We start from the raw sequence: 461,373 nt of genomic DNA, 5'->3' as shown, positions 1-461,373 counted from the left end.
ATAAAAAAGATCTTTACAACTACTGTAGGACGTGCAATTTTATGGATGATCGTTCCACAAGGCTTACCATTCAAACTAGTTAATAAAACTTTAGGAAAAAAAGATATTTCTAACATGCTGAATACCTGCTATCGTATACTTGGTTTAAAACCTACTGTTTGCTTTGCAGATCAAATTATGTATACGGGATTTGCATATGCTGCAAGATCTGGTGCATCCGTAGGAATTGATGATATGGTCATACCGGAAAAAAAAATAAACATTATCAATGATGCAGAAATAGAAGTATCTGAAATACAAGAGCAGTTTCAATCTGGACTAGTTACAGCCGGTGAAAGATGCAACAAAGTAATTGATATTTGGGCTGCAGCTAATGAACGTGTTGCTCAAGCTATGATGAAAAATTTATCTACAGAATCTGTTGTAAATAAACAAGGACAAAAACAAACACAAATGTCCTTTAACAGTATATTTATGATGGCAGATTCAGGCGCTAGAGGGTCTGCTGCACAAATCCGTCAGTTAGCTGGCATGCGCGGTCTGATGGCAAAACCGGATGGTTCAATTATAGAAACACCAATTACAGCCAATTTTAGAGAAGGTTTGAATGTATTACAATATTTTATTTCTACGCACGGTGCTAGAAAAGGATTAGCTGATACAGCATTAAAAACTGCTAATTCTGGATATTTAACACGGCGTTTAGTAGATGTAGCACAAGATCTAGTAGTTACACAAAATGATTGTCAAACGCATGAAGGTATTTTAATGACACCATTGATTGAAGGTGGAGATGTAAAAGAACCATTGCGAGAACGTGTTTTAGGCCGCGTTACTGCTTCAGATGTTATCGTTCCTAATACTAAAGATATATTGGTTCCAAGAAATACATTACTTAACGAAAAATGGTGTGATCTATTAGACAAACATTCTATAGATAATATTAAAGTAAGATCTGTAGTAAATTGTGATACTGATTTTGGTGTTTGTTCATATTGTTATGGTCGAGACTTAGCTAGAGGAAATTTAGTTAAAACGGGTGAAGCAATTGGTGTAATTGCTGCGCAGTCAATCGGTGAACCAGGTACGCAATTAACTATGAGAACTTTTCATATAGGTGGCGCAGCATCAAGAGCAGCAGCAGAATCTAATGTACAAATCAAAAATGGAGGAATCATAAATCTTAATAATGCAAAGTTTGTAACTAATTCACTAGGAAAAATTGTTATTACTTCAAGAAATGTTGAATTAAAAATCGTTGATAATTTTGGCAGAACAAAAGAAAGTTATAAAGTACCTTATGGAGCTATTATGGCAAAAGGAAATAATGAAACTGTTATTTCTGGAGAAACTGTTGCAAAATGGGATCCGCACACTATGCCAGTAATTGCTGAAGTTAATGGATTTGTACGTTTTATTGATATGATAGATGGCCAAAGCATTACTCGGCAAGCAGATGAATTAACCGGACTATCTTCTATAGTTATATTAGATACTGCAGAAAGAATGTCTATTGGAAAAGATCTAAGACCAACTTTAAAAATTATTGATCGTCATGGCAATGATGTTTTAATTCCAGGAACAGAAATGCCTGCTCAATATTTTTTACCAGGACGTGCAATTGTACAATTAGACGACGGTGTTCAAATTAGTTCTGGTGATACCTTAGCAAGAATACCGCAAGAATCCGGTGGAACTAAAGATATCACTGGTGGGTTACCACGCGTTGCAGATCTATTCGAAGCACGTCGCCCTAAAGAGCTAGCAATCCTCTCTGAAGTAAGTGGGATCATTTCTTTCGGAAAAGAAACAAAAGGGAAAAGACGGTTAGTAATTACTCCAATAGATGGAAGTAACGCTTATGAAGAAATGATTCCAAAATGGCGACAATTAAATGTTTTTGAAGGAGAACGAGTTGAACGTGGTGATATTATATCCGATGGACCAGAATCACCACATGATATTCTTAGATTAAGAGGTGTACAAGCTGTTACAAAATATATTGTAAATGAAGTACAAGAAGTCTATCGTTTGCAAGGCGTAAAAATTAATGACAAACATATTGAAGTAATTGTCAAACAAATGCTAAGAAAAGCAACTATTGTCAAATCTGGCGATTCTAACTTTTTAGATGGTGAGCAAGTAGAATTTTCACGTATTAAAATTGCTAATCGTGCATTAAAAAAACAATATAAAGAACCAGCAATATTTAAACGAGACTTATTAGGTATTACTAAAGCATCACTAGCAACTGAATCTTTTATATCTGCTGCGTCTTTTCAAGAAACAACAAGAGTTTTAACAGAATCTGCCGTTGCAGGAAAAAAAGATGAATTACGGGGATTAAAAGAAAACGTTATTGTTGGTCGTTTAATTCCAGCAGGTACTGGATACGCATATCATAAAGAACGTTTTCAACGTCGCCAAAAAATACATAACAAACCATCGACTAATAATTCACAAATCAGCGCTGAAGAAGCATCAGCCAGTCTTGCAGAACTATTAAATTCTACTTTATCAAAAAATGATTAATCAAAAAGATTTTTTAAAATAATTTTTGGATAATGGCTGCTGTTTAGTAGCAGCCAAAACAAAAAATTTATAATAATTGTTATCAAAATACTATAATTTATATAAAAAATACGTCATATATCATTATGAATTTAATTAACTAATATAAATAAAATTATTTCTTTAATAACAACATCATAATATGCAATATTTTCATATTTTTTAATTATATATTTAAATCTGTATACTGAGAAAAAAGTAGAATATTAAAAATATTAATATCGCATTAAAAAATAACATAAATTTTTATAAAATACATGTGATACAACAAAATATATTTTCTTTTTTATTATATCAAAAAATATATAGCAAAATTTATATAAAAATTAATTTTTTAAAAAATTAATTTTTTGTTTAATTCAATTAAAAAAAATAATATATAAACTAATTATCAATTTTAGTATTTTAATAAAAAAGGAAACATAATGAACAAAACTCAATTAATTAATGTAATTTCTAAAAAATCAAATTTTTCTAAAATACAAGTACGTTCAACTTTAGAAGCAATATTATCTGAAATTATAGAATCTTTAAAACAAGGAGAACCTGTACAAATAGTCGGATTTGGTACTTTTAAGGTCAACTTTAGAACATCACGTACGGGAAGAAATCCTCAAACAGGGAAAGAAATTAAAATCCCTGCTACAAAATTTCCAAGTTTTACATCAGGAAAAACATTAAAAAATGCAATTAAACAACTTTAAAACACATTTCAAGTTATTTAAAAAGGGGCATTTATGCCCCGTAAACAAAAATATATATTTTAATAAAAAATTTTTTAAAAATGTAAAATAAAAACAAATATATCTAAAAATATTTTTATATTATTAATTAAAATATTTTACGATACCATATATTGTTACTTAAAAAAAGAAAACGCATCATGTCTTTCATGAAACCAGTAAAACACGCTTTAATTAGCGTATCAGACAAAACACATATCATAAAAATCGCAAAAATTCTAACAGAAAATAAAATTAATTTGCTATCTACTGAAGGCACAGCAAAAATTTTACGTAATTACCATGTACCTGTTACTACAGTTTCAGATTATATTAAATTTCCCGAAATAATGAACGGACGCGTTAAAACTTTACATCCAAAAATTATGGCTGGTATTTTAAGCAGCAGTAAAGATAAAAAAATTATGCAATTCTACAAAATAAACCCGATAGACATAGTTATCGTAAATTTTTATCCATTTCAACACGCTCTGTTTGACGTAAATAATAATATAAGAGACGTGATTAAAAATATTGATATTGGTGGTCCAACATTAGTTCGTGCTGCAGCTAAAAACTATGAAAATGTTATAGTGATAGTTGACATTAACGATATAGAATCAATTATTGATGCAATTAAAACAAATTCCATAGATATAAATACAAGATTACAATTAGCTCGAAAAGCATTTCAATACACATCTTCTTATGAATCAACAATTGCGAAATATTTTTCACAATATCAATCTTATAGCATGCAAAAAAAACATAATTTATTTCCAAATAAAATTAATTTTTCTTTTATAAAAAAGCAAGACTTAGTGTACGGAGAAAATCAGCACCAAAAATCTGCTTTTTATATTAAAAATAATACACTGCATACTGGAACTATTAGTTTTTCAAATCAAGTACATGGAAAAACATTATCATACAACAATATATTGGATGCTAATACTGCATTGGAGTGTGTTAAAGAATTCAAAAAACCTTCATGTGTAATTGTAAAACATGGAAATCCTTGTGGCGCTGCAACACGCACAACACTTGTGGAATCATATTTATATGCATACAACGCAGATCCTGTATCAGCATTTGGTGGTGTACTTGCATTTAATTATGAAATAGATGAGCACACCGCCCAAAAAATTATAACAACACAATTTGTAGAAGTAATCATTGCGCCAAAAATAAATGAATATGCTTTAAAAATATTACAACAAAAAAAAAATACACGCGTATTAGTTACAGGAAAAATTCATAAACACCGTCGGAGATTAGAAATAAAAAGCATTGATGATGGCATGCTAATACAAGAAAATGATATCAATAAATACAATCATAAGAAATGGACCGTTGTAACAAAGCGTACACCAACAAAACAAGAGGTTCAAGATGCTATTTTTTGTTGGAAAATAGCAAAATTTGTAAAATCAAATGCAATAGTATATGGCTATAATGAAACAACTATTGCTATCGGAGCAGGTCAAATGAGTAGAATTGACTCAACTAAATTAGCAAATGTTAAGGTTAAAGAGAGAGGGTATAATATCATGCATGCGACTATGGCATCTGATGCATTTTTACCTTTCAGGGACAATATTGATCAAGCTGCGAAAATTGGGATTACATGCGTTATTCAAACAGGAGGGTCAATACGTGATCATGAAGTGATTCAAGCGGCAAATGAACAAAATATAACTATGATTTTTACTAAAACACGTCATTTTCGACATTAATGTTTGTCAGAATCAAAATCGACGTGTTATATTACCAATGTCTTTACTATAAAATTAAAAAAATTATCAAATCATCCTTTAGAAATTTAACAAATTTTCAAAGAATGATTTAAAATCTATATATTATGATTAATGTCTTTAAATATATGAATAAAGTTAATATCAAATTTTTATATAATTTGTTGTCTCATTTCTTTCGCTGCTTGCACCATATTTTCCAAACTTGACATTACTTCATCCCAACATCGCGTTTTTAAACCACAATCAGGATTAACCCAAATATGCTTTATCGGAATATATTTTAAAGATTTTTTCAATAATTTACATATTCCCTTAACAGTTGGAACATTAGTAGAATGAATATCATATACTCCTGGTCCAACACTATTTGGATAATGAAATTTTTTAAACGATTCTAATAATTCCATATCTGATCGAGCGGTTTCAATAGTAATCACATCTGCATCTAATGAAGCAATCGCATTGATGATATCATCAAATTCGCAATAACACATGTGTGTGTGAATTTGCGTACTATTTTTCACACCTGAAGACGTTAATCGAAATACGTCAACTGACCATGATAAATAACTGTTCCATTCACTTTTACGTAATGGCAACCCTTCTCGCAACGCTGGTTCATCAATTTGAATAATTTGAATTTTCTCTTTTTCTAAATCCATCACTTCATCGTATAATGCTAATGCAATTTGTTTTGCCATAACTTCTAAATTCATATCTTCTCTGGGAAAAGACCATAATAAAATAGTTACTGGACCCGTTAACATACCCTTTACTGGTTTATTTGTTAACGATTGAGCATATTTAGCCCATTTTATTGTAATTGGTCTTGTGCGACTAATATCACCAACAATAATAGGTGGTTTAACACAACGTGAACCATAACTTTGAACCCATCCATGCTCTGTAAAAATAAAACCATCTAGATGTTCACCAAAATATTCAACCATATCATTTCGTTCTGCTTCACCATGTACTAAAACGTCTATATCTAACTCTTCTTGTATTTTTATAACTTTTTTGATATGTTGTTTAATTCCTAATAAATATTCTTGTTTTGTTATAATATTATTTTTAAAGTTATACCTTAATTTTCTAATATTATCAGTTTGAGGAAAAGATCCAATTGTTGTTGTTGGAAAAATAGGTAAATTAAATTTCTTACTTTGTTCTATAAAGCGAACATCATAAGAACTTAATCGTGCATATCTACTATCTGACATATTAGACAAACGATTTTGAACATCGATTTTATGTACTTTTTTTGAAAAATTACGTTTATAAATAGGTTGACTCCATGCGGAAATAGCATCAACACTATGATCGTTTAACGCGCTTGATAATAATGATAATTCTGTACATTTTTGAACGGAAAAAGAAAACCATTCTTTCACTTCTTGATTGAAATTTACTTCTTTTTCTAAATCAATTGGACAATGTAATAAAGAACATGAAGTACCAATTAGTATTTTTTTTCGATAATTTAAAATATCTGAAATTAATCTAAACCATTTAACAAGATCAGCACGCCATACATTGCGACCATTGATTATTCCTAAAGATAAAAACCAATGCTTCGGTATTTTAGAATGAAAATGATGTAAATTATAGTTTCCATAAACTAAATCAATATGGAGACCGTAAATCGGTAAATCAACAATAAAATCAATATTATGTTCAATACTATCAAAATATGTTGTTAATAATAAATTGGTGATGCCATTTAGTTCTTGGTATGCGTCAAGAAATGCTGACTTCCATTTTTTTGACAAATCTAAAGCTAGAATTGGTTCATCAATTTGAATAAAATCGATACCTTTTTTAGACAATTCATATAAAACATATTTATATATTGGCAATATATTTTTTAAAATATTTAAACGATCAAAATATTGACCTTTTACTTTACCAAGCCATAAATATGTTAACGGGCCTAAAATTATAGGTTTAACTTTATATCCCAATGATAAGGCTTCATCAACTTCATCTAAAATTTGTGTCCAAGAGAATTCTAATTTTCTATTTTCGACAAGTTCAGGAACAATATAATGATAATTAGTATTAAACCATTTTGTCATCTCTGAAGCAGAAATATCTGGGGAAGAACCTTTAGCAATGCGAAATAAACAATCTAAATCAATATTGTTAATACTATTATGATGTCTTTCTGGAATGTTACCTAACATCATAGTAGTACTTAAAACATGATCATACCAGGCAAAATCTCCAACAGATATATAATTTAAACCACATTCTTTTTGTTTTTTCCAATTCTTCTGACGCACATGATATCCAATTGATAAAAAATCGTGATAGGACAAGTTACCAGACCAATAATTTTCTTGTGCCTTTTTTAATTCACGATTTAATCCTATTCTTGGAAATCCGAGTATATGATTTAAAACAGTCATTTTTATGCATCCTATTATTCAACATTTAGTATTTATTTTAAAATAATTTAATATTGATATTTTTAAAATATATTCTTTTCAACTCTTATATTTAAAAAATATATACAAATGTAAATAGTTTTTCTTAATATAAAAAAATACACTATTAAAAAATATCTTTAAAAATCATATGTACCAAATCATATAAAAATCCTAATATCATATATCTAACCTAATACAACCAAAATAAACCAAATTCGTTTTTACCCATATATAAAATATATTAAAAAATTGTGATTTAATAATTCTTTAACAAAAATTTTATAATATTTGTCATGAAGAAAATTGTTAACATAATCTACAGAAATACTTAAAACAAAAATAAAAAATATATTATTTTCACTATTATATTATTAAAAATTTAACATGGCATGCTAAAATAGTATTCTACATCTGATATCAATACTAAAAATTAATAAACCAAATACTTCTATTTTAGTAAAAATTTTTTTTACGAACTTTTTCACTTTTAAATATATTTAAAATATGCAAGTATGATACATATACTATTATCATGCTATAGAAAATAATTCATTTTTACATACCACACGAAATTCTTCAGCGCAATTAATTTTATCTCGTAATTTTTCTACACAAAATATTACTAAATAAAAAATAGCAGTTACAAATTCTCTAAACATTGCAACTTAAATAAAAAAACCTAGACATAAATTATGTTTATATACATAAAACTAAAAATATTAATTAAAAACGTGCTCATTTACACTATATAATTAGAAATATATAATAATTTAATAACTAATCCAAAAAACTATTAAATTTAAAATCATTATAAAAAATTTAATTGTGTGTTATGTTTTTATTGTTTTCTATTAATGTTTTATTTAAAAATTTTGCAACACCATCGTCATTACTACCAATAACTTCAAGATTGGGCAACATCATTTTTAATCGTAAATCTGCATTTTGCATAATGCATGCTTTTCCGCAAATTTTTAACATATCTTCATCATTCATACCATCTCCAAAAGATATAAAATCTTTTAGAGAAATATTTAACAATTTAGCTATTAATTGCAGACCATATCCTTTTGAAGATTGTTTAGATACTACTTCTAAACAGCCAGATGAAGAAAAACTAATATTAACTTTTGTATTCCATTTACTCAAAATAATTTTTTCAATTTTATTTAATTTATGCAAATCATGACCAGTAAAAAAAATTTTACTAATGTTTGTATAATCAAAATGATCTACATTGAAATAATTATATTTTAAAGATGAAAGAGATGGACAAAATTTATTATCTGTGTTCGTATTATTTACATACCATTGATCATTTTTGAACAATTGCGTAATTATATTACAATCTAAACATTTTATTTTACAAAGTTTTTTGGCAATATCTGGATATAAATTATTCTTGAAAATTAAAGTACCATCTAAATTATAAACTTCAGAACCATTAGAAGTGATCATAAAAGCATCTATTTCTAAAATATCTCGAATTCGCATAACATCTATGTAATGCCGACCTGATGCTAAAACAAAATAAATACCATGATTAGACAAAAACTTTATAATGTTTTTAGTGTATTCTGTTATTTTATGATCTTTAGAAAGTAAAGTGCCATCTAAATCTGTTGCAATAATACGATACATGAATGTAGCCTTAAAAAATAAAATATATTTTTATATATGAATAATATATACCAATATATTGCACATTAAATCATGTACAATAATTATTTATCATAAATACGACAAAAATTACAATATAAAATTCAAAATATATAAAATCATTATTAAATATCAATTAATACTATTGTATTACAAAAACTGTACTTAATATAAAAACATTAAATGAGAGTTTGTATTTGCAATAATATAAGCGCTTGAATACCCTTTACTAGAACAAATAAAAAAATATATCCTAACTATCTAAAATGATTAAATTTATTAAATCAAAAAAGTTATTTTAAAATATTCAGTAAAAATACAATTGATATATCCAAAAAAAATGTACCATGTTTAAATTATATGTAATAATTTATATAATTATAAATTAACGATATAAAAATTTAAATAATAGTGAAAAATGCAAAAACAAAAAATGATATTACTGTTTTTTAAACATCTCAAAGAACATGAAAATATACTTACTTTTTATAGAAACATTTCACTAATACCAAAAATATCAATAAAAAAAACTACTTATCTTAAAACATATCTAAATTCTGTTTTTTATTTAAAAATTTAACTAATCCTAATAAATATGAAAATGTTTTAAAAAATTTATTCAAATTATAAAAAATAAGATGTAATTTTCACAACAAGAAATAAAATAAGTATATTATAGAATTATTTATTTTAATAGTTGTATTTCAAAACAGTTATGCATTAACCAAAATGCAAAACGCGAAAATTTTTTACACAACTGGTATTATTTTATTTTTTCTTTAACAATAAAACATAAACAACATCAAAATAAATATAAGTGTTACTTTTAAAAAAATCTTTTTTTTAAAAACAAAATTAAAATTGGAAAAGATGTATTATTAACAATGATATCATGGGGTAAACCATGTTAACATTGAAAAATATAATTTTATGAAAAAATGAAAAAATAGACGAACGTTTCGCGATAAGAGAATTGTAACATTTAAAACACAATATTCTTTTAAATCAACATGTATAAATAAGTAATTTTAAAAAAAATTGTACAATGAACATGTTTTCTAAAATGCTATATTGTATTCACTTGAAAACGACTTTTTAATTGATTCTAAAATAAAAAAACTACATTTGATAATCTGAATAATAATAAAATTGAAAAACTGTTATTAATAATAATATACTATAAAATCCAATACATAACTAATTATGCTAATTACTATTATCCAACATGTAATTACGATAATTGAAATAAATAATATTGATATTTTAGATTTAACACCTGGATTTAAAAAAAAATTAACAAACTAAAAAATAAATTATCAAAAATCATATTGTTAATACACTTAACTTTATAATGGTCATAAAATATATTTCAAAAAAAAACTATTATTTGTTAAAATATAAAAAATAAAATTCTTGAAAATTAGTTCATATTAAGTTGTTAAGAGTAAAATTATTAGAATATGTTCATTATAAAAATATCGTAACTAGAAAAAATGAAAATAAAAACGATGTAGAACAGTTAGTGTTTCTTTACACTCATTGCACAACTGATAAAAAATATTAAGAAACACACGTTCATATATGCCTTTCAATATCATTATTTTTATAATCAGAGCATAAAAAATCATTTTTTTAAATAAATTAATCAAAAAATTGATTCATTCAAGTACTAATTTAGAAATAGTTACCAACTTACTATATTAAAGAAATAAAATCGAAATTTCTTGTTAATATTATGTAAACAGTAAAAACCACATAAAAATATAGTATATGTTCAATAAATAAAAAATACATCAAAATTGTTAATATCTCAACCTATAAATCCATTAATTATCAGAATATAATTAATCAGATGTCATATCTTCTAGTCAAATTAATCATAACGTATAGAATAAAAAATTTTTACACTTTTAAAAAAAGAAAATGTTATCACTAATAAAAGAAAAAATTAATCTTCTAAAAAAAATAGATTTACAAAACATATATGAATTAAACAATATCAAATATAAAATACAAATTTATAAAATAAGGAAAACATTATCATTATACGGGAAAACATATGAATGATCCATATCGATCTAAAATATTTTTAATCTCAGATTATAAAAAATACAATAATAGATTTTTTTAAATTACAATCACGTGAAAATAACTTATTTGATCATATAAAAAATATTTAGACAGTTTAAATCATGTAAAATATGATGTCGATCGGATATAATGCTTATTATATTAATTTTCAAATTACTTATTCATCTTTTCATAAAATGAGAAATAATTTTTGAATTTTTGTCGAAAATCTAAAAAATTTTTTATTACTCAATTAAAACATTAAAAAAAGCTAATAATACATTATATATATGGCATAAAACCTCAATATATCGATTATTTAAGAAAGATAAAATATAAGAAACATATATAAACATGATTATTTAGTAAAAGTATTTAGTCTGTTTCTTAATTCAATCAAATCTATAAAAATCAGTATTACTATAATACAATTATTTATTATTTGATTAATAATTTTATTACTATTAATTGAAAAATGTAAAAAATGTTAAAAAATAATAAAATCAAAAAAATATATTGCAAAAAAAATAATATATATCCTGCTCAACAAAATTATAAAAATTTTTTAAAAAATAAATATTTTAAAATTTTTAAATTAACATTTTAAATAAAAATATTATATATTAAACGCAAGAAATCCTGATTTATGCTAGAATTAGCATTATTAAATAAAAAATCTGTTATGTTCATACTAATCTTTATCTTAAATTAAAAAAGTAAAAACTTGTACTATTTTCTTTAATTAATAAAAGCGTCTTTAATTATCATTAAAAACGTTTTTTAAAAAATAAAAAATAGTCCAGAAATGTCTTCTAAAAAATATGATTTATATATCTTGAGATAACCAATTAAAAAAATAAAGAAATATCGATTTATAAAAATTTTATATATAATAGAACTAATTATATCTATTTTTGTATAATCCTGTTAAAATTACTAGAATACTATATTTCTTTAAATCAAAATAATATCAATCTAGAAAAAATCCTTCTATATTAATTATCATGTGAATAACAACATCTTATTTTTTATAAAAATAGATTTTCTGAATTAAGAAAAGAGTATGAGCATCCAACTAAAAAACTAATCTCATACTCTATGTAACACAAAAATCATATTTTTAGACAATTTTACTTAAGACTCTATAGCAATTTTTAATTTTTTCATTGCATTTTTTTCTAATTGTCTAACACGTTCCGCAGAAATACCATAATTGTTTGCGATTTTTTGCAAAGTATATTTTTTTTTTCTATCTAACAACCAGCGTGCACGAATGATATAACGACTACGTTCATCTAATCTTAATAACGCATTACTTAATTTATCAGTGGCATGCTCTTCCCAATTATCTTCTTCTACACCAACGGCAAAATTAGATGTTTTGTCCCTTAAATAAGTTAAATTATTATATGTTTTGCCATCTACACTCGCATCTTCTTCTGAAAATGTATTAAATGCAATATCTTGAGCCGACATACGAGATTCCATTTCTTTAACATCTTTGGTGCTAACTCCTAATTCTCGAGCTACCATTTCAATTTCTTCTGTATTAAACCAACCTAATCTCTTTTTGGTTTTTCTTAAATTAAAAAACAATTTTCTTTGCGATTTCGTTGTTGCTACTTTAACAATACGCCAATTTCGTAAAACGTATTCATGTATTTCGGATTTAATCCAATGAACAGCAAATGAGACGAGACGCACTCCTATTTCAGGATTAAATCTTCTCACAGCTTTCATTAATCCTATATTACCTTCTTGTATGAGATCTGCTTGAAGTAAGCCATATCCTGAATAATTTCTAGAAATATGAATAACAAAACGCAAATGGGATAAAATTAAAGTTTTTGCTGCTTCTAAATCACTATTATAACGTAAACGTTGAATTAATAATTTCTCTTCTTCAAGTGACAACATAGGACATAAATTAGCTATTCTAACATATGTATCTAAATTACCAGGTGGGGTTGCAGATAAAACCTGCATTTTATTAATCATGTCGATTGCCGCACTAATTAATTATATTTTTTAGCATTGTGAATATGTAAGAGATTAATACATTATACTGTAATAAAAAATACAAATCAAAGATTTATATCATAATTTATTATATAAAAATGATATTTTTAATAAAAATATTTATATTTTTAAATTAAATTGTTATAACAATATTACTTTTAAGAAACATAAATTTTATTTTTTAAATATCGATTTGACAAAATCTTGGCTATTAAAGTGATCTAAATCGTTTGTTTTTTCCCCAATTCCTATATAACGAATTGGAATTGCAAATTGATCTGCTATCGAAAATAACACACCTCCTTTAGCTGTTCCATCTAATTTTGTAATTGTAATACCTGTTAAATTTAAAGCCTGATGAAACATTTTTGTTTGTTGTATTGTATTCTGTCCATTACATGCATCCACAATTAACATTGTTTCATGTGGAGCAAATGGATCAAGTTTCTTTATTACTCTAACTATTTTTTTTAACTCTTCCATAAGATGTAACTTATTATGTAAACGTCCTGCAGTATCGATTATTAAAACATCTACTTTTTTTGAAATTGCTGATTTTACTGCATCAAATATCACAGCTGCAGGATCTGCACCAGTATACTGTGATATAACGGGTATTTCATTTAATTGACCTAATATTTTTAATTGTTCTATTCCTGCTGCTCTAAATGTATCTGCAGCTGCTAGCAAAACAGATTTTCCTGCAATTTTATACTTTTTTGCTAATTTTATAACTGTAGTAGTTTTTCCTGATCCATTAACACCGACAACCAAAATAATAAACGGTTTGCAACGAGATATATTTAATGTTAATTCAACTTTTTTTAAAAGAAAATACATATTTTTTTTCAATAAATCATATACTTTTTTAGAATTTTTTAACTCTTTACGATTCATATCGTTGATCAATTTTTGAATAATGTTTTCGGTAGTTTGCACACCTATATCAGCAAGTAACAGTCTTTCTTCTAACTCTTCAAAAAGAGAATCATCTATTTTCTTTGATATAAACAAATTAATAATGCTATCACCAAGCATTGTTCTAGTTTTTTTTAAATTATTTTGTAATTTCAAAAAAAAATTTTTTCTTGCGTTATTAACGGAAACTGAACAACATGCATTTTTTTTAAATACTTCTTCTTGCTGTTTTATCATATGGCTAGATGCATCTGAATTAATGTTAACATTACATATTTTAACTTGAACGTTATTTTGTTTTTCTATTTTATTTGATTTATTATGACATGTAACACTATAATTTTCAGTTTTTGTTTTTTCATCGGTTTTGTGTTCGGTAATTGTTGTTTTTTTTAAAATTTTAGAATTTAACCAAGAAAAAAAACTCTTTTTTTTATTTTCTTTCATTTTTGTTTATCCGACATTTTTTATAATAACTATTTTTATAGTAAATAATTTAAAAATAATATGCAAAAGTAAAATATGTACTTTAATTACATAACATAATAAAATCAATTACACCTCTAACATAAATAATTTTATAAAATGCATTATCACTATAAAAAAAATAGAAAAATTTATATTATTTCTGGAAAATTAAAAAAAAGAAATATACTTTTTACACATACTTCAAATTTACGTCCTACAATGAATCATATACGTGAAACATTATTCAACTGGTTATCGACACATATCAAAAATGCACGCTGTCTTGATTGTTTTGCAGGAAGTGGAATACTAGGAATAGAAGCAATATCACGATATGCTGCGTTTGTTACACTATTAGAAATTAATAAAAAAACTATATTACAATTAAAAAAAAATTCTGTAAAATTAAATATAAAAAATTTAGAAATAATAAAAACCAATACACTATTTTGGCTTAAAAAAATAGGACAACCATATGATATTATATTTATTGACCCACCTTATGATACAGAAATCATCAATAAAACTATTTTCCTATTGGAATATGGAACATGGTTAAAAAATAACTCTTTAATTTACATAGAGAAAAACAAAAAAAAAAATATTACAATACCACAAAACTGGATTTTATATAAAAAAAAAATTTCAGGACAAACTGAATACTGTCTTTATGTTTTTAAAAAATAAAAATTATAATTTTATTTTACTATTTTCACAATTTCTAAAATAAATATAAAATCTATTAATAAATAGGAAAAACACTATGAAAATTGCGCTTTCAAAAAATGTAAAACTTGAATTATTTTGTAAAAAACCCATACAAATTATAGAATCATCTAAAAATGGAATTATATCTATTTCAAAAAATAATGTTCTCGTATTTTACGCAATAACCCCTAATTGTTTTAAAAATTTATTTGACATTGAAGATAATTTTCAGTATCAAAAAATAAAAAAAAATAAAATTGCAAAAAAGTTTTCTATGTATACAGAATGGAAACCTGATACGAACTTTCTTCAACAAGCAGCACTTTGGGGTATTATGTTAACTGAAGAGATATCTAAGTTTGAACTTGCATGTTTTATTTCATATTGGAAAGCTGAAGGTTGTTTTTTTTATCATGTACAATGGCAACAAAAACTTGCGAGAAGTTTAGAAAAAAGTCGATCACTCAGTTTAAAAACAAAAAAAACACGTGATATTACAAAAATTCCTACACCTGATCAAAACATACCAGATGGCTTTAGAGGAAAATAATGACGTTTTATACTGACTTTTTTAAACGACTACAACGGCTAATGCCAAATAATATCAAACCAAAATTTGATAGTGATGCAGCTCTTTTAGCTTGGAATCAAGAACAAGGTCGATTATCTTCTGAATTAATATTGCGCGAAAATAAAGCTATGAAAATGCAACGAATTTTAGGTAGATCTGGAATTCGCGAACTTTATATGAATTGTTCATTTGAAAATTATAAAGTTGAACACGATGGTCAAAAAAAAGTGTTACAAGCTTCCAAACAATATGCAGAAGAATTTCATAAAAACATTGCTAGTTTTATTTTTTCAGGACGACCAGGGACGGGGAAAAATCATTTAGCATCAGCTATAGGAAATTATTTGATTTTACATGGAAAAAATATTTTAATTGTAACTGTTGCTGATTTAATGTCCAATATGAAGGGCACGTTTAACGGTTCTAGCAATATTACTGAAGAAAAACTGTTACATAATCTTAGCAGTGTTGATTTATTAATGATTGATGAAATCGGAATGCAAACTGAATCTCGTTACGAAAAAGTCATTATTAACCAAATCGTTGACCGACGTTCATCGTCGAAAAGATCTACTGGTATGTTATCCAATTTAGATCATGCCGGTATGCAAAATTTACTTGGAGAACGAGTAATTGACAGAATGCGATTAGGAAATAGTTTATGGTTAACTTTTGAATGGGATAGTTATCGAAAATATGTCCGAGGTGATGAATACTAAAATTATTAAATATAAAAATTAGATTATTTTGTTCTGGATACATATTCTCCAGATCGTGTATCTATTTTGATAAATTCTCCAATTTGAATAAAAATAGGCACTTTAACAATAGCACCAGTACTAAGTTCTACTAGTTTAGTACTATTATTAACATTATTATTTTTGTGAAATTTCGTGGTATTAATTACTTCTAATTTTACAAAAGTATTTGGTTCAACCGAAATTACTTGATCATTCCATAAAATAATGGAACATTGATCTTGCTCTAATAACCACTTTTTATTACTACCTATAATTTTTTTTTCTACTAATAGTTCTTCAAAGGTATGATTTTTAATAAAAAACCAAAAATTACCATCATTGTATAAATAAAATGCAGTATGTTCTGTAACATTAGCTTGTTCTAATACATCCGTGGATTTAAAAGTTTTTTCTATTAATTGTTGTGTAGAAAATTTTCGTAATTTTAAACGTACAAAAGCTTGACCTTTTCCAGGTTTAACAAATTCACTTGAATCTATTATATATGGTTCATTGTCAAAAACAATTTTACGACCTATTTTAAAATTATTACTATGATATACTTTCATACAATCCTATTTTATCTATCAACGTATAATTACACAATATAAATTTTCTGAAAAATGCTATTTTTTTAAAAAACAAAATGCTACTTTTTCCGTTTTTAATAAACATCCTATATAAATTATTTAGTTAATAACGTTTTGTTAATAAAAAATATTTTTTATAACATGTCAAAATTTATACTGAAATAGTTTTCTCAATGAAAAAATTTCCTCAGATTAAACAATCTGAGGAAAATATTTTTTTAAAACAAATATGTAGAGAAATATCTAAAAATTTAATTACATCATTCCACCCATACCGCCCATTCCGCCGGCAGGAGAAGGATTTACATCAGACGATTTATCTTCTTTTGGTAAATCAGTGACCATACATTCAGTCGTAATCATTAAACCTGCAACAGAACCAGCATATTGCAAAGCTGAACGCGTTACTTTTGTAGGATCCAAGATACCAAAATCTATCATATTACCATATTCATCAGTGGCAGCATTATAGCCGTAATTTCCCTTTCCGTCTTTAACATTATTAGTTACTACAGATGGTTCTTCACCTGAATTAGACACAATTTGACGTAATGGCGCTTCCATTGCACGTAAAGCTACTCGAATACCTACATTTTGATCTTCATTTTGACCACGTAAATTAGATAATTTTCCAGCTACTCGTACTAATGCAACACCACCTCCAGGTACTACACCTTCTTCAACTGCAGCACGAGTAGCATGCAATGCATCTTCAACACGTGCTTTTTTTTCTTTCATTTCTACTTCTGTTGCAGCGCCAACTTTTAATACTGCAACACCTCCTGATAATTTGGCTAAACGTTCGTTTAATTTTTCCTTATCATAATCAGAAGTTGCTTCTTGAATTTCTTGGCGAATCTGGCTAATTCTAGTTTGAATCGAATGTTTTTCTCCAACACCGCCAATAATCGTGGTTGTATCTTTACTAATAACTACACGTTTTGCTTGACCTAAATCTTCTAAAGTAGATTTTTCTAATTCCATAGCCAATTCTTCAGATATAACAGAACCACCAGTAAGAATAGAAATATCCTGTAACATGGCTTTTCTACGGTCACCAAAACCAGGAGCTTTAACAGCAGCTACTTTTACAATACCGCGCATAGAATTGACAACTAATGTGGCTAAAGCTTCACCTTCTAAATCTTCTGAAATTATTAATAACGGTTTTCCTGCTTTTGCGACTGATTCTAAAATTGGTAACATTTCACGTACATTTGATATTTTTTTATCTGCCATTAAAATATACGGATTTTCAAGTTCAACAATTCCAGTATCTGTTTTATTAATAAAATAAGGAGATAAATAACCGCGATCAAATTGCATACCTTTAACTACTTCTAATTCATCTTGTAAACCAGTTCCTTCTTCTACTGTAATGACTCCATCATTACCAACTTTGTCCATCGCTTCCGCAATTAATGCACCAACTTTTTCATCCGCATTTGCAGAAATTGTACCAACTTGTGTAATAGCTTTAGAATCAGAACATGGAACAGATAAATTTTTTAATTCTTCTACAGCATTAACTACCGCTTTGTCAATCCCTCTTTTTAAATCCATAGGATTCATTCCGGCGGCTACTGCTTTTAATCCTTCATTGACAATAGATTGCGCCAGTAATGTTGCAGTTGTAGTTCCATCACCAGCAGCATCATTCGCCTTTGACGCAACTTCTTTTACCATTTGCGCGCCCATATTTTCAAATTTGTCTTCTAATTCAATTTCACGCGCGACCGATACACCATCTTTAGTAATACTAGGAGCTCCAAAAGATTTATCTAAAACTACATTTCTACCTTTTGGACCTAATGTTACTTTCACTGCATCTGCTAAAACATTTACTCCACGAAGCATTTTAATTCGGGCTTCGTTGCCGAATTTTACATCTTTAGCGGCCATTTGACGTTCCCTCAAATAAATTTTTCAACGGATTGTAGCGTATAGTTTTATTATTCAACAATTGCTAAAATGTCACTTTCAGTTAAAATTAATAGTTCTTCATTATCAATTTTTTCTGTTTTTGCGCCATAACCTTCATTAAAAATAACAATATCACCAACTTTTACGTCCAATGGTTTCACGCTGCCATTATCTAAAACTCGACCTTTGCCAACAGCAGTTACTGTTCCCCGAGTAGATTTTCCAGCAGCAGAACCTGTAAGAACAATACCGCCTGCTGATTTTAATTCAACTTCTTTACGTTTAACAAGTACCCGATCATGCAACGGACGAATTTTCATATAATAATACTCCTATGAATCATCTTACTTAATTATTTAAAAAAATCACTTTTTAAAACGATAATGTATTCTCTTACTTTAAATATAAGGTTCTTTTTCAAAACTTTCAAGGGAAAAATTATTTTTTATTTTTATAAGCAGTAATTTAATATTTTTGAAATTGACGCATAAAGTAATAATATAAAATTCGCGCTATTAAAAAAATGTTGACAATATTACATATTTGGTGATCTAATATTAAAATTGCCCGGATAGCTCAGTCGGTAGAGCAGGGGACTGAAAATCCCCGTGTCGGTGGTTCGATTCCGCCTCCGGGCATAAAAACAATTATTTTCCAATACAAAACTTAGAAAAAATACGATTTAATAATTCTTTAGAAGTAACATGTCCGGTAATTTCTCCTAAAAATTTATTCATTGTATTTAAAGAATTCGCTAACAATTCCACATTTTTATGTAAATTCCATGTTTTCTGCGCATCTTCAAATGCATTTAATGCTAGATCAATTTGGTGTATATGTCGTCGTCTAGCAAAAAAAACTCCTGCGCGCATCTTGTTTTTTTCACTACATGCAATATGTTGACATAACATATCAATTCCTCGGCCAGTTTGAGCCGAAATACGTACAAAATACCAAGATCTAATTTTTCGAATGTCATAATCATCTTTAGTTAAATCATTTTTATTTAATACAAATGTAATTTTTACATTTTTGGGACAATCTTTTAAAAATTGATTATATATTTCTTCTTGTTTTATTTTACTAAGTGTATTGTCAATTAAAAAAAGAATATGATCCGCGCTTTTAACTGCTTGCCAAGCTCGCGTAATTCCTATTTTTTCTATCGAATCAGTTGTATCTCGTAAACCAGCCGTATCAATTAATTTATATATAATACCATTAATATTTATATGTTCACAAATAATATCTCGTGTCGTTCCAGGAATAGAAGTAACTATCGCTCTTTCAGAACATGATAAAATATTCAATAAACTAGACTTACCTGAATTAGGCAAACCAGCAATAACTATTCTTTTTTCTTCACGTAAAACAGTATTTTTTACGACTACATTTTTTATTTCCATAAATTTAATACGTAATGCTTGAAATTTTTTATTTATTATATCTTCAAAATCAGAATAAATATCATCTTCTGAAAAGTCTATGTTAGATTCAATAGTTATACGTATATCAACAAGTATATTCATTAATTCTTTAATATATAAAAAAAAATTTCCTTGTAATGAATTTAAAGATGCACGCACAGATAATTCCGTTTCTGCATGAATCAAATCATCTATCGCTTCAGCTTGTAGTAAATTGATTTTGCCATTTAAAAATGCACGTTCAGAAAATTCGCCTGGATTAGCTAATCGTACATTATCAATAGATAATATACTTTTTACTAATAAATCCATAATTAATGGACTTCCATGTCCTTGTAATTCTAAAACATCTTCACCAGTAAAAGAAAACGGAGCAGGAAACCACAAAGATATACCCCAATCTAAAATTTTATGATTTTTATCAAAAAATTTTGAATAAGTAGCAAATCTCGCTAATGGGATTTTTCCTAAAACTTGTATAGCAACCCTATTCGAATGAGGGCCAGAAATTCTTAATATACCTACCGCACTTTTTCCTGGGCAGGTAACTTGAGAAACAATTGTTTCAGTATAACTCATAAAAATATTCTTCTTTTAAAAAACTATTATCACAAAATCTTATTTACTTATTTTTTAAAATGTAATAAAAACAACTTTTGTTGTAAAATAGTAACTAAATTGCTTACAATATAATATAATACCAGACCTGCAGGAAACCATAAAAAAAATATTGTAAAAATAATAGGAATAAAATTCATAACTTTTTTATGCATAGTATCTGAAATAGTACTAGATGATGTTTTTTGAATTAAAAACATCGTTATACCCATGATAACTGGCAATACATAATATGGATCTTGATTAGATAAATCGTCGATCCATAATAAAAATGGCGCATGTCGTAATTCAACAGAACTAATTAACATGTAATAAAGAGATAAAAAAATTGGCATTTGAATTAAAATGGAAAAAAAACCACTTAACGGATTAATTTTTTTTTGCCTGTATAACTTTATTATTTCTTCACTCATACGTTGTTTATCATGTTTAAAAACTTTTTTTATTTCATCTATTTTAGGTTGTAGTGTGCGCATTTTTGTCATAGAAACATATTGTGCTTTTGTCAAAGGGTATGTAATTAATTTCATAATAAAGGTAATCACAATAATAGAAATACCCCAATTTCCTACAATATCATGCAATATACTTAACAATTTAAACAATGGCTGAGATAAAAACCATAGCCAACCATAATCAACTGTTAAATCCAAATGTGGTGCAACTAATATCATTTCTTTTTGAATCTCAGGACCAACCCATAATTTCGATTTTATACAAGAATATGAATTAGGTAATACATCAATTGGAGAAGATGTATATCCGATCGCTACAATGCCATTATGTAAATTTGAAGTATATATCGTATTTAAACCTGTGTTTTTTGGAATCCAAGCAACGGCAAAATATTGCTGCAGCATTGCAATCCAACCATCTTTTGTCAAGATATTTAAATGTTTATTACGCAAAATATTCTCAAATTTATATTTTTCGTATTTTTCATTCATACTAGAATAAGCTGCACCACGAAAAGTTTGTAAAGCAAAATTTTTACTATAAACATTACGTTTCTCAGGCAAATTCATTGTTTGTTTAATTTGGCCAAAAACATTAAATTGCAACGTTTTTATGCTAGAGTTATAAATGTTATGCTCTATATCAACTGTATATTTTCCTGGTTTTAAAATAAAATTTTTTACATAAGTTACATGATTACGATCAATCCATGAAATTGGAACACGTAACTCTTTCATGTTTTTTTTTAGCTCAAAAATTTTTTCTGTAGACGAATAAACTGGTCGACTCTGATTTATAGCACTATCTGGACCATCTCGCCCAATCAGACCGCTTTGTGCTTGATAAATAAAATCATCCGTTGTTTCAAGTAATTTAAAAAATTTAGAAGAATGTAACTTGTCTTTATATTTCAATAAAACTGCTTCTTCAATATCACCTCCATGCATATTTATCGTTAATGCTATAACATCATTTCTTATAAAAATGTAATTGTTATTTTTTTTAATATTCGTAATGTGAGATACTAAATTATTTTTTTTGTTCATTTGTTTATATAAAAATGATTGACCTTGCCATGTTTGCCAAAGTAAAAAAGAAATAAACAAAAAAGCAAAAATAAAAAAATTACGTTGTACTTCCATAATTAATATTCACTTTTATCTTTGATGCTTCAACGCAAAAAGTTATATACCTATATAATAAAATCAAGGTATCGCATAATCTATTATAAATTTTCTATATTACATATTATGAATATGTACATTAATAAACTTGGATGAAAGCAATAATCTAAATTAAAATATTAATATGATTTCAAAAAAATTTAACGTTCAAAAAATTATCGATAATAATGCAACCATAAATTTTGTAAAATAGTTATTATTTTTTTATTACTTAATCTAAGAGTATGTTTTCTAACTGTGACTATAAAATCCATTGAAATCAATTTATATTGTAACATACGAAAAGTTTCACGAATTAATCGTTTAATTAAATTACGATTATGCGCATATCGTACATTTTTTCGGGGTATAATAAGGCCCAATCTAGGATGTTCTAAAAAATTCATACGTCCGAAAACACTCATTTCTAACGTACTTTGTATATTGGGTTGATTAAAAATATATTGAAAACTTTTAGAATTTAATAATCGCATATTTTTTTTAAAAAAATAGTGCAACACAATGAAATTAACCTAATATTTTCTAGAAATAGTTAAACGTGTTCTAAGTTTAGCACGTCTACGTGACAAAATATAACGACCACTTTTTGTTGCCATACGAGTTCTAAATCCATGCGATCGATTACGTTTTAATATTGATGGCTGAAAAGTTCGTTTCATTTTATTATCTACCTAATTTTATTTTTTAAAAATTAATTGTATTGGATATATTTTCTGAGCGATTACTATTAATCGTAATCCTAATAAAAATCAAGCTATATAACATAATAAAAAAAATAATTATATGTTGATAAAACGTCATTAAACACGTAAAAATATTCATTTATATAAAATTTTAATATGATATTTATCATATCAGATATGTTATTAAAAAAATATAATACATATAACGATTATGTCTTAATGTAAAATGCAGTATCTTAATAGTACTGTTTAAAACATTGTTTTAATATTTATTTGTCTTAGATAATACACTTTTATCGTCAGAATATAACTTTTAAGTTATTTTTTTATAAGATAAAATGTATGTTAATCTCATATAAAAAAAATAACCTATTAAGATTTATTTAACTAATTTTGCTTGCTTTGGAGTTCACCGTGTTACTTTCTCTTTGGCAACAGTGTCTCAACCGATTACAAAACGAACTGCCAATCACTGAATTTAGTATCTGGATACGCTGCTTAAAGACTAAAACAAACAACAATAATTTAGAAATATACGCTCCAAATAAATTTGTTTTAGATTGGATTAAAGATAAATATTTGATTCTTTTTAAAAAAATATTACAAGATATTTGTGGTCATAATTATCCGTTAATAACACTTAAAGTATATCAAAATTTTAAGGAAAAAAATCTAAAAAACAATATTTTAAAATATTCTTTAAACAAGAACAATTTATTAATTCCAAAAAATATACCAATTTTTAAAAAAATATCCTGCAGTTTAAGCATTAATAAAAAACATATTTTTGAAAATTTTATAGAAGGAAAATCAAACCAACTTGCACGATCCGCGGCATCACAAGTAGCTAAAAACCCAGGAAATTCTTATAATCCATTATTTTTATACGGAGGGACAGGATTAGGAAAAACACATTTACTACATGCAATAGGTAATGGAATTTTATCATATAAATATAATACAAAAATTATGTATATGCATTCTGAACGATTTGTACAAGATATGGTAAAAGCATTAAAAAACAACGCTATCGAGCAATTTAAGTTGTATTATCGATCTGTCGACGCATTACTCATTGATGATATTCAATTTTTTGCGCATAAAAAACGATCACAAGAAGAATTGTTGCATACATTTAATGCTCTTTTAGAAGGTAATCAACAAATTATTTTAACTTCGGACCGTTATCCAAAAAAAATAGATGGCGTGGAAGATCGATTAAAATCAAGATTCGGATGGGGATTAACAGTTGCTATAGACCCTCCAGAACTAGAAACGAGAACAGCTATATTAATTAAAAAAGCTAATGAAAACAATATTGTATTATCATATGAAGTGGCAGTTTTTATTGCAAAACACCTAAGAGCTAATGTGCGTGAATTAGAAGGCGCACTCAATAGAATTATTATTAGTGCACATTTTACACATCAAACTATTACAATCGATTTTGTTCGTGAAGTATTACGAGACATGTTAGTTTTAAAGAATAAAATTATCACTATTGATAAAATAAAAAAAACAGTGGCTAAATATTATAAAATAACTATTACAGATTTATTATCTAGACGACGCTCACGATCAATTGTTCAATCAAGACAAATAGCAATGGCAATAGCAAAAAAACTAACTAATCATAGTTTACCTGAAATTGGATATGCTTTTAACAAAAGAGATCATACAACCGTTTTACATGCATGTCGTAAAATTCAGAAACTACGAAAAGAAAATTATAATATTCAAAAAGATTTTTTTAATTTAATTCAGACTTTATCAGTGTAATTATATGAAATTTACGATTAAAAATAAAATTTTAACAACACATTTACAAAAAGTAAATCGATTGTTAAGTAAAAACGCCGCCTTTCCGATTTTAGAAAATATATTAATTCAGGTCAAAAACGAGATATTATCATTAACAACTACTAATTTAGAAGTAGAGTTAATATCTAAAATTAAAATATCAAATAAACATGTTCCAGGTTCAACAACCGTTTCTGGAAAAAAACTTTTAGATATCTGTAAAAATTCATTGCACACTGCAGACATCGAAGTACAATTAGAAAATAATAAAATACATATTACTACAGATAATAGTTTCTATATACTAAACACTTTACCTGTAGATATGTTCCCTGATCATCATATTATCGATCACACGTCAGAATTTTTTATTGCTGCATCAAAATTAAAAAATATGATAGAAAAAACCGAATTTTCTATGGGAAAACAAGATGTAAGATATTATTTTAATGGTATGTTATTAGAGAAAAAAGGAACACTGCTATTCAGTGTTACCACTGATGGATATCGTTTATCAAGGTTACAATTGCAGTTAAAAAACGATATTTCTGACTTTTCAATTATCATACAAAGAACAGGAATCGTCGAATTATATAAATTGCTTCAAGTTCCAGAACAATTAATACACGTCTTAATTGGAAGTAAAAATATTAGAATATATATACAAAAATATGTTTTCACTGCTCAATTAATTGAAGGACAATATCCTGATTACAAACACATTTTTATTAAAAACAAATCAAAACCCATTCTTTGTAACTGTTCTCTTTTAAAAAAATCGTTATTACGCACTTCTATCTTAACCCATGATAAATTCCATGGTGTAGAAATAAAAATTAGCCATGGACAATTTAAAGTTTTATCTAGTAATACAACAGAAGAGGTTGCAGAAGATTCTTTTAGTATAAATTATTCCGGAAACAACATAGAAATATCAGTTAATGTGTACTATATACTGGATGTATTAAATGCTATTTCTAGCGAAAATATTCTTTTATTTATTAATCAATCTCAATCTTTAATACAAATTGAACCAGAAAATAACTCTTTTATAACATATGTTATAATGTTGTTAAAGCGCTAAAAATTAAAAAAAAACCAATTGTACTTTAAAAAACCTTTAACTGCATACTTTTATAAAGTACATATTTTTATTAACACTATTTTTTTATTTTAACAGGAATAAAAAATTTATGATAAATACATACGATTCTTCTAATATTAAAATTTTAAGAGGATTAGATGCAGTTCGAAAACGACCTAGCATGTATATTGGAGATACAGATGATGGAAGCGGATTACATCATATGGTTTTTGAAGTTGTAGATAATTCAATTGATGAAGCATTATCCGGTTACTGTAATGAAATTGTCGTAGAAATTCACGAAGACAACTCCGTTTCAGTAAAAGACAATGGCAGAGGAATCCCAACAGACATCCATCCTGAAGAAAACATATCTGCTGCAGAAGTAATTATGACTGTATTACATGCAGGTGGAAAATTTGATAATACGTCATACAAAATATCAGGAGGATTACACGGCGTAGGAATATCTGTTGTTAATGCTTTATCAGAACAATTAAAACTAGTAATTCATAAAAATAAAAAAAAATACCAACAAACATATAAAAATGGTAAAGCTCAACACCCGCTATCAGTTATAGGAACAACAAACATTACAGGTACATACATACGATTTTGGCCCAGTTACAAAATATTTTCTAATAATACACAATTTCAATACGAAATATTATCTAAACGTTTACGCGAACTATCTTTTCTTAATTCAAATATTTCTATTCATTTACAAGATCATAGAACTAATACTAAAAACCATTATTATTATAATGGGGGTATTAAAGAATTTATTAAATTCTTAAATAAAAATAAAAAACCAATTCATACACATATGTTTTACTTTCATGCTATAAAAGATAAAATAGAATTAGAAGTTGCTATGCAATGGAACCATGCACATAACGAACACATATTATGTTTTACTAACAATATTCCACAAAAAGATGGAGGAACTCATTTAGCTGGATTTCGATCCGGCATGACACGTACATTAAATTTGCACATTGAACGTGAAGGATATAATAAGAAAAATAAAATTACTATTATAGGAGAAGACACGCGAGAAGGATTAACTGCGATTATATCTATTAAAATACCAGATCCAAAATTTTCATCTCAAACTAAAGACAAGTTAGTATCTTCTGAAGCAAAATCAGTTATTGAATCTTTAATTCATGAACATCTAATTGAATATCTTTTAGAACATCCAAATGACGCAAAAATCATTATCCAAAAAATTATTTATACTGCTAAAAATAGAGAAGCAGCAAAATTAGCTAGAGAATTAAACAAACGAAAAAGTATATTAGATTTAGGCGCGCTACCTGGCAAATTGTCTGATTGTCAAGACAATAATCCTAAAACATCAGAAATATATTTAGTAGAAGGTGATTCAGCAGGAGGTTCAGCCAAACAAGGTAGAAACCGAAAACATCAAGCTATTTTACCTTTAAAAGGAAAAATATTAAACGTTCAAAAATCAAAATTTGATAAAATGTTATTATCTCAAGAAGTAGCTTCACTTATAACTGCATTAGGATGCGGAATTGGAAAAAACGAATATAATTTAGATAAATTACGATACAATTTTATTATTATTATGACAGATGCAGATGTAGATGGCGCGCATATTCGCACATTGCTATTAACATTTTTTTATCGACAATTGCCCGAATTAATCGAAAAGGGATATATTTATATTGCGCAACCACCTTTATATAAAATCAAAATCGGAAAAAAAGAAAAATATATCAAGAACGACGATGAAATGAACAAGTTTCACATGCAAAATGCATTAAAAAACTTCACTTTAACAAGTAAAAATTATTCCTACAACAAAATAGATATCGAAAAATTTAAAAAAATAATGTTACAATATAATCAATTTCAAATCAAAATTCAAAAAAATAAACATTATTTCCCAAAAGGAATATTGAACGAATTAATTTATCATCCACGTTTATATGATTTAGAAAATGAACAAACAGTTAAAACATGGATAATAAAATTAACATCAGAACTAAATCGAAAAAATACAAATAATACTTACTATGAATCAATTATAAAAAGAAATACACATCAAAATATATTTGAACCAAGTATCAAAATATCTCAATATGGGAACACTGCAGAGTACGATTTCAAAAAAGATTTTTTATTTAGTAAAGAATATCTATTTATTAGTAATATAGGTAAAAACTTTTACAAATTTGTTGTTAACAATACCATAATCGAAAAAAATGAACATCTTTGTAAAATATGTGACATAAAAAATACCTTAGATTGGCTCATGAAAGAAGCTAAAACAAATCTTTTTGTGCAACGTTATAAAGGATTAGGCGAAATGAACCCAGAACAACTATGGAAAACTACCATGAATCCAGACACGAGAAATATGTTACAAGTAACTATTAAAGATGCAATTTCTGCAAATAATTTATTTAATACGCTTATGGGAGATGCAGTAGAACCAAGACGAAAATTTATACAAGAAAATGCCTTAAAAGTCGAAAACATTGACGTTTGAATACACCAAAATTACATTTTTCTTTTTTGTCTACAGTTGTTTGCGGCAGGACTGACCAGCCGCTAAATATTATCGTTTTATCTTAACTTGTTCATAATTTCTAAAGATCTTAATTTTGCAATTTCTTGTGATATTTTTAATAAAATATCAACTTTGTTCACCTTGGCGTGTTTATTGTTCATCAATTCTTCTGCATTTTTTTTAGTTTTTAAAATACGATCTTTATTTAAATCAGCAGCATAAATAGCTACATCTGCTAAAATTGATACTATATTAGGTTGTACTTCCAAAATACCCCCAGATATGTAAATATATTCTTTTTTTTGATCATTATGAACAATGTATATCGTACCCGGTTTAATTGCGCTTATTAATTGTACATGTCCAGGATAAATTCCCATTTCACCTTCTGATCCAGATACACGTATTTTTTTCACTAATCCAGAAAAGAGTCGTTTCTTAGCGCTGACTATATCTAAATAAAAATTCATAAATATATTCCAACACAATTTTACACAGAAGAAATTATAATGTTTTTGCTTTTTCGATCACGTCATCAATTGATCCTACCATATAAAACGCTTGCTCCGGTATCGTATCAAATTCACCGTCTATAATACCCTTAAAACCTTGAACGTTTTTTTGTAATGATACATATTTTCCTGGAAAACCAGTAAATACCTCTGCTACAAAAAATGGTTGAGATAAAAACTTTTGTATTTTGCGCGCTCTTGAAACTAATAATTTATCTTTTTCAGATAATTCATCCATACCTAAAATAGAAATTATATCTTTTAATTCTTGATATTTTTGCAATATAGATCGAACAGCAATTGCAACGTTGTAATGTTCATCACCTATGATGTTCGGATCTAGTTGACGACTAGTAGAATTTAATGGATCAATCGCGGGATAAATACCTAGGGATGCGATTTGACGACTTAACGTAACAGTAGAATCCAAATGCGCAAAGGTAGTTGCAGGAGCAGGATCTGTTAAATCATCTGCCGGCACATAAACTGCTTGAATAGACGTGATTGAACCATTTTTAGTTGACGTAATTCTTTCTTGCAATAAACCCATTTCTTCAGATAATGTAGGTTGATAACCAACTGCAGATGGCATACGACCAAGCAGTGCAGATACTTCCGTTCCTGCAAGAATGTAACGATATATGTTATCAATAAACAATAAAACATTCTTTCCATCATCACGAAATTTTTCTGCAATAGTTAAACCAGTAAATGCTACGCGTAATCTATTACCAGGCGGTTCATTCATTTGACCATACACAAGAGCAACTTTATCTAAAACCTTTGACTCTCTCATTTCATGATAAAAATCGTTGCCTTCACGAATTCTTTCACCAACACCAGTAAATACTGAATAACCAGAATGCTCAACAGCAATATTGCGAATTAATTCCATCATATTTACAGTTTTTCCTACGCCTGCACCACCAAACAAACCCACTTTCCCACCCTTTGAAAAAGGACAAATTAAATCAATAACTTTTATACCTGTTTCTAATATTTCTTGTGAGCTAGTTTGTTCTGTATAACTTACAGGATTTTGATGGATTTCACGATATTCAGTTTTAACATGATCCATGTGTTGAAATGCGCCTTTTTGATCAATAGTTTCGCCTAACACATTCATTATGCGACCTAATGTTATCTCTCCTACTGGTACTTTTATACAATGCCCAAGATCAGTAACCAACAAACCTCTTTTTAAACCGTTTGAAGAACCCATAGCAATAGTTCGGACAACACCTGAACCTAATTGCTGTTGTACCTCCAAAATTAACTTATTTAGTTTGTTGTTTACTTCCAAAGCATTATATATTTTTGGTACTGAATCATGATGAAATTCCACATCTACTACAGCACCAATAATTTGAATAATTCTGCCAGTAGTCATATCTTTCACTTTTCTCACTAATTTTTAATTTACTGAAACTGCTGCTGCACCTGCTATGATTTCAATTAATTCTTGAGTAATATTTGCTTGACGTACTTTATTGTATATTAATTGTAATTCTTTAATTCTATTACTACTGTTATCTGTCGCAGTTTTCATGGCAACCATACGAGCAGAATGTTCACTTGCTATATTTTCTAAAACACTTTGATATATTTGCGATTCAGCATATCGATTAAATAACATATCTAACATTAATTTAGAATCTGTCTCGTATAAATAATCCCATCGTTGATCGTGGTTAATATTGTTAGTATGCGACTTAACAAAGGGTAATAATTGATAAATTTGTGGATATTGTATCATCTTATTTTGAAATTTGTTAAAAGCAATTAAAATTTGATCAATGCGACAATTTCGATATTCTTTTAATACTATTCTAACAACATTCTTTAACTTTATAAAATCAGGGTTATCACCTAAATGTGTAATTTTAGCAAGAATAGAACTACCATATATTTCAAAAACTGATAAACTTTTTAAACCAAATAATATTAAATCACATGAAATATTATTTTGATAAAAATAATGCATTTTTAATAATACTTGTTTAAAAAGATTAGTATTTAAACTGCCACATAATCCTTTATCAGTCGATACTATAATCATACCAATGCGTTTTATTTTACGTGTATTCAAATAACAATGCTGATATTCTACATGTCCATGCATAACATGATTAATAACATTTTTTATAACATCAGAATATGGACGACTAGCAAACATACGCGCTTCTGCTTTTCTCATTTTCGCGATCGCAATCATTTCCATAGACTTAGTAATTTTTTTAGTATTAATAACACTAATAATTTTACTTTTTATTTCTTTTGCGCTCGTCACTATTTTTCCATTTATGTTTTTAAATTAACAAATAATCATATAAAATTTAATTCTTTAAAATTTTTAACTAATTTTAAAATTCTTTTTTGTATAACATGATCAAAATGACCTGTTTGATTGATTTCTGTCATTAAATCAAAATAATGTGCTTTAGCATAAAGTAGTATTTCCTGTTCAAATCGTGTTACTTGATCAAGCGCAACGTCGTCGAGAAACTTATTTACTATAGCAAATAAAATGAGACTTTGTTCAGATATAGAAAATGGCGAATACTGCTTTTGCTTGAATAATTCAGTAATTTTTTGTCCATGTAATAATTGTCGACGAGTAGTTTCGTCTAAATCAGATGCAAATTGTGCAAATGCTGCCAATTCATGGTACTGCGCTAAATCAGTACGAATACCAGCAGATAACTTTTTAATAATACAACATTGCGCTGAGCTGCCTACACGAGACACGGAAATACCTGGATTAACAGCAGGGCGAACGCCTGAATTAAACAAACTGGACTCCAAAAATATTTGACCATCAGTGATGGAAATAACATTGGTTGGAACAAATGCCGATACATCTCCTGACTGCGTTTCAATAATTGGTAAGGCTGTTAACGATCCAGTTTTTCCAACAACTGTATTATTCGTTTTATTTTGTACATACTGTTCAGAAACGCAAGCTGCCCGCTCTAATAAACGGGAATGTAAATAAAATATATCTCCAGGAAATGCCTCTCGACCAGGAGGTCGACGTAATAACAAAGAAATTTGACGATAAGCTATTGCGTGCTTTGAAAGATCATCATATACAATTAACGCATCTATTCCTTGATCACGAAAAAACTCTCCCATTGCACAACCTGAATATGGAGATAAATATTGCAAAGCAGCTGATTCAGAAGATGAAGCAACAACAATTATAGTATTAAACAACGCATCATGCTCTTCTATTTTTTTTACAACATTAATCACCGTAGACAATTTTTGCCCAATCGCAACATAAATACATTTAAGACCAGTTTCTTTTTGATTAATAATTGTATCTACAGCAAGAGCTGTTTTTCCTGTTTGACGATCACCAATAATTAATTCACGTTGACCTTTTCCAATAGGAATAATTGAATCAATGACTTTATAACCAGTTTGTACTGGTTGATTAATAAATTGACGATCAATGACTCCAGGCGCATCTGTTTCAACTGGAAAATAACTGTCGTTTTTTATATCCTTTTTTCCATCAATAGGTACGCCCAATGCATTTACAACTCGACCTAACAAATTGATGCCAACAGGTACTTCTAATATTTTTCCTGTACACTGCACTTCATCTCCTTCAGAAATATGTGCATAGGGACCAAGTACAATTGCACCAATTATATCTCGTTCTATATTTAAAGCGATAGCGTATTCATTATTTGGCAATAAAATCATTTCACCTAACATGACGTTAGATAGACCATAAATCTTTATAATACCATCACTAACAGATACAATTTTACCTGTATTATATGATTGATGAAATACTTTAAATTGAGAAATTCTTTCTTTAATTAACTCACTAATTTCAGTAGAATTTAATTGCATATATTATTTTTTCTCTTAAGGATTTAAAGTTTTAAACAGTTGATTCAGATGACTTCGAATAGAAAAATCAAAAACTGTATCATACGTTTTTAATATAAAACCACTAATTATGTCACGATTAATTTTACATACAAACTCAATTTTTTTCAGAAAAATATTTTCTAAAATTTTACGAATATCAAAAATTTGTTTTTTAGAAAAAGGGTGTGCTGTGATTAAATGAACAACTAAAATATTTTGATGCGCACAATTTAATTCTAGAAAATGTTTTAATATATCCTTTAATATTCTCAAACGTTGATTTTCAGATAATAATCTGACCAAATTTTTTGCGTACATATTAATATTTTTACCGCTGATTTTAAAAAAGATATATGACAAATATTTCGGTGATAAAGCGCCAGATAAAAAATATTTTATTTGTTTGTGAGATGCAATTGCATTAATTAAAATCAACATATTTTGCCATTTTTGTATCGTGTTATTTTTAACAGCAATTTCAAAAATAGCTTTAGCATAAGGCCTAGCAATTGTATATGATACTGACATATTAACTCTTTATCTTGGAAAAAGAAGAAATTAATTCATTGACAAAAATTTGACTATCGCTATTTTGAATTTGTTTTTTTATGATTTTTTCTGCCATTAAAATCGATAAAACTGTTATTTCTTTATACAATTTTTTCTTTTCATTCATAATCATTACATCAATTTCTGATTGAGTATTGATCAACATCTTACGACAATCTGATAACGCTTTTTTTTGAGCTGTTGCTAAAACAATATCTCCTTGAGACTTTGCCGTATATAAGATTTTTTCTGCATGCTCTTTTGCATTTTGTATTTTTTTTTGTATTTGTATCTTAGTTTGTTCTAATTCTTTTTTAGCTTGTTCAGCAGCAATTAACGATTGTTCAATTTTTTTTTGTCGATTTTGAATAGTCACAATAATTGGAGGCCATACATATCTCATACAAAACCAAGAAAATAAAAAAAATGAAATTATCTGACCAAAAATTGTCGCATTCAGATTCACAGTCTTATACCTTTATAATAAAATAAAAACTAAACTTTATGTGATCTAATTATATATAAAATACCCTTAAATTTTAATTACATATTTTTAAAACGGTTAAAATATCAAGAAATTGCAAATAACATATATAAACCCAAACCTACGGCAATCATCGGAATTGCGTCCACCAAACCCATAACTACAAAAAATTGCGTTCTTAATAATGGAATCAAATCAGGCTGTCTTGCCGCTCCTTCTAAAAACTTGCCGCCTAAAATGCTAATCCCAATTGCAGCACCAACAGCTGCTAAACCAATGATTATTGCAACAGCTATATAAAGTATATTAATATTCAAATGTTCCATTACAAACTCCTTCAATTAATAAGTCTCGTAGCATTAAGTTTTAATTAATGCGACTGTGATGCCATTGACAAATATACAATAGTTAATACCATAAAAATAAATGCCTGTAATGAAACTATCAGAATATGAAAAATAGCCCATGGTACATTTAAAAAAAATTGTAACCACCACGGAAGACAACCAGCAATTAAAATAAAAATCATCTCTCCTGCATACATATTTCCAAAAAGACGCAATCCTAACGAAATTGGTTTGGATAATAACGATACCAATTCTAAAATAAAATTAAAAATAAAAAATACAGGATGACGAAAAGGTTGTAAAATTAAACTTTTGAAAAAACCACAAAGACCTTTTTCCTTAATAGTGTAAAATACAATTAAAAAAAACACTCCGAATGACATCGATAATGTAATATTCACATCAGAAGAAGGTACCGTTCGTATCGCAGGTAACGCAAACCAATGTGACAACATATATGGAATAAAATCAATCGGTATTAAATCCATTAAGTTCATTAAAAAAACCCATATAAAAATTGTTAGCGATAACGGTGCAACAAAAATACTTTTTCCTCGATACATACTTTTGACATTAATATCTACAAATTCAAAAATTAATTCTACACCAGCTTGCAATCTTCCTGGAACTTTTGCAGTAATTTTTTTTGATATTGCATATAATGTACTTAAAAAACATAATCCTAATAAAAGAGAGAAAAATATCGAATCAAAATTTATAACCCAAAAACTAGAGGGAATTACACTAGACTGTACAGTTGAAAAATCTCGTAAATCTATTTGAAAATGATTTAAATGATGATTAATATATTCTTTCGAATTAGATATTTTCTCTAATGTCATATTTTTTTCTCATCGTCATTTAACAATATTCTCGAAAAATCATATCATGTTCTATAAAATAATTTCTAACTAATTATTTCATTTCTTTAAGAAATTTAAAACAATAAATTAGCTATATTATTCTTATTATTATCAAAGAATAATTTATAAACTGAGTAAAAATTCGTTTTCCTGTTGTTTCTTAAAAATCACTCTGTTATTTTCAGAATACAGAAAAAAACAAATAAAATCCACCATAAATTTTATTTTAAAATATTTTCTTGTAAGATTGTTTTTTTAAATAAATCAATAAAATTGATATCGAAGCTGGTGTAATACCAGAAATTCTCGATGCCTGTCCAATCGAAATTGGCTTATGATCATTTAATTTATTTATGGCTTCATGAGACAAACCTTTAATTTTGGTATAATCGCAATCAGGAGATAAAAAAGTGTTTTCATTATTTAATTGTCGTTGAATTTCTTCTTCCTGTAGTTTTATATACCCTGCATATTTAGTTGTATTTTCAATTTCCGTCATTGCATCTAAATCCGTGCATCGTAAATCTATATCATGTAGTTTTTGTAAAACTGAAAATGTAATTCCTGGTCGCTTTAATAATTCTAATAAATTTGTATCTTTTGTTAAATGACAAGAAAATAGTTTCTTTAAAACATTAGCATCATTAGATTTTAGACATATTTTTGTTTTTTTTAATCGAGCAGTTTCGTTTTTTATATTCAACAATTTGTTATTGTAACGAATCCATCTTGCATCATCTACTAAGCCAAATTTACGACCAATTTTAGTCAAACGCAAATCGGCATTATCTTCGCGTAACATTAATCGATACTCAGCTCGCGATGTAAACATTCTATATGGCTCTTTAGTACCTTGTGTTGTAAGATCATCAATAAGAACACCTAAATATCCTTGATCACGCCTTGGAAACCAATTTTTTATATTCAAAACAGTTAATCCAGCATTCAAACCAGCTAACAAACCTTGCGCCGCTGCTTCTTCATAACCAGTCGTACCATTAATCTGACCAGCAAAAAATAAACCTTTAATCAATTTACTCTCTAACGTAGGATATAAATCTTTCGGATCAAAAAAATCATATTCTACAGCGTATCCAGGGGTGATAATTTTAGATTTTTCTAAACCTTTAATAGAAGCGATAAATTTTTTCTGAACTTCGAGAGGAAGACTAGTAGAAATCCCGTTTGGATATATTTTAACACTCGATAATCCTTCCGGTTCTAAAAAAATCTGATGCGACTTTTTATTAGGAAAACGCACAACTTTATCTTCAATAGACGGGCAATATCGAGGACCTAAACCTGTTAAAATTTTTGTATATATGGGACTTTGATGTAAATTATTTCGTATTATATCATGAGTTTTTTCATTAGTATATGTAAGATGACATGATACCTGGTCAGGATGATTTTTGGCATGACCCATAAATGAAAAAACCGGTACAGGAATATCTCCATTTTGAACTGTTAAACTACTAAAATCAATACTGTTCACATCAATACGCGCTGGTGTACCAGTTTTTAATCTATTCACACGCAAAGATAATTCTCTTAAACGATTAGATAAATCTATCGAAGATTTTCCACCAATTCGTCCAGCAGGATAATTAGTTAAACCGATATGAATCTTCCCTCCGAGAAAAGTACCTACCGCTAAAATTACTGTTTGTGATAAAAAGTTAATATCATTTTGTGTCAATACACCTGTTACTCGATAGTGTTTAAAAATTAAATCTTTTACTTCTTCTTCCAAAATTAATAAATTAGGTTGATTATACAATATTTTCTTTGTATTTTCATGATATAAAATTCTATCTATTTGCGCTCTCGTAGATCTCACAGCAGGACCTTTTTTAGAATTTAAAACTCTAAATTGAATACCTGAATAATCAGATATGACTGCCATGATACCTCCTAATGCATCTATTTCTTTCACTAAATGACTTTTTCCTATTCCTCCTATCGCCGGATTACAAGATAATACTCCTAAATCTGAAATATTTTGCGTTAATAATAGAGTTTTGCAACCCATTCTTGCTGCAGCCATAGCAGCTTCAGTTCCAGCATGACCTCCACCAATAACAATAACATCGAAACATTTTGGATGCGACATTTTTCATTCAATTCCTTTCAGGGATTTAAAAAATTATAGTATATAAGATTAATATGTCAACCAGAGATTAAAAAAGAAAAAAACAAAATCTAATTATATTAACATTATTTTTCTTTCTTTAAGAAAAGAGAACAAATATATATTTATTATTATTAGGACAAAGCAAACCTGTGGATAAGTCATCTTTGTCATTGATTCTAAAGACAATTTTGATTTAATTAGCTGTGCATAATCAGTGATTTTAATGTGTATAAATCGTTAAAATTTTATATTTTTTCTAAAAAAGTATAAAATTAAAAATTACAAATAAATTGAAATTGCATATATTGAAAAAAAAAAATATATATAATAATATTTTTGTACAAAAAATCTGTTTCCAAAAATAAAAAAAAAAAATCAAAAAAGGAGGTTAAATGCTTAATATTTCAAGAAAAAAAGTAATAATTAGTATTGTTATTTTTTTAATTTTCAGTATTTTTTTTATTTTTAAACGCATTTTCTATAAAAACACAAATACCGACTTAAATGCATGTAGATATGAAAAAGTAATACAAGAATTAGATATAAAAAAAATTGAAACATTAAACAACGCAAAAAATTTTATCATGCACAACAATAATATTTATGGAATTCTAACTGCTATGTTTTTAGCAAAGATATATATTTCATCCAATGACTTAAATAATGCTTTTCTTCAACTGAATAATGTCTTACACTATTCTGAAAATGAAGAACTAAAAAATATTATAAAATTAAGAATGGTGAAAATAAAATTGCAGAAACATGAAAACCAAGATGCTATAGATATCCTCAATAGCATTAAAGATATTAATTGGAATCATATAATTGAAAATATAAAAGGTGATATTTTTATAGATAATAAAAATAAAAAACAAGCAATAAAATCATGGAAAAAAAGCAGGACATTAGAAACATCACATACATCTAAAGAAATCCTTAACATGAAAATATCTGAATTTCAATAAAAATATATATCTAATAATTGTTCCTAAAGTTACATTTTAAAAAAATATAAGAAGAGATCACATTCATTATGTTACCCATTATTGCATTAATTGGGCGTTCTAATGTAGGAAAATCTACTTTATTTAACGTTTTAACAAAAACGAGAAATGCATTAGTATCTCATCAAACTAAACTAACTCGAGATCGACAATATGGGTTATGGAATATTAGCAGAATACAACAATCTATCCTAATCGATACTGCGGGATTTGATGCACCATTAAACGAAATAGAAAAACAAGCTTACAAACAAACATTAATTGCTATACAAAAAGCAAATTTAATTTTTTTTATAGTAGATGCTCAAAGCGGATTAATAAGCCAAGATTGTATAATTTTAAACAAAGTTAGAAAATACAACAAGAAGATTATTTTAATTATTAATAAAACAGATAATATTGAAATATCTAATCAAAAAAATGAATTTTATTCTTTAGGATTCGCAGAAATCTATCAGATTTCCGCTAGTCATAAAACTGGAATTAATATACTAATATCTCAATTTCTGTTACCTTGGATACATAAAAATTTTAATAATAAACATGAAACAAAAATCATAAAAAATAACAATAAAAAACAAAAAAAAGAAATCAAAATAACTTGTATAGGCCGTCCAAACGTTGGAAAATCCACTTTAATTAATGCTCTTTTAAGACAAGAGAGAATGATTACATGTAACACGCCAGGAACAACATTAAACAGCATTTCTGTACCAATTCAATATAATAATAAAAAATATATTTTCACTGACACTGCTGGGATACCTAAAAACAAAAAAAAACAAAATAGTATCACACAATTTTCAATTATTAAAACTTTACAAACTGTTAAAAAAACAGATGTATCTTTATTAATAATAGATGCAAGCATTGAAATATGTCAGCAAGATTTAAAATTAGCTAATTTCATTCTAAAATCTGGTAAACCAATCATTTTAGTATTTAATAAATCCGATCTAATAAATTCTTCAATTAAAAGACAAATAAAAAATACAATCAAAAAACAATGTTCATTTCTATCTTTATCCAAGATGCATTTTATTTCAGCTTTACATAAAATAAGATTGTCTCAGTTATTTCAATTAATTCATGAAATACATCAATCATATAACATAGAAATAAACACATCAGAACTAACTAAAACACTGCATGAAGCAATAAAAAGACATCAACCACCAATGACAAAAGGTTATAAAATAAAACTAAAATATGCCCATATAGGCAGCTTTAAACCACTAAAAATTATTATACATGGTAATCGAACCAAATATCTATCTACATCATATAAAAGATATTTAGTCAATTTTTTTTGCCGTACTTTTAACGTAAACAGCATTCCAATGCATATAAAATTTAAAGATAGCACTAATCCATACTGCACTAAAAAAAGAAAAATTGATTTTTAACTATTGTTATAGTTACTATTATATAAAGGAATTTCTACTTCAATATCACTATTTCCAATAATCGCTTGACAACTTAGCCGACTTTCAGTCTCTAAACCCCATGCTTTATCTAAAACATCTTCTTCTTTCTCAGAACATCCTGAAAGAGAAAAAAAACCTTTTCTTATAATACAATGACAAGTACTACATGCACATGACTGTTCACAAGCATGTTCAATATTAATGTTATTTCGTAATGCAACAGTTAAAATTGTCTCGCCAGGTTTTGCAAGACATTTACTACCTTTAGGTAATATAATTTTATGAGGTAAAAATAATACTATAGGCATCTATTGTTTTCCAAAATGTTATCTAAAAATTATAAATAACATATATATAAAAATTACGTTCATATTGCAACTGTAAATATTATGATGTTTATGTAAAAATAATTTTATTCTGTAGATAAAAAAACGTTTTCTATGCTTATTGTTTCTTCTCTCTTACTATATTTTTCTGATGCTGTTACATTAATCAAACCATTTGCATCTATTTCAAAAGTAACTAAAATACGTGCTATACCTGCTTTTTGACGGGGAATATTTCTTAAAACGAATCGTGATAAAGATACACAATTCTTGACTAACTTATTTTCACCTTGTACGACATGAATCAATATAACTGTTTGATTGTCTTTAAAAGTAGTAAACTCTTTTGTCTTTGAAATGGGTATCGGAGTATTACAAGGAATAATATTCTCAACAAATCCTCCCATTACCTCTATTCCTAAAGAAAGTGGACAAACATCTAATAAAAGTATTTTTTGATTTTTTTTTAAAACATTATTCATTAACATATTCACCTGAATTGCTGCGCCAATTGCTACAACCTGGTCAGGATCAATAGATTGCAAGGGTGTTTTTTTAAAAAAACGTGCAACCTCTTTATATAAAAACGGTATTCGTGTTGAACCTCCTACTAAAATAATATCTTTAATAACATCTAATGATAACTTTGTTTCTTTAATTAACTGTGCGCAAATAGATAGTGTTTTATTAATAAAAATTTTGATAATTAAATTAAATTCATATCGATGAATTTCACCAACCCAATTGTAAAATTGTATTTTAACCACTTCATTTTTAGTTAATTGAATCTTCACTTTTTTTGATAACGCTAACAGTTCCATATAGAAAATATCATTGCATTTATTGGACAAATTAGATTTTTTATAAATATACTGTGCTAATGCAATATCAAAATCATCACCGCCTAAATTAGTATCTCCGCTGGTTGCTAAAACTTGAAAAACTGTTTTATTTAATTGCAAAATAGAAACATCAAAAGTACCACCTCCTAGATCATAAACAACAATAATTCCCTTTTTATACATTTGTAAACCATATGCAATAGCTGCTGCTGTCGGCTCATTTAACAATCTAACTAAATTAACTTTTGCGGATATAGCAGCTTTTTTTATTTCAGCACGTTGAATATTGCTAAAATAAGCTGGTACAGTAATAATACTTGCACATATTTCTTTATTAAAAAACACTTCAGATTTCTTTTTTAGATCTACCAGTATATTACTAGCAACATCTGTAGGAGTAAAAAAACCTGCACACGTTTCAAATAAAACTTTCCCGTCGTCATCTTTTCTTAAAACGTATGGCAACACCGGATATCTATCTCTAACAAAATGAATAGAATGACCAATAAATCTTTTTACAGAACTAATAGTATTAATAGAATCAACAATTTTGTATTTTTCAGCATCCCAACCTATTAAAATATTATTTTTTTTGTAATGTACGATTGATGGTATCAAAAAACGACGTTTTTCATCTAATAAAAATACAATATCTTTTTTATATACTGTTGTTACTAAAGAATACGTTGTACCAAAATCAATTCCTAAAAATAATTTTTGATCACGTTTTATTTTTAAAAGCGTCATTTATACTTGCCTTTATTAACATTAATTAAATACACATCCTTTTCTGTATTTAAATTATTTTTGATGTTTTCAAAAAATAACAATTTTTTAACTATCTCAACAACTACTTGATAATTATTATTGATAAAATTTAATTCAATTAATTTTTTATACTTTTTAATCTTTTTATTTATTTTATTTTCTAAAATACATAATTTTTTCGCATCAAAATTATTTTTTTTTAGAAAATCTAATTCTTCTTGTAAAAAAAAATACTTTACTAAAAATGATTTATTTTCTGATGCTTGCATGTCTTTTTTAAGATCTATGCCATTTATATAAAGCAGATATATTGCTCTATTTAAAAAATCTTTTAAAATTTTATAACCTTTATTAATTCTAATTGACTTTTTTAAAGCGATTTTTTTTACCTCTTCTGAATGATGTAAAAACACATCAGGATGAAATTTTAACTGTAACTTATAAAAATTTTTCGTTAACAATTCTTGATTAATAAAAAACGTTTTAGGTATTTCAAATAGTGTAAAATAATCCATTTGTACCCTTATAAATTATTTCAGTAACATCAAAAAATTATGTTAAATATATGTTGAAAGAATATCTTCTTTCAACATGACATTTGCAATGATTAAACTATTTTTGACTGAGTTTTTTTTTATAATCTGTAATAGCGGCTTTGATAGCATCTTCTGCTAAAATAGAACAATGAATTTTTACTGGTGGCAATTCTAATTCTTCAACTATAGTTGTGTTTTTAATCGATTCAGCTTCTGTAATTGTTTTACCTTTTACCCATTCAGTTACTAGTGAACTTGATGCGATTGCCGAACCACATCCATAAGTTTTAAAACAAGCATCCTCAATAATACCTTTTTTATTAACTTTAATTTGTAATTTCATCACGTCACCACATGCAGGCGCACCAACTAATCCACTTCCAACATTTTTATCAGAATTAGAAAACGATCCAACATTGCGAGGATTTTCATAGTGGTCCATGACTTTTTTGCTATAAACCATATAAATTACCTTTTTAAATTTTATTAAATCTGTCAATTATAATCCCATGCTATACTATTTAAATCAACTCCTGATTTGAACATTTCCCATAATGGTGATAATTCACGTAATTTTTTAATTGCTTGGTGTACTGATAAAATTGTATGTTCAATTTCATGTTGAGTTGTAAATCGCCCAATTGAAAAGCGAATAGAACTATGAGCTAACTCATCTTTAATTCCTAATGCTTTTAAAACATATGAAGGCTCCAAACTTGCTGAAGTGCATGCAGAACCAGAAGATACTGCTAAATCCTTTAGAGCCATAATTAATGATTCACCTTCAACATAATTAAAACTGACATTTAAAATATGAGGAGAACCTTGTTGCAAATCACTATTTAAATATACTTCTTCAATATTTTTAATACCATTCCATAAATAATTTCGTAACTTTATTAAGTGAATAAAATCATCATTTATTTTTCTTTTTGCTATAGCACAAGATTCGCCCATGCCAACAATTTGATGAACAGGTAAAGTACCTGAACGCATGCCACGTTCATGACCTCCGCCGTGTATTAAAGGTAATAAACGCATGCGGGGTTTTCGACGTACATATAACACCCCAATTCCTTTTGGTCCATAAATCTTGTGCGCAGAAAAAGACATTAAATTTATCGATGAATCTTGTAAATTAATAGGTATTTTTCCAACGCTTTGTGTTGCATCCACATGAAAAAAAACACCATATAATTTACAAATTTTTGCAATGTTTTCAACATTTTGAATAATGCCAGTTTCGTTATTTACATGCATTAAAGAAACCAAAATAGTATTTTTATTGATATTATTTTTTATATCATTTAAATCAATAATACCATTACTTTTTGGTGTCAAATAAGTTACAGAAAAACCATTGTTTTCTAAATATCTACAAGTATCTAAAACGGATTTATGTTCAGTTTTACTAGTAATAATATGATTACCTTTATTTTTATGAAAAAAAGCTATGCCTTTTATAGCTAAATTATTTGCTTCTGTAGCTCCAGATGTAAAAATAATTTCGCGTGCATCTGATCCAATTAAATCAGATATTTGATTTCGTGCAATATCAACTATTTCTTCTGCTTTCCAACCAAATTTATGGGACCGAGATGCTGCATTTCCAAATTCACCATCTATTGTTAAATAATCCATCATCTTTTTTGCTACGTCTGGTTCTACTGGCGTAGTTGCTGCATAATCTAAATAAATTGGAGTTTTCATATATTGAAATACCTTCGTAATTAATAAATATAAAAATATATAGAATACATACTAGACTTTTCTTACTGTTATGAATATAATAATTTTTAATACTTTAAAAATGAATAGGGGTGTAGTTCAATTGGCAGAGCATCGGTCTCCAAAACCGAAAGTTGTAGGTTCAAATCCTTCCACCCCTGAAAAATTACGAAAATAATTTTGTAATTTTTTTATACAAAATGCATACATAAAAATTAAATTTTTATAATATAAATCCTACTATTTGAAGCATTCAGCCGCGTTTTAAAAAAACATTCTTTTCTCCATTCAAAAATTATAAACAAATTTTTTTAAAATAAAAATTTATGACACTTTTAAAATAATTATTTTTTTTAAGGTTTAAATATGCCAGATTATCGTTCTCGTACAACAACATATGGTAGAAATATGTCTGGAGCAAGGTCTTTATGGCGCGCAACAGGGATGACTGACGCAGATTTTCAAAAACCAATCATTGCAATTGTTAATTCATTCTCACAATTTGTACCAGGTCATATACATTTACAAAAAATTGGAAAAATAGTATCTAAAGAAATTCAAAAAATGAATGGAGTTCCAAAAGAATTTAATACTATTGCTATTGATGATGGAATAGCCATGGGTCATTCTGGGATGTTGTACTCATTACCCTCACGTGAATTAATTGCAGATTCTGTAGAATATGTAATTAACGCACATTGCGTAGATGCCATGATCTGTATTTCTAACTGTGATAAAATAACACCAGGCATGTTAATGGCCGCATTACGTTTAAATATACCAGTAGTATTTGTTTCAGGTGGGCCAATGGAAGCAGGAACCATAGAAAAAAAAGGAAAAATTATCAAAATTAATCTAGTAGATGCTATTGAAAACAGTGGAAATCGTAAGCAATCTGAAAAATTTATAAAGAAAATTGAGCAATCCGCCTGTCCTACATGTGGTTCTTGCTCAGGTATGTTTACCGCAAATTCTATGAATTGTTTAATAGAAGCTATGGGTTTAGCTCTACCTGGAAATGGAACATTATTAGCAACACATATAGATCGAAAAAAGCTATTTCTAAAATCAGCTCAAATTATTGTAAAAATAACAGAAGAATATTATAAAAATAATAATGTGAATGTATTGCCAAGATCTATTGCTAATAAAGAATCTTTTGAAAATGCAATGATGTTAGACATCGCAATGGGAGGTTCAACAAATACGATATTACATATATTAGCAGCTGCGCAAGAAGCACAAGTAGATTTTAATTTATCTAATATTAATAATTTATCAAAAATCATACCTCATATTTGTAAAGTTGCCCCAAGCAGTACTACATATCACGTGGAAGATGTGCATCGTGCAGGTGGTGTAATGAGTATTTTAGGAGAGCTAAATCGAGCTAAATTGCTGCACACGAAAACAAAAAATATTTTACAATTAAGTTTAAAAGATACATTAAAAATGTATGACATCTTACAAACAAACGACAAAGATATTATTCGAATGTTTCGAGCTGGACCAGGAAGGAATAAAACTACGCAACCGTATTCTCAAGAATTCAGATGGCGAACATTAGACAAAAATCGTAAAAATGGATGTATTCGATCTTGTGAAAACGCATACAATCAAGATGGAGGATTAGCTATTTTATATGGTAATTTAGCAAAAAACGGATGCATAATAAAAACTGCAGGTATAGATAAAGAAAATTATTTTTTTTCAGGTATTGCCAAAATCTATGAAAGTCAAGAAGATGCAGTCGATGCTATTTTAAATCAAAGAGTATCTGCAGGTGATGCAATTATTATTCGCTATGAAGGTCCTCGGGGCGGACCAGGCATGCAAGAAATGTTATATCCAACCACATATTTAAAATCTATTAATTTAGATAAAAAATGTGCGCTTATTACAGATGGTAGATTTTCAGGTGGAACGTCAGGGTTATCTATAGGACACATTTCTCCTGAAGCAGCGAATCAAGGAATCATTGCACTTGTAAAAAATGGTGATAATATTATTATTGATATCGCTAATAGAAAAATTCATCTTAATATAACAGATCACGAACTATCTATACGATCTAATGCAGAACAATCCAGAGGAATACATGCATATACTCCTCATAATCGTAAAAGATATGTATCTCCTGCATTACAAGCATATGCTTTTTTTTCAACTAGCGCTGATCAAGGAGCTGTCCGTGATAAAAAAAAATTGTTTAATAGATAACAAACGATTATTTTCAACATAAAAATATCACATTTTTAAAAATATCAGGAATATCAATAATGAACTACTTTAATACGTTAAATTTTAGACAAAAATTAAATGAAATAAAAAAATGTCGTTTGATGAATAAAGAAGAATTTAACAAAAAAAATGATATCCTAAGAAACAAAAAAATAGTTATCATTGGATGTGGATCTCAGGGATTAAATCAAGGTTTAAACATGAGAGATTCTGGATTAGACATCAGTTATGCATTACAGAAAAGTAGTATTATCAATAAAAGTCAGTCTTGGTTCAACGCTATTGAAAATGGATTTAAAGTATCTGATTACGAATCACTAATACCTTATGCTGATTTAGTAATAAATTTAACACCTGATAAACAACACAGAAATGTTGTAAAAAAAATACAAAAACTAATGAAACAGGATGCCTGTTTAGGTTATTCACATGGATTTCATATCGTAGAATGTAACGATAATATTCGAAAAGACATTACTGTTATTATGGTAGCTCCAAAATGCCCTGGTACTGAAGTACGACAAGAATACCAAAGAAATTTTGGCATACCTACATTAATTGCAGTACATCATAAGAATGATCCAAAAAAAATAGGATTAAATTTAGCAAAAGCATGGGCGTTTTCTATTGGTGGCCATCGAGCCGGTGTACTTGAATCATCTTTTTCTGCTGAAGTAAAATCAGACTTGATGGGTGAACAAACCATTTTATGTGGTATGTTACAAACTGCTTCATTAGTATGTTATGAAAAGTTACTTTTCGAAGGATATGATCCTTCTTATTCTAGTCATTTAATTCAATATGGGTGGGAAATTATCACACATTCTCTTAAACATGGTGGTATTACATTAATGATGGACAGATTATCAAGTTCATCTAGAATAAGAGCCTTTAAAATTTCAAATATAATTAAAGAAAAATTATTTCCATTATTTCAAAAACACATGGATGATATCATTTCGGGTGAATTTTCTATAGAAATGATGAAAGACTGGAATAACAAAGACCAAAAATTGTTATATTGGCGAAAAAAAACACGAAATTCTAATTTTGAACAATCACCTAAATATCAAGAAAAAATAAGTGAACAAGAATATTATGATCATGGCATATTAATGGTAGCTATAATAAAAGCTGGTATTGAATTATGTTTTGAAACAATGAGAAACAGTGGAATAATGCAAGAATCAGCTTACTATGAATCTTTGCATGAACTACCATTAATTGCTAATACGATTGCCAGAAAAAGATTGCATGAAATGAATTTAGTTATTTCAGATACTGCCGAATATGGTAATTATTTATTTTCTGAATCTGCATATCCCATTTTAAAAAATATTGTCAATCCATTAAAAAAAAGCGATCTTGGCTCTGCACAGTCTAATAATAAAATAAATAATGTAGAACTATACGACATAAATAATGCAATTCGCAATCATCCAATAGAAATAATTGGTCGAAAATTAAGAAAATATATGACAAAGATGAAACAACTGGCCATTGTAGAATAAGTATGATTTACTTAAATAACATATTTCATAAACTTGACATATAATTTTATGATGCTTAATATTTCTCAAAAAAATGCAATTGAATTTATTCATGGTCCCTGCTTAATTTTAGCGGGGGCAGGTTCAGGAAAAACAAAAGTTATTATTAAAAAAATTATTTATTTAATAAAATATGGTCAATATACCCCAAATAATATTTTAGCTGTGACTTTTACTAACAAAGCTGCTCATGAAATGAAAACTCGTTTATTAAAGTATTTGCATACCTTTGAAGCTAAAAAAATCATGGTATTAACATTTCATGCGTTAGGATTAGAAATTATCAAACAAGAAATTCATACATTAAAATTCAGTTCTAAATTTTTACTTTACGATGAAAAAGATAAAATTACTATTTTAAAAAAAATATCTAAAACTATCATTAAAAACAACAACATATATTTAAAAAAAATTATTTTTATGATTTCTTATTGGAAAAATAAACTATTAACTCCAACTCAAGTACAATCATTACAATCTTCAGATATCGATAAAAATATTGCATACATTTATCATTTATATACTCTTTATTTACGTAATTCAAATATATTAGATTTTGATGATTTAATTTATATACCAACATTATTATTAAAAAAACATCCTGAGATAAAACGTCGTTGGCAAAAAAAAATTGCTTATTTATTGGTGGATGAATATCAAGATACAAATCATAGTCAATATGAATTGATAAAAATGATTACTGAAAATCACGGTAATTTTACATTAGTAGGGGATGATAATCAGTGCATTTATTCTTGGAGAGGAGCTAATCCAAAAAATATTTTATTATTAAAACAAGATTTTCCCAATGTAAAAATAATAAAAATGGAACATAATTATCGCTCTTCGGGAAGAATATTAAAAGCTGCTAATAATCTGATTAAAAATAACACGCAATTAATAAAAAAAAAATTATTTTCTCAATTAAAAAATGGTATAAAAATAAAAGTTTTCATGGGTAAAACTGAAGAAAATGAAGTAAAAAAAATTGCAAAATATATTTTTTCAAAATGTACTAAAAATAACAAAAAATACCAAGATTACGCTATTTTATATCGAAGTAATTATCAATCTAAAATTCTTGAAAAAGTTTTAATAGATCAAAATATTCCTTATAAAATTGCTGATAATCTATCATTTTTTTCACGTTCCGAAATTAAAGATATATTAAATTATCTTCGTGTTGTTGTGAATCCACATGACAACCACGCTCTTATGAGAATATTAAATATTCCTGCTCGAAAAATAGGAATAAAAACATTAAATAAATTAGAAGAATGGGCAAATAAACAAAAAATTAGTATTTTTCAATCTATTAATGATATTAATATTGTCAATTGTATCGCAAAAAAAACTATACATAAAATACAAAAATTTATTTCTTGGATGAGAGAAATAACTAATTTTTCTCTTATACAACCATATAATCTTATAAAAAAAATTCTTGATGATATAAAATATGAAACATGGCTGTATAAAACGTTGAACGATTCTGAAAAAATTAGAAATAGTATGCACAATCTCTATATTTTATCTACCTGGTTTCAAAATATGCTAAAAGGCAGTAAAACTGATGAACCAATGACGTTGAAACAAATAATTGAAAAAATGACACTTGGTGATATAACTGAAAAAAACATACAAACATCTAATATAAATAAAGTGCAATTAATGACATTACATGCTTCTAAGGGTTTAGAATTTCAGTCAGTTTTCATAATTGGCATGATTGAAGGTATTTTGCCTAACCACAAAAGTATACATGCAAATCATATTGAAGAAGAAAGACGGTTAGCTTATGTAGGTATAACACGAGCACAAAAAGAACTATGTTTAAGTTATTGTTATAAATATTGCCAATATGGAAGAATTGTACATGCAGAACCAAGTCGTTTTTTGTTTGAGTTACCCCAAGAAGATCTGACATGGCAGCAATGAAGTAAATATAATAGTACATATAAAATATGCGATATATTTTAACAAAATTAAACTTATAATTTTAGTTTAAAAAAAAATTTAAAAATGATATCATAATATTTATTGATCTAAAATAATAATTTAAATTTTATTTTTGCTTAATTTCCCGACTTCCGAGTAAATCGTAAATATGAACAGAATAATTGAATTAACTGATCAAAATTTTAAAACAAAAATTGCGCAGTCAAAAAATCTTACCTTGGTCGATTTTTGGGCAGATTGGTGTAACCCTTGTAAAATTTTATCACCAATTCTAGAAGAAATAGCAGAAGAGTATCTTGATAAGATAACTATTTTTAAACTAAATATTGAAAACTATCCTCATATTGCTCCATTATATTCTGTTAGAAGTATTCCTACATTATTATTATTCCAGAATAGCGAAATACTTGCAACTAAAGTAGGTGCTATATCTAAATTTCAATTACAAGAATTTTTAAATGAATTTATCAAATAAAATCAAAACAGTTAGTTTCTAAAATCTTCTTTAAACATTACATTTACTTTATGAATGTACAAAACTTTCAGAATTATATTTTTATTACATTATTTCAGGAATTACCCCGATTTTACTAAGAACCCACCATTATGAATCTTACCGTACTTAAAAATATGCCAGTTTCTGAATTAATTACTCTTGGTGAAAAAATGGGTTTGGAAAATTTAGCGCGCATGCGTAAACAAGACATTATTTTTGCCATCCTTAAACAACATGCAAAAAGTGGAGAAGATATATTTGGAAATGGTGTTTTAGAAATATTACAAGATGGATTCGGCTTTTTACGATCTGCTGATAGTTCTTATTTAGCTGGTCCTGATGATATTTATGTTTCACCAAGCCAAATCCGTAGATTTAATTTACGTACTGGTGATACTATTTCTGGAAAAATAAGACCACCAAAAGAAGGTGAGAGGTACTTTGCTTTATTAAAAGTGAATAAAGTTAATTACGACAAACCTGAAAATGCGAGAAGTAAGATATTGTTTGAAAATCTAACACCATTACATGCTAATTCTCGATTAAGAATGGAGCGGGGTAATGGTTCTACTGAAGATCTTACTGCAAGAGTATTAGATTTAGCATCACCAGTTGGTCGAGGACAAAGAGGTTTAATTGTCGCCCCGCCTAAAGCAGGAAAAACAATACTTTTACAAAATATTGCACAAAGTATCGCTTATAATCATCCAGATTGCGTTTTAATGGTTTTATTAATTGACGAACGCCCTGAAGAAGTGACTGAAATGCAAAGATTAGTGAATGGTGAAGTTGTAGCTTCAACATTTGATGAACCAGCCTCAAGACACGTACAAGTTGCAGAAATGGTTATTGAAAAAGCTAAACGTTTAGTTGAACATAAAAAAGATGTAATTATTTTATTAGATTCTATTACTCGTTTAGCTCGAGCTTACAATACTGTAGTTCCAGCTTCAGGAAAAGTTTTAACTGGCGGTGTTGATGCTAATGCATTGCATAGACCTAAACGATTTTTTGGTGCTGCACGAAATGTAGAAGAAGGAGGTAGCTTAACAATTATAGCAACGGCATTAATAGACACAGGATCTAAAATGGATGAAGTAATTTATGAAGAATTTAAAGGAACAGGCAATATGGAACTTCTGTTATCTAGAAAAATTGCTGAAAAACGTGTTTTTCCAGCTATCGATTATAACCGATCTGGAACGAGAAAAGAAGAGTTATTAACTTTATCAGATGAGTTGCAAAAAATGTGGATTTTACGAAAAATTATTCATCCTATGAGCGAAATAGACGCAATGGAATTTTTGCTTAATAAATTATCTATGACAAAAACTAACAATGATTTTTTTGATATGATGAAACGTTCATAAAAATTGAAATTCTAAAATGACATAAATCATAAATTTTTAATCATTACATCTTATGTAAAATTAAATTAATTTTCTATATATTTTTAAGATATTAACTGTACAATTAGTCTATAAAAATATTTATTTATTATGAATTTTATATGAAAAAGACTAGACAAAAAAGATCATTAGTCATAAAATATAATCTAGTTTTTGTTTATGCGCTCGTAGCTCATATGGATAGAGCACTACTTTCCGAAGGTAGAGGTATCAGGTTCAAATCCTGTCGAGCGCAGTTTTCAACAACTTAAAAATATTATATAATACCGTTAAAAATATTTTTTCAGTTGTGGTGGTTATAGCTCAGTTGGTAGAGTGCTGGATTGTGATTCCAGTGGTCATGGGTTCGAATCCCATTAACCACCCAAAAAATAATGTATTCGGCGAATAGCGCAGTTTGGTAGCGCAACTGGTTTGGGACCAGTAGGTCAGAGGTTCAAATCCTCTTTCGCCGATAAAAACAAAAATTTTTAAATATATCATTTTCTATTTAAATTAAAATATATACTTTAAAATAAATTAATATTTCATATTGGCAGAATTGATCTATACATACTATTTTTTTTAATTAATCGATATAGTATTTTAAATTATCAAAAGGAAAATATAATATGTAAAAAAAAAGAATTATTATAAAAATTTATAAATATTTAAAGTTGATAAATAAAAACATAGTATAAATACTTTGCATACTATATTTTTAGTAAAAAACAATTTTTTATGTAATAAAATACAATCATTAAATAAATACATAAATTTCTAATAAAAAATTTTTATTGATATATTAATTTTTTTACGATCAATTGTTTAATCTTTATAAATAATGTGAAAAGCACAGTTATTTTATAAAATAAATAAATTTTTTATATTTCAAAAATATTTCTTTAAAATTTTATTTTAAAATTAATTTATGTTAAATCTGTTTCTTAAAAATAAAAATGATCATCAGCCGATATTTGATTTTTAAAATTTTTATTTGATCGAACAAATTTGATATACATTTTATGTTATATTAATTTTTAGAAAAACAGAAAAATTATATTTCACATTTTTAAAAAAGTTTTAAAATTTTAGTTTAAATATTAAAACAGTACATATTTTTCGTATTTTTTATTTTTGTATTTTTTCATAAAAATGGTTATATCAAAATAAATAATGAAATACAATTCGAAAAAAATGTTAAATACATTTCTTAATAAGAACATTACCCTAAAAAAAACAAATTACATGATTAATATATAACTTAATTAAATCATTCATTGAAAAATAATATATGTATTAATTAAACATAATATTTAATTATATTTGACTGAAAATGTTCGATCAAAAATTAATTGTTTATGTTTTTATTAAGTTATATCTGATATTTATATACATGATGTTTCTCATTGATACGAAACATTTTTTTAACATACATTTCCATAAATTATATCAAATAAAACTTGACATTTCATATTTTAATTCAAACGTACATAATACTTTATTTTTAAATACGTTTAATTATTAACGTTGAAAAAGTATTCTATAATAGAACATCAAATAATTTTATTATCTCCATAATTTTGATGTAAAAACTATTTCATAAAAATCCTTTAATTATAAAAATTACGCGTTAATTTTTTATAAAGTAATCATTTTTTATATTCATACAAAATATACCTATTGTTTTAAAAAAAACAATTGTTTTTTTGATTGAATTGAACACGCATGTTGAAATATATCCCAAAAATTTCTTTTACTACGATTACAAATCCACTGATGATCTTTATAATTAAAATGATATCCGTTTTTGGATGTTGCTAACCATACTTGTCGTAATAACTCTTGTTTATTGATAATGATTGAACTTTTATTAATAAAGGTAATAGTCATAACATAGTTTTGTATTTCATAATCAATTTCTGCATCATTACTATATAAATTTAAATTATCTTCTATTTTTTGAAACAAATGATCTAATAATTTATAATATTTACTATATTTCAGCATTGTATCTTTATTGTTGTGCATAAAATTTTCCTTATTTAAATTATTATATCAAATTTGAAAAATAAAAAATGTTGATTTTTTAGATTATTTATAAAATATCTTGACTGTCCTCTAAAAATGACATGTAAAATATTAAAAAAATCAAACAAACATCAGGAAAAAACAATGATTTTTAAATATAACAATAAAAAAAAAATATATTTTTCTAAAATGCATGGTTTAGGTAATGATTTTGCAATTATTAATTGTATTGATCAAAATGTTTGTATAAATTCTTCAATTATAAAAAAATTATCTAATCGACATAGAGGAATTGGTTTTGATCAATTATTACTTGTAAAAAAAGCACATAATTCTACATATGATTTCCATTATGAAATTTTTAATTCTAATGGAAATGAAGTCGAGCAATGCGGAAATGGTGCACGATGTTTTGGTATGTTTTTAAAATTGTATAAATTAACTAATAAAAAACAGGTTTTTATAAAAACAAATAATAGAGATTTAATTATTAAATTTATTAACAATAAAACTATTCAAGTCAATATGAACGAACCCTATTTTAAACTGAATCAAATTTTTCTTTCTCAACAAAATACATATGATTATTTATCAAAAAAAAAATTACTAAAAAATTTGAAATATAATTTAGTTTCTATAGGAAATCCTCATTGCATTATAAAAGTAAAATCTATAAAATATGCTCCAGTTCAAAAAATCAGTAAAATAATCGAAAATAATTGTATTTTTTCAGAAGGAATAAACATAAATTTTATGGAAATTGTAAGAAAAAATTACATTAAGCTGCGAGTGTATGAAAGAGATGTCGGAGAAACATACGCTTGTGGTAGTGGTGCATGTGCAGCAGTTGCAGTTGGTATTTCACAGAACCTTCTGACAAATAAAGTAGAAGTAGAATTACACGGTGGAAATATGATCGTAAAGTGGAATGGAGTAGGACATCCTCTCTATATGCAAGGACCAGCAAAACACGTTTACGACGGTTACATATATATATAAAAGAAGTCATCATTTTTTATAAAAAGGATATCTATTTTGGTGAAAATTAAGTTAGAACGCATATCTTTTATACGAAAAGAATATATTAAAAGACGTACAAAAAAATTTAATCATATGATTTTAGCTTTATTTTCAGGTGGTTTTTCTACTTTTTCCATTTTATATTGTGTTCAATCAATTTTACCTATATTTTCTAAACAGTTTCATTTAACCCCATCAGAAAGCAGTTTATCTCTTTCTGCAGCAACCGGGATGATGGCTATAGGTATGTTATTTACGGGACCCCTTTCGGATATGCTGGGTCGTAAATTAATTATGTCATATTCTTTGTTAATAGCAACAATTCTTACAATTATATGTTCTAAAATGACTAACTGGACTGTCATTGTTGTGTTACGTGCTTTAACAGGATTATCTTTAAGCGGAGTAGTTGCTGTTGCTATGACATATATTAGTGAAGAAATACATCCAAAATCTTTATCTTTTTGTATGGGATTATATATCAGCGGAAATACTATTGGTGGCTGTTCTGGACGACTTTTAAGTAGTGTTTTGTCTGAAAAATTTTCATGGCACACTTCACTTATGATTATTGGTATATTTTCTTTAGTATCGTCTTTTTGTTTTTTTTATTTTTTACCTCCATCAAAAAATTTTTCACGTATTTCAATTGATGTTCATAAGTTTTTAGGTAATTTTTGTATGCATTTAAAAAATCAAGCATTGTTCAGTTTGTTCATGATTGGTTTAATTTTGATGGGTAGTTTTGTGACGATATTTAATTATATTGGTTATCGAGTGATGTTAACACCATTTTTTCTATCACAATCTAATATAGGATTACTGTCAATTATTTATTTAACTGGAGTATATAGTTCGCCAAAAGCAGGTATACTAATTAGTAAATATAATCGTATTAACATATTAATTACATCATTGACATTAATGGTAATTGGTCTTTTAATTACACAGCATGATCAGTTATTTACAATAATTATTGGTTTAATCATTTTTTCTAGTGGTTTTTTTGCATCTCACTCTATTGTAAGTAGTTGGATTAGCTTATGTACAAATACTGCTGTCGTGCAAGCAACATCATTATATTTATTTTTTTATTATTTAGGTTCTAGTTTGTTTGGCACATTTGGTGGTTTTTTTTGGCTTCATTTAAAATGGTTAGGAATTTCTATTTTTATTTTGAGCGCGCTTTCTTTTGGAATCTTTTTGTCTTATAAATTAAAAAAACATATAACGTAATTATGCATTTCTTCAACGTATAATCAATAGTATAAACATTTTGTAAATAAAATTTATATTTTTCTTTCCTCTAACGTAGTTTCTCACAGATAATAAACTTAGTTCAATTATTAAAATGGTTTAAAGATTATGCTAGACTTATTGTCTTATTCTAATTTGAATCATAGTTTATTTATTTTTTTTGCTATAATTATTGTGTTATTTTATGAAACCATTAATGGTTTTCACGACACTGCAAATTCAGTTTCAACCTTAATTTACACACGATCTATATCTGAAAATAGTGCAGTTATTATCTCTGGAATATTTAATTTTTTAGGAGTAATTTTCGGCGGATTAACTGTCGCGTATACAATTGTACACTTATTGCCTAATGATATACTATTAAATATTTATTCTAAAAATGCTCTTGCAATGATTTTCTCTATTTTACTTGCATCTATAATATGGAATTTATTTACTTGGTACTTTTGTTTGCCCGCATCAAGTTCACATACATTGATTGGTGCAATTATTGGAACAAATTTAACGCACTCTATAATTACACATACATCTTTAATACATGTTTTTGATTTATCTAAAATAAAAAACGTATTTTTATCATTAGTATTTTCGCCAATTATAGGATTAATAATAGCTGGTATTTTTATTATTTTATTACATGTGTTTTTTAAAAATAAATTTTATCAAATTTATATGACTCCATTGGAAAACAAAAAAATCAATAAACAAAAGTATCCACCTATTTTAATTAGATTAATATTAATTATATCATCCATTGGTGTGAGTTATGCACACGGTGCTAATGATGGACAAAAAGGCATTGGTTTGATCATGTTAATATTAATTGGTCTAACTCCATCTTTATTTTCAGTAAACATTCATGCTAATAAAAACGACATAATTCACACACGAAATACAATTTATGATCTAAAAAAATTTTATTTAAAAAACAACACAATTTGTGTAAAAAAAAATCATATTCAAAATAAAATTGACACATCAGATGTAAATAATCATATAAATAAAAATTTACAAAATATAAAAAATATTCAAATGTTATTAGATAACATACATGATTATAATTCATTAAATACTATACAGAGATTACAATTAAGACAATTTTTATTATGTGTTTCTAATGAAATAGAATATGTTATAACCATGTTTGAATTAGATTTTAAAGATCGAATGTTTTTAAATACAAGCAAAAAAACAATACTTAGTACGATTGAATATGCGCCAATTTGGATTATATTAATTATTGCTGCTTCATTGTCTATCGGTACAATGCTTGGTTGGAAGCGCATAGTTATTACTATCGGTGAAAAAATTGGGAAAAAAAGTATGACGTACGCACAAGCAATGGCAGCGCAAATTACTGCTTCTATTTCTATTAATATAGCAAGTTATACAGGCATACCTGTATCTACTACACATATTTTGTCTTCTTCGCTAGCAGGATCTATGCTCGTCGATGGTAATGGTATTCAAATAAAAACAATTCAAAATATTTTAATTGCATGGATGTTAACTGTACCAATTTCAATTTTGCTATCTAGTATTTTGTATTGGATATTATTATTATTTATATAAGGTTTTAACTATATAAAATTTTTACAATATTTTTAATAAGAGTGTATCTATTAAAATTATATACACTCTTATTTTTTGTAAGGATAATATATGTCAAAACGATGATTTTTACTTGCAATAATGAAATCTGCTTTTTCATTAGAGATCGATTTTGCATGATATGGTCTCTTTATGACAATTCTTTGTTTTGCTAAATTTTTAGCTATATGTAGTAAATATTGAGCATCATTATTTATTCCTATTAATTTTCGAAGAAATTGTATATTTTTTTTTGGTAAAACTTGTTTTTTACAAACTGGATACATTGGATCTAAGTAAATTACATCTGGTTGTGCAATAGGCATTTCTAACATTTTGTTACTATCTCCAAAAATAAAAGATAATCGTTTTCTTAACCAGTGCCCTATTTTCTTATCTCTATATCCTCTTTGCAATCCATCTTCTAACAGCGCAGCTATTATTGGATGACGTTCTATCATTAAAACTTTGCATCCTAAAAAAGATAATATAAAAGCATCTTTTCCAAATCCAGCCGTGGCATCTAACACAAACGGAAAATATTTTTTTTTAATTCCGACAACTTTCGATAAAATTTCATTTTTTTTAGAAAAATTTAAACAACGATAATTATTTTTTTTAGAAGCAAAATCAATTTTTATTGCATGCATTTCAGGATGCGAACGATCAAAAAATTCTAATGAATCCAAATTAATTATTAAGGCTATTTGAGCATATTCATCATGTTGTAAATCAAATGTATGAATTATGTTATGTATTCTTTTATTATAATATCTACGAATTAAATATACTTTCATTTATTTTATATTTTTTTTAAATTAATAATTGACTTTTTTTAAAATATATCTTATATATATAAGACTTTTCATATATTATTAAAACATAGTTTGTTTTTTTCAAGAACTGTGTCATGAAAAGAAAAGAAATAGAAAATATATTAAATCAATAAGTAGCTTAATTTCCATATATATTTAATCTACATTTCTAATCATGATTCGTATTAATAACATTTTCTTTACGAAATATCGTAAATTAAAAAGGACAAAATATTATGTCATCTAATTTTATAATTAATAAAATTAACAATAATAAAAACGATGTTATAAGAACTTGTACTATTAACAATCCTGCTAAAAAAGCATCTACTGATCATAAAAATATTAACGATAAAATTGAAATAGAAGATATATACTATGATTCTCTTGTTTCTTTAAAAAATGCACAAAAAAAAATGGAGCAAAACATTTTTTTTACGCAAGAATTTTCCGAAAGTATAAGCATCATTGGTAAATTCATTGATAGTCTTTTCATGAAAAAAAAACTTCTCATACCTCTCCAACAGAATTATTAAATGCAGCAGTAGAGTATATAAAAAATACAATTCAAAACCTCAACATCGCAGAAACCATCCAAAATTTCTTTATACAAGCCAAAAATAAAATATTAGGTATGTTTGATACTATTAAACAAGAAACGATTAATCTTTTTAATGGTACTACAATTAAAAAAATGTTCACTTTTTTTCAGGGAAATGTCATCATTTCAGATGACAGTGGTGGACCACTTACTTCTTTGATAGAATATGTAGAACAATTAAAACAAACAATAGCATCATCTAAAATATTTATAGGTTCACTAATTGATAAAATTCGTCATCAGGGGAAAATTCATGTTGTTAATAAACTAAATAATAATCCAAAACATCCTGCATTTGAAAGTTCATTTCCTGATCTTTTGAATCCAACACATCCAAAAAAGAACGAAAATGATTTTTATCCGTTTAAAAGTATAGATGAAGAATTTGATTTTCAAGGTAAGAAAATTACTACATTTCACAAAACTGAAACTATGTTAAAAATGGATCAAAGCAATCAAAAATTACATGATCGTAATTTTTTGATTGATCAACACAGTCCATGGCAAGTTTCAGAACAATCCAATTCTATGCAGAATATTGTAAATACAACTCGCGATTTTCAAAAATCATATCAATTGCTAAAACAAAGTACTGAATTAGATTCACAATTTATGCAAGATGTCTACTCATCTTTAGTAATAGTTAATGATCAACTGATTCCCAATACAAATAGAACTGAAATGATTGCGAAATTTAAAAAATGTTTACCTAATGTCAATGCACAAAAGTTTGTTTCTACATATGCTAACGAAAAATTTTTAAATCGATCTTATTTACAGTTAATATCTGAACATCCAGAAATTCAAAATTATCAATTAAAGAACTCACGAAACATTTATACAGTTCATACATTCAAAGATGGTTCAATAAAATTAGTTGCTACGAATTTATCTGATATGCATGCAAAAAATAGTAATTATGTTCAAAAATATAAATCATTAGGGATCCGAGCAACAGTTATTATGCTTAAAAATGAGTTTCCGATAATAAAATACTCATATTTTATGCAATAAAAAATTACTTATTTTAAAACCAATGTTTTATTTTTGATTACGTAATAGGGTATATAAAATATATACCCTATTTATTTTTTAATTAAATGCAATGAAAATGTTTTTTTTGAGGTCTAACGCTGTTTTATATTAAGTTATTGTATGTTGTTTTAACATATTAAAATTACAAATATTATTCTTACTTCTTACTATCTTTGTTCCATAAAATAACAGAATATAATATTTCTTGATATAAAAAAATATAACTTCTATAATTACACCATATTTGTTTGCAATAAGGAGTTTATTTAAATTAAATTTTTTTATTTTAGTTGAAGATTTTTTCACGTTATTTTATTGTTATTTAATAATATTTTTCTGGTAAAACACTAAAAAAATATTTGTCTAAAAATTATAATTTTTAAAAAAACAATTAAGAAATTTTTATCTTATAATAAATGTTTATTAAAAATAGATGTTTATATAAATAAAATTGGATTTTATTTTATTAGAGAATAGGAGAATTACTGAAAATTTTGACAATATTTTTAAAAAATTGTTTATTTTTTTATGTAAACTATATAATATTTTCTATGACAAATAATAAATATTTTTCATGAGTTACCAATAATTTTCCATTGTAATATTACCTGGTTTGCGTCTTAAGTTTTTTGTCATATTCCTATTTTTATTTAATAATAAATATGTATCTTTTACCATATTAGGATTGCCGCACAGCATAATATGTGAATTTTGAGAATTAATGCTTAAACCTATTTTTTTTTCTAATATTTGACTATCTAACAAAAAAGGAATTCGACCAGTCAAAGAATGCGCATGTTTTTCTCTGCTCACTATTGTTTGAATTTGTAATTTTCCATTATATATTTTATATAAATCTTTTAAAAGCGGTAAGTATGTTAATTCAGATTGATATCGAACTGCATGTATTAAAATAATTTTATTGAATCTACTAATGTTTTGATTTTCTTGTAAAATAGAGCAATAAGGTCCTATAGCAGTTCCAGTTGCAAACATCCATAATATTTCATAATCAGGTATTTCGTCTAACGTAAAAAAACCAAATGATTTTTTTTTAATAAAAATTTGATTACCAACTTGAAGCGAATATAAAAGATTACTTAACTTTCCATGTAAAACGCGAACAATATAAATTTCTAAATTTTTATTAGAAGGTGCGTTAACATACGAATACGCTCGTTGTATTTTTTTGTTTTTACTAGAATTATATACAGCTAATTTTGTAAATTGTCCAGCTTTAAAGGGTTCTATAGATGCATGTAAAATAAGACTAAACAAATTTTCAGTCCATCTTTTAATTTTTACAATATTTGCATTAATCCATGGATTCATGATCTAATCTCAATAATGTTTTTTAAAAAATCACCGCACTTTATTATAATAGTACAATGATTTTTCTAGATTGAAAAAAATCAGCTATGTTGAATATTTTTATTTTTTCTTCTTGTTAATTATGTGAATTTAATGATTAATAATAAGACATTAAATGTATTATTTTTTTTAATAAAAAATGTATTTTGAAATTTTTAAATAGATTGATTGATACATGTTTAATTATTTGAGTTTTTAATTTTTAGATAGAAATTATAAAATATTATATATAGTATATTGATATTATTTTAATTTTTTTATAAATATTGAATATATACGAATGTTATATTTTATTCATGTAAAAATTATTTCTAATGCATAAAATATAAATATTTTAAAAAAAATATTCATCCATTAAGAAACATAAAACAATGGATAAATATTTTAAAAAAATTTATAAAATAAAACGACTGAGATCTTCATTAGATATTAGTTGATTTAAATGTTTTTCAACATAATTTGCATTTATTTCAATAGTATGACCATTATATTTATCAGCATTAAAAGATATTTCCTCCATTAATTTTTCCAATATAGTATGTAAACGTCTAGCACCAATATTTTCCATAGATTCATTTACTTTCCAAGCTGCTTCTGCAATGTTACGTATCCCTTCTTTTGTGAATTTTATATTCACGCCTTCTGTTTGCATTAAAGCAATATATTGCGTGGTGATAGCAGCAGTTGGTTCAGTTAGTATTTTTTCAAAATCATTGATAGTCAATGCTTGTAATTCCACTTTTATTGGAAGACGACCTTGTAATTCTGGAATTAAATTTGATGGTGTAGATGTTTGAAAGGCACCAGAAGCAATAAATAAAATATGATCTGTCTTAACCATACCATATTTTGTTGAAACTGTACAACCTTCAATTAATGGTAAAAGATCTCTTTGCACTCCTTCTCGAGATACGTCGGGACCAGAAGAGTCACTTCTTTTACAAATTTTATCAATTTCATCAATAAAAACTATACCATTTTGCTCTACTGAATCAATAGCTTCTTTTTTAATTTCTTCTTGATTAACTAATTTGGAAGCTTCTTCTTCTGTTAATAATACCATTGCATCTTTTATTTTCAGTCTTCTAGTATTCTTTTTATGGCCACTTAAATTTTGAAATAAAGATTGTAATTGACTAGTTAATTCTTCCATACCAGGTGGAGCCATAATTTCTACACCCATGGTTGTTGAAAGAACATTAATTTCTATTTCTTTTTCGTCTAACAATCCTTCCCTTAATTTTTTTCGAAATATCTGAATTGTATTTAGAAGACTTTTGTTTTTTTGATCTTCTGCCCAATTATTTGGTGGTCGAGGAACTAGTACGTCTAATATTTTTTCTTCAACAATTTCTTCAACTTTGCTTTTATTTTTTTCAATATTTTTTATGCGAATCATTTTTATAGCAGTGTCAGTTAAATCACGAATAATTGAATCAACTTCTTTTCCAACATATCCTACTTCTGTAAATTTTGTTGCTTCAACTTTAATAAAAGGTGAATTAGCTAGCTTTGCTAAACGTCTTGCAATTTCAGTTTTTCCTACTCCAGTAGGACCGATCATTAAAATATTTTTAGGAGTGATTTCATAACGTAACTCATGGTTTAACTTCATGCGACGCCAGCGATTTCTTAATGCGATAGATACTGCTTTTTTGGCATTTTTTTGACCAATAATAAATTTATTTAGCTCAGCGACAATTTGAGGAGGAGTCATATCAGACATAGAGGGTAAATCCTTATTTTTCTGAAATTAATTCTTTAATAGTAAAAACATGATTTGTATAAATACAGATGCTGGCAGCAATATTTAATGATTTCTCTACAATTTGATTTGCGTTAAAATCTGTGTTATCAATTAATGCCCGTGCAGCAGATTGAGCATAAGTTCCTCCGGAACCTATAGCAATTAGATCATCTTCAGGTTGTATAACATCTCCATTTCCTGTGATTATTAATGAAGTATCTTTATCAGCAACAGCTAATAGAGCTTCTAATTTACGTAACATTCTATCAGATCGCCAATCTTTTGCTAATTCAATAGCTGAACGTTGTAATTGACCTTGATAAATTGATAATTTTTTTTCAAACATTTCAAATAAGGTAAATGCGTCTGCTGTTCCTCCTGCAAAACCTGCAATAACTTGTTCATGATAAAGTGATCGAATTTTTTTTACGTTACTTTTCATGATAGTATTACCTAATGTTGCTTGTCCATCACCTCCAATTACCACTTTTTTATTTAATCTTACACTTAATATTGTAGTCACATAAAACCTCTTGAAATGATATTTCAGTTTTTTTAATGTATTTTGAATTTAACGAAAAAATTTTTAAATACATAATGTAAAAAAAATAAATGCTTAACATTAGCATTAAAATAAAATATATTAAATTAATTTAATACTAATTATTATACATATTTTTTATATTTTACATTTTATAATAAAAATTATTGGTTTATTGATAGTAAAGTAATTTTTATTATATAAAATATGTATATTCAAAATTTAAGAATATATTTATGAAAAAAAATACTCATCCTCGTTACATTAAAATAACAGCTACTTGTTCTTGTGGAAATATAATTGAAATTTTTTCTACTATTGATCGTAATATAAATTTAGATATATGTTCAAAATGTCATCCATTCTATACTGGACAACAGAGAATTATTGATACTGGAGGTCGTGTTGAAAGATTTAAAAAACGTTTTAATTTTTCAAAAAAAATAACTTAAACTATCAGTTTAACTGGCTTTTTTATTATAATTTTAAGCATCAAATTGTTGAATTAAAGATGCTTAAAATCTAAATAATTTATATAAATAATTTTATATTATGACATTTTATTTGTCATTTTAATTTAACTGTTTTTTGAAAATAATTATTTAAAGCTAAATAAATACAATTAGCAATTTTATTTCTGTAATTTTTTGTTTGTAATTTTTTTTCATCAACAACATTTGTAATAAAACCGGTTTCAATTAATACAGAAGGTATATTTATATTACTTAATATACCTAAACTAGCATAATTTGGATGTGCTTTATGTAAATTTGTAATTTTTTTAAACTGTTGCAACATTCTTCTTGAAATATCGATTTCCATTTTTCGAAAATTGTTAAATTGCAAATCTAAAATCGTTTTTTTAAGATAAATATCATATTTATTTTTTTGAAATATTTTTTTTATATTTTCCGAAAAACATATAATATCTTTATTTTGATCAAGATAATTTTGAATTTCACGACGCATTCTTTCATCTGAAACCATCCAGATAGATATGCCTGATATACGCTTAATTTGAGAAGAGTCTGCGTGAATAGATATTAAAAAATCTGCATAATTTTTATTAATGATGTTTTTTCTTTTTTTCATCGATAAATAAGAATCGTTATTTCTAATTAAAATTGTGCGAAAAATCTTGTTTTTTTTTAATATTTTATTCAATTGTAATGCGATCTTAATAGTAATTTTTTTTTCTTGTAATCCCTGGTAACCTATAGCGCCAGGATCTTGTCCACCATGACCTGCATCTATTGCAATAATTATTTTTTTTAATCCGTTGACATGATTTTGATTTTTTATATTTTTTTTATTTTTTTGTGGTTGATAATATATTTTTTTTGGAAGGAGTGCTTTTTTGAGACCATTATGTTCATTTTCGTATTGAAATGATAATTTTTTTAAAAAAAAATATTTTTTTCTTGACTATTAGCGTATTTTGAAAAAATTAATAAAAAAATAGTTAATATGATCCATTTTTCATAAGAATGGTAAAACATTATCAATTATTCCTGATTTTTTAAATTATTTCAGACTAATTTCATTTTTATAAAAATTATATAATGTTTTTTGATAATTGTAATTTTCAATTATTTAGTTAATCGTGTTTGATTTTAATAGTTTTGGAGCGGAAAACGAGACTCGAACTCGTGACCCCAACCTTGGCAAGGTTGTGCTCTACCAAACTGAGCTATTTCCGCAAAATATATAATATTTGAATTTAATTAATATAAAATATATAAGTGTATTTTATCTATAAAATATAGATTTTTCAAGCTTTCTTTAAAAAAATATTGATTAATTTTGAAAAAAATATTTTTTATAAAATTGTAATTCCATTACTGAGTCTCTAATGTCATCTAGTGCATTATGAGTGTTTTTTTTTTAATGTTTCTTAATATTTTAGGATGCCAACGAGATACTAATTCTTTAAGTGTACTTACATCTATATATCGATAATGAAAATAATTTTCTAATTTTGGCATGTATTTAAAAAGAAATCTTCGATCTTGAGCAACGCTATTCCCGCAAATTGGTGACGATTGAATAGGAACCCATTTTTTTAAAAAAAATATAGTTTTTATTTCTGCTTGACGTTCATCGTATAAGCTTGCTTTAACACGATTAATTAATCCATTTTTTTTATGGGTTTTTATATTCCATGCATCCATTAAAGAAATATGTTCTTTGTTTTGATGGATAGCTATTACAGGGCCTTCAGAAACAATATTTAAATTAATATCTGTTATTAATGTAGCAATTTCAATGATGCGATGTATTTTTGGATTTAGACCAGTCATTTCTAAATCGATCCAAATTAAATTACTGCGATTAGTTTTCATTGTGTCTTATCCAAAAAATTTGTTTTATTTATATTTTGTGATAAAAATAATGCTGTTATAAATTGTTAATTTAAAATATAAGATGATTTTATTTTAATGTAAATAATATTTTTTAATTGATATATGTAAATGATTTATAAAAAACACTTTTTTATAAAATATATTAATAAATTAAAAAATAAATAAGTACTGTATTTAAAAAAAATAGATTATATTTTATATTCTTAAGGAATAATTTAAAAGCAATTAAAAATAATGTTTTATTATGTGTCAAACAGGATAAATGTTTTTATGAAAAATATTGAATTAATTAATACACAATCTTGGTTAGATCTTAAAAATCATTTTGATGAAATAAGAAATGTTCATTTAAAAGATCTATTCACGTCGGATCCATATCGATTTCAAAAATTTTCAATTGTATTTAAAAATGAAATATTAGTTGATTTTTCTAAAAATCGTATTACTCATAATACTTTAAGCAAACTTTTACTTTTAGCACAGGAGACAAATTTACGATCTGCAATTAACCTGATGTTTTCTGGTGAAAAAATTAATAAAACTGAAAATAGACCGGTATTACATATTGCATTACGAAATAGAACAAATTGTCCTATTATTGTAGATGATTGTAATGTTATGCTTAAAGTTAATACAATGTTAAAAAAAATAAAAAATTTTTCTAATCTTGTTATTCATGGTAAATGGAAAGGATACACTGGGAAAACGATTTCTGATGTTGTCAATATTGGTATCGGTGGTTCTGATTTGGGTCCATATATGGTTACAGAAGCTTTACGTCCATATAAAAATCATTTAAATATCCATTATATTTCAAACATTGATGGCACACATGTTACGGAAGTGTTAAAAAAAATTAATCCTGAAACAACTTTATTTTTAATTGCTTCAAAAACATTTACAACTGATGAAACAATTACAAATGCTAATAGTGTTAAAGAATGGTTTTTAAATAATACAAAAAAAATATGTGCTTTAGATCAACATTTTTTCGCATTGTCAGCTAATATGAATAATGCTTTAAGTTTTGGAATTAATAAAAATAATATTTTCGAATTTTGGGACTGGGTAGGCGGGCGTTTTTCACTGTGGTCTTCTGTTGGTTTGTCTATCGCGTTATCTATTGGATTTAGTTATTTTGAAGAACTTTTAAATGGTGCTCACGCGATGGATAACCATTTTTATGCATCTGATTTTTCATGTAATATTCCTGTCATTTTAGCTTTAATTAGTATTTGGTATTCCAACTTTTTTGGGTCTGAAACAGAAGCTATATTACCATATGATCAATATATGCATCGTTTTTCTGCATATTGTCAGCAAATTAACATGGAATCTAACGGCAAGTCTATCGATAGAAATGGAAAAAAAATATCTTATTCAACTGGCCCTATTATTTGGGGTGAACCTGGCACTAATGGTCAACATGCATTTTATCAATTAATGCATCAGAGCAATAAGTTAATTCCATGTGACTTTATTGCATCTGTTATGTCTCATAATAATTTAGGCGACCATCATCTAAAGTTAGTATCAAATTTTTTAGCGCAAACGCAAGCATTGGCTTTCGGAACATCGAAAAATACTATATTATGCGAAAAGAAAATAACTAGTAAAATAGAGGAAACACAGCATGCAATTTTTCCATTTAAATTTTGTGCAGGTAATCAACCGACTAATTCTATTTTAATTCGCAAGATTACTCCTTATAATTTAGGCGCACTGATTTCAATGTACGAGCATAAAATTTTTACACAAGGTCATATATTAAATATTTTTAGTTTTGATCAATGGGGCGTAGAAATAGGAAAAAAATTATCTCAGAAAATTTATCATTCTTTAAATAAACATAAAAAAAATAAGTTTTTAGATTCTTCAACGCAAGGTTTAATTAATTTTTATCAGTATTTCCAAAAATAAAATATAATTTTTGCAGCAGTTAAATTTATTTTTAAAATATAACGTTTTTAATAAAAAAACATTATTTTGTTAAAAAATTTATTTTTGTAATTGTATTTTTCTAAAAATATAAGTGATTACTATGTCCACGTCAATAAAGTTAATAATACAAAATTTTGGTCGTTTTTTAAGCAATATGATTATGCCTAATATCAGTATTTTTATTACATGGGGAATTATGACAGCATTGTTTAGCTCAACAGGATGGTGTCCAAATAGTTTCCTAGAACAATTAATATCACCGATAATATTTTATCTTTTGCCTTTATCAATAGGATATACAGGTGGTTGTTTAATCTCTGGGACAAGAGGTGGATTAGTAGGAATTATATCTACTATGGGTATAGTAACAAATTCTAATGTTCCTATGTTATTAGGATCAATGATCGTTGGACCAATTAGCGGATGGATTATACAATTTTTTGATAAAAAAATCAACAAAAAAATAAAAAGTGGTTTTGAAATGTTGGTAAATAATTTTTCTATAGCTATCATAGGAAGTATTTTGTCAATTATTTCGTTCAGCATAATTGGTCCATTAATTACGTATTTGTCTTATTTTTTAGGACATATAATAAAATTAATTACAGATTATAATTTATTGCCGTTTGTCTCCATTATCATAGAACCTGCAAAAATATTCTTTTTAAATAATGTTATTAACCATGGTTTTTTTTCCCCTTTAGGTGTACAAGATATATTAAATCAACATAGTTCTATTTTTTTCTTAATAGAATCCAATCCAGGACCAGGATTTGGTATATTAATGGCATGGTTATTTTTTGGTACAGGCGATTTGTCTAAATCATCAGGCAGCGCTGCAATTATTCAGTTATTTGGTGGAATACACGAAATTTATTTTCCTTATGTATTAACTAAACCAAAATTAATTTTTTCACTGATTTTAGGTGGTATGACAGGCATTTTTATGTTGACTTTATTGCATGGAGGTCTGATTTCTGCTGCTTCACCAGGTTCTATTTTATCGATTTTAGCTATGACTCCTAAGGGTTTATATTTTTCTAATATTGGATCTATATTTTGTTCTTTTTTAGTTTCATTTATAAGTAGTGCTGTTTTTTTACAAAATAAAATAAAAATATATGATAATAAATGTCAAGATAGACAAAAAAAATATAAATATTCTTTGAATTTGGAAAAATTAAATAATAGAGAAAAAAATGACAATTTAAAATCTGTAGTTTATCATAATATTAAAACAATTATTTTTGCTTGTGATGCAGGCATGGGATCCAGTGCTATGGGAGCAAGTATCTTAAGAAAAAAAATCAAAGAAGCTAATTTAATGGATATTTCAGTATTAAATCTTGCTATCAACTTATTACCCAAAAATGCAGATTTAATTATTACACATCAAGATTTAACGCATCGTGCTAAAAAATATACTACTAACGCACAACATATTTCTCTAAAAAATTTCCTTAATCATGAATTTTATGATAATTTAGTAAAAAATTTAGTACAAAATAAAATTGTATTAAAAAATAGAAAAATTGAAAAAGTTTGTACTATGAATCGTAATAATGCTGATACAGAGTTTCATACATTTCAATTAAGTGAAAACAACATTCTTTTAAATCAAATTGCGGAAAACAAAGAAGAAGCAATTAAAATTGTTGGAAAACACTTAGTGAAACAAGGTTATGTTACGTATAATTATATTGATTCAATGTTAGAACGTGAAAAAATATCTTCAACCTGGTTAGGAGAATCAATTGCATTACCACATGGTACAATTGAATCAAAAAACTTTATTTTAAAAACCGGAATAATGTTTTGCCAATTTCCAAAAGGCATTCGTTTTGGAGAAAACATAAATGATATTGCTTATTTGATCATTGGTATCGCTGCAAAAAACAATGAACATGTAAAGATAGTAAGTAATCTAACAAACGCATTAGATAATAAAGATATCATCAAAAAATTATCAACAACAAAAAATATACAAGAAGTATTATCGTTGTTAATTAATTAAAAAACATAATTTTTTATTAATATTTTGATATAAAATTTTTTTGGAATCAGTATATGAAAGCACTGCATTTTGGAGCAGGTAATATCGGTCGTGGATTTATAGGAAAAAATTTGTTTTTATCTGGTTTTGATGTAATTTTTTCTGATATAAATAAAAATATAATTAACGCGATTAACTATTATAAAGAATATAATGTTCAATTAGTGAATCATAATCAAGAAAACAACACGCAACATGATATCATAAATGTTAGAAATATACGTGCTATTCATGCTTTTGACTCTAAAATTGATCAAATAATTTCTGTAGTAAATTTGATTACCACTTCAGTTGGGCCGAATGCAATTAATAAGATTGCATCGATTATTATGCGAGGTATTATTTTACGAGCAGAAAAAAAATCTATAATACCGTTAAACGTCATTGCTTGTGAAAATCGAATACAATCTAGTTCTTATTTAAAAGCATGTGTATTAAATCAATTACCAATGAAATATCGTATTTATTGCGACAAATATATTGGATTTATAGATTGTACGGTTGATACAATTATACCTATATCGCAAAAACAAAATGACAGTAATTTATTCTTGTTAGCTGAAAAATTTCAAGAATGGATTGTTGATGCTAATCAATTTAAAGGTAAGATACCAAAAATTGTTAACATGCAGCTCAGCGATAATTTAATTCCATTTGTTATTCGTAAGTTATTTACATTAAATACTGGACATGCTATAGCTGCTTATTTAGGATTAACAAAGAAATATGAAACTATACAAGAATCTATTGAAGATAAAATAATACAAAATATTGTTAAATTAGGAATGCAAGAAAGCGGCTCAGTTTTAGTCAAGCACTATCACTTTAATCAAAATGATCATACAAATTATATTAAAACTATTTTTTATCGTTTTAAAAATCCATTGTTATCAGATAATCTCAATCGCATAGCTCGTAATCCATTACAAAAATTACATCCAAAAGAACGATTAATTAGACCCTTATTAGGAGCAATTAAATATAATTTACCCTATCTTAATTTGATTAAAGGGATTGCTGCTGCTTTTCGTTATCGAAGTAGACATGATGAAGAATCAAAAAAAATAGCATTGTTAATTAAAAAAACAGGTATTAAACAAACTTTATTAAAAATATGTCAATTTAAGCAACGTCATACGCAAGAAATTAATTTAATTATTCAAGAATACAATAATATTTTTTAAATTTTTTTGAAGATGAGCATTTTGAAATTACATAAAAATCAATATAGATGTATTTAATATAAAAATTATATATTTTTCGTAATCAATAAACGAAATGCTCATAATTTAAATATGTCTTAATATGCACTAAGAACGATATTTTTACTGTTTTTTGAAGCGTTATTGTACATATAAAAATATTTTCCAACTATTTTTTGATGAAATTACAAGTGAAATGATTGTTCTAAATTAAGAATAATTTCTTAATTTTAATCAATATTTTTTATGATTTTAAAATATAATGATTATTTGAATAAAATAATAAAAATAATATTCTAAAGTTAAAATTAGATGACAAATGTTAAAATATATTCTGAGCATTATTATGAATCATCTTATATTTTTAAATAATTATATCTAAAAAGTAAAACGTAATTTGAACAATTTTTTAATTTTACATGTAATTTAAAAAAATAATGTTATTGTTTAATATTATTAAATATATTTTTATTGAATTTTTTTTAAATAATAAAACCTTAATAATTTTTAAAATATAATTTATTTTAGTTAAAAAATATATCATTTTGCATATATTAATTGAATCGGAATAAGTTCAGTGTGAATAAACAACATTTTACAAATTTTAAAATTTTGTACAATTTGTACGTATTGTAGATAATATGAAAAAATCGATCTAACGATTATCCCTGAAATTAAGTATAATTCTATTAAAAAAATTATATCTTTAATATAATTAATTAATGTAATATTCATATATTTATTTATAAATTTGATTGTTTAATTTTAGAAATACTTTTTAAATAATATATATTTAATTAAATAAACACATTATTTTCTTTGTAAATAGAACTAATTGAATAATATATATATTCAATGTAAATAAAACATAACATATGTTGAAAATATGAATTTGTATAATAAACTGAAAAAACCAATCGTTATTTTTTTAATGGGTCCAACTGCTTTAGGAAAGACACAACTAGCTATTTCACTGCGTCAATATTTGCCAATAGAATTAATTAGCGTTGATTCTGCATCAATCTATCAGGGCATGGACATTGGTACAGGTAAACCCCATACATCTGATTTATTAAATCATCCGCATCGTTTATTAAATATAAAAGATCCAATTGAGACCTATTCAGCATCAGAATTTCAAAAAGATGTTATATTAGAAATTAATCATATTGTTCGATCAGGGAGAATACCGTGTCTTGTTGGCGGAACAATGTTTTATTATAAAATATTACTGGATGGATTATCTCCTTTACCACCATCTAATACGAAATTACGAGAATATTTGTCACAAAAAAAACATAATCAAGATACATTACATAAAAAATTAAAATTAATAGATCCTGTTTCAGCAAATCGAATTCATAAAAACGATTTTCAACGGTTATTAAGAGCGTTAGAGGTTTTTTACCTTTCTGGAAAAAATTTAACAACTCTAATAAAAGAAAAAAAATACAAATTTCCATATACTGCATTGCAATTTGCTATAATACCTCCTAATAAGGCATGGTTACATCAGAAAATTGAAGCGCGTATAAAAAAAATGTTAATTTTAGGTTTACAAGAAGAAGTCGAATTATTATTTCATAGAGGTGATTTGCATATTGATTTACCGTCTATTCGATGCATAGGATATCGTCAAATGTGGGAATATCTTGAATATAAAATCAGTTATCAAGACATGTTTAATAAAATTGTTTACGCGACTAAAATGCTTGCTAAACATCAATTAACATGGTTAAAAAAATGGAAAAATGTTAATATTTTAACGTATAGTTCAATATATAATGTTTTAATTGAAAAGATTTTAAATGTTTTTTCAAAATATAATAACAAAATACTATAATGAACTATATTAAATTTAATTTTAAAAAAACAGAATTTTTATACTAAATTTTTTAATTGTGATGTCAATATTTTAAAGATGCATTTTTTAACAATTTTATGAAAAATACAATTTTAATTTTTATAAAAAATAAAATGTGTTGCTTTTATTTGTTTTTTCAAAATTTATTATGAACAACTAAAAAAATGATTTAATCAATTTTTTAAAAGTTATATTAGTTGATAGAATTAACAATAGTGAGGCATAATATGGCCTGGAATAAACCAAATCATAATCAACCAAAATTAGATCCCTGGGGAAATAAAAATAGCAACGACCAAAATTCAGAAGAAAATAAAAACAATAAACAAAAAAAAAATAAAAATATTATATTAGACGTAAAAAAATTTTTATATAACATTGGCAATACTGTTCATAAAAAAAATAATTCTCTACATGCATCTAAAAAATCAGTTCATCCTTTTTTAACTATAATATTTATCGGTTTATTAGTTTTATGCCTCAGTGGATTTTATACTATTAAAGAAACTGAACGCGGTGTTATTACGAGTTTTGGAAAGTTTAGTCATGTTGTTAAACCTGGATTAAATTGGAGACCGATTTTTATTAATAAAGTCACTCCAGTAAATATTGAAACAGTTCGAGAATTAGCAACATCCGGTGTTATGTTAACTGCAGATGAAAATGTAGTTCATGTAGAAATGAATGTACAATATAAAATTATTAATCCTGTTGATTATCTTTTTTCTGTTTTTTATCCGGATGATAGTTTACGTCAAGCAACAGATAGTGCATTGCGTGGTGTAATTGGTCGTTCAACTATGGATCGCGTATTAACTGAAGGACGCACTTTAGTGCGAAATGATACACAAAAAGAAATTGAAAATATAATAAAACCATATAAAATGGGAATTGCAATATTAGATGTCAATTTTCAGACAGCAAGGCCTCCCGAGCAAGTTAAATCTGCATTTGATGACGCAATTGCAGCGCGTGAAAATCGTGAACAATATATACATGAAGCTGAGTCTTATTTAAATGAAGTATGTCCCCATGCACATGGACAAGCACAAAGAATTTTAGAAGAGGCTCGAGCGTATTCTTCGCGCATTGTTTTAGAAGCTCAAGGGGAAGTGGTACGGTTTTCAAAAATTTTACCACAATATAAAATAAATAAAAATATTACTCTTCATCGTTTTTACATAGAATCAATGGAAAGATTATTCAAGCATAATAAAAAAATATTTATTGATAAAAAAAGTAATACTATGTTGTTTCTATCTTTAAATGATTTTTTGAAAAAAAATAAACTTATAAATAAAAAAAATAAAAATGACATTCAATTTAAAAAAGATCATATTTTTTCTCCCAAGAACAAAATAAATATTGATTATTCCTCATCATTATTATCCAAGAATAACGTTTTCAAACAACGCCATATTAATTCTATACGCAACGATATTAAAAATATAGAGAGAAAATAAACATGAATAAAGCGTTGATTTTTGTATTAAGTATTATTTTTCTCTTTTTTTCTTCTTCATTTTTTATTGTGCATGAAGGAAAATGCGGTATTGTTTTAAGATTTGGTAAGGTGTTACGTAATCATGAACAACAAACATTGATTTATACACCGGGTTTACATTTTAAATTGCCATTTTTAGAAACAATTAAAATGTTAGATAGTCGTATTTATACTATGAATAATCAAGCTGACCGCTTTGTTACAAAAGAAAAAAAAGATTTAATTGTAGATTCGTATATAAAATGGCGTATTAGTGATTTTGGTCGTTATTATCTTGCGACTGGTGGTGGTGATGTTTTTCAAGCAGAAATTTTGTTAAAAAGAAAATTTAGCGATCGGTTGCGTTCAAAAATAGGACAATTAGATATAAAAGAAATTGTTGCAGATGCGAGGGGTAAATTAACAGTAGATGTTCTTAATTCATTAAATCAAGGCACTATCAATTCAGATAATATGTCTAATATCAATATTAATAGCATGACTGCTTTAGGTATTGAAGTTGTTGATGTTCGAATTAAGCAAATTAATTTACCTAATGAAGTATTTGATGCCATATATAATAGAATGCGTGCTGAAAGAGAAGGGTTTGCACGTATACAACGTTCACAAGGAAAAGAAGAAGCGGAAAAATTACGTGCGTCTGCAGATTATCAGGTTGCTTTAATTTTAGCAGAAGCTCGAAAACAAGCATTAATTATTCAAGGAACAGGAGAGGCGGAAGTTACAAAATTATTTGCACAAAATTTTAATAAAGAACCAGATTTTTATCTTTTTATTCGATGTTTACGTGCGTATGAAAATAGCTTTAAAAATACTGGAGATATAATGTTAATTAGTTCGGACAATGATTTTTTTAAATACATGCGCACTATGATTGATATTAAAAAATAGTTTATTTAAAAGACGTTAATAATACAATTAATGATGTAGGTATTGCAAAACATGAATAAAAATATTGTAATATTAGGTACACAATGGGGCGATGAAGGGAAAGGAAAAATAGTAGATGTATTAGCTTTATCAGGATCATATGTTGTAAGATATCAAGGTGGACATAATGCTGGTCATACCTTAGTTGTTGATGGAAAAAAAATTGTTTTGCATTTAATTCCATCAGGATTAGTACGTCATGATGTTATAGGTATAATTGCTAACGGTGTTGTAGTTTCTCCAATAGCATTATTTAATGAAATAAAAATGTTGCAAAAAAATCATATTTTTGTTCAAAATCGTCTTTTTATTTCTGAACATGCTCCATTAATATTAAAATTTCATATTGCACTAGATATAGCACGCGAGAAGGAATTGAAAAAAAATATGATTGGAACAACAAATAGAGGTATTGGACCAGCATATGAAGATAAAATTGCACGTCGAGCATTGCGAATAGGAGATTTAAAAGACACAGATACCTTATTGATAAAATTAGAAGAAATAACTGATTATTATAATCGTCAATTAGTGCATTTTTATAAGTTATGTGCTATTGATTATAAAAAAATATTTAATAATTTATTACCAATTATAGATTTAATACATAATATGATTCAAGATACATCCGTTATTTTAGATACTGCTATTAACAATCAAAAAAAAATTATTTTTGAAGGCGCTCAAGGCAGTTTTTTAGATGTCGATCACGGTACATATCCATATGTAACTTCGTCAAATTGCACTATAGGAGGTGTAATTACTGGTTCTGGTATTGGTCCTAAAAATTTAGATTATATATTGGGAATATCTAAAGCATATTCTACACGAGTTGGTTGTGGACCATTTCCGACTGAAATATTTGATGACATTGAAAAACATTTTTTAATTCACGGACATGAATTTGGTTCGACAACTGGTAGAAAAAGGCGGATTGGTTGGCTGGATATCGTTCTTTTACGAAAAGCAATACGTATAAACTCCTTATCTGGCTTATGTTTAACAAAATTAGATGTATTAGACGGATTAAAAGAAATAAAAATATGTATAGCCTATAAAAACGTCAAAACATCGCAAATTATAACATCTTTTACAACATATAATTGGGATGATATTGTTCCAATATATAAGATATACTCAGGTTGGACAAAAAAAACCTTAGGTGCAAAAAAATTAGCCGATCTTCCATATGAAGCTCGTTATTACATAAATTCTATAGAAAAAATGATAAATATTCCTATTCATATTATTTCTACAGGACCGGATCGTAGTGATGTTATTTTTATTGATGATATTTATTCAGTGAAAAAATAAATTGTTAATACTTTTTAAAAAATTTATACATTAAATTATATTAAAAACGTAAGTGTTAATAAATTGTTTTTATAAATAATATCATTTCATATAAAAGTATATTGTGCAAAATGTCAATGGAGACATAAATATGGTAGTAAATCCCTACCAAACAAAAGATACATACAAACATAAAGTTTTTATTCCAAGTCGTGAACGTATTATATTATGGTTAAAAAAACGAAAAGGTTTAATTAGTCAAAAAAATCTAGAAAAAAAATTTGATATTGATAATATAGAAAGCAAGCAAGCATTACGTCGAAGATTAAGAGCAATGGAACGAGATGGTCAAATTATATATACTCAGAATCATTGTTATATTTCTTCAGATAATTTACAAATTGTTACAGGTAAAGTTATTGGTCATAAAAATGGGTATGGTTTTCTTCGTACAGAAACACTGAAAGAAGATCTTTGGCTTTCAACAAATCAAATGAAATCATGCATTCACGGTGATATAATTTTAGCACATGTTAAAAATTCTGACAAAAAAAATAGAAATGCAGCTAAGGTATTAAAGATATTAAAACCTAATAATGTTTTGATTATTGGAAGATATTATGTACACAATAAAATTAAATTTGTAATTCCTGATGATACACGTTTTAATTTTAAAATTTTTATTTTATCATCTGTAAAACATGAAATTCCTATAGGTTCTATTGTAGTTGTAAAATTAAAAAAACATTCTATAAATAATACAAAAATGCAGGGATTAATAATAGAAATTCTTGGAAAGAAAATGAATACCAATTTATCTATTAAGATTGCATTACGTACGCATTCTATCCCGCATGTATGGTCACAAGGTGTTAAGGAACAATTACGAACAATTAATAATACACAACGTAATTTGTCTACTTTAAAAAATCGAGTGGATTTAAGACATTTATCTTTTTTTACAATTGATGATGAAGATGCTAAAGATTTTGATGATGCTATATTTTGTAAAAAAAAGATTAATGCAGAAGAAGGTTGGGATTTATGGGTTGCTATTTCCGATGTAAGTTATTATGTTCAGCCAAATACTGAATTGGATAAAGCTGCTGCAGAACGTGGTACATCTATATATTTTCCTTCATTTGTGGTGCCCATGTTGCCAGAAAAAATTTCTATGGATTTATGTTCTTTGAATCCACATCAAGATCGATTATGTTTGATATGTCAAATGAATATATCTAATAAAGGAGAGTTAATTAGTTATAAACATTACGAAGGTATCATATATTCTCATGGACGATTTACGTATGACGAAATATTTAAAATGTGGAATGGTGATTTTTCTCTACGTTATAAGTACAAAAATCGATTAAAAGAAATTGATAATTTATTACACTTGCAAAATATATTTAAAAAATATAATGTTTGCAAAAATGGAATTTATTTTAAAAATGTTGAACCGAAATTTGTGTTAGATTCTGATTTTCGAATTAAAAAAATTTGTCAAAATATACGAAATGATGCACACAAATTTATTGAATCATGTATGATTTTAGCAAATGTTGCTTCTTCTAATTTTATCAATAAATATGATTATCCTATTTTATTTCGTAATCATGATAAACCATCAAAAGATAATATTATTAATTTTCGTTCGTTTTTAAAAAAACTTGGTTTAATATTAACAGGCGGTGAAATTCCAAAATCCGTGCATTATGCAAATTTGTTAAAACATGTTTCTAATCGTCCTGATTATAATATGATTCAAACGATGTTATTACGTTCTATGAAACAAGCTGTTTATTCAGCTGATAATTGTGGTCACTTTGGTTTAGCATTGTCTAGTTATGTACACTTTACTTCACCTATTAGACGTTATCCTGATCTTATATTACATAGAATTATTAAAAACATTTTATTAAAAAATAATAACACGCCTGTGTGTCGCCAAGATAAACATAGAAAACGCTTATATAATAAAAACGAAATAAAAAAAATTGGTGTACATTGTTCTATGACAGAAAGACGTGCAGACGAAGCGACAAGAGATGTTGTGGATTGGTTAAAATGCGATTTTATGAATCAAAAAATTGGTGACGTTTTAACTGGAGTTATTTCTAATGTTACTTCATTCGGTTTTTTTGTTCGATTAAGTCAATTTTTTATTGATGGATTAGTGCATGTTACTTCTTTAAGAAATGATTATTATTATTTTGATGCTGTAGGATTAAAATTAGTTGGAAGATCCGGAAAATATATTTATTGTCTTGGTGATGTTTTAAAGGTTAAAGTTGTTTCTGTAAACGTTGTGACTAGAAAAATAGAATTATCTTTATATACATCTTGTTAATTTTAATCGCGAACATTATTAAATATAATTGATTTTTTCTTTTAAATACAATAGTATTAAAATAAATACGATTTATTTCTAAATTTTTGGATACTTTTTAGGCAATAATTTTTTATTATAAAAATTTAAATATCTAAAGGAAGCATTAAAACGTTATGCGCCATTATGAAATTATCTTTATGATTCATCCTGATTATAGTGAAAGAGTCGCTGAAATAATTGAAAAGTACAAAAAAATGATTCATGAGCATTTAGGTATTATACATCGCTTAGAAGATTGGGGACGACGCCAATTAGCATATTCTGTTAAAAAATTACATAAAGCACATTATATTTTAATGAACGTAGAAATTGCGGCTCAGTCTATTAATATTTTAGAAAAAGATTTTCGTTTAAATCATACTATTATTCGTAATTTAATTGTATCGACGAAAAAGAAAATTACAGAACCATCTTCTATTATGAAATTTAAAGATGATAAAAAAAAAATAAAATATAATAAATGATCTTTTTTAAATTGTAGTAATTGCATATAGCTTTTTCATGAACATTTTGTTTTTTATATCATTTTTTAAAATTTATAAATTAGATCAATATTTTATTTTTTTAAATTACAAGGATAATATATATGTCCGCTCGTTATTTTCGTCGTCGAAAATTTTGTCGTTTTACAGCAGAAGGAATTCAAGAAATAGATTATAAAGATATTTCTATTTTAAAAAATTATATTACTGAAAGTGGTAAAATTGTTCCTAGTCGTATTACTGGAACAAGATCAAAATATCAACGACAATTATCCAGAGCGATTAAAAGAGCAAGGTATCTTGCTTTATTACCATATACAGATCAACATCATTAAAATTAATTTCAATTCATTAGAAAATTATTAAAGGTGTAAAAAAATAATGCAGGTAATTCTTTTATGTAAAATTCATCATTTAGGCGATTCTGGAGTGATTGTCAATGTTAAACCTGGTTATGCAAGAAACTTTTTAATTCCTCAAAATAAAGCAATTTTTGCAAACAAAAAAAATATTGCATCTTTTGAAGCACATCGCACAGCATTAGAAAAAGAGAATATTAGTAAGTTGCTTATTGCAAAAGAACGTGCAAAAAAAATTCAATCAATAAAACAAATAACTATTTTATCTAAATTACAAAAAGAAGATAAAATATTTGGCTCTGTAAGTATTCGAACTATTTTAAAAGAAATGAATTCTTTAGGTTTTAAAGCAAATAAGCAAGAAATTCGTTTACCCCATGGAATTTTAAAAACAATCGGTGAGCATAAAGTTTTGTTTCAGCCACATAGTGAAGTTTGCATAGATTTTATTGTTAAAATTATTGCAAAGCGTTAATTCTTAAAAAACAATTCTTTTTTTAAAGAAATATTATTTTTATCAAATATTTTTTCTTAAAATGTTAAGTTGATGAAAAAAATATTTTATTATTATAAATAATATTCAGTATATTTTGTGATTATTTTAAAATATTAGTATATATTTTTATTTTTATAGAAATATATTATTCATGATAACAAATTTAACAACAAATATTGATGTTACCTAAAAAGAAAGTAATTACATTTAAAATGATACATTGTTTTAAATATCATGTGTTTTTTAATAAAAATACAATTAAAAAAAATAATATCAAATTTTTTATATAAAGTTTATTTTTTTTTAAAAAGAAGCGTTTATTAAACAACAATTTTTTAAAAAAATATAAAATTTTTTGTAAAAAAATATTTAAAATATCATTAAGTTAACATTTTTTTAAATTATTAATTTTTGTTTAAATGTTAAATGTATTACTTTCATATCTTGATAACGCATATTTTTTTAAAAATATTGATAATAGTTTTAAAAAATGAAAAAACGCGAATGATATAATATAATGTATACTTTTAATTCAAATCGTATTTTTTATTTTATTCGTAATTAAAAAATACAATTTATATAAAAATACAAATTTCTTATGAATAAAATTGAAGTAAAAATTACAAATAAAATCATTAACCAAAAATTTTCATTCCCAACATATTCTACTATTGGATCATCTGGTTTAGATTTGCGAGCTTGTTTAGAAAATAAGATTATCCTGAATTCTCAAGAGACAATATTGATTCCGACAGGAATAGAAATATACATTAAAAATCCTCATATTACAGCACTAATTGTACCCCGTTCCGGATTAGGGCATAATAAAGGTATTGTACTCGGAAATTTAATTGGCGTAATTGATTCTGATTATCAAGGTCAGATAATGATATCTCTTTGGAACCGTAGCAAAAAAAAATTTTATATACATCCATACTCTAGAATAGCGCAAATGCTTTTTGTTCCAATTATTAAACCAACTTTTTCTATTGTTAAAAAGTTTAAAAAGACTTTGCGTAATAAGAATGGATTTGGCCATTCTGGTATTCAATAATAAAACAATTTTAATTAATTCCGTATTTTTTTCGATATTTTATAAGCTGGGGTATGTATTTTTTAAGATTATTATGTTCTTCTAAATAAGAAATTAAATCTTCAATCGTAATTATTGAAAATATTTTATATATTTTTCTATTTTTAACATAATCTGTATCATATATATGTCTTTTTCCTTTTTCTTTACGATCTAATAAAACAAATATTGAAGATACTTGAGCTCCATTTTTTTCAATAATGTTAATTGATTGGTGTATTGCCAATCCTGATGTAATGACATCATCTAGAATAACAATTTTTTTTTTATTTATTTTATTTCCAACAAATTGCCCTTTCTCTCCGTATTGTTTTTTTTCTTTTCGATTAAAGGTATATGGAATGTTTAAATTATATTGATTTTTTAATGCTATAGCAGTAGATATAACAATAGGTATACCTTTATATGCAGGACCAAAAAGTATATCAAATTCTATTTTAGATGCAATTATAGAATGCGCATAAAGTAAACCAATTTTAATAATATCTTGCCCTGTAGATAATACGCCTGAATTAAAAAAATAAGGACTAGTGCGTCCGGATTTTAATATAAATGTTCCAAATTGTAACACTTTTTTTTTCAAAGAAAAGTCAATAAATTCTTTTTTCCAATCCATAAAAATTTAATCCTAATTAATACAAATTACTTAGAAAAATATTTCTACTGAGTTTGATAACATTTTTAAAAAATGTTTTTAAAAAGTGATTTAATTAACATTTTGCATTTTTTAATTTTTATGGCCCTTGCTGGACTTGAACCAGCGACCAAGCGATTATGAGTCGCCTGCTCTTACCTCTGAGCTAAAGGGCCGTAATTTTTTGATCTCTTTACTATAAAACAATTTTCTTTAATAATCTAGAAATCTTTTAAAAATTTATATTTTTATAATTTTTTATTTCATATCTGTTTGACAAATATTAAAAAATGTGATATTTTATTATTGATTCCTCTGTAGTTCAGTTGGTAGAACGGCGGACTGTTAATCCGTATGTCACTGGTTCGAATCCAGTCAGAGGAGACAAAAATATAATATTTTTTTATAGATTATCATTTTATAATGTTTTATATTTTTAAACATGGTTTTAATATTTTTTATATTAACATCTTATATTTTAAATTTTTCAGTAAGATTTTGTAGTAAATAGTTTTTATTAAAATAATGACGCAATATAAAACTACAGAGCCAACATTTTTATTTTATGATTATGAAACTTTTGGATTGCATACATCTTTAGATAAACCTGCTCAATTCGCATGTATTAGAACCGATTTTAATTTACATATTATCGATGATCCTAAATGTTTCTATTGTTTTCCATCAGATGATTATTTGCCCGACCCAAGTACTGTTTTAATCACCCGTATAACACCAGAACACACAAAAAAATATGGAACGAATGAGTATTTTTTTTCTAAAAAAATATCTAATATTTTATTGCAACCAAATACCTGTATAGTTGGCTATAATAATATTAAATTTGATGATGAAATTACAAGAAACATATTTTATCGTAATTTTTTTGATCCATATGAATGGAGTTGGAAAAATGGTAACTCTCGCTGGGATTTATTAAACATTGTACGTGCATGTTACGCATTAAGACCTCATGGTATAATATGGCCTAAAAATAAACTTGGTCTACCTAGTTTTAAACTTTCTGATTTAACTGCAGTAAATAATATTAAGCATATTAATGCTCATGATGCTATGTCGGATGTATATGCTACTATTTCAATTGCTAAATTAATTAAAAATAAACAGCCTAAATTATTTAATTTTTTTTTTCAAAATCGAAAAAAATGTGAATTATATAAATTTCTTCGTTTAAGAAAATCAGAACCAATAATTTATGTTTCTAGTATTTTTGGCGCACAGAAAAATAATATTGGTTTCATTTTTCCTATAGCATGGAATCAATATAATCAGAACGTATTAATTGCAATTGATTTAAACAAGGATATAGAAAATTTGATTTTTTTATGTCAAACAGCATCTAATCAGATATTCTTGATGAAAAATTTATTTAATTTTGGTGTAATATTTTTGTATATTAATCGTTGTCCTATACTAGCACCAATTCAAGTTATTCATAAAAAAGATTTTGTTCGATTAAATTGCAATATTTCTGATTATAAAAAAAAAATTAATTTATTAAAAAACAATCAACGTGTTTTTAAAAATATTATAATAATGTTATCTAAAAAAAATACAATTAACAATTCTATAGATGTCGATTTACAACTTTATCATTCTTTTTTTAATATACACGATAAAAAAATGATTAATGATATTCAACAAACTAATCCACATCTTTTAAAAAATACACAATATGAATTTTTTGATACACGACTAAAAAAAATTTTTTTTCGTTATCGTGCTCGTAATTTTTATCATACGTTAAATAATTATGAAAAAAAAATTTGGTTAGAACATTGTTTTGATAAATTCAATGTTGCATATTTAAAATCATATGAAGACAATATTCAATTATTGCTGAAAAAAAATTGCGATAATGAAAAAAATAAGTGTTTACTTTATGATTTATTGGATTATATGTTTAATAAATACAAAAAATTTATTTTTCAATATTCTCATTTAAATTAATATTATTAGTTTTGAAAAATTAATATATTACTTTAAAAGTAAAGTATGCATGTTTTTTATACATGAAAAAATATTTTTTTACTATGACATAATTTTCTTATAAAAGAAACATATCAGTGATTTTTTTCAGAAAGACATATTTATGTTTTTATTTTTATAAAAAATTTTAATATTTTTAGTTTACACATATACAGATATTATTTTTAATAACATTTTTAATATGTTATGAATTTATATATATGAAATATATATCTTATTACAAACATTATTTATTTTTTTTCATGAGTTTTATATTTTTTAGTTATTATAAAAACATAGTGAAATTGTTTTACATACTTTCATATTTGAATTTAATTATGTTTTTAAGAATAGATCATTTTATGGTAATGTATTAATTATTTAATAATTAAATATAATTTATTAAAAAATAATTATTTTATTGTTTGTGCTAATTAAATCATGTATGTTAAAATATAAAAATATAATTAAATTTTTTAATTTATAAAGATAGACAACATTTACTTTCAGAACAATTTATTCTTTAAATAAAAATAATTTCATATGTTTTTCCAAGATCATGCGATCTTGAAGATTAAATGTATTAAGTTTTTTTTCATTTATTAATATAGTTTGTTGTGATAACCATTTTTTCCATGCTTGTTTAGAAATATGATTATAAATTTTTTTACCTAGTTCTCCTGGATAAATTTGAATATCTTGCCCTTCAGTTTTTTTTTTTAAAAATGTACAAAAAATAATACGACGCATATTTTATCCTATTACTTTGCAGATTATATATTTTTTTTAAATCTAGTAAGTATTTTTTTTATTGGTTGGGGTAATCCAATATTTTGTGGTTGTTGCAAGTTATACCATAGTTTTGTTTTACTATCTTTAAAATCATTTGTTTTTGAAGATAATCTTATTAAAATTGGATGAATTTTTAAAGTAAAATGACTAAAATGATGAAAAAACGGTATCATTGTTTCACAATTTTTACTGTATATGTATTTTTTTTTTATCCATGTTAATGCTAATTCTTTAGTTGAAAAATTTGGAAAACAAAATAAATTTTTCCAAATATTATTTGTTGTATTTTTTTTGAGCCAAAAAAAACTTTGATAATTTACTAGTATAAACCAAGATTCTTTTTTTGTTTTTTTAGATTGGTAAGTTTTGATTGAATATTTGTGCCATTCTTGTTTTTTATAGGCTATACAAGCATGATTTAATGGACATATTTTACATTTTGGTTGAATGCGCAAACAAATTATAGCACCAATATCCATCATTGCTTGATTAAACTTACCAGTGTTATGCAATGGTGTAATTAATTCGATAATTTTCCATAATTTATTTTCAGTTTTTTTTGTTCGCGTTAACCCAATTATGCCATAATATCGTATTAATATTCTTTTTACGTTACCATCTAAAATCGAAAAGCAAAAATTTAATGTTAAAGACAGAATAGCTCCAGCAGTAGATTTTCCGATTCCAGGTAACTGAATTAGATCTTTAAATTGATCTGGAAAAATCTTATGATATTTATTGTTTATAATTTGAGCGGTTTTATAAATATTTTCAGCGCGTTTGTAATATCCAAGACCGCTCCATAAATGTAGAATACTATCTAAATTACTATTATTTAAAGACTGGATGTTCGGAAAATATGTAATAAATCTTTTAAAATACGGAATGACATATTTAACAGTCGTTTGTTGTAACATAATTTCAGATATCCAGACTAAATATAATGTTTTATCTTTTTGCCAAGGTAGATTTTTTCTACCATGTTTATGGTACCAGTTTAAAATTAATTGTGAAAATAAATATGTTGTCATATACAATAATAACCATATTGTGTGTTTGTTAAAAAATCAGTACGTTTAATAAAATTTGTTTTTTTATTTTAATATTAATTTTTTGTTAAAACATTTTTTATATACAAAATATTATGCAGAAGTCTTTTACACCACATTGTAACGATCATGGTATTTTTTTACGAAGAGTACGTAGTTTTGTATGTCGTACAGGTCGAATAACTAAATCTCAGTTACAAGGAATTAAAAAACATTGGTTATTTATGGGCATTGATTTTGAACATAAATTGTTAAATTTTTTCTCTGTTTTTAATTCATCTTCCGAAGTTGTTCTAGAAATTGGATTTGGTTCAGGTCATTCTTTAGTACATAATGCAGTGAATCATCCAGATAAAAATTTTTTAGGTATAGAAGTATATAAATCAGGCATAGGTTCTTGTTTAAATTTAGCATATTCTAAACATGTAAAAAATTTGCGAATTATTTATTATGATGCAGTAGAAGTAATTAATAATATGATTTCTGATCGTACTTTATCGATAATTCAAATATTTTTTCCTGATCCCTGGCCAAAAAAACGCCATCATAAAAGACGTCTCATACAAAAAGAATTTCTGTCTATTATAGCAAAACGAATGATTATTGGTGGTATTTTATATATTATTACTGACTCAGAAGAATACTCCTGTCATATAAAGCGTGAAATTAACCAACATAATATGTATACTACCACATCACAAGATAATTATTTTCTCTTATCATCTTCATCGCATATTACTACCAAATTTGAGAAAAAAGCACATGTTCAAGGTAATCAAATTTTTCATTTAATGTTTAAAGTAATATGTTAGGTATTCTAATTTATTTTAAAAAAATTGATAATAGTAAATTAAGAAAAATTTTTCCTTTTTTTGTTGTTTCCCAAAAATGTGTGTCTTCAATAAGAAATCCTGATTTTTTTGCTTTTTCAATATATTTTTTAATATTATTTATATTTATATTAGTTTTTTTTTGAAAATCTCGTTTAGAAATAGGTTTGTATAATCTAAATTTGTTTATAAAATACTCAAATGGTTTATCTTGCTCTAAAACTGTACGTATTGAATGAAGGTATTTTCCGTCTAAAAAATTTTGAATATTCTTATTTTTTACAGTACGTAAAATTTTTCCATTTTTTTGAGTAATTTTTCCATGAGCACCACAACCGATGCCAATATAATCGCCAAAATTCCAATAATTAAGATTATGTTGACATTGATAATTAGATTTTGAATATGAAGATATTTCATATTTTTTATATCCTGCTTGATTCAGTAACTTTTCACCTTGAATCATCATCTCAAAAATAATATCTTGATTTGGTAAAATTAATTTTTTAGCATAGAAAGGGGTATTGGGTTCGATAGATAATTGATACCATGATATATGAGCTGGATTATATTTAATAGCATATTGTAAATCTTGTAGTGCATCTTCTATTGATTGATCAGGTAAACCGTACATTAAATCGAAATTTATGTTATTGCTAACTTTTTTCAATTCAACAATTGCATTTATTGCTTCTCTTGTATCATATGTACGTTCAATTTTTTTTAAATAATCTGTATTGAATGTTTGCACGCCTAAAGAAAAACGATTTATTCCAGAATTTTTATAGTCTGCAAAACGTTGATATTCTAGAATTTTTGGATTGGATTCAATGCTGATTTCAGCAAACTTACATACAATGCTATTTTTCTTAATCTGATCAATTAATTTTTTTATAAATATGTTTTTTAATAAGCTAGGTGTTCCTCCTCCAATAAAAATCGTTTTAATTACACGATTATTTAACAAAGGTAAATCATTTTGAAAGTCTTTTAACAAATGTTGAATATATTTTTTTTCAGGTATTACGTTTTTACTAACATGCGAATTAAAGTCACAATATCCACATTTTTTTAAGCACCAAGGAATGTGAATATATAAACCAATTGAAGAAGAAATAGACATAGCAATATTTTACTTATTTATATTTTGATAGAATAATTATTTATAAAATTTAAACAAAACTATTTAGTTTTTTAAATAAAACATATTTTGTTTAATATATTTATAAATACTCGTATGATACATTAATAAAAATAACGTAACATGAATCTATGTATTCATATACGAATTTTAGAAATTTAGTAATTTTAATAATATTTAAACTGTATTAATTAATTGTATAATTTTTTTTAAAAAATATATTTTAATACATTCGTACTGGATGATTTTTTACAAAATGTTGCATTTTATATATGCGTGTATTTCTTAATAAAAAATTACATTTATTTTAATACGATTTGTTAAATATAACTTATGTATTTTGTTTTTTTAAAGTAATTAAATATGTATTTGATCTTTATTTAACCAACTTTCTAATATAATTACAGCAGATAAAGCATGTATTTTTTTCTCGTTATGTTTTTTAGTGCCGCTGTTATTGAAAATAATTGTTTTAGCTTCTATAGTTGTTAATCGTTCATCATGCATTTCAACTAAAATATTAAACTTATTTTTTAATAAGCGAGCAAATTTTTCCGATTCCTTAGTTATATTTTGTCTTGATCCGTCCATATTTAATGGAAGACCGACAACAGCTACTTTAGGATCCCAATCTTTTAATAAGTTTTTTATAGTATTCCAATTTGGTTTTCCATTTTTTGCGGAGATGACATTTAACGCTGTACCTGTTTTAGTATATTTTTGACCGACAGCTACACCAATATTTTTTACACCAAAGTCAAATGCGATTATTATCATTATGTTTTTTTATAAGATGATTTTCTTCAATATAATCTATTAACATACTTGAAATAGAGATTTTTTTTTCTAATTCGATCTCACATATACATGTTGGACTTGTAACATTTATTTCTGTTAATTTATTACCAATAACATCTATTCCGACAAAAATTAACCCTTTATCTTTCAAAATTGGAGATACATAATTTGCTATTTTCCAATCTGATTGATTCAATTTTTTGACTTGACCTATTCCTCCAGAAGCTAAGTTAGCACGTGTTTCTCCTTTTAATGGTATACGCGCTAAACACCATGGAACGGGTGTTCCATTTATAATTAATATTCTTTTGTCTCCGTCAGTTATTTTTTTTAAATAAGTTTGCACCATGCAATATTTTTTCTCATAGTTTGTCATGCTTTCAACAATAGATAAAAAATTGTTATCTTGACGTTTAATTCGAAAAATACTCTTTCCTCCCATACCATCTAATGGTTTTATTATAATATCTTTATATTTTTTCCAAAATTTTTGTATTTGAACAATATTTCTTGTAACTAAGGTTTTTGGAGTAAGATTTGGAAACCATGATATAAATATTTTTTCATTGCAATCGCGTAAACTTTGTGGTTTATTAATAACTAGTACGCCTGTTTTTTCTGCTAGCTCTAAAATATATGTTGAATAAATGAATTCCATATTAAATGGTGGATCTTTACGCATTAAAATTACATCGAGCGTGTTTAATGAAAGATTTTTTTCATTTTTAAAAATATACCAATTTTTTAGATCATTTTTTAATTCGATTAAACGAGTTCTTGCATATGGACGTCCATTTTTTAAATATAAATCGTTCATTTCCATATAATAAATTATATGTTTTCTTCGTTGAATTTCTAATAAAATTGCAAAACTAGAGTCTTTTTTAATATTTATGTAATGAATTGCATCCATTACAATTCCGATTTTTAAAGTCATTATATATGCTTATTTTAAATAGTAAACGTTGTTGAATGTTTTTTGTGAAGTATTTACGTATGTATATGATTTAAAAAAGTATTGATTTAATGTTATGATATGAAAAATATGATGTATTGATTTAAAATTTTTTCATAAATATCAATTATATAAAATTTTAAAATTTTTACCATTTAAATTATTAAAATTCAACAATTGTGTTGTTTAAAAAAATAATATGTATTTTAATTTTTAATCATATTTAGGGTTGGAATAATTGTCGAATCTTGACCAATGTCCATTAAAGGTTAAGCATACTGTTCCAATTGGTCCATTTCTTTGTTTTCCGATTATAATTTCTGCAATTCCCTTAAAATCGCTATTTTCATGATAAATCTCGTCACGATATATAAACATTATTAAATCAGCATCTTGTTCTAATGATCCTGATTCACGTAAATCTGAATTCACTGGTCTTTTATCGGATCTTTGTTCTAAAGATCGATTAAGTTGTGAAAGTGCTATTACTGGTACTTGTAATTCTTTTGCTAATGCTTTTAAAGTTCTAGAAATTTCTGCAATTTCAAGTGTGCGATTTTCGGAAAGAGATGGAACTCGCATTAATTGTAAATAATCTACCATAATTAAAGTTAAACCATTATTTTCTCGATAAACACGACGTGCACGAGATCGAACTTCGCTTGGAGTTAACGCTGCGGAGTCATCAATATAGATATTTTTTTTCTTTAGTAGTACATTAATCGTACCAGACATACGTGACCAATCTTCATCATTAAGTTGCCCAGTACGAATTCGTGCTTGATTCACTCTTGAAAGAGATGCTAGCATACGCATCATAATTTGTTCACTTGGCATTTCTAAACTAAAAATTAAAACTGGTTTGTCATACAGCATAGCAGCATTTTCACACAAATTCATGGCAAACGTTGTTTTTCCCATTGAAGGTCGTGCTGCAATAATAATTAGCTCTGAACGTTGTAATCCTGATGTTTTTTTATTTAAATCTTGGTATCCTGTATTAATTCCAGTTACTCCGTCATGGGTGGATAAAAACAATTTTTCAATGTTAGTTACTGTATCATCTAATATTTGTTCAATATTTTTTGGACCTGAATCTTTTTTAAATCGTTTTTCTGCGATTTTAAATACACTTGATTCTGCGTAATCTAATAATTCTTCACTTTTTCGACCTTGTGTATCATATCCAGCATTTGCTATTTTATTAGCTACTAATATCATTTCTCTAACAATTGCACGTTCACGAACTATATCGGCATATGCTGTAATATTTGCTATACTAGGTGTGTTTTTTGAGAGTTCTGCCAAATAAGAGAATCGACCTACGCTTTCTAATTTACCTTTTTGCTCTAAAGATTCAGATAATGTAATTAAATCAATAGGATAGCCTAGATCAAGTAGTTTTTGCATTTCTTGAAAAATTACGCGATGTGGTTTGCTAAAAAAATCATCTGCAACTACATGTTCTGAAACTGTATCCCATTGTTCATTATCTAACATTAATCCACCTAATACTGATTGTTCAGCTTCTAAAGAATGCGGTGGTATTTTTAATCTATTGATTTGATGAAAATATAATTTATTTTTAGCCATTTTTGTTGCATGTACCATTATTAAAAGTCAATTACCGCGACATTATATCGTAATGTTACTGTCTCAAGACTATCGATTACTAATTAAGTTATCTACATTAAAATATTGTTAAGTTTTATATTTAATTGTTTTATTTTTTTTATAAATCGGAAATTATGCGTAAGAATCCATATTATTTTAATTTTTATTTTAATTATTTATAAATAAAATATTAATATATTTTTTCTTATAAATAATATGTTTTTAAATTTTAATAGTAATAGATAGTTATGAACTGATTGTTTTAGTAGATGAAACATTTTCATAATATAACATTTTTTATCATATATTTTTATTTTACAAATACCGTTTAATTAAAATTTTTTTCGAAAAATGCACATGTTATTAATACAACTTTTTTAAAATGATTTTAAAAAAATTAAAATAAAACACTTTGAACAATGTTTAAATAGCAGTTTTTATGATTAATCTTTTATATGAATTTTGACATGTTATTTTTTAAAAATATTAAATCCAGTATTTTTAGAATTGTCTTAGAAAGGTTTGGTATAGAAATTGATTTTTTAATTATGCTTAATTATTTTTAGTTTTATAAAAATATATAAATTATTTTTTGGAATATTTAATATAATAGTTTTAATAAACGTATTATACACATTTTTGTATGTTTTGAAGTTAAATTTTTATTGTGAACATAATACAAAATAGATTTTTAACAGTTTATTATAGATCAAAAATAATAAAAATTATGTATTGATTAAAAAGACAAATAAAGTTATTTTTTTAATATATTTATTAATTTTAAATAATAATTATTAATATGAATTCAGTAATATATTTTGTGTTTTTTAAACAATTTTTTTGATAAAAGTGTACTATTATTTAAAATAATTATATTTTTAATTAAAATAGATTATTTAAAATCAGTTATTTTGTGGAAAATGAGAAATTATTTTTATTAAAAATGTAATTTTTTTAAGACATCAAAAATGGAGTTGTCTATGGCAAGTAGAGGTATTAATAAAGTTATTCTTATCGGTCATTTAGGTCAAGATCCTGACGTGCGTTATATGCCTAATGGAAATGCAGTAGTAAATATGACATTGGCGACTTCAGAACATTGGAAAGATAAAAATACTGGAGAAAACAAAGAAAAAACGGAATGGCATCGAGTGGTATTATTTGGAAAATTAGCAGAAATTGCAGGAGAATATCTTAGAAAAGGTTCACAAGTATATATTGAAGGTTCGTTACAAACGCGAAAATGGCAAGATCAAAACGGATTAGAACGATATACGACAGAAATAATTGTAAATATTAGTGGAACTATGCAAATGTTAGGAAGTCGTAATGTTAATTCAAGTACGATGTCTTCATCTCATGAAAATAGCAATGTTAACGCAATTAAAACAAAAATATCAGATCAAGAAACCTCTGCAAAAAGCATAACAGAAAAATATGCAAAAAATAAAGAATCATTGTCTTCTTCAGAAATGGATTTTGACGATGAAATACCCTTTTAATATATTTTGAAATAATTTATATTTTAGCCCCATTTCTCCGGGGCTATGAATTTTTGTTAAGAACATTTTAAAATTGTTTATTTAAAATAAAAAAATTAATTTTCTTGTATTTTTTTTTATTAATGAGTAGTATTTATTAATATTTTTATTTTTTTATTAACGATGATTGCCATGATTCATGTATCTAAAAATGCTCAAAAACACTTTTTATTGCTTTTATCAAAAGAACCAATAGGTACACAAATACGTGCATTTATTTCTAATCCAGGAACTGAATTAGCTGAATGTGGAATAGCATATTGTTTAAAACATGAAGTAGAACCATCAGATATACAGTTGTCATATAATAATTTTTCTATTTACATTAATGAATCTGTTATATCGTTTTTCAAAAATGCTGAAATTGATTTAATTGTTGATAATCTTGGAACACAGCTAACTTTAAAAACGCCCTATGCCAAAGTAAATGTTCAAAAACCAATATCTTTAGAAGATAAAATTAAACATTTTTTTATTACAGAAATTAATCCACAATTATCTATGCATGGTGGAAAAGTTAATTTAGTAAAAATTGAAAATAAGAACATTGTAGTTGTAGAATTTAGTGGCGGTTGTAATGGATGTGCTATGATTGATCAAACCTTAAAAGAAACAATTGAAAAAAAAATAATTTATCTATTTCCTGAAGTTCAACAAGTACGTGATGTTACGCAGCATGCACATGGACAACATTCTTTTTATTAAATTTTAATTGATAGATTGATATATCAATTTTATGTTTATTATTTTTAGGTTGTCTAAATTTTTACAAGAATATTTATTTTTCTTGAAAACTGCAAGAACATTAATAACATTTTAAATATTATATAATTTTTATTGGCATAATTGGATCATATTAAAACATATTATCTTTTTTTTCGTTTTACTTATATTTAATTAATTTGATTATAAATTATATGATGTTCAAAATTATGGCATTTTATAAAGTATTATTATTTTGTAAAACGATATTATTTTTTTTGAATATATTGACGTATTTTATGAAAATAAATAATACTCTTAAGATAACATTAAAATTAGATAAAAATTTTTATAAATTATATTAAAAGTATTTTATAATAATAGTTTTTTGGTAAAAATAAAAAAATATTTAGTATATTTTCATCTGTATGATAAACATTTTTTTAATTTTATAAAAGTACAATATGTTAAAAAACGTAATTATGATTAATATATAATTTTTCATATTTTCTTATTAATAAAATTAATCATTATAAAATATAATGATGATATTAAAAAAATTACCGTTTAAATTTAAATAGTTGAATTAATATATTTAATATCTTGTTTAAAACAGATTATAAAAAACATTTAATAAGATAATAATTCTTTTTTAATAAATTATTAAAAGCAATCTAATTAAGTCTTTTAAGTAATTTTTTATTTTTAATATATAAAAAATATTTTTTAATATTTATTAATAAGTAGTTTTAATGAGTATATATATGTTTAATATTAATCATGAGATAGAACTTAAGAAAAGACGCACTTTTGCTATTATTTCTCATCCTGACGCAGGAAAAACTACAATTACTGAAAAAATGTTATTATTAGGTAATATTGTTCGTGATTCTCGACAAAATACAGGAAAGAAAAATAAAAAATATACTAAGTCAGATTGGATGAGTATTGAAAAAAAACGCGGAATTTCTGTAACTACTTCAGTGATGCAATTTACATATAGAAATATTTTAATGAATTTATTGGATACGCCTGGTCATGAAGATTTTTCGGAAGATACATACCGTATTCTTACTGCTGTTGATTGTTGTTTATTAGTGATTGATGCAGCAAAAGGAATTGAAATAAGAACAAAAAATTTAATAAATGTTGCTCGAACGCATAATATTCCAGTTATCACTTTTATAAATAAATTAGATCGTGATAGTCGCGAACCTATATCGATTTTAGACGAAATTGAAAAAGAACTAAAATTCTTATGTACTCCTATTACCTGGCCGATTAGTTGTGGAAAAAATTTTCAAGGTGTTTACCATATTTATGAAAATGTGATACATAAATATAAAAATATATATCAAAATAACACAGGATCATGTCCGCTAAATAAATATTCTGATTTTTTCGACATGTTGTCGAAGCATTGTATTGATAAAAATTTATCTGATAGCATTGGAAAAGAATTAGAATTAATTGTCAACATATATCCTAAATTTAACAAAAAAGAATTTTTGAAAGGAATAGTAACACCTGTTTTTTTTGGTAGCGCTTTGAGTAATTTTGGAATTGATCATATATTATCAAGTTTAATAGAATGGGCACCATCACCATTACACCGAAAAAGCAATAAACGAATTATTCAACCTGAAGAAAAGCATTTTTCCGGATTTATATTTAAAATACAAGCTAATATGAATTTAAAGCATCGAGATAGAATAGCTTTTATGCGGATTGTATCCGGGCAATATAAACAAGGTATCACGTTACGACATGTGCGTACAAAAAAAAACATTAGCATTTCTAATGCTGTTTCTTTTATAGCAGGTGATCGATTTTTAGTAGAAAAAGCATATCCTGGAGATATTATAGGAATACATAATTACGGCACAATTAATATTGGAGATACTTTTACTCAGGGTGAAGAAATTCAATTTCTTGGTATACCGAGTTTTGCTTCAGAGATATTTCGAAAAATTAATTTAAGATATCCTATTAAACATAAGCAATTTTTAAAAGGTTTGATGCAACTATCAGAAGAAGGTACTGTTCAATTTTTTCGACCATTAGAAAACAATAATATCATTTTAGGTGCCATTGGTTCACTGCAATTTGATGTAGTAACTGAACGTTTGAAAACGGAATATAATATAGATGCAATCTGTACGCAAGTCAGTGTTGTTATAGCACGTTGGATTCGCGCAAAAGATAGTAAGATACTTGCTAAATTTGTTAAATGTTATCGTCCTTATTTAGCATATGACAGCTTTAATAATTTGATATATTTAGCACCTAGTTTTGCAAATTTTAAAATAGTTACTGAAGAAAACATTAATATTTCTTTTGATAATGTAAGAGAGCACTATTCTTTACAAAATATATAATTTATAAATTGTAATTGACTTTAGGTATGCAATAATGAAACGAGTGTTTTTAATTGTTTTAGATTCTTTTGGAATCGGTTCAAGTGATGATGCTTACAAATTTGATGATGTTGGTTCAGATACATTTGGACATATAGTAGAACAATGTTTTTTAGGAAAAGCAAATATAAATCGGCATGGTCCATTACGCATTCCAAATTTAGAAAAGTTAGGTATAGTGCAAGCTGCTAAAGAATCTACAGGAAAAATATATTTAGGATTTAATGACGATGTACAAGTTATTGCTAGTTACGGATTTGCTAGCGAAATTTCTTCTGGAAAAGACACTACTTCAGGGCACTGGGAAATTGCAGGAGTACCATGCTTAGATAATTGGGATTATTTTAAAAATACAAATTTTAGTTTTCCTGATCCCTTATTACAGGAAATCATTACTACAGCTGAACTGAAAGGTATACTCGGCAATTGTCATGCATCTGGAACAGACATTATAAAACATTTTGGTCAAGAGCATATAATTACAAAAAAACCTATTTTTTATACTTCATCAGATTCAGTATTACAAATTGCATGTCATCAAGATCAATTTGGATTATCTAATCTTTATAATCTTTGTAAAATTGTACGTGTTATTTTAGATAATTGTAATTATAAAATTGCAAGAGTTATAGCACGACCATTTGTAGGTGATAATAAATCAAATTTTACAAGAACCGGAAATAGACGTGATTTTTCTATAAAACCTCATTCCGATACTATTATGGAAAAGTTAATCCATGAAAAATGTGGACAAGTAGTTGGTATAGGAAAAATTGCAGATATTTATTCTAATGTAGGTATAACTAAACAGATTAAATCGATTGGATTGGATTCGTTGTGTAACGATACTATTCGAGAAATAAAACATGCAAAAAATAATACTATAATTTTTACTAATTTAGTAGATTTTGATTCTCAATGGGGCCATCGTCGAGATGTTTCTGGTTATGCTAAAGGATTAGAATTTTTTGATGCACGTTTATCGGATATTATAGATTTAATTCAATATCAAGATTTATTAATTTTAACTGCTGATCATGGATGTGATCCAACGTGGGTAGGTACTGAACATACACGTGAGCATATTCCTATATTAATTTATTCTCCAAGTATATTTCCACGTTATTTAGGACATCGAAAAACTTTTTCTGACATCAGTCAAACACTTGCAAAATATTTCTCATTGTCTAAAATGAAATATGGTGAAAACATGTTATAAAGCATATAAAATTGTTTTTAAAAGGAATATTTTGTGCCAACACTTCATATTAACAGTAAAAAAAATGATTTTTCAGAGATTGTTCTTATGCCTGGTGATCCAATACGAGCAAAATATATTGCTGAGAATTATTTAAATGATTATTTTCAAATTAATACAACTCGTCTAATGTTAGCATATACCGGATATTATAAGAAGAAAAAAATTTCAATTATGAGTCATGGTATTGGGATACCATCTGCATCTTTGTATACAAGAGAACTAATTGTTGAATATAATGTTAAAAAAATTGTTCGAATAGGGACTTGTGGCACAGTACTTGATTATATTAAATTACGCGATGTTGTTATCGCTATGGGTGCGTCTACTGATTCTAAAGTTAATCGTGTACGTTTTCAAGATCATGATTTTGCAGCTATTGCAAATTTTAACATGATTTGCAATGCAGTTTCAGTTGCAAAGTCTATGAAAATTTATGCGCATGTTGGTAATTTTTTTACAACAGATTCTTTTTATAATAATGATCAAGAAATGTTAAATATTTTAAAAAAATATAATATTATTGGAATTGATATGGAAACATCAGGTATATACTCGGTAGCATCTGAATTTAACGTAAAAGCATTATCAATATGTACTGTTTCAGATCATATTTTGAAACAAGAACGCGTATCCTCAAAAGATAGAGAATCAAGCTTTGATAATATGATTCAAATTGCTTTAGAATCAGTTATTTTAAATTCGTAAATTTTTGGTGAGAAAGGGATTCGAACCCTTGATACGTTTCCATATACACGCTTTCCAGGCGTGTTCCTTCAGCCTCTCGGACATCTCACCGTTGTTTTACATTTTTTGATTTAGCGAAAACATTTGAAACAATGTTATACGAAAAGTTATTAAATAAAACTCATTATTTATAATTTAAAAAATATTTTAATGGTGTATTAAAATGCTATTAATAACCATGTAAAAAACACAAAGATTAATTTTTTTATTTTAGTTAATAAATATATTATATTTTTAATAAGAAAACAAATTTTTTAACAAAAAACAAGAAGTATAGAAATTATTCCATGTATTCTGATAGAATATATGGTGTTTTTAAAACAATAAACTTACAGAATTTATATTTTGTATCTTTTTAAGTAAAAGATATTAAAAATTATTTGTAAAAACAAAAAACACTTTTAAATATATTTTTATTAAATTTTACAAATAAGGAATTTCTTATGAACACAACGTTATATTATTTTTTATAAACAAGTATGTATTTATGTCCTGCTAGCAAAATTTGCTAAGCATTGGTGTTATTAACATATTATCTAATTAATAAAAAAAATGGCAGAAAAACGAAATATTTTTCTAATTGGGCCAATGGGTGCAGGAAAAAGTACAATTGGCCGTCAGTTATCTCAACAGTTGAATATGGAATTTTTTGATTCTGATCGAGAAATTGAAAAACGTACTGGTGCAGACATAAGTTGGGTTTTTGATATTGAAGGTGAAAGCGGTTTCCGAGAACGAGAAAAAGATATTATTAATGAATTAACTCAAAGGCAAGGTATTGTTCTTTCTACCGGCGGCGGTTCAGTCATGTTTAAAAATACACGTAATTTTTTATCAGCTCGGGGTATTGTAATATATTTAGAAACAACTATTGAACAACAAATTGTACGTACTAAAAGAGATAAAAAAAGACCAATGTTAACATCGGCAAGTGCTTCAAATCGTATAATATTAGAAAAATTAGCTCTAGAACGTGATCCATTATATCAAGAAATTGCAGATATTACTGTTCGCACTGATGAACAAAGCGCTAAATCTGTTACGTGTAATATAATTCGTTTATTAAAAAAAATATGATTGTTTTACGATCATAGGCAATACGAATGCATTTGGAGTATCAAATATTATGGAACAGATAAAAATAGTTTTAAAAAAATGTAGTTATCTTATTAATATAGGATCTGGTATTCTTGAAAAAGAAGATATTTTTTTTCCTTTAAAACCAGGCAATCAAGCTATGTTAGTAACTAATACAACGTTATCTAATATTTTTAAAAATAAAATTTTTTATTTGTTGAAAAAATCTGGTATACAAGTAAATCAAGTAATTCTTGCAGATGGTGAAGAACATAAAACATTAGATGAAATGGAATTAATTATTTCTGCATTGTTAAAAGAATATCATTCTCGTGATACAACATTGATCGCATTAGGCGGTGGTGTAATAGGTGATATTACTGGATTTGCTGCATCTGTATATCAACGAGGTGTGCGTTTTATTCAAATTCCAACAACACTTTTATCTCAAGTAGACGCGTCTATTGGTGGAAAAACAGGTGTTAATCACATTTTTGGGAAAAATATGATTGGTTCATTTTGGCAACCATCATCTGTAATTATTGATCTTGATTTTTTATCTACGTTACCATATTGTGAATTAGTTTCTGGTATGGCTGAAGTTATAAAGTACGCTATTGCATTTGATGCAAACTTTTTTAACTGGTTAGAAGAGAATGTTGAAAAACTATTATCATTAGATTATGAATTAATGTTGTATTGTATAAAAAGATGCTGTGAGATTAAAGCAAAAATTGTTTCTTTAGATGAGAAAGAAAATAATATTAGAATGTTGTTAAATCTCGGTCATACATATGGTCATGCTATTGAAACAAATACTGGATATGGTTCTTGGTTGCATGGTCAAGCAATATCAGTAGGTATAGTAATGGCATCGCGCGTTTCAGAATTGTTAGGATATTTATGTAAAAAAGATCGAATTAGAATATTAAGTTTATTAAAACGCACTGGTTTGCCCATTATAGGCCCAAAAAATAAGTCTGTTTCTTCATATTTTTTACATATGATGAAAGATAAAAAAAATTTTTCTGGGATTATGCGATTAGTTTTACCTGTATGTATCGGACAAGCAGAAATACATAGTAATATAAATAAAGATATTATTGTATCTGCGATTAAATATTCTTTACGAGAAACGGAAGAATGAAAAAATAAGCGTGATATTTAATTACATTTTTTATATCTTAAAAGATCGTTTCAGAATATAAAAGATGTAAAAATTTTATATTTTTTAAATAACTACTTTTAATAATGTTTTTTGATAAAAATTATATGTTAAAGAGACAACCATACTTAATATGCTTATAAAAATAAGCTGTTAGATTTATTCTGTAAAATTGTAACATGATGCTTTTATAATCGATTTTTATAATTTATATATAAATTATATTAAATATTTTATCGTTTTTAAACATGCATGTATATTATTGATAATTATTACATATATATTTTTTGTATTATTATTATAATTTAGTAGATTTTTGAATACAAAAAGTATATTTTTAATGGTATAAAGAATATTTTTAATAAATTTATTGTAATTTTGTTGAATGACTGATTTTAAAAATAAATATTTTTATGAATTTTTATAGTATTAAAAAAAATTTTATTGATGAATACAATATGCAAAATTTTTTTATGTTAAAAAATGTATTCTATATTAGCGGTCTTTTATTTAATATAAATTGTTAAAAATTACTTGTTTTCGTTATTTTAAAATAATAGATAAAGAATATTGTTTTGATAAATCCTACATTAAAATTATTATATTAATATAATTTTTTATTTGATTTACTTGAATTAAAATATCATATTATTTGGATATATCATGATTTTTTATTGGGTAATAAAAATAAATTAATGATTAGTTTTACAACAATGAACATATGAATTTTTTTATAGTAGTTTTTATTTTTATTTAAAATTTTATACTGATATTATTGTATTTTTTAAATATATAATAGTATTTTATGACATGAAAAAATTTTTTTTAGCGCCATCAATTTTATCTGCTAATTTTGCATGTTTAGGAGAAGATGTTAAAAAAGTTATAAATGCAGGTGCAGACTTAATACATTTTGATGTCATGGATAATCATTACGTACCTAATTTAACCATGGGTCCTATGATTTTAGAGTCGCTAAGAAAGTATAATATTACTGCACCGATTGATGTACATTTAATGGTTACACCAGTAGACAATCTGATTCCACAGTTCGCTAAAGCTGGAGCAACTTTTATTACTTTTCATCCTGAAGCTACGTTGCATATAGATCGAACATTAAATTTAATTAAAGAATGTGGATGTAAAGTTGGATTAGCATTGAATCCCGCTACACCTCTTTTTTTTCTTGATCATGTAATAGAAAAATTAGATTTAGTTTTGATAATGTCTGTAAATCCAGGATTTGGTAATCAAATATTTTTATCATCTACATTTGAGAAATTGCGTGAAGTTAAAAAACGAATTGATCTAAACACAAATAAAATATTAATTGAAGTAGATGGTGGAATAAAGTTAGAAAATATTGCTAAAATAGCGTATTTTGGAGCAAATATATTTGTTATTGGTTCAGGTTTTTTTAAATATTCCGATTATAAAATTATAGTAAAGAAATTACGTTATGAAATACAACAGTCTTACATGAAATTTGTTCACTAAGCATGTTATTTTATTTAGGATTTTTATAATGCAATTAAAACCAATATTATTTAGTGCAATTCAACCATCTGGAAATTTAACTCTTGGAAATTATATAGGAACAATGCGGCATTGGTCAAAAATGCAAAATGATTATGATTGTTTGTATTGCATTGCTGATTTGCATGCAATGACTTCTATTTCACAGTACAGTTGCTTAAAAAAATCAACGTTAGATGTTTTATCTTTGTATTTAGCTTGTGGGATAAAGCCGAATAAAAGTATTTTATTTTTACAATCACATGTACATCAGCATAATCAGTTAAATTGGATTTTGAACTGTTTTAGTCGATTCAGTGAATTACTTCGCATGACTCAATTTAAAACAAAAAAAAAATTTCATTATGATTCTATTATGAAGAATAATTTAGGTTTATTTAATTATCCTATACTAATGGCATCAGATATTTTGTTATATCAAACAAATATAGTACCTGTAGGGCAAGATCAAAAGCAACATTTAGAATTAACTCGTAATATAGCACGTCGTTTTAATTTATTGTATGGAAATATTTTCACTGTACCCGTTCCGTTAATTGATAAATATGGTTCTAAAATTATGGCATTATTAGAACCTCATAAAAAAATGTCTAAATCAGATCATAACAAAAATAACGTTATTTTTTTGTTAGAAAATATGTCATCTGTAATATTAAAAATACAACACGCTGTAACTGATTCAGATAAACCACCAAGAATATATTATAATAAAAAAAATAAACCAGGCATCTCTAATTTATTAGAAATTCTCTCTATAATTTCAAAAAAAGATATTTCTCATTTAGAAAAAGAATTAGAAAATGTAACATATTCTGAATTTAAAAACATTGTTTCAGAATATGTATCTAATCTTTTATCCAAATTGCAAGCATCTTATACAAAATATCGTAATAATGAGTTATATTTGAAAAACATACTTTATGACGGTGCTGTGCGTGCTCGAAGCAAATCAGAAATTATTCTAAAAAAAATATATTCCAAGTTAAATTTATTTCTATAATTGTAAATAAACCAGAAATGATATTTTCTAGTTTATTTGATGTTTAATGTTGTTTTAAAATTTTTACTAGAAACATTTTATTATCATGTTTATGCAATTTTTCTGGGAGTATTGTGTTTTTTTTTATTAAAATATATTAATAAAGATAAAATAAATACTATACTATATAGTATATTTGAACTTATTAGTGCTGCATATAATCCGATTTTTTCAACAATGGGACTGGTTACAACAAATGTTAGTAAAGTGCCAATTGTTCCACATAACAAAATTAAATTTATTAATTTAGGTGATGGTGTTTCTGTTTCTAATGATGCAAGTGTTATTATAATAGTATAAATTGCGCTGGAAAAAAATCCTAAGCTAATGATTGTGTATTGCAATATTTCAAAATTTTTTCCATGTATAAAAAAATACATAAATATTGTAGAAATGCCAATAAGTAATATAAATGTACGTTTTAAATTAAAAAACTTAATTATTAAACTAAAAAACCACATTCCAATCATATATGACATCCAAAAACTACTAATTAGTTTTCCGGTATTTTGCATATTAATTTTTATAATTTTAGTGGTGTATTGTGGTACCCACGAAATGAATCCCAATTGTCCTAAAATGTATAATAATGCTGCAATTGACAATAAATATATATTTATATTTTGGTTTTTGTTTATTTTTGTACTTTTAATTTTATTTTTTAACAACGGAAAATTTAAATTCATTGTTAATAAAAAAATAAATAAATAAATGCTTCCAACACATACATATACCCAGTACCATAAGATTTTATTTTCTAAAATATAAGCAGTAATGATTGGAAAAATCATACCCGACATACTGAAAAAAGAATCGGTTAGTAATAATTGAGCACTTCTTTTTTTTTCTGAATACAAATTTGTTATAATAAAAGTTCCAATGGACATCGTAATACCACTGACAATGCCTAGCATAAATATATTTATTGAAAAATAAAATGTATTCTTAGAATAGATTAAACCTATTATGGAAATTATTGTTAAAAAAAATCCAAATATTAGTTGTTTTTTTTGTGATATAATTTCTATTAACCAGGAATTTAAAAAAATTGATATTAGAATACCTGCATTTAAAAATGTAAATGTATTGCTCATTTGAGATATAGATAAATTGAAATAATCAGCGATATTTCCCATGATCATTCCTGTTACAATAATTAATGCACCTGTAAATGCATAAGATAAAAAACTAATCCATGTTAGACCTATTTGATTGATATTTTTCATGATTTTATTACCTGTTTTGTTAGTTTTAAAACTTATAAAAATATCATAAAGATAATTTTATTTATGGCATGCTGATATTATACATATGTGTTATATGATAATTTTTGTATATTTAAGAAATATATTTTTAATTATAATTAAAATTTTTATTGTATTTATTAAAATCAGTTTTATTTATATAAAATATCCTGTATATTTTATGATAAAAATTTATTCTATTTTTAAAATCTTCATTGACAGAATATTGTTGTTATGAGTTTTTATGAAAAAATAGAATTTGTAAAAATAATTTTTTGTTAAAAATATTTTTCTAGAAATTTTTTTATATTAATAAATATATTTTAGGAAGTTGAATGATATTAAAAAAAAAAATAGTTACGCGAAATGATTTTAATGATTTGATTGTACCATTTTATAATCCTGTTTCTTTTATTCCAATTCGCGGAAAAGGTAGTCGTATTTGGGATCAGGAAGGAAAAGAATATATTGATTTTTCAGGTGGAATTGCTGTAACAGCATTAGGTCATTGTCATCCAGTATTAAATAAGATTTTAAAAAAACAAAGCACATTACTTTGGCATGTGAGTAATATTTTTGTTAATGAACCGTCTTTACGATTAGCAGAAAAATTGATTTCTTCAAGTTTTGCTGATCGTGTTTTTTTTGCTAATTCAGGCGCAGAAGCAAACGAAGCAGCATTTAAAATCGCTCGTTATTACGCATATAAAATTCATCAACCTAAAAAAAATAAAATTCTTTCTTTTTACAATTCATTTCATGGACGTACCTTTCTGACTGTTTCTGTAGGTGGTCAATCAAAATATTCCAGTCATTTTGGACCGAAACCGATTGGTATTACACATGCTACGTTTAATAACATTGATTCTGTAGAAAAAATTATTGATAAAAATACTTGCGCAGTTGTTGTTGAATTAATTCAAGGTGAGGGCGGTGTTATGCCAGCATCTTTGTCTTTTATAAAATCTTTAAGAGAATTATGTGATAAATATAATGCACTTTTGATTTTAGATGAAATACAAACTGGAATTGGTCGAACAGGAACGTTATTTGCTTATCAATATTATGGCATTAATCCAGATATCATCACGATTGCTAAATCTTTAGGAAATGGTTTTCCTATAAGTGCAATGTTAACTACAAATGATGTTGCATCTGTTTCAGAGTTTGGTATTCATGGAACTACATATGGTGGAAATCCTCTTGCTTGTACTATAGCAGAATCAGTTATAGATATTGTTAATACTAATAAAGTATTATTAGGTGTTAAAAAACGATTTCAACAAATTATTTCCGAATTGCATACAATAAATAAGCGTTTTAATTGTTTTCAGGACATACGCGGTCGAGGTTTATTAATAGGCATTGTGTTAAAACAAGACATTACTGAAAAAATGTATAAAATTTTACATGAATCTTTTGTAGCAGGTGTGATTATTTTAAATGCTGGCAATAATGTAATTCGTTTAACGCCATCATTAATTATTACTAAAGCGGATATTGTTGAAGGTATGCGGCGATTTTGTCGTGCTTTAGAGAAAAGTTTATTGTAAATTTTTATTAAATTAACATTATTTTTTATTGTATTTTTTAAAAATTTTATGTTATTAAATAATTTAAGAATTTTATATTAATATTCGTTAAATTTAATTAAATTATATTTCCTAGATTAGGAAATTACACATTTGATAGATTGTGATTTTTTAATTATACGAGATATTCCCTATATTTTTGGATTAATATATGTTTTTTTTACTTCTAAAGAAAATAATATTTTTTTACATATTTTTATATACTTCAAAATCTTTTTCAGGAACGCCTATACAATTTTATAATGATACAAAACATTACTTAGAAGTAAAAAATATATTTAAAAATCATCATGAAAAATTATCTTATGCATTAGGTACATCGTTAGGTAATTATATTAATCAATCTTTTGAAAAGCAAAAGAAAATAGGTGTAAGATTAAATAAGTATGATCTTTTAAAAGGAGTTCGAGACGCTATTACTGGACATACAAAAATACCAGAGATAGAGGTGTCTTTATTACTTAAAGAATTGGAAGATAAGTTAAAAAATGCAACAATAATTCAATTAAAAAAAGATGCGAAAGAAAATTTAATACATGGAAAATTATATATGGAAAAACTTTTGGAAATGAAAGGAGTAAAAAAAACCAATAGTGGTCTTTTATATATTATTAAAAGAGAAGGAAAAGAAAAAATATTAAAAAATAATGCGCAAATTACTGTTCATTATAGAGGATCATTTATTAATGGTATAGAATTTGATAACTCATATCAAAGAGGACAACCGATATCATTAATGTTAAAAGATGTTATATTAGGTTGGCAAGAGGGTTTAAGATACATTGGAAAAGGAGGAAAAATAAAATTAGTAATTCCACCAAATTTAGGGTATGGAGAGCGAGAAATTAGTGGTATTCCAGGAAATTCTACTTTAATTTTTGATATAGAATTATTAGACGTTATAAATGTTAAATAATATCTTTATACGTATCTTTAAATAAAATTTTTTTGGTAAATTATGAAATATGAATTTTACTATATTGGTTATGGGTGCTGCTTATGGCACGCAGAATGCTAGCACTGCATTTTTATTTTGTCAGTCTTTAGTTACAACTAAACATAAATTATATAGTGTATTTTTCTATTGTGATGGTGTTTTAAACGCTAATAAAATGAATACACCTGCTTCTGATGAGTTTAATTTAACTAAGGCTTGGCAAGAATTAAGTAAAAAATATTATGTAAATCTATATGTTTGTATTGGATCTGCTTTTAGACGAGGTGTAACGAATAATGTAACTATGAATAATGTAAATGATAAGCAAAATAATTTAGCAATTGGTTTTCAGTTGAGCGGGCTAGTTGAATTAGCTTATTCAATCAAAATTTGTGATCGAATAGTACAATTTTAATATTTTATTTTAATTTTTATGAAAGAAATTGCATTTGTTTTTTCTCATGCACCGCATGGAACCAGTCTTGGAAGAGAAGGATTAGATGCTATCTTTAGCATTTCCTCTATCATTAACAAGATAAGTGTATTTTTTATCAATGATGGTGTTTTTCAAATACAAAAAAATATTGGATCAGAAAATATTTTGTCTCGCGATTATACAGCCGCTTTTCCTATTTTGTCTTTATACGACATTAAAGATTTATATTGTTGTAAATTGTCATTAATACAAAGAGGGTTAAGTTTACAACATAATTTTATATTAAATGTAAACATATTAGACGTAGATTTGTTACGATTGAAATTAGATAGTTATGATGCAATTATAAATTTTTAAGGTAAATTAAGATGCTACATGTTTTAATGAAATCTCCTTTTGAGACTAATTTTTCTCTTATCATGAATATGTTAAAAGAAACAGATGATTTTTTAGCATTGCAAGACGGCGTATTAATTGCGTTAATTGATAATGTTTTTTTAAAAAAATTAATATGTTCTTCAGCAAAATTATACATTATTCGAGAAGATGTTTATGCTCGAGGAATCAACAAAAACATTTCTAAAAAATTTACGTTAATCAGTTATATTCATTTCGTGTCACTAACAATTAAACATAAAACACAAATGACTTGGTAAATTTTTTCTGAGTTATTTAATCTTATCTTCCAATTCTAAAAAAATTACATAATAGCATTTTAATTTTATATTATGTTTATAATTTCAAAACACATGTAAAAATAGGAGTATTATTTATATGGCCACAGTTAATCAATTGGTCCGAAAATCTCGTTCACGAAAAGTAATAAAAAGTAACGTTCCTGCTTTGAATGGTAATCCTCAAAAAAGAGGTGTGTGCACACGCGTTTATACTACTACACCTAAAAAACCTAATTCAGCATTAAGAAAAGTATGTCGCGTTCGATTAACAAATGGTTTTGAAGTGACCGCATATATAGGTGGTGAAGGTCATAATTTACAAGAGCATTCTGTGGTTTTAATGCGAGGTGGACGTGTAAAAGATTTACCTGGCGTACGATATCATATTGTCAGAGGATCATTAGATTGTGCTGGTGTTAAAGATAGAAAAAAAAGTAGATCAAAATATGGAGTCAAGAAAGTAAAAGTTTAAAGTATTGTGCAATGGCAATATTGTCTTATTATATTTTTATGTTTCAATTGGAAAAGGGTTTTATTATGTCACGTCGTCGTATCGTTCATATTCGAAAGATATTACCAGATCCAAAATTTTCTTCAGAACTATTAGCTAAATTTATAAATATTTTAATGATTGATGGAAAAAAATCTATTGCAGAAGCGATTGTATATACTGCATTAAAATTATTATCTCAGCGTACACATAAAACAGAAATAGAAGTATTTGAATTAGCTTTAGAGCATGTACGTCCAATAGTAGAAGTCAAATCTCGTCGTGTTGGTGGATCAACGTATCAAGTTCCTGTAGAAGTACGTCCAGTTAGAAGAAATGCCTTAGCCATGCGTTGGATTGTAGAATCTGCACGAAAGAGACTGGACAAATCAATGGCGTTACGTTTATCTAATGAATTATACGACGCTTTAGAAAATAAAGGAGCATCAGTGAAAAAAAAAGAAGAAGTGCATCGTATGGCAGAAGCGAATAAAGCATTTGCTCATTATCGTTGGTAAATTGTATGAAAATTTAGATTCTTTTAAATTGCTTTTTGAATTATATCAAAGAGATTATCTTAAATAAGCTCATCAAGCTTCATTTTTTAAAATATAAACATGTAAGAGAATGATCATGTCTCGTATTACTCCCATTTCTCAGTATCGCAATATTGGAATTAGTGCTCATATAGATGCAGGAAAAACTACCACGACTGAAAGAATCTTATTTTATACAGGAATTAATCATAAGATTGGTGAGGTGCATGACGGAGCAGCTACCATGGACTGGATGGAACAAGAACAAGAACGAGGCATTACAATTACGTCAGCATCTACTACTGCTTTTTGGAGTGGCATGGCAAAACAATTTAAGTCGCATCGCATTAATATTATTGATACTCCAGGTCATGTTGATTTTACTATTGAAGTCGAACGTTCTATGCGCATTTTAGATGGTGCTGTTATGGTGTATTGTGCAGTCGGTGGAGTTCAACCTCAGTCAGAAACAGTATGGCGTCAAGCAAATAAATATAATATTCCACGAATAGCATTCGTTAATAAAATGGATCGTATAGGTGCAAACTTTTTACACGTAGTAAATCAAATGCGAACACGATTAGGTGCAAATCCTGTACCTTTACAGTTACCTATTGGTGCAGAAGAAAAATTTTCTGGTGTTGTGGATTTAATTAAAATGAAAGCGATTTATTGGCAGGAATCAGATCAAGGTATAACTTTTATCTATAATGATATTCCTGGTGAAATGATTGCATTATCAGAACAGTGGCATCAAAATTTAATTGAATCTGCAGTAGAGTCCAATGAACATCTTATGGAAAAATATTTAAATGGAATTGTGTTATCTGAAAGCGACATCAAATGTGCATTAAGGGAACGATCACTGAGCAACGAGATTGTGCTTATAACTTGTGGCTCTGCTTTTAAAAACAAAGGTGTGCAGACATTATTAGATTCAATTATTGAGTATCTTCCTGCACCTAATGATATTCAAAATATACATGGAGTTGTAAGTAAAAATATTGATGTTCCTGAAATAAGAATATCAGATGATAATGCACCCTTTTCCGCGCTAGCGTTTAAAGTGGCTAATGATCCATTTGTGGGTAATTTAACTTTTTTTCGCGTATATTCAGGTATAGTAAAATCTGGAGATACTGTCTTGAATTCTACAAAATCAAAACGAGAACGATTTGGTAGAATTGTACAAATGCATGCAAATAAGAGAGAAGAAATTAGAGTGGTACATGCAGGAGACATAGCAGCAGCTATTGGATTAAAGGATGTTACTACTGGTGATACTTTATGCGATTTGAACAATCCTATTATTTTAGAACGTATGGAATTTCCTGAACCAGTTATTTCAATTTTTGTAGAACCTAAAACAAAAGTCGATCAAGAGAAAATGGGAATTGCATTAAATCGTTTAGCAAAAGAAGATCCATCCTTTCGAGTACGGACTGACGAAGAATCCAATCAAACAATTATTTCGGGAATGGGTGAATTACATTTAGAAATTATTATTGATCGTATGAAACGTGAATTTAATGTTGATGCAAATGTCGGTCAACCTCAAGTAGCATATCGTGAAACAATTCTAGACAATGTACAAAATGTTGAGGGAAAATATATTAAACAATCTGGTGGTCGGGGTCAATATGGCCATGTTGTTATTGAGTTATTTCCATTAACATCAGGAAATGCAGGATATACTTTTATTAATGATATAAAAGGAGGGGTAATACCAAATGAATTTATTTCTGCAATTGATAAAGGAATTCAAGAGCAATTAAAATCTGGTCCTTTAGCAGGGTATCCTGTTGTCAATATAGGTGTACGTCTTTACTTTGGGTCTTACCATGACGTTGATTCATCAGAGTTAGCTTTTAAGTTAGCTGCTTCGATAGCATTTAAAAATGGTTTTAAAAAAGCACGTCCAATTTTATTAGAGCCAATTATGAAAGTAGAAGTTGAAACACCAGATGATTATATGGGAGATGTTATAGGTGATTTAAATCGACGAAGAGGAGTAATTGAGGGTATGCAAGATTTAATTATTGGAAAAATTATTAAAGCTTGCGTTCCATTATCTGAAATGTTCGGATATGCTACTGATTTACGTTCTCAAACACAAGGACGAGCATCATATTCTATGGAATTTTTAAAGTATACGGAAGCTCCTGCTAATATCGCTAACATGATTATTGAAAAACGGGAAAAATAAAATTTTATTATAGAATATATATAATAATTTTTTTTAAAAAATATCTTGATTAAGGAAGTATATTATGTCTAAAGAAAAATTTAAACGTTTAAAACCTCATATAAATGTAGGAACAATTGGTCACGTAGATCACGGAAAAACGACATTAACTGCGGCTATTACAACTGTTTTATCAAAGAAATATGGTGGTTCTGCACGTGCTTTTGATCAAATTGATAATGCACCAGAAGAAAAAGCGCGGGGTATTACTATCAATACTTCACATGTAGAATATGATACGGAATTTAGACATTATGCTCATGTAGATTGTCCTGGTCATGCAGATTATATCAAAAATATGATTACTGGAGCTGCGCAAATGGATGGTGCAATTTTAGTAGTTGCAGCAACTGATGGACCTATGCCGCAAACACGTGAACATATTTTACTTGGTAGACAAGTGGGTGTGCCGTATATTGTTGTGTTTCTTAATAAATGTGATATGGTTAATGATGAAGAATTATTAGAATTAGTTGAAATGGAAGTTCGTGATTTATTAACACAATATGATTTTCCTGGAGATGATACTCCTATTATTCGCGGATCTGCTTTGAAAGCACTTGAAGGCGCACCGGAATGGGAAGAGCAAATTTTTAATTTATCTAAGTGTTTAGATAATTACATTCCAGAACCTAAAAGAGCAATAGATCAACCTTTTTTATTGCCAATAGAAGACGTGTTTTCTATTTCAGGACGGGGTACAGTAGTAACTGGACGTGTTGAAAGAGGTATTATTAAAATTGGTGAAGAAGTAGAAATTGTAGGTATTAAAAAAACGACTAAAACTATTTGTACTGGCGTTGAAATGTTTAGAAAATTATTGGATGAGGGACGTGCAGGAGAAAATGTAGGTATATTATTACGTGGTACAAAACGTGATGAAATTGAACGTGGTCAAGTATTATCAAAACCAGGTAGTATTCATCCTCATACGACATTTGAATCTGAAGTATATGTGTTATCTAAAGAAGAAGGCGGTCGTCATACACCATTTTTTAAAGGTTATCGTCCTCAATTTTATTTTCGTACAACTGACGTAACAGGTTCAATTGAGTTACCAAAAGATGTTGAAATGGTTATGCCCGGAGATAATGTAAAGATGACTGTAACTTTAATTAATCCGATCGCAATGGCTGATGGATTACGATTTGCAATACGCGAAGGAGGTCGTACAGTTGGCGCAGGAGTAGTTTCAAAAGTATTAACGTAATACTTAAAAAATTGATCAGATTTTTTTATATTGGCACCTTGAGTTGAATTTATTAAGAAAAGAGTATAGAATGCTCTTTTCTTGATTATTTATATGATATATTGATAATATGTTTTTGTACTCATATAACTATAATACAATAAAATCATAAATATATATTATAATATTTTTATTTCTATATATATTAAATTTGTATAACATTCCTGTGATCATCAGGATTACATACTGTATTAGTTACATCTACTCTCCTTGTTTCATATTTATGAGAGAAGGTAAATTTTTCATTTTTATATATAATATTGGAGTTCTGGTCTAATGCAGAACCAAAGAATTCGCATTCGTTTAAAAGCTTTTGATCATAGATTAATTGATCAATCTACTACCGAAATTGTCGAAACAGCTAAAAGAACTGGAGCACAAGTGCGTGGCCCCATTCCTCTTCCTACACGTAAAGAACGTTTTACTATTTTAATATCTCCACATGTAAATAAAGATGCACGAGATCAATATGAAATTCGTACGCATAAGCGCTTAATTGACATAGTTGAACCTACAGAAAAAACTGTTGATGCACTTATGCGATTAGATCTTGCTGCTGGTGTTGATGTACAAATCAGCTTGGGATGACATAGTTATATAGACATATAAAGGTGTTAATATGATTGGTTTAGTTGGAAAGAAATTAGGCATGACGCGTATTTTTACTCAAGAAGGAACAGCAATACCTGTTACAGTAATTGAATTACAAGAAAATAGAATCACACAAGTAAAAAGTATGAATACCGATTTTTATCATGCAATTCAAATTACTACTGGAGTGAAGAAAAAAAATAAGTTAAAAAAACCTCAAGCAGGTCATTTTTTAAAATCAGGTGTTGTTCCTGGACGTGGATTATGGGAATTTCGAATTTCTCAAAATTTAAATTTTAACGTTGGTGAAAATATTCAAATAAATATTTTTAAAAATGTAAAAAAAGTCGATGTTACAGGTATTTCAAAAGGAAAAGGATTTTGTGGTACTGTAAAACGTTGGAATTTTCGCACTCAGGACGCAACACATGGAAATTCGTTGTCTCATAGAGTTCCTGGTTCTATTGGTCAAAATCAAACACCCGGTAGAGTTTTTAAAGGAAAAAAAATGGCAGGTCAATTGGGAAACAATCGAGTTACGATACAAAATTTAAATGTAATTAAAATTGACGAAAATAAAAATCTCATTTTAGTAAAAGGAGCGGTTCCAGGCGCAACTGGGAGCGATATTATTGTTAAACCGGCTGTAAAAATTTGAGGAATAAGGAGTAAAATATGGAATTAGCCGTGAAAGACATTCAAGGTGTTATTAATGTTTCTGCAAATATTTTTGATTGCGACTTTAATCAATCTCTCATTCATCAGGTAGTTGTTGCATATTCTGCATCTAATCGTCAAGGCACAAAAGCGCAAAAAAGTCGAGCGGAGGTATCCGGTTCTGGTAGAAAGCCATGGAAACAAAAAGGAACAGGTCGTGCACGAGCAGGATCTTTTCGAAGCCCAATTTGGCGCTCTGGTGGAGTGACATTTGCGGCTAAATCAAAAGAATATAGTCAAAAAATTAATAAAAAAATGTATCGCGGTGCTTTAAAAAGCATTTTTTCTGAATTAGCGCGTAAAAAACGATTAATAGTTTTTGAAGATTTTTCATTGAAAATGCCTAAAACGAAAATGTTAATTAAAAAATTACAAGATGAAAATTTAAATAAAGTTTTCATTATTACAGAAAAAGATGATAAGAATCTTATTCTTGCTTCAAGAAATTTATATTTTGTAAAAGTAAAAAATGTTTATTCAATTGATCCAATTAGCTTAATTAATTTCGAAAATGTTGTTATAACAATTAAAGCAATTAAAAAAATTGAGGACATTCTTTCATGATATCTGAAGAACGATTGCTTAAGGTATTACTTGCACCGCATATATCTGAAAAAGCATCTATATCAGTCGACAAATTTAATACTGTTGTTTTAAAAGTTGCGAAAAATTCGACTAAACACGAAATTAACAATGCAGTAAAAAAAATATTTAATATAGAAGTGGATAGTGTAACAACCTTAAACATAAAAGGTAAGAGAAAACGTCAATCTAATCGCACTATTAAGCAAAAAAATTGGAAAAAAGCATATATAAAAGTCAAAAAAGGACATAATATAGATTTTATAAAACAATCCGAGTAATTGGAGAATCAAGAATGACAATTGTGAAATGTAAACCAACATCTCCAGGTCGTCGTCATGCGATAAAAGTTGTTAATAAAAAATTGTATACTGGCAGACCATATTCTTTACTTTTGACTAAAAATACTAAAAGCGGTGGTCGTAATAATGTTGGAAGAATTACGACGCGTCATATTGGAGGTAGACATAAAAGAGCATATCGAATAATAGATTTTAAAAGAAATAAAGATAATATAGAAGGCGTGGTAGAGCGATTTGAATATGATCCTAATCGTTCTTCTAATATTGCTTTAATTTTGTATAAAGATGGTTTAAGAAAATATATTTTAGCTCCTAAAAATTTAAAAATAGGTGATGTAATTTCATCTGGATTAAATGTTCCTATAAAAATAGGAAATACGTTACCAATTATAAAAATACCCATTGGTTCTATTGTGCACAATGTAGAGATGAGACCTGGAAAAGGCGGTCAAATAGCTCGTTCGGCAGGTAGTTATGTTCAAGTAGTAGCATGTAATGAACAGTATGCTACTTTACGATTACGATCTGGTGAACTAAGAAAAACTGAATCTAATTGCAGAGCTACTATAGGAGAAGTAGGTAATGCAGAACATATGTTAAAAGTTTTGGGAAAAGCTGGAGCGTCGCGTTGGATAGGAAGACGCCCAACTGTTCGAGGAACAGCTATGAACCCTATTGATCATCCTCATGGGGGTGGTGAAGGGAAAAATTTTGGTAAACACCCGGTAACGCCATGGGGAATACAAACTAAAGGAAAAAAAACTAGACGAAATAAACGTACTGAAAAGTTTATTTTAAATCATTGTCGTAAATAATTATATAGGTTAATTTTATGCCACGTTCTCTTAAAAAAGGTCCTTTTATTGATGTTAGTTTATTTAAAAAAGTAGAAAAAGCAATAGCATGTAATAATAAAAAACCTATAAAAACTTGGTCGCGACGTTCAACAATTTTTCCGAATATGGTAGGTTTGACAATATCTGTGCATAATGGTCGTCAACATATTCCAATTTTTGTGACCGAAGAAATGGTAGGTCATAAATTAGGAGAATTTTCTGTAACACGTACTTATAGAGGACACAGTGCTGACAAAAAAATTAATAAACGTTAACAAAAAAGAGGTAAAAAATGGAAACTTTTGCGCGACACCTGCAAGTTCGTTCTTCAGCTCAAAAAATTCGTTTAATTACAAATTTAATACGTGGAAAAAAGGTTTTGCAAGCATTAAATATTTTAAAATTTTCTAAAAAAAAATCAGCGAATATTGTAAAAAAAGTGCTTTCATCAGCTATAGCGAATGCAGAACATAATAATGGTTCTGATATAAATATCTTAAAAATAAAAAATGTTTTTGTTAATGAAGGTTCAACAATAAAACGTATGATGCCACGTGCGAAAGGTCGTGCGGATCGTATTTTAAAACGCACTAGCCATATTACTGTTATTGTATCTGATTGTTAACATTTCAGGAGAATAAATAATGGGTCAAAAAGTACATCCCCATGGCATGCGACTAGGTATAGTAAAAAAATGGAATTCAGTGTGGTTTGCAAATACTAAAGAGTTTTCTAATTATTTATACAGTGATCATCAAGTCCGTCAATTTTTAACACAAGAATTATCAAAAGCATCTATTTCTCGTATTGTTATCGAAAGACCTGCTAAAAGTATTCGTATTACAATTTATACTGCTAGACCAGGAATTGTTATTGGAAAAAAAGGTGAAGATGTTGAAAAACTCAGGATTGCCATTGCAAAAATCACTTCTGTACCGGTTCAGATTAACATATCTGAGGTGCGCAAACCAGAATTAGATGCTAAACTGGTTTCAGATAATATTACATCTCAATTAGAACGCAGAGTTATGTTTCGAAGAGCTATGAAACGATCGGTACAAAACGCTATACGACAAGGTGCAAAAGGGATAAAAGTTGAAGTTAGTGGTCGTTTAGGAGGAGCAGAAATTGCACGAAGAGAATGGTATCGAGAAGGTAGAGTTCCATTGCATACCATGCGTGCAGATATTGATTATAGTACTTCAGAAGCGTATACCACATATGGAGTTATCGGGGTAAAGGTGTGGATTTTTAAAGGTGAAATATTAGGTGGTATGACAGAAATTGAAAAATTAGAAAAACTACCTATAAAAACAAAAAAGCAACATCGTAAATACCGTAAGTAAAATATAAGGAGATTAGAGAGATGTTGCAACCGAAACGTACTAAATTTAGAAAAATGCATAAAGGTCGTAATCGTGGTTTATCAAATAGTACCGAGATACATTTTGGATCTTTTGGCCTTCAAGCAATTGATCGTGGACGTTTAACTGCTCGTCAAATTGAGTCTGCACGTCGCGCAATCACTCGTTGTATCAAGCGACAAGGCAAAGTTTGGATTCGTGTTTTTCCTGATAAACCTATTACTCAAAAGCCATTAGAAGTAAGAATGGGTAAAGGAAAAGGTAATGTTGAATATTGGGTAGCCTTAGTTCAACCAGGTAAAATTCTTTATGAAATAGATGGAATTACAGAACAAGAATCGAGAGCGGCATTTAAATTAGCTGCAGCAAAATTACCAATTAAAACAACTTTTTTAATTAAGACAATAATGTAATGAAAACAATTATAGAATTTCGTAAAAAAAATATAAATGATCTTAAAGTAGAATTATTACAGTTGTTGCGAGAACAATTTAATTTACGCATGCAGTCAGTGTCTGGCAAGTTAAAACAACCGCATTTATTACGCAACGTGCGAAAAAATATTGCACGAATAAAAACTTTATTGACGGAAAAGGAAAATGTTTTATGATAGATAAGATTCGTACTTTGCAAGGTCGAATTATTAAAAATAAAATGCAAAAATCTGCAATTGTAGCTATTGAGCGTTTTGTAAAACATGCAATTTATAAAAAATTTGTTAAACGCACTACTAAAATTCATATTCATGATGAAAAAAATATATGCAATGTTAATGATATTGTAGAAATTTGTGCATGTCGTCCCATTTCTAAGACAAAATCTTGGAAATTAGTGCGAATTATTGAAAAAGCAATTGTTTAGCAAATATATGTATTGTATAAGAAAATGTAATTTTTTATATGGTGAAAATGATTTATATTTTATTATAATCAATTTTTTAAATAAAATTTTTGGAACACAAAATTTATGATTCAAGTACAAACTATCTTAAAAGTATCTGATAATTCTGGTGCGCGTTCTGCGATGTGCATTAAAGTATTAGGTGGTTCACGTCGTCGATATGCTAATATTGGTGATATAATTAAAATTGCAGTTAAAGAAGCGATTCCAAGAGGAAAAGTAAAAAAAGGAGAAGTGTTAAAAGCAGTAATCGTTAGAACAAAGAAAGGGGTGAGACGTTCTGATGGTTCTATAATTCGTTTTGATAGCAATTCATGTGTAGTTTTAAATAATAATGAACAGCCGATTGGTACTCGTATTTTTGGGCCTGTAACTCGTGAACTTAGAACGGAAAAATTTATGAAAATTATTTCATTAGCTCCAGAAGTATTATAGTGCAATAAATATTAAAGGAACATAAACATGGCATCAAAATTACGTTATAATGATAACATTATCATTTTAACAGGAAAAAATAAAGGTAAAACTGGTTCGATTAAAAGTTTTTTGTCTTTTGATAAAGTAATTATTAATCACGTAAATTTAGTAAAAAAACATCAAAAACCAATTCCATCTCAAAATAAAAGTGGTAGTATCATCGAAAAAGAAGCTCCTATTCATGTGTCAAATATTGCTATCTTTAATTCTGAAACTAAAAAGTCCGATCGTGTTGGATTTAGATACGAAAAAGGAAAAAAAGTTCGTTTTTTTAAATCTAATGGCAAATTGATTTAATACATAGGAATATGGACATGACAACGTTATACAATTATTATAAATTAAAAGTCGTTAACGATCTTATGACTAAATTAAATTTAAGTTCTGTTATGCAAGTTCCTAAAATTGATAAAATCACTTTAAATATGGGTGTAGGTGCAGCCGCAAATGATAAGAAAGTACTTAATTACGCTGTTTTAGATTTAACGGCAATATCTGGTCAAAAACCATTAATTACTAAAGCTCGTAAATCTATTGCTAGCTTTAAGATTAGAAAAGGTTATCCGATTGGTTGTAAAGTAACATTGCGTGGTCAAAGAAAATGGGATTTTTTTGAACGATTAATTACAATTGCTATTCCTCGTATTCGTGATTTTCGAGGTTTATCAAAAAATGCATTTGATGGTCAAGGAAATTATAGTTTAGGAATCAGAGAACAAATTATTTTCCCAGAAATTGATTACGATAAAATCGATCGTGTACGTGGTTTAAATATAACTATTACCACAACTGCTAAGTCTGATAATGAAGGTCATTTATTATTATCATCTTTTAATTTTCCTTTTCGCAAATAAAAAAAGGTTATTTTATGGCTAAACAATCGATGAAAGCACGCGAGTTAAAACGTGTAAAATTAGCTAATAAATTTTATGCACAACGTATTGAGTTAAAAAAAACAATTTCTAATATATTTTTATCAGAATCAGAACGATGGATGGCAGTTTTAAAATTACAAACATTTCCTCGTGACTCTAGTCCTTCCCGTCAAAGAAATAGATGTCGTCAAACTGGTCGACCGCATGCATTTTTACGTAAGTTTGGACTGAGTCGAATGAAAGTAAGAGAAGCTGCTATGAAAGGTGAAATTCCGGGTTTAAAAAAATCTAGTTGGTAAAATTTAATTTTTCGGATATAGGAAGATCAAAAATGAGTATGCAAGATCCGATAGCAGATATGTTAACTCGTATTCGAAATGGTCAATCAGCTAATAAGTGTTCTGTTTTATTACCTTCTTCTAAATTAAAAATATCAATTGCCAAATTACTGAAACAAGAAGGTTATATTAAAGATTTTCAAGTCAAAAAAAACTCTGATTATAAATCAAGATTAGAGATAATTTTAAAATATTTTAAAGGAAAATCTGTTATAGAACTGATTACACGTGTCAGTCGACCTAGTTTACGGATATATGTTAAAAAAAATAAATTACCTAAAGTTATGTCTGGTTTAGGAGTAGCTGTTATTTCTACTTCTAAAGGAATTATAACTGATCGTATAGCACGACAAATGGGTTTAGGCGGTGAAGTTATTTTTTATATAGCATAAAAATGGAGAAAATATGTCTCGTATTGCTAAACGTCCAATTGTTGTTCCTGAAGATGTTGATGTAAAATTGAATTTACAATTAATATTTGTTCAGGGAAAATATGGTCATCTTTCACGCATGATCCATCCTTCAGTTGAAGTTAAATATTCAAAAAATAAAATATTTTTTTTACCGCGTTTAGAATTTTCTGATAGTTGGGCGCAGGCAGGTACATCTAGATCTTTAGTAAATTCTATGGTTTTAGGTGTGTCGAAGCAATTTAATAAAAAATTACAACTTTCTGGAATAGGATATCGTGTTTCGATAAGCGAAGGTAATATTATTAATATGTTTTTAGGTTATTCTCATCCCATTATATATCATCTTCCGAAAGGAATTCATGTAGAAATTACTTCAACAACAGAGATTAATATTACTGGTATAGATAAACAATTAGTAGGTCAAGTTGCAGCTAATTTACGTTTTTATCGTATACCAGAACCATATAAAGGGAAAGGAATTCGTTATTCTAACGAAATAGTTCGCATAAAAGAGGCCAAAAAAAAGTAAAATGATGTTTTTCAGAAATAAAAAAATAATTTCTCGTATACGGCGATCTAATAAAACACGAAAAAAAATTCAAAACTTAGGTGTAGTGCGGTTAACAGTGCACCGTACCTTACGTCATATTTATGCTCAGATTATTTCTTCGGAATTTAAAGTATTAGCTTGTGCATCTACAGTAGAAAAAAAAATACGATGCGGTTTAAAATATACTGGTAATAAAGAAGCTGCTTTTATAATAGGAAAAACAATTGCAGAAAGAGCTTTATTAAAAAAAATACGTCATGTCTCTTTTGATCGATCTGGTTTTAAATATCATGGTCGTGTAAAAGAATTAGCAGAATCTGCGCGAAGTTTTGGACTAAAGTTTTGAGGTGATAAATTATATCATGGCTATGATTGAAAAAAAAAATAATATTGAATTAAAAGAAAAATTAATTACAGTAAATCGCGTTTCTAAAACAGTTAAAGGTGGTCGTATATTTTCATTTACAGCATTAACTGTTGTCGGAAATGGTAAAGGACGTGTTGGTTTCGGTTATGGAAAAGCTCGTGAAGTGCCAGCTGCAATTCAAAAAGCAATGGAGCAAGCAAAACGTAACATGATTACAATACCCTTAGTAAATAAAACTTTACAATATGCTTTAAAGGGTACACATACCGGATCAAACGTATTTATGAAACCTGCTTCAGACGGAACGGGAATTATTGCGGGAGGGGCAATGCGTGCAGTATTAGAAGTAGCAGGAGTGCATAATGTTTTGGCCAAAACGTATGGTTCTACTAATCCAATAAATGTGGTGCGTGCAACTATGGATGGTTTAAGTAATATGAAATCTCCAAATATGATTGCAGCTAAAAGAAATAAACAAATTTATGATATATTAGGATAAATTTTATTAAATGAAAAAAATCAAAATTACTCAGATTAAAAGTGCTATTGGAAGGTTACCTAAACATAAAAAAATTTTAAATGGATTGGGTTTGCGTCATATTGGACATGCTGTCGTACGTCAAGATACACTTTCAATTCGAGGTATGATAAATAAAATTGCGTATATTTTGAATGTTCAAGAGGTATAAATATGTATTTGAATACTTTATCACCGGCTTATCGATCTCGAAAAAGTCGAACACGACTAGGAAGAGGCATTGGTTCAGGTTTTGGTAAAACTGCCGGTCGGGGTCATAAAGGTCAAAAATCCAGATCTGGTAGTAGAATTCGTCGAGGTTTTGAAGGTGGTCAAATGCCTTTGTACAGAAGATTACCTAAATTTGGTTTTAATTCACGAAAAAAAAATTTTGTTGCTGAAGTACGTCTATCAGAAATAGAAAATTTATCGAATTCTATTATTGATCTTGATACTTTAAAAAAAAAGAACATCATCCGTAAAAATATCAAACATGTAAAAATAATTTTCTCAGGAAAGATAAATCGTTCATTAAAGATTCGAGGTTTGCTGGTGACTAAAGGCGCTCGTTCTGAAATTGAAAAATTTGGTGGTATAATTGAAGGATAATCAGTAAATAATGATTAAACAATTCGAATTAGCACTTAAACATACTCAAAAAAATTTTAATGAATTAAAACAAAGAATTATTTTTTTAATAGTAGCATTGATTATTTTTAGATTTGGTTCTTTTATTCCTATTCCTGGAATTGACACTACGATTTTATCGAAAATATTAAACGATCGACAAGGTACTATTATTGATATGTTTAATATCTTTTCTGGCGGCGCGTTAAGTCGTGCGTCTATTTTTGCTTTAGGTATTATGCCTTATATATCTGCCTCTATTATTATTCAATTATTGACATTAGTAATACCGTTTTTGTCTGAAATTAAAAAAGATGGCGAATCGGGTCGGCATAAAATTAATCAATATACTAGATATGCCACATTAATATTATCTGTATTTCAATCTATTGGTATTGTTAGCAGTTTATCTCATATATCAGTAATGAAACAGATTATTGTTCATGTTGATTGGTGTTTTTATTTTGTTGCAATTATCAGTTTAATAACTGGTACGATGTTTTTAATGTGGTTAGGCGAGTTAATTACAGAACGAGGTATCGGAAATGGTATTTCTATTATCATTTTCGTAGGAATAATATCAGGTTTGCCTGCATCTATAGCTCATACTATTGAACAAACTAGACAAGGTGAGTTAGGTATTTTTTTATTTTTTTTTGCTATATTATTAATTTTTTTGGTGGTTTTTTTTGTTGTTTTTATTGAAAAAGGTCAAAGAAAAATAATTGTGCATTATGCTCAACGTTACCACGGTCGACGTACTTATATCGCTCAAACGTCTCATTTGCCTCTAAAAATTAATATGTCAGGAGTTATGCCAGCTATTTTTGCTTCTAGTCTTATTCTCTTTCCTATAACAATTGTATCATGGTTTGGTATTGGTAATAAATGGATTTTTTTAAAGAAAATTATATATTATTTGCAACCTAATCAACCATTGTACATAATATTATATGCGCTTTCCATAATATTTTTTTGCTTTTTTTATACAAGTTTAGTTTTTAATCCGCGAGAAACAGCGGATAATTTAAAGAAGTCAGGTGCATTTATTACAGGTATTCGACCAGGCGAACAAACAGCTAAGTATATTAAAAGAATAATGTTAAAATTAACTGGAATAGGATCATTATATATTGTATTCATTTGTTTGATACCAGAATTTATGCGTAGTATTATGAATGTTCCGTTTTCATTTGGCGGCACTTCTTTATTAATTGTAGTTGTCGTGATTATGGATTTTATTACACAGATTCAAACGTTAGTTATGTCTGGTAAATACGATTCTGTTTTAAAAAAAGCTAATTTTAATTGATAAATTCAAATTATGAAATTATTGGAAAAGATATGAAAGTACAAGCTTCGGTAAAAATTCTTTGTCGACATTGCAGAATTATAAAACGCAATAATGTTGTTCGAGTTATTTGTAAAATTGATCCTAAACATAAACAACGTCAAGGGTAATTTTTTATTAAATAATTGACATAGATAAAATACATAAAATATGGTCTTTTATATTATAATTAATTGTAGGATTTTTATATGGCACGTATTGCAGGTATTAACATTCCTGAAAATCAGCATACTATAATTGCATTAACTGCAATCTATGGTATCGGAAAAAAATTATCTCAAGCAATTTGTTTAGCAGCAAATGTTCCTGTATCGGCGAAAATTATGGATTTAAATATAGAACAAATTGAATTATTACGAGAGCATGTTTCAAAATACGTGATTGAAGGGGATTTAAGAAGAAAAAAAACTTTAAATATAAAACGTTTAATTGATTTGGGTTGTTATCGTGGTCTACGTCATCGACGACATCTTCCAGTGCATGGACAGCGAACTAAAACTAATGCCAGAACTTGCAAAGGACCGCGAAAAGCAATAAAAAAATAATTTAGGTAATTAAATATGGTAAAAAATTTAGCCCGCGCACGAAAACGCGTAAAAAAACAAATTTTAGATGGTATTGCACACATTCATGCGTCTTTCAATAATACTATTGTGACTATTACAGATCGACAAGGAAATGCTTTAGGCTGGGCGACTTCTGGTGGATCTGGTTTTCGAGGATCACGCAAATCAACTCCTTTTGCTGCACAAATTGCAGCAGAACGCTGTGCAGAAATAGTGAAAGATTATGGCATAAAAAATTTAGAAGTCATGGTAAAAGGACCGGGTCCAGGTAGAGAATCTACTATTCGTGCTTTAAATGCCTCTGGATTTCGTATTACAAATATTACTGATGTTACTCCTATTCCACATAATGGTTGCCGTCCACCTAAAAAACGTCGTGTATAAATTTTTAGAATCATTGGAGAAAATAATGGCAAAATATTTAGGCCCAAAGTTAAAATTAAGTCGACGTGAAGGTACTGATCTGTTCTCTAAATCAGGATTACGGTCAATAGATTCTAAATGCAAATTAGAGCAATCACCTGGACAACATGGAAATAGAAAACCAAGATTATCTGATTATGCAATTCAATTGCGCGAAAAACAAAAAGTAAGACGATTGTATGGCGTGTTAGAACGTCAATTTAGAATATATTATAAAATAGCTGCTCGTGTTAAAGGTAATACTGGGGAGAATTTATTACAATTATTGGAAAGTAGATTAGATAACATAGTTTATCGTATGGGATTTGGTTGTACACGTGCTGAATCGCGACAATTGATCAATCATAGATCTATTTGTGTAAACGAAAAAATTGTTGATATTGCTTCGTATCATGTATCACCGTGTGACCGAGTTTCGGTGCGAGAGAAAGCACGAAATCAATCACGTATCAAGGCTTCTCTCGAATTAGTTGATCAGCGAGAAAAACCAATATGGTTAGAAGTCAATGTTTCTAAAATGGAAGGTGTTTTTAAAACATTTCCTGCACGTTCTGATTTATCTTCAGAAATTAATGAACATTTAATTATTGAACTTTATTCTAAGTAAAAATCTGTTATTGAAGAGAGAGTAGCATGCAGAATTCTATCAATGATTTTTTGAAACCCAGATTAGTTGATATTGAACAAATTAGTACTACTCACACTAAAGTAACTTTAGAACCATTAGAAAGAGGGTTTGGTCATACACTTGGAAATGCATTACGCAGAATTCTTCTTTCTTCTATGCCTGGATGTGCAGTAACAGAAGTTGAAATTAATGGCGTACTTCACGAATATAGTACTAAAGAGGGCATACAAGAAGATGTTTTAGAAATATTGTTAAATTTAAAAGGGTTAGCTATAAAACTACATGGAAAAAATGAGGTTTTGATCACTTTAAAAAAATCAGGTATCGGTGTAGTTACTGCGGCAGATATTGTACATAACAGTGATGTTGAAATTATTAGACCAGATCATGTTATTTGTCATGTAACCGATGAACATGCTTCCATTGACATGAGAATAAAAGTAAAACGCGGAAGAGGGTATGTTCCTGCTTCGTCTCGTATGCATGTAGAAGATGATTCAAGACGTATTGGTTGTTTATTAGTAGATGCGTGTTATAGTCCTATAGATCGTATTTCGTACAACGTAGAAGCTGCACGTGTAGAACAAAGAACTGATTTAGATAAATTGGTTATTGAAATGGAAACAAACGGTACTATTGATCCAGAAGAAGCCATTAGACGTGCAGCAACTATTTTAGCGGAACAGTTGGAAGCATTTGTTGATTTAAGAGATGTCTGTGAACCTGAAGTAGAAGAAAAAAAACCAGAATTTGATCCTATTTTATTACGTCCGGTAGACGATTTAGAGCTTACAGTTCGATCTGCAAATTGTCTAAAAGCAGAATCTATACATTACATTGGTGATTTAGTACAAAAAACAGAAGTCGAATTGTTAAAAACACCAAATTTGGGAAAAAAATCTTTAACAGAAATTAAAGATATATTAGCGGCTCGAAATTTATCTCTAGGTATGAAATTAAATAGTTGGCCGCCATCAAATATTGTAGAAGAATAATCTAAATATTGTCTAGTAACATAAAATATATAAAAGGTAAATCTATGCGTCATCGTTGCAGAGGTCGCCAATTAAATCGTAAAAGTGAACATCGTCGTTTAATGTTAAAAAATATGGCATGTTCTTTATTTTTAAATGAGATCATTAAAACAACATTATTTAAAGCAAAAGAGTTGCGTGGTATTGTAGAGCCAATGATTACATTATCTAAAATAGATACCGTTGCACACAGACGATTAGTATTTTCTCGTATTCGGAATAATGAAGTAGTAGTAAAATTATTTAAATGTTTAGGCCCTATGTTTTTTAATCGATTAGGTGGTTATACGCGTATTTTAAAATGTGGTTTTCGGGTTGGAGATAAAGCGCCAATGGCTTATGTTGAATTGGTCAATCGTGTGAAAAAAAAGGATATTAAAAATATTACTAAGTAACAAATTTTTTTAAATAAATCTTAATAAAATATTTTTTTGTTATTTCAGATAGATTGTTTTTATATAAAGCAAACGGAATAAATACCGTTTGCTCATGTTTTTAAATAATTGTACCTAATTTAAACCATGTTTTTTTTGATTTAAGTATTTTTTGAATATCTATAATATTTTTTCCAGGAAATTGTATTTTTTCAATATTTAATATTTTATGCGATGTATTTATTTGAATGCCTTGTTTGTTAAAAGACACAATTTCTCCTATTGAAACATTAGCTAATGTATGTTTTATTACGCTAGCTTTCCAAACTTTTATGATATTTTTTTGAACTATAAAGTAACAAATAGGCCATGGATTAAATGCGCGTATTAATCGTTCTAATTGTTTAGCTTCTAATTTCCAATTTAGTAAAGCGTCTTGCTTAAAAATTTTTTTCGATGTAGTAGCATTTTCTTCATTTTGTTTGCGTTTGATGACATTATTATATTGAATTTTTTTTAAAGCTTCCAATAATGTGCATATGCCAATTTTTTTTAATTTTTCAGATAAGCTAAATGTTGTGTCGGTTGGCGAGATATCACATTTTCTTGAATGTATTATATCACCATGATCAAGTTTTTCATCCATATAAATGATGCTAATACCTGTTTCTTTATCGCCGTTTAAAATAGATGATTGAATTGGTGTCGCCCCTCTCCATCTTGGTAAAAGTGAAGCATGGACATTAATGCATCCTTTTGAGAACATAGTAAGAATGTTTTTAGGTATTATTCTTCCATATGCAACAACAATCATTATGTTTGCATGTAATTGTGATATTTTTTTTTGAAACTGTTCTTCATGCAGATTAGATGGTTGTAATAGTGGGATATTATATTTGATAGACAATAATTTTATAGGTGAAAAAATAATTTTTTGTCCTCGTCCACACGGACGATCTGGTTGAGTAATAATAGACACGACATTATATGATAGATTTAATAACGATAATAAATGTTGTGCAGAAAAATGTGAAGTTCCAGCAAAAATAATTTTTAATATTTCCAAATTTTTTCTCTTTAGTAAAATATTTTTTTGTTACGATTTAATCTATTTTTTATAAATTTTTTGTAAATTTCTTGTTGTTGAGCTGTTGGAAGATAATCAATGAATAATTTTCCATTTAAGTGATCAATTTCATGTTGTATACAAATTGATGTTATTGATTCTGCTTCTATTTTAACATTTTTTCCAGATAAATTAATCGCTTGGACTGTTATGTAATTTGATCGTGGTACGAAAGCACGATATTCAGGGATAGATAAACAACCTTCTTCGACACTAATACATCCGTTTTTTTTTATAATTTGTGGATTGATTAATGTTAAAATGTTTTTTTTTTGTTTTATTGTTGCATAGATAACTATTATTTGTAATTGAACGTTAATTTGGGTTGCTGCTAAACCAATTCCGTTTTCTTGATTCATGATATAAATCATGTTTTTTGTAATGTTTTTTATGTTTTTATTGATATTTTTTACAGGTTTAGCAACGATTCTTAATCGTTGATCAGGATAATGAAGTATTTTAAAATGCGACATATATTTAATTATCAGGTAGTTAAATGTTAGGTAAACATAAGTTATTTTTTTATAATTGATAGTTTATCGTGAAGTGTTGTTTTTGCAAATCAAATTGTATGATAAATCTAATTTTTAAAATAATGATAACAGTTTAAATATCTGAATATTATTGATTTTTTTATTTTTACGAAAAATACAGTAGTTTAAATAAAGTTTTTTAAAAATGTTTAAATTTTTATCGTGTTTTTTAAGGATTTTATATTTAATAGAATAACATGCTTATTTAAGTGACATTTTGATAATTTATTTAACGTAGTTATTAATTATGACTATTGAATGCACGATTTATTAAATTTAGATTGAAAAAAGATATTTATTATTTTTTTGTATTAGACAAAACAATGTTTTTGTATAAAATGTTTTATTTTATGTCAAAAAATATTGATAAATAACATTCTTATTTTTTCTATAGAAATACAGAATGATCTTTTTTAATATTCATTATTATGATTTAATATTATTATTATCATAATTAGATTTTTAACTGTAGAAATATGTGTAAACAATTTTGATTGGACTATAGTATTAAGTATTTATACATGAAATTTTTATCATTGTAAATGAATAATGTTAATTATATTGTTTAATATATCTAGTTACAAAATAATTGATAAAATTTATATGATTAGTGATTATGCGATAAAAAAATTGATGTATTAAGTATTTTCTAAGTTACAACATTACAAAATATTATTTGCATAAGATGAATGTTGATGAATAAAGATTATTTTATGAATTCATTGATTTATTGTGTTAAAATGTTAAATAAAAATCATGTTATTGCATATCCTACAGAGTCAATGTTCGCATTAGGATGTGATCCTTCTAATTTTCAAGCAGTAAAAAAATTATTATTATTAAAAAAAAGATGTGTAAAAAAAGGGTTTATACTAGTAGCAGCACATTATGAACAAATAAAAATGTATATTGATGAACATTGTTTATCATCGGCACAAAAGAAAAAAATGTTTTTTTATTGGCCTGGTCCATTTACCCTTTTAGTACCAGCAAAATCTTCTGTTCCATATTGGTTAAATGGGGGTTTAAATACTGTTGCTGTACGTATTAGTGCACATTGCGGTATAATTAAACTATGTAATTTTTTTGGAAAAGCATTAATATCTACAAGTGCTAATATTTCAAAAATGAAACCATGTATTTCTCGTGAAGAAGTTGTTAAAAATTTTGGAGAAAATTTTCCATTACTAGATGGAGAAATAGGCTATGAAAAACACCCTTCTACAATAATTAATATTATCAATGGAAAATTTATTCGATATGTTCAAATGCAAAAAATTTAATTATGCTGTATTCGGAAACCCAATTAATCATAGTCAATCACCTAAAATTCATAATTTTTTTTCAAAAAACATTGGTATTCCATATGTTTATCATGCTGTAAATGTTGAGTTGAGCGATTTTTTTTCTACAATGATAAAATTTTTTAAAGAATGTGGGGATGGAGCAAATATTACTGCTCCTTTCAAAAAAGAAGCTTATCTTTTTGCGAATAAATTGACGTATAGAGCAAAAATTGCGCGATCTGTTAATACATTAAAAAAAATAGATAATTCACATATTTTAGGTGATAATACTGATGGAATTGGACTGTTGTATGATTTAATAAGATTAAAGTTTATAAAAAAAACATATTCAGTATTAGTATTAGGTGCTGGTGGGGTTGTGAGTGGGATTATATTTCAATTATTATCATTTGGATGTTCAGTTTTTATTTTTAATCGCACTTTTGAAAATGCTGAAAAATTAGTTTTGCAATTTTGCAAATATGGAAAGATAAAAAATTTTACAATAAATTATAAAAAAAAAATACATTTTGATTTAATTATTAACGCAAGGTCAAAATGTGTGCAATTAGAGAATTATTTTATTCCTGCTCATATTTTTTCCCCACGTACTTATTTTTACGATATAAATTACCATGTTAATGGTACTACGTCTTTTATTGATTGGTGTATAAAAAACAAGATACGTTTTTTTTCACATGGAATTGGTATGTTAGTATTTCAAGCTGCTCATTCTTGTTTGCTATGGCATAAAATATTTCCAGAAACAAATTCTATTATTAGTGATTTTAATAAAAATATGTTGATTTATAGAAAAATATGATAAAGTAATTTAAGCAATACAATTTACTTTATTTCGATAAATATCATTTTTAAGTTTAAATAATCGTAAAAAAAACTTGACTCTTTTGCATTGATCTGTATTATTTGTTATGAATATAACGTTGATAAAAATTGATTTTGTTTTAATAAGTCCCCTTCGTCTAGAGGTCCAGGACATCGCCCTTTCACGGCGGCAACAGGGGTTCAAATCCCCTAGGGGACGATAAAAATTCAAATTTTTAATAAAATATTATATACTAATTAAAATTGTTATGTTATTATAAAAGTAGCTTTTAAAAAATATAAATTTAGATTTTAACATCAGCTCTTTAAAAATTCGGAAAACAAGCAAAATATATATTCTCTTTTTATAAAGAGAAAGAAAGACACCTATGGGTTGTAAGATTAAGCGAATAAGCGTACATGGTGGATGCCTTGGCAGTCAGAGACGAAGAAGGACGTACTAATCTGCGAAAAGCGTCGGTAAGCTGATATGAAGCGCTAATAACCGTCGATATCCGAATGGGGAAACCTGACGTATTTAATACGTCATTTTTAACTGAATCAAATAGGTTAAAAAAGTCAACCAAGGGAACTGAAACATCTAAGTACCTTGAGGAAAAGAAATCAATTGAGATTCCCTGAGTAGTGGCGAGCGAAATGGGAAAAGCCTAGAACCATAATCAATTTAAATTTATAGTAGAATAATTTGGAAAAATTAACAATATAAGGTGATAGTCCTGTACATAAAATGATTTATTTTGTGGGTTCGAAAAGTAGAGCGGGACACGAGAAATCTTGTTTGAATATGGGGGGACCATCCTCCAAGGCTAAATACTCCTGACTGACCGATAGTGAACTAGTACCGTAAGGGAAAGGTGAAAAGAACCCCGGCGAGGGGAGTGAAATAGATCCTGAAACCGTGTACGTACAAGCAGTGGAAGCACATTTTAAATGTGTGACTGCGTACCTTTTGTATAATGGGTCAGCGACTTGTATCTTGTAGCAAGGTTAACCGTTATAGGGGAGCCGCAGGGAAACCGAGTCCTAAATAGGCGTTAAGTTGCAAGGTACAGACCCGAAACCCGGTGATCTAGCCACGGACAGGTTGAAGGTTGGGTAAAACCAACTGGAGGACCGAACCGACTAATGTTGAAAAATTAGCGGATGATCTATGGCTAGGGGTGAAAGACCAATCAAACCGGGAGATAGCTGGTTCTCCCCGAAAGCTATTTAGGTAGCGCCTCGTGAATTCGTCTGTGGGGGTAGAGCACTGTTTCGACTAGGGGGCCATACTGGCTTACCAATCCGATGCAAACTCCGAATACCATAGAATGTTATCACGGGAGACACACAGCGGGTGCTAACGTTCGTTGTGGAAAGGGAAACAACCCAGACCGCCAGCTAAGGTCCCAAAGTCATAGTTAAGTGGGAAACGATGTGGGAAGGCATAAACAGCCAGGATGTTGGCTTAGAAGCAGCCATCATTTAAAGAAAGCGTAATAGCTCACTGGTCAAGTCGGCCTGCGCGGAAGATGTAACGGGGCTCAAACTATGCACCGAAGCTGCGGCAGTAAAAAACATTTTTTTATTGGGTAGGGGAGCGTTCTGTAAGCCGGTGAAGATATGTTGAAAAATATGTTGGAGGTATCAGAAGTGCGAATGCTGACATGAGTAACGATAAAACAAGTGAAAAACTTGTTCGCCGAAAAACTAAGGTTTCCTGTCCAACGTTAATCGGGGCAGGGTGAGCCGATCCCTAAGGTGAGGCTGAAAAGCGTAATCGATGGACAACAGGTTAATATTCCTGTGCTTAATATTACTGCGAAGGGGGGACGAAGGAGGTTAGGTTATCCAGGTGACGGTTATCCTGGTTTAAATGTGTAGGTATAATAATTAGGCAAATCCGATTATTATTTGTTCTGAGGCATGATGACGAATCACTAAGGTGATGAAGTAACTGATACCACACTTCCAAGAAAAGCCTCTAAGCATCAGGTAATATTAAATCGTACCATAAACCGACACAGGTGGTTAGGTAGAGAATACTAAGGCGCTTGAGAGAACCCAGATGAAGGAACTAGGCAAAATAGTGCCGTAACTTCGGGAGAAGGCACGCTAGTTTTGGTGAATAAATTTACTTTATGAGCTAAATCTAGTCGAAGATACCAGCTGGCTGCAACTGTTTATTAAAAACACAGCACTGTGCAAACACGAAAGTGGAAGTATACGGTGTGACGCCTGCCCGGTGCCGGAAGGTTAATCGAAAGAGTTAAAAAAACAACTTGAAGCTCTGGACTGAAGCCCCGGTAAACGGCGGCCGTAACTATAACGGTCCTAAGGTAGCGAAATTCCTTGTCGGGTAAGTTCCGACCTGCACGAATGGCGTAATGATGGCCAGACTGTCTCCATCTGGGACTCAGTGAAATTGAAATTGCTGTGAAGATGCAGTATACCCGCGGCAAGACGGAAAGACCCCGTGAACCTTTACTATATCTTGACACTGAATTCTAAATTTTAATGTGTAGAATAGGTGGGAGACTATGAAATTAAAGCGCTAGTTTTAATAGAGTCACACTTGAAATACCACCCTTTAAAATTCGGTATTCTAACCTAGTGCCGTAATCCGGTACAGAGACAGTGTCTGGTGGGTAGTTTGACTGGGGCGGTCTCCTCCCAAAGAGTAACGGAGGAGTACGAAGATTGGCTAATCACGGTTGGACATCGTGAGGTTAGTGCAAAGGCATAAGCCAGTTTGACTGTGAGCGTGATAACGCGAGCAGGTGCGAAAGCAGGTCTTAGTGATCCGGTGGTGCTGTATGGAAAGGCCATCGCTCAACAGATAAAAGGTACTCCGGGGATAACAGGCTGATACCGCCCAAGAGTTCATATCGACGGCGGTGTTTGGCACCTCGATGTCGGCTCATCACATCCTGGGGCTGAAGCAGGTCCCAAGGGTATGGCTGTTCGCCATTTAAAGTGGTACGCGAGCTGGGTTTAGAACGTCGTGAGACAGTTCGGTCCCTATCTGCCGTGGGCGTTGGAAGATTGAGGGGATCTACTTCTAGTACGAGAGGACCGAAGTGGACACATCACTGGTGTTCGGGTTGTCATGCCAATGGCATTGCCCGGTAGCTAAATGTGGAAAAGATAAGCGCTGAAAGCATATAAGCACGAAACTTGCCCCAAGATAAGTCTTCCCTGAAACTATTTATAGTTTACTGAAGGGACGTTGGAGACTACAACGTTGATAGGCTAGGTGTGTAAGCATAGTGATATGTTGAGCTAACTAGTACTAATGACCCAAGAGGCTTAATCTTACAACACCAAAGGTGTTTTTCTTTTAAACGGCTTGTTTTTTCTGAATTTTTACTATAAAAATATATTTTTATAACATAATTTTATAATTATACCTGGAAAAAATAGTATAGTGGTACCACCTGAATCCATTCCGAACTCAGAAGTGAAACGCTATAACGCCAATGGTAGTGCGGGGTTTCCCCGTGTAAGAGTAGGTACAATCCAGGGAAAAAACCCGAAAATTTTTTCGGGTTTTTTTGTATTTAAAATAAATGTTTACTTAAACAACTTAAGTATCAAGATATAGTTTTATTTTAATGATTTTTCTGATAAATTAAATATTATGAAGATTCATATATATTCTTTTTTACTGAAAATACATTGCTATCTAGCTAACAGTAGATTTACATGTTAATCTATTTAAACTATAATTTCTTTGAAATTATAGTGTTTTATTTTTTTTTGAATAACATTGTTAATAATTAATTATTAACCTGTTTTTATTTAGTATATTTTTATGTGAAGGTAATACAGATGTCCAAGATTAAAGGTAATGTAAAATGGTTTAATGAGTCTAAAGGCTTTGGTTTTATTACGCCAGAAGACGGTAGTAAAGATGTGTTTGTGCATTTTTCAGCTATTCAAAGTAATGGATTTAAAACTTTAGCAGAAGGTCAAAGTGTTGAATTTGAAATCACCGAAGGTGCAAAAGGACCATCGGCTGCTAATGTTGTTAGTTTATAATATTGTGTAAGTTTAAATGACGTAAAAAAATAAATATGTTTTTTATAGTACGGCTCTTTTTTTAGGGCTGTACTATATTTTAAGATCCATATTTTATGTTTCATGTATTATAAAACCATTCTAACTATATTAATTTTGCTAATTTCACGATACAAAATTTCAATTTGTTCAAAATTTTTTGCGCATATCGTAATTGATACAGAAAGATAATTTCCTCGATTGCTTGATTTAATTTGTGGTGTATAATCACCAGGAATTTGAATTTGAATAACTTTAATTATTTGATCAATAAGTTCCGGCTGTGCTAAACCAATAATTTTATAAGTAAAAAAACAAGGAAATTTTAACATTTCTCTTAGTTTTGTGTTCATTTTTAATTCCACATTTTTTAATAAAAATATATAATATCTTAAATTTTTTAAAGTATTAGTACAATTTTTATTTATTTTTTAAATAAAATTTTAAAAATACAATTTCAAAACACAAATTTTATACGTTCTCTTTTTTTTTTGAAAAAAATATCGATTTGAATTTTAAAAAAAATATTTTTTTGTGTATTTATTATTTCGTTTTTTATTGAAAAATATTTTATATTATTTTTTTATTATATGACGTTTAACAAAACTTATTTTAATTATATTTTTCAGTTTAACACATTGATAATATAGAAAATAATATATTTTATATTATTTTTGTATAAAGAACGTTGATATAGGGTATAAATCATGTTAAATATCTTTAATACGTCTACTGGAAAAAAAGAAAAATTTAAATCCATTAAAAAAGATAAAATTAATTTGTACGTTTGTGGTGTTACTGTATATGATTTATGTCATATTGGTCATGGTCGTACTTTTGTTTTTTTTGATATGTTAGTTCGTTATTTACGACATGTTGGATTTCAGGTAACGTATATTCGTAATATTACCGATATTGATGATAAAATTATTTTAAAATCAATTGAAAAGCAGGTTGATATTAATGTTTTTACTGATTCTATGATTAGAAATATGAAAGATGATTTTAATGCGCTAGGCATTTTATCACCTAATGAAGAACCCCGCGTTACAGATCATATTAATGATATAATTAATATTATAAAAAAATTAATATTTAAAAAACATGCATATATCAATAAAAATGGTGACGTTGTTTTTTCAGTAAATTGCGATAAAACATACGGTAGTTTGTCGCGTCAATCTTTAAATTCCTTAAATCCTGGATCACGTGTTCCTGTAGATTCTACGAAACGAAATCCGTTAGATTTTTTTCTTTGGAAAAAGTCTAATTGTGAGCAATTTTCTTGGGAATCTCCTTGGGGTCAAGGACGACCTGGTTGGCATATCGAATGTAGTGCCATTAGTAGTGTTTTTTTTAAAGATTGTGTTGATATCCATGGAGGTGGTTCTGATCTTTTATTCCCGCATCATGAAAATGAAAAATCACAATCATTTTGTTTGCATGAAAATATGAAAATAAATTTTTGGATGCATACAGGTATGGTGATTATGAAAAACAAAAAAATGTCTAAATCATTGGGCAATGTATATTTTTTAAGAGATATATTATTGGAATACAATTATGAAGTTGTGCGTTATTTTTTTTTATCAACTCATTATCGCCATCCAATTTATTTTTCTAAAAAAAGTATAAATCAAGCACAATGTTCATTAGAATATTTATATGAATCATTGTATAATACAAATGCTATTTCTAATACAGACGAAGGAATAGAATTTGAAAAAAAATTTTATTATGCTATGAATGATGATTTTAATACTCCTCAAGTATTTTTAATATTTTCAAAATTAGCACGAAAAATTAATTATTTAAAAAAAATAGATATTTTAAAATCAAATAAATTAGCTTTTAGATTACAGTCTCTATTGAATATTTTGGGTTTTTTACTGCAAGATATTGAAGAATTTTTTAAAAATAAAAATAAATTAAATAAAAAAATGATTGAAAAAATTGAAATATTAGTTCAAAAAAGAGATCTAGCTAGAAGATGCAAAATGTGGAAGGAAGCTGATTTATTACGCGAAAAATTAAAATCTTTAAACGTTTTTTTAGAAGACTTGCCAAATAACAAAACGATATGGAAAATAAAATAAAAAATGTAAAAATAGTTTGTAGTCATTTTTTTTAGTTTTTTTTAATATCATTATTTTCACATGATTCTAATGTATTTTGTAGTAATGTTGCTACAGTCATTGGCCCAACTCCGCCTGGAACTGGTGTGATATAGGATGCTTTTAAATATGCACTATGAAAATCTACATCACCTACAATATCACCATTTTCTAATCGATTAATTCCAACATCTATTACTATACAACCATGTTTAATCCATTCTCCTGTTAAAAATCGTGGTTTTCCAACTGCTACTATCAATAAATCAGCATGTTGAACATGATGTTTCAAATTTTTAGTAAATCTATGTGTAACAGTTGTAGTGCACCCTGCTAGTAATAATTCTAAACTCATTGGTCTTCCTACTATATTGGACGCACCAACTACTACAGCATGTAATCCATGTGTTTTTATATGGTTAAAATTTAACATGGTAATAATACCTCTGGATGTACAAGCTCTTAGTTTTGGAATTCTTTGACATAGTGAGCCAGTGTTATATGGATGAAATCCATCAACGTCCTTATTCGGTGAAATACTGCTTAATATTTTCATGTAATTTATATGTTTTGGTAGTGGTAATTGTATTAAGATACCGTCTATTTTCGGACAATTATTTAATTTTTTAATAAGATTTAAAACATCTATCTCTTGAACATTTTCAGGAAACGTCCAACATTCTGAGAAAAAACCAACGTTTTTGCATGCGATTTTTTTTTTCTCCACGTAAATTTTAGAAGATATATTGGTACCGATTAAAATCATGGCTAAACCGGGTATTTTTTTTCCTTCTTTTTTTCTTTGATAAACTTTGTTAAAAATTTCAATTTGCAATATTTTTGCTATGTTATTACCATTTATAATTTTTGCTGGCATATGAATAGATGACTCAATTAATTTTTTTATAGTTTAGATTATATTGAACAATGTTCATAATGAATTTATATTTACGAATATAAATAAAACATTATTAATATTTTGGTTGAATATATGATATATTAATGTTAAATTTTAATTTAATTCCTTATGCGTTCTTAGCTTAGATGGATAGAGCAACGGCCTTCTAAGCCGTAGGTCACAGGTTCAAGTCCTGTAGAACGCATATAAAATTATTGTTGTTCTAATATTAATTTTATAGTATTTCTAATTCTTAGTAGTGGATTCACGCCATCAATTTTAAAATATTTTATATTACCTAATTTTTTTTCTGACAAATAGTGTTCTTCTAATATAGAATCTATTTTTTGGTATTCTTGGATTCTTTTTTTAATGCTAGCTTGCTGATCATCATCTCTAATTGTTAATATTTGACCAGTTATATCATCCTTATTTTTTTGTTTTGGTGGATTAAATTTTATGTGATATGTTCGACCAGATTCAGCGTGTATTCTTCTTCCTGATAGTCTCTCTAATATTAATTTAGATGGTAAAGTTAATTTTAAAACAAAATCTATTTTTATTTTTTGTTGTAATAAATATTTAGCTTGCCCTATAGTTCGTGGAAATCCATCTAACAAAAAACCATTTATACAATCTTTTTGTTGAATTCGTTGTTTCATTACGTTACAAACAATATCGTCAGATACTAAATTACCATTTTTTATGGTATGTTGTATGTTTTTTCCGATGTTATTTTTTAAAGAAATATTTTCTCTTAAAATATCACCTATAGATATTTTTGGTATTTTATACCTTTCTGCAATAAATTTACTTTGTGTTCCTTTTCCAGATCCCGGTGGTCCTAATAAAACAATTCGCATAATAAGGTTCTTATTATATAAATAATGCATTATTTTAGAGATTACTACTATTTTCAGTAGTAATCGTTATTTTTTTATTTTAGTAATAATTTATTCATTCTAGAAATAAATTTATGTGGATTTTCTAAGCTGCCTTTTTCTGATAATAATGCTTGGTCTAATAATAGTTTTATCCATTCATTAAATTGTTTGTCATCATTGATTAGGCATATTTTTTTTATTAATATGTGATTTGGATTGATTTCAAAGATATATTTTAATTCTGGAACAGTTTGCCCTGCTGCAGAAAATAATTTTGCCATTTGAGTAGTCATTTCATTAGAGTCACTTAAAACAATACATGGCGTCTCTGTTAATCTCTGTGTAAATCTAATATCTTTTATTTTATTACCAAGTGTTTTTTTTGCTTTTTTTAAAAAATTCAACATATCTTCTGAAATATCATTATTTTTAACTTTTTTAATATGTGTTAATTGATTTAGTGACATGTCTTCTTTGCTGATAGATTGGAATTTTTTTCCTTCAAATTCTGTAACATAATTCATCATCCATTCATCAATTCTATCTGATAATAGCAAGACATCAATATTATTTTTTTTAAATAGTTCTAAATGTGGGCTGTTTTTTGCTGCTGTGTAACTATCTGCAGTGATGTAATATATTTTATCTTGTTGTGGTTGTAAATCAGATATATATTTTTTTAAAGATAACGTTTGTTCAGGTTGATTATTTTTAATTGACGTAAAACGTAAAAGATTTGTAACTTTGTTTAAATTTTCACTATCTTCTGCAGGGCCTTCTTTTAAAATTAATCCAAATTGATTCCAAAAAATTTGGTATTTTTCATTATCTGACTGTGCAAGTTTTTCCAAAATATTTAGCGTTCTTTTAGTTAATGCTTTTTTTAAATTTTTTGTGATGGAATTATCTTGTAGTATTTCACGTGAAATGTTCAAAGGTAAATCATTAGAATCTATTAATCCTCGTACAAATCGCAAATAATTAGGAAGGAATGCTTGTGAATTGTCCATAATGTATACGCGTTTTACATATAATTTTAATCCATGTTTATTATCTCTATTCCATATATCCCAAGCGGCTTTTTTAGGAATGTATAATAAACTGATATATTCCTGACTTCCTTCTACATGGTTATGACTCCATGTTAATGGATTATTTTGATCGTGTGTTAAATATTTATAAAATTTTTTATATTTATCATCAGTAATTTCTGATTTATTTAATATCCATAATGCTTTAGCTTTATTAATTTGTTCCCAGATATATGTTTTATTTTTTTCGTCATAATTTTGTATTTGTACAGGAACAGTAATATGATCAGAATATTTACTAACGATATTTTTAATACGCCATATTTCTAAAAATTCTTCTTCCTGTTCTTTTAAAAACAAAGTAATTTCAGTACCTTTATTTTTTTTAGTAATTGTTTCAATAGTATACTTTCCTGATCCTGACGACTCCCATAAAATTCCTTTATCAGATTTAGTACCAGCAAATCTAGTTCTTACAGTGACTTTTTTTGATACAATAAAAGAAGAATAAAAACCAACACCAAATTCTCCAATTAATGTATTTTTTTTATTTTCTAGTGATTGCAAAAAAGATTTAGTACCTGATTTAGCAATTGTACCTAAATTTTCTATTGTGTCGTTTCGAGTCATTCCAATACCAGTATCACTAATAATAAGTGTTTTTTGTGCTTTATTAACAGAAATTTGAATTTTCATATCGCTGTTATTTTCATACAGTTCTGGTGACGAAATTGATAAAAATCTTAATTTGTCAATTGCATCTGATGCATTGGAGATTAATTCCCGCAAAAAAATTTCTTTATTTGAATATAAAGAATGAATCATAAGTTGTAGTAACTTTTCTACTTCTGATTGAAAATTGTACACTTCCTTTTTTTGATTTTTCATCAGGATATCTCTTTTTGTAATCATAATTAGAATTTTAAAATTAACATTAATATTTATTTTTTAGGAATTTATTTCATTGTAAAAAAAACGTCTAACGGTGTTTTTAAAGATTATTTTTAATAATATTATTGTATTTTTATACAGGCATATTAAATCCTGATGGTAATTGTATTCCTGAAGATATAGCGGACATTTTCTTTTTTTGTACTTCAGATATTCTTCGAGTAGCATCGTTAAATGCGGCAGCTGCGAGATCTTCTAACATATCTTTATCATCTTGTAATAAACTGGGATCGACTTCTACACGTCTGCAGTTATGTGCGCCATTAATTGTGACTTTAACTAATCCAGCACCAGCTTCGCCAGTAACTTCCATTTTAGATATTTCTTCCTGTATTTTTGCCATTTTTTCTTGCATTTGCTGCGCTTGTTTCATTAAATTCCCTAAACCACCTTTAGTAAACATATATTAGTTCTCTATTTTGAGGGATTTTGTTGTAATATATACATTTTTTAAAAATATGTTTAAATGTAATTGGTTTCATTTAAAATTACACATTTTATATTATTTAATTATTATTATTTATAATACATAAACAATGTTTAACGTTCTTTTTTTGTTAATTGTTTATTGAAGTATGTGTGTTTCATTTTGTTTGTATATAATTAACATTTTTTTTATTATATTAAATTTTAAATATTTGTACATTATGAATGTATTGATATTTTTTTTATTTTATTAATATTATTAACATTTATAGTTTTTAATGTCTTGAAGTTTTAGATAATTATGATAATTTTTTTATTCATTTAGTACAATTTGTATATTTTTAACATATTAATTGCATGATTTTAACAGTTTTTTAAACTATAATTAGATTTTTTTAATAATAAGATAAATTTTTCAAATTTATTTATTAAATGTTTTATTTTTATATGTTTTGATGGTTTGTATCAACGTCATTTCTACACCAATTTGATTATTTGGAGCAAAAATTAGTTCTTTTTTTCCATTTAATAACATTTTATAACACAATTGAATATCTTGATGTGTGATTAATTTTCCTAAATTATTAATTTTATGTTTGTATGTATTTATAAAGCCCTGTTCCCATTTTAGTGGAAACAGTTTTGACATAGAAATGTAATACAAAATACGTAACATTGCTGTTAAAATTTCTTCCCAGTCAACTCCCGTATCTACTATCTCATATAATAGACGCATCATTTGTTTTGTTTCTTTTTTTAATAATGCATCAGTTAATAAAAATGCTTGCTCTTCAGTTGGAATTTGTAACATGTTCACTACGTTTTTTATACAGACACGATTTTTTCCTAAGCTAATTGCACATTCCAGTAAATTTAATGCATCTCTTATACTTCCCTTAGCGTAATGAGAAATCACTTTTAAAGATTGATCATCGTATTTAATAGATTCAATGTTTAATATTTTTTTTAAAAAATTAAAAATTTTTTCTTCAGATAATGTTTGTAAATTAAAACATAAGCAACGAGAAATGATGGTTTTTGGTATTTTTTCTATATCGGTAGTTGCTAAAATAAATTTTACATGTTCAGGTGGTTCTTCTAGTGTTTTAAGAAGCGAATTAAAACTATTACGAGATAACATATGTACTTCATCAATTAAGTATATTTTAAATCTTGTTTTTATAGGTGAATAAAAAATACTATCTAAAATTTCTCGCATGTCTTCTACTTTAGTACGTGACGCTGCATCTATTTCAATAACATCAGGGCAACGGGTTTGTTCTATTTCTTTACAAATTATACATTTTCCGCATGGATATGGTGTAATACCTTTTACACAATTTAAACTTTTAGCAATTAATCTAGCAATAGTGGTTTTACCAATACCCCTTGTACCATAAAATAACCATCCGTGATGAATTTTTCCAAGCAATAATCCATTCAAAATAGCAGTGATAATATATTTTTGACCAATAATATCTTTAAAAGATTGTGGGCGCCATTTTCTAGCTAATATTTGATAGTTCATATAGAGTAATAAAATTTTTTATAAAAATACTATGCTATCAATATTGATGATTTTATGGAAGTCATTGTATTTATTTTAGAAAATATTTTATTGTATAGATTTTAAAATTACTTTTTTAAAAATATCAGTTGTAAATTATATATTTTATGTATAAAATAAATTTTGTAATGTATTAATTATATACGATTTTCTGATTGATTATAAAAATATACAAATTTTACATAATATATATTTTAGAGTATTCTGCTAGTCTCTAACACTGTTTTAAATTGAACATCTAGTCAGGTCTGGAAGGAAGCAGCTAAATCAATATAAAAACAGGTGTTTTAAAGTAGCTAGCAGAATTTCTTAAAATTTAAAATTTAAACGATTGAAATTGATACATTTTCCAATACATTCCTTGTTTTTTTAATAACTGTGCGTGCGTTCCAATCTCAACGGTTTTTCCTTCTTTAAAAACTATAATAAGGTCAGCATTGATTATTGTTGATAATCTATGTGCGATGATTATTAATGTAGAATAGTTTTTAATTGATAGTAGTGTTTTTTGTATTATATTTTCGATTTCAGAATCAATGTTTGCTGTAGCTTCATCTAATATAAGTATCTTAGGATATGATACTAGTACTCTTGCAATAGCTATTAATTGTTTTTGTCCTGCAGATAAATTATTACCTTCTTCACCTAAAATAGAATAAATTCCTTTTGGCATAGATTGAACTAAAGATGCAAGATGAACTGTGTTTAATATTTTCCATATTTTTTTTTCGGATATTTTTTTTCCTAACGCAATATTAGATAGTACACTATCAGAGAAGATTGTTGGATCTTGCTGGACCATTAATAAGTTTTTTCTTAACACACAACGGCTAATAGATTCAATAGGTTTATTGTCTAAATATATTTTTCCATGTGTTATAGGATAATGTCCCATTAATAAATTTACCAAAGTACTTTTTCCACTACCAGTATATCCTACGAGTGCAACAAAGCTATTAGATGGAATATTGATGTTAATATTTTTAAGTGTGTATTTTTCGTTTTTTTTATATTTAAAGCTAAGATTTTTGATATTTATTGTTCCGCTTTGAAATGTATTTTTATCATTTCCATATGTTTGTCTTGGAGAATCAATTAGAGAAAATATTCTTTCTCCTGCAACAATAGCTTGTTGTAATATAGATTGCTGAATTGTAATGGCAATTATAGGCTCATTAAGACGCCCAAGGTAAGTTATAAATGTATATAAAATACCAATTTCAAATGTTTCTGTTGGAAAATAACTAAATAAAAATATAAAATTGCATAGTGTTATAGAAGATAAAAAACTTAGTAACGGTCGTAATAAAAAACCATCTAGTTTCAGTATTTTTATGCGGGCAAGATAATGTAATTCACAACTTTTGATAAGTTTTTTTTTAAATCTCTCTTGTTGTTGAAATTGCTGAATCACGTTCATACCGTTTATATTCTCATTCAGTTTATTGCTAATATCAGAAAAATAAAATTTTACTCTTCTTAAAAGAGGAGTACTATAACGTTGATATATTAACATGACGATAATAATTAAAGGTACAATAGATAAAGCTATCATTGCCATTCGCCATTCAAGTATGAACATAGTAAACAATACTACAAATATTAAAACTGTACTGCGAAAAAAGGTAGGCGCAACAGTATCATATAGTTCTTTTATCACTTCAGTGTCATCAGTGATTTTTGAGATCATTTGACCAAGCGGTTGTGAATCAAATTGATGGATTGGTTGGTTTAATGCGGATTTCATTATTTCTTGACGTAATTTATTAATAATTTTTACAGCTATTTTATTGAATAAAATGTTTTGAAAATAATTAAAAAATACTGACAAAATTTGTAGTATTATAAATACTATAACAATAAAACATGTTAATTTTATTTGTAATTTATGTTGATATAATATATTTTCAATAAAATACCCGATTAAAACTGGACCTATAATTTCTGTAATTGAACTAATAAAAAGAAAAACAAATGCTAACACCAATTGTTTTTTACAGGGTATAACATACGTTAGTAAACGTTTTAAAATTGGGAAAAACTCTATTAAATGATCCATGTTATAAATTTTTACCTATTTTATTTTTCCTCAAATTCAGTTTTTAGTTTTTGATAATGATACATTGATGTGTACCATTTTTTTTGTTTGAGTAGCGTTTTATGATTGCCTCGTTCAATGATTGAACCGTTTTTAAGAACTATAATTTCATCAGATTGTGCAATATTAGACAATCGATGTGCTGCAATAATTAATGTATGTTTTGATTTTTTCCATTTTTTCAGATTTTTTAGAATATTATTTTCAGTGATCCCATCAACTGCAGAAAGTGCGTCATCAAGTATTAATATTTCAGTGTTTAATAACAATGCACGCGCAATGGAAATACGTTGTTTTTGGCCTCCAGACAATGTTACTCCTCTTTCTCCTATTTTAGTATTATATCCCTTAGGAAATCTTATGATATCTTTGTGTATGTCAGCTAATTTTGCTACATGTTTAATTTCTTGTTGGGATGCATGAGGTTTTCCTAAAGCGATGTTATTAGCTATACTATCTGAAAACAAAAATGTTGCTTGATTAACAACGGCAATACGTCTTCGCCAATCATTGATATCTAATGTTGATAAATTTAAATAATTATAAGAAATGTTTCCTTTTGTAATATTAAACTGTTGTTGAATTAATTTCAATATAGTACTTTTTCCTGATCCTGTAGCGCCACAAATACCTAAAGTAGTATTTGGTTTGATGATGATATTTATATTTTTTAAAGATGGTTGAGTGTTATTTGGATAAAAAAATTTTTTAATATTAATATTTAATATTCCAGATAAATCAGACGTTTTTTTTGTTCCATTTTGTATGTAGAGTTCTTGATTAAGAATAGAAGATATTCTGTCCCATGCGGCGCTTCCTCTTTCGACAATATTAAACATCCATGCTAATGCTAGCATAGGCCAGATCATTAATCCAAGATACATGATAAAACTTGTTAATTGTCCTATAGTAATTTGATGATTCCATACTAACCATCCCCCTCCAAGAATAGCTAATAAATTAGAAAATGCTACTGATAAGTAAATTATGGGATCGAATTGAGAATCAATTTTTGCGACTTCCATATTTTTGATACCTGTTTGGTGAATGATATAATCAAATTTTTTTAATTGATATTTCTCCAATCCAAATGCTTTAATCATACGAATATTGGTTAGTATTTCTTGTGTTTTATTGTTTAATTGTGCAAATGTTGTTTGCGCATGAAAAAAAATTTTGTGTAATTTTTTTCCATTTTTCTTAATTAAAATAGCCATAACTGGCATAGGCGCTAAAGAAATTATTGTTAACAAGTAATTTATTTTTGTTATCATGACTATTATGACTGAAATACCCATAACTAAAGAGTCTACGAGTGTTAATACACCTTCTCCAGCTGCAAAGACAATTCGATCAACATCATTAGTTGCTCTGGATATTAGATCTCCTGTTCTATTGCTTAAAAAAAATATTTCGCTTTGTTGGCTAACGTAAGAATAAAATTTTACTCGTAATTCTGTAGCTAATTTATAGGAAGCGCCGAATAACAGTATTCTCCATAAACAACGTAATACATAAACTGTAAAAGCTATTAAAAAAATTATGGTAATCCATGGTAAAATTAATATGCCATGCATGTTTTTTTTTATAATTAAATCTATTAAAATACCGACTATTTTAGGAGGGAATAACTGCAAAATAGCAATAATGATTAATAAAACAATTGCTCCTAAGTATCTTTTCCATTCTTGTATAAAAAACCATTTTAATTGATTGAATAATTTCACAAAAAATCCTAAAAGTTAAATTTTTATAAAGATATGTTAGATTGATTTTATCTAATTTTTGACATGTAACTATTTTTGATCAATAGTTTAATTTTATGTAATAGAGTATGACTTATAAAGTAATTTGTTGATTTTTTTTGATCGTGAAGATAGAAATATAATTCTAACTTATAGAAAATTTAAATATTTTATGTTTTTTAAAATATTTTTAAATATTATAATTGTAAAGATATTTTGAAAAAATACTGTTAACGTTTAGTATTGATTAAGATGCTACAATATGTTTCTTATATTATAAGAATTGATATCAAAATGTTTGTCGCATTACTTTTGATTATGATCAATTACATTAATCTGAAATTAAAATTTTTCGTATTATATCTAAAAATTTAGATATAAAATATCATGTTATTTTATATATTCAACGTTTTAAAAACATGTTTATTAGTAAATTAATAGATTGATCGATTTCTATTGATAATCAACATATTTTGAATGTTTATTACCTAATATATTGTTTTTCTGGTTGTAACATCATATTTTTGATATTAACTGCAATTTTTTTCGTATAATAACGCAACTTATATAGTTTTTTAGATGTAAATGAAATTGATTTTTTCAGTTTACTTGGACTGTAAATATGAATTTATTTAAGTAATAAATCATGCTGTTCAATTAGATTCAAATTATAAAATTGATTTTAAAGTGTTTTTAATCCATCTTAATAAATCGGAAATATGGTCTTTATCAGATTATTAGAATGCAATAGATATTATTTTAAATAGTACAAGTACGTTGTTATATAGGTGTTAAGATTCAAGTTGTTGTCAATATTGAGTATGTATTATCAGAATTAATAGATTCAATTAATGACAATTAAATCTAGATTATACAAAAACAATAAAAGAACATTGCGATTATTTAAAAAAAGATAAAGTCATTTGTATTTATAAATTAATAAACTTATGAAACAAATAACCTATCTAATTATTATATTTTATTCTGTTTTTATTGTTTTATAAATAATATTTGCTGTGTTTTGTAGATTTGTTAAAAAAGCATGCAAAATTATTTCTGTATTATTTCTCTCTAAATACTTTGAAATAATGTGTTTTTCCTGTAAAGAAAATTGATCATGATAAATTTTTTTAAGGTATATAATGTGAAAATTTTTATTTTTGTCTTGATATACAGTATATCTTTTTTTGTGATCTTTAGTTCGAGGTAAAGAAAATACAATATATTTCATTGGATGATTATCATATCGCGATATAACTTCGGAATTTCTAAATTTAAGATGTAATTTTTTAAATCCATTTATATTACCTTTTTTTAATTGATAAAATGCATTTTTTAATTTTTGTTTTGCAATTTTTATAGCTTTTAAGTGTTTTAATATTTTTATAATATTATTTTTCACATTTTTAATTTTTTGTATTTTTTTTCTTTGGAAATCTTTTAAATTGAGTAAAAATGACTGGTGACTATTTAAAATAACAAATTCTGAATATGGTTTTATTTTTTTTTGTTTATTGAGCCATGCTTTGTTAAATATAATTTTTTTTAGAATGAATATGTTTAGTTCTTGAGGAATAGAATATTTATCAAACCAATCTGTTTCTTTGGCAGACATGTGAATATTTTTAAGAATCTTATCAAATTGATTAGGATATTTTTTAATATAATAGGAAATTTTTTTTTGTAATTTGTGATATAAAAATAATGATTTTTTAATTTGTATTTCTTTTTTTATAACGTTGAATACTTGAGATATTTTTTTTTGCGTCTTAGGTTTAATATCATTTAGTTTAATTATTAAAAAGTTATTATGAAATGGAATAATTTGTGAAATTTGACCTTTTTTATTCAAATGTGCTCTTTTTATTTCACTTGGCATTTCATTAATTTTTATCCATCCAATATTCCCGCCATTTTTAGATGATATAGGATCGATTGATTGTTCTTTCGCTATTTTTGAAAAATTTTTATGTTTAGATAATTGGGATATTATTAATAATGCTTCTTTTTTAGTTTTTGTTTGAATAAAACTGTATTTTCGTTCTTCTTGTGTAAAATATTTTATAACATGTTTTTCATACCATTCTTTAATTTCTTTTTTAGTACATTTACTTTTTATATTTTTTAGATTTAATTGTAAAAATTGAACTTTGAATTTTTCTGGAATATAAAATTGATGTTTATGTTGGTTAAAATAATTTATTATTTCTAAATTGTGAACTTTTTGTTGAGCAATTATTGGTTGTATTTTTAGAGTAGCTTGTTTAATTTGTCTTTTTTGAGACAGTAATTTGATAATATTATTTTTTTCAGTTTCTAAAACAAAATCGGTATCGATAATAGCACGTATAAAATTTTTCATACGTATCTTTTTTTTAATTATATTTATATACTGATGATTTGTTAAATTTTTTGATTGAAGATAGTGAAAATATTTTTTTTGATCAAATATGTTTTTGTGTTTAAACATAGTATTATTTAGTAAAATATTTTTTATTTGATTATTACTTACATTAAAATGTATCTTTTTTATATATTGTTCCACGAGAATATTATTTATTAACTGGCGTAAAATGTAATTATATGTAGCTTCTGAAAATTGTTTTGGATCATGAATTTTAAAAAATTGTTGACCTAGAATTTTTTTTTGTTTTTCTTGTTCAAGAAAATACATTTTTTGTAATGTGGTAAGTTTTATTTTTTCTCCGTTAACAATTGCTATGTATTGTTCAGGGTCATGATCAATATAAGCATTCATTGTGCTAAAGATTAACGATAAAATAATAATTAATAAAATTAACTTAATTGCAATATTATTTAATTTTGATTTTAAATATTTTTTCATAATGCGGAAAAATCCCAGATTTTTAAATTTTTAAGACATGCATGAAATATTGTAGATATTTTTAAAACATAAAGGCTGACGATTTTTTGTCAGCCAACTTATAAATTGAATTATTTTTTTTAATTTTTAGATTTTGTATGGTGTATTATCCAGTGCTAATTTTAGTACTTCCTGAATATGTTTTACGGGATATATTAACAATCCTTCGATAATATTTTTTGGTATTTCTTCTAAATATCTTTGATTTTTATATGGTATCAATACTTTTTTTATATTTCCACGATGCGCAGCTAATAATTTCTCCTTGATCCCTCCTACAGGTAACACTGTTCCTCGTAATGTAATTTCTCCCGTCATTGCAATATTTGAATGAATAGGATTCTTGGTTAAAGAAGAAACTATAGCTGTACACATTGCTATTCCAGCGCTTGGTCCATCTTTTGGTGTAGCACCATCAGGAACATGAACATGAATATCATATTTTTCATGAAAATTTTTTTTAATTCCTAATTTTTCGGCATAAGATCGAACGACAGTTAGTGCTGTTTGAATAGATTCTTGCATTGTTTCACCTAAAGAGCCAGTATAAGTTAATTTACCTTTTCCTGTAACACATACTGTTTCAATAGTAAGTAATTCTCCGCCGACCTCAGTCCATGCTAATCCTGTTACTTGGCCAATTTTTTTATCCTTATTGGCAATGTCGTAATCAAAACGCCGAATTCCTAAAAATGTTTTTAAATTTTTTTTATTTACTTCAATTTTTTTTAGATTTTTTTTTAACAGTAGTTTTTTTACTATTTTACGGCATATTTTAGCAATTTCACGATCTAAATTACGTACACCTGCTTCACGAGTATAATAATGAATGATGTCAATTATAGCGCAATCAGTAATATTTAATTCATTTTTCTTCAAGGCGTTTTTTTTAATTTGTTTCGGATATAAATATTTTTTTGCTATATTTAATTTTTCATGTTCAGTATAACCAGACAATTGAATTAATTCCATACGATCTAATAATGCTGATGGTATATTCATAGAATTAGATGTTGCTACAAACATTACATCTGAAAGATCATAATCTACCTCTAAGTAATGATCATTGAAATTGATGTTTTGCTCAGGATCTAAAACCTCTAATAAAGCCGAAGCAGGATCAACTCTTATATCACAAGACATTTTATCAATTTCATCTAATAAAAATAAAGGATTTTTAACTTTTGCTTTGGCGATTTTTTGAATTATTTTTCCTGGCATAGAACCGATATATGTTCGACGGTGACCTCTAATTTCTGCTTCATCTCTTATACCTCCTAAAGCCATTCTTACATATTTTCGACCAGTGGATTTTGCAATAGATTTTCCTAGTGACGTTTTTCCAACTCCTGGTGGTCCAACTAAACATAAAATAGGACCGTTGACTTTTTTTGCGCGACTTTGAACTGCTAAATATTCTAATATTCTATCTTTGACGTTTTCAAGTCCAAAATGATCGATGTCAAGTATTTTCTTAGCTTCTCGAATATCTTTTTTTATTCTTGTTCGCATGTTCCATGGAACTTGTATCATCCAATCAATATAACTTCGCACTACAGTTGCTTCTGCAGACATAGGTGACATCATCTTGAGTTTTTGTAGTTCGGATATGGTTTTTTCTCTTGCTTCTTTAGGCATTTTAATAGATTTTATTTTTTTCTGTAAAATTTTATTTTCATCAGGAATTTCATCCATATCACCTAGTTCTTTTTGTATAGCTTTAATTTGTTCATTTAAATAATATTCTCTTTGACTTTTTTCCATTTGTTGTTTTACGCGATTTCTAATTCTTTTTTCTACTTGTAGTAAATCAATTTCAGTTTCCATAATAGCCATTAAAAATTCCAATCTTTTATTAATATTGTTTAACTCTAAAATTGTTTGTTTATCATGTAATTTTAATGGCATATGAGCAGCAATAGTATCTGCAAGTTTTTCTGAATTTGTAATGTTATTAAGAACATTTAATATTTCTGGTGGAATTTTTTTATTGAGTTTAACATAAGATTCAAATTGATGAACAGTCGTTCGTACTAATACTTTTTGTTCTTTGTTTAAAGTTTTTTCTGGCATAATTAATTCTGCTTCTGCAAGAAAATATTGTCCATCATCAATTAGATTTTTTATGCAAGCACGTTGTAATCCTTCGACAAGTACTTTCATAGTACCATCTGGTAACTTTAACATTTGTAAAATTGAGCTAATAGTTCCTATTTTGAATAGGTCGTTTACTGTAGGTTCATCTTGGGATGCTTCTTTTTGCGCAATTAACATGATTTTTTTATCATTATTCATGGCGGATTCAATACATTTAATTGAGTTTTTACGTCCTATAAATAATGGAATTACCATATGAGGATATATAACTACATCTCGTAATGGTAAAACAGGAATTTTAATGCGTTCAGAACGCTCAGAATTCATAGAGCTCTCTCTTTTAGTTAAATTTCCGCTATGTACTTGAAAATTAAAAGATTTAATAAAGTTGTGCGGTTAAACCTATAATTATTTAATATATCGGGATATTTTGGTCGACATTCAAGGTTAAGTATTTGATAAAATAAAAGAGAAAAAACTTTTATTTTTTTTAGATCATCAGTTGTTATTTTATTTTCCTGATGCTGTTTTTGAGTTGCTTTTTCCGTATATTATTTTTGGTAGTGAATGCGAATTGACAACTAATTCGTTAACAAATACTTTTTCTATGTTAACCATGGATGGCAGATTGTACATTGTATCTAGTAAAATATTTTCAATAATAGATCGTAAGCCTCTAGCTCCGATTTTTCTATCTATCGCTTTTTTTGCAATGGCAATAATAGATTGTGTATTAAATTCTAATTCTACTTTTTCAAGATTAAATAATGTTTGGTATTGTTTGATCAGCGCATTTTTTGGTTGACATAATATTTTTACTAATGCATCTTCAGTAAGTTCGTTTAATGTGGTAATAATTGGCAAACGACTAATGAATTCTGGTATAAGTCCAAATTTGATTAAATCGGTTGGCTGTATTTTTTCTAATAAGGCATTTTTTGACATTTTATTTTTTTTTGTTTTAATTGTTGAGTTAAATCCTATTCCTACATTAGTGTTAATGCGTTTAGAAATAATTTTTGATAATCCTGAAAAAGATCCTGCACAAATAAATAAAATATTCGATGTATCGACTTGAAAACATTCTTGCTGTGGATGTTTACGTCCGCCTTGTGGAGGAACAGATGCTAATGTTCCTTCTATAAGTTTTAATAAAGCTTGTTGTACACCTTCTCCAGAAACATCTCTAGTAATTGACGGATTATCTGCTTTTCTCGCGATTTTATCTATTTCATCTATGTACACTATGCCTAGTTCTGCCTGTTTTACATTATACTTACATTTTTGTAATAATTTTTGTATAATATTCTCAACATCTTCACCTACATATCCTGCTTCAGTAAGTGTTGTTGCATCTGCAATAACAAATGGTACATTTAATAGTTTAGCAAGTGTTTCAGCTAATAATGTTTTTCCGCTACCAGTGGGTCCAATTAATAAAATATTACTTTTTCCTAATTCTACATTATTTACATTTTCGAGAATATTACGAAGACGTTTATAGTGATTATATACTGCTACAGATAAAACTTTTTTTGTTTGTTCGTGTCCGATAACGTAATTATCAAGATGTTGTTTTATTTCGTGTGGTTTTGGCAAATGATTTATGTTGTTTTGTTTTTCTTTAGTTGTATTTTTCTTTGTTTCTTCAACAATAATTTCATTACATAGTCGTATACATTCGTCGCATATATATACTGCTGGACCTGCTATTAATTTTTGTACTTCTTTTTGATCTTTTCCGCAAAAAGAACAATACAGTGATTTTTTAGCATCATTTTTATTTTTATCCGTCATATTGCACTTCTCTTTTATGTTTTAAAACTTAAATATTTTATAAAATATTTATGTGTTTGACTTTTTCTATTAGCGTGTAGTTAAAATGCAATCAATTAATCCGTATTTAATAGATTCTTCTGCTGATAAAAAATAATCACGTTCTGTATCTTTTTGTATTTTTTTTACAGATTGTCCAGTATGAAAAGATAATAATTCATTTAATTTTTTTTTCATTTTCATGATTTCATTTGTATGAATAGCAATGTCTGATGCTTGACCTTGAACTCCGCCTAACGGTTGATGAATCATGATTTTTGCGTTAGGGAGACAATATCTTTTTCCTTTTTTTCCTGATGTTAATAAAAATGATGCCATAGAGCATGCCTGTCCTATGCAAATAGTATTAATATCTGGTTTGATAAATTGCATCGTATCATAAATAGACATTCCAGATGTAATTATTCCTCCAGGTGAATTGATATATAAAAATATATCTTTTTCTGGATTTTCAGATTCTAAAAATAGTAGTTGTGCTACTATACTGTGAGTCATGTTGTCTTCAATTACACCTGTTATAAAAATTATCCGTTCCTTTAGTAATCTTGAATATATGTCATATGCACGTTCTCCTCGTGAATGTTGTTCAATTACCATTGGTATAAATGTTGAGTTTAAAAATGTTTGATTGTTGTTTTTATATAACATGTTTCATTCCCAATCGTTTTAAAATATGTAAATATAAAATATTTTTTTAAATTTATATGATCATTTTAATTATAAATTAAGAACTTGTAGATTAAAACGATTAAAATGCAAAAGATGGTTGTTTTTCATAACATTATATAAATAATCTTTCTTCATTTTTCCAGTTATGATTTATAAATTTATCAAAATTCCAATATTGTTTTTTTATATTGATATTTTTTTTCAAGAAATGCATAACTTGTATTTCTAAGGCCAAATCTTTTATTGTATTTCTTAGAATCTCATTCTTATTATATAAATTAATAATTTTTGATGGTATTTTATAATTTAAAGATATTTTTTTAATTAAAGATTGAATTATATTTTCATCTGGATGGAGATTATTTTTTGTAATAATATTTTCAAGAATAATTTGAATATGTAATCGGTTTTTAGCTTTTAGTAAGATGTTTTCATGATATTTTTTCTCTAGTACATTGTGTTGATTTTTATGATATTGTTCTTTTTTTTTGTTATATAAATCTTGAATCTCTTCTTGAAGTAAAACAGGTGGTATTAATATAGGATTGTTTTGTATTATTTTTTGTATAATTTGGTTTTTTAGATGTTGTGTTGTTATTTTTTTAACATGTTTTTCAAGAATATTTGTTTCGTTTTCATAGCATGATTGAGTAATATTATCTTTTAAAAAGTTTTCTACGTTGTTATCTTGTTCTTTTTCGACTTTTATGATTTTAATTTTAAATGTTATATCTTTATTTTTTAGTGTTGTTTCTGGGTGAAATTGATGAAAGTTAATTTTAAAAAAAACAATATCATTAACAAAACGATTAATAACTATTTGTTCTAATTGGGGTAAAAAAATATTTTTAGATACAATAAATGTAAAGTTTTTCGATTCAAACTGTTCAATTTTTTTATATTTTTCATAGAGATTGTAATTAATTGTCACACGATCATTATTTTTTATTAATCTGTTAACTTGGATCCAATTTTTTGTTTTTTCTTGTTTTTTTGTGATAATGTTTTGAATATCATTATGTGTAATTTTTGTTATAATTTGTACAACGTTTATATCTTTTAAACTTTTCATACTAAAATTAGGGTAAATTTCATAAAAAACAGAATACGTAAAATCAGTATTATCATTTTGTTTTTTATTTATGCGATATTTTGGATTCCCTATAATTTTTATATTTTGTTTTTTAGTAAATTTATAAAAAAATTTTTGCATTAGTTTTTGGAATACATCATAATAAATGGTACTTCCATATTTTTCTTGGATAATATTAATTGGTACTCTGCCTTTTCTAAAACCATTAACATTTATTTTTTTACCAATTTGTACTAATTTTTTAATAATAATGCTATTGATTTTAGTTTTTGGAATGTTAATTGTAACACAGTGATTGGCATCTTGATTTTTTTCCATAAAAAATTTCATCTTATGACCTCAATGATTACTATTATCAGCGTATTTTTAGATGCGATACATGTTGAACGTTATTAGGAATAGAGATGCTGTTTATTAATTTTTATCGAAAAATTTTTTGTATAAATTCGTAAAATTTATTGCGAAAATTATTAAGTGTTTTTTTATATTTTATTTTCTTTAAATCTGATTATTATATATATTCAAATACTTGTATATAAAAAATAATATTAGATGTATTTTTTACATTTTTTTATAAAATATTATTTTTTTTGAAACATAAAGAAATATCTTTTGCATCATTTTTTTTGTTCTGCCATTCAAAACAAGTGTAAGTATACAATGTTATGGAATATATTTTTTTTTCGACATATTGGTCTAATATTTTAAATATCATACGATGTCTATTGATGATACTATGATTTTTAAAATCATCACTTACAATAACGATTTTTAAATGTGTAAGATTGTTTTTCAAACGATTATGAAATATGCTATGATCATAAATTTTTAAAATATCAGTTTTGATGTTCATTCTTAAGCTGTTGTGTATCTTTTTTAAGATCATTAGTTTTATTTAATCTCATTTTATATTTTTTAATTTTCAAAATGTTTTTTAAAAAATAATTATTTTAATACAATATATTTTTAAAATAGTATTTTTATTTTAAATTTTATCAATTTTTTAAAAATAATTCAATTCTTTCACATTTTTATTGTTTTTGATATAAAAATAAAATTTTTTATTTTTTACTGATGTCACGTTGTTGATATAAAATAAATTTTATACATTTTTAATAATATTTAAATAACATTTAAAAAATTTAAGAAAATACAACATATATGTTTAAAAATAAATATTATATTTTTTGAGGTTAGTAATGATATATATTAACTACAAAAATTTGGTAAAAATGTTTTTATTGATGATTATAGTATGTTCTTTACATGGTTGTGACAATTTTTTGTTACATTCTTATGGGAGTATTGCTACTAAAGAACATCGTTTAATTTTAATATCTTTTGTTATGATGCTATTTATTATTGTTCCTGTAATTTTTATGACGATATATTTTGCATATAGATATCATCAATCTAATGTGAATCAAATTTATAGACCAAATTGGTCTCATTCATATAAAATTGAAATAGCAATATGGACAATGCCAATTTTAATAATTTCTTGTTTAGCGTTTTTATCATGGTATTATAGTCATGAATTAGAACCTAAAAAACCTATTTCTTCTTATTACGATCCTGTTAAAATAGATGTTGTTGCGTTAAATTGGAGATGGTTGTTTATTTATCCAGATTACCATATTGCTACAATTAATGAAATTATGTTTCCTGTAAATAGACCTGTTATTTTTCGCATTACTTCAGATACTGTAATGAATTCTTTTTTTATACCCTTTCTTGGAAGTCAAATATATGCTATGCCTGGGATGCAAACAAAATTAAATTTAATCGCTAATTATCCAGGAAAATATACAGGAATGTCGTCGAATTATAGTGGTCCCGGATTTTCTAATATGAAATTTAAAGTTACGTCTGTTTCAAAAAATACAGAATTTGGTCAATGGATAAAAAATATACAAAATTCGTTTAATGAATTGAATACGCGAGATGCATTGAATAAAGTATTAATTAAAAATGAGAATTTTTCTATAGAATATTTTTCTAATGTTAATGTGTGTTTGTTTAATCAAATTATTTATCGTAGTCTTGTAAATAATTATTCTATAAATAAAAATAATTATTTTAAGCAACATTGATTAAAAATAGTGAATGGAGAAAAATGCAATGTTTGGAAAATTAACATTGGATGTTATTCCGTATAATGAGCCAATTATTATGGTTACATGTTGTGCAATTGTTTTTATTTTAATATGCATAATATTAGGTGTTACTTATTATAAAAAATGGCAGTATATCTGGTCAGAATGGTTTACAACCGTGGATCACAAAAAAATATCTATTATGTATATTATTCTTGCATTCATTATGCTATTTCGTGGTTTTTCTGATGCTATTTTAATGCGGATGCAACAAGCCATTTCATCTTCAGGTAGTAGTGGTTTTTTACCATCGCATCATTATGATCAGATATTTACAGCACATGGTGTAATAATGATTTTTTTTGTAGCTATGCCTTTGGTGATTGGTTTAATGAATTTAGTTGTTCCCTTACAAATTGGGTCTCGTGATGTTGCTTTTCCTTTCCTTAACAATTTAAGTTTTTGGTTAAATGCTAGCAGTGCAATTTTACTTACCTTGTCATTAGGTATAGGTGAGTTTGCACAGACAGGTTGGTTGTCTTATCCTCCATTATCAAATATTCAACAGAGCCCAAGTGTAGGAGTAGATTATTGGATATGGAGTTTACAAATTGCTGGCATTGGTACTACATTTACAGGTATTAATTTTTTAGTGACAATTTTAAAAATGCGAGCACCAGGTATGTGTTTATTTAAAATGCCAATTTTTACTTGGACTGCTCTTTGTACTAATATTTTAATTGTTATTTCTTTTCCTGTTTTAACTGTTGTTTTAGCTTTGTTGACGTTAGATCGTTATTGTGATTTTCATTTTTTTACTAACGATTTAGGCGGAAATGCAATGCTATATATTAATTTAATATGGATTTGGGGTCATCCTGAAGTATATATTTTAATTCTTCCGGCATTTGGGATTTTTTCAGAAATAGTTGCTACATTTTCCAAAAAATGCTTATTTGGATATAATTCGCTAGTATGGGCTACGTTATCTATTACAGTTTTATCTTTTATTGTATGGTTGCATCATTTTTTTACTATGGGTGCTGGAGCAAATGTAAATGCAATCTTTGGTATTACAACCATGATTATTGCTATACCAACAGGGGTAAAAATATTTAATTGGTTGTTTACTATGTATCAAGGTCGTGTATATATGCATTCTTCTATGTTGTGGACGTTAGGATTTTTGGTAACATTCTCTATTGGTGGAATGACTGGTGTACTATTATCAGTACCTCCTGTTGATTTTATTTTACATAATAGTTTGTTTTTAGTTGCACATTTTCATAACGTAATTATTGGTGGGGTAATTTTTGGTTGCTTTGCTGGTATTAATTATTGGTTTCCGAAATTATTTGGATTTATTTTAAACGAATTGTGGGGAAAACGCGCTTTTTGGTTTTGGATTGTGGGATTTTTTACTGCGTTTATCCCTTTGTATTTTTTAGGTTTAATGGGAATGACACGTCGTTTAAGTCAAAATATTGATGAAAAGTTTCATTTTTTTCTATGTGTTTCTGGAATAGGTGTAATTTTAATTAGTATTGGAATAATATGTCAAGTAATACAATTACTTATGTCAGTAAAATATCGTCGCGATAATTTAGATTTAACGGGCGATCCATGGAATGGCCGGACTTTAGAATGGTCAGTTTCATCACCAGCTCCATTATATAATTTTGCTGTCATTCCTGTTGTTAATAGTCGAGATGATTTTTGGTATAAAAAACAAAATCAACATCGAGAGAATATTCATCGTAAAATTAACAACGTTAAATATCACGAAATTCATATGCCTAAAAATACTAGTTTAGGAATAATAATTGGTTTTTTTTCATTAATATTTAGTTTTTCAGCAGTATGGCGTATTTATTGGTTATGTTTATTTTCATTATTTTTGATTTTTATTTCTGTTTTTATTAAAAGTACTATTGAAGAAAACGAATATACTATTCCTATTTCAGAAATAAAACGAATAGAAAATAAACATTATAAAAACATGAAAAAAGCAGGTTTGGTATGATCAAGAACAACGTAAAAAACCATATTATTCCTAATAGTATTGATTTTTGTCAAAAGAATATTTTAAAAAACAATCGTCTATTTGGTTTATGGATATTTTTAATGAGCGATTGCATTATGTTTGCAGTGTTGTTTTCTATGTATGCTGTTATTTCTGAAAATGTATATAACGCTTTAGAAAACGAGCATTTTTTAAATTTATTTTCAGTATTTTTAGAGACGTTTGTTTTGTTATTAAGTTCGTTGTCTTGTGGTTTAATTGTAGTTTCAATGCAGAAAGAAAAAATAAAAATGTTGGTTTTTTATTTTTTAATGACCTTTTTTTTAGGTTTAGTTTTTTTATTAGTAGAAATTAACGAATTTTGCGAATTAATTGAAAAAAATTATAGTCCTAGTCAACATGCATTATTTTCTATTTTTTTTGCTCTTGTTGGTATGCATGGTATGCACATTTTTTTTGGTTTAGTTTTAATTTTGTCTATTTTATATCAAATAAAAAAATTAGGTTTAACTGATACAATTCAGATTCGTATTTTATGTTTTAGTTTGTTTTGGCATTTTTTAGATATTATATGGATTTGTATTTTTACTTTTGTTTATTTAAATAGAGCAATTTAGAATAGAATATGATTAATATAAATAAAAATATTGAAAAAAAAATAAAATCTTATTTTTATGGATTTTTTTTATCTACTATTTTAACTGTAATTCCAATGTTATTAGTAACAAGGAACATTTTTTCTGTTAATGTTGTTTTTTTGACTAGTACTATATGTGCAATTGTTCAGATTTTTGTACATTTTATATATTTTTTACATTTAGATTTTTCTAAAAGCAAACGATGGAGTGTAATAACTCTTTTGTTTATAACAGTAATAGTTTTTATTATTATTTTTGGGTCTATATGGATTATGAAAAATTTAAATCATCATATGCATATTGTGTAAAAAAAATGTTTAGATGTTTTTTAGAGCTTTGTAAGCCTGGAATTGTGATTGGTAATATTATTTCGATAATGGGCAGTTTTTTGTTCGCATCGCATTCTAAAATTGATTTCTTATTATTTTTTAATACTATTTTAGGTACATCTTTAGTTATTGCGTCCAGTTGTGTTTTTAATAATTTAATTGATGTCGATATAGATAAAAAAATGAATCGTACGAAAAATCGAGTTTTAGCGAAAAATGTAATCATGCCATTATCAGTTTTATATTTTGGTGTTGTTATAGGTTTATTAGGGGTAATAATTTTAGGTGTGTTTGTTAACTTTACGTCAATGTGTTTATCTATTTTTGGTTTTTTTGTATATGTAGTATTGTATACTTTATATTATAAAAGAAAATCTACTTGTTCAACATTTATTGGTAGTTTTTCTGGTTCTATACCATCGGTTATTGGTTATACTGCAGTTACAAATTCTATTGATTTATTCTCTATTTTTCTATTCTTAATCTTTATATTTTGGCAAATGTCGCATTTTTATTCAATTTCTGTTCTTTGGTTAAATGATTATAAAAAAGCTAACATTCCTGTTTTTTCTGTTATAAATGGTATTTTTTTAACAAAAAAACATATCTTATATTATGTTTTTGGTTTTACAGTATCTAGTGCATTATTAACTATTTTTGGTTATTTAAGTTATAAATTTTTATTTCTATTATTTTCAATTAACGTATATTGGCTGTTTTTATCGTACTATAATTGTAAAGATAAAAAAAATAATATTTATGCACAGAAATTATTTTATTATTCTATTTTTGTTATTGTATGTTTTAATTTTTTCATGTCAATAGATCATATTTTTTAGAGTATTGATATTTTTTTATCAATGATTTTTATAAACATTTTACGGGTTTGGGTATTCCTGCAATTTTACTAGCTTGTTTTGCCGGTCCTTTTGGAAATAAGTTAAATAAATAAACACTATTTCTATTTTTCTTATGAATATTGTTTTTTAAACTGCTAATTAACATTCGCATAGATGGAGTTGTTTTAAATTTTAAATAGAACTGTCTTACAAAAACAATTATTTTCCAATGATCTGTGCTTAATTTGATATTTTCTTTTTTCGCAATTTTTTCTGCTAATGTTATGTTCCAATCTTGATTATTTTTCAAATATCCTTCTTCGTCTGTTTCAATTTTTTTATTAATATATATTTTTTCTAATGATGTTTTTTTTAACATGATGATAAATTTTTTTAATGAATGAGTGTAGTATGAAAAATTATAAAATGAATTTTTTGGAATTACAAGTTACTTTAAGTTTATGTACAGTTTTTTTATTAAGAATGTTTAGTGTGTTTTCAGTTTTTCCTATTTTAAGTAAATATGGTATTTGTTTAAATGGTAGCAATACGTTTTTAATTGGTATAGCAATTGGAATTTATGGTCTTAGCCAAGTTATTTTTCAAATTCCTTTCGGATTATTATCTGATTATTTTGATCGAAAAAAAGTTATTATATTTGGTTTATTTTTAGTTTTTTTAGGCAATATTATGTCTGCTAGTACAAATTCTATTTGGGGATTGATTTGTGGTCGGTTTATACAGGGTTCCGGAGCTATATCTGGTGTTTCTATGGCTTTTTTATCAGATGTAATTCGAGAAGAACATCGTGTAAAATCCATTTCTGCAATTGGAATCAGCTTTTCTGTATCTTTTTTATTGTCTGTGGTCACTTCTCCATTGATTGTGCAATATTCAAATTTTTTTGTATTGTTCTGGTTATGTGCAATTTTATCTTTAATTTGTATAATAGTTGTTTATTATTTTTTTCCTACTGTAAATAATAATCTGAAAAATGACAACATTAATTTTCTTTGTAAGAAAAATATAAAATTATTTATGCAAAAACAGTTTTTTATATATTATTTAAGTATATTTTGTCTACATTTTTTATTAATGATGAATTTTTCTATTGTGCCACATCAACTTGAATTATCTGGTTTATTATTTTTTCAGCATTGGAAGATGTATTTAAACATGATATTAATTTCTTTTTTAGTTTTATTTTGTTTTATTTTTTATTGCAAGAATCAGTCTATCTTGAATAATATTGTTGAAATATGTATTTTTTTTCTATTTGTTTCTAGTTTATTATTTTTTAAATCAAACAGTAATTTGGTCATCTTAATATTATCTTTACAAATATTTTTTATTTTTTTTAACTTGCTTGAAGTATTTTTACCATCTAATTTAAGTAAAAATATATCGAAAAATAGTTATAAGGGTAGCATAATGAGTATTTATTCTACTAGTCAATTTTTAGGTATATTCTTTGGTGGTTTGTGTAGTGGATGGTTATATAGTTTTTTATCAATTTCTAACATGTTTGCATTTGAAGCATTTTTTATTTCTATATGGTTCTTACTGATTATTTATTATAGAAAGTATTATCATAAAAAATAATTTGATGTTTTTATATTAACATGTATGTTTTATATTGTACAAAACATGTTTTTTTATATAAAATATGTATTTTAATTTTCATTAAAAACATATAGATAAAGAAATTATTTTATGTTTCAAAAAATAAATATTTTTAAAATATATTTCATTATTAAAATTTATGAGGCGTTGGTATACCATTATTAAGTAAAAATTTTATGAACTTATTATTGTTTAATTTAAATAAAAAGATGATATGTAATCACATTTTGAATGCATTATTCTATAGTTTTTGTGTGTTAATGTTATAACAATTTAAGAAAATGTATCATTGTTTAAGATTTTTAAACATGTTTTTAGGTGTAATATTTTAATTTTAAGTGAATAATTTAAATATTAAAAATATGTTGAAATATATGATTTTACAACGTAAAAAAGTAAAAATTTATTTTTATGCAATATGTTTTAGAATTATATATGAAAATAGAATTATTAAAAATTTTATAACATTGTAAAACGAATTCACGTCAATTGATTTTTTTCAAACCTTCATTAGTTTTTTTCAAAAGTCTTTTATTTTTTAAAGAGTTATTTATAAATAATAATTTTCAAAATATTCGATTTTTTTATTTCGAAAGATTCATGATTAGATCTATTGATCTATGTTAAATTGTGTATTAATTTTAATTAATCGTTTATTTAGTGTTTTTTCTATTTTATAGAATGATTGATATTATAAATATAATTGTTTTAATATAATATATTTATGATGTTTTATTTAATATTTTTTTTATTTTTAATATAAGTTAAGTAGAATATCATTAGTTTGCAATCTTACACAGTAATAACTAGTAAGAAAAATATATTGTGTTAATCAAAAAATAGGTTTTATTTAATTTTTTATATTGTTTCAAGAGTATATTTTTTATTGAAGTATATTGTGTTTTAATAATATAAATTATCTTCATTTGTATATTTATTGTACAAATAATATAAAAAATTATTTTTTTTAATATAGATACATTATTAAAAGTGTTATAAATAAAAAATTTAACGTATTTAGATTTATGCAGTTAGAAAAATATAGATCTCTTTTATTTAAATGCGATTTTAATAAATAGTGTGTTATTACTTTAAATAAGTATTTATTTTATTTTGTCTATTTTTATAATCGAGTATATGATATTTTTTTTAAAAATTATTTTTATATTAGCATAAAGTTTTCAATTATAATACTTACAATTAAGTAAATAGTTTTTTATCAAAACAATTTTTCGGATGGTGCATTTTGAACATTTTTTATGATGTTTTAAATGTAAAAAATAATTGAATAAAATATCTATTTTAAGTTTAAATATATTACTGTACGACGAATTAGATGTTAATATTATGTGACATAATTGTTAGATTTTTTTTATAAAAATACGTAAGAATATTTGATCTAATTATTATTGATGTTTGTAATAAAAAAATAAATATTTTTGACATTAAAAGAACAGGAAAAAAATTATAAATTTGTATCCTTTATTTTGATTGATCATTGTTGTATCTGATTTTAAATGCAGCTTTATCTAAAACACCGTTAATAAATTTATGACTATCTGCAGCACCAAATAATTTCGCTAGTTCAATGCCTTCGTTAATGGATACTTTATATGGAATGTCATGTCTTCTGTACAGTTCATAAAACGCAATTCTAAGAATAGATTTTTCAACGTGACCTAATTCTTTTAAGGAACGTGATAAATATGGAATCATCAAATTATCTATATTTACGCAATTTTTAGTAACACCGGAAATTAAATCATAAAAGTATACAATATCAATATTATTATTGTTTTTTTCACGTAAAAAATACTTTGCATTGTCCTGAATGTTATTATGAGCAATATCCCAAGAATATAAAATTTGTAAAGCATATGCACGAGCTTTTCTTCGTGAATGTGGTTTCATTGGATTTAACTATCTTTAAAATTATGTTCGTTGTTATTGTTTTTAGGTGATAATATTATTCTTATGTCTGGTCCAATTTGACGAATATTTTTAAAATCAAATTGCAAAGCTTGAAATAAGGAAACTACATTTTGTACAACACACATTGGTTTTGCTTTATGACCCAGTATTTTAGGTGCTATATATACAATTATTTCATCTACTAGTTTCTTATGTAATAGAAATCCAGATAAATGACTTCCAGCTTCTACCCAAATATTATTCATTTTTAGTCGTCCTAAATATTTTAATGCAAAGATAATGTCGATTTTACGATTATTTTCTTTCATTAAAATTTGTTGTACATTACTAGGCCATGATATTTTGTCTAATTTTAATCGCATTAACCAAATTTTTCCTTTAGTATGAATAATCTTATGTTCTGGTGTAATACGATTTTGGCTATCAATAATTACTCTTATTGGTTGTTGAAACTTTTTTTTTGGAAAAATAGACAACGTTTTTTTATCTAATTCGTAATCACGTACATTTAATAAAGAGTTATCTGATAATATAGTTGAACTACTACTGAGTATAATAGAACTTCTTGCTCGAAATTTTTGTACATTTTGACGTGCAAATTCTGAAGTAATCCATTTACTTGATCCGTTTTTCATTGCTATTTTTCCATCTATTGACATAGCTATTTTAAGTTGTATTCATGGTAGACCAGTTGTCATTCTTTTAAAAAAACCTTGATTATTTTTTTTTGATTCTTGTGATAGTAATCCTGTTTCGACAAGAATTCCCTGTTGTTTTAAGAAAAATACTCCTTTTCCTGATACCTTAGGATTAGGATCTATGTTTGATATTATAACACGTTTAATACCAGATGTAACCAGTTCAGAGCAGCAAGGCGGGGTTTTTCCAAAATGATTACAAGGCTCAAGCGTTACATAAGCCGTTCCTCCTTTTGCACGTTGTCCTGCTATTTTTAACGCATTAATTTCAGCGTGATTTCCTCCATATTGTTCATGCCATCCTTCTCCTACAATAGTATTATTTTTTACTATTACACACCCTACATTAGGATTCGGGGCTGTCGTAAACTCACTGAATTGGCTAATTTTTATTGCACGTTTCATAAAAAATTCATCGTTCACATTTTTCTCCGAATATATTTTAAAAGTTATTTTTTGAATGTGCTACGTTAATGTTGTTTTAAATATTTTAATTTTTATAGAAATAATTACACTAAATTTTAAAAAAATATGGGTCATTTTGATTTTCTTAAAATGTAGAATTGATTTTTTAACTAAATTAATGTTAACATGTTTGTTAATTGTTTGACCGTATTAATCATTTCTAATGCTGATAAAGCTGCATCAGATCCTTTATTTCCCATTTTTGTTCCACATCTTTCAATAGCTTGTTCAATTGTTTCTGTAATTAATATTCCTAAAGTAATAGGAATAATGTTTTTTACACTAATATCTGAAAGATGTCTAATAGTATTACTAGAAATGTATTTGAAATGATCTGTGCTACCTTTTATAACAGTACCGATTGCTATAATTGCATCATATTTTTTTGATTTGGCAATGTAATTTGCAACAACGGGAATTTCATATGTTCCTGGAACATATATTTTTAAAATATTATTTTTGTCTAATTTGCCTATTCTAACGAGAGTATCCGTTGCCCCTAATAATAGATTATGATTAATAAACTCATTGAATCGAGCAATGATAATTGCAATAGAAGCATTGTTGGTGATAATACCTGATTGAATTGTATTCATATTTTATCTTTTTAGATGTATGTAATTTTTATTATTTCTTTGAAATGTCAAGATACATGTTTTTTAAATAAATTATATATTTTAAAGTGCAATAAAGTAGTTTATATGTTACTTGTTTTACGTTTTGTATTTTTTTGTATAGTTGATGCAGATATTTAACATTTTTATACATTTAAATTTTTAATAATAACATTATTAAGAATAGTTTATATGTTCATGATGTTTTTATAAATGTACTTTTATAGATTTGCATAAAAAGATTATCAATTAGAATTTTATTATAATATAAAATATATTTTTTGCTTAAAAAATTATTATAAATGTTTTTTTATAGCATGCATATTTTATTTTAAAACACACTTGTTTACATATTTATATATATGAATTTTTTTTAAAATTATATTGAAAATATGACATTTAATTATTTAATTTATTGACGATCATTTTATTAATTGAAAGACATATGTTATATAGATTGAATTATCGATGCGTGTATTATAAAACTAATTGTAAAAAACATTTAAGTATTATGACTCAAATATATGTTATAGGTAACAATATTTTTTATATTATGCACCTGATGTATTTAATTAGAGTATAATTGATATTTTAATTTATTTATCTTAGATTTTTTTAAACATGTATTTTATGATAAAATTTATTTATATGTCTTTTATAGAATGATAAAATTAAATTAATTCTGATAATATTATTTTTAGATTTTTGCGAATTTGCATATATTTATTATAGACGTTGATTTTTATATAATTTTCGGTTTTATTTTTTTTCTGAAAATTGTTTGAAATACAGTTGTGTTTTTTTAAAAAAAGGTATATTATGTCATGTATATCGCGGGATGGAGCAGTCTGGTAGCTCGTCGGGCTCATAACCCGAAGGTCGTTGGTTCAAATCCAACTCCCGCAACCAAAATCGTCAAGTATTAGAATATATAAAAAATTTATATTTCGCCCTATCTTGTAAAATCCTTCCTTAAAATTTTAAAAAATATTGTATTTTAAAATTTATTTTATTATATAAATATTTTATAAATCAAAAATAATATATATAGTTGATAAAAAATGCAAGAGTTTTCATAATGAACGAACATATAACTAAATTTATTTAAGGTTTTTGCTATATTATTCCGTATATTAATGTATATTGTGGGAAATTTTTTGTGATCATTCTGATAAAAAAAGCAATCAGGATATAGAAATTTTTTGGTATTACTAATGATATAGGATTATTACATAGATTAGAAATTAAATTAACGTTTGTTTATAGTTCTTGTTCACAAATTAATTCTAATTTGAACGAAAAATATCAAAATTAAATATTATAAATATATCAAAATTACTGATTCATTTCTTTGAAACAAGTGCAATAATCTGCAGATAGATTGCAATTAGACATTACGACATATTTTATCAATGAGTGTAAAAATATTTCTTACATGAAAAAAATGTTAATATTATTAATAGTAATTTTATTGTCGCTCAACTGTTGGGTATAAAACATGATATAGATTACTTCCGTAGTAGAAAAATTAGAAAATTAATAAAAAGAAATTAATGTTTTATTGAAAAATAGATCAATAGTTTAATTGTTTTAGTAATGGTATTTTTTACTGAGTAACGCTTGAGTTTGATGTTTGAAGAGATTGCAACTCAAGTAAGTATTGCATTGCGAGCAGAAAAAATAATTAGTTTTTTTAGTAATCAAGGTATAATAAATAATGAAAATAAATTTATTTCTAAGTTATTTTCCAATGATGTTAAAAAAAATATTTTTAAATTAGAATAACAAAGCAATTATATTTCTTTTGCAATTTTTTTTGAAGTAGCGTAATACAGTTTTGTAAAAAAGTATTAATTGTAGTAATTTGATTAGTTAAACTAACGATAGTATTTTATTGAAAGAATTACTCTTGTGTGATGACATTAAAACACAAACTTCTAGAAAAGTAGCGGATAAAATTCAACAGGTGAGTATTAATAATATTAGCGGAATTTTAGTTTGAAAATCCAGAGAGCAATTAGAAATGGAAGAAAATAAATTTACTACTGTTAAGATTGATAATTTAATTCTTTCGTTTTTAGCATTGCATTCTTTTTTAATAGAAACATCGGTTAAATGGTATGTCTATCTGTGCATCCTGATTATAGACATTCTGAAATAAGCGATTTTTTGTTCAAAAAAATAAAAATTTGATCTAGAAAATATAAAAATTTTTTCATTAACCGTATATAGTATTAATTGGTTTTAGGAAAGAGAATTTATAGCCATTAATGTGAATATTTTTCTTAAAAGAGAAAAATGTACAATTAAAAAATAAATTCTAAAATTATTATGAGTAATATTTTTTAAATGTATTAAAAATTAATTTATAACGAATTCAATCTATCTAGTAAACTATTTTGTTTTTTTTGATCATTTAAAATTGAAGATAAAAACATTTTTTTAGTGGAAAATATACTTAATATGTTACGTGCTCGCGTAATACCAGTATATATCATATTTTTATTTAATATAGGCAACAAAACATTTGGTAATATTAATGCTACATTAAAAAATTCTGATCCTTGTGCTTTATGTACTGTCATTGCCCAAGCACTTTCATAATGACTTAAAACAGTGATAGGAATATTTTGTATTATGTTATTTTGTTTTAAAAAAGCAACTTGAAAAAATCCATGATTGTTTAAATTGGTAATGCCAATATCTCCATTCGATAGATCTAGATATTTATTATTTTTTGTGATTATAATTGGACGTCCTATATACCATTCAGTATTGTCTTGATTGATATTTTTAATCATTTTATTATATTTCATTTTTTCTTCAATATTTTTGTTGATCATGTTAACACCAAAACAACCATCACGTACTATACACAATACTTGATACATTTGAAAAGTATGAATAATTTCTTGAAAAGTAGATTTTTTATGTATTTTTTTCCAATAATTAGTATTGTTAATAACAATTTTGTCAATCATATTATTATATTCTAAAAAAGAATGAATTTCATAAAAAAATACATTTTTTAAAGTATTATTACACGCACGTTGAAGAATGTTGATATTTTTATCACAAATTGCGTTTGATAAAATATTAATTTCTGAATGTTCACTAAATCGATAATTTTTTTTTAATTCGCATATTTTGTCACTAATAAATCTTGATTTGTATGTATTAATTTTATGTAATAATTTATTATTAGTGATTTTTTGAAGATGATCGATCATTTTTGGGCTATAACCGTGATTCGAGTAATAACAAATGTCTTGTAGAATACAACTTGATTCTATTGGAGGTAATTGATTTTTATCTCCTATAAAAATAATTTTGGTTGTTTTTTCGGTTGCGAGAAATATGTTTTCCATCATAAAAATATTTATCATTGAGGCTTCGTCAATAATTAACACATCTAGATTTAATTTATTTTTTTTATGGAAAAAGCTTTTTTGTGATATTTTTTGAATTCCTAATAATTCATGTATGGTTACAGCGGTAGATGGAAGGTAATTTTGCTCTATTTTATTAAGATTTTTCTTAAAAAAATTATCTCTCAACAATTTATTTAAACGTATAACTGCTTTTCCAGTGAATGCTGATAATTGAATTTTAATAGCAACATGTGTAGTTTTTATGATTGCAAAGATAATTTTTAATATAGTAGTAGTTTTTCCAGTTCCAGGCCCTCCTATAATGAAAGTAATATTATTAATTAAAGCAAGAGCAATTGCTATTGTTTGCATGTTTTGTTTTTTACGGAACAAATAATTTATTATTTGATTACAATTAATATGACTTATTTTTTTATTATTATTTTCGTATAATCGTTTTAAAATATTTTCTTCAGATGTCCATATTTTATAAAGATATATTTTTTCTTTAAATAAAACTAATGGTGTTGGATAAGAACCATTTCCAACAGACTTATGTTGTGATATTTTTAATATCCAGTCATTTTTTTTTGATAAAATTTTTATAATGTTTTTTGTTAATGTTTTATTTACATTAGAAAAAAAGTTATTTTTTTCAAAATATGTGATAGGTAGACAGGTATGACCATTCCTGTGCTCATAGCTTATACAAGCTGATACTAACATCATAGTATCATTTGTTTTTGTAATAAATTGCGAAAAATGAAAATCAAATAAATGTATAATTTTTTCTTTTGCGGATTTTTTTAATAAATGCATCATATTCATTTTTTAATTATTCATCTTATGATATTAAAATAGATAATTTTTTAATGAGTAAATAATTTGGCAGGGTATAAAAAATACCATTGTCTTGATTTTTTTTGTTTATCCCTCGTAAGAAAATATAAAAAATACCGCCAAAATGTGTATTATAATTGTAATTTTTAACTTTGTTTTTTAAGTATTTATGTAATGCAATTGCATATATTTGATATTGCACATCATATCGGTTTTTAATAATTTCTTTAATAATATTATTTTTGCTATAAAATTTGTTATTTTCACCTAACCAGTTAAACTTGTAGTCTAAAATGTAATATTTGTGTTTCCATACGAAAACTAAATCAATAAATCCTTTTAAAATACCAGTAACAGGATCAAATAAAAATTTTGGTGCAACATGAGATATTTTGTCAAATGATTGAATAATATTATTTAATTGTTGACTATGTAAAATATTTTTTATTGGAATAAAAAATTCTAATTCTTTTATATATTCTTGCTGGTTTAATTTTGATAGGATAATGTTATTGTGATTTAATGGAATATTAACGAGATCGTTTATACAAGATATTAATGTTTTAGTCCAGTTTATTGAAAAATTATACATGTTTAAAAAATCAGAATACCAATTAGGTTTTTTTAAATACATAAAATCTATTTTTTTTAGCATATCATGTATTAATATACCTGATTTTTTTCCTTCTGGAAAATTATGTATTGTTAATTTTTTTTTATTTTGTTTAATATTCTCGATAAAAAAATTTTCTTTTCTGTATTGATTATTTTTTTTTGTTAAAAATATATTTTCTTTTTTTAGTTGAGTAAAACTTGTGATAGAATAAGTGTATTTTATATCTTTTTTTAAAACACGTCTTTCAGAAAAAAAACATTTTTTTGTACATTTATAATAATTTTTACAATTAATAGTGTCATGTTTAATATCGATAATAGGATAAATACTTAATGAATTGATTTTTTTTAGTAAAATATCATAATTAACATATTTTTTTCTTTTAATCAGATATTCTAAAGCATTGTGATACATTTTACTATTTTTTTCTTTTATCTTTTTTGTTTTGATTATACATGTTATACCTATACTACAATGTACAATTGATCTCGTTAGTGCAACATATAAAAAACGCATATCTTCTGCTAATCTTTCATTATCAGCTAATTCTAAATTTTTTTTTTTGTGTTCTGGATCATAAAATATTTTAAAGTTTTTTTTATCATGATATATAGGCAATTTTGCTGGATGAAAATTAATCATAAAAGGTATCCAAACAATTGGGTATTCTAATCCTTTTGATTTATGTATAGTTACTATTTTAATTGATGTCAATTTATTGATAAATCGAATTTTTTCGTTACTGGAAGAAATGTTTTTTTGAAGAATTTTTTTTTGTAACCAACGCATTAAAGCAGTTTTTTTTTGAACTAAAATAGATTTTTTTTGTAGAATTTCTGCTATATGTAATAAATTTATATTTTTTTGATGTGTTGTTTCTGATTTATTAATTTGAATATTACTTATAATTATGCTCTCAATCACACGAAAAATGCCTGTTTTGTTCCATATTTTATGATATTTATATAATTTTTCTGCAATTAAATATGGATTTTTGCAATTTAAAATATGATTATTCTCATATAAAATTGATTGAAAAATATCAGTTAAAACAGCTTGTTGTAAGATTTTTTTATTTGTGGGATCTAAAATTGATTGGAGCATACATAATAACTCTTTTGCATCATTTGTTTGAAAAACACCATAAGTATGAGATGAATATATTGTATGAATATTTACACTTTCTAGTGCATTTCGTATGATTTTTTCTTCTATTTTATTTTTCACTAATACTACAATATCACTTTCTGTTAATTTTTTTTTTCCTGATTTAGTAACAATTGTAGCGTTTCCTGTTCGTGCGCAATGTAACCAATAACTAATTTCGTTTGCACATTGTTTTGCAATCCATATTTGATATTCTTCTGCGCACATTTCTTTTTTTTTTGGTATAAAAAATCGTATTGCGGTTTGTAGTACACCATGGAGTTTAAAATTCATATTTGAGTTTTTGTAATTTGGCAATATAGGTATGAATGGTATACGTTTAAATATAAACGGATTTAAATAAGAAGAAAACAATATGTTGATACCCCTACACATATTTTCTGATGAACGCCAATTAGTTTCAAGATAATAGTGATTTTGAATTTTATCTTTTGCATATAAATAAGAAAAAATATCTGCACCTCGAAAACTGTATATTGCTTGCTTTGGGTCTCCAAAGAGAAATAATGCTGTTTTTTTATCATTTTTATATATTAAATTAAATATTTTATACTGATTAATATCTGTATCTTGAAATTCATCGATAAATGCTATAGGGTATTGATTGCTTATTATTTTTTGAATATTTTTATTTTTTATCAGTATTTTTAGTAATTTATTTAGCAAGTCATCAAAACCTAATAGTGATTGTTTTTGTTTTTCTTTAAGTATAATTTTTGGGATTTTCCTTAACGCATTCAAGAGAATAATATTTTTTAAAGACATGTTTTTTTTTAATATTTTTTCAGTTTTTATAAAAACAAGATTTTTCAGAGACAAATTTTGTTTTATATTTTTTTCCATATTACTCTTAGTAAAATATTTTAATACATGTGGAATATGATAATTTTTAGTTATAGTGTTTGCCCATATAGTAATATTATTGATCCATTTAGATACGTTTGATTTACTATATATTTTTTTATTAGTCTGAACGTTATTAACTATTTTAAATATTGATGGATGATTTTTCATCCATAATTTTTTAAAATTGTTGATCATATTTATATTTTTCTTATGATGCGCCATTAAAGTAACATTAGACATACTAGTTTTTGTAAAATTTAATGATTTTATATATAATAATGATTGTATGTTTTGTAATAAATATTCAGGATTTTTACATTCTTGAAAAACAATTTTCGCAATTTCTTCCGGTAATTTATAAAAGCAGGATCTCCAAAAATCCTGTGTTGCTTGTATATATAAATTATCTTCATTTTCAATTATTTTTTCTTCAAAAGCATAATTTATATTTAAACTATACGATTGCAACATGTTTCTGCAAAAGCTATGTATAGTATGAATGGCAGCGTTATGGATATTATGATAAGCTTTAAAAAGAATACCAGCAGCGTCATTTTTATCTGTTATTTCATTTAGTAACATAGTAAAAATGTTCTTTTCGTTATTGTTATTGTTCAGACAGGCTAAATATAAGTTATAAATACTATTTTTTATGCGTATATAAAGTTCTTCTTTTGTTGCATTGGTAAACGTTACTACAAGTATTTCTTGTACTAAAAATTTTTTAGCATGTTTTATTTTTTTGTCTATTCCTAGTAACAAACGTAAATATAACAACACAATTGTTGATGTTTTTCCAGTTCCTGCTGAAGATTCGATTAAGTGGATACCATAAGTCGGTATTTTAAATATGTCTAACTTGTATAATTTTTTAGTTTTAGAATACATTTTTTATTATCACTTGTATTTTCTATATTGTAATATTGGAAGTAGCCATTTTTTTGACGTAGCATAAATTTTTTTTATGTTTTTTTTATTGGTTTTAGAAATAATTTTTTTTATGTAACCTTCTTCTTGTTCGCCAGAATAAAAACTATTGCCTTTCCATTTTTTTAAAAAACTATTATATCCTCTTTTTTTTATATCATATTCATAGTGAATACGGTGATTTTTTTTGTCATAAATTTTATCGATCCAGTGTGCTCCTGATTGTGTTAGAAAAATCGGTGTTTTTAATCCATACATATAGCCTTCAATATATTTCAGAAGATAATTATTTGCAATATTTGATGGTATTGAAACGAACGACCAAATTTGTTTGTCGTATCCGATTATTTTACTTTCTCCGGTGTTTCCTAAAATCGAATAGACCAAGTGTTCTAACCATAAAGAGATGCGGTCACTGTAGTTAATTTTCCTTGCTGTCCAACGCAGTAATCCAGTATTTTGTATTTCGCTCAATGTACCATAAAGTTTAAAATCATTAATTTTCAAGTTATATTTTTCTATTTGGCTTTCTTTTTTATAAAAATTGACTAATTTTGCTATGTCGTACATTTTTTGTATTTGTTGTTCTAAAAAAGTTGTACCAAAATAGCCATAAGGTAGTATTCCTGACAGAGTATAGTATTTAAATAAAGATTGAATATTTTGATTTTTTATAATTTTTTTTAAAAATTCAGAATTGATTTTAAATCGATCGAAACTATTAACTGAAAAAGGTTCAGTTGTAATTATAGGTTTTTTTTGAGGATAAATTTTGATATTATGTGCAATATTGCAAAAATATCGTATTGGATGTTGCCAGAATTTAATTAAATTTTTTAAATCGATTTTTTTTGAAAAAAATATTTTTGATGCGTTTTTTATATATAAATTTTTATTGAAAAATTTTTTATTTTTAATTTTATTGATATGATAGATGTTAGAAAAACTCACATTTTTTATTTTGCTAAATAGAAATAGATTATGCTTTTTTTGAAAATGTTTAAAAATTTTTTTTGTATTGTCTTGTATATTTAAATTTTCATCTCCAATAAAGCAAAAATTATGTGAAATGTAATGTAACAATTGATCAACAAATATTAAAGGATATTGTTTAGTATTTTTTTCGATAGAAAAATTAATGTAACTAATATAGAAATATTGTTTAGCACAAGAAAACATTTGAGAAAATAAATAAGCATGTTGTTCATATAAATTAACATCTCCGATTAATGGTTTTTGTTTTAGTAAATTAATATGATTTAAGATTTCTTTTTTAAAACTAATTTGGTTATTATCTGCACCGATAATACATATTACTTTGAATGGTATGTGACATATCATTGATGGATGGCAAAAGTTAATCCCTCCAGGATGCAACTGTTCATTTTTAAAACGATTAATATTATATATAAAATTTTTTCTTAGGATACTAATGGGGACTTTTTTTGTATAATTAGACAATAAACTGTCATAAATCATGTTATTCCATACTTTTTGAATAATTTCAAAAGATTGTTGTGTTGTTTGATTAGTATAAAAAATATCATGAATTAATAGTTTTGGCATTTTATCCCAATATGATAAATTTTGTGAACGTAACAATTTTTTTCGCCACTTATTCAAGATGTTTATGAACTCTGCAAGTTTTCCTATTAATTTAGATCTGGAATTATCAATAAAAGCACTTGTTGTTATGTTGTTCCAAATGTGTTTTTTATGGTTCATAGAAAAACTTAGCATTAATTTTTCAATGCTATAAAACCAAGTATTTTGATTAATTTTTGGTAATGATAAATTGCGTTGATGTTGTTGGTTTACAGCCCATCTGGTGTTTATTTTTTCAATCCAATAATATAAAATATCTATTTCATCTTCTGAAATATCGAAATTTTTTGCTATTTCTGGAATATCTAACAGATCTAGTATTTCTTGATTACTAAATCGACTGATTGACAAGTTTAACATTTTTTTAAATACAAAGATCATAACTTCAGTTTTTTTTGAATATTTTTTAGAAATAGAGAATGGAATTGTGTTTTTATTTTTTAATTGAAATACTGATTTTATATGTGAAATATAATCATCAATAGAGAAGGAAGTAACTATAATGTCATGTGTTTTGATATTGGAATGTTTATTTAGCAAATTTGATAATGTATTGTGTAAAATTTCAACTTCATGTTGTTGATTGCAACAAATATTAATAGAAAAAGAATTATCGCTCGGATCTAATATTTTTTTTTTAAGTTTTTTTGAATATAACAAGATGATAAAATAGTATTTTTTATTTGATTTAATAAATTGGTTTCTTGATAATTTTTAACATAATGTATAACTTTATTATTTTTGATATTATTAATGTTTAATAAGTATATTTTTTCATATTGTCCCCATAATTTTTCTAATGAGTAATTTAATGGATGTATATTTTTTGTGTATGAATGTATTTTAGTTTTTTTACATTTTATAGTGTTATTCCTGCATTTGTTGTTTTTAAATTGTGTAACATGCAAAAAATAAACATGAATATATTTACTGATGATTTCAAAAATTTTTATATATGATGGGCTTAAAGAGAATGAAGAAATAACGAAAATTCGATCAGGTAATTTAATATTTTTTATGTTTTTCGAATGTAAATCTGATTGAAAATATGAAAAGAAATGTGGAAAATGCCAAATAGATTGATTATGTTCTTTGTTTAATCGTATTATTTCTTGCCACATTTTTATTTGCCATAATTGTTTTTTATCAATATTTTTTATATGTTTATTTTGTTCCCATTGATTAATCCAAGATGGCCGATAAATAAGATATTTTTCAAACATGTTAGCCATAAAAAATGCGAGTTGAAATTTTTTTAAGGTATCCTTTTTAGTATTAGAAAAATGAAAAAATATGTTTTTGTCTAGAATTTTCATAATGTTCCAGGTTAAAATAGATGGAGTAAACATATTTTTTATATTCTTTTTAGGATAAATAATTTTAAATAATTTCCACATAAACACATAAGGGTGATATAATTTAAAATGTGCAGAAATCCCAATTTTTTTTGCTATAAACATATTTAAATATTGAAATAAAATTTTATTGTCGTGTATAATAATTTCTTTTTGAAATATGTTATTTAGTGGTTGTGTTTGGATAATATAATATATTTTTCTTAATAAAAATTGAAAATCATTGGATTTATAAATAATAAGCATGACTGCCTCTTATAAAAAAATAACAATTTTAAAAAAAATGAAAAATTTAAAATGTTGTTTTGTGTAGAATATTATTCTAGTTTTTTTTATATAAATAAACATCAATTTGTGAATTTGGAATATTAATATTATTTTTATCTAATGCTTTTTTAAATTGTGCCATTAGATCCCAATATACTTCATTTAGATCGTTATTATTACTCCAACAACGTACAACAAAATTTAAAGAAGATGGAGCAAATTCACTTAATCCAACGATAATATCTCGATCTTTAATAACTCGGTCTTCATTTTCTATTACTTTCTTTAAAACTTTAATGACTAAATCAATATCTGAATCATAAGATACACTTATAATAAATTCATTGCGTCGTGCTGGTTCTCGTGAATAGTTAATAATGTTGCCAGAAATGATTTTGTTGTTTGGTACAACTACAATCTTTCCATCTAGAGTACGCAACATTGTATAAAAAATATGTATGTTTAAAACTGTTCCTGAAACATTTCCTAAATTAACGTATTCTCCAGATTTTAATGGTCTTAAAGTCACTAATAATACACCAGCGGCAAAGTTAGATAAAGAACCTTGCAGAGCTAAACCAATAGCCATTCCAGCTGCGCCTAATATGGCAATGATGGATGTTGTTTGCACTCCAAGTTTTCCTAAGGCTGCAATTAATGTAAATGTAATGATAACATAACGTATTAATGCAGATAAAAATCCAGAAATAGTAAGATCAATCTTACGGGCAATTAATACTTGATTAACTCCATTGGATATTATTTTAGCTACAAACATTCCAACAATCAAAACAAATATTACTGATGTTAAATTTCGCATATATCCAAATAATGATTCTTGATTGTGTATTAACCAGTTTCCTATGTGATTAATATTGTTAATTAAATTTAAATCATCCATCTTTTTTCTCTATGAATATGCATTTTTATAATACATATTTTGTTTTTTTTTTGAAAAGATTATTTATTAGTTTGAAACAGTCATTTTTTATAATGACTCATATATTAAATTTTTATTTTAGATATAAAATTATTACGGAGAATATTTTTTATTTATTCCCCGAAATTAAATTTTTGTAAACAATTTATAATATATTGTATGCGTTTAATTGCTTAAACGATTGCTCTAATCTTATTGACATAGATTTCTGGGATTGTCGAATCCATGTTCTAGGATCGTAATATTTTTTGTTTGGTTGGTTTTTATTATATTGATTTCCTAATTGATTGTGTAAATATTCTTTGTTTTTTATATAAAATTTTAATATTCCATTCCATGCTGCCCATTGAATATCAGTATCAATATTCATTTTAACCACACCATATTTAATAGATTTTTGTATATCTTTTACATCGGAACCAGATCCACCATGAAATACTAAATTTAATGGGTTATTTTTTAAGTTGTTTTTTCGTTGTACATATTCTTGTGATTTTTTTAAAATTATAGGTTGAAGATCAATATTGCCAGATTGATAGACACCATGTATATTTCCAAAAGCAGCGGCAATACTGAAATTTGGGCTAATTTTATTGAGTTCTTGATATGCGAAATTTACATCTTTAGGTTTTGTATAAAGCAACTTTTTGTTTAAATTGGTATTGTCTACACCATCTTCTTCTCCTCCAGTGCAACCTAGTTCCATTTCTAACAGCATGTTTATTTTATTCATTTTGATAAAATATTTTCTACAAACAGATACGTTTTCTTGCAGATTTTCTTTTGATAAATCAATCATGTGTGATGTAAATAGCGGTCGTTTATAAACTTTATAATAATTTTCGCCTTTTTTCAGTAAACCATCAATCCAAGGTAAATGTTCTTTATCGCAGTGATCTGTGTGTAGTATTACAGGTATTTTGTAATTTTTAGCTATTAAATGTACATGTTGTGCTCCAGATATAGCACCCTGAATAGCTTGTTCTTGACAAGAAGAAAATCGTTGTTTATAACCAGCAATAAAAGACGCACCTCCATTTGAAAATTGTATAATTACTGGTGATTTTACTCGTGCAGCTGTCTCTAGAACGGAATTTATTGAATCGGTTCCTATACAATTCACGGCTGGTATTGCAAATTTCTTTTGTTTAGCTAATTCGAATATTTTTCTAGCTTCATCTCCTGTCACAACTCCAGGTTTAATATTATTTAGCATATTTAATATTTTCCTATTACATAAATTATAAATATTTTTAATTGATGATATTATTGTTTATAACGTTCTTGAAGAAGATGGATTGCAGGTAATATTTTTCCTTCTAAAAACTCTAAAAAAGCACCGCCGCCAGTTGAGATATAAGAAATGTTTTTTTTGATGTTAAACATATCAATTACAGATAATGTATCTCCTCCTCCAGCTACGGAAAAACCTGTATTTTCTGCAATTGTTTTTGCAATTATTTTAGTTCCTACACAAAAATTAGGAAATTCAAACACTCCAACTGGTCCATTCCAAATGATTGTTTGGGATGTTTTAAGAATATTAACAACTTTTTTGATTGTTTGATCGCCAAAGTCCATAATCTCTTCATCTTGTTTAATTTCTTCAGGCAATCGAATAATAGATTTTTCAGTTTTACAGAATTTTTTTCCTACACGAGAGTCGATTGGTATAATGATATTATATTTATTTTTTAATTTTTTGGCTTTAGATATGAAGTTTGGTTCGTATAGTGATTTTCCAATATTATGATCAATAGCTAAAAAAGTGTTCGCAATACCTCCTCCAACTATTACTGTGTCTGCAATTTGTGATAATTTATTTAAAACGTTGAATTTTGTTGAAACTTTTGACCCTCCAATTATTGCAGTTACAGGTCGTTTAGGGTTTTTTAATACTGTTTTTAACGCGTTAATTTCTCGAATCAAGAGAGGTCCAGCACATACAGTTTTTGAAAACATGCCTACACCATATGTTGATGCTTGCATTCTATGAGCGCTGCCGAATGCATCCATAACAAATATATCACAAAGATTAGAATATTTTTGAGATAATAAATTGTCGTTTTTTAACTCACCTAAATTGAAACGAACATTTTCTAATATTAATACTTCGCCATTTTTAACTATACATTTATCGAAATAATTGTTAGAAAAATATATTTTTGTATTTTTCATGTGTTTTTTAAAGTATTCAAAAATAGGAAATAGAGAATATTTTTTTGAAAAATGTCCTTCTTTAGGACGGCCTAAATGTGACATAACGATTACCTTAGCTTGTTTGCTTGCAGCTAATTGAATTGTTGGCATAGCCGCAATTAATCTTGCATCAGATTGAATAATATTGTTTTTCATTGGAACGTTTAAATCACTTCTAATTAAAACTCGTTTGTCAGTTATATTTAATTCAGTCATTTTTTTCATTTATTTATATTATCTCTCTATAGATGTTGATTTTTTAAATAATTATTTACCTGTTATGTTGTTTATTTTTATAACAGGTAAAATTAATATTTTTAATTTTTAAACCATGTTCTAATTCCATCAAGAAACATTTGTGTAGATAGCATAATTAAAATTAAACCCATTAAACGTTCTAAAGCGTTTACTCCTTTTGATCCAAACAATTTTAAAAACATACTAGATAGTAATAATATTAAAATTGTCAAAAACCATGCTATTAATAATGATATAATTAAATTAAACATATTATGTAAACATTGATGTGATAATAACATTAATGTTGCTAATAAAGATGGTCCAGCTACTAATGGTATTGCTAAAGGGACTAGAAAAGGTTCTTCATGGATAGCGATATTTGTTTGTTTTGTAATTTCTTCAGTAGGAAAAATCATTTTAATAGCAATTAAAAACAAAATGATGCCTCCAGAGATTGAAACAGTTTCTGTTTTTAGATTAAGAAAAACAAGTGTTTTTTCTCCAACAAACAAAAATAGTAACATTATAATTAATGCAATAAGCATTTCTCGTACGATTATAATTTTTTGACGTTTTGGTTCTAAATTTTTTAGCACTGTCATAAATATTGGAAGATTGCCTAAAGGATCCATTATCAGAACTAATAACATGGTTGTAGAAAATATTTTAGTCATATGAATTTATAATATCCTTGAAAAATTTTGTATATTTTTCTGAAAAAACAGAAACTTTGAAAAATAATATTGTACATATATTAGTATATTTTTTTTTTAAAAAAATTATCAAAAATATTTGTTTTGTTTCTTAGACACCAAACATTTAATATATTTAAAATGAATGCTTTCAATTTAAAATTAAGATAGAATATTTAATGTATATAAAAATTATATTTTTATATATAAAATTTTCTTGCTTGTTCTATTATTTTTTAGGAGATGGAAAGTTTATTATTAAAAATAATTTTTTTAGAATTATTTTTTTAAAATCCATATATATAACTTATGAAAAAAAATGTTGGATTTGTTGGTTGGCGAGGAATGGTAGGATCAGTTTTAATTAATCGTATGCAAGAAGAAAATGATTTTTGTAATATTAATCCTATTTTTTTTTCAACATCGCAGTTTGGAACATATTGTTCTATAATAAATAATGTTACTAGTCATAATGTACAAAATGCTTATGATATTGAGTCGTTACGAGAAACAGACATTATAATTACGTGTCAAGGTAGTGAATATACTAAAAAAATTTATCCTGAATTAAAAAAAAAGCAATGGCAAGGGTATTGGATTGATGCATCTTCTTTTTTTAGAACAAACGATGATGCTGTAATTATATTAGATCCAATAAACTACAATATGATCATGGAGTCTATCAAAAAAGGAATTAAAATTTTTGTAGGCAGTAATTGTACAGTTAGTCTGATGTTAATGTCATTAGGGGGATTATTTCAAAAAAAGTTAGTTGAATGGGTAGCTGTTTCAACATATCAAGCGGCATCTGGTGCAGGTGCGCGTTATATAATTGAATTATTAGAACAAATGGGAATGATATACAGTACAATTTCTAATGATTTATTTCAGTCTACATCTTCTGTTTTAAATATAGAAAAAAAAGTTACTGAAATATCTCGTAGCATGATTTTTCCAAAGAAATATTTTTCTGTTCCCTTAGCAGGTAGTTTAATTCCTTGGATTGATAAAAAAATGGATCATGGTCAAACTCGAGAAGAATGGAAAGGACAAATCGAAACAAATAAAATATTAGGATTACGTTCGCCAGTAATTATTGATAGTACCTGCGTTCGAATTAGTTCACTTCGCTGTCATAGTCAATCGTTTGTAGTTAAATTAAATAAACAGTTGTCCTTAAATAATATTGAAGAAATTATTTCTGAGCATAACCAGTGGGTCAATATTATACCCAATAATATGCAAAATACATTGCAAAAGTTAAATCCTATTTCTGTTACTGGTACATTAGATATTGCTATTGGTCGATTTAAGATACTAAATATAGGAAAAAAATATTTTTCTGCATTTACTGTAGGAGATCAATTATTATGGGGTGCTGCGGAACCTTTGCGTAGAATGTTAAATTTATTAATTAAGATATAATTTTATTTTTTTAGCAAAGCGTTGTTGATTGGAAATGAAAACAATTTAAAACGTTTAGTAAGTATTATACATTATTTATATTTTATATTGTTTACAAATTAAAATTATAATTTTATAATCCTTTTTTTAATAGGTATTTATATGGTGCATTTTTAACTTCCATTTTTAATAGTTTATGTTCCATAAAATAACAAAAATTTGGTATATCTCTTTTTGTTGAAGGATCGTCTGTTAAAATTAATATTTTTTCATTGTTATGCATGTTACGTAATGTTTTTCTAATCATCATAATCGGTTCTGGACATCGTAGACCAAGTAGATTTAGTATGTTTTTACTTTTCATATATATTTTAAAATATTATAAATTATAAAGTGTACACTGTACGTTTATAATGCTAATTAGAATTATTTTTTTTATGAACATATAGTTTTTAATATAAGATATTTTCTATTTTTCTCTAAGTCCATAAATATGCTTATTAACATGGCAATTTTTCGTACCTTTTTCGAATAAATATTGATTTCTGATATTTTTAAAAATTAAATTTATCCATTTAGCGTTTGATTTAATAAATTCAAATTAACAATTAATTCATTTTTTATAATTTAATGTTATTTTTATACACGTTTTTAGTAAAATCACCAAATAAAACAATTAAAATAGTTTTTTTTATTTTCCTAGAGATAAAAATTTTGTCAATAGTTTTTATAATAAAACATAAAGGTTGAAAATGTCCAATTTTTTATTTTGTTAGATTATTAATAGTGGATTTTTATTTTTTTAAATAACTAATTTTAGATGCTGGACAATTTTAAATAGATGATTTTATCATATTTAGTCGATCTATTTTATAGATTTTTTTGAATTTTTATATTGTAGATTATTATTAGGTAAAACACTATTTTTACAGCTGTTTCTTGTACGTAATTTTCCAATGCATCAAACATGACCATAATAAATATGATTAAAGTTTTCATCAAATATTATATACAATTTTGCATTTTTAAAATTAAAGCGTTTTTTTACATGTACATAGAATTAAAGTTAACTTCTTTAATTGCATCCATATAGAATAACTATATTGTTTTTTTATTTTTATTTCTATTTGAACAAGTATTTTAATTGCATAAAAAAAAATGTTGTGATATTGATTTTGGTCAATTTGTTTAAGATGTTTTCTTGTTTCATTGAAAACATATTTATTTTTTAAAATTTTTTTATTTGTAAAATGTTTTTTTCGTTTTTCTATTATTAAAGTTAATAATTTTTTTTGTAAAGCACGTATTAGAATCAATGCATTATATTTTTTTTTATGGAAAATATTTAGGATATATAGAGCTTGTTTTTTATCACAGTTAAATATAGCGTTTATCCAATGATATGCTGAAAATGAAGAAAAGTTAGAAATAATTTTTTTTATATGACGTCTTGTAATTAAAGAATTAGGCCAAATCATCGGCAGAATTTCTAAAATTTTATATATAAAAAAAATTTCTCCTTCATAGTATTTTTTTAATAATGTAATAGCAGTGTTTTCTATATTTATGTTTTTTTTTTGAATTTCGTATTTTATCCAATTATTAAGGTGTGTACTATGTGGAGTAGAGCAGTGTACTACATCAATATTATTTTGAAATGTTTGTGACAATATATTTATCTTAAACCATTGAGACAATTGATTTAGTTTGACAATAACTATAATGTCCGAATTACACATTAAAAATATTTTTTTAATATTTTTCATAGTTTTAGTATTTGACATACTAATTAGGAAATTAATAATTAATATGCTTTTTTTAAAAAACATTGTTTTTTGAGTATAAAAGTTAAAAATTTTTTCCCAATCTTCATGTTGGGAAACGTTTATTTTAATACGTTCTTGAAAGCCAATTTTTTTTGCAAATTGTACAATTAAATCTTGATTATTATTTAATAAAGTTAAATTTTTTCCTACAAGAACGTAAAAAGAATTTATTTTTTTTGATAATTTTTTTTCAAGATCTTCTGAATATATGTACATCATGTTTAAATAATAATTTTTTTATGGTTTACATTTACGTTACAATGACGAAATTTATTACTTTTTTTGGAATATAAATAATATTTTTAATCAAAGATTTTTTTAATTTTTTTATAATAATTATTTGATTTTTTGCATATTCATAAATTTCTTCTTTATTTAAATTGTTAGATATGTTTATAGTGCACTGCTTTTTTCCGTTTATTTGTACGACAATTACATAAGATTGTTTGAGCAGTATTTTTTTATTAAAGATTGGCCACGTTTCATAATCAATACAACTATTTTTATTGAAATATCCCCAAATTATAAAACAGAAATGCGGTGTAAATGGATATAACATTTTAATTACGCACATTAATGATTCTTGCATAATAGATTTATCTTGATCTGTTTCCATTGGAGCTTTTATTAAACGATTTACTAATTTCATAATTGCAGCAATTGCAGTGTTAAATGTTTTTTGATTATTCATATCGTTGGAAACTTTATGGATTGTTTCATGTAAAAAATAACGTAATTCACACTGTTGATTATTTAAATTATTGAAATTTATATTTTTATGAGTATTTTTTATTTGGAAATAATTAAATATTAATGTCCATAATTTTTTTAAAAATCGATGTATTCCCTTAACACCAGATTCCGTCCATTCTAATGATGATTCTATAGGAGCAGCAAACATCATAAACAAACGTATTGTGTCAGCTCCATAGTTTTTAATAATTAATTCAGGTTCAACGCCGTTATTTTTTGATTTAGACATTTTTGTCATACCGGCATAAATCACTTGTTGTCCGTTATTAATATGTGCGGTGATTATCTTGCCTTTGGCATCTCTTTTTGTCGAAACGAGAGATGAATTGACCCACTTTTTTTGAGAATTCTTATCAATTGTATAAAATGTTTCAGCAAGCACCATACCTTGACACAATAAATTTTTTACAGGTTCATCAAACTCTAAAAATTTAAAATCGCGTAGTAATTTATGGAAAAATCTAAGATAAATAAGATGCATAATTGCATGTTCTATTCCTCCAACGTATTGATCAATTGGTAGCCAATATTTTAATGCAACTGGGTTAAGCATGCCAGTATTAAAATTTGGACATGTGTATCTTGCATAATACCAAGATGATTCTATAAATGTGTCAAAAGTATCTGTTTCGCGCACTGCTTTTTCTTGATTAATATAAACTGTATTTTGTTTAGAATGAAAATGAGTTGAACTTGAATTCAAGAAAGTATTTTTTTTTATTTTTTGTAGTAAAACAGGCAAATCTTTTGATGGTATTGGTACAATTTTTTTGTTTTTTAGTGTTGCCATCGGAATAGGAGTGCCCCAATAACGCTGTCTTGAAATACACCAATCTTGTAATTTATAATGAATTTTTTTTCGTATAATTTTTTTTTGAAACAGTATACTTCTAACTTTTTTTGTACTTTCTTCAAAATTTAAACCATTAAATTCTTGAGAATTGTATAATTTTCCTTTTTTTTCTGTAAATAAAGAAGGTGTACTATGTTTTTTAACATCAGCGTTAATGATAACATATTTTATTTTTAATTTGTTTTTTATTGCGAAATTCCAGTCATCTTTATTATGACCTGGCACAGATAAACTTGAAGTAATTCCATAGTTTTGGATGATAAAATTTGTAATCCATATAGGTATCTTTGTTTTTGTGATAGGATGGAGACTAAATTTATTAGTGTTTATACCGTTATATTTATTTTTCTCTATTGATTGTTGCGAGACATTCATATTTTCTTCAAGAAATGTTTTTATTTTTTTATTTTTCTTAGCCAATTCTATAGATAATTTGTGTGATGGTGATATTAAAACGCATGTTACTCCCATTATTATATCCAGTCGTGTAGTAAATACTTTTATTGTTTTTTCACTATTAAATATGTCTAGAGTAATTTCAAATCCTTTAGATCTTCCAATCCAGTTTTTTTGCATGTTTTTGACTTTTTCAGGCCATTGATTTAATTTTTTTAAATCTTGATATAAAGCTTCAGCATATTTTCTTATTTTCATGAACCATTGTGGAATTTTTCTAGTTTGTACTTGGTTTTGACATCTCCAACAACAATTATTTACAACTTGTTCGTTGGCTAAAACAGTTTTATCATGAGGACACCAATAAACAGATCGGATTTTTTTATAAACTAATTTTTTTTTATATAATTGAGTGAAAAACCATTGTTCCCATTTATAATAATTTGGTTTACATGTAGTTATTTCTCGTGTCCAATCATAACTAAAACCTAATGATTTTAGTTGTTTTTTCATGTATTTTATATTTTCATATGTCCATTTTTCAGGATGAATATTATTTTTTATAGCAGCTTCTTCTGCTGGTAAGCCAAATGCATCCCACCCGATTGGGTGTAAAACGTTTTTTCCTAACATTCTGTGATATCTGGCAATTACATCACTAATAGTATAATTGCGAACATGACCCATATGCAATTTTCCGGATGGGTATGGTAGCATCGGAAGACAATAATATTTTTCTTTTTTTGTATCTTCTTGAACTTGAAAAGTTTTATTACGTTCCCAATATTCTTGAACATAAAATTCTATATTTTTAGGTAAATATTCCTTATTCATTAGTTTTCTCTATAAACTGTATTATAAATATTTAGATAAAGTATTTTTTAAAAACATAAAAACGATTAATTAAAAGTATAGATGTTTTTATAGAATTAAATTTATATTTTTTGTATAAAATTTTTAAATTAGATTAATATTATGTTTAAAATAATTGTTTTCAAAATGTTAAATGCGTCATTATAATAGATTATTGTATACAAATCTGTTTTTAGGAATACATTGATGATGTTATAGCTATTTTAAATACATAATTTGAAAATATTAATATTTTTTATATTAAATTTATTTAAGTATTTCTTAATGGAAATTGATTTTCCTTTTATTTATAATATGTGATATTTATGCATAATTTTAATATTTAACTTAGTATGTTTAGTGTTTTCATATTATGTTAAAAATTATTGTGAAGATATACAAATTGTATTACCTTTATAAGGTATTGAGATTATTTTGTTCTGGTATAGTTACATGTATTTGTATTACTTTTCGATTGTCTGCAATAGCGATTTTAAAAAAATAACCATTAATATTGATAATTTCACCACATTTTGGCAAATGTCCAAATTTTTTCATTACTAACCCTCCGATAGTATCGACTTCTTCATCATTAAAATTTGTATTAAATTTTTCATTGAATTCTCTAATTTCAGTTATAGATTTGATTGAAAATACGCGTTTTTTTAATTGTTTAATATTTAATTGCTCTTTCTCATCATATTCATCTGCGATTTCTCCGACAATTAATTCGAGAATATCTTCAATGGTTACTAATCCTGAAACTGCTCCAAATTCATCTATAGTTATTGCCATGTGATGTCGTTTTGAACGAAATTCCCTTAACATACTATCTACGTATTTACTTTCTGGAACAACTATTGCCGGTCGTAATATATCTTTTATTAAAAATAGATGCTTTTCAATTTTTATAAACCGTAGTAAATCTTTAGCAATTAAAAAACCTTCAACATAATTGTTATCATTACTCATAACTGGAAATCTGGAATGTGCAGATGCAATAATAATATCAAGACATTTTTTTAGGTTATAATGTAATTTTAATGTTATCATTTGTGTTTTTGGGATCATAATTTCTTTAATTCGTTTTCTTGCGATGTACATTACTCTTTCTAACATATCACAGGTATCTTGATCAATTAGTGCATTTTGTTCTGAATCACGGATTAACTCTATCAGTTCTTCTCTGTTTTTAGGTTCATCATGAAAAATATGTTGTAATAAAACAGAAAAAAAACCTTTTCTGTTAATTTTATTTAAATTTTTTGAATGGTTGTCGCTCATAATATTCAATTGTCTATTTTCGAACATACTATTCTATTTCTATAATAAAAATGTGTAATTTAAAATATTTTTGTTGAATTTTGTTGACAATATTTCAAGTATTTGGTTTTGGATAATTTAATAATAACATGATTTCATTTTCTGTTTTTTCCATTTTATATGCTTCTTGATGAGTTTGATGATCGTACCCTAATAAATGTAGCGTTCCATGTATAATCATATGCGCCCAATGCGATTCTAGCGTTTTATTATATTGCTCTGATTCTTTTTCTATAATTTTTTTACATAATACTAGATCGCCTAGTAATATACAGTGGTTTTGAATCATTTTGTTTATTTCAAATGATAAAATATTTGTTGTTAGGTTTTTCCCTCTATACATTAAATTTAATTTTTTTATTTCTAATTCTTCAACTATGCGAATAGTGATAATATTAATGTTTTTTTTTTGTTTAAAATAGTATTGATCCATTTTAAAAAATATGATTTTTTTGGTATGTGTTTTTTATTCTTACAATTAATCTGAAGATGTATAATATTATTTTTCATTTATTGTATATTTTTAAACTAATTCTGCTTGTAATGAATGAGTATGTACGTTTTTAATTTTTACATGAACAAATTTTCCGATCATATCAGGTGATCCAGGAAATGTAACAATTCTATTATTTTCAGTTCGGCCAGATAAATGTGTTAAATTATTATTAGAAATATTCTCAACTAAAACAGATTGTATGCTATTAAACATTTTTCGACTCCATGACATTGTTTGTATATTAATACGTTTTTGTAAAATATATAAACGGTTTTTTTTTTCTTGAATATCAATATTATCTTTGATTCTTGCGGCAGGTGTTCCAGGACGAGGAGAATATATAAAGCTAAAGCTCATATCGAAATTGATATTTTTTATAAATTGCATAGTTTGCTGAAATTCTATTTCAGTTTCTCCAGGAAATCCAACAATGAAATCAGAACTAATTTGAATATTTGGTCGTGCAGTTTTTAATTTATCAATGATAGTTTTATAATCTTCAGTAGTGTATGCACGCTTCATTAATTGTAGTATTTTGTTAGATCCGCTTTGCACTGGTAGATGTAAAAAACTAACTAGTTTAGGAGTATCTTTGTAAACTTCAATTATGTCATCGGTAAATTCACGCGGATGACTTGTTATAAATCGAATTCTATCGATACCGTCTATTTCTGCAACTAATCTTAATAATTCTGCAAAATAACAAATTTTTCCATTAAATTTTAAACCCTTATATGCATTAACATTTTGACCTAATAGGTTTATTTCTCTTACTCCTTTCTTAGATAATGCAGATATTTCAAAAATAATATCATTGCACGGACGACTGATTTCACGCCCTCTTGTATATGGTACAATACAGAATGAACAATATTTATTGCATCCTTCCATAATGGAAATATTTGCACTATATCCTATTTTTTGAGAATTAATAAAATGATTAAATTTTTCTAATTTTGGAAATCTAATGTCTACTAATGTATTTCGTTTTTTTTGAACTTGATCAATCATATTTGGTAGTTTATGGAGTGTTTGCGTGCCAAAAATAATATCTACATAATTGGCTCTTTTAAGGAGATCTTTTCCTTCTTGATTAGCTACACAACCTCCTACAGCAATAATTGTCTTCGGATTTTTAATTTTGAATTTTTTCCATCGTCCTAATTGATGAAAAACTTTTTCTTGAGCTTTTTCTCGTATAGAGCAAGTATTTAATATAAAAATATCAGCTCGTTCTGGAATGGTGGTAATGGAATATTTACGTGTTTTAGTCAGCAACATGTTTATGATCGAAGAATCATATTCATTCATCTGACAGCCCCATGTTTTTATATATATGTATTTCATTATTATATAGTCACTTGTTTTTTTTAGAATGTTGCAGTAAGTTTTTATATGGATATTTTACCCTTAATATTAGGATGTGGATTATATCCGATAATATTAGAATCTTCAAAAGCATACTGAAATCACGATTTTATTTTTTTTTGACAATCATCAATTTTGGTAGTACGCGATGTTTTAAGAATTAACATTTTTTTTAATTCAATATGGTTATTTTATAGATGTACGTCGTCAACCGTCCAGAACAATTCTTTAAATTTTAGATTATATTGTTTATGCTATCATATGTATGAGTGTTCTATAATTTGCAATGTTAAATGGTGATCTAACAAATACATTACAAGAACGTTGATGAATCTGACAAATTAGGTATTTATGAATACATAAAATTGAAAAATACACGACGTAGTGATAATGGCATATTATGTATTTAACCGACATTCCAGCTGGACATTACTGTTTTAGGAGAATTAGAATTGTATTGTATTAATTGTAATGTATTTCTCCTTTGATTAATTTGATTTTTTCTGATACATATCAATTTCGCTATTATTTTCTATAAATTGAATTTACATTTCTAGATGTATCAGTCTAATGATTCCAGATTGATATTTTATTTTCATTAGAATATTTAACGTTTGTGTCTCCTTTGCAGAACCATAGTAATTCATAAATGATAGATGGAATATGATATTTTTGTTTTAATTAATGGAGAATCATGATTTAGATTAAATTTCATATTGTAACCAAAAGTAGATGATATTCTTGTTTTTCTTTAATCTTGTTTTGGATGGCTATTTTTAATGATTTTTTTATTAGTTTAATATATTGTTATATAGATTTTATTTGTATGATGATTTTAAGATAATAAAAACACCAGTAATGATCATGGGTATTGATAGTATTTGACCCATAGTGATTATATTTTTAAACAATCCTATTTGTTGATCTGGTTCTCGGAAAAATTCTATAATAATTCTGAAAATTCCGTAACAAATTAAAAATAATCCAGTTGGATTGCCTAACTTTCTATTTTTTCGAGTAAAAATATGCATTATTAAAAATAAAACAACGCCTTCAAAAAAAAATTCGTATAACTGTGAAGGATGACGAGGTAATACACCATATTTTTTTATCAATGGTGTTAATTGTGGGTGGTTAATAATTGTTTGAAGATCTTGATTTTGTGAATTTGGAAATAACATTGCGTATGGAAAATTTGGTGCAATACGACCCCACAGTTCGCAGTTAATAAAATTTCCTAATCTACCTGCTCCTAATCCGAATGGTATTAACGGTGTAATAAAATCAGATATCTCGAATATGTTTTTTTTATTTTTTAAAGATAGGTAAAAAATTGTAACAGTAGCGCCTATTAATCCTCCATGAAAAGACATACCACCTTTCCATATATAAAAAATTTGTGGTATATTTTGAGAAAAATATGAAAAATTGTAAATAATTATGTACCCTAAACGTCCACCTATGCAACAACCTAAAAAAATTAAATAAAATAGTTGTTCAATTTCGTTTTTATTCCATTTCATTTTTTTTTTATTGCAATTTTTTTTCCGTACCACATAATAAATGTAAAACTTATTAAGTACATTAATCCATACCAATAAATCGATATAAAACCAATGGAAACAAAGATAGGACTGAAATTTGGAAAATGAATATACATATTTTAGTATTCCGTTTTAAATAATTATTTAAGAATATAAAAATTATTTATAAAAAATAGAATTATATTTCTAATTTTAGTATTTCTTCAATTGATTGTTGTCGTCGAATAATGCGATCTGTATTATTATCTAATAATATTTCTGGAATTAGTGGTCTTGTGTTATAGTTTGATGACATTGATGCACCATAAGCGCCAGTATCATGAAAAATTAGATAATCTCCAACTTTTGCGATAGGCAACTGTCTAGTTTTAATAGATCCTTTTTCATTTTGCGTAAAAATATCGCCTGATTCACATAACGGACCGCCAACAATAGTATCTATTGTTTTTTTTTGATCAAGATTTCTATTGTCTCCGGGTATAAGTGATATATGATGATAACTACCGTACATAGTTGGCCGAATTAGGTCATTGAATCCAGCATTGATTAAAATAAAGTTTTTGTTTCCCATTTGTTTTACAGCGCGTATTTGCGAGACTAATAAACCTGACTCTGCAACTAAGAATCTTCCCGGTTCAATTTCTAAAGTAACATGTTTTCCGATAAAATTAGATATTTTTTTTCTCGCTGAATTCCATAGTGTAAAGTATTTTTTTGTATTAATAGGTTTTTCATAAAAATGGTAAGGTATTGGCAGCCCTCCTCCAGCAGAAATAGAGGAGATATCTTGTTTTAATTCTCGAACATGTTTTATCATTGATTCACATACTTTTTTCAAGTGTATATAGTTTACGCCTGATCCAATATGCATATGCAATCCTATTAATTTTAATTTATATTTTTTTATGATAGGTATTGCTAATTTTGGATCCCAAATACCGTGTTTACTATTTTCTCCACCTGTATTAGTTTTTTTGCTATGTCCGTGTCCAAATCCTGGATTAATTCGTAGCCAAATATGATGTCCTGGAGAAATTTTTCCTAATTGTTTTAACATATCCAGTGATCCAGCATTTACTGGTATTTGATAACGAATAATTTTATCTAATACATTTTCTTCCAAAACATCTGCTGTAAAAATTATGTCGTTTGTATTTGGTTTAAAACCAGACCATAGTGCACGTTCAATTTCTCCTAATGAAACAGCGTCTACTTTAACGTTTTTTTTTCTCATTAGCTGTAATATGTTGATATTTGAACAAGATTTTTGAGCAAATCGAATAATGTCAAATTGTTGTAGTAGTTTTATTTTTTGATATATAGTATCAGAATCATATATCCAAAATGGAGATGGGTATTTTTTAATTAAATTTTTAATATTTTTTATATTTAAATTACTATTTTGGTTATTTAAAATTTGTGGCATATTTTTCTCGTGTTATTTAAATATTTTAAGATGTTTATAGTGTTTATTATTTTTTATAATATAATTAAAAAGATGACTAAAAAATATAAAAAATGTTTAATAAATCTATAATGGTCGTAGTGTCGGGAATAAAATTACGTCACGAATACTATTTTGATTTGTTAGTATCATAATTAATCGATCAACTCCAATTCCTAACCCTGATGTAGGAGGTAATCCATATTTTAATGCTTCTATATAATTTTTGTCATAAAATATATTTTTTTGAGATTGCTTTTCATTAATTTCAATTTGTTCTAAAAATCGATTTTTTTGATCTTCTGCATCGTTTAATTCTGAAAAACCATTACCAATTTCATATCCAGCAATAAATAATTCAAATCTTTCAGCAATATGTGGGTTAGTATGATCTCGCTTGGCTAATGGTGAAACTGCAATTGGATATTCTGTAACGAATGTTGGTTGAATTAATTTTTTTTCTACTGTCTTTTCAAAAATTTCAGTTTGTATTTGTCCTATTTTCCAAGTATGCTGTATTTTAATATTCATGGATTGTGCAATTTTTTTGATTTTGTCGATATTTTTTAAATCAGATAATTGAATGTTTTGATTAAATTTTAAAATAGCATTTTGCATAGTTAATTTGTCAAAGGGTTTGTTAAAATCAAAATAATTATTGTTATATTTAATGATAGTATTTTTAAAAATTGATTGTGTTATTTTTTTTAGTAAATTTTCTGTTAGATCCATCATTTCTTTATAACTGGAATATGCAATATATGCTTCCATCATTGTAAATTCTGGATTATGACGAGCAGATACACCTTCATTTCGGAAGTTTTTATTTAATTCAAAAATTCGTTCAAATCCACCAATAATCAATTGTTTTAAATATAATTCTGGTGCAATTCGTAAATACATTTCTTTATTAATTTCATTATGATAAGTGACAAAAGGACGTGCATTTGCTCCACCTGGAATATTATGTAACATAGGTGTTTCTACTTCTAAAAATTGATTTTGTACCATGAAATTTCGAATTTCTGAAATAATAATTGAACGTTGTTTAAAAACTTTATATAATTTATTGTTACTAATTAAATCTAAATATCGTTGTCGATATCTTATTTCTTGATTAGATAGTCCATGAAATTTGTTAGGTAATGGTTTTAATGCTTTGTTTAATATTGTTAATTTTGTGCAAAATACTGATAGTTCTTGTGTTTTAGTTTTAAATAGAATTCCTGTAATTCCTAATATATCTCCAACGTCCCATTGTTTAAAATGTTCGTTGTAAAAACTTGATGTTATTTTTTTTGCTTGTACATATATTTGTATTTGATTTTCCATTTCTTGTATTACAATAAATGATGCTTGCCCCATAACTCGTTTTTGTATCATTCGACCAGCAATACACACGCATACATGTAAAGTTTTTAATTCTGAAAAATTTTTATTTTGAAATTTTTGATAAATTTGTTTTAAAGTGATGTTTTTTTTAAAATTATTTGGAAAAGAAAATCCTGTTTTTTTCATATTACTTAGTTTTTTCTTTCTCATGTTAATTTCATGGTTATCATTTCTAGTCATATTAATATTTTTATCGTTTATCATTATTTTTTCTTATATCCCAATTATTAAACTTTGTTCAATAAATTCATCTAAATTGCCGTTTAAAACAGATTGAATATTATTATTTTCGATTCCTGTTCTGAGATCTTTAATTTTTGAACTATCTAAAATATAAGATCGTATTTGATTGCCCCATGTAATATTTGGTTTGTTTTTTTCAAGTTGTTGTTTTTTCTTTTCTTCGTTTTTCATATGAATTTCATGCAATTTTGATTGCATTTGTTTTATTGCTTGTTCTTTATTTTTATGTTGGGATCGATAATTTTGACATTGAGTAATAATGTTTGTAGGAATATGAGTAATTCGGACAGCAGATTCAGTTCTATTTACGTGTTGTCCTCCTGCACCAGACGCTCTGTATACATCAATTCTGAGATCAGATAAATTAATTTTTATTTCAGTTTTATCATCTAGTTCTGGATATGTAAAAACTGAGCTAAAAGATGTATGGCGTCGTTTTCCAGAATCAAACGGACTTTTTCTAATTAAACGATGTATACCTGCTTCAGTTCGCATCCAGCCAAAGGCGTATGCTCCACATACTTTAATAGTACAAGATTTAATACCAGTAACACCCCCACTGGTCTCACTGATAATACTTGTTACAAATCCTTTTTTATTTAACCATTTTAAATACATTCTAAGTAGCATTTGTGACCAATCTTGCGCTTCTATACCGCCGGAACCAGATTGTATGTCTACATAACAATTGCAATGATCGTGTATTTTTGAAAACATACGATAAAATTCAATTTTTTTAATTTTTTCTTTTATGTGAATTATTTCGGCAATAAGATCTTGAAATATTAAATTATCTTCAGTTTCTATTGCTAGATCTAAAAAAATCATTATTTCATTTATTTCTTTTTCTATATTTTGAATAGTTTTAATTGTTAAATTTAATAATGATTTTTCTTGATTTAGTTTTTTTATAATTTTTGGTATATTCCATATTTTAGGTGATGATAATTCTATATCAATTTCTAAAATACGTGATTTTTTTGCATGATAGTCAAAGACACCTCTTTAAATCTTTGATGCGTTTTTTAAAATTAATAATTTCATTATTGATGATATTGATTTCTAACATAATGTGTACTTTTTGTGTTTGTGGAATACAATTTTGATGTCAAGAATATTTGATAATTTAAAAAAATTACGATTACATGTTTATTATTATATATATTTCATTATACAAATTCATGTATTTTGATTAAATTACGCAATTTATTGGTATTTTATAGGAAAAATTATGTTTGCATACATACCAGATCGTCATTTTGTTTATCCTCAAAAAGAATTGTTGTTGACAATAATCCAACTGACAGAATGGTCCTTAGTTCATATAACAGGAGATGATAGTAAAAAGTATTTACAAAATCAATTAACTATTGATTTAAATTTATTGTCAAATAATAACCATGTTTTATGTGCACATTGTAATTTTAACGGAAAAGTATGGAGTACAATGCATTTATTTCATTATGAAACAGGCTATGCTTATATTCAACGAAAAAGTGTATCTGATATTCAAATAAAAGAGCTAAAGAAATATTCTACCTTTTCTAATGTAGAAATTAATCAATTAAAAAAAATTTTTTTGATCGGTATAGCTGGAAAAAATGCGAGGTTATTTTTATTAGATTTATTTGAAAAAGTTCCGAGTAATAAACAATTTGTCATGCATAACTGTGAACAATCAATATTGCGATTTTTGCAGCCTTCTGAGCGGTTTTTATTAATTTTTTCTTCAGAACGATTTACTTTTTTTAAAAACAGTATAGACAAAAAAATCTTTTTTAGTAACAGTAAGCAATGGACATTGTTGGATATGGAATCAGGATTTCCTATTATTGAGAATCAATCAGCACAAATGTTTTTTCCCCAAGCAATTAATTTAGAAAAGCTTAATGGTATTAGTTTACATAAAGGGTGTTTTTATGGACAAGAAATGATCGCACGAATTTTTTTTAAAAAGCTAAATAAGCGTTTTTTATGTTTATTAGTTGGTATAGGTAATATTTTTCCAAAAATAGGCTCTATTGTTGAAATTTTTATAAAAAATAAATGGTGCAAAATTGGTGTTTTACTATATGCAATCCATGTAAAATTTCAAGAAATTTGGATACAAGTTGTTTTAAACGGAATGATCAACAAAAACAGCATATTTCGTATTCGTGGATTAAATAGTATTTTTTTAATACCTAAAAGTTGATGGTTTTTTTAAATGTTATTTTTCTGAAATTTTTTAATGTCTAAAAAATATAAATATTGATATATCATTTTATATTTTTATAAAAATATACTGGTGATTTTAAATTATTATGTCTAAAGGTATTCTATTTATTATTTCTGCTCCGAGTGGAACAGGAAAGTCAAGTTTAATTAAAGAACTGTTAAAAGAAAAATCTTTGCATAATGTTGTAGTTTCTATTTCATATACTACTCGTTTTATACGACCTGGTGAACTATATGGACAGCATTATTATTTTGTATCTAATCAAGAATTTAAAATAATGATTAAAAAGAATGTTTTTTTAGAATACGCAAAAGTTTTTAATCATTATTATGGTACATCACGTGAATACATTGAAGATATGTTATTTTCTGGAAAAGATGTATTTTTAGATATTGATTGGCAGGGAGCGCAACAAATTCGACATATAATACCGGAATCAAGAAGTATTTTTTTATTGCCTCCGTCTAAAGATGCACTCTATAAAAGATTAATAAAACGAGGACAAGATAGTAATGTAATTATTCAAAATAGAATGAAACAAGCAATAAACGAAATGACTCATTATTCGGAATATGATTATTTAATTATCAACGATGATTTTAATCAAGCGATTAATAATTTATTAACTATTATTTCTGCTGAACATTTATGTTTATTAAAACAACAAGATAAGCATAACATTTTAATTTCTAAATTATTGAAATATTGATGTTGTTAAATGTTTAGAAAATATAAAATATGTTATATTTTTATATAATTCTATTAAAAATAGAATTATATAAATAATTTATTTTTTGTAAAGACAATTGACATTTTTTGCTTATTTGTTTTTTCTATATGCTTTCTTTCTTTCGTTTTCTTTTAATAAACGTTTTCTTAGACGTATTGATTTAGGTGTAATTTCAACTAATTCATCATCGTTGATAAATCCAATTGCTTCTTCTAATGTAAAATGAATAGCAGTAGTTAAAATTATCGCTTCGTCAGTTCCAGACGCTCTCATATTAGTTAGTTTTTTTCCAATTAAGCAATTAACTGTTAAGTCATTAGATCGATTGTGTAATCCTATTATTTGACCTTCGTACACTTGTTCACCATGCTCTAAAAATAGTTTTCCTCGTTCTTGCAAATTAAACAAAGAAAATCCAATTGCTGTACCTGTTTTTTTAGAAATTAAAACACCGTTTTTTCTTTGTCCTACATTATTTTTTTGATATGTATCATAATGACTAAATGACGAATAAAACAGACCTGTTCCAGATGTTAAATTCATAAATTCTGAACGAAAACCAATTAGCGATCGACTTGATAATACATATTCAAGGCGAACTCGATTTGTTTTTTCTATGATGATATTTTTTAAATTACTTTTTTTAGAACCCATAAATTGCATAACATTTCCTTGATGTTTATCTTCAATTTCTAAAATAATGTTTTCAAATGGTTCTTTTCGTATTCCGTTGATTTCTTTAGAAATAATTTTGGGACGTGAAACTTCTAATTCAAATCCTTCACGTCGCATATTTTCAATTAATATAGATAAATGTAATTCACCTCGTCCTGAAACAGAAAAAACATTTGCATTTTCTGTTGTTTGAACTTGTAATGCAACATTATGAACAGTTTCTTTTTTTAATCTTTCAAAAATTTGTCGAGATGTAAGATATTTACCTTCCCTTCCTGAAAAAGGTGAAGTATTAACTGAAAAAAACATTTTTACAGTAGGTTCATCGATACTTAATGCTGGCAAAGGTTTGACATAATCTGGATGACATATTGTATCAGAAATATTTAAATTGCCTAATCCTGTAATTGCGATAATATCTCCAGGTATTCCCTTTTGAGTTTCAATTCTTTTTAATCCAACATGATTCAAAACTTTATTTACTTTTGCAGTTCGTCTATTTTGAAAATTATCAATAACTATTACAGAATCATGAGGCTGTATAAATCCTTGTTTTATACGTCCGATTCCAATTATGCCTAAATAGTTATTGTAATCTAATTGAGAAATTTGCATTTGAAATTTTTTTGTCAGATCTACATCAGGAGCAGGTGTATATTTAATAATTGCTTCATACAATGGAGTCATATCTTCTTTCATATTACGGTAATCTGCTCCTGCAGTTCCAAAGATAGCAGAAGTGTAAATTACAGGAAAATCTAATTGTGCATCATTCGCATTGAGATCAACAAACAGATCAAATACTTGATCTATTACCCAATCTGGACGAGAATGAATTCTATCAATTTTATTGACGACCACAATGGGGTTTAGTTGATATTTAAATGCTTTTTGTGTTACAAAACGTGTTTGTGGCATGGGTCCGTCTAATGCATCTACTACAAGCAGCACTGAATCTACCATAGACATAACACGTTCTACTTCACCACCAAAATCAGCATGACCTGGAGTGTCAATAATATTTATAATATAACTTTTCCATTTTATTGAAGTGTGCTTAGATAGTATTGTGATACCTCTTTCTTTTTCTATTGCATTAGAATCCATTATGCGTTCTGTATGTTCTTCGTGTTCTTTGAAAGCACCAGATTGTTGTAATAGTTTATCAAGTAATGTGGTTTTTCCATGATCAACATGTGCTATAATAGCGATGTTTCTGATGTTTTTATACATTCTTTTTCCTATTAAAGATAAATCTTGCAAAATATAGATATATTTAGATTGGTTTTTTTGAGATTATACAAAAAGAAAATACTGATTTTTTTATAGAGATGATTATGTTTTCAATATTAAAAACACTGTTTATCAAATGTTATAATATGATATAGTTTTTTAAAGTATTTTGAGTAATAATTTTACATGAATAGTATTGTTATGAAAACAGTTTTATTTTTACGCATTTTTTTAAAATAGGATTACATTTTGCGTTCACTAAATTATCAAAAAACGTATTTTTTTAATAGTTATTCTAGAATTTCTGATATGCCTTTGAAAAGTAGTATTGAGATTGCTTTCGCTGGTTATTCTAATTCAGGAAAATCCAGTGCTATTAACGTTTTAACTAATCAAAAGAAATTAGCACGTGCTAGTAAAACTCCTGGAAGAACGCAATTAATTAATTTTTTTGAAGTAGTTTCTGGTTTTAGAATTGTCGATCTTCCTGGTTATGGTTATGCGAAAGCTGCTTTAGAGATGAAAAATAAATGGCAAAAAACAGTATATTTTTATTTATCACAAAGAAAATTTTTAAAAGGTTTAGTTCTTTTAATGGATATTAGATGTCCTATAAAGATTTTAGATGAAAAAATAATTAATATGATGATTAAAAACAACATTCCTATATTAATCCTATTAACTAAATGTGATAAAGTAACATTTACTTATCAACAAATTCAATTAAGAAAGGTATATGAAAAATTAAAGACGTCATTGTATTTTTTTAAAATTGAACTATTTTCTTCTACAAAAAAAATTGGTGTTAAACAGTTAATGTTACAGATTAATAATTGGTATTTTTTTAATTATATTACTGATTTTAAATGATAAAGTTACATGTTTCATGTGTTTTAAATTTTATTTTTTATTTTTGAGAATCATATTCTTTGAATGAATCAAGTAATTTTTTAGAGGAATGCAATTTTAAATTTATTTCTTCTAAGGTAATCTGAATTGGAACGTCCAGTTTAATTTTTGCTAGTTCATATGAAATAAATGCAGTTTTTTTATAATTTTTTAATTGAATTGCAATGTTTTTAGCATTGCGAAAAGATAGATTTGGTATTTTTTTTATGTTGTAATAAATGTTCTTAATATTAGAAAATGTTTGTAGTAAATACAATGCTGTTTTTATTCCAATCTTAGGTATTCCAGGAATATTATCTGATACGTCTCCTGTTAATGCTAATAAATCAATTAGCGATTTAGGTCGAATACCATATTTTTTTTGTATTGTTTGCAATGTGATGATGTTATTACTTTTATTTAATACATAAATGTTTTCTGTAATCAATTGTAACATATCTTTATCATCGCTAACAATGAGTATTTCTTCTCCTTCTTTTTCAAATTTATAAGATAAACTACCAATAATATCGTCAGCTTCTACATTTTTTATGGTTAGTGTTTTAATTCCTGAATTTTTGAGAATTGTTAAGAGTGGTGCAATTTGAACATAGAGAGTGTTAGGCATGGGTTTTCTATGATTTTTATATTCTTTAAATATTTTTTTTCTAAATGTATTCTTAGAAGAATCGAATATAATAATAAACTTTTTAGAATCTTTATATTTATTTAAAAGTGAATATATCATTTTAATCATTCCATATATTGCACCAGATGGTGTTCCAGATGCATTTTTAAAATTTGGAAAAACGTAGTAATAACGATATAAATATAAATTTCCGTCAATTATGATAATTGGATTTTTTTTTATATGAATCATGTTTTTAAAATATCAAATAATTTTTATATAAAATATTGCTGTTTGTGTTTTTGTATTTTTTTAATAAATCATGCAAGCGTAACAAGAAAATAGTATTTGCAGTGTAAATAAATTAATTATGATTTTTATAATTATACTGAATAAGATATCATTTTTTATACATTAAAAAATTGATAAGTTGGATATATTTTTCAGGTAATTGATTTTTAAAAATACTTTCTAATCTATAATAATCAATTATGTATTTTCCATTTATTAATATAGTTGGAACATGATATAAATGACATTTTTTAACAATTTGATTTGTTTTTTTTGTTAAGATTTTTATAGACAAACTATTCCAAAACTTATTATAGTCATTTATATTTACTCCAGCTATTTTAAAAAACAGTTCTCTTATATGACGAACATTTTTAATAGTATGAGTTTTTTGAATTCCTGCAAACATAGGCAGCATAATTTTATCTTCAATTTTCATTTTTTGCGCTATGATCCAAGCTTTTGTTAATACATTACTCAGTTTTCCACCTAAAAAATTAACGTGATATGTTTTAATATGTATATTTTTGTTTAAATTTTTATTGATTAAGTTTGAAAAATGGTATTTTTTTTGAACTTCATAACAATATGGACAAAAAAAAGAAAATAATTCTATTATTTTAGGCACGTGTTTTATTTTTGTATGCTTTGTGGTGTATTCTTGTTTATTAGTGAATTCATGTGCTGAAATGTTAAAAGATAAAATTATACTACATAAGATCATAAAGATTTTTTTTTTTTTTTTTTTTTTTTTTTTTTTGATTCTTAAGTATATATTAGAAATATGTATAAAAATAAATGATTTTTTATGTTACTACTGATATTTTTATGTTTTTTTAAATACATGTTCTTTTAAGAATATGAGACGCCATCAAAAAGTACAGATATAATAAATATATCAATGGCATTCTGATTTAAAACATGTAAAATTTTTTTAAAGAATGAAAATTTTTTTAAAGAATGAAAATTTTTTTAAAGAATGAAAATTTTTTTAAAGAATGAAAATTTTTTTAAAGAATGAAAATTTTTTTAAAGAATGAAAATTTTTTTAAAGAATGAAAATTTTTTTAAAGAATGAAAATTTTTTTAAAGAATATGTATGTTAATGTTTGAAATAATTATATTAATGATGCGATTTTAACATATTTTTGTTTTTGGATATATTTTAATCTTTGATGTGAATGGATTTTTTTTAAATATTCAAATATTAATTTTTCGATGTTTTTAAATTTTTAAAATATGTGAAATTTAATGTAATAGTGTTATATTTAATTTGTGTATAAAACATTGTATTTTCAATTTGTATATATGTTAAAAATTATATTTTTTAATTATATTAACAATCTTTCAGATTATCAATTAAAAGAAGTTATGAATGTTATTTTAAGGTATTAATTTTTATTAATTATATATTTTATTATAATCATTTTTTTAAATAATTTTTCCGTGATATGTAAAATTACCAAAAATTACATGTTTTATTGTTTAAAAGTGATAGATTATGTTGTATTGTTATAATATTTTTAACAGAAATAAAGTACAGTTTTTTATAAAAAATTGAAATTTTTTATAAAAAAAATAAAATATGATGAATATTTATAATTTTTATACAATTTAACATACAGATGATCGATTTTTTTAAAATGTGCAATGTAAAGAATAATTTAAATTTAATTTCATTTTTTTAATATAAATATTGATTACATAATTTAAAATAGAATAATATTTGTTTTTACAATAATAATTTGTTAAAATTTTTGATTTTTTTTACACAATAGACACTTTATTTATACAAATCAATTAAAATATTATTTTTGAAAATTTATTTAAAAATATTTGTTAAATTATAATCATATTAGTTATTTTAATGTTATTTTCTTATTTTAATATATTTTTCTTTTTTTATAATTTTAATGGTATTTTTATTTAATGATCGTTTAATTAATATTTTTCATACAATAAAATTTTAAGATAGTTTTACAATATTACATGAAGCAGGTTAAACATTTTACTTTGTGTTTTTAAATGAAATAAAAGTATATATATACGTGATATATTGAAAAATTTATTTTTGAAAACATAATTTTTATATTTTAAATGTAATAGTTATATTATTAACATATTTTTTTATGTAGTATACAAATACATATTTTTATGGTTTTATAGAAACTAATACACTTATTTTATTGTTTATATACATGTGCATGTAATTTTTTAGATTTGATTAAAAGTAATGCATGTAAAACTATTATACAATAGTCGTTATAAAAACTTTTATGTAAAACTATTGTTTTTATTGTTAGTTATTTTTCTATAATATTAATCTAATAATGTAGTGGACAGTATCGCAAAAAAGATAAATTTATATTTTTAGAAGATAAAAATATGTATTATTTTTTAATTACAATGTATACAAAAAAATGTGAATAAAAATAAGCGGTTTAATCTTTTAAATACTAAATATAATGTATATATCTTCTATGATATGCTTAGAATAAAAAATAATTTTTGTAAAATTATTATAGAGAGTATGTAAAAAATATTGGTATAATTTTTTGGTTTTAAAATTTTATTTGCAATTATTTTTAACGTATATTTATTATTACAGGGATATTTTTTAGTATTTAATTATAATGTTTTTATAGAAATTACGTTATTTTCTATGTGATATTTTTTGCGAAAAAAATAAACTGCCAATAAACTTTACGTTGTCGTTTTTTGATAAATTTTTTATATGTGTAAAAATAGTTTTAATATATTTATAGAAAATAGGTATTATATTGAAATTATATTATGATATTGTTCTTTATTTAAATATTAATAAAATATTGATGTTTTAAAAGGAATGAAAATGATATTAATAACCCAATTAAGTATTTTTAATAACAAATGAAATTGTTTTAATTCATAAATAAATAGAAATATGCGTTATAAATAATTTAAGAGTTCATCTTAAACGCATCATGTTGTTTTTTCATTGGTATTAATTAGTACGTGTTCTATATTGAATTTAGTGTAATTATTTAAAAATTAAAGATTTATTGTTAATATTAAAATACTATATTTTTTTATTGATGAGCATCATATGTTTGTATTTTAAAATACAATTTAAAAAATAATAAAAATTTTATGTAACTGATGTTTCTGTATTATATTAATTTTAATAAACTTATATTAATTTTTTAGAAGCATATTTTTTAAAAATTTTAACACGACTGATGTTTAAGTGTGTATTAAACGTTTAATTATATTTTGATTAATTAAGATTAAGATAGTATTTTTACAAGAATAGTTATTTTTAAATGTAATGTATAGTATATTATGGATTAAATTTTTCTACTTTTTAAGTAATAATGATTTTTTGTAATAAGTTATAATATTAGCATTTTTTAGTATTTGATGAAACATTCTATTTTTTAAATAAATGCGTTTCACTTATAACAACGAAATATTAAAAATATGTTAAATTAAATACAATATGTATTAATTAATACTTGGTCATTTTTTTTAAACTGTATCTTAAAAATATCTTGTTTTTTTTCATATTTTATTGAATTAATAAATATTTTAATTACATAATTGATTTTTTATAACGTAAACAAATAAATATTATTTTGAAAAATTTTTTTTAAAAATGTTTTTAAAACATATGATTTATTTATTAATATATAATAGAATTTTTTGAAAAAGAACATAATTTTATATTTTTTCTTTGAAGTTGAGAAAATATTATTTAAATGTTAATAAGTTTTAATTTTATTTAAGAAGAATACATTTTTAAAGGTATTGTGAATATTTTAAAAATGTGCATACATTTATCTATAATAAAAAAAATAAAAATATACAAAAAATATAAAATATATTTTTTAAATTTATTATTGTGTTGTAATTTTTTATATTTTAAAAAATATGTTTTGTATTTTTATACTAAAAATTCTTTATTTATTAAAAAATATTATAATTATTTCTATAAAACATCAAAAAAAAAAGAAATTAAAACAATTATTTGAGTTGTGATAAGAAAGAATTCTAAAAAACATAAAAATTAGTATTATTCATTTATATATTCAATCGATAAATATAATAAATAATTTACCGATTAAAGTTTTATTTAAATTATATTAATTTAATATAATTATGAATTTTTATTTTTTTATTTCGAATATAATAATAACATCTGAAAAATTAAGTCATTTTTTTTAATTTACATTGTTTTAATGTATTTTTTTATTTTTAATACCATTAATTATACGAAAAAATTTATAATTGATGAACATACTAAATTGACTGTAATGAATTTAATTGCACATATTATATGTAATATTTATATACTGACGAAAAACAACACTGTGAATTATATTAAAATTCTTATTTCATTAATTTTTCAATTATGTGTTTATAGACTGTTTTAATAATTATTTAACAGTTATAAAATTATTTTTCAGTGTATTTATTTAATTTGAAAGTTTATTTTTTGTATAAATGTTATAAGTTATTTATGTATTTGGTATAAATATGTAATTATGTCATATTTTGTTATTGAAAATAAATGTATAAATTTTTTATTTTATCTGCATATATAATGTATTATCTAATATATTTTAGTTTTTTTATTTGTTATATATGTATTTTACCGTAATTCAAATAAATTTATAAATTTTGAAAAATATGTTAAATATTGATACTATAAAATTAGTAGTATATTTTTTTAAAAACATTTAGATTCAGCTAAATTTTTTTCTCAATTTATATATGAAAGAAACATTTGTTTCTTTAGGTAAATATAACTAAATTAAAATTAGTATATTTATATTATAAATGTTATTTTTTTGATATATCCGATTTTTTCTATGAATCAATATTTTTAAAATAATATTTAGATCAAAATATTTTTTCAATTATGTTTGAAAAAATTCAAAAAGTACATATTTAGATTATCGAATTAACAGAATTTACTAAATTGATGGTTAAGAACAGATAGTATATTAAATCTATAAATTTTATATAATTTGAAAATGTTTATTGAGTATCTATATTTTTTATTTTTTTTTAAAAAATATATGCATAGATATTTTAAAATATAGATATATTTTTTATTTTATTTTACATTCAAAAAATATGAAATAGATAGATACGTATGAATATATCGATATCTTTTATAAGATCAATTTTTTTAGTATTTTTTTTGAATTTTTATTGATATTTTTTATATTTATAAGATTAACATTGCATATATTTTTCAAGAAATTTAATATTTATTAAAATAGTTGTTTTTAAATTACATAATATGTAAATATGTATTATACAATATAATTCATATAATTATATAAAATCATAGGTGTACTGTTTTTTATTAAATATGTACTATTTTTGTAGTAAAAATAAATTTACTTTTATAAATGTTTTTAAAATATATTAATTTTATCTATTCACGATATTTATTTTTTGTTTGTTAATGTTTTATTTCTTATAAAAAATATTATTCATGTTACTTTGATATAACTATTTTTACATATAGAAAAGTAGATTATTTATTTTGATTACAATTAATAAATATAGTAAATTTAATTGTTTTAATAATTGATAAAATATCATAAAACGTTCAATAACAAAAATAACAGATACACTAATAAATTTTTATAAATTATATGATATTACAGTGTGACATAAGTTACTTATTATATATAAGTATATATTATTTTTAGATTAAAAATATTTTAAATAAAAAATATTTAATATTATATTAATAATATAGTTTTTAAAAGATAACTTATAGTAAATATTTTTTAATTTTAGTTAAATTAAATGTAATAAAAATGTTTTTAACATTAGTATATTATATATATTTTGAGTATTTTATGAAAATATTAAAAATATTTTTATTTTTTATATTATTTTGGTTGCAGTATTCTTTATGGTTAGGAAAAAATGGTTATTTTAATTATATCAAAATGTATAAAACAGTTTTATTAGAAGAACAGAACAATCTTCGTATGGATAAACGAAATGAAAAAATAATTTTAAGAATTAAACAATTGCAAAACAATATTAAACACATTAAGAAAAAATGCATTCATTAAATATTTTTTGTGAATATATTTCAATAATATATGAAAATTAATAATAATACCTTTGTTGAATATACTTTTAAAATAATTATTTTTTAAATTTTAATATTATATAAATAATTTTAGTGTAGTTTAATATTTAAGTCATCATGTTCTTTTTCTATTTGTTTTATCTCTTATTTATTTATATTATTTTATAATAGATAAAAATATGTTTTAATTTAGTATTTTGTGTCAAGAAATAATATATTTTAGATAAAATATTTAAACAAATATTATGCATTTTATTTTTTACAAGTTAAAGCAATATAAGAATTTTAATTTTTGTTAAATAAGTGTAATAGATACTCACATTAAAGTAAATCTAGATTAGATAATATATATTTCTAAAATATTTAAAAAATTTACATGTACTTAATTACATATTTTTAAAATGGATTTATATAACATTATTACTGCATTAAATTTATTTTTTACATAAATATTTTATATGATAAAATGTCATATAATAAATCACTTATTTAGAAGTCAAATGCTAAAATTAAAATGTGATATTAATCAATAAATAATATTGCACGTTAAATTTGTCGTTTTTTAATAATCATGTGTTTTTAGCATATTTTTTAAAAAAATATTAATTTATATCCGAAATAAGACGTATTTACAAAATATGTAAATTTTCTAATAGTAAATTTTTATATAGTTATTTCATAAAGCATATTTTTAAATTTGATCAAGATGAATAATCTAGTTCACAATGCAATTTTAATTGCATATTAATTTAATTGTATATTTAAATTTTTATATAAAAAATGTTATTTTTCAAGAAATTATTTCAAAAAATTTTTATAGAAATATATACTGGGATAACATATTATTCGGTTATGTTTTTGATCATTGATGAGTTTTGAATAATGTTATTTTAATGGAACTATTTCTAATATATGTTAACAATCTTAACGTTTTAAGAAACTTTTTAATTTAAATAGTAGATGTTAATGCAACGAAAAATTATTTTATTGAAGACATTTTTTTTATTTTGTGTATTTTTTATACATAGTGATTTTGCATTAGGTGGTATAATAAGTAAAAAATGTAAATATGAATTAATAAGTAATAGATATTCTCCTAAATTTAACACAAACAATATATCTAAAAATAATATTACTCCAGATAGACATGAATGTTTTTCAATTTTTAAAATAAGAAATAATTTATTTCCTAAACAAATAAAAGTCATCATTCGTAATGAAAATTTTATTGGTTTGTTAAAAAATAAAATGTTTAAAATATTTTATATTGTTAAAAGAGGAGATACATTATATTCTATTGGAAAGAATTTAGGTTATGATTATCGTGAATTGTCCAAAATCAATTTTATTAAAAAACCTAATCATATTTTTATAGGTCAAAAAATTTGGATAAAAGATATTTTTTTTAACACTGCAGCAAACACTTGTTTTTTTCTAAATAAAAATAAAAATAATAAGAAAAAGTATTATTTTTGTAATTTTTTAAGTACATCTTCAAGTATGTTGAATTTCCTTATACAGCATGCGAATTTATTTGATATTTGTTTTACGTGTAAAAATCAATTAAATAAAAAAAATACTATTTTAAAAAATAATCAATTTTTATCTTTTTTTGGTAATTGGACATGGCCTATCCAAGGAAAAAATATTAAATATTTTTATGACTCTAAATCATATGATCAAAAAATAGAAATATTAGGTTATCGGGGGCAACCTATTTTTTCTGTAGAATCTGGAAAAGTAATGTATATCAGTGATGAACTTAAAAAATATGGAAAATTAATAATTATTAAACATAATAATAATTATTTAAGTGTGTATGGATTCAATGATACAATTTTAGTGCATCAAGAAGATAAAGTATATAAAAAACAACAAATTGCAACTATGGGGTTTTCCGAAGAAAATGTAGCTAGATTATATTTTGAGATACGTTATAAAGGTTGTACTATAAATCCGTTGCACATTTTTCCAAAAAATTAATTTAAAAACATGCATTTTTAATATTGTATTAAGCGTAATTGAATTATTAAAATATGTGAGAAACTACATTTTAAAATTTTTTTGAGGTGCTCATTTATTTATCATCTGTTCTTTGAAATCAAAAATATGGACGATTGCATGGTTATTTTTTTTAGTGCGTGTAATATTAAAAAGTGATATTAATAAAAATACGGGATAGATCACAGGTTATTCAAAAATTAAATCCGTGTTCAACCGATTTTATAATCAGTTACATTATTATTATTTAAATAAAATATCTGATTTAGAAAATCCTATAAACGAAATTTTATCAAGTAGATTTAGACATATTTCAGACCTAATCTATCTTTTTTAAATGTTATTGTGGTGAAAACACTCGTACGTCTGGTTACATCTATATTGGATCGGAATGAATGAAGTTATGTTTATTTTGTATCATTTTATTAAAATATATTTTTGTAATTGTATTAATAAATACTAATTATTTTTATTCAGGTTTTTACGCATATATTTAATGTTTCTTGATTCCTATTAATAAGACGTAAAAATTTTATATTTTTATTATTTATTATTGTTAACACATTTTTTAAATAACATAAATTTTGTTTTTTTTAAAAATGGATATTTTATTAGATCATAACATTAATATATTAGCGCATTTTTGTTTTTTTGGAGATAATATAACCCCGGTTTTTTAAAAGAGCATAAAATTCATTGCGTGCTACTAGTTCAGTTTGACATATATATTTTTTTCTAGCACGTGTGTTAAATTTAATAAATTATACATACATGGTTCACTACCAGTAACAAGAACATGTTCAGTTGTCCATTTTTTTTTGAATAGCAAAAAGTATTGTTTTTTGTAATTTGTATGACTCCGCTTTGTGTTTGTATGTTATTTATTTATTATTTGTTTATAGATAGTTTGGTTTTTTGAGAATAGATCCTAGTATGCCTAGTATCGCATTATGAACAATATACTAAACATTCTTATAAACGCATGAAAATATAAATATAATAAACCTGTATAAAAACTTTCACTTTGCATTATCCTAAATATTTTTTCAAATATTTTATGCTTTTATTTAAATATTTTGAATAAAGAATTTATATATAAGAAACAGGCATATGTTAAGAAAATACCTGATTCTTTTTTTTAAAATTATAATTGTATTAGTCAGGAGATGATAATTTTAATATTCAAAATATAAATTTTAACTTTTTAATTTATAGAAGGGCGCTTTTTTTATTCCTAATTGTTCTTCTATTCTAATAAGTTGATTATATTTTGCAGTGCGATCTGAACGACTTACGGATCCTGTTTTAATTTGACCAGCTGATGTTCCAACAGATAAATCAGCTATAAAAGTATCTTCTGTTTCTCCTGATCGATGTGAGATAATAACATTATAATTTGATTCTTTTGCTATTTTAATGGTTTGGAGTGTTTCTGTTAGTGTTCCGATCTGATTTGGTTTTACAAGTATAGCATTTGCGATACCTTTTTTTATTCCTTTTTTTAAAATATTAGCATTAGTGACAAATAAATCATCTCCAACTAATTGGATTTTATGTCCTAGTTTTTTTGTTTGATATAAAAATCCATCCCAATCAGATTCGTGTTGGCCATCTTCTATAGAAAGTATAGAATATTTTCTAGAAAGATGTTCTAAGTAATCAGTAAACTGTTGTGAAGAAAAATCAATTTTCTCTTGTAAGAATTGGTATTTTTTTAGTTTTTTATTATATAATTCAGATCCGGCACAATCAATTGCTAATGTAATGTCTTGTCCGAATTTGTATGGAGTATTACTTATAGCATCTTGAATAAGGTTTAAAGCGGCTTCATTAGATTTTAAATTTGGTGCATATCCTCCTTCATCGCCTACTGTTGTGTTCATACCATTTTTTTTTAATATCTTTCCTAATGAATAAAATATTTCGCATCCCATTTGTATAGCCTGTTTAATACTATTTGCACCAATTGGTTGGATCATAAATTCTTGGATATCAATATTGTTATTTGCATGTTTTCCACCATTAATAATGTTAATCATAGGTACTGGCATAGAAAAAGCATTTGGTGTTTGATTTATCTCAGAAATATGTTGATATAAAGGTATTTTTTTAGATACAGCTGCTGCTTTTGCGGTAGATAAAGATACAGATAAAATTGCATTAGCACCAAGATTGGATTTGTTATTTGTTCCATCTAAATCAATCATAATTTGATCAATTGTTTTTTGATCATATGCATTTTGATTTTGCAATTTTTTAAATATGATTGTATTAATTATTAAAACAGCTTTTTTTACGCCTCGACCCATAAATCTATTTTTATCTTTATCTCTTAGTTCTATTGCTTCTAAAGAACCGGTAGATGCACCGGACGGAACAGAGGATATTCCAATAGATCCATCTGTGAGTCGTACCTCGGATTCTATAGTAGGATATCCACGTGAATCTATTATTTCTCGAGAAATAATTTGGGCGATTTTAGGCATATTTAACCTCAGTGTGTTTTAAAAAAAAAATGGTGTTTTTTCTTGTTCTTTTCTGCTGATTTTACAAAATCTATAAATAGTGGATGTCCGTCACGCGGTGTAGAAGTAAATTCAGGATGAAATTGACATGCTAAAAACCATGGATGATTAGTAATTTCAACAATTTCTACTGTATTATTATGTTTAGAACGACCGGTGACTTTTAATCCTCTTGTTTCTATTTTTTTTAATAAAATATTATTGACTTCATATCGGTGTCTATGGCGTTCTATAATAATATCTTGATTGTATAATTTCCTAGACAAGCTATCAGCGCTTAATTTGCATGGTTGACTTCCCAACTTCATTGTTCCTTTTAAGATAACATTATTTTTTTTAGTATAATTATATTTATAGTTTTTTTTATTTAATGTAGCAATTAAATCAATAACAGGATATGCGCATTGTGGATCGAATTCCGTTGAGTTAGCTTCTTTAATTCCAATAACATTTTGTGCAAATTCTATAATAGCAATTTGCATGCCTAAACAAATACCAAAATAAGGAATATTATTTTCACGTGCATATTGTGCTGATAATAATTTTCCGGTTACACCTCGATCGCCAAAACCTCCAGGAATTAAAATACCATTAAGATGTTTTAATAATTTGAACTTTTTTCGTTCAATTTCTTGGGAATTAATTAGTTGTATGTTAATTTTAATTTGATTTTTCCATCCTCCATGTTTTAGTGCTTCTATGACTGACTTATATGCATCAGGTAATTTAACATATTTTCCAACAATGCCAATAACAGCAGTTTTGTTCGTAATATTTTCTGCATGAATTACCTTATCCCATTCTTGTAAATTCGCTTCTGGAGCGTTTAATTGAAAATATTGACAAATATAATCATCTAATTTTTGATTGTTTAGTTCTTTTGGAATTTTGTATATTGAGTCAACATCTTTTAATGAAATGACAGCGTTTACTGGTACATTACAAAATAAGGCAATTTTTTTTCTTTTTTCTAGAGGTACTGTTTTTTCAGATCGACATATTAGTATATCTGGTTGTATTCCAATTGACAGTAATTCTTTTACGGAATGTTGAGTAGGTTTAGTTTTTATTTCACCTGCAGTAGCTATATAAGGAACTAATGTTAAATGTATATACATAACATTTTTTCTTCCTATATCCACAGCCATTTGTCGAATTGCTTCTAAAAATGGTAAAGATTCAATATCACCAACAGTCCCTCCAACTTCTACAATAATAATATTACTATTTTGTGCGCATAAAATAATTTTTTCTTTAATAGTATTAGTGATATGCGGTATAACTTGAATTGTAGCACCTAAATAATCACCTCGCCTTTCCTTTTTTAACACTTGAGAATAAATACCCCCTGTAGTAAAATTGTTTGAACGTGTCATTTTTTTTCGAATAAAACGTTCATAATGACCAAGATCTAAATCAGTTTCAGCTCCATCTTCTGTTACAAAAACTTCTCCATGTTGGATTGGGCTCATTGTACCTGGATCAATATTTATATATGGGTCCAATTTAATGATTGTTATATTTAAATTTCTTGCTTCTAAGATTGCGCCAAGTGAGGCAGCTGCAATACCTTTCCCTAAAGATGAAACAACTCCACCAGTAATGAATATGTAATTTTTAGTCATGCTAAATATAAAAAATGTTAGTTAAAATTAATAGGTGTTTAATATAAAATTATTTTTTTAATATTTTAATATTAAGCTAAATAAAAATATTTTTATTTCAAATAAAATAATTTTTATCATATTTTTTGTTTTAGATTATCGCGTAAATTCACTGTACGGTTAAATACTAAATAATTTTTTGTTGTACTCATTGTATCTATGCAAAAATAACCAATTCTTTCAAATTGAAAAAAAGATATATGATTTTGATCATGAATATTTTTTTGTATTTCATTTGCAATATTTTTTTCAATAAAACCATGTTTAATAATTAATGATTTTGGATTGATATAAGATAAAAATTCTTTTTTTTGTTCTGGATTTTTCACTGTGAATAATTGATCATATAAACGAAATTCTGATGGATAAGTATTTTTAATTGCAATCCAGTGTATTACTGAAGGATTTTTTTCGTTGTCAAGTTTTTTACCTAAAGTATTTTTATAACAATAACATATTATATTAATAATATTTCCATAATTATCTTTTTCTATTTTTTCTGCTTTAATTATATATGCATATCTTAATCTTATTTTTTTTCCTAATTTTAATCGTTTATATTTTTTATCATATCTTTCTTGAAAATCAGAACGTTCAATATATATTGTATTTGTGAAAATAATTTCATGTGTACCAAGTTCAGGTCTATGAGGATGATTAGGTATAGTGAATATTTCTTCGTGATGACTATGTAAATTATATAAAGATACCTTTATCGGATCTAAGACTGCCATTATTCGTATTGCAGTTTGATTTAGTTCTTTTCTAATGCAATATTCTAACATAGAAAATTGTATTAAATGATTTTGTTTAGTCACACCAACATTTTTGCAAAATTTTCGGATAGAAGATGCGGTGTATCCCTTTCTACGTAATCCAGAAATTGTGAGTAAACGGGGATCATTCCAATCTTGAACTATTTTTTTGTTTATTAGTATATTTAATTTTCTTTTAGATAATAGTGAGTATTCTAAATTTAATCGAGAAAATTCATACTGTTGAGGACATTTTTTAATATCTAAATTTTTTAAAATCCAATTATATAGATGTTTGTTATCCTGAAATTCTAATGTACATAATGAATGAGTGATATTTTCGATTGAATCAGAAAGACAATGAGCAAAATCGTACATGGGGTATATGCACCATTTATTTTTTTTTTGATGATGTTTATCAAATATAATTCTGTACAAAACTGGATCTCGCATAACAATATTTGCAGAATTCATATCAATTTTTGCGCGCAAACATGCTTTTCCTGCAGGAAAATCCCCATTTTTCATTTTTTTAAATAATTCCATATTTTTTTGGATTGTGCGATTTCGATATGGACTGTTTATACCTGGTTTTGTTAATGTTCCTCTATATTGTCGTATTTGATCTTTTGTTAATTCATCTACATATGCAAGTCCTTTATCAATTAAAACTTTTGCGTATTGATATAAAATAGAAAAATATTCAGAAGTATAGTGAGTTTTTTCATTCCATTGATAACCTAACCATTTAATGTCCCGTTTAATAGAGTTTATGTACTTAATATTTTCTTTTAATGGATTTGTATCATCAAAACGAAGATTGCATGTTCCTTTATATATATTTGCTAATTCAAAGTTTAAACATATCGATTTAGCATGTCCAATATGAAGATATCCGTTCGGTTCCGGTGGAAATCGAGTACGAATAAACAGATTATTATCTTTTTTAATATCTTTTTTAATAATGTTTAAGATAAAATTTTTATTATTTTTGTCATTTATAATATTCATGTATTTTTAATATGTTAATTGTTGTAATTTGTGTTATACAAGTAAAAATATATTTTATCGATAAGAATTTTTGTTGATTATTTGATGTATATATTATAAAATTTAAAGGCTGTTTTTTAAAGCTACGTAGCTCAGTTGGTTAGAGCACAGCACTCATAACGCTGGGGTCATGGGTTCAATTCCCGTCGTAGCTACCATTTTAATGCGTGCGGGAGTGGCGAAAATGGTAGACGCACCAGATTTAGGTTCTGGCGCCGAAAGGTTTGCGAGTTCAAATCTCGCCTCCCGTAGTAACAGTGTATTTTAAAAATTTAATAATGGGGTATAGCCAAGTGGTAAGGCACCGGTTTTTGATACCGGCATCCCTGGTTCGAATCCAGGTACCCCAGCCATTCCTAAAACATTTTTCAAAACTATTTCATATAACCATTTTCTTTATACCTATACATTGCAAATGTTAAATGTTTTCAATAGTTATTGATGTTACATTATATTAAACTTTTTATTTATTCAAATCAAAAAATCTATTTATTTATTTTTTTATAGTATTTTTTAAAATTAAAATGAACGTAAGTAAATTAAAAAAAAAAGTTGCATGGGCTGTATTAGATTATATTCATCCTGGTGATATTGTTGGAATAGGAACTGGGACTACCATTTTTTATTTGATTGAAGCATTAAGTACAATAAAAAATGTTATATGTGGAACGGTGTCTAGCTCAGATTATTCTACTAATTTGCTAAAAAAACAAGGAATACGAGTATTTAATTTACAGAATTTTAATTCAGTAGAAATATATATTGATAGTGCTGATGAAATCAATCGTCATATGCAAATGATTAAAGGAGGAGGTGCAGCTTTAACACGTGAAAAAATTATTGCTGCAATGTCAAAAAAATTTATTTGTATTGTAGATCATACTAAAATCGTAGATGTTCTTGGTAAATTTCCTTTGCCTATAGAAATTATTCCGACATCATTGTCTTATATTTCAAAAGAAATAATTAATATTGGAGGAAATCCTCAACATCGCAAAAATATTATCACGGATAATGGAAACATCATAATAGATGTACATAATTTATGTATTACAGATCCGATCTCAATGGAAAAAACAATTAATTCATTTCCTGGAGTGGTTACAGTGGGTTTATTTGCTGCTAGAGGCGCAGATATTGTATTAGTCAGTACTACAAAAGGTATAAAAGTTATAAAAAATAATTTTTATAAAAAATAATTTTTTAAATAAGATCAATGTTTTATATATTTCTTAAACAATATCATGAAATGTTTGTATACAACTAGTCATTTTTAATTAAAAACATGGTAATATAAAAATATTATGTTACTTTAAAAATATAAATTTAGTTTTTATATGACGGAATTGTTTTTTTATTATGAATTTAAATGTTTCAATGGTAACAAATTTATAATATTTAAATTAATAGTGTTCAATTTTCTATTTAATAAAAATAAGGTATATCATGATAATGATTCGTAATTGAAATATTGCATTTTTTGTAAAAAATTTAATGACATTTTTAAAATACATGCAGTATTATCTTAATTACTATTGATTGTTGTCAAATTTATATTTAATATTTTTTACTCTATTATTTTTTATAATTTTAAATTTATCTAAAAATGCAAAGATAACTTTTTTATAGATCTCCAAATTGTACTTGAAGAGCTGTAATAGCTGCAATAGAAGCTGTTTCTGATCTTAATATCCTTGGTCCAATTTTAATTGAAAGAAATCCATATTGAATAATTTTTTTTATTATTTCATCGGAAAAACCTATTTCAGATCCTACTATTATTTTTACATATTTTATTGTTTTTGGTAAATCTTTTAGCGTTAATTGGGAATTAGGATGAAAAATAATATTTATGTTGTTCTTGTTGTTTTTTTTGCACCATAAAAGAATTTGTTCTGGTGGATAAATTTTTGGAAGAACATTTCTTTTGCATTGTTTGCAGGATGAAATTATGATATTTTGCCAATGTTGTATTTTTTTTAAAAAATGCGTTTTTTTATTTTTTAAACAGGATTCAAAAAATAATGGTGTAATAGTTTTTACCCCCAATTCAGTTGATTTTTGAATAGTTAAATCCATATTTTTTTTATTTGATATAATTTGACCTAGATGAATATGAACAGGTGATTCAAAATTTTTATACGTTTTTTCAGTTATCTCGATTAGTACCCTTTTCTTTTTTATTTCAATTATTTTTGCTAGAAATATATAATTAGTATTATTAAAGATTTCTAATTGATCTTGAGTTTTTGCTCTTAATACGTTTTTTACATGATGTATTTGATCTATTGGTAGACAATATATTTGATGAGCATTTAAATGATTTTTGATATAAATTCTTGGAACGTATTTTTTCATAGATTGTATCTTTTATTATTAAAAGTTTATTTTACTACATTGTTTACGTACATATTCATTATGATTCCCTTGCTTTTGGAATATTATTTTTTCTCTTTTACATTCCCATGGAGTTACGGGAAATTCTTTGTTCCACTTTGTAAACATTATTTTTTGTTGTTTGGATAAATAAATTTTGTATTTTTTGCTCATATAAAAATAGGTTCTGGCTATTGCTCCCCGAGCGCGTGCAGGTGGTTCTGCTATTTTTTTCTTAAAATCGATTTTCATTTGACATCGACCATATTGTTGAATATTTTTATCGATTTTACCATACATAAAATTTGATCGATCACTATTAATTTCACCGATAGATGGTTGTAAATTATGTAGGTCAGACGCAATATTTTCGTATTTTTTATTTTCCATACATTTTTTACGTCCTCCTGTTTTCCAACATTTTTCTTTATTACCAAATTGCCAGGCTGGCATTACATGTTCCCATTCGATTCTTGTTGCTCGATTCTTATTTTTTCGTATTTTATAACCACAAGATGACAGTATAGGAATACCTTTTTTTTCTTTCCAAACAATTTTGCATCCGCAATAGAATGAACCTGGTGCATTTTTATGAATTTTAATTGCTTCAGTTTTTGCATAATAAAAACTCTTTATATTATTTGTTTCGTTTTTATGTTTTTTATTCAGTAAAATACAAATTAGAATACTGGTTAAAAAAATAAGTATTTTTTTTATCATTATGGATTTTTATCTATCTGAAAAAGTTAAATTTTTATATAATATATTTTTATTTTTAATAAAAAGATAGTTTTTTTACCAATTTTAATATATTTTTCTTTTTTTTAAAAATTTAAATGTATAAGAATGATATTCTTAATCTTAGTGATATTAATTTTGATATAAGATACATTTTTTATAATAGGTTGTTCAAAAATTTTAAAATACATATATATAAGGTAAACATAAATATGACTGAATATCTTTTTACATCTGAATCTGTTTCAGAAGGACACCCAGACAAAATTGCTGATCAAATTTCTGATGCCATATTAGATGAAATTCTAAAACAAGATGTAAAAGCACGTGTTGCTTGCGAAACTTATGTTAAAACTGGCATGGTGTTAATTGGCGGTGAAATTACAACGACTGCATGGGTTGATGTTGACGAAATTGCTAGAAAAACTATTAAAGATATTGGATATATTAATTCAGATACTGGATTTAATGCGAATTCTTGCGCGGTTCTTAGTGCTATAGGAAAACAATCAGAAGATATTCATCAAGGAATAGACCGTTTAAATCCATTAGAACAAGGTGCTGGAGATCAAGGTAGTATATTTGGTTATGCTACTAATGAAACAGAAGTGTTTATGCCTGCTCCGATTACTTATGCTCATCTTTTAGTTAAAAAACAGTCTGAGTTAAGAAAAAAAAATATTTTATCTTGGCTTCAACCAGATGCTAAAAGTCAAGTGACATTTCAGTATAAAAATAATAAAGTTATTGGAGTAGATACAATTGTCTTCTCTACTCAACATAGCAAAAATATTTCACAAAATGTCTTGAAAGAAGCTGTTATGGATGAAATTATAAAGCCAGTTTTACCAAGTAAATGGTTAACAAAAAATACAAAATTTTTAATTAATCCTACAGGTAGATTTGTAATTGGCGGTCCTTTGGGAGACTGTGGTTTGACTGGTCGAAAAATTATTGTTGATACTTATGGTGGTATGTCTAGGCATGGAGGTGGTGCGTTTTCTGGAAAAGATCCTTCAAAAGTAGATAGATCTGCAGCATACGCAGCTAGGTATGTTGCGAAAAATATTGTCGCAGCTGGTTTAGCTGATCGATGTGAAATACAATTGTCATACGCTATTGGAGTTTCTGAACCAACTTCTATTATGATAGATACTTTCGGTACTGGAAAAATAAGTAATAAATCTTTAATTGCCGTAGTGCGTAATACGTTTGATTTGCGTCCTTATGGTTTGATAAAAATGCTGAATTTATTGCAACCTATTTATCTTCAAACTGCAACATATGGACATTTTGGAAGAAACGAGTTTCCATGGGAAAAAATTGATAAAGTACATGTTTTATCTGAAAAATAAAATTTTATATGTGTGTTTAGATTATGTTTTTCGGAGAGTTTATTTTAGTGTTTAATAAAGATTTTGTCATATTTGCAGTAAAAATCTTTTTTAAAACTATATTATTTGATGTGTTGATTTCTTTTATATAGATAAATACTGTTCTAAAGATAATTGATCTTTTTTTTCTATCTTTTTCTGTTCTTGATGCGATCGAATTGTTTCATTGTTCAAGATAGTTTGATAAATATTCGATCGATTTTTTTTTAGAAAAATATTATGATATTTTTTCGCTAAATCTAATCCTGCTTGTTTTATTCCTGTATTGAGTAATATTTTTAGTAATTGTGCTGAATAGGTTAGTTCTGGATTATACAAAAATGGTTCGATTGCCTTACATGTATTTTGATATAAAATATTATTAGAATTATGATCGAGAATGAACGCAATTTTTTTTAAATCTTGAAATATTTTACATCCAACTTCTGATATTTTTTTTGTTTTTTTTTGTGAGTTAATAAATATTTTTTGATTTGGTTTTCTACCTTCTAAAATAATTTTCTTCCAATTTTTTATAGTTAATGCAAAGTCATTTTTATTCATTTTTGGAGCATCAACTAATGCGCACCAAATTAAAAATAAATCTAATAATAATATTTGGTGTTTATTTATACCGATAGGAGAAAATGGATTGATATCCAAAGAACGTATTTCTACATATTCAATACCTCTATCATTTAGAGCTTCTAATAATGTTTCACCTTGATGTGTATTTCTTTTAGGTCTAATTTGAGTATATAATTCATTTTCTATTTGTAATATATTGGTGTTTAACTGTTTAAAATTTCCAATTTTATCTTTGATTCCGATATTAAAAAATTTTTTTGATGTTGTTGTAAGCGCCTTTTTAAATGATTTTATATATGTTTCTAAGTCATTAAACATAATATCCAAATCCATTATTGAAGTATTAGTATATCCACAATCACTGAGTCTTAAAGAGGTTGCCCATGGTAAATATAACATATTTTCTTTATTTCTCTTAAATGAATGATATAGTGTTTTTGAATTTTTTAAAAAACATGATGGTATTGCTGGTGATGCACCAAATAAGTAAGGAATAATCCATCCAAAGCGGTAATAATTTCTGATTAATTTTAAATATCCTGACGAAATGTAATCGCTTTCTTTTTTAATATTTTTTTCATGAGACCAAAATTCTTTAGGTAATGAAAAATTATAGTGTGTTCCTGAAATTATATTCACTAAATCGCCATATCTATTTTTTAGTCCTTTTCGATAGATATATTTTTTCATGCCGATATTTGATGTTCCGTATTTCGCTATCTTTATTTTTTGAATAGAGTTGTAAAAATATGGAATACTCAAGGGCCACATGAGTTCATTATTGTTTTTTGATGCAGAAAAAACATGTAATTCTTCTAAAAATGTTAATAAATAATCTATGTTGTTGCTGACAGGAGTAATAAATTCTAATAGGTTTTCTGCAAAATCAGTTGTAATCCATTTGTGCGTTAAGGCTGAACCAATTGAATGCGGATGTGAATTTTGAGAAAAAAGACCGTTTTTTGTAATTCTTAACGTTTCACGTTCAATCCCCCGAAAAATTTTGTCTAGTATTTTTGAATTATTTTTTAACCAATTAATTTTTTTCGAGATATCTTGTATCAATTTTTTCTCCTAATTTAAATATTTTTATGGTTGTTGTGATTTTGAAAGAGAAATATATAGAATATATGAAAGATTTGAATGTAATTATATTTAATACTTATTAAATATCAGATATGTTATTTTTTACAAAATTTTATGTTGCATCCGGAAGGATTTGAACCTCCGACCGCTCGGTTCGTAGCCGAGTACTCTGTCCATCTGAGCTACGGATGCAAAAAATATTTATATTGTAAAAATGGCAGTGAGAGAGGGATTCGAACCCTCGATGCAAGTTGTCTTACATACTCCCTTAGCAGGGGAGCGCCTTAATCCACTCGGCCATCTCACCAGACTAAAATTTTTATTTTTTCTATTGTATTTTACGTTTTTTTTTATATAAGTCAAATTATTTTATAATGATTGTAATGCTAATTATATAACATATTAAGTTGCATCTTACTTAACAGGAGTAAGATGCAATATTAACAATTAATTTTTTTTTTGTTTTTTTTCAGATTGAATACGTTGATATATTTCTTCACGATGAACCGAAATTTCTTTAGGGGCATTTATACCAATACGCACTTGATTACCCTTTACTCCTAATACTGTCACAGTTATTTCATCGCCGATTATTAATGTTTCGCCCACTCGACGAGTTAGAATAAGCATTCTTTGTTCCTTAAAATATTAAAAAAAGTACGATTTATCTAATTTTATCATTTTAAAATAATATAAACTTTAGTAAAAACTGTAAAATATATTAAATTGTATGAAATTATATAATTTTAAATATTATTTAAATTTATTTTTAAAAAAACAAACTAATTGGATGTAAATCAAATTTATATTGTGCATATTTTAATTGTTTTTTAATTTTCTATTAATCCACAGTGTAATTTTTTTTAAAATTATATCTAACTTTTTTATATCAGTAGTACCAACTGCAGCAAGATCGTTTTTTCCTCCGCCGTTTCCGTGAGTTTCTTGGATGACAATGTCGATAATACTTTTTGCCGTTATAGAGTTTACTAAATTTTTTGTAATTCCGGAAATCATAGTAAAATGATTATTAACAATATTAATTAATATAATAACTGCATATTCTATTTTTTTTTGTAATTGTTGGACAATTTCTTTTAGTTCTTTATAATTATGGTTATAAAACTTATGAATTAATATTTTTACTCCCTTTATTTCATATGAACAACGTATGATTTTGTTTATTTGATTTATGTTATCTTTGTTTTTTAATTTATCTAGTTTACATGTTAAATGTTTTTGTTGTACTATTAATTTCTGTATTTTTTCTGTTATATCTACAGGGTGAGTATGTAGAATTGAAGATATATTTTGTATTTGATTTTCTTGTTTATGCCAATGTTTTATTGCCATTTTTCCAGTTATTGCTTCGATTCTTTTAATTCCTGATGCTACACTACGATGAGAAACAATTTTAAAAATGCCAATATTGCCAGTTCTTGTGGCGTGGGTTCCTTTGCAAAGTTCGATGGAAAAATCTTCAATAAAAACAGTACGTACAACTGATCTATATTGATTATGAAATAGCGCGATTGCATTTTGTTGTTTTGCATCTTCTAAATTTATTTCTTTAGTTTTTATTGCAATATTATTAAAAATTTTATTGTTTATTATTTTTTCAATTTCATGTATTTGAGGCAACGTAATAGAACCAGAAAAAGAAAAATCAAATCGAAGATGTGTGTCAGTCACTAATGAACCTTTTTGTTCGACAACATTGCCTAGTGTTTTTCGTAGTGTTGCATGTAATAAATGTGTTGCTGAATGATTGTTCTGGATGGATGTTCTTCGCTCTTGGTTTATTTCGCTATAAACACAATCATGTAATTTAATTATTCCAGAATTCATTTTTCCGATATGCCCGATTGTATTTCCGTATTTTTTTGTATTTTCTACTTCGAAATATGCAGTTTTATAGTACAATTGGCCTGTATCTCCTATTTGTCCGCCAGATTCGCTATAAAACGTCGTTCGATCAAGAAAAATAATTCCATGTTCATTTTTACAAATTTCTAAAACTGGTTTTTTATTTACAAAGATGTGTTTTACTTTTGCTGTTATTTTATTTTTTTTATACCCTTGAAATATACAGATATCATTAACAATAATGTCATCATTATAATTTTTATAAAAAGTATTGCTTTTGGATTTAGATCTTTGTTGTTGTTGAAATAATTTATAATTTACGTAATCTATTTGTATTTTTTTTTCTCGACAAATATCTTCTGTTAAATCAACAGGAAAACCAAAGGTATCGTAAAGATAAAATGCTATCTTTCCAGATAAGATATTATTGTTTATGTGTTTAAGTTTCTTATTTAATATTTTTAATCCTACATCCAGAGTTTTAGAGAATTGTATTTCTTCTATTTTCAAAATTTTTTCTATTTCGTAAATTTTATCTTTAAAAAAATTTGCTGATGTACCCATGACTTGTGCAACATCTTGGGCTAATTTATAGAAAAAAATTTTTTTTATTCCAATTTTTCGTCCATGTCTTAACGCTCGTCTAATAATTCGTCTTAAAACGTATCCACGATGTTCGTTTGATGGTTTGATACCATCAGCGATAATATAGGTAGATGATCTAATATGATCAGCTATAATTTTTAAAGATATATGATTTGAATTTGTTAAGTTGCTAAATTTAGATATTTTTTTGATAAGTGTATCGAATATATCGATATTATAATTTGATCGTACATTTTGTAGGACTGAAGATATCCTTTCTAATCCCATACCAGTGTCTATCGATTTATTTGGTAAGGGAATAATATTTGTTTTAGAAATTCGATTAAATTCTATAAAAACAATATTCCAAATTTCGAGAAAACGCTGTGTCTTATTTTCTATAAAATCTGTAATGTTATCTATTGATCCATTTCCGTAATCATAGAATATTTCAGTACAAGGACCACACGGTCCATTATCACTCATTTGCCAAAAATTTTCAGAGTTATATTGGCAATTGTTTTTATCGCCTATTTTGATGATATGTTCAATAGGTACTTTAATAATATTTTTCCATATTTCATAAGTTTCATTATCATCTTTATATACAGAAATCCATAATTTATTTTTTGGTATATTAAACCATTTTTGTGACGTTAATAATTCCCAAGCATATTGGATTGCTTCTAGTTTAAAATAGTCATTGAAACTAAAATTTCCTAACATTTCAAAGAACGTATGATGTTTTTCAGTATATCCTACATTGTCTAAATCATTATGTTTTCCTCCGGTTCTTAAACAACGTTGTACAGTAGCAATTTTAGAATACGTACTGTTTTTTTGTCCTAAAAAAAAATCTTTAAATTGATTCATACCTGCGTTAGTAAAAAGTAAAGTTGTATCGTCTTTTGGAATTAATGAACTGCTTGGAATAATGATATGTCCTTTTGTTTTAAAAAAATTTAAAAAGGATTGACGTATCTCATGCGTTGTATTTTTCATGGAAATTCTTAATTAATTTAAAAATTTAAAGTATTATATATTAATTTTATAAAATAATTTTTTAATAAATAAATGCAGTTTAATAAAAAAATAATTGTCAAAAATATTTTAAATATATTATAGTTTTAAATTAAGATGGTCTTTTTATAATAATTTTAGATTGTATTTTTACTATTTTTTAACTTGTGTTATTTAATTTATTGTAGGTGTATAATTTAATACAAATGAGTACCTAATATATTTAAAAAATTATTTTTATACAAATTTTTATTGGGTACAGGATTAATATATTATGAAATAATTTTAGACGTTAAAATTATTCTGCTAAATTATTAAATAAATATTTATTGTATCAGTAAAATTATATTTATAATAAATTATCTATTAAAAATTTTATGAATATTTATACGATGTAAAAAATTTTATATAATAAATTAGATATGGAAATAATATTTTGGAAATATTTTATTAATTGTTTTAATAATTTTAATTATAATTATTAATTATTTCCATTTAAAAGTTGTTATTTAAAAATTTATAGTAATTATTTTTCATGAAATAAATTACAAGTTGTCTTTTCCTAATTGTTCAATATATATTATTGAATTTATGAATAGCGAGATAAAAATAATATATTTTTTATCATTAAATGTATTATTGTTATTAAAAAATATTTTTTAAAAATTATAAAGGCATGTTGTATTGAAAAAAATAAAATTGATTGCGATTGTTCCATATTTTTTTTTAAAAAAAAGATTAGATCAGGTATTAGTTATACTATTTAAACAATATTCTCGTGTTTATTTAAAACATTTAATTAAATCCAATCAAGTTTTAGTAAATCAGAGAGTAATTAATAAACCAAATAAAAAGGTATTTGGTGGAGAAAAAATTATAGTTTATGTAATTATGGATGATGTATTAGTCAATTTTTCTGAAAACATATCTTTAAATATTATTTATGAAGATGACATAATTTTAGTAATCAATAAACCGCCTGGTGTAGTTGTTCATCCTGGCCCTGGTCATGAATATGGAACAATTTTCGATGCTTTATTACATCGTTATAATAACAGTAAGAATTTACCCCGAGCAGGTATCGTTCATAGATTAGATAAAGATACCAGTGGCTTAATGATTGTTGCAAAAAACCTTTTTTCCTATAATTATTTATTAAAACAAATTAAAGAAAGACAAATTACTCGAAAATATCAAAGTATTGTACAAGGAAATATGATTTCCGGTAATACAATAGATGCGCCAATAATGCGTCATAGCGTACATAGAACACGTATGACTATTAACAATTTAGGAAAAAAATCGATTACCCATTATAGGATAATTCAACGTTTTAAACATTATACTCATATAGAAGTAACATTAGAGACAGGACGAACTCATCAAATTCGTGTTCACATGCAATATATTAAATATCCTATAGTTGGTGATACTGTATACAAATGTATACGATATAATTTAAATTATATCAATTCAATCAATCAATTTCATCGTCAAGCTTTACATGCTCATTATTTATCTTTTTATCATCCTATTAGTCAATCTTTAATGTTTTGGGAAATACCTTTACCAAAAGATATGCAAATTCTACTTAAAGATTTACAAAAGATTTAAAAATTTTTATTATTTTAATAATTTTTTGTTTTTTCGGGTTTATAGATAGTGTATAAAATAAAATACCATAAAATATTTATATTTTTAACAGTATTAATTTTTATATATAATATGTGCGCGTAAATAAATATTCAATTATTTTTGTTTTAATAAAATAATTTTTTAATAAAAATATAATGTTATAATTTAAATTTTATATTTTTAAAATATAGCTTATATTGAAAAATATTTTTGGAGTTTATAATTTTTTAAACCTAATGTATTACTTCGATTGTGTTAAATATTTTTTAAATTAATAAATTTAACATATTTGTGATATCTTATAAAGATTACATATAATTTATATATAGTTGTACATTTTGTATCAAGTTATTTTGACGTGATATGTGTTTATGAAGATGTAAGTCGATTATATATTGTTTTTAATGCCCATTGATATCCATCTAACCCTAGCCCACAAATGATACCGTTGGAAATATCAGATAACCAAGAATGAGAACGAAAATGTTCTCGAGCATAAATATTTGAGATATGAACTTCAATAAATGGAATATCTACTGCAATTAATGCATCCCGTATTGCTATGCTAGTATGAGTAAAAGCGGCAGGATTGATGATAATATAATTAATATTTTTTCTTGCAGCATGAATATTTTCAATCAGAATATTTTCTGAATTGGACTGTACATGCTTTAGTGAAATATTCATCGATTCAGATTGTTTGTATAGATTTTTTAATAAATCTTTTAACGACACATGACCATAAATTTTTTTTTCTCGAACACCTAAAAGATTTAAGTTAGGTCCGTTAATCAACAAGACATTTATTGGTTTTGTCATATTTTGACCCTTTTTAAAAATGTTATTTTTTAAAACGACTACACAGTAAATCATTTAAAAAAACGAATATAATGATTTATTATTTTTTTACAATACACGTTTTTTATTTTCATATTATCTTTTATAATATATGTTTGTCAATTTTATAATTAAGCGAGTTCAAAATGACATTTGATCTAGTTAGTGAATCTTTATTAACTGAGAATAAAATTAAATATGAAGATCTTTGCATTATTTTAGAAGATTTTCAATCTCACAAATTAGATTACGGAGATTTTTATTTTCAATCGCATTTTTATGAATCTTGGTTTTTAGAAAATGGTATTATTAAAGAAGGAAATTATCACGCCGATCAAGGGGTGGGTGTGAGAGCAGTACACGGTGAAACTACAGGATTTGCGTATGCAGATCAAATATCAGTACATTCTTTAAAAAAAAGCACTAAAATGGCTTGCAGTATATTTTCTAAAAATAGTAACAAAAAGATACAATCATTTTCACAAAAGAAAATTATACCCTTTATTGACACCAACAATCCATTAAATTGTTTTTCATATAAAGAAAAAACTGATTTACTATATCGAGCAAATAATTTAGCCCGAAATTTTGATCCACGTGTTATAGAAGTAAATGTATCTTTAACTGGGTCTTATGAAAAGATACTAATTGCTTCTACTGATGGTGAGTTAGTTTCTGATATAAGACCATTAATTCAATTTTCTATTTCTGTTTTAGCTGAAGACCATGGTAAAAGAGAACGAGGAAGATGCGGAGGAGGAAATCGTACTGATTATAGTTTTTTTTTAGAAAAACATGATATTTCTGGAGAAGTTAGAATTGATCACTGGTCTAAAGAAGCTGTTCGTATCGCTTTATTGAATTTATCTTCAAAATCAGCTCCATCTGGTATGTTTCCAGTTGTATTAGGTTCCGGTTGGCCAGGAGTGTTGTTACATGAAGCAGTTGGTCATGGTTTAGAAGGTGATTTCAATAGAAAAAAAACATCAGTTTTTACTAATATGATAGGAAAACGTGTAGCATCAGATTTATGCACTGTTATTGATGATGGTACTATAAAAAATCAGCGTGGTTCATTTAATGTAGATGATGAAGGTGTAATAAGTCAACGGAATATTTTGATACAAAATGGTATACTGAAAAAATACATGCAAGATAAGTTGAATGCACGTTTAATGGGTGTTAGTCCAACAGGTAACGGAAGACGCGAATCTTACGCTTATTTACCTATGCCAAGAATGACTAATACATATATGTTGCCTGGAAAATCTAATTTAGAAGAAATTATATCCAGTGTTGAATACGGAATATACGCTGTAAACTTTTCTGGTGGTCAAGTAGATATCACTTCTGGAAAATTCGTATTTTCTACATCAGAAGCTTATTTAGTTAAAAATGGTAAGATTGTTACACCTATTAAAAATACAACGTTGATTGGTTCTGGATTAGAAGTAATGCAAAACATTATTATGGTTGGTGATGATCTGAAAATGGATGAAGGTATGGGTATATGCGGAAAAGATGGTCAAAATATTCCTGTAGGAATAGGTCAACCTTCTATCAAACTGAAATCATTAACTATAGGCGGAACTTCTTAAAATAAATAAACATGATTTTTAGTAGTTTTAAATTATATATCAATTTAATGCAGTCAAAAAATATATGTTATGACTGCATGTGACAGCACTAATTTTGTTTTATGCGTTCTTTAATGCGAGCTGATTTTCCAGTTCTATATCTTAAATAATATAATTTAGCTTTTTTTACTAAACCTGTTCTTTTGACTATAATTTTTTCAATACTATGAGAATGCATTTGAAATACGCGTTCAACACCTTCTGCATTAGATACTCTTCTTACAGTAAAAGATGTGTTTAAATAGCGATTTCTTTTTGCTATTACAATCCCTTCAAAAGATTGTAAGCGTTTTTTTGATCCTTCTAAAACCCAAACTTGTACTTCGATAGTATCTCCTGGTCGAAAAGTAGGTATGTTTTTTTTAATTTGTGTTTTTTCAATGTTTTGGATAATTATTGACATATATTTACCTTATGAAAATAAATAATATAAAATACATATTATTTTTTCTTAAATTCTCTTTTAAATTCATTTAGTAGTATTTTTTCTTCTGTTTTTAATTTTTTATTTTTTAATAAATCAGGACGTTTTATCCATGTTTTTCCTAGAGATTGTTTTAGTCGCCATAATCGAATTTTGTTATGATGACCAGATAGTAATATTTTTGGAACAGACATTTTTTTTAATATTTTAGGACGTGTATAATTTGGATAATCTAATAAGTTATTTGAAAATGTATCTTCATTTATTGATTGTTGTGTTTTAATTACACCTGGAACGAATCTGGAAACGGCATCAATAATTACCATAGCTGCTAGTTCCCCTCCAGTAATTATGTAATTTCCAATAGACCATTCTTCATGGATTTCATGATCAATGATCCTTTGATCAATTCCTTCATATCGACCACATATAAAAATAATTTTTTTTTTATTAATTAATTCGGGTATTTTGTTTTGTTGAAATTTTATACCTTGAGGTGATAAATAAATAATAGTTGCATTTGGAAACAAAAATTTAGCTTTTTTAATTGAAAAATATAATGGTTCGCAACTCATTAGCATACCAGGTCCTCCTCCATAAGGACGGTCATCTATTGATTTATGCTTATTATTTGAAAAATCCCTAGGATTTAAAAAACTAACATCAATAATTTGATTGTTTATTGCTTTTCCAGTGACTCCATATTTAGTAATTGCATGAAACATGTCTGGAAAAATTGTAATAATTTTAAACCATACAAGAGTTTTTTTGGTTTTTTTTTATTTGTTTGTTCATAATTCAATTCCATTGTACTATGATGATTTTGAAAGTAACATTTATATTTTTTATTATTTTTTTTTTCACAAACGGAATAAGTGTTGTTTCTTTTAGTTTAGATTTTTGATTTTGTATAACAAGAACATCGTTGTTTTTTGTACGAATTAAATTTATTACTACTCCTATATAATGTTCATTAGTATTAAAAACTTTATAACTGATTATATCGTTCCAATAGTATTCTTGTTGTTGTAAAGTTGGTAGATTTGCTCTGTTAATTATGATACTAGCATTAGTAAAGAGATGAATTTTTGAACGATCATCAATATTTTTAACATGAACTATAAAACGATTATTATGTTTTTTCCAGTTATTCACTTGAATATTTGTCCATTGGTTTTTTTTCACAAAAAACCATGGAAGATAATTGAATATTTTTTCTTTTTTTTCTGTGTAAGAAAAAATATTCACCCAACCTAAGATTCCATAAGGTCTACCAACTTTTCCTATTAATACCGTATTAACCGGTTTGCTTATTTTTTTTTTTATAGTCTTTTCTCTTGATAATGTGATATTTTAATTAATTTTTTCACTCTTTCTGACATTTGAGCGCCGTTGTTTTTCCAATATTCAATACGATTTAAGTTCAGTTTTAATGTTTTATCTATTGTTTTTGATATAGGATTAAAATAACCTAAATTTTCAATAAAACGACCATCTCTGGGAAATCGACTATCTGCGGCCACTATTTTATAAAAAGGTCGTTTTTTGGATCCATAGCGTGCTAAGCGAATTTTGACCATATTTTTTCTCTTAAATCATGTTAATTTAAAAAATTAACTTGTAAAATAAATTGAAATCTTGATTATTTAATTTTTTTATTAAACATGTAACATTATTTGAATTGTATAAGCTATTTAAAATTTTTTAGGAAATATATTTTTAATGTTGTTAATAATTTTGCTTATTCCGCCAGATTTAACTTTTTTCATTATTCTTTGCATATTGTCAAAATTTTTTAATAGTTTATTGACATCTTGAATAGTTGTACCAGAACCTGCAGCAATTCTACGTTTTCTTGAACTTTTTATAATTATTGGTTGTATTTTTTCTTTATACGTCATGGAATGTATTATTGCTTCTGTTTTTGCTAATGTTTTTTTATCTGTATTTAATAGTGACATATTTTGAGACAACATATTTTGATGTAAAAATTTATTGATGAAATAACTCAATCCGCTGATTTTTTTTATTTGTTTAATTTGAATTAAAAAATCATTTAAATCAAAATTATGACCCTGTTTTAATTTTGTTGCTAATTTTTTAATTTGCGATGTATCTACTTTTTCTTCAATTTCTTGAATGACAGACACAACATCATGCATACCTAAAATTCTAGTAACTATTTTTTTAGAATTAAATATTTCTAGTTCAGTCATTTTTTCACCGGTCCCAATAAATTTAATTGGTATTCCAGTAATATAACGCATAGATAAGGCAATTCCGCTTCTAGCATCACTATCAGTTTTAGTTAGTATTATACCTGATATCAGTAAGTTTTGATTAAATATTTTTGCCATGTTTATAGAATCTTGACCCATCATTGAATCGACAACTAATAATGTTTCAGCTGGCTTTGATAGATCTTGTATTTGATGTATTTCGTTCATCATTGTTTTATTTATATGTGATCTCCCGGCTGTGTCGATTAACAATGTATCATAAAGATTTTTTTTAGCATGTTGAATTGCAATATTTATTATTTTCAATGGAGTCATACATGTTTGCAATGATAAAAAATCTATTTGGATTGTATGCGCTAATATTTTTAATTGATCAATCGCTGCTGCACGATATATGTCAGTAGAGACTATTAAAATTTTCTTTTTGTGTTTTTTTTTAATCCAGTGTGCTAGTTTTGCTAAACTAGTTGTTTTTCCAACGCCTTGTAAACCGACAAATAATATTATTGTTAGTGATGGTGTTGAAAAATTTAACGTACTATTTTCTTTCCCCATGACATGAATCAATTCGTTTTTGACGATTTTAATGAATTCTTGACCTGGTGTTAAACTTTTATTAATTTCTAGACCAATTGATTTTTTTTTTAAATTATCTATAAATTTTCGTATAACGGATAATGTTACATCTGCTTCTAACAATGATTTTCGTACTTCGCGTATTGTGTCTTTTATATTGTTTTCTGTTAACCTTCCTTTATTAATAATTTTTTTCAAATTTTGCGAAAGACGTTGTGTTAAATTTTCAAACATAGTTATTTACTCGCGTTAAAATAATAATATTTTTATTAACAATATTATTATATTATTTTATATTAAATGGTGAATTGTTTTATATAATATTTTTATATTATTAACAATTTTATGAATATAAATAAAATTAGATAATTTATATATGTGTTTTAACAATTTTTTATATTGATGTGGATAATGTGTTTTTACAAAACAATAATCATTAAAGAGTAACATTAGTATTGAAGATATTTTTTTTAAAATAGTATTATCTTATATTTGACAAGATTAGAGAAAATTATTTTTTAAATATTAATGTAATCAAATTAATTTTTATCATTAACGTTTATAGTGTTACGGTGTATAATCACGAATTTTGTTATATTTGTTGTGTTATTTGTTAAATTTTTGCATAAAATATTCAATCTATAAATTTTACTTCCTATCTTACTTCCTAAAGCGGCATTAGTAATTTCATTATACTTGCAAATTTTTTCCATTGCTGCAGTTGTACTTGTAGTATATCGGATCTGCCATTTTGGAAATTTTTTGATAAAATTGCTGCATTGTAAGAATGGTTGAGGATGGCTATATATTTTTTTTATTTGATTTAGTTCAATTTTTTTGATCGCAAGTAAACAATGATCAATAAAAATATTAATTTCTCCAACAATAAATAAATGTGTTTTTTTTAATAAATTTACAACGTTATGAATTTTACCGGAAGAATTATTGCTGACAGGTAAAATTCCATAATCTGATTGGTTGTTTTCAACAGAAAAAATAACTTCTTCAAACGTTGAACATGGTTTTAGAGCACATTGTATAAAATTTTTTTTTGCATATTTACAAGCAGCTATATGAGAATAAGATCCATTAGGGCCTAAAAAGGAAAATTTGTGAGTAATATATTTTTTTTTATTTAAAAAGATATTTAATAGTTTTTTTTGCATTAATACTGATTCGTTAATTATTAATTGAAATAACTGAATTATGTACTCTTTAGGTAAATCATATTTTTTTCCAAGATCAGTTAATTTAGATAATATTTTTTTTTCGCGTTCAATATCTCTTATTTCTCTTTTATTTTTTATTTTTTCAAATGCAATTTTTAATGATATTTTTTTTCTTTCTGCCAATAATTTAACTATTTTTTTATCGATATTGTTAATTGTATTGCGAAAAATTAATAAAGGATCGTGAGATTTCATTATTTTACCTGTGTAATATATAATTTTTTAATTTATAATATAAATTTTATGTTTTTTAATAAATTTATGTTAATTTTTGTTAGCAACATAAAAAAAAATGAAAAAACATAAATATAGTACTTAAAACTTAATTTTTTAGAATTTGATTGAATCAATAATATTTACTATATCTTATTAAATGTAATCATAGTATTATTTTATAATGTATAATTATATTTTTTAAGAGACTACTTATGAAAACATTTTCGATAAAGTTAAATGATATTAAGAGGAATTGGTATTATATTGATGCAACAAACAAAGTTTTAGGTAGATTAGCAAGCACAATATCTTGTTATCTTAAAGGTAAGCATAAAGTACAATACGCTCCTCACATTGACGTTGGAGATTACATTATTGTTTTAAATGCATCAAAGGTATTAGTTACTGGTAAAAAAAGGATTAAAAAAATTTATTATCATCATACTGGTTATGTTGGAGGAATCAAAGCGTTGCGATTTGAAGAAATCATTTCTCATTATCCAGAAAAAGTTATCCAAATAGCAGTAAAGGGTATGTTGCCTAAGGGTTCTTTAGGTCGAGTTATGTTAAAAAAATTAAAAATTTTTTCAAATGATAATCATAATCATATAGCGCAGTGTCCTCAATTTTTAAATATTTAAAGCGAGGTTTAAAAACATGATTCAAACGTATGGAACTGGACGTAGAAAAAGTTCTTCTGCTAGAGTTTTTTTAAGATCGGGAAATGGACAAATTACTATCAATCAGAGGCCATTAGATGAATATTTTAGTCGCAAAACTGCTTGTATGATTGTACATCAACCGTTAGAATTAGTAAATATGATGAGTAAATTTAATGCTTATATTACAGTTAAAGGGGGGGGTATTTCTGGTCAAGCTGGCGCAATTCGTCAAGGTATTACTCGTGCGTTAATTGAATATGATCAACTGTTACGTTCTGTATTAAGAAAAGCTGGTTTTGTTACACGTGATTCAAGAGAAACTGAACGAAAAAAAGTAGGTTTTCGAAAGTCTAGAAAACGTCCACAGTTTTCTAAACGATAAAATTATTATATATAATTTTTGTTAAGAGCTTGGTTTTTTAATAAACCGAGTTCTTTTGTTTTTTTAAATACGTTTGTATGTCGAAACATAATTTTTTTATTCCTATTTTTCGCATAGCTGAAATAAAGTAATATTTTTTTGTTGTTCCAAATTCGTTGCGTATCATGTTAGTAATATTTTTAATATCTTGTTTTTTTAATAAATCAATTTTATTAAAAATAAACCATATGGGTGTTTTATATAGTTCGATATTGTATTGTTTTAGTTCATTTAAGATAATGAATATGTTATCCATAATATGTGTTTTTTTACGAACGGCAATATCAATAACATGTAGTAAGATTCTGCATCTTTCTAAATGTTGTAAAAATTGAGTACCCAAACCAAATCCATTAGATGCTCCTTTAATAATTCCGGGTATGTCTGCAATAATAAATTTTTCTTGATTAATAACATTTACTGATCCTAATATTGGATTTAATGTCGTAAATGGATAATCTGCAATTTTTGTTTTTGCATTAGACATACTGGTTACTAAAGTCGATTTTCCAGAGTTAGGCATGCCTAAAGTACCTACATCAGCAATTAGTATGAGTATTAATTTTATATCTCTTTTTTCTCCTATAGAGCCCATAGTCATTTTTCTTGGAGTACGATTGATAGAAGATTTAAATCTAGTATTACCGAGTCCATGCCAACCACCTTTGGCGACCAATACTTTTTTTTTATTGTGAATTAAATCACTAATTGTTTCATTTGTTTGATAGTTAATAATTTTAGTTCCTACTGGTACGTTTATTATTAAATCTTCTCCTTTTTTTCCTGATCGATTTTTTCCCATTCCATGCTGTCCATGTGGTGCTTGAAATATTTTTTTAAATCGGAAATCTATAAGTGTGTTTAAATCTTGATTGGCTTGTAACCATATGTTTCCTCCGTCTCCGCCATTTCCCCCATCTGGCCCTCCTTTAGGAACACATTTTTCTCGCCTAAAACTGATACATCCATTCCCGCCGTTTCCTGCAATAACTTGAATTATTATTTGATCAAGAAATTTCATGTTGAATCCATTTATAATATATAATTTGAGAGTCAATATAAAAGTAATAATATATTGTATTTTAAATAAAAAATATAACCCCTTTAAAATAGGGGTGTGTTTTTTTGCAAACATATTAATTTATATGTTTAATATTAATATATGTCTTTTTTTTTAGTCCCTTTTTTTTAAATTCTACTATTCCTGTGATTGTTGAAAAAATTGTATGATCTTTTCCGCATTTTGTATTGTATCCAGGATGGAATTTAGTCCCTCGTTGTTTAACAATGATGCTACCAGATGAAATCAATTGACCACCAAAACATTTTACACCTAGTCTTTGAGCGTGTGAATCTCTTCCATTTCTGGTTGATCCACCGGCTTTTTTATGTGCCATATATTAACCTTTATTTTAAATATTTTTAATATCTGTAATTTTTACATCTGTAAAATATTGACGATGACCTTGTCTTTTTTTATAGTGTTTACGACGGTGAAATTTCACTATTTTAACTTTTTTTGATTTACCCGTTTTTTCAACACATGCTACTATTTTTGCGCCTAGTAATACAGGTGTACCAATTTTAATATTTTTTTCGTCAGCAATCATTAATACTTCATTAAATTCGATTTTTTGTTGTTGTAATATTTTTAATTTTTCTAATCGAACAATATGATTTTTTTTTACTCGATATTGTTTTCCGCCGCTTCTAAAAATTGCATACATAATGCACTCCGATAACTTGTTGTGTTTTAAATGCAGTATTATTTTATATAATATTAAAATCTATTTTTTTATACAAATAGATTAAAAAGTTATGTGTATCACTATTTTTTTATCGAAACTATCAATAAAAATTAGTTATTTAAACATTTTAATATTAGCACCTAATTGATTCAATTTTTTTAGAAATGAATCATAACCTCTAAAAAGATGATAAACATGATTAACAATTGTTGTACCTGATGCGATGCAACCAGCTAATATTAAAGTAGCTGATGCTCTTAAATCTGTTGAATAAACATTTGCTGATACGAGATTAGCAACCCCATGACATATGATAGTATTATCTTTAATATGAATTTTTGCACCCATTTTAATTAATTCGGGAACATATTTAAAACGATTTTCAAATATAGTTTCAGTTATTGTACTTTTTCCTTTAGAAATTGTATTTAACAAAGTAAATTGTGTTTGCATATCAGTTGGCAATCCTGGATAAGGAGCAGTATAAATATTTATGGATTTTGGTTGCTGTTGTGTCATATCTAACTTTATCCAATTTTTTCCGATCGTAATTTTTGATCCTGCTTCTGTTAATTTTAACAGTATACTTTTTAGATATTTTGGTTCAGTGTTATAACAAACAACAGAACCTCTTGATGCGGCTGCAGCAATTAAAAAAGTACCTGTTTCAATTCGATCTGGAATGATTCTATGTTCTCCTCCATGCAATTTAGATACTCCTTTGATAAGTATTTTTTTGCTTCCAGCTCCAGTAATATTAGCTCCTAATTTGTTCAAAAATTGTGCAATATCAATTATTTCTGGTTCTCGTGCAGCGTTTTCAATAATTGTTAATCCTTGAGCTAAAATAGCTGCGCTAAGCACAGTTATAGTTGCTCCTACACTAATTTTTTCCATAAATATATAATTACCTTTCAACTTTCCTGAAATCGAAGCAGTAATACAATGATTTTTTATGACGATTTTCACTCCTAATTTTTTTAATCCGTTTAAATGTAGATTTATTGGTCTATCTCCTATTTTACATCCTCCAGGAAAAAATATTTTTGCTTGACCAAAACGTGCTAAAAGGGGGGATAATATCCAAATTGATGCTCTTATTTTTTTTATTAAATTATGTGGAGGTGTGTAAATGTTTATAGAACTTGTATTAATATATAGTGTTTTTTCGTATTTAATTTTAGCTCCTAAACATATAAGTAATTGTATAGCAACATCAACATCTGTTAATTTCGGAACATTAGTAATTTTTATTGTTTCTCTTGTTAATATACTCATAAATAAAATGGGTAAGGCGGCATTTTTGGATCCAGAAATTACAACATTACCATGTAAAGTTTTATTGCCTTCGACATGTAATTTATTCATGTTTTAATCAATCTCTAATACATATTGATAATAATTTATTACATTATCAGTTTTCAAGATTATTTAAAATATTATTTTTTTTCCATTCGTGACTAGTATAAGTGTAAATTGATATAGCATGAATATATTTTTTTCGAATCATGTCTTGTAAAGGAGTATAGATCATTTTCTGTCTTTCAACTGGTCTAATATTTTTGAATATATCTCCTATAGCGATAATTTTAAAATGATTTTTATCGCCTGAGATATGTACGTTGTCTAGTTTTAATTTCTCAATAAGTAGTAATTTTATTTGCTTTGCATTCATTTCAATACGCTTTTAGTAATATGTTGTCATATTTAAATGTTGAACTGTATTAATAATTAAATAAAAAATAGCATGTATTAATATATTATGATTTTTTTAAAATTTTGATAAATTATTTTTTTTAATTTAAAATAGATAAATTAAGTAAAAACTCTATTTACTTAGAATGATTATAGAAAATATCTTATTAACACAATTGTTTTATGTTAAAAAATAAGAAATTTTTTAGAAAGTATTTTTTTAAATATAAATACATTTTTTAGTAAAAATATTCAGTTATATTTTGCGAACATACTTTTTTTAAATAACATATCTTGTAATTAACTTATAAGATCATATTTATTAATTTTAATAGTAATGCTATTAATTAAAAGTTGCTTAATATTGAATAATATATGTTTATCCTAACTTCTTGTTAAATTTTAACATTCTTTAAAATTTTAAAAAATAGTTTTTTTGATTTTTTTTTACGTTGTATAAAAAACTTATACAAATCACTAAAACATTATGGAGTATATGTATTATGAATTTAATCCCTATGACAGTACGAGGAGTAGAGAAATTGCAAAAAGAACTACAAATTTTAAAAAACATAAAACGTCCACGTATTATTACAGCTATTGCAGAAGCTCGAGAATATGGTGATTTGAAAGAAAATGCAGAATATCATTCAGCTCGTGAAGAACAAGGTTTTTGTGAAGGTCGAATTAAGGAAATTGAAGCAAAATTATCGCATTCTCAAGTAATAGATGTAACAAAATTATCTAATCATGGACGTGTGATTTTTGGATCAACAGTAACTATATTAAATATGAACAATAATACAAAATTTGTTTATCAAATTGTCGGTGATGATGAAGCAGATTTTAAAAAAAATTTAATTTCTATTAATTCCCCAATGGCACGAGGTTTAATAGGAAAAAAAATTAATACTATTGTAACTATATGTACACCAGGTGGTGATGTTGAATATAATATTTTAAGCATTGATCACATATAGTCATTTAATTATGTAAGATATATTTTTTAGATTGAATTTTTAGATAAAATTTTAATAAATTTTTTTATTTTTTTAGTAAACATTTTAATAATAGTGGATATATGATTTTAAAAAGAAAATCAAATAGTTCAAGTCGTTGGTTATTCGAACATTTTCAAGATAAATATGTTCAGGATGCAAAAAAAAATAAAGTACGTTCAAGATCTTGGTTTAAATTAAAAGAGTTAGATGACAGTTATCAATTATTCAGAAATAATATGAATGTTATTGACCTTGGTTCTGCTCCAGGCGGCTGGACACAATATGCACGAAACAAAATTGGTTTAAAAGGGAAAATTTTAGCTTGTGATATTTTACCAATGTTGCCAATTACTGGCGTACATTTTTGTCAAGGTGACATTCGCAATAAAAAAACATTACGTTTTATATTAAATTATTTAAAAAATATAAAAATTCACTTAATTATATCAGATATAGCTCCAAATATCACTGGAAATTCTGCTGTTGATATGCCGCGTATTATCGAGTTATGTAAATCGGTATTAAAAATATCGCGATATATTTTATCCAGAAACGGAAGATTTGTATTAAAATCTTTTCACGGAGAGGGCTTCAATGCATTTTATGAAGAAATTAAAACGTTTTTTTCTAAAGTAAAAATTTGTAAACCTAAATCTTCTCGAGCAAGATCTCGAGAAATATTCATTCTAGCAACCAGATAAATATTTCTTATCTGTGTGGTTTTTTTTAATATAAATATGCAATGAGAGGTTGTTCCCTTGAGTGATATGGTTAAAAACCTGATTTTTTGGTTAGTTATTACAATTGTATTAATGTCAATTTTTCAAAAGTTAAATACAGGTGATGTTAATAGTCATAGAGTTGATTATTCAACTTTTTTATCAGAAGTTAATCAAGATCAGGTCCGTGAAGCATATATTAACGGACGTACAATTAGCGTTATCAAAAAAGACAGTAGTAAATATATTACTTATATTCCTATTAATGATCCAAAATTATTGGATAATCTTATAGTCAAAAACGTTAAAGTTGTTGGTTCTGTTCCTGATGAACCGAATCTTTTTATTTCTGTTTTGATTTCTTGGTTTCCGATGTTATTATTAATTGGCGTGTGGATTTTTTTTATGCGACAAATTCAAATGGGTGGTGGAAAAGGTGCTATGTCATTTGGAAAAAGCAAAGCACGTATGTTGCCAGAAGACCAGATAAAAATTACTTTTGAAGATGTTGCAGGATGTGACGAAGCAAAGGAAGAAGTGAGTGAGTTAGTAGAATATCTTAAAGAACCTAGTCGTTTTCAAAAACTCGGGGGAAAAATACCAAAAGGTATACTTATGGTAGGCCCTCCTGGAACTGGAAAAACGTTGTTAGCAAAAGCTATTGCCGGAGAAGCTAAAGTTCCGTTTTTTACTATTTCTGGTTCAGATTTTGTTGAGATGTTTGTTGGTGTTGGTGCTTCTCGAGTAAGGGATATGTTCGAACATTCTAGAAAATCGGCTCCGTGTATAATATTTATTGATGAAATTGATGCTGTTGGTCGTCAACGAGGCGCTGGATTAGGTGGTGGTCATGATGAACGAGAACAAACTCTCAATCAAATGTTAGTTGAAATGGATGGATTTGATGGTAATGAAGGAATTATATTAATAGCTGCAACAAATAGACCAGATGTATTAGATCCTGCGTTATTACGACCTGGGCGTTTTGATCGTCAGGTAATTGTAGCTCTTCCAGATATTAGAGGAAGAGAACAAATTTTAAAAGTACACATGCGAAAAGTTCCCCTATCCAAAGATGTTGAACCTATGACTATTGCGCGGAGTACACCTGGATTTTCAGGCGCTGATTTAGCTAATTTAGTAAATGAAGCGGCTTTGTTTTCTGCTCGAATGAATAACACAGTAGTGTCTATGTCGGAATTTGAACGAGCAAAAGATAAAATGATGATGGGTACTGAACGAAAATCTATGGTTATGAGTGAGTTTCAAAAAGAATCTACTGCATATCATGAGTCTGGTCATGTTATTGTAGGACGATTGGTACCTGAACATGATCCAGCACATAAAGTGACTATTATTCCACGAGGTCGAGCGTTAGGTGTTACATTTTTTTTACCTGAATCGGATGTACTTAGCGTGAATCGTCAAAAACTAGAAAGTCAAATATCTACTTTATATGGTGGTCGTTTAGCAGAGGAAATTATTTATGGTGTTAAAAAAGTTTCTACTGGAGCTTGTAATGATATTAAAATAGCTACAAATTTAGCTCGAAATATGGTTACACAATGGGGATTTTCAGAAAAATTAGGTCCATTGTTGTATGCTGAAGAAGAAGGAGAAATATTTTTAGGACGTTCTGTAGCAAAAGCACAGCATATGTCAGATGAAACAGCTAGAATTATTGATGAAGAGGTAAAAATTTTAATTGATCGAAACTATAATCGAGCAAGGAATATTTTAAACGAAAATATTGATATATTACATGCTATGAAAAACGCATTGATTAAATATGAAACTATTGATGCATATCAAATTGATGATTTAATGTCAAGACGCGAAGTACGTGCTCCAAAAGGATGGGCAAGCATAAATAAAAAAGATAATTCTTAGAGAACATATCTTAGCAATGCATGATGACTATTTTAAGATTTCTAACATAAAACATATAGTATTATTTCAATATAAAATTGTTAGTTTGATTACTTTCTTATTATTATTGTTTTTTATTAAAATCGTCTTAAAGATAAGATGAAGTTATAAATAAATTATTGCTTCATCTTATTTTATAACAAATTCACTGAAAATGTATATTTAATATTTTTTTAAACGGATTTTATAAATATAAAGTATACATTTCTTATGATTCAAAAATAATCTTGACAACGCATTTAAAATATTTAAAAACGATAGTGCTTATAAAAAAGTAGAATATGTTTTGTAGAATCAAATCTTTTTACAGTTCAGATGAAAAATTATTATATAAAAAGTAAAAATATTTATTTTTTATAAAATATACATAAACTTAGGTTCAAATTTTAATCTGAATTAGGATTGGGTCTTTTAGTAATAAAAAGCATCAATTTCATTAATTTAAAAAAAATAAAATTACTATTTTTTAAAACACAAAAAAATGTGTTCATGTTTTTTAAAGACTTTTTTGAAATGTTTGGATTGATTGTAATGTATGATTATATTAGTTTTGACTAATATTTCTGCATATCATGTTATACTCAATATTGCATTATGTTCAAAATTAAATAGATTTTTATTTCTATTTTTTCAGTGTTATGACATTAATAAAAACTTCATTATAAATAAAATTTTATAATTAAAAGTTGTTACTTCAAAAAACATATATTGACGTAGTGTGTATAGGAACAGTATTAAGTAATTATAGCAAATTATTTAGAAAATACGAAAGATACAGATTAGTCAATTTATATTGTCTTTTAGGGATTGAAAAAATAAATTCAATAGTATTATTGCAGTATTATTACGATCAAGACAGATATGGTATTAGATTTTAAAAAACTAGAAATGTTATTTTATTGAATACATATAATTAATATGTTTATAAAAATGTCAAATAATGAATCTTAAAGTTTTAAAAAATTTAATTATATTTATTTAAGTATAAAAATATAAATAGAAACAGAATTATAACTAGATTGCAGGGATGTTATCAATCATAGAAAATATAATATATGTTTATATAATTTACGCAATGATATTCAGTTTTTAAATTTTTTAAAATGTTTTTTAAAAAACACATATAATATTTATAAAAGAGAAAATATAATTTTATATTTTATAAAATACGGATGATGTTTATGCTAATGATTATACATTTTTTTAAATATCAAGAATAAAATTTTGTATTTTTATAATAAAAAAATTGTTCCGTATTTTTTAATTTGTACATGATATTAAAAATTATATTAAAAAATTGTAATTGTAGTGTTTATAAATGTTATAATTGTTATTAAATCTTGTATTGTATACATAATATATAATATGTTGATCACGTAATGTATTGAATTAAAAATTAATTAAATATTTTCGTAATATTTAATAAATTTTATATTTTATAGATTATTCATCATTTTTAAAATATATAAATTTTTATAAAATGTGATGTTTTGTTTAATTTTTTAGATTTTTTAAAAAATATTATTTTTTATAGAAAGGATTAGTATTTATGTATTTTTTTGTTTTATTTTGTTTTGTTTGTACTTCAGTTATGTTGATTTTATCAATTTTTTTGCATTTAGGACAAGGATTGAACAGTACGATGTATTCCAACATTAAAAATCATGCTAAATTATTTAATAGCCTGAATTCAAATAATTTTATGTTCAATACTGTTAGAATTTTAGCTTTTTTATTTTTTTTTATAGGTATTATTTTGTGTAATATTAACAATCAAGAACAAGATTCAGATTTTTTTTGGAAAAATAGCAATACACAAAAAATAAAAAATGACAATACATCTTTTTTAGATAAATCAATGGTATATAAAGATATACCTAGTTAATTTTTTTGAATATGATGAATAATTTTTATTGATATAATATGAAATTTTTTACCGAGGTGGTGGAATTGGCAGACACGCTATCTTGAGGGGATAGTGCTGTAAAGCGTATGGGTTCAAATCCCATTCTCGGTAAGTATATTGATTATATATTGTATACAATCGAATATATTTTTTTGAAAAATATTAAATATTTTTTTATAAAAATATCTTTTTATTAATTTTTAAATGTTTTAACGTAACCATAATTTAAAAAACCCCGAATTATCGGGGTTTTTTATTAGTATATTTAGAATATATTAGATTTTTGATTTATTTTTATTTTGTGTGTTAAATATGATTTTTACTAATATAAATTTAGTAAATTTGTTATTTAATTATTTTATAACATTATTATATTTAATCTCATAAATATGGGTCGTATTGTTTTATTTTTAAATTTTTATTTAAGGTTTACTAAGATGAATAAAGAAATTTTAGCTGTTGTAGAAGCGGTATCTAATGAAAAATCATTACCGCGAGAGAAAATATTTGAAGCATTAGAAATTGCATTAGCTACAGCAACTAAAAAAAAATACGAGCAAGAAATTGAGGTTAGAGTCAGTATTAATCGAAAAACTGGACATTTTACTACATTTCGACGTTGGATGGTAGTCAACGTAGTCACACAACCAACTAGAGAAATTACATTAGAAGCTGCATGTTTTGAAGGAGCATCAATATGTGTGAATGATTATGTAGAAGACAAAATAGAATCCGTTAGTTTTGATAGAATTACAACACAAACTGCAAAACAAGTGATTGTGCAAAAAGTTCGAGAAGCGGAACGAGCTATGTTAGTCGATCAATTTAAAAAATATTTAGGTCAAATTATTACTGGAATAGTAAAAAAAATTAATCGTGATAATTTAACATTAGACTTAGGAAATAACGCAGAAGCATTAATTTTGCGTGAAGGAATGCTCCCCCGAGAAAATTTTCGACCTGGAGATCGTATTCGAGGTGTTTTATATGGTGTTTACCCCGAATCAAAGGGTACGCAATTGTTTATCAGTCGTTCTAAAATCGAAATGCTTATTGAATTATTTCGTATTGAGGTCCCTGAAATTGGCGAAGAGGTAATTGAAATAAAATCTGCAGCACGTGATCCCGGTTCTCGTGCAAAAATTGCTGTTAGAACACATGATAAACGTATTGATCCAGTAGGAGCGTGTGTAGGTATGCGAGGAGCAAGAGTACAAGCGGTTTCTACGGAGTTATGTGGAGAGAAAATTGATATTATTTTATGGGATGATAATCCTGCTCAATTTGTTATTAATGCTATGGCTCCAGCCGATGTAGTTTCTATCGTTGTTGATGAGGATCATCATACTATGGATATTGCTGTAGAGCCAGGCAATTTAGCGCAGGCTATTGGTAGAAATGGTCAAAATGTTCGTTTAGCTTCGCAAATTAGTGGTTGGGAATTAAACGTTATGACTACGGAAGATATGAAAGATAAATATAAAAAAGAAGCATATATGGCATTCAATACATTTAAAAAATATTTGAATATTAATGATAATATTATTAACGTTTTGGTAAAAGCAGGTTTTTCTTCTCTTGAAGAATTAGTTTATATTCCGTTTAATGAGTTATTAGAAATTGAACATTTAAGTGTAAAGGATGCTGAATTAGTACGAAAAACAGCTAAAAATGCATTGGTATTGAAAGAATTAAACGAAAAGAACGATATTAATGATAAAAAAATTGAAAAAAGATTATTAAATATCAATGGTATGAATGAAGAGTTAGCTTCTAAATTGGCGAAAAAAAATATTTTTACCTTGGAAAAATTAGCAGAGCAAGGGATAGACGATTTAGTTGACATTGAAAACTTAAGTTCAAAACAAGCTGGATTATTGATTATGACTGCTCGTAATATTTGTTGGTTTGAAAAAAAAACTTAAACATAGGAGGCAAATAGTATGCCAGATATAAGTTTAAAAGATTTATCTAATGAAGTTAAAATTTCAATACAGAAATTATTAAAAAAACTGTCTGATATTAATGTTATTAAAAATGAAAACGATTATATTAGTCCTACAGAAAAAAAATTTTTATTAAAGTATTTAAATAATACCAAAAAATCTATTTCAAATGCGTGTGTTGTACAAAGAAAGACGCGTAGTATGTTAAATGTTTCTACTTTACATGGTAAAAATAAACTTGTTCAGATTGAGATTAGAAAAAAAAGAACGTACATGAAGAATAATACATGTGAAATAGAAAATATGTCAGATTCGAATACAGCAGTCAATAATTTAAAAAAAAAGCGATTTTTATCACAAAAAATAAAACATGATCACAATAATCATACTAGAATGTCCGTATTACAGGTAAAACATATTAAAACTAATAACATAAACAAACTAAATGGATTGAAACCAACATATCCTATAAAGCCAGATATTAAAAATTGTAAATTTAAAAGATCTACTGAAAGAAAAAAAAATACGTTAAAATTACAAGATAATACTAAAGAAAAGTCTGAAACATGGAAATCAACACCAGAAGAAAAAACAAACTATCGTTTAAAAAAATTTATACATAAACGTCAATTAGTTAATCTAAGCTATCCAGAAATAGATACTAGAAAAAAAAAACATAAACGAAGTATAAAAAACTTGTCTCAAAAGAAAAATAATAAATATCTTCATAAGAGTAAATTACATAAAGAAGAAGCATATCACTTTTCTCGAAATAAAAAGCATAGTAAACAAAAAAATAATTCTATCGTTTTGCAACAAGTATTTAAAAAGCCTAAAGTTAATATTAATAGAGATGTAGTAATTAGCGGAACTATTTCTGTTTCAGATTTATCGAATAAAATGGCTGTAAAAAGCGCTGAAGTAATAAAAACTATGATGAATATGGGCATCATAGGAAATATTAATTATCTTCTTGATCAAGATGCTGCGCAATTAATTGCTGAAGAAATGGGTCATAAAGTTATACTAAATAACGAAAATAAATTAGAAGAATCAATTATGCAAAATCGTGATATAGGAAATAGTATTGCTGTTACCAGGCCACCTATAGTGACGATTATGGGCCATGTTGATCACGGTAAAACGTCTTTGTTGGATTATATTCGCTCTACAAGAATTGCATCTAATGAAAAAGGGGGTATTACGCAAAGAATTGGCGCATATCATTTTAATACAAATTTAGGCGAAATTACGTTTTTAGATACTCCTGGACATTCTGCTTTTACTGCAATGCGATCTCGAGGTGTTCATGTTACTGATATTGTAATTTTAGTTGTGGCTGCTGATGATGGGGTTATGCCTCAAACTATTGAAGCAATTCAGCATGCACAAGAAGCGAATGTACCAATAATAGTAGCTGTTAATAAAATCGATAAAATTGATTTAGACATTGATAGAATTAAAACTGATTTAACTAAGCAAAATATTCTTTCTGAGGAATGGGGAGGCGAAAATATATTTGTGCCAGTTTCTGCTAAAACCGGGCAAGGTGTCAATCAATTATTAAATGCAATTTTATTACAAGCGGAAATGTTAGAATTAAAAGCAATATCTACAGGTATGGCAGAAGGTGTAGTCATAGAATCTTTTCTTGATAAAGGTAGAGGACCTGTTGCAACAGTATTGGTAAAAAAAGGAACGCTGAATAAGGGGGATGTGATATTATGTGGTTGTGAGTATGGTCGTGTAAAATCTTTACGCAACGATGTAGGACATGAGGTAAAATTTGCAAAACCTGCCATTCCAGTAGAAATTTTAGGATTATCGCAAGTACCTGTTTCTGGAGATATAGTCACAGTTGTACAAAATGAAAAACAAGCTAAAGAAGTAGCATCTTATCGAAAAAATAAATATCGAGAAAAAAAATTCGAAAGTAACAATAGATTTAATTTAGATAAATTATTTGAAAATTTTAATAAAAATAATGTATCAGAATTAAAAATTATTCTTAAATCTGATGTTCAGGGTTCTTTAGAAGCCATTTCTAGTGCATTGCTGAATTTATCTAATTCTGAAATAGAAATAAATATAATAAGTTCTGGAATAGGTGAAATTAGCGAAACCGATGTATCTCTTTCTTTGGCTTCAAATGCTATTATACTAGGTTTTAACGCACGAGCTGATTGGTCTGCAAAAAAAATTATTGATGCAGAGAACGTATATTTTCGTTCTTATTCGGTTATTTATAATTTAGTTGATGAAGTTAAATCTGTTATGACAAATATTTTGTCGCCAAAATATAAACAAAGTGCTATTGGTTCAGCGATTGTTAGAACTGTGTTTAAATCTCCTAAATTTGATGTTATTGCTGGATGTATGGTGACAGACGGTATAATTAAACGCAATAAGATTATTCATGTTTTACGTGGAGATATAGTTATATATAAAGGTGAATTAGAATCTTTGCGCCGATTTAAGGAAGATGTGTATGAAGTGCGACATGGTATGGAGTGTGGAATTATAATAAAAGATTATAATGATATTTGTGTTTCAGACGTTATAGAAGTGTTTGAAATGAAAAATATTAAAAGAGTACTATAAAATATAGTATATTTTTTATAATATTTTTAATTAAGAATGATAATTATGAAAAAATCATTTGATCGATCGCTAACAGTTTCTCAAGAATTACAAAAAAAAATTGCTATTATTATACAGCGTTCATTGAAAGATCCACGTATAAATAAAATAATTACAGTTTGTGCAGTACAATTGTCGCAAGATTTATCATATGCTCGAATATTTATTGGTTTATTTGATGAACAAGACAAAACTAATACAAGAAGTATTCTCAGTGTTTTAAATAGATCTACTAATTATATTCGTAAATTGTTATTTAAAAGCATGCGGTTGCGAATTGTACCAAATCTTATTTTTGTATATGACGATTCTTATTTAAAAGGTACTAGAATTGCGAATATATTATCGCACTTGAAAAGATAACTAGAACAACGTTAATTTACGATTGAATTAAAGGAATTAATAAATGTTTTTGCGTAAAAAACGAGATGTTCATGGATTTTTATTATTAGATAAACCTACAGGTATATCTTCTAGTCATGCGTTGCAAAAAGTTAAATATATTTTTCATGCAAAAAAAGCTGGGTACATTGGTACATTGGATCCTCTTGCAACAGGCATTTTACCAATTTGTTTTGGAGAATGTACAAAATTTTCTTTTTGTTTAACACAATCAAGAAAACGGTATTATGTAATTGCAAAATTAGGAGAAAAAACATCTACATTAGATAGAAATGGTGTGATTTTAAAAAAACGGCCTATTTTGTTTACATCGTCTCAATTAAATTCATCAATAAAAGAATTAATTGGTTTAATTGATCAAATTCCACCTATGTATTCTGCAATTAAATATAATGGCGTGCCGTTATATAAATATGCACGCCAAGGGTTAACAATTCATCGTAAAAAACGACAAGTATTTATATATAGTATTGATTTTTATAAAAAAAATAATTTACTTGCGTGTGAAATATGTTGTTCAAAGGGCACATATATTCGTACGCTCATTGATGATTTAGGGGAAAAGTTAGGTTGTGGCGCGCATGTCATATCTTTACGTCGTTTGCAAATATCGACTTATTGTGTTTTGCAAGCAATAAAATTAGATAATTTGTGCAAATTTTTAAACAAAAATTATAATGAACAAGTGAATTATTTTAAAGGTATCGATCAATTTTTAATGCCTATTGATAGTCCTGTATCTTGTTTTCCTGTAGTTTATCTTTCAAAAAAAATGTCAAATAATTTTAAATTAGGACAGACAGTACTAGTTTCATCTATCATGAAAAATAGTTTAGTACGAGTTGTAGATGAAAATAAATCTTTTCTAGGAATAGGAAAGATAAATTCTGAAAAATTATTAATTCCGTATCGATTAGTATCGATATTGCATAATTCGGTGTTTTGATTAAATTAATTTTCGCGCGATATTATTTTTTTAAATTATTTTAGTTCATCATTAGTTATTAGCATGTTTATTTTAAATATATGGAGTTTTTTTATATGTCTTTTGGACTAATTAACACAAAAAAAGTTATTTTTCAGTATTCCAAAAGTGAAAAAAATACTGGAAAAATAGAAGTTCAGGTGGCATTGTTAACAAACCAAATTAATTATCTTCAAATGCATTTTTCTAAACATAAGAAAGATTATTGCAGTCGTAGAGGTTTGTTGAATATGGTGTCTAAACGTCGAAAATTATTGAATTATTTGAAAAAAGAAAACATATCTCGTTATACGAAGTTAATTGATAGTTTGAATTTACGACGATAAATATTTTTTATTATATGGTTGGTTAATAAGTTACCGAAACAAATTTTTTTAAAAAGGGCGTCAGGCCCTTTTTTTACAAAAAAACATAATTAAATTAATCAAGAATATATTTATTATTGTATAGATTTTATATTAATATGTGTCAAAAATATGGTGTTTTAAAGTATTAATTTATAATTCATGAAAAATTAGTCTTATGCTAAGGATATTATTTTGCTAAATCCCATTGTACGTAAATTTCAATATGGTCAATACACGATTACTTTAGAAACTGGTATAATAGCTCGTCAAGCTACTGCAGCTATTATGGCCAGCATGGATGATACTGCAGTTTTTGTAACTATTGTAGGACAAAAAACAACATATACAGGGCAAAAATTTTTTCCACTTACTGTAAATTATCAGGAACGAACATATGCAGTTGGTCGTATACCTGGCGGTTTTTTTAGAAGAGAAGGTCGTCCCAGTGAAAACGAAATATTGATTGCACGATTAATAGATCGACCTCTGCGTCCGTTATTTCCAAAAAATTTTATTAATGAAATTCAAATAATTGTTACAGTGGTATCAGTTAATCCTCAAATCAATCCAGATGTAATTTCTATTATCGGTGTATCAGCTGCTTTAAGTATATCTGGTATTCCATTTTACGGACCAATTGGTGCTGCTAGAGTAGGGTTTATTAAAGATAAGTACATTTTAAATCCAAGTAGTGATGATATGAAGCACAGTAATTTAGATTTAGTAGTTTCTGGCACTCAGAATGCAATCCTGATGGTAGAGGCAGAATCAAAAATATTAAGCGAAGAAAATATTCTTGGCGCTATTATGTTTGGGCATCAACAACAACAAGTAGTAATAAATAATATTCGTTCTTTTTCAAATGAAGCAAGTAAAACACCTTGGGTTATGTCTTATTCTGAGATCAATAAAGCGTTAGAAATGAAAATTATTGCATTATCTGAAAAAAATATCAGTACTGCTTATTTAATTTCTAATAAACAAGATAGGCATGCAAGATTAAAATTAATTAAAGAAGAAGTAATTAGAATTGTCAGTGAAGATAATACTATTGACATTGCTGAAATAGAAATTATTTTACAAAAAATTGAAAGACAAATTGTACGAAAACGTATATTAAATAATAAAATTCGTATTGATGGTCGAGATAAGGACATGATTCGTGCATTAGATGTTCGAACAGGCGTATTGCCGCGTACACATGGTTCGGCTTTATTTACGCGTGGAGAAACTCAATCTTTAGTTTCCGTCACCTTAGGAACTTCACGAGATGCGCAAAATTTAGATGATTTGTTAGGGGATAGAATCGACAACTTTTTATTTCATTATAATTTCTCACCTTATTCTGTAGGTGAAATAGGTATAATAGGTTCTCCTAAAAGACGAGAAATAGGACATGGTCGTCTTGCTAAAAAAAGTCTTTTAGCAGTAATGCCAAAAATAGAAGATTTTCCTTATACTATTCGAGTAGTTTCTGAAATTACTGAGTCTAATGGTTCTTCTTCTATGGCTTCTGTTTGTGGAGCATCTTTAGCATTAATGGATGCTGGTGTGCCAATTAAATCTGCTGTTGCTGGAATATCTATAGGATTGGTTAAAGAAAAAAATAAATATGTTTTATTAGTCGATATTTTAGGTGACGAAGATCATTTAGGGGATATGGATCTTAAGGTATCTGGAACAGAACATGGTATAACAGCATTGCAAATGGATATTAAAATAGATGGTATTAATAGCGAAATTATGCATATGGCTTTAAATAAAGCTAAATCAGCACGATTGCATATTTTAAATGTTATGAATCAAGCTCTAGATTCATTTAGACAAGATATTTCAAATTTTGCGCCGAGAATTTATATTATCAAAATAAATCCTGAAAAAATCAAAGACGTGATTGGAAAAGGTGGATCTGTCATTCGTATGTTGACCGAAGAAACTGGTACAATAATTGAGATTGAAGACGATGGTACTATAAAAATTTCTGCAAATGTTCGAGAAAAAGCACAGCACGCTATTCGAAGGATTCAAGAAATTACCGCTGAAATTGAAGTTGGTCGAATTTATACTGGAAAAGTGACTAGAATTGTGGATTTTGGAGCATTTGTATCTATTAATCTTGGTAAAGAAGGATTAATTCATATTTCTCAGATTTCTAAAAAAAGAGTAAATAAAGTTTCAGATTATTTAAAAATCGATCAGATAATATCTGTAAAAGTATTAGAAATAGATCGTCAAGGTCGATTAAGACTGAGTATTAAAGAAATTGAAAATTTTATTATTTCCAATAAGACAATAAATAATGATATTATCTGATATAATTATATTGTTGTAGGAAAGTATTAGTTTAATTTTTTTATTTTTATTTAAAGTGTATTTTGTTTAAAAAAACATAGATTTATATTGTATCAGATAGTACCATATTAATGGTATAAATTAATATTTATAAATATATTAATTGTAAAATATTATAATAAATCATTTTTTTTGAAATTTAATAAATATTTTTTTTATAAAAATTAATTTCTTTATTTAAATCATTTTTAATTTGAGCCGGTTCACACTTTTCAATGAGAATAAATTTATATTTTCATTATGAGCTATGTAGACTGGCTAATGTAACTTAAAAGGCATATCTATTGCATGACTCATACTGAAAGCACATTTTCTTTTCTTGGTTTAAACTCCTTTCTCATTCAATCATTGAGCGAAATGGGATATGTTAAACCTTCTCCTATTCAATCAGCTTGCATTCCCTTATTATTAAATGGATGTGATGTTTTAGGAATGGCTCAAACTGGAAGCGGCAAGACAGCTGCTTTTGCTTTGCCATTGTTACACAATCTTCGAATTGAACTAAAATCTCCTCAGATTTTAGTTTTAGCTCCAACAAGAGAATTAGCAGTTCAAGTAGCGGAATCTTTTTCTGCGTTTGCAAAATATATGATTGGAGTTCTGATTTTGCCGTTATATGGCGGACAAAGATATGAATTACAGTTAAGAGCATTACGGAAAGGTCCGCAAATAGTTGTAGGCACACCGGGCCGTTTATTAGATCATTTGAAACGGGGCACGTTGAATCTTTCTAATTTACATGGATTGGTTCTAGATGAAGCCGATGAAATGTTACGGATGGGATTTATAGAAGATGTAGAAACAATTATGGCACAAATTCCAAAAGATCATCAAACAGCTTTATTTTCTGCGACTATGCCGGAAGTTATACGTCGTATTTCTAAGCGGTTTATGAAACATCCTAAAGAAGTTAAAATACAATCTAATGTTACTACACGCCCTGACATACGACAAAGTTATTGGATGGTATATGGACGAAAAACAGATGCGCTAATTCGTTTTTTGGAAGTCGAAGATTTTTCTGCAACAATCATTTTTGTTAAAACTAAAAATGCTACTTTAGAAGTTTCTGAAGCACTGGAACGTAATGGATACAATAGTGCTGCATTAAATGGTGATATGAATCAAGCGTTACGCGAGCAAACATTAGAACGATTAAAAAACGGTCGATTAGATATTTTGATTGCTACAGATGTTGCAGCTCGTGGTTTAGATGTAGATCGTATTAGTTTTGTGATTAATTATGACATTCCTATGGATGCAGAATCTTATGTGCATCGTATTGGTCGAACAGGTCGAGCAGGTCGTGCAGGTCGTGCATTATTGTTTGTTGAATATCGTGAACGTCGTTTATTGCGTAATATTGAACGTATTGTTAAACAAACAATTTCAGAAGTACATTTGCCAAATGTTGAATTATTATGTCAAAGACGCCTTGATCAGTTTGCTAAGAAAGTGCAACAGCAATTAGAAAGCAAAGATTTGGATCAATATAGTGCTTTATTAGATAAATTATATTCTGCAGATGATTTAGATATAAAAACTTTCGCAGCTGCTTTATTAAAAATGGCTCAAGGTGAACGTCCGTTGATTATCGCACCGGATGTAAAAAATCGTTCATTTCGTGAATCATTTTCAAAAAAATACTGTAATAATCGGATTGAAGATCATAACTGTAATCATCGTTTTCGTCGTGATCGGAAAGCGATCAGAAATTTAGATATATATCGAATTGAAGTCGGTCGAAATGATGGAGTGGAGGCGCGTCATATAGTTGGAGCTATTGCTAATGAAGGTAAGATTCATAGCCGTAATATTGGGAACATCAAATTATTTGCATTTCATTCAACGATCGAGTTGCCTAAGGGATTATCTAAAGATTTATTAAAAAATTTAATTTGTACGAAGATTTTAAACAAATCAATAAATATAAGTTTATTACCCGGTTTTAAAATATATGAAAGAAGAATAAATAATCGCACTTTATTCAAGAAAGATAAAAACAATCATTATCGTTATCATGCTCGTCGTGTAGATCAATCTAATATCTCTAAAAATACTTTAAAGTCGTCTTTTTTTCGTCGTAAAAGTGTATAAATTTTTTATTCAGTTTTCTATGCCGCTTTGCGGCATATTGCATGTTTTGAACTAAGCATGATTGATTAATTAGTTGTATTTTGTAATAAAATTTATGTTTTATTTTGTGCAAAAGCTATAGCATCGATTTCTATTTTTGAATTTTTTGGTAAAGCTTGCACTTCAATACAAGATCTTGCAGGAAAATGAGACATATTTTTAATAAAAAAATTTTCATAAATTTTATTAATAGCATTGATTTTTTTTAAGTCAGTTGTAAAAATTGTCATTTTAATGATATTTTTAATTTCTAAATTTACAGATTTTAAAATATTTTTGATATTTTTCAGTACTATATATGTTTGATCTTCTATTTTATCTGGTATTTTTCCTGATATAATGTCAATTGGTATTTGTCCAGATAGCATGATTATATTGTTAATTTGTATTGCTTGAGAATATGGCCCAATCGGTTTAGGTGCGTTTTTTGTATGAATTATATGATTCATTTTTTTCCTTTTTTATAGTGATAAACTTGTTTAATCAAAATTGTAAAATAGTTTCTTTAGGAAATTCTTTTTCATAATATTTACATTTTAAGTTGATACAACTATAATTGTCGCACTTAAATATAAAGCTAAAATTAATAAAATTATCGTGACTGATACAATTATTATTTGGACAAAATAAAATTCGATCATTTTTTTAAGAAAATTTGAAAATGTTTTTTTATAAGATTATATTTCTTAATATAATTTACAGTAGCATAGGGAGAATAAATTGCTAACTGATTTATTTGATCATGACTTAAAACGTGTCATCAATTTTTATTATATCTTTAGTCTCTAACTTTCTAGACGGCAGATTCAATCCTATAGTGATACGTTCTTTATTTTCTGTAAATCGAAATAGAAATAACAATTTAAAACTGATATAAGCAGGAATATGATCACCAACACTATCAGATTTAATTGTTTCTACTTGTAACTTATGTGTTTGCATATTTTTCATTTGATTAATACTAACGATAAAATTGCTTGACGAGCATAAATACCGTTTGCTGCTTGTTGAAAATACCATGCATACGGTGTATGATCAACATCATAGTCTATTTCATCGATACGAGGGAGTGGATGTAATATTTTTAAATTTTTACGAGCATTTTTTAAAAATTTAGCATATAATATGAATTTTGATTTCGTATTTTCATATTCTTTTGAATCTAATCTTTCTCGTTGTATGCGAGTCATGTACAAAATGTCTATTTTAGAAATGATTTCTTCAATTTTATTATATCGTTTCCAGACAATATTTTTACTGCATAACATGTTATTAATATAATTAGGCATCATTAATGCGTCAGGTGCAATAAAAAAAAATTGATTATTTTCAAATTTAGCCAGTGCTTGTATTAATGAGTGTACTGTTCTTCCATATTTGAGATCACCAACCATGGCAATATTTAATGCATTAAGTCTATTTTGTGTTTCTTGGATTGTGAATAAATCCAATAACGTTTGTGTAGGATGCTGATTAGATCCATCTCCAGCATTTAGTATTGGTATTCCATTAGAAAATTCTGAAGCTAAACGTGCAGAACCTTCTTGAGGATGTCGAATAATAATAGCATCAACATAAGAACTAATTACAGAAATGGTATCTGCTAAAGTTTCACCTTTCTTTTTCCAAGAAATATGTCTTCCATCAGAAAAACCAATTATTGAAGCTCCTAAACGATGAATTGCAGTTTCAAAAGATAAACGAGTTCGCGTTGATGCTTCAAAAAAACAATTTGCAATAATTTTGTTTTTTAATAAATTTGGTTGCGGTGTTTTTTTGAACATGGAGGAGTATTTTAAAATGAGCTCTAATTCATCACGTTCGAGATCATTGATGGAAATAATATTTTTTTTATACAGAGAATTTCTCAATTTTTATTTTTCCTTAACTACTGTAGAAAAGATGGTCTTACAAACTTTTCAGAATATAAAACTCGAGAAAGATATTAAATTTGTATTGTAAAATTTAAAAAAATTTTATAGTTTCGTTTTCAAAAATTCTAAATACAAGTTTTTTAAAATTTGATTTCTTGAATTAAACTGGATAAAAGCAGAGCTTTTATTGTATGTAATCTGTTTTCTGCTTGTTCAAAAATGGTTTTTTGATGTTTTTTAAATACATTATCGGTAATTTCCATACCATTTTGAAAGTCATATTTGTTTAATATAGATTTTTTTATGTAAATATTTTTATTATGTATAGCAGGTAAACAATGTAAAACTTTTACTTCGGGGTTATTAGTAATATTTAACATGTTATCATTTACTTGATAATCTTTTAACAGTTGTATTTTTTGATTCCAGTTTTGTTTTGGTTCGCCCATTGAAATCCATACGTCAGTATAAATGAAATCTACATTTTTAACACCTTCGTTAATGTTTTCAGTGCATATAATTTTTTCTTGATTTTTTTTTCGTTTGTTTTGACATAGAAAAAAGAAATGTTTTTCTGGCCAATATTTTTTTGGTGCAACTAGACGTAAATTTAAACCTAATAATGATGCAGATTCTAATAAACTATTGCCAATATTGTTTCGCGCATCTCCTACATATGCACATGTAATTTCAGAAAATGTTTTTTTTGGAAATATTTCTTTTATAGTTAATAGATCAGCTAGCAGTTGTGTAGGATGAAATTTGTCAGTTAAGCCGTTCCATACCGGAACTTGTGAATGTTTTGATAAGATTTCTATTGTATCGTGATCATGACCGCGATATTGAATTCCATCGTATAAACGTCCAAGAACCTTGGCAGTGTCTTCAATGGACTCTTTTGTTCCAATATGTGTACTACCTGGTCCAAGATATGTAACATTTGCTCCTTGGTCAAATGCAGCTATTTCGAAAGCGCATCTTGTTCGCGTTGATTCTTTTTCAAAAATTAGAACTATGTTTTTTTTTGTAAGTAATTGTGTTTCTTGATTATTTTTTTTTCTTTTTTTTAATGTGTGAGATAATTGAAGAATGTCATTTATTTCTTTTGAAGTAAAATTTTGTAATCTTAAACAATGACGTCGATAAAGATGGTTCATAATAAAATCTCTGTAGTAAAATTTGTATTCTTATATTATGAAAATAATAGTAAAAATAAAAGTATTATTTAGTATATAATATTCATTATAATTTTTGAGAAAAAATATTATTTTTGGATTGTCTTGGAATAAATATTATGAAATTTTTGGCACAAAAGTATAGTTTAAGTACAGAAAAAGTAGATTGCATTATAATTGGTATTTTTGATTCAAATGAATTGACTGATTCTGGTAATTATTTAGATAAATGTAGCAATGGTTATATTACATCTTTGATTAAATTAGGTGATATAACTGGAAAAATAGGGCAAACGCTTTTATTATATAACATACCGCATGTTTGTGCTACAAGAATATTATTAGTTGGTTGCGGGAAAAAAAATACAATTAATAAATCTTGTATTAGAAAAATATTAATATCTAGTTTTAATTTCTTAAAACTAATGCCGATTAAGAAAATCATTTGCACATTGTCAGAATTAAATATTAAAAAAAATAATACATATTGGATTGTGAGGTGTATGATTCTTGCAATACAGGAATCATTATATAAAATACGTAAGATCAACGAACAGGAACAACAAAATTTTGATGTATATTCAATCGTATTTCATATTTTTAATGAAAACAATTTACCATTAGCCAATGATGCTATTAAACATGGACTATCTATTGGTCTTGGGATTACATACGCAAAAAATATTAGTAATTTGCCTCCAAACATTTGTCATCCTTTGTATCTATCCTATCAAACTCGAGAATTTGAAAAAAAGTATAAAAAAAACGTTACTGTAGAAACAATTGATGTTAAAGAAATGAAAAAATTAGGGATGAATGCATATTTATCTGTTGGTCAAGGATCAAAAAATAAACCGATTATGTCGGTAATAAAATATTCTGGAAATAATGTTATTGATAATCAAGTGATTGTTTTAGTAGGCAAGGGTTTGACTTTTGATTCAGGCGGAATATCTATTAAATCATCAGATGATATGGACAATATGAAATATGATATGTGTGGCGCTGCTGCTGTATATGGAGTATTAACTATGGTTGCTGAACTGCAGCTACCATTAAATATAATAGGCATTTTAGCAGGATGCGAAAACATGTTAGGTAGTGGTTCTTTTAGACCAGGTGATATTTTAACGACTATGTCAGGTAAAACTGTTGAAGTATTGAATACTGATGCTGAAGGGCGTTTAGTTTTATGTGACGTATTAACTTATATAGAACGTTTTTCTCCAAATACAGTTATTGATATTGCGACATTGACTGGTGCATGTGTAACAGCTCTTGGAGAATCGATTAGTGGTCTTTTTTCAAATAATGAAGAATTGGCTGAAGAATTAATAATTGCTTCGAAAGAATCTAATGATAAAATATGGCGATTACCTTTATTTTCAGAGTATCAAAAAGAATTAAAATCGAATTTTTCAGATTTTTCAAATATTGGTAAAGGAAAAGCAGGAGCGATACATGCAGCTTGTTTTTTATCTTATTTTACAAAGAAATATCATTGGGCACATTTAGACATTGCTGGAACAGCATGGACATCTGGTGTATCCAAAGGGGCTACAGGTTGTCCTGTTGAATTGTTATGTCAATTTTTATTAAATCGATTAAATTACACATGTTATTAAAAATATTACTATAGGTATATTTTTTAATATTATTACACAAACGATAGTAAATTCAAAAATACAGATAAAATATAATGGAAAAAACTTATAATCCTAAAAAAATTGAAGAATTTTTATATAATTTTTGGGAAAAAAATGGTTTTTTTAAACCAAAATATTTAAAAAAACCAACATTTTGCATTATGATGCCACCTCCAAATATTACCGGTAGCCTGCATATGGGTCATGCATTTCAACAAACTATTATGGACATAATTATTCGTTATAATCGCATGCAAGGAAAAAATACTCTATGGCAAGTAGGAACAGATCATGCAGGTATTGCAACTCAAATTTTAGTTGAACGAAAAATATATATACAGGAACACAAAACAAGACAAGATTATAGTCGTCAGGATTTTATTAAAAAAATTTGGACATGGAAAAAGAAAGCAAATAATGTTATTACGAAACAGATGCGTCGTTTAGGTGTTTCTGTTGATTGGCAACGTGAAAAGTTTACTTTAGATCCAGATATTTCCGCTGCTGTAAAAGAAGCATTTATTTTGCTATATCAACAAAATTTAATTTATCAAAAGAAAAGATTAGTGCATTGGGATTCAAAATTAGAAACTGTAGTTTCAGATTTAGAAGTAGAACATCGATCTGTCATAGGAAAGATGTGGTTCATTCGTTATCCAATTTATATCGAAAATACATTTAAAAAATGTACTAAGTATATTGTTGTATCCACTACTAGACCAGAAACAATTTTAGGCGATACAGCAATTGCTATAAATAAAAAACATTTAAAATATAGTAAGTTTATTGGAAAATATGCAATATCCCCTTTAACAAATAGAAAAATCCCTATTATTGAGGATGAATATGCTGATTTAGATAAAGGGACTGGTTGTGTAAAAATTACTCCTGCACATGATTTTAATGATTATCAGGTAGGATATCGTCATAAATTGCCTATGATTAGCACTTTTACATTTGATGGAAAAATTAAAAATTTTTCTGAAGTATATGATTATAAAGGTAAAAAATCAAATTTTTATGATTCTTATATTCCTTTACAATTGCAAAAATTAGACATTTTATCTGCGCGCTGTAAAATTCTCGAATATTTAAAAAATTTAAATTTAATAGAAAAAGTTGAAGAACGCAACATCACTATTCCATATAGTGAACGTAGCGGTATAATTATTGAACCTATATTAACAAATCAATGGTATTTAAAAACATCTAAATTATCTCAAGAAGCAATTAAAAGTATAAAAGATAAAAGAATAAAATTTATACCCAAACAATATGAAAACATGTTTTTTTCTTGGATGAATAATATTGAAGATTGGTGTATATCTCGTCAGATATGGTGGGGTCACCGTATTCCTGCATGGTATGACAATAAAAAAAATATTTATGTTGGTAAAAATGAAAAAGCAATACGTCAACAATATTCTATACCCAAGAATATACAATTAAATCAAGAAAATGATGTTTTAGATACCTGGTTTTCTTCTGGATTATGGACGTTTTCAACATTAGGTTGGCCTAAAAAAACTAGATTATTAAAATTATTTCATTCAACAGATGTTTTAGTAAGTGGATTTGATATCATTTTTTTTTGGATCGCAAGAATGATCATGTTAACTATGCATTTTATAAAAGATAAAACTGGACAATCTGTCGTTCCATTTAAACAAGTATATATCACTGGTCTAATTCGTGATGAACATGGTCAAAAAATGTCAAAATCTAAAGGAAATGTAATTGATCCATTGGATATGATAGACGGTATTTCTTTGGAATCGTTGATTAAAAAGAGAACACAAAATTTGTTGCAACCAAGTATGTCGCAAACTATTGTAAAAAATACTATAAAAACGTTTCCCTTAGGTATTGCGCCAACAGGAACAGATGCATTGCGTTTTACTTTTTCCGCATTAGCTGCTAATACACGTGATATAAAATGGGATATGAGTAGGTTATTAGGATATCGTAATTTTTGCAATAAATTATGGAATGCTAGTCGTTTTGTTCTTTTAAATAGTCAAAATCATAATTTTTCTTGTATCGTTATTAAAGATGAGATGTTATTAGTCAACAAGTGGATTCTTTCAGAGTGTAATGATGTAATAAAATTTTATCGTGTATCGTTGGATTCATATCGTTTTGATCTTGCAGCAAATGTTTTGTATGAGTTTATTTGGAACATTTTTTGTGATTGGTATTTAGAATTTGTGAAATCTATTATTTGTACATGTTCCGAACAAGATATATATGATACTAAGAATGTTTTAATTCATGTTTTGGAAGTATTACTAAAGCTTGCTCATCCTATTATGCCGTTCATTACTGAATCTATTTGGCAACGTGTTAAATTAATTAAAAAAATTAGCTCTAAAACTATTATGTTGGAACCTTTTCCAAAGTACGATGTGATGTTATGTAATAAACAAGCATCTTTATATGTCAATTGGATTAAAAAAATTGTTGTTTTTATAAGAAATACTAGATTAAAAATGAATATTAAAACGAATAAATTACTATCGTTATTTTTATTTAAAACAACGGATCAGCAGAAAATTATCATTAGACACAATATGTTGTGGATTAAAAAAATCGCGTTTTTAGATCATATTGTATTACTTAAAAAAACGTATACTTGTAAATTAGCTATAAAACATATTATTGATGGATCAGAAATTATCATTCCTATGATAAATGTATTGGATAAAGAATTAGAAATAATAAAAATTAAGAAAGAATTAAAAAAAATAGGTTATAGAATATTCAATCTTAAAAAAAATATATCAAACGTACAATTTTTACGTTATGCTCCAGAAAAAGTTGTTTTGCAAAAACAAATGCAATTAAATGAATTAAACACATTGTATACGCAGTTATCAGAGCAAATGAATATTTTTAAAAATATGAAAAAATAGAAAATATTTGTTAATTATATTTATTAGTATGTGCATTTTAAATATTGGGACATTTAAAAATTTTACAATATTTTGTTATATAAGAGATTTTTTGATGTTATTTTTATATATTTTTATATAAAATAAATTTTTTTAAAATTTATTATAAGGAATGCTATTTTAATGTCTAATTTACATAATATGATATCTCGAAAAGAATTAAAAAAGCGTATGTTATTTACAAATGAATTACGATTAACAATATCTTTTTATAAGTATTTTTTTATTAATAATCCTCAGTATTTTCGAGATGAAATTTATAAATTTTTTTTTAAACAACATGTTTTAGGTAGAGTGTATGTTGCGCATGAAGGTATCAATGCGCAAATAAGTGTTTTTCAAAGATCATATCATGTGGTGAAAGAGTTTTTATATTCATTACATCCATCATTAAGAAATTTACGTATTAATAAATCATTAAACAACCGTGCAAGATCGTTTTGGTTGCTTTGTGTTAAAGTGAAGAAAAAAATTGTTCAAGATGGTATTTGCAATCCCTTATTTGATCCAAATCATGTTGGAGAATATATTCAAGCTGAACAAGTGAATGCTATGTTAAATGATAATGAAACAATATTTGTTGATATGCGTAATTCTTATGAATATGCCATTGGTCATTTTGAAAAAGCTATAGAAATCAAAAGTATGACGTTTCGTCAACAATTAAAAGATGTAATTCAGTTAATGCAACATGCTAAAGATAAAAAAATAGTTTTGTATTGCACAGGTGGCATACGTTGTGAAAAAGCCAGCGCTTGGATGATTTTTAATGGATTCAAACATGTTTACCATATTGAAGGAGGTATCATTAATTATGTACGTACTGCTAAAAAAATTGGTTTTCCGATTTTATTTAAAGGTAGCAATTTTGTATTTGATCATCGTATGTGTGAAAAAGTTTCAGATGATGTTTTATCACATTGTCGACAATGCAAAGAACCTTCAGATAACTATGTAAATTGCAATTATGATCCATGTCATTTATTATTTATTCAATGTAAATATTGTTCAATTAATTATAATCACTGTTGTTCTGTAAATTGTATGAAAAAAAATATTTCTTGAAAAAAATATTTTTTATTTTATATCGAATTTTTTTTTTCTAAATTTTCCCATGTTTCAAGTGCTACTTTCAGATTTTTTTCTTTCTGACGTAAATTGTTTAATGTTAGTAAAATTTTTTTTTGGTCCTGTTTAAAAAAATTTAATGTATTTGTTTTTTCTTGTAATTGTGTAATATCGTATTCCAATTGTTCTATTTCATTTATTATTTTTTTTAATTTATGTTTAAAACATTTATTTTTTTTTTGTAATTTAAGTATATTAAGATTGTTTTGATTATTTTTTAATTTCAATGTAGTTTTGTAGATATTTTTTTTTGTAGTTGGTATTTTAAAAAAATTATATTGACCTATATAGTCAATAATGGTTCCATCTTTTTGAAATAACCAATACTTATGTACTGTTTTTTTAATGAATTCTTTATCGTGACTAACTATTAAAACCGTTCCTTGATAACTAATAATAGCAGTTTCTAATAGTTGCATGGTATTTAAATCTAAATCGTTTGTAGGTTCATCAAGGATTAAAACATTGCTTGGAGTTAAAAATAACTGTGCTAACAGTAATCTGTTACATTCTCCACCGGATAGTGTTTTAACTAATGATGTTAATTGATAAGGTTCAAATAAAAAACTTTTTAGATAACTTACAAGATGTATTTCTTTCCCATGTAAAAAAATTTTGCCATGACCATAAGATATATTATCAATAATAGATTTGTTAGGGTCTAACATTGATCTATTTTGATCAAAATATGCTATTTTTAGTTCTAATTTGGAATGTATTTCTCCTGTTGTTGGTTGGATTTTTTGTGTTATTATTTTTAATAATGTACTTTTTCCACATCCGTTGTCTCCGATTAGTCCTATTTTATCACCATGTTGAACAATGGAAGAAAAATTATTAATAATTATTTTATTTTTAATATAAAAAAAAATATTTTGTAGTTTAAAAATGATTTTCTTTCTGTAATTTTCAATATAATTAATATTAATGTGCGTTAATTCTTTTTTTTCTTTATAATCTAAAAATTTTTGTTTTAACGTTTTTAAATTTTTTACCCTGCCTTCATTACGTGTTGTACGTGCCTTAGTACTTTTTCTAAGCCATTGTTCTTCTTGTTTTAGTTTTTTATCGAATAATTTTTTTGTGATTTTTTCAATACGACAACTCTTGTGTTTTAATTTTATAAAATTTTGATAATCGCCAGGCCACGAAATTAATTTACCCCGATCAAGATCTATAATACGAGTACATACGTTTTGAATAAAAGATCTGTCATGTGATGTAAACAATATACTACCTGAAAATTTTTTTAAAGTTGTTTCTAGCCATGCAATTGTATTGATATCTAAATGATTAGTTGGTTCATCAAGTAATAAAACATCTGGTTTTCCTATTAATACATGCCCTATCGATGCTTTTCTTAATAATCCTCCAGAAAGATGAAATAAAAAATCGTTTTTTTTTAATTTTAATTTTTCAATTATCGCATTAACGTCTGCAATGGTTTTTACATCTATTTTTTTTTTATTTGCATTTTTTTCTAATAATCCTGAAACAATAAAATCATATACAGACATATTCACATTTTTTGGATGTTCTTGTTTGAGAAATGCAATTTTTATATCTTTTTTGTAAATTACATGACCATGATCTAAATCTTGCGTTTTATTAATTACTTTTAAAAGTGTAGATTTTCCAGCACCATTATTTCCTATTAAGCAAATTCTTTCATTGGCATGAATATGTAATACGGTTTGTTTAAATATTTTTAGATCATTAAATGACAAATAGGCATCTTTAATGCTCACTAGAGACATAAATTTTCAGTCCTTAATGTTTTTAAAAAATTTTTAAAGAAATATTGCATGTGTGATTATTTTTCATGAGGCGAAATATATTGAGAATGTATTGCTTATATTTTTCGTTATTTAAATTTTAGATTCTGGTTGTAACATTATTAAAAGAAAGATTTTAAAAAGTTTTTTTTGAACATGTTGTATATATATAAACTTTTTTGGTTTGATTAAGAATTTATAGTTTTTTCATAATTTTTATAAATGTTTTAAAAAAATATTTGCATGAATTATTTATAGATATAAAATAAACAATTGTTATATTTTTATATGTATGACAATAAAAAAATTGTTTAAATTGAAAACATGATTTTTTGAATGTTTTTTAAAATATTTTAAGAGAATGCATTTTGATGTTGTTTTTATGATATTTTCATATATATTTTATATTTTTATAATATTTTATACAAATATAAATTTTTATTATTAAATTATTTATCTTTTTAAAATAACAATGACTTAATTACATAAATTATGTATTGAAAATTATATAATACTCAAGATATATATTCAATATATTATATTTTTAATAAATTTAGAGTACTACAACTATCGTTGAATAATACGTTTGTTTAACACGATTAAAACTTTTTTCATTTTATACGACAATATCTTTATTTAAATTAGTATTTTATGTTGTATATTAAAATATTTTAGCAATATGTATTTCTGATTTTAGGCAAGTTCTTGTATTATTAAAGATAATAAACTGTATTTTCACATATTGTCAGATAAAATTTTATATTGTTTTGTTTAGTGAGTTTTAGAAATGCTAAAATTAATAGAATTTGTTTTTTTACATTTGATTCAGTTGTAATCATATTTTTTAAAATTTTGGCATTTTAAAATACAAATATATTTTTTATGTTCGAAAATATATAATATTACTAAAAATTCAAATCAAGACATTACAATTTTTCGATAATATTTTTGATTAATTTTGAACCATGATATATTAAACCAGAACATATTTGTATTAATGATGCACCTGATCACATTTTTTCTTTTTCTGATGTTGTAGAATTAATTCCACCAACACCAATAATTGGAATTTTACCTTTGAAAATTTTTGATAATAATAAAATTGTATTTGTACTTTTTTTGTAAAGGTACACCACTTATACCACCTTTTTCGATTTTATCATTTAAATTAAAAATTAGTGGTCTATCTAATTCTAATGTAGTATTTATTGCAATGAATCCGTCTATTTTACGTTTAATTAACTGATTTGCGACATGACGTAATTCTTTCTGTGATAAATCTGGAGACATTTTAATCACAATAGGAGTATATTTAAAATATTTTTTATACATTTTTATTTGTTTTTTTTACTTGACTCAACAAATCATTAAGTAATGATCCATGTTGTAGTGTTCTTAGATTTTTTTGTATTTGGTAAAGAAATGTTAATTGTGATATAACTAGCATATATATACACTTTTTCTATGCATGTCAGATAATCATAAACTGCATTTTGAATACTTGTTGTGTGATTTTTTCCTATATTAATGCCAATGATTCCTTTAAAATGAGATTTTTATATTTTAAATTAAATTATCTATACCAAGATTATTAAATCCCATTCTGTTAATTATTCCTTCCTCAGAGTCTATTCTAAATAATCTTGGATTAGGATTGCCGTATTGTGGTAATGGTGTCACTGTACCAATTTCAATAAAACCAAAACCTAATTTTGATAAAGTATTTATGTATTCTCCGTTTTCATCTATCCCAGCTGCTACACCAATTTTATTATTAAATGTTAATCCTATGCATATTGTTTTTTCATTGTTTTTATTATTACATAAAAAATTTATTAAGTATTGTGCTTTTTTGGAATTTAAGTATTTTAACGTTAAAATATGAGCTTATTCAGGGTCAATTAAAAATAATAGTTTACGAATTAAATTATACAACATTATAATTCTTTATTCATTGCAATTACATTTATAGAATATAATTTAACATATTTTCTGACATATAAATGTTACATGAGCGGAATTGAAAGATTATTTTATATACATCATATTATTTTTTACACATAAACAAATGCTTTTTTAAAATATTTTTTATTAAAATATATTACGTATATTTTTTATTTTTTTATAAAAATGTAATTTTATAAGATAATTTTTATGTATTAACAACGCGTAAAACAAAATAAAATATATTATGAAATAACATAATTATTCTACAATAACAATTGTACTTGATACTGATGCATACAAATTTTATAAATAGCAATCTATGTTTTGCAGTTATAAAAATCTTCATGTAGTTTTTGAGTCGATTGATTTAGAATCAAATATTTTAGGTTACTATTTTTTAATTTTATTGCAATAAAGAATTAAAACGATGTTTTATATTTAAGTAATAAAAAATACATGTATTTTCCTTCTTTTCTATTTTTTAAGCAAGAATATTTTACATTGGCTCAAGAAATTTCGCTATAATGTTTTGTAGGCAAACTAAATAATTATTACGGTAAACTAAATATTTGTGTAAGTGAATTATAAAAAGTAGTGATTTTATGAAAATCACCGATGTTGTTTTTAATTAGTAAAATTTATCATAGTCACTTTTTTAGAACTTATTTTTGAAAATATTGTATAACATTTTATATGAAAATTTACAATGTTTTTTATTAAATAAAAAGTTAGATTGATCGCATTTAAAAATTATATATTTAGTACTAGAAAAAGATTTTCATATAGTGCATACAGCTTTGATCATTAAAATACTATAAGAAAACTGTTGTTTTAAATAGGGGTACGTAATTATCATATAATTCGTATATTAAATTTATCACCATTACACACTCAAGGATATGAATGGTTTTAATTTCATTAACAGATTAGTAAAAGTTTAAAATATAGTCAAATTTTAGAATTAAAAATACAGTTATATCAATATGAAAATCATTTATCTTTTTTGAACAGATTTTTATTTTAATAAGCTTATTTTCAAATTATTTTAATTATTTTGTTATAAAGTCATTCGACATAATTCTATAGATCCAATAAAATAGAATGAAAAAGAATGACGATATTACAAAATGTTAGGAATTAATCCACGTACTAAAATTTATTTTTCAGACAATTTAAAATTTTAAAAAATTATATTTATTTATAAAAAATCTAAAAATAAAATAAACATTATTTTTGAATCAGAAATAAAAATAAACGTACGATATTATATGTATGAAACCTTTGAATACTGTTGTAAAATCAGTCAAACTCAATAATAAACTGATAGATAAAATATCTGATAGTTTTGGAAAAATATGTCGTGTAGATCAAAATTTTTTAAACTCCCTGCGTACAGAATTTAATATTTTTTAAAAATAACGGATATGTTAATTTTTAGAACAATCTATTTGATATATAATGTACAAGGAAATAATTTATGAACATAGTGTCCGTATCAGATATATATAAAGACAATATCACAGTAAATAGTTTAATTACTGTATGTGGATGGATACGCAGTCGTAGAAACTCAAAATCTGGTTTTTCGTTTCTTTCAGTTTATGATGGTTCGTGTTTTTATTCTATCCAAGTTATTGCTTGCAATACTTTGAAAAATTATTATGAAGAAATTTTAAGTTTGACAATTGGGTGTTCTATAGTAGTATTTGGGCATTTATCCTTATCAATTGGAAGTGAGCAAAAATACGAAATTGTATCAAAAAAAATTACAGTTTTAGGCTGGGTAGAAAACGCAAATACTTATCCGATGTCTGCAAAAAAACACAGTATGGAATATTTAAGAGAATTTTCACATTTACGCGCCAGAACAAATATTATTGGATCAATAGCTCGAATAAGACATAATGTATTTCAATCGTTACATCATTTTCTTCACACACGGGGTTATTATTGGGTTCCGACACCTGTAATTACAGGATTGAATACTGAAGGAACTGGTGCAATGTTTCGTGTATCTACATTAGATGTAGAACATACTCCTAAAAGTGAAAATGGCACCGTAGATTTTAAAAAAGATTTTTTTGGAAAAGAATCTTTTTTAACCGTTTCGGGTCAATTAAATTTAGAAACATATGCTTGTTCTTTATCTAAAGTCTACACTTTTGGACCGACTTTTCGTGCAGAAAATTCTAATACAAGTCGTCATTTAGCAGAATTTTGGATGTTAGAGATTGAATCTGCTTTTTCAGATTTAAATGAAATATCTGATATTTCTGAGTGCATGTTAAAGTATGTATGCAAGTCACTTTTGAAGCATTGCCAGACAGAGATTTGTTTTATTAGCAAATATTTTAACAATGATACAATTCATCGTTTAGAAAAATTATTGGTAGTAGATTTCGTGCGTGTTGAATATAAAGAAGTTATAAATATTTTATTACGATTTAAAGAAAAATTTAAACAATCTGTTTTTTTTGGTGTTGATTTATCTTCTGAACATGAGCGTTTTCTTGTAGAGCAATATTTTAAAATTCCTATAATAATTAAAAATTATCCGAAAGAATTAAAAGCGTTTTATATGAGATTAAATAATGATAATAAAACAGTTGCAGCAATGGATTTATTAGTTCCAGGTGTTGGAGAATTAATTGGCGGCTCTCAACGTGAAGAACGAATTTTGATTTTAGATCAACGTCTGTTAGAATCAGGTTTAAAAAAAGAAGATTATTGGTGGTATCGGGATTTGCGTCGTTATGGAACTGTACCCCATTCAGGATTTGGAATGGGTTTTGAACGTTTAATTTCTTATGTGACTGGTATCTCAAACATTAGAGATATTGCTCCGTTTCCGCGAACTTCAAACAATTTTAATTTATAATTAAAAATTTTATTTTTGTTAAAAAACAACATCAGAATAATTTAAAAAGTTGTATATAAAATATTAATTAAAGTTTTATTGACTAAAAGGTAGTATAAAAATTATGATTAATCGTAAATCGTTGGCAGTTATAATTCCTATGTTATTAGCTACTAGTAGTAGTACAGTGAATGCTTTAGAATTGTTAAACAAACATGGTAACAAACTTGAGTTATATGGTAGCATAAATCCTAATCGCGAAGCATCTCATAAAGCTTCATCAACTAAAATTAATTCGCATGATGATAATACAAACGCTATTGTAGGTTTATCCGGAAATATAAATATTACCGATAATTTATCCAGTTATGCAGTGGTTGAATATGGTACTAGTTTTTTTGGACCTGAAGAATTAATTAATAAACAACAACCTAATACTATACGATTAGGATATGCTGGTTTTAAATATGGATCCTGGGGTTCTATAGATTATGGTCGAAATTATGGCATTATGCACGATGCAGAAAAATTTGTACAACGTACACCATATATTCATGCAGATAGTTTGTTTTTAGATAATGACAATTATATGCTTGGTAGAAATAATAGTTTATTTACTTATCGCAACGATGATGTTTTTGGTTTAATAGATGGTTTAAGCTTTGCTGTTCAATATCAAGATCAAACTAAAAATAGATCAGAATCTCAACAAAATCATGCTGGATGGGGTGCATCTTTAAAATACGAAAGTGATTTAGGATGGGCTGCAGTTGGTACTTTTTTTAGCTCTCAAAAACCTCAAACATTAAGTCGTGATAAAAATATAAAAAATAAATTAGTAAATGCATATGGATTAGGTTTAAAATATAATAATGATAATTTATATTTCGCGGCATTTTATGGGATTGCAAACAATGTACAACCATCTCAAAGCTATATAAACCATTCATTAAGTAAATTATATATTAACAAAACACAAAATGTTGAAGCGATTGCAGAATATAATTTTCATGTTGGATTTTATCCATCTTTAAGTTATGTGCGTTCTGAAGGTAAAAATTCTAGTTTAAATAATGCATCCGATATTAATATTAGTTTAGAAAAAGAAATTAATATTGCTACTCGTTATGAACTAAGCAAAAATATTTCTACGTATATGAATTATAAAATTAATTTGTTAAAGAAAAGCGAATTTGTCAAAATTAATAAAATTCCTACAGATAATATTATTGGAGCAGGGATTGTATATAAATTTTAATACAGTTAAAGTATATATATTTTTGTAAAAAATTTTTTATTTTTTGTTACAACTTTCTACTGATTTATAAATAGTTAATATTTTAATATATTAAAAAATGTTTTTTAATTATATAAATTTCAGTAGAAAGAACATGTTTCTATATATAAATTTTAATGTAAAAATATCATACGAAATAAATTTTTATCTTTGAAAATACTATTTTTCCTGTTTGAATGGATATCAGTTGTATTTTTAGTAAAAATGGTTGATTTTTCCTAAAATATGATTGTAAAGATAATAGTTTATATGTTTTTTCAGGATAATAAAATAATGGTACTTGTATTTATTGGAGTATTATTATTTTTCAATCCTATTTTTTTGGTTTATCAAACATTTTTTGTGAAAAAACGATGTTTTTAAGGAAATTTTTTGATTTATTTTATCATTTGTTTTTTTTAATATTAATATTATTTTTTATCTAATAAAATAAAAAACAGTAATTTATTTTTAGAGAACGTAATATTGCGTTCAGTATGTAACATATTTAAAATGACATTTTCCTATTGCAACATTAAGTTTTACATGCTTGAATTGTTTTATTTATGGATACGTGAGTATTTTTTTTAGAATGATGTTTATATTATGTATATAGGAACAACTATTTACTAGAATTATCATAGAACACAAGATAGGAAAATAATTTATTCATTTTTTATTTCCTGTAATTTATAAAATATTAATATTTATTATATTAGATTATTGATAAAGCACATAACAACATAAATATATTTTTAATATAGTGCTATTAACTTTTCTCCTCCAAGCAAATGCATGTGTAAATAGTTTATTTCTTGACCACCATTTTTATTACAATTAATTATTATTTTGTATCCATCTTGACTGATTTTTGCACTTTTTGCAATTTTAATAGCAGTATAAATCATATGTTCTAGAACATGTTTATTAGATTTATCAATTTTATTTAATGATTTAATAAAAATATTTGGAACAATTAGTATATGTATTGGCGCTTTAGGTTTAATATCTTTAAAAGCAGTAATAATTCTGTCTTGATAAACTATGTCTGCTGGTATTTTCTTATTTATAATATCTTGAAAAATTGTATGATTTTGCATCAATGGAATTTCTCTTTTTTATCTATAAAGTGGTTTGCAATTATATTAAATAATTATATGTTTGTTATAAAATTTTAATTTTTATTTATTTTTTGCACGGAAGTTAAATATTCATCTATTTCAGTTTTAATATTTTCTGATCGTGTTCCAAAAACAATTTGTACACCAGTACCTGAAATGACAACGCCGGCTGCACCAAGACTCTTTAAATGTTTTTTATTAACTTTAGATGTTTCTATTATAGTTACTCGTAATCTTGTAATGCATGCATCTAGATTGATAATATTATTTTTTCCACCAAGCGCAGTAACAATGTCAGGTGCTATTTCTCGATTATTTTTAATTAAAATGTTATTTTTTTGTTTTTCTCGACCAGGTGTTGGAACATTAAAATGAATTATGAAAGTGTAAAAAATTACGTAATACAAAAATCCATAAAATATGCCAATCACAGGGAAAAGAAATATTCGATGTCCATTTCCACTAAGTATTATAAAGTCTATCAAACCATGTGAGAAACTTGTTCCAGCACGCATATTTAAAAAAATACATAACGGAAAAGATAAACCTGCTAAAATAGAATGAATGATATATAATATTGGTGCAACAATAATAAATGAAAACTCAATAGGTTCAGTAATACCAGTTAAAAAAGATGTTAATGCTGCAGATATCATAATACTACCGATTTTTTTTTTGTTTTCTTTTTTTGACGTGTGCCAAATAGCTAATGCTGCACCTGGCAGGCCATACATTTTAAATATAAAACCTCCCGATAAATTACCTGCAGTAATATCACCAGCCATGTATCTTGCAATATCACCATGAAAAATTTGTCCTATAGAATTAGTGTATTCTCCAATTTGCATTTGAAAAGGTACATTCCATATATGATGTAATCCAAATGGAACTAATGCACGTTCGACTAAACCATATAAATAAAATGCAAGTATAGGATTTTGATATGCTGCCCACTGAGAAAAAATTTGAATGCTATTACCAATAGGTGGCCATATTATAGATAATATTATTCCAATTAATATTGAAGATATTCCGGAAATAATTGGAACAAATCTTTTTCCTGAAAAAAATCCTAAATATTCTGGTAATTGAATACGATAAAATTTATTAAACATATATGCCGCAATTGATCCTGCGATAATTCCACCGAATATACCAGTATCGGAAAGATGTTGATGTTGTATATAATCAATGTTCACATGTAAAATTATTGGTTCAATCGCAGATAACGTTTGAATTAAAATACCATAAGAAACAACTGCTGCTAATGCAGCAACACCATCGTTTTTTGTAAATCCTAAAGCAACACCAATTGAAAAAATCAAAGGCATATTATTAAAAATAGAACCACCTGTTTGCGCCATAACTTGAGAAACAATGTTTGGTAATATTTCAAATTGTGCAGACCCTATTCCTAAAAGTATTCCTGCAATTGGCAGCACTGAAACAGGAAGCATTAATGATTTTCCAATTTTTTGAAGATTTGAAAATATATTTTTGCACATCTTATAAAAACTCCAAAATATATGTAGGTTTTGAAATAGACTATTTATAATATACATACTTTATAAGTTGTATTGATATCTATATCAATTAAGAAACACGATTAATTAACAATTCAATTACATTATTTTATTACATTTAAATAATGTATAAAAATTTTTTCTTGTAATGTATGCTATTTTTTTTAAATCTATTTTTTTTATGAAAGCGATTTTTTTTGCTATTTCAAACAAATATGCTGGTTGGTTTTCTTTTCCTCGATACGGTATTGGCGTTAAATAAGGAGAATCTGTTTCGATCAATAATCGATCTAATGGTATTTTTTTTGCTACTTGACATATTTTTTCATTATTTTTAAAAGTAATCATACCTGAGAAGGAAATATAAAATCCCATATTTAATAGTTTTAATGCGGCATTGTAATCTTCTGAAAAAGAATGGAGTACACCACCGCATTTTGTTGCATGTTCTTCTTTTAGAAGTTGAATAACATCATGGATCGAGTTTCGCGCATGTATCACAAGAGGTTTTTTTAAATGAGTTGCAATTTGAATATGTATTCGAAAGAAATCTTTTTGAATATTTTTTGTTTGAGATGAATAGTAATAATCTAAACCGGTTTCGCCTAATGCTATGACATTTTCTGATGTAGATAACTTTTTAAGTTTTTCACTTATTTTATCTAATGAAAAAAAATGATTTAATTCTGTTTCACATTTTAAAGGATGAATTCCGCAAGAGTAAAAAATAGACTTAGATTTTTTAAATAAGTTTTTTATTTTGTAAAAATTGTTAATAGATGTTGATATTGTTAAAAATTGTTTTACGTGATTTTTATATGAATTATCTAATATATCTTTTATGTTTTTGTCTAATAATACACATTTTAATTGATCAATATGACAATGGGAATCAATAAAAAACATAATTTTAAACTCCTTTGTATATTTAATATTCAAGTTGAATCAAAAATTTGAATTTTGCTCCCATAAAAGTAACTGTTCTGTTAATAATAATTCATAATTTATTCCAGGAATATTTAAGAGTCTGTATCGACATAATAACCAATTCTGAATACTTTTATATAAACATAATGATGTATAATTTTCTGAAAAAAAGTTAATTAATTTTACGTGGTCAAGATTTGTTAAAAATGTATTTTCAGATATCTTTATTTTCATTGCATCTAACAATAATGAGCATATCCAAAAAATTTTTTGTATACAATGATTGTTAAGAAATTTCGGTAAAATACCTAATAAATTTTTTTCTTTAAATGCATGCTGCAAATCTTGATAAAAATTTATTCTTTCAGTATACAATTTTGTAGATATAAATTTTTTTGCAAATATAGGAGAACCATCATGAAGACGTAGTGCTGTTAAGTTGATGATATTATTTTTTTTAGTTTTGTTTTTTAACCATTCTAAACTGTATTTTTCTTTTGGAGAAAATAATTTATAAATCAGACAACGACTATTTAAAGTGGAGTATAAATTATTTGCGTGATGATAATCAATGAGAAAAAACCAAGTGTTTTCTGGTGGTTCTTCAAGTGTTTTTAAAAATGCATTAACTGCAGATTCTGTCAGTTTTTTTATATTTGACAAAAAAATAATCTTAGCGCCACCTTGTTGTGAACACATGAAAACTTTATGATTAATTTTTCGAATATCATCAACATGAAAGACACCATTGTTTGAAGATATAACATTATGCCAATCAGGATGATTTTTTCCAGACATTAATTTGCATCCATGACACTTAAAGCAAATATTTTCTTTTTCTGGATCAAGACACAACAACCACCGACTGATAAACCAAATTAATTGAGATGCGCCAATTCCGGGTTTTGTACTTATTAAGATAGCATGATGAGCTTGTTTTATCATATGTTGATAAATAATATTTTTATAGGCTTTTTTGAGCCAGGGATATAAATTCATATAACTTGTTGTTTTAACCAATTGGATATTTTTTCTGTAATTTTTTTGTTAACATGAATAATATTTAAATTAGCGTTAATTTTTATAGTGTTACGATCTAATTTTATGTTTTTTAAATAACTGTTTCTTGTTTTTTGAAAAAAATTTAAAGATCTATTTTCTATATGATCCAAATAATGACGACTTTGAATTCTCTTTAATCCAACTTCAGGAAGTACATCCAAATAAATAGTTAAATCTGGAACAAAATTACCAAGTAGCAAAATTTTTATCTTTTTTATTATATTAGTTTTAATGCCCAACCCACCGCCTTGATAAGCTATAGAAGATAGATCATGACGATCAGAAATTACCCACATTCCATTTTTTAATGCAGGCTTAATGATATTTTGAATTAGTTGTATTCTTGCGGCATACATTAATAATAGCTCTGTTTCTTTGGTTAATATTTCTCTTGGAGATTTGTTAATGATTAATTCTCTTATTTTTTCTGAAATAGGAGTGCTGCCAGGTTGACGAACTAAGATAACATTTTTAATATTATGTTGTTTCAATATTTTTTTAATGCATATACAAGCATTAGTCTTACCTGAACCTTCTAAACCTTCAATGACAATAAACTTATTTTTTATCATTATTTATTTTTAAAATATTCAAATGATTTAATTAGATCTTTAAAAATTATTTTTATGAAACAATAATTTAACATATGTAAAATATTGAATCGTAAAAAAATATTATTATTGTGATGTTTAAGTATTAAACTAACAATTATGACGACGTTTAATATAATCAATTGCATGTTGTATAGTATTAATTTTTTCAGATTCTGCGTCTGAAATTTCAACATCAAATTCTTCTTCAAGGGCCATTATGAGTTCCACTATATCAAGTGAGTCAGCACCAAGATCTTGCATAAATAAAGAATGATTAAAAATGTTTTCTGTTGTAATATTTAATATTTTAGAAACAACGTTTTTAATACGGTTTTCAATATTGTTCATGTTATAAATCTCGTAAAATTAGTTAAAAATAATGATATTTTATTAATATTATAAAATTAAAATAATTAAATTAATATAATGTAATTCACATCATGTCATATACATACCACCATTTACATGCAATGTATGACCAGTGATATATGATGCTCCTGTAGAAATTAAAAACATAACTGCGTTAGCGATTTCTTCAATTGTTCCTAATCGTTTCATAGGAATATTAGATAAATGTGTTTGATATTGTATTGGATTTAATGTTTCTGTCAAATGTGTTTTTATTAGACCTGGTGAAATGATATTAACAGTAATGCCTTTTGCAGCTACTTCTAATGCTAATGATTTATGAAATCCAATAAGACCAGATTTCGAAGCGCTATAGTTTGTTTGTCCTATATTTCCTGTATGTGCAATAACAGAACTAATTGTAATAATACGCCCATTTCTTTTTTTAATCATAGATCGAATAATATATTTTGTTAGATAAAATATTGATGTTAAATTAATTTGTATAACGTTTTCCCATTGTTGATTGGTCATTTTTACTAACAAGTTATCTTCTTTTATACCTGCGTTATTAATTAAAATATCAATTGAACAATTGCGTTTATGAAGCATTTTTATTGTATTTTTTATTGAACGAACGTTTTTTATGTTCAAGATACAACCAAATCCTGTTTTTTTTAAATAATTGTCAATAATGTTTACTCCGTGTTGAGTAGTTGATGTACCAATCACCTGAATGCCATGATTTGATAATTTTTGTGCTATTCCTTTTCCAATGCCTCGATTTGCGCCTGTGACTAACGCAGTTATTTGATTAGTATTCATTTTTTTTTGTATTAATTGTATTTAGCGCTATTAAAAAGTTTTTTAAGTTACTGGTATTGCATGATATAATATTTTTTTTCATTTTGTTTAGATTAGTTAATATTTTATTTGGTCCAATTTCTAACATTATAGATACTTTTTTAAATGTTATAAAATCTATAATTTCCTTCCAACGTACAGTATTATACATTTGTCTAATTAACGCATTTTTTATTTTATGACTGCACATTTCAGATTTTACGTCAACATTATTAATAACTGGAATTTTTGGTTTTTTAACGTTAATATTTTTGAGTAATATTTTTAGTTTTTGAGAAGCGGGTTTTAGTATGTTACAATGTGCAGGTATCTTAAGATTAATATCAATTATATTTTTAGCTCCACGTTGTTTGCAGTATGCGCTAACTCGATTGACAGCATGATAATCACCAGATAATACAATTTGATTTTTTGCATTAATGCTAGCAATAGATACAATTTCATTTTTTTTTAAATCTTTACAAGCAGTTTTGATAATTTCTTTGTTTGTTCCAATGACAGCATGCATTAAAGAGGATCGATTTTGAGCAACTTTTTGCATTAATTTGCCACGTAAAAAAACAATTTTTAATGCATCAGAAAATTTTATAGAATTTGCGCAAACTAATGCAGAATATTCTCCTAAACTGTGTCCAGACATGTATTTCGGTGATTTAATACACAATTTTGACCAATAGCGATAAATTGCAACAGATGATGTTAATATTGCTGGTTGTGTATATTTGCTGATTGCTAATTTTTTTTTTGGCCCTTCTTGTATGATTTTAAATAAGTCAATATGAATGTTTTGTGATGCTTCATCAAATGTTTGTCGAAAAACGTGATCGTGTTTAAAAAAAGAAGATAACATTCCTACGTATTGCGATCCTTGTCCGGGAAATAACATTGCAAACATAGTTATTTTATTCCTTATAAAAGTTTATCTAATATGTTTAATATAGTGCTTTTAAACAAGCACTATCATTTTTTATTTTTTATATAACTTTCTGTCCTTTATAATATCCGTTGCAAGTAATATGGTGTCGAATATGTGTTTCGCCAGAAAATTTATCTATAGAAATAGCTGACTCTATTACAGCGTGATGTGAACGTCTCATACCTCTTTTAGAACGAGTAGGTTTATTCTTTTGAACTGCCATATTTTTATGTCTCTTAAAATTTTTAAATAATAAATAATATATTGATTTATTAAAAGGTTTTAAAAATAATTTTGATATTTTAAATGTGAATATAAAATACAATTTATATAAAAATTATATCATAGCATTCAAATATTTTTGAAATTTTATCTCTAATGGGGCAGTTATTTTTATTTTTTTTGCATTTTGAGGATGTGTAAAATGAATTTCGGAAGCATGTAATAACATTCTATTTATCTTTATTTTGTTGTTTATATTATTATCTAGATCATGCTGTCCGTAACGGGTATCAAATAATATTGGATGCCCTATATGTGAAGTATGCACTCGAATTTGATGTGTACGACCTGTTTTTGGAAAGATATCTAATAGCGTGGTTCTAGAATATTGTTTGTTAATTTTAAAATAAGTTTCTGCGAATTTTCCTGTTTGTGCAATAAACACTTTTTGTTTTTGATTATTAAACAGTTTTTTTTTTATCGGTTGAGAAATTTTTTTAATATTTAATGGCCATAATCCGTGTACTAAGGCTATATATTTTTTTTGTATATTATTTTTTCGAAATTGTTCGTGTAATGATATCAAAGCAAGACGTTTTTTTGCGATCATTACTATTCCAGACGTTTCACGATCGATTCTATGCACGAGTTCAAGAAATCGGTTTTTTGGATAGCACTGTCTAAAAAATTCTATAATTCCAAATTTTAACCCACTGCCTCCATGTACTGCTATTCCTGATGGTTTATTAACAATTAATAAAGATTCATCTTCGTATAAAACGTGATTTAATAATATATTCTTAGTTCTTTCTAAAATAAAAATATTTCTTTTTTTATAAGGAACTTGTATTGGGGGAATATTTAATATATCGCCAATTTTGAGTTTATAAAACGGTGCTATTTTTTTTTTGTTAACGCGTACCTTTCCTGTCCTTATAATTCGATAAATCATATTTTTAGGAGCATTTTTAAATTTCTTATGCATAAAATTATCTATTCTTTGATTTATCATATCTTGTGTTATATGTAAAATAGATTTGGGCAGTGTTTTGTATATCATTGAAAACATCTCTATTTTTAAATTTTTTATTTTTTGTTTATTGTAAAGTATTTTTTTTGCAAATATATTGATATTATTGTTAAAAAAGTATTTTTTTATGTTAAATCATATGCAAAAATTTTTATATTTTTTCTAAATAAAAATTTTTCATTTTATGTTTATTCATTTTAATGAAATATTTTTAATAATTTCAATATTTTTTATATGTAGAGTAAAATTTATTTTTTTGTTGAGAGTAATTTAATTTGATTTTTTAAAAAAACTTATTTTTATAAATATTTTAATAAAATGTACAATTACATTATAAAGATTTGTTTTTTATTATTTTATATTTTCTGTAGATGTGTTTACTTATTTATAAAAATAAGCGAGAAAACGTTATAATGAAAAGAATGTTAATTAATGCAACTCAACAGGAAGAATTGCGTGTCGCTCTTGTTGATGGTCAGCGTTTATATGATCTTGATATAGAAAATTTAAGATCTGAGCAAAAAAAATCGAATATATATAAAGGGAAAATTACTCGAATTGAACCAAGTTTAGAAGCAGCTTTTGTGGAATATGGAGCAGAAAAACACGGTTTTTTACCATTTAAAGAAATATCTAATCATTATTTTTTAATTGATTGTATAAACATATCGAATTTAAATATTCAAAGTGTATTAAGAGAAGGTCAAGAAATTATTGTGCAGATTAGTAAAGAAGAACGCGGCACTAAAGGTGCAGCTTTGACTACTTTTATAAGTTTAGCTGGCAGTTATTTGGTTCTTATGCCTAATAATCCTAAATCTATTGGGATTTCAAAAAGAATTGAAGGAAATGATAGAATAGAATTAAAAAAAATATTATCGTCTTTAAATATTCCTAAAAATATGGGCGTCATTGTTCGAACGGCTGGATTAGGTCAGTCTATTACATCTTTACAATCAGATTTATCATTGAGATTGCAGCATTGGAATATAATACAAAAAACAGCAAAAAATCGATCTGCACCGTTTTTGATCTATCAAGAAAGTAATGTAATTGTAAGAGCGTTTCGAGATTATTTAAGTCAAGATATTGGGGAAATATTAATTGACAATCCTGCTATGCTAGATTTTGCGCGTGAGCACATTGCATTTTTAGGTCGTCCGGATTTTGTTAATAAAATCAAGTTATATAATGGAACGATACCCTTGTTCAGTTATTTTCAAATAGAAACACAGATTAGTTCGGCTTTTCAAAGAAAAGTGCGTTTACCGTCTGGTGGTTCAATTATGTTAGACAGCACAGAAGCTTTAACTGCTATCGATATTAATTCTTCTCGTTCGACGCGTGGATCAGATATTGAATCAACTGCATTTAATACTAATCTTGAAGCCGTTGATGAAATTTCTCGTCAATTGCGATTAAGAGATGTAGGTGGTTTAATTGTTATTGATTTTATAGACATGATACCTATTAGCCATCAACGTGCAATTGAGTATAGATTACGTGAAATTTCGCGTTTAGATAGAGCTCGTATTCAAATTGGTCATATTTCTCGGTTTGGATTATTGGAAATGTCTCGACAAAGATTAAATTCTTCTTTGAGGGAATCTAGTTATCATGTATGTCCAAGATGTTCAGGATCGGGAACCATTCGGGATAACGAATCATTATCTTTATCAATTTTACGCTTAATAGAAGAAGAGGCGCTAAAAGAAAATACACATGAAGTGCATGTTATTGTACCTATAGAAATTGCTTGTTATTTATTGAATGAAAAAAGAGAAGCAGTAAACGCGATTGAAAAACGTCAATCTGGTGGAAAAACTATCATTATTCCAAATAAAAATATGAAAACTCCGCAATATTCTATTTCACGCATAAGAAAAAATGAGGCGTTTCATACAATTAGTTATTGTTTATCTAAGATCTCAAAAAGCAAAGTGCATAATTTTAGCAAAGAACAGCGACTAGAAAAAAAGAAAAGAAAAAAATTACATTTAAACAATTTTATTTATTCTAATTTAAATATTATAAAAAAACATCAACAACAAGACAATATTTTTAAAAAAAATAATTTTTATAATATTCTCACAACAATATTATCAAATATTAGTGATAATGTATTAAAAATCATTATTGGTATAAAAAAATTTTTTTTCGTTAAAAATATATTTTGTAAAATTGATGTTTTTAAAAGAAATATTTTTCGTGATAAAAAAAATATAAAATTTAAAAAAAAAATCAATGATTTAAAAATCAAAAAGATTCATTTAAAAAAAAATGTATTTTCTTTAAGTAAGTATGATAATGAAACATTATTATTCAATATTTTTAAAAATTATCAATTAGTTTTTTTACATACATATATTAAATATTTTTTTTTAAAATATTTATATTTAATATTAAAAGAACAAAATTGTTATTCATCTATATGTTTCAATTATATGACATTCCATGAGAATAAAAAACGATTTTTACGATATGCAGAACAGTATTTATTGCGTAAATGTACTTTAAAGACACTAAACATAAACAATAAAACACAATATATTAATTACAATTTTCTAATTTATAAAAGAAAAAAAAAATTCAAAACTAATGTATATAGCATAAAAGATTTTTTTATAAACCAAATATTTTCAAATAAAGTATGTAATGATTGTGATAATTTTTCGTCGTATAATTTAAAAAAAATAATTTTTAAATTTCATGTTAATCGATTTTCAGAATTAATCACATTTTCAATTGTTTTATTAGAATTAGAATTTTTTGAAGTTAAAATAATATTCTTAGATGAGCTATTCATGCAATTAGAGAAGTGTCATTTTTTTAATAAAAAAAAAATTAATATTATTTATCAAAGGAAGCAATTTCAAATAAGAAAAAATAAAAACTTGTTGTTGAAAAATAAATCAATGTATATAAAAAATATTTCTTATGTTTTTGATTATAATGTGATTTTAGAAAAGTATATTTTGAAACACAAAAAATATATTTTAAAAATTATTCACTATCAGTATGCATTTAAATGCGCAAAACAAAATATTTTTATTTTAAGAAATCAAGCATTTCTTTTGAATTGTTTAGAAAAAAAATTAATTAAAAACAATCAATCAAGCGCTCCTGTAACTAAAATTTCTAATAATATTATTTTTAATCGGACTAAATTTCTTGTTCATTCTAAAAAATTTGTTTTCACATCTAATATAAAAAAAAATAATGCTGCAGGAGCGCATTCTGCAACTAATTTTTCTCATTTTCCTATCTCAAATCTGAAATAAAATTATTATTTTATTTTAAAAATCAAGATAAATATACGCATTTTTACATTAAATAAAATAAATTACTGTATTGTTTTCTCAATAACCTTTTAAAACCTATAAAAAATAAAAACTTACTTAGGAATAAGTAAGTTTTTATTTTTTATAGGTTTTAAAAGGTTATTGAGAAAATTAGCTATAACATTCAACAATTTCATTAAAAATTTTTTCTGCTACTTGTAATACCTTAACGCTCGCAAGATAGCATTCTTGTTGATAATTCACATCTTGATAGTTTTTCTCAATGCTATCAGACATAGATATTTTTTTATTTCGCAATATTTCAATCATATTTTTTTTAAAAGGTAATTTTTCTTCAATGGCATTAGATTTATCAAGTATGGATTTATGAAATTTTTTATATGCTTGTTGAATAGTTCCTTCATCATTAATTAACACACCGTGATTTAAATGTGCTATGATTCTAGCTTCATTTTCACTTATTTGGTCGTCATCGTCTTGTGATGCAATTTTTAATAAATCACTATCTTGATTGTTTGACAATTCTAAATATTTTAATGTTTTTGAAAATGGTTTAATCATGTAAATATCACCATCAGCAACAGCACCATGTGATTGAAACACAATTCCATCAAACATCATAAACGCGTATTTGCTGTCTTGATATATATCAGGGCGAAGTATGGCATGATCGGATAATCTTGTGATTTTCCATGTATTATCTTTAAAATAGAGAATGTAATCACTATCTTTAGCGCTGCTAGTAACAAGCCAGTTTGCGGACAGTGATGGAGAAGATTGATTAGTGGAACTGGCAATAATTTCTGGATTAAAAATATAAAAAACCTGTTTTCCGGTATTGCCGAATGCATTATAACCTAAATTATGATATCCATTAATACTATCAGTAAAATTGATTGTTAACTGTCCTAACTTATTTTTTGCATTGTTTAATTCTTCTCGACGGAATCTTAAAAGAGCTCCTAGAGAACCATTAGGAATCGTATATTCTATTTTTTTAACTTTATTTTCAAGACTGTCAAAATAACCGACATTAATATATTGATCATCTGATCGTGAAGTAAGAGAAATCAAATTTTGTTTTTTATCATTATCTATAATGCATAAGCCGTTATTTAAATACAATTTATAACTATCATGTGTTTGAACAACTTTTACACCAATTAAATCGTTTAATTCATCAACTAGTTCATCTCTTTTTTCAATTAAAATATTAGATAATTGTACACTCGGAGAATAATGTATATCAATATTTATATCTCGTATTTGATCAATTAAAAAATTTGCCCTTGTAACAATTTTAATAACAGATTCTTTAATATCTTTTTCAAAATTTTGTAATCTTATATCAAAATCTTTTAAAGAAAATATAATTTCTTTTAGCTGATTTTTCATACTGATGTTATCAGCATTTATATCATTTTCAGTGATATCGTTTTCTATTTTATCATATAAAATACGAATCAAATCATTAAAAATATTAGATTTTTCGCAAAATAAATCGTCTAATTTTAATAATTGATCAATTGTTGTTTGTTCACCTACAACTTGTGCGCTAGTCTTTCTTTTTTCTTCATTAATAAATGTATTATAATCTTCATATATTTCTCGAACTTTTATTGCAGTATTTAAACTTTCATCTTGCTTTGTATTTTTTATCGATATATCTGTTGTAGGATTATTTGACTTGCGATCATTGGTTTTATTAATAGTTTGATCAATGATAGTTTTTATTGTGTTTATACTAGTCATTGCTGTATTTAATATAGAGGTCATGTTTTTTCCTGTTTATAAAATATGTTTAATAATCATATATTACTATAAGACGCATAAATCACGTTTTGTTATTTTCTAGCATTGGATTAAATTCTAATTGTGCAAGAATAGCATTTTGTAATCCTAATCCTTTACTAGCAATTTGTTGAGATAGATTTTGATCAAATACATCTGTATATAATCTACTTTGATTATTGTCAAACAAATCGTTTTTTAATAAAGAATTTCTCATATTTTTTAATAACATTTGAATAAATATAGACTCTACTTCCTGAGCAATTTTTAAATAATTCTTGTTCGAATGATGATGTGTTTGAAATTTTATTTTGTGCATTGACTGAATTGTATCATTAAATATATTTTTAGATAAGAAAAATAAATTATTTTTCATTAAACAATCTCCAATTTAGCATGTAAGCAACCAGCCATTTTCATAGATTGTAATATAGACATTAATTCATTAGTTTTTATGCCTAACGAATTTAACGCGCGAATAATATTGTGCAGATTTATGTTGTTATAATATTCATTTATATAATTATTATTTATAGTATTTTTTAGGTATGCTTGTTTTTTTCCTGATTTCGGAAATGTAGTTGCAAGATTTAAATTATTTATTTTATCGTTTGTTTTATATACTATGATAGATGTATTACCGTTTGAAACAACGCATGATCCTAATTTTACTCCTTTATTAATAACAATAGAACCAGTACGTGCATTTAATATAACTTTTGCCTCTTGTGTCGGAAGAGAAATATCTATATCTTGAATTTTTGACAACATGTGTACCTGAATTTTATTATTGTTTGAAGTAGTAATTTGTATAATTTTAGAATTAATCGGTGTTGCTGTATCTGGATAATGCTTATTTATCATGTCACTAATGCGTTGTGCGGTTCTAAAATCTTCTTCATTTAACTGAAGATTGATAATTTTATTTTTTCCGAAACTGTTGTTTATTTCTCGTTCAATAATTGCTCCGCTGTGAATTTTACCAGAATTAATTTGAGTAGATCTCATAAAATTAATATTTCGTTGCAAACTATTTTTTTCAGGTACTAATATATTACCTTGTGCAATGGCATAAATTTGATTATCAACACCCTTTAAAGGTGTCATTAATAGTGTTCCACCTCTTAAACTTTGAGCATTTCCTACAGAAGATACTGTAACGTCTATTTTTTCACCAGAACGACTAAATGGGGAAATCGTAGCTGTAACTATCACAGTTGCAATATTTTTTAAATACATGTTACTATTCGTTGGAAGCGTTAAGCCTAATTGTGATAACATGTTATATAATGCTTGATTTGTAAAAGGTGTTTGTATCGATTGATCGCCGGTTCCATCTAGTCCTACCACTAATCCATAACCAATAAGTTGATTATCACGAATTCCTTGAATACTGGTTAAATCACGAATTTTTTCGGCACGTACAGATAACGAAAATATTAAAAATATGAAAATGATCGACTTAAGTAATAGTGTTATTTTATACATAAAACGCCTTTTTGAACATTTTTAAAAAATGCAATGTAAAAATATGTAATTATATTCTTCAGTACATGTTATAGTCATAGAAAATTGTTTTATTATATGAGAATTTTATTTTATCTCATAAAAAATAAATAATATTCTTTATGAGATGGAATACAATAATTAAAGATATTGTATGTAAATAAAATTGATTTTTTTAAAAATATTTATACAGGAGAAAATTTTAAAAATAGTTTTTGTAGCCAACCCATATTTTTAGCGTCGTTAGTAGCACCATTACTTAAATATTCAATATGAGTATCAGCAATTTGCGTAGATGAAATTAAGTTATTTTTATTAATATTATCAGGATTAATTATTCCCGAAAAACGAATAAATTCTGTTTCATGATTAATAAACACTTTTTTATCACCAACTACACCTAAATTTCCGTTGGGAAAGATTTTTTGTACAGTTACTGCGATAATTCCAGTAAAACTATTTTTAGCAGAATTATTTCCCTTTCCTGAAAAAAAATTTTTTCCCGTTCCATATAAACCCATTTTATTAGTGTTTAAATGAAAATCTGTCATAGGATTCATTTGATTTGGAATGTTTGCTAATCCTATATCTAAATTTCCGTTGCGCGCATGATTAGAAAAAGAGCTGTTGCTTGCGTTTATATTTTCTTGTAAAACTATTGTTATAACATCGCCAATGGTATGCGGATGATGATCTTCAAATAGAGAGTGATATTTATAATTTTTAGAATTTGCGTTTTGAAATATTGAAGAATTTATAGTATTGTTATCAGCATTAGATTGTATATCTTCTATAACGTCAGGCATTAAAGATGTTTGATCAATAGAAGAACAACTTTGCATGCTTAATAAGAAAAAAATAATAAATAAGCGCTTAATGTTACAAATAAATAACTTTATCACAAAAAAGTTATCCTTAATAATGGATGTTGAATATATAAAATATTTTAAAAAATTATAATTGAGATAATTTTTGTAGCATTTGATCTGATGTATTAATTGATTTACTGTTAATTTCATATGCTCTTTGTGTTTGGATCATATTTACTAATTCTTCAGCAACGTTAACATTAGAAGTTTCAACGTATCCTTGGTATAACAAACCTGTTCCATTTAAACCTGGGAAGGTATCAATTGGCATGCCTGACGCTGGTGTTTCTTGATATAGGTTTTCTCCGATATTTTCTAATCCTGAATCATTTATAAAGCTAATCAAATTTAATTGTCCTACTGATATAGGTTGTGTTTGACCTTGAATAGATACAGTTACCACTCCATCTCTTGCAATATTAATATTTGTAGAATTTGATGGAATATTCATTTCTGGCATAATAGGAAATCCACTACTGGTTACTAGTTGTCCGTTTTGATTAATTTGAAAAGACCCATCTCTTGTATAGGCAACGTTTCCATCAGGTAATTGTACTTGAAAAAAACCTGGTCCATCAATAGCTATATCTTTTGATGAATCTGTTTTTAATAAATTTCCTTGACTATGAACACGTTCAGTTGCTACTGGTCGAACTCCTGTTCCTAACTGTAATCCCGATGGAAGAATGGTATCTATTGATGAATTTGTACCGGCTTGCCTCATAGTTTGATACATTAAATCTTCAAAAATGGCTCTTGAACGTTTAAAACCATTTGTACTTACATTAGCTAGATTATTAGAAATCACATTCATATTAATTTGTTGTGCATCTAAACCGGTTTTAGAAATCCATAAGGATGGAATCATGTTTATCCCCTTTATTATTGACTGTTAACATTAAGTAATTGATTTGCGTATTCTATATTTTTATCACACATAGAAATAATTTTCATTTGAATGTCAAATTGTCTTGCATTGGATATCATATCAATCATATTTTTTGTTGGGTTAACATTGCTACTTTCTAATGTTCCTGATTTTATTCTTATGTTATTATCATGATTTAAATTTTTATGTTTATAGGATTTTATTTTTTTGTTGAAATAAAACAATCCATTTTTTCTTTTTAAAAGGTTATTGTCAGAACAACGTACTAATTTTAATGCGCCAATTATAATATCTTTAACATCTTTTGTTGTTTTATTGATTAAAATAATTTTTCCTGTGGATGAAATTTTTATATTAGAACCATTTGGTATACTGATATCACAATTATTTCCGACTATTGGGTGATTTTGAATTGTTAATTTGCCATACTTATTAATTTTAATATGACCATTTTTAGTATATGCTTCTTGACCGTGAGAATCTTTTACTACTAACCATCCATTATTTTGTACAACACAATCTAAATTTCTTTCAGTATAGTTTAATATACCTTGAGAAAAATTATAGTATTCCTTTACTTTTTCTTTGTCTAGCATATTTGTATTATTATGATTTTTATTAATAATATAATTCAGTTGTTCTTTAAATCCGGTAGTGGAAATATTTGCTAAATTATTAGATATAACAGCTTGTTTGTCCAATAATTGTATAGCAGTGATCATTGCGTCATTTATGGCATTTTCCATGATAATTTTTCTTTTTAACAAATAAATTATTTTAAATTTATTAATGTGTTAATAATTCTGTCTTCGGCTTTAAAAGCTTGTACGTTAGATTGATAATTTCTTTGTGCTACAATCATATTTATTAGTTCTTTGTTTAAATCTACGTTAGAAGATTCTAATGTTTTACTAGTCAATACTCCAAAATCATCTTGTCCAGCTGTTCCAATTTTTTCTTTTCCGGAGTTTGCTGTAGCAGACCACATATTACCACTTTCTGGTTGTAGTTTTTCTGGATTAATAAACTTTGATAAAAATATTTGGCCAATATTTTTTACTTGTTGATTAGAATATGTTGCATGAATTTTCCCATTTGGTAGTACATCAAATGTTTTTAAAATGCCCTTTGGATATCCATTATGAGAAAAATTTATTGCAGAGCTTGGAATGTTTATATCTTCAATAGTGCCTGTTAAATCAAGACTGAGATTTTCATCATATTTTGGATCTTTAGTATTAATCTTAAAGTTAGCATTAGAAGTTAACTGACCATCATTATTAAAATTTATTTGAAAATTGTTGTTTTTGCTGTCGATAGATGAATCGTTAGATTTTATTTTGACGATCCATGTATTCTTATCGCTTGGGTTAAAAGAAATGTTGATTTTTTCTGACTTGCCTTGTTTATTTAAAATGAAAATGTGTGTTTGATAATTTTCTTCGTTTGACAAATTTTCATGTGAATTATTTTCATTTTGAATTGGATTGGCATGTCTATTTAATGTTGCTGCTAAAATGATTTTAGATGTTGGTTTAGCCTGCAATATATCAGCATGCTTTAAATTAATCGGTTCTAATTTAGATATGGGTTGATCATAGTCTAAAAAAGGTGTATTTATTCCAGTTAAATACATACCTTGTGCATTTATAATATTTTTATCTTTATCAAGAAAAAATTGACCATTTCTTGCGTAATAGACATGACCTAAAGAATCTAATATACGAAAAAATCCATCTTTCGTAATACCTAAATCTAAATTTCCTCCAGTTTCAATTAACGTTCCGTTGTTAAAATTTTGAAGTATGCTAGATATACCAACTCCAGATCCAAATGTATTATGAGAATACAAAGAATGATCAGCAATATTATAAAAACAAGGACTACTTGATTTAAATCCTATGGTAGAAGCATTGGCGATATTATTAGATATAATGTCCATATGATTACCATTTACAAGTAAACTATTGATGGTGACTGTGCTTGACATAAATTTATCTCTTTTATTATATAATTATGTAAATTAGTTTTTTTATTTTAAAATAGCGCGAATTTTCGAAAGTTTTGTATTCCCTAAAATACCCAGATCAATTATAGGATCACCGGAAACTGTAATAATGCTATTTACTAAAGCTTCATTTAATATAGAAACGGGAACTAATTGTTCTTTGTTTGCCGCTTCAACAAAAACATTATATCTTCCTGTTGACGTATCTTCATTATTTAGATTTTTTCCATCCCATTGAAAGATATGTACACCTGGTTGTACATTTTTAATATTTTGTAAATGTACAATATTGCCATTATTATCTTTTACTTGTATTTTTACGGTTGTCGCATAACCGATTAGTTCTATACCAAATTTTGTTTCAATACCGTGAGTGTGTATCATTTGCGTACTCGGTATCATAACACGACGTCCAATTAATGAGGATACTTGAACATTGCGATTTTTTTGAATTTGATTAGAAACATTATTTACTGCATTATTTAATTTGTCGATTCCTATTGCTGAGTTAATTTGAGCTAATTGAGATGTAAGATCAGTATTTTTAATGGGATCAGTTGGATCTTGATTTTTAATTTGCGCAATTAATAAATTTAAAAAATTCTTTTGCAAATCCAATGAAGTAGAATATTTTTTTGCATCGTTATATACTGTTTCAATAAAACTGTTATGTTCATGTGTGTTGACATCGATAATGCTCATTTTAATCTCCTTTAATCATTTATAGTTAGTGTTTTCATGATCATTGTTTTAGCAGTTTTTAATACTTCTACATTTGCTTGATAATTTCTCGATGCTGATATGTTGTTTACCATTTCAGAAATAGGATTAACATTAGATGACGTAACATAACCTTGTTTATCAGCTGTTGGATTGTTAGGATCATAAAATATTTTTATTGGGTTGTCATCGTTAATAACATGTGATATTTTTACTCCTCCGGTATATGAATTTATAATAGGATCAAACTGGAAAATTATTTTCTTTCCAATATATGGATAAAACTTTCCATGTTTATAAGTAAAACTATCCATGTTAGCTAAATTGCTTGCAATTACCTCTATTTTTTTTGATTGTGCAATCATTGCTGAATTTGCGATATCTAATACATTAAGAAAAGACATATTTTTTATCCCTGTAATACCTGTTGAATATTTTTGATATCATTTTTCATAAATACTAAAATTGATTGATATTTTAAGCTGTTTTTTAAAAAATTCACTCTTTCATAGTTCATATCTACTGTATTTCTATTAGACTTGATCTGCTGTTGAATAACAGGTTGTATATTGTAAAAAAATGTATTTTTTACTTTTGGATTTAAATGGCCAGAAGATGTATGTTGCAAATTTATTTTTTTGTAATTTTTGCTTGTTTGATTTATCACGTTTTTTAGCGTTTCCTTAAAATTTATATCAATCGCGTTGTATCCTGGAGTATCTACGTTAGCAATGTTTGATGCTAATATTTCTTGTTGCTTGGAATATAAATTTAACATATTTTGATTAAAGTCAAACATATGGTTAATTTTTGTGAACATATTCGATCCTTGTGAAATTAACGGTAAAATATACAGACAAAATAAGTTTTTTATTTTTTCTCTTTTCGTATACAGGTTTGACGAGTATTTATACATACATTTGTTGATAAAAATGTAATGTATATAGACATAAAAAAATAAAATGTGTTTTATTATACCTGTATTCAATATTTTGTTTCAAGGAAATGATGACATAATGTGTATACAAATGTTTTAAAACGTTATAAATGTATTTTTATAATAATTAAAATTAAGGAAAAAATAATACTAATGAAAATCATGATTTACTTTTTTTTGTTTTTTTTACCTTTAGAAGTTCATGCAATTAGTTTAATTGATCAATTGAATATTTTTTTTAAAACCGAATATCCTAAAAATAAAAACAATATTGATATAATTATACACACACCATTAAAAAAATATGTCTCTTGTAATAAACCTCGTTTTACGATCATAAATAGTTCGAATAATTTTAGTTTATTTAATATTTTATCAATGTGCGGTACACACAAACAATATTTAAAAGTTGAATTGCATACGAAAAGAGAATATGTCATTTCCAGCAAAAAAATTTCTAAGGGACAAAAAATACGAGAATCAGACTTAAAAAGTGTGATCGGACGTTTAGATATGTTGCCACATCATGTATACTTAAAAAAACAGGATCTTGTTAATAGTATTAGTGCATGTGATATTTTACCACTTCAGCCAATTACATCTTTTATGACGCGGCCTTTTTGGTCAGTAAATGCTAATCAACAGGTTGCTGTAATCATTAATGGTATTGATTTTCGAATTATTACTCAAGGAAAATCGTTAAATAATGCTTTTATCAATGAAAATGTGCGTGTAAAAATAGAAAACGGAAAAATTGTTGATGGAGTAGTTAGTAAAGATAGAGAAGTGGTTATTAATTTGTAATAATTAAAAAATTTTTTATTGCTGTAAAAAAATATTTATGTAAATATATTATAATAAAAATTATATTTTTAATAATAAAATGAAAAAAATAATAAAAATACTAGAAAAAATAATGTTTCATCTGTCTATGTTAGAAGATATATTGCATCAAGAAAATAAATTGCTACATTTAGATTTTGACAAAAGTCTTCTACATGTTATAAAAAAAAAAAAATATTATTTCAAGAGTTTTATATATTAAGTGAAACGCGATGTTTATTAGAAAAGAAATATAATGTTTTTTCACCTTATTTATGTATTGATCGGTTGAAACATAAATGGGATAACATCGTTATTAAATGTCGTTATTTAAAAAAATTAAATTTAGAAAATAAAGTGCTTTTGAATAAAAAAATTTATCTTAATCAGCGTTTTTTAGAGTTATTTGATTTTCATAAAAATGAAGTTATTTATGATTCGCATGGCGAATTAACAAAATAATAAGCACGCATGTGAATAACGTATAAAATGTTTAATTTTTATCTTTCAAGCGACCAATTTAATTTTTCCTTCTCAACATGGAATAATTACATCGTTATTCAATTTAATTTTTTAAAATTTTATATGGTTTTTTGATAATTGTAATAGTTTCTTGATTTATAGGTAAATTATAAAAATTAGGACCGTTTCTGAACAAAAAGATTGCAAATGTTTTAAGGTATTCATTTCTTCCAAAATAGTTACGTAAGATAAAAAGGAAGAGGGTGTGTTAAAGATACCATCGCAACCATGAGTGTTAATTGTATCTTTGTTAAAATGTGGTGCTGTATCGCTTCCTAAAAAAATGCTTATCGCCACTTGCATGGCGTGTTTTAATGTTCTTTGATGTGTATTTTTTTAAAATCGGTAAACAAATAAAAATATGGTTGAATACCTTTTGAAAATATGTTGTTTCTATTACATATTAAATGATGCGGTGTAATCGTACCTCCTAAATAAGAAGAATTGCTATTTCTGATATATTTAACATATTCTTTAGTAGTCACATGTTCCAAAACAATTTTTGATTTTGGAAATTGTATACGTATATTATTCAAAATATTTTCAATAAATTTTGCTTTTCTATCATAAATATCGATTTTTTTATTCATGTCTTCATCATGAATTAATAGTGGCATACCAATTGCTTCCATGCATTGTAAAATATGAGTAATACAACTAATATTTTTATACCTCTTGTTGAATTCGTTGTAGAATACTGAGGATATCATTTTGCAGCGATAAAGATTTTTTGCTGAAACCCTTTTTCTAGATCTTGTAAATTTGTAGTATCAGTTAGGTAATAAGTCATTAATGGTTGAAATCTTTTTTTTAATGGCATAGATTTTAGAATTCTATTACGATAAGCAAGACCTTTTAAACAATTTGTAATAGGATTTTTAAGATTTGGTATAATTACTGCTCTCTTATAAAATTTTCCAGTATATTTAATTACCTTTTTAAGAATTTTTTCATTTCGTAAATGTACGTGCCAATCATCAGGTTGTATTATCGTTATTTTTTATACATTTATGTTTTCACATTTTTTTGTAAGATACATAGAATTAAAATAATATGTTTTCACAGACGTTTAATAAATTTTAACATATATTGAAATATTTAAGTATTTAAAAACTTTATTTAATTATATGTTATTTTTATCATAGATAATGTTTAAAATAATCATTTTTTATTTATAAATTTAATTGGTATTTTAACTATTTAAAATTCATGTTTTTTAAAGTTTTAGGTTATTTTGGAATGAATCTTTTAAAGTCTTTAATTTCAGTTGGTTCAATAACTTTGATATCTCGTGTATTAGGTTTTTTTCGTGATGTTCTAATAGCTAAAACATTTGGAACGTCTATGTTTACTGATGCTTTTTTTGTAGCATTTAAAATTCCAAATTTACTGCGTCGCATTTTTTCTGAAGAAACGTTTTCGCAGGTATTTATACCTGTTTTAATAGAATATAAAATTTTGTATAACAAATATTATATGAGGAATTTTATTTCTTCTGTATTTGGTTTAATTATTTTTGTATTGTCTGTTTTTACAGTATTAGGTATGTATTTTTCACATTCTTTAATTTTAATTACTGCTCCAGGATTTACTGCATTTTCTGAAAAAGCAAAATTGACTGAACATTTGTTAATTATGATTTTTCCTTATGTTATTTTAATTACTTTAACTTCTTTTTTTTCATCTATTTTAAATACTTGGAATTATTTTTCTGTGTCTGCATGTGCTCCAATTTTTTTAAATTTAAGTATAATTTTTTTTTCTGTGTTTTTTAATTCTATTTTTAATCCCCCTATTTTTTGTTTGGTTTGGGCTGTTATAATAGGAGGAATTTTACAATTTTTTTATCAATTTCCATTTTTATATAAAAAAAATATATTGGTTATGCCGAATTTGTATTGGACAAATCCAGGATTGCTAAAAATATTAAAAAAAATAGGACCATTAATTTTAAATGTGTCTATGACTCAATTGTCTTTAGTTATTAATACTATTTTTGGTTCATTATTAAGCCCAGGAACAATATCTTGGATGTATTATGCTGATCGATTAATAGAATTTCCAATAGGTATTTTAGGTGTATCTTTAGGTACAATTTTATTTACATCTTTAACAAAAAGTTATAAAAATGGTATCATGTCAGAATATAAGAAATCATTAAATTGGGGTTTAAAAATTGGTTTTATGTTGGCTTTGCCAAGCTCGATTATATTATTTTTTCTTGCTAAACCATTGATTATGATTCTTTTTCAATATGGTAAATTCACAGAACTTGATGTTTTAATGACAAAAAAAATATTAGAATCATATTCCTTGGGTTTAATATCGTTTATTTTAGTTAAAATTTTATCTTCAGCGTTTTATGCTTATGAAGAAATTAGTATTCCAACAAAAATTTCAATTATAACTTTGTTATTAGGACAATTAATAAATCCAATTTTTATTTTTTATTTCAAACATACAGGGCTTGCTTTGTCTGTTAGTATGTGTAGTTGGATCAATTGTCTGTTTTTATATTTAAAATTACGTGAAAAAAATGTGATTAATTTTGAATACAGCGACATAATGTTTTTTTTTCGTACAATTTTATCAACATTGATAATGACATTAATTTTATGTTTAATGTTATATATAATGCCGTCTTGGAATATAGGAACTGTTTTTAGTAAAATAATACGCTTATGTTTTATTTGTATTGTTTCAGGAATAGGATATATTAGTGTATTAAATATTTTAGGTACTCGATTATCGCATTTGTCTTATAATATATTAAAATTATAGTGAAAAAATAATATTTCATTTTTAAAAAAATAAAAATTATGAAAATCATCAATATAATTCTGTGTTTTATAAAAAAATATTAAAATTAAATCATGCTCTATATTAATAGAGAAATTTTTTTTACAATTTATTTAACCAATTCAATGATTTTCATAAGAATATTTGATTTTTTTAATTATTATATTTTATATAACAATGGAGTTTAAAATGAAAAAAATAGCTTTTTCTATCACGTTGTTATTAGCAAGTTGTGTATGCTTTGGGCAAGAAGTAGAAAAAAATCCATGGTACTTAGGTTTGAGCACCGGATTATCTCGTTTTGATCTTTCAGAAAATAATATTCATAATTCTAACAACATGAAGTATACTTTTTTTACACGTGATTCTATGGAACCAAGTTTTAGTACATTTTTAGGATATGAATTTAATCCATACTTTTCTGCTGAATTAGAGAATAATTTTAGTGGATATTTTTCGCATTTATTTTTAAAAAAAAATACAAATAAAAAAAGTATGCAATCTAACAGTGTGCAACTTTTAACAAAATTATCATATCCAATTACTCATTCATTGCACGTTTATACTAGATTAGGTGGGGCATTATTTTTAGATAATTTAGTTTCCAAAAACAATAAAATAACATTTTTGAATGTAAAGCAATCATTGTTTCCTAGTGCTTCTTTAGGCGTGGAATATGTTTTTAAAGATAGATTTATTACTAGATTGGATTATAATTTAAAAAGTAACATAAAAAATATGTCTGACATATCTGTTAAACCTACTATACAAGGAGATGCGACTTTATCATTTGGATGGAAATTTGGCGGTCCTAATAGGGATAATTTTCCTGTTTTTCACAGTCATGAATTATTGAAGCAACAATATGTTACGTTGAATGAAAATATTAATTTTCCATTTGATAGCACAGCATTAAAGTATAATGCCTATGATAAATTAGAAAAATTAGATAAAAACATAAAAAAAATGAATTTAAAAAATATTTCTGTTGTGCTATTAGGGTATACTGATAGAATTGGAACTGTGAAATACAACAAGAAATTATCTGAAAAACGTGCTAATACGATTAAAAATTATTTAACGTCCAGAGGGATATTAAAAAAAGATGTGACTGTTCAAGGACTTGGAAAAACACATCCACTAACTGAGAAAATTTGTAAAAATATAAAAAATAAATCTTTATTAATTAGTTGTTTATCTCCAGATCGTCGTGTAGAAATTAAGGTTTTATCTTATAAGTAAAAATTTATGTTTTTTTGGAGAGAGAGGGATTCGAACTCTCGGACGATTTCTCGTCTGCGGTTTTCAAGACCGCTGCCTTAAACCACTCGGCCATCTCTCCAATAAAAAAATATATACTACTTTAATATTTAGTTAATAATAAATCATTATATTGTTCTATGTAAAGATAATTTTTCATTTTTACATGAATAATTTTTACAAAAATTTTATTTGTAATTTAATATTTTTTTTTTTATAATAGAAATAAGATCAGGCGTGTTGACAGATTGGATATGTAGCGGATTGCAAATCCGTATAACCCGGTTCGATTCCGGGATACGCCTCTAGCATTTTATTTTTAGCCCGGATGGTGAAACTGGTAGACACAAGGGACTTAAAATCCCTCGGCTTTATAGCTTTGCGGGTTCAAGTCCCGCTCCGGGTAAGATAAGATTTATATCAAGTAAAAATTAGTTTAAAAACGCTTGATAAATTTTATATTTATTAGTTTTTTCAATAACAAAACATTTTTTAAAGGTTTTTTTTAAAATTGAGCTGTAATTATAGCAACTGTTAGCAACAAATCTTAGTTCTCCGTTGAAATTTAAATATCTTATCGATTCATGTATTATTTTTTTTGTTATATTAAAATTTTTTTTTAAATCTTCGTGAAATGGAGGATTAGATATAATTAAATCAAATCTTTCAAATATATTCGAATACACATCACTTAATATCACCCTTCCATCCAATTTATTTATATTCAATGTCGATTTACTACATGTTAATGCAAATATACTGTTATCTATTAAAGTTAAATTTGCATAAGGTGAATAATGTAATAAAGATATAGATAAAAAACCTGATCCACAACCAACATCTAAAACACTTCCATTAGTTTTTTTTGAAAAAGTAGATGCAAGTAATTGACTTCCTATATCTAATTTTTTATGGCCAAATACACCTGGTAATGATTTTATAAAAAAATTTTTCCACGCATGTATTTTAAAATGTTTATTTAAAGTAAATTTAATATTTTTAATTAAAATACCAAAAATTAAAATGCAATGTTTTGCATTATCTATTTTTTTGAATATGACATGTTCTTTTAATATCAACAGTGCGTGTTTTACACCGCTAACATTTTCTCCAACAATAAATATTTCAGTATTAATTGTAAAAAAAGATAATAAATGTGTTAATTGAAACTCCGCTTCAGATTTATCTTTAGGCCAATAATAAATTATTGTGTTATAGTTTTTTGTTTGTTCTCGAGATATAAATAAACTACTGGATACATTAGTGTGTTTATTTTTATCTTGTTTTTTTAAGTTAATATGAAAACTGTACTTTTGAAAATGTATTTTTGTCTTGATAGTTAATAATAAATTGGGCAAATTATCTTGTATATTTCCTGAAAAAAAAATATTTTTTTTTTAAAGATATTTTGGTGACGTAATATCATTTGACTACTTTTTGAGAATAACAAAATTATGATAATCCTTATATCGTTCTAATACATTTAAAAATCACTCTTTTAAATTTAAAAAATAGAAATTGTTATCATATATAATTTATATTATAATTTAATTGAATAACATTTTATATGTATATCAGAAAATATTGTTGAGAAATACATATGCATAAAACATCTATTAAATTTACAAGTAGCGATTTTACATTATTGGTATTACATTTAAATAATTATAACATAGATATTATTAATCAATCATTGTATAAAAAAGTTCAAGAATACCCGCAATTTTTTAAACGTGCTCCAATTATTGTCGATGTTTCAAAGTTACACTGTTTAGACAATTGGGAAAATATACAAAAAATTATTCTTACTCATGGTTTTTTTATATTAGGTGTTAGTGGATGTAAAACTGCTGATTTTAAAAAAAATATTATAGATTCAGGATTACCCGTTATTTCTGAAAAAATAAAAATACATAAAAATTGTCATGTAAAATCTATTTATCGTACCCCTGTTATTTTTGATAAAGAAGATAAAGATAAAAAGAAAATAATAGGAAAAACACATATTATAGATGTACCTGTCCGATCAGGACAAAAAATTTATGCAAAACATTCTGATTTAATTATCGTAAATAATGTTAGTGCTGGAGCAGAATTAGTCGCAGATGGCAACATTCATATTTATGGTGTTGTTCGAGGAAGAGTACTAGCGGGAGCAAACGGAGATACTACAAGAAAAATATTTTGTACAGAATTATTTGCAGAGTTAGTATCTATTTCAGGTGAATATTGGCTATCAGATCAGATACCAACAGAATTTATCGGAAAATCAGCGCAAATTTATTTAAAAAATAAATTTTTGACTATAAATGCACTTCATTAAATTGTTATTTTAAGGATTTTTTATATGACACGGATTATTGTAGTAACTTCAGGAAAGGGAGGCGTAGGAAAAACTACTTCAAGTGCAGCTATTGCGACAGGCTTAGCCAAGAAAGGAAAAAAAACAATTGTTATAGATTTTGACATTGGATTAAGAAATTTAGATTTAATTATGGGGTGCGAACGTAGGGTAGTATATGATTTTATCAATGTAATTCAAGGTGATGCTGTACTTAATCAAGCATTAATTAAAGATCGAAAAACAAATAATTTATTTATTCTTCCTGCTTCCCAGACACGAGATAAAGATTCTTTAACACGGGTAGGTGTAGAAAAGGTATTAACTGAATTAAAAGAGATGAAATTTGATTTTATTATTTGTGATTCACCCGCAGGTATTGAAACTGGTGCAGTTTTGGCAATATATTTTGCAGATGAAGCTATTATTACTACTAATCCTGAAGTATCTTCAGTTCGAGATTCTGATCGCATTTTAGGTATTATTTCTTCTAAATCAAGAAGAGCAGAGCAAAACAAAAAACCTATGAAAGAATATCTTCTTTTAACGCGTTATGATCCTATGCGTGTAAAAAAAGGAGATATGTTAAGTATGACAGATGTTTTAGAAATTTTGAGAATACCAATAATTGGTGTTATTCCAGAAGATTCTGCTGTCCTCCGATCTTCTAATCAAGGAGAGTCGATAATATTAGATAACAATTCAAATGCAGGACATGCTTATTGTGATACTGTTAATCGTTTGTTAGGTGAAGAACATTGTTTTCGTTTCGTTCAAGAAGAAAAAAAAAGTTTTTTACGACGTTTATTCGGGAGATAGATATGTCTTTATTGGATTTTTTTTTATCCCGGAACAAAAATACTGCTGATATTGCGAAAAAAAGATTACAGATTATTGTTGCAGAAAAGAAAAGGTGTAAATATGAGCCGGATTATTTTCCACAATTAAAACGTGAAATACTATCTGTAATTTGTAAATATGTTAATATAGAACCTAATATGGTAACAGTTCAATTAGAACAAAAAAACGAAGATATTTCTATTTTAGAATTAAATATTATTTTACCAGATTAAGTAGATATTTAAAAATATGCATTTAAAAGAAATAATTTTTTTTAAACAATGTATAATTTTTAATTTCGCTAAAATATAAATACAATCCATACTGAAGTATATTTTATTATTTTAGTATAGATTGTATTTTTTAAAATATGTTATGCAAGTAATTTAAATTATTTGTAATATTGCTAAAAAAAATTTTGTTTTGAATATTTAATAATGCAAACGGAATTATATCTTTTGCGTTTGGTGAAAAAAATTTAGCTTGATTTTTATATAATATTTGTTCGTATTTACAGTCTTTCCATCCATGTCCAACAATAGTCCATACATCTTTTTCATTTTTAATTGTATTTTTCAGAAGTGATTTTTTTAATAACGATTCTGTTCGTTCGCCTATCCAAAAGGATTGATTATCTTTTATATATTTTGCCCAGTATACTTGTTTAACATTTGCATTAATAATCACAATGATTTTATCTTTTTTATATTTTCTCCAAGCTTTTTCTGCCATAATTGCTAAAGTTGATACACCAATTATTGGAATATTCAATATAAGAGATAAACTTTCTGCAATACCTGATGCGATTCGCACGCCAGAAAAACTACCTGGTCCTTTTGTAAACGCAATATAATTTAATTCTGTTAAAATAATATTACTTTGAATTAAAATCTTGTGAATCATTGGTAGTATTTTTTCTGTATGTTTTTTTTGAACATTCTCCGAAAGAGAATAAATACATTTTTTTTTATATATTGCAACTGAACAGTAATCTAGTGCAGTATCAATTGCTAAAATTACACTATTCATGTTTTATTTTTCAATTTTTATTGATTTGTTTTAATATATCAATATATTATGTTTTTAACAATAATATAAAATTATTCGCATGTTTTATTTTTTTTAACAATTCGAACTAAATCTATGCGATATTCTGTTGCTTTAATGATATGAAAATAATAAGAGTGAATATGAATAATCTCTCCAGGGAGTGGTAGTTGTCCCTTTTGGGATATTAAGAGTCCACCGAGAGAAGCGCAATGATTTTCTTGAACTAATTCTTCAGTATTAAGTAATTGTTGCAAAGAATGTAAGTCTGTTTCACCTTTAACTAACCAACTATTATGTTCTTTTATAATATCTGGTGTTTCATCTGCATCTGGAAATTCTCCCGCTATTGCTTCTAATACGTCTAACGGTGTGATTAATCCTTGTATTACACCAAATTCGTTGCTAACAATTACAAAACTACCTTGAGATTGACGGAGCACACCAAGTAGATTAATCGGATCGAGAGTGTCTGGAATAATAATTGGGGGTATTTTAGAACAAAAATTGTATATATCTATTTTTTTTTCAATAGCTATTAACAATTCTTTAGCACGTACAATTCCTATGATTTCATCTATTTCTCCCATACATACTGGAAATAAACTATGAGGAGTATCTAATAATTGCATTCTAATATCATGAGCGTTTTTTTTTATATCTACCCAAGATATCTTTCTTCTTGGTGTCATAATACTTCTAATAGAACGACCTGATAAAGTAAGTACACCATTCAGCATATACCGTTCTTCATCTTTGAAAATTTCCATGTCTTCTAATATTTGATGTGATGTATTTTTTTGATTTTCTTTATCTTGTATATTTATTTGCGTGTTTTGTTTTTTTTCTTTAATAATTAACCGTGAAATCATTTCTGCTACTCTTTGTCTCATTGGTTTTCGAGATTGACTTTTTATAAAGTTATAGCGAGCTATTTGATTAAAAATTTCTATTAATACAGAAAAACCTATTGCTGAATATAAATAGCCTTTTGGAATGTAAAATTTTAGCGCTTCTGCAATTAAATTAAAACCAATCATTAGTAAAAAACTGAGACATAAAACAACTACGGTTTGATGAAGATCAACAAATTTTGTTAATGTTTTAGATGCAAATGACATTAAAATTGTTGCTAAAATAACTGCTATCATCATAGTTAGTAATTGATTCATCATACCAACAGCTGTTATTATTGCGTCTAAAGAAAACACTGCATCTAATATAACTATTTGTGTAATTACTCCCCAAAATCCAGCATAATTTTTACTTTCAGAGCGATCACAATCATGATATTCCAATCTTTCATGTAATTCTATTGTTGCTTTAAATGATAAAAATAAGCCACCACTTAATAAAATTAAATCACGAATTGAAAAAGTAAAAAAATTGTTTTTTAAAATTGGCGAAGTAAGAGTGACAATCCAAGATATTAATGATAATAACGCTAAACGCATTATTAAAGCTAACCCTATTCCGATTAAACGCGCTTTGTCTCTTTGATTAGAAGGCAGTTTTTCTGATAAGATAGCTATAAAAATTAAATTGTCGATTCCTAAAACTACTTCTAAAAGAATGAGTGTTAATAAACCAGCCCAGTTCGATGGATTTAAAAAAAACTCTATCAGATAAACTCCGTAAAAAAATAAAACAATATTATGTTGAGTTTTGTATAACAATGAATATTTAAGTTAAAATATTATGCATTTATTTTGTTTGTTTTTTTTAATACTAAAAAATATTTTTATAAGAAAACGGCTGAGTGTATTAATTATATTTAAATAAAGTTAAAATCTAATAAGAATCAATTTTCTTAAGATGTTAAAGACATTTTAATTATTTTTTTTATTGTATTTACGAATGTTATTTTTAAATACATATTTACAAATTATAATTTTAATATATAACACACTTTGTAATGAAAATCAGATTTTATATCATGTGTGATAATGATTCAAAAAAATTTGTCAACGAAACTTTGATGTTTAGAAGAAATAAAAATGAGTCTTATCAATTTTTTTATTTTAAGGAGACTGGTTTGTAGTTTTTAATAGTGATGTGATTTTTTTAATTTTTTGTTTTGACTTAAAAATTTATGTGTTCTTCTTTATAATTTTATAATTATATTTATCACATCTAAATTTTTATTTTTAGCATTATAATACCGATATGATATATTAATTTTAAAAAAAAAGCAAGCGCATATTGATAATATAATATCACTAAAATAAATGACATTTTCTCTTAAGAGAAAAATTATTTTTATTTTTCTATTAAGAGAGATTGTTCTCTACATGTATCTTCTATTACGTAGTGCTTGTATTCTTTTTTCTAAGGATGGATGAGATGCAAATAATTTTAGAAATTTGCTAGATCGACCATGAATACAAAATGCAATCATGCTATCAGATTCTTGTGGTTCAAGATTAATTTTTAAACGATTTAATGCTGCAATCATTTTTTCTCGACCGACTAATTTAGCTGAACTTGCATCAGCATAAAATTCGCGATTTCTGGAAAACCACATTGTAATAATACTTGCAAACACGCCAAAAATTAATTCTAAAATAGTTGAGATAAAAAAGTATGTTAAACTGTTATTGTTTTCCAATATATTGTGTTCATCACGATTACCTGAGATGACATTACTAATTATTCGAGAAAGAATGCGAGATATAAAAATCACAAATGTATTAACTATTCCTTGAATTAAAGTCATAGTAATCATATCGCCGTTAGAAATATGACTAATTTCATGTGCTAAAACTGCTTCAGTTTCATGACGTGTCATATTTTCTAATAATCCTGTTGAAACAGCGATTAAGGCTGAATTCCGACGCGCTCCTGTTGCAAATGCATTAATACTAGAGGTATGATATATTACTATTTCAGGTGTTTTAATGCCTTTTTGAATGGATTGCTGGTGTACAGTATTAATCAACCAATTTTCTATTTCATTACAAGGATATTTTATTATTGTACCATTTATGCAACGCAATGCAATCCATTTTGATAAAATTAAGGATATGATGGATCCACTAAAACCAAATACACTTGATACAATTAATAAATTATAAATACTATTGGTTGTCATTCCGGTCAAACTAAGAATGCAGCCAAATATTAACATAACTGCAAGATTTGTTAATAAGAAAAGAATAATACGTATCATAATAATGTTTTCCTAAAAAACGATCGAAATATTTATAATTGAATATGTTATTTCTTAAGGTGTATATAACAAATAAATGTACAACATTATATGAATTTTTAAGTTTAGTTTTAAGCTAACATAGTTAACTAATTTAAGTCAAGATGAAGGAAACATCTAAAATTATTTTTTAATAGAATTATGCCAAGTGCGATGGTCGCGTGTCATCATCAAATCTGCTGCTTTTGGACCCAAAGTTCCAGATTCATATAGTTGTAGTATGCAACTTTTATTTTTTTTCCAAGCATTGATGATAGGATCAACCCATTTCCAAGCAGCTTTTGCTTCTTCATAACATACAAATAGTGATTGTGTGCCTTTCATACTATTTAGTAACAACCTTTCGTAAGATTCAACTGGATTTTTAACTGTACTTTTTTGAAAATATTCACATATCATTTGATTATTTTCTAATGTATATTCATGTTCTAATCCTGGTTTTTTTTTAGAAAAATACATCTTAATGCTTTCATGTGGTTCTAGTCGTATAACTAATTTATTTTCTGACAAATTGTAATTTTCATGATTAAATAAATGAACTGGTATGTTTTTAAATACGATAACGATTTCAGAATATTTACAAGTTAAGCGTTTTCCAGTTCTTAAATAAAATGGAACGCCATTCCATTGTGTATTTAGAATATCAATTTTAATACATACAAATGTTTCTGTTACACTATCTTTATTTGCGTTTTGTTCTTGTATATAGGAAGGAACAAGTTTTCCGGAAATTGTCCCTGAAGAATATTGCCCCCGAACAGTATTGACATTTATGTTTTTTTCATCAATTGGTTTCAAATTACGAAGTATTTTTATTTTTTCATTCCTAATACTATCAAATGTTACATGATCAGGTTTTTTCATTGCAATAATTGTTAGTATTTGAAGTAGATGATTTTGAACCATATCTCGCATTTGTCCAATTTTATCAAAATAATTCCATCTTTCTTCAATTCCTATTTCTTCTGATACAGTAATTTGAACATGATCAATAACTTTGTTGTTCCAATTGTTTAAAAAAAATAAATTAGAAAATCGTAAAGCGATAAGATTTAGTATTGATTCTTTTCCAAGATAATGATCAATTCTAAAAATTTGAGACTCTAAAAAGTATTTTGAAATTTGATTATTAATTTTTTTAAATGTTTTAAAACATTCACCTAATGGTTTTTCTAAAATAATACGTGCTGGAACAGAATTTAAATTAGATTTTCCTAATCCTATAAAAATGGAATTAAATATATTTGGAGGTACTGCGCAATAATATATAATAGTATTTTTTGTTTTATTTAATATTTTTTTTAATATTAAAAAATCTGATTTTTTATGTACATCAATATTACAAAAATATAAACGAGCTTGAAATTTGTCCCAAACATCATTGTTAATATTTTCATGCAAAAAAGTTTTAATGGCAGTTTTTACAATTTTTACATAATCTTTTATATTCCAATTAGCACGACCTGCACCAATAATGCGTGTGTTTTTATGTATTTTTTTGTATTTTTCTAACTTATACAACGCAGGCAATAATTTTCTTTTTGCTAAATCTCCCTTAGTACCAAAAATAACTAAATCGCAAGCATGATTAACATCAATAGTCATAATTTTCTCTATTTAAAATTAATATGTAAAATTTTATGTTTTAATGTAATTGATTGTAAATAGTTACATTAAATATTCGTTTTCATTTCTAAAAAAATATATGCATTTAGAATTTTTTAAAAACAAATGTAGTATGTTAAAATAAGTTTTTCATTTTACTAAATAACGTAATAAATACAAATAAATATTTTATGTCGTTTACTGAATTTATTTTATATATAATAAATATGTTTATAAAATTTTTTACTAGAAAATATAGTTGATTTTTAGTTAAATAATTGGAGATTGCTTATGTCAACTCGTTTAAGAAGAACTAAAATTGTAGCTACGCTAGGTCCTGCCACTGACATAGATAATAATCTTGAAAAAATAATTCGTTCTGGAGTTAATGTACTTCGACTAAATTTTTCACATGGCGCACCGCAAGAACATAAGTTTCGTGCAAAACAAGCAAAAAAAATTATGGATCATTTAAATTGTTATATTGCTTTACTTGGTGATTTACAAGGTCCTAAAATTCGCATTTCTAAATTTAAAAAAAATAACATTTTTTTAAATATTGGCGACCTATTTGTATTGGATACTATGTTAGGAAAAAATCTTGGAACAAAAGAAAGAGTTGGTATTGATTATAAAAAATTACCGAATGATGTAAAAAAAAATGATATTTTATTATTAGATGATGGCAGAATACAATTGCAAGTAATTGATGTCACGTTATGCGAAATATTTACAAAAGTTATTATAGGCGGGATATTATCTAATAATAAAGGTATTAACAAATTAGGTGGAGGATTATCTGCTAAAACATTAACTAAAAAAGACAAAAAAGATATAATACTTGCAGCAGAAATTGATGTTGATTATTTAGCTGTTTCATTTCCAAGATGTGGAAATGATTTAAAAGAAGCTAGAAGATTAGCTATGAAATCTGGTAGCAATGCTAAAATTATTGCTAAAATAGAACGTGCAGAAGCTGTTATGAATCAAAGTGTAATTGAAGATATAATTTCAGCATCTGATGCTGTCATGATTGCTAGAGGTGATTTAGGAGTTGAAATTGGTGATTCTGAATTAGCAGGTATTCAGAAAAAGATTATTAGAACTACTAGAAAATTAAATAAGATTGTTATTACTGCAACGCAAATGATGGAATCCATGATTACTAGCCCGTTACCTACTCGTGCAGAAGTAATGGATGTTGCAAATGCTGTTTTAGATGGAAGTGATGCAGTTATGCTATCAGCAGAAACAGCATCTGGAAAATATCCATCTGAAACTATTATAAAAATGGCCAAGGTTTGCCAAGGAGCAGAAAAAGTGCCTAGTATTAATGTATCCAAACATAGAATTAATGTACAATTTCATGATATTGCAGAAGCTGTTGCAATGTCAGCTATGTATGTAGCTAATCACTTGAAAGGTATCAGAGCTATTATTACAATGACAGAATCAGGAAAAACTGCACTTATGACATCTAGAATTACATCCGGGTTGCCAATTTTTGCTTTGTCTAAACATAAAAAAACGTTAAATTTAATAAGTCTTTATAGAGGAGTAATTCCAATATATTTTGATAGTAAAAATGATGGTTTTAAGGCCGCTCACGAAGCAATTGCTCTTTTGTTAAACAAAGGTTTTTTATTTATCGGCGATTTAGTTATTATTACCCAAGGTGATGTAATGAGAAAAACAGGCAATACAAATACCAGTAGAATTTTAAAAGTTATTTAAATTATATTCAACATTTATGTAAATATTAAAAATAATTTATTTTAAAAGTTGTAATATTTTTTTTGCGTGATTTAAATAAGTAATTTTTTCTTTCTCAGTTAATTTATTAGAAAATGTAAATCTTGAATTTTCAGGATTTACCGCATGATTATCGATCCAGACTTCATAGTGTAAATGTGGACCAGTAGTTCGTCCAGTATTTCCTGATAAAGCAATTTTTTGTCCTATTTTAACAATGTCGCCTAATTTAACTAAAATTTTTTTAAGATGCATATAACGTGTCATATATTTATGTTTACTTTTTAATGTAATATGCCAACCAGATATATTATCAAAACTAGATTTAACGATTTTCCCATTGTTTGCAGCTAAAACTGGAGTTCCTTGTGGCATTGCTACATCTATTCCTAAATGACGCGTAATTTTATGTGTGATAGGATGTAAACGATGTAAATTAAAAGGTGATGAAATACGATATTTTTTTAAAAAATCATAATTTACAAAAATTGTTTCTCGATTTAAACCATTTTCATCATAAAAATAACCGTTTAATGCATGTATTGCATAATATGTTTTCTTTGCATTATTTAATTTAATTCCCAATAGTAAATTTTTTGTTTTTTCATCTTTAACATTGTTTTGTTTGTTTATGTCATTTAAAAAAATTAAACTAAGTGAACTACCGACATGTAGTTTTTTCCAATTTATTTTTCCAGACATAGCGTCAATGATATTTTTAATATCGCATGGATTCAATCCAAATTGATATGCAGTTTTAAAAAAATTAGAATTTTTTTTAATCAAGATCTTTTTTTTAAGAAATGTTCTGTTTAAATATTGTTGAGTATCAAAAAATTGATCATCTTTTTTTTTTGTAATTGAACTATTTTCGAAATTGTATAAAACATCATATATGTATTTTTTCGTGCAGCGAGTAAAATTAATGTAATTTTGATTGTTAGTATTATAACTATACTGAATAACATGATGTGTAGCATTTTTTTGTTTTGATTCATTAAAATTTAAACATGTTTTATTTCTATGATATTTCAATTGTGATTTAATTAAATAGTATTTTAAAGCATATGCGGGAGCAATATGACAGATTAACGATAATATTAAGATTATAAAACTATAGAATATTATTAAAATTAACTTATAAAAAAAAGACATACGATAATGCTTCAATCGGATGATCATACTGATATTTTTCACTTTTCGTTCCTTTAAAATATTTATGAAATAAATAATTTGTAAAAAATAGGATGTTATATAGTAATTGCATTTACTTATCTTATGTACAATTTTCGATATTATACTTTAAATAAATTAAAAGTTTTTAAATGTTTAAATTTTATGTAGTTATATAAACGATGTTATTTTGAAATTCAATTGAATTGCAATATATTAATCATTTTGTTAAGATTTGCTATTGATTAAATATGTTAAATCATAATTAGAAAATATATTTTACATGTTTAAAAAGATCATGTATACCTAATGTAAAAATATGTTATTATTTTTGTATATGAAATTTAATTAAATTTATTATGTGTGATAATAAAAAATTTTGTTTTAAAATGTACTGTATATTTTATTTTTCAAGATTATATTAATCAATTCAAAATAGATAATAAAATTGACACAATATAATAGTTTTGTTAGTAATATTTAGACATAAAACGCAAGAATTTTTTTAAAAACGTTAAATGTGATATATTTGTATAGTAATAATTATAAAAATATATTTCTTTAAAACATTTTTTTCGATAAAGTATCTTTAATGGTGATTTTTTATATTTATATTTCAAAAATTGTTTTATAATATTAATATCAAAAATTATATAAAATAATATTTCTTAAATTATGTTAAAATTAGTTGAATTAAGTAACATTTGTGTAAATTTTTCTAATCGTTCAGTTTTGACTAACGTATCTTTTTCTTTATTTTCTAATCGTATTCTTACCTTAATTGGACCTAATGGTGCGGGAAAATCGACTTTAGTACGTGTTATTTTAGGATTGATTAAACCTAATTTTGGTACTGTAGTTCGTTTTTCTAATTTATCTGTTGGTTATGTTCCACAAAAATTATTTTTTAATATTTTATTGCCTATTACAGTTGAACGTTTTATGAAATTATCTAAAAACGTACATAATAAAAAAATATTGAATATGTTGAAACGGGTTAAAGCAGAATCTTTGCGATATAATCAATTACATCAATTATCCGGTGGAGAAATGCAACGAGTTTTATTGGCTAAAGCGCTATTAAAAAAACCAAATTTACTTGTTTTAGATGAATTAACACAAGGTGTAGATGTTATGGGAAAATTATTTTTATATAAGTTAATTAATGATATTCGAGATGAACTAAAGTGTTCTATTTTGATGATTTCGCATGATTTGCATTTTGTTATGGCCAAAACAGATGATGTTATTTGTTTAAACAATCATATTTGTTGTTCCGGTTCACCAGAAGTTGTATTTAAACACTCAGAATTTATGTCCATGTTTGGTGCACACACGATACAAGAATTAGCTTTTTATCATCATTATCATGATCATACACATATTTTTTAAAATAAAAATTTTTTAAAAGTGATGTTTAATATATGTTTGAATCAATTTTTCCAGGATGGGTAGCTGGAGTTTTGTTTGCTTTAATTACTGGTCCCTTAGGTTCTTTTGTAATTTGGCGTCGAATGTCATCTTTTGGTGATACTCTATCGCATTCTTCTTTTTTAGGTTTAGCAATATCTTTTTCTTTTAATTTTAATTCTTTTGTCAGTATTTTCTTATTAATTAGTATTATTGCGGTAATATTAGCATGTTTAGAAGAATTGTTGCCCATTTCATTAGACACGATATTGAATGTGGTATCGCACAGCTCTCTATCATTAGGGATGATACTTATTAGTTTTTTATCTTCCACTAAAAAAATAGATTTAAACAATTATTTTTTTGGTGATTTACTTAAAGTAACAGTATTTGATTTGATATTAATTACTATAGGAAGTATAATTATATTAAGTATATTAATATATCATTGGAACGACATTCTAACAACTACGATTAACGAAGAATTAGCAAAAATAGATGGTATTAATCTGTTGTATATTCGATTAATTATAATGTTCATGATATCTTTAAGTATTTCTATAGCGATTAAGTTTGTAGGTTCGTTATTAGTGACATCGTTATTAGTTATTCCACCCTCTACAGCACAACATTTTTCGAAATCGCCAGAAAAAATGGCATTTTTTACTATTTTGATAAGTATTATATCTATTACAGGAGGAATATGTTTATCTGTTTATTATAGTATTCCATCTAGTCCGGCTATAGTAATATTTTCAACAAGTATTTATTTTTTAAGTCATTTAAAAAAATATTTTTTTTAAAATTATGTGTTAAAATTATGATTTTTTTTTAATTTTATTCCTAATTCAGATAATAATGTGTTTTCTATTGTACTTGGAGCATCAGTCATAAGACATGATGCTGATGTTGTTTTAGGAAAAGCAATAACATCTCTAATATTTTTACTATTAGTCAATAACATTACAATCCTGTCTAGTCCTAAAGCAATTCCTGCATGAGGTGGAGCACCGTATTTTAACGCGTCTATTAAAAATCCAAACTTTTCATTTTGAATTTTTTCTGTCATTCCAAGAATATTAAATACTAATCTTTGTATTTTAGAATCATGAATACGAACAGAACCACCTCCAATTTCATATCCATTAATTACAAGATCGTAACTGTCTGAAATAGCGTAATGAGGGTTTTTTTTTAGTTGTATTTTGTTTATATTTTTTATAGCTGTAAAGGGGTGATGTACTGCATAAAAATTTCCTGACGTATCTTTTTGAAACATTGGAAAATCAACAATCCATACTGGTTTCCAGCTATTTTCTTGAGTAATTTTTAAGTCTTTTCCTAATTTTAAACGTAATATGTTAAGTGCGTTATTCGCAATATCTTCTTGATCAGCTATAAAAAACAATATATCACTATTTTTTGCTTTGCTTTTTAATAATATATCTTTTAATACATTTGCATTTAAAAATTTTTTTATTGAGCTATATACACCGTCTATACCAAGATCAATATTTTTTATTTTAATAAAAAATAGTTTTGTTGCATGGTGTTTTTTTATGTAATTTACGTAATATTCAATTTTTTTTCGACTAAAATAATTGTCATGAGATATGCATAATAATCCAATTCTATTTTTTTTCTTGATATTTAAATTAAAAAATAACACTTGTTCACTTTCTTTAAAAATATCAATTATATCAATAATTTCTATTGGATTTCGCAGATCTGGTTTATCTGATCCATATCGTTTTAGTGCATCATAAAACGATATTTTCGGAAAATTCAATATTTTATAATTAATTATTTTAAACCAAATTTTTTTTATTAGTTTTTCAATTAATTGACGTACCTGCATTGCTGTTGAAAAAGACATTTCGATGTCAATTTGTGTAAATTCTGGTTGTCGATCAGAACGCAAATCTTCATCGCGAAAACATTTTACTATTTGATAATATTTGTCTATACCAGAAATCATTAATAATTGTTTGAATATTTGTGGAGATTGGGGTAGTGCGTAAAATTTTCCATTGTAATTACGACTGGGAATTAAATAGTCTCTAGCTCCTTCTGGTGTAGATTTTGTGAGAAAAGGTGTTTCAACATCTAAAAAATGTTTTTTTGTTAAAAATGTTCTAACCAAAAAAGTAATGTTACTTCTTGTTTGCAAATTGTTTAAAACGTCTGTACGACGTAAATCCAAATAACGATATTTTAATCTAGAATCATCGTTATTAGTGTTATTTAAATAATGTAATGGTAGTGGTGATTCAGAGGTATTTAAGATTCTTATTTTATGTGCCACAACCTCTACTAATCCGGTATCAATGTAGGGATTTTGATTTTTTTTATGTCTGCTCTGAACAATACCGGAAATTTGAATACAAAACTCGTTTTTTAAATTTAATGCTGTTTGAAAAATTACATGATTTTCAGAATTAAAAACTACTTGAACGATACCGGTATAATCCCGGATATCAATAAAAATTAATTGTCCTAAATTACGTATTTTGTTAACCCAACCACATAATGTTATGATTTTATTTACATGAATTTCTCTTAAATGTCCGCAATATTTAGTACGCATAAATTCTCTGAATTAAAAGTACTTTTTTACATTGATAAAATTAATGTTTTCTTTAAAAAATATGTGTATATAATCTTATTTTCAAAATTCAGTTTTTAAAAAATCAGTATATATTTTATGATAGATAAAAAATACTGTTTTCGATCATTTTAACGACTTCTAAAAATAATTCTACCCTTAGTTAAATCGTATGGTGTTAATTCGACTGTAACTTTATCTCCTGTTAATATTCTAATATAGTTTTTTCTCATTTTCCCTGAAATATGTGCAGTAATAACATGTTTATTGTCTAATTCAACACGAAACATAGTATTCGGTAAAGTATCTATTACTACTCCTTGCATTTCGATATTTTCTTCTTTTACCATTATATGCTCGCTAGTTTTACATTTCTCATCAAAAAATTTATTACATTATATCTGACATGATTAATTTTTAATAGTGCTCATTTTATAATAAATTCGCTAAATATTTTTCAGCATCTAACGCTGCCATACAACCACTAGCTGATGATGTGATAGCTTGTTTGTATACATGATCTATTACGTCACCAGCAGCAAAAATACCTGGAATACTTGTTTGTGTAAAATTTCCATGTTCTTTATGCATTGTTTTAATATATCCATTTTGTGTTTCTATTTGGTTTAAAAATATATCTGTATTAGGGACATGTCCTATAGCAATAAATAATCCTGATATCTTAATTTTAAATGTTGTTAAAATTTTTGGATTCGTTTGCATAACTAATATTTCTGTAATTCCAGATGAATCGCCAAATATCTCTTTTACATTACAATTAAAATAAATTATTATTTTTTTGTTTTGTATTTTTTTTTTTAATCGCTGAACAAGAATTTTTTCAGCGCTGAATGTTGATCCACGATGAATCAAATATACTTTGTTCACTATATTTGATAAGTATAATGTTTCTTCTATTGCAGTATTTCCTCCACCAATTACGGCAACATTTCTATTCCTATAAAAAAATCCATCACATATTGCGCATGTTGAAATACCTTTTCCCTTAAAAATTTTTTCAGATTTTAATCCTAAATAACGTGGGTTTGATCCAGTTGCAATAATAACTGAATCTGATATATATTCATTTTTTTCTCCTGTTAGACGAAACGGGTGGTTTTGAAAATCTACTGAAATAATGTTATCAGAAATCATTGTTGCATCGAATTTGCAGACATGTTTATGCATACGTTTCATTAGATCTAAACCAGTAATATCGTTAATTTCACCAGGCCAATTTTCAATTTGATCAGTATTAGTAAGTTGACCTCCGATATTGGTACCAGTAATTAGAATTGGATTTAAGTTAGCTCGTGAGGCATATATAGCAGCAGTACAACCTGCAGGTCCAGATCCTAAAATAATTATTTTACTATTTTTAGTAATTTTCATTTTTTTATATTTTGAGAAATTTGTTAATTATATATGTAATGAAAAATTATGTCAAAAATAGTATTAAATTTGTTTATCTTTATAATTTAAATATTGTTGCAATATTTATAGTTATTTAAAAATATTGTATCGTAGTTCAACTGATATAACATATACTAATAAATATATTTATTATATTAATTAGTATTTTTTATAACTGAATTTAATTTTTAGTAAAAATGAAAAAATCAATGCATTTCCTATAAAAAAAGTTATCATAATGTTAATTCTATTTAACAATTAATTAAGCGATTTTTTATATTTATTTAAAATGAAATTTTTATTAATATATATTTATTAATTAACTGTGTTAAAAACACACGATTTAAAAAACTAACTATGAAAATTTACATTTTAAATTTTATGATATTAAAATTTAAAAACAACTATTGTTGACAAAACTATTATTACTTCTTGTTTTTTTTAAATAATATCAAATATATTTAATTTTTTTATATTTTAAACAACAATACTAATTAAAATTTTAAACATTCTATTTAAAATTATTAGTTTATTATTAAAAACATATTATGTTAAATCCTGATTTATTACGTTACCAGCTATCTGATATAGCTCAAAAATTGTTAAAAAAAGGTTATCAATTGGATACCAAAGTTATTTTTTCGATGGAAAAGACACGTAAAATTTTACAAATTTATACTGAAAATTTACAACGAAAACATAATGTTTTATCAAATATTTTTCATAAAAATAAAATCGTTAAAATAGAAAATAAAATTTTGAAAAGTGAAATTATTCAATTAAATCACATTTTAAAAAATGCTCAAATACAATTGAATGCTTTACGTAAAAGTATTTTTGAGTTCTCTATGTCGATTCCTAATATTCCTGCGGATGAGGTACCATTAGGAAATGCATCAATCTATAACAAAGTTATAAAATATTGGGGAAAAAAAAGACAGTACAATTTTACTATTCGAGATCATGTTGAACTCGGAAACAAATTAAATGAATTAGATTGGAAATCTTCAGCAAAAATATCAGGTTCACAGTTTACTGTCATGAAGGGAAATATTGCTCTTTTACATCGTGCTCTTGGTCAATTTATGTTAGATTTACATACTATGAAACATGGTTATATAGAAACATATGTTCCATATTTGGTAAATCGTGAAACATTATTTGGGACTGGTCAACTTCCAAAATTTAATGATGATTTATTTCATGTTAGTTCAATTAACAAACATAATCTTGCATTGATTCCTACAGCAGAAGTTCCATTGACCAATTTGTTTTGCAAGCAAATAATTGATGAAAATTGTTTGCCTATAAAATTAATCGCTCATACTCCTTGTTTTAGATCGGAATCTTCTTATGGAAGTCAGTCGCGGGGGTTAATTCGACTACATCAATTTGATAAAGTTGAGTTAGTGCAAATTGTACAACCAGAAAAATCTATGGACACTTTAGAACAATTAACTGAACATGCTGAAAAAGTATTAGAATTATTAGAATTGCCATATAGGAGAGTGCTTTTGTGTGCAGGAGAAATGAGTTTTTCCTCTGCAAAAACTTATGATCTAGAAGTTTGGTTTCCTTCTAAAAATAAATACAGAGAAATTTCATCTTGTTCAAACATGTATGATTTTCAAGCGCGTCGTATGAAATCACGTTATCGAAAAAATTCTGACAAAAAAAATATTTTTGTACACACATTAAATGGTTCTGGTTTAGCAATTAGCCGAACATTAGCAGCTGTTTTAGAAAATTATCAAAACTCTGATGGTCGTATTAATGTTCCAAAGATATTGCAAAAAAAATATATGCAAGGTTTAAAATTCATCAATTAATAATATATTTTTATATATAATCATTGGTAAAAAGCATGAGAAAAATTTATAATTTCAGTGCTGGCCCGTCTATGATTCCAAGAGACGTAATTGTTCAAGCACAAGTAGAACTACAGAATTGGAACAAACTCAATTGTTCTATTATGGAAATTAGTCATCGTAGCGAAGAATTTTTACAAATGGCATCAGAAACGAAACAAGATCTTAAAGGTTTATTAAACATACCAGATTCTTATGAGGTATTATTTCTTCAAGGAGGTGCTAGAGGTCAATTTTCTGCTGTTCCTATGAACTTATTAAAAGGATCACAGTGTGCAGATTATATAAATAGTGGATATTGGTCTAATTGTGCAGCAATAGAAGCAGAAAAATATTGTATACCTAATATAATACCTATTATACAAAAAAATCATTCACAAATTTCATTGTTACCTATGTCTCAATGGAATCTCCGAGAAAACTCAGAATATGTTCATTATTGCCCCAATGAAACTATACACGGTATTGCTATTTACGAAGAACCAAATTTTCATAATAAAATAATCGTTGGAGATTTTTCATCTGTTATTTTATCTCGTTCAATTAATATTAAAAATTATGATTTAATTTATGCAAGCGCACAAAAAAATATTGGTCCTGCAGGAATTACGGTAATCATTATTCGAAAAAGATTAATTAGACACACCTCGAAATTATTACCCTCCATTTTAAGTTATAAAACAATGTTAAAACATAATTCTATGTTTAACACACCACCTACTTTTTCCTGGTATTTGTCTGGATTGGTGTTTAAATGGCTAAAAAAACAAGGCGGAATAAAAAAAATAGAGCAACTAAATCAAATAAAATCAGATTTATTATATAAAAAAATAGATAGTAGTGATTTTTATTTTAATAAAATAAATAAAAATAATAGATCGCAAATGAATATTACGTTTCATTTATTACAACCTAAATTAAATAGTGTTTTCTTAACAGAAGCAAAAAATTCTGGATTAATTGGTTTAAAAGGCCATTATATAGCCGGAGGTATGCGAGCTTCTATTTATAATGCAATGTCGTTAGATGGTGTTCGATCTTTAATAGATTTTATGTCATATTTCGAAAATCGATATGGATAAATTTGATTTTGCATTTTGTGAAATTCTAAATAATATTTTAAAAATAGAGTGTGTATTTATTATGCAAAAATCTTTGATTTTAAAACCGGTGTCTTACGTATCTGGAGAAATTGATTTACCCGGTTCAAAAAGCATCTCAAATCGAGTATTGTTGTTATCTTCTTTATCTACAGGCACCACAAATATAAAAAATTTATTAGATAGTGATGATACTAGATATATGTTAAATGCTTTAAGGCAGTTAGGTGTTATTTATCATTTATCAAATGATAAAAAAAATTGCTGTCTTGAAGGTCTTGGTCAACCTTTTAAAATTTTGAAATCAATTACATTACATTTAGGAAATGCAGGTACGGTGATGCGTCCACTTGTAGCAGCATTATCTTTAAAAAACAATAATACAAATTATGTAGTATTAACAGGGGATAAAAGAATGCATGAACGACCGATTAAACATCTTATTGATGCTTTAAAATCTGGCGGAGCATGTATAAAATATATACAAAATATTGGATATCCCCCAATATATGTATATGGAGGGTTTACCGGTGGATCAATTGTTTTAGACAGTAGTATTTCCAGTCAATTTTTAACATCATTGTTAATGATTGCGCCTCTTGCTTTAAAAGATAGCACTATAACTATAAAAGGGAAACTAGTATCTCGACCGTATGTTGATATTACACTTAATTTAATCAAAAATTTTGGTGTAAACATTGAACATAATGACTACCAAACATTTTATATACGAGGTCAGCAAAGGTACTACACACCTGGTAATTATGTAATAGAAGGTGATGCTTCATCTGCTTCGTATTTTTTAGCTGCAGCTGCTATTAAAGGTGGTTCAGTTACTGTTACTGGTGTTGGAAAATCAAGCATTCAAGGCGATATAAAATTTTCTAATATCTTAGAAGAAATGGGGGCAAAAATTTTTTGGGGTAATAATTTTATTACATGCACTCGCTATCAATTAAAATCAATTTCTTTAGACCTGAACTATATTCCAGATACCGCGATGACTGTTGCAATAGTATCATTATTTTCTCAAGGGACAACAATTATTAAAAACGTATATAATTGGCGAGTTAAAGAAACTGATAGATTAACTGCAATGGCAACAGAATTAAGAAAAATTGGTGCGATAGTTCAAGAAGGGAAAGATTTTTTATCTATTACCCCTCCGACAATCTTTAAATATGCAAATATTAACACATATAACGATCATCGTATAGCTATGTGTTTTTCTCTTATATGTTTATCAAATACTGGTGTAAACATTATTAATCCAGATTGCACTTCAAAAACTTTTCCAGACTATTTTAAGAAGTTTTTATCTATTGCCAGGTATAACTAATTTTTATAAAATAAAACATTTTGTGTTTATTTAGAGTATATTAAAATAAATCTTACTTATTTTTAAATACAGTTTCAAGAAAATAAATAAACTTTTAGATAATATATAAATTAAATTATTCTTATATTGTATAAATATATGCAGTATACTAATTGAAGAAATGAAACATATTAGTACATAAAGTGTTTGAAAACATGGTTTTTATATAATCATATTGCATTTTAAATGTATTTTTATCAAAAAATTTTATATATGAAATATATTTTTATTATATAAAAATCTCGATTTAAAAAATATGAACACTTACTAAAACATGTTTAAATTACTTACTTAACTTTTTAAAGATGTATCGCAAAACAAGATAATTAATTTTTATTTTTTCATGCTGAAAAAATATAATGGAATAAGTTTTAATATTAGTCAATACTACTGAACTAATAAGTATCATTTTTTTTAAGTCATTTTTAAACAAAACGAAAAAATATAGTTTTTATGACTAATGATGAAATTCTTAGATAAGGATTATTATAAGATGTGTATAATAATATCATTTTAGCATGATGCCAAAATGAAAATTAAATAATAATTTTTCGATATTACTAATATGAATGAATCTTTTGCAAAATTATTTGAAGAATCATTAAAAGATATCAAAACCCGACCTGGTTCAATTATTCGGGGTACTATTGTTTCTATAGAAAAAGATTCGGTATTGGTAGATGCGGGTCTGAAATCTGAATCAGTAATTCCAATCGAGCAATTTAAAAGTGTTCAGGGCATTGTAGATATCAAAATTGGTGATCAAGTTGATGTAGCCTTAGATGCCGTTGAAGATGGTTTTGGTGAAACAATTTTGTCGCGAGAAAAAGCTAAACGTCATGAAGCATGGTTAGTATTAGAAAAAGCGCATGAGCAATCTGAAACAGTAATAGGAATTATTAATGGTAAAGTTAAAGGCGGTTTTACTGTAGAGTTAAATGAAATACGTGCGTTTTTGCCTGGTTCTTTAGTAGATATCCGGCCAGTTCGAGATACCATGTATCTTGAAGGAAAAGAATTAGAATTTAAGGTTATAAAATTGGATCAAAAACGTAACAATGTTGTTGTTTCACGTCGTGCAGTTATTGAATCAGAACATAGTGCTGAAAGAGATCAGTTATTAGAAAATATTCATGAAGGAATGCATATTAAGGGAGTAGTAAAAAATTTAACTGATTATGGAGCGTTTGTGGATTTAGGTGGAGTAGATGGTTTGTTACATATTACTGATATGGCGTGGAAACGAGTAAAACATCCCAATGAAATAGTCAATGTTGGCGATGAAATTCATGTAAAGATTTTGAAATTCGATAAAGAAAAAATACGTGTATCTTTAGGATTGAAACAATTGGGAGAGGATCCATGGACAGCTATTTCTAAACGTTATCCAGAAGGTACAAAATTAAATCATGGTCGTGTTACGAATTTAACCGATTATGGATGCTTTGTGGAAATTGAAGAAGGAGTTGAAGGATTAGTACATGTATCTGAAATGGATTGGACCAATAAAAATGTTCATCCATCTAAAGTGGTTTCAGTAAACGATATAGTAGAAGTGATGATTTTAGATATTGATGAAGAACGTCGACGTATCTCTTTAGGTTTAAAACAATGCAAAATTAATCCTTGGAAAAAATTTTCTGAAACTCATAATAAAGGAGTACATGTTATTGGCAAAATAAAATCCATTACTGATTTTGGTATTTTTATTGGTTTAAATGGCGGTATTGATGGATTAGTTCATTTGTCTGATATTTCTTGGACGCTACCTGGAGAAGAAGCAGTAAAAAAATATAAAAAAAATGATGAGATATCTGCAGTAGTACTTCAAGTAGATTCAGATCGAGAACGAATATCTTTAGGTATAAAACAATTAAAAGAAGATCCATATAATTCATATGTTGCAAATTGTAAGAAAGACGCTATTATAATTGGAAAAATTAAATTTTTTGATAAAAAACACGCAATCATCCAATTATCGAAAGATGTTGAAGGTACTGTAAAATTTTCTGATATACCAGATTCATATCGAGAAGAATTTATAAATCAATTAAAAATTAATAATGAAATTTCTATAAAAATATCAAATTTTGATCGAAAAAATAGAATAATTTATCTTATTTCTCATTATGAAGAAGTAGAAAGAAAAAAAGATGTCGCAATTAATAAAAAAACTGAAATACATGATGAAAATTTTTCAAACGTTATGGCAGAAGCTTTTAAAGCCGCTAAAAATACTGAATAAATTTATATTATAATTGATTATCGTTTTTAAAAAAATAAGTTCAATCTTAATTACATTTTAATTAAATTTAAGAAATGTATATAGAGGATTTATGACAAAGTTAGAATTATTTGAAAAACTTTCTGAACGCAGAATTCCAATTTCAGATCAAAATATTAAACATGCTATAAAAGAAATTCTAGAATATATGACAATCTCATTAGTACAGAAAAGAAAAATTGAAATCAGAGGATTTGGTAGTTTTTCTTTACATTATCGATCTTCTCGTTTTGGTCGTAATCCAAAAACTGGGAATAAAATACAATTAAATAGTAAATATGTTCCTTATTTTAAACCAGGAAAAAAGCTGCGCGATCGAATTAATATAAATAAATAACATGATATAAGCAAATTAAATAGAAACTAAGCTGATATAATATTTTTATACAGGCTTAGTTTTTTATAAATTTTGATTTTATTATAATTAATAAAAGCAGCATTTATTAAGAGAAAAAAATGAAAAGCAAGTTGATTATCGCTAATTGGAAATTAAATGGAAATATAAAAAAAATTACTAGTTTTTTAACCGTAATGAAAAAGTATTTATTGAATCGTCCTACAAAAAATACTATTGTTTTTGCGCCGCCTTCTATCTATTTAGATAGAGTATGTAATAATATTTATAACACCAATATTTTTCTTGCGGCGCAAAATACTGATGTTCATTTAGAAGGCGCATTCACTGGTGAAATTTCTCCTCTGATGCTTAAAGATGTTGGAGTGAAATATGTTTTAATCGGTCATTCTGAAAGACGTATCATGCATAATGAGACCGATAAAATTATTGCAGAAAAATTTTGCATGATAAAAAAGTTAAATTTAATCCCAATCTTATGTATTGGCGAGTTTGAGAAACAAAAATATAAAAAAACAGAAAAATTTTTAGAAAATCAATTAACTCATATTTTTGATATTTTAGGAAAAACAGCCTTTAGAAATACAGTAATTGCATACGAACCAATTTGGGCTATTGGAAAAGGTATATCAGCAGATCCTGAAAACGTGCAATTTATTCACTGTTTTATAAGAAATTATATTAGTCAACACGATATAATCAGCGCTAAAAATCTCATGATTCAATATGGAGGTTCTATCAATCAAGAAAATGCAAAAATGTTTTTCAAACAAAAAGATATAAATGGCTTATTAGTCGGAAGTGCATCGTTAATACATGAAACGTTTATAAAAATTATAGAAGCATCAAATGTAATTATTTAATTTCTTTTAAATTAAATGAATGTCATTATAAATTTTTTAATTTGTCGGGGTTTTATATTGAATTGATTATTCAAAATAATCTTTTATAACTAAAAGGTAATGTATTTATGTTTTTTACTATATCTTATTTTCGTTTATTTTAATTAAGAATTCAATTAAAAATAAAAATATTCACTCATATTTTAGTGAAAAATTACTTACAAAAATAGTATGAAAATGAATATTTTAAAATAATATGAATATATATTGATATGTGTTTAAATAAACACATTTTTAATTATTTTATTTAAGTTCTTGTACCTTGTGAATCGTTTTTATATAAAAACATTTCTAACGATATATCTCAAATTTCATATTTAAATTTTAAGAGATATGTTCAATATTTTTTATTTTAGATAATTAAAATTATATATTTTTATGATGTTCAAGCGCCGGAAAACCGGCACTAATTTATATTAGTATAATTTTTTAGCAATATTTAACCAATCTTTTTTAAAAATACGTTTCATTCCCTGTAATGTATTTGTAATATCATTACAAACCATTTTATCATTGTTTATACCGACACATTTACCCTGATGACCATTGACTAATAACTCAACAGCGTACGCACCCATTCTAGATGCTAATATACGATCATATGCAACAGGAGCGCCACCACGTTGAATATGACCTAAAATAGTAGCTCGAGTTTCTCGTTGTGTTTTTTTTTCTATATATTTTGCTAATTTTTCGACATCGCAAATATATTCTGTTATTGCAACAATGGCATGTTTTTTCCCTTTTTTTATGCTTTTTTTAATTTCCATAACCAGTTCCTTTCTAGAATAGTTTATTTCAGGTAATACAATAAATTCGCATCCTCCTGCAATTGCTGCTGCTAATGTTAAATCTCCACAATATCTTCCCATAACTTCTACAATAGAAATACGTTGATGTGAAGAAGAGGTATCGCGTAATCGGTCAATAGCTTCTACAACTGTTTCCAAAGCTGTAAAATAACCGATTGTATAGTCCGTTCCTGATACATCATTATCTATAGTGCCTGGTATACCTATGCATGGAACATGCATATCAGTAAGTTTTTGAGCTCCTATATAAGATCCGTCTCCTCCAATAATAACAAGAGCGTCTATGCATCTTGCTTTTATATTTTCAATTGCAATAGAACGTATTTCATGTTTGCAAAAGTCAGAAAATCGTGCTGATCCCAGAAATGTTCCTCCTCGGTTAATTACATCGGAAACGCTGTATCGATCAAGATTAATCATGCGATTTTCATATAAACCTAAGTATCCGTCATAAATACCAAATACTTCTAATTTTTCTCTAAGCGCTGTTCTTACTACTCCGCGAATAGCAGCATTCATTCCTGGAGCATCACCTCCACTAGTCAATACTCCGATCTTCTTAATCATGCGCATCTCTTTTAACTGCGTAAAATATATTTTTTGTTTTTTACTATAATTAATAATATTTGGAACTTGTATTTTAAAAATGATTAAAAAAATATGTATAAAATGTTATACATAAATATAATTTATATTTTTTAATGTCATAAAATTTTTAAATTATTTTAAATAGTACCATTTAATTGGTTCATAATTCTCATTAAATTCTAAAATAATAGGAATAGCAGTAGGAATGTTTAGATCTATAATGTCGTGGTTGTTTATGTTATTTAAATATTTCATTAGTGCACGCAAAGAGTTTCCGTGTGCAACAATTAATATATTTTTATTTTTTTTTAGTTGAGGAAAAATAACCTCTTTCCAATAAGGAACAACACGTTTTTCAGTCAGTTCTAAACTTTCTCCTAATGGAATATTTTTAATTTTCAAATGAGAATAACATTTATTAAAACCTGGGAATCGCTTATCTGTAATTTTAATTTGTGGCGGAACAACGTCAAAGCTTCTACGCCATAATGTAACTTGTTTTATTCCATATTTTACAGCAACGGCATCTTTGTTTAGTCCTTCTAATGCTCCATAGTGTCTTTCGTTTAAACGCCATGATTTATTTACAGATAACCAAGATTGGTCTAATTCGTCTAAAATATATCTTAAAGTATATATTGCTCTTTTTAATACGGATGTATAAGCTAAATCAAAAAAAAAATTTTTATTTTTCAGTAGTATAGCGGAAGATTTAGCTTCTTGTTTGCCTTTTGTAGTTAATTTTATATCATGCCATCCAGTAAACTTATTTAATTGATTCCATTGACTTTCTCCATGTCTGATTAAAACTAATTTGATATTTTTCATGTTTGTCCTAATTAATTTTTACTGTTATAAAAATATTTATATATTCATATAATGATATTTTTAAAATAGATATATGTTCTTATTATAAAAAGTTAATTATTTTTTAAACATCAATTAAAATGCGATTAAAATCTTCTAATATATTTTTAATTGTAGATAAAAAATTTATAGATTCTTTTCCATCAATTAAGCGATGATCATAGGATAACGCTAAATACATCATCGGAAGAATAGTAATTTTTCCATTAACTGCCATTGGACGATCATGAATTAAATGTATACCTAATATTGCTGTTTGAGGAGGATTAATAATTGGGGTAGATAGTAATGCACCAAAAACTCCTCCATTAGTTATTGTAAAGTTTCCACCTGTAAGCTCGTTTATGTGAATATTATTTTCGAATCCTTTAATAGAAAATTCCTGTATTTTTTTTTCTATTTCAGCCATAGACATACTATCAGCATTTTTTAGAACAGGAGCAATTAATCCTCTTGGAGTAGAAATAGCAATATTAATATCAAAATTTTTATAATAAACTATATCGGTTTTATCGATATAAGCATTTATTTCTGGAAATTTTTTTAACGCATAAACAACAGATTTCACATAAAATGGCATAAAACCCATTCGTATACCATGTTTTTTTTGAAAAATTTCACCGTATTTTTTTCTTAAAAGCATTATTGATTGCATGTTAACTTCATTAAACGTTGTTAACATAGCAGTGTTTTTTTGACTTTCTAATAACCGTTCCGCGATTCTTTGTCGTAATCTGGTCATTTTTACTCGTTTTTCAAACATGTTATTTATAATATTATGATTATTGGTATTGAAAAAAAGATTTTTAGATGCGTTACTTTCTGAATTTTGTTGAATGGTATTTGAAACATGTAAGTTTTTAATATCTGCTTTATTTTTTGTCTTTTCGATTGAAACACGTTTCGCGTTTTTAATGTTTTTTAATCGTCTTATGGAGGGGCTATTATAATAATTGTTTTTATCTAAATTATGTTTTTGTTTGTTTGTTGTTGTTAAATCTTCTACATTTTTTTTAGTAATATTTATTGTATTTGTTTGTGTTGTATCTAAAATATTATTTTTTTTTTGAATTATGCCAAGTATTTGTTGTGATTGAACGATTTCTCCTTCCTTTTCGAAAATTTTTATCAATATACCATTACAAGGAGATGATACTGCCAACATTATTTTATCAGTTTCAATATCCACTATATTATCATTTCTATATATTTCACTTCCAATTGTTTTATGCCATTTTGATACTGTAGCGTTATTAACAGATTCTGGCAAATCTGGAACAAGAATATTAATAGTTTTCATGTTTTATCCTACTTTATATTATGATATATTTAATGCATTGTTAATTAATTGTTCTTGTTGTTTTTTATGAATACATAAATGACCTACTGCAGATGCAGCAGAAGCAGATCGGCCAATATACTTTAAAGAAGTGTGAGATGGTAAAACTTCTATTAAATACTCTTTAATATAACTCCACATACCTTGGTTATATGGTTCTTCTTGACACCATACATATTCTTTTACATAAGAGTATTTTTTTACAATTTTTGCAATTTCTACATATGGAAATGGATATAGTTGTTCAATACGTATTATGATAACATTATGAATGTTTTTTTTACGACGCATAATTAACAAATCATAGTATATTTTCCCAGAACAAAAAATTAATCGAGTATTTGATTTTTCAAATTTATCTATTTCATCAATAACTTTATAAAATTTTCCATATACAATATCTTGCAAAGAAGAACTAGACATAGGATGTCTTAGTAAAGACTTTGGAGTCATAATAATTAAAGGTTTACAAATTTTTTTAAATATTTGTTGCCTTAAAATGTGAAATATTTGCGACGATACTGTAGGAATGCATATCTTCATGTTTTTTTCTGCGCATAATTGCAGAAATCTTTCAATTCTTGCAGAAGAATGTTCAGGACCTTGACCTTCATAACCATGAGGTAAAAGCAACACTAAATTTGAATTTTGATTCCATTTTTGTTTTCCAGAACTAATGAATTGATCAATAACAATTTGTGCTCCATTAGAAAAATCGCCAAATTGAGCTTCCCAAATAGTTAACGTTGAAGAAGATAACAAAGAATAACCATATTCGAAAGCTAATACTGCTTCTTCTGATAAAACAGAATCCCAAATTTGAAATCGCCCCTGCTCTGAGCTAATATGTTTTAATGGAATATAAATAGTACCGTTGCTTTGATCATGAATAAAAATATGACGATGAAAAAATGTGCCTCGACTAATATCTTCTCCAGACAAACGACAAGACGCACCTGATTGAAGAATTGTAGCATAAGCTAATGTTTCTGCTGCGCCCCAATCAAATAATCGTTGACCCTGTCCCATTTCTAATCTGTCTTGATAAATTTTTTGTACTCGATGGTGTATATCGATATGCTCGGGAAGAGTGTTTATCTTATAAGATAAATTTTGAATATTTGAGAGATTTAATGATTGCACAATGTTATTTTTTCGATCATTTAATTTTACAATTGCGTCTTGTAAATCAATATACTCATTTTTTTTAAAGATATTGATTCCGTTATCTAATTTATCAAGGTATTTGTTTTGAACATTTTTATTATAATCTGATGTAATTAAATTTTTAGCAATTAATATATTATTGTATATTTCTCTTAAAGTAGCGTGATTATTGATTTTTTTATACATAATTGGTTGTGTAACAAAAGGTTCGTCTATTTCATTATGTCCATGACGTCTATAACAGACTAAATCTATAAAGACATCTTTGTTAAATTTTTTTCTAAATGCAAGAGCTAATCTTATTACAAAAATTGATGCTTCTACATCGTCTGAATTTACATGAAATACAGGTGCTTGTATAATTTTTGCAATATCTGTACAATATTTGCTGGAACGTAAATTTTTTGGATTTGACGTGGTAAATCCAATTTGATTATTAATAATAATATGAACGGTTCCACCTGTTTTATAACCGTCTGTTTGTGATAAATTTAGTGTTTCTTGCATTACTCCTTGTCCGATAACTGATGCGTCACCATGAATATTAATTGGTAAAATTTGATTTTTTTCTAAACATAAAATATCTGTACATGAACGAGCTAATCCAGAAACAACTGGATTAATTATTTCTAAATGAGATGGATTACATGCTAAATATAGAACGATTTCTTTTCCATCTTGTATTTTTACGGCTCCGCCCATATGGTATTTTACATCACCACTGTAATTTTTAATAATATTAATGTTTGAAAATTCATCAAATAACACTTTTGGATTTTTATTCAGAATGTTCACTAGTACATTTAATCTACCCCGGTGCGCCATACCTAAAAATATTTTATTTATATTATTATTTTTTGCATATCTAATGGTTTCATGTAGTATTGGAATTAATATTTCTGCTCCTTCTAAAGAAAATCGTTTAATTCCAGGAAATTTTTTTCCTAAATATGTTTCTAACGTCTCTGCATAGGTTATTTCGTTTAAAAAGTTTATTTTTTCTGCATCACTTAAAGAATTTTCACAAAAAAAAGATTCTATATAGTTTGAGATCCAATTTTTTTCTGACGAATCATCAATATACATGTACTCAAATCCGATAGAACCACAGTATGTTTTATATAAAAATTTATACATGCTTAAAACATTCATGTTAAACATAGAACTATTATCAAATTTTTTTTTAACAATTTTATATAATTCTGTTTTTTGTAAATTATAAAATGAAAGTTTTAATTCTAATACATCTTTCTTTTTATCCATTTTCAGAGGGTCAATTGAAGACAATTGATATCCATATGTTCGAAATGCATGAATAATACAATTAATTTTTTGATTTAAGATGTTTTCGATATTTTTATTTGAAACATTAACGTCACAATTTATATTTTTTGAAAAATGCATATTTTCTGCATTTTTTTCCATGTTTGTAAAAATAGAACGCCATTTAACATGTACGGATTGTGGATTTGTTAAAAAATTTTTATATATTTCTTCTATATAATTTTGATTTATCCCTGACAACCAGGATGTGCGTAACCAATGATTTTTACTATTAATATTATTCATATTTTTTAAAAAGTGTTTTTTATTTAAATAACATAAAAATTAGCGAGTGGAATAATTGCTTAATTTATAAGAGTTTTTTGATAAATTCTCAAGAAAATGTTTTTTTATAAAAATATTTATACATTTTTATATTTAACATTGCTTATTTTTAGCAATGTTAACAATACAATTTATTTTTTAAATAATTGAATTATTATTTTTATAAACATGTATTTTTAAATAAAAAAATCATGCAGGATTATGAATATCAACAAATGTTACATCAAGATGATGTTTTTTTCGCAACCAAATACCAAGAGATTTAATACCATCCCTCTCAGTAGCATGATGCCCTATCGAAAAGAAATGCATACCTAATTCTCGTGCGATATGAGTTGTTTCTTCTGAAATTTCGCCAGATAAAAAAGCATCGATTCCAAATGTATGCGCTTGATTTATAAAATTTTGACCCCTGCCACTGCACCAAGCAATACGTTTAATGTATAATGGAGCATTTTCGTGTATGTGTATAGGTTTTTTTTTAAATTCTTTTTGTATTATACGCGCTAGTTCAAAACCAGTAATCCGTTTTTTTACTGTTCCCCAAAATACATATGGTAAAATTTTACCTTGTAAAGAAATATTTAATTTATTGGCTATTTGTGCGTTATTTCCTAATTTTGGATGCATATCCAACGGTAAATGCCAGCTATATAGATTAATATTGTGTGAAAGTATTGTTTTTAATCTTATTCTTTTCATATTATGTATACATTGTGGTTCGTTTTTCCAAAAATAACCATGATGTACTATTATAGTATTTGCATGAAAAATTAATGCTTTATTTAATAGTTCCTGGCATGCAGTTACACCAACAACAATTTTTTTTATTGTTTTTTCTCCTTCAATTTGTAAACCATTAGGTACAATATCACTATATTTCTTAGAATCTAGTTTTTTATTGATGATTTTTTCCAAAAGAAAATTTTGCATGTATTTTCACTTATTTTTATATTTTTATCTTAATGTGAGTTAAATTTAATAATATTTTTTCTCTAGTTTTTTGTTGATTTAGAAAATAAATGTAGTGATATTTTTTCAACTAATCATATGACATGTAGATACAATGATCAAATATATTTTTAAGCGAAATATATTATAAACTCGAAAACATACCTAATATATTAATGAATTTATATAGAATGTTTTCTATGAAAGAAGATTTGTGTATGCTATAAAACTTATTTTTTTTACATCATAAATTGTAAAATTAATTATTTTAACAATCTTTATGAATATGTATTTTATAATTAAAATTTTCTTATTTTTTAAGCAAACAACTAATGAATAGTTGTATGATTTTAGTAAAAAATATAATTTCTATGATTAACAAATACGCGTTTTCGTCAAATTTAATTATTAATTTTAAATAATTTTAAACATTATATCAATGTGATATTATTCAATAATATTTTTGATATCACATATTATTAATCCTTTAACAATAAAATATTTTTTAAAAATTAATACACATTTAAAAATACTTATTGCACATATTTAATTAACATCCATGATATTTACTAATATTTGCATTTTAATTAAATTTAATTGAATTTAAAAAGTTTAGATATACAGTTTTTTCAAATTATTATCTGTTTTAAGAATTTAAAAAATTTATTATGAAAACTATTAAACTACTGCATTTTACTTTGATAATATAATTATATTACCGATGATATAATTTTAATTTCAAATAAACAATTTTGCAGAATATATAATTCCATAAATAGATAAAATAGAAAAGATCAACATAAAAAATAATTTTTATTAAAAATACTAGTAATATTAAAAAAACAAAAAATAAATAATATAATTGTTTTATATTGTAGAAAAGTATTATTTAATAACAATATATTAAATGATTTATTTATTTTTATTTATAAATGACAACATAAGTGCTTTGATGTTTTTATATGTATGTATTATGAACATTATGATTATTTTTTACACAGAATAAAAAAATTAAATTGCAATTTGATATTAATTTAAATATTTTTAACGTAAATTTAATATATATCAGATCAAATTAATCACATTTATAAATAATATGATCATGTTAAAACATATTACAGTTTGTTTAATATTTTTTATGTTTTATATTTTATTTAAGAAAATTTTGTAATTGCATATGTCCTTAATTCTCATATTGAATGAATTTATATATTTATAACAATGCTCTTATGCATTTAAGATAATAGTAAAACTATTATTTATTAATTAAATAATTATTGTTTCTGAAAATATGAATTTTATATAAATAAATATTTTTTTTAGTAAAAGGTAAATTTTTCGATTGTTTTGACTATAGGAATAAAAATGAACAAAATCGGTATTTTTTTCGGAAGTGATACTGGAAATACAGAAAGAATAGCAAAATCAATTCAAAATAAAATAGGAAAAGACGTTTCTATATTATATGATATTAGTAATTCTACAAGAGCAGATATTGAAAATTTTCAATTTTTGATTTTTGGAGTTCCAACTTGGTACTATGGTGAAGTGCAGTGTGATTGGGATGATTTTTTACCTATATTAAAAAAAATGACATTTTTAAATAAAACTATAGCATTATTTGGTTGTGGTGATCAAGAAGATTACAGCGAATATTTTTGTGATGCAATGGGTGTATTGTATGCAATTTTAAAAAAAAATGGTGCAAAAATAGTTGGTAAATGGTCAACAAAGGGATATAATTTTGAACATTCTAAAGCGTTGTTTAATAAAGATTATTTTTTAGGATTAACATTAGACGAAGATCGACAGCCAGAAAAAACCGAAAAACGCATTTCTAAATGGATCAAAGAAGTTTTTATGCACTTTCAATAATAACATAATTATTGTAAATCATATATTTTTATATCATTAAAAAATATAAAAAAGTAATATGTGTATAAAGATAAATTATTTTAATTCTTTAAAAAGTATATCTAGAAATCATTATCGAAAAATTGTTAAAAAAAATAACGTGCGTTCGTCTTGTCTTGGATAAAATATTTGGACCATATATAAATTATCGTGGTTAAATAAAAATGGATCGCCGCAGGTTGCTATCTCAAAAATTACAATCAATTCAACTAGTATTAATATAATTAAATCTAAAAGTTTTATTAATTTATGTTAATAGTTTTATTAAGTAAAACTTTTTTATTACATAAATTTTTCTAAAAATTAAAAAACGATATTGGTGCTTATGTCATTGGTAAAGTATTTGTTAAAACATTTAAATTAAATGATATTCAGGATGACAACACATCTGAATTACATGGAATTTGTACAGATAATTTTAGCATTTATATTATATCATATAAATATAATAAATCATGTCTTGTTAATTCTACTAACAGAACAATAGTTAAAGAATATTTGTATGTTAATTTGTTTAAATCTACTTGTCTAATTACTCAACAACCTGATTATATGTCCATAAAGATTATATACTGGACTAAAAATTGAGCATGCTACTCTATTGCGTTATTTGATATTTTTTAGGATCTATAACAATTTTCATAAAACATGCGTAGAGCGAATTTTTATTGACGTTGACAGCACATGTGTCAACCGCATGAACTAAAGCGTATATGTAAGATATATGTATAGAACGGACTGATTTAATCCTTGGCATAATAACACAATTTCTTATCTAATTTAATTAGAATAGCAAGACAATAGATATATTTTATTTAATTAATATAATTTATGTTAAAAAATATAAGTAGCAGTATTAAGCAAACTTAATACTGCTATATGTTATATTTTATAAATAAATACTTTTTTATTATATCAATTTAAATATATCAAAAAATTATTTTGATAGATAAAATATAGTGACATTTATATTTTTAAAATAATTATTTTGAAATAAGTGAAACTAAGTCAAGAACTTTACTAGAATATCCTGTTTCGTTATCATACCATGCAATTAATTTAGCAAAATTTCTATTTAAACATAATCCTGCTTGAGCATCAAAGATTGAAGTACATTCTTGACCATTAAAATCCGATGATACTACGTCTTCTTCAGTATATTTTAAAACATTTTTCATTTTGTCTTGTGATGATTGTTTAATAACTTCACAAATTTCAGTATAATTTGCTGATTTTTTATAACGTACTGTTAAATCAACAACAGAAACATTAGATGTAGGTACTCGAAATGCAATACCAGTTAATTTTCCTTGTAAATTTGGCAAAATTTTACCCACAGCATTTGCCGCTCCAGTAGATGCAGGGATAACGTTTTGTAGTGCACTTCTACCTCCTCTCCAATCTTTACAAGTAGCGCTATCTACAACTTTTTGAGTCGCTGTACTTGCATGTACTGTTGTCATTAATCCTTCAATTATACTAAAATGATCGTCAATTATCTTAGCTAATGGTGCTAAACAATTAGTTGTACAAGAAGCATTAGAAACAATGTTTTCACCTTGATATTTATGAAAATTTACACCTCTGACAAACATAGGAGTATCATCTTTTGATGGTCCAGTTATAATTACTTTCTTTGCTCCAGATAAAATATGTTTGTAAGCTGTTTCCTGTGTAAGAAAAAGACCAGTAGATTCAATTACAACATCTACCTTTAAATCACCCCAAATTAATTTCTTTGGATCTTGAATGGAGGTAATTCTAATTTTTTTATTTTCAATTATCAAGTGTTCTTTATCAATTATAATTTTTTTATTAAAAAGACCATGTGTCGAATCATATTTTAACATGTATGCTATATATTTTGGTTCAAGTAAATCATTAATAGCTATAATTTCTATATCTTTACGTTTTTGAGCAAGACGAAATAACACACGACCAATGCGACCAAATCCATTAATACCTACTTTAATAGTCATTATTTCCCCGTTTTAAAAAAAAGATGTTTGTTAAATATAAAATTTTTGATTATAAAAGATTTATTTTATTTTTGTATGAATAATATTTATTTAAAAGACGATTACTTATAAGATTGATATTATTTTAATATTTTATTTGGATGAATTTTTGAAGCGTAGTATGCTGGATACCAGTTTACAATTATTCCGATGATAACAGTACTTATAAAAATAAAAACAATATCTAAAAAATCTAATTTTAACGATATGAAATTATAATAATATACGCTATCGAATAATATATTATTTTTAAAGTATGTTTTTAAAATAAACATTATTTTACTATAATTTAGTATAGTAATTGTACTAATTAATATACCGATTACATTGCCAAAAATAATGTAACTTAATCCATGATATAAAAAAATTGTTTGAATTAAAAAATTACTTGCACCAATACTTCGTAATATAGCAATTTCTTTCGTTTTTCTAAATATTGTTGTAATTAAAATGGATACAATACTAAAACATGAAATAATTATCAATAATAACAAAGTAAAATAAATAATCATTTTTATAGTTTTAATATTTTGATATATATTTTTATAAACTTGTATCCAATTATAAGAAAAAATAGGAGAATTTATTTCTTTTTTTATTTTTTTTAGAACATTGTCTGAATCTAAAGGATGAAACATATGTAATTCAATAGTTTTAATGTTGTTGTTGACATTAAAAAATTTTTTAAAAAAATTAAATGGTAAAAAAACAGTATTAGAATCTAACAATCCGTGTTCGTGAAAAATAGATTGCACTTGAAGAGAAAAATATTTCAGAGAAAAATCTTTAGATTTTTTTTTCGAATGCAGAAAAATTAAGTGTATCCAATCATTTTCTTTTATTGAAAAATATTTTGACAAATCTGAAGAAATAATAATGCGATAATTACCTTTTCTATTTCCAGTAATATTATTTTGATTAATATGATGACGAAAATTTTTTTTTAGATATTTTTGATAATAAAAACTTTTTATATTAATTAGTTTGATTTTTCTATTTTTAACTAATAAGCCATCATGAACAATATATGGTTCGGCATACATAATATCTGAAGAAAATTGTAATTTTTTTACTATATCTTTCCAATTTAAAAAAGATTGATTAGGTATTTGAATAATACCATGGGGTATGCTAGACAAAATAGTCGTATTAATTGATTCTTTAAAACTATTTAACATGCTAAAACTAATTATTAGTACAAATATACTAAAAGATACTCCAAAATTTGATAGTACTGAAATAAAAAAAATAGAGTTTTTTATTATACGAAATCGTTTAGCTATTAAAATAGGTAAAAAATTCATTGAATACACATCTATATTAATTGCGATAATTAAACAATCGTTGATTTGTCATTTTAAATACGACAGGTATTTTTTGCACAAACAAGGAATCATGCGTCACGATTAAAAATGTTGTATTTAAATTTTTGTTTAGTTGAAAAATTAAATTAATAACAATATTAGAATTATATGAATCTAAGCTGCCAGTGGGTTCGTCAGCAATTATCAAAGAAGGATTATTAATAAATGCACGTGCGATAGAAACACGTTGTTTTTCACCGCCAGATAATTCAGATGGATATTTCGTTATCTTATTTTCTAAATTAAACTTTTTTAACATTTCATATGCTATTTTTTTTGATTCGTTCATGTTTTTTTTACTAATCAACAAAGGCATGGCAACGTTTTCTAATACATTAAAATCCAATAATAAATGATGAAATTGATATACAAACCCTAACTGTGTATTTCTTATTTTTGCTATTTGATTTTCTGACATTGTCATTAGTGATTGACCATTGAATAATACATCTCCAGAAGTGGGCTGATCTAAACCACCAAGTATATGTAATAACGAACTTTTTCCTACACCTGATGGTCCTATAATAGCTGCAATTGAACCTCGCTTTAAACTAAATGAAATGTTATTTAATATATTATAGTTTAATTTACCATTTTGATAAGACTTATTTAAGTTAATGCACTGTAATATAATATTATTCATATGTTAATATTTTTGCTGGTTGTATTTTAGTTGCTTTCCAAGATGGATATAAAATAAATATTACTGTAATTATCATAGATATGATATTAATATAAAAAATTTGCCATGGCGATACCAAAATAGGAATGTTTATATTTCCGAAAATAACATGCAAAAAAAATTCTAAAAAATGATGTTGTAAAATTAAAAAAATACTAATTATTGTTCCTAACACATTTCCAATAATAGTAAAATTCATTCCTAACATAAAAAATGTTAGCATGATATTCCGTGAAGACAAACCCTGCGTTTTTAATATTGCGATAGTATTTTGCTTCTCTATAATAAATAAAAAAAGCGTGATTACAATATTAAAAATAGCTACGATAACAACTAAAAAAAACAGTATAATCATAACATGTTTTTCAATTTTCATTGAATTAAATAATTCACTTTTTTTTGATTTCCAATCCGAGATAAATAAATGATGCTTGAAATGTGTTTTATTGTTCACATCTGTAGAAATTGGATTTTTTAACCACAATCTCCAACCGCTAATATAATTTTGAGCATAATGAAAAAATTTCATACAATCGTTTTTATTAATAAAAATTTGATATGCGTTAATTGGATTAGAAATGGAAAATATTTCAGTTACTGTAAAACTTTTTTGATTAAAAATGTTTCCTAAAAAACAATTTTTTTCGTTTGATAAAATAATAAGCTTAATTTTATCACCAATTTTAATTTTCAATTTTTTTGCTAACATTTCATCTATAATACTATTATTTTTTCCAGAAGAGATCTTAGAAAAAACATGTTTTATGTTATAACTTTCAATGTTATTGTAATTGCTAGAATCTATACCAAATATTTTTGCTGAAAAAACTCCTTGATTACTTTGTACAATTGCTTCTTTAGTAATAAAATCAGAAATTTTTTTTATATCCATATGTTTCAAGATTTTTTTAGGAAATTGCGATTTATTAACATATTTAATTTTATTAGTGATCACTGCATGTGGAATAAATGATAAAACATTTGTTTCAAAATAATTTTCGAATCCATTCATCATAGATGATATGATAATAATTGAAAATATAGAAATAGTAATGCCTATAATAGATAAAAAAGTAATAATTTTTTGAAATCTGGAAAAATTAGCATTCCATAAGAAATTAAAACTAATGAAAACAAATAAGGGCTTATGCATGAATGTATTAATTTTTATTAGGGTTTTACATAATAAAATTTTTATATATTTTAATTTTATTTTAAAGAAATAAATACATTATGTATCTGTGCATAAGTAAAAATATATTTTTAGTTTTTAAGTATGCACACACAAATTTATATATTTTAAATAACATAAAATTTTTATGAAAAAGTATTTATTTTTTTCGTCTATATACTTAAAAACAACAATTATATGAAAAATAAAATAGTTTTATAATCATGTAGTTATAAAATATGCATCATATTCTTTACATTTTTCTGAATTTATTGAAATAAAAAAACATGTTTTTATTTAAATAAAAAAATAATTATTATAAAAATATCTATATAGATATCTTGCTTAAAAAAACTTATCGTAAGAAATTGACTATTTACAAGGATTTCTTTAACAAGATAACAAATATAAATAAATAAGTAAAATTTTATATTATTTATCTTTTATGTTATTAGTAAATAACTGCTTGATTGCAAAGAAAAATTATATTAATGATTTTTATTAAAAGTAATATTTAATATATTTATTTAAATTAAATAAATCAATACATTTTAAAAAAATGTATATCTATTTTTTTTAAAATACATTTTCTATTCGTAAAAATATAAAAATCTCTTTCAAAAAACGCAAAATTATGGAGGGATGAGAAATATTTATAATGCTAATAATGAAAATGTTTAAAAAAATTATAAAATTGTTATAATTATTTTTTTATTTTACAACCAAAAATTTTAAAATTTCTGAGTATATTTTTAATAGGATAAAAACATTTAACAGTACAATTTTTAAAAAATATTTACAGAAAAATAAAATTTTTGAAGATATATATAAAACTAAAATTTTTAAATATACGCGATACAAATATAAAAATAAATTTTTATTATTTTATATAAAAATATTTTTTATCAAAATGATTAAAAAAGAAATGAAAAAAAATAAAAACACAATTAATTTTAACTATAAAAGATTACCAAATTTTTTTATGGGTTCTTTAAATCTAAAAAAATTAAAAAAAATACTGTTTTTTCTAAATTCTTTCTTAGGTAAAATAATTTTTTTTATTAACACACAAAATTTGCTAAAAACAATTTTAAAACTTTTGCATGATAATCATATTTATCCAAAACACATTCAAAATATTATTGAAATACATCAAAACTATAATCATTTTTATATTATAGGAAATATTAATGACAGTTTTTTAGACAAAAAAAATAATCTTTTATGTATTTGTGAAAAACATTTATCATATTCTGATTTTGATACGCATGATATTTTTAACACTAAAAAAAAAATACATATTAATTCAAAATTAGATCATAATTTATCTAATTTTCATTTAAATGACCCTATTGTACATATTGAACATGGAATTGGAAGATACCAAGGATTAATAATTATTAAAACTAAAAATATAACTTCTGAATATTTAATTATTTCATATGCAGAAGATGATAAATTATACGTCCCTGTATCATGTTTACATCTTGTATATCCTTATACAGAAACTTCAAAACAATATGCACCATTACATAAATTAGGCGGAGACAAATGGAATAAAGAAAAAAGAAAAATTAAAAAAACAATATGTGATCATGCAGCAAAATTATTAGATATTTATGCACATCGAGCATTGAAAAAGGGATTTTCATTCAAAAAAAATATAGCAGAATATCAAATTTTTTGTAATAATTGTCCCTTTGAAACAACTATCGATCAAAATAACGTAATGAATGCCGTTTTAAAAGATATGTGTAGTTCGATACCGATGGATCGATTAGTTTGCGGTGATGTAGGTTTTGGAAAAACTGAAATTGCTATAAGATCTGCTTTTCTGTCTGTTTTGAACAATAAACAAGTAGTAATTTTAGTTCCAACTACTTTATTAGCACAACAACATTTTGAAAATTTTAAAACCCGATTTTTTAATTGGTCGATAACAATTGATATACTATCTAGATTTTGCAGCAATAAAGAAAAAAGTGCAACGTTAAAAAACATTAAAACAGGTATAACTAATATTTTAATTGGTACACATAAACTTTTAATTGAAGAAATACAGTGGTATGACCTTGGATTATTGATCATTGATGAAGAACATAGATTTGGTGTAGTACATAAAGAAGCTATTAAGAAAAAATATTCAAATATTGATATATTAACATTAACTGCAACTCCTATACCCCGTACTTTAAATATGGCTATTACTGGTATAAAAAATTTATCAATTATTTCTAAACCTCCAGACCAAAGATTAACTATTAAAACTGATGTTCAAGAGTACGATTGCTATTTGGTAAAAAAAGTGATTTTACGCGAAATATCAAGAGGTGGACAAGTATATTATATATATAATAAAGTAAAAAACATTCATAGTATTGCTGTGAAATTACAATCATTAGTTCCAGAAGCTTGTATTAATATTGGTCATGGAAAAATGAGAAATACTGATTTAAAAAGAATAATAACTGATTTCTATCATAAAAAATTTAATGTGTTAGTTTGTACCACTATTATTGAAAGTGGAATTGATATACCTAAAGCAAATACAATTATCATTGAAAATGCCGATCGTTTTGGATTATCTCAATTGCATCAATTACGCGGTCGGATTGGAAGATCTCATCATCAAGCGTATGCTTTATTCCTGGTAAATAGTTTTAAAACTATTAGTATAGAAGCTAAAAAAAGACTTGATGCTATTGCATCTGTAAATAATTTTCATGGGGGATTTTATTTATCTAATCAAGATCTTGAAATTAGAGGTACAGGTGAAATTTTAGGAAAAGAACAAAGCGGACATATGAAAAACATAAATTATTCATTATATATTAAATTATTAAAGAGTGCTATGGAATTTTTAAAAAATCAAAAAAATCCGTCGTTAAATCAATTAATAGAAAAACCATTAGAAGTTGAGTTACATGTACCATCTTTGATCCCAAATGAATATATTTCAGACATAAACGTACGATTATTTTTTTATAAAAAAATTGCAAATAGTAAAATTATACAAAACTTAAAACAAATACAATATGAATTAATTAGCCGATTCGGAAAATTACCTGATTTTGCAAAAAATTTAATTACAATTTCAAAAATTAGAATAATAGCGCACAATCTAGGAATTAAAAAAATTACGTCCAATAAAAATACAGGAATCATAGAATTTAATAACAATAATAAGATAAATATAAAATATTTAGTTAACTTGCTACAAAAAGAACCAAATTTTTGGAAAATAAAGAATGCAATGACACTGCAATTTATTTATGAATCAAACGACGATAACTCACGTTTAAAATGGATTAAACAAACATTAGAAAATTTTACAAAAAACATATTGTAGATATTTTCGCAAAGTTAATGTTATGTATTTTTTTAACAAATAGTTTTACTAATAAATTTATTAGTATTTTTTTATAACAATATTCAAATTGTTTATTATAAAAACTCAATTAAAAAAATCATTTCTAGGAAAATAGTATGAAAAAAATAGTTTATATTTCTAATTCGGATTGTGAAAATATAGAAGTATGGGAATTAAACAAAAATGGAAAAATGAATTTAATTCAAAAGATTAACACTTATGGTAATGTTCAGCCAATTTCTATTATAAAAAAGCATAATTTATTATATGCAGGTCTTCGCCCTAATAATAGGATTGATGTTTATTCAATAAACAACAACGGATTACTAAATAACACGAATACCAGTTTTATTCCTGGCCCTCCAAATTATATTTCTTTTGATCAAGACGAAAATTTTTTATTTTGTAGTTCATATCATAAAAATTGTATTAGTGTTAGTCCTTTAAATAAATATGGTATACCTCAACAACCAATACAAATCATACATAATATAAAAGGCTGTCATGCAGCTAAAATGAATCATAAATATAACATATTATTTGTTACTTCGCTTAAAGAAGATTGTATTTATTTTTATTATTTAACTGAATTTGGAATATTAAAAAGCACCAATCAAACACCGATTTATACTCAGAAAAAATCGGGTCCGCGTCATCTTGTTTTTCATCCTAACTATAAATTTATGTATACTATTAATGAATTAAATGGAACTATAGATGTATGGAGCATTACTAATGAAGGTAATCTAATAAAGATAGAAAACATACAAAATATAAATATTTTAGATTGCCAAATCTCTCAGTCGTATTGGTCTGCTGATATTCATATAACTTCATGTGGTCGGTTTTTATATGTTTCTGACCGAATTTTAAATACTATTTCTTTATTTCATGTTAATAAAGACAATAAAAAACTCATTTTTTATACAAGTTATGTTACTGCTGAACAGCCCCGCTCTTTCTGTATTGATACAGACAATTGCTTATTGATAGTGATTGGGCAAAAATCTAATAAAATAGTAATATATAGTATTTCTGAAAATACTGGCGAACTAACTAAATTAAATTCATATAAAACTAATATAGGAGCATTGTGGGTATTAATACATAATATAGTTTGATAAAATTAAAATTTATAAAAAATCTATTTTTTAGATAAATAAATCGTCATAATCTAAAGATTTTTTAATGGCATAAATCAGTTTATTGAGTTCGCATAAGCTGATAATATATGGTGGTATAATATAAATTAATTTTTTAAACGGTCGAATCCAGACGCCATTCTCAACAAAAAAATTTTGCATTTTAGAAATATTTATTGCGCAGATACACTCTACAACACCAATAGCACCCAAAATACGCACATCTAAAACACGGTGATGATCAATTAGTGGCAATAAGTACTTACAAAGTTGTTTCTCAATATTAAATACTTGCAACTGCCATTTATTTTTTTGTAATATTTTTATATTAGCATTAGCAACTGCACATGCTAATGGATTTCCCATATATGTAGGTCCATGCATAAAACAACCTGGTTGACTATCTCGAATAGTATTTGCTATATTTCGTGAAGTTAAAGTTGCTGCTAAAGTCACTGTACCTCCAGTAATTGCTTTTCCGATACATAGAATATCTGGAACAACATTAGCATATTCAAATGCAAAAAATTTTCCTGTACGTCCAAATCCAGTTGCAATTTCATCAAATACTAATGGAATATGATATCTATTACATAAAATTTCAATTTTTTTTAAAAATGTAGGATGATAAAAATGCATACCACCTGCACCTTGAACTATAGGCTCTAATATAACACCAGCAATTTTTAACGCATTTTTTTTCCATTAAATTTTGAAAAGATATCAAGTCTTTCGAATTCCAGATTGAATGAAAAGAAGATTTTGGCGCTTTTGCAAAAAAATTTTTTTGAAAAAAATTATTGTATAATTTATGCATAGAGTTCATAGGATCCGATACTGACATTGCAGAAAAAGTATCACCATGATATCCATTACGAATTGTTAAGATTTTTATTCTTTTTTGTCCTAAAGCTTGCCAGTATTGTATTAACATTTTTATTGCTACTTCAATTGCGATAGAACCTGAATCACAAAGAAAAATACAATCTAATTTTTCTGGAGTAAGAAAAATTAATTTTTTACATAATGAAATTGCTGCAGGATGTGTAATTCCGCCAAACATAACATGAGACATTTTTTTTATTTGTTTTTTTAAAGCTTGATTTAATATAGGATGATTATATCCATGTATTGTAGACCACCATGAAGACATTCCATCAATTATTTTATGTCCATTGCTTAATTTTAAATACACACCCTGAGCGGATGTTACAGAATAACAAGGTACAGATGACATGATAGATGAATAAGGATGCCAGATGTGTTTATTATCAAAAGATATGTCGGATTGACTCATGGTTATTTTTTATATAAATATATTAAATAAGTTATTATAAACTTTTACCAATACAAAATCATAAATTTTTTGGAGATAAAATGAAAAAAAATTGGACTTTATCGGAAACAAAGGAGCTTTTTAAAAAACCGTTCTTTGATCTTATGTTTCAGGCTCAAAAAGTACACCGAAAATATTTTGATCCTAATGCAATACAAATTAGCACTTTACTTTCAATAAAAACAGGATCTTGCCCTGAAGATTGTAAATATTGTCCTCAAAGTTCTAGATATAAAACTGGATTAAAAAAAGAATCATTATTGAAAATAGAAGATATTCTCAGAGAGGCTAAAAAAGCAAAAGAATCGGGTTCTAGCCGCTTTTGCATGGGAGCTGCTTGGAAAAACCCAAAAAATAAAGATATTCCTTATTTAGAAGAGATTATTAAAAAAATTAAAAAAATGGGAATGGAAACATGTATGACATTAGGTTCTCTAAATCATTTTCAAGCTGAAAAATTATTTCATGCAGGTTTAGATTTTTACAATCATAATCTAGATACGTCATCTAATTTTTACAGTCATGTCATTACTACGCGTACTTATCAAGAACGATTAAACACGTTAAACATAATACGTGATGCTGGTATAAAAATTTGCTCAGGTGGCATCATCGGTTTAGGAGAGAAAACTCAAGATCGTATGGAACTATTAATGGAATTATCAAATCTATCTATTCAACCAGAAAGCGTTCCAATCAATATGTTAGTACAAGCACCAGGAACACCTATGGAAAAAAATACCGATGTTGATCCCTTTCAGTTTATTCGAGTTGTTGCAGTTGCTCGTATTATGATGCCAAAATCATATATTAGATTATCTGCAGGTCGTCAAAAAATGAATGATCAAACTCAAGCGATGTGTTTTATGTCAGGTGCAAATTCTATTTTTTATGGATGTAAATTGCTCACTACAAGCAATCCAAAAGAAATAGATGACATACTTTTGTTTAAAAAGTTAAATTTATATCCAGATTATAAAAAAACAAACAATGCAAAAAATCACAAAAACGATATTGGTTCTTTGTCACTTCCTATGCAAGTAGATCAGTATCATAATGCATTAAATTCACAATGTTAAAAACATTGATATTCCTGATTTATAATATAGAGATTTATCGTTCTTTTTTATAACCAAATTAATAAATGCGATTTAAAAAGTATTTATACTGATGTATTATGATTTTATAAAAATAAAATATAATACTTATTTTATAAAAATATACTATAAAATAGCACATATTTTTGTTTAATTTTATAGTGAAATCACCTATTATATCTGATAGGTGGTTAACATGATATTCTTAAAAATATTTAGGTTATAAAATTTAATGATTAATTTTGAGTTAAATCATGATTAAAAAATTTTTTGTCACTGGTACAGATACTGATGTTGGAAAAACAATCGTAAGTGGTATTCTATTAAAAAAAGCTACACAATATGGATATAAAACAGGAGGATATAAACCCATATCATCAGGTCATTATAGTTACAAAAATTATTCTTATAATAAAGATGCGGTATTACTAAAAAAAAATAGCTCTATTAAATTAAGTATTGGGGAAGTAAATCCTATTACATTTTTTGAATATGCACCACCGCATGTTTTAAGTTCTTTGCAAGGTTTGATTATTCAAAAACAACATCTTTCTTTAGGACTAAAAAAAATTGCAAAAAAATGCAATTGGATAATAATAGAAGGCGTAGGAGGATGGTATACACCATTTTCGTATAAAAATACATTTTCAGATTGGGTAAAAGAAGAAAAATTAACTGTTATAATAATAGTTGGAATAAAATTAGGATGTATCAATCATGCAATTCTTACAGAAAAGGCAATTCTTTCCGAGAATTTAATATGTGGAGGATGGATTGCAAATAATATATTTCTAGAAGATGAATATAATTTATATTATATTCAAACCTTGTTAAATTATATTCAATCTCCATTATTAGGTGTTATTCCATATTTCAAACATGTAGATAAAATTAACACCAGAAATATAAAAATTCAGCTTCCACAATGAAATACTACGTAAATTTTATAAAAAAATGTTTTTATATCATTAATATAACTGTTAATAAAGATAAGTAATTTGTTGTATTCGTATATATTTCTAATTATATACAGGATATTTCGAGCAAAGATTTAAGACTTTATTTTTAATTTTTAAAGCAATATTATCATTATTTATATTATCTAATATATCAATTATCCAACATGCTACTTTTTCAACTTCAAGCTCTTTAAAACCTCGTCTTGTGACAGCAGCTGTGCCAATGCGAATGCCAGAAGTGATAAATGGACTATTTTTATCATTAGGAACAGTATTTTTATTAACGGTTATATTAGCTTTACTTAATTGAATATCTGCATCTTTTCCTGTAATTTTTTTATTTGATAAATCTAATAAAAATAAATGATTTTTTGTACCCCCAGAAACAATCTGGTATTTTTTTTCTAAAAAGATTTTTACCATTGTTTTTGAATTTTTTAAAATTTGTTTTTGATATTTTGCGAATTTCGGATCTAAAGCTTCTTTGAAAGCTATTGCTTTAGCAGCAATCACATGCATTAAAGGACCGCCTTGAGAACCAGGAAAAACCGATGAATTTAGTTTGTTATAAAAATTGTTGTCACCATTTTTAGCAAGAATAATCCCTCCTCTAGGTCCTGCTAATGTTTTATGTGTTGTACTTGTTACAACATGAGCATAATCTATTGGATTAGGATAAATATTTGCAGCTATTAAACCAGCAACATGAGCAATATCTACTACAAAAAATGCATTTACTGTATTTGCAATTTTTCGCATTTTTTTCCAATCGCAAACACCTGAAAATGCTGAAAAACCGCCAATAATCATTTTTGGTTTATATTTTTGAGTTAAAAAAAATAATTGTTTGTAATCAATTTCACCATTTTTATCAACTCCATATGGAATGACATGATATAATTGTCCTGAAAAATTTACAAGAGAACCATGTGTTAAATGGCCACCGTGTGACAGTTTCATTCCTAAAACTGTATCACCAGGTTTTAGCAAAGCTGTATATACCGCAAAATTCGCTTGTGATCCAGAATGAGGTTGAACATTAACATAATCAGCATTAAACAACTTCTTTGCACGATTAATAGCTAACTGTTCAATTGCATCCACATATTTACATCCTCCATAATAGCGTTTTTTAGGATAACCTTCAGCATATTTATTTGTTAATTGTGAACCTTGTGCATTCATAACATAATAACTAGCATAGTTTTCAGATGCAATTAATTCTATATGTTGTTCTTGTCGTATTTTTTCTTTTTCCATTTCTGACCAAAGTTCTGTGTCATATTCAGAAAATGAGAGTGTGCTGTTGAACATGTTTCCTCTGAACAATTAGATAATATTTATAAAATAATGTTTTTATTTAAAATAGAAAATATGTACTAAAATACAATTATGATTTTTTAAAAAAGTGATTTATTTTCAATAAAAATTCTTTTTCTAAAAAAAGAAATTGTTTTTTATTGTTCAAATCCCTAATTAACAAATGTGATTGTAGATGTTTTTTGAAATCAACTGTAACAATTAGACGTGCTGAAGAATTGATAGCATGCTGTGTATTATTCTTAATCGACGTGTTTGAAAAATTTATAAATATTTTTAACCATGGATGTATATCTCTAATTTTTTCAGATAATTTTGCAGCATAAAATTTATCGTTATTTTCTATGCAAATAATAAAAATATCAATTTTTTCTGTTTTTTTAGAAATTACATTTAATGATTTTACTAATAAAATTAAACGTTCCATACCAATTGCAAATCCTATAGCAGGTGTTGTAGGGCCGCCCATATTTTCCACTAAGTTATCGTATCGCCCCCCAGCACATACCGCATTTTGCGATCCTAAAGTTTTGCTTGTCCATTCAAAAATTGTATTATTATAATAATCTAATCCTCGTACTAAATATTGATTATGTTGATATTCTATTCCAAGCAAATTTAACATATTACATAAATTTTTAAAATGCTTATAAGAAAAATGATTAATATATTGACTTAACAATGGTGCATCTCGCAAGATTTTTTGAACATCTTGATTTTTGGAATCTAAAATTCGTAGAGGATTAATATATAATCTTCTTTGGCTGTCTTTATCTAATAAATGTTCATATTTCTTTAGAAAAGCGACTAAATCATGTTTATATCGACGGCGATCTTCTAAGCTACCGATAGAATTAATTTCTAAAACAACATTTGAAATTATACCTAATTTTTTCCAAAAACGATATGTTAACAAAATTATTTCTAAATCTATATATTCTTCTGTTATTCCAAATACTTCAACACCAAGCTGATAAAATTGACGATATCTCCCCATTTGAGGTCGTTCATATCGAAACATTGGGCCTAAATACCAAAATTTTGTATGTTTTGTATATAATAAATTATTCTGTATTACCGCTCTTACACAACCTACAGTACCTTCAGGTCTTAAAGTTAAACTTTTTCCATTTCGGTCATTAAAGGAATACATTTCCTTCTCTACAACATCCGTAATATCCCCAATAGATTTTTTAAAAATCAATGTTTTTTCTAACAATGGTAATCGAATTTCTAAATAACAATAACTAATTAATATTTCTTTTAATTTTTTTTCAATGTCATTCCAAAGATTTATTTCTTCTGGAAGACAGTCGTGCATTCCTCTAACTGATTTAAGTATTTTTTTCACTATAGTTCTCTTAATGACGCAGCTGATAATAAGAAAATAATTGAATATTGTTTTAGAGGATCATTTAATCAATCTTGTTTGTTTCGAGCATTCATTTATATATTTTATCACTTTTATTACACATTTTTTATTATATGTTCTCTCTATAATATAAAATATATTTTTAGATTTTTTAACGATTCCAGTATTTTGTACATTTTTCAAATGATAACTATATATTTGATAGTTAATGCATTGAAAAAAGTATTATATTTTTTGATTTTTCTCCTTTAAAGAACATTAGAAATATTAAATTTTTTATAAAATTAATTAAATATATAATAAAATTCAAATTTTTATATCTAATAATATGTTGTTTTTAAAAAATCATAACTTAGTTTACATTATTTTAAAAACTATAGAAATACAATGTTTATACTATGTTTTTAATATTTTATTATAATAGGCAAAAAATATAAAAAAAATTTGTTCTATTTATGTTTTAATTGCTATTTTTATATTTTTAGTATGGAAAATTTACATTATTTATTTTATACAATATAATTATCTTCAGTAAGCAGAAAATATTTAAAAAATTTACGAGCCAATATTAAGTGTTTAAAATTATAAATAATAAATATGTGTATTGTGTTATGTGATACTTTTATAAATATGTCAGAAATAAGAAAGTAGAATATTTTTAAAATATAATATTTTAAAATCTAAAATTAAATTTAAAAAATATGATATTTACATATTTTTATGTTACAAATGATTTTTTTGCATACTAAAGAAATAATGTTTTAAAAAATTAGCTATATTTAAATATTTTATTAAAAAATATCATAAATAAAATGTACACTCAAATTAATTATAATATGTATTTTGAGAATTTTACAAATTCTTATATTTTATTTGAGATGTAGAAACATATGATATTTGAGTGTGATTTTTGATAAAATAGAACTCATTTTTTATGTTTTTCATTTTTATAAATTATGAATTGTATTATGATCAGTACAATTCTATCAAGATTAATATTTTTTAGATAGGTATCGCGTATTTTCTTTTTTAAAAAATATCATATTTTTATTTGATTATTATAAATAATTTATTTTGTAATTACAAACAAGAATAATTAATTAATTTTTGAATTCAAAATTTTTGTCATATTTAATTTTTAATTAAATAGGTTGGTATGCAGTAATAATATTTCCATTTAATTGTCCGCATGCTGCATTTATATCTTGTCCTCTATTTTTTCGAATAGTTGTTACAAATCCCTTACTTCGTAAAATATTTGCAAATGTATTAATTTGTTTTTCTTTGCTGCATATAAAAGATGCATTTTTAAAAAAATTCCAAGGTATTAAATTAATCTTGCTGGGTATTTCGGATAAAATATTTGCTAATTGTCTCGCATGTTCATTGGAATCATTAATACCGTGCAACATAACATATTCTATTGTTATGCCTCCATAATTAGCATTTGAATTTTTTAAATATTTTTTAATTGCTATTAAAATAGATTTAATGTTATATTTTTTATTAATTGGCATGATTTGATTTCTAATACAATCATTCGGAGCATGTAAAGACAGTGCTAAAGAAATATCAATTTTTTTACTTAATACTTTTAATGCTGGAACAATACCAGACGTTGACACAGTAATTTTTCGCTTTGATAGACCAAAACCATATTGATCTAAAATTATATTTAGTGCAGGAATAAGATTATTTAAGTTTAACAAAGGTTCTCCCATTCCCATAAAAACAATATTTGTAATTTTACGATACGTTTTTTTTTTATTTAATCTTTTCATTGCTTGTAAAATCTGAGCTATAATCTCAAAAACATATAAATTTCTTTTAAAACCCATTTTCCCAGTTGCGCAAAAAGTACATTTTAATACGCATCCTATTTGTGAAGAAACACAAAGCGTAGCGCGTGTTTTTTCAGGTATATAAACTGTTTCTATTTTATTATTATTCAGAGACATAATCCATTTTATAGTTCCATCACAGGATATTTTTTCTTCTGTAAACGATGGTGCAAAAATATAGGATCGTTCATGCAGTATTTTTTTAAGCTCATTACTGATGTTGGACATATCATTAAAATCATCGCAATGATATTTATACATCCATTGCATAATTTGTTCTGCAATAAAACTTTTTTGTTTAAGAGTAGTAAGAAATAATCGTAGTTTTTGACGATTTAAATTTAATAAATTAATCTTAGGGCTAGAGATATTTAATGTATTCATAATACTTTCCATTAAAATTTTTTAAATCATTAGTATAAAATATTTTATTATCAATTAAGTGTTTTTTGATACGGCACTAAAAGATTGTTTTTGTAAATAGAAGTTATTCTATGTAGTTTTTATATAACTATTTATTAAGAATGTTAAATTCTTTTAAATTGTGATACTATTTAAATATGTTCGACATTGTTAAGGAAATTTAATGCACCCCATGTTAAATATTGCTATTCGTGCAGTACGAAAAGGAGGTAATTTTGTAATACAAAACTATGATACACAAAAGTTTTTTAAAGACGATATTCAGAAACAACAAATTTTTATTAAAAATATTATAAAAAAAACATATAAAATTATTAGTGAAATTATTCATAAAGTGTATCCTAATCATATAATTTTAAATAAAGATATAGATCATATTTCAAAAAATATTAAAAATCCAATTTGGATAATTAATGAATTAGATGGAAAAAAAAATTTTGTTAATAAATTTCCACATTTTTGTATCTCTATTGCTGTAATTGTACGAAATAGTGTAGAGGTATCCGCGATATATGATCCTGTAAGAAATGATTTATTTACCGCAACAAAAGGACAGGGATCACAATTGAATGGTTATCGAGCTAGATGCAGTAATACAAATACATTGTCTGCAGCAATAATAGCTGCTAATTTACCCAATGATATCAATCATAAATCATTATTTTATCTTGAAATATATAAAAAATTTATGTTACATGGAATTTCTTTTAGATGTACCGGATCTTCTATTCTCGATTTAGCATATGTTGCATCAGGTAAAATAGATTGCTGTTTTTACTATAATTTAAATGCTATCAATTTTATTTCAGGTAAATTGCAAGTTCAAGAATCAGGTTGTTTGATCAGTAATCTTAAAAAAGAACATCAAAATATTAATTACAATGCTATTAATTTAATAAGTAATCCAAAATTTATTAGATTGATCACTGACAGTTTAAAAAAAATTAATAATTAAAAATTCTTGTTATTAAAAAATATAAATTTTACAAAACAAATGTATATTTTCAAGTATTAGAATATTAAAAAATAAATATTTATTTTTTTAATCACACTGCTATTTTTATTAATTATATGAACATCAGTTTTTTTTAAATCATGTCATCATTGTATTCAAAAATAAAATAATATATTAGTATTCAAGCATCTCTTTATTTTCGTTTTTTACGCATAAAATTTATAAAATTAAAAAAATATTTTATATAAAATTTTCCTAGAAAATATTAGGTTTGTGCACTGTATACATTTCAAAAAACTGAAACATAAATAAAAGTAATTCTGTATTTTAATACAGGATATCGTCTATTTTTTTAATAACAATTTTTGTATAATTTGTTTTTTTAACAACATGATATATTTGTTATTTCAACCTCTGCATATTTGTAAAACATTTTGACTTATATATTTGAAAAAATATTTTTTTAATTTTTGATAGTTTAATTTTTCTTTAAAATAATAACTATTTTTTCGTTATGTTTTGTCATGAATGACATTTTTATTTAAATTTTTTAAAAATGTATATATAATATTTTTTTATTTTTTTAAAATATAAACATACCTTAAAATTATTATGATGATAAAAAATAATAAATTTTGTTCACAGAGATTTAGTGTCTTTGTTTTAATTCATTTTCAAAAATAATAATGTATGATCTAAAAAATGTTTTTAGATGTTATTATAACGTATTTTTTATTATTAAATATGTTTAAATCAATAATTTATCACATAATGTTAATTTTATAAAATATGTTGTTTATATGTATTATACAAATTTTTAGTTAATCAAATTATTCACAATATATTTTGTATTATTAACACATATATTCTAAATTAGAATCATGAATTTAATATTTTTATGCAAATTATACCTAAAAATAAGAAATAATTTACTTTTCTCGGCAATTTTTGAAGTTTTGTGCAATTAAAATATTGCTTTTACATGAGCATTTTACTTTTTATTTCAGATCATTTTTCGGTATTAAAGTTAAAAAAATTCCAAAAAATAATGGTATTATTAACCATAATTGATGAAATAAAATAGTATTTTGATAAATATAATTTTCTAAATATGCAGATATAAATGGAAAAACTAAAAAAACAATAGAAGCATAAAAAGTACTAATTTTTTTTTGCAAATAAAAATACGATAAAATTCCAAATACTCCAGAAAAATCTCCAAGGTATAATAAAGCTAAAATAGACTTATCAGAAAAGTTGTTAAAGTGAGGATGCTCTATAAAAAAAGATATGATAGATAAACATATTCCAGATATTAAGGACGGTAATGCATTGAAAGTAATTGCTGAAATATTAAGACATCTATTTTCACACTCAGAATAAATCATCGCATGACTAAATAAAGCTAAAAGTAAAGATAAAATACCCTGCCATTGAAAAAAACGTTCTGATTCTAATTCGATTAATAAAATAATAAATAGTGTAATTAAAGATACCATTACACCAATTTTTTGTATTAACAACATTTTTTTTTTAAGATAAAAATATGACACAGTTAAAACTGCTACGGGCATGTTTGCAAAAATAATAGAACTAACAAATGAACTTACATAAATTCCGCCGTACAACATTAAAGTAAATGGTATAGAAAAATAGAAAATAGAAATAATCAACTGAAACCATCTTTGACCATATGGAAATAGCAGTGGTGTATTTTTAAAATAAGCAAACGCAATTAATATAGGAGAAGATATTAAAAAACGTATTCCAGTCGCAAAAAATGGAGGAATTGTTTCTATTGCAATTTTCATAGCAATCCATGTCGTTCCCCAAGTAAAAGATATAAAACAAAATAATAACAATATTATTATCCTATTCATATTCAAATCCTCTATATGCATGAAAATATATCATGAAATAATCATTTCTCTTGTTTTAATAAATAAAATTTGCATTGAGCTATTTATGTCAATAAATTATTATTAAAATTTATTAAAAAATTAATATTAATATGTTTTTATATTCAGAAAATAAAGAGTATTTTTTAGTAAAAAATTCTTTTAAGGTAACATATGAAAAAAATTTTAGAGAAAATCGATAAATTACAATTTTTAAACCAAAATGAAAGTTACCAATTATTTAAATTTATAACTTCTAGAGAATTAAAACGGTCGTTTTTAGAATCAATATTAATTAAAATGCATAAACGTGGTGAATCCATAGACGAAATAATAGGAGCAATACACTTTTTTTCAGAAAATATGCAATTTTTTCCAAGTCCTAACTATATTTTTTCTGATATCGTTGGAACGGGTGGAGATCTTAAAAATACTATAAATGTTTCAACTGCAAGCTCTTTTGTAGCATCTGCATGCGGATTTAAAATTATTAAACATTGTAATCAAGGTATATCAAGTACATGTGGATCTGCTGACCTTTTAAAAAAATTTAATATTGATTTAAACGTTTCTGCAAACGCTTCCCGTCAATGTTTAGAAAAACTAAATATTTGTTTTTTATTTGCTCCTAAATATCATCATGGCTTTCAAAATGTAAATGTTGTTCGTAAATTTTTAAAAATTCGAACAATCTTTAATATATTAGGTCCTTTTCTTAATCCAGCTAAACCGTCTATAATTTTAATAGGTGTATATAATAAAAATTTTATGATTCCAGCAATTGAGATTTTAAAACAGTTAAAATATAAACGTGCTATAGTTGTACATGGTAACAACACTGATGAAGTCGTGTTATGGGGAAAAACGTATGTTTCTGAATTAAATAATAGTAATATTGTTTCATATAAGTTAACACCAGAAGATTTTGGTCTTAAAAATTATACCAATCCTATTTTTTTTCAATCTTCACCAGAACAAAATTATTCTATTATAAAAAATGTTATGCAAGGACAAGGTAGTGCGTTTTATGAAGAATTAATCGCAGTGAATGTTGCAATGTTATTAAAATTATTCGGAGAACATGATTTAAAAAAAAATACACAGCTAGCATTAAACAAAATTCGTAGTGGAGATGTTTATCAACACATTATAAATGTTTCGCATGCATTGAAAGAAAAAAAATATGAATAAAACAAAACTTACAAAGATTATATCAGATAAATATAATTGGATTGTATATCAAAAAAAAAAGAAACCGTTAGTTACTTTTCTAAATAAAATAACAATAAATACTCGTAATTTTGATCACGCTTTAAATAAAAAAAAACTTGGTTTAATTTTAGAATGTAAAAGATCTTCTCCATCTTTAGGCGAAATCAGAAAAGATTTTAATTTGATTGAAATTTCTAATGTATATAAAAAATATGCTTCTGTAATTTCTGTTGTTACAGATGAAAAATATTTTTGGGGGAATTTAAAATTTATTAAAATAGTTCGCAAAAATGTTCCTCAACCAATTTTGTGCAAAGACTTTTTTATTGATGCATATCAAATTTATTTAGCTCGATACTACCAAGCAGACGCAATTTTATTAATGTTATCTATTTTAGATGATCAACAGTATGCACAATTTGTTAAAATTGCAAAAAAATTAAATATGGGTGTTTTAACTGAAGTAAGTAATCAAGAGGAAGTGAAACGTGCTCTTAAATTGAATGCGAAAATTATTGGCATTAATAATCGTAATCTGCATGATTTATCTATTGATTTAAATAAAACTTGCTTATTATCTAGATTAATTCCAAATAATATAACTATTATTAGCGAATCCGGAATAAAAAAATATCGTCAAATTAAACAATTAAAAAAATTTGTACATGGTTTTTTAATTGGATCTTATTTAATGTCTAAAAAAAATTTAGAAACAGCTATTCGATCTGTAATATTTGGAAAAAATAAAATTTGTGGATTGACTCGTTCTATTGATATTGAAATTGCCGAAAAATACGGTTTTATTTACGGCGGATTAATTTTTGTACATAATTCCCCGCGAAATATTACACATAAACAAGCAAAAAATATTCTTATAAATAAAAAATTAAAATATGTTGGCGTGTTTCAAAATGAAAATATTAAAATTATTGCAAACATTGCTGAAACGTTATCTTTACATGCAATACAGTTACATGGATTAGAAGATCAAAAATATATTAATATTTTAAGAAGAATATTACCTGCACAAATCAAAATTTGGAAAGTTTATTCCATTACATCTACATTTCCAAATATGAATTATATTAATGTCAATAAATATGTGTTTGATGCTTGTAAAACAAAAAATCGCACACCTTTTGATTGGTCAATTTTACACCATAAAATCCTAGATAATGTTATTTTAGCAGGTGGAATTGATTCAAAAAATTGTATTTTAGCTTCTCAACTGAACTGTTCAGGATTAGATTTAAATTCTGGTGTAGAAAAATTCCCGGGCGTGAAAGACGAGAATAAAATTAAATTAATTTTGAATCAATTAAAATATTCTTAATTTTTTAAATGCATTATAGGAAATAATTTATATGGGTTTACTTAATCCTTATTTCGGTGATTTTGGAGGCATGTACGTACCTCAAATCTTAATGCCTGCTTTATATGAGTTAGAAGAACATTTTGTATCTTCAAAAAATGATCCTATATTCAAGAAAAAATTTTTTGATTTGTTAAAAAATTATGCTGGACGACCAACACCGCTAACACTGTGTAAAAATATAACTAAAAATACAAAAACACGTATCTATCTTAAGCGAGAAGATTTATTACATGGCGGAGCACACAAAACAAATCAAGTTTTAGGACAAGCATTATTAGCTGTAAAAATGAAAAAACAAAAAGTTATCGCTGAAACAGGAGCTGGTCAACACGGTGTAGCTGTAGCAATTGCTTGTGCATTATTGAATCTAAAATGTAAAATTTATATGGGTGAAAAAGATATTAAAAGACAACACCCTAATGTTTTTCGCATGCAATTAATGGGAGCAAACGTGATATCTGTAAATAGTGGATCAGGAACGTTAAAAGATGCATGTAACGAAGCCTTGAGAGATTGGTCAGGTAATTACAAAACCACTCACTATATGATTGGAACAGCAGCCGGTCCTCACCCATATCCTACCATTGTACGCGAATTTCAAAGCATGATCGGTCAGGAAGCAAAAAAGCAGATTTTAACACAAGAAAATAGATTACCAGATTCGGTTATTGCATGTGTTGGTGGAGGATCTAATGCAATTGGCATTTTTCATGATTTTATTAAAGATCGAAAGGTAGATTTAATTGGTGTAGAACCAGGCGGTCATGGTATCAATACAAAACAACATGGTGCGCCATTAAGTCGGGGTAAAACCGGAATTTATTTTGGTATGAAGTCATACTTGATACAAAATCAGGAAGGCCAAATTCAAGAATCTTGGTCTATTTCTGCTGGCTTAGATTTTCCATCTGTTGGGCCTGAACATGCATGGTTAAAAAAAACTAATCGCGCTAAATACGTCTCAGTAACTGATAAAGAAGCTATATCTGCTTTTAAAATATTATGTAAAAAAGAGGGAATTATTCCTGCATTAGAATCTTCACATGCGTTAGCATATGCATTAAAATTAATGAAAAATCATCCTCAAAAAAAACAAATTTTTTTAGTTAATCTTTCTGGAAGAGGTGATAAAGATATTTTTACAATACATGATATTTTAAAAAATAAGGAAAAACACGATGGATCGATATCAGAAAATATTTAAGCAATTGTTGTTAAAAAAAGAAGGTTGTTTTGTACCTTTTGTAGTAATAGGTGATCCATCTATAGAGATATCATTAAGAATTATAGAAACGTTAATAGTAAACGGCGCAGATGCTGTAGAAATTGGTATTCCATTTTCAGATCCATTAGCTGATGGACCTACTGTACAACGCGCAAATTTGCGTGCTTTATCAAACCAAAATACACTTGCATCGTATTTTACAGCATTAAAAACAATTAGAAAAAGATTTCCTGACATACCTATTGGCATTCTAACATATGCTAACATTATATACAGCCAGGGCATTAATAATTTTTACTTACAGTGTTATAATTCTAATCTTGATTCTATATTAATTGCAGATGCGCCTATCGAAGAATCAGATATTTTTTATCAAACTGCAAATAAATATAAATTAAATTCTATTTTTGTATGTCCTCCGGATGCTAATGACGTTTTTTTGCATAAGCTTTCCTTATATGCAAAAGGCTATATTTATTTGTTATCACACCCTGGCACAACTGGAGTAAAAAATGATACCAAATGTTTACCTAAAGATTTTATAAAAAAAATAAAAAAATATAATTTTATTCCATTATTACAAGGTTTTGGTATTTCTAACACCCGACAAATAAAAAAAATATTGTCTTCAGGGGTATCTGGAGTCATATGTGGATCGGTAATTATAAACATAATTGAACATTATTTAAACAAGGAAAAAAAAATGATTAATGAAATAAAGAATTGTTCCATCATTCTAAAAAATGCTACAAAATGGCATAGTTAGTATTTAAATTTTTACACATACTAAATTGTACTTGTTTTAATATAGTTAATTCGTAGTCTTCAGTATAAATGGTTCTATATTTTAAGAAATATGCTACTCTAAAATAATATGTATAATTTTATATTAATATATAATGTTTCAAAGGAGTATATATGTCTATTACGATAAACGCACTACGTCATGATACATATTATTTTTTTTTAAAACAAATAAAAAACATTCTATTTATATCTTTAGCGATCGCTTGTATCAATATAACAATTGATACATTTATTCAGCCAGATGTACATATTATGTCTATAATAGAAGAAAAAAATTTTATTAATTCTAATTCTTTATTGGATTTAATAAATAATATGAATCAAGCAGAAAAATACGAATTGTTTAAATATTCGATATTAAAGATTATTATGTTATTAATAAGTAAAACATTGCTATTAGGTGGAATTATTACTTTAATTCTATCTTCATTAGAAAAAAGAAACAAACCAATTACTTTTTTAGTATATTTTTTATACAAATTTATACCAAGTATATTTATTTTAAATTGTTTGACTGCTATTATAATTCAATTAGGTTTTATGTTTTTAATTATTCCTGGGATTTTGCTATCAATATTGTTATCTTTATCACCTATTATATTTTCATTCAAAAAACATGGATTAATAGATTCAATGTGTTCTAGTGTATACATTTCTTGGAAATACATAAATATTATAGGTCCAAGTATATTGTTTTGGATGATTGGAAGATTTTTTTTAACAATTATTTTTTCTAATTTTTGTTTTTTTAACAAAAACATTATTTTTTTTATTTTAAATATAAGTACAAATATGCTATTTTCTTTTCTAATTGTATATTTGTTTCGCTTTTATATGCTTATTTCGCGTACTTAAAAATAATAAAGACATTTGGGTTTTTCATATGAAACACATATTAAATATTTTACCAATGTTAATTTTTTTTATATTTTACAAATATTATAATATTTTTGTTGCAACAGGATTGTTAATTTTTATATCAGGTTTAATATGTTTGTATGATTGGATTATTAATGATTTAGTAGACAAAATTAATTTATTTAGTTTTATTACTGTTTTTATATTCGGTATTTTAACAATATTTTTTCATGATAGTCAGTTTATAAAATGGAAAATTACAATAATTTATTTTATATTTTCTATAGCATTATTTACCAGTCAATATTTTACAAAAAAACCCATAATACAAAGATTTTTAGATACTAAAATAAAACTTTCTGATATAGATTGGTATAAAATAAACTTTTTTTGGGGATTATTTTTCTTATTGTGCAGTATTTTAAATACTTATATAATGTTTTTCTTTTCAGAAAGGGTATGGGTTAATTTTAAAGTATTTGGTTTTTCGATTTTGACGTTTTTATTAATACTAATAACAAGCATATATATAAATTTCAAAATTCAAAAAAAATAAATACATCATATATTATATTCAACAAAATAAGTGAAAAGTTAATTATGTCAAAAAAAAAAATTTCCCCAGGGAGAAATTGTATTAAAAATTTTAACCATGTCTGAAAATATTAACTCAAATGGCCATATATTCGGTGGCTGGGTTACATCTCAAATAGATATGGGAGGTGCAATTTTAGCAAAAGAAATATCTGGCGAAAAGGTAGTTACTGCACAAATAAAAAAAATTATTTTCTTAAAATCTATAGCTGTTGGCGATCTTTTTATTTGTTATGCTCATTCTACTAAAATTGGAAAAAGTTCAATTACAATAAAAATTGAAGTATGGATTAAAACATTGAGATCTAAACCATCAGGGAAATTTTATCTTGCAGCAGAAGCAATTGTAATTTATGTTGCTGTTGATTCAACAGGAAAACCTCGTGAACTATTACCTATGAGTATTATTTAAAAAATAATAACAAATGAAAGTACTATATAACCAGAAATTTATTCAAGAAAATCAAAAATTAATAATTGATTATTAAACAATAAAATATGAACTATATTTTCATTAATTTTAAACCACATGAAAATTTTAGTAATAACATATAAATAAGAATATTGTATATTGAAAAATAATTTAATTTTTCGTATAAATAGTATATGACGGCTTTATATTCAATATTTTATTTTTTATATATAAAAATAATATTGCTAAAGTATAATTAAAAATCTCTATTAATATATGTTTGAAAAATTGTATTATTTATAAAACATCCTATTTTTGATATTTTACACATAAAATTTATATTTTTTTAAAATATAAAATATTTCGTAAAATATTAAAAAAAAATTTTAAAAATTGCAATAGGACTTTCAACGGATGAACATTTTTCATTACATGATTAAATATATTATATTTTTAATATATTGGTTTTTGATTTTTCGTATTACTATTCAAATTTTAATTAAACGTCGTAGTATATCTACTTCAACGTCTTGGATTTTAACTATTTATTTTGTTCCTGTTTTTGGTTTTTTATCTTGGTTTTTTTTTGGTGAATTATATTTAGAGGAACAACACAAAAAAATCGCAAACAAAATTTGGTCTACATCAAATATATGGCTGTCTAAATTAAAGTCTTGTAAAGATATTTTTCAAAAACATAACAGCGTAGTAGCTACAGCTGTTTTCCAGCTCTGTAAAAATCGACAGGGTTTGCTCGGTATTAAAAGTAATAATCTTAAATTATTAACAAATACTCAAGAAATTATGACTATCTTAATACGCGATATAAATTTAGCACAAAAAAATATTGAAATGGTATTTTATATTTGGAAACCAGGCGGTATAGCGGATGATGTTGCGATGGCATTGATTGCATCAGCTAAACGGGGCATATACTGTCGATTAATGCTTGATTCTGCTGGCAGTTCTGAGTTTTTTCGTAGTCCTTGGGTAAAAATTATGAGAAAATCTGGTATTGAAGTTGTAGAATCTTTGAAGATTAGTTTATTATGTCTTATTTCAAGACGTATCGATATAAGACAACATAGAAAAATCGTTTTGATTGACAACTATATTACATATTCTGGAAGCATGAATTTAGTAGATCCTTGTTTATTTAAACAATATTTAGGAATTGGTCAATGGGTTGATTTAGTTACAAGAGTTGAAGGCCCTATAGCCATTGCTATTGGTATTATATATTCATGTGATTGGGAAATTGAAACAGGTCGTAAAATTTTACCAAATTTACCGGATATTAAAATAGAAAAACATCAATTTTATCAAAATACAAGTATTCAAGTCATTGCTTCTGGTCCAGGTTTTCCTGAAAACGTGATTCAACAAGTATTATTAACTGCGATTTATTCTGCTCGTAATGAGATAACAATAACCACTCCCTATTTAGTACCTAGTGACGATCTGTTGCAAGCAATCTGTATAGCATCTCAAAGAGGCGTCACAGTCAATATTATCATTCCCTTGTATTATGACTCTATCTTAGTAAAATGGGCCAGTAGAGTTTTTTTTACCGAACTATTAGATGCAGGTGTAAAAATTTATCAATTTAAAAATGGAGTGTTACATAGCAAAAGTATATTAATAGATCAAGAATTAAGTTTAATTGGAACTGTAAACTTAGACATGAGAAGTCTGTGGTTAAATTTTGAAATTACTTTAGTTATTGATGATAAAAATATTGGAAAAAAATTAGACTATATACAACATCAATACATTTCCAATTCGAAGTTATTAGACAAAAAACATTGGATAATGCGATCACTATGGAAAAAAATATTAGAAAAAATATTCTATTTTCTCAGTCCATTATTATGAATAATAGATTTTTGTATTTTTTATAAAAAAGATGTTTTTTCTATTTATATCCAGATAAAAAAATGTTTTTTTATATAAATGTTTACATTTTTATTTATATAGATCGAAACAAATATAAAAATTTATCTATAATTTTTAATTATAAAATATTATAAACATTGATGTGTAAATTAAATGTTTATTTTGAATGACATTAAAACTATGAAATCTATAAAAATAGATCTAATTATTCAAATTAGTAATTTTATAATTAATAATACAGTTACTATATAAATAGTATTTTAAGTTTTTTTAATAAAACACCATTGTACAATCAAATAATATTTTTTATAAATATTATTTTACATTAAATAATAAATGTCCCATTTTTTTAGCTTTAGTTTTTAAATAACTAGTATTTTTAGAATTTTTTTTTGCAATAAGGGGCACTCTTTCAACAATATTCACTCCGGAATTTCTAAGCATTTTGATTTTAAATGGATTATTTGTTAATAATCGAATTTTTTTTACACGTAATATTTTGAATATATCTGCACATAAGGAAAAATCTCTTTCATCAGCAGAAAAACCTAGTTTTTGATTTGCTTCAACTGTATCTAAACCTTGGTCTTGTAAAGAATAAGCCTTGATTTTGTTAAGTAATCCAATGTTTCTACCTTCTTGTCTATGATATATTAATATACCACTACCTTCTTTAGCAATTCGTTTCATTGCCATTTCCAATTGAATACCACAGTCACAGCGTAAACTAAATAATGCATCCCCTGTTAAGCATTCTGAATGTACTCTAGATAAAACAGGATGTTCTGTTTCTACATTCCCATATACTAAAGCAATATGGTTTTTTCCACTCTTATTCTCTTCAAAACCAAATATCAAAAAATCACCCCAACGTGTTGGTAAAATCGATTTATCTATTTTGGTTAATTGCATATATTCTCCAAGGTCAAATTTAATATGTTTAAAACTAATAATACATTATTTTTATTACATACTATAAATTATAATCAATCAATTAAAAATAAAAAATAATTTTCAATTTAAAAATCACTGCATAGATTTTATAATTAAATCTAATTTTTTAATTGGATCTATAGACATTGTAATTGATCTACCAAGAACTATATAATCTATTTTGTATTTTTTCGCTTTCTTAGGCGAAATAACGTTTTTCTGATCATATAATTTATCTTCTATGTCTCTAATTCCTGGAGTAATAATTTTATATTTTTTTCCAAGTAAACATTTTATTTTTTTTGCTTCTCGACCTGGACATACAATACCATCTAAACCGCAATCTTTAGACAACCTTGATAAAATAAAAATATACTCAGATAATGACATATGAATACCTATTTCCCTTAATCCGTTTTCTGTTAAACTAGTTAATGCAGTTATAGCAATTAATAAAGGTGCGTTTTTAAAAGATTGTAATGCTTTTTTTGCAGACATTAGCATTTCTCTTCCTCCAGAAGCATGCACGCTTAACATCCATACACCTAAATCTGCTACTGCTTTCGTAGCATTAAATACAGTATTGGGAATATCATGAAACTTTAAATCCAGAAATACATTAAATCCTAATTGATGCAATTCTTTTACAAATTTCACACCTAAAATAGTAAACATTTCTTTTCCAATTTTTAAATAAAAAATAGATGGATTAAGTAATCTTACTAATTTCATAGCTGATTTTTTATTACAAAAATCCAGTGCAATAATAATTTTTGGTATATTTAAAAAATTAGGATGTAACACACCGCACCTCTAGTATATAATATATTAATGCAAACTATTTTTTCAGTCTATTTTTCATATAAAATTTAACAATTATACATAATATTATACAATATTTGTAACTATCAATTCATTTCAAATTATTATTTGAATTCACTTTTTAAAAGATATGCAAGATTGAACACTCGCGTGATATGACGAACGTACAAAAGGACCACAAAAAGCATTGACAAATCCAATAGACAACGCTTCTTCTTTTAAATGCTGAAACTCTAAAGGCGGTATATATCGTTGAACTGGAAGATGATGAATACTAGGTTGAAGATATTGTCCAATAGTTAACAACGTAACTCCACTAGAATAAAGATTTTTCATGACCTCAATAATTTCTAAATCAGTTTCACCAATCCCTAACATTAAACCTGATTTAGTTGGAATATGAAAAAACTTATTTTTAAAAGATTCTAGTAAAAATAATGATTTTTTATAATTTGCACCAGGTCGAATCTGTTTGTATAATCGGGGTACGCTTTCAATATTATGATTGAATACATCTGGTAATGATGATGCAAAAATTGATAATACTAATTTTATTCTTCCTCGAAAATCAGGAACTAATATTTCAATTTTAATCGTTTTTGTTTTATCTCGAATGGCTTTTATACAATTAGCAAAATGTTTTGCACCGCCGTCATATAAATCATCGCGAACTACTGATGTAATAACTACATAATTAATATTTAAATCATATACTGTATTAGATAATTTTTCTGGTTCATGAATATTTACTGAATCTGGTCTACCATGAGATACTGCGCAAAATGGACAATTTCGTGTGCATTTTGAACCAAGGATCATAAATGTTACGGTACCATTATTAAAACATTCAAATAAATTTGGGCATTTTGCTTCTTCACAAACAGAATGTAAATTGTTTTTTCTTAAGATACATTTCATATCTCTTATGCGAAACGTATCAGTTGGTATTTTTACTTTCAACCAATCTGGTTTTTCTAGCTTATTTATTGAATGTAATATTCTTTTAGTTGGAATGACATGTGGTGTTATTTTTCTTAAAAAAAAATCTTGATTTTTTTTCATTAAATTTATCGTCTTCATTAAAAATAAAAATTAATAATGTATATTACTAAACATAAAAGTTTATAGATGTTTATTATTGATAAAATGTACAGTACATTTTTTATATTATCTTTTTAAAGATACTTATATTATTAGCGCGATAAAACATTTACAAAGGTTGCGTCGAAAAACTTAGATAAATTTTGAATTAACACTTTTCTTACATCTTTTATTTGAATGTTTGGATAAAAATTTTGTATTTGTGTCATTTGGATATTTTTATCTCCACATGGATAAATATAACTAAACGGTGTTAAATCCATGTTAACATTTAATGCTAAACCATGTAATGTTGAACCATTTTGCACTCTTAATCCTAAAGAGCATATTTTTTTTTTGTTCACGTATACACCAGGTAATAAATTTTTAATATAAGAATGCAGAGAAAATTTTTTTAATGTTTCTACAACTATTATTTGCATAATTTTAATTAAAGTACGAATCGAGATCTTTCGACGCCTAATATCAATCAAAAAATATAATATTTGTTGCCCAGGTCCATGGTACGTAATTTGACCTCCTCTATTAGTTTTTACAATTGGAATCATATTAGAAAATATCATATTTTTTTGTGTTTGCGATTGTCCTTGAGTAAAAATTGGATAATGCTCAACAAACCAAATTTCATCAAATGTATGTAAATTACGTAATGTTACAAAATCATTCATTTTGACAAAAGTAGTAAACCAATTTTCTAATCCTAAATTACGAAAGTAAATTATCTTGTTATTCAAAATATATCCAATTTTTCATATAAATATATAAAAAAATTAATATGTCAGTCCTGGAAAAATTGATCTTAAACTTGTATTAATCAATTCTATTCCTAACGATATGAGCAGCAAACCCATAATTCTTGTGATTATATTAATACCTGTTTTTCCTAAAATTTTAACTACACATGGAGCGACTTGAAAACATGTCCAACACAAAAATGAAAATAAAAAAATTACTATACTACATCCAAATAAGTTTATCCAAGATGGATAATAAGTACTCCAAACAATAGTTGAACTGATAGCTCCAGGTCCAGCAATAAGAGGCATAGCCAACGGAACTACACTAATATTATTTAACGATTCTTGTTTTTGAGTATCTTGTTTTGTTTTAACCGAATTTATAAATTGTCCACTAATCATTTTAAAAGCAAGACTAACAATTAGTATTCCACCAGCAATACGAAAAGAATCAATTGATATTCCAAAAACACTTAAAATATGTTTTCCAAAAAATAAAGATATGAACAAAATCAATGCTACAGACATATTTGTTGTCAAGTTTGTTTTTTCTCTTTCTATAATAGACTGATTGTTTGTCATAGTTGTAAAAATAGGAATCATGCCAATTGGATTCACTAACGCACATAAACTAACAAAGAATTTTATATATATAGATAAATCAAAAATTGAAATATTCATATTATACTCCTAATTAGTATTAAATTTTTATAATTCATGAAAAGATTATTTTTTTGACTAGAAAAATTTTTATATATGAATATCTAATAATCAGTAAAATATTTTTAATATTTTAACTTAGCCACTATGCTACGTGTTTCTAATTTCACATCAAATAAAGTTACTTGAATTATATCAGACACTTTATATAACATAATATTTTTAATAAAAATTTTTCCCAATTCTTGATCAAAAATTATTTCTTCTCGATTATAATGTATAAAAATGCCAGGAATAAAAACACTAGCACCATTTTCTAACAGTTTCGCTCGAACTCCGTTCCTAGTGATATCAATAATTTCAGCATTAAATGTTTTATTTGTAAATTTTTCATGTTGTAAAAATAAAGTATATAACCAATCTGAAACATCTCTTTCAGCCATTCTATTACGACGTTTTTGCTCTAATATTTTTAATTTAATTGTTTCTGTTGGTTTAATAGGTATTTCGTTTTTTATTATCGATTTTAATAATCGATGATTAATTATATCACTATACTTACGAATAGGAGATGTCCATGTTGCGTATTCTGACATTCCTAAAGCAAAATGAGGGCCGGGTGTGATACTAAAACTACCAAAAGACTGAAAACGACGTACGCGACTTTCAATATATTTATTTGACAATATGTTTAATACGCGTCTTAAATTGCAAAAACCTTTTAATGTCATTATTTCTTGTACATTAAAATTTAAATTATGTTGCTTTAAGAAAGAAACTACATTTTCTGCATTAATGTAATCGAATCCAAAATGTACATTATAGATTCCAAATCCAATATTTTTAGATAAAAAATTTGCTGCTGAAATATTTGCAATGATCATTGCTTCTTCAATAATTTTGTGTGCAATACGTCTTTTTTCAGCCAGTACATCTATTACCACTCCAAATTCAGATAATTGAAAACGATATTCTAAATTATCTTTAAACAAAACTGCATTTTTTTCTCGCCATATTATGCGTAACAAACATAAATCATGTAATAACAGTATTTGCTGCTCGATTGATGGTGTAGGAGGTATCCATGTTCCGGATTTTTCAATCCAATCTGAAACATGATCATAAGATAATTTAGATTTAGACTTAATCCAAGATAAAAAAAATTCAATATTGTTTGAAATATTGCCGTCTTTGTTAATTAAAACACGACATACAAGAGCAGGACGACGCTGATTTGGGTTTAACGAACATATGTCTTCAGACAAAACACGAGGTAACATAGGAATGTTAAGTCCTGGAAGATAATTCGTAAATCCTCTTTTTAAAGCGATAATATCTAATTTACTTCCGTGCGCTATATATGCTGTAGGATCCGCAATAGCGACAGTTAAACAAAATCCACCGTCTTTAATCTGTTGAATATGAATAGCATCATCGATATCTTTTGTATTTATATTATCTATAGTAATAAAATCTAGATCTGTTAAATCTATTCTAGTATCATGCTCTTTTAAGACAAGATCATTTTTTGTACACAGCGGTTCCTGTTTTTCAAGTTTATGATGTGCTAAAGTTACCCACCAAGGTATTAAAAAATTGTTTTTCTCTGCAATAATTTCAATTAATTCTGCATAAAAAATATGATCGCCCCTAAGTTTATGTTTTATAAGTTTAGCTACAGCCCAATCTCCATTCTGGAGTTTATTTAAATAATTTGAATTTGTTTGACATACAATAAAATCTTTGAAAAATGGATAATCTGGCATGATAAATAATTTATTATTTTTTTTTTCAATAGTGCCAACAAATCTATTTAAAAATGGTTCAATTAGTTTCTCAGGTTCGGCTATTTCTCTATCTTTTTCTATTTTTAATAACGCTATTATTTTATCTCCATGCATAACTTTTTTCATGTTTTTTGGAGGAATAAAATAACTTTTTTGTGGATCAGTTTCTAAAAATCCAAATCCTCTTGCAGTACTTTTTACTATACCTTCGATACGAGGTGTTTTAGCATGCAAGTTTTTTTTTAACTGTGTAAGTAATGGATTGTTTTGAAACGTCATAATAAAATCCAATTGTAATAGTATAAAATTAATAATTTTATATATTTTAAATTAAAATATATAACTTTTTTAAAAATAATCATAGATATCTTGAAAAGCGCTTTTTTATAAAATCTTTATTTTTAATAACATTGAATATTAAAAATATTATGTTATTAAAAATAAGCATTTCGTAAATATGAGAAATAAAAGTATGAATACAAAATAAATTATAAATTATTTATATCACTAAAAATGTTTACGCCATTATCTACATAAATTACTGAACCAGTAATACCATTTGATAAATTAGATAATAAAAACGCAGAAATATGTCCTATGTTTTCAGAAAGAGTGTGATTTTTTATTATTTCTGATGATTCTGAATACGTTTTTATTTTTCTAAAATTCCTAATCTGATGCGAAGAAATCGTTTTTATCGGTCCTGATGATATTGCATTTACACGAATATCATCTTTCCCTAACGTATAAGCCATATAACGCATATTTGCTTCTAATGAAGCTTTTGCTAAACCCATAACATTATAATTTGGCACAACTTTACAAGAACCTAAATACGATAAAGTTAATAATGAGGAATATCTATTTAACATGTTTCTACATGCTTTAGTTAAACCTAAAAAACTATACGAACTAATTTCATGTGTAATGTTAAATCCTATTCTGCTAGTGTTTTGAATAAAATCACCTTTTAAGTGATCTCTGGGACTATAAGCGACTGCATGTACCAATCCATCAAATGTTTTCCATATTTTATGTATATTGAAAAATAAATTTTCAATACTTTTATCTTGTGACAAATCACATGAAAAAATAAACTTAGGACGCATAAAATCTACTAAAGATTTTATTTTTTTACTTATGTTATCATTATAACACATGAATCCTAATTCTGCTGTCTGAGCATACATTGCTTTTGCAATACTAAAGGCAATTGATCTAGAATTCGAGATACCAGTAATCAAAATTTTTTTATTTTTTAAAAATCCCATGTTAACACTCAATTAAATATGATATTTCATATTAAGTTATAAATTATTATTACTTTTTTTAAATATTGCACTGCTTGTTTTGCTGGATGTTTTTTTTTACGTATTTCAAGAACATCTGTGTGCTCATAGAATTTATCATAGATATTGCTGATTTCTTATTTTTAGCGAATATTTTTAATAAAGCACTAGCTCCATTAACATATGACACAATAGTTGCATATTTCATAGTTTCACGATTTTTGATACCATATAAATTTTTTTTTTGTAAAAATTTAATATAATTTGTCCCTATATCAATATTTTTTTGTGGATTATATAATATTTGCACAGATGGCTGACCGGATCTGCCATGTAGTCGATATACTTCTAAGCCAGACGTAGAAGGTTTAATTTGCATTAATCCAACAGCATTAGAACGGCTTTTAGCATAAGGATTTCCAGAAGATTCAGCATAAATGATAGCTTTTATTAACTTTGCATCAACATTATACTGACATGATGCTGCTTTTATTAATTTATACCAACGACATATAGAATTTTCTATTGCTTGTTTATCAACAAAATATCTTGTTTTTATATGATGTTCTGTATTCGAAAATTTTTTACAACCAGATAAAAGTATTAAGAAAAGCATTATTTTCCCCAATGTCATGAAATATCTTGCTCCTTATATATTAGTAAAATTAATAACAAAATAATTAAACAGAACATTTATTATATATTTTTAAAATAAAAAAAATAATGATTATTTTATTTTATTAACTATTTCAATGGATCCACCAATATAATTAACAGGTGTCATAGATTTTAATCGTTTTTTTTCTGATTCTGGAATGTTTAAATCAGAAATAAACTTGTTAATAATACACTGATTAACTTTTTTTCCTCGAGTAATTTTTTTAATTTTTTCATATGCATTTTTTATGCCATATCGACGCATAACTGTTTGAATAGGTTCAGATAAAACTGACCAATTAGCATTCAATTTTTTTAACAGTTCTTTTTTATTAATTTGTAATTTACCTAGACCTGAGATCGTAGAATGATATGCAATAACAGAATAAGCGATCGCCACTCCTAAATTTCTTAGTACTGTAGAATCACTTAAATCACGTTGCCACCGAGAAATAGGTAATTTTTCTATCATATGACGCATTAATGCATTTGATACGCCTAAATTTCCCTCAGAATTTTCAAAATCAATCGGATTAATTTTATGCGGCATTACTGAAGATCCAATTTCACAACTTCTAGATTTTTGATGAAAGTAATTTAATGAAATGTAACCCCAAATATCACGATTAAAATTAATTAATATTGTATTAAAAATTGACATACAACTAAAAAATTCCGCAATGTAGTCGTGGGGTTCAATTTGTGTAGTATATGGATTCCACGCAATGCCTAACATTGTTATAAACTCTTGACTAACTGTATGCCAATCAATTTTTGGATAAGCAGCTAAATGTGCATTATAATTTCCGGTAGTACCATTGATTTTACCTAAAATTTTAATTGATTTTAGTTTTTTATATTGTCGCTGCATACGATAATAAAAATTAGCAATTTCTTTACCCATTGTTGACGGTGTTGCGGGTTGTCCGTGCGTTAAAGACAATAAAGGAATATTTTTATACTTAAGTATTAAATCCTTTAAAATTATTATCATTTTTTTCCATAACGGTAAAACAACTTGAACACGAGCATCTTTTAACATTAAAGCATAAGCGATATTATTAATATCTTCTGATGTACATCCAAAATGTACAAACTCTGTAATTGATTTTAAACTTTTGATTGCAGATACTTTGTTTTTTAAAAAATATTCTATAGATTTGACATCATGATTAGTAATTTTTTCTATATTTTTAATATTTTTTGCGTCTATCTCACTAAATTCTTGAACAATTTTATTAATTAAAACAATATCGTTGCGTTTTATGCATTTAATTTCTAAAACCGAAGACATGCTAATAATTTTTTTTAACCATTCGATTTCCACATATAGTCGATACTTTAAAAAACTAAATTCACTAAAAATATTTCTTAATGACATGGTAATATTACTGTATCGACCATCAATTGGCGAGATAGCTGTTAATACTGTTAACACCATAAGGTTATTTTCCTAATTTTGACAGAGATATAAAAGCTATTTTTTTAAAGAACATAAAATTATTTTTGCATGTTGAACAATATGACATCTATAAGCTATCAAATGTAATTGATTACCACCAAATTGATTCCATAGAACGACAGATCGGATACCAGAAAATAATAAACATCTAATTTGATTTTGTATCTCTACATTACGTAAAAATATTTTAGTACCATAAATTTTAATACGTGAACCTAATGTGCTAATAATATCTAAATACAATTGTGACAATTGGCTAGCTAAAAAAATCATATCATTATTAATACAATACTCTTGAGATATAGTACGTATTCTTTTTTTTAATTTATAAATAGACATATGATTTCTTTTTAATTTTTTTGTAATAATTATTATATTAAAAATATATTTAACTAATTCAAAATACGCATGTGAAAATTTCGAAAAAGTTAGTACAGAAACTAACGTTTTTAATCCAATATTAAGATTTTTCTCATCATTTCCATATATTTCAATTACAGAAATAGGATCAATTTGCAATATACTTCTCATGCACGTTTGTAAAGATAAGTGATCACACTTTCCAAATTGCGCCAATTGTTGCACTAGGTATGCCGATTGAAATAAGCCTGCTAGTGATAACGTGATTGGATATATTTTATTAATAAAATATTCTCCTTTATTTGTCTAAAAACTATAAAATTATAATGGTAATCTAAGTTTAATAATTCCACCGCCTACACATATTTCTTTTATATAAAAAACTACTGATTGTCCTGGCGTTATTGCAATTACAGGAAAATGAAATAATACTTTTACACAAAAATCATTTATGTATTCTACATTACAAGAAATATCTTTTTGAGCATATCGCGTTTTCACCGTACAAGATAATGGAAAAGAAATATCATGTGGATTAATCCAATTTACACATGTAGCGATAAGACCAATGGACATGAGATATTTATTATGTAAACCTTGCTCTACAATCAACAGATTATTTTCTATATTTTTATCCACTACATACCATGGTAGGTTCTTCTTCCCACGTAATCCGCCAATTTTTAACCCTTTTCTCTGACCAAGAGTGTAATAATACGCTCCATCATGTTGACCGATAATTTTCCTATTTACCGTAATAATATTACCAATTTTCTTAGGAATATACGTACTAAGAAAACTTTTTATATTTCTAGGACCAATAAAACATATACCAGTAGAATCTTTTTTATTTGCAACTTTTAAACCAATTTTTTTTGCAAACATTCTAATTTGCTCTTTTCGAAAATCACCTATTGGAAATAAGATTTTTGTCAGCTGCATACTTTTTAAAGTGTATAAAAAATAACTTTGATCTTTATTACAATCAATTCCCCTAAGAAGAACATTGGTGCCATTATACTTTTTAATACGTGCATAATGACCAGTTGCAATATAGTTTGCTTGAAGATTTTTAAACGCGTAATTTAAAAATAATTTAAATTTGATTTCTTTATTACATAAAACATCAGGATTAGGTGTATTACCTTTTTTATGTTCATCTAAAAAATGTTGAAATACTTTATTCCAATATTCTATAGAAAAGTTTATTTTATGAAGACGTATATTTAATTTTTTACAAACATCTTCAGCATCTGATAAATCTTGAGAAGAACGACAGTATTGTGCATTATCGTCTTCCTCCCAATTTTTCATAAATAAACCCTCTACCTGATAATTTTTACATTGTAAAAACCACGCAGATACTGATGAATCTACACCTCCAGACATAGCAACAATAACCTTTTCTTTATTTTTTATCATAATAAATAATTTTTATATTTTTAAAACATACAATTTTTTTATTTTAAAGAAATTAATAATTGATATTTTATCGATATATATTTTTTAAAAAATTAAATATATATTATATATTATATACAAATATAATATACATAAAAAACTAACTTAATTTAAGAAAGTTCAAAAAAAAATGAAAAATATAAGAAATTTTTCTATTATTGCGCATATTGATCACGGAAAATCAACTCTATCAGATCGTCTAATACAAATATGCGGTGGCTTACCTACACGAGAGATGTCTAATCAAGTATTAGATTCTATGGATTTAGAACGCGAACGAGGTATTACGATTAAAGCACAGAGTGTATCGATTGATTACAAAAATAAAAAAAATGAAATTTTTCATTTAAATTTTATAGATACACCTGGTCATGTAAATTTTTCGTATGAAGTATCGAGATCGTTATCTGCTTGTGAAGGAGCATTATTAGTTATTGATGCTAGTCAAGGAATAGAAGCTCAAACATTATCTAACTGTTATACTGCATTAGACATGAACTTAGATATTGTTCCAGTGTTAAACAAAATCGATTTACCTCATGCACATCCAGAAAAAATTGCACAAGACATCGAAGATATTATTGGAATTTCTGCATTAAATGCAATACAATGTTCTGCCAAAACAGGACAAGGTATAATATCGTTAATAGAACGTATTATTACTGATATTAATCCTCCTAACGGGGATATGTATGCTCCTCTACAAGCATTAATTATTGATTCTTGGTTCGATAATTATTTAGGAGTAATATCGCTCATAAGAATTAAAAATGGTATTATATCTAAGAAAGATACCATTCAAGTTATGAGCACAAAAAAAACATATATTGTACATGAGTTAGGCGTTTTTACACCAAAAAAAGTTAGTCGAAATTGTTTATCATGTGGTGAAGTAGGGTGGATCATTTGTGGTATTAGAAATATTCATGCAGCACGTGTTGGTGATACATTAACAAATTTTAATAACCCATCAAAAATTACTTTAACAGGCTTTAAAAAAATTAAACCGCAAATATATGCAGGTTTTTTTCCAACAACATCGAATCAATATGAAGTATTTAGAGATGCATTAGACAAATTAAGTTTAAATGACGCCGCATTAATTTATGAACCTGAAAATTCTGCTGCGCTAGGATTTGGCTTTCGATGCGGATTTTTAGGTTTGTTACACATGGAAATCATTCATGAACGTTTAGAAAGAGAATATGCTCTTGATTTAATCTCAACAGCTCCAACTGTTGTGTATCAAATAGAATTAACAGATGGAAAAATAATGTATTTAGACAGTCCTTCCGACTTACCTGCTTCAAATCAAATTAAAAATATTAAGGAACCGATAGCTGAATGTAACATTTTATTGCCATCTAAGTTTCTTGGATCCGTAATAAAATTATGTGTAAACAAAAGGGGTATACAAATTGATATGATATACCATTCAAATCAAGTATGTCTAAAATATAATATACCTATGAATGAAATAATACTGAATTTTTTTGACGAATTAAAATCAGTATCTCGAGGCTATGCTTCATTAGAATATGATTTTAAATGTTTTCAAATTTCAAAAATAGTTTGCGTAGATATTTTAATCAACTCAAAAAAAATAGATGCATTGACTGTTTTGTCACATTATAGAAATGCACAATATCAAGCACGTATAATTATTGAGAACATGAAAAATTTAATACCCCGACATCAATTTGATATTTCTATTCAAGCTTCTATTAATAATTCTATTATTATTCGTTCTACTATTAAACAATTAAGAAAAAATGTAATATCAAAGTGTTATGGTGGTGATATTTCTAGAAAGAAAAAATTATTACAAAAACAAAAAGATGGAAAGAAAAAAATGAAAAAAATAGGAAACGTGTATATACCTAAAAGTGTATTTCTTACAATTTTAAATATTCAAAAAAAATAAAAAAGGACATAAAATGGCTGATATTTTAACCATATTTTTATTTTCAGGGACTATACTTACTGGAGTACTCTGGTTATTTAATTGTGTGAAACGTATAATAAATTATTTTCGTCAAAAGAAAAATAACAATAATTATGCACATAAAGACAATTTATCTCATTTGAAATACGAAAATCGCTATTTAACATATTTAATATCATTATTTCCAGTATTTTTTTTAGTATTTATAATACGTTCTTTTATTTATGAACCATTTCAAATTCCTTCTGGATCGATGATGCCAACGTTATTAATAGGAGATTTTATTTTAGTTGAAAAATTCTCATATGGTATTAAAGAACCCATCACACAAACATTATTGTTTCGTAATCATCTTCCAAAACGAGGTGATATAGTGGTTTTTAAACATCCTATACAAAATAAAATAAACTATGTTAAACGAATTATAGGCTTACCAGGCGATAAAATAAAATATGATATACACAAGAAGCGTATAAAAATCTACCCTAACTATCTCTCTAATTACATACATTCTAAAAAATTACCGATTGTTTACAAAAAAATTAAACTAAGTAATTTTGTGCAAAAAATACATTTTTTTAATCCTAAAAATTCTATTAAAAAAAACAAAATATACAATTCGTTACATCTTGATATTACTGAAGAAAATATCAACAATCACAAACACCACATTTTATTATTACATCACATTAGTAGTAATGTAAAAAATTATTATCATCAAAAAGGTTTGATGAAGTTTACATGGATTGTACCTGATAATCAATATTTTGTAATGGGAGATAATCGTGATAATAGTTTGGATAGTCGTTATTGGGGATTTGTTCCAGAAAAAAATTTAGTAGGAAAAGTTGTTAAAATTTGGATGAGTTTAGATAAAAATGAAAATGAATGGCCGACTGGAATACGAGTGAATAGAATTGGTAGTATTAATTAAAACATAACAATCAGCATACAAAACATAATTATTTTTTAATTTAATTTTATATATGTTTTAAGTTAATTATTTTTTAATTGTTTATTATTTCAGATGTGACTAATACATTATTAAAATTGGTATAACATGAACTATCTTGTCAAAAAAAAAATACAAAAAATATTGGGATATAATTTTGTTCATACAGATCTTTTAAAACAAGCATTAACACATCGTAGCGCAAGTACCATTCACAATGAAAGACTTGAATTTTTAGGCGACTCTATTTTAAGTTTTGTGATCGCAAATGCTTTATATCAACATTTTCCATACATCAATGAAGGTGATATGAGTCGCATGCGAGCAACTTTGGTACGGGGAAATACGTTAGCAGAAATTGCGTATGAGTTTGATTTAGGAGAATATTTACAATTAGGTCAAGGAGAACTAAAAAATGGAGGATTTCGTCGTGAATCTATATTAGCTAATACGGTAGAAGCGTTAATTGGTAGTATTTATTTGGATAGCAATATTCAAACAGTAGAAGAATTAATATTAAAGTGGTATGAAAAACGTTTAGAAAATATAAGTCCTGGTGACGTACAAAAAGACCCAAAAACACGTCTTCAAGAATATTTGCAATCAAAACATTTATCTTTACCGACATATTTTGTAGTTGAAGTATATGGTGAAGCACATAATCAATTGTTTACTATTCATTGCGAGGTTAGTGTGATTTCCACGTATTTAACAGGGATAGGTTCAAGCAGAAGAAAAGCAGAACAAGATGCTGCACAAAAAGCTTTAAAAAAATTAGGTGTAGAGTGAACATTCAAAAAAAATATTGTGGACATATAGCTATTATCGGTAAACCTAACTCAGGAAAATCCACATTAATTAATTCTATTATTCAAGATAATATTTCTGTTGTTTCTAGAAAAAAACACACTACACAAAAAAATATAATTGGTATTTTAACAGAAAATAATTGTCAGTACATTTACTTAGATACACCCGGTGTAATTTTTTTTAAACGACATGATCATATTTCAGAAAATATAAAACATATTTTAAAACAGATAAAACACTCAATATTAATAATATTTGTTTTAGATCAAATATTTTGGACAGAACAGGATGAAACAATTTATAAAAATATAAAAAAAAAAATATTCCGATTATTGTATTAATCAATAAAATTGATAAAATATCTAATAAAAACACTATTTTACCTTATATAAATTTTTTAAAAAAAAAGATAATTTTTATTGATATTATTCCTATTTCAGCAAAATTTGGTAACAATGTTTCTGTCATCAATAAAATTATTAAACCATTTTTGCCTGAATGTAATCATATATATCCTAAAATTTATACTACAGCAAATTCACATTTTTTTACAATATCTGAAATTATCCGTAAAGAATGTTTATTATGTTTAGGAGATGAACTACCTTCAATCATCAAAGTCAGCATTGAATCATTTCAAAAAATGAATGTTGGCGATTGGAAAATTAGAGCTATTATACATGTTGACAATCTTGGACAAAAAAAAATTATTATTGGACATAAAGGAAAAAACATAAAAAAAATTAGCATGTTATCACGGTACAATATAAGAAGAAAATTTAATAAAAAAATTCATCTTTTTTTATGGATCAAAATAAATATTTAATTTTTATTAATAAAGTATTGTATTTAATACTATAATTTAACTTTAATTTTTTTAAAATTAGTTAAAAATTGAAATTTTTAACTAATTTTAAAAATATAAAAATTATCTAAAAATTAGGAAAATTAAAAACATGTCTATTATAGGAGTAGGAATTGACATTATAGAAATTACACGTATTCAACGTATTTTATTTAGATTTGGATATAAATTTATAAAAAAAATTTTGTCTAAAAATGAAATAAAAAAATATGTCATAACTAAACATTGCATACAGTTTATAGCAAAAAAATTTGTAGCAAAAGAAGCCGCTCTAAAAGCATTAGGAACAGGTATTCAATTTGGTATTTCATTTAATCAAATAGAAACTTATCATAATCATCTCGGTAAACCAAAATTACGTTTTTTAAAAAATGCATTAAAACAATTAGAAGAAATACAATGCAAATCCATTCATATTAGCATATCTGATCAAAATAAATACGCATGTGCTATAGTTATTTTAGAAAACTAGTATTCCTTTTTTTTTGAAAAAAATTAGTTAGTATTTTAGAACATTGTTTTTGCATGATATTTTTTGTAATTTTTAAGTTAATCTTTTTATTATATAACACATTTTTATTTAAAAATTGATCATCTATTTTTTTAGAATTAGCGCCAAAAACCAAACGTTTTATTCTACTATGTATAATTGCTCCCCAACACATTGTACAAGGCTGTAAAGTCACATATAATGTCGTGTCTAGTAATCGATAGTTTTTAATTTTTTTTGCTGCATTTCGTAACGCTATAATTTCAGCATGAGCGGTAGGATCATGTTGATTAATAGAACTATTCCACCCAACTCCAATAATGTTTTCTTTCAAAAGAACGATTGCACCGATAGGAATCTCCCCTTGTTTTCTAGCATAATATGCATATTTTAAAGCAATTTTCATCCAATTTGTATCTTGTTTATATATCATAAATTGATTTGTAATAAATTACTTATTTTGTTTAAGTATTCTTGATTTTTCTTTTGACCAGTTGCAATTTTTTATTTTTGTTCTTTTATCACAAATATTTTTTCCCTTTGCTAAACCTATCTCTAATTTACACCAAGACTTTTTCCAAAAAAAAGATAATGGAATGACTGTATATCCTATATTTTTTATCTTAATCGACAAAAAATTAATTTCACGTTTGTGTAACAATAACTTTCTTTTTCTAGTTGAATTAAAAAAAGAATAATTTGAAATTGTACATAAGGGTTGAATAACAGAATTACAGAGGTATATTTCATTCAGATTATTTATAATATAACTTGCCGAAATGTTAATATTTCCCGATCGAATTGACTTAATTTCCCAACCCTTTAAAACAATGCCAGATTGAAAAACTTCTTCTATAAAATAATTGTAATATGCTTTTTTATTAACAATTATTTTAGATAGATTTGTACATGTTTTATTTTTATACAACATAATCCACTTTATTCCAAAATGTAATAAAAGCGCAACATTTTTTAATTAACATATTTTTTATACAAAAAAAATATAACGCTACCCTAAAGAATGTAAAAAATCATGTTGAATAAAATATAATTTTTTAACACTTATTTTATGTATTGCTTAATATTTAGAATATTTTAAAATAAAAAACTCAATTGTACTGTAAAATAAAATTTTATATTCAAAAAAATAAATATAAAAATTAAATAATGTTTTCTAAAAACTTAAATATCCAACATAATTTAATAAATTGTCATTAAAAAATAGTAATCGAATTGAAATTTATAATAATTTAAAATTTAATTCTAGAAAACTAAAAAACTGTTTTTAAAATCATACACATAAAATATATTAATTTTATATGTAATAAATTTATGTTTTTTCTTTTGAAACTATTACCATTGCCGGGCGTAATAAACGAGATTCATGCAACATATAACCTGGTTGCATAACTGAAACAACTTGATTGTCTTGAACATTAATGTTATAACAAACAGACATTGCTTGATGAATCTTAGGATTAAATAACACGTTCACAGAATTAATCTTTGAAATATGAAAAGTCTTACATACCTCTTGTAATATATCTTGTACATGTTCTAATTTTCTCACAATTATTTCGTATTGATCACGTAATTGATCATTTTTTGCTAAATTTAATGAATGTTCAATACTATCGATAATTGGAAGAAAATTAATAATTATTTTTTCTAAAGAAAATTTTTGATATCTTTCAACATCTTTATTTACCCGATTGTAAGTTTTCAAAGTTTCTTCTTCAGCAATCAATTTTTGTTGAATTATTTCATCTTGAGATTCATGTAATTGACTTTTTAAATTGCAAATTAATTTATTATCTTCAGTATCATTTTTTTCAATACATGTCGTAACGTTTGCTTTATTTTGATCATTCTGAACATGATTGTCTGCTTTTTCTTTTTCTTTTTTCGTCATTAACATGTCCTTCTATAATACATTTAAATGCATAAAAACATTTTTTAAAGATCTATTGAGAAATTTTTATATGCAGTTGAAAAAAAATATTCTAACTATTTATTAATGAAATTTAAAATCACTTATTTTGTTTGATTAAGGGATGAATATAAGAAAAAGACATGTCCCATGGTTGTTCTATCCATACATTTTGAGGAATTTCCATAATATAATTATCGACTAATACACGACCCATAGGTTTAGCAAAAATAGTTACAAAATACGCTTTAGGATATAAATTTCGAATAATTTTTGCTGTTCCACCAGTATCTACTAAATCATCAACTATAATAATTTTATCTCCATTACCTTCGGCTTTCTTAATTATTTCTCTATTTTTTTTTAAACAAGTATTATTATAACTAGAAATACATACAGTATCTACACATCGAATGTCTAATTCTCTTGCTAGTACTGCAGACGGAACCAATCCTCCTCGACTGATGGCGATGATACCGTTCCAAGACTGAATACGTAATAATCGATGAGCTAATTTTTTAGTGTATATTTGTAACATATCCCAGGTAACAATATATTTCTCACTCATAAAACAATCCGAAACTATAAAATAGTATTTATTAGAAAAAATAAAAGTAGGCGTTCATTATTATAGGATATTAGTTGGGCATTTTTATTTAAAAAAAATGAATCTAAGAAATTAATCTAATGTTTTCATTTCTTTTTCAATAATTAATATTAATATATGAATAATTTTGATATGCATTTCTTGTACGCGATCAGAATATCCAAAATACGGCACGCATATTTCTATATTCGGTAATCCTTTAATTTTACCGCTATTGTTACCTGTTAATGCAATTACTTGAATATCGTGTTTTTTTGCTTCTGCTATAGCTTTTATAATATTCTTAGAATTTCCAGAAGTAGAAATCACCAATAATATATCACCAGCGCGACCAACACTTTGTATAAAACGAGAAAAAACATGACTGTATCCAAAATCATTTCCGACAGCTGAAATATACGATGCATCAGAAATGGATATTGCAGGATATCCTATGCGTTTTTCACGATAAAGACCGGTTAATTCTTCTGAAAAATGTACTGCATCACAATGTGATCCTCCATTACCACATGATATTAATTTATTTCCACGTTTAAATGATTCAGCAATTAGTATAGCGGCTCTTTGGATATTATTTATCTGACATTCATCTTGTAAAAACATATTTAGTATTTTTGATGCAATACAAAACTCAGAATGGATAATTTTTTTGTACATGTTAATTTTTTTATTTTTTTAAATTTTAAGATAGATTATTTCTAATATGAAAAATTTTTATATACGATTTAATATTTTTTTAATTTCAAAAAAACGTCTTTCGGTGCGGACGGGATTCGAACCCGTGACCCCCGGCGTGACAGGCCAGTATTCTAACCAACTGAACTACCGCACCAAACTCAATTAAATAATATTGTACATATTATACAAAACTCAGTCAATCATCTTTTTATATGTAATAAAATTAAGATTTCATTTTGCAATTTTTATGTATATACTTTAAATATTTTTTATGTGCGTCCAGCTCACTTGACGTGGCTTTTATTATTTTTAAAACAGAATTTTTATTTCTAACAATTTTTTTTATATCTTTAGAAAAAGCGTTTTTATTATTTTCAGAAAAATGTATTAATGTTTGTCCACCAGTCATAACAAGATATACTTTTCCTAAAAGATGCGCATCTATAATAGCGCTATGCGTTTTTCTATGAGATCTATTAATTTTATAACGAGTACAAAGCGCATCTAAGGTATTTCTTTTTCCAGGAAACAATTGTCGAGCAATTTTTAATGTATCAATTACTGAACATAATGTTAAAATATTTTTTATATCAGAATTTAGTATTTTTAATTCTTGATTTATAAATCCTATATCAAAAGATGCATTGTGGATAATCAATTCAGAATTTTTAATGTAATTTATAAAATTTTTATAAATATCGCAAAAAAACGGTTTATGTAATAAAAAGTCGTTTGTAATACCATGAACTTTTGATGCTTCCGGATCTATTAATCGATCTGTTTGAACATATACATGAAAATTGTTTCCAGTAAAACGACGATTAATTATTTCAACAGCGCCAATTTCAATAATTCTATGATTGATATGAGGAAGTGTAGTTTGATTAATACCTGTTGTTTCAGTATCTAAAACAATTTGTCTGATTTTTTTTTTCATAATATTTAAGTATTTAAACATAATAAAATAAATTAGAGAGAGTAATCAACATGCTAAAAAAAGTAAAAATGTTTACAGACGGATCCTGTCTAGGCAATCCCGGCGCAGGAGGATATGGTACGATATTACGTTATAAATTACATGAAAGAATATTAACATCCAGTTTTATTTTAACGACAAATAATAGAATGGAACTAATGTCTGTAATTTCAGGATTAGAATTTCTAAAACAATCTTGTATAGTTGAAATTACAACTGATAGTCTATATGTAAAAAAGGGAATTACTGAATGGATGCCTCATTGGAAAAATCGAAATTGGATAAAAAAAAATAATAAATCTGTAAAAAATAAAGACTTATGGTTTCGTATTAGCGTTGCTCTTGAAAAACATGTGGTCAGTTGGTTATGGATAAAGGCACATACTGGTCATATTGAAAATTCTAGATGTGATAAAATAGCTCGTAGATCTGCTTGTACTCCTATACAAAGAGATATGTATTACGAAAAAAGCAAATCTTGAATAATTGGAATAAAAAATGTTATAATTTGATATATAAAACTATCTAATTTTAAGAGAAACAAATCATGTTTCTAAAAGCCATTCCGGTACTCAAAGATAATTACGCTTGGGTTATATATAATAAAAGTTACCATTGTATAATTGTAGATCCAGGACAGTCAGATATAATTATCCAATTTATAGAAAAAAATAAACTTATTCCAATAGCTATTCTACTTACTCATAATCATTCTGATCATGTTAATGGAATAAAAGAAATAAAAAAAAGATATTCAAAAATTTCTATTTTCAGTCCGAGAGATGTAAAAAAAAATAAATTAAATAAAACAATCACCAAATATAATAAAATACGTATCTTAAATAAAGAAATCTTAAATTTTCATACACCGGGTCATACGTCAGAACATGTTGCATATTATATAAAACCATATATGTTTTGCGGTGATACATTATTTTCAGGTGGTTGTGGTCGTGTTTATAACAAACAATATTTAAAACTATTTAATTCTATAAAGTTAATATCTTCGTTTCCCAGGGAAACGTTGTTATGTTGCGGACACGAATACACTTTATCTAATATAATTTTTTCTATGTCCATTTTACCGAATGATAAAAATATTCAGATGTATTACAAAAAAATTAAACAAATAATTTCTTCAAACAAACCTACCCTACCTGTTTATTTATATCACGAAAAATTAATTAATCTATTCTTAAGAACTGATCAAAATGTCGTAAAAAAGGCAATTAACTCCAAAATAACAGATACTCCGCTTGATATTTTTATAAAATTACGCTTGAAAAAAGATCATTTTAACGAAAAAAAATACTTGGAGCTAAGCGGGATTGAACCGCTGACCTCCTGCGTGCAAGGCAGGCGCTCTCCCAGCTGAGCTATAGCCCCTTAGGGGATTTTTATCAGATGATTTTTATAATGGTAGGCCTGAGTGGAATTGAACCACCGACCTCACCCTTATCAGGGGTGCGCTCTAACCATCTGAGCTACAAGCCTGCTAAATTTTATTAGACAATTTGTGTGGGCACTTCAATAAAGTATATTTTTTAAGGAGGTGATCCAACCGCAGGTTCCCCTACGGTTACCTTGTTACGACTTCACCCCAGTCATGAATCACAAAGTGGTAAGCGCTCTCCTTATAAATAAGGTTAAGATACTTGCTTCTTTTGCAACCCACTCCCATGGTGTGACGGGCGGTGTGTACAAGGCCCGGGAACGTATTCACCGTGGCATGCTGATCCACGATTACTAGCGATTCCGACTTCGTGGAGTCGAGTTGCAGACTCCAGTCCGGACTACGATTTACTTTATGAGGTTTGCTTGTCTTTACAGATTCGCTTCTCTTTGTATAAACCATTGTAGCACGTGTGTAGCCCTGGTCGTAAGGGCCATGATGACTTGACGTCGTCCCCACCTTCCTCCGGTTTATAACCGGCAGTCTCCTCTGAGTTCCCGGCCGAACCGATGGCAACAGAGGATAAGGGTTGCGCTCGTTGCGGGACTTAACCCAACATTTCACAACACGAGCTGACGACAGCCATGCAGCACCTGTCTCATAGCTCCCGAAGGCACTATTTTATTTCTAAAACATTCTATGGATGTCAAGACCAGGTAAGGTTTTTCGCGTTGCATCGAATTAAACCACATGCTCCACCGCTTGTGCGGGCCCCCGTCAATTCATTTGAGTTTTAGCCTTGCGACCGTACTCCCCAGGCGGTCGACTTAATGCGTTAGCTTCGGAAGTCACTTCTCTTAGAAACAACCTCCAAGTCGACATCGTTTACAGCATGGACTACCAGGGTATCTAATCCTGTTTGCTCCCCACGCTTTCGCGCCTCAGTGTCAGTTTCCGTTTAGGAGGCCGCTTTCGCCACAGGTATTCCTCCAGATATCTACGCATTTCACCGCTACACCTAGAATTCTGCCTCCCTCTACGAGACTCTAGTTCTTCAGTTTCAAATGCAGTTCCTAGGTTAAGCCTAGGGATTTCACAACTGACTTAAAAAACCACCTACGCGCTCTTTACGCCCAGTAATTCTGATTAACGCTCGCACCCTCCGTATTACCGCGGCTGCTGGCACGGAGTTAGCCGGTGCTTCTTTTGTAGATAACGTCAAAAAATAAAATTATTAGTTTTACCTTCTTCTTCCCTACTGAAAGTACTTTACAACCCTAAGGCCTTCTTCATACACGCGGCATAGCTGCATCAGGCTTGCGCCCATTGTGCAATATTCCCCACTGCTGCCTCCCGTAGGAGTCTGGACCGTGTCTCAGTTCCAGTGTGGCTGGTTATCCTCTCAGACCAGCTAGAGATCGTCGCCTTGGTAGGCTATTACTCTACCAACAAGCTAATCTCGTCTGGGTTCATATAAAAGCATGAGGTCTATTATTAATAGATCCCCCATTTTGGTTTTTCAACATTATGCGGTATTAGCTACCATTTCTAGTAGTTATCCCCCTCTTTTAGGTAGATCCCCAGATATTACTCACCCGTTTGCCGCTCGCCGACAAGAAAGCAAGCTTTCTTTCGCTGCCGCACGACTTGCATGTGTTAGGCTTGCCGCCAGCGTTCAATCTGAGCCATGATCAAACTCTTCAATTGTACAACATTTTCTCAAAAATAAAATTTTTGAGAAAGATTATAAAAATAAATACTGTACTTAATTTTCTGTGCCCACACAGATTGTCTAATATTTTGTTAAAGAACATTTTTTAAAACAAATACTTTAGATTTCAAATTTTACATTTTTTTAATTATATTGTCAAACATTTTTACAAAAATTATTTTTTAAATATATTAAATAAATATATTTTAATATCATAGATGTTTTCTTCCTTAAAAATAATATTTAATAAATACAAAAAACAATATAGTATATAAAACATTGTAATAAATAAAAAAATTATTATCAGTAATTTAATAATTATAATATAAAAACAACATCAACGGACTCATAATGAATTTAAGAAATATTATAAAAAAAGATTTTCAGCGTACATTAAATAAAAATTATGATTTATGTAAAATAGATCCATTAATTATATCAAATAAAAAAACTAATGCAGGTCACTATCAGCTTCACAATCTTATTAAGATATCCAACATACTAAAAATAAAACCATACACGGTGTTTTTAACAATAACAAAAAATTTTCAAAACAAAAAAATATATAAAAAACTGAGTTTTTCTGAACCAGGTTTCATAAACATCTTAATTAATCAAGAATGGTTGTCACAACAATTAGAAAAAATATTTTCTTCACCACGTCTCGATATTGATTACGTCTCATCTAAAAATATTATTATAGATTACTCTTCTCCTAATATTGCTAAAGAAATGCATATTGGACATTTGCGATCAACAATTATAGGAGATGTTAGTGCAAGAGTATTAAGTTTTTTGGGGCATAATGTTATTAGAGTTAATCATATTGGTGACTGGGGAACACAATTCGGTATGTTAATCGCATACTTAAATAATCATAATATTACCGATAGTTTGTACAAAAATAAAATTTCTCTTAGTCAACTTGAGCAATTTTATTGTAAAGCAAAAAAAAAATACGAATCAAATGCATCATTTTCTGAAGAAGCAAGAAAATATGTAAAAAAATTACAACATGGCGATCAGCATTGTCTATCTATTTGGAAAAAATTAGTTTCTATTACTATGTTACAAAATAATAAAATATATAACATGTTAAACGTTACTTTAAATAACAACCATATTATGGGAGAAAGTACGTATAACTCTATGTTACCTAAAATCATTCAGGACTTAAAACAAAAAAATATTGCTGTTGAATGTAATAAATCTATAGTTGTATTTCTCAACGATTTTAAAAATAGATTAGGTGAACCAATGGGAGTAATAATTCAAAAAAAAGATCAAGGTTTTTTATACTCAACTACAGAAATCGCTTGTTTGAAATATCGATATCAAACATTACATGCTGATCGTATAATATACTATACAGACGTTCGACAAAAGCAACATTTAATTCAATCTTGGATTATTGCTAAAAAAGCAAATTATATTCCTAAAAATTTATCATTAGAACATCATACATTTGGCATGGTACTATCAAAAAATAAACGTCCATTTAAAACTCGTGATGGCAATACTATAAAATTATCTGCATTACTCAACGAATCTATTGCAAGAACTACAAAAATAATAAAACAAAAACAACCAAACTTGCCTAAAAAAAAACTTGTAATTTTAGCAAAAAAAATCGGAATCAGCGCAGTAAAATATGCTGATCTTTCAAAAAACAGAAATACTAATTATATATTTAATTGGGACGATATGTTAAGTTTGGAAGGAAATACCGCACCATACATACAATATGCTTATACGAGAATTATTTCTATAATTAAAAAATCTACTATTCCAATTAAAAAAATAAAAGAAAAAATTATATTAAGCAAAAAAAATGAAATTGATCTGGCTATTCAAATTTTAGAATTTGAAGAAATTATTTTGTTAATTTCAAAAAAAGGTACACCTCATGTCATGTGCAAATATTTATATCAACTTGCAACCTGTTTTTCTAATTTTTATGAAAACTGTCCGATTCTGTTTTCAAAAAAAATCAAAACTTGCAAAAGTAGACTAAAATTATCTTTCTTAACAGCTAAAACATTAAAGAAAGGATTAAATCTTCTTGGAATAACAACAATCCAAAGAATGTAAATATGCATCATGATATCTTTTAGTGTAATTAAATTGCAGAAAGGTGAGGAAATAACGTAGTACACAACATGCACTACCTAAAACCACACCAAACTATCTAAAAATAATTATATTAATCTATATAATTTATTTTTTATCCAATTACATTCGTCATCTTTATTGTTTTCATACCAGTAATTTCCAATGGTGATAAAACAATTAATTCTGGAAATACTTGCCGTAAGAACTTAGATAAAAAAAATCGTAACGAGTGATTTACTAATAACACAACAGGAGAATCTATTAATTTTTGCGCAATTATCGCCGCTTTTGTTTTTTTAATTAACATTTCAGATAACCCAGGTTCAATCGTACTGTTTCCTTCCTTAAAATTATTTAATAACAGTTCTTCTAAAGTTGATTTTAATCCTATAACTTCAATAACTGTACTTTTAGAAAACAATTTTTGCATAATAATTTTACTCAATGAGATTCGAACAATACTTGTTAGTTCATACGGATCTTTTGTTGTTAATCCATGTTCTGATATTGTTTCTAAAATTGTTCTCATATCACGTATTGGAATTTGCTCCAACAATAAATTTTTTAATACTTTATTTAATACTGTTAAATTTATTACATTAGGAATTAAATCTTCTGTTATTTTTGGTATTTCCGCATTCACGCGATCCAATAATTGCTGTGTTTCTTGACGACCAAACAGCTCATCGACATACCGTAAAATTAAAGAATTTAAATGTGTTGAAATCACTGTGCTAGCTTCTATAATAGAATAACCTTTACTTTGCGCTTCATCTCTATACTCTGCACTAATCCAATAACCAAATAAACCAAAAGTCGGTTCATTTATTTTTTTAAATGGCAAAGGTTCTGTTTCCCGTCCTGAACAAATTGCCATAAATTGACCATTAAAGCATTCACCTTTTCCAACTTGAATACCTTTAATAAAAATACAATAATCATTACCAGATAAATTTATATTATTTTTAATATGTACTAAAGGTGGCAAAAAACCTATTTCTTTAGTAAATTTTTTTCGAACCATGCAAATTTTTTTTAATAAATTACCATCATTTTTTAAATCTACCATTGATACTAAATTATATCCTAATTCTATCCTAATTAAATCTTCTAGCTCAACATCATTCCAGGAAACTTCAGATATCAAATTTTTTATTGCACTGTGCTTCGCATTAGAATGCGTTAATTTGCTTTTCAAATGATATCTTTTTCTGTACAACTGCCAAGAAAAAAATAATAATAACACTGTAAATGTTAAAAATACTATATTTGGCATACCTGGAACTAAACCAAGAATTCCTAATACAATAGCGCTTAATAAAATTACTTGCGGGTTATAAAATAATTGGCTAATCATTTGTTCGCCAACATTTTGATTAGTGCTCACACGTGTCACAATCACGCCAGCTGCAGTAGAAATTACCAACGCTGGAATTTGCGCAACTAAACCATCACCAATAGTCAATAAAGTATATACTTCTGCGGCTCTATTCAAAAACATATTGTGCTGTATTAATCCAACAATTAATCCACCAAATAAATTAAGAATCATAATTAAAATACCAGCAATCGCATCACCTCTAACAAATTTGCTTGCACCATCCATAGATCCATAAAAATCAGCTTCTTCTGTGATCTTTATGCGACGTTTTTTTGCAACTTCTTCACCAATTAAACCTGCATTTAAATCAGCATCTATCGCCATTTGCTTTCCAGGCATGGCATCTAATATAAATCGCGCACCAACTTCTGCTATTCGACTAGCTCCTTTAGTAATAACTATAAAATTAATAATTACTAAAATAATGAACACAACTATTCCAATAGCAAAATTACCTCCAACTAAAAAATGACCAAATGACTCAATAACACGACCAGCCGCGTTAGTTCCAATATGACCGTTTAAAAAAATAACACGCGTAGACGCAACATTTAATGCTAAACGTAATAATGTAGAAAACAACAAAATTGTTGGAAAAGCAGTAAAATCCAAAGTGTGACGTGTAAACATTGAAACAAGTAAAACAATTATTGATAAAGCAATATTAAAAGTAAAAAAAATATCTAACATAACAGGTGATAATGGTAGAATCATCATTGATAAAATCATTAAAATTAAAATTGGACCAACAAATATTTTCCATTGTGTTATTTTTAGTGTTTTTAAAATACGAAAATAAGAAAAAAAATTAATCATTAGTTTCATATTCTCCTGTAGCATAAAGATTTGACGGAACTGATATATTTCTAGGTTTTTCAGGAAAAACTCCACCTTCTTTTTTCCATATTCGAACTTTCCACACCCATGCTAATACTTCGGCAACTGCTTGATAAAGTGATCCTGGAATATATTGACCAACTTCAGAATAACGATATAATGCACGCGCTAAAGATGGTATAGAAATTATAGAGATATTATTTTTTATAGCTATTTTTTGTATCTTAATTGCCATTTCTCCTACGCCTTTTGCCAATACCTTTGGCGCATTCATTTTTTTTGGATCGTATTGTAACGCTACTGCATAAAATATAGGATTTGTTATGATTACATCAGACTTAGGAACATCTAACACCATCTTTCTACGTCTAACAGCTTGCATTAATTGACGAATACGAGATTTAATTGTAAAATTACCTTCTTGTTCTTGCAGTTCACGTTTTATTTCATAACGTGTCATTTTAATTTTTTTATGATAAATTAATTGTTGATATAAAACATCAAAAATAACAATTGGGATTAACCCAAATGTAATTAAAATACAAAAAACAAAAATCATGTTACTACCATGCAAAAACGCAGAGACAGGATATTCTCTAACTAATGCCAACAATTTCGGCAAAGACATCCATATATAAAATAAAGATATAATACTAATTATTAACAATTTAAATAATATTTTAAACAATTCTATTATAACTTGAAAAGACAATATTTTTTTTAAACCGTAGAAAATATTTAATTTTTCTAAATCGAAACGTAAAGATCTAAAACTAAAAGATATACCGCTAAACAAAATTGATGGAACAATAATAATTAATACTAGCAAGATAAAAAATGGAACAAGAGACCAACATATTTCTTTAAAAAAAACAGCAATGTCTAAAAAAAAATTTTTTTTGTATATAATATCCGTCCTATTAAACACAAGACTCTCTGACATAATCTTTTTAAAATTAGAAAGAATAGAATTTTTAAACCACCACAAACTTAAAAAACTTATTGATAATACAAAAAAAGAATTTAGTTCTTTAGAATACCTTGTTTGTCCTTTTTTTTTAAACTTTTTAATATGATTCTCAGTGGGATTTTCTGTTTTTTCTTCATTTTCATTAAAGTTCATATTGAATATTTTTAACCATAGTTTTATTAAAAAGATAATATATTAAATCTGTCTATTAAAAAAATAAAATAATCCTTTAAAAAATAGAACTATATATTTTATGTATTTTAATAAAAAATTAAATTTTATTTTTTTTACAATAGATTTTCACAAACAAATTTAATATATATTTGTATATATTAAATATATATTTATATCTTAATTATATTTATTTATATACTTTTTTAAATAAAGTGCTGTTTTTATACAAAGTAATTATATTTTTTACTAATAAAATATAACAACACAGACTTGCATACATCAAGAAATATCTATATTTTATTTATTAAGGTGCAAATTAATGCGCGCAACTCAATTTTTGTTTTCAACTTTAAAAGAAATTCCACATGAAGCAACAATTATTAGTCATCAATTAATGCTTAGAACTGGAATGATTAAAAAAACATCTTCCGGATTATATATTTGGCTTCCAATAGGAGTAAGAGTACTAACAAAAATAATAAATATTATAAAAAAAGAAATGGAGAAAATAAATGCATTAGAAATCACACTACCAATAGTACAACCTGAATATTTATGGCAAAATAGTGGACGTTTAAAAATTTACGGAGATGAACTATTAAAATTTTCTGATCGTCGTAAAAAAAATTTTATATTGTCACCGACAAACGAGGAAATTATTACTAATTTTATAAATCATGAAATTTGTTCTTACAAAAATTTACCACTAATTCTATACCAAATAAAAACTAAATTTAGAGATGAAATTAGACCACGTTTTGGAATCATTCGCGCGCGTGAATTTGAAATGAAAGATGCCTATTCTTTCCATATGAATTTTAATTGCTTAAAAAAAACATACAATTTATTCTACAAAAGTTATACAAATATTTTTAAAAAAATACAATTAAAATTTTTACCAGTACAGGCTAATTCAGGATCTATGGGGGGAAATGTTTCGCATGAGTTTCAAGCTTTTTCAAAAAACGGAGAAGATGAAATAGCATTTTCCAACAACACTGCATACTCTTCAAATATAAATATGGCGCAATCTATAGAAACATTAAATTTTCTGAAAACTTACGATATTAAAAAAAATATACAATGTAATAAAAATTATAAGCAACCTTTAATGATTTGTGACCTCGACAATATACATGTACAAAACAAAATCAAAATGTTTTTAATTCGTGCAAAATTTAATAATATTACTTCAATAATAGCATTTTTAATTAAAGAAGATCATGAATTAAATATGTATAAAATTGAAAATATTGAATCTATTAAAGGTCCATTAGAATTTATTGATGAACAAGAAACAATTGCACTCTTTGGAGTACAAAAAAAATATTTAGGTCCAATAGGATTAAATATTCCTATAATTGCTGATATATCAACATATAAAATGACTAATTTTACAATTGGAGCGAATCGTAACAAATATTTTTTCACTAATGTAAATTGGAATATAAATCTACCAATACCTATTATAAAAGATATTAGAAAAGTTACAACGCACGACATTAGCCCAGATAATTCAAGTTATTTAAATATTAAAAAAAGTATTGAAATTGGACATATATTCCAAATCGGAAAACAATACTCAAAAACTATGAATGTCTCTTTTCGCGAAAAAAATGGAAATGAAAAACACTTATACATGGGTTGCTATGGTATTGGAATCACTAGAATTATTGCTGCTGTTATTGAACAAAATCATGATGAAAAGGGCATTATTTGGCCTGACGCAATTGCGCCATTTGAAGTAATTATCTTACCTATAAATATTAATAAATCCGATAAAGTTAACAAAACAGCTAATAATTTGTATGATACATTAAAAAAAAACGGAATAGACGTCATTTTAGATGATCGCGGAAAACAACCAGGTATCATGTTTCATGATGCAGATTTAATTGGCATTCCTCATCAAATTATAATTAGCACACGTTATATTGAAAATAATAATATTGAATATCGTACAAGACGATACAAAGATAGCACTATAGTCTCTATAAAAAAAATTACTAATATAATAGTAAAAAATTTAAATAAAAAAACACCATATCTTTAAAAAACTAGTTATTTTTTAATAAACATTTCTAAAAACATATTTGTTGTTTATACAAAAACACTAATTTAATCATATATTTTTTATTTTGTAATACTTAAGTTTACAATTTCGTGCGCGATAATCTGAATATTTTTACTAATAAAATTAGTACTTAAAATACCTTTTACAATCAAAACTTTATTAACTTGTAAAAAATCTTTATAAAAATTAAACAACTTTGAAAAAACTACAATTTCTAAACGATATGTCTTATCATCTAATACTAATATGGCCATACGATCTTTATTTTTAGTAATTTTAATTTTTACAAAAATGACAACACCAGCTGTCAAAACTAATTTATCTTTTTTAAGACGTGCAACTTCTGACAAAGTTATACCATTTTTAAATTTTTTTATCTCTTTTACATATTTATCAATAGGATGTCCAGTTAAATAAAATCCTAATACTTGACATTCTTGCTCTAATCTATTTTGATTAGAGTAAGATATATTAAAAACATTATTTTTTTTAACTTGATTCAATTCATCACGGAATGTTCCAAATAAACTATCTTTTTGAAACATTTTAATTTTAATATACTCTTTCGATGATTTCATAGCATATTCAATTGATTGTAATAAATAATTCCGATTTTTACTAAAACAATCAAAACTACCAGACATAATTAATTTTTCTAATACTCTGCGTGTAATTTTATTAGGATTAGTACGCATGCAAAAATCAAATAAATCTTGAAAATTACCATTTCTATCTCGTTCTTCAATAAAATGTTTTATTGACGTTTCCCCTATTCCCTTTATAGCGCCAATACCATAAACTATATGATTTTTACTATTAACATAAAATTCATATTTACTAAAATTTATGTTAGGAGGAATGATTCTAATCCCCATGCGTCGCGATTCATGTATTAAAACAATAATTTTTTCTGTATTATCTATATCTGATGTCATAGCTGCAGCCATGAATTCTTCTGGATAATATAATTTTAGCCATAGAGTTTGATAAGAAACTAATGCATAAGCTACCGAATGCGATCTATTAAATCCATATCCTGCAAATTTTTCCAATAAATCAAAAATCTTTTCAGCTAATTTTTTTGAAATACCATTTTTTACAGAACCAGATAAAAATATCGATCGTTGTTCGGTCATTTCTTTTAAATTTTTTTTACTCATCGCTCTTCTTAAAATATCTGCTTTACCCAAAGTAAAACCTGCTAAGGTTTGAGCAATTTGCATAACTTGTTCTTGATACAAAATAATACCATAAGTAGATTCTAATATGGGTTTTAATAACATATGTTGCCATTTAAGATCAGGATACGCAATCTTTTCACGCCTATGTTTACGATTAATAAAATTGTCAACCATTCCAGATTGAAGAGGTCCGGGCCTAAAAAGCGCTACTAATGCAATTATGTCTTCAAAACAATCTGGTTGCAATCTACTGATCAAATCTTTCATTCCAAAAGATTCCAATTGAAAAATAGCAATTGTTTCTGACGTTTGTAATAATTTAAAACACGCACTGTCGTTAATTGAAATTGAAGAAATATCCAACAATTTTTCTTTATTAGATTGTAACTTGTTATTAATCATATCAATAGCATAATTAATTAACGTTAATGTACGTAAACCTAAAAAATCAAATTTTACTAATCCAACATGTTCAACATCGTTTTTGTCAAATTGTGTAACTGGATTACGTCCATTTTCATCACAATACAATGGACAAAAGTCGGTAATCTTAGTTGGTGAAATCACTACACCGCCTGCATGTTTTCCAATATTCCTATTAACGCCCTCCAATTTCTTAGCTATATTGACTAAATTCTTAACATCGTCGTTACTGTTATATAAATTCAGTAATTCAGTATTTTCAGAAAAAGCAAGATCTAAAGTAATTCCTGAATCTAAAGGAATTAGTTTGGATAATTTATTAAGAAAACCATACGGATATCCTAAAACGCGACCAACATCTTTAATAACAGCTTTTGCGGTCATTGTACCAAAAGTAATAATTTGTGCTACTGCATCTCTACCATAAACATTTGAAACATGCTCAATTACTTTATCACGCTGCTCCATACAGAAGTCAACATCAAAATCTGGCAACGAAACACGCTCAGGATTTAAAAACCTTTCAAATAAAAGATTAAAAAATATTGGATCTACTTCTGTGATATTTAATACATATGCAACAAGTGATCCTGCTCCTGAACCGCGTCCTGGTCCTACTGGTATATTTTGGTCTTTCGCCCATTTTATAAACTCCATAACAATTAAAAAATAACTTGGAAACCCCATAGTATTAATAATATTTAATTCTTCATCTAAACGAGATTGATATTTCTTGTACAATTTTTTATATGTAATATTATCTTGTTTATGAAAATAACGATTTAAACGTTTATTTAAACCTTTATATGCTTGTATTATTAGATAATCTTCAACACATTTTTTTCCTGTAAAAAATTTTGGTAAAAAATATTTTTTTGGTTTTATAAATACATTACAACGTTTCGCAATTTCTACGCTATTAGTTAATGCTTCAGGAAGATCTAAAAATAGACTACACATTTCTTGTTCACTTTTTAAAAACTGTTGATTGCTGTAATGATTTTGAATTTTTGATTCCTTCAGTGTTTTTCCTTCATGAATTGCAATTCTAATTTTGTGAATTTTAAAATCTTCTTTGTTGAGAAAACATACATCGTTAGTCGCAACAATTGGAATATTTGCAGAAAATGATAAATCTATAGCTAAATGCAAATAATCTTCTTCGTATTCTCTTCCGGTACGTAATATCTCCAAGTAAAACGCATTCGAAAAATACTTCTTATAAAATGATAAACAAAAAGATAATAATGATATATCTTTACGTAACAAAACTTTTCCGATCTCGCCTTGGCAACCTCCGGCAAGCAGAATTAAACCCTGATTAATTTTTAACAACCATTTTTTTTCTATAACTACATTAGTATTATGCATAGATCGATTAGTATGGGCTAAAGAAATTAATAAAATTAAATTTTTGTACCCTTCTTCAGTAGATGCAAGTATAGTTAACTTTGTTAATTCGTTGTTTATTAATTCAGAAAAAAAATGTACCGTTACCCCAATAATCGGCTTTATTCCGAATTTATGAGATGCATTATAAAATTTAATTACACCATATAAATTATTTAAATCTGTAATAGCAAGCGCCATCATACCTAAATCTGCCGCTTTCTTAACTAATTCTTCAGGTTTTGATAAACCATGAACAATAGAATAATCACTACTTACATGCAGATGAACAAACTTTGAATTATTCATTATGTTTAACAATTTTATATACTAGTTATTTAATACGATCATATTATTTATAAAACATTATTTTAATAAATCAAAAAATACAATTCAAATACATGAATTCTTAATTAAAAACATCATAGTAGACCTACAAACAATGCTAGCATCAACACTAGCAAGAATTTTAAATTGTATTATTTTTTTATGTTTTTTTAGAATAAATACTTCTATGAAAATTTTATCTCCAGGAATGACACTTTTCTTAAAACGAACATTATCCATACCTACGAAATAACACAATTTATTTATATTTAATGTGTTTATGCTTTTATATATTAAAATAGCCGTTGCTTGCGCCATAGATTCGACAATTAATACACCTGGAAACACAGGATTATTAATAAAATGTCCCTGAAAACACGTTTCGCTTGAAGTGCAATTTTTTATCGCCCGTAAATATTTAAACGCTTTAAAATCTATTACACGATCGACCATTAAAAAGGGATATCGATGAGGTAATATCGATAAAATATCTTTAATATTTAACGTTTCTTTTAAAAAATTCAAAATATACCTTATTTTTGTACTACCAATTTTTACCAATGTTAAATTGAAATGGTTCTAATTGACGATCATGATTTTTTTGAATAGGATGCGCATAAGAAAAAACTAAAGGACCAATAGGAGAAAACCATTGCAATGATACACCAAAAGATGAATAAGTGTTCTTTAAATTATGTAACATAGAAAATGTAGAAGAATCTACATCTTGTATATTGTTTATATTTGTGTTCCAAATATTACCAACATCTATAAAAAATGATGATCGTAGAAATTGAGAATATTTTTTATTTATTAAAGGAATTGGTGTAATAAGTTCAAAATTAGATATGATAACAGCATTTCCTCCAATAGAACGATTTGATTCACAAAGCTGATTGTCTTCTTTTTGTATACAATTTTTTGAAATAATATCATCGAAAATAGTTTTAGGACCAATAGTCTCAGATTGAAAACCACGAATATTATTAAAATTATTAATAGAAAAATTTTCATAAAATGGTAATCTATGTTTTTTAAAACCATGTCCAATACCCATATGCACATGATACAAAAATATAAAATTTTTCTTTTTATTTAATGGAGTATATTTTACTTTATCAAAAATAATTTTATAAAAATGATTATCAGAACCAGGAATCGTATGTTTTGCGCTAATGTATGTGCGATTTCCGAAAATTGGAAAATATAAATATTTCAAACTATCATGCATCCATGAATAGCTAATTGTATAATCATTTAATAAATTATTTTTGTTTGCATCATTAATTAACGAATCTGAATTGGACGTATTTGATTTTAAAAAAGTATGATTTTTTTGATCGTAAAATTTTTTAATTGCATTATGAGCATAACCTGTTCCTATGTTTACAATATCAGTATCGTTAATTCGAAATCCTAAATTACTTTCTATTCCATAAGTTTTTTTAAAAATATTTTCTTCATCGTCTAAATGATACTTTTTATTACTATAAAAAATTCTAGTGTTAAATTCTGTTTTTTTACTAAAAAAATATGGATAACCAATTGATAAATCAGCATATTTTTGATATTTATTTACAGTAACATTTGTGTTTAAATTATTTCCAGAACCAAATAAATTATCTTGAGAAATAATAGAATTGAAACTTAATCCGCTATCAAAACCATATCCTAATCCAAAATTGACTGAACCAGTTGACTGTTCTTCAACCTGATAAATAACATCTATTTGTCGTAGTTTATCGGAAAAAATATTATACATAACGTTAACATGTTTAAAATATCCTGTTTTTTCTAACTTTTTCTTTCCATTTTCTACTTTTTTTATATTAAAATATTCACCTTCACTTTGTTGCATTTTTCTTTGTAATACAAAATTTTTTGTTATCTTATTACCAGAAAAATAAATTTTTCGTACAAAATAGCGTTTCTGCAAATCAATGTTGAAATTTAATATTATAGTTTTATCTCTATGATTTATTTGAGGACTCAGTATGACTTGGGATTTTATATATCCGTACTGAAACAATAATTTCTTAATATCATTTACAATAGAATAAATTTTTTCTTGATTGTATAATTCGTCATTATGAAGATTAACAATATTTAAGATATCATTATAATGATTAAATACAGATCCATGAATTAAAAAACGTGATATTTTATACTGATGACCTTCAAAAATATCAATTATGATATCTACTTTGTTTTTATTTTTTGAAAAATGAATATTGTGTTGTTTAATTTTGAAATAAAAATATCCTTGATTCAAATAAAAATCTTTTAATTTCTTTAAACCTTGTTGTAATTTTTTATAAGAATAAAAATTTTTTTCAAAGATATTCCACCATATATTATGATGATTTAACTCAAATAACGAAATTATTTTATCGCCAGAAAAATGATCATTTCCAAATATTTTTATTTTATTTAAATATGTTAAGCTGCCTTCAGAAATAATTATTTTTAAATCAATCGTGTGATCAGTATGAGGTATTGATAATATTTTAATATTGCATGCATATTTTCCATGATCATGGTAAAATTGTCTTATATTTTTTTTAAAAATCTTAATGTGAAATGGATTTAAAAAAAATCCATGATCTATTTCTAATTGTGTTAAATATTTTTTTAAAACAGTATCTTGAATCATACTATTTCCAGTAATAAAAATATTCTGAATCAAAGGTCGCTCTTGTAATTTAAAAATAAGTATATTACTTGAAGAGATTACGCGAATATTTTCGAATTTTTTCGTTTTAAATAAAGCAAGAATACTATTTTTAATATCATTTTTAGATATTTTACTCCCAATATTAAAAACAAGATTTCTAAACACTTCTTTCGCTGCAACATGTTTTAATCCTTCTAATTTAATATCTCTTACGATCCAAGTATTTTTCGCATATACATTTGTACTGAAAAACACCATCAAGATAAAAAACATTTTTTTAATAAACTGTTTTATTAAAAGTGTTTGCACAATCGGTATTACTCCCTAAATAATTTTTGCAGCAATTTTTTGATTACACAATACCAAAAAATACAATTTATAAAAATATTATTTAAAATAAACAAAAAATATTTAATTAAAATGAATGATGATGTATCAAATTAAAAAATGAATCACTTTAATACAATAGTTTTTTATAAAATTTACAATCTTCCGAAACGACGATTACGAGATATAAATGAATTTATAGCTCTTTTAAAAATACTTTGATTAAAATCTGGCCACAAAACAGTAGTAAAATATAATTCTGAATAAGCTATATGCCATAATAAAAAATTACTTAACCTTTTCTCTCCTCCAGTACGAATTACTAAATCAACAGGAATAAAATCATCAATAGATAAAAATTGAGAAAACATATTTTCTGTAATATCCTCAATTGAAAAAAATCCTTTTTTGACACCATTAGCAACACGTTTCATGCCTTGAATTAAGTCCCATCTTCCACTATAATTTGCAGCAATGTTTAAATTTAAACCATTATTATTACGAGTTATTTTTTCAATTTCAAAAATACAACTTTGAAGATTATTATCAAAATATGTTTTATCACCAATTACTTTCAATTTGATATTATATTTCAGAAAGTTATTTTTTTCACTATCTAAAGCCATAAAAAATAAATTTAACAATGTTTTAATTTCTAAAATAGGACGATTTCTGTTCTCTTGGCTAAATGCATATAAAGTTAGCATTTTCAAACGATTTAAAACAGAAAACTTTATTGCTTTTTGAGCAGCTTGAATACCTTTTTTATATCCATAAATATGCATTTTACCCTTCTTTTTCGCCCATCTTCTATTGCCATCCATAATAATTGCTACATGCATTGGATACTTTGTTTTATGATTCAGGAACATTTTACTTAACATAATAGATATTAACTTTTTTATAAAAAAATAACACCGATACTATAATAACAAACATTATAAAAAAATAATTATATAAAATTATACAACAAACTCGAAAACAACAATATCCTGCTTTATTAAAAAACTGAAATCTTATTAGTATTTAATAAATTTGAATAAAATGATATCTTTAAGAAAAAACTATAATATCAATTGTATTGCTCTATTTAACATAAAATTCTTTATGATACAATCAGTATAACTGAATTGGTAAAATTTGAAATTACTATAATAGATTCACCAAAAAAAAATTAATAACTAATTTTTTAATCAGAAATGTTTTCGTTAATTTTAAAAAAAATAATATGTTTAAAATTTCAATAATTAAAATTCCAAGGGTATATGTCTAAAATAAGATTTTACATACATAATTTTCGCTGTAATAAAAAAAAATCATTAATTATGCTAACGTATCATTATCTGTCATATCTTTTGTATAATAAACAACTGATTACACATAGATCAAAGTTTATTTAAACCAAAAACTATAAAACAGATACCGTTTCTAAATAATTTTTAATTGTCATTCATCATGTATTTTAAATTTATAAAAATTCTATTGTTTATGATCTAAATAAAATAAATACATAGTTGATTAAAACAATCAAAAAATGGAATTATATTCACTGTATATAAAATATTTTAAATACATAAAAAACATGATTGACATCTAAAAAAACGCCATTAGAAATAAATCATCCTTATTGAAATAACAAGATTGGTTTTGTGTATATGTAAAAAATAATTATAATATAAATTATCTACAATATATTTTAATAAAAACTAACACAACTTGACTAGCATATCAAAAAAAACAACTGTTCATTCAAAAAACGTCAACTTCATTTTTTACGTTTGAATTATTTTTTAACATGTTCAATGATAGTGTGTAATTTATAGCACTAAAAAATTTACGTTTTTTTAATTAGTATATCAACATCATTTGTTAATTACATAATAAAAATAACTTTTAATAAAATATTATTTTCTAAAAAATATGTGAACGTTAAAAAAATAATAAAACTTATAAAAACTAAAAAAAATAATTGTTTGTGTTGCAGAAATATTTATACAAAAATACCATATAGCACAAAAAATATTAAAATTTCATTATCTCTTGTTCTTTCTTTAGCAAAATATTATCTATTTTTTTAATATATTCATCGGTGATTTTTTGGATTTTTATTTGATCGATGTATTCATGATCTTTACTGATAATTTCTTTTTTTGAAAATTCTTTTATTTTGGAGTTTGTATTTCTACGGATATTACGAATACAAACTCGGCTTTTTTCAGCATCTAATCTAATCATTTTAATTAAATTTTTCCTTCTATCTTCTGTTAATTCAGGTATAGGAACAAGTATATTTTGACCATGTTCAATAGGATTTAGACCGAGGTTAGAATTTAAAATTGCTTTTCTAATCAATACAGTAATTGAGTTATCAAACACATGTATTTTAAGTGTATGCGAGTTTTCAACTGTAATATTCGCAATTTTTTGTAAATGTGTCTTAACACCAAAATATTCTATAAAAATATTATTTAACAACGCTGGCGATGCTCGTCCGGTTCGTATGTTACTGACATTTGTTTGAAATAGTTGTACGCAAGTATCCATTTTTTTACAATTTTGAGAATAAATTTCATTTATCACAATGTTAGCCTTATAAAAAATCTATTTAATTAAGTGACAACCTTAATAAAAAATACTAATAAATAATGTATTCTATCTTAATACTTAAGAAGTAATAAGTGTACCTTCTTTTTTTCCTGCAACAATACGATATAAAGATCCAGGTTTGTTAATATTAAAAACGCATATTGGTAAATTATAATCTCGCGCAAGCGTAAAAGCAGTTAAGTCCATCACTTGCAATTCTTTTTTTATAACATCCTCATATTTTAATATCTTGTATAATATAGCGCGAGAAAATTTGTTTGGGTCTATTGAATATACTCCATCAACCTTCGTTCCTTTTAAAACAACGTTCGATTCAGTCTCAATAGCACGTAAACAAGCAGCTGAATCCGTTGTAAAAAAAGGATTACCAATTCCAGCAGAAAATATTAAAATATACTTTTTAGACAATAAATTCATTGCTCGTTCATAATTATATACTTCACAGATACCATTTAAAGGTATAGATGACATTAAGCATGTCTGATAATCAGAAAACGTTTGAATTATATCTTTCATTGCTAATCCATTAATAATTGTAGATAAAATACCGATATGATCAGAAACAACCCGACCGATACCTAATCTAGATAATTGTTCACCCCGAAATAAATTACCTCCTCCAATCACCAAACTTACTTCAATCCCCATTTTTACTATCGAAAAAATTTCAGTTGCTATTCTTTTTAAAGAAAAAGTATCAATACCAAATTTATTTGTTCCTTGTAATACTTCTCCGCTTATTTTTAATAAAATCCGTCGATATATAAATGTCTCATTAGTCAACATGTTTTTAGCCTAAGTATACTTTGCATATGAAGATTAAAATATCATATAGAATTTTTGTTTATAATAAGCAATTTGTATACTTTCATACATAAAATTTTATATAATTTTTTCGCCAATTTCAAACCTAATAAATGATATGACAGATGCATTATTTTCGTGTAATATCTCCCCGACAGTTTTAGCAGGATTAATAATAAAATTTTGACCCGTCAGAGAAATGCTATTAACAAATTTTTTCATTCTACCTGATACTATTTTTTTAATTATATTAGATGGTTTATTAAGTGTTTTTGATAATTCTATTTGAATATTATATTCACGATTAAAAACACTTTTTGATACATTTTCAGGATATAAATATTGTGGTTTACTAGCTGCGATATGCATGGCAATATTTTTTAACATTTTTTGATCTAGATTATCAGCATGCACTAATACTCCAATACGAAAACTATGAACATATGCAACAATATTTTTACCATGAAGATAATTGAAACGATTGATATTAATATTTTCATTTAGTCGAAATACCAACTCAGTTCTTTCTAATTCGAATATACTTTTTATTTGATTAATATCTTTTATATTCTTATCTAATGCCGTAGATATGATTTTTTTTCCTAAATTAATGAAATGTTTATTTTTAGTAACAAAATCTGTTTCACAATTCAATTCTAGCATTACACCGGCATCATTTTTAACGAAAGCAAATATCACACCTTGATTTGTGACATGAGTGTTTTTTTTTGCTGCTGTTACCATTCCCGCTTTTCGCAAATTGTCAATTGATAACTCAATATCTCCATTTTCTTCTAATAATGCTCGTTTACATTCCACGAAACTAACTCCCGTGCGCAATCTTAACTCCTTGATAAGAGAAACACTAACATTTTTCATAATTTATATCCTATTAAAAACATCACTTATAAAAAAATATATTCAATATTAAATTACAAAATATATATGAATATAATCTATTTTATTTATACATTTTCTACAATTACGTACTTGTTTTTAAAAAATTTAGATCGCGTATTTGATCAATTCCACTTTTGATTTTAGTAATGCTCAAACATACAGCTTTTAAGTATAATATTACTGATCTAATAGCGTCATCATTACCAGGTATAACATAATCTACACCATCAGGATTAGCGTTCGTGTCCACAATAGAAAATACGGGAATTCCTAAATTATTTGCTTCTTTTATTGCAATATGTTCGTGAAACGCATCAATTACAAACAAGCAATCTGGTAATCCACCCATATTTTTTATGCCGCCTAAACTATTTTCAAATTTTAATAACTCTTTTTGTTTAATTAATACTTCCTTTTTAGTTAATTTTTCAAATGTTCCATCTTTTGATTGAAGCTCTAAATCTTTTAAACGCTTAATAGATTGTCGTACAGTTTTCCAATTTGTTAACATACCACCTAACCAACGATGATTTACATAAAATTGATCACATTGTATTGCTACGTTTTTTATAGCTGCGCTTGCGGCTCTTTTCGTTCCTACAAACAGTATCTTCCCTTTTTTAAAAGCAATTTTTTTCAGTTCTGAAAGAGCAAAATGAAACATTGGAAGAGTTTTTTCTAAGTTAATAATATGAATTTTATTACGAGAACCAAAAATAAATGGTTTCATTTTTGGATTCCAATAACGTGTTTGATGACCAAAATGTACACCTGCATTTAACATATCACGCATTGAAACTATTTCCATAATCACCTCGAATTAAAAATATATTTAATTAAATATGTTATTAAAATTATTAAATTCTAAATACACTAAATTAGTTTTTTATGATAATACAAATATTAGTATATTCGTTTTTTATTTTTTCACCAATACAGATTTATATTATATTTCCCATTAAAAAAATTAAGTATTACTAATAATTTTTTACAAAAATTCATCATTAAATATAAAGACTATATTTTTTAAAGTATAATTTATATATATTTTAAAAACTATAATTTAATGTAAAAACGGTAAAATATTATGCATGGGATGATCAAAACAAAATCAGAAATTAAAAAAATGCGAATATCCGGAAAATTAGCCGCTGAAGTTTTAGAAATGATAGAAAAATATATACAACCTCATGTGAGCACAGAAGAAATAAATGACATTTGTCACGATTATATCGTGTATCAACAAAAAGCCATTGCCGCTTGTTTAGGATATCGTGGTTTTCCAAAATCTATTTGCATTTCTGTTAATGACGTAGTATGTCACGGTATCCCAAGTAAACATCAAATATTACAAAAAGGAGATATTGTTAATATTGATGTCACAATTATTAAAAACGATTATTATGCTGATACATCAAAAATGTTTTTTGTGGGTAATACAAGTACATTGTCAAAACGATTATGCACAGTTGCCCAAGAAAGTTTATACTGCGCTTTAAGATTGATTCAACCGGGTATACCTTTATATAAAATTGGGGAAGGTATTCAAAAATATGTCGAAAGTAATAATTTTTCTGTTGTAAAAGAATATTGTGGACATGGTATTGGGCGAAATTTTCACGAAAAACCACATGTATTACATTATAAAAATCCACACAATAATATTATTCTACAATCTGGAATGATTTTTACAATTGAGCCTATGATTAACGCAGGAAAATCACAAGTAAAATGCATGCAAGATGGATGGACAGTAAAAACACAAGACCATTCTTTATCTGCTCAATATGAACACACTATATTGGTTACAAAAAACGGTTGTGATATATTAACATGGCAAAAAAATGAAACAATTGATCAAAGATTAATTAATACAAACGCAGTTTAAAAACACATATCATAAAAACATATTTATAAAATATATAATAGGTTAAAAATGAAATTGTTTAAAAAAATTATCGAAGAAACATATAAGAATAAAAATAACATTCAACAAAAAGACATAAATAATGAGTTGATGAATACAATCAATAAAATCATTAAATTATTAAACAATGGTGCAATACGGGTTGCAGAAAAAAAAAATGGTACTTGGAAAACAAATCAATGGATAAAAAAAGCAATTTTATTATATATGTATTTTAAAGAAAATAAATTTATTCCAGGTTGTTATAATAACTATTACGACAAAATTCCGTTAAAATATAAAACATATGATGAGAACAAGTTTGAAAAAGATAAAATTCGTATAGTGCCTCCAGCAACAATAAGATATGGTTCGTTTATCAATTCAAATACAATTATTATGCCTTCGTATATAAATATTGGATCATATATTGATCAGGGTACTATGATTGACACATGGGCAACTGTAGGATCATGCGCACAAATTGGAAAAAATGTACATTTATCTGGTGGTGTAGGTATTGGAGGTGTTTTAGAACCTTTGCAAGATAATCCTACAATTATTGAAGATAACTGTTTCATAGGTGCTCGATCTGAAATCGTCGAAGGAGTTATTGTAAAAAAAGGATCTGTAATTTCTATGGGTGTTTTTATCGGAAAAAGCACAAAAATATATGAAAGAGATACAGGAAAAATTTTTTATGGAATCGTTCCTGATAATTCTGTAGTTGTCTCTGGAAGTTTACCTTCATGTAATGGAAAATATAATCTTTATTCTGCAATTATTGTTAAAAAAGTAGATCATAAAACTATGAGCAAAGTAGAAATTAATGAATTTTTGCGAAACATAACATAAAAATCCCAATAAAACCGCCCGTTTTCGGGCGGATTTAAGTAATATTCATCTAATTTATCTATTCACTTACTAAATAAATAATATTGTTGCCTCGTTTTGTGCCAAAAACCAGCATACTAGGTTTTTTATCCAATACAATTTTTAGTTGTTCTATATTTTCTATTGCTTCTCTATTAACAGATATAATAACATCATTTTTTTTAAAACCAATTTTTGAAGCGACAGTATTAGGTTTAATATTTTCTATTTTCACGCCTTTTTGTGTATCAGAGAGATAATCACTTAAATCTGCACCTTCCATACCCACATATCTTTTACCCAAATGTATATTTGTTTGCGATGAACACTTTAACTCAACAACAATGTTCTTTATTTGACCATCACGGAATATTCCTAACTCTATTTTAGTTTGTACTGGAAAAGAACTAATGTCCGCCCGAAGTGTTGCAAAACTAGAAACAGGTTTTTTATTCAAAGAAATAATAATGTCTCCAGCTTTGATTCCAGCTTCAAATGCAGATGAATTAACTAAAACTTGACTAACAAAAGCTCCCTTTTGTACATTTACTCGCATAATTTGAGCTAAATTAGAATTTAACTCCATACCAATTATACCTAATTCTCCTCTTCTTACTTGACCAAATTGCGCTATTTGCTGTGTAAGATTCTTTACCATATTTCCAGGAATTGCAAATCCTATTCCAATATTTCCACCATCTGGAGCTAATATAGCTGTATTAATACCTATTAATTCACCGTTTAAATTAACTAATGCGCCACCGGAATTACCTCTATTAATCGCCGCATCTGTTTGAATAAAATTTTCATAATTTTCAGTGTTTAATCCACTTCTTCCTAAAGCAGAAATAATACCTGAAGTGACAGTTTCCCCTAATCCGTATGGATTACCAATAGCTATAGTATAATCACCTACGCGCAAAGAATCTGAATTAGCAATTTTTATTTCTTTTAAGTTAGTTGCATTTTTTAATTTTATTAACGCAATATCAGAACGCGGATCTTGTCCTATTATTTCAGCATCATAATGACGTCCATCATTGAGCTGCGCTTGAATTTTATTTGCATGTTCGACAACATGATTATTTGTCACTGCATATCCTTTCTTAGCATCAATGATGACTCCAGATGCTAATGCATGAAACGTTTCATGAGCAACATCAGAATGCTTGTCATTTCGACAAAATGGAGAATCATGGAAAGGTGAATGCTCTTTGCAAAATGGAGAATGATTATCAAAAAATGGTTGCAATTGATGCGGTAATCGAAAAGTTCGAACAACAGTACTACCTTCAATATTTATACTAATTACTGATGGAACGACTTTTTCTAACATAGGTGCTAAACTAAAAGTTGATCCTTGAGAAGAATTATTATTTATGATAGTAGACGCAAAACTATTCCAAGATAATCCAAAACTAAATAAAACAATTACAAAAAAAATGATTCTTTTTAATTCTATATTAATATTTTTCATTATTTCTTTCCCATCATTACAGTTCAATCTATAAAATCTATGTTTATCAAAATATAATTTGTATAGATAGGTAAATTTGCATTATACACTCCATCATTAATGAACTCCATGATTGATTAATAATATAACGAAATGATAAAATAACATGTCATATACAAAAAATATAAAAACCATAATTAAATTAAAAAATTATATTTTTTATTAGATTATCACCTGAATAACCCTACACTTTGTATAGAATAAGTATTTTAACTAAAACAAACAGAAGTATTGTGGACACTATATTAAATAATACTATTTTAATGTGTAATTTTATCTACTATTAATAACATATCTATATTTTCTTATTCAATTATTTAATAAAAAGAAAAATATTACAATATTGACAGGAAAAACATGAGGAAATGTTGGTAAGCGAAAATTCGTAACCTAAAAAATATACATAAAATTTTTCCAAAATGTTCAAAATGAAAAAAATATATTGTCTTTCTAATAAAATAAATTATGTTGCAATTTAAAAAACAATAATCAACTTCAAATTATCCATAAAGAATATTTTACATAACACCAATTGTGCTAAAAATTCACAAAAATTCATGTAAAATTAGATATTAAAATCGCGTTATTAATTAATATATAAGAATTTAGAAAAAAATCTAATAACTGTCTTGATGCGAAAAAAAACAGAAAAGCATCTTGCAGTTATAAGCAATAATTGTTTACAATTTGTTTATAATTCTGACAATATTTACTTTAAAAAACATAAACTTAATTTTTCTAATATTAAAGTAAATTTTACAGTGCACTAGGTATCACATATACTCAACAAAAAAATAAAAAAATTATACTATTATAGTTACAAGTACAATTAAAGTAAATACAAACAATTGCATCAAAACTAAAATGTCTGCAATACATAAATCTACCGATAACACAAAATTAATATATTTATTAATATTTTTATAACACCCATCAATCAGTTACTATAGATATTTTTCAAAATTATTACACTCTTATATAATAAACAAATTACACACATCATGAATCCTGAGATTAAAAAAACTATAATACATAATTTAAGATTAGTCCGCGTAATTAAACATATAAAACTAGTATCTGATAGTTAAAACTCTAATTTTTTAACATTAGGATTTAAATGCAAAAAAAATAGTATTGAATAAAAATTTTTATTTATTTTATTTTAAAAAAAAATAAGAATTCTTTTATTTCTATAACATCAACAAATTTTTTTAAATTAACTCAAAAATGAAATAACATAAATTACATAAATATGTTCTGTTCTTGATAATGTCTTCTATATTTGCGATAATAAAACGATATTATAATATCATCCTATTATTTAATGACTAGCATTTTATAATTTACATTTGATCATTTCAACATGACCGTTTTATTAAATCTGAAAAATTAATTTTCTTAAAACATATCTATTTTAATTTAAGATATTTTTTTGAAAAAACAGATCTAGTACATTAGTTTCCTGGAGGACAAATGGAAATATTATCAGGAGCTGCGATGGTGATTAAATCATTAATAAATCAAGGAATACAGCATATATTTGGTTATCCTGGTGGCGCTGTACTAGATATTTATGATGCTTTAAAAACCATCGGAGGAATTAAACATATTCTAGTTAGACATGAACAAGCTGCAACACATATGGCTGATGGTTATGCACGCTCTACAGGAAAAGTAGGTGTGGTATTAGTAACGTCTGGTCCAGGAGCAACAAACGCTATCACTGGAATTGCAACCGCATATATGGATTCTATTCCTATGGTAGTAATATCTGGGCAAGTTTCATCATCTTTAATCGGATATGATGCTTTTCAAGAATGTGATATGATTGGTATTTCTCGACCGATAGTAAAACATAGCTTTTTAGTCAATAAAACAGAAGATATACCAAATACTTTTAAAAAAGCATTTTGGTTAGCATCTAGCGGACGTCCAGGTCCTGTAGTAATTGATTTGCCAAAAGACATTTTACAAAAAAAATATAAATATCATAATAAATTATCAAGAAAAATATGTATACGTTCATACAATCCTACAACTCAAGGACATATAGGACAAATAAAAAAAGCACTTAATACGTTAATGCAGTCTAAAAAACCAGTTATTTATGCTGGTGGTGGTATAATTAGCTCTGAATGTCATAAAGAACTGCGTTTTTTTGCAGAAAAAACACATTGTCCTGTTACAACATCTTTAATGGGTTTAGGTGGTTTTCCTGGAAATCATTCTCAAAGTATTTCCATGTTAGGTATGCACGGTACCTATGAAGCCAATATGGCTATGCATTATGCTGATTTAATTTTTGCAATCGGAGTACGTTTTGACGATAGAACAACAAATAATTTAGAAAAATATTGCCCTAATGCTAAAATTGTACATATTGACATCGATCCTACATCTATTTCAAAGACCGTTAAAGCAGACATACCCATTGTAGGAGATGCAAAATCCATTTTGACAAAAATGCTAGAACTGTTCGAACAAGAAAAAAACTGGCCTTCTTTAAAAGATTGGTGGTTAAACATTAAAAAATGGAGACATGTCGATAGTTTAAAATACGATAAAAACAAAACAATGATTCAACCCCAGGCAGTGATTCAAACTCTCTTTAAACTCACTAATGGCAATGCATATATTACCTCTGATGTCGGTCAACACCAAATGTTTACAGCTTTATACTATCCATTTTCAAAACCTAGACATTGGATCAACTCTGGTGGATTAGGTACTATGGGTTTTGGTCTTCCATCCGCATTAGGAGTAAAATTAGCGTTACCAAACGAAACTGTTATTTGTATTACTGGAGATGGTAGCATTCAAATGAACATTCAAGAATTGTCTACAGCTCGACAGTATAATTTAGCAATATTAATATTAAGTCTTAACAATTCTTCTTTAGGAATGGTAAAGCAATGGCAAGATATAATTTACTCAGGACGACATTCACATTCTTACATGCACTCATTACCAGATTTTATAAAATTAGTAGCATCCTATGGACACATCGGTATTAAAATTAATAAACCTATAGAACTAGAAGAAAAATTACAGTTGGCTCTAAATAAATTAAATACTGGTAATTTAGTTTTTGTTGATGTCGAAATAGATCCTTCAGAGCATGTTTATCCAATGCAAATTCAAGGTGGCAGCATGAATGAAATGCGGTTACGGGAAAAAAGGACATTTTAAAAAATGCGAAGAATTTTATCTGTTCTATTAGAAAATGAATCAGGTGCATTGTCACGAGTAATAGGGTTGTTTTCGCAGCGAGGATATAATATCGAAACAATTACAGTTGCGCCAACTGAAGATCCAACGTTATCAAAAATGACTATACAAACAGTTGGTGATGAAAAAACAATTGAACAAATCGAAAAACAACTGCATAAATTGATAGATGTATTAAGAGTTGTACAAATTGGACAAATACCTTTTATAGAACGTGAAATTATGTTACTAAAGGTAAACAATAACAGCCACAAACGCGATGATATTAAGCATGTTACTGAAATTTTCAGAGGTCAAATTGTAGATATAACATCTACAACATATATTTTACAGTTATCTGGAACAGAAAAAAAATTAAATTCATTCTTAAAAATCATTCGTAATATAGCAGATATTATTGAAACTACACGATCTGGAATTATTGGTATTTCACGCGGATAAATTATTGCAATATATTCAAAAAAAATCCTTTTTAGGGATATCATATTCAACATACTTTTTCTAAATTATAAAACTAATAACTTTGTTTGAACATTTTAAAAAATATTAAACATGGTCAACTTTTAGAAAACGACCATGTGTTTTTCTAAAAAAATAAACGTATAATTCATGATCAATCAAAATATTAAACACATTCCTGTGATGACCAAAGAATTAATTCAATCATTAAAAATTAAAAAAAATGGCATTTATATCGATAGTACATTTGGCATGGGCGGTCATACTAAAGAGATTTTAAAAATTATAGGAGCATCAGGCAAACTATATTCTATTGATCGTGATCCAAATGCTGTAAATATAGGCAAAACTATTCAAGATAGTCGATTTCATATTGTGAATAAAAATTTTTCAAAACTATTAGATTACGCAACAGAAAATAAAATAACTAAAAAAGTTGATGGAATTATATTTGATTTAGGAACTTCTTCACTACAAATCGATGATAAGAAACGTGGTTTTTCGTTTAAAAAAAACGGTCCTTTAGATATGAGAATGAATCCCAATTTAGGTATTTCTGCTGCAGATTGGTTATTTAAAAGTAATATAAATACCATTTCTACTGTTTTAAAACAATTTGGAGAGGAACGATTTTCAAAAAGGATAGCTTATGCAATAAAGTATCAAAATAAAATTCAAAAAATCAGGACTACCTTTGAATTAGTAAATACTATTAAAAAAGCCATTCCTGTATTTAATAAATTTAAACATCCTGCAAAAAGAACATTTCAAGCAATTAGAATGTATATTAATCACGAATTAGACGAGTTAAAAACAGGATTAGATCATGTATTAAAAATACTAAAACCTGGAGGACGCGTATCCATTATCAGTTTTCATTCTTTAGAAGATAGAATCGTCAAACAATTCATGTTCACGCATAGTAGACCAACCGTCGTTCCCTATGGTATGCCTATTACAGAAAATAAATTAAAAAAACTCACGCGATGTGAATTAAAAATAATAAACCGAATATTGCCGAGTCAAGAAGAAAAAATAAAAAACTCTAGATCTCGCAGTTCTATTTTACGCACAGCTGAAATGAAACATAACTATGAAATATAAACGATATAGTTTATTTACAATTATTAAAAGGGATTGTCTAATACATGGAAAAATTCACTTAATTCTATTAATAATAATAATGTTATCTGCTAATTTTATCGTTGTTATAGTATATAAAACTCGCTTATTAATTACTCAAGAAGAAAATTTAATTCTTAAAAAAAAAATTCTGAATGGAGGGAACTAATGATTGAAAAAAATATGTTGTCTGTTCATTCTAAAAAAAAATAGTTTTTTACAAGTCATGACAATTAATAATCTATTGTTTTCATAAACTAAAAATATAAATTAATAGACATTATGTAAACCATAAAACAAAAAATAACATCATTCTCAAAAACAAAAAAAATATTTATGTTCAAAAAACGATTTTTTACATTATCTTTGTTCATATTTTTATATTTATTGATTTTAACAATACGCATAATATTTCTGCAAGTTATTCATTCAGATTATCTTATTCATGAAGGTGATCGTAGAACACTGAGGATACAGCCTCTATTCGTCACTAGAGGAACTATTAATGATCGAAACGGACAGATATTAGCTATTACTCTACCAGTAAACGCAATTTGCCTAAATCCTACGAAAATATTAAATAAAAATAACATACGATACGATCAAAAATGGAAAGATTTATCTAAAATTCTCTCGATATCTTTGGAAAATATCATTTTTCGTATCAATGCTCATCCAAAATCAAAATTTATATATCTTGCACGTCATATATCGCCTGAAAAAAGCGAAAATATAAAAAAATTACAATTACCAGAAATTTTTTTACTTGCAGAATCGAAACGATATTATCCTTCTGGAAGAATTACTGCTCAACTTATAGGATTAACAAATATAGATGGAAAGGGTATTGATGGTATTGAAAAAAGCTTTAATAAAATATTAACAGGAAAACCCGGAAAAAGACAAATTAGAAAAAACAACAAAGGTCAAATTATCGAAAACATATCTTTAGTTCATCAATCTTCATCAAAAAATATTATACTAAGTATCGATCAAACATTACAAAAAATTACATACAAAAAACTATCGCAGGCTGTAAAAAAATATCGAGCAGATTCAGGAACGGCAATTTTGATTAATATTAAGACCGGCGAAATTTTAGCAATGGTAAATAGTCCATCATATAATCCTAATAACGTAAAATATGCAATAGCAAAAAATATGAGAAATAGAGCAGTTACAGACATGTTCGAACCTGGATCAACAGTTAAACCAATAGTAATTATGGAAGCATTGCGTCTTGGTGTTATTAAAGAAAATTCAATCATAAATACACAACCATATTTTATAAAAAAGCACATAATTAAAGATGTATCTTATAATAAACAATTAAGTATTACTGGCATATTACAAAAGTCCAGTAATGTTGGAATTTCAAAAATTGCATTGTCCATACCAACTAAAAAATTAATTAATAGTTATCTTAAATTTGGGTTAGGACGATCAACCAAATTAGGTTTAGTTGGAGAAAAAAACGGTTTTTTTCCCAAAAAAACCGTTTTATCTGATTTAGAAAAAGCAACTTTTTCTTTCGGATATGGTTTAATGGTCACTCCTTTACAATTAGCAAGATTATATGCTGTTATTGGAAGCTATGGAATTTACCGACCACTATCAATTAAAAAAATCAATACTAAAACAGTATACGGAACAAGAATTTTTCCTAAAAAATATATTGAAACTATTATTCACATGATGGAAAGTGTTGCGCAAGTTGGAGGTAGTGGAGCACTAGCTGCAGTAAAAGGATACCATATTGCAGTTAAAACAGGAACTGTGAAAAAAGTTGGAAAACATGGTTTATACATTCAAAAATATGTTGCTTATACTGCTGGTATTGCACCATCTCGTTATCCAAAATTTTCATTAATTGTTATGATCGACAATCCCAGAGGAAAAAAATATTATGGTGGTATAGTTTCAGCTCCAGTGTTTAGCGATATTATGAACTTAGTGTTACATAATATGAAAATTCCAACCGATAAATAAAAATAACATTTTATTTAAAAAAAACGAGAACATATTAAATGAAACAAAAAAACTTAAAATATTTACTGTGTCCATGGATAAAAAAAATTCCAAATAAAAATATTATTAATTTAACTTTAGATAGCCGAACACTCAATGTAGGAGATATATTTATAGCTATTCCTGGAACAAAACAAGACGGACGTAATTTTATTAATGACGCTCTTCAAAAAAAAGCAGCGGCTATTTTATGCGAAACAGATAAAAAAGAAAAACACGGTACACTTAATTATATTAGAAATATACCTATAATATGTTTCTTCCAATTATCAAAAAATATTTCAATATTAGCAAACCGTTTTTATGGACAACCTGATCAAGAAATTAAAATTATTGGTGTAACAGGAACTAATGGAAAAACTACTGTTGTACAATTAATTAATCAATGGAGTACAATTTTAGGAGAAAAAATTGCTACTATGGGAACATTAGGAAATGGTTTTTATAACTTCCTAACACCTTCTAAAAATACAACATCTTCAGCTGTTTACATTCCAGCATTTTTATCTAAAGTATTAAAAAAAAACTAAAATTGTTACCATGGAAGTATCTTCACATGGGTTAACACAATATCGTGTTAAAGGAATAGCTTTTTATATTGCAATATTCACTAATTTAACACAAGATCATTTAGATTATCACGAAAACATGAAGCAATATGAATTAGCGAAATGGTCATTTTTTAGCCAACATGAAATAAAAAAAATAATACTCAATGCCGACGACAAATATGGAAAAATTTGGTTAAAAAAATTATCAAACCATCACACAACAGCGGTAACTATAAAAGATACAACACAAAAAAAATATTCCACAACATGGATAAATGCAACACAAATTAAATTACATAAAAACATAATATACATTCAATTCGAATCAAGCTGGGGAGCAGGTATGTTGTCATCATATCTGATTGGTAAGTTTAACGTTACAAACCTATTACTATCACTCGCTACACTTTTAGAATTAGGTTATAATTTATCTGATTTAACTTCAACATCACACAGGATGTCACCAATATGCGGTCGAATGCAAACCTTTAAAACCCATGGAAAACCCATGTTTATTATTGATTATGCACATACACCTGATGCGTTACTAACAACTTTAAAAGCAATTCAATTACATTATAAAAAATATATATGGTGCATTTTTGGCTGTGGTGGAGAACGAGATAAAACAAAACGTTCTATTATGGGTTCTATTGCAGAAAAGATAGCCGATCAAGTAATCATAACCAGTGATAATTCAAGAAGTGAAAATACGATGCAAATTATTCAAGAAATTTTAAGTGGTTGCATAAAAAAGAAAAAAATACTCATTATACCTAATAGAAAAAAAGCAATATATTATGCATTTTTCAAATCAAAATCAGACCATATAATTCTTTTATCAGGAAAAGGACATGAAAATCAACAAATAATTGGAAATAAACATATTAAACATTCAGATATAGATACAGTGTTGAGTTTATTGGAAAAAAAAATATGATTTCTACATCTTTATCCAAAATTGCATCTGTTGTTAGCGGAAAATTATATGGACATAATGTCATAATAGAAAATATTTCTATTGATAGCAGAAAAATTGCCTCAAATTGTCTTTTTATTCCACTAATCGGAAAAAAATTTGATGCTCATTTGTTTATCCAAAACGCCATTAAAAATGGTTGTTTAGCGTTTTTGACGCAAAAAAAAATAAAATGTTTTATTCCTTTTATTATAGTAAAAAACACATTAATCGCTTTAGGTTCAATTGCGGCTTGGATTCGAAAAAGAACCAATGTAAAAGTAGTAGCGATTACCGGTTCATGTGGAAAAACTTCAGTAAAAGATATGACTGCATCAATACTTCAAAAACATGGAGGTACAATTCACACTATTAACAACAATAATAATAATATTGGCGTTGCAATTACATTATTACAACTTACTTACAAACATAAATATGCTGTTGTTGAACTAGGAGCAAATAAGCCCGGTGAAATTTTATATTCTAGCATCATTAGTCAACCAAATATAATACTGATCAATAATATTCATTATGCTCATTTAAAAGGATTTAAATCTTTAATCGGCGTATCTAAAGCAAAATCAGAAATTTTTTCTGGTATGCAATCTAATGGTACTGTCGTAGTTAACTTAGACAATCATCACATTTCGTTATGGAAAAAATATATAAAAAATAAAACTATACTTTATTTCTCTATTAAAAAAAAACTGATTTTTTCGCAAAAAATATTAATATTAATATACATGGTACATCTTTTACAATGCATACACCACATAAAAAAATAAATATTTTTTTACCATTTTTAGGTTACCAAAACGTTTCTAATGCTTTGGCAGCAAGTACACTAGCATATGCTCTTCGCATACCATTAAATACGATTAAAATTGGTTTATCAAATACATCTATAACTTCTGGACGACTAGAAATAATTCAGTTACAACCTAATAAAATTTTAATAAACGATACTTATAATTCTAATGTTGCATCTATGATTACAGCTATGAAAATACTAGAAAAAATGCCAGGATACAAAATATTAGTTACAGGAGATATGGCAGAACTAGGAAAAGATAGTATCCTATATCATAAAATGATAGGTAATGCTGCCAACTTATGTAAAATTAATAAAATTTTTAGCATTGGCAAAAACAGTCATGAGATTAGTAAAATCTTTTTTAATGGAAATCATTTTTTAAAAAAAACGCAATTAAAAAATAGTTTAAAAGAAATTGTTTTACAAAAAAAAAAATTACTATTCTTGTAAAAGGTTCTCGAGATCAAAATATGGAAACCATTGTCAAATGTTTAATTGAGGCAAATCGAGAAAATGTTGTTTTTACTAAATAAATACTTACATACTGATTTAAATATTTCAATTTATATTCCATACCGATCAATATTAAGTTTACTGACATCCTTTTTTACTAGTTTGTATATTGTCCCACATTTTATATCTTATTCAAATAATCTAAAAATCCATCAAACAATACGTCAAAATGGACCAAAAACACATTTCACTAAAAATCGCATTCCAACTATGGGTGGATTGCTTATTATTTTTTCTATAATATTCTCAACAATACTATATTGTGATTTACGTAATACAAATATTTGGTATGTTATAAATGTGTTAATAGCATATGGTTCAATAGGATTTATAGATGATTATCTCAAAATACGATATAATAATAGCCAAGGTTTAAAAATACTGCATAAATATATCTATTTATCTATAATCGCATTAGGTACAGTATATGTAATATATGTTAATAATCCAAACTTTTTTACAAGTACATTCATCATACCATTTTTTCATCCAATTACGCTTAAAACGCCTTATTTATACATATTATTATCTTATTTTGTTATCATCGGAACAAGCAATGCAGTTAATTTGACAGATGGATTAGATGGTTTAGCTATTATGCCAATAATTTTCCTAACATCTTCTTTTGCGTTAATATCGATTTTAAGTTCAAATATTAGTAATCTTCATTATTTAAATATCATTTATTTACAAAACGCTGCTGAATTAACTGTATTATGTTCAGCTATGATTGGATCAGGATTTGGTTTTTTATGGTTTAACGCATATCCAGCTAAAATTTTTATGGGCGATGTTGGATCATTGTCATTAGGAGGGGCATTAGGTACAATAACTATATTATTACATCAAGAATTGTTATTAATAATTATGGGTGGTATTTTTGTTATTGAAGCTCTTTCTGTTATATTACAAATTATATCATTTCAACTATTGAAAAAAAAAATATTTAAAATGGCTCCAATTCATCATCATTATGAAATTAAAGGAATGTTAGAACCGACGATCATAATTCGGTTTTGGATTGTTTCTCTGATGTTAGTTTTAATTGGCCTTATATCAATAAGGATATGTTAATTTTGTATAATTATTCTGGAAAAAAAATATTAATTTTAGGTATGGGATTAACAGGCATATCATGTATCAATTTTTTTTTAAAAAAAGGGATTACACCAAAAATTATTGATGAATCTGCACACCCTATTTATTTAAAAACTATTCCAAAAAAAATTAAATATCATGTAGGAAATTTAAAAAAAACATGGATTCTAGAATCGGATATAATTGTTATTAGCCCTGGCATTTCCTCAAATAAACCTATCTTAAAACAAGCTAAAAAACTGGGCATTAACGTCATTAGTGATATTGAATTATTTTCTAGAGAGGTAACAGTACCAATAATTGCAATAACTGGAACAAATGGGAAAAGTACGGTAGCTACCATAGTAAAAAAAATAGCTAAACGTGCAGGTTACAACGTATCTTTATGCGGAAACATTGGATATCCAGTACTTGATACGCTTGAAAAAAAATTTAATTTACATGTTATCGAGATATCTAGTTTTCAACTTGAACATACGTTTTGTTTAAAACCTAAAATAGCTGTCATTTTAAATATTACACATGATCATATTAATAGGTATCCAAACGGATTTAAAGAATATAAAAAAATTAAACTATCTATTTATAAACAAGCTGAAATCTGTATAAATAATAATTTTAATATACTAGATATACCAATTAAAACATCAAAACAGTGGATCAGTTTCGGTTCGATTAAAAGTGATTACTACATTTTACACCATAAAAATAATACATTTCTATGCAATAAAGGAAAAAAAATAATTAACACGAATCAAATGCTTTTATATGGACAGCACAACTACCAAAATATACTAGCTGTTTTAGCTATTGCAGATTCCATGACTTTTCCTAGAAGTCATACAATGGATATAATACGTACGTTTTCAGGTTTACCGCATAGACTTCAAATCATTAACACCCACAAGGGTATATGCTGTATTAACGATTCTAAATCTACAAATGTCAGTAGTGTTAAAGCAGCTCTAACATGTTTAAGATCAAAGGGAACAATATGGTTACTGTTAGGAGGAGATAAAAAAAATGCCAATTTTCATGTTTTAAAAAAATATCTTAAAAATATGAAAGTAAGAATATACTGCTTTGGAAAAGATGGAATATATCTTTCAAAGATATACTCAAAAAAATCTATTTATACTCCAACCTTAAAGCAAGCTGTTTCTCTAATTTCTAAAAAAGTTGTGTCTGGCGACACAGTGCTTTTATCTCCTGGATGTAGTAGTTTAGATCAATTTCCTAATTTTGAAGAACGAGGTAATCAATTTATACAATTCGTCAGGGATTTAATTTAATGCATACTAAAATTAGAATAAAAAAAAAGAAAATAATATAAAATATGTCTCAATAGTATTATATGATCGCATTTTACTATGGCTCACTTTAGGTTTGTTAGTATTAGGATTCACTATGGTAACATCTACGTCAATTCCTATAGGACAAAAATTATATTGCGATCCATTTTTTTTTGTTAAAAGAGAGATATTTTATTTTTGCGTAATATTCTTTTTATCTTATTTTTTGTTACGGATACCAATGGTATTTTGGGAAAAAAATAGTCATGTTATATTAATAATCTCATTTTTTTTGCTTATTGTAGTATTAATATTTGGAAAAGCTAATCATGGTGCGTTTAGATGGATAAATATAGGTTTTTTTCACATACAACCGTCCGAATTATGTAAAATATCGTCATGTTTTTATGTATCTAATTATCTATCACGAAAATATTGTGAAGTACAAAATAATTTCTGGAGCGTTTTTAAACCTATAAGTGTTATAATTTTACAGTCTTTTTTATTATTAGCAGAACCTGATTTAGGAACAATAATTGTTGTATTTTTTACTATACTTTCAATTTTATTTATTTCTGGCATAAAAATAGAACAATTTATCATAGTCATTATTAGTAGCATTGCAACAATCATACTATTAATTTTAACTGAACCTTATCGTGTAAAAAGAATACTTTCTTTTTGGCATCCATGGAATGATCCCTTCGGTGCAGGTTATCAAATCACGCAATCATTAATCGCATTAGGGCGAGGTAGTTTTTTTGGACAGGGATTGGGAAACTCTATTCAAAAATTATATTATTTACCAGATGCTCATAGTGATTTTATTTTTTCAATTATAGGTGAAGAATTAGGATTTATAGGCGCATTTTTCACACTATTAATGATTTTTCTACTGTCTTTAAGAGCTATTTACATTGGAAAAACAGCATTAAAAAAGCATGAAATTTTTTCAGGATTTTTAGCTTGTTCTATCGGTATGTGGTTCATTTTGCAAACGTCTATTAATATTAGCGGTATAATTGGTATTATACCTGTAAAAGGTTTGACGTTGCCTTTAATAAGTTACGGAGGATCAAGTTTAATTATCAACTCAATAGCAATTTTAATTTTATTAAGAATTGACTTTGAGATAAAAATAAAAACATCACAAGCTTTTTTTAAAGGAATATAATGACGATAAAAAAAATTATAATTATTGCAGGAGGAAGTGGAGGACACGTTTTTCCTGGTCTTGCAATTGCAATGCATTTAATTAAAAAAGGTTGGAACATAAAATGGATAGGAACACGAGATCGTATAGAATCCAAATTAGTTCCTAAACATGGTATTGACATCAATTTTATTAATATTCAAGGACTGCGTAATGCTACTCTTAAAACAATCTTATGTTTGCCAATAAATGTTATAAATGCTATTTATAACATTCGAAAGATAATTAAAATCTGGTCTCCAGATATTGCGTTAACTATGGGAGGCTATGTATCTGGACCTGGTGGATTAGCGGCTTGGTGTTCTCAAATTCCATTACTCATACATGAACAAAATCAGGTACCAGGTTTAACTAATCAATGGTTATCTAGAATATCTACAAAAAATATGCAAGCTTTTTCAGGAACATTAAAAGATGCAAAAACAGTCGGAAATCCTATTTTTAAAAATATTATTAATATTCCTAGTCCTAAATATCGATTTGAAAATAGAATAGGGCCTTTAAGGATACTTGTTGTTGGAGGAAGTCAAGGAGCTAGTATATTAAATGATACACTTCCAAAAGTATCAAAAATTTTAAAAAACAAAATTATTATTTGGCATCAAGTAGGTTCGCTCGATTTCAAAAAAATAACAATGCGATATCGTCAACTTGGCGTAAATAATGTATATTGCATAACTGACTTCATAGACGATATGGCTGTTGCATATAAATGGGCAGACTTAATTATTTGTCGTTCCGGAGCATTAACAGTAAGTGAAATATCCGTAGTAGGACTAGCAGCAATTTTTGTGCCATATCCGCATAAAGATCAACAGCAATACAAAAACGCAAAAAATTTAAAAAATATTGGTGCAGCAAAAATAATTAATCAATCAGTATTTAATACTGAACTAATAGTAAAATTATTACATTCTTTAACTCGAGAAAAACTATTTGACATGGCAAAAAAAGCTTATTCTCTTGGAATAAGAGATTCAACAGAAAAAATTTCGGAAATAATTTATAAAACGATTAAAACACATAAAATAAATTAACAGTAAGTTTTATTAATTATGATCAATAATGAAGAATATGAATATGCATAAAACAAAAACAAACAATTTTTTTATCTCTCAAAAAAAAATTCATTTTATTGGTATCGGTGGAACAGGGATGGGGGGATTAGCTTTAGTTCTACTCAAATTAGGACATACTATCACTGGTTCTGATTTATCAAAAAATTCGAATACAACAAAACTAATTAATAAAGGTGCAATTATATATTTTCAACACTCTAAAAAAAATATATATAATATTGATTATATTGTAAAATCTAGCGCTATTAAAGAAACAAATCAAGAACTTATTGCTGCAAAAAAAAAAAAATTCCTATATTCCTTCGAGCAGAAATGCTTGCATTATTAATGCAATTTAAATTTGGAATTGCAATCTCAGGTACACATGGAAAAACTACAACTACATCAATGATATTTGATATATTTAAAAATAGCAAATTAAGCCCAACTTGCATAAATGGCGGATTAATAAAATCAGTAAAATCATACTCCCATTTGGGTATTTCACAATATTTTATCGTAGAGGCAGACGAAAGCGATGCATCTCTATTATTCTTAAAACCATCAATAGCTATTGTTACTAATATTGAATCCGATCATATGGATTACTACAATGGTGATTTCGAAAAACTTAAAAATACATTTTTTGTCTTTCTAAAACAAATTCCATATTCTGGAACAGCTATTCTATGCATAGATAATCGTATTCTATTTGATTTTTCATACATACTCACATGCAATGTAATTACATATGGATTTCACAAAAATGCAGATGTATGGATTACAAAATATACACAAAATGGTTTTTTTTCTTACTTTACATTAGTGATACAAAATAAATTACATTTGAAAATTACGTTAAACATGCCAGGTAAACATAATGCATTAAATGCTGCTGCTGCTGTTGCTCTTGCAATTAGTCAAGGAGTAAAAAATGACAAAATCATTAAAACATTAAAATATTTTCAAGGCACAGAAAGAAGATTTGATTTAATTGGAAAATTATGGTTTCAAAAAAATCATGTTTATAAAAAAAATATTATGTTAATAGATGATTATGGTCATCACCCTACTGCATTATCTGAAAATATTAAAACTATACGAATTAGTTGGCCAAAAAAAAAATTAATTATGATATTTCAACCGCATAGATATACAAGAACGCATTACTTATATAACGATTTTATTAACGTATTATCTCAAGTCGACATACTTTTAATACTAAATGTATATTCCGCAAATGAAAAACACATTTCTGGCGCAAACAGTTTTTCATTATATCATGATATAAAAACATTCACTAATTTACACAACATCACATTAATTTCTAATCATAATTTAATACTAGATACACTTATTAAAGTTTTGCAAAACAATGATATTGTTTTATTACAAGGCGCTGGAAATATAAAAAATATAGTCTATAAAATGCTTTCCAAAAAAAATATAAAGTTAAATAAATGAATAAAAAAATAGCAGTGTTACTCGGTGGCACTTCGCCAGAAAGAAACATTTCAATTATATCAGGATCTTGTGTTTTGAAAAGTTTATTAAAATCTGGATTAAATGCACATCCAATTGATACTCGTGATTTTCCTATAATGCATTTAAAAAAACAAAAATTTAATACAGCATATATTATGTTACATGGAAAAGGTGGTGAAGATGGTAGTATTCAAGGAGTATTAGAATATTTAAATATCCCTTATACCGGTAGCAAAATTATGTCATCGGCAATATCTATGGATAAATTCAGAACAAAACAATTATGGAGATCGCATTCTCTTTTAACAGCACCGAATATTTATCTTCATAGAAACTATAAAAAAACTACATCTTTTTCTTTAATAAGAAAAAAAATTGTTACATTAGGATTACCTGTTATAGTAAAACCAAATTGTCAAGGTTCTAGTATCGGAATTACACGAGTGAATAGTATTGAAGATCTGGACCATGCACTTAATGTTGCTTTTTTTTATGATAATTACGTGCTCATAGAAAAATTTTTAACAGGCGAAGAATACACAGTACCTATTCTTGGAGATAAAATATTACCGGCTGTTCATGTTTCTACAAAGCATCAATTTTATGATTATCATGCTAAATATTTGTCTCATACTACTCAATATACATGTCCTAGTAAATTAAATATACAACAAGAAACGAGATTAAAGAAAATTGTAATGTCAGCATGGAATATACTAGGATGTTCTGGATATGGCAGAATTGATGTGATATTGCATGAAAACAAAAAATTTTACCTATTAGAAGTTAACACCATACCTGGTATGACTCATCGTAGTTTATTGCCAATTTCAGCAAAATCCGTGGGAATATCATTTGATAAACTCGTATTAAATATTTTAAAAATGACATATTAATTCATTGCTTAAAAATTATGTTTTTATAAAATAGAAATAAAAAATATAAATACCGACTGTATTAAATTGTAAAATAATATAAACATAAAAATAAAAAATTGTATTTTCTTATAAAAACAATGAAAATATAGTACGGATCAAAAGAACCATGATTAAATCAATAGAAAAAAAGTTAATAGTAGGTTTAGAAATTGGAACTACTAAGGTAATTACTTTAGTAGGAGAAATATTGATAAATGACACAATTAAAGTCATTGGAATTGGAGTATGCTCTTCAAAAGGAATAGAAAAAGGTTGCATTAACAATTTAGATGAAATAGTACAATGTGTTCAAAAATCTATTAAAAAAGCAGAAATCACATCTAACTGTCAAATTTCTTCTTTATGTTTATCAGTTTCAAATCAACATGTTAACTGTCAAAATGAAATAGGAATGGTACCAATATTAAAAGAAGAAGTAACTGCATATGATTTAGACAATGTTATTCATACAGCGAAATCAGTAAAATTACCTCATGAACACCATATATTACATGTAATACCAAAAGATTATTCTATTGATCAACAATCTGGTATAAAAAATCCAATAGGATTATCTGGAATACGTATGCAAGTAAAAGTTCATCTTATCACTTGTAATAAAAACATTACTAAAAATATGATTAAAGCAGTAGAAAAATGTCATGTCAAAGTGGATCAAGTAATTTTTTCTGGACTTGCGTCCAGTAAAGCAGTTTTAACTGAAGATGAATGCAATCTAGGTGTATGCATGATTGACATAGGCGGGGGTACTGTTGATTTTACTACTTACATCGATGGATCTATACAAGATAGTCAAGTAATTCCATACGCAGGTAATGCTGTAACTAATGATATTTCATATGCTTTTAGTACATCTTTTCATAACGCCGAAAAAATAAAAATAAAATATGGAGCTGTAACCATTCCGCCTTTAGGAACAGAAAAAAATGTTGATTTTTCTGATATGGATGACCATCTAAAAAATATCTTTAAGCAAGATGCATTAATAGAAGTAATTGCTGCAAGATATATTGAATTAATGTTTTTAATTAAAGACAGAATTCTCTATATACAAAAAAAACTACATTTAGAAGGAAAAAAATGCCAGTTAGCTAGAGGAATAGTTATAACCGGCGGAGGTGCAAAAATCACCTGTTTAGCAGAATGTGCAGAAAAAATTTTTCATAGACCAGTTCGTATTGCTAAACCATTAAATATTTCAGGTTTAACAGAAAATATAATTGAAACGCCATATTCAACAGTAATTGGTTTATTACATTACAGAAAAGATTACTATAAAAATATTAAAAATGAAAAAGGTAAAGATTCTTTTTTTAAAGATTGGATTAGATATATTCATAATTGGTTTAAAAAAGAGTTTTAAAATATGCATTTTAACTTCTAAAATAAAAATAAACAAATATGGAATGAAATTATGTTTGAACCTGTTGAATTGAGTAACAATGCAGTAATTAAAGTAATTGGAGTGGGCGGAGGAGGCGGAAATGCAGTTGAACATATGATCCGTGAACATATTGAAGGAGTGGATTTTTTTGCTATAAATACCGATGCACAAGCATTAAAAAGAATAGAAGTTGGACAAACTATACAAATAGGAAATAATATTACTAAAGGTTTAGGAGCGGGTGCAAATCCTGAAATTGGAAGAACTGCAGCTGAGGAAGATAAAGATCTTTTAAAATCTGCATTAAATGGAGCTGATATGGTTTTTATCGCAGCTGGAATGGGAGGAGGGACAGGAACTGGAGCTGCACCTATAGTCGCAGAAATTGCAAAAGAACTAGGTATTTTAACTGTAGCTGTGGTTACTAAGCCGTTCAATTTTGAAGGAAAAAAAAGAATGTTAGCTGCAGATCAGGGAGTAACAGAGTTATCTAAATACGTCGACTCTTTGATTACAATACCTAATGACAAATTATTAAAAGTTTTAAGTAGAGGAATCTCATTGCTTGATGCTTTTAGTGCTGCTAATAACATTTTAAAAGGTGCAGTTCAGGGCATCGCAGAATTGATCACCAGGCCTGGATTAATGAACGTTGATTTTGCAGATGTTCGAACTGTTATGTTAGAAATGGGTTACGCTATGATGGGAACAGGTCTTGCCTCAGGAGAAAATCGTGCAGAGGAATCTGCAGAAATTGCAATATCCAGTCCCTTGTTAGAAGATATTGATTTATCAGGAGCAAGAGGCGTTTTAGTAAATATTACGGCTGGTTTCGATTTAAAACTAGATGAATTTGAAACAGTAGGTAATACTATACGATCTTTCGCTTCAGATAATGCTACAGTAGTTATAGGAACATCTTTAGATCCTGATATGAATGATACCCTTCGTGTAACAGTTGTTGCTACTGGGATTGGTATGGAAAAAAATCAAGATATTAAACAAACAAAAAATAAATCTTCTAGAGAACTATTAATGGATTATCGCTATCAATATTTAAACATACCAACCAAAAAAAACGATAAAAACATTATAAAAACAGAAATAACAGAACAAAAAAATAAAATAAAAAAAACACCAGAATATTTAGACATTCCTTCTTTTCTCCGTAAAAAATCTGATTAAAGTATTTTCAACATATACTTAAAAAAATAATCTCAAAATAAAAAATATAACTTTTTAAAAATTATATTTTATTTAATCAGATCGTTATTTTAACATAAAAAACCTGCGCTAATAAAAAACATATTTTTATTAGCGCGTAAGTTAACACTTAATCATGTAATATATAAAATTTTCATTCTCTATGATAATAGTATAAAAAAAATATTTATTTATGATAAAATGAAATACTTCTTTTAATCAATACTTTATAACAATATGGAAAAAACGTCTAAAAAATATCTTGATATTACCGATACTGCGACTAACAGAATAAGAAATTTACTTAAAAAACAAAAAAATAAAAATCTAAAATTCAGAATATATATCAATGGTGGTGGATGTAGTGGATTTCAATATCAGTTTATTTTTGATGAAAATACGCATCAAGATGACATTATAATTACTCAATCAAATATTGTCTTAGTAGTAGATCCCATTAGTTTGCAATATCTGTATGGTGGAAAAATAGATTATTTAGAAAACTTAGAAGGATCGAAATTTATTGTTTTTAACCCCAATGCAAAAAATACGTGTGGTTGTGGATCATCTTTCAGCGTTTAAACAATAAATTTTTATTAATTAATAAATATAAAATTTTTATATAAACACATTACACATAACATGAAAATTGGAATTATAGGTGCTCTAAAAAAAGAAATTCAACTTATTCAAAATATTATACAAAAACGCCGAGAACAAAATATAGGAAACTATAAAATATTTATAGGATATTATAAAAAAAATAACATATTCTTAATTAAATCTGGCATAGGAAAGGTGTCTTCTAGTATTGCAACTACAGTGCTAATTAACCTATATAAACCTGATATTATAATTAATGTTGGATCTGCTGGAGCTTTAGATACATCTTTAAAAATTGGTGACGTAATAGTACCTAAAGCACTTTGTTATTATGACGTTAATTTAAGCAATTTTGGTTATTCTTTTGGTCAAATACCATATTTTCCAAAAAAATTTTTGATAAACAAAAAATTGTTTAACTTTATAAATAATCTTTCTAAAAATTTTAAATTTACTTTTTTAACTGGATTGTTAGTAACTGGTGATACATTTATTCGAGAAAGGAATATGATAAACAACATACAATATCATTTTTCTTCTGCAATTGCAGTTGATATGGAAGCAACAGCAATCGCTCAAACTTGTTATCAATTTAATATTCCTGCTATCATTATAAAATCTATTTCTGATTCAGCTGATCAAAATGCTACTATAAAGTTCAAAAAAAACATTTTTGTAGTATCATTGCAATTATTTAACTTCGTTCAATTAATATTAAAAAATATAATTAAAATATAACTGAATATACATGCAATAAAATAATATTTTTAAAATATTTGATAATCTTAATTAAAAATTTTTTGTAATATATCGTCATATTTTTATCTAATACAACTAAAAATATGATGTTTTTATTATTTTTAATGATATTTATTTCTATAAAAATTGCTATTCTTCTGTTGAAAATTCTAAAAACATAAACTCTATTTTTTCTATATAAATAGTTATTAAAAAAATCTTATAATAACTTATAATACTATTTTTTTATAGGATGAAAAATAACCATGACACAAAAACAAACATGGCACGAAAAACTTTATTTACATGCTGGTCAATATTTTCTAATTGATAAATTATTATACAAAAAAAAAAATCAATACCAAGAAATAGTCATTTTTAAAAATTCTATTCTTGGTTATGTCATGGCAATAGATGGAATTATACAGACCACGGAAAAAGATGAATTTATATACCATGAAATGTTAACACATGTTCCAATGTTCACTCACGGTAATATTAAAAATGTATTAATTATTGGAGGAGGTGATGGTGGAATATTACGCGAAATATGCCGACATAAAAATATTAAACATATTACTATGGTAGAAATAGATATTGATATCATTAATTTATGTAAAAAATATTTTCCAAAACATAATTGTCGTGCATATCAAGATTCTCGATTAACGTTAGTTATTGATGATGGTTTAAGTTTTATTAAAAAAACAAAAACAAAATTCGATCTTATAATATCTGATTCTACTGATCCTATTAACCATGGAAAAAATTTATTTTCATCAGAATTTTATTCTACTTGCAAAATTCGTCTTGATAAAGACGGTATTTTCGTTTCACAAAATGGAGTGCCTTTTTTTCAAAAAAAAACACTACTACTTACCCATAAAAAATTAAAAAAATTTTTTTGTAATACAAATTTTTACCAAGCCTCAATACCTACGTATTATGGTGGAATTATGACATTTGCATACGCTACTAATAATGCAGGTTTTTTTAAAAATATAAACATCAACGATTTACAGTTACGGATAAAAAGTACAAAATTGTCCTTTAATTACTACAATGCTAAAATTCATATAGGAAGCTTTTTTTTACCTCAATATATTCTTAATATGTTAGAAAAAAGTTAAATATCTGTTTTCAGGAGAATGATTAAATTGCAAAAACTAAAATTATATGGCTTTAACAATTTAACTAAAAGCCTAAGTTTTTGTATCTATGATATTTGCTATGCAAATACTGATGATTCCCAAAATAGTTACATCACTTATATTGATGAACAATATAATGCGATTCGATTAACAAAAATTTTACAGCAAACCTGTTCAATTATTGGTGCTAATATTTTAAACGTATTTTATCAAGACTATGAACCACAAGGTGCTAGTGTAACTATTTTAGTATGTGAAGAACCAATGCATTTGAATAAAATGAACATGACCAAAAACCACAACGTTGTTTCTTCTTCTGTATTAGCACATTTAGATAAAAGTCATATTTGTGTGCATACATATCCAGAAAGCCATCCACAAAGTGGTATCTGTACTTTCCGCGCCGACATCGAAGTTTCAACATGCGGAATTATATCTCCTTTAAACGCATTAAACTACCTTATACATCAATTAGAATCTGACATTGTAACAATTGAATATCGCGTTAGAGGCTTTACAAGAGACATTTATGGAATCAAACATTTTATTGATCATAAAATCAATTCAATTCAAGATTTTATGTCAAATGATATAAAATCAATGTATAAAATGATAGATATGAATATAAATCAAGAAAATATTTTTCATACTAGAATGATGTTAAAAGATTTTAACCTAAAAAACTATTTATTTAACATTTGTTTAAAAGATTTAAAAAGGGAAGAGCATACTTATATAGTAAATTTACTATGGAAAGAAATGAAAGAAATTTATTACGGAAAAAATATTTATATATAAGATTCTATTTAATAATAAAATCTATGTATTAAATTATCTGAATATGCCCGACAATTTATATTTAAAACATGATGTTTGCTTAAATCACAGTAACTTATAATCTATTTAAAAATGTAAAAAATAAATAACGATACACGTTTTTTTAAACATAAAAGATTATAGAATTTTAATATCTATAATCTTTTATGTTTAAAAAAACGTGTATCGTTATTTATTTTTTACATTTTAAATTAAACAAATCTGTAATAGTTCCTTGAAAAATTTCTGAAGATAAGCAAATTGATTCACTTAAAGTAGGATGAGGATGAATTGTTAACGCTATATCTTCTGCATCACAACCCATTTCAATTGCTAACGCAATCTCAGAAATCAACTCTCCAGCATTTGTCCCTACTATAGCACCACCAATAATTTTATTACTATTTTTATCAAAAATTAATCTGGTTACGCCAAAACTAGAATTTGATATAATAGCTCTTGCAGATGCATTCCACGGAAAATCACAAATTTCAAAATTTATATTTTTCTTCTTTGCTTCATTTTCGCTGACACCAACCCAAGCAATTTCTGGTTCCGTATATGCAATTGACGGAATTACTTTTGGTTCAAAATAATGATTACGACCAGAAATTACTTCTGCAGCAATGTGACCCTGATGCATTCCTTTATGCGCTAACATTGGAAAACCAGTCACATCACCAATAGCATAAATATTAGATATATTTGTTCTTAATTGTTTATCTACTGAAATAAATCCAGTGTTATTTACTTCTAAGCCAATTTCATTTAATCCTATCGAATCAGTATTCGGCGATCTGCCTATTGCTACTAATACTGCATCATAATTAATTTCATTTTGTTTAACACCATCTTGTACTAATATGACGGAACAATGATCATCAGATACTTTAAAAGAATCAATATGCGTATTCAATCTTAAATTAAATCTATCTCCTATAGAACTTAAATACGCATCAGAAATACGTTTATCTAATGAAGGAAAAAAATTTTTAAATCGATCAACAATATCAATTTTTGAACCTAAAGAACTGTATATTGTTGCCATTTCTAAACCAATAACACCGCCTCCAATAATTAAAAAACGTTCAGGTATCTTCTTTAGTAATAAAGCATCAGTTGAATTCCAGATCTTTTTATCATTAGGTAATGAGGGAATATGGATTGATTTAGACCCTGTTGCAATAATTGCGTTTTCAAACATAAGAGTAATACGAGCGTCTATATTCTCAATTACAACACTATTTTTAGTATCAAATTTCGCATAACCTTTAATTAATTTAATTTTCCTCTTTTTTCTCATATCAGACAAGCCGCTATTAAACTTTTCAATAATATTTTTCTTCCAAGAAACAACTTTTTCAAAATTTATTATTGGAGTTGAAAAAGATACACCTATCTGTGATAATTCTTTTGCTTCTTTAATTATTTTAGAAATATGTAATAACGATTTTGAAGGAATACACCCTGAATTCAAACACACGCCACCTAATTTATTGTCACATTCTATTAAAACAGTTTCTAAACCCAAATCAGAGCAACGAAATGCTGCAGAATAACCGGAGGGACCAGATCCAATAACTACTACTTGCGCATGAATTTTTTGATTCATCAAAAACCTCTTTAATTGGTTGTTATAAATTACATACTAACTCATTTATATCAAAAACTTACATCATTAAGAAACTCATATCAGATAAAAGTTTTTTTATAAACATTATAAAACGCATTGCATCTGCACCATTAATTACACGATGATCATATGATAAAGATAACGGTAACATCAAAACAGGAACAAAGCATTCGCCATTCCAAAATGGTTTAATTTGTGATCGTGCAACACCAAGTATTGCAACTTCTGGTGCATTAATAATCGGAGAAAACCAACCATTTCCAATTCCTCCTAAATTAGATACAGTAAAACAACCATTTTGATAATCTAAAAATTCTAATTTATTTTCACGAGCTTTTTTTGATATAGATATCAATTCAGAGGATAACTGTTTAATACTTTTTTTATTAACATTTTTTAAAACAGGAACGATCAAACTACCGTTAATATCCATAGCAACACCAATATTAGTATATTGATTAAAAATAATTCTTTTGTTATCTTTACTTAAGGAGCTATTAAATATTGGAAATTTTTTCAATGCATGTGAAATGACTTTTAGTATAAAAATCAATATTGTAATATTTCCATTTTTATGATCTGGATTTTGATGAGAATTATTATAACTTTTCCGAAATTGTTCTAATACGGTAATATCTACTTCATCAAAATGTGTTACATGCGGTATATTCATCCAATTTTTATGTAAATTATTACCAATTAATTTTTGATTCAAATTAAGTTCAATTTCATGTTTATTTGAATTATTTAAAGAATCAAAATTAGTTTTTTTCACACTTTTTAAATCATTAATTTCAACATTATTTTTATATAACTCTACATCTTGTTTTAAAATTCTACGTTTTCGACCTGTTCCAATGACTTGATGCAAATTAACATTTAATAATCGAGCTAAACGTCTTACTACAGGAGTAGCGTATACAATATTCTCTCTGTTTCTATTTCCTTCAATCACAGAACGGTTATTTTTATCAAAAATTTGAACATTATTTTGCATAAGATCAATGTTTTTTTTTGATTCATCCATTATTTTTATTTCACTGAGTTCAATTGTCATAATAACATCAAAGCTATTGACTTTATCACCGATACTCACATAAATATTCTTAACTATACCTTCTTTAGGTGATGGAATTTCGATAGAAGATTTATCGCCTTCAACGACTACTATCCCTTGTTCAACTTTTATTTTTTCATTAACTTTAACTAACACTTCTACTACTTCTACAGTATCTACACCAATGTCAGGCATTTTAATTTCAATATCCACTTTTTTACCTTTTATGCTAAGCGCGGATGAATTTTATCTGCATTGATATGAAATTTAATAATCGCATCTTCTACTGTTTTTTTATCAATATAATTCAATTCAGATAACAAATTTAAAGCAGCTACAACTATATAAACAGCACTAACCTCAAAATGATTACGTAACCTATCGCGACTATCTGAACGCCCAAAGCCATCTGTACCTAAAACATAATATTTCTCTGCAGGAATATAATGTCGAATTTGCTCTGCAAATAATTTCATGTAATCAGTAGCAGCAATTGCTGGAGATTTATTCATAATTTTTTTAATATATGCTATTTTTATCTTTTTTTTAGGATGTAACATGTTCCATCTTGCACATTCTTCACCATTTCTCGCTAATTCTGTAAACGATGTAACACTATATATATCACTGGTAATATGATAATCTTTTAATAAAATTTCTGCAGCATCACAAACAGAACGAAAAATAGCACCAGATCCCATTAATTGCACTTTGTTTAAACCACCATTGAGCGTTTTAAACTTATAAATACCTCGACAAATACCTGTTTCTACACCTTTTGGCATAGCAGGCATATAATAACATTCATTAATTGTTGTAATATAATAATATATATTTTCTTGATCAGCACCATACATACGTTTTAATCCATTGTGTATAATAACAGCTAATTCATACGAAAAAGTTGGATCATAAGATACACAATTGGGGACGGTTAAAGATTGTATATGACTATGTCCATCTTCATGTTGCAATCCTTCACCATTTAAAGTTGTTCTACCAGAAGTGCCACCAATCAAAAAACCTCTTGCTTGCTGGTCGCCAGCTGCCCAAAATAAATCTCCAATCCTTTGAAATCCAAATATTGAATAAAAAATATAAAACGGAATCATAGGAAAATCATTCGTACTGTACGAAGTAGCTGCTGCTAACCACGATGAAGCAGCTCCCAATTCATTAATTCCTTCTTGCAATATTTGCCCTTTTTTGTCTTCTTTGTAATAAGTTAACTGTTCCCGATCTTGGGGAGTATATTTTTGACCATTAGGATTATAAATACCAATTTTTCTAAACAGACCTTCCATTCCAAATGTACGTGCTTCATCAGCGATAATTGGAACTATTAAATCACGAATACAATTATCTCTTAAAAGAATATTTAAAATACGTATAAAAGCTACAGTAGTTGAAATTTTTTTATGTTGCTCTACTAATAATGTTTGAAATGCTATCAAATCTGGTAAATTTAAATTCTTTGTAAACTTTGATAAACGAAATGGAATATATCCACCTAATTTTTTTCTTTGCTGATGCAAATAAAAATATTCTGGAGAATTCTTTGAAAATGTAACATAAGGCAATTTTCTTATATCACTATCCAACACTGGTACTTTAAAACGATTTCTAATATGCATGATTCCTGAAATATCAATTTTTTTAATTTGATGTGCAATATTTTTCCCTTCTGCAATAACCCCAAGACCATATCCTTTAACGGTATGCGCTAAAATAACTGTTGGTTTATTTTTTGTTTCCTTTGCTTTTTTTAAAGCATTAAATATTTTTTTAGGATCATGACCTCCTCTGTTTAACTGCCATATTTCTTCATCAGTCATATTTTTTACCAATTCCAATGTTTCCTGATATTTTCCAAAAAAATATTTACGTACATATGCTCCATCTTTCGATTTAAAAGTCTGATAATCACCATCAACTGTTTCATTCATTAATTGAATCAATTTCCCAGTAGTGTCTTTTTTAAATAAATGATCCCATTTACTCCCCCAGATTAATTTTATGACCTGCCAACCTGCTCCGTAGAAAAAACTTTCTAGCTCGTTTACAATTTTTCCATTTCCAATTACAGGACCATCAAGTCTTTGTAAATTACAATTTATAATAAATATCAAATTGTCTAACTTTTCACGCACAGCAATAGAAATCATGCCTTTTGATTCTGGTTCATCCATTTCGCCATCACCTAAAAAAGCATATACTGTTTGTTCTGAAGTATCCTTCAATCCTCTGTTATACAAATATTTTAAAAATTTTGCCTGGTAAATAGCACAGGGAGGGCCTAATCCCATAGATACAGTTGGAAATTGCCAAAAATTTGGCATTAATTTAGGATGAGGATAAGATGACACACCTTTTCCATCAACTTCTTGTCTAAAATTATTGATTTGTTGTTCAGATAAACGTCCCTCTAGAAAAGATCGTGCATAAATTCCAGGAGAAATATGACCCTGAAAGTAAACTAAATCACCACCATGTTTGCTATTTTTAGCATGAAAAAAATGATTAAAACAAACTTCATATATTGTAGCAGACGATTGAAAAGATGATAAATGTCCACCTAATTCTAAATTTTTTTGAGAAGCTCTCAAAACAATCATGATAGCATTCCAACGAATTGCTGCACGAATTTTTTTCTCTAAACTTAGATCACCAGGATATTTAACTTCATCTTTCTTGCAAATAGTATTGATATAATCACTTGAAAAAAAATGTTGAAAAAACTCTATTTGATTTATTTTTGAACGCTTTAAAACTTGTTTTATTAAAAACTGAGCTCTTTCAAAACCGTCTTTACAGATCACTGCATCAATCGCTTGTATCCAATCGCTTGTTTCAACTGGATCCACGTCATTGTATAAACGTTCTGACATGGTATAAATTCCTTATAAATTATATTTGTAAAAACTAAATTAATATAAAAATGTTAATTTTACTTTTATATAACAAGATTATTGTAGTACTTTTCGAAAATAAAATTAACTATCTATAAAAATTACAAAACCAATAAAAATGAAACATATAAAAACATATAATGTTATTAATATTTTCTCCATAAAAATAATTATAAAAATATGTTTTATGATTTAACCATGTTAAATATACGATTCTCTTGTTCAGTTACTCTTATAAATGTTGTTCTTTTTGTTAATTCTTTTAACTTTTCTGCACCAACATAAGTACAAGATGAACGCAAACCTCCTAAAATATCACGTATAGTAATGTTAACATGACCACGAAAAGGCACCTTAACCATTTTACCTTCCGAAGCACGATAACCAGCAACTTTTCCTACATAACGTGTCATTGCGGATGTAGAACTCATTCCATAAAACAACATAAATTTTTTTGATTGTTCTTCTATTATCTTTCCAGAACATTCATTGTGGCCTGCAAGCATGCCGCCTAACATCACAAAATCTGATCCACCTCCAAAAGCTTTCGCTATATCACCAGAAACTGTACATCCTCCATCACTAATAATATGCCCACCCAATCCATGTGCAGCATCAGCACATTCTATAATCGCTGATAACTGCGGATAACCAACACCCGTTTTTACTCGCGTCGTACATACCGAACCGGGACCAATTCCTACTTTAACCACATCAGCTCCAGAAAGTATTAATTCTTCAACCATCTCACCAGTAGATACATTACCTGCACAAATAATTTTATCTGAAAAATAATCTCTAATAGATTTTAAAAAAGATACAAAATGCTCAGAATAACCGTTTGCGACATCAATACAAATATATTTTAGATCAGAAGATAACAAAAAAATATTCCTAATTTTTAAAAAATCTTGATCAGAAGTGCCAATGGATACAATGACATGATTCAAAATATTTGTAGATGACGAATCAACAAAGTTTTTCCAATCTTGTAAAGAGTAATATTTGTGAATTGCAGTCAATATGTTAAATTCAGATAAAACATTAACCATTTCAAAAGTACCAATAGTATCCATATTTGAAGCAATAATTGGAATTCCAGACCATGTTTTTTTTGAATGTTTAAAAGAAAAACAACGAATTAAGTCTACTTGTGCACGACTTTTTAATGTAGAACGTTTTGGGCGAATTAACACATCCTTAAAACCTAATTTAATATCCTCTTCAATACGCATAAAATCAAAATCCTATTATAAAACATCATAAATAACTTTTTTAAATAACATATTTAATATTTTTTAATAGATAAATTATATGACAATATTTAAATTTTAAAATAATAAAAATGTATGTATTTTAAGAAAAATTATAATTCATATTATAACATTTACTGAAAATATAGACATTCAAAAAAATACCGCTTATAATTACTAAAAAAATTAAAAAAATCAATCTAGTAATATATATTCTATTAAAAAATATTATATTCAAATTGCTTATGTTTTATTAAAAAAATATTAACTATAATTAAAACTTATTATATTTAAAAATACATCAATAAAACTTAATAAAATACTAAATTAATTAACACATACAAACAAATACAATAATTTGTTAAAAAATTAAATAATCACATTTTTAATAAACATAAATTGCAAATATTTAAATACAACGTATAATTTGAAAAATAACACAATTTTAAACAATGCTAAAATCATTATATTTAAAATTATTAAAAAAGTATTATAATGCTAGATAATGTTATTATCGATCAAAAAATAACATATACTAAATAACAACATAATTTTTTATAAATTAAGTAAATAATACTTTATAATTTGTTTAAATATTTTTTAAAATAAAAAGTATTATTTCATAAAAATATTAAAATATTGTCATCTTTAAAATATATATAAATCTAAAATTTAATAATAGAAAATCTATACAAAACGATTAATAACTAATTAACGTTTAAATAAAAAAATTTTTATTTATATCAAGTATTAATAAATCATATGATGTACAAAAATGTAATTTTTGAATTTTGGTATTCTAGAAATATATAAGATATTAAAGATTTTAAATACATATAAAATTATTCTAAATATGTATACTTAAAAAAACCAGACAATATTTGCATTTTTTTTGAACCACATGTAAAAAATATTATTTTGACTAAAATAAAAATTGTGTAATTATAAAAATAAATTTTTATGTAAATTAATGTATTTTTTTACATAAGATAAATTAATTTTACTTAATATGAGAACAATTTCATATTTAAATGATTCTAACATGTTTGAAAACATCTCAAAAGATTCTCGTGTATATTCTTGTTTTGGATCTTTTTGCGCATATCCACGTAGATGAATTCCTTGTCGTAAATAATCTACTGCAGATAAATGATCAACCCAAAAAGAATCTAATGTTTGTAGTATTATATACTTTTCTATTACACGTATATTTTTTTCACCTATTAAATCTTCTTGTATCTTATATTTTTGCATTACAGTATTAATTACTTGATCAGTTATCTTATCTTTTTTAAGATTAGATCGAATTTTACAAAAACCGATAATAGATATGTTTAAAAAAAAATCGATATTTAATTTATTCTCTAAATCAATAAGATTTTTATCGTTAATATCAGTATCATGAAATATATATGTAGAAATAATTTTTTTAAAAACGTCTCGAAACGTTTTATAAACGATTTCTTGAACATGATTCGAATCAATTAATTTATTCCGTTGAGTATAAATGGCATGACGTTGTTCATTAATAACGTCATCGTATTCCAATAATTGCTTGCGAATATCAAAATTACGATTTTCTACTTTTTTTTGAGCGTTTTCTATGGCTTTCGTAATCCATGGATGTTCAATAGCTTCATTTAATGACACACCAATTTTCTTCATTATATTAACAATTTTATCAGAAGCAAAAATACGCATTAATCCATCTTCCATAGAAATATAAAAACGTGAAGAGCCGCGATCGCCCTGACGACCAGATCGACCCCGTAATTGATTATCAATACGACGTGCCTCATGACGTTCTGTACCGATTATATGCAAACCGCCAGACAATAAAACAGCATCATGTTCTTTTTTCCACTTTTGTGTAATTTTTTTTAATTTATTCGAATCAAGTCCCAAATTCTTATTTAATTCAACCTCTAAATTTCCACCAAGTACTATATCTGTTCCGCGACCGGCCATATTAGTTGCAATTGTAACTGCTTGAGGTTTGCCAGCTTGTGCTATAATCTCAGCTTCTTTAGCATGAAACTTAGCATTTAAAACATTATGTTTAATTTTTAACTTAATTAATTTTTGAGAAATCATTTCTGATTTTTCAATTGAAACTGTTCCGACTAAAACCGGTTTTTTTAATGTTATACATTTTTTTATGTCTTCTATGATAGCATGCATTTTTTCCTGTTCAGTAATATATACTAAATCTGGCATGTCTTCTCGAATCATTGGTTTATTTGTTGGTATGACTATTGTATCAAGATTATAAATAGAACTAAATTCAAATGCTTCAGTAGCAGCTGTTCCAGTCATACCCGCAATTTTTTTATACAACCGAAAATAATTTTGAAACGTAATAGATGCTAATGTTCGATTTTCATCTTTTATAAAAACATGTTCTTTTGCTTCGATTGCTTGATGCAATCCATCTGACCATCTTCGACCAGGCATAGTTCGACCTGTATGCTCATCTACAATAATTATTTCATTATCTTTAACTAAATAATCGACATCACGAATAAATAAATTATGCGCGCGTAATGCAGATATAACATGATGCATTAATATTATATTATTAGAAGAGTACAACGATTCATCAGTTTTAATTAACTTTTTTTGAAATAATATTTTCTCAATTTTAATCAATCCTCTTTCTGTTAAATATACTTGTTTTAACTTTTCATCAACAAAAAAATCCCCCTTACCATGAAACATGTCCGAATCATCTTTTTCTTGCGCAATTAAATAAGGAGTAATTCTATCAATTTCCTGATACAAAGTAGAATTACCTTCTGCTGGACCAGAAATAATCAAAGGTGTTCGTGCTTCGTCTATTAAAATTGAATCTACTTCGTCTACCAATGCATAATTTAACTTTCTCTGTACTCTTTCCGTTGCAGAAAACACCATGTTGTCACGTAAATAATCGAATCCATACTCATTATTTGTTCCATAAGTTATATCTGACAAATACGCATCTTTTTTATCGGAAAATGACATACCAGATAAATTTAAGCCAACCTTTAAACCAAGAAAGTTAAATAATACAGTATTTTTTTCAGCATCTCGATGCGCTAAATAATCATTCATCGTGACTATATGAACACCATTTCCATCTAATGCATTTAAATATGCTGGTAATGTCGAAGTTAAAGTTTTTCCTTCTCCAGTACGCATCTCTGCTATACATCTTTCATTTAATACTATTCCGCCAAGTATTTGTACATCAAAATGCCGCATTGAAAAAACACGCTTACTTGCTTCTCTAACTGTTGCAAACGCTTCAGGTAATAAATCATTTAAAGTTTCACCATTATCTAAACGACTACGAAACCATTTTGTATTTTCTTTTAATTTTTTATCTGATAATTTTGAAAATTTTTTTTCTAATTGATTAATAGATAACACTATTTTTTTTAACTTTTTTAAAATTCGATCATTACGATTGCCAAATATCTTCGTAAACCATTTCCTCAGCATATTATAATTCTCATATTCAAAATTTTAATTTTAATGATATAAAAAATATATTACTAATTAAATGATATAAATTTCACTAGTATATTTTTTATTTTCAATCAATTTTATAAAAAATATGTAAAAATATTTATTAGTATAACAATTTTATATTATGTATATACTATTAAAAAACCCAAAAAACTTATATTCAAATAAAATTAATCCTATTTAAAATATCTTTTTTCAAAAAAAATATTATATAAGAATGCATATAATTAAAACATATTTTTTATTTTGAATACACGATAAATAAATTCTTACAATAATTCCCTTTGTTTTAAAAAATTTTTTAACCAAAAAAATGTTCTTATTCTTATTTATTCTCGCTAAATGAGATGACAATAAAATTTGATGTTTACAAAAGTTATAATTTTTTACAAACCATATTGGCAATTCTAGACTATTTTGAACATTACTTGTACAAAACAATTTTCCGAATTTATCAACATAAAAAATTTTAATATGTCTAGGCGCTTTTAATTCTAATGGCGTTGTACTATAATACTCAAGATATTTTTTATAAATTTGCATTGCGCCAGAAGAACCATATAACTTAATAGATTTATTGCTATCTCTTCCAATCCAAATAATCATTACATTTTTTCCATCAATTCTAACAAACCAACTATCTATTAAATTATTAGTTTTTCCGGTTGTACCGGCTAAAAAAATTTTTTAAAAATGCTCCCCAACGACTGCGCAGTACCATGATTTACAACTTCCTGCATAGCATATAATATTAAATAACTTACCTCAGATGAAACTATACGTTTTGCTTGCGGTGTGTTTTAATATAATACTTTTCCAGTATTGAACACAACAGCATTAACCGAAGATAATAATGCTTTTTTTTCATTATCTGCAATTACTTGAAAAACTTGTGCTACTTCTATCGGAGTTAAATTAATCGCACCTAAAGATGTTGACGGTAGAAAAGGAATTTTACTTTTTTCGATGCCAAGATTACATCGATTTTGAATTATATTTTTTAAACTTACGTCTAAAATTAAATTTAATATTGGTATGTTCATAGAATTAATTAAAGCATCTATTAACATAACTTTTCCGATAAAATGATGATTATTATTTTTTGGTATCCAATATTTGTTTTTATTTAATTTAATAAAAATTGGACAATCAGAAGCCCAGGTATTAAAATGATACTCTTTTGGTTCAGATAAGATAGTTAAGTATGTTATAATTTTTGATAAAGAACCAATAGAACGACGTGCCTGTAAAGCACGATTATAACCATAAAAATTTGGTCGAGAACTACCAATAAAAGATTGAATTTCTCCAGTATGTTTATTAACTACTATCATAGCAATCTCTAAATCTTTTAATTTTTTTTCTCTTTTAATAATTTAATTCCTATTCTTGCTGCGCGTTCTATTGCGTTTTGTGATATTAAATCAAATGTTGTAAATATTTTTATATTCGCAGTATGTTTAATTGAAATATGCATTTTTTTTTAATTCTAAATACACTCTTTGTAAAAAATCAGAATAGGATGCAAGCACACTGTTTCTAGATTGAACGTTTAAAGATCTATTAGATAAATCATCATATACATTTTTAGTAATATATTTTTGATGATATAAAGATAATAAAACGATGTTTCTTCTAATCAACGCAGATGCAGGATGCGTCCAGGGATTGTATATCGATGCACCTTTTACCATCCCTACCAACAAAGCATACTGATCTAAATTTAATTCATTTATAGGTCTTCCAAAATAATATAAACTAGCTAACGGAAATCCCCGAATTTGTTGATTCCCAACCTGACCTAAATAAACTGCGTTTAAATACAACTCTAAAATGCGATCTTTTTCATAAAAACATTCTAAAATTAATGACATATAAATTTCATTAATTTTTCTCCATATGGAACGATCATTAGTTAAAAAAAGATTTTTTATTAACTGTTGAGTTAAAGTGCTTCCTCCTTGTATCATTCGACCAGAAGATATATTTGCTAAAAACGCTCTAGCTATAGAAGAAATATTTATACCTATATGATTATAAAAACGTTTATCTTCAATTGCTAATAATGTTTTAATAAGTATGTCTGGATATTTTGATCGATCAAAAAATATACGATTTTCTTTTCCTTTTGATTTTAATATTGTAATTAATTTTGGATCTAATCGAAAAAAACTAAAATTACGATTGCTTTCAATATTTTTAATTTTTTTTAAATGTTTTTTCCTAAAATACAACTTGACATGAAACTCACCTTCGTTAAAATCTGGAAAATCAAAAGCACGTCGTATTAATTCTATGCTGTTTTTACTTAATCTATATTCACCTGGTAACATAACATGATGTACTTTTTGATACATAGATTGTGCTAACAACGATGACATTTGTCTTTTTGAACACAAAGAACCTGGTTCGAAATTGATTATACGACTGTATATTTCAGTAGGAAAAATCCATACTGATCCACTAATTAACTTGTGTATTTTATGGTATAAATACAAACCATATAATACAAATATTATTAACAATAAAAAAATTAAAATTTTTAATTTTTTTTTTAAAATGTACATTTAAAAATACTCTTAATTTTAACTAAATATTTTCTAAAATTAAAAAATAACAATGTAATATTCTATATTAAAATTGTTGTGCGACTATATATCGCAACAACGACGCTATAAAATGTTTAAAAAACGTTATTTAAGATAAAAATACAGGAACATATGACATTTGTGGTAGATTAAAATAAGCAGGATATTCTACAAAAGATAAATATAAACCTTTTGATGGAGCAGTAATTCCAGCATACAATCTATTCTTTTTTTTTAGTAATTCCTGCATCCAGTATTTTTTTCTTTTAGCCAAACCTATTTCAATCAATACACCAACAATATTTCGTACCATATGATGCAAAAATGAATTAGCTGTAATCTCAATAATCACCCAATTATTTCGACGATAAACATTTAATTGCGTTATTTTTCTCCAAGGAGAATATGATTGACAACCAATAGCTCTAAATGACGAAAAATCATGTTCACCTAATAAATATTGCGATTCGAAAAACATATCATCTGTATTTAATTTTTTATAAATATGATTTGATTTATTATAGAAAATCGAAGAACGAAAACTATAATTATATATTATATAACGATAAGTACGAGTAACAGCGCTATAACGCGCATTAAAATGTTTTGGTACTTCTTTAATCCATTTAACAGCGATGTTGTGTGATAAATAACTATTTACACCTACAGTCCAAGATGATTCATTTCGATTCGAAGTCGTATTAAAATGCACTACTTGACCAATACTATGTACTCCAGCATCAGTTCGACCTGCACATGTTACTTTAACTTTATGATTAGCAATGTAAGAAAGCACATTTTCTATTTCTTCTTGTATACTAGGTACTGTTTTTTGACGTTGCCAGCCATGATATGCACTGCCATCGTACTCTATCCCTAAAGCAAATTTTTTAATTTGATGTTTTTTCATTCAAAAAATCGCCCCATTTAAAAATTTATAAAATAAAAGTTTATATCAAAAAATGAAATTTCTTTATTTTTTAAAAAAATATATTTAATTATAATTTATGTTAATATTACTAATATTATTTAATGTTCTATAAAAATCAAAAAAATACTTTATACCTAGTATTTAAACACTTTATCATAAGCACTTAAAAAATTAATTAGATTTATTTCACAAGATGTAAATTAATATTTTATCTTACACATACATTCTTAATTACATGCATAAAACCATATGTCTTAAAACATATAAATTATCGTCTATTCTTAAAAATATCTAATTAAAAATTTCATCGCATAAAATGAAAATAAGTTGAAACAGTATTTTTTAAAAATATAATTTAACAAGTTAATTTTTAATAAACATACCGTTATGGAGAAAACTATGGCACAAGAAAATAATGAAAAAACATCATCTTTAAATGTTATTTCTGTTGCAGGATTACAACCATATAAAAAAAAAAATAATGAAACATATATGAACAAAGCACAAATATCACATTTTTACAAAATTCTTAAAACATGGAAAAACCAACTAAAAAATGAAATTAACCACACTTTCTTTAATATACAAGAAAAAGCAACAAATTTTCCAGACCCGATAGATCGGGCAACACAAGAAGAAGAATTTAGTTTAGAGTTGCGCAATCGAGATCGAAGTCGCAAATTGATCAAGAAAATTGAACATACATTATTAAGAATTAAAAATAAAGATTTTGGTTATTGCGACTCTTGTGGTATTGAAATTGGTATTCGGCGCTTAGAAGCAAGACCAACAGCAAAGCTCTGTATTGATTGCAAAACATTAGCAGAAATTCGAAAAAAACAAATGACAGGTTAATATAAACATAAAAAATACATATTCTAGGATATTCGATTAATATATTTAACTATTTCGAATATCCTTTTCTGATATTCTATATTTTTTTTGGAATAGTTAATTTAAAAAGAATTACTAAATTTATAATGAAAAACCAAAATGAACAAAATCAACAAATTTTATATTATTAAATACTGCATTTTATTTTTCTATAATTCGACTTTAGAGAATACAGCATTGATTTAATAAAACGTTAAATTTTATGTTGGTTTTATTAAAAAATTAGATTTGACTTTTAATCTTCTATATTTTTAAAAGTTATATTAAATTATAGTTATAATTTTCAAAATATAAAGGAATTAATACTTTGATTTATATAAATTTCTCAATCAACAAAAATTGACATAAATAATAAAAATTTGTTAAATTAATTATGTACAGTCTAATAAAAAAATAATTTTTATTTTAAAAAAATCACTTTTCCAATATACGGCAAATAACGATATGATTGAGCATAATCAATCCCATAACCAACCATAAATTCATCTGGTATAGAAAATCCTGTAAAATCAATATGAATATCTACTTCACGACATTCTGGTTTATCTAAAAGAGTACAAATCGACACAGATTTTGGATGACGAAGCTTTAAAATAGATAATATCTTACTTAAGGTGTTTCCTGAATCAATTATATCTTCTACAATTAAAACATTTTTATTATAAATATCTTCATTTAAATCTTTTATAATTTTTACATCTCCACTAGATATAATTCCTTGACCATAACTAGAAGTCGTCAAAAAATCAATTTCATGCGCAATATTAATTCTTCGACATAAATCTGCAATAAAAATAAATGAACCACGTAACAATGCAATTAATATTATTTTATTTCGACTATAGCGATATTTTTCAGTAATCTCTTGCCCTAATTCTTTAACACGCGTATTAAGCGCTTTTTCAGAAATAACAATTTTAATAGTGTGCTTCATAGTATTAACTGATTTTTTAATGTGAATGAAATTATATTAAAACTATAAATAATATATTAATTTTCATGAAATCGATAAAATATATTCAATAAATATAACTTTAATATATAATTAAAAATAAACATTTATTTTTTAATTATTGCATTAATTACAATCATTATGTTATAAAAATTAATTAAACAAATAATTTTAACTATTGCGCTCACTAAAATTAGTATTAAACGTTTTAGTATTACATATATATCTAATATCCAGAAAATATATTTTTTATTATTTCTATGTATTAAATCTGCAATTTTGCTTTAAATAATAATTAAAAATGATGTTTTTAAAAAAACAATAGAAGTATATTTTTAAAAAATAAAATAACATTACTTTTACATAAAAAATAAAAATCCTGATTAAATAAAAATTCTAAAAACAGTTTAATTCAAACAATCAATTTGATTAAAATAAACGATACTATCTTCTAAACTCGTCAATTTTTTAATTACTTATAAAATATTAATACCTAATTATATGTTCTATTCATTAATAAAACCATTCTATATTATGATATCTAATTTATAACATAGATAATACATACTTTATAAATACGCTTAATTATATTATTAATTTGATATTTTTTCATTCAATCAAAAAGAGTCATAAAACAAACATGAAACTATTAAAATTTGGCGGCACGTCACTAGCTAATGCAAGAAAATTTCTATTTGTAGCTGATATTATAGAAAAAAATTTCCAATGCGGAAAAACAGCTGTAGTACTTTCAGCTCCAGCTACAGTAACTAATCATTTAGTTTCCATTTGTGAAGAAATTGTAAATTATGACAACATGCTAACAATCATTGCAACTTTAGAAAAAATTTTTATTGATTTAATAAACGATCTTAACAAAGTACAGTCTAATTTTTTATACGAGATAACTAAAAAAAACATTATTAGAGAATTGGATCAAATAAAAAATTTAACGCATGGTATATCATTATTAAAAACATGTCCAAAAAATGTTCGAGCAATAATTATTTCAAAAGGTGAAATACTCTCAGTTTATATAATGAAGAATATATTAATTTCTAGAAATTACAAAGTAACTATCATTGATCCAATATATAATTTTGCATCTTCAGGAACATATTTAGATTCCACCGTTGACATATTAGAATCTAAAAAACGTATTGAAAAAATTCATTTTCAAAAAGACAACATTCTTTTAATGTCGGGTTTTATTGCTGGAAATCGAAAACAAGAATTAGTATTATTAGGACGAAATGGTTCTGATTATTCTGCTGCAATATTAGCAGTTTGTTTAAAAGCAAAATGCTGTGAAATTTGGACCGATGTTGACGGAGTTTTTACTTGCGACCCAAGAGAAATTCCTAATACACATCTTCTAAAATCAATATCATATCAAGAAGCAATGGAACTGTCTTATTTTGGCGCAAAAATATTGCATCCTCGTACAATTGAACCAATTTCTCAATTTAACATCCCATGTATTATTAAAAACACAAAAAACATTAAATCTAACGGAACATGGATTAAAAAAAAATATAATTCGAATACATTTCTTTTAAAAGGCGTAACTTACCTTAAAAAAATAGCAATGTTGAACATATCAGGAATGTATATTAAAAATGTCAGAAATCTAATTTCACGCATATTTTCCATAATATATAAAAATCACACTAAAATAATATTACTTACTCAATCATCGTCAGAAGACAAAATCGCTGTTTGCATTTTAGAAAAAGAATCTGAAAGATTTTTGTATTCTTTACAACAAGAGTTTCAACTAGAATTACACAATAAATTATTAAATCCATTTCGCGTTACTAATAATTTATCTGTCTTATCAGTTATCGGCGAAAATATAAATAAAAAATATAATATCGCATCCAAAATTTTTTCTACTTTAGGTACTGCAAAAATCAATGTTCTCGCAATCGCACAAGGATCTTCAAAACACTCAATCTCAATTGTAGTTGAAGAAAAATATATATCACAAGCTGTACAAAAAGTACATTACACATTATTTAATGACAAAAAAATTATTGATGTTCTTTTAATTGGTATTGGTGGTATCGGCACTACACTGTTAAAACAAATATTACAACAACAAAAATCACTGCAACAAAAAAATGTTGAAATTCAAATCCGAGTCATTGCAAATTCTAAAAAAATGTTAATGCCAGAAAAAAAAATAGACTTATCTAATTGGGAAAATGATTTTAAAAACACAACAAAAATATTTAATTTAGACGTATTAAAAAAAATCATAAAAAACCATTCTTTTTTAAATCCAGTTATCGTAGACTGTACTTCTGATCAATTAATCTCAGAACAATACATAGACTTTTTAAATAATGAATTTCATATAGTTACATCTAATAAAAAAGCAAATACTAATAAATTAGACTACTATCAAAAAATAAGAAAAACAGCTTTTAAAAAAAATAAAAAATTTTTATACGAAACTAATGTTGGAGCAGGATTACCAGCTATTGAAACTTTAAAAAATTTGCGTAATACAGGAGATCACTTAATTCGTTTTAAAGGTATATTATCTGGATCTTTATCATTTATTTTTGGTAGATTAGAAGAAGGCATTTCATTATCACAAGCAACTAAAGAAGCAAAAAAACTTGGATTTACTGAACCAAACCCATGTGATGATTTATCCGGAACAGACGTAGCGAGAAAATTACTTATTTTAGCTCGTGAAGCAGGTTATAAAACAGAATTACAAGATATTAAAATTGAACCTTTATTACCAAAAGATTTTACAAATTACAAAAAACCATATGAATTTTTAGAAAAACTTAAAGAATTAGACCCAATATTCTTAAAAAAAAATAATAAAGCTAATGCTAAAAATAGTGTTTTACGATTTGTTGGAACTATTAAAAATACAGGACAATGTTCCGTAAAAATTGAAGAAATTAGTAAAAATCACCCATTATATAAAGTTAAAAATGGTGAAAATGCACTAGCATTTTATACGAATTATTATCAACCAATCCCTTTAATTTTACGAGGTTACGGTGCTGGAAACAATGTTACAGCATCTGGAGTGTTTTCTGACTTATTACGCATACTTTCATAAATGTCAAGAGGGATACATGATGATTAAAATTTATGCGCCAGCTTCTATTGGTAATGTTGGAGTAGGATTTGATATTTTAGGAGCAGCAATTAAACCAATAGACGGAACTTTATTAGGGGATTGTGTTACAATACAATCAGCAAATAAATTTGAATTAATCAACAAAGGTGTATTTTCTAAAAAATTACCTCAAACAATCCAAAAAAATATTACATGGAAATGTTGGATAAAATTTTGTGAAATTCTAAAAAAAAATGTTCCAGTGTCCATTATTCTTGAAAAAAACATGCCTATTGGATCAGGATTAGGATCCAGCGCTTGTTCTATAGTTGCTACCTTAGTCGCAATAAATCAATTTTGCAATCAACCATTAAATTCACAAGAATTATTACTTCTGATGGGAGAAATAGAAGGAGAAATATCAGGTAGTATACATTACGATAACGTTGCTCCATCTTTTTTCGGAGGTCTACAATTAATATTAGATGATCCAAAAATAATTAATCAACAATTGCCGAATATTAAAAACTGGCTCTGGATTATAGCTTGGCCAGGAATTAATATTTCTACTGCACAAGCAAGAAAAATCTTGCCGAAAAAATATACAAAAGATATTTGTATTAAAAATAGTCGTTATTTAGCAAGTTTCATTCATGCTTTATACACTAAACAATCTCATTTAGCAGCTAGATCAATGCAAGATTTTATAGCAGAACCATATCGTGTCAAATTACTACCAAACTTTTTAAGATGCAAAAAAAAAATTCAAGGAATTGGAGCAATTAGTTGTGGTATTTCCGGTTCTGGTCCTACGATCTTTGCTGTTTCTGATAAAATTAGTACTGCGAAAAAAATATCTTTATGGTTAAAAGAAAATTATCTGCAAAACAATGAAGGATTTGTTCACATTTGCTTTTTAGATTTACAAGGTACACGTAACATAGGATAACAACATGAAACTTTATAACTTAAAAAATCATAAAGAAAAAGTAAATTTTGAAGAAGCAGTAAAATTAGGATTAGGAGAACAACAGGGATTGTTTTTTCCAACAGAAATTCCAACTTTTACATCTTGTGAAATCAAAAAAATATTAAAAATGGATTTTGTTTCTAAAAGTACCGAAATACTTTTTAAATTTATTGGTGATGAAATCACAAAAAAAACATTATATCAAAGTGTTCAAAAAGCATTTGCACTGACTACTCCATTAAAAGTGATTGTATCAAAGAACATCCATTGCTTGGAATTATTTCACGGTCCAACACTAGCTTTTAAAGATTTTGGCGCACGTTTTATGGCACAAATGCTTTTGTTATTTAATGAAAATAGTACACGAATAACTATTTTAACTGCAACATCAGGAGATACTGGCGCTGCAGTAGCTCATGCATTTTATAAAATGAATAATGTTCAAGTGGTTATTTTATATCCGAAAGGAAAAATTACTGCACTACAAGAAAAATTGTTTTGTACATTAGGAAAAAATATAAAAACAATATCTGTTAATGGTAGTTTTGATGATTGTCAAAAATTAGTAAAAACAGCGTTTAATAATAAAGACTTAAAAATGTCAATTGGATTAAATTCAGCAAATTCTATTAATATTAGTCGATTATTAGCACAAATATGCTATTATTTTGAAGCATTTTCCTTACTTTCGACACAACAAAAGAAAAAATTAGTAATAGCAATTCCATGTGGTAATTTTGGAAATCTGACAGCTGGACTACTAGCCCAATCGCTCGGTTTACCAATATCATCTTTTATAGCATGCACAAACGCAAATGACACTGTTCCAAGATTTTTAAAAAGTGGCAGATGGAATCCTCGAAAAACAATATCTACAATGTCTAATGCCATGGATATCAGTCAACCCAATAATTGGCCTCGTATTAAAGAATTATCTACACAAAAAAAATGGATACTAGAAACACTTAGATTTGGTAGTGTATCAGATCATGATACTAAAAAAACGTTGCAAGAATTATTTCAATTAGGTTATCTTTCTGAACCTCATGCAGCAATTGCGTATAAATTACTTAAAGATCAATTGAAACAAGATGAATTCGGTTTATTTCTAGGTACTGCGCATCCTGCAAAATTTAAAGTAACGATTGAGAAAATATTAAAAAACAATATTTCGTTGCCGATAGCATTAAAAAATAGAATCGCATTACCAATACTATCTTATAATATTGATCCAGATTTTAGCCAATTAAAACAATTTTTAATAGCAAACTAAACATACTAAATGAGAGAGGAAATTTATCTTCCTCTCCGAAACAATACAACGAACAATTATAAAAAAATTAATTGTATATTATTTTTTTAGTTACACATTAAAGAAAACACGAATAATATCACCATCTTGTATGCGATAATCTTTGCCTTCTATTCTACATTTTCCTAATTTTTTAATTTTTGATTCATCTTTATATTTTATAAAATCAATGTACGAAATAACTTGCATTCGAATAAAACCTTTACTGAAATCACTATGTATTTTACGAGCTGCGTATAAACTAGTACTACCATTAGGAACAGACCAACTTCGAATTTCTTTTTTTCCTACAGTAAAAAAAGTTATTAAATTGAGTAATTTATAACCAGATAAAATCACGTTATTTAATCCTAAATCTTTTATTTCAAAAGCATCCATAAAATCTTTTTTTTCAGAACTGTCCATAAATACTAAATCTAATTCTAAATTTGAAAAAATTGGAATCACTATCTCACCTGCCGCATTTGCCATTTTTTTTAACTCACTTAAAGCACGGTAAGATTCTTTCTGATCATTAATATTTGCAACGTACATTGTTGGTTTTAAGGTTAATAAACAAAAATTCTGAAGAAGTTTTTTCTCATCAATACTTAATGTAAGCGTTTTTAACATACAAACTTGTTTTAAATGATTAAGGCATTTTTTCAAAACTTGTCGTGTCAATTCTATATCTTTATGGAGAATGGTTGTTTTTTTACCTAATTGTAATAATGCTTTTTCACAAATATCACAATCTGAAAAAATAAGCTCAGTGTTGATAATATTCACATCTTCTATAGGATTAATACGATTATAAATATGAATGATATTATCATCTTTGAAACAACGTACTACATGTACTATAGCATGCGTTTCTCGTATATTACTTAAAAATTGATTACCTAGTCCATCACCTTGAGATGCTCCTTTTACTAAACCTGCAATATCTACAAATTCTATAAATGTATTTACTATTTTTTTAGGACAAACAATAGACGCAATCTTTTCAATGCGAGGATCCACTACTGATACAATACCAATATTAGGTTTTATAGTACAAAATGGAAAGTTTGCAACTGCAGAATGTCCTGTAGTTAAAATATTAAATAAAGTAGACTTACCAACATTTGGCAATCCTATAATGCCGCATTTAAAACTCATATTTTATATACATCCAAAATAAATTTTTAACTAAATCATTTCCAAAAAAATAATTGAACAACACATATAGTTAAACTGCTATTGTTAACCCATGAACAAACTAATTGCTTTTATAGTATGTAAAATAGCTTTTTTAATTAACATATTTTCTGTTTTTGTAGGACTAGATAGCACAAACGACGAAACTAAATTTTTTTTTTCTGGACGACCAATTCCAATTCGAAATCGATAAAAATCTATTTTTTTTTGAAAACAAGAAATGATGTTTCTTAATCCATTATGCCCATTATGCCCGTAACCATATTTTATTTTCACAATACCAGGGCAAAGTTCCAAGTCATCATGTATTATTAATATTTCAGATAAATGAATATTATAAAAAGAAGCCATTTTAAATACTGATTTACCATTTAAATTCATAAAAATGTTGGGTACAAGAATACGAATAACACGTGCATTAATATTAATTAAACCAGTAAAACCAAAAAATTTCTTTTCTTCAACTAAAACCTTAGAATGTAATTTCATAAAATCATAAATGCACCATGACCCCGCATTATGACGAGTTTGATGATACTGCGTTTTTGGATTAGATAAACCAACAATCATTTTAATATGATTCAAACAACATTTTTTAATATGAATAAAATTTACTTCCTTAAAAAAATAAAAACATATAATATTTAATATTATATGTTTTTAAAGTTCAATTCACAATATTTAACATCGTTTCGAGTAACAAGAAGTAAAATATTTCTAATTTTTTAAATTAAAAAAATTTTAATTACTCTGTAATCGACAAGACGCTTTTTCCCAATTCACTACATTCCAAAAAGCTTTCACATAATCTAATCGTTTATTTTGATATTTTAAGTAATAAGCATGTTCCCAAAGATCTAATCCAATAATAGGATATCCATAAGAATCAGATGCAACACCACCCATTAATGGATTATCTTGATTGGGAGTGGATATGATAGACAACATATTATGTTTTTTTACTAACCATACCCAACCCGAACCAAAATGACTACAAGCGATTTCTTCAAATTGATTTTTAAAGTTTTCAACAGTACCAAATTGTTTTTCCAATTCTATTTTTAAATCGCTAGTTAGCGTAGTCCCAATTTTTAAAATGTCCCAGAAAAAAGTATGATTAATATGACCCCCAGCGTTATTGCGCAAAGATATTTTGTCATCTAAAACTATTTCGTCAAAAATAGATATCAACTCATCAATAGACAATGAAGAAAAAATAGTATTTTTTAAAATTGAATTGGTATTATTAATGTAATTTTGATGATGTTTAGTATGATGAATCATCATAGTTTTTTCATCAAAAAATGGTTCTAAAGCATTATATAAATATGGTAAAGACGCAAGAGTATAACTCATGTTATAGATCCTAATATTATTTCTGTTAAGTCATAATATACAGAATTTTTATAAATAATTAAATTAATAATTTAATCTTAAATATTTTTATAAATTATAGTACACTTATATAATGTAAATAAAAAATCTCAATATATATATAAAAATTCGTTTAAATTAAAAACATAAACATATTTTTACGTATATAAATTTAATTACATTAAAATAAAAATATCTTAAAATACCAAAAATATGAAAAATTTTAACATATTTTAAACCATTAAAAATATCAAAAAAAACTAAAAAATGCCACATTAAAAACACGTGTAATGTTTTAAAAAAATGAGAATGTTATGTCTATAATTAAAACATGTAATCTATTAAGTGATCGATTTCGAACGTTTTATCCCGTTGTAATAGATTTTGAAACAGCAGGTTTTAATTCAAAAACAGATGCAATATTAGAAATGGCTGTAATAACTTTAAAAATGGATAATTTCGGATGGCTGCATAAAGAACACACATTACATTTTCATATCAAACCATTTAAAGGATCTATAATAAATTCTGATGCAATTTCCTTCAATAAAATTGATCCATTTAACCCACTACGCGGCGCAATCAGTGAAAAAAAAGCAATTGAATCTATGATAAAAATGGTACAAGACGGTATAAAAGAAAACGATTGCAGTCAAGGTATTGTTGTAGCTCATAACGCTACCTTTGATCACAATTTTCTAATGGAAGCAATTCAAAGAGCAAAAATAAAACACAATCCTTTTCACTCATTTGTTACATTTGATACAGCTGCATTAAGTGGATTAGCTGTTGGTCAAACCGTTTTAGCTAAAGCATGTAAAGCCATCGGGTTACCATTTGATAACAATCAAGCACATTCAGCTTTATATGATACATTGCAAACTGCAAATCTTTTTTGCGAATTAGTAAATCGATGGAAACGTTTAGGTGGGTGGCCATTAAATATCGAAAAAAAATAAAATTGTGCTATTAAAAACGTACAACAGTGAAAATATATTTTTTTAAATCTATATTCAAAATCATACAATCCGAAACCACGATAAATATGACATTCGCAATAAAGATATATCATTTACTTTCTTTATGCAAGTGTCATATTTTTGAGATTTTATCTAAAAAAATTAATTTGCACAATGTAGTTTATATTTTTTTTACTGCATTTAATATTAATTTTTTTAATTCGCCAGTTTTAAACATGTCTACTATAATACTACAACCACCAATTAACTCACCTTTTATCCATAACTGAGGAAACGTAGGCCAATTAGCATATTTTGGTAACTCAGTTCTAATATCTGTATTTTCTAAAACATCAATATATGCAAATTTTTCTCCACATGCTGATACTGCTTGTACTGCTTGTGCTGAAAAACCACAACTCGGAGAGTTTGGTGTTCCTTTCATATAAATCAAAATAATATTATCTTTTATCTGTTTTTCTATTTTTTGAATAATATTCATATTAATTTCCATTTTTTACATTTTATAAAATTATATCTTTCAACAAAAAAAACACGCATATTTTAAAAATATTCAATAGACAAGACTGTTTTTTTTTGCAATACTATTGAAAATACAAAAAAATCAGGGGCTGTTTTGGAATCGACAAAATCGTCAAAAAAATAAAATGCATGTCGAGGAACGGTTTGCCTCGATAAAAAGCCGTAAAAAATATCTGCAAAAAATAACCAAAACTACGCTTTAGCAGCTTAAAAACTGTATTTAGCCTTTCCTGTTTATTTTTTTCTCTTAGAAATAACAATCGGAAAGATAAAATATAAGAGACAACATGTATATTAAGCTTGGTGATATGCATGAAATTGTTTCCTCAAGCTATGCTCTTAAAATGTGTTTTTCCAAATTAAGAGATGAATTCTGAAAAGAAAAAATAAACATGTAGAATTTTATTTTTAGAAATTTTGGACGCGGGTTCGAATCCCGCCAGCTCCAAATTATTTAGAAAAAACTAATCGATCAACACTTATATAACATTTCACATAATTACACATGCAATTTCTCTATTTTTATAAACAACCTAACTGTATTAAAAAATAAAATTTTTCACGTACTTTTAAAAAAATATAATATACTTTATATATGTAACTTACTTTAGCATGCATATATCATTTTTTTATACACTAAATTATATAAAAGGTGTACTAATTAAATTATTTTTAAAAAATTATATTATTGAATATATTAATTTAGAAAAAATACAAATAAACTGTTAAATTACATATAACAATAGAATTAATCCTTAAATAAATTTTTAATAGAATAAAAAATGATACTGTTAACACAAAAATGTTATATATAAAAAAATGTTTTAATAATTTATTAAAACAAATCACTATTGTATAAAACAAATGTTTTTTGAATTCAATATTTTATCTATTAGAATGGTTTCTAAAAAATTTTTTGGACCAATTTAATTTTGTAGTTAACGTTTTGAAATAGTCATAACTTTTAGGATGAATTAAATGTAAATAATAGTTACTACGACGGATAAATACACACTCTCCTTCTTCAATTGGCAAAATTATCTGACTGTCACAACTAATCTTTAAGTTACTATCAAAATTAGAAATTTTTAAGCAAATGATACTATCATTTCGAATCACCAATGGACGCGAAGATAAAGTATGAGGAAACATAGAAATTAATGTAATTGCATCTAAAGATGCAGCAATAATTGGCCCACCAGCAGATAGAGAATAACCAGTTGAACCAGTTGGTGTAGAAACAATAAAACCATCTGCACGTTGAGAAAAAGAAAATTTACCATCAATATAAACTGCAAATTCTATCATATAATCTAAACATGAAGGATGCAATACAACTTCATTAATAGCTATACTTGACTTAGAAATAGTTTTTTTTTCACGCACCTGCACATCTAATAAAAAACGATTATCTAAAAAATAATTTCCAGATAAAATTTCTGATAATACTCTTAATCCAGTTTCAGGATTTAAGTCAGCCAAAAATCCTAAATTACCGCGATTAATACCAACAATTTTAATATCGTATAATGATAAAACACGAGCTGCACATAATAAATTACCATCTCCACCAATTACAACTGCTAATTCACACAGTTGTCCAATTTCGACTAAAGTAGCAGTATTAGGATGTTTTAAATTTAATTCTTTAGCAATAACATGTTCGACAAAAACATGATATCCTTTCTTCATTAGCCATTTATATAATATCTCATGTGTTATTAATGCATTCGTATGACGAGGGCTTCCAACAATGCCAATGCAGGTAAAATGTTGCTTCATTACATAAAATTTCCTAGAAAATATTATATATTATATTATAATAATCAACTTTGTTTTAAAAACAAAATTTTACAAATCGACAATTATCTCATAATAAAAAATAAGGTTAAAATCTATGGAAAACCGCGAAAAAAATACACAAAAAACACAAAATATACAACAAGATAATAAACCACGCGAAATTGAAAATAATGTTTCTAATTTTCAAAATATAGAAATAGAAAACCTAAAAATACAACTATCAAACAACCAAAATAAAATTAACGATATTAAATTACGCACATTAGCAAATATTGATAACATTAAAAAAAATGCAGAAAAAACAATAAAAAATATTAAATTAAAAAAAACAAGTAATTTTTTTAAAAATATTATACCAATTATAGATTCTCTTGAAGACGTTTTATTATTCTGCAATAATTTAAAAACAGAAAACACACCTTTACTAAAAGGAATAGAATTAACATTACAATCATTATTTAATTTATTATGTACATCAAAAGTAAAAATAGAAGGAAAAAAATGTGAAATTTTCAACTCTAAAATTCATCACATTGCTTCAACTCAAAAATCTAAAAAAATACCTGAAAATCATATTATTTCTGTTTACAAAAAAGGATTTACTTTTAATAAAATAGTTTTACGAAAAGCAGAAGTTATAATTTGTAAAAATTAATACCTTTTGATAGCTATACAATCTAAATTACACACTTTTGCAATACAGTAAAAATAGTTTTTATGTCTAAATAGAAAACCAATTAATCGGCTCTTGTTGATTTTGTATTAATATTTTATTGACTTTTGAAAAATGTTTACACCCAAAAAATCCGCGAAATGCCGATAGGGGAGAGGGATGAGAGGCTTGCAAAATATAATGATTATTGATATCGATTAATCTTGATTTTTTTTGCGCATCCTGACCCCAGAGTAAAAAAATAATAGAACGCCTGTGAAGATTGATCATCGAAATAACTTGATCAGTAAAAACATCCCATCCAATAGAATTATGTGATTTTGGTTTTCCTGATTCGACAGTTAAAATAGTATTTAATAAAAATACACCCTGATGTGCCCAATTTTCAAGACAACCATGATTAAATAAAAAATTTTTTTTAAAATCATTATTTAACTCTTTATATATATTTTTTAAAGAAGGTGGTATAATTGCCCCTACAGGAACAGAAAATGCTAATCCATGTGCTTGATTTTTAGAAAAATACGGATCTTGTCCAAGAATAACAACTTTAATTTTATCAAAATGAGTCAATAGAAACGCATTAAATATATTATTTTGAGACGGATAAATTATACGATTTGCACGTTGATTTTTAATAAAATTTATTATGTTAATAAAATATCTTTTTTTTTTCTTGTGATAAAACATCTTTCCAAGACAAAATAATATTCATACTCTATTCCAAATATTAGTACATGGCATAAAAATTAAATTCCTTAATTAAAAAAAATAATCAAATTTATATTACTAAAAATATACTTTAAATTAAAAAACTATAGGAAAACACATGGTTTTAGTTACACAAAAAGCACCAAATTTTATTGCTCCAGCAATTTTGAAAAACGGTGAAATAGTTGAGAATTTTGATCTAAAAAAATATTCTAATGGTCAATTAACTGTGTTATTTTTTTGGCCAATGGACTTTACATTCGTTTGCCCAACTGAAATTATAGAATTTAATAAACTATATCAGGATTTTAAAAAAAGAAACACAAAAATTGTTGGAATATCAATCGATAATGTATTTGTTCATCAAGCATGGCAAAAAACACTTCCTGAGTACGGCGGAATTGGAAAAATAAACTTTCCAATGGTATCAGACATAAAACATAATATTCAAAAATCTTATGGTATCGAACATCCTGAAATTGGTGTAGCTTTACGTGCCTCTTTTGTAATTGATTCTCAATGGGTAATTCGTCATCAAGTTATTAACGATCTTCCAATTGGACGAAATATACATGAAATAATCCGTATAATAGATGCTATAGCATTTCATAAAAAATACGGTGAAGTATGTCCTGCTAACTGGCATCCTGGAAAACTAGGAATAAAACCTTCTTCAAAAGGTCTAGCTGAATATTTAACAAAACAATCTTAATTAAAATTTAAAGTCAGCAAAGCATATCTTATGCTGGCTTTATGTCTACAAATTCATATAAAAGGTATCAAATCTTAACTTAATTGAGATTTTGAAAAAGAATTCCAATTTTTAAAAAATACAAACTAATTGTAATATATTTAATCATTTAAATAAAATTATCATCATGCATATCAATATCGTCGGTTTCATGATTTACATCATAAGTATTCTCAATATTATTTATATTGTTCGCGTCATTTGAATAATGAATATTTTTGTTCATATCCGCAGATTCATTATTTTCAAAACTCGTCAAATTGGTATTATTTTCAGTATGCGAATTTACATCAATAGAATTGTCAGGAAGGGGATGATCTATATGATGATTTTCATTTGATGTATGAATTGCATTAAATATTTCTTCTTCCGGTTTAGTATGATTAAAAACATTCATTAACATATTACCTAAAATCATACCACCTGCTACTCCTGTTGCTGTTTGTAACGCATTACTAAGAAAGCTACCATTTCCTGTTGTTGCATATCCGGGATTTGGCGTAGGAAATGATGGAGTTGCATGAGAATGATAAGGTGCAGAAAGATGATTTTTGTCATTCCATACATTTCTATCATGCGGTGACGCCGATGGAGAAGTTTTATTTTTAAAAAAATTGGATAAAAAACTTGGTTTTTTTTCTGATTGTTCTTTTTGCAAGATAGAAACTTTTTGCTTTAAATTTTCTATTTCCATACTCATTTTTTTTATTGCTGTTTCTTGAATTAATATTGTTTGGGTCATGTAATAAGAAGAAGAAGGTTGTCTTTTTACAAATTCTTGAATTAAATCATTTGCTTCACTATCTTTTGCGCAATTGTTTGAATCAATTTTTTTTAATCGATGAAATAAATTCTCTATTAAAATTTTTTCTTCATTTTTCATATGTGGATCTCATATTTAAAAAATACAAAAAAAATAATATATTTTTATCATTGTGAAACGATTATATGCATTATATTTTTATATTAATACGTTATTATAAAATACACAACATAAAAATGTTTTTACTATGAAAATATAACAAAGTCATCCCTTTCATTGGAATCGCTCTCTTTCAATGTATCGTAAACTTGAATTATGATATAATTTTTCAAACTTAATTTAATTACATTAATTAATGAAGAGATAAAAGAGCTATATGAAAAACTCCACGCGAGAAATCATAAAAATTGATATTGAAAAAGAATTAAAAAGCTCCTACTTAGATTATGCAATGTCTGTAATAATTGGACGTGCTTTACCAGATGTTAGAGATGGATTAAAACCAGTTCATCGAAGAATACTGTTTGCAATGCATATATTGCATAATGATTGGAACAAAGCATATAAGAAATCTGCTAGAATTGTTGGTGACGTTATAGGAAAATATCATCCTCATGGAGATTCGGCTGTATATGATTCTATAGTCCGTATGGCACAACATTTTTCATTGCGATATGTGCTAATAGATGGACAAGGGAATTTTGGCTCTATAGATGGAGATGCTGCTGCAGCGATGCGATATACAGAAATTCGCATGTCTAAAATTGCTCATGAATTATTAAACGATTTAGAAAAAAATACAGTTGAATTTTCACCAAACTATGACGGAACAGAAAATATTCCAGAAATATTACCCGCAAAAATACCAAATCTTTTAATAAACGGATCATCCGGAATTGCTGTTGGAATGGCGACAAATATTCCTCCACATAATTTAAATGAGATTATTAATGGATGCTTAGCGTATATTGACAATAACGATATCACCTTAAAAGAACTAATGAATTATATTCCTGGGCCAGATTTTCCAACAGCTGGTATAATTCATGGAAAACTAGGAATTCAAGAAGCATATCGCACAGGAAAAGGAAAAATCTATATAAAAGCACGTAGCAAAATTGAAAAAAACAAAAAAACTAAAAAAGAATCTATTATTTTTAATGAAATACCTTATCAAGTTAACAAATCGCGTTTAATTGAAAAGATAGCAGAACTAGTTAAAGAAAAAAGAATTGATGGCATCACAACTTTACGTGATGAATCTGACAAAGACGGTATGCGAATTGTAATTGAAATTAAAAAAGAAGCAGCCTCTGAAATCATTTTAAATCAATTATACTCTTTAACACA

The 461,373-nt window shown here is 26.0% G+C and carries 369 protein-coding genes, 24 tRNA genes, 3 rRNA genes, 2 other RNA genes and 17 pseudogenes (2 of these 415 running past the window's edge); 210 read left to right on the top strand and 205 right to left on the bottom strand.

Annotated features, from left to right (window positions below; genetic code table 11):
- The 3 genes from rpoC to purH form a co-directional block, all read left to right on the top strand.
- A protein-coding gene (gene rpoC, locus ICW73_02295; GenBank protein QNS01787.1) for a DNA-directed RNA polymerase subunit beta' crosses the window boundary here: on the top strand, positions 1-2,532 show its 3' portion. The gene continues 1,695 nt to the left of window position 1, outside the view; only the last 2,532 of its 4,227 coding nucleotides appear in the window; the start codon falls outside the window, past its left edge; its stop codon occupies positions 2,530-2,532.
- Positions 2,533-2,996: 464 nt separating this feature from the next.
- A complete protein-coding gene (locus tag ICW73_02290) occupies positions 2,997-3,275 on the top strand; it encodes an HU family DNA-binding protein (GenBank protein ID QNS01786.1) in 279 nt (92 codons plus the stop codon).
- 179 nt (positions 3,276-3,454) lie between these two features.
- Positions 3,455-5,029 (top strand): bifunctional phosphoribosylaminoimidazolecarboxamide formyltransferase/IMP cyclohydrolase, encoded by a 1,575-nt coding sequence (gene purH / locus ICW73_02285; GenBank protein QNS01785.1) that lies wholly within the window; start codon positions 3,455-3,457, stop codon positions 5,027-5,029.
- Positions 5,030-5,199: 170 nt separating this feature from the next.
- Here purH and metE read toward each other — a convergent pair whose 3' ends face one another.
- The 4 genes from metE to ftsY form a co-directional block, all read right to left on the bottom strand.
- On the bottom strand, positions 5,200-7,461 hold the full coding sequence (metE, locus tag ICW73_02280; GenBank protein ID QNS01784.1) for a 5-methyltetrahydropteroyltriglutamate--homocysteine S-methyltransferase: 2,262 nt from the start codon (positions 7,459-7,461) through the stop codon (positions 5,200-5,202).
- An 840-nt stretch (positions 7,462-8,301) separates the two neighbouring features.
- Entirely contained in the window at positions 8,302-9,123 is an 822-nt protein-coding gene (locus ICW73_02275; protein ID QNS01783.1) for a Cof-type HAD-IIB family hydrolase, read from the bottom strand.
- A 3,222-nt stretch (positions 9,124-12,345) separates the two neighbouring features.
- Positions 12,346-13,209, bottom strand: coding sequence for an RNA polymerase sigma factor RpoH (gene rpoH / locus ICW73_02270; GenBank protein ID QNS01782.1), 864 nt, complete (start codon positions 13,207-13,209; stop codon positions 12,346-12,348).
- A 195-nt stretch (positions 13,210-13,404) separates the two neighbouring features.
- On the bottom strand, positions 13,405-14,595 hold the full coding sequence (gene ftsY, locus ICW73_02265) for a signal recognition particle-docking protein FtsY (GenBank protein ID QNS01781.1): 1,191 nt from the start codon (positions 14,593-14,595) through the stop codon (positions 13,405-13,407).
- Positions 14,596-14,733: 138 nt separating this feature from the next.
- On the opposite strand from ftsY, the gene rsmD reads away from it, so the two are divergent.
- The 3 genes from rsmD (at position 14,734) to dnaC (ending at position 16,614) form a co-directional block, all read left to right on the top strand.
- On the top strand, positions 14,734-15,303 hold the full coding sequence (gene rsmD / locus ICW73_02260) for a 16S rRNA (guanine(966)-N(2))-methyltransferase RsmD (protein QNS01780.1): 570 nt from the start codon (positions 14,734-14,736) through the stop codon (positions 15,301-15,303).
- Between the two features lie 76 nt (positions 15,304-15,379).
- Positions 15,380-15,874, top strand: a complete 495-nt coding sequence (locus ICW73_02255; GenBank protein ID QNS01779.1) for a primosomal protein DnaI — start codon at positions 15,380-15,382, stop codon at positions 15,872-15,874.
- Positions 15,874-16,614 carry a DNA replication protein DnaC gene (gene dnaC, locus ICW73_02250; protein QNS01778.1) on the top strand — a complete coding sequence of 247 codons (741 nt, stop codon included), beginning with the start codon at positions 15,874-15,876 and terminating at the stop codon, positions 16,612-16,614. The genes ICW73_02255 and dnaC overlap by 1 nt, the downstream gene beginning before the upstream one ends.
- A gap of 23 nt (positions 16,615-16,637) precedes the next feature.
- Here dnaC and efp read toward each other — a convergent pair whose 3' ends face one another.
- The 3 genes from efp to ICW73_02235 all read right to left on the bottom strand — a co-directional run bounded on the left by efp (position 16,638) and on the right by ICW73_02235 (position 19,468).
- On the bottom strand, positions 16,638-17,204 hold the full coding sequence (gene efp, locus ICW73_02245; GenBank protein ID QNS01777.1) for an elongation factor P: 567 nt from the start codon (positions 17,202-17,204) through the stop codon (positions 16,638-16,640).
- Positions 17,205-17,480: 276 nt separating this feature from the next.
- Positions 17,481-19,127, bottom strand: a complete 1,647-nt coding sequence (gene groL, locus ICW73_02240) for a chaperonin GroEL (protein ID QNS01776.1) — start codon at positions 19,125-19,127, stop codon at positions 17,481-17,483.
- Positions 19,128-19,177: 50 nt separating this feature from the next.
- Positions 19,178-19,468 carry a co-chaperone GroES gene (locus ICW73_02235; GenBank protein ID QNS01775.1) on the bottom strand — a complete coding sequence of 97 codons (291 nt, stop codon included), beginning with the start codon at positions 19,466-19,468 and terminating at the stop codon, positions 19,178-19,180.
- Between the two features lie 245 nt (positions 19,469-19,713).
- Here ICW73_02235 and ICW73_02230 point away from each other — a divergent pair.
- A tRNA-Phe gene (locus ICW73_02230) sits at positions 19,714-19,786 on the top strand.
- Positions 19,787-19,795: 9 nt separating this feature from the next.
- Here the strand turns inward: ICW73_02230 and mnmE are convergent.
- From mnmE to rpmH, 4 genes are all read right to left on the bottom strand, one after another.
- Positions 19,796-21,154, bottom strand: a complete 1,359-nt coding sequence (gene mnmE / locus ICW73_02225) for a tRNA uridine-5-carboxymethylaminomethyl(34) synthesis GTPase MnmE (GenBank protein ID QNS01774.1) — start codon at positions 21,152-21,154, stop codon at positions 19,796-19,798.
- 47 nt (positions 21,155-21,201) lie between these two features.
- Entirely contained in the window at positions 21,202-22,791 is a 1,590-nt protein-coding gene (yidC, locus tag ICW73_02220) for a membrane protein insertase YidC (GenBank protein QNS01773.1), read from the bottom strand.
- A 197-nt stretch (positions 22,792-22,988) separates the two neighbouring features.
- The gene (gene rnpA / locus ICW73_02215) at positions 22,989-23,333 is read right to left on the bottom strand and encodes a ribonuclease P protein component (protein ID QNS01772.1); all 345 of its coding nucleotides are present in this window, start codon (positions 23,331-23,333) and stop codon (positions 22,989-22,991) included.
- Positions 23,334-23,345: 12 nt separating this feature from the next.
- The gene (gene rpmH / locus ICW73_02210; protein ID QNS01771.1) at positions 23,346-23,492 is read right to left on the bottom strand and encodes a 50S ribosomal protein L34; all 147 of its coding nucleotides are present in this window, start codon (positions 23,490-23,492) and stop codon (positions 23,346-23,348) included.
- A gap of 438 nt (positions 23,493-23,930) precedes the next feature.
- Between rpmH and dnaA the strand changes: the two genes are divergently transcribed.
- The 3 genes from dnaA (at position 23,931) to gyrB (ending at position 28,921) form a co-directional block, all read left to right on the top strand.
- On the top strand, positions 23,931-25,295 hold the full coding sequence (dnaA, locus tag ICW73_02205; protein ID QNS01770.1) for a chromosomal replication initiator protein DnaA: 1,365 nt from the start codon (positions 23,931-23,933) through the stop codon (positions 25,293-25,295).
- Between the two features lie 4 nt (positions 25,296-25,299).
- Positions 25,300-26,400 (top strand): DNA polymerase III subunit beta, encoded by a 1,101-nt coding sequence (locus ICW73_02200; GenBank protein ID QNS01769.1) that lies wholly within the window; start codon positions 25,300-25,302, stop codon positions 26,398-26,400.
- A 109-nt stretch (positions 26,401-26,509) separates the two neighbouring features.
- Positions 26,510-28,921 (top strand): DNA topoisomerase (ATP-hydrolyzing) subunit B, encoded by a 2,412-nt coding sequence (gyrB, locus tag ICW73_02195; protein QNS01768.1) that lies wholly within the window; start codon positions 26,510-26,512, stop codon positions 28,919-28,921.
- Positions 28,922-28,998: 77 nt separating this feature from the next.
- Here gyrB and atpC read toward each other — a convergent pair whose 3' ends face one another.
- The 9 genes from atpC to mnmG all read right to left on the bottom strand — a co-directional run bounded on the left by atpC (position 28,999) and on the right by mnmG (position 37,698).
- Positions 28,999-29,412, bottom strand: a complete 414-nt coding sequence (atpC, locus tag ICW73_02190; protein QNS01767.1) for a F0F1 ATP synthase subunit epsilon — start codon at positions 29,410-29,412, stop codon at positions 28,999-29,001.
- A 34-nt stretch (positions 29,413-29,446) separates the two neighbouring features.
- A complete protein-coding gene (gene atpD, locus ICW73_02185; GenBank protein ID QNS02111.1) occupies positions 29,447-30,844 on the bottom strand; it encodes a F0F1 ATP synthase subunit beta in 1,398 nt (465 codons plus the stop codon).
- A 24-nt stretch (positions 30,845-30,868) separates the two neighbouring features.
- Positions 30,869-31,744 carry a F0F1 ATP synthase subunit gamma gene (gene atpG, locus ICW73_02180; protein ID QNS01766.1) on the bottom strand — a complete coding sequence of 292 codons (876 nt, stop codon included), beginning with the start codon at positions 31,742-31,744 and terminating at the stop codon, positions 30,869-30,871.
- Positions 31,745-31,779: 35 nt separating this feature from the next.
- Complete coding sequence (locus ICW73_02175) at positions 31,780-33,321, bottom strand: F0F1 ATP synthase subunit alpha (GenBank protein ID QNS01765.1); 1,542 nt, start codon at positions 33,319-33,321, stop codon at positions 31,780-31,782.
- 15 nt (positions 33,322-33,336) lie between these two features.
- A complete protein-coding gene (locus tag ICW73_02170; protein QNS01764.1) occupies positions 33,337-33,870 on the bottom strand; it encodes a F0F1 ATP synthase subunit delta in 534 nt (177 codons plus the stop codon).
- A 1-nt stretch (position 33,871) separates the two neighbouring features.
- Positions 33,872-34,357, bottom strand: coding sequence for a F0F1 ATP synthase subunit B (locus ICW73_02165; GenBank protein QNS01763.1), 486 nt, complete (start codon positions 34,355-34,357; stop codon positions 33,872-33,874).
- 104 nt (positions 34,358-34,461) lie between these two features.
- Positions 34,462-34,701 carry a F0F1 ATP synthase subunit C gene (atpE, locus tag ICW73_02160; GenBank protein ID QNS01762.1) on the bottom strand — a complete coding sequence of 80 codons (240 nt, stop codon included), beginning with the start codon at positions 34,699-34,701 and terminating at the stop codon, positions 34,462-34,464.
- Between the two features lie 44 nt (positions 34,702-34,745).
- Complete coding sequence (atpB, locus tag ICW73_02155; GenBank protein ID QNS01761.1) at positions 34,746-35,564, bottom strand: F0F1 ATP synthase subunit A; 819 nt, start codon at positions 35,562-35,564, stop codon at positions 34,746-34,748.
- A 247-nt stretch (positions 35,565-35,811) separates the two neighbouring features.
- A complete protein-coding gene (gene mnmG, locus ICW73_02150) occupies positions 35,812-37,698 on the bottom strand; it encodes a tRNA uridine-5-carboxymethylaminomethyl(34) synthesis enzyme MnmG (GenBank protein ID QNS01760.1) in 1,887 nt (628 codons plus the stop codon).
- 413 nt (positions 37,699-38,111) lie between these two features.
- Between mnmG and ICW73_02145 the strand changes: the two genes are divergently transcribed.
- Together ICW73_02145 and der are read left to right on the top strand one after the other, a co-directional pair.
- A complete protein-coding gene (locus ICW73_02145; protein ID QNS01759.1) occupies positions 38,112-38,684 on the top strand; it encodes a tetratricopeptide repeat protein in 573 nt (190 codons plus the stop codon).
- A gap of 68 nt (positions 38,685-38,752) precedes the next feature.
- Positions 38,753-40,129, top strand: coding sequence for a ribosome biogenesis GTPase Der (der, locus tag ICW73_02140; protein QNS01758.1), 1,377 nt, complete (start codon positions 38,753-38,755; stop codon positions 40,127-40,129).
- On the opposite strand, the gene fdx is transcribed toward der, so the two are convergent.
- From fdx to iscS, 5 genes are all read right to left on the bottom strand, one after another.
- Positions 40,126-40,458 carry an ISC system 2Fe-2S type ferredoxin gene (fdx, locus tag ICW73_02135; protein QNS01757.1) on the bottom strand — a complete coding sequence of 111 codons (333 nt, stop codon included), beginning with the start codon at positions 40,456-40,458 and terminating at the stop codon, positions 40,126-40,128. The two genes, der and fdx, sit on opposite strands and share 4 nt — an antisense overlap.
- A 104-nt stretch (positions 40,459-40,562) precedes the next feature.
- Positions 40,563-42,065 (bottom strand): Fe-S protein assembly chaperone HscA, encoded by a 1,503-nt coding sequence (gene hscA, locus ICW73_02130; GenBank protein ID QNS01756.1) that lies wholly within the window; start codon positions 42,063-42,065, stop codon positions 40,563-40,565.
- A complete protein-coding gene (gene hscB / locus ICW73_02125) occupies positions 42,062-42,601 on the bottom strand; it encodes a Fe-S protein assembly co-chaperone HscB (GenBank protein QNS01755.1) in 540 nt (179 codons plus the stop codon). The genes hscA and hscB overlap by 4 nt, the downstream gene beginning before the upstream one ends.
- A 97-nt stretch (positions 42,602-42,698) precedes the next feature.
- A complete protein-coding gene (gene iscU / locus ICW73_02120) occupies positions 42,699-43,085 on the bottom strand; it encodes a Fe-S cluster assembly scaffold IscU (GenBank protein QNS01754.1) in 387 nt (128 codons plus the stop codon).
- Between the two features lie 32 nt (positions 43,086-43,117).
- A complete protein-coding gene (iscS, locus tag ICW73_02115; protein ID QNS01753.1) occupies positions 43,118-44,332 on the bottom strand; it encodes an IscS subfamily cysteine desulfurase in 1,215 nt (404 codons plus the stop codon).
- 106 nt (positions 44,333-44,438) lie between these two features.
- On the opposite strand from iscS, the gene ICW73_02110 reads away from it, so the two are divergent.
- From ICW73_02110 to ICW73_02070, 9 genes are all read left to right on the top strand, one after another.
- Positions 44,439-44,511: transfer RNA gene (locus tag ICW73_02110), tRNA-Trp, on the top strand.
- Between the two features lie 205 nt (positions 44,512-44,716).
- Positions 44,717-46,570: a dihydroxy-acid dehydratase gene (gene ilvD, locus ICW73_02105; GenBank protein ID QNS01752.1), complete on the top strand. Its 1,854-nt coding sequence runs from the start codon at positions 44,717-44,719 to the stop codon at positions 46,568-46,570.
- A 59-nt stretch (positions 46,571-46,629) separates the two neighbouring features.
- On the top strand, positions 46,630-48,102 hold the full coding sequence (gene ilvC, locus ICW73_02100; GenBank protein QNS01751.1) for a ketol-acid reductoisomerase: 1,473 nt from the start codon (positions 46,630-46,632) through the stop codon (positions 48,100-48,102).
- A 48-nt stretch (positions 48,103-48,150) separates the two neighbouring features.
- Positions 48,151-50,079, top strand: a complete 1,929-nt coding sequence (locus ICW73_02095; protein QNS01750.1) for a UvrD-helicase domain-containing protein — start codon at positions 48,151-48,153, stop codon at positions 50,077-50,079.
- Between the two features lie 169 nt (positions 50,080-50,248).
- Positions 50,249-50,575, top strand: coding sequence for a thioredoxin (gene trxA / locus ICW73_02090; GenBank protein QNS01749.1), 327 nt, complete (start codon positions 50,249-50,251; stop codon positions 50,573-50,575).
- A gap of 131 nt (positions 50,576-50,706) precedes the next feature.
- A complete protein-coding gene (rho, locus tag ICW73_02085; protein ID QNS01748.1) occupies positions 50,707-51,966 on the top strand; it encodes a transcription termination factor Rho in 1,260 nt (419 codons plus the stop codon).
- A 200-nt stretch (positions 51,967-52,166) separates the two neighbouring features.
- Positions 52,167-52,240, top strand: a tRNA-Arg gene (locus ICW73_02080).
- Positions 52,241-52,297: 57 nt separating this feature from the next.
- Positions 52,298-52,370: transfer RNA gene (locus ICW73_02075), tRNA-His, on the top strand.
- Positions 52,371-52,386: 16 nt separating this feature from the next.
- A tRNA-Pro gene (locus tag ICW73_02070) sits at positions 52,387-52,460 on the top strand.
- 1,204 nt (positions 52,461-53,664) lie between these two features.
- Here the strand turns inward: ICW73_02070 and cyaY are convergent.
- Complete coding sequence (gene cyaY, locus ICW73_02065; GenBank protein QNS01747.1) at positions 53,665-54,015, bottom strand: iron donor protein CyaY; 351 nt, start codon at positions 54,013-54,015, stop codon at positions 53,665-53,667.
- 144 nt (positions 54,016-54,159) lie between these two features.
- Here cyaY and dapF point away from each other — a divergent pair, with 144 nt between their 5' ends.
- From dapF to ICW73_02050, 3 genes are all read left to right on the top strand, one after another.
- Positions 54,160-55,014, top strand: coding sequence for a diaminopimelate epimerase (dapF, locus tag ICW73_02060; GenBank protein QNS01746.1), 855 nt, complete (start codon positions 54,160-54,162; stop codon positions 55,012-55,014).
- A 114-nt stretch (positions 55,015-55,128) separates the two neighbouring features.
- Positions 55,129-56,271, top strand: a complete 1,143-nt coding sequence (locus ICW73_02055; protein ID QNS02110.1) for an MFS transporter — start codon at positions 55,129-55,131, stop codon at positions 56,269-56,271.
- Between the two features lie 129 nt (positions 56,272-56,400).
- Positions 56,401-57,867 (top strand): inorganic phosphate transporter, encoded by a 1,467-nt coding sequence (locus tag ICW73_02050; protein QNS01745.1) that lies wholly within the window; start codon positions 56,401-56,403, stop codon positions 57,865-57,867.
- Between the two features lie 68 nt (positions 57,868-57,935).
- On the opposite strand, the gene ICW73_02045 is transcribed toward ICW73_02050, so the two are convergent.
- The gene (locus ICW73_02045) at positions 57,936-58,682 is read right to left on the bottom strand and encodes a class I SAM-dependent methyltransferase (protein QNS01744.1); all 747 of its coding nucleotides are present in this window, start codon (positions 58,680-58,682) and stop codon (positions 57,936-57,938) included.
- A gap of 254 nt (positions 58,683-58,936) precedes the next feature.
- Here ICW73_02045 and ICW73_02040 point away from each other — a divergent pair, with 254 nt between their 5' ends.
- Both ICW73_02040 and ICW73_02035 read left to right on the top strand, forming a co-directional pair.
- The gene (locus tag ICW73_02040) at positions 58,937-59,236 is read left to right on the top strand and encodes a hypothetical protein (GenBank protein ID QNS01743.1); all 300 of its coding nucleotides are present in this window, start codon (positions 58,937-58,939) and stop codon (positions 59,234-59,236) included.
- Between the two features lie 497 nt (positions 59,237-59,733).
- The gene (locus tag ICW73_02035; GenBank protein ID QNS02109.1) at positions 59,734-60,315 is read left to right on the top strand and encodes a hypothetical protein; all 582 of its coding nucleotides are present in this window, start codon (positions 59,734-59,736) and stop codon (positions 60,313-60,315) included.
- 600 nt (positions 60,316-60,915) lie between these two features.
- On the opposite strand, the gene ICW73_02030 is transcribed toward ICW73_02035, so the two are convergent.
- From ICW73_02030 to hslV, 3 genes are all read right to left on the bottom strand, one after another.
- Entirely contained in the window at positions 60,916-61,668 is a 753-nt protein-coding gene (locus ICW73_02030; protein ID QNS01742.1) for a ferredoxin--NADP(+) reductase, read from the bottom strand.
- 433 nt (positions 61,669-62,101) lie between these two features.
- Complete coding sequence (gene hslU, locus ICW73_02025; GenBank protein QNS01741.1) at positions 62,102-63,433, bottom strand: HslU--HslV peptidase ATPase subunit; 1,332 nt, start codon at positions 63,431-63,433, stop codon at positions 62,102-62,104.
- 13 nt (positions 63,434-63,446) lie between these two features.
- The gene (hslV, locus tag ICW73_02020; GenBank protein ID QNS01740.1) at positions 63,447-63,977 is read right to left on the bottom strand and encodes an ATP-dependent protease subunit HslV; all 531 of its coding nucleotides are present in this window, start codon (positions 63,975-63,977) and stop codon (positions 63,447-63,449) included.
- Positions 63,978-64,231: 254 nt separating this feature from the next.
- Between hslV and rpmE the strand changes: the two genes are divergently transcribed.
- A complete protein-coding gene (gene rpmE, locus ICW73_02015; protein ID QNS01739.1) occupies positions 64,232-64,447 on the top strand; it encodes a 50S ribosomal protein L31 in 216 nt (71 codons plus the stop codon).
- Positions 64,448-64,562: 115 nt separating this feature from the next.
- Here rpmE and ICW73_02010 read toward each other — a convergent pair whose 3' ends face one another.
- From ICW73_02010 to orn, 3 genes and pseudogenes are all read right to left on the bottom strand, one after another.
- Positions 64,563-65,261, bottom strand: coding sequence for an N-acetylmuramoyl-L-alanine amidase (locus ICW73_02010; GenBank protein QNS02108.1), 699 nt, complete (start codon positions 65,259-65,261; stop codon positions 64,563-64,565).
- Positions 65,262-65,618: 357 nt separating this feature from the next.
- Positions 65,619-65,695: transfer RNA gene (locus ICW73_02005), tRNA-Gly, on the bottom strand.
- Positions 65,696-65,792: 97 nt separating this feature from the next.
- Positions 65,793-66,337, bottom strand: a pseudogene (gene orn / locus ICW73_02000) (oligoribonuclease).
- A 291-nt stretch (positions 66,338-66,628) separates the two neighbouring features.
- Between orn and pgi the strand changes: the two are divergent.
- The 12 genes from pgi to dut all read left to right on the top strand — a co-directional run bounded on the left by pgi (position 66,629) and on the right by dut (position 81,928).
- Positions 66,629-68,278, top strand: coding sequence for a glucose-6-phosphate isomerase (gene pgi, locus ICW73_01995; protein ID QNS01738.1), 1,650 nt, complete (start codon positions 66,629-66,631; stop codon positions 68,276-68,278).
- A gap of 121 nt (positions 68,279-68,399) precedes the next feature.
- The gene (locus ICW73_01990; protein QNS01737.1) at positions 68,400-70,313 is read left to right on the top strand and encodes a PTS mannitol transporter subunit IICBA; all 1,914 of its coding nucleotides are present in this window, start codon (positions 68,400-68,402) and stop codon (positions 70,311-70,313) included.
- Between the two features lie 53 nt (positions 70,314-70,366).
- Complete coding sequence (locus tag ICW73_01985; protein ID QNS01736.1) at positions 70,367-71,536, top strand: mannitol-1-phosphate 5-dehydrogenase; 1,170 nt, start codon at positions 70,367-70,369, stop codon at positions 71,534-71,536.
- 904 nt (positions 71,537-72,440) lie between these two features.
- Positions 72,441-73,397, top strand: coding sequence for a tRNA (adenosine(37)-N6)-dimethylallyltransferase MiaA (miaA, locus tag ICW73_01980; GenBank protein ID QNS01735.1), 957 nt, complete (start codon positions 72,441-72,443; stop codon positions 73,395-73,397).
- Positions 73,398-73,645: 248 nt separating this feature from the next.
- Positions 73,646-74,881 (top strand): FtsH protease activity modulator HflK, encoded by a 1,236-nt coding sequence (gene hflK / locus ICW73_01975; protein QNS01734.1) that lies wholly within the window; start codon positions 73,646-73,648, stop codon positions 74,879-74,881.
- Positions 74,882-74,883: 2 nt separating this feature from the next.
- Complete coding sequence (gene hflC, locus ICW73_01970; protein QNS01733.1) at positions 74,884-75,813, top strand: protease modulator HflC; 930 nt, start codon at positions 74,884-74,886, stop codon at positions 75,811-75,813.
- Positions 75,814-75,864: 51 nt separating this feature from the next.
- Positions 75,865-77,166, top strand: a complete 1,302-nt coding sequence (locus tag ICW73_01965) for an adenylosuccinate synthase (protein QNS01732.1) — start codon at positions 75,865-75,867, stop codon at positions 77,164-77,166.
- Between the two features lie 130 nt (positions 77,167-77,296).
- Entirely contained in the window at positions 77,297-79,495 is a 2,199-nt protein-coding gene (gene rnr / locus ICW73_01960; GenBank protein ID QNS01731.1) for a ribonuclease R, read from the top strand.
- Positions 79,496-79,650: 155 nt separating this feature from the next.
- The gene (rpsF, locus tag ICW73_01955) at positions 79,651-80,001 is read left to right on the top strand and encodes a 30S ribosomal protein S6 (GenBank protein ID QNS01730.1); all 351 of its coding nucleotides are present in this window, start codon (positions 79,651-79,653) and stop codon (positions 79,999-80,001) included.
- Between the two features lie 122 nt (positions 80,002-80,123).
- Positions 80,124-80,354 carry a 30S ribosomal protein S18 gene (gene rpsR / locus ICW73_01950; GenBank protein QNS01729.1) on the top strand — a complete coding sequence of 77 codons (231 nt, stop codon included), beginning with the start codon at positions 80,124-80,126 and terminating at the stop codon, positions 80,352-80,354.
- Between the two features lie 46 nt (positions 80,355-80,400).
- Positions 80,401-80,853: a 50S ribosomal protein L9 gene (gene rplI, locus ICW73_01945; protein QNS01728.1), complete on the top strand. Its 453-nt coding sequence runs from the start codon at positions 80,401-80,403 to the stop codon at positions 80,851-80,853.
- Positions 80,854-81,472: 619 nt separating this feature from the next.
- Complete coding sequence (gene dut, locus ICW73_01940; protein QNS01727.1) at positions 81,473-81,928, top strand: dUTP diphosphatase; 456 nt, start codon at positions 81,473-81,475, stop codon at positions 81,926-81,928.
- 10 nt (positions 81,929-81,938) lie between these two features.
- On the opposite strand, the gene pyrE is transcribed toward dut, so the two are convergent.
- Positions 81,939-82,583, bottom strand: coding sequence for an orotate phosphoribosyltransferase (gene pyrE / locus ICW73_01935; protein QNS01726.1), 645 nt, complete (start codon positions 82,581-82,583; stop codon positions 81,939-81,941).
- A gap of 121 nt (positions 82,584-82,704) precedes the next feature.
- A tRNA-Ile gene (locus ICW73_01930) sits at positions 82,705-82,777 on the bottom strand.
- Between the two features lie 135 nt (positions 82,778-82,912).
- Here ICW73_01930 and ICW73_01925 point away from each other — a divergent pair.
- Positions 82,913-82,985, top strand: a tRNA-Asn gene (locus tag ICW73_01925).
- A gap of 141 nt (positions 82,986-83,126) precedes the next feature.
- On the top strand, positions 83,127-84,572 hold the full coding sequence (gene sbcB / locus ICW73_01920) for an exodeoxyribonuclease I (GenBank protein QNS01725.1): 1,446 nt from the start codon (positions 83,127-83,129) through the stop codon (positions 84,570-84,572).
- A 534-nt stretch (positions 84,573-85,106) separates the two neighbouring features.
- Here sbcB and ICW73_01915 read toward each other — a convergent pair.
- Entirely contained in the window at positions 85,107-85,340 is a 234-nt protein-coding gene (locus ICW73_01915) for an oxidative damage protection protein (protein ID QNS01724.1), read from the bottom strand.
- 23 nt (positions 85,341-85,363) lie between these two features.
- Positions 85,364-86,413: an A/G-specific adenine glycosylase gene (mutY, locus tag ICW73_01910; GenBank protein QNS01723.1), complete on the bottom strand. Its 1,050-nt coding sequence runs from the start codon at positions 86,411-86,413 to the stop codon at positions 85,364-85,366.
- A gap of 113 nt (positions 86,414-86,526) precedes the next feature.
- Here mutY and trmB point away from each other — a divergent pair, with 113 nt between their 5' ends.
- Positions 86,527-87,243 carry a tRNA (guanosine(46)-N7)-methyltransferase TrmB gene (gene trmB, locus ICW73_01905; protein QNS01722.1) on the top strand — a complete coding sequence of 239 codons (717 nt, stop codon included), beginning with the start codon at positions 86,527-86,529 and terminating at the stop codon, positions 87,241-87,243.
- 10 nt (positions 87,244-87,253) lie between these two features.
- On the opposite strand, the gene hemW is transcribed toward trmB, so the two are convergent.
- The 4 genes from hemW to dnaB form a co-directional block, all read right to left on the bottom strand.
- Complete coding sequence (gene hemW, locus ICW73_01900) at positions 87,254-88,384, bottom strand: radical SAM family heme chaperone HemW (protein QNS01721.1); 1,131 nt, start codon at positions 88,382-88,384, stop codon at positions 87,254-87,256.
- Positions 88,385-88,759: 375 nt separating this feature from the next.
- The gene (ruvX, locus tag ICW73_01895; GenBank protein ID QNS01720.1) at positions 88,760-89,179 is read right to left on the bottom strand and encodes a Holliday junction resolvase RuvX; all 420 of its coding nucleotides are present in this window, start codon (positions 89,177-89,179) and stop codon (positions 88,760-88,762) included.
- Complete coding sequence (gene gshB / locus ICW73_01890) at positions 89,160-90,137, bottom strand: glutathione synthase (protein QNS01719.1); 978 nt, start codon at positions 90,135-90,137, stop codon at positions 89,160-89,162. The genes ruvX and gshB overlap by 20 nt, the downstream gene beginning before the upstream one ends.
- Positions 90,138-90,368: 231 nt before the next feature.
- A complete protein-coding gene (dnaB, locus tag ICW73_01885; GenBank protein ID QNS01718.1) occupies positions 90,369-91,766 on the bottom strand; it encodes a replicative DNA helicase in 1,398 nt (465 codons plus the stop codon).
- A gap of 983 nt (positions 91,767-92,749) precedes the next feature.
- On the opposite strand from dnaB, the gene ICW73_01880 reads away from it, so the two are divergent.
- From ICW73_01880 to deoD, 5 genes are all read left to right on the top strand, one after another.
- On the top strand, positions 92,750-93,271 hold the full coding sequence (locus tag ICW73_01880; protein QNS02107.1) for a single-stranded DNA-binding protein: 522 nt from the start codon (positions 92,750-92,752) through the stop codon (positions 93,269-93,271).
- Between the two features lie 171 nt (positions 93,272-93,442).
- Positions 93,443-94,015, top strand: coding sequence for an NfuA family Fe-S biogenesis protein (locus tag ICW73_01875; protein QNS01717.1), 573 nt, complete (start codon positions 93,443-93,445; stop codon positions 94,013-94,015).
- A gap of 761 nt (positions 94,016-94,776) precedes the next feature.
- Positions 94,777-96,390, top strand: coding sequence for a peptide chain release factor 3 (locus tag ICW73_01870; protein ID QNS01716.1), 1,614 nt, complete (start codon positions 94,777-94,779; stop codon positions 96,388-96,390).
- A 34-nt stretch (positions 96,391-96,424) separates the two neighbouring features.
- Complete coding sequence (locus ICW73_01865) at positions 96,425-97,648, top strand: phosphopentomutase (GenBank protein ID QNS01715.1); 1,224 nt, start codon at positions 96,425-96,427, stop codon at positions 97,646-97,648.
- A gap of 33 nt (positions 97,649-97,681) precedes the next feature.
- A complete protein-coding gene (gene deoD, locus ICW73_01860) occupies positions 97,682-98,395 on the top strand; it encodes a purine-nucleoside phosphorylase (protein QNS01714.1) in 714 nt (237 codons plus the stop codon).
- A 5-nt stretch (positions 98,396-98,400) separates the two neighbouring features.
- Here the strand turns inward: deoD and ICW73_01855 are convergent.
- Positions 98,401-98,485, bottom strand: a tRNA-Ser gene (locus ICW73_01855).
- Between the two features lie 501 nt (positions 98,486-98,986).
- On the opposite strand from ICW73_01855, the gene aroK reads away from it, so the two are divergent.
- The 4 genes from aroK to trpS all read left to right on the top strand — a co-directional run bounded on the left by aroK (position 98,987) and on the right by trpS (position 103,212).
- Positions 98,987-99,511 carry a shikimate kinase AroK gene (gene aroK / locus ICW73_01850; GenBank protein ID QNS01713.1) on the top strand — a complete coding sequence of 175 codons (525 nt, stop codon included), beginning with the start codon at positions 98,987-98,989 and terminating at the stop codon, positions 99,509-99,511.
- Positions 99,512-99,560: 49 nt separating this feature from the next.
- Positions 99,561-100,658 (top strand): 3-dehydroquinate synthase, encoded by a 1,098-nt coding sequence (gene aroB, locus ICW73_01845; GenBank protein QNS01712.1) that lies wholly within the window; start codon positions 99,561-99,563, stop codon positions 100,656-100,658.
- An 828-nt stretch (positions 100,659-101,486) separates the two neighbouring features.
- Positions 101,487-102,173: a ribulose-phosphate 3-epimerase gene (rpe, locus tag ICW73_01840; GenBank protein ID QNS01711.1), complete on the top strand. Its 687-nt coding sequence runs from the start codon at positions 101,487-101,489 to the stop codon at positions 102,171-102,173.
- A gap of 28 nt (positions 102,174-102,201) precedes the next feature.
- A complete protein-coding gene (trpS, locus tag ICW73_01835; GenBank protein ID QNS01710.1) occupies positions 102,202-103,212 on the top strand; it encodes a tryptophan--tRNA ligase in 1,011 nt (336 codons plus the stop codon).
- 89 nt (positions 103,213-103,301) lie between these two features.
- Here trpS and tsgA read toward each other — a convergent pair whose 3' ends face one another.
- Entirely contained in the window at positions 103,302-104,477 is a 1,176-nt protein-coding gene (gene tsgA / locus ICW73_01830; protein QNS01709.1) for an MFS transporter TsgA, read from the bottom strand.
- 353 nt (positions 104,478-104,830) lie between these two features.
- On the opposite strand from tsgA, the gene ICW73_01825 reads away from it, so the two are divergent.
- The 37 genes from ICW73_01825 to rplQ all read left to right on the top strand — a co-directional run bounded on the left by ICW73_01825 (position 104,831) and on the right by rplQ (position 126,510).
- Positions 104,831-106,048: an acetylornithine/succinyldiaminopimelate transaminase gene (locus tag ICW73_01825; GenBank protein QNS01708.1), complete on the top strand. Its 1,218-nt coding sequence runs from the start codon at positions 104,831-104,833 to the stop codon at positions 106,046-106,048.
- A 190-nt stretch (positions 106,049-106,238) separates the two neighbouring features.
- A complete protein-coding gene (gene fkpA / locus ICW73_01820; GenBank protein ID QNS01707.1) occupies positions 106,239-107,003 on the top strand; it encodes an FKBP-type peptidyl-prolyl cis-trans isomerase in 765 nt (254 codons plus the stop codon).
- Between the two features lie 49 nt (positions 107,004-107,052).
- Entirely contained in the window at positions 107,053-107,439 is a 387-nt protein-coding gene (gene tusD, locus ICW73_01815) for a sulfurtransferase complex subunit TusD (protein QNS01706.1), read from the top strand.
- Positions 107,440-107,457: 18 nt separating this feature from the next.
- The gene (gene tusC, locus ICW73_01810) at positions 107,458-107,817 is read left to right on the top strand and encodes a sulfurtransferase complex subunit TusC (GenBank protein ID QNS01705.1); all 360 of its coding nucleotides are present in this window, start codon (positions 107,458-107,460) and stop codon (positions 107,815-107,817) included.
- Between the two features lie 11 nt (positions 107,818-107,828).
- Entirely contained in the window at positions 107,829-108,116 is a 288-nt protein-coding gene (tusB, locus tag ICW73_01805; protein QNS01704.1) for a sulfurtransferase complex subunit TusB, read from the top strand.
- 118 nt (positions 108,117-108,234) lie between these two features.
- Positions 108,235-108,609: a 30S ribosomal protein S12 gene (gene rpsL, locus ICW73_01800; GenBank protein QNS01703.1), complete on the top strand. Its 375-nt coding sequence runs from the start codon at positions 108,235-108,237 to the stop codon at positions 108,607-108,609.
- A 65-nt stretch (positions 108,610-108,674) separates the two neighbouring features.
- A complete protein-coding gene (gene rpsG / locus ICW73_01795; protein ID QNS01702.1) occupies positions 108,675-109,145 on the top strand; it encodes a 30S ribosomal protein S7 in 471 nt (156 codons plus the stop codon).
- A 115-nt stretch (positions 109,146-109,260) separates the two neighbouring features.
- Positions 109,261-111,369 (top strand): elongation factor G, encoded by a 2,109-nt coding sequence (gene fusA / locus ICW73_01790; GenBank protein QNS01701.1) that lies wholly within the window; start codon positions 109,261-109,263, stop codon positions 111,367-111,369.
- A 64-nt stretch (positions 111,370-111,433) separates the two neighbouring features.
- Positions 111,434-112,618 (top strand): elongation factor Tu, encoded by a 1,185-nt coding sequence (tuf, locus tag ICW73_01785; protein ID QNS01700.1) that lies wholly within the window; start codon positions 111,434-111,436, stop codon positions 112,616-112,618.
- Between the two features lie 315 nt (positions 112,619-112,933).
- Positions 112,934-113,245 (top strand): 30S ribosomal protein S10, encoded by a 312-nt coding sequence (gene rpsJ / locus ICW73_01780; protein QNS01699.1) that lies wholly within the window; start codon positions 112,934-112,936, stop codon positions 113,243-113,245.
- Between the two features lie 31 nt (positions 113,246-113,276).
- On the top strand, positions 113,277-113,906 hold the full coding sequence (rplC, locus tag ICW73_01775) for a 50S ribosomal protein L3 (protein ID QNS01698.1): 630 nt from the start codon (positions 113,277-113,279) through the stop codon (positions 113,904-113,906).
- Between the two features lie 17 nt (positions 113,907-113,923).
- Complete coding sequence (gene rplD / locus ICW73_01770; protein QNS01697.1) at positions 113,924-114,529, top strand: 50S ribosomal protein L4; 606 nt, start codon at positions 113,924-113,926, stop codon at positions 114,527-114,529.
- Complete coding sequence (gene rplW, locus ICW73_01765) at positions 114,526-114,828, top strand: 50S ribosomal protein L23 (protein QNS01696.1); 303 nt, start codon at positions 114,526-114,528, stop codon at positions 114,826-114,828. Before rplD ends, rplW begins: the two co-directional genes overlap by 4 nt.
- A 14-nt stretch (positions 114,829-114,842) precedes the next feature.
- Positions 114,843-115,664, top strand: coding sequence for a 50S ribosomal protein L2 (gene rplB, locus ICW73_01760; GenBank protein ID QNS01695.1), 822 nt, complete (start codon positions 114,843-114,845; stop codon positions 115,662-115,664).
- A gap of 17 nt (positions 115,665-115,681) precedes the next feature.
- Complete coding sequence (gene rpsS, locus ICW73_01755) at positions 115,682-115,960, top strand: 30S ribosomal protein S19 (protein QNS01694.1); 279 nt, start codon at positions 115,682-115,684, stop codon at positions 115,958-115,960.
- A 17-nt stretch (positions 115,961-115,977) separates the two neighbouring features.
- On the top strand, positions 115,978-116,310 hold the full coding sequence (rplV, locus tag ICW73_01750; GenBank protein QNS01693.1) for a 50S ribosomal protein L22: 333 nt from the start codon (positions 115,978-115,980) through the stop codon (positions 116,308-116,310).
- Positions 116,311-116,329: 19 nt separating this feature from the next.
- Positions 116,330-117,031 (top strand): 30S ribosomal protein S3, encoded by a 702-nt coding sequence (gene rpsC, locus ICW73_01745; protein ID QNS01692.1) that lies wholly within the window; start codon positions 116,330-116,332, stop codon positions 117,029-117,031.
- A gap of 20 nt (positions 117,032-117,051) precedes the next feature.
- A complete protein-coding gene (rplP, locus tag ICW73_01740) occupies positions 117,052-117,462 on the top strand; it encodes a 50S ribosomal protein L16 (protein QNS01691.1) in 411 nt (136 codons plus the stop codon).
- A complete protein-coding gene (gene rpmC / locus ICW73_01735; GenBank protein QNS01690.1) occupies positions 117,462-117,659 on the top strand; it encodes a 50S ribosomal protein L29 in 198 nt (65 codons plus the stop codon). Before rplP ends, rpmC begins: the two co-directional genes overlap by 1 nt.
- Positions 117,659-117,910 (top strand): 30S ribosomal protein S17, encoded by a 252-nt coding sequence (gene rpsQ / locus ICW73_01730; protein QNS02106.1) that lies wholly within the window; start codon positions 117,659-117,661, stop codon positions 117,908-117,910. Before rpmC ends, rpsQ begins: the two co-directional genes overlap by 1 nt.
- 105 nt (positions 117,911-118,015) lie before the next feature.
- Positions 118,016-118,384 (top strand): 50S ribosomal protein L14, encoded by a 369-nt coding sequence (gene rplN / locus ICW73_01725; protein QNS01689.1) that lies wholly within the window; start codon positions 118,016-118,018, stop codon positions 118,382-118,384.
- Between the two features lie 27 nt (positions 118,385-118,411).
- The gene (rplX, locus tag ICW73_01720; GenBank protein ID QNS01688.1) at positions 118,412-118,723 is read left to right on the top strand and encodes a 50S ribosomal protein L24; all 312 of its coding nucleotides are present in this window, start codon (positions 118,412-118,414) and stop codon (positions 118,721-118,723) included.
- Positions 118,724-118,740: 17 nt separating this feature from the next.
- Complete coding sequence (gene rplE, locus ICW73_01715; GenBank protein ID QNS01687.1) at positions 118,741-119,280, top strand: 50S ribosomal protein L5; 540 nt, start codon at positions 118,741-118,743, stop codon at positions 119,278-119,280.
- Between the two features lie 14 nt (positions 119,281-119,294).
- Complete coding sequence (rpsN, locus tag ICW73_01710; protein QNS01686.1) at positions 119,295-119,600, top strand: 30S ribosomal protein S14; 306 nt, start codon at positions 119,295-119,297, stop codon at positions 119,598-119,600.
- 32 nt (positions 119,601-119,632) lie between these two features.
- On the top strand, positions 119,633-120,031 hold the full coding sequence (gene rpsH, locus ICW73_01705) for a 30S ribosomal protein S8 (GenBank protein ID QNS01685.1): 399 nt from the start codon (positions 119,633-119,635) through the stop codon (positions 120,029-120,031).
- 13 nt (positions 120,032-120,044) lie between these two features.
- A complete protein-coding gene (gene rplF / locus ICW73_01700) occupies positions 120,045-120,581 on the top strand; it encodes a 50S ribosomal protein L6 (GenBank protein ID QNS01684.1) in 537 nt (178 codons plus the stop codon).
- Position 120,582: 1 nt separating this feature from the next.
- Positions 120,583-120,948, top strand: a complete 366-nt coding sequence (gene rplR, locus ICW73_01695) for a 50S ribosomal protein L18 (protein QNS01683.1) — start codon at positions 120,583-120,585, stop codon at positions 120,946-120,948.
- A 16-nt stretch (positions 120,949-120,964) separates the two neighbouring features.
- On the top strand, positions 120,965-121,468 hold the full coding sequence (gene rpsE, locus ICW73_01690; protein ID QNS01682.1) for a 30S ribosomal protein S5: 504 nt from the start codon (positions 120,965-120,967) through the stop codon (positions 121,466-121,468).
- A 10-nt stretch (positions 121,469-121,478) separates the two neighbouring features.
- The gene (gene rpmD / locus ICW73_01685) at positions 121,479-121,658 is read left to right on the top strand and encodes a 50S ribosomal protein L30 (protein ID QNS01681.1); all 180 of its coding nucleotides are present in this window, start codon (positions 121,479-121,481) and stop codon (positions 121,656-121,658) included.
- A 2-nt stretch (positions 121,659-121,660) separates the two neighbouring features.
- The gene (gene rplO / locus ICW73_01680) at positions 121,661-122,095 is read left to right on the top strand and encodes a 50S ribosomal protein L15 (GenBank protein QNS01680.1); all 435 of its coding nucleotides are present in this window, start codon (positions 121,661-121,663) and stop codon (positions 122,093-122,095) included.
- A gap of 10 nt (positions 122,096-122,105) precedes the next feature.
- Entirely contained in the window at positions 122,106-123,425 is a 1,320-nt protein-coding gene (gene secY, locus ICW73_01675; protein ID QNS01679.1) for a preprotein translocase subunit SecY, read from the top strand.
- Positions 123,426-123,457: 32 nt separating this feature from the next.
- Positions 123,458-123,574, top strand: coding sequence for a 50S ribosomal protein L36 (gene rpmJ, locus ICW73_01670; GenBank protein QNS02105.1), 117 nt, complete (start codon positions 123,458-123,460; stop codon positions 123,572-123,574).
- Positions 123,575-123,652: 78 nt separating this feature from the next.
- On the top strand, positions 123,653-124,009 hold the full coding sequence (gene rpsM, locus ICW73_01665; GenBank protein QNS01678.1) for a 30S ribosomal protein S13: 357 nt from the start codon (positions 123,653-123,655) through the stop codon (positions 124,007-124,009).
- Between the two features lie 15 nt (positions 124,010-124,024).
- Positions 124,025-124,414: a 30S ribosomal protein S11 gene (gene rpsK / locus ICW73_01660; protein ID QNS01677.1), complete on the top strand. Its 390-nt coding sequence runs from the start codon at positions 124,025-124,027 to the stop codon at positions 124,412-124,414.
- 25 nt (positions 124,415-124,439) lie between these two features.
- The gene (gene rpsD / locus ICW73_01655; GenBank protein QNS01676.1) at positions 124,440-125,060 is read left to right on the top strand and encodes a 30S ribosomal protein S4; all 621 of its coding nucleotides are present in this window, start codon (positions 124,440-124,442) and stop codon (positions 125,058-125,060) included.
- Positions 125,061-125,086: 26 nt separating this feature from the next.
- Positions 125,087-126,076, top strand: coding sequence for a DNA-directed RNA polymerase subunit alpha (rpoA, locus tag ICW73_01650; GenBank protein ID QNS01675.1), 990 nt, complete (start codon positions 125,087-125,089; stop codon positions 126,074-126,076).
- A gap of 44 nt (positions 126,077-126,120) precedes the next feature.
- Positions 126,121-126,510: a 50S ribosomal protein L17 gene (rplQ, locus tag ICW73_01645; protein ID QNS01674.1), complete on the top strand. Its 390-nt coding sequence runs from the start codon at positions 126,121-126,123 to the stop codon at positions 126,508-126,510.
- Positions 126,511-126,610: 100 nt separating this feature from the next.
- Here rplQ and ICW73_01640 read toward each other — a convergent pair whose 3' ends face one another.
- Complete coding sequence (locus tag ICW73_01640; GenBank protein QNS01673.1) at positions 126,611-127,555, bottom strand: methionyl-tRNA formyltransferase; 945 nt, start codon at positions 127,553-127,555, stop codon at positions 126,611-126,613.
- A gap of 11 nt (positions 127,556-127,566) precedes the next feature.
- On the bottom strand, positions 127,567-128,088 hold the full coding sequence (gene def, locus ICW73_01635) for a peptide deformylase (protein QNS01672.1): 522 nt from the start codon (positions 128,086-128,088) through the stop codon (positions 127,567-127,569).
- Positions 128,089-128,888: 800 nt separating this feature from the next.
- Between def and ICW73_01630 the strand changes: the two genes are divergently transcribed.
- From ICW73_01630 to cspE, 6 genes are all read left to right on the top strand, one after another.
- Positions 128,889-129,431: a Sua5/YciO/YrdC/YwlC family protein gene (locus ICW73_01630; GenBank protein ID QNS02104.1), complete on the top strand. Its 543-nt coding sequence runs from the start codon at positions 128,889-128,891 to the stop codon at positions 129,429-129,431.
- On the top strand, positions 129,409-130,257 hold the full coding sequence (gene aroE / locus ICW73_01625; protein ID QNS01671.1) for a shikimate dehydrogenase: 849 nt from the start codon (positions 129,409-129,411) through the stop codon (positions 130,255-130,257). The genes ICW73_01630 and aroE overlap by 23 nt, the downstream gene beginning before the upstream one ends.
- Before the next feature lie 149 nt (positions 130,258-130,406).
- Positions 130,407-130,479: transfer RNA gene (locus tag ICW73_01620), tRNA-Glu, on the top strand.
- Between the two features lie 173 nt (positions 130,480-130,652).
- A 23S ribosomal RNA gene (locus ICW73_01615) occupies positions 130,653-133,594 on the top strand.
- A 74-nt stretch (positions 133,595-133,668) separates the two neighbouring features.
- Positions 133,669-133,784 (top strand): 5S ribosomal RNA (gene rrf / locus ICW73_01610).
- Between the two features lie 306 nt (positions 133,785-134,090).
- Positions 134,091-134,300: a transcription antiterminator/RNA stability regulator CspE gene (cspE, locus tag ICW73_01605; protein QNS01670.1), complete on the top strand. Its 210-nt coding sequence runs from the start codon at positions 134,091-134,093 to the stop codon at positions 134,298-134,300.
- A gap of 107 nt (positions 134,301-134,407) precedes the next feature.
- On the opposite strand, the gene ICW73_01600 is transcribed toward cspE, so the two are convergent.
- Positions 134,408-134,671 (bottom strand): DUF493 family protein, encoded by a 264-nt coding sequence (locus ICW73_01600; protein ID QNS01669.1) that lies wholly within the window; start codon positions 134,669-134,671, stop codon positions 134,408-134,410.
- 354 nt (positions 134,672-135,025) lie between these two features.
- On the opposite strand from ICW73_01600, the gene ICW73_01595 reads away from it, so the two are divergent.
- On the top strand, positions 135,026-136,414 hold the full coding sequence (locus ICW73_01595) for a cysteine--tRNA ligase (GenBank protein QNS01668.1): 1,389 nt from the start codon (positions 135,026-135,028) through the stop codon (positions 136,412-136,414).
- Positions 136,415-136,445: 31 nt separating this feature from the next.
- Here the strand turns inward: ICW73_01595 and folD are convergent, their stop codons facing one another.
- Positions 136,446-137,309, bottom strand: a complete 864-nt coding sequence (folD, locus tag ICW73_01590) for a bifunctional methylenetetrahydrofolate dehydrogenase/methenyltetrahydrofolate cyclohydrolase FolD (GenBank protein QNS01667.1) — start codon at positions 137,307-137,309, stop codon at positions 136,446-136,448.
- 152 nt (positions 137,310-137,461) lie between these two features.
- On the opposite strand from folD, the gene ICW73_01585 reads away from it, so the two are divergent.
- Positions 137,462-137,535: transfer RNA gene (locus ICW73_01585), tRNA-Arg, on the top strand.
- Positions 137,536-137,542: 7 nt separating this feature from the next.
- Here ICW73_01585 and adk read toward each other — a convergent pair.
- The 4 genes from adk to dnaX form a co-directional block, all read right to left on the bottom strand.
- A complete protein-coding gene (gene adk, locus ICW73_01580; GenBank protein ID QNS01666.1) occupies positions 137,543-138,193 on the bottom strand; it encodes an adenylate kinase in 651 nt (216 codons plus the stop codon).
- Between the two features lie 74 nt (positions 138,194-138,267).
- The gene (gene htpG / locus ICW73_01575) at positions 138,268-140,133 is read right to left on the bottom strand and encodes a molecular chaperone HtpG (GenBank protein QNS01665.1); all 1,866 of its coding nucleotides are present in this window, start codon (positions 140,131-140,133) and stop codon (positions 138,268-138,270) included.
- Positions 140,134-140,269: 136 nt separating this feature from the next.
- Complete coding sequence (locus tag ICW73_01570) at positions 140,270-140,599, bottom strand: YbaB/EbfC family nucleoid-associated protein (GenBank protein QNS01664.1); 330 nt, start codon at positions 140,597-140,599, stop codon at positions 140,270-140,272.
- A gap of 444 nt (positions 140,600-141,043) precedes the next feature.
- Positions 141,044-142,150 carry a DNA polymerase III subunit gamma/tau gene (gene dnaX / locus ICW73_01565; protein ID QNS01663.1) on the bottom strand — a complete coding sequence of 369 codons (1,107 nt, stop codon included), beginning with the start codon at positions 142,148-142,150 and terminating at the stop codon, positions 141,044-141,046.
- Positions 142,151-142,394: 244 nt separating this feature from the next.
- On the opposite strand from dnaX, the gene ffs reads away from it, so the two are divergent.
- An RNA gene (ffs, locus tag ICW73_01560) (signal recognition particle sRNA small type) lies at positions 142,395-142,494 on the top strand.
- An 11-nt stretch (positions 142,495-142,505) separates the two neighbouring features.
- On the opposite strand, the gene ICW73_01555 is transcribed toward ffs, so the two are convergent.
- The 8 genes from ICW73_01555 to ICW73_01520 form a co-directional block, all read right to left on the bottom strand.
- Positions 142,506-144,248, bottom strand: a complete 1,743-nt coding sequence (locus tag ICW73_01555) for a SmdB family multidrug efflux ABC transporter permease/ATP-binding protein (protein QNS01662.1) — start codon at positions 144,246-144,248, stop codon at positions 142,506-142,508.
- Positions 144,249-144,268: 20 nt separating this feature from the next.
- The gene (locus tag ICW73_01550) at positions 144,269-146,014 is read right to left on the bottom strand and encodes a SmdA family multidrug ABC transporter permease/ATP-binding protein (protein ID QNS01661.1); all 1,746 of its coding nucleotides are present in this window, start codon (positions 146,012-146,014) and stop codon (positions 144,269-144,271) included.
- Positions 146,015-147,011: 997 nt separating this feature from the next.
- On the bottom strand, positions 147,012-148,877 hold the full coding sequence (locus tag ICW73_01545) for a SurA N-terminal domain-containing protein (GenBank protein ID QNS01660.1): 1,866 nt from the start codon (positions 148,875-148,877) through the stop codon (positions 147,012-147,014).
- A gap of 126 nt (positions 148,878-149,003) precedes the next feature.
- Positions 149,004-151,340, bottom strand: coding sequence for an endopeptidase La (gene lon / locus ICW73_01540; protein ID QNS01659.1), 2,337 nt, complete (start codon positions 151,338-151,340; stop codon positions 149,004-149,006).
- A gap of 183 nt (positions 151,341-151,523) precedes the next feature.
- Positions 151,524-152,810, bottom strand: coding sequence for an ATP-dependent protease ATP-binding subunit ClpX (gene clpX / locus ICW73_01535; protein QNS01658.1), 1,287 nt, complete (start codon positions 152,808-152,810; stop codon positions 151,524-151,526).
- A 69-nt stretch (positions 152,811-152,879) separates the two neighbouring features.
- Positions 152,880-153,497 (bottom strand): ATP-dependent Clp endopeptidase proteolytic subunit ClpP, encoded by a 618-nt coding sequence (gene clpP, locus ICW73_01530; GenBank protein ID QNS01657.1) that lies wholly within the window; start codon positions 153,495-153,497, stop codon positions 152,880-152,882.
- Positions 153,498-153,630: 133 nt separating this feature from the next.
- Complete coding sequence (tig, locus tag ICW73_01525) at positions 153,631-154,941, bottom strand: trigger factor (GenBank protein QNS01656.1); 1,311 nt, start codon at positions 154,939-154,941, stop codon at positions 153,631-153,633.
- Positions 154,942-155,182: 241 nt separating this feature from the next.
- A complete protein-coding gene (locus ICW73_01520) occupies positions 155,183-155,497 on the bottom strand; it encodes a BolA/IbaG family iron-sulfur metabolism protein (protein ID QNS01655.1) in 315 nt (104 codons plus the stop codon).
- Positions 155,498-155,810: 313 nt separating this feature from the next.
- Between ICW73_01520 and cyoA the strand changes: the two genes are divergently transcribed.
- Genes cyoA through cyoE form a run of 5 tightly spaced genes read left to right on the top strand, consistent with a single transcriptional unit; the run spans position 155,811 to position 160,536 of the window.
- Positions 155,811-156,704 carry a ubiquinol oxidase subunit II gene (gene cyoA / locus ICW73_01515; GenBank protein QNS01654.1) on the top strand — a complete coding sequence of 298 codons (894 nt, stop codon included), beginning with the start codon at positions 155,811-155,813 and terminating at the stop codon, positions 156,702-156,704.
- A 28-nt stretch (positions 156,705-156,732) separates the two neighbouring features.
- Positions 156,733-158,730, top strand: a complete 1,998-nt coding sequence (gene cyoB / locus ICW73_01510) for a cytochrome o ubiquinol oxidase subunit I (GenBank protein ID QNS02103.1) — start codon at positions 156,733-156,735, stop codon at positions 158,728-158,730.
- Entirely contained in the window at positions 158,727-159,347 is a 621-nt protein-coding gene (locus ICW73_01505) for a cytochrome c oxidase subunit 3 (GenBank protein ID QNS01653.1), read from the top strand. The genes cyoB and ICW73_01505 overlap by 4 nt, the downstream gene beginning before the upstream one ends.
- 8 nt (positions 159,348-159,355) lie before the next feature.
- Positions 159,356-159,676 (top strand): cytochrome o ubiquinol oxidase subunit IV, encoded by a 321-nt coding sequence (cyoD, locus tag ICW73_01500; GenBank protein QNS01652.1) that lies wholly within the window; start codon positions 159,356-159,358, stop codon positions 159,674-159,676.
- Between the two features lie 5 nt (positions 159,677-159,681).
- Positions 159,682-160,536 carry a protoheme IX farnesyltransferase gene (gene cyoE, locus ICW73_01495; protein QNS02102.1) on the top strand — a complete coding sequence of 285 codons (855 nt, stop codon included), beginning with the start codon at positions 159,682-159,684 and terminating at the stop codon, positions 160,534-160,536.
- Between the two features lie 28 nt (positions 160,537-160,564).
- On the opposite strand, the gene ICW73_01490 is transcribed toward cyoE, so the two are convergent.
- A complete protein-coding gene (locus ICW73_01490; protein ID QNS01651.1) occupies positions 160,565-160,915 on the bottom strand; it encodes a TusE/DsrC/DsvC family sulfur relay protein in 351 nt (116 codons plus the stop codon).
- 47 nt (positions 160,916-160,962) lie between these two features.
- Between ICW73_01490 and ICW73_01485 the strand changes: the two genes are divergently transcribed.
- Complete coding sequence (locus ICW73_01485) at positions 160,963-162,138, top strand: MFS transporter (protein ID QNS02101.1); 1,176 nt, start codon at positions 160,963-160,965, stop codon at positions 162,136-162,138.
- 1,503 nt (positions 162,139-163,641) lie between these two features.
- Here ICW73_01485 and nusB read toward each other — a convergent pair.
- The 4 genes from nusB to ribE all read right to left on the bottom strand — a co-directional run bounded on the left by nusB (position 163,642) and on the right by ribE (position 165,850).
- The gene (nusB, locus tag ICW73_01480; GenBank protein QNS01650.1) at positions 163,642-164,070 is read right to left on the bottom strand and encodes a transcription antitermination factor NusB; all 429 of its coding nucleotides are present in this window, start codon (positions 164,068-164,070) and stop codon (positions 163,642-163,644) included.
- Positions 164,071-164,075: 5 nt separating this feature from the next.
- Entirely contained in the window at positions 164,076-164,726 is a 651-nt protein-coding gene (gene ribD / locus ICW73_01475) for a bifunctional diaminohydroxyphosphoribosylaminopyrimidine deaminase/5-amino-6-(5-phosphoribosylamino)uracil reductase RibD (GenBank protein ID QNS02100.1), read from the bottom strand.
- A gap of 42 nt (positions 164,727-164,768) precedes the next feature.
- Positions 164,769-165,212 carry a bifunctional diaminohydroxyphosphoribosylaminopyrimidine deaminase/5-amino-6-(5-phosphoribosylamino)uracil reductase RibD gene (gene ribD, locus ICW73_01470; GenBank protein ID QNS01649.1) on the bottom strand — a complete coding sequence of 148 codons (444 nt, stop codon included), beginning with the start codon at positions 165,210-165,212 and terminating at the stop codon, positions 164,769-164,771.
- A gap of 152 nt (positions 165,213-165,364) precedes the next feature.
- Positions 165,365-165,850 (bottom strand): 6,7-dimethyl-8-ribityllumazine synthase, encoded by a 486-nt coding sequence (ribE, locus tag ICW73_01465; protein ID QNS01648.1) that lies wholly within the window; start codon positions 165,848-165,850, stop codon positions 165,365-165,367.
- A gap of 850 nt (positions 165,851-166,700) precedes the next feature.
- Here ribE and ICW73_01460 point away from each other — a divergent pair.
- A tRNA-Met gene (locus ICW73_01460) sits at positions 166,701-166,777 on the top strand.
- 720 nt (positions 166,778-167,497) lie between these two features.
- A complete protein-coding gene (locus ICW73_01455; protein ID QNS01647.1) occupies positions 167,498-167,653 on the top strand; it encodes a hypothetical protein in 156 nt (51 codons plus the stop codon).
- Between the two features lie 581 nt (positions 167,654-168,234).
- Here ICW73_01455 and recD read toward each other — a convergent pair.
- The 7 genes and pseudogenes from recD to ICW73_01420 form a co-directional block, all read right to left on the bottom strand.
- Positions 168,235-170,061 carry an exodeoxyribonuclease V subunit alpha gene (recD, locus tag ICW73_01450; protein QNS02099.1) on the bottom strand — a complete coding sequence of 609 codons (1,827 nt, stop codon included), beginning with the start codon at positions 170,059-170,061 and terminating at the stop codon, positions 168,235-168,237.
- Between the two features lie 22 nt (positions 170,062-170,083).
- Positions 170,084-173,596 carry an exodeoxyribonuclease V subunit beta gene (gene recB, locus ICW73_01445; GenBank protein ID QNS01646.1) on the bottom strand — a complete coding sequence of 1,171 codons (3,513 nt, stop codon included), beginning with the start codon at positions 173,594-173,596 and terminating at the stop codon, positions 170,084-170,086.
- A gap of 9 nt (positions 173,597-173,605) precedes the next feature.
- A pseudogene (locus ICW73_01440) lies at positions 173,606-176,841 on the bottom strand (exodeoxyribonuclease V subunit gamma).
- A gap of 76 nt (positions 176,842-176,917) precedes the next feature.
- Complete coding sequence (gene mscS / locus ICW73_01435; GenBank protein QNS01645.1) at positions 176,918-177,763, bottom strand: small-conductance mechanosensitive channel MscS; 846 nt, start codon at positions 177,761-177,763, stop codon at positions 176,918-176,920.
- 184 nt (positions 177,764-177,947) lie between these two features.
- A complete protein-coding gene (gene fbaA / locus ICW73_01430; protein QNS01644.1) occupies positions 177,948-179,018 on the bottom strand; it encodes a class II fructose-bisphosphate aldolase in 1,071 nt (356 codons plus the stop codon).
- Positions 179,019-179,068: 50 nt separating this feature from the next.
- Positions 179,069-180,226 carry a phosphoglycerate kinase gene (locus ICW73_01425; GenBank protein ID QNS01643.1) on the bottom strand — a complete coding sequence of 386 codons (1,158 nt, stop codon included), beginning with the start codon at positions 180,224-180,226 and terminating at the stop codon, positions 179,069-179,071.
- A 92-nt stretch (positions 180,227-180,318) separates the two neighbouring features.
- A complete protein-coding gene (locus ICW73_01420; protein ID QNS01642.1) occupies positions 180,319-180,915 on the bottom strand; it encodes a YhgN family NAAT transporter in 597 nt (198 codons plus the stop codon).
- Positions 180,916-181,242: 327 nt separating this feature from the next.
- On the opposite strand from ICW73_01420, the gene asd reads away from it, so the two are divergent.
- Positions 181,243-182,358 carry an aspartate-semialdehyde dehydrogenase gene (gene asd, locus ICW73_01415; GenBank protein QNS01641.1) on the top strand — a complete coding sequence of 372 codons (1,116 nt, stop codon included), beginning with the start codon at positions 181,243-181,245 and terminating at the stop codon, positions 182,356-182,358.
- Positions 182,359-182,470: 112 nt separating this feature from the next.
- On the opposite strand, the gene tusA is transcribed toward asd, so the two are convergent.
- The 11 genes and pseudogenes from tusA to prfB all read right to left on the bottom strand — a co-directional run bounded on the left by tusA (position 182,471) and on the right by prfB (position 195,896).
- Positions 182,471-182,701 carry a sulfurtransferase TusA gene (gene tusA / locus ICW73_01410; GenBank protein QNS01640.1) on the bottom strand — a complete coding sequence of 77 codons (231 nt, stop codon included), beginning with the start codon at positions 182,699-182,701 and terminating at the stop codon, positions 182,471-182,473.
- A 667-nt stretch (positions 182,702-183,368) separates the two neighbouring features.
- A complete protein-coding gene (gene holA, locus ICW73_01405; protein QNS01639.1) occupies positions 183,369-184,382 on the bottom strand; it encodes a DNA polymerase III subunit delta in 1,014 nt (337 codons plus the stop codon).
- 31 nt (positions 184,383-184,413) lie between these two features.
- Positions 184,414-186,999 (bottom strand): leucine--tRNA ligase, encoded by a 2,586-nt coding sequence (leuS, locus tag ICW73_01400; protein ID QNS01638.1) that lies wholly within the window; start codon positions 186,997-186,999, stop codon positions 184,414-184,416.
- A gap of 432 nt (positions 187,000-187,431) precedes the next feature.
- Positions 187,432-188,301 (bottom strand): CNNM family magnesium/cobalt transport protein CorC, encoded by an 870-nt coding sequence (corC, locus tag ICW73_01395; protein ID QNS01637.1) that lies wholly within the window; start codon positions 188,299-188,301, stop codon positions 187,432-187,434.
- Between the two features lie 94 nt (positions 188,302-188,395).
- Complete coding sequence (ybeY, locus tag ICW73_01390) at positions 188,396-188,773, bottom strand: rRNA maturation RNase YbeY (protein ID QNS01636.1); 378 nt, start codon at positions 188,771-188,773, stop codon at positions 188,396-188,398.
- A 90-nt stretch (positions 188,774-188,863) separates the two neighbouring features.
- Positions 188,864-190,183 (bottom strand): tRNA (N6-isopentenyl adenosine(37)-C2)-methylthiotransferase MiaB, encoded by a 1,320-nt coding sequence (miaB, locus tag ICW73_01385; GenBank protein QNS01635.1) that lies wholly within the window; start codon positions 190,181-190,183, stop codon positions 188,864-188,866.
- Positions 190,184-190,227: 44 nt separating this feature from the next.
- Positions 190,228-190,919 (bottom strand): annotated as a pseudogene (gene thyA / locus ICW73_01380) (thymidylate synthase).
- 103 nt (positions 190,920-191,022) lie between these two features.
- A pseudogene (lgt, locus tag ICW73_01375) lies at positions 191,023-191,864 on the bottom strand (prolipoprotein diacylglyceryl transferase).
- Positions 191,865-191,926: 62 nt separating this feature from the next.
- Positions 191,927-193,174: a diaminopimelate decarboxylase gene (gene lysA / locus ICW73_01370; protein QNS01634.1), complete on the bottom strand. Its 1,248-nt coding sequence runs from the start codon at positions 193,172-193,174 to the stop codon at positions 191,927-191,929.
- 105 nt (positions 193,175-193,279) lie between these two features.
- Entirely contained in the window at positions 193,280-194,788 is a 1,509-nt protein-coding gene (gene lysS, locus ICW73_01365; protein QNS01633.1) for a lysine--tRNA ligase, read from the bottom strand.
- 9 nt (positions 194,789-194,797) lie between these two features.
- Positions 194,798-195,896, bottom strand: a protein-coding gene (gene prfB / locus ICW73_01360; GenBank protein ID QNS01632.1) for a peptide chain release factor 2 whose coding sequence is annotated in 2 segments (ribosomal slippage) — positions 194,798-195,820 and positions 195,822-195,896 — 1,098 coding nt in all. Because the reading frame shifts where the segments join, the coding sequence is not laid out codon by codon here.
- Positions 195,897-196,058: 162 nt separating this feature from the next.
- On the opposite strand from prfB, the gene ygfZ reads away from it, so the two are divergent.
- Together ygfZ and gmk are read left to right on the top strand one after the other, a co-directional pair.
- Entirely contained in the window at positions 196,059-197,021 is a 963-nt protein-coding gene (ygfZ, locus tag ICW73_01355) for a tRNA-modifying protein YgfZ (protein ID QNS01631.1), read from the top strand.
- A gap of 109 nt (positions 197,022-197,130) precedes the next feature.
- A complete protein-coding gene (gene gmk, locus ICW73_01350; GenBank protein ID QNS01630.1) occupies positions 197,131-197,754 on the top strand; it encodes a guanylate kinase in 624 nt (207 codons plus the stop codon).
- Between the two features lie 111 nt (positions 197,755-197,865).
- On the opposite strand, the gene typA is transcribed toward gmk, so the two are convergent.
- Positions 197,866-199,683 (bottom strand): translational GTPase TypA, encoded by a 1,818-nt coding sequence (gene typA / locus ICW73_01345; GenBank protein QNS01629.1) that lies wholly within the window; start codon positions 199,681-199,683, stop codon positions 197,866-197,868.
- A gap of 249 nt (positions 199,684-199,932) precedes the next feature.
- Here typA and ICW73_01340 point away from each other — a divergent pair, with 249 nt between their 5' ends.
- Entirely contained in the window at positions 199,933-200,553 is a 621-nt protein-coding gene (locus tag ICW73_01340; protein ID QNS01628.1) for a YihA family ribosome biogenesis GTP-binding protein, read from the top strand.
- Positions 200,554-200,590: 37 nt separating this feature from the next.
- Here the strand turns inward: ICW73_01340 and ICW73_01335 are convergent, their stop codons facing one another.
- Both ICW73_01335 and ICW73_01330 read right to left on the bottom strand, forming a co-directional pair.
- Positions 200,591-201,451: a 5'-3' exonuclease gene (locus ICW73_01335; protein QNS01627.1), complete on the bottom strand. Its 861-nt coding sequence runs from the start codon at positions 201,449-201,451 to the stop codon at positions 200,591-200,593.
- 148 nt (positions 201,452-201,599) lie between these two features.
- A complete protein-coding gene (locus ICW73_01330; GenBank protein ID QNS01626.1) occupies positions 201,600-202,214 on the bottom strand; it encodes a DsbA family protein in 615 nt (204 codons plus the stop codon).
- Positions 202,215-207,348: 5,134 nt separating this feature from the next.
- On the opposite strand from ICW73_01330, the gene ICW73_01325 reads away from it, so the two are divergent.
- Positions 207,349-207,570, top strand: a complete 222-nt coding sequence (locus ICW73_01325; protein ID QNS01625.1) for a cell division protein FtsB — start codon at positions 207,349-207,351, stop codon at positions 207,568-207,570.
- A 980-nt stretch (positions 207,571-208,550) separates the two neighbouring features.
- Positions 208,551-209,573, top strand: a complete 1,023-nt coding sequence (locus ICW73_01320; protein ID QNS01624.1) for a peptidoglycan DD-metalloendopeptidase family protein — start codon at positions 208,551-208,553, stop codon at positions 209,571-209,573.
- Positions 209,574-210,787: 1,214 nt separating this feature from the next.
- Here the strand turns inward: ICW73_01320 and eno are convergent.
- From eno to glnS, 3 genes are all read right to left on the bottom strand, one after another.
- On the bottom strand, positions 210,788-212,077 hold the full coding sequence (eno, locus tag ICW73_01315; protein ID QNS02078.1) for a phosphopyruvate hydratase: 1,290 nt from the start codon (positions 212,075-212,077) through the stop codon (positions 210,788-210,790).
- Between the two features lie 8 nt (positions 212,078-212,085).
- A complete protein-coding gene (locus ICW73_01310; GenBank protein QNS02077.1) occupies positions 212,086-213,741 on the bottom strand; it encodes a CTP synthase in 1,656 nt (551 codons plus the stop codon).
- A 116-nt stretch (positions 213,742-213,857) separates the two neighbouring features.
- On the bottom strand, positions 213,858-215,546 hold the full coding sequence (gene glnS / locus ICW73_01305) for a glutamine--tRNA ligase (GenBank protein QNS02076.1): 1,689 nt from the start codon (positions 215,544-215,546) through the stop codon (positions 213,858-213,860).
- A gap of 120 nt (positions 215,547-215,666) precedes the next feature.
- Between glnS and ICW73_01300 the strand changes: the two genes are divergently transcribed.
- The 4 genes from ICW73_01300 to rpiA all read left to right on the top strand — a co-directional run bounded on the left by ICW73_01300 (position 215,667) and on the right by rpiA (position 216,784).
- Positions 215,667-215,743: transfer RNA gene (locus ICW73_01300), tRNA-Met, on the top strand.
- A gap of 11 nt (positions 215,744-215,754) precedes the next feature.
- Positions 215,755-215,836, top strand: a tRNA-Leu gene (locus tag ICW73_01295).
- Positions 215,837-215,864: 28 nt separating this feature from the next.
- Positions 215,865-215,938, top strand: a tRNA-Gln gene (locus ICW73_01290).
- Positions 215,939-216,109: 171 nt separating this feature from the next.
- A complete protein-coding gene (rpiA, locus tag ICW73_01285) occupies positions 216,110-216,784 on the top strand; it encodes a ribose-5-phosphate isomerase RpiA (protein ID QNS02075.1) in 675 nt (224 codons plus the stop codon).
- A gap of 424 nt (positions 216,785-217,208) precedes the next feature.
- On the opposite strand, the gene ICW73_01280 is transcribed toward rpiA, so the two are convergent.
- Complete coding sequence (locus ICW73_01280; protein QNS02074.1) at positions 217,209-217,943, bottom strand: 16S rRNA (uracil(1498)-N(3))-methyltransferase; 735 nt, start codon at positions 217,941-217,943, stop codon at positions 217,209-217,211.
- 18 nt (positions 217,944-217,961) lie between these two features.
- Positions 217,962-218,681 (bottom strand): endonuclease, encoded by a 720-nt coding sequence (locus ICW73_01275; protein ID QNS02073.1) that lies wholly within the window; start codon positions 218,679-218,681, stop codon positions 217,962-217,964.
- 230 nt (positions 218,682-218,911) lie between these two features.
- On the opposite strand from ICW73_01275, the gene metK reads away from it, so the two are divergent.
- Positions 218,912-220,054 carry a methionine adenosyltransferase gene (metK, locus tag ICW73_01270; protein QNS02072.1) on the top strand — a complete coding sequence of 381 codons (1,143 nt, stop codon included), beginning with the start codon at positions 218,912-218,914 and terminating at the stop codon, positions 220,052-220,054.
- A 123-nt stretch (positions 220,055-220,177) separates the two neighbouring features.
- Here metK and gshA read toward each other — a convergent pair whose 3' ends face one another.
- The 5 genes from gshA to alaS form a co-directional block, all read right to left on the bottom strand.
- Entirely contained in the window at positions 220,178-221,725 is a 1,548-nt protein-coding gene (gshA, locus tag ICW73_01265) for a glutamate--cysteine ligase (protein QNS02071.1), read from the bottom strand.
- Between the two features lie 139 nt (positions 221,726-221,864).
- A tRNA-Arg gene (locus ICW73_01260) sits at positions 221,865-221,938 on the bottom strand.
- A 23-nt stretch (positions 221,939-221,961) separates the two neighbouring features.
- Positions 221,962-222,053: transfer RNA gene (locus ICW73_01255), tRNA-Ser, on the bottom strand.
- Between the two features lie 140 nt (positions 222,054-222,193).
- Positions 222,194-222,376 carry a carbon storage regulator CsrA gene (gene csrA / locus ICW73_01250; GenBank protein ID QNS02070.1) on the bottom strand — a complete coding sequence of 61 codons (183 nt, stop codon included), beginning with the start codon at positions 222,374-222,376 and terminating at the stop codon, positions 222,194-222,196.
- Between the two features lie 189 nt (positions 222,377-222,565).
- Positions 222,566-225,199 (bottom strand): alanine--tRNA ligase, encoded by a 2,634-nt coding sequence (alaS, locus tag ICW73_01245; protein QNS02069.1) that lies wholly within the window; start codon positions 225,197-225,199, stop codon positions 222,566-222,568.
- 702 nt (positions 225,200-225,901) lie between these two features.
- Between alaS and rluD the strand changes: the two genes are divergently transcribed.
- Positions 225,902-226,831, top strand: coding sequence for a 23S rRNA pseudouridine(1911/1915/1917) synthase RluD (gene rluD / locus ICW73_01240; GenBank protein ID QNS02068.1), 930 nt, complete (start codon positions 225,902-225,904; stop codon positions 226,829-226,831).
- Positions 226,832-227,221: 390 nt separating this feature from the next.
- On the opposite strand, the gene aroQ is transcribed toward rluD, so the two are convergent.
- Positions 227,222-227,671 (bottom strand): type II 3-dehydroquinate dehydratase, encoded by a 450-nt coding sequence (gene aroQ, locus ICW73_01235; GenBank protein QNS02067.1) that lies wholly within the window; start codon positions 227,669-227,671, stop codon positions 227,222-227,224.
- Between the two features lie 164 nt (positions 227,672-227,835).
- On the opposite strand from aroQ, the gene tldD reads away from it, so the two are divergent.
- Positions 227,836-229,287, top strand: coding sequence for a metalloprotease TldD (tldD, locus tag ICW73_01230; protein QNS02066.1), 1,452 nt, complete (start codon positions 227,836-227,838; stop codon positions 229,285-229,287).
- Between the two features lie 88 nt (positions 229,288-229,375).
- On the opposite strand, the gene rplS is transcribed toward tldD, so the two are convergent.
- The 6 genes from rplS to ICW73_01200 all read right to left on the bottom strand — a co-directional run bounded on the left by rplS (position 229,376) and on the right by ICW73_01200 (position 233,990).
- Positions 229,376-229,729, bottom strand: a complete 354-nt coding sequence (gene rplS, locus ICW73_01225; GenBank protein QNS02065.1) for a 50S ribosomal protein L19 — start codon at positions 229,727-229,729, stop codon at positions 229,376-229,378.
- A gap of 38 nt (positions 229,730-229,767) precedes the next feature.
- Positions 229,768-230,475, bottom strand: coding sequence for a tRNA (guanosine(37)-N1)-methyltransferase TrmD (trmD, locus tag ICW73_01220; protein QNS02064.1), 708 nt, complete (start codon positions 230,473-230,475; stop codon positions 229,768-229,770).
- Positions 230,476-230,548: 73 nt separating this feature from the next.
- Positions 230,549-231,076: a ribosome maturation factor RimM gene (rimM, locus tag ICW73_01215; GenBank protein ID QNS02098.1), complete on the bottom strand. Its 528-nt coding sequence runs from the start codon at positions 231,074-231,076 to the stop codon at positions 230,549-230,551.
- Entirely contained in the window at positions 231,073-231,330 is a 258-nt protein-coding gene (gene rpsP / locus ICW73_01210) for a 30S ribosomal protein S16 (GenBank protein ID QNS02063.1), read from the bottom strand. The genes rimM and rpsP overlap by 4 nt, the downstream gene beginning before the upstream one ends.
- Positions 231,331-231,444: 114 nt before the next feature.
- Positions 231,445-232,800, bottom strand: coding sequence for a signal recognition particle protein (ffh, locus tag ICW73_01205; GenBank protein ID QNS02062.1), 1,356 nt, complete (start codon positions 232,798-232,800; stop codon positions 231,445-231,447).
- A gap of 305 nt (positions 232,801-233,105) precedes the next feature.
- A complete protein-coding gene (locus tag ICW73_01200; protein QNS02061.1) occupies positions 233,106-233,990 on the bottom strand; it encodes a chorismate mutase in 885 nt (294 codons plus the stop codon).
- A gap of 233 nt (positions 233,991-234,223) precedes the next feature.
- Between ICW73_01200 and rplM the strand changes: the two genes are divergently transcribed.
- Positions 234,224-234,652: a 50S ribosomal protein L13 gene (gene rplM, locus ICW73_01195; protein QNS02060.1), complete on the top strand. Its 429-nt coding sequence runs from the start codon at positions 234,224-234,226 to the stop codon at positions 234,650-234,652.
- Positions 234,653-234,668: 16 nt separating this feature from the next.
- Positions 234,669-235,055: a 30S ribosomal protein S9 gene (gene rpsI / locus ICW73_01190; protein ID QNS02059.1), complete on the top strand. Its 387-nt coding sequence runs from the start codon at positions 234,669-234,671 to the stop codon at positions 235,053-235,055.
- 37 nt (positions 235,056-235,092) lie between these two features.
- On the opposite strand, the gene cgtA is transcribed toward rpsI, so the two are convergent.
- The 5 genes from cgtA to ICW73_01165 all read right to left on the bottom strand — a co-directional run bounded on the left by cgtA (position 235,093) and on the right by ICW73_01165 (position 238,517).
- Positions 235,093-236,115, bottom strand: coding sequence for an Obg family GTPase CgtA (gene cgtA, locus ICW73_01185; protein QNS02058.1), 1,023 nt, complete (start codon positions 236,113-236,115; stop codon positions 235,093-235,095).
- Between the two features lie 115 nt (positions 236,116-236,230).
- Positions 236,231-236,491, bottom strand: coding sequence for a 50S ribosomal protein L27 (gene rpmA / locus ICW73_01180; GenBank protein QNS02057.1), 261 nt, complete (start codon positions 236,489-236,491; stop codon positions 236,231-236,233).
- Positions 236,492-236,506: 15 nt separating this feature from the next.
- On the bottom strand, positions 236,507-236,821 hold the full coding sequence (gene rplU / locus ICW73_01175; GenBank protein ID QNS02056.1) for a 50S ribosomal protein L21: 315 nt from the start codon (positions 236,819-236,821) through the stop codon (positions 236,507-236,509).
- Between the two features lie 135 nt (positions 236,822-236,956).
- A complete protein-coding gene (gene murA, locus ICW73_01170) occupies positions 236,957-238,210 on the bottom strand; it encodes a UDP-N-acetylglucosamine 1-carboxyvinyltransferase (protein QNS02055.1) in 1,254 nt (417 codons plus the stop codon).
- Between the two features lie 46 nt (positions 238,211-238,256).
- On the bottom strand, positions 238,257-238,517 hold the full coding sequence (locus ICW73_01165) for a BolA/IbaG family iron-sulfur metabolism protein (GenBank protein ID QNS02054.1): 261 nt from the start codon (positions 238,515-238,517) through the stop codon (positions 238,257-238,259).
- A 520-nt stretch (positions 238,518-239,037) separates the two neighbouring features.
- On the opposite strand from ICW73_01165, the gene greA reads away from it, so the two are divergent.
- The 12 genes from greA to ICW73_01105 all read left to right on the top strand — a co-directional run bounded on the left by greA (position 239,038) and on the right by ICW73_01105 (position 254,861).
- Positions 239,038-239,517, top strand: coding sequence for a transcription elongation factor GreA (gene greA, locus ICW73_01160; protein ID QNS02097.1), 480 nt, complete (start codon positions 239,038-239,040; stop codon positions 239,515-239,517).
- Positions 239,518-239,618: 101 nt separating this feature from the next.
- Positions 239,619-240,239 (top strand): rRNA methyltransferase, encoded by a 621-nt coding sequence (locus ICW73_01155; protein QNS02053.1) that lies wholly within the window; start codon positions 239,619-239,621, stop codon positions 240,237-240,239.
- Between the two features lie 66 nt (positions 240,240-240,305).
- The gene (gene ftsH, locus ICW73_01150) at positions 240,306-242,147 is read left to right on the top strand and encodes an ATP-dependent zinc metalloprotease FtsH (GenBank protein ID QNS02052.1); all 1,842 of its coding nucleotides are present in this window, start codon (positions 240,306-240,308) and stop codon (positions 242,145-242,147) included.
- Between the two features lie 1,588 nt (positions 242,148-243,735).
- Positions 243,736-244,071 carry a preprotein translocase subunit SecG gene (locus ICW73_01145; GenBank protein QNS02051.1) on the top strand — a complete coding sequence of 112 codons (336 nt, stop codon included), beginning with the start codon at positions 243,736-243,738 and terminating at the stop codon, positions 244,069-244,071.
- Between the two features lie 50 nt (positions 244,072-244,121).
- Positions 244,122-244,203: transfer RNA gene (locus ICW73_01140), tRNA-Leu, on the top strand.
- Between the two features lie 326 nt (positions 244,204-244,529).
- Positions 244,530-246,017: a transcription termination/antitermination protein NusA gene (gene nusA / locus ICW73_01135; protein ID QNS02050.1), complete on the top strand. Its 1,488-nt coding sequence runs from the start codon at positions 244,530-244,532 to the stop codon at positions 246,015-246,017.
- An 18-nt stretch (positions 246,018-246,035) separates the two neighbouring features.
- Positions 246,036-248,639: a translation initiation factor IF-2 gene (infB, locus tag ICW73_01130; protein QNS02049.1), complete on the top strand. Its 2,604-nt coding sequence runs from the start codon at positions 246,036-246,038 to the stop codon at positions 248,637-248,639.
- 45 nt (positions 248,640-248,684) lie between these two features.
- Complete coding sequence (gene rbfA, locus ICW73_01125; protein ID QNS02048.1) at positions 248,685-249,041, top strand: 30S ribosome-binding factor RbfA; 357 nt, start codon at positions 248,685-248,687, stop codon at positions 249,039-249,041.
- Positions 249,042-249,084: 43 nt separating this feature from the next.
- A complete protein-coding gene (gene truB / locus ICW73_01120) occupies positions 249,085-250,026 on the top strand; it encodes a tRNA pseudouridine(55) synthase TruB (GenBank protein ID QNS02047.1) in 942 nt (313 codons plus the stop codon).
- Positions 250,027-250,121: 95 nt separating this feature from the next.
- The gene (gene rpsO / locus ICW73_01115) at positions 250,122-250,391 is read left to right on the top strand and encodes a 30S ribosomal protein S15 (GenBank protein QNS02096.1); all 270 of its coding nucleotides are present in this window, start codon (positions 250,122-250,124) and stop codon (positions 250,389-250,391) included.
- A 213-nt stretch (positions 250,392-250,604) separates the two neighbouring features.
- Complete coding sequence (gene pnp / locus ICW73_01110; GenBank protein QNS02046.1) at positions 250,605-252,725, top strand: polyribonucleotide nucleotidyltransferase; 2,121 nt, start codon at positions 250,605-250,607, stop codon at positions 252,723-252,725.
- 327 nt (positions 252,726-253,052) lie between these two features.
- Entirely contained in the window at positions 253,053-254,861 is a 1,809-nt protein-coding gene (locus ICW73_01105) for a DEAD/DEAH family ATP-dependent RNA helicase (protein QNS02045.1), read from the top strand.
- A 92-nt stretch (positions 254,862-254,953) separates the two neighbouring features.
- Here ICW73_01105 and ICW73_01100 read toward each other — a convergent pair whose 3' ends face one another.
- The 4 genes and pseudogenes from ICW73_01100 to argF form a co-directional block, all read right to left on the bottom strand.
- Complete coding sequence (locus tag ICW73_01100) at positions 254,954-255,349, bottom strand: hypothetical protein (protein QNS02044.1); 396 nt, start codon at positions 255,347-255,349, stop codon at positions 254,954-254,956.
- 34 nt (positions 255,350-255,383) lie between these two features.
- Positions 255,384-255,842 (bottom strand): annotated as a pseudogene (locus ICW73_01095) (aspartate carbamoyltransferase regulatory subunit).
- A gap of 5 nt (positions 255,843-255,847) precedes the next feature.
- Positions 255,848-256,771, bottom strand: coding sequence for an aspartate carbamoyltransferase (pyrB, locus tag ICW73_01090; GenBank protein ID QNS02043.1), 924 nt, complete (start codon positions 256,769-256,771; stop codon positions 255,848-255,850).
- A 143-nt stretch (positions 256,772-256,914) separates the two neighbouring features.
- Positions 256,915-257,931: an ornithine carbamoyltransferase gene (gene argF / locus ICW73_01085; GenBank protein ID QNS02042.1), complete on the bottom strand. Its 1,017-nt coding sequence runs from the start codon at positions 257,929-257,931 to the stop codon at positions 256,915-256,917.
- A 137-nt stretch (positions 257,932-258,068) separates the two neighbouring features.
- On the opposite strand from argF, the gene ICW73_01080 reads away from it, so the two are divergent.
- The 3 genes from ICW73_01080 (at position 258,069) to ICW73_01070 (ending at position 263,611) form a co-directional block, all read left to right on the top strand.
- Positions 258,069-259,574: a leucyl aminopeptidase gene (locus ICW73_01080; GenBank protein ID QNS02041.1), complete on the top strand. Its 1,506-nt coding sequence runs from the start codon at positions 258,069-258,071 to the stop codon at positions 259,572-259,574.
- A 74-nt stretch (positions 259,575-259,648) separates the two neighbouring features.
- Positions 259,649-262,507, top strand: a complete 2,859-nt coding sequence (locus ICW73_01075; GenBank protein QNS02040.1) for a valine--tRNA ligase — start codon at positions 259,649-259,651, stop codon at positions 262,505-262,507.
- A 162-nt stretch (positions 262,508-262,669) separates the two neighbouring features.
- On the top strand, positions 262,670-263,611 hold the full coding sequence (locus ICW73_01070; protein QNS02039.1) for a rhodanese-related sulfurtransferase: 942 nt from the start codon (positions 262,670-262,672) through the stop codon (positions 263,609-263,611).
- Between the two features lie 17 nt (positions 263,612-263,628).
- Here ICW73_01070 and ICW73_01065 read toward each other — a convergent pair whose 3' ends face one another.
- Together ICW73_01065 and pyrD are read right to left on the bottom strand one after the other, a co-directional pair.
- Positions 263,629-265,431 (bottom strand): ATP-binding cassette domain-containing protein, encoded by a 1,803-nt coding sequence (locus ICW73_01065; GenBank protein QNS02038.1) that lies wholly within the window; start codon positions 265,429-265,431, stop codon positions 263,629-263,631.
- A gap of 944 nt (positions 265,432-266,375) precedes the next feature.
- Positions 266,376-267,240, bottom strand: a pseudogene (gene pyrD, locus ICW73_01060) (quinone-dependent dihydroorotate dehydrogenase).
- 1,633 nt (positions 267,241-268,873) lie between these two features.
- Between pyrD and asnS the strand changes: the two are divergent.
- Together asnS and ICW73_01050 are read left to right on the top strand one after the other, a co-directional pair.
- Positions 268,874-270,274, top strand: coding sequence for an asparagine--tRNA ligase (asnS, locus tag ICW73_01055; protein ID QNS02037.1), 1,401 nt, complete (start codon positions 268,874-268,876; stop codon positions 270,272-270,274).
- Positions 270,275-270,377: 103 nt separating this feature from the next.
- Positions 270,378-271,511, top strand: coding sequence for a porin (locus tag ICW73_01050; GenBank protein QNS02036.1), 1,134 nt, complete (start codon positions 270,378-270,380; stop codon positions 271,509-271,511).
- 773 nt (positions 271,512-272,284) lie between these two features.
- On the opposite strand, the gene ICW73_01045 is transcribed toward ICW73_01050, so the two are convergent.
- The 10 genes from ICW73_01045 to ICW73_01000 form a co-directional block, all read right to left on the bottom strand.
- Positions 272,285-272,629: an HIT domain-containing protein gene (locus tag ICW73_01045; GenBank protein ID QNS02035.1), complete on the bottom strand. Its 345-nt coding sequence runs from the start codon at positions 272,627-272,629 to the stop codon at positions 272,285-272,287.
- A 74-nt stretch (positions 272,630-272,703) separates the two neighbouring features.
- Positions 272,704-274,155: a PTS glucose transporter subunit IIBC gene (ptsG, locus tag ICW73_01040; protein ID QNS02034.1), complete on the bottom strand. Its 1,452-nt coding sequence runs from the start codon at positions 274,153-274,155 to the stop codon at positions 272,704-272,706.
- 117 nt (positions 274,156-274,272) lie between these two features.
- The gene (locus tag ICW73_01035; GenBank protein QNS02033.1) at positions 274,273-275,079 is read right to left on the bottom strand and encodes a YchF/TatD family DNA exonuclease; all 807 of its coding nucleotides are present in this window, start codon (positions 275,077-275,079) and stop codon (positions 274,273-274,275) included.
- Positions 275,080-275,118: 39 nt separating this feature from the next.
- A complete protein-coding gene (locus ICW73_01030; GenBank protein QNS02032.1) occupies positions 275,119-276,099 on the bottom strand; it encodes a DNA polymerase III subunit delta' in 981 nt (326 codons plus the stop codon).
- The gene (locus ICW73_01025) at positions 276,096-276,734 is read right to left on the bottom strand and encodes a dTMP kinase (protein ID QNS02031.1); all 639 of its coding nucleotides are present in this window, start codon (positions 276,732-276,734) and stop codon (positions 276,096-276,098) included. Before ICW73_01025 ends, ICW73_01030 begins: the two co-directional genes overlap by 4 nt.
- A 129-nt stretch (positions 276,735-276,863) precedes the next feature.
- Complete coding sequence (gene acpP, locus ICW73_01020; protein ID QNS02030.1) at positions 276,864-277,103, bottom strand: acyl carrier protein; 240 nt, start codon at positions 277,101-277,103, stop codon at positions 276,864-276,866.
- A 90-nt stretch (positions 277,104-277,193) separates the two neighbouring features.
- Positions 277,194-277,928 carry a 3-oxoacyl-ACP reductase FabG gene (gene fabG, locus ICW73_01015; GenBank protein QNS02029.1) on the bottom strand — a complete coding sequence of 245 codons (735 nt, stop codon included), beginning with the start codon at positions 277,926-277,928 and terminating at the stop codon, positions 277,194-277,196.
- Entirely contained in the window at positions 277,918-278,862 is a 945-nt protein-coding gene (fabD, locus tag ICW73_01010; protein ID QNS02028.1) for an ACP S-malonyltransferase, read from the bottom strand. Before fabD ends, fabG begins: the two co-directional genes overlap by 11 nt.
- 79 nt (positions 278,863-278,941) lie before the next feature.
- The gene (gene rpmF / locus ICW73_01005) at positions 278,942-279,106 is read right to left on the bottom strand and encodes a 50S ribosomal protein L32 (GenBank protein QNS02027.1); all 165 of its coding nucleotides are present in this window, start codon (positions 279,104-279,106) and stop codon (positions 278,942-278,944) included.
- 114 nt (positions 279,107-279,220) lie between these two features.
- Complete coding sequence (locus tag ICW73_01000; protein QNS02026.1) at positions 279,221-280,165, bottom strand: RluA family pseudouridine synthase; 945 nt, start codon at positions 280,163-280,165, stop codon at positions 279,221-279,223.
- A 383-nt stretch (positions 280,166-280,548) separates the two neighbouring features.
- Between ICW73_01000 and rne the strand changes: the two genes are divergently transcribed.
- The gene (gene rne / locus ICW73_00995; protein QNS02025.1) at positions 280,549-283,416 is read left to right on the top strand and encodes a ribonuclease E; all 2,868 of its coding nucleotides are present in this window, start codon (positions 280,549-280,551) and stop codon (positions 283,414-283,416) included.
- Between the two features lie 171 nt (positions 283,417-283,587).
- Here the strand turns inward: rne and ICW73_00990 are convergent, their stop codons facing one another.
- The 10 genes from ICW73_00990 to flgB form a co-directional block, all read right to left on the bottom strand.
- A complete protein-coding gene (locus tag ICW73_00990; GenBank protein ID QNS02024.1) occupies positions 283,588-285,213 on the bottom strand; it encodes a flagellar hook protein in 1,626 nt (541 codons plus the stop codon).
- Between the two features lie 58 nt (positions 285,214-285,271).
- The gene (locus tag ICW73_00985) at positions 285,272-285,604 is read right to left on the bottom strand and encodes a rod-binding protein (protein ID QNS02023.1); all 333 of its coding nucleotides are present in this window, start codon (positions 285,602-285,604) and stop codon (positions 285,272-285,274) included.
- Positions 285,604-286,716, bottom strand: a complete 1,113-nt coding sequence (locus ICW73_00980) for a flagellar basal body P-ring protein FlgI (protein ID QNS02022.1) — start codon at positions 286,714-286,716, stop codon at positions 285,604-285,606. The genes ICW73_00985 and ICW73_00980 overlap by 1 nt, the downstream gene beginning before the upstream one ends.
- A gap of 203 nt (positions 286,717-286,919) precedes the next feature.
- Complete coding sequence (locus ICW73_00975; GenBank protein QNS02021.1) at positions 286,920-287,636, bottom strand: flagellar basal body L-ring protein FlgH; 717 nt, start codon at positions 287,634-287,636, stop codon at positions 286,920-286,922.
- Between the two features lie 52 nt (positions 287,637-287,688).
- Positions 287,689-288,471: a flagellar basal-body rod protein FlgG gene (gene flgG / locus ICW73_00970; protein QNS02020.1), complete on the bottom strand. Its 783-nt coding sequence runs from the start codon at positions 288,469-288,471 to the stop codon at positions 287,689-287,691.
- A gap of 14 nt (positions 288,472-288,485) precedes the next feature.
- On the bottom strand, positions 288,486-289,238 hold the full coding sequence (flgF, locus tag ICW73_00965; GenBank protein ID QNS02019.1) for a flagellar basal-body rod protein FlgF: 753 nt from the start codon (positions 289,236-289,238) through the stop codon (positions 288,486-288,488).
- 26 nt (positions 289,239-289,264) lie between these two features.
- Positions 289,265-290,482: a flagellar hook protein FlgE gene (locus ICW73_00960; protein ID QNS02018.1), complete on the bottom strand. Its 1,218-nt coding sequence runs from the start codon at positions 290,480-290,482 to the stop codon at positions 289,265-289,267.
- Between the two features lie 42 nt (positions 290,483-290,524).
- Positions 290,525-291,202: a flagellar biosynthesis protein FlgD gene (locus ICW73_00955; protein ID QNS02017.1), complete on the bottom strand. Its 678-nt coding sequence runs from the start codon at positions 291,200-291,202 to the stop codon at positions 290,525-290,527.
- An 11-nt stretch (positions 291,203-291,213) separates the two neighbouring features.
- On the bottom strand, positions 291,214-291,624 hold the full coding sequence (flgC, locus tag ICW73_00950; GenBank protein ID QNS02016.1) for a flagellar basal body rod protein FlgC: 411 nt from the start codon (positions 291,622-291,624) through the stop codon (positions 291,214-291,216).
- Positions 291,625-291,629: 5 nt separating this feature from the next.
- On the bottom strand, positions 291,630-292,040 hold the full coding sequence (gene flgB, locus ICW73_00945) for a flagellar basal body rod protein FlgB (protein ID QNS02015.1): 411 nt from the start codon (positions 292,038-292,040) through the stop codon (positions 291,630-291,632).
- A gap of 270 nt (positions 292,041-292,310) precedes the next feature.
- Between flgB and flgA the strand changes: the two genes are divergently transcribed.
- Positions 292,311-292,961 (top strand): flagellar basal body P-ring formation protein FlgA, encoded by a 651-nt coding sequence (gene flgA, locus ICW73_00940; protein QNS02014.1) that lies wholly within the window; start codon positions 292,311-292,313, stop codon positions 292,959-292,961.
- A gap of 306 nt (positions 292,962-293,267) precedes the next feature.
- Entirely contained in the window at positions 293,268-293,441 is a 174-nt protein-coding gene (locus ICW73_00935) for a hypothetical protein (GenBank protein ID QNS02013.1), read from the top strand.
- Positions 293,442-293,479: 38 nt separating this feature from the next.
- On the opposite strand, the pseudogene pyrC reads toward ICW73_00935, so the two are convergent.
- A pseudogene (gene pyrC, locus ICW73_00930) lies at positions 293,480-294,498 on the bottom strand (dihydroorotase).
- A gap of 242 nt (positions 294,499-294,740) precedes the next feature.
- Here pyrC and murJ point away from each other — a divergent pair.
- Positions 294,741-296,282 (top strand): murein biosynthesis integral membrane protein MurJ, encoded by a 1,542-nt coding sequence (gene murJ / locus ICW73_00925; GenBank protein ID QNS02095.1) that lies wholly within the window; start codon positions 294,741-294,743, stop codon positions 296,280-296,282.
- A 207-nt stretch (positions 296,283-296,489) separates the two neighbouring features.
- On the top strand, positions 296,490-297,542 hold the full coding sequence (locus ICW73_00920; GenBank protein ID QNS02012.1) for an OmpA family protein: 1,053 nt from the start codon (positions 296,490-296,492) through the stop codon (positions 297,540-297,542).
- Positions 297,543-297,557: 15 nt separating this feature from the next.
- Here the strand turns inward: ICW73_00920 and ICW73_00915 are convergent.
- A tRNA-Ser gene (locus ICW73_00915) sits at positions 297,558-297,642 on the bottom strand.
- Between the two features lie 152 nt (positions 297,643-297,794).
- On the opposite strand from ICW73_00915, the gene ICW73_00910 reads away from it, so the two are divergent.
- Together ICW73_00910 and ICW73_00905 are read left to right on the top strand one after the other, a co-directional pair.
- Positions 297,795-297,865: transfer RNA gene (locus ICW73_00910), tRNA-Cys, on the top strand.
- Between the two features lie 17 nt (positions 297,866-297,882).
- A tRNA-Leu gene (locus ICW73_00905) sits at positions 297,883-297,966 on the top strand.
- Positions 297,967-297,991: 25 nt separating this feature from the next.
- Here the strand turns inward: ICW73_00905 and rsmC are convergent.
- Positions 297,992-299,010, bottom strand: a pseudogene (rsmC, locus tag ICW73_00900) (16S rRNA (guanine(1207)-N(2))-methyltransferase RsmC).
- Positions 299,011-299,160: 150 nt separating this feature from the next.
- Between rsmC and minC the strand changes: the two are divergent.
- From minC to minE, 3 genes are read left to right on the top strand one after another with little or no spacing between them, the layout of a single operon-like run.
- The gene (minC, locus tag ICW73_00895) at positions 299,161-299,883 is read left to right on the top strand and encodes a septum site-determining protein MinC (GenBank protein QNS02011.1); all 723 of its coding nucleotides are present in this window, start codon (positions 299,161-299,163) and stop codon (positions 299,881-299,883) included.
- Positions 299,884-299,907: 24 nt separating this feature from the next.
- Entirely contained in the window at positions 299,908-300,720 is an 813-nt protein-coding gene (gene minD, locus ICW73_00890; GenBank protein ID QNS02010.1) for a septum site-determining protein MinD, read from the top strand.
- Between the two features lie 2 nt (positions 300,721-300,722).
- Positions 300,723-300,974 (top strand): cell division topological specificity factor MinE, encoded by a 252-nt coding sequence (gene minE, locus ICW73_00885; protein QNS02009.1) that lies wholly within the window; start codon positions 300,723-300,725, stop codon positions 300,972-300,974.
- A gap of 130 nt (positions 300,975-301,104) precedes the next feature.
- On the opposite strand, the gene tsaB is transcribed toward minE, so the two are convergent.
- The 4 genes from tsaB to zwf form a co-directional block, all read right to left on the bottom strand.
- Entirely contained in the window at positions 301,105-301,770 is a 666-nt protein-coding gene (gene tsaB, locus ICW73_00880) for a tRNA (adenosine(37)-N6)-threonylcarbamoyltransferase complex dimerization subunit type 1 TsaB (GenBank protein ID QNS02008.1), read from the bottom strand.
- A gap of 71 nt (positions 301,771-301,841) precedes the next feature.
- Positions 301,842-303,410: a TerC family protein gene (locus tag ICW73_00875; GenBank protein QNS02094.1), complete on the bottom strand. Its 1,569-nt coding sequence runs from the start codon at positions 303,408-303,410 to the stop codon at positions 301,842-301,844.
- A gap of 665 nt (positions 303,411-304,075) precedes the next feature.
- Positions 304,076-304,957 (bottom strand): protease HtpX, encoded by an 882-nt coding sequence (htpX, locus tag ICW73_00870; GenBank protein ID QNS02007.1) that lies wholly within the window; start codon positions 304,955-304,957, stop codon positions 304,076-304,078.
- 162 nt (positions 304,958-305,119) lie between these two features.
- Positions 305,120-306,601, bottom strand: a complete 1,482-nt coding sequence (gene zwf, locus ICW73_00865) for a glucose-6-phosphate dehydrogenase (protein ID QNS02006.1) — start codon at positions 306,599-306,601, stop codon at positions 305,120-305,122.
- A 291-nt stretch (positions 306,602-306,892) separates the two neighbouring features.
- On the opposite strand from zwf, the gene pyk reads away from it, so the two are divergent.
- A complete protein-coding gene (gene pyk / locus ICW73_00860) occupies positions 306,893-308,335 on the top strand; it encodes a pyruvate kinase (GenBank protein QNS02005.1) in 1,443 nt (480 codons plus the stop codon).
- A gap of 36 nt (positions 308,336-308,371) precedes the next feature.
- On the opposite strand, the gene ICW73_00855 is transcribed toward pyk, so the two are convergent.
- Positions 308,372-309,550 (bottom strand): peptidoglycan DD-metalloendopeptidase family protein, encoded by a 1,179-nt coding sequence (locus ICW73_00855; GenBank protein ID QNS02004.1) that lies wholly within the window; start codon positions 309,548-309,550, stop codon positions 308,372-308,374.
- A gap of 651 nt (positions 309,551-310,201) precedes the next feature.
- Here ICW73_00855 and znuC point away from each other — a divergent pair.
- Positions 310,202-310,918 carry a zinc ABC transporter ATP-binding protein ZnuC gene (gene znuC / locus ICW73_00850; protein ID QNS02003.1) on the top strand — a complete coding sequence of 239 codons (717 nt, stop codon included), beginning with the start codon at positions 310,202-310,204 and terminating at the stop codon, positions 310,916-310,918.
- Positions 310,919-310,950: 32 nt separating this feature from the next.
- A complete protein-coding gene (locus ICW73_00845) occupies positions 310,951-311,739 on the top strand; it encodes a metal ABC transporter permease (protein ID QNS02002.1) in 789 nt (262 codons plus the stop codon).
- Positions 311,740-311,741: 2 nt separating this feature from the next.
- On the opposite strand, the gene aspS is transcribed toward ICW73_00845, so the two are convergent.
- The 3 genes from aspS to trxB all read right to left on the bottom strand — a co-directional run bounded on the left by aspS (position 311,742) and on the right by trxB (position 314,933).
- Positions 311,742-313,523 (bottom strand): aspartate--tRNA ligase, encoded by a 1,782-nt coding sequence (aspS, locus tag ICW73_00840; GenBank protein ID QNS02001.1) that lies wholly within the window; start codon positions 313,521-313,523, stop codon positions 311,742-311,744.
- Between the two features lie 149 nt (positions 313,524-313,672).
- Positions 313,673-313,891, bottom strand: coding sequence for a translation initiation factor IF-1 (infA, locus tag ICW73_00835; GenBank protein ID QNS02000.1), 219 nt, complete (start codon positions 313,889-313,891; stop codon positions 313,673-313,675).
- Positions 313,892-313,973: 82 nt separating this feature from the next.
- The gene (gene trxB, locus ICW73_00830; protein QNS01999.1) at positions 313,974-314,933 is read right to left on the bottom strand and encodes a thioredoxin-disulfide reductase; all 960 of its coding nucleotides are present in this window, start codon (positions 314,931-314,933) and stop codon (positions 313,974-313,976) included.
- Between the two features lie 569 nt (positions 314,934-315,502).
- On the opposite strand from trxB, the gene serS reads away from it, so the two are divergent.
- The 6 genes from serS to ICW73_00800 all read left to right on the top strand — a co-directional run bounded on the left by serS (position 315,503) and on the right by ICW73_00800 (position 322,802).
- On the top strand, positions 315,503-316,783 hold the full coding sequence (serS, locus tag ICW73_00825; GenBank protein QNS01998.1) for a serine--tRNA ligase: 1,281 nt from the start codon (positions 315,503-315,505) through the stop codon (positions 316,781-316,783).
- A gap of 35 nt (positions 316,784-316,818) precedes the next feature.
- A complete protein-coding gene (serC, locus tag ICW73_00820) occupies positions 316,819-317,904 on the top strand; it encodes a 3-phosphoserine/phosphohydroxythreonine transaminase (protein ID QNS01997.1) in 1,086 nt (361 codons plus the stop codon).
- A gap of 61 nt (positions 317,905-317,965) precedes the next feature.
- Positions 317,966-319,261, top strand: a complete 1,296-nt coding sequence (gene aroA, locus ICW73_00815) for a 3-phosphoshikimate 1-carboxyvinyltransferase (protein QNS02093.1) — start codon at positions 317,966-317,968, stop codon at positions 319,259-319,261.
- Positions 319,262-319,865: 604 nt separating this feature from the next.
- Positions 319,866-321,545 carry a 30S ribosomal protein S1 gene (gene rpsA, locus ICW73_00810; protein QNS01996.1) on the top strand — a complete coding sequence of 560 codons (1,680 nt, stop codon included), beginning with the start codon at positions 319,866-319,868 and terminating at the stop codon, positions 321,543-321,545.
- A 91-nt stretch (positions 321,546-321,636) separates the two neighbouring features.
- The gene (locus ICW73_00805; protein QNS01995.1) at positions 321,637-321,921 is read left to right on the top strand and encodes an integration host factor subunit beta; all 285 of its coding nucleotides are present in this window, start codon (positions 321,637-321,639) and stop codon (positions 321,919-321,921) included.
- Between the two features lie 119 nt (positions 321,922-322,040).
- Positions 322,041-322,802 carry a triose-phosphate isomerase gene (locus tag ICW73_00800; GenBank protein QNS01994.1) on the top strand — a complete coding sequence of 254 codons (762 nt, stop codon included), beginning with the start codon at positions 322,041-322,043 and terminating at the stop codon, positions 322,800-322,802.
- A 455-nt stretch (positions 322,803-323,257) separates the two neighbouring features.
- Here ICW73_00800 and pfkA read toward each other — a convergent pair whose 3' ends face one another.
- The 5 genes from pfkA to ICW73_00775 all read right to left on the bottom strand — a co-directional run bounded on the left by pfkA (position 323,258) and on the right by ICW73_00775 (position 330,155).
- On the bottom strand, positions 323,258-324,220 hold the full coding sequence (gene pfkA / locus ICW73_00795) for a 6-phosphofructokinase (protein ID QNS01993.1): 963 nt from the start codon (positions 324,218-324,220) through the stop codon (positions 323,258-323,260).
- 153 nt (positions 324,221-324,373) lie between these two features.
- Positions 324,374-325,069 carry a 2,3-diphosphoglycerate-dependent phosphoglycerate mutase gene (gpmA, locus tag ICW73_00790; GenBank protein ID QNS01992.1) on the bottom strand — a complete coding sequence of 232 codons (696 nt, stop codon included), beginning with the start codon at positions 325,067-325,069 and terminating at the stop codon, positions 324,374-324,376.
- Between the two features lie 103 nt (positions 325,070-325,172).
- Positions 325,173-326,408, bottom strand: a complete 1,236-nt coding sequence (sucB, locus tag ICW73_00785) for a dihydrolipoyllysine-residue succinyltransferase (GenBank protein ID QNS01991.1) — start codon at positions 326,406-326,408, stop codon at positions 325,173-325,175.
- Between the two features lie 18 nt (positions 326,409-326,426).
- Positions 326,427-329,183, bottom strand: coding sequence for a 2-oxoglutarate dehydrogenase E1 component (locus ICW73_00780; GenBank protein QNS01990.1), 2,757 nt, complete (start codon positions 329,181-329,183; stop codon positions 326,427-326,429).
- A 228-nt stretch (positions 329,184-329,411) separates the two neighbouring features.
- Positions 329,412-330,155: a Nif3-like dinuclear metal center hexameric protein gene (locus tag ICW73_00775; protein QNS01989.1), complete on the bottom strand. Its 744-nt coding sequence runs from the start codon at positions 330,153-330,155 to the stop codon at positions 329,412-329,414.
- A 1,383-nt stretch (positions 330,156-331,538) separates the two neighbouring features.
- Here ICW73_00775 and fldA point away from each other — a divergent pair.
- The gene (fldA, locus tag ICW73_00770; GenBank protein QNS01988.1) at positions 331,539-332,048 is read left to right on the top strand and encodes a flavodoxin FldA; all 510 of its coding nucleotides are present in this window, start codon (positions 331,539-331,541) and stop codon (positions 332,046-332,048) included.
- Positions 332,049-332,106: 58 nt separating this feature from the next.
- Positions 332,107-332,891, top strand: a pseudogene (locus ICW73_00765) (NADPH-dependent 7-cyano-7-deazaguanine reductase QueF).
- Between the two features lie 179 nt (positions 332,892-333,070).
- Here the strand turns inward: ICW73_00765 and gap are convergent.
- The 4 genes from gap to ICW73_00745 all read right to left on the bottom strand — a co-directional run bounded on the left by gap (position 333,071) and on the right by ICW73_00745 (position 337,304).
- The gene (gap, locus tag ICW73_00760) at positions 333,071-334,066 is read right to left on the bottom strand and encodes a type I glyceraldehyde-3-phosphate dehydrogenase (protein ID QNS01987.1); all 996 of its coding nucleotides are present in this window, start codon (positions 334,064-334,066) and stop codon (positions 333,071-333,073) included.
- 119 nt (positions 334,067-334,185) lie between these two features.
- Entirely contained in the window at positions 334,186-335,409 is a 1,224-nt protein-coding gene (locus ICW73_00755; GenBank protein ID QNS01986.1) for an FtsX-like permease family protein, read from the bottom strand.
- Between the two features lie 16 nt (positions 335,410-335,425).
- Complete coding sequence (gene lolD, locus ICW73_00750; protein QNS01985.1) at positions 335,426-336,112, bottom strand: lipoprotein-releasing ABC transporter ATP-binding protein LolD; 687 nt, start codon at positions 336,110-336,112, stop codon at positions 335,426-335,428.
- On the bottom strand, positions 336,105-337,304 hold the full coding sequence (locus ICW73_00745; protein ID QNS01984.1) for an ABC transporter permease: 1,200 nt from the start codon (positions 337,302-337,304) through the stop codon (positions 336,105-336,107). The genes lolD and ICW73_00745 overlap by 8 nt, the downstream gene beginning before the upstream one ends.
- A gap of 856 nt (positions 337,305-338,160) precedes the next feature.
- Between ICW73_00745 and mfd the strand changes: the two genes are divergently transcribed.
- Both mfd and pgl read left to right on the top strand, forming a co-directional pair.
- Positions 338,161-340,671 carry a transcription-repair coupling factor gene (gene mfd, locus ICW73_00740; protein QNS02092.1) on the top strand — a complete coding sequence of 837 codons (2,511 nt, stop codon included), beginning with the start codon at positions 338,161-338,163 and terminating at the stop codon, positions 340,669-340,671.
- Positions 340,672-340,808: 137 nt separating this feature from the next.
- A complete protein-coding gene (gene pgl, locus ICW73_00735; GenBank protein ID QNS01983.1) occupies positions 340,809-341,813 on the top strand; it encodes a 6-phosphogluconolactonase in 1,005 nt (334 codons plus the stop codon).
- Between the two features lie 30 nt (positions 341,814-341,843).
- Here pgl and bioA read toward each other — a convergent pair.
- Positions 341,844-343,131: pseudogene (gene bioA / locus ICW73_00730) on the bottom strand (adenosylmethionine--8-amino-7-oxononanoate transaminase).
- 80 nt (positions 343,132-343,211) lie between these two features.
- Between bioA and bioB the strand changes: the two are divergent.
- Positions 343,212-344,249, top strand: a complete 1,038-nt coding sequence (gene bioB, locus ICW73_00725) for a biotin synthase BioB (protein ID QNS01982.1) — start codon at positions 343,212-343,214, stop codon at positions 344,247-344,249.
- Between the two features lie 272 nt (positions 344,250-344,521).
- Complete coding sequence (gene bioD, locus ICW73_00720) at positions 344,522-345,196, top strand: dethiobiotin synthase (GenBank protein ID QNS01981.1); 675 nt, start codon at positions 344,522-344,524, stop codon at positions 345,194-345,196.
- 90 nt (positions 345,197-345,286) lie between these two features.
- On the opposite strand, the gene ICW73_00715 is transcribed toward bioD, so the two are convergent.
- The 3 genes from ICW73_00715 to rlmN form a co-directional block, all read right to left on the bottom strand.
- Positions 345,287-346,540: a serine hydroxymethyltransferase gene (locus tag ICW73_00715; protein ID QNS01980.1), complete on the bottom strand. Its 1,254-nt coding sequence runs from the start codon at positions 346,538-346,540 to the stop codon at positions 345,287-345,289.
- A gap of 76 nt (positions 346,541-346,616) precedes the next feature.
- Complete coding sequence (hisS, locus tag ICW73_00710; protein QNS01979.1) at positions 346,617-347,897, bottom strand: histidine--tRNA ligase; 1,281 nt, start codon at positions 347,895-347,897, stop codon at positions 346,617-346,619.
- Between the two features lie 1,163 nt (positions 347,898-349,060).
- Positions 349,061-350,155: a 23S rRNA (adenine(2503)-C(2))-methyltransferase RlmN gene (gene rlmN / locus ICW73_00705; protein ID QNS01978.1), complete on the bottom strand. Its 1,095-nt coding sequence runs from the start codon at positions 350,153-350,155 to the stop codon at positions 349,061-349,063.
- Positions 350,156-350,345: 190 nt separating this feature from the next.
- Between rlmN and ICW73_00700 the strand changes: the two genes are divergently transcribed.
- The gene (locus ICW73_00700; protein ID QNS01977.1) at positions 350,346-351,137 is read left to right on the top strand and encodes an inositol monophosphatase; all 792 of its coding nucleotides are present in this window, start codon (positions 350,346-350,348) and stop codon (positions 351,135-351,137) included.
- 998 nt (positions 351,138-352,135) lie between these two features.
- Here ICW73_00700 and ICW73_00695 read toward each other — a convergent pair.
- Positions 352,136-353,017, bottom strand: coding sequence for a DMT family transporter (locus tag ICW73_00695; protein QNS01976.1), 882 nt, complete (start codon positions 353,015-353,017; stop codon positions 352,136-352,138).
- 192 nt (positions 353,018-353,209) lie between these two features.
- Here ICW73_00695 and trpD point away from each other — a divergent pair, with 192 nt between their 5' ends.
- The 8 genes from trpD to cls all read left to right on the top strand — a co-directional run bounded on the left by trpD (position 353,210) and on the right by cls (position 361,393).
- A complete protein-coding gene (gene trpD, locus ICW73_00690; protein ID QNS01975.1) occupies positions 353,210-354,226 on the top strand; it encodes an anthranilate phosphoribosyltransferase in 1,017 nt (338 codons plus the stop codon).
- The gene (gene trpCF / locus ICW73_00685; GenBank protein ID QNS01974.1) at positions 354,219-355,580 is read left to right on the top strand and encodes a bifunctional indole-3-glycerol-phosphate synthase TrpC/phosphoribosylanthranilate isomerase TrpF; all 1,362 of its coding nucleotides are present in this window, start codon (positions 354,219-354,221) and stop codon (positions 355,578-355,580) included. Before trpD ends, trpCF begins: the two co-directional genes overlap by 8 nt.
- Positions 355,581-355,611: 31 nt before the next feature.
- A complete protein-coding gene (trpB, locus tag ICW73_00680) occupies positions 355,612-356,826 on the top strand; it encodes a tryptophan synthase subunit beta (protein QNS01973.1) in 1,215 nt (404 codons plus the stop codon).
- Positions 356,801-357,613, top strand: coding sequence for a tryptophan synthase subunit alpha (gene trpA, locus ICW73_00675; GenBank protein QNS01972.1), 813 nt, complete (start codon positions 356,801-356,803; stop codon positions 357,611-357,613). The genes trpB and trpA overlap by 26 nt, the downstream gene beginning before the upstream one ends.
- 152 nt (positions 357,614-357,765) lie before the next feature.
- On the top strand, positions 357,766-358,509 hold the full coding sequence (locus ICW73_00670; GenBank protein QNS01971.1) for a UPF0259 family protein: 744 nt from the start codon (positions 357,766-357,768) through the stop codon (positions 358,507-358,509).
- 28 nt (positions 358,510-358,537) lie between these two features.
- Positions 358,538-359,068, top strand: coding sequence for a septation protein A (locus ICW73_00665; protein ID QNS01970.1), 531 nt, complete (start codon positions 358,538-358,540; stop codon positions 359,066-359,068).
- A 75-nt stretch (positions 359,069-359,143) separates the two neighbouring features.
- On the top strand, positions 359,144-359,518 hold the full coding sequence (locus tag ICW73_00660) for an acyl-CoA esterase (GenBank protein ID QNS02091.1): 375 nt from the start codon (positions 359,144-359,146) through the stop codon (positions 359,516-359,518).
- Positions 359,519-359,932: 414 nt separating this feature from the next.
- A complete protein-coding gene (gene cls, locus ICW73_00655) occupies positions 359,933-361,393 on the top strand; it encodes a cardiolipin synthase (protein QNS01969.1) in 1,461 nt (486 codons plus the stop codon).
- A gap of 336 nt (positions 361,394-361,729) precedes the next feature.
- On the opposite strand, the gene ribA is transcribed toward cls, so the two are convergent.
- The 11 genes from ribA to mnmA all read right to left on the bottom strand — a co-directional run bounded on the left by ribA (position 361,730) and on the right by mnmA (position 372,647).
- Positions 361,730-362,326 (bottom strand): GTP cyclohydrolase II, encoded by a 597-nt coding sequence (gene ribA, locus ICW73_00650; protein QNS01968.1) that lies wholly within the window; start codon positions 362,324-362,326, stop codon positions 361,730-361,732.
- 114 nt (positions 362,327-362,440) lie between these two features.
- Positions 362,441-363,151: an orotidine-5'-phosphate decarboxylase gene (gene pyrF, locus ICW73_00645; protein ID QNS01967.1), complete on the bottom strand. Its 711-nt coding sequence runs from the start codon at positions 363,149-363,151 to the stop codon at positions 362,441-362,443.
- 132 nt (positions 363,152-363,283) lie between these two features.
- Positions 363,284-364,231 (bottom strand): lipoyl synthase, encoded by a 948-nt coding sequence (lipA, locus tag ICW73_00640; GenBank protein ID QNS01966.1) that lies wholly within the window; start codon positions 364,229-364,231, stop codon positions 363,284-363,286.
- Between the two features lie 131 nt (positions 364,232-364,362).
- Complete coding sequence (lipB, locus tag ICW73_00635; GenBank protein ID QNS01965.1) at positions 364,363-365,004, bottom strand: lipoyl(octanoyl) transferase LipB; 642 nt, start codon at positions 365,002-365,004, stop codon at positions 364,363-364,365.
- Between the two features lie 36 nt (positions 365,005-365,040).
- Entirely contained in the window at positions 365,041-365,688 is a 648-nt protein-coding gene (locus ICW73_00630) for a YchE family NAAT transporter (GenBank protein ID QNS01964.1), read from the bottom strand.
- Between the two features lie 104 nt (positions 365,689-365,792).
- Positions 365,793-367,733 (bottom strand): exoribonuclease II, encoded by a 1,941-nt coding sequence (rnb, locus tag ICW73_00625; GenBank protein QNS01963.1) that lies wholly within the window; start codon positions 367,731-367,733, stop codon positions 365,793-365,795.
- Between the two features lie 209 nt (positions 367,734-367,942).
- Entirely contained in the window at positions 367,943-368,725 is a 783-nt protein-coding gene (locus ICW73_00620) for an enoyl-ACP reductase (protein ID QNS01962.1), read from the bottom strand.
- Between the two features lie 58 nt (positions 368,726-368,783).
- Positions 368,784-369,377, bottom strand: coding sequence for a transglycosylase SLT domain-containing protein (locus ICW73_00615; GenBank protein QNS01961.1), 594 nt, complete (start codon positions 369,375-369,377; stop codon positions 368,784-368,786).
- Between the two features lie 93 nt (positions 369,378-369,470).
- Positions 369,471-370,841: an adenylosuccinate lyase gene (purB, locus tag ICW73_00610; protein ID QNS01960.1), complete on the bottom strand. Its 1,371-nt coding sequence runs from the start codon at positions 370,839-370,841 to the stop codon at positions 369,471-369,473.
- A 36-nt stretch (positions 370,842-370,877) separates the two neighbouring features.
- Positions 370,878-371,507, bottom strand: a complete 630-nt coding sequence (locus tag ICW73_00605; GenBank protein ID QNS02090.1) for a DUF489 family protein — start codon at positions 371,505-371,507, stop codon at positions 370,878-370,880.
- Between the two features lie 36 nt (positions 371,508-371,543).
- Positions 371,544-372,647, bottom strand: a complete 1,104-nt coding sequence (gene mnmA, locus ICW73_00600) for a tRNA 2-thiouridine(34) synthase MnmA (protein QNS02089.1) — start codon at positions 372,645-372,647, stop codon at positions 371,544-371,546.
- A gap of 166 nt (positions 372,648-372,813) precedes the next feature.
- On the opposite strand from mnmA, the gene lepA reads away from it, so the two are divergent.
- The 5 genes and pseudogenes from lepA (at position 372,814) to ICW73_00575 (ending at position 377,727) form a co-directional block, all read left to right on the top strand.
- Positions 372,814-374,607, top strand: coding sequence for an elongation factor 4 (gene lepA / locus ICW73_00595; protein ID QNS01959.1), 1,794 nt, complete (start codon positions 372,814-372,816; stop codon positions 374,605-374,607).
- Positions 374,608-374,620: 13 nt separating this feature from the next.
- On the top strand, positions 374,621-375,562 hold the full coding sequence (lepB, locus tag ICW73_00590) for a signal peptidase I (GenBank protein QNS01958.1): 942 nt from the start codon (positions 374,621-374,623) through the stop codon (positions 375,560-375,562).
- A gap of 126 nt (positions 375,563-375,688) precedes the next feature.
- Positions 375,689-376,369 (top strand): ribonuclease III, encoded by a 681-nt coding sequence (rnc, locus tag ICW73_00585; GenBank protein ID QNS01957.1) that lies wholly within the window; start codon positions 375,689-375,691, stop codon positions 376,367-376,369.
- Positions 376,366-377,216 (top strand): annotated as a pseudogene (gene era, locus ICW73_00580) (GTPase Era). The gene rnc and the pseudogene era overlap by 4 nt, the downstream one beginning before the upstream one ends.
- A 130-nt stretch (positions 377,217-377,346) precedes the next feature.
- Complete coding sequence (locus tag ICW73_00575; GenBank protein QNS01956.1) at positions 377,347-377,727, top strand: holo-ACP synthase; 381 nt, start codon at positions 377,347-377,349, stop codon at positions 377,725-377,727.
- On the opposite strand, the gene ICW73_00570 is transcribed toward ICW73_00575, so the two are convergent.
- From ICW73_00570 to dnaQ, 7 genes are all read right to left on the bottom strand, one after another.
- Positions 377,711-378,178: a nucleoside deaminase gene (locus ICW73_00570; GenBank protein ID QNS01955.1), complete on the bottom strand. Its 468-nt coding sequence runs from the start codon at positions 378,176-378,178 to the stop codon at positions 377,711-377,713. The two genes, ICW73_00575 and ICW73_00570, sit on opposite strands and share 17 nt — an antisense overlap.
- Before the next feature lie 18 nt (positions 378,179-378,196).
- Positions 378,197-378,676: an SsrA-binding protein SmpB gene (gene smpB, locus ICW73_00565; protein QNS01954.1), complete on the bottom strand. Its 480-nt coding sequence runs from the start codon at positions 378,674-378,676 to the stop codon at positions 378,197-378,199.
- A gap of 399 nt (positions 378,677-379,075) precedes the next feature.
- The gene (locus tag ICW73_00560; GenBank protein ID QNS01953.1) at positions 379,076-379,657 is read right to left on the bottom strand and encodes a nucleotide exchange factor GrpE; all 582 of its coding nucleotides are present in this window, start codon (positions 379,655-379,657) and stop codon (positions 379,076-379,078) included.
- A gap of 118 nt (positions 379,658-379,775) precedes the next feature.
- Entirely contained in the window at positions 379,776-380,243 is a 468-nt protein-coding gene (gene gpt / locus ICW73_00555) for a xanthine phosphoribosyltransferase (GenBank protein QNS01952.1), read from the bottom strand.
- 111 nt (positions 380,244-380,354) lie between these two features.
- Positions 380,355-380,939: a D-sedoheptulose 7-phosphate isomerase gene (gene lpcA, locus ICW73_00550; protein ID QNS01951.1), complete on the bottom strand. Its 585-nt coding sequence runs from the start codon at positions 380,937-380,939 to the stop codon at positions 380,355-380,357.
- Positions 380,940-381,040: 101 nt separating this feature from the next.
- Positions 381,041-381,114 (bottom strand) — tRNA-Asp (locus ICW73_00545).
- Positions 381,115-381,183: 69 nt separating this feature from the next.
- Positions 381,184-381,897: a DNA polymerase III subunit epsilon gene (dnaQ, locus tag ICW73_00540; GenBank protein ID QNS01950.1), complete on the bottom strand. Its 714-nt coding sequence runs from the start codon at positions 381,895-381,897 to the stop codon at positions 381,184-381,186.
- A gap of 50 nt (positions 381,898-381,947) precedes the next feature.
- On the opposite strand from dnaQ, the gene rnhA reads away from it, so the two are divergent.
- Complete coding sequence (gene rnhA, locus ICW73_00535) at positions 381,948-382,418, top strand: ribonuclease HI (protein QNS01949.1); 471 nt, start codon at positions 381,948-381,950, stop codon at positions 382,416-382,418.
- A gap of 65 nt (positions 382,419-382,483) precedes the next feature.
- Positions 382,484-383,236: pseudogene (gene gloB, locus ICW73_00530) on the top strand (hydroxyacylglutathione hydrolase).
- Positions 383,237-383,249: 13 nt separating this feature from the next.
- Here gloB and ICW73_00525 read toward each other — a convergent pair.
- The 3 genes from ICW73_00525 to ICW73_00515 all read right to left on the bottom strand — a co-directional run bounded on the left by ICW73_00525 (position 383,250) and on the right by ICW73_00515 (position 385,035).
- Positions 383,250-383,322 (bottom strand) — tRNA-Ala (locus ICW73_00525).
- 31 nt (positions 383,323-383,353) lie between these two features.
- Positions 383,354-383,430, bottom strand: a tRNA-Ile gene (locus ICW73_00520).
- A 51-nt stretch (positions 383,431-383,481) separates the two neighbouring features.
- Positions 383,482-385,035: ribosomal RNA gene (locus ICW73_00515) — 16S ribosomal RNA — on the bottom strand.
- A 356-nt stretch (positions 385,036-385,391) separates the two neighbouring features.
- On the opposite strand from ICW73_00515, the gene argS reads away from it, so the two are divergent.
- Positions 385,392-387,131, top strand: a complete 1,740-nt coding sequence (argS, locus tag ICW73_00510) for an arginine--tRNA ligase (protein QNS01948.1) — start codon at positions 385,392-385,394, stop codon at positions 387,129-387,131.
- A gap of 133 nt (positions 387,132-387,264) precedes the next feature.
- Here the strand turns inward: argS and flhA are convergent, their stop codons facing one another.
- Together flhA and flhB are read right to left on the bottom strand one after the other, a co-directional pair.
- The gene (flhA, locus tag ICW73_00505) at positions 387,265-389,349 is read right to left on the bottom strand and encodes a flagellar biosynthesis protein FlhA (GenBank protein QNS02088.1); all 2,085 of its coding nucleotides are present in this window, start codon (positions 389,347-389,349) and stop codon (positions 387,265-387,267) included.
- Positions 389,342-390,493: a flagellar biosynthesis protein FlhB gene (gene flhB, locus ICW73_00500; GenBank protein QNS01947.1), complete on the bottom strand. Its 1,152-nt coding sequence runs from the start codon at positions 390,491-390,493 to the stop codon at positions 389,342-389,344. Before flhB ends, flhA begins: the two co-directional genes overlap by 8 nt.
- Positions 390,494-390,833: 340 nt before the next feature.
- Here flhB and ICW73_00495 point away from each other — a divergent pair, with 340 nt between their 5' ends.
- Positions 390,834-392,567: a proline--tRNA ligase gene (locus ICW73_00495; protein QNS01946.1), complete on the top strand. Its 1,734-nt coding sequence runs from the start codon at positions 390,834-390,836 to the stop codon at positions 392,565-392,567.
- A gap of 80 nt (positions 392,568-392,647) precedes the next feature.
- On the opposite strand, the gene dnaE is transcribed toward ICW73_00495, so the two are convergent.
- The 8 genes from dnaE to rpsB all read right to left on the bottom strand — a co-directional run bounded on the left by dnaE (position 392,648) and on the right by rpsB (position 404,028).
- Positions 392,648-395,890 carry a DNA polymerase III subunit alpha gene (gene dnaE / locus ICW73_00490; GenBank protein ID QNS01945.1) on the bottom strand — a complete coding sequence of 1,081 codons (3,243 nt, stop codon included), beginning with the start codon at positions 395,888-395,890 and terminating at the stop codon, positions 392,648-392,650.
- Between the two features lie 84 nt (positions 395,891-395,974).
- Positions 395,975-396,433, bottom strand: a complete 459-nt coding sequence (gene fabZ, locus ICW73_00485; protein QNS01944.1) for a 3-hydroxyacyl-ACP dehydratase FabZ — start codon at positions 396,431-396,433, stop codon at positions 395,975-395,977.
- Between the two features lie 19 nt (positions 396,434-396,452).
- Positions 396,453-398,855 carry an outer membrane protein assembly factor BamA gene (gene bamA / locus ICW73_00480; GenBank protein ID QNS02087.1) on the bottom strand — a complete coding sequence of 801 codons (2,403 nt, stop codon included), beginning with the start codon at positions 398,853-398,855 and terminating at the stop codon, positions 396,453-396,455.
- Positions 398,856-399,064: 209 nt separating this feature from the next.
- A complete protein-coding gene (uppS, locus tag ICW73_00475) occupies positions 399,065-399,793 on the bottom strand; it encodes a di-trans,poly-cis-decaprenylcistransferase (GenBank protein QNS01943.1) in 729 nt (242 codons plus the stop codon).
- A gap of 1,138 nt (positions 399,794-400,931) precedes the next feature.
- On the bottom strand, positions 400,932-401,489 hold the full coding sequence (frr, locus tag ICW73_00470; GenBank protein ID QNS01942.1) for a ribosome recycling factor: 558 nt from the start codon (positions 401,487-401,489) through the stop codon (positions 400,932-400,934).
- An 84-nt stretch (positions 401,490-401,573) separates the two neighbouring features.
- Complete coding sequence (gene pyrH, locus ICW73_00465; GenBank protein QNS01941.1) at positions 401,574-402,302, bottom strand: UMP kinase; 729 nt, start codon at positions 402,300-402,302, stop codon at positions 401,574-401,576.
- Positions 402,303-402,398: 96 nt separating this feature from the next.
- Positions 402,399-403,199: an elongation factor Ts gene (tsf, locus tag ICW73_00460; GenBank protein ID QNS01940.1), complete on the bottom strand. Its 801-nt coding sequence runs from the start codon at positions 403,197-403,199 to the stop codon at positions 402,399-402,401.
- 103 nt (positions 403,200-403,302) lie between these two features.
- Positions 403,303-404,028, bottom strand: a complete 726-nt coding sequence (gene rpsB / locus ICW73_00455) for a 30S ribosomal protein S2 (protein QNS01939.1) — start codon at positions 404,026-404,028, stop codon at positions 403,303-403,305.
- 279 nt (positions 404,029-404,307) lie between these two features.
- On the opposite strand from rpsB, the gene map reads away from it, so the two are divergent.
- The gene (gene map / locus ICW73_00450; GenBank protein ID QNS01938.1) at positions 404,308-405,108 is read left to right on the top strand and encodes a type I methionyl aminopeptidase; all 801 of its coding nucleotides are present in this window, start codon (positions 404,308-404,310) and stop codon (positions 405,106-405,108) included.
- Between the two features lie 48 nt (positions 405,109-405,156).
- The gene (gene dapD / locus ICW73_00445; GenBank protein ID QNS01937.1) at positions 405,157-405,981 is read left to right on the top strand and encodes a 2,3,4,5-tetrahydropyridine-2,6-dicarboxylate N-succinyltransferase; all 825 of its coding nucleotides are present in this window, start codon (positions 405,157-405,159) and stop codon (positions 405,979-405,981) included.
- 58 nt (positions 405,982-406,039) lie between these two features.
- Here the strand turns inward: dapD and degP are convergent, their stop codons facing one another.
- Positions 406,040-407,476: a serine endoprotease DegP gene (gene degP, locus ICW73_00440; protein ID QNS01936.1), complete on the bottom strand. Its 1,437-nt coding sequence runs from the start codon at positions 407,474-407,476 to the stop codon at positions 406,040-406,042.
- Positions 407,477-408,988: 1,512 nt separating this feature from the next.
- On the opposite strand from degP, the gene ilvB reads away from it, so the two are divergent.
- From ilvB to speD, 19 genes and pseudogenes are all read left to right on the top strand, one after another.
- Complete coding sequence (gene ilvB / locus ICW73_00435; protein QNS01935.1) at positions 408,989-410,704, top strand: biosynthetic-type acetolactate synthase large subunit; 1,716 nt, start codon at positions 408,989-408,991, stop codon at positions 410,702-410,704.
- 3 nt (positions 410,705-410,707) lie between these two features.
- Entirely contained in the window at positions 410,708-411,184 is a 477-nt protein-coding gene (gene ilvN / locus ICW73_00430) for an acetolactate synthase small subunit (protein ID QNS01934.1), read from the top strand.
- Positions 411,185-411,355: 171 nt separating this feature from the next.
- The gene (rsmH, locus tag ICW73_00425; GenBank protein ID QNS02086.1) at positions 411,356-412,306 is read left to right on the top strand and encodes a 16S rRNA (cytosine(1402)-N(4))-methyltransferase RsmH; all 951 of its coding nucleotides are present in this window, start codon (positions 411,356-411,358) and stop codon (positions 412,304-412,306) included.
- Positions 412,296-412,537, top strand: a pseudogene (locus ICW73_00420) (cell division protein FtsL). The gene rsmH and the pseudogene ICW73_00420 overlap by 11 nt, the downstream one beginning before the upstream one ends.
- 123 nt (positions 412,538-412,660) lie before the next feature.
- A complete protein-coding gene (ftsI, locus tag ICW73_00415) occupies positions 412,661-414,313 on the top strand; it encodes a peptidoglycan glycosyltransferase FtsI (protein QNS01933.1) in 1,653 nt (550 codons plus the stop codon).
- Between the two features lie 38 nt (positions 414,314-414,351).
- Positions 414,352-415,843, top strand: a pseudogene (murE, locus tag ICW73_00410) (UDP-N-acetylmuramoyl-L-alanyl-D-glutamate--2,6-diaminopimelate ligase).
- Positions 415,840-417,211: pseudogene (murF, locus tag ICW73_00405) on the top strand (UDP-N-acetylmuramoyl-tripeptide--D-alanyl-D-alanine ligase). Before murE ends, murF begins: the two co-directional pseudogenes overlap by 4 nt.
- Complete coding sequence (locus tag ICW73_00400; protein ID QNS01932.1) at positions 417,192-418,265, top strand: phospho-N-acetylmuramoyl-pentapeptide-transferase; 1,074 nt, start codon at positions 417,192-417,194, stop codon at positions 418,263-418,265. Before murF ends, ICW73_00400 begins: the two are co-directional and overlap by 20 nt.
- Positions 418,265-419,581 carry a UDP-N-acetylmuramoyl-L-alanine--D-glutamate ligase gene (gene murD, locus ICW73_00395; GenBank protein ID QNS02085.1) on the top strand — a complete coding sequence of 439 codons (1,317 nt, stop codon included), beginning with the start codon at positions 418,265-418,267 and terminating at the stop codon, positions 419,579-419,581. Before ICW73_00400 ends, murD begins: the two co-directional genes overlap by 1 nt.
- Positions 419,582-419,618: 37 nt before the next feature.
- Positions 419,619-420,755, top strand: coding sequence for a cell division protein FtsW (ftsW, locus tag ICW73_00390; protein ID QNS02084.1), 1,137 nt, complete (start codon positions 419,619-419,621; stop codon positions 420,753-420,755).
- Positions 420,752-421,831, top strand: a complete 1,080-nt coding sequence (murG, locus tag ICW73_00385) for an undecaprenyldiphospho-muramoylpentapeptide beta-N-acetylglucosaminyltransferase (GenBank protein ID QNS02083.1) — start codon at positions 420,752-420,754, stop codon at positions 421,829-421,831. The genes ftsW and murG overlap by 4 nt, the downstream gene beginning before the upstream one ends.
- 37 nt (positions 421,832-421,868) lie before the next feature.
- Positions 421,869-423,316: pseudogene (locus ICW73_00380) on the top strand (UDP-N-acetylmuramate--L-alanine ligase).
- Positions 423,313-424,233 (top strand): D-alanine--D-alanine ligase, encoded by a 921-nt coding sequence (locus ICW73_00375; protein ID QNS01931.1) that lies wholly within the window; start codon positions 423,313-423,315, stop codon positions 424,231-424,233. The pseudogene ICW73_00380 and the gene ICW73_00375 overlap by 4 nt, the downstream one beginning before the upstream one ends.
- Positions 424,234-424,381: 148 nt before the next feature.
- Entirely contained in the window at positions 424,382-425,638 is a 1,257-nt protein-coding gene (gene ftsA, locus ICW73_00370) for a cell division protein FtsA (protein ID QNS01930.1), read from the top strand.
- 51 nt (positions 425,639-425,689) lie between these two features.
- Positions 425,690-426,844: a cell division protein FtsZ gene (gene ftsZ, locus ICW73_00365; protein ID QNS01929.1), complete on the top strand. Its 1,155-nt coding sequence runs from the start codon at positions 425,690-425,692 to the stop codon at positions 426,842-426,844.
- Between the two features lie 255 nt (positions 426,845-427,099).
- Positions 427,100-427,444 carry an iron-sulfur cluster insertion protein ErpA gene (gene erpA / locus ICW73_00360; protein ID QNS01928.1) on the top strand — a complete coding sequence of 115 codons (345 nt, stop codon included), beginning with the start codon at positions 427,100-427,102 and terminating at the stop codon, positions 427,442-427,444.
- 60 nt (positions 427,445-427,504) lie between these two features.
- Positions 427,505-428,203 (top strand): 5'-methylthioadenosine/adenosylhomocysteine nucleosidase, encoded by a 699-nt coding sequence (locus ICW73_00355; protein QNS01927.1) that lies wholly within the window; start codon positions 427,505-427,507, stop codon positions 428,201-428,203.
- 266 nt (positions 428,204-428,469) lie between these two features.
- A complete protein-coding gene (speE, locus tag ICW73_00350) occupies positions 428,470-429,333 on the top strand; it encodes a polyamine aminopropyltransferase (GenBank protein ID QNS01926.1) in 864 nt (287 codons plus the stop codon).
- 18 nt (positions 429,334-429,351) lie between these two features.
- Positions 429,352-430,152: an adenosylmethionine decarboxylase gene (gene speD / locus ICW73_00345; protein QNS01925.1), complete on the top strand. Its 801-nt coding sequence runs from the start codon at positions 429,352-429,354 to the stop codon at positions 430,150-430,152.
- A 211-nt stretch (positions 430,153-430,363) separates the two neighbouring features.
- Here speD and lpdA read toward each other — a convergent pair whose 3' ends face one another.
- From lpdA to truA, 7 genes and pseudogenes are all read right to left on the bottom strand, one after another.
- The gene (gene lpdA, locus ICW73_00340; protein ID QNS01924.1) at positions 430,364-431,782 is read right to left on the bottom strand and encodes a dihydrolipoyl dehydrogenase; all 1,419 of its coding nucleotides are present in this window, start codon (positions 431,780-431,782) and stop codon (positions 430,364-430,366) included.
- Between the two features lie 58 nt (positions 431,783-431,840).
- Positions 431,841-433,055 (bottom strand): 2-oxo acid dehydrogenase subunit E2, encoded by a 1,215-nt coding sequence (locus ICW73_00335; GenBank protein QNS02082.1) that lies wholly within the window; start codon positions 433,053-433,055, stop codon positions 431,841-431,843.
- A 29-nt stretch (positions 433,056-433,084) separates the two neighbouring features.
- Entirely contained in the window at positions 433,085-435,748 is a 2,664-nt protein-coding gene (gene aceE, locus ICW73_00330; protein ID QNS01923.1) for a pyruvate dehydrogenase (acetyl-transferring), homodimeric type, read from the bottom strand.
- Positions 435,749-435,954: 206 nt separating this feature from the next.
- Entirely contained in the window at positions 435,955-437,004 is a 1,050-nt protein-coding gene (locus tag ICW73_00325; GenBank protein QNS01922.1) for a GMP reductase, read from the bottom strand.
- A gap of 960 nt (positions 437,005-437,964) precedes the next feature.
- Positions 437,965-440,505 (bottom strand): preprotein translocase subunit SecA, encoded by a 2,541-nt coding sequence (gene secA / locus ICW73_00320; GenBank protein ID QNS01921.1) that lies wholly within the window; start codon positions 440,503-440,505, stop codon positions 437,965-437,967.
- 234 nt (positions 440,506-440,739) lie between these two features.
- Positions 440,740-443,099, bottom strand: a pseudogene (mrcB, locus tag ICW73_00315) (penicillin-binding protein 1B).
- Between the two features lie 130 nt (positions 443,100-443,229).
- Positions 443,230-444,030: a tRNA pseudouridine(38-40) synthase TruA gene (gene truA / locus ICW73_00310; protein QNS01920.1), complete on the bottom strand. Its 801-nt coding sequence runs from the start codon at positions 444,028-444,030 to the stop codon at positions 443,230-443,232.
- 420 nt (positions 444,031-444,450) lie between these two features.
- Here truA and dksA point away from each other — a divergent pair, with 420 nt between their 5' ends.
- Positions 444,451-444,906 (top strand): RNA polymerase-binding protein DksA, encoded by a 456-nt coding sequence (dksA, locus tag ICW73_00305; GenBank protein ID QNS01919.1) that lies wholly within the window; start codon positions 444,451-444,453, stop codon positions 444,904-444,906.
- Positions 444,907-445,345: 439 nt separating this feature from the next.
- Here the strand turns inward: dksA and hpt are convergent, their stop codons facing one another.
- Positions 445,346-445,879, bottom strand: coding sequence for a hypoxanthine phosphoribosyltransferase (hpt, locus tag ICW73_00300; GenBank protein ID QNS01918.1), 534 nt, complete (start codon positions 445,877-445,879; stop codon positions 445,346-445,348).
- Between the two features lie 658 nt (positions 445,880-446,537).
- Between hpt and thrA the strand changes: the two genes are divergently transcribed.
- Genes thrA through thrC form a run of 3 tightly spaced genes read left to right on the top strand, consistent with a single transcriptional unit; the run spans position 446,538 to position 451,228 of the window.
- The gene (gene thrA, locus ICW73_00295) at positions 446,538-448,985 is read left to right on the top strand and encodes a bifunctional aspartate kinase/homoserine dehydrogenase I (GenBank protein QNS01917.1); all 2,448 of its coding nucleotides are present in this window, start codon (positions 446,538-446,540) and stop codon (positions 448,983-448,985) included.
- Positions 448,986-449,004: 19 nt separating this feature from the next.
- Complete coding sequence (gene thrB / locus ICW73_00290) at positions 449,005-449,934, top strand: homoserine kinase (protein QNS01916.1); 930 nt, start codon at positions 449,005-449,007, stop codon at positions 449,932-449,934.
- A gap of 4 nt (positions 449,935-449,938) precedes the next feature.
- Complete coding sequence (thrC, locus tag ICW73_00285) at positions 449,939-451,228, top strand: threonine synthase (GenBank protein ID QNS01915.1); 1,290 nt, start codon at positions 449,939-449,941, stop codon at positions 451,226-451,228.
- Positions 451,229-451,318: 90 nt separating this feature from the next.
- Here the strand turns inward: thrC and ychF are convergent, their stop codons facing one another.
- The 3 genes from ychF to ICW73_00270 all read right to left on the bottom strand — a co-directional run bounded on the left by ychF (position 451,319) and on the right by ICW73_00270 (position 453,802).
- The gene (gene ychF / locus ICW73_00280) at positions 451,319-452,407 is read right to left on the bottom strand and encodes a redox-regulated ATPase YchF (protein QNS01914.1); all 1,089 of its coding nucleotides are present in this window, start codon (positions 452,405-452,407) and stop codon (positions 451,319-451,321) included.
- Positions 452,408-452,491: 84 nt separating this feature from the next.
- A complete protein-coding gene (pth, locus tag ICW73_00275; GenBank protein QNS02081.1) occupies positions 452,492-453,016 on the bottom strand; it encodes an aminoacyl-tRNA hydrolase in 525 nt (174 codons plus the stop codon).
- Between the two features lie 171 nt (positions 453,017-453,187).
- Entirely contained in the window at positions 453,188-453,802 is a 615-nt protein-coding gene (locus tag ICW73_00270; GenBank protein QNS01913.1) for a superoxide dismutase [Mn], read from the bottom strand.
- Positions 453,803-454,134: 332 nt separating this feature from the next.
- On the opposite strand from ICW73_00270, the gene rnt reads away from it, so the two are divergent.
- Complete coding sequence (gene rnt / locus ICW73_00265; GenBank protein ID QNS01912.1) at positions 454,135-454,779, top strand: ribonuclease T; 645 nt, start codon at positions 454,135-454,137, stop codon at positions 454,777-454,779.
- 181 nt (positions 454,780-454,960) lie between these two features.
- Here the strand turns inward: rnt and grxD are convergent, their stop codons facing one another.
- The gene (gene grxD, locus ICW73_00260) at positions 454,961-455,281 is read right to left on the bottom strand and encodes a Grx4 family monothiol glutaredoxin (protein QNS01911.1); all 321 of its coding nucleotides are present in this window, start codon (positions 455,279-455,281) and stop codon (positions 454,961-454,963) included.
- A 126-nt stretch (positions 455,282-455,407) separates the two neighbouring features.
- Between grxD and ssrA the strand changes: the two genes are divergently transcribed.
- Positions 455,408-455,771, top strand: a transfer-messenger RNA (tmRNA) gene (gene ssrA, locus ICW73_00255).
- Positions 455,772-456,207: 436 nt separating this feature from the next.
- Here the strand turns inward: ssrA and nadK are convergent.
- Positions 456,208-457,104, bottom strand: a complete 897-nt coding sequence (gene nadK / locus ICW73_00250; protein QNS01910.1) for an NAD(+) kinase — start codon at positions 457,102-457,104, stop codon at positions 456,208-456,210.
- A 115-nt stretch (positions 457,105-457,219) separates the two neighbouring features.
- On the opposite strand from nadK, the gene ICW73_00245 reads away from it, so the two are divergent.
- Positions 457,220-457,780, top strand: a complete 561-nt coding sequence (locus ICW73_00245; protein ID QNS01909.1) for a nucleotide exchange factor GrpE — start codon at positions 457,220-457,222, stop codon at positions 457,778-457,780.
- Positions 457,781-457,846: 66 nt separating this feature from the next.
- Here ICW73_00245 and ung read toward each other — a convergent pair whose 3' ends face one another.
- Positions 457,847-458,488 carry a uracil-DNA glycosylase gene (gene ung, locus ICW73_00240; GenBank protein ID QNS01908.1) on the bottom strand — a complete coding sequence of 214 codons (642 nt, stop codon included), beginning with the start codon at positions 458,486-458,488 and terminating at the stop codon, positions 457,847-457,849.
- 139 nt (positions 458,489-458,627) lie between these two features.
- On the opposite strand from ung, the gene ICW73_00235 reads away from it, so the two are divergent.
- Positions 458,628-459,221: a peroxiredoxin gene (locus tag ICW73_00235; GenBank protein QNS01907.1), complete on the top strand. Its 594-nt coding sequence runs from the start codon at positions 458,628-458,630 to the stop codon at positions 459,219-459,221.
- Positions 459,222-459,369: 148 nt separating this feature from the next.
- On the opposite strand, the gene ICW73_00230 is transcribed toward ICW73_00235, so the two are convergent.
- Entirely contained in the window at positions 459,370-460,143 is a 774-nt protein-coding gene (locus tag ICW73_00230; GenBank protein ID QNS01906.1) for a DUF2076 domain-containing protein, read from the bottom strand.
- Positions 460,144-460,399: 256 nt separating this feature from the next.
- Here ICW73_00230 and gyrA point away from each other — a divergent pair, with 256 nt between their 5' ends.
- Positions 460,400-461,373, top strand: the beginning of a protein-coding gene (gyrA, locus tag ICW73_00225) for a DNA topoisomerase (ATP-hydrolyzing) subunit A (GenBank protein QNS01905.1). The gene runs 1,531 nt beyond the window's last position; only the first 974 of its 2,505 coding nucleotides appear in the window; the start codon lies at positions 460,400-460,402; its stop codon lies off the right edge, out of view.

This window comes from Buchnera aphidicola (Pentalonia nigronervosa), assembly GCA_014622685.1.
Lineage (GTDB): Bacteria > Pseudomonadota > Gammaproteobacteria > Enterobacterales > Enterobacteriaceae > Buchnera > Buchnera aphidicola_BD.
Note: the sequence above shows the minus strand (reverse complement) of the source record. Positions and strands in the feature narration are given on the sequence as shown.

What these genes read in the sequence shown, in the direction of transcription:
- ICW73_02290 (QNS01786.1), top strand. Translation starts at nt 2,997, where the DNA reads ATGAACAAAACTCAATTAATTAATGTAATTTCTAAAAAATCAAATTTT.
- purH (QNS01785.1), top strand. Translation starts at nt 3,455, where the DNA reads ATGTCTTTCATGAAACCAGTAAAACACGCTTTAATTAGCGTATCAGAC.
- metE (QNS01784.1), bottom strand. Translation starts at nt 7,461, where the DNA reads ATGACTGTTTTAAATCATATACTCGGATTTCCAAGAATAGGATTAAAT.
- ICW73_02275 (QNS01783.1), bottom strand. Translation starts at nt 9,123, where the DNA reads ATGTATCGTATTATTGCAACAGATTTAGATGGCACTTTACTTTCTAAA.
- rpoH (QNS01782.1), bottom strand. Translation starts at nt 13,209, where the DNA reads ATGATTAATAAAATGCAGGTTTTATCTGCAACCCCACCTGGTAATTTA.
- ftsY (QNS01781.1), bottom strand. Translation starts at nt 14,595, where the DNA reads ATGAAAGAAAATAAAAAAAAGAGTTTTTTTTCTTGGTTAAATTCTAAA.
- rsmD (QNS01780.1), top strand. Translation starts at nt 14,734, where the DNA reads ATGCATTATCACTATAAAAAAAATAGAAAAATTTATATTATTTCTGGA.
- ICW73_02255 (QNS01779.1), top strand. Translation starts at nt 15,380, where the DNA reads ATGAAAATTGCGCTTTCAAAAAATGTAAAACTTGAATTATTTTGTAAA.
- dnaC (QNS01778.1), top strand. Translation starts at nt 15,874, where the DNA reads ATGACGTTTTATACTGACTTTTTTAAACGACTACAACGGCTAATGCCA.
- efp (QNS01777.1), bottom strand. Translation starts at nt 17,204, where the DNA reads ATGAAAGTATATCATAGTAATAATTTTAAAATAGGTCGTAAAATTGTT.
- groL (QNS01776.1), bottom strand. Translation starts at nt 19,127, where the DNA reads ATGGCCGCTAAAGATGTAAAATTCGGCAACGAAGCCCGAATTAAAATG.
- ICW73_02235 (QNS01775.1), bottom strand. Translation starts at nt 19,468, where the DNA reads ATGAAAATTCGTCCGTTGCATGATCGGGTACTTGTTAAACGTAAAGAA.
- mnmE (QNS01774.1), bottom strand. Translation starts at nt 21,154, where the DNA reads ATGAGTTATACTGAAACAATTGTTTCTCAAGTTACCTGCCCAGGAAAA.
- yidC (QNS01773.1), bottom strand. Translation starts at nt 22,791, where the DNA reads ATGGAAGTACAACGTAATTTTTTTATTTTTGCTTTTTTGTTTATTTCT.
- rpmH (QNS01771.1), bottom strand. Translation starts at nt 23,492, where the DNA reads ATGAAACGAACTTTTCAGCCATCAATATTAAAACGTAATCGATCGCAT.
- ICW73_02200 (QNS01769.1), top strand. Translation starts at nt 25,300, where the DNA reads ATGAAATTTACGATTAAAAATAAAATTTTAACAACACATTTACAAAAA.
- gyrB (QNS01768.1), top strand. Translation starts at nt 26,510, where the DNA reads ATGATAAATACATACGATTCTTCTAATATTAAAATTTTAAGAGGATTA.
- atpC (QNS01767.1), bottom strand. Translation starts at nt 29,412, where the DNA reads ATGAATTTTTATTTAGATATAGTCAGCGCTAAGAAACGACTCTTTTCT.
- atpD (QNS02111.1), bottom strand. Translation starts at nt 30,844, where the DNA reads ATGACTACTGGCAGAATTATTCAAATTATTGGTGCTGTAGTAGATGTG.
- ICW73_02175 (QNS01765.1), bottom strand. Translation starts at nt 33,321, where the DNA reads ATGCAATTAAATTCTACTGAAATTAGTGAGTTAATTAAAGAAAGAATT.
- ICW73_02170 (QNS01764.1), bottom strand. Translation starts at nt 33,870, where the DNA reads ATGTCAGTATCATATACAATTGCTAGGCCTTATGCTAAAGCTATTTTT.
- atpE (QNS01762.1), bottom strand. Translation starts at nt 34,701, where the DNA reads ATGGAACATTTGAATATTAATATACTTTATATAGCTGTTGCAATAATC.
- atpB (QNS01761.1), bottom strand. Translation starts at nt 35,564, where the DNA reads ATGACATTAGAGAAAATATCTAATTCGAAAGAATATATTAATCATCAT.
- mnmG (QNS01760.1), bottom strand. Translation starts at nt 37,698, where the DNA reads ATGTCGCATCCAAAATGTTTCGATGTTATTGTTATTGGTGGAGGTCAT.
- ICW73_02145 (QNS01759.1), top strand. Translation starts at nt 38,112, where the DNA reads ATGCTTAATATTTCAAGAAAAAAAGTAATAATTAGTATTGTTATTTTT.
- der (QNS01758.1), top strand. Translation starts at nt 38,753, where the DNA reads ATGTTACCCATTATTGCATTAATTGGGCGTTCTAATGTAGGAAAATCT.
- fdx (QNS01757.1), bottom strand. Translation starts at nt 40,458, where the DNA reads ATGCCTATAGTATTATTTTTACCTCATAAAATTATATTACCTAAAGGT.
- hscA (QNS01756.1), bottom strand. Translation starts at nt 42,065, where the DNA reads ATGACGCTTTTAAAAATAAAACGTGATCAAAAATTATTTTTAGGAATT.
- hscB (QNS01755.1), bottom strand. Translation starts at nt 42,601, where the DNA reads ATGGATTATTTTACACTATTTGAAATACCTAAAACGTTTTTTATTAAT.
- iscU (QNS01754.1), bottom strand. Translation starts at nt 43,085, where the DNA reads ATGGTTTATAGCAAAAAAGTCATGGACCACTATGAAAATCCTCGCAAT.
- iscS (QNS01753.1), bottom strand. Translation starts at nt 44,332, where the DNA reads ATGAAAACTCCAATTTATTTAGATTATGCAGCAACTACGCCAGTAGAA.
- ilvD (QNS01752.1), top strand. Translation starts at nt 44,717, where the DNA reads ATGCCAGATTATCGTTCTCGTACAACAACATATGGTAGAAATATGTCT.
- ilvC (QNS01751.1), top strand. Translation starts at nt 46,630, where the DNA reads ATGAACTACTTTAATACGTTAAATTTTAGACAAAAATTAAATGAAATA.
- ICW73_02095 (QNS01750.1), top strand. Translation starts at nt 48,151, where the DNA reads ATGATGCTTAATATTTCTCAAAAAAATGCAATTGAATTTATTCATGGT.
- trxA (QNS01749.1), top strand. Translation starts at nt 50,249, where the DNA reads ATGAACAGAATAATTGAATTAACTGATCAAAATTTTAAAACAAAAATT.
- rho (QNS01748.1), top strand. Translation starts at nt 50,707, where the DNA reads ATGAATCTTACCGTACTTAAAAATATGCCAGTTTCTGAATTAATTACT.
- cyaY (QNS01747.1), bottom strand. Translation starts at nt 54,015, where the DNA reads ATGCACAACAATAAAGATACAATGCTGAAATATAGTAAATATTATAAA.
- dapF (QNS01746.1), top strand. Translation starts at nt 54,160, where the DNA reads ATGATTTTTAAATATAACAATAAAAAAAAAATATATTTTTCTAAAATG.
- ICW73_02055 (QNS02110.1), top strand. Translation starts at nt 55,129, where the DNA reads ATGATTTTAGCTTTATTTTCAGGTGGTTTTTCTACTTTTTCCATTTTA.
- ICW73_02050 (QNS01745.1), top strand. Translation starts at nt 56,401, where the DNA reads ATGCTAGACTTATTGTCTTATTCTAATTTGAATCATAGTTTATTTATT.
- ICW73_02045 (QNS01744.1), bottom strand. Translation starts at nt 58,682, where the DNA reads ATGAAAGTATATTTAATTCGTAGATATTATAATAAAAGAATACATAAC.
- ICW73_02040 (QNS01743.1), top strand. Translation starts at nt 58,937, where the DNA reads ATGTCATCTAATTTTATAATTAATAAAATTAACAATAATAAAAACGAT.
- ICW73_02035 (QNS02109.1), top strand. Translation starts at nt 59,734, where the DNA reads ATGTTAAAAATGGATCAAAGCAATCAAAAATTACATGATCGTAATTTT.
- ICW73_02030 (QNS01742.1), bottom strand. Translation starts at nt 61,668, where the DNA reads ATGAATCCATGGATTAATGCAAATATTGTAAAAATTAAAAGATGGACT.
- hslU (QNS01741.1), bottom strand. Translation starts at nt 63,433, where the DNA reads ATGTCTGATATGACTCCTCCTCAAATTGTCGCTGAGCTAAATAAATTT.
- rpmE (QNS01739.1), top strand. Translation starts at nt 64,232, where the DNA reads ATGAAAAAAAATACTCATCCTCGTTACATTAAAATAACAGCTACTTGT.
- pgi (QNS01738.1), top strand. Translation starts at nt 66,629, where the DNA reads ATGAAAAATATTGAATTAATTAATACACAATCTTGGTTAGATCTTAAA.
- ICW73_01990 (QNS01737.1), top strand. Translation starts at nt 68,400, where the DNA reads ATGTCCACGTCAATAAAGTTAATAATACAAAATTTTGGTCGTTTTTTA.
- ICW73_01985 (QNS01736.1), top strand. Translation starts at nt 70,367, where the DNA reads ATGAAAGCACTGCATTTTGGAGCAGGTAATATCGGTCGTGGATTTATA.
- miaA (QNS01735.1), top strand. Translation starts at nt 72,441, where the DNA reads ATGAATTTGTATAATAAACTGAAAAAACCAATCGTTATTTTTTTAATG.
- hflK (QNS01734.1), top strand. Translation starts at nt 73,646, where the DNA reads ATGGCCTGGAATAAACCAAATCATAATCAACCAAAATTAGATCCCTGG.
- hflC (QNS01733.1), top strand. Translation starts at nt 74,884, where the DNA reads ATGAATAAAGCGTTGATTTTTGTATTAAGTATTATTTTTCTCTTTTTT.
- ICW73_01965 (QNS01732.1), top strand. Translation starts at nt 75,865, where the DNA reads ATGAATAAAAATATTGTAATATTAGGTACACAATGGGGCGATGAAGGG.
- rnr (QNS01731.1), top strand. Translation starts at nt 77,297, where the DNA reads ATGGTAGTAAATCCCTACCAAACAAAAGATACATACAAACATAAAGTT.
- rpsF (QNS01730.1), top strand. Translation starts at nt 79,651, where the DNA reads ATGCGCCATTATGAAATTATCTTTATGATTCATCCTGATTATAGTGAA.
- rpsR (QNS01729.1), top strand. Translation starts at nt 80,124, where the DNA reads ATGTCCGCTCGTTATTTTCGTCGTCGAAAATTTTGTCGTTTTACAGCA.
- rplI (QNS01728.1), top strand. Translation starts at nt 80,401, where the DNA reads ATGCAGGTAATTCTTTTATGTAAAATTCATCATTTAGGCGATTCTGGA.
- dut (QNS01727.1), top strand. Translation starts at nt 81,473, where the DNA reads ATGAATAAAATTGAAGTAAAAATTACAAATAAAATCATTAACCAAAAA.
- pyrE (QNS01726.1), bottom strand. Translation starts at nt 82,583, where the DNA reads ATGGATTGGAAAAAAGAATTTATTGACTTTTCTTTGAAAAAAAAAGTG.
- sbcB (QNS01725.1), top strand. Translation starts at nt 83,127, where the DNA reads ATGACGCAATATAAAACTACAGAGCCAACATTTTTATTTTATGATTAT.
- ICW73_01915 (QNS01724.1), bottom strand. Translation starts at nt 85,340, where the DNA reads ATGCGTCGTATTATTTTTTGTACATTTTTAAAAAAAAAAACTGAAGGG.
- mutY (QNS01723.1), bottom strand. Translation starts at nt 86,413, where the DNA reads ATGACAACATATTTATTTTCACAATTAATTTTAAACTGGTACCATAAA.
- trmB (QNS01722.1), top strand. Translation starts at nt 86,527, where the DNA reads ATGCAGAAGTCTTTTACACCACATTGTAACGATCATGGTATTTTTTTA.
- hemW (QNS01721.1), bottom strand. Translation starts at nt 88,384, where the DNA reads ATGTCTATTTCTTCTTCAATTGGTTTATATATTCACATTCCTTGGTGC.
- ruvX (QNS01720.1), bottom strand. Translation starts at nt 89,179, where the DNA reads ATGATAATAATCGCATTTGACTTTGGTGTAAAAAATATTGGTGTAGCT.
- gshB (QNS01719.1), bottom strand. Translation starts at nt 90,137, where the DNA reads ATGACTTTAAAAATCGGAATTGTAATGGATGCAATTCATTACATAAAT.
- dnaB (QNS01718.1), bottom strand. Translation starts at nt 91,766, where the DNA reads ATGGTACATGCAACAAAAATGGCTAAAAATAAATTATATTTTCATCAA.
- ICW73_01880 (QNS02107.1), top strand. Translation starts at nt 92,750, where the DNA reads ATGGCAAGTAGAGGTATTAATAAAGTTATTCTTATCGGTCATTTAGGT.
- ICW73_01875 (QNS01717.1), top strand. Translation starts at nt 93,443, where the DNA reads ATGATTCATGTATCTAAAAATGCTCAAAAACACTTTTTATTGCTTTTA.
- ICW73_01870 (QNS01716.1), top strand. Translation starts at nt 94,777, where the DNA reads ATGTTTAATATTAATCATGAGATAGAACTTAAGAAAAGACGCACTTTT.
- ICW73_01865 (QNS01715.1), top strand. Translation starts at nt 96,425, where the DNA reads ATGAAACGAGTGTTTTTAATTGTTTTAGATTCTTTTGGAATCGGTTCA.
- aroK (QNS01713.1), top strand. Translation starts at nt 98,987, where the DNA reads ATGGCAGAAAAACGAAATATTTTTCTAATTGGGCCAATGGGTGCAGGA.
- aroB (QNS01712.1), top strand. Translation starts at nt 99,561, where the DNA reads ATGGAACAGATAAAAATAGTTTTAAAAAAATGTAGTTATCTTATTAAT.
- rpe (QNS01711.1), top strand. Translation starts at nt 101,487, where the DNA reads ATGAAAAAATTTTTTTTAGCGCCATCAATTTTATCTGCTAATTTTGCA.
- trpS (QNS01710.1), top strand. Translation starts at nt 102,202, where the DNA reads ATGCAATTAAAACCAATATTATTTAGTGCAATTCAACCATCTGGAAAT.
- tsgA (QNS01709.1), bottom strand. Translation starts at nt 104,477, where the DNA reads ATGAAAAATATCAATCAAATAGGTCTAACATGGATTAGTTTTTTATCT.
- ICW73_01825 (QNS01708.1), top strand. Translation starts at nt 104,831, where the DNA reads ATGATATTAAAAAAAAAAATAGTTACGCGAAATGATTTTAATGATTTG.
- fkpA (QNS01707.1), top strand. Translation starts at nt 106,239, where the DNA reads ATGTTTTTTTTACTTCTAAAGAAAATAATATTTTTTTACATATTTTTA.
- tusD (QNS01706.1), top strand. Translation starts at nt 107,053, where the DNA reads ATGAATTTTACTATATTGGTTATGGGTGCTGCTTATGGCACGCAGAAT.
- tusC (QNS01705.1), top strand. Translation starts at nt 107,458, where the DNA reads ATGAAAGAAATTGCATTTGTTTTTTCTCATGCACCGCATGGAACCAGT.
- tusB (QNS01704.1), top strand. Translation starts at nt 107,829, where the DNA reads ATGCTACATGTTTTAATGAAATCTCCTTTTGAGACTAATTTTTCTCTT.
- rpsL (QNS01703.1), top strand. Translation starts at nt 108,235, where the DNA reads ATGGCCACAGTTAATCAATTGGTCCGAAAATCTCGTTCACGAAAAGTA.
- rpsG (QNS01702.1), top strand. Translation starts at nt 108,675, where the DNA reads ATGTCACGTCGTCGTATCGTTCATATTCGAAAGATATTACCAGATCCA.
- fusA (QNS01701.1), top strand. Translation starts at nt 109,261, where the DNA reads ATGTCTCGTATTACTCCCATTTCTCAGTATCGCAATATTGGAATTAGT.
- tuf (QNS01700.1), top strand. Translation starts at nt 111,434, where the DNA reads ATGTCTAAAGAAAAATTTAAACGTTTAAAACCTCATATAAATGTAGGA.
- rpsJ (QNS01699.1), top strand. Translation starts at nt 112,934, where the DNA reads ATGCAGAACCAAAGAATTCGCATTCGTTTAAAAGCTTTTGATCATAGA.
- rplC (QNS01698.1), top strand. Translation starts at nt 113,277, where the DNA reads ATGATTGGTTTAGTTGGAAAGAAATTAGGCATGACGCGTATTTTTACT.
- rplD (QNS01697.1), top strand. Translation starts at nt 113,924, where the DNA reads ATGGAATTAGCCGTGAAAGACATTCAAGGTGTTATTAATGTTTCTGCA.
- rplW (QNS01696.1), top strand. Translation starts at nt 114,526, where the DNA reads ATGATATCTGAAGAACGATTGCTTAAGGTATTACTTGCACCGCATATA.
- rplB (QNS01695.1), top strand. Translation starts at nt 114,843, where the DNA reads ATGACAATTGTGAAATGTAAACCAACATCTCCAGGTCGTCGTCATGCG.
- rpsS (QNS01694.1), top strand. Translation starts at nt 115,682, where the DNA reads ATGCCACGTTCTCTTAAAAAAGGTCCTTTTATTGATGTTAGTTTATTT.
- rplV (QNS01693.1), top strand. Translation starts at nt 115,978, where the DNA reads ATGGAAACTTTTGCGCGACACCTGCAAGTTCGTTCTTCAGCTCAAAAA.
- rpsC (QNS01692.1), top strand. Translation starts at nt 116,330, where the DNA reads ATGGGTCAAAAAGTACATCCCCATGGCATGCGACTAGGTATAGTAAAA.
- rplP (QNS01691.1), top strand. Translation starts at nt 117,052, where the DNA reads ATGTTGCAACCGAAACGTACTAAATTTAGAAAAATGCATAAAGGTCGT.
- rpmC (QNS01690.1), top strand. Translation starts at nt 117,462, where the DNA reads ATGAAAACAATTATAGAATTTCGTAAAAAAAATATAAATGATCTTAAA.
- rplN (QNS01689.1), top strand. Translation starts at nt 118,016, where the DNA reads ATGATTCAAGTACAAACTATCTTAAAAGTATCTGATAATTCTGGTGCG.
- rplX (QNS01688.1), top strand. Translation starts at nt 118,412, where the DNA reads ATGGCATCAAAATTACGTTATAATGATAACATTATCATTTTAACAGGA.
- rplE (QNS01687.1), top strand. Translation starts at nt 118,741, where the DNA reads ATGACAACGTTATACAATTATTATAAATTAAAAGTCGTTAACGATCTT.
- rpsN (QNS01686.1), top strand. Translation starts at nt 119,295, where the DNA reads ATGGCTAAACAATCGATGAAAGCACGCGAGTTAAAACGTGTAAAATTA.
- rpsH (QNS01685.1), top strand. Translation starts at nt 119,633, where the DNA reads ATGAGTATGCAAGATCCGATAGCAGATATGTTAACTCGTATTCGAAAT.
- rplF (QNS01684.1), top strand. Translation starts at nt 120,045, where the DNA reads ATGTCTCGTATTGCTAAACGTCCAATTGTTGTTCCTGAAGATGTTGAT.
- rplR (QNS01683.1), top strand. Translation starts at nt 120,583, where the DNA reads ATGATGTTTTTCAGAAATAAAAAAATAATTTCTCGTATACGGCGATCT.
- rpsE (QNS01682.1), top strand. Translation starts at nt 120,965, where the DNA reads ATGGCTATGATTGAAAAAAAAAATAATATTGAATTAAAAGAAAAATTA.
- rpmD (QNS01681.1), top strand. Translation starts at nt 121,479, where the DNA reads ATGAAAAAAATCAAAATTACTCAGATTAAAAGTGCTATTGGAAGGTTA.
- rplO (QNS01680.1), top strand. Translation starts at nt 121,661, where the DNA reads ATGTATTTGAATACTTTATCACCGGCTTATCGATCTCGAAAAAGTCGA.
- secY (QNS01679.1), top strand. Translation starts at nt 122,106, where the DNA reads ATGATTAAACAATTCGAATTAGCACTTAAACATACTCAAAAAAATTTT.
- rpmJ (QNS02105.1), top strand. Translation starts at nt 123,458, where the DNA reads ATGAAAGTACAAGCTTCGGTAAAAATTCTTTGTCGACATTGCAGAATT.
- rpsM (QNS01678.1), top strand. Translation starts at nt 123,653, where the DNA reads ATGGCACGTATTGCAGGTATTAACATTCCTGAAAATCAGCATACTATA.
- rpsK (QNS01677.1), top strand. Translation starts at nt 124,025, where the DNA reads ATGGTAAAAAATTTAGCCCGCGCACGAAAACGCGTAAAAAAACAAATT.
- rpsD (QNS01676.1), top strand. Translation starts at nt 124,440, where the DNA reads ATGGCAAAATATTTAGGCCCAAAGTTAAAATTAAGTCGACGTGAAGGT.
- rpoA (QNS01675.1), top strand. Translation starts at nt 125,087, where the DNA reads ATGCAGAATTCTATCAATGATTTTTTGAAACCCAGATTAGTTGATATT.
- rplQ (QNS01674.1), top strand. Translation starts at nt 126,121, where the DNA reads ATGCGTCATCGTTGCAGAGGTCGCCAATTAAATCGTAAAAGTGAACAT.
- def (QNS01672.1), bottom strand. Translation starts at nt 128,088, where the DNA reads ATGTCGCATTTTAAAATACTTCATTATCCTGATCAACGATTAAGAATC.
- ICW73_01630 (QNS02104.1), top strand. Translation starts at nt 128,889, where the DNA reads ATGTTAAATAAAAATCATGTTATTGCATATCCTACAGAGTCAATGTTC.
- aroE (QNS01671.1), top strand. Translation starts at nt 129,409, where the DNA reads ATGTTCAAATGCAAAAAATTTAATTATGCTGTATTCGGAAACCCAATT.
- cspE (QNS01670.1), top strand. Translation starts at nt 134,091, where the DNA reads ATGTCCAAGATTAAAGGTAATGTAAAATGGTTTAATGAGTCTAAAGGC.
- ICW73_01600 (QNS01669.1), bottom strand. Translation starts at nt 134,671, where the DNA reads ATGAACACAAAACTAAGAGAAATGTTAAAATTTCCTTGTTTTTTTACT.
- ICW73_01595 (QNS01668.1), top strand. Translation starts at nt 135,026, where the DNA reads ATGTTAAATATCTTTAATACGTCTACTGGAAAAAAAGAAAAATTTAAA.
- folD (QNS01667.1), bottom strand. Translation starts at nt 137,309, where the DNA reads ATGCCAGCAAAAATTATAAATGGTAATAACATAGCAAAAATATTGCAA.
- adk (QNS01666.1), bottom strand. Translation starts at nt 138,193, where the DNA reads ATGCGAATTGTTTTATTAGGACCACCGGGATCTGGAAAAGGAACACAA.
- htpG (QNS01665.1), bottom strand. Translation starts at nt 140,133, where the DNA reads ATGAAAAATCAAAAAAAGGAAGTGTACAATTTTCAATCAGAAGTAGAA.
- ICW73_01570 (QNS01664.1), bottom strand. Translation starts at nt 140,599, where the DNA reads ATGTTTACTAAAGGTGGTTTAGGGAATTTAATGAAACAAGCGCAGCAA.
- dnaX (QNS01663.1), bottom strand. Translation starts at nt 142,150, where the DNA reads ATGAACTATCAAATATTAGCTAGAAAATGGCGCCCACAATCTTTTAAA.
- ICW73_01555 (QNS01662.1), bottom strand. Translation starts at nt 144,248, where the DNA reads ATGGATCATTTAATAGAGTTTTTCCCAATTTTAAAACGTTTACTAACG.
- ICW73_01545 (QNS01660.1), bottom strand. Translation starts at nt 148,877, where the DNA reads ATGAAAAAATATTTAAAATCAAAATTAAATAATATTGCAATTAAGTTA.
- lon (QNS01659.1), bottom strand. Translation starts at nt 151,340, where the DNA reads ATGAATTCTGAGCGTTCTGAACGCATTAAAATTCCTGTTTTACCATTA.
- clpX (QNS01658.1), bottom strand. Translation starts at nt 152,810, where the DNA reads ATGACGGATAAAAATAAAAATGATGCTAAAAAATCACTGTATTGTTCT.
- clpP (QNS01657.1), bottom strand. Translation starts at nt 153,497, where the DNA reads ATGTTATATAAAAACAACAATCAAACATTTTTAAACTCAACATTTATA.
- tig (QNS01656.1), bottom strand. Translation starts at nt 154,941, where the DNA reads ATGAAATTTTTTATGGAAAAAAATCAAGATGCCAATCACTGTGTTACA.
- ICW73_01520 (QNS01655.1), bottom strand. Translation starts at nt 155,497, where the DNA reads ATGATCTTAAAAAAGATACACAACAGCTTAAGAATGAACATCAAAACT.
- cyoA (QNS01654.1), top strand. Translation starts at nt 155,811, where the DNA reads ATGATATATATTAACTACAAAAATTTGGTAAAAATGTTTTTATTGATG.
- cyoB (QNS02103.1), top strand. Translation starts at nt 156,733, where the DNA reads ATGTTTGGAAAATTAACATTGGATGTTATTCCGTATAATGAGCCAATT.
- ICW73_01505 (QNS01653.1), top strand. Translation starts at nt 158,727, where the DNA reads ATGATCAAGAACAACGTAAAAAACCATATTATTCCTAATAGTATTGAT.
- cyoD (QNS01652.1), top strand. Translation starts at nt 159,356, where the DNA reads ATGATTAATATAAATAAAAATATTGAAAAAAAAATAAAATCTTATTTT.
- cyoE (QNS02102.1), top strand. Translation starts at nt 159,682, where the DNA reads ATGTTTAGATGTTTTTTAGAGCTTTGTAAGCCTGGAATTGTGATTGGT.
- ICW73_01490 (QNS01651.1), bottom strand. Translation starts at nt 160,915, where the DNA reads ATGTTAAAAAAAACATCATTAGAAAAAATATATATTAATAAAAAAATT.
- ICW73_01485 (QNS02101.1), top strand. Translation starts at nt 160,963, where the DNA reads ATGAATTTTTTGGAATTACAAGTTACTTTAAGTTTATGTACAGTTTTT.
- nusB (QNS01650.1), bottom strand. Translation starts at nt 164,070, where the DNA reads ATGAAACCACATTCACGAAGAAAAGCTCGTGCATATGCTTTACAAATT.
- ribD (QNS02100.1), bottom strand. Translation starts at nt 164,726, where the DNA reads ATGAAAAACGGATCAAGTAAATGGATTACTTCAGAATTTGCACGTCAA.
- ribE (QNS01648.1), bottom strand. Translation starts at nt 165,850, where the DNA reads ATGAATACAATTCAATCAGGTATTATCACCAACAATGCTTCTATTGCA.
- ICW73_01455 (QNS01647.1), top strand. Translation starts at nt 167,498, where the DNA reads ATGTTTGAAGAGATTGCAACTCAAGTAAGTATTGCATTGCGAGCAGAA.
- recD (QNS02099.1), bottom strand. Translation starts at nt 170,061, where the DNA reads ATGATGCATTTATTAAAAAAATCCGCAAAAGAAAAAATTATACATTTA.
- recB (QNS01646.1), bottom strand. Translation starts at nt 173,596, where the DNA reads ATGTATTCTAAAACTAAAAAATTATACAAGTTAGACATATTTAAAATA.
- mscS (QNS01645.1), bottom strand. Translation starts at nt 177,763, where the DNA reads ATGGATGATTTAAATTTAATTAACAATATTAATCACATAGGAAACTGG.
- fbaA (QNS01644.1), bottom strand. Translation starts at nt 179,018, where the DNA reads ATGCTAAATAATATTAAACCTGGAGTTGTGACAGGAGATGAAGCTAGA.
- ICW73_01425 (QNS01643.1), bottom strand. Translation starts at nt 180,226, where the DNA reads ATGAAAAAAATGACTGAATTAAATATAACTGACAAACGAGTTTTAATT.
- ICW73_01420 (QNS01642.1), bottom strand. Translation starts at nt 180,915, where the DNA reads ATGACTAAAATATTTTCTACAACCATGTTATTAGTTCTGATAATGGAT.
- asd (QNS01641.1), top strand. Translation starts at nt 181,243, where the DNA reads ATGAAAAAAAATGTTGGATTTGTTGGTTGGCGAGGAATGGTAGGATCA.
- tusA (QNS01640.1), bottom strand. Translation starts at nt 182,701, where the DNA reads ATGAAAAGTAAAAACATACTAAATCTACTTGGTCTACGATGTCCAGAA.
- holA (QNS01639.1), bottom strand. Translation starts at nt 184,382, where the DNA reads ATGATGTACATATATTCAGAAGATCTTGAAAAAAAATTATCAAAAAAA.
- leuS (QNS01638.1), bottom strand. Translation starts at nt 186,999, where the DNA reads ATGAATAAGGAATATTTACCTAAAAATATAGAATTTTATGTTCAAGAA.
- corC (QNS01637.1), bottom strand. Translation starts at nt 188,301, where the DNA reads ATGAGCGACAACCATTCAAAAAATTTAAATAAAATTAACAGAAAAGGT.
- ybeY (QNS01636.1), bottom strand. Translation starts at nt 188,773, where the DNA reads ATGGATCAATACTATTTTAAACAAAAAAAAAACATTAATATTATCACT.
- miaB (QNS01635.1), bottom strand. Translation starts at nt 190,183, where the DNA reads ATGAAATACATATATATAAAAACATGGGGCTGTCAGATGAATGAATAT.
- lysA (QNS01634.1), bottom strand. Translation starts at nt 193,174, where the DNA reads ATGCCACAAATTTTAAATAACCAAAATAGTAATTTAAATATAAAAAAT.
- lysS (QNS01633.1), bottom strand. Translation starts at nt 194,788, where the DNA reads ATGATAAACGATAAAAATATTAATATGACTAGAAATGATAACCATGAA.
- ygfZ (QNS01631.1), top strand. Translation starts at nt 196,059, where the DNA reads ATGTTTGCATACATACCAGATCGTCATTTTGTTTATCCTCAAAAAGAA.
- gmk (QNS01630.1), top strand. Translation starts at nt 197,131, where the DNA reads ATGTCTAAAGGTATTCTATTTATTATTTCTGCTCCGAGTGGAACAGGA.
- typA (QNS01629.1), bottom strand. Translation starts at nt 199,683, where the DNA reads ATGTATAAAAACATCAGAAACATCGCTATTATAGCACATGTTGATCAT.
- ICW73_01335 (QNS01627.1), bottom strand. Translation starts at nt 201,451, where the DNA reads ATGATTCATATAAAAAAAAATCCAATTATCATAATTGACGGAAATTTA.
- ICW73_01330 (QNS01626.1), bottom strand. Translation starts at nt 202,214, where the DNA reads ATGATCTTATGTAGTATAATTTTATCTTTTAACATTTCAGCACATGAA.
- ICW73_01325 (QNS01625.1), top strand. Translation starts at nt 207,349, where the DNA reads ATGAAAATATTAAAAATATTTTTATTTTTTATATTATTTTGGTTGCAG.
- ICW73_01320 (QNS01624.1), top strand. Translation starts at nt 208,551, where the DNA reads ATGTTAATGCAACGAAAAATTATTTTATTGAAGACATTTTTTTTATTT.
- eno (QNS02078.1), bottom strand. Translation starts at nt 212,077, where the DNA reads ATGCCTAAAATCGCCCAAATTATTTCTCGAGAAATAATAGATTCACGT.
- ICW73_01310 (QNS02077.1), bottom strand. Translation starts at nt 213,741, where the DNA reads ATGACTAAAAATTACATATTCATTACTGGTGGAGTTGTTTCATCTTTA.
- glnS (QNS02076.1), bottom strand. Translation starts at nt 215,546, where the DNA reads ATGAATATTATAAATGACAAAAATAATAAAAATTTTATCTTAAACATT.
- rpiA (QNS02075.1), top strand. Translation starts at nt 216,110, where the DNA reads ATGAACGTAAGTAAATTAAAAAAAAAAGTTGCATGGGCTGTATTAGAT.
- ICW73_01280 (QNS02074.1), bottom strand. Translation starts at nt 217,943, where the DNA reads ATGAAAAAATACGTTCCAAGAATTTATATCAAAAATCATTTAAATGCT.
- ICW73_01275 (QNS02073.1), bottom strand. Translation starts at nt 218,681, where the DNA reads ATGATAAAAAAAATACTTATTTTTTTAACCAGTATTCTAATTTGTATT.
- metK (QNS02072.1), top strand. Translation starts at nt 218,912, where the DNA reads ATGACTGAATATCTTTTTACATCTGAATCTGTTTCAGAAGGACACCCA.
- csrA (QNS02070.1), bottom strand. Translation starts at nt 222,376, where the DNA reads ATGCTTATTCTAACTCGTCGAGTGGGCGAAACATTAATAATCGGCGAT.
- alaS (QNS02069.1), bottom strand. Translation starts at nt 225,199, where the DNA reads ATGAAAAATACAACGCATGAGATACGTCAATCCTTTTTAAATTTTTTT.
- aroQ (QNS02067.1), bottom strand. Translation starts at nt 227,671, where the DNA reads ATGACAAAACCAATAAATGTCTTGTTGATTAACGGACCTAACTTAAAT.
- tldD (QNS02066.1), top strand. Translation starts at nt 227,836, where the DNA reads ATGACATTTGATCTAGTTAGTGAATCTTTATTAACTGAGAATAAAATT.
- rplS (QNS02065.1), bottom strand. Translation starts at nt 229,729, where the DNA reads ATGTCAATAATTATCCAAAACATTGAAAAAACACAAATTAAAAAAAAC.
- trmD (QNS02064.1), bottom strand. Translation starts at nt 230,475, where the DNA reads ATGTTTCATGCAATTACTAAATATGGAGTCACTGGAAAAGCAATAAAC.
- rpsP (QNS02063.1), bottom strand. Translation starts at nt 231,330, where the DNA reads ATGGTCAAAATTCGCTTAGCACGCTATGGATCCAAAAAACGACCTTTT.
- ffh (QNS02062.1), bottom strand. Translation starts at nt 232,800, where the DNA reads ATGTTTGAAAATTTAACACAACGTCTTTCGCAAAATTTGAAAAAAATT.
- ICW73_01200 (QNS02061.1), bottom strand. Translation starts at nt 233,990, where the DNA reads ATGAAATCTCACGATCCTTTATTAATTTTTCGCAATACAATTAACAAT.
- rplM (QNS02060.1), top strand. Translation starts at nt 234,224, where the DNA reads ATGAAAACATTTTCGATAAAGTTAAATGATATTAAGAGGAATTGGTAT.
- rpsI (QNS02059.1), top strand. Translation starts at nt 234,669, where the DNA reads ATGATTCAAACGTATGGAACTGGACGTAGAAAAAGTTCTTCTGCTAGA.
- cgtA (QNS02058.1), bottom strand. Translation starts at nt 236,115, where the DNA reads ATGAAATTTCTTGATCAAATAATAATTCAAGTTATTGCAGGAAACGGC.
- rpmA (QNS02057.1), bottom strand. Translation starts at nt 236,491, where the DNA reads ATGGCACATAAAAAAGCCGGTGGATCAACCAGAAATGGAAGAGATTCA.
- rplU (QNS02056.1), bottom strand. Translation starts at nt 236,821, where the DNA reads ATGTATGCAATTTTTAGAAGCGGCGGAAAACAATATCGAGTAAAAAAA.
- murA (QNS02055.1), bottom strand. Translation starts at nt 238,210, where the DNA reads ATGAATAAATTACATGTCGAAGGCAATAAAACTTTACATGGTAATGTT.
- ICW73_01165 (QNS02054.1), bottom strand. Translation starts at nt 238,517, where the DNA reads ATGAATGCAAAGCAAATAAAATTACTACTTATTGAGAAATTAAAACTA.
- ICW73_01155 (QNS02053.1), top strand. Translation starts at nt 239,619, where the DNA reads ATGATTTTAAAAAGAAAATCAAATAGTTCAAGTCGTTGGTTATTCGAA.
- ftsH (QNS02052.1), top strand. Translation starts at nt 240,306, where the DNA reads ATGGTTAAAAACCTGATTTTTTGGTTAGTTATTACAATTGTATTAATG.
- ICW73_01145 (QNS02051.1), top strand. Translation starts at nt 243,736, where the DNA reads ATGTATTTTTTTGTTTTATTTTGTTTTGTTTGTACTTCAGTTATGTTG.
- nusA (QNS02050.1), top strand. Translation starts at nt 244,530, where the DNA reads ATGAATAAAGAAATTTTAGCTGTTGTAGAAGCGGTATCTAATGAAAAA.
- infB (QNS02049.1), top strand. Translation starts at nt 246,036, where the DNA reads ATGCCAGATATAAGTTTAAAAGATTTATCTAATGAAGTTAAAATTTCA.
- rbfA (QNS02048.1), top strand. Translation starts at nt 248,685, where the DNA reads ATGAAAAAATCATTTGATCGATCGCTAACAGTTTCTCAAGAATTACAA.
- truB (QNS02047.1), top strand. Translation starts at nt 249,085, where the DNA reads ATGTTTTTGCGTAAAAAACGAGATGTTCATGGATTTTTATTATTAGAT.
- rpsO (QNS02096.1), top strand. Translation starts at nt 250,122, where the DNA reads ATGTCTTTTGGACTAATTAACACAAAAAAAGTTATTTTTCAGTATTCC.
- ICW73_01105 (QNS02045.1), top strand. Translation starts at nt 253,053, where the DNA reads ATGACTCATACTGAAAGCACATTTTCTTTTCTTGGTTTAAACTCCTTT.
- ICW73_01100 (QNS02044.1), bottom strand. Translation starts at nt 255,349, where the DNA reads ATGAATCATATAATTCATACAAAAAACGCACCTAAACCGATTGGGCCA.
- argF (QNS02042.1), bottom strand. Translation starts at nt 257,931, where the DNA reads ATGAACCATCTTTATCGACGTCATTGTTTAAGATTACAAAATTTTACT.
- ICW73_01080 (QNS02041.1), top strand. Translation starts at nt 258,069, where the DNA reads ATGAAATTTTTGGCACAAAAGTATAGTTTAAGTACAGAAAAAGTAGAT.
- ICW73_01075 (QNS02040.1), top strand. Translation starts at nt 259,649, where the DNA reads ATGGAAAAAACTTATAATCCTAAAAAAATTGAAGAATTTTTATATAAT.
- ICW73_01070 (QNS02039.1), top strand. Translation starts at nt 262,670, where the DNA reads ATGTCTAATTTACATAATATGATATCTCGAAAAGAATTAAAAAAGCGT.
- ICW73_01065 (QNS02038.1), bottom strand. Translation starts at nt 265,431, where the DNA reads ATGTCTCTAGTGAGCATTAAAGATGCCTATTTGTCATTTAATGATCTA.
- asnS (QNS02037.1), top strand. Translation starts at nt 268,874, where the DNA reads ATGAACATAGTGTCCGTATCAGATATATATAAAGACAATATCACAGTA.
- ICW73_01050 (QNS02036.1), top strand. Translation starts at nt 270,378, where the DNA reads ATGATTAATCGTAAATCGTTGGCAGTTATAATTCCTATGTTATTAGCT.
- ICW73_01045 (QNS02035.1), bottom strand. Translation starts at nt 272,629, where the DNA reads ATGCAAAATCATACAATTTTTCAAGATATTATAAATAAGAAAATACCA.
- ptsG (QNS02034.1), bottom strand. Translation starts at nt 274,155, where the DNA reads ATGTGCAAAAATATATTTTCAAATCTTCAAAAAATTGGAAAATCATTA.
- ICW73_01035 (QNS02033.1), bottom strand. Translation starts at nt 275,079, where the DNA reads ATGTTTTTTATTGATTCCCATTGTCATATTGATCAATTAAAATGTGTA.
- ICW73_01030 (QNS02032.1), bottom strand. Translation starts at nt 276,099, where the DNA reads ATGAATTTATATCCCTGGCTCAAAAAAGCCTATAAAAATATTATTTAT.
- ICW73_01025 (QNS02031.1), bottom strand. Translation starts at nt 276,734, where the DNA reads ATGATAAAAAATAAGTTTATTGTCATTGAAGGTTTAGAAGGTTCAGGT.
- acpP (QNS02030.1), bottom strand. Translation starts at nt 277,103, where the DNA reads ATGAACAATATTGAAAACCGTATTAAAAACGTTGTTTCTAAAATATTA.
- fabG (QNS02029.1), bottom strand. Translation starts at nt 277,928, where the DNA reads ATGAATACTAATCAAATAACTGCGTTAGTCACAGGCGCAAATCGAGGC.
- fabD (QNS02028.1), bottom strand. Translation starts at nt 278,862, where the DNA reads ATGTTTGCAATGTTATTTCCCGGACAAGGATCGCAATACGTAGGAATG.
- rpmF (QNS02027.1), bottom strand. Translation starts at nt 279,106, where the DNA reads ATGGCAGTTCAAAAGAATAAACCTACTCGTTCTAAAAGAGGTATGAGA.
- ICW73_01000 (QNS02026.1), bottom strand. Translation starts at nt 280,165, where the DNA reads ATGATATACAAAACACTGCCCAAATCTATTTTACATATAACACAAGAT.
- rne (QNS02025.1), top strand. Translation starts at nt 280,549, where the DNA reads ATGAAAAGAATGTTAATTAATGCAACTCAACAGGAAGAATTGCGTGTC.
- ICW73_00990 (QNS02024.1), bottom strand. Translation starts at nt 285,213, where the DNA reads ATGACCTCTATATTAAATACAGCAATGACTAGTATAAACACAATAAAA.
- ICW73_00985 (QNS02023.1), bottom strand. Translation starts at nt 285,604, where the DNA reads ATGAAAAATAATTTATTTTTCTTATCTAAAAATATATTTAATGATACA.
- ICW73_00980 (QNS02022.1), bottom strand. Translation starts at nt 286,716, where the DNA reads ATGTATAAAATAACACTATTACTTAAGTCGATCATTTTCATATTTTTA.
- flgG (QNS02020.1), bottom strand. Translation starts at nt 288,471, where the DNA reads ATGATTCCATCCTTATGGATTTCTAAAACCGGTTTAGATGCACAACAA.
- flgF (QNS02019.1), bottom strand. Translation starts at nt 289,238, where the DNA reads ATGGAAAATGCCATAAATGACGCAATGATCACTGCTATACAATTATTG.
- ICW73_00960 (QNS02018.1), bottom strand. Translation starts at nt 290,482, where the DNA reads ATGTCAAGCACAGTCACCATCAATAGTTTACTTGTAAATGGTAATCAT.
- ICW73_00955 (QNS02017.1), bottom strand. Translation starts at nt 291,202, where the DNA reads ATGAGCATTATCGATGTCAACACACATGAACATAACAGTTTTATTGAA.
- flgC (QNS02016.1), bottom strand. Translation starts at nt 291,624, where the DNA reads ATGTCTTTTCTTAATGTATTAGATATCGCAAATTCAGCAATGATTGCA.
- flgB (QNS02015.1), bottom strand. Translation starts at nt 292,040, where the DNA reads ATGTTCACAAAAATTAACCATATGTTTGACTTTAATCAAAATATGTTA.
- flgA (QNS02014.1), top strand. Translation starts at nt 292,311, where the DNA reads ATGAAAATCATGATTTACTTTTTTTTGTTTTTTTTACCTTTAGAAGTT.
- murJ (QNS02095.1), top strand. Translation starts at nt 294,741, where the DNA reads ATGAATCTTTTAAAGTCTTTAATTTCAGTTGGTTCAATAACTTTGATA.
- ICW73_00920 (QNS02012.1), top strand. Translation starts at nt 296,490, where the DNA reads ATGAAAAAAATAGCTTTTTCTATCACGTTGTTATTAGCAAGTTGTGTA.
- minC (QNS02011.1), top strand. Translation starts at nt 299,161, where the DNA reads ATGCATAAAACATCTATTAAATTTACAAGTAGCGATTTTACATTATTG.
- minD (QNS02010.1), top strand. Translation starts at nt 299,908, where the DNA reads ATGACACGGATTATTGTAGTAACTTCAGGAAAGGGAGGCGTAGGAAAA.
- minE (QNS02009.1), top strand. Translation starts at nt 300,723, where the DNA reads ATGTCTTTATTGGATTTTTTTTTATCCCGGAACAAAAATACTGCTGAT.
- tsaB (QNS02008.1), bottom strand. Translation starts at nt 301,770, where the DNA reads ATGAATAGTGTAATTTTAGCAATTGATACTGCACTAGATTACTGTTCA.
- htpX (QNS02007.1), bottom strand. Translation starts at nt 304,957, where the DNA reads ATGATACGTATTATTCTTTTCTTATTAACAAATCTTGCAGTTATGTTA.
- zwf (QNS02006.1), bottom strand. Translation starts at nt 306,601, where the DNA reads ATGACTATTGATGTTAATCATGCTTGCGATTTAGTTATTTTTGGTACT.
- pyk (QNS02005.1), top strand. Translation starts at nt 306,893, where the DNA reads ATGTCAACTCGTTTAAGAAGAACTAAAATTGTAGCTACGCTAGGTCCT.
- znuC (QNS02003.1), top strand. Translation starts at nt 310,202, where the DNA reads ATGTTAAAATTAGTTGAATTAAGTAACATTTGTGTAAATTTTTCTAAT.
- ICW73_00845 (QNS02002.1), top strand. Translation starts at nt 310,951, where the DNA reads ATGTTTGAATCAATTTTTCCAGGATGGGTAGCTGGAGTTTTGTTTGCT.
- aspS (QNS02001.1), bottom strand. Translation starts at nt 313,523, where the DNA reads ATGCGTACTAAATATTGCGGACATTTAAGAGAAATTCATGTAAATAAA.
- infA (QNS02000.1), bottom strand. Translation starts at nt 313,891, where the DNA reads ATGGTAAAAGAAGAAAATATCGAAATGCAAGGAGTAGTAATAGATACT.
- trxB (QNS01999.1), bottom strand. Translation starts at nt 314,933, where the DNA reads ATGAAAATTACTAAAAATAGTAAAATAATTATTTTAGGATCTGGACCT.
- serS (QNS01998.1), top strand. Translation starts at nt 315,503, where the DNA reads ATGTTAAATCCTGATTTATTACGTTACCAGCTATCTGATATAGCTCAA.
- serC (QNS01997.1), top strand. Translation starts at nt 316,819, where the DNA reads ATGAGAAAAATTTATAATTTCAGTGCTGGCCCGTCTATGATTCCAAGA.
- aroA (QNS02093.1), top strand. Translation starts at nt 317,966, where the DNA reads ATGCAAAAATCTTTGATTTTAAAACCGGTGTCTTACGTATCTGGAGAA.
- rpsA (QNS01996.1), top strand. Translation starts at nt 319,866, where the DNA reads ATGAATGAATCTTTTGCAAAATTATTTGAAGAATCATTAAAAGATATC.
- ICW73_00805 (QNS01995.1), top strand. Translation starts at nt 321,637, where the DNA reads ATGACAAAGTTAGAATTATTTGAAAAACTTTCTGAACGCAGAATTCCA.
- ICW73_00800 (QNS01994.1), top strand. Translation starts at nt 322,041, where the DNA reads ATGAAAAGCAAGTTGATTATCGCTAATTGGAAATTAAATGGAAATATA.
- pfkA (QNS01993.1), bottom strand. Translation starts at nt 324,220, where the DNA reads ATGATTAAGAAGATCGGAGTATTGACTAGTGGAGGTGATGCTCCAGGA.
- gpmA (QNS01992.1), bottom strand. Translation starts at nt 325,069, where the DNA reads ATGAAAAATATCAAATTAGTTTTAATCAGACATGGAGAAAGTCAATGG.
- sucB (QNS01991.1), bottom strand. Translation starts at nt 326,408, where the DNA reads ATGAAAACTATTAATATTCTTGTTCCAGATTTGCCAGAATCTGTTAAT.
- ICW73_00780 (QNS01990.1), bottom strand. Translation starts at nt 329,183, where the DNA reads ATGAATAATATTAATAGTAAAAATCATTGGTTACGCACATCCTGGTTG.
- ICW73_00775 (QNS01989.1), bottom strand. Translation starts at nt 330,155, where the DNA reads ATGCAAAATTTTCTTTTGGAAAAAATCATCAATAAAAAACTAGATTCT.
- fldA (QNS01988.1), top strand. Translation starts at nt 331,539, where the DNA reads ATGAACAAAATCGGTATTTTTTTCGGAAGTGATACTGGAAATACAGAA.
- gap (QNS01987.1), bottom strand. Translation starts at nt 334,066, where the DNA reads ATGACTATTAAAGTAGGTATTAATGGATTTGGTCGCATTGGTCGTGTG.
- ICW73_00755 (QNS01986.1), bottom strand. Translation starts at nt 335,409, where the DNA reads ATGAATTTTTTACCTATTTTAATAGCTAAACGATTTCGTATAATAAAA.
- lolD (QNS01985.1), bottom strand. Translation starts at nt 336,112, where the DNA reads ATGAATAATATTATATTACAGTGCATTAACTTAAATAAGTCTTATCAA.
- ICW73_00745 (QNS01984.1), bottom strand. Translation starts at nt 337,304, where the DNA reads ATGCATAAGCCCTTATTTGTTTTCATTAGTTTTAATTTCTTATGGAAT.
- pgl (QNS01983.1), top strand. Translation starts at nt 340,809, where the DNA reads ATGAAAAAAATAGTTTATATTTCTAATTCGGATTGTGAAAATATAGAA.
- bioB (QNS01982.1), top strand. Translation starts at nt 343,212, where the DNA reads ATGAAAAAAAATTGGACTTTATCGGAAACAAAGGAGCTTTTTAAAAAA.
- bioD (QNS01981.1), top strand. Translation starts at nt 344,522, where the DNA reads ATGATTAAAAAATTTTTTGTCACTGGTACAGATACTGATGTTGGAAAA.
- ICW73_00715 (QNS01980.1), bottom strand. Translation starts at nt 346,540, where the DNA reads ATGTTCAACAGCACACTCTCATTTTCTGAATATGACACAGAACTTTGG.
- rlmN (QNS01978.1), bottom strand. Translation starts at nt 350,155, where the DNA reads ATGGAAAGTATTATGAATACATTAAATATCTCTAGCCCTAAGATTAAT.
- ICW73_00700 (QNS01977.1), top strand. Translation starts at nt 350,346, where the DNA reads ATGCACCCCATGTTAAATATTGCTATTCGTGCAGTACGAAAAGGAGGT.
- ICW73_00695 (QNS01976.1), bottom strand. Translation starts at nt 353,017, where the DNA reads ATGAATAGGATAATAATATTGTTATTATTTTGTTTTATATCTTTTACT.
- trpD (QNS01975.1), top strand. Translation starts at nt 353,210, where the DNA reads ATGAAAAAAATTTTAGAGAAAATCGATAAATTACAATTTTTAAACCAA.
- trpCF (QNS01974.1), top strand. Translation starts at nt 354,219, where the DNA reads ATGAATAAAACAAAACTTACAAAGATTATATCAGATAAATATAATTGG.
- trpB (QNS01973.1), top strand. Translation starts at nt 355,612, where the DNA reads ATGGGTTTACTTAATCCTTATTTCGGTGATTTTGGAGGCATGTACGTA.
- trpA (QNS01972.1), top strand. Translation starts at nt 356,801, where the DNA reads ATGGATCGATATCAGAAAATATTTAAGCAATTGTTGTTAAAAAAAGAA.
- ICW73_00670 (QNS01971.1), top strand. Translation starts at nt 357,766, where the DNA reads ATGTCTATTACGATAAACGCACTACGTCATGATACATATTATTTTTTT.
- ICW73_00665 (QNS01970.1), top strand. Translation starts at nt 358,538, where the DNA reads ATGAAACACATATTAAATATTTTACCAATGTTAATTTTTTTTATATTT.
- cls (QNS01969.1), top strand. Translation starts at nt 359,933, where the DNA reads ATGAACATTTTTCATTACATGATTAAATATATTATATTTTTAATATAT.
- ribA (QNS01968.1), bottom strand. Translation starts at nt 362,326, where the DNA reads ATGCAATTAACCAAAATAGATAAATCGATTTTACCAACACGTTGGGGT.
- lipA (QNS01966.1), bottom strand. Translation starts at nt 364,231, where the DNA reads ATGAAAAAAAATCAAGATTTTTTTTTAAGAAAAATAACACCACATGTC.
- ICW73_00630 (QNS01964.1), bottom strand. Translation starts at nt 365,688, where the DNA reads ATGAATATTTCAATTTTTGATTTATCTATATATATAAAATTCTTTGTT.
- rnb (QNS01963.1), bottom strand. Translation starts at nt 367,733, where the DNA reads ATGACGTTTCAAAACAATCCATTACTTACACAGTTAAAAAAAAACTTG.
- ICW73_00620 (QNS01962.1), bottom strand. Translation starts at nt 368,725, where the DNA reads ATGGGATTTTTAAAAAATAAAAAAATTTTGATTACTGGTATCTCGAAT.
- ICW73_00615 (QNS01961.1), bottom strand. Translation starts at nt 369,377, where the DNA reads ATGACATTGGGGAAAATAATGCTTTTCTTAATACTTTTATCTGGTTGT.
- purB (QNS01960.1), bottom strand. Translation starts at nt 370,841, where the DNA reads ATGGTGTTAACAGTATTAACAGCTATCTCGCCAATTGATGGTCGATAC.
- lepA (QNS01959.1), top strand. Translation starts at nt 372,814, where the DNA reads ATGAAAAATATAAGAAATTTTTCTATTATTGCGCATATTGATCACGGA.
- lepB (QNS01958.1), top strand. Translation starts at nt 374,621, where the DNA reads ATGGCTGATATTTTAACCATATTTTTATTTTCAGGGACTATACTTACT.
- rnc (QNS01957.1), top strand. Translation starts at nt 375,689, where the DNA reads ATGAACTATCTTGTCAAAAAAAAAATACAAAAAATATTGGGATATAAT.
- ICW73_00575 (QNS01956.1), top strand. Translation starts at nt 377,347, where the DNA reads ATGTCTATTATAGGAGTAGGAATTGACATTATAGAAATTACACGTATT.
- ICW73_00570 (QNS01955.1), bottom strand. Translation starts at nt 378,178, where the DNA reads ATGATATATAAACAAGATACAAATTGGATGAAAATTGCTTTAAAATAT.
- smpB (QNS01954.1), bottom strand. Translation starts at nt 378,676, where the DNA reads ATGTTGTATAAAAATAAAACATGTACAAATCTATCTAAAATAATTGTT.
- ICW73_00560 (QNS01953.1), bottom strand. Translation starts at nt 379,657, where the DNA reads ATGACGAAAAAAGAAAAAGAAAAAGCAGACAATCATGTTCAGAATGAT.
- gpt (QNS01952.1), bottom strand. Translation starts at nt 380,243, where the DNA reads ATGAGTGAGAAATATATTGTTACCTGGGATATGTTACAAATATACACT.
- lpcA (QNS01951.1), bottom strand. Translation starts at nt 380,939, where the DNA reads ATGTACAAAAAAATTATCCATTCTGAGTTTTGTATTGCATCAAAAATA.
- dnaQ (QNS01950.1), bottom strand. Translation starts at nt 381,897, where the DNA reads ATGAAAAAAAAAATCAGACAAATTGTTTTAGATACTGAAACAACAGGT.
- rnhA (QNS01949.1), top strand. Translation starts at nt 381,948, where the DNA reads ATGCTAAAAAAAGTAAAAATGTTTACAGACGGATCCTGTCTAGGCAAT.
- argS (QNS01948.1), top strand. Translation starts at nt 385,392, where the DNA reads ATGAATTTAAGAAATATTATAAAAAAAGATTTTCAGCGTACATTAAAT.
- flhA (QNS02088.1), bottom strand. Translation starts at nt 389,349, where the DNA reads ATGATTAATTTTTTTTCTTATTTTCGTATTTTAAAAACACTAAAAATA.
- flhB (QNS01947.1), bottom strand. Translation starts at nt 390,493, where the DNA reads ATGAACTTTAATGAAAATGAAGAAAAAACAGAAAATCCCACTGAGAAT.
- ICW73_00495 (QNS01946.1), top strand. Translation starts at nt 390,834, where the DNA reads ATGCGCGCAACTCAATTTTTGTTTTCAACTTTAAAAGAAATTCCACAT.
- dnaE (QNS01945.1), bottom strand. Translation starts at nt 395,890, where the DNA reads ATGAATAATTCAAAGTTTGTTCATCTGCATGTAAGTAGTGATTATTCT.
- bamA (QNS02087.1), bottom strand. Translation starts at nt 398,855, where the DNA reads ATGTTTTTTATCTTGATGGTGTTTTTCAGTACAAATGTATATGCGAAA.
- uppS (QNS01943.1), bottom strand. Translation starts at nt 399,793, where the DNA reads ATGTTAAGTAAAATGTTCCTGAATCATAAAACAAAGTATCCAATGCAT.
- pyrH (QNS01941.1), bottom strand. Translation starts at nt 402,302, where the DNA reads ATGTTGACTAATGAGACATTTATATATCGACGGATTTTATTAAAAATA.
- tsf (QNS01940.1), bottom strand. Translation starts at nt 403,199, where the DNA reads ATGAAAAATGTTAGTGTTTCTCTTATCAAGGAGTTAAGATTGCGCACG.
- rpsB (QNS01939.1), bottom strand. Translation starts at nt 404,028, where the DNA reads ATGGAAATAGTTTCAATGCGTGATATGTTAAATGCAGGTGTACATTTT.
- map (QNS01938.1), top strand. Translation starts at nt 404,308, where the DNA reads ATGCATGGGATGATCAAAACAAAATCAGAAATTAAAAAAATGCGAATA.
- dapD (QNS01937.1), top strand. Translation starts at nt 405,157, where the DNA reads ATGAAATTGTTTAAAAAAATTATCGAAGAAACATATAAGAATAAAAAT.
- degP (QNS01936.1), bottom strand. Translation starts at nt 407,476, where the DNA reads ATGAAAAATATTAATATAGAATTAAAAAGAATCATTTTTTTTGTAATT.
- ilvB (QNS01935.1), top strand. Translation starts at nt 408,989, where the DNA reads ATGGAAATATTATCAGGAGCTGCGATGGTGATTAAATCATTAATAAAT.
- ilvN (QNS01934.1), top strand. Translation starts at nt 410,708, where the DNA reads ATGCGAAGAATTTTATCTGTTCTATTAGAAAATGAATCAGGTGCATTG.
- ftsI (QNS01933.1), top strand. Translation starts at nt 412,661, where the DNA reads ATGTTCAAAAAACGATTTTTTACATTATCTTTGTTCATATTTTTATAT.
- ICW73_00400 (QNS01932.1), top strand. Translation starts at nt 417,192, where the DNA reads ATGTTGTTTTTACTAAATAAATACTTACATACTGATTTAAATATTTCA.
- ICW73_00375 (QNS01931.1), top strand. Translation starts at nt 423,313, where the DNA reads ATGAATAAAAAAATAGCAGTGTTACTCGGTGGCACTTCGCCAGAAAGA.
- ftsA (QNS01930.1), top strand. Translation starts at nt 424,382, where the DNA reads ATGATTAAATCAATAGAAAAAAAGTTAATAGTAGGTTTAGAAATTGGA.
- ftsZ (QNS01929.1), top strand. Translation starts at nt 425,690, where the DNA reads ATGTTTGAACCTGTTGAATTGAGTAACAATGCAGTAATTAAAGTAATT.
- erpA (QNS01928.1), top strand. Translation starts at nt 427,100, where the DNA reads ATGGAAAAAACGTCTAAAAAATATCTTGATATTACCGATACTGCGACT.
- ICW73_00355 (QNS01927.1), top strand. Translation starts at nt 427,505, where the DNA reads ATGAAAATTGGAATTATAGGTGCTCTAAAAAAAGAAATTCAACTTATT.
- speE (QNS01926.1), top strand. Translation starts at nt 428,470, where the DNA reads ATGACACAAAAACAAACATGGCACGAAAAACTTTATTTACATGCTGGT.
- speD (QNS01925.1), top strand. Translation starts at nt 429,352, where the DNA reads ATGATTAAATTGCAAAAACTAAAATTATATGGCTTTAACAATTTAACT.
- lpdA (QNS01924.1), bottom strand. Translation starts at nt 431,782, where the DNA reads ATGAATCAAAAAATTCATGCGCAAGTAGTAGTTATTGGATCTGGTCCC.
- ICW73_00335 (QNS02082.1), bottom strand. Translation starts at nt 433,055, where the DNA reads ATGCCTGACATTGGTGTAGATACTGTAGAAGTAGTAGAAGTGTTAGTT.
- aceE (QNS01923.1), bottom strand. Translation starts at nt 435,748, where the DNA reads ATGTCAGAACGTTTATACAATGACGTGGATCCAGTTGAAACAAGCGAT.
- ICW73_00325 (QNS01922.1), bottom strand. Translation starts at nt 437,004, where the DNA reads ATGCGTATTGAAGAGGATATTAAATTAGGTTTTAAGGATGTGTTAATT.
- secA (QNS01921.1), bottom strand. Translation starts at nt 440,505, where the DNA reads ATGCTGAGGAAATGGTTTACGAAGATATTTGGCAATCGTAATGATCGA.
- truA (QNS01920.1), bottom strand. Translation starts at nt 444,030, where the DNA reads ATGAAAAAACATCAAATTAAAAAATTTGCTTTAGGGATAGAGTACGAT.
- dksA (QNS01919.1), top strand. Translation starts at nt 444,451, where the DNA reads ATGGCACAAGAAAATAATGAAAAAACATCATCTTTAAATGTTATTTCT.
- hpt (QNS01918.1), bottom strand. Translation starts at nt 445,879, where the DNA reads ATGAAGCACACTATTAAAATTGTTATTTCTGAAAAAGCGCTTAATACG.
- thrA (QNS01917.1), top strand. Translation starts at nt 446,538, where the DNA reads ATGAAACTATTAAAATTTGGCGGCACGTCACTAGCTAATGCAAGAAAA.
- thrB (QNS01916.1), top strand. Translation starts at nt 449,005, where the DNA reads ATGATTAAAATTTATGCGCCAGCTTCTATTGGTAATGTTGGAGTAGGA.
- thrC (QNS01915.1), top strand. Translation starts at nt 449,939, where the DNA reads ATGAAACTTTATAACTTAAAAAATCATAAAGAAAAAGTAAATTTTGAA.
- ychF (QNS01914.1), bottom strand. Translation starts at nt 452,407, where the DNA reads ATGAGTTTTAAATGCGGCATTATAGGATTGCCAAATGTTGGTAAGTCT.
- pth (QNS02081.1), bottom strand. Translation starts at nt 453,016, where the DNA reads ATGATTGTTGGTTTATCTAATCCAAAAACGCAGTATCATCAAACTCGT.
- ICW73_00270 (QNS01913.1), bottom strand. Translation starts at nt 453,802, where the DNA reads ATGAGTTATACTCTTGCGTCTTTACCATATTTATATAATGCTTTAGAA.
- rnt (QNS01912.1), top strand. Translation starts at nt 454,135, where the DNA reads ATGTCTATAATTAAAACATGTAATCTATTAAGTGATCGATTTCGAACG.
- grxD (QNS01911.1), bottom strand. Translation starts at nt 455,281, where the DNA reads ATGAATATTATTCAAAAAATAGAAAAACAGATAAAAGATAATATTATT.
- nadK (QNS01910.1), bottom strand. Translation starts at nt 457,104, where the DNA reads ATGAAGCAACATTTTACCTGCATTGGCATTGTTGGAAGCCCTCGTCAT.
- ICW73_00245 (QNS01909.1), top strand. Translation starts at nt 457,220, where the DNA reads ATGGAAAACCGCGAAAAAAATACACAAAAAACACAAAATATACAACAA.
- ung (QNS01908.1), bottom strand. Translation starts at nt 458,488, where the DNA reads ATGTTTTATCACAAGAAAAAAAAAAGATATTTTATTAACATAATAAAT.
- ICW73_00235 (QNS01907.1), top strand. Translation starts at nt 458,628, where the DNA reads ATGGTTTTAGTTACACAAAAAGCACCAAATTTTATTGCTCCAGCAATT.
- ICW73_00230 (QNS01906.1), bottom strand. Translation starts at nt 460,143, where the DNA reads ATGAAAAATGAAGAAAAAATTTTAATAGAGAATTTATTTCATCGATTA.